This is a genomic window from Ruegeria sp. BB7 (assembly GCF_056539365.1).
The window spans coordinates 1-443,560 of record NZ_JBQFUV010000002.1; the positions used below are offsets into that span (position 1 = coordinate 1).

The following is a 443,560-nucleotide window of genomic DNA, read 5'->3' on the forward strand; positions in this document are numbered from 1 at the left end:
ATCCCCGACCTCGTCCAGGGCGCAATCATCGACCCCTCATGCGGCGGAAACCCAATAGAACTCAACAAAGAAAACCTCAGCGAACTCTTTAAGAACGCGTTGTGAGAAGCAATCAGCTGTGTCAACAACAACACCGGTCCGTTTTACGGGCCAGTTCGTTAATGAGCAGGAGAGTCGAACGTGACTGTGTTTGTCATCGTCATCATTCTGACGGCGGCTTTGCTGCACGCGGTTTGGAATGCCATCGTCAAAACTGCTGCTGACCGGACAACAACCCTTGGTCTGGTGGCTCTGGGGCATGTCATACCTGCGTCAGTCATGGTGATGCTCCTGCCGCTTCCGAGCGCCGAGAGCTTTATCTACATCCTGCTCTCGACCGTGGTGCATTTCGGGTATTATTTCATGCTGGGCAAAGCCTATCAGCATGGTGATCTGAGCGTCGTTTATCCGATTGCCCGAGGCATCGTGCCCGCGCTGGTATCGTTGTGGGCGATGCTTTTGGTAGGCGAGGTTCTACCCCTGCAGGCCTGGGGTGGGATCGCACTGATCGCGCTGGGAATACAACTGAGCAGCTGGAAAGCGCTACGCTCGGGCGTGGGCCGTGCGGCGTTGGGTTTTGCTGTCGGAACCGGTTTTTGTATTTCGGTCTATTCCGTGGTCGACGGGATTGGGGTGCGGTTGTCGGGTAATACGCTTAGCTATTGGGCGTGGGGCGCGTTTTTGCATCTGTTCATTGCCGGGTTCGTTGGCGTGCGCAAACGAGACACGCTGGCGCAGCTACCGGCAAAGGTGTGGATGACCGGCCTTTTGGGTGGTCTGGTGTCGATGACCGCTTATGGGCTCGTTCTTTATGCCAAGAATTTCGCTCCTTTGGGTGCGGTGTCAGCGCTGCGGGAAACCTCCGTCATATTTGCTGCGCTGATCGGATTTGTGTTCCTGCACGAGGGCAATTGGATGCGCCGTCTGGGCGCTGCCGTTCTGATGGCGCTTGGTGTCGCGCTGATCGGGTTAGCTGTTTAGCGTCGATACGCGGCCTTGCTGAATATACCCATTGTGTCTCATACTGAAACAATATGAGGGGCGTTTTTATGACCAAAGAGATTGTTTTGATCCACGGAGCCTTTGCCGGGCCGTGGTGCATGCAGGATTATGCGGGGTTCTTCCGCGATCGGGGCTGGACCGTACACACCCCGGCGCTGCGGTATCATGACAAAGATCCAAAGGCCGAACCCGACCCCCGACTGACCGATACCAGCGTGATGGACTATGCAAATGACATCGCTGATTTCGTGCAAGGGTTGGACAGTAAGCCCGTCATCCTCGGTCACGCCATCGCGGGTGTTGTGGCGCAACAGGTGGCGGCGCGTGGGTTGGCCAGCGCCATCGTGCTGATCAACCCGAACGCGGCGTGGGGCACGTTGCCAGAAACCGATGACGAACGCGCCATTCCGCGGGCACTGATGGAGGGTGGGGCGTTTTGGAAACAGCCTATGCGGGTTGAGTTTGGCCTGATGGCCCCCTTCGCGCTCAACAAAATGCCGCGTGCGCAACAGCGCGAGGTTTTCAAGCAGTTGGGCGCCGAAAGCGGGCGGGTGATGTTCGAGATGTTTTTCTGGATGTTCGACGACCACCACGCGATGAAGGTGGATATCGGTAAGGTTGACTGCCCGGTGCTGATCGTCTCGGGTACCGAGGATCGGGCTGTGAACCCCGACACCTGCCGTGCGCTGGCTAAGCTTTATGGAGACCGCGCGACATTCATGCCCGTGGAAAACCACGCTCATTTTCTGTTCATGGAACCCGGCTGGGAAAAACCCGCCGGACAGATCGCCGACTGGCTGGACCAGAAAGTGGGCTAGGGCGCCCAACCGCGGCCTTAGTTATTGGTCGAGAACGTGCTCTGCGGTTTCCATTTCAGCGTGCCGTCCCCTTCGCGATGGCAGCGGAGCAAACGTTCCTGGATCGTGCTGATCGTTTCGGTGACGGTGTTGTCGCCGGTCAGCAGAACAAAGGCGTCCTGCGAATAGGCCATGCCGTCGTAATAGCAAAACCGCGTCTCGGCGCCGTCCGGTATTGGTGAAGCAGTGCTGAGCGTCTGCTGTGCGGTCGCTTGTGTGGCCAGCAGGGCAAAAGCCAGCCCGAGGGTTAATGTTTTCATGTCGTCCTCCCGTTCGAAAATCTGTTCGTCTAATTGGGTCTTGGACGCTCGGAACCTCAAATGTCGTTCTTGAATGACGGTTTGAGGGTAAGTGTGAACGAGATCAACGGGTTAGGCAAGGGGGTTGGACTGATTGGCGTCACTAGCCTCAGGGCGAGGTATTCTTGATCTGTCGTCAGTCTGAGAAAACTGCAAGGGTGACATCCGTTAATACAGCAACATATAAAGAAATGATCAGAATTGCAGATGAATTAAAAACTGCTTCGGAAGTGCAATTTGTTGCAAAAATAGGTTTTAATAATACAACAAGAAATGAAGCCACGAATAACCCAATTAAAACAAGAGCAGTATTTTTCACTTCTGACTTCACATCAGAAAGGTCAAGGCCCTGATTTTTTTCTTCGAGGTTGGACAAGCTAACGCTTAGTTGAGACATTGATGCCACGGATATCGTAAGTACGAGCCCAATAAATGATAAGAAATCGTTGTCTAAAAAATCTTTGAGAAAAGAGTTCTGGTCAGAAAGTGCAGATGTGTGGAGGACGACGGTGTATCCGAGCGTCCCCATAATAATCAATATTATTATGACAAGAAAAAGCCTCGTCACCTAAAAAACCTTTCTACTAGTGCCCTCCGACTGTCGGCTTGTTCTAGCTGAATGACGTCATCCGTAATGACATCTTTCGCTTTCTCAGTATCTTCAGAGTCGAACAGAATTTCACGGCCTGACTTTAGCTTTGCAGAACCTCCCCCTTCGGAAATAACATTCATCGCGTCATGAACTTCTTCAGTCTCAAGTTGAAGATCGCCTTTAGGGTTCTGAAGAATGACCGAAACCTCAGTAGCGTTTTCCCGTTCTTTATACTCCTTCAGGCGTTCGTTCAATTTATCTTTTATTCCCAGCACATTCGGGGTGACGTAGTTGAATTCTGCCCTGGTGATGTCGCCTTTATGTTTAGAGACTGCTTCCCAAAATGACTGTTTTTCCGTCATTGCATTGACTTCAAGAAACCACCCATTGGTCTCTGAATTTTCGTTTATAGAAATGGCGAACGAATTCATTATTGCAAGAGGCTTGCCTACGTCGCCTCGATCTTGAAAAGCGAGGCGTTGACCAAGCGGGTCAGATTCAACATCCAAGATCACGTTTGCCGCGCGCCAACTTTCACGGCTAGTGGTCTCAAATAGTTTGTCCGGACCTTCGTTGATAGTGTCAGTGACTTTTTTTCCAATCCGCCCAAAACAGTACGTGCGGCCACTTTCACTCTCAGTTTCAATAGGTTGAAAAATGAAGTCAGTACCTCGGTGATTAAACTCTCTCCGTTCATTGAAGATTCTTTTTAAAAAATCTCGGCGGGTAAATGTGCTTTCGCCTTCCATTTCTACCAGTAGTGGGGGAATTTGAACTTCGGTCAAAAACAATCTTAAATATACGTAGCGCAAGTTCTTTTGTCCTTTCTACTATGCACCAATACTCAAACATCCAACTCCTCCACAAACCGCGCGTTCTCCTGAATGTATTGGAACCGCAGTTCGGGTTTTTTGCCCATCAGGCGCTCGACCAGATCGCCGGTCTCACCGGGTTCGTCCTCGTCAATGGTGACCCGGATTAGCTTGCGGGATGCCGGGTCCATCGTGGTCTCTTTCAGATCCTTGGCGTCCATTTCACCCAGACCCTTGAAGCGGGACACGTCGATCTTGCCCTTGCCGCCCAGACCTTTCTCAAGCCATTCGTCACGCTCGGCCTCGTCCAGGCAATAGACCCTCTTGGCGCCTTGGGTCAGGCGGTACAGAGGCGGGCAGGCGAGGTAGAGGTGGCCCGCGTCGATCATCGGCCGCATCTGGGTGAAGAAGAACGTCATCAGCAAGGACGCGATATGCGCCCCGTCCACATCCGCGTCGGTCATGATGATGACCTTGTCATAGCGTAGGTCGTCCACGTTGAACTTGGTGCCAAGCCCCACACCCAGCGCTTGGGTCAGGTCGTTGATCTCGGCATTGGTGCCTAGTTTCGAGCTGGCCGCGCCCAGAACGTTCAGGATCTTGCCGCGCAGCGGCAGCAGGGCCTGCGTTTTACGGTCGCGGCCCATTTTGGCGGATCCGCCCGCCGAGTCGCCCTCGACGATGAATAATTCCGTGCCGTCGCGTGTTGAACTACTACAGTCCACCAATTTGCCGGGAAGACGAAGTTTCTTAGTGGCGGACTTGCGTTGTGTTTCCTTCTCGGCCCGTCGGCGCAGGCGTTCTTCGGCCCTCAGAATGAGGAAGTCGAGGATCGCCCCGGCGGATTTCGTGTCGGCCGCCAGCCAGTTGTCGAAATGGTCGCGGACCGAGTTTTCGACCAGCCGCTGCGCCTCGACCGTTGCAAGGCGGTCCTTGGTCTGGCCGACGAATTCCGGCTCACTGATGAAACACGACACCAAAGCGCAACCACCGGTGATCAGGTCATCGCGGGTGATCTGACCGGCCTTTTTGTTGTTGATCAGTTCCCCATAGGCCTTGATCCCCTTGAGGACAGCGGCCCAGAATCCCGCCACATGGGTGCCGCCTTCGGGCGTGGGGACGGTGTTACAATAGGACTGAATGAACCCGTCGCGCGAGGGCGTCCAGTTGATTGCCCATTCGACCTTGCCGGGGGTGCCGAACTTTTCCCGAAAATCCACGGTACCTGCAAAGGGTTGCTCGGCATAGGTGGAGGAGCCGTTCATCGTCTCTTTCAGGTAATCCGACAGGCCGCCGGGGAAGTGGAAGCTGGCCTCGGTCGGTGTTTCGCCGTCGTCGATGGCGGATTTCCAGCGGATTTCTACGCCCGAGAACAGGTAGGCTTTGGAGCGGATGGATTTAAAAAGACGCGCCGGTTTGAACTTATGATGGCCGAATATCTCGGCATCGGCGTGAAAGGTCACGGTGGTGCCGCGCCGATTGGGGGCCGCTCCGACTTTTTCGACAGGACCCAGAGGGATGCCGCGCGAGAACCGCTGTTCGAACAGCGTCTTGTCGCGGGCCACCTGAACGACCATGGAATCCGACAGAGCATTCACCACTGATGCGCCCACGCCATGCAGACCACCCGAAGTCTGATAGGCTTTGCCCGAGAACTTGCCGCCCGCGTGCAGGGTGCACAGAATGACCTCAAGCGCCGATTTGTCTGGAAACTTTGGGTGGGGATCAATCGGAATGCCGCGCCCGTTGTCGCGCACAGTCAAGGCGTAATCTGCGTGCAGCTCGACCTCGATCCGGTTGGCGTGACCGGCAACCGCTTCGTCCATCGAGTTGTCGAGGATTTCAGCCACCATATGGTGCAGCGCGCGTTCATCCGTGCCGCCGATATACATACCGGGGCGTTTTCTGACCGGCTCCAGACCTTCCAGCACCTCGATCGAGGAGGCGTCATAGGTCGCGGTCGCGCTGGGTGTCAACAGATCGTCGGGCATCGGTGCTGCTCTTGTTTTTGGGTTTGGTCCCATTATGGCAGGTGATGTGGTCCGGGGAAAGAGGGGCGCGAGGTCTTGTGGGAGATTGGCTGCAACAGCGACTGGTAAGCTGAGCCACCAATGCACGGGCTTGCAGATCAATCCGGAGTTATTGAGGTTTTTCAGCGGTCAAGCGCACACCCCCGATCCGCCGATTTTGCACGTCACTTACGAATTGAGCGTACATCTTCAAGAAATCATTCCCTTTGGAGGGGTTGCCGGCGCGTTCGGCCTCGGCATCAAGCGTTTGATACATACTGAGCCGCCGCGCCAGAATCTCGCCCCAAGATGCGGTGACATCTTCGGAGGAGATGACCTCGAACCCCGCTTGTTTCAATTGGGCCTCGTATTCGGGAATGCTCAGCAGAGACTGGCAGGCAAAGCGCTGGCGATATTGCTCCATTTCATCTTCGGGCAGAGGGGTGTGCATCACCCAGTCGGTAAAGGCAAAGCGTTTACCGGGGCGCAGAACGCGAAACACTTCGGCCAGGGCTTTGGATTTGTCGGGGATGTGCAGGAAGGATTCCTGGCTGACCGCAGCGTCGAATCGTTCCGCATCAAACGGCAAGTCCATCGCACTGCCCAACACTGGGTGAACTTGGCCCTGCAATCCGACCAGGGTATTCAGTTCAATCGCACCATCTACCCGGTGGGGGCTGATATCGACCCCAGTTACATCAACACCAAGTTCGGACGCGTACCAGCGTGCAGGCCCGCACAGCCCGGAACAGACATCCAACACGCAGTCGCCGGATTTCATCTGTGCCTTTTCCGCCAGTCGGGCATTTGCGTTCAGCCCATCGTAGTGATCCTGATCATAGGGGTAGAGTTCCTGCGGCGTGACATCTGCTGCCGAGCCACGAAGGTTTGTCAGTTTCGTCAAAATATGCGGCGCCGAGATTGGATGATTGGCATACCAATCCGCGACAGTTTTTTCCGCCATTTCCATAAGATACTCCCTCCCTTGCCTTTGGTCAGCTTAGCCTGACATGGTAGGCCAATCCAGTTTCGTCTCGCAAAGAACGAGGTCGAGTTTGGAAAGGCAAGGTAATAGCAAGGGGATCATATGAGCTGGATTAAGACCGTACCATTTGACGAAGCCACCGGTAAGCTCAGGAAGCTGTACGAGCGGGTAACGGGACCGGACAACAACGTGGACAACATCATGATGGCGCACTCCCTGCGACCGCATTCGATGGAAGGCCATATGGGGTTGTACAAGAACGTCCTTCATCATTCGGCCAATAAAATACCCAAGTGGTTTCTTGAGGTCTTGGGTGTTTGGGTCAGTTCCTTGAATCGGTGTGGCTATTGCGTTGAACATCACTTCAACGGGCTGCAGCGATTGCTGGAGGATGCGGATCGCGGAAACGCAATCCGTGCCGCGATTGAGGCCGGAACACCGGGCACTGCTCCTTTGGACGCGGCACAGATCGCGGCGATGCGCTATGCCCGCAAACTGACCCAAGCGCCAGCGGACTTGGTTCAGGCAGATGTGCAGGACCTACGGGACGCCGGTTGGGATGACGGCGAAATCCTCGAGATCAACCAGGTCTGCTCTTATTTCTCATACGCGAACCGGACGGTTCTTGGATTGGGGTGCTCGACCGATGGTGACGTCCTGGGCCTGTCGCCCAACAATTCGGATGATCCGGCGGATTGGGGGCACAGCTAGGCGGCCGCTATCCAATCTGGAATGGTCTGCGCGACCACCGGAAGGCGGGTCAGGCGACCCCGTAGCGGACCCATGTCATCCGGTCTCAAATGCCCTCTGGCTGATGAATTCCGAGCCCATAGTCTGACTTCCTGCAAGCCGCAATCTTCTTGTTTCGAAGGCTGTCGATTTGACCCGAGTCAAAGCGCGAAACCGCATCTTCTGCTAGACGTTTTTGCGGATAGTGAAAAAGGAAAAATTGAATGGAAGCTGTGGCACAAATTGAACAAAAACAACCCTCTGTAAAAATCATCCCAACACCCGAACTAGAACCGTCGCAACCCAGCCCCGAGCGAATTCGGCAGGCGTTCGAAAGCGGCAAATACCCCTATGCCCGCAAGATGGCGCGCCGCAAGTACGAGGCGCAGAAGGCGCAATTGCAGGCCGAATTGCTCAAGGTGCAGCTTTGGGCACAAGAGACCGGGCAGCGCTTTGTTCTGCTGTTTGAAGGACGCGATGCTGCGGGCAAGGGCGGTACGATCAAGCGGTTCATGGAGCACCTGAATCCTCGTCAAGCACGGGTTGTGGCACTGAATAAACCGACCTGGGAAGAGAAGGGGCAGTGGTACTTTCAGCGCTATGTTCAGGAGTTGCCAACGGTTGGGGAAATGGTGTTCTACGACCGCTCGAGGTACAACCGTGCGGGTGTTGAGCGGGTGATGGGGTTCTGTTCCCCAAACGAATACCTCGAATTCATGCGACAGACGCCCGAGTTGGAGCGGATGCTCGTGCGCTCGGGTATCCAGCTATACAAATACTGGTTCTCGGTCACGCAGCCAGAACAGCAGCGCCGGTTCAAGAGCCGGGAAACGGATCCGTTGAAACAGTGGAAACTGTCGCCTATCGACAAGGCCAGCCTTGATAAGTGGGATGATTATACCGAGGCCAAAGAGGCGATGTTCTTCTACACGGACACCGCCGATGCGCCTTGGACCATCGTCAAATCGAACGACAAGAAGCGTGCCCGCCTGAACACCATGCGCCACTTCCTGTCGACGCTGGATTATCCGGACAAGGACCATGATATCGTGGGGCAGCCTGATCCCCTGATCGTTGGGCAAGCGCATCACGTGATCCACCGGTCCGAGCATATCCTGGGCGATTCTCTGCACCCGGACGCGCGGTAACAGCGTGCGTCATCTCGCCGAGTAATTGGTCTCATCTTGAAATTTCATTGATCGCCTCTTGTCCCGGCCTTTGGCCGGGCATAAGGCTGATGAAATGAACAAGGTAATGACATATCGTGCCCACTTCCGGGCGATCGCAGTGTTGGGCCTGCCGCTGGTCGGTGGGCATCTGGCGCAGTTTGCCATCGGTTTGACCGATACGATCATGCTGGGCTGGTACGGGGTGCAGGCGCTGGCGGCCGTGACGCTGGCCAGTAGCTTTTATTTCGTGCTGTTTCTGTTTGGCGGCGGTTTCGGGCTGGCGGTGATGCCCATGGTGGCGACTGCGGCCGCCGAAGAGGATGAGACCAGTATTCGCCGCTCGACCCGCATGGGGTTGTGGCTTTCCTTGCTGTATGCGGTGCTGGTTATGCCCTTGCTGTGGTGGTCTCATCCGATTTTGATTGCCGCAGGACAAGATCCGCAAGTGGCTGAAACCGCGTCGCAATATCTGCGTGTCGCGGGGTGGGGGCTGTTCCCGGCGCTTGTGGTCATGGTGTTGAAATCTTATCTGGCCGCGTTGGAGCGCACGCAGATCGTTTTGTGGATCACCGTGACGGCCGCGATCGTAAACGCGCTGACCAACTACGCGCTGATCTTCGGCAACTGGGGCGCACCTGAACTGGGGGTGATGGGGGCGGCGATTGCCTCGGTAGTGACGCAGATGGTTTCACTGATTGCCGTGGTGGTCTACGCCGTGCGCGTTTTGCCCGAACACAACCTGTTCCAGCGGTTCTGGCGTCCGGATTGGGAGATGTTGTTCAGTGTACTGCGACTGGGTATTCCCATTGGATTTACCTTGCTTGCCGAAGTTTCGCTGTTTGCCATGTCAGCCTTCATGATGGGGTGGATTGGGCCGGTGCCGCTGGCGGCGCACGGAATTGCGCTGAACCTGGCTTCGGCAACGTTCATGGTACATCTGGGCCTGTCCAATGCGGCCACGATCCGAGCCGGGAACGCCTTGGGTCGCAAGGATCGGCCGCATCTGGAAAAAGGTGCGAAAGCGGTGACCGTGATGTCTCTGCTGGTGTCTGTTCTGACGATCGCCCTGTTCTTGACCTGCGCCGAACCGCTAATTTCCATATTTGTGGAACCCGACGATCCGCAACGTCCTCAGATTCTGGCCATCGGCACCGGGCTGCTGGCCATGGCCGCCTTGTTCCAACTGGTCGACGGGGCGCAGGTGATTGCGCTGGGTCTGCTGCGCGGTTTGCAGGACGCCAAGGTACCTATGGTGATGGCCGGGCTCAGCTATTGGGTGGTCGGGATCCCGGCGTCCTATTACTTTGGCTTTGTGCAGGGGTTGAACGGGATCGGCATTTGGCTGGGCCTTCTTCTGGGTCTGGCCTGCGCGGCTATTCTGTTGATGGCACGGTTCTGGACTCGCTCAGTCCAAACCGTTGTGGCGCCTGCGGAATAGCCGCAACTATCTATTCTTCAGACGGTCCGCCTTTTTGCGCACCAGAACGGTGCGCAAATCGTGCATAGCCAGCAATAACCGGTCAGTGATGTCCTCAAGCTGGTCTTCCGTCGCCTTGGATTGCGCCCATTGTGTCGTCAGATTCATGTAATCGACTGCGCGGTGGATGTCGTCGATATCGCGCTGAGCCAGCAGGGCTTTGCGCTCTTCCATCCAACGCGCGATTTCGGCTTGGTCGGCCTCGGACAGGGTGCGCTGCCCTTGCGGCTTCACTTCACCATTGCGGATGTTGATGACCGCTATCTGATCCATTTCGATCCGCCGCTGGCGGTTTTCGGTGTCGATCCGAAATACCGCGGCGCCATTCTCGCGGACGCGGAAGTAGTATTCGGGCAGTTCTGCGGCCATCTTTACCTCCGGGTCAGGTCAGGGATGCGCAAAAGCGCTGGATGCGGGTGCAGGCCTCGGTCAGCGCCTCATCCGAAGTTGCGTAACTGACCCGGAAATTTGGGGACAGACCAAAGGCCGCGCCAAAGACCACTGCCACGTCTGCTTCTTCTAGCAAGGCGGTGGCAAATGCTTCGTCCGAGTCGATCTTGGTGCCAGCAGGGGTGGTTTTGCCAATTAGCCCGGCAATCGAAGGATAGACATAGAATGCGCCTTCGGGCGTGGGGCAAGTGATACCTTCGATCTCGCTCAGCATTCGAACCACTAAGTCGCGGCGGCGTTTGAATGTCACGTTGTTTGGGGTCAGAAAAGATTGCGTTCCATTCAGGGCTTCGACAGCCGCCCATTGGCTGACCGAACATGGGTTCGAGGTCGACTGTGACTGGACTTTGCGCATTGCGGCAATGATCTCGACCGGGCCAGCGGCATAGCCAATCCGCCAGCCGGTCATGGCATAGGCTTTGGATACCCCATTGCAGGTCAGTGTCCGGTCATAAAGCCCCGGCTCAACCTCGGGTGGGGTGCAGAATTCGAAACCGTCATATGCCAGGTGCTCGTACATGTCGTCGGACATGATCCAAACATGGGGGTGACGCATCAGCACATCTGTCAAAGCCTTCAACTCGGCGCGGCTATAGCCCGCCCCAGTGGGGTTCGATGGCGAATTGAAGATGAACCACTTGGTCTTGGGCGTTATCGCAGCCTCGAGTTGCCCAGCCGTCAGTTTGAAATTGTTTTCAATAGTTGTCTCAACAACGACCGGCGTGCCGCCAGCCAACAGAACCATATCCGGATAGCTGACCCAATAGGGCGCGGGGATGATGACCTCATCGCCGTCGTTCAACGTCGCCATTAGCGCGTTGTATAGCGTCTGCTTGCCTCCGGTGCCGACCGAGATCTGTGCGGGCGTATACTCCAGCCCGTGGTCGCGTTTCATTTTGGCGCAGACGGCCTGCTTCAATTCGGGAATGCCGTCGGGGGCTGTGTATTTGGTTTTGCCAGCGGCAATTGCGGCAACGGCGGCATCCTTGATATTCTGCGGTGTGTCAAAGTCAGGTTCACCTGCGCTCAGGCCGATCACGTCACGACCGGCGGCTTTCAGGTCGGCCGCTTTGGCCGTCATCGCGATCGTAGGGGATGGTTTTACGCGTGACAGTGTCGCAGACAGGAAAGTCATGGGGGCCTCGGTTTGTATGTTCAACCTGTCTGTCATAGGGTGCGCCCGAATGACGATCAAGCTGTATGAGAGATTGAATTGGAGACCCCGATGAGCGACGAAAACGACTGGTTTGGGCCAGAAGCAGCGACATTCGGGGACCGGCTGGCAGGCGCGCGCGAGGCGGCGGGTATGACGCAGTCTCAATTGGCGCGGCGGCTTGGGGTCAAAAAGGCGACGATTGCGGCGTGGGAGAATGACCTGTCGGAACCGCGCGCCAACCGATTGTCGATGATGGCGGGAATGATCAACGTTTCGATCAAGTGGCTGCTGACCGGCGAGGGTGAAGGTATGGATGCCCCGGTCGAAGAGGGTGAAGCCAATCTGGAGCTGGCTGATGCAGTGGCCGAACTGCGCGCGATCCGCGGCGAGATGCGGGCGAGCGCGGAACGGGCCGCAAGACTTGAGAAAAAACTGCGCTTGATGTTGGAGCAGGGACAGTGACCGAAACACGGGAAGTCAGAATTAAGCGCATGCAGATGCGCTCGATGCGCCGCGGGATCAAAGAAATGGATTTGATCCTGTCCGCCTATGCCGAACGCAATCTTGCTGCGATGGATGCAGCCGGTCTGGATCTGTATGACGCTATGCTGCACGAAAACGATCAGGACCTGTATCAATGGGTCACCGGGCAGGTGCAACCGCCTGAAGGTTTCGCCGACCTCATCGCTGACATTGCGCAGACCTTTCAAAAATAAAGAAAATCCAGCTTAACCGATTCTTCGGGATTTCGATTCATGCTGCCTGAAACAGCGCGACTGAATCGGAGGGTCGGATGAGTATGGAAATGCAGGTCTCCGCGCCGGAAACCAAGGGGTTTATGACCAGCTACCTTGAGGCGCTTGCCTTGGTTGAGCGGCTGCACCGTCTTTTGCTGGACGTGATCAAGGATGAGTTTGAACGGGTTGGCGTGCTGGAAATCAACGCCGTTCAGGCCTTGTTGCTGTTCAATATCGGCGATCACGAAGTTACGGCGGGTGAGCTGAAAAGCCGGGGTTACTATCAGGGCAGCAATGTCAGCTACAACCTCAAGAAGTTGGTTGAAATGGGGTATATGCACCATCAGAGGTGCGAGATTGACCGCCGCTCAGTTCGGGTGCGGCTAACGCCACGCGGGCGTGAAATTAGGGATACGGTTGCTGAACTGTTTTCCCGCCATGCCAAAGGGCTTCAGACTCGCGGCGTACTGGGGCTCGAAGGGATTGACGATATCACAACCTCTTTACGCCGGGTCGAACGCTATTGGACGGATCAAATTCGGTATATCTATTGATCACTGGATGGCCTGGGACAGGTTCAACCCCTGCAGTTCCCGTATCAGTTTTCGGGTCATTGCGTCTTCGTAAGCTTCAAAGCCCAAGGCGACCTCGACAAAAGCATCCGGGCCTAGAATAACCCAAGCATTGTAGTAAGCGGAAAGCTCTCCGGCCTGAACGTATCGTTTTTCACTATGGCTGGGATCATCCGCGCCGATGACAAGCCCATTAATAGTGATCCCCAAAGATCGAAGTGCGGATTTAACTTCTCGCGGGTGGGCGCCCAGATTGTGTTTACCGTCCCCCGACAGATCCAAAGTGCGTTTCCAGCAATTTGTTTGCCGAGACAGCAACTTGGCCCCGAACAGCATGGCAGGCCCCACGGCAGTTCCTTGAGGTGCCGCGCTGCGTTTAGTGCTGTTCAACAGGGATGCAATTTGCTCAATGTCGCTGGCCGAGCGTACAGAAATCCAGTTCAGCAACAGACGTTGATGGCCGGGCTCGCTCCATTCAAAAATCGCCAACCGCACCGGGTTAGAGGTGTCGGACAGGATCAGCTGAACCACTTCGGGTCTTTGCAATGCCGCTGCCAAACCATCCAATTGTAGACGATATTCGCTGCTGTCCACTGATCCCGAGACATCCAGCCCAAGTGCCAGAGCTTGGCGGCACTCTGCCGTGACCGACCCGGCAACTATGGATAGGATGGTTGCCAGAAGCCGCATCATCACTGGTCCGGCTCCTGAAGCGCGCCGATTTGCAACCCCGTCAACTCGCGCTCCAATTTGCGTCGCATTGCGCGCTCGAAGTCCTGAAACCCCTGAGCGACTTCAAGAAAAGCGCCGGGGCCACGTAGAACATTGTTCTCGAAAAAAGGAATTAAATATAGTTCGCCTTCGAAGTCGGCTGCATTGATGACCAACCCGTTGACAACGGTGTTTTCGAACGGAAAGTGCCGGTAAGCCGAAGCGGGACCGTAACCGTCATTGTTCGAGCCATCTCCAGACAGGTCTATGGTTTGAAACAAACAAAGTGGCGCTTGCTGCATCAATGTCGCGCCAAAGGCCAAAGCGTGCCCCATGGCCGTAGCCGAACCACTGTCGGACCGCACAGATTGCTGCACGGTCGAGGCCGCTGCCAGCAGATCAGCCTGAGTGTGAATCATGGTCCAGCTCACAATGACACGTTGGGTGTTGCGACCGCTCCATTCATACACCGCAAGGGCAACGGGCATGGGAGAGGAGAAGAAAGCCTCGACCACTTCGGGCGCGACCAATGCTGCGGCCAGACCCTGCCGCTGTAATGTGTCTTCAGTTGCGTCCACCGAGGTCGAGATATCCATAGCCAAAGCAAGGGCCAGGCGGCAGGCTTCGGCCCGAAGCGGGCTGGCCAGTGAAGCCAACCCAAGTGCTGTCAGCCAACGGATCACCAGTGGCCGGTGCTTTCCATACTGGCCCAGGGCTCGGCTGGTTCCAGCGCCTCGCCATTCTGCAGCAGTTCGACCGAGATATTGTCAGGGGACCGCACAAAGGCCATACGCCCATCGCGTGGAGGGCGGCTTATCAACACCCCATTATCTTGAAGGTGCTGGCAGGTCTCATAAATGTTGTCGACGCCATAGGCGAGATGCCCGAAATGACGGCTGTCGCTGGGCAACGCGTCGTCGCCGTCCCAGTTATAGGTCAGCTCAATCGGCCGATCCTCTTGCCCCGGAGGCGCCATGAAGATTAGCGAAAAGCGCCCTTGGTCACTGTCATAGCGGCGGGTTTCCTTCAGGCCCAGCAGCTCATAAAACGCCATCGACTTCTCCAGATCCTTCACGCGGACCATGGTGTGAAGATATCTCAGCCCCATTGTGGCTTCCTTTCTATTCAGGTGATGCGCAGCAGCTTAGCGCGCGGAAAAAGCGTGTCGAGGGGGCAGAAGGGACACAATTTCGAAAATGCGAAAATGAGCGCATATATGGCAGTTCCGGTCAGAGAATTGCCGATATATAGTGGTGGGCGACTCATTTCAGGAAAGGAACTTTCATGCCGCTGTCCTCTGACCAACTGGCCGAGATCGAAGCGCAACGGGCGCAATCGCATCCAACACGCCGCGTTGTGGCCGCGGGTATGGAAGAGCATCTTTATACCGCCCATCAGGTGTTGGATCACGGCTTTGTGCGCGTGATCGACTATATGGGCGACGATGCAGCGATCTGTCAGGCGGCGCGGGTGTCTTACGGTAAGGGTACCAAATCGGTTCAGAATGACGAAGGCCTGATCCGGTATCTGATGCGCCATTGGCATTCGACCCCGTTCGAGATGTGCGAGATCAAGCTGCATGTCAAACTTCCTGTCTTCGTGGCTCGTCAATGGATTCGCCACCGTACGGCGAACGTGAACGAGTATTCGGCGCGCTATTCGATTCTGGATCGCGAGTTCTACATCCCTGCGCCCGACCACGTCGCTGCCCAGTCCGAGGTGAACAACCAGGGCCGGGGCGATGCCCTGCAGGGTGAAGAAGCCGCGCGGGTTCTGGATATTCTCAAAGCGGACAGCGCCCGCTGCTATGACAATTATGAAGCGATGATCAGCCAGGATGGCCAGCAGGGTCTGGCGCGCGAGCTGGCTCGTATGAACCTGCCTGCAAATGTCTACACTCAGTGGTACTGGAAGGTGGATTTGCACAACCTGTTCCATTTCCTGCGTCTGCGCGCTGATCCGCACGCTCAGTATGAAATCCGCGTCTATGCAGATACCATGTGCAAGATCGTGGCTGACTGGGTGCCATTTGCCTACAAAGCGTTCGAGGATTACCGTCTGGGCGCGGTGAATCTATCGGCGCAAATGGTCGACAGCCTGCGCAGAATGTTGGCGGGTGAGACGGTCACGCAAGAAAACTCGGGTATGACCGCGCGGGAATGGCGCGAGTTTGAGGCCGTCATTCGCAAAGGCTGATGGCGAACACTGTGCGTCATTGTGAAAGAAAAAAACTAAAACGCTCGCGCTAGAATTGATCCGGCGCGAGGTTAAGGTTTCTAACCTTTGAAAATTGGTCAACGGCCGGAAATTGGCCGCTGACCTGTTTTGATAACCCGCAGCACGCGGGATTGTTTTACAGTGGCTTCAAATCAGATGCCATTTGGCGGCCGTCACGTCCGTCTTCCAACTCATACGAGACTTTCTGATTGTCAGCGAGCCCGGTCAGACCGGACCGTTCAACGGCCGAGATATGAACAAATACGTCCTTGCCGCCTTCATCGGGGGCAATAAACCCGTAGCCTTTCGTGGTATTAAACCATTTCACGGTGCCAGTTGGCATTTCCCGTGTCTCCTTCTACTTACACGTTGTCCCACATAATTAGTGGGGGCAGTGGTTGACGCCGCCGCAAAACATCACCGTATCGTCCACACGATACAGCCCGATTTGCGTGTTTCGTCTTTTTCAACATTGCACGGTGAAGTAAAAAATCAAGAATTACCGAAACGAGCAGGCAAATTTGCCAAAATTTTGAACTTAAAACCGGAGCCAGCCAAAATGCGCCTCTATGGCTTGAAGAACTGTGATACTTGCCGCAAAGCCCTGAAATCGCTTCCAGATGCAGAATTTTTCGACGTTCGGGCCGACGGTGTGCCAAGTGATGTTCTGGCGCAGGCGCTGGACCTTTTCGGCAAGGCTTTGCTCAATACCCGCTCAACAACCTGGCGGGGATTGGATGAGGCAGATCGCATGCGCCCTCCGCTGGAACTGCTTGCGGAGCACCCGACCCTGATGAAGCGACCTCTGATCGAACAAGACGGAACGCTGTATCTGGGCTGGGCCGCGGAAACAAAGTCAGGACTTGGCGTTGCATAAGCGGGTGCTTATGTGAATGAACGCAGTTTTAGAGGGTTTTGAATGCGCAACGCAGCTATGATTCTGGGCGTGATCGCCGGTTTGATCGGAATGATCGTGGGATTTTTCGGCTACGGCTATGTCGAACTGATTGACCGGTTCGGCGAAATCGAAGGGGTGGCGGAACAGGTCGATAATGCGCAGCTTATCCAAGCGGCGTCGATTATCGCGCCGTTGTTGGCCATTGCTGGTGGCGCGATGGCCCATGCGCGTGCGTTGTTAGGTGGGGCGCTGTTACTGCTTTCAGCAGCCGGGATGTATTATGCCTTTGGTTTCAACGTATTTACCATGTTCCCGGTGGCATTTGCGGCCGTGGCGGGCCTCCTTGGGCTGGCCGCGGGAAAACCGGACGAGCCCAAGGCGCATTTCTAAATCATTTTACGCGCAGGATACGGTCGACTGACAGCGGGCCTGCGCCATTGATCACGATCATCAACAGCAGGAATGTCCACAGTGTCCGCTGGTCCAGAACGTTGGGGGCGGCGGTGAACCAATTGCCCAATGCAGTGCCGTGACCAGTGACGTCAACGATGGTCTGGACCCAGACGAAGGCAATCATGCCCAGTGCCGAGAACCGTGTCAGAAGGCCAATCACGATCAGCGCAGGCAGAAGAAACTCGGCCCAGGTGCCCGCAACTGCGACTGCCCAGTGGAATACGCTCAGTTGCGAGCTGTCATAGCTGACGGCTTCCATCGCTTTGGGGAAAATCTGCACATAGGCACCGTCCGACGGGGACAGGAATCCGAAGAACCCACTTCCCACTTTGGTCTTGGCCGAGTTCCAATAATACACCAGCAAGGTTGCCGCAAAAACCAGCCGAGCCAGGGTAGGTACCAGCCAGCCTGAGGTTACCTCAAGCCTTCCCAAGGTGTTGTTGTGAAATGAGATCAGGGCAGTCATGTTGCCAGCCTTTCGATAGTCACAGAGGTTATTGCGCCGCCCTGCAAAAGCAGCGCCAGAGTGGCCCCAAGGTCGAATTCGGGGATTTGGGCGGCGGTTTCTTCAAACGCGCCGCCTATGGTTCGCCCGGCCTGCAGGCCCGAGATCCACTCAGCGCCGCCCGGCGGCAGCAGATGCGGAGCCGGGTCATAATCCGGTCGGGTGATCAGAATGTCTTCGGCGACGGCTGCGGGTTTTGGCGCGCCGTCTTCGGTGTTAAAGCGCCAGATAGAGAATATGGGCCAATCCGAATGCACAACCTGCATCGAAGGTGCAAAGCCCAGCCGCGCACGCATGATGTCCTCGGGCGGAATGGCAAGCGCATCGGTCGGCGCGGCCTCGCTATCGGCCGCGTGGTAGGACTGGCGCAGGGCTAATTCCAATCGCGCGACGTCGGACAGGTAGCCCAGATGCGAGAGCTGTTCCATGCCGGCAAGAAAGTCAGGGAACTCTTCGCCATAGAACATCATCAGAGGTAACGATGGCGGGTGATTGCGTAGGAAAATCCCAGCTAACCCGTCCATATTCTGCGCACCCAGCAGTTTGGTGATAACCGGAAACGCCTGATGCATTGCTTCGGTCAAGGACACCGCGACGTTGTTGCGGTACACGCTGAACCGGCGTCCGGCGGGTTGTGCCGTAGCGTCCAGCAGCCCCTCGGGGATCGCGGCTGCAGGATCCAGCAGCGCGGCGTGGAAGGTGGTTTGTGAGACGCTCATGCCGGAACCCGATCAAGGGCCGCTTGAGCGCGGTCTGCCTCGGCCCGCAGTATGGGCCAATCAGGCACATCTGTATCCCATTCAATCAGAACGGGTTTCGGGCCGGAACGGTCCAGAACGTAGTCCAGAAGCGCCCAGACCGGATCGACCACTTCGCGTCCATGGCTGTCGATCAGCAGGGGATGGCCGTGGTCGTCTTCATCCTCATCATGACCGCCAAGATGAATCTCGCCCACTTTTTCCAGAGGATAAGCGTCAATATAGCCCTTTGGCGAGTAATCCAGATTGGTGGCCGATACAAAAACGTTGTTCACATCCAGCAGCAGGCCACAGCCCGTCCGGCGCGCGATCTCGCGCAGAAAATCCGGTTCGGACCATGTGCTTTCTTCAAACGCCAGATAGCTGGATGGATTCTCTAACAGCATTTGCCGGCCGACGGTGTCCTGCACCAGATCAATATGCTCACAAATTCGGGTCAGTGTGGCGTCGGTGTATGGCAGAGGTAACAGGTCGTTCAGGAAATGGCTGTCATGGGTCGACCAGGCCAGATGTTCGGAAAAGCTGGCGGGGTTCAGCCAGCCGATCAAATGTTTCAGTCTTGCCAAGTGTTCCGGATCCAGTGGGCCTTCACCGCCGATGGATAGGCCGACACCGTGGACGGAGATCGGAAATTGTTCAGAGAGATGACGCAGTTGGGCCAGTGGACGGCCACCATCGCCCATGTAGTTTTCGGCATGAATTTCAAGCCACGAGACGGGGTGCGCATTGTCCAGTATCTGCTCAAAGTGCTGAGGCTTATAGCCGACGCCCGGCGCGGCTGGCAGATTGTTCGATCTGGTCGTGTTATCCAACATTTGTGTGCTCCCCAATCACGACGAAGAGGCGGGCGATATGGCCCGCCCCTTCGGTTTTTGAAAGCTCAGGCTTATGCGGGCAGGTCGCGGTCCAGCGGTTCCAACGAGCCTTTGCGGCTGTCCGGCAGTTCGATGTCGGCACAGGTGCCGGCGTCTACCAGAGTCCAGGCGTTGCCCTGATAATCTACGGTCGAGGTACCGGCGCAGGTTGTGCCGGGGCCAGCGGCGCAGTCGTTCTGACCGGCCAGAGACACGCCATAGCACTTCTCTTTGGCTTGGGCGGTGGCAGTGGTTGCTGCACCCGAAACGGCGGCTGCGACTGCGCTTGCGATGACCAGTGTTTTTGCGGTGTTCGACATCTCGGTAATCCCTTTTGATGACTGCGTATGTCTTCTTGTGACAATGACAAAGGTAGTGCTTGTGGGGCTGCAGTTGAATTCACGAGCACGTGTCTCACAACCCCGTCAGGACATGATATGCCCTCTTGCAGGTTAATAAACTGTTTTTGAAAAGAAAAATGGTAATTGTTTCAATCCGACCCCCAAAATGGGGTCGGATTACCAGCAATTTGCTGCCGAATGTTACAACAGGTCGGGCGGAGTTGCGGCCTTGGATAGCTCAATTGTTACAGCTTCAAGCGATTGAACCTGTGTTTGTTTTTCACCCAAGCGACGGACGCTCACAGTACGCTCTTCGACTTCACGGTGACCGACGGCCAGAATGACCGGTACTTTGCCAACCGAATGCTCGCGGACCTTGTAGTTGATCTTTTCGTTGCGAATGTCGGCTTCGGCCCGCACGCCTGCGGCCTTCAGCGTCTCAACGACCTCGTTCACGTAATCATCCGCCTCAGACGTGATCGAGGCGACAACAACCTGACGCGGAGCCAGCCAGAAGGGCAGCTTGCCCGCGTGCTCTTCGATCAGAATGCCGATGAAGCGTTCGAATGAGCCCAACGTCGCCCGGTGCAACATGAACGGACGGTGTTTCGCACCGTCGGCCCCGATAAAGCTGGCGTCCAGACGCTCGGGCAGGTTGGGGTCTACCTGAAGGGTTCCGCATTGCCAGGTTCGGCCGATTGCGTCGGTCAGAGTGAACTCCAGCTTAGGCCCGTAAAACGCGCCTTCACCTTCGAGAAGTTCATAGTCATACCCGGCAGCCTTACAGGCATCGCCCAGCGCCTTTTCGACCAAATCCCAGCTTTCATCCGAGCCGATCCGTTTTTCCGGGCGGGTGGACAGTTTGATGGTCCAATCGTGGAAGCCCAGATCGGCATAGACCTTGGACAGGAAGGCGATGAACTTGGCGGTCTCGGATTCGATCTGACCCTCGGCACAGAAGATATGGCCATCGTCCTGCGTGAACCCGCGCACACGCATGATCCCGTGCAACGCGCCCGAAGGTTCGTACCGCGCGCAGGACCCGAACTCGGCCATGCGCAAGGGCAGGTCGCGATAGGATTTCAGGCCCTGATTGAACACCTGCACGTGGCAGGGGCAGTTCATCGGCTTCAGCGCGTTGATCGCCTTTTCGCGGGCATGGTCCTCGTCCACTTCGACGATGAACATGTTTTCCTGGTATTTGTCCCAGTGGCCCGAGGCCTCCCACAATTTGCGGTCAACGACCTGCGGGGTGTTCACCTCGACATAGCCGTCACGTTCTTGCATCCGGCGCATATAGTCCTGCAGGGTGGTGTAGATCTTCCAGCCGTTCGGATGCCAGAAGATCTGGCCCGGCGCCTCTTCCTGCATATGGAAAAGGTTCATCTCGCGGCCCAGCTTGCGGTGGTCGCGCTTGGCGGCCTCTTCCAGCATATGCAGGTGGGCTTTCAGCTTTTCCTTGCCGGTGAAGGCCACGCCGTAGATACGCTGCAGCATCGCGCGGTCGCTGTCGCCGCGCCAATAGGCGCCCGCGATGGACATCAGCTTGAACGCGTCGCCCGGCAGTTGGCCGGTATGATGCAGGTGCGGGCCGCGGCACAAATCCTGCCAATGTCCGTGCCAGTACATGCGCAACGGCTCGTCGCCGGGAATGGCTTCGATCAGTTCAACTTTGTAAGGCTCGTTGTTGGCCTTGTAGAATTCGATCGCGCGGTCGCGGTCCCAGACCTCGGTGGTGACGGGATCACGTTTGTTGATGATCTCTTTCATCTTTTTTTCGATGAGGCCGAGATCTTCGGGCGTGAACGGCTCTTCTCGATCAAAGTCGTAGTACCAGCCGTTTTCGATGACGGGGCCGATTGTGACCTTGGTCGCGGGCCAGATTTCCTGCACCGCGCGCGCCATGACATGGGCCAGATCGTGGCGGATCAACTCATTGGCCTGTTCCTCATCCTTCATGGTGTGGATGGCGATGTCGGAATCGGATTCGATGGGCCACTGCAGGTCCCAATGCTGGCCGTTTACCGTGGCCGAGATGGCCTTTTTCGCCAGTGAGGTCGAGATATCGGCAGCCACCTGCGCGGGCGTAACGCCTGCTTCGTAAGAACGTGCATTGCCATCGGGAAAGGTGAGTGAGACGGATTTTGCATCCAGGGCCATATCGGCTCTCCTCGTCGGTTTGGCGCCCACTGAACGCCCGGTTGCGGGTTATGGTGTTCCGGCTCATTTGGCAGGGGTTCGCGGTTGTGTCAAGGGTCGGAGCGAGGGGCCGGCCCCTCGCGCTCCCCGGAGTATTTAGGAAAAGATGAAGTGGGCGAATTGCACTTGGGGGTGGGGCGTGCATGATGCGGAAAAGGAAAGAGGGTTTCATGGCAACAACGGATTTTCTGGATACCGCTCAGGGACGGCGGTTGGCGTATCACAAGAGCGAAGGTGCGGCGCCGACCATCGTTTTTCTGGGTGGGCTGAAGTCGGATATGGAAGGCACCAAGGCGGTGCATCTTGAAGCCTGGGCGCAGGCGCGGGGGCAGGCGTTTTTGCGGTTTGACTATTCCGGGCATGGCGAGAGTTCTGAGACGTTTACCGATGGTTGTATCGGAGATTGGCACGAGGACACGGTTGCGGCCGTGACGGCTTTGACCGAGGGGCGGCTGATCGTTGTTGGGTCGTCCATGGGGGGGTGGCAGGCGTTGCTGCTGGCCAAGGTCATGCCAGAACGGATTGCCGGTATGGTTGGTATTGCCGCCGCGCCGGACTTTACCGAAGATGGGTATTGGGCCTCGTTCAGTGACGATCAGAAGGCTGCGCTGGACAGTGTTGGGCATGTGGAACTGCCCTCGGATTACATGGAACCCTATATCATCACCAAGCGGATGATCGAGGACGGGCGGCAGCGTCTGGTACTGCGTGACGCACTAAGTTTGCCGTTCCCGGTGCGGTTCCTGCAAGGCACTGCGGATACTGCGGTTTCCACCGAAATGGCCACACGATTGCTGGAACATGCCACCGGACCGGATATGCGCCTGTTGTTGGTCAAGGACGCTGATCATCGCTTTTCGGACGGTCCCTGTTTGGGTTTGATCGAAAACGCGGTTCTTGAGGTGATGGAGGCCGGCTGATGCGGCTGTTTGGGTGGGTTCTTGGACGCCTGCTGCTTGCGCTGATTGTTATCGGTGGGCTGATCTGTTGGTTTGGGCCGCGAGAAGAGATTAATCTGCACCCGCGATTTGATCCGCGCAAGTTCGGTGAAGGGGTTCAGGTTTATTTCGAAACTACTGAATCTGCCTATGACGACATCGTGCCTGGGGTCGAAAAACGCGTGATCTGGCAGGATGGGTTCAAGGAACAGCGCACCCCGGTCTCGGTTCTTTATGTCCACGGCTTCTCGGCCTCGTCCGAGGAAATCCGCCCGGTGCCTGACATGGTGGCTGACGCGTTGGGGGCCAATCTGGTTTATACGCGACTACAGGGCCATGGTCGGGATGGCAACGCGATGGCCGAAGGGACGGCTTCGGGCTGGATGTATGACATGGCCGAAGGGCTGGCAGCGGCACGGGCTGTAGGCGACAAGGTTGTCGTCATTTCGACCTCGACCGGTGGAACGCTGGCTGCGGCCGCCGCGCTGGACGATGAGTTGAGCCGGAACGTAGCCGGGATGGTCTTTGTCTCACCGAATTTTGGCGTGAATACGCCGGGCGCGCGGATGCCCAGCCTGCCGTGGGCGCGCAGTTGGCTGCCTCTGGTGATGGGAGAAGAGCGTGACGTTTCCGGCCCGGACCCAGAGCTGAATAAATACTGGTCGGCGGTCTATCCTTGGGAGGCTGTCGTGCCGATGACCGTGTTGGTCGAAACCGTTTATGATTTGGACTTCTCGGACGCGCAGGTGCCCGCGCTATTCTGGTTTTCGGATGACGATCAGGTGGTACGGCCTGATCTGACGCACAAAGTGGCTGAGGCCTGGGGTGGTCCCGCAACGGTGCAACTGGCGACGATGGGGCCGGGGGATGATCCCATGTCGCATGTGATCGCGGGGCGTCTGATGTCACCGGGCCAAACTGACGCGACTGTATCGGGCATTTTAAGTTGGCTCAAAGGGATTGGAGTGGAGTAGCGATGCGCAAGCCGGGCAGTATGTGGAGCCTTGAAACACTGGGTCGCGTGCGCTTGTCCCGCCATTTCTTCATGCGGGATTTCCTGTATTCCGAAATCGGAAATTTCCATGAAAAACAGAACCTTCCGGACAACCCTGATCTTGCCATCGAAACCGGGCGCGCGTTTTGTCAGACCCTGTTGGACCCGCTTGAAGAGACATTTGGGCGTATCGCGGTTCGGTCCGGGTACCGATCTCCCTCACTGAATCAGTTTGGCAATGAAAACCGTCTGAATTGCGCCCGCAACGACAACCCGTTGGAGTGTCATATCTGGGACAGGGGTGAGGGGGATGCGCGAATTGCCGGGGCGTCGATCGTTATTCCGTGGTTTGCTGATCAGTACGAAACCGGGCGCGATTGGCGCGATTTGGCATGGTGGATTCACGATCATCTGGACTATTCCGAGATCTGGTTTTTTCCCAAACTGTGCGCATTCAATCTGGTCTGGCGGCCCAAGCCTCATCGACGAATCGACAGCTATATTGCACCGCGAGGCTGCTTGTTACGGCCCGGGGACGAGCCAGCCGAAAGCTTGGAGGCGCGCCGCGAAAGGTATGCCGATTTTCCGGGTTTTCGGGGCATCATCTATCCTTGAAACACCTGAGCGTAAGAGTAGGGTGTTGACTAGAAGGGTGAGCAGACCTGCGCGATTGGATCACGTATATAGCTGAGCGCGCTCAGCCTTGCTGAGTATCTTAGGTGTCGCCACGGGTGCACCGCTGTTTGCATCGAAGAAGGGCGTTTTTTTCCAGCTACCGGACAACCAGGATTTGGTGAGGCGTTTCAGCATCCCAATAGCCGCATAGCGCAGTTTTTCATGGGACTGTTTGCCTCCGGTTCGCGGAACAAAGCCGAGGGTCGTGATGGGGCCTAGCCCACTGGGATCAGCGATGCGCTTAACGATGAACCCGGCGAACGGAACCTTCGCGGTACGCGCCGTCGTCGCCAACGGCGCATTGCAGCAACCGGCATACCAGCGAAGCATCCCCTTGGGGCTGAGCTGCATCAACGCGAGATGTTCGGCACCGCCTTCAATGCGGATTTCTTCGGGGCTCATCTGTAGAATGTCGACCGGACCGGGGGCCGGGTCGGGTTGCTCGAAATACAGCTGCGCCGCACGACAATCATGGCAAAAACAACCAACATGCGTGCCCGAGTGAACCCCGGCAGCAGTAATGTGCCCGTGCAATGAACCGCAATTGCAGGAGAAAGGCGTTTCCTTGGTCGCCCTCCTGCTCATTTTATCAGGCGACTTTGTTGCTGTTGGCAGCACGCTGACGCGATTTGCGCGTGTTTGCGTTCATAAAGTCGATCACCAGCGGCCGGATGTTATAGCGCCAGCTGCGTCCGGCAAAGATACCGTAGTGACCGGCATCGGGCTCAACATGGCTGGCTTTTTTCTCATCAGGCAATCCGGTGCACAGGTCCAGCGCGGCGATACATTGGCCGGGGGCCGAAATGTCGTCGTTTGCGCCTTCAACCGTCTTGACCGCAACATCGGTGATCTTGCCGATATCGACTTTGTGGCCAGCGACAACAAATTCGTTTCGGGCGATTTCGCGATTCTTGAACACACGTTCAACCGTTGACAGGTAGAACTCGGCGGTCATGTCCATGACGGCCAGATATTCGTCATAGAAACGGTTATGGGCATCGTGGTCCGAGGCCTCACCCCGCATGACACGCTGAATTTGGTCCGAAAAGGCCTGGGAGTGACGCTCGGCGTTCATCGACATGAACGACGCCAGCTGCAACAGGCCGGGATAAACCATGCGGCCCACACCCTTATATTTGAAACCGACACGCTGGATCATGGTCTCTTCCAACTGCCCCATTGTGACGCGGCGACCGAAATCGGTCACGTCGGTAGGAGTGGCGTCAGGGTCAACAGGACCACCGATCAAGGTCAGGGTGCTGGGCTGAGCCTTGGGCTCGACCTCGGCCAAGTATGCGGTCGCGGCAAGCGTCAGAGGTACGGGTTGGCACACGGCGATAACATGAGTATCGGGGCCAAGCTCTTTCATAAAATCGACAAGATATAGAGTATAGTCCTCTACATCGAATTTGCCTTCGGACACAGGGATGTCGCGCGCATTATGCCAATCGGTGACATAAACTTCGCAATTGACCAGCAGGCTTTTCACGGTCGATCGCAGCAGAGTCGCATAGTGGCCAGACATCGGCGCAACAAGCAAAACCTTGCGGGGTTGTTCTTCGCGGCCGTTAACGCGGAAGTGTACCAGATCACCAAATGGGCGCTCGACAACAGTTGTGACGTCGACCAGATGGTCCTTGCCGTCTTCGCAGGTAAACGTGCGGATACCCCAGTCGGGCTTGACGACCATGCGCTGGAATGTACGCTCAGTCACCTCACCCCATGCGGCCATCATGCTAAAGCCAGGGTTGGGGACCATGGAGAACATTGGATAGGATGCCATGGCACTGGCAGTAGCGCCCATCCATTGGTTGGTATTGCGCAACGTCTCCATCAAGTCGTATGTCATCATATAACGCATGGATAAAGGGGCCTCCCAAATGTCAGCATCTTACTTCGGACCATTCGCCGCTTTGCCCCCCGACACCCACGACGTTATTCTGCACGGCAGCGAGGTTAGGGGGGATTCGGTAAAATGACAACAAGTGAAGATCAAATGCTGGAAGTGACCGACGAACACATTGAACGCCTTAAGGAAAATATGGACAAGGTTGAGGCGCTTTCGAAGCGGTTGATCGAGGTTATGACCGAGAAAAAGTCGCATACCCCCGCCTTGGACGGCCCGAATCAAGAGCTTTTCGCACGGGCAGCAACTGCATATTGGTCCGAAGCGTTGCAGAATCCAGCTAAGTTGCTGGAGCAGCAGATAGAGTATTGGGGAAAGTCGGTTCTGAATTTCGCCGAAGCGCAGAAGGCCATGACTTCCAGCGACGTTGAAGAGACAGACGCCAAGCCTACGGACAAGCGATTCTCTAACCCTCTGTGGGACACGAATCCCTACTTCCGATTGATCCGTCAGCAGTACCAGACCAATTCCGAAGCCATCGCCCAAGCCGTCGCGTCAGTCGAGAACTTGGATGACAAGGACAAACGTCGGCTGAGATACTTCTCGCAGCAGATTGTCGATATGATGGCCCCCACCAATTTCCTGGCAACGAATCCAGATGCGCTGCAAAAGGCGGTTGAGACCGAGGGGCAGTCTCTGATCAAGGGGCTTGAGAACCTTGTTGCGGATCTTGAGGCAAATGACGGCGAACTGGTGGTCAAGCTGGCTGATGAGAGCGCGTTTGAGGTGGGTGGCAATCTGGCAACCACGCCGGGCGATGTGGTCTACCGCAACCGGATGATGGAACTGATTCAGTACAAACCCGCGACTGAGACGGTATATGAAACGCCCATCGTTCTATTCCCCCCTTGGATAAACAAGTTCTACATTCTCGACCTCAAGGCCCAGAACAGTCTCATCAAATGGGTTACTGAGCAGGGATATACCCTTTTTGTCGTCAGCTGGGTCAACCCGGATGAAAGCTATGCCGATTCCGGGATGGAAGATTATATTCAGGATGGTTTCCTGACCGCGATCGAAGAAGCGAAGAAGATTTGCAATGTCAAACAGGTAAACGCGATCGGCTATTGCATTGCGGGCACCACGCTGAGTTTGACACTGTCTTTGCTGAAGCAGCGTGGCGACAAGTCGGTTAAGTCTGCCACCCTGTTCACGGCGCTGACGGATTTCTCCGATCAGGGCGAGTTCACCCCTTTCCTGCAAAACGATTTCATCGATGGTGTCGAGGAAGAGGTGACCAAAGAGGGTATCTTGCGGGCGTGGATCATGGCCCGAACCATGTCATTCCTGCGGTCCCGCGACCTTATCTACGGTCCGGCCATTCGCAGCTATATGATGGGCGAGGTGCCGCCAGCCTTTGATCTGTTATATTGGAACGGTGACGGGACCAACCTTCCGGCCAAAATGGCAGTGCAATATTTGCGCGGTCTCTGCCAGCGCAACGAATTCACAGGCGACGGGTTTGAAATGATGGGGCACAAGCTGCGTGTTAGCGACGTGGATGTGCCGGTGATGGCGATCACTTGCGAGACCGACCACATCGCGGCTTGGAAAGATTGCTATCGCGGTGTGCAGAAGATGGGATCACGGTCTAAGACCTTCGTGGTTTCGGAATCTGGTCATATCGCAGGGATCATCAATCCACCCAGTAGAAAGAAATACGGTCATTATACGAACCCCGACCTGAAGGGGGACGCTGATACCTGGATGAAAGAAGCTGATTTCCACGAAGGGTCCTGGTGGCCCACGTGGGAGGCTTGGCTGAAGAAGCTGTCCGGCAAGCAGGTTCCTGCCCGCGATACCGGCGATTCGGATCATCCTCGGCTGGCATCTGCGCCAGGCACCTATGTCGTGGCCAATCCAAACGGATGATTTTGTTGGTAAATTAAATTTTTTCTGCAGCGCAGCAAAAAAAACTTGCAATGCTGCGCTGCAGAAATCATATTGTCCTCAAGCTGATGAAAGCCGGGGTGGGCCCGGTTCGGCAAAAGGATTAGGACAATGGCAAAGACTCAAGACTTTACCGCGACCCTGAAAGACATGATGGGCGCGTTCCCCGTTGACACCACCGCTCTGGAAGGTGCCTTCAAATCGACTGCAACCCTGAACGAAAAACTGTCGGGTGTTGCTCTGGAAGCAGCTGAGAAGTCGGCTGAGATCTCCAACAAATGGACCAAAGACACTCTGTCCAAGCTGAACGAGATGTCGAAAGCAAAGGCCGAGCCTGCAGACTACGCAAAAGCCGCCACCGATTTCGCAAGCGCTTCGGCTGAAGTTGCTGCTGAAAACATGGCTGCCTTCGCTGAAATCGCGAAAAAGCTGCAGTCCGAAACTGTTGAGCTGCTGATGGCTGCTGGCAAAGACGCTGCTGAAGACGCAACTGCTGCCGTTAAGAAAGCAACCAACGACGTGACAGCCGCTGCTAAGAAAGCTGCTGCTACCAAGTAAAAGAATACCGCGACACGCACCCGTTCCTCCCATCTGGTGCAATCGCGTAGGGCAGGTCTAACGACCTGCCCTTTCTTTTTGTTCTGCAGTCGCATAATCTGTGCTGCAACGCATCATACTCGGGGAGGGTAAACGGTGGCAGAACAAGATAAACCGCTGTTGATAAAACGCTATGCAAGTCGTCGGTTGTATAACACCGAGACCAGCGACTATGTCACGCTTGAAGATATTGCGGCCTTTATTCGTGATGGGCGGGAAGTTCAGATCATCGATCTGAAAACCGGGGATGACCTGACCCGGCAATATCTGCTGCAGATCATTGCTGAGCATGAAAGCCGCGGCGAAAATGTGCTGCCGGTAAATGTGCTGAACGATCTGGTACGTAGCTATATGATTCCGGGCGGTGGAATGATGCCGCAATTCCTGCAAAGCTCGTTCGAAATGCTGCGTGAAAGCCAGAATACGATGATGGAAAATATGAACGCCATAAACCCGATGTCTCAGATGCCGGGCTTTGAGGCTTTGCAAGCGCAGCAACAAGCTTTTCTCAAGGCGATGACCGGTGGTCTGTCTGGCGGCTGGTCCGGACCGGAAAAAGATGACGACGCAAAGGCCGAGCCGAAAGAAGATCTGGATGACATCAAAAAGCAACTGGCTGAGTTGCAACAAAAGCTTTCCAAGCTGAACTGACGCCCGTGGTGGCGCGTTGGCTGGTCCTGAGTGTCGCTTTGCTTTGGATGCAGCCTGCGCTGTCGCAGGGTGTTTTCTCAGAAAACTGGTCTCAGATTTGTACGCTGGGCACTAAGTCTGCTGCCGGGTGCGAAGATATTCGGACGCGTGAAATTCTTGATGCGGCCAAGCCCCCTTGGCGCGCTATTGGGCGGATCAATTTCGCCAGCCGAGATCAGAGGTCCCATTGCACTGGTGTTCTGGTTTCGGATCGTCTGGTCCTGACCGCGGCGCATTGCCTTTACAACTCAGCGCGCCAGAGTTGGATTCCGCCATCCAGCATCCGTTTTGCTGCTGGTTACCAGCGCGGAAAAGCCACGGTCGTCTCAGGTATCAACGGATTCCGGCTACCTGCTGAACAGGGTCTGGGCGGCGGGTTTGACAGCCGCGCTGATTTGGATTGGGCAGTCTTGGAATTGACCGATCCGATCGGTCAGCAGGTGGGTTTTCTTTCCCTTTCAGAGGCGGGAACGGCCGACGCCTTCGTGGCTGGGTATCCCGGTATTCGCCCTCATGTCCTAAGTCGGACACAGGCCTGCGCACCGCGAATCGCATCGGACGGTGTTCTTTTGGCGATCTGCCCTGTGATGATGGGGGATTCTGGCGCGCCACTTCTGGTCGAAACGTCTGATGGGGTGCAGGTTGCTGCAATCCTGTCTCGCGTGGCTGCAACCCCTAAGGGGATTACAGCGCTGTTTCTGTCTGTCGACCTGTTTGATCTGGGCGAATAGTCAAGTGCCGTACGCGGGGACCGGACCGGTTACTTCACCCACCGAGGCCAGCAGGATATCAGCGATCACGTCCAGTTCTTCCTTGGTCAGGCGCACTGGCAGGCGTACGTCACAGGCCTTCATCAGCATGTCGCGCGTTTGTGGAAGCTCAAACTTTTCTGGAAGGAACTGCCAGTTCCAAAAGGCGCGGGCATTGTCCTCGCTCAGGCCGAACACCTGCACCTTTACGCCGCGCGATTCAGAGGCGGCGGCAAAGGCGCGGATCTCGGCCTCGCCCATACCAACCAGATTGAACTGGATCGAGTCCGGCGCGCGACGCTCCGGCACCAGCGGGGCAGGGACGTCGATGTAATCCGACGTGTTCAGCCGTTCGGCCACATAGTCGTGGTTCGCCAGCCCGTCTTTTACACGGCGCGCCAGCTCGGGGATTTGCGGGCGGATCACGGCGGCGCTCAGGTTGCTCATACGAAGGTTGTAAAGCGGCAACTGGTTCTGCCAGCGGGCAAAGGCCTGCTCCAGTTCAGGTGAGTTGTCGCCACGGGGGCCTTTGTGCTTCTTCCAGTTATGTTCATAGGCACCGGACATGATGACAGCGCGGGCAACCAGATCGGCGTCATCGGTGATCAGGATACCGCCTTCGCCGGCATTGATCATCTTGTAGGACTGGAACGAGAAACAGCCAACTTTGCCGATGGTGCCAATGTTCTGCCCGTGCCATGTGGTGCCAAGCGAATGGGCTGCGTCCTCGATTACGGGAATGTTGCGTTCATTGCAGAGGGCCATGATAGCGTCCATGTCCGAGGTGTGACCACGCATATGGCTGATAATCACCGCCTGCACGTTCTCCAGCTTGGCAGCAAAGTCGTCCATGTCGATGCGATAATTCTCGGCCACTTCGCACAGCACTGGAATACAATCCGCATGCACGACCGACGAGGGGACCGCGGCGAAGGTAAAGCCAGGGATCAGCACCCGCGCGTCCCGCGGCAGGCCCAAAGCCTTGAGCGACAAGAACAATGCGGCTGAACAAGATGACACGGCCAGTGCGTATTTCGAACCCAAAAGCTCGGCAAATTCCGCCTCAAGCAATGCCACGGGCGCATCTTGCGGCGCGGTATAGCGAAACAGGTCGCCCGACTGCATCAGGGCGTCGATGGCTTCTTTTGCTGCTGCGGGGATGGGTTCGGCGTCATGAACGTTTGGAGGAAGCGTCATATTTGGTTTTCCCGAATTCTATCTTTGGGAAACGTAAAGCTAAACGTTTGGCAATAAAACCCCTCAATCGCGGGGTGGGCGAAATTTCACCAATCTGTCGCAATTCTAGCGGGTCAGATCCCCAGCCGGTCCCGCAGCGCAAACCATGTCATCGCCAGCACCAGCAGCGGGCTGCGCAGGGCGGGGCCGCCGGGGAAGGGCAGGGCGGGGACGCGGGCCATGGTGTCGAACCCTTCAGCCTGTCCCTGGATCGCCAAAGCCATCAATTGACCAGCATGGGTGGCTGTACCGACCCCGTGGCCGGAATAGCCCGAGGCTGACAGGATATTCGGCGCAACCCGCGCCAAATAGGGCATCCGGCGCATGGTAATGGCCAGCGTGCCGCCCCAGGCATAATCGATCTTCACATCCTGCAGATGGGGGAAAATCTCAGCCATCGGTTTGCGCACCTTGGCGGCAATATCCGACGGGAAGCGGTAACCGTAGCTTTCACCGCCACCAAACAGCAAACGGCCATCGGCGCTGAGCCGGAAATAATTGATGACGAATTTGGTATCGGCAACTGCGACGTCTAGGGTCAGCACACGGGCGGTCCCGGCCCCTAACGGCTCAGTCGCAGCGATGAAGTTGTTGATTGGCATGACCCGCGCCGCCACTTTGCGGTTCAGATCACCCAGATAGCCGTTGCAGGCCAGAATGACGTGGCTGGCACTGACTGTTCCGTCGGCCGTGTGCACTTTGACGGTTCGGCCTTCCTCTATTCCAGTGACTTCGGTGCTTTCGTGGATGCGAACCCCGGCTTTGGCTGCGGCTCGTGCCAGCCCCAAAGCGTAGTTGAGCGGGTGCAGATGCGCTGCGCCCTTATCCAGATATCCGCCCTTATAAGCGGGTGAAGGGCACAAAGCATGCCCGGCTGCCTCATCCAGACATTCGATCTGGCGATATCCATATTGGTCGGACAAATGTGCGGCGTGCTTATGTAGCTCTGCCTGTTCACTGGTGCTTAAGCCTAAGACGGCCACACCCGGCTTCAGGTCACAGTCTATCTGATGTTTCCCGATAAGGGATATGACCAGATCTTTTGCGTCCTCGGCCAAATCCCAAAGCTTGGAGGCGTCATCATTACCCACCAGACGCTCCAAATCCTCTTGATCCATGCGTTGAGCGCTGCCCAGTTGGCCGCCATTGCGACCAGAGGCACCAAATCCCACGCGATGCGCCTCGAGCAGCACAACATCCAGGCCCGCTTCTGCCAGGTGCAGGGCTGCGGATAGACCGGTATAGCCAGCCCCAACAACACAAACATCGGCTTTGGTGTCATCGGACAGAGCCGGGAACCTATCCATCGAATTGGCCGTCGCCGCGTACCAACTGGCCGGATATTCGGCTTTGTGATCATTTGAATAAAGCAGGTTCATCGCGTGCCTCAGACGTTCATCAGCAGATGCTCACGCTCCCACGGAGAGATCACCTGCAGGAACTCCTCATACTCTGCCCGTTTGACGATGCCGTAAACACGGGCAAACTCTGGTCCCAGAACCTCGTGCAGGGCAGTGGCGCCGTCGAACAGGTCCAGTGCTTCGCCCATCACTTGCGGGATATCGCCTTCGCCTTCATAGGCGTCGCCATAGAACTGGCGGCGAGGGCGTTCCTGTTGGGTCAAACCCAGATAGCCGCAAGCCAGAGACAGCGCGATACCCAGGTAGGGGTTGCAGTCCATCCCGGCGATACGGTTCTCGACCCTGCGTGCTTCGGGGCCGGACAAAGGTACACGGATGCCCGTGGTACGGTTGTCGCGTGCCCACTCCAGATTGATTGGTGCCGCGTGGTCTTTCACATAGCGACGATAAGAGTTCACATAAGGCGCCATTACGGCCAGTCCGGCGGGCAGGTGGTTCTGTAGCCCGGCGATAAAGTGATAGAACGCGTCTGTCTCGCCGCCTTGAGGCCCTGAGAAGATGTTTTTCCCGGTTTCAATATCTATGACCGAGTGGTGAATGTGCATGGCCGAGCCCGGCTCATCCTCGATTGGTTTGGCCATGAAGGTGGCGAAACAGTTGTGGCGCAAGGCGGCCTCGCGGATCAGGCGTTTGAAGTAAAACACTTCGTCCGCCAGTTTAACCGGGTTGCCGTGGCGCAGGTTAATTTCCAGCTGACCTGCGCCGCCTTCCTGTGTGATGCCGTCGATTTCGAAGCCCTGATATTCGGCGAAGTCATAGATGTCGTCTATCACCGGACCGAATTCGTCCACAGCGGTCATCGAATAGGCCTGGCGTGCAGCTGCCGGGCGGCCCGAACGGCCCATCATCGGCTTGATGCCCTGCGCCGGATCGACGTTCGGGGCGACCAAATAGAACTCCATTTCGGGTGCGACTACGGGCTTCCAACCCTTGTCGTGATACAATTGAACGACGCGTTTCAGGACGTTTCGTGGGCTGAACGGGATCGGGTTATCCTCGCGGTCATAAGCGTCGTGGATTACCTGCAACGTCCAATCGCCTGTCCATGGCGCGGCTGAGGTCGTCGAGAAATCGGGCTTGAGGATCATGTCCCGTTCGATGAAACCATCTTCGCCTGCGGCTTCTCCCCAGTCACCCGTGATGGTCTGGTAAAAGATGCTGTCAGGCAGGTGAAAATAGGATTGGCGCGCGAATTTCGACGCTGGAACCGCCTTGCCGCGGGCAATGCCGGGCAGGTCCGAGATTATACACTCGACCTCATCCAATCTCTGGTCTTCGATATAGGTGCGGGCTGCCTGCGGCAGTTGGTCTTTCCAGTCGGCCATCAGGCCCTCTCTTTCTTCAAAAAATCCGCCATAAGTTGCCCGATCTTTGGGTTGTCATCGGGGGCGGGAAGGCGATTGGCGGCAGCTTTCATTAAGGCTTCAGGCACAACGCCTTTTCCTCGTGTATCCATCAAACCCTGAATGAAGGCGTCACCATATTCAGGGTGGGCCTGCACCGTCCAAATCGTGTCGCCATACGCCACCATGGCATTTTGGCAAAACGCGTTCGATCCCAACACCCGCGCGCTGTCGGGCAGAGCAACCACCTGATCCTGATGCCAGGCATTCAGGGTCACGGTCTGGCCCTCATAGTCATAGTCGGTACGCCCGACAGCCCAACCACCGTTGAATTTCTCGACCTTGCCGCCTAGTGCCTGCGCGATGATCTGGTGGCCAAAGCAGACGCCGATCAGGGGACGGCCGCTTTTCTGAATCGTGCGGATCAAATCTTCCAGTGGCGGTATCCACGGATGATCCTCATAGGCTCCGTGGCGCGAGCCAGAAATGATCCAGCCGTCGGCCTGCAACTCGTCCTTTGGGAACTGACCGTCTACAACGGCGAAGGTTTCATATGTGAAGCCGTTGCCATCCAGTAGCTCGCGAAACATCGCGTCATATTCTTCGAATTGGTCCTGTAGAACCTCAGGTGGATGGCCGGTCAGTAGGATGCCGATTTTCATAGGTCACCAAATTTGATCAAATTTATTCTAGCCGACCAATTCCGGCCGGGCAAGAGGGTCAAACCGCTTCGAGATAGCTGAGCCAGTGCTCTTCGGGCGGGCGTTCGCCAAAGCGTCGGATTTCCTGCCGCTTGGTCATGGCGAAAAAGCGGATCAGGTCGGCGGGGAAGATACGCGCCACGTGCGGGTCGGTTTCAAACGCCGCGATGGCAGAGGCCCAGTCGCCCGCCAGTTGCGGTAGCCCGTCAATGTCGTAGGCGTTGCCCGAGATCGGGGCAGGTGGCTCGGTCTTGTCTTCGATCCCGTTCAGTGCGGCGCCCAACACAGCGGCCAGCATGAGATAGGGGTTGATATCGCCACCTGCGACGCGGTGTTCGATCCGGCGTGCGGCGGGCGCGCCTCCGGGGATTCGCAGGGCAGCGGTGCGGTTTTCATAGGCCCAGCTTGCGCCGGTGGGGGCGTGCGCGCCGGGCACGAGGCGAGTGTAGGAATTTCCGTGAGGCGCAAAAATCAGCGTGCTGCCTGGCATGGCCGCCAGACAGCCAGCCACAGCCCAGCGCAATAGATCAGTACCGTCAGGTCCCCCGTTGTCGAACACATTTTTACCTTGCTGGTCTACAACCGAGAAATGCACATGCATCCCGTTGCCAGCATCCTCGGCGTAAGGTTTGGACATGAACGTGGCCGTAAACCCGTGTTTGCGCGCAAGCCCACGTGTCAAGGTCTTGAAAAGCCACGTATCATCGGCGCAGCGCATAGCGCTCTGATGGTTTAGGTTGATCTCAAATTGGCCAATCCCGCTTTCGGATATAGCTGTTTGGGCGGGGATACCCATCGCAGCGCAGCCGTCGTAGAGGTCGGTGAAAAAGGCATCAAAAGCGTCCATTTCTGCCATGGATAGAACGGCTTCGTCCGCCAGTCGGCGCGCCGTCACCGGGTTGATCGGAGGCTGAGGTTGCGGGCCAGATGCGTCCAGCAGAGTGAATTCCAATTCGGTCGCAGAAATTACTGACCAGCCACGCTGGGCATAACGATCAAGAACGCTGGCTAGAGCATGCCGTGGGTCTCCGGCGAAGGGCACACCCGCATCGTCATGCAGGCACATCGGAACCAGCGCTGTATCAGCCGCCAGCCAGGGCATGGGAACCGGCCCGCGATCCGTGGGCAACAGCATGCCGTCCGCATCGCCCGATTCAAAGACCAAAGGACTGCCATCGATATCCGCGCCCCACAAGTCGACGTTCAACGCAGAGAACGGCATTCGCACCGTTCCTTTGGCCAGCTTGTCGGCGTAAGAGGGCGGCACGCGCTTGCCACGCATCTGACCATTCAGGTCACAGGCAGCGACGCGAAAACTGTGCAGGGCGCTCAGGTCCATTAGGGTCTCCATCTCTCGACTTGTCCGAGATGTAATAGAGACTGCGCGTCTTGTCACTAAATTTGATCAAATTATTGACGCAACGTTGAGACAGCAGATATTTTGTGCCGAGACGAGGTGTGCAGCGACGAACCGGAAGCTTTGGCAATCAGCGTGCCCCGTTGACGAAAAAGGTTCGACTGAACATTCATGTTTTCATCATGACCGCAGCCACCGGCCAAGGCTGCGGTCTAATTGAATGTTTTGACCATTGCGGCAAGCAGCAGATATTGAGCCAGTTGCGGTTTACGGCGCAGCATCTGGTCCGAAGACGCGGTTGAACCCCGCTGTTTTCTCGGCCAGATACTGTGTGAAATCGTAAATCGGTCTTTCAAGATAAGACAGGTGACCGGGTCGTGCGGTCCCTGAATTCAGACCTTTGAACACCTTCTCGGTGCAGTCGCGATCCTCGACGTTCACATCGTCCAGCAGCTTCTTCAGCGTGGCGACATACTCATCAGCCTTTGGGTCGGCCATGAACTCGGGTGAAAGACCGCCGCCGTAGATGATCGAAACCTGCCCAGTTCCTTTTGGATGCAGGGAAAGATACCAGAAATATCCCGGCGTCAGCGTGATCAGGTGGCTTGGGTAAAGCGTCAGCAGGGCTGTGGTTTTGCGCCAGTCACCCTCAAGGCGGGTGTTGTCCGGATGCGCGTTGCCCATCGGCAGCGACGCTTCTTTGGTTATCCAATGATAGTTGAAGTGTCTGAGCCCCGGCGGGCAATCCATCTCTTCCAGTTTGGAGTGCCCACCAACCGTATCTGCATGACAAACTGGCAGGTGGTAACTTTCCATGAAGTTCTCTGCCAGAACCTTCCAGTTCGTGTCCCAGACATGGGTTTCGCGGAAGCACTCCACATAGGTCTCCATGCCGTATTGCGTGATCATGCTCTCCAGTTCTGAAAGCTGCTGGCTCACAGGGGCAGTGTCCGGATTCAGGGTCACATAGATCCACCCCAACCATTCCTCGCAACGAATCTTCGGGAGCTTGTAGCTTTCTTTGCAAAACCCCGTGGTCTCTTTCATGAACGGCGCGCCACGCAGGTTACCCTCAAGATCGTAAGTCCAGGCGTGATAGGGGCAAACCAGAACGCGGGCGTTTCCTTCGTCCTCAACGATCGTGGACATGCGGTGGAGGCAGACATTTGAAAAGGCCCGCAACTCTCCTGACCTGTCCCGAAGCACGACGATGGGTTGTTCCGCTATTTCAAGCGAGATGTAATCGCCAACATTCGCCAGACGGCTGGACCGTCCGACACAGACCCAGTCCGTGCTGAAGACATGGTCCAACTCACTGCGCAGAAAATCCTGGCTTGTGTAGACAGAGGGCGGCATGGCCACCGCGTTTTCCATCGGTCGATGCGCGGCATCTAGCAATTCAGTTACAGCCTGATCCAATGACATGGGTAGCTCCTCAATCATGCGGTGACACCGACCAGCAGGCAGATTCGCCCGGTCTTGTTTGGGTATTTTTAAGTTGCGCTTAAAATGAGAAATATAAAAACTTAAAAAATGTTTTATCGAGAAAGGCAAAATATGGTTCGCTTCACTTTGCGCCAATGCACCTATTTTCGAACCGTTGCCGAGTGTGGCGGAATTGCGCAGGCCGCGCGGGTCTTGAATATCTCGCAGCCATCCGTGGCACAGGCGATACAAAAACTTGAGGACGTGACCGGTCTGATCTTGTTTGATCGCCACCATGCACGCGGTTTGACGCTGACGCTGCAGGGGCGTATTTTTCTGCGGCACGTTCTGGATCTTGAAACGCAGGCTGAGCGTGTCGAGATTCAGGCAAAGGCTCTGGTTTCGGAAACGGCTGGAGAGTTGCGTCTGGGCGCGTTCCAGACCCTTGCGCCGTTTTTTCTGCCGACCCTTATTCGCGACTACCAGCGTAGCTTTCCAAACGTCAGCGTGTTTCAAAAAGAATACGGGCTGGCGGCGCTTGGTGATGCGCTTCGAGATGGCGAAGTCGACCTCGCGCTAACATACGACAGGGGTTTGTCACTGAAAGGTACGAAGGTCGTGAAACTGACCTCGCTGCAGCCAAGAGTGATCGTTTCGTCGAACCACCCTCTGGCGCAGAAAGACAGTGTTCGGTTATCCGACCTGCAGGGTCTTCCATACGTCATGTTCGACGGACCCGGCAGTCGTGCATATTTCGAAGAACTGCTGGCTGAGGCAGCCCTCTATCCAGACATATCTTATGCCTCGAATTCGCTGGAGACAGTCCGTAGCGCCGTATCCGAAGGCTTCGGGTTTTCCTTTTTGATAATGGTGCCGAAGGCAGAGACGACGTATAGCGGCGGCACTGTCAAAACCCTGACATTGGTCGAGCAACTTCGACCTCTGAGCATTGTGCTGGCCTATCACGAAGATCGTGCGGGCAAGTTTATCAGCAGTTTTCAAACTTTTGCGCAGAAACATTTCGACAGGCTGTCCGAGGAACACATCGAGTAGACAATGGGCTGATGTCGTCATCGGAATTTACGCCCTGTATTCCAGTGAAAATCCGGAATTACTGCTCGGCAAGAGTAAAGTGTAAAAGACGGCAGAGAATCACCTCTGCCGCCATTAGCCGTCTCAGACGGGATCAATCCGCCGCCAGTTCGGTGATTTCCCGACGGAATGGCAAAGCGTCACCGATGTCTTCGCCGTCCAGCTCGCGCGCATAGCGGTGACCGGCATATGTCGCCCAAGCAATGGGGCCGGGTGCGTTGGCGTCCCCAATCAGTTTGACGGACTTGATTCCGGCGTCAGCCCATTCCGACTCTTTCGCCTTCAGAGCGTTAAACACGGCGTTGTTTTCCAACCGCGATGCAACCATCACGACCGCATCTGCTTCGATCTTCCAGGTTCGGTCAGTGTAGACGCAGTTCGATACAACATGATCGGCGTGGATTTCAGTAACACCCTGATTGAGCACAATCTCGACCCCGGCTTCAATCAATCGCGGGTGGATCGCGATCTGTTCAAGTGTGTTATTCGTCCAGTCGCTGACATAGGCTGAGGGCGTGACCAGCGTTACTTGCGCCCCGTTCTTTGCAAGCAGCTCGGCCAGAACACCGCCCATGTAATAATGGTCGTCATCATACACCACGACACGGCCAGACGGGATGGTTCCATCCATCAAGTCGTCAGGGGTATAGACCTTTGCTCCATTGGCGATCGGCATTGGAACCACGTGCTGACGGGCCACGCCATCGCGGCGCCAAGTTGAGCCTGTGGCGATGCAGACGTTTTCAAAACCGAACTCAAGAATGCTGTCGGCGTCCAGTTCGCTTTCACGATATATTTCGACATTCGGGCGCTGGCTGAGTTGGTAGTCGCGGTAATCAACGACACGGCCCCAGGCTGACAAGCCCGGCAATTGGCGCTCACGAGCCACGCGGCCACCAATCACGTCTCGTGCCTCGGCCACCGCCACATCATAGCCGCGACGGCACAGCGCCCAGGCCGCTTCCAGCCCCGCTGGTCCCGACCCTACGATTAGAACATTCGAGCTGTCGCCTTTCTCGTTCATCTTTTCGGGGTGCCAGCCTTTGCGCCATTCTTCCATGAAGGTCGGGTTCTGAGTGCAGCGGCTGATCGACATGGTCATGTCACCAGTGATGCAGATGTTGCAGCCAATGCACTCCCGAATGTCCTCGATTCGGCCTTCCTCGATCTTCTTCGGCAAGAACGGGTCAGCTATTGAGGGGCGGGCGCAGCCGATGAAGTCAAGCGTTCCGGACTTGACCATCTTGGCCATGACATCGGGCGAGGTGAACCGACCAACTCCGACGATTGGCTTGTCAGTCAACTCGTGGATGCCGCGCACCAACTGTTCCTGCGCGGCCTCTTCCTTGAATCGTGAAGGGCCCGAACAGTCCTCCCACGTACCTTGTGCCAGGTCCCAAAGATCAGGCAGGTCTTTGTTCATCTCGATATAGTCGCGCACCTCGGCGTTCGAGAAGCCCAACTCGCCGATGGATTCATCTAGGCTAACCCGCAATGTGATAGCGATTTTGTCGCCGACGGCATCGCGCATATCGGCGATGACTTCCTGGCTGAACCGGGCGCGGTTTTCCAGCGAGCCGCCATATTCGTCGCTGCGCTGGTTGGTGGCACGGCTGAGGAAATGCTGGAAGATGCCGAATCCGTGCGCGCCATAGAGACAGATCAGGTCGAACCCCGCCTCTTTCGACCGCTTCGCAGCGTTCACGAACCAACGGCGCAGGTCCTTGATATCCTGCTTGTCCAAGGCACGAGCCTGCACCGGATCGTTGGTAAAGGTCCGGATGGGTAATGCCGAGGGGGCCAACGGCACTTCTTTGGTGTAGAGGTTCGGGCCATTTATCCCGGAATAGGCCAGCTGAATCCCTGCCAGAGCGCCGTGCGTCTTCATCCTCTCTGACATCTTGCGCAACTGTGGAATGTCCTTGTCCTCCCACAGGCGCAGTTCGATGAAGGGTGTGATTTCCGACGTGTGGTGCATCTCGCACTGCTCGGTAAATATCACGCCCCATCCACCTTCGGCCTTTATACCCCGCATTGCTGCTGCTGCCGAAGGGTCACGATATCCGCCACCGTTGCAATGAGGTACTTGGTAGAACCGGTTCTTGGCGGTGTGAGGGCCGATTTTCATCGGTTCGAACAGAATGTCATAGCGTGGGTCGCGCATGGCTGGACCTCCCTTGAGTCTCTGGCAGTTTCGACCTGTTCGCGGCCGCGTGTCTGAGTGTCGGAGAGGTTTTCAGGCTAATGATACCCCTCTTTACTGGCCATTATTAGTAATTACTGTACTCTTAGGGGTATATACCCCCAGGGAGGTATGAGACCATGAACCAGATTTCTGAACCCGACCTTTTGGCCGATGCCATCAAGGCAATCGGAACGCCAGGGTTCGTGCCGCGGCTTCACCTATGGCTTAAGGCCTCATTGCACTTCGACAACGTGACAATTCTCGCGTTTTTCGATGCACAGCAACCAGAGGTTTTTCTGGCAGACTCCGCTGAGCAGCGTGTGTTCGAACGTATGAACAGCCATTATGTGACCGGAGCTTATCTGCTGGACCCTTTTTATGCCCTACACACCAAACGTGCGGCGGAAGGGATGTACCATTTGGCCGAAATCGCGCCCGATCAGTTTCAGCGCAATGAATACTATAAGTCGTACTACCAACGCACCACACTGGCTGATGAGGTCGCGTTTTTCTCGTGGCCATCGCAGGACGTTTCAATGACGGTTTGCATTGGGCGTGATGCTACAACCGGATCAAAGTTTGCGTCGCGCGATCTGAAAAAGGCCACACACTTGGCCCCAATTATAAATGCGCTGGTCCGGCAGAATTGGGCAGGGATCAGTTCGCGCGGCCAGGATGCGTCAGAAAACGGGGTTGATCAGTTGCGGCAGCGCTTGACCACTGAGATGGGCATCAGCCTAAGCGCCAGGCAGGCCGAGATCGCAATCTTGATTTTGCAGGGCCATTCGTCGGTTTCCATCGGCCTTACGCTTGGGATCAGCCCGCAGACTGTGAAGGTTATTCGCAAGCAGCTTTATAAGAAATGCCAGATATCTTCACAGGGTGAGCTTTACTACCTGATCGCGCCACACCTGTCCCAGCAAGGGACAGTGCAGGGATTAGCCAAAGCCTAATTAGGGGTAAGTCAGACAATTATTTCGCCAGTTTCCAACTTGTGGGAATTTGCATGCGAAACGCGCAGGGCGTGCTGGGGCGGTACAGCACGACGCAGCATTCTATGGCCTTTCAGGTCTGATCAGGACGCAAAAAAGGAAACCGATACATGCCCATTGAAAGAACCGACACGCTGGTCGTTGGCGGTGGACAGGCCGGCATCGCGCTGAGTGAACACCTGGGAAACAACAAGGTCCCCCACATTATTCTTGAAAAGAACCGGACTGCCGAAGCTTGGCGAACTGGTCGCTGGGATGCTCTGGTTGCTAATGGCCCAGCCTGGCATGACCGTTTCCCAAGTCTGCTGTTCAATGGCGATGACCCGGATGCCTTCGTATCGAAAGACCGCGTGGCCGAGTATCTGGTGGAATATGCCGAGATGGTAAAAGCCCCGATTCGTGAAGGGGTTGAGGCGCTCAGGGCCGAACGTCTGCCGAAAGAAGGCGGGTTCCTCGTTCAAACAACGGCGGGTGAAATCCATGCCAAACGCATTGTGGCGGCAACAGGAGCTTTCCAGCACCCGGTTATTCCTCCGATCGTGCCGGAAACTGCGGGCGTCGATCAAATCCACTCATTCTACTACAAGAACCCTGATCAATTGGCCGATGGGGCCGTGATGGTGGTGGGCGCCGGGTCATCCGGTGCGCAAATAGCGGATGAGCTGAACCGCGCTGGCCGCAAAGTGTTTCTGTCCGTGGGTCCGCATGATCGCCCGCCGCGGCGCTACCGTGGCCGCGACTTTGTCTGGTGGTTGGGTGTTCTCGGCCTGTGGGATATGGCCGCGATGAAACCGGGGACCGAGCATGTGACCATCTCGGTCAGCGGGGCCTATGGTGGCCATACAATGGATTTCCGCCGTCTCGGCAATGAGGGTGTAACGCTTGCCGGAATGACCAAAAGCTTTGAAAATGGCGTCCTCAGCTTTGCCGATGATCTGCAACGCAATGTGGCTGCAGGTGACGTCAACTATCATGAGATGCTGGATTTGGCGGACGCATATGTCGAGCGCACCGGTATCGACCTGCCCAAAGAGCCCAGCGCGCGAGAGGTATTTGCCGACCCGGACAGCCTGATAAACCCTCTGGCCTCGGTCGATTTTGCCAAAGAAGGCATCACCACGATCATCTGGGCCACGGGTTTCCGGCAGGATTTCAGTTGGATCAAAGCGGATGCGTTCGACGCAAAAGGCGCGCCGATCCATCAGCGCGGTGTCTCGGTTGAACCGGACGTGTATTTCCTTGGGCTACCTTGGCAATCGCGGCGTGGTTCGACCTTCCTGTGGGGCGTGTGGCACGATGCAAAATACATCGCTGACCAGATCGCGATTCAGCGGGCATATGCCGACTATGATGGCAACGCTGCCATCGTTTCCTCAGCTGCTGCAGAATAATCAAACGGGGCCCCAAAATGGCGCATACACGCATTCGCAAATTCAACACCAAGGAAACTTACCCCGAGCAAAATCTCGACAACGACCTATGTCAGGCCGTTGTCACGCAAGGCGGTAAAACAGTCTATCTGCGCGGCCAGTGCCCACAAAATCTGGACGATGCAGTCAACATCGACAGCCATGACCCGGTCGAACAGACCCACAAGGTGATGCAGAATATCAAGCAATTGATCGAGGAGTCCGGTGGTTCGATGGAGCATCTGGTCAAGGTCGTCGTCTACATCACCGACGTTCGTCACCGCGAGGCTGTTTATCGCACCATGGGCGAATACATCAAAGGTGTGCATCCGGTCTCGACCGGGTTGGTTGTTCAGGCGCTGGCGCGTCCTGAGTGGCTGGTCGAAATTGATGGCACCGCTGTCATTCCCGACTGATCTTGCCGATCATTTCTGGAAACCGGGTCGCGCTAAAACGCTCTCACCCCGCGCGACCCGGTCTTTGTCTTTAAGGAGGCCCGAATGACATTTTCCTTGGTTGCTCGTTGCGCTGATACCGGCATGTTCGGTCTGGCAATTTCATCCTCATCGCCTGCGGTGGCTGCGCGCTGCTCGTTTGCTCGCGCCGGTGTAGGGGCGGTCGCCTCGCAAAACGTGACTGACCCAAGCCTAGGGCCGCTGACGTTGGACCTGATGGAGCAGGGCAATACCGCGCCTGAGGCCATTGAAGGGATGAAGGCCCGCGCGAATTTCATCGAATACCGTCAGGTTCTGGCGGTGGATACCGCCGGTCGAACGGCAATCCATTCCGGTCCCAATTCGCTTGGTATCTGGACACAGGCGCAGGCCGAGAATGTCGCCTCGGGCGGGAACCTTCTGGACAATGAAGGTATCCCGCAAGCAATCGTCGACGGGTTTCTGTCCGCCTCGGGCCATATTGGTGACCGACTGATTGCCGCGATGCGGGCCGGTCTGGCCGCAGGCGGCGAGGCAGGGACGGTGCATTCGGCCGGTATGAAGATCGTCGACAAGGTAAGCTGGCCGGTTGCCGATCTGCGTTGCGACTGGACCGAGGATTGCCCCATCGAGGCCATCGCAACCGCCTGGGACGTCTATAAACCCCAACTGGACGCCTATATCCAGCGTGCGCTCGACCCGCGCGAGGCGCCATCCTACGGCGTTCCCGGCGACGAATAATCAGGGAGAGACAATATGTTGGACTATTCACACGATGACTGGAAAAGCCGTGCTGCGGGTCTGTCGTTTCGCGGGCAGGCTTTTATTGACGGCAAGTTCGTCGATGCAGTATCGGGCAAGACTTTTGACAGTATCAACCCTGCCACCGGAACGGTTCTGACCCCGGTTGCCGAATGCGATGAGGAAGACATCAACCGCGCCGTCGCCGCAGGTCGTGCCGCGTTCGAAGACGGCCGCTGGTCGCGCATGGCGCCGGGGGATCGCAAGGCGGTGATGCTGAAACTGGCCGATCTGATCCGCGAGAACCTCGAAGAAATGGCGCTGTTGGACAGTCTCGACATGGGCAAACTGGTGACGGATGCCGTCACCATCGACGCGCCGGGTTCGGCGCATTTCTTCCAATGGTATGCCGAGGCCATCGACAAGGTGTATGACGAGGTCGCCCCGACCGGCCCTGGAGATCTGGCGCTGGTCAGCCGCGTGCCCTTGGGTGTCGTCGGTGCGGTCACGCCGTGGAACTTCCCGTTGGACATGGCAACCTGGAAAGCGGCGGCTGCCTTGGCCGCTGGAAACTCGGTCGTTTTGAAGCCGGCGGAACAGTCACCCTTGTCGGCTTTGCGTTTGGCGGAACTAGCGGCTGAGGCTGGTGTCCCGGACGGTGTTTTCAACGTTGTACCGGGCTTCGGCGCTACCGCTGGTCAGGCATTGGGTTTGCACATGGACGTGGATTGTCTGGCGTTCACGGGCTCGACCGCCATTGGCAAGATGTTCATGCAGTATTCCGGGCAGTCGAACCTGAAACAGGTCTGGCCGGAAACCGGCGGCAAAAGCCCCAATCTGGTCTTTGCCGATTGCGAAGATTTGGATGCAGCCGCCGACATGGCCGCGTTCGGCATTTTCTTCAATCAGGGCGAGGTCTGCTCGGCCAATTCGCGGCTGTATGTGGAGCGTTCGATTAAAGATGCGTTTGTTGAAAAACTGATCGCCCGTGCGCAGGGGACCCAACCGGGCGATCCGCTGGATCCGGCCTCGAAGATGGGGGCCATTGTCGATGAGAAGCAGACGCAGGGCATCATGCGCTTTGTCGAAGCGGGCAAGAAGTCAGCTAATCTGGTGACTGGCGGTGAACGCGTTACAGTGGACGGCAAGGGTTGCTTTGTTCAACCGACCATCTTTGACGATGTGGCGCACGACAACCCCTTGGCGCGGGACGAGATCTTTGGCCCTGTGCTGTCGGTTATTCCCTTCGACACTGAAGAGGAGGCGGTGCGTATGGCGAACGACTCGATCTACGGGCTCGCTGCGTCGGTCTGGACTGACAACCTGTCCCGTGCATGTCGGGTTTCGGACAAGCTGATGGTCGGAACCGTTTCGGTTAACACTGTGGATGCGCTATCAGCCCAGACTCCGTTTGGCGGCATGAAGCAGTCAGGCTTTGGGCGCGATTTGTCATTGCACTCGCTTGAAAAGTATACTGCTTTGAAGACCACGTGGATTAAGTACAAGGCTTGATCCACTACCAAGCGGAGATGCGCCTTTGCCTTTCAGATACACGCTGCGGCAGCTTGAGTATTTTGTGGCCGTCGGAAAGGCTGGCAGCATCGCTGCCGCCAGCGATAAGCTGAACGTCTCATCGCCTTCGATATCGGCAGCGATCACCCAGCTTGAGGTCGAGTTTGGGGTCAGTCTCTTTGTACGCGAACATGCCCGCGGTTTGTCGTTGACTAAAGCCGGACACAAATTCATGGAACGTACCGAGTTCGTGCTGCGTGAGGCCGAGTTGTTGGCCACGCTTGCAGGGGAAATCACCGGCAAGGTTCAAGGTGTGCTGTCGGTGGGCTGTTTGGTGACCTTTGCGCAGATCATCTTGCCCGGGCTGCGGCGAGAGTTCGAGGACATCTATCCTGAAGTACGTATTGAACAAAGGGAACTCAATCAGGCCGATATCTTTAGTCAACTGCGGCGTGCAGAGCTGGACATTGCCTTGACCTATGATCTGGATATTCCGGCGGACCTCAACTTTCGGCCTCTGCACCCGCTGCCACCTTACGTCGTTTTGGGGCAGGATCATCCGCTGGCTGATCGGTCCGAGCTTGCGATCTCTGATCTTCAGGACAATCCGATGGTGTTGTTGGATCTGCCCTTCAGCGGCGAGTATTTCCTGTCCTTCTTCCGCGAAGCGAATATCAAGCCGAACATCGCTGAGCGTACGGCAGATATGTCGGTCATGCGTTCTCTGGTCGCCAACGGGTTCGGATTTTCAATTGCGAATATTCGGCCGATCAACGCGTTATCGCCCGATGGTAAGAAACTGATCTTTGTGCCGTTGGCGGGTGATCTCAGGCCGATGAAACTGGGCTTGCTCAGCGCGCGGAGTGAAAATGAAACAAACACAAAGAAGGCATTTGTCGAGCACTGCGAACAAGCGGTGACGTCAGGCACGTTGCCCGGATTATATGCTGAGGCGCAAGATTAAGGCAGCTTCGGCTTCTCCTAACCTGTGCTTCGCCATTCTCGGATTTATGTTTTTCGTATGTCGTGTAGGCTGGTTGCCAAGCGTGGATGCGCACTCGACTAAGCGGTAAAGCAGGCTCAATTCGAATGACAGAAACTCTGGATATTCTGGAAAAGCTGATTGGCTTTGATACCGTCAGCAAGAACTCCAATCTGGACTTGGCGGGATATGTAGAAGAGTTTCTGGAAGCACGCGGTTTCGCCGTTCACCGCATTACTGATCCTGGTGGTGAAAAGACCGGTCTCTTTGCAGAAAAGGGGCCGGACGGCGACGGAGTTCTGCTATCTGCGCACACCGATGTTGTGCCGGTTGAAGGCCAAAGCTGGACTAAAGATCCCTTTCGCCTAACCCGTGAAGGCAACCGCGTGTACGGGCGCGGTACGACCGATATGAAAGGGTATGTGGCCTCAGTGATGGCGTTGGCCGATAGGGCATCCGCTGCGAACTTGCGTGAGCCGCTTAAGATCGCTCTGTCCTATGATGAAGAGGTAGGTTGTGTCGGAATTCAGCACATGCTGGACCGATTGGCCCCAATGCTTGGACAACCTCGGGCCTGTTTCGTGGGCGAGCCCACCGAAATGCAGGTGGCTATCGGGCACAAGGGAAAGGCTGCGTTGCGCGCCGTGTGTCATGGGCAAAGCGGGCATTCCGCGTTGGCTCCGAAATTCGTAAACGCACTTCATCTAGCCACCGATTTCGTTCAGGAATTGCGTAGCCTACAAAAGACTTATGCCGAAACCGGCAACTGTGACCCGGCCTATTCGGTGCCGTATACAACCTTCCATGTGGGAATAATGTCGGGTGGCAAGGCGTTGAACATCGTGCCAGACCGGGCTGAGCTGACCTTTGAGTACCGCCATCTTGCGTCGGATCACGGTAGGGACATCCTGCGCCAGATACAGGATGCGGCGGGCAGGGTAGGCGCGAGGTATCAAGACATTTGTGCAGAAACGCGTGTCGAGGTTGAACAATATAACGCATATCCCGGCCTTAATGTCGCTGAAACCGATGCAGTGATCGGCTATGCACAGAAACTGGCGCAGAGCAACGCAACCACCAAGGTCGCCTTTGGCACCGAGGCCGGGTTCTTTAGCGAATTGGGCATACCCACAGTCGTCTGCGGACCGGGATCGATGGAGGGGCAGGGCCATAAGCCGGATGAATACTTGGAGATCGGACAACTCAGCGCCTGTGATGCGATGATGGACCGTATCCTCGATGACATCAGCAACTGACCGATTATGAATCTGCTTCAAGACCTAACTTTCGTTGATGGCCTCGGCATTCTGGGTTCGGCGATCATCATCTGCGTCTACTATCTGGCGACCCGCAATATCCTTCCTGCGGACAAGATCGCGTTCAATGCGTGGAACATCGCAGGGGGATCGCTGGTTATGCTATCCCTGATCTATCGCCCCAATCCGAGCGCCATCGTGATGGAGGTTATGTTTCTGGGCATTGCCACCTTGGCAGTGTTCAGAAATCTACGCGGCGCGAAATAGCCCGCACCGCGTGCCAGTCATGCTGCAATCATATAGAACTTGCGCAGAGTCTGGGTGATTTCCCAGGTGCAAGGCGTGCCTTTGGCAATGAAAAACGTGTCTCCACCCGTGAATGTCTGCGCCGAGCCGTCCGCGTCAGTCAGCGTGACTGAACCCGAGAGCACCGTCATCATCTCATCCACTGGATAAGCTGCGATCACCTCGCGGCAAGGGGCGCATTCCCAGACACCGACCGATATTTTCTCATCGCGGCTTTCGAAAAAACTGCTGATGGTTTCGGTCTTGTCATCGGTGGTGAAATCATTTTCCGCCACCAGTGAGGATGGACCAAAGCCGGTCTCGGGGTTACCGTCAGCTAGCAGGCGAATTGGCTTTTGCATTTTACAGTCTCCTTCCATTCGGCCACTGCGGCCATGAATGAAAACAGCCCCCCGAGACAGGTGATACTGACGCGGAGAGCTGCCGCTCAGAAGATTAGGATCATTTCTTCAGGTTGGTCCAGATTTGATCGTAAACCGATTGAACTTCTTCCGAGCAGACCTCGATAAAGACACCGGGGCCTGCATCCGCGTGAGGGTTCTTTTCAGGCTGGGCAGCCAGCGCCGGGTCCAAGAAGCTTTCCACGCCGTTAATACCTGCATTGTACTGTGCAAAGTTGGTCACGGCGGCGATATTTTCAGGCTCCAATAGGAAATCCATGAAGATCAGCGCGTTTTCACGGTTGGGCGCATCTTTCAACAAAACAACGTTGTCCATCCACGCGATATAGCCTTGCGTCGGATAGGCGTATTCCACGTTGGCGCCTTCTTCACGTGCCTTGGCGGCGAAACCATCATAGATCTGACCAACGGCCGCGTCGCCCGAAACCAGCACCTCTTTTGCGGTGTCCGAGTTGAACGAGGCCCAATGCTGTTTGGCCTCTTGCAGCATGGCATTCAGCGCCTTCAGTTGATCGCGATCAGTCGAACATTGCGGGATGCCCATATGCAACGCGGCCATGGCCATCACTTCGCCCTGGCTGTCCAGCATGTTGATGCGGCCCTGCAACTCGGCTGGGGGGTTGAACAGGATGTCCGTGGTCTGAATGTCACCTTCATAGGCGTCGCGGCTGACTGCAAAGCTGGTTGAGCCCCACTGATACGGGATCGAGGACTGGCGACCGGGATCGAAACTTGGGTCAGCCCACTCCGCGGCGATGTTGCCCTTGTTCTTCAGCTCACCGTCGGCAATCGTGTCCAGCATGCCTTCACCCGCCATGATCGAAACCATGTAGTCACCGGGTACGGAAACATCATAGGTGCCGATGCCGCCCGCCTTGAGGGATGCCAGCATCGACTCGTTCGAGTCGTAAGTGTCCATAGTCACGTTGATGCCGGTTTCTTCGGTGAATTTATCCAGCAGTTCCTGCGGCATGTATTCGAACCAGTGGTACAGAACCAGTTCGCCTTCGGCAGCGGCGGCATTGGCGCCGATGGTCAGGGCAAGTGCGGCGACGCCGCTTTTCATCATATGTTTCATGTGTTTCTCCATCTGTTGGCTATTTTGTGTTGTCAGACTTGCTGACGAAATAACTGATCGTGACCATGATGATGGACACACTCAGCAACATGGTCGAAATCGCCATGATATTTGGTTTGATCCCCTGCTTGACCGAGCCAAAGATCGCGGTTGGCAAGGTCTCAACACCTGCGCCTTTGACGAAATTGGTGATGATGAAGTCGTCCAGGCTGACAATGAAAGCCAGCAGGAAGCCCGAGATAATGCCGGGCATCATCAAAGGTAGCAGGATCTTGGTGAATGCCTGTCGTTTCGTGGCATATAGGTCCAGCGCGGCCTGTTCATAGCTATCTTCAATCCCTTGCATCCGTGCAGAAATTGGCAGGTAGGCGAAGGGGATACAGAACGCGATATGGGCCAACAGGATCGTCAGAAGCCCGCGTTCGAACCCGACCGAGTTAAAGAAGATCAGGGTCGCAACCGCCAGAACGATCTCGGGTACCATCAGCGGCAGGCTGATCAGCCCGAAGGACAGCGTGCGAAAGCGGAACTTGCCGCCGCGCACCATGCCCGTCGCCGCCAGCGTGGCAATGGCCGTAGCAGTTATTGCAGCGATGATGGCGATGACAAAGCTGTTCTTGGCCGCCGTTTTGAACTTGCCGCTTTCCGGGCCGGTAAACACATCCGCATACCAGCGCAGGGACACGCCCTCCCAGTTGGTCAGCGATTGCGAGGCGTTGAAGCTGTAGATCGTCACCACGATCAGCGGCGCATAGAGGATGACCAGACACAGCAGGGTGATCCCCTTAAAGCCGGTGTAGGACTTGATGTCGAATTGCTTGCTTGCCATCGGTCAGCCCCCCGCCTTGTCGGCTTTGGCCTGTTGCCGTGCCGAGAACATCAGAATGATCAGCACCATGCTCAGCAGGATCATCGACGCTGCTGCGCCAAACGGCCAGTTACCAGCATTGCCCTTGAACTGTTCTTCGATCAGCGAACCGATCATGAAGTTTTTGGCCCCACCCAATAGGTCCGGCGCAAGGAACGACCCCATCGAGGGAACAAAGACCAGAATACAGCCCGCAAACACGCCCGGTTTGACCGCCGGCAACAGGACCCGCCGCAATGTCGTCCACTTCGACGCGTAGAGGTCAGCCGCCGCTTCGGAGAGGGCGAAGTTGTAGCGTTCCACCGCTGCATAGATCGGCAGAACCATGAAGGGCAGGTAGGAATAGAACAGGCCCAGTTGCACCGCGAAATTCGTGTTCACGATGTGCAGGGGGCTGTCAATCAGACCGATATTCATCAAAAAATCGTTCAGCGGCCCCTGATCCCGCAGCAGGAACTTCATCGATACGGTGCGGATCAGCAGGTTGACCCAATAGGGGATGGTGATCAGGAACACCCAGACAGGGCGCATGTTTTCTGACCGGGTCGCGATGAAATAGGCCGTTGGAAACCCGATCACCAAGCTAAGGAGCGTTGCTGCAGCGGCCTGCCAGATCGAGCGCCAAAAGATCGTGATGTAGGTCCATTCAATCTTGGGCGGCTCGTCCCCGAACAAGCCACGATCAAAGAAGAACTGATCGTAAGCGGCCAGAGAGAACTCCCAAATCACACCGCCACGGAACTCTTTCGTCAGGAAAGAGTAGATCAGCATCATGATCACCGGCGCCAGCACCAGAATGGCCAGCGTGACCCAGGCGGGTAAAAGTAACCACGTGCGAGCTTCTTTGTAGGTATCGGTCGTTGCGCTGCCGCCGCTTGCCGCACCCGCCGCCATCAGTCTGCCAGGAGGCGCGCGGCCCCCAGCTCCATGTTGACGAACATCTCAGTGCCCGGCTCAAAGATGCGCTTGTTACCGCGATCTGAGTTCGAGGTGCGGACGATAAAATCCGGCCCTTCATCCAGATGCACAATGGTGGTGATGTCGGTGCCGACAAAGATGTTGTCTTTGACCCGCCCGTGCAACCCTTCGGATTCAACAGGTTCCGAGGACATATACAGGCGTTCTGGCCGGATCGACATATGGACCTTGGACCCAATGCCTATCCCGTCGACTGCGTTGCAAGTCAACTCGTGCCCGCCTCCAAGGTGGCACGTTGCGCGGCCGTTTTCGATGCCGTCGACCGAGACCTCCAGCAAGTTGGTCTCACCGATGAAATCGGCCACGAACATATTGTGCGGGCGCTCGTAAATGTCGGTCGGCGTTCCAAGCTGTTGCATTTCACCTGCCGACATCACCGCAATACGGTCGGACATGGTCAGCGCCTCTTCCTGATCGTGGGTGACGAAGATGAAGGTGATCCCGGTTTCGCGCTGCAATTGCTTAAGTTCCAGCTGCATCGCCTTGCGCAGCTTCAGATCCAGCGCTGAAAGAGGCTCGTCCAAAAGCAGAACCTTCGGCTGTGGCGCCAACGCGCGGGCCAATGCCACACGCTGTTGCTGCCCACCCGAAAGTTGGCTTGGTTTGCGTGCCGAAAACTGGCTGAGTTGCACCAGTTCCAACATCTCGCCTGCTTTCTTAAGCGCCTCGGATTTCGATGTCCCACGCATTTCCAGCCCGAACGCCACATTTTCGAGAATGGTCATATGCGGAAACAGGGCGTAGTTTTGGAAAACCGTGTTCACCGGGCGTTTGTTCGGCGGCAGGTTCTCGATCTCATCACCGAAGAGGAAAATTGCGCCTTCGGTCACATCTTCGAACCCGGCGATCATGCGCAACAGGGTTGTCTTTCCGCAACCGGACGGGCCCAGCAGCGTGAAGAACTCATTGTCCATGATTGACAGAGAGATCTTTTTTAGTGCGGTGAAGTCGCCATAGCGTTTAACCGCATCCCGCACGTCAATCGCGATTTGTTCTGTATCGGCCAAACTCGCCTCCCTAAGCGCCGCGAAGTCACTGCCGGGTATATACGGGCCGTGCGGTCGTCTTAAGAATTGACTTCCTCATCAAATATTAGGATTAGCCTAATCATTTTATATTGTTGTTTTAAAACAATGGAATAAGCGTTTGGCGACGAAATTTCTCATGTAAAGAAAATCTACACTTTAGATGTTTCATTTACGTTTTGGATGTTGCATCAAGGTGACTGAGGGTGCGGAATTCCCGAAATTGTAATACGAAAAACAATATGGGTGCAGGGTGAATGATGCCTCTGTACTCACGCCACTGTTCGCATCCTTCGGATGTGATACACCGTAGCACACTCGAATCGAACCCTCTTGGCCGCGCGGCAGGAAACCCAAAGGATCATGCCGCGCCGCACATTTAGGTATTTGGAGCGAACGCTTTGAAAAATAACGCACAAAAAGCAGCGCGTTTAAGCGTAGCACCCATGATGGACTGGACGGATTCATTCTGAAACTCCTTATTTTTATGGAGTTTTGCGGTGTCTTTAGAATTTGTAGCACTGGTTGTAGCACCGGTTTTCCAGGGTGGGGCATTTGGTTGTGTTCTTGTAGCACGGATCAGCGACCAGAAACCCAGAATGTAGAGCCGCCTGAATGAGTTGCTATACTTCCCAGGCGGATTGAAATGTAGCTACGGCCCCCAACAAAAATCTCACATCTAACTGCAGTTTCGGCCCTAAGCTGCCGTCCAGCGTACAGCACAAATGTCGCGGTGCGGCCTTTCAAACCTGACTTTCGCCGCGAGTGCAAAATTTGGAGGTAGTCGACTTAACAGTTTCGGGATACAGCCGACTTTTGCAGGCGCAGCTTTTGCTCGCGCAGAAACTCTTCGCGACAGCAGCAACCAGATCGCTGCGATGCCGCCAATACCTCGCAAGCAGTCGTTGATTTTCCTTCCGAATGCTATTTCCAGAGCGTTCCTTGCCAAGAATATTGGCACGAAATCCATTTGGATGACCTGCTATGTGTTGCAACCAAGTAGAAATGTCTCTCTGTCCGCAACGCAGTAATGCCTCAGGTGAAACGGAACGTTTGCGCTGCCAGACAGGGTAGAGACTTCCGACATCGGAACCTTGGTAGGCTGCGCGCATTTTCGGTCTGCGAGCGCCCTCGGATTTCATCAACATAGTGGACACGTCAACTGGAGCAACCAGGACTTTCACCAGTGCGGAAACCGCTTCTCAAAAAACTTAACGATGTGAAATGAGAATAGCCTTTTGATTGAGGTTCTCATTGCGATGGTGGATGTCATTTTCGCGGGGCTTCCGTCTTGCGGATCGTACCCGATTTTCCGTTTTGTTTCGGCGATATCCCAACGCATGCCTGGGTTGTCTGACATAAGATTTAGGGCGGCAAACGCAACGTCCTTTGCGTCTATCGCTGCGCGCATGCCGTTTAGGAAATCCCGATCGCTCAGCCACATCTCCTGACCCCAACGGCCCATCGCCATATGCGGTCCAGGCTTGTTGTCATGGGTCCATTGGGTCCAGCCGATACGCAGACAGATGACCGAAAGCCCATGATGCTGCGCAAAGTAAGCTCCGGTCCGCTCGCAAAACAGCTTTGACATGCCGTAGGCATTCACTGGCCCTGGAGGCGTGTCGCTATTTAACTCATCAGCAGTGAAACGCTTGTCTCCTTGAACCCAGTTCGAACTGGCGAGAACCACACGTTTAACGCCCATCGCCACGGCATGATGGTAGAGCAACAGCGTCGCGTCCATGTTGTGCTTGATCGCTGATGACCAGCTTGCGGCAGGCTCACGGTCTCCGGCCAGATGGACGATCACATCCACTCCTTCCAGAAGTTTGATCCAGATAGGGTCACCAGACAGATCCGCGATATGAATATCCGGGTGATCAACCGGGCGAATGTCGATCCCTGACACTTTGTAGTCAGGATCCCCCTCCAACACGTCGAAGAGTTTTCGACCCAGATGCCCACCTGCACCTGTAATCAGGACATGCATGATAGTAACTCCCTATTCGAGCCAAGAATTGGTGGATTGCTGTTTGGCCAAATTTCAAAGTCCTGACGAAACCTGAGCGTCTCATCCCGCGCCAAATCAGATTTTGGCGAGTGCCATTCGGCCTCACAGTAGGAATAGTCGCCCGAATTGAATACCTCGACGGGATACTGATGCATAAAGCTGTCGCTCGGTGCTGGCGGGTGTGTTGTACAGAGTATCCAGGTGCCAGCTTTGCCGATCTTGATAAGCGTTTCCCCATCTGGGTTAGGAAGTCCAACCTTGAATTCTTGTTGTTTGGCGCAATCTGCAATGACGCAGTTTGCCGTCAGTTCAACCATTGATCCGGAGTGCCCGAAAACGGGATGGATTTCGGGATCGCCCATCGTAATCCCGATCGTGGCGGGCGTATTGATCATCATGACTGACCAAATGCCTGTTGCCCTGGAAACGTGACCGTGATTGGTCACACTATGCTCAATGCTCCACGCAGCGGCTGACTTCAGGGTGATGCGCCGCGCCACGGACAGATGCGAGACAGGACAGATCTGGCTTGTCAATTCGACATGATCCTCATCTCGTGAGGTGACCAGAAAAGGGTCACTGTCGAGTGCCGTAAACGGGGCACTATCCTTCCAGGCCGTGTCCGGAGCTATCCAGGTTTTTTCTCCGCCCCAGAGGGGGAAACCAAACTGCGGGGAGCGTGTTGGCAAGTCGGCCAGATCAATTTCATCAACCGGCAAGTGTACCAAGTCCGGATTCTGAAAAAGCAGCGATTGCTCTTGGAATGTAACGCCCCACAAACGGCCACCAATTCCGGGCAGGATAACAAGCTCCAATCCGCCTCTTGTTAACTGCAGAACGGACCATCGATCAGACATGAGGGGTTCCCGGGCGGTGACCCGGCACAAAACTTCTGCGCCGGGAAAACGATTAGACGTGTTTGAATTGGGCGACGTTTTGCGCCGTTATCGGCATCACCCCAGTTTCGACGCGTTCTGGCAGTGGATTGATCCCGGCGGCCTTCCAATCCGGCAAGACCTTCAGTGCGTCCGTGTTCTGCCAGTGCATCATGTGGAAGGCGAGGAAGATCTCGAGGTAGGATTTTTGAGCTACCGCACCGTGGATCGTGCCGTCTTCGATATAGGGCAGCATGTCATCGTTGCGGTCCATCGCGACGATCTTGATGTCCTTGCGACCTGCTTCGGTCACCGCGATGGCTGCGCCTTTGCCGCTGTCGCCGTCCGTACCACCAATGCCAACAATGTCAGGGTTGGCCTGGATAGCCTGAAGATAGGCCGTCGGAGCGTATGACGGGTCGGCTTTGTCGTTGACGACGTCAACCACCTCAATGTCAGGATATTTCTCTGCAAAGATCTGTTTGTACCCTTCGACACGCTCCAGGGTCGACGGCGCTGGGAATGTACCAAGGATGACTTTTCCCTTTCCACCAATGGCTTCGGCCAGCATCTCGCCGCCGACGCGGCCAGCCTGAACGCCGTTGATGCCCAGGAACGTTGATCTGGGGCTGTCGGGAATGTCACCAATACAGCAAGTGATGGGGATGCCGGCTTCGACTGCGCGTTCCACGCCGGGCGCCAGAGTCGCCGGATCGCCTGGGAAGATCAGGATGCCAGCGGGACGGCGGGCGATCAGTTCATCAAGCTGACGCGCCTGTGCTGCTGTGTCGAAGTCCAGCGGACCGGTGAACGTGGCCTTGATACCCATCAGTTCTTCCAGGTCTTCCATTGCGTTGCGGTAATCCACCCAGAACGGCACCTGAGTTACGATGGAGAGAAAAACATATTCCTTACCAGCCGCCTGTGCCATGGCTTCCTTCGACAGGATTGGTAGTCCGAAGGCGGCGGCCAATCCTGCGGTAGTGCCCGCAGTCAGCAGCCTGCGCCGATTTACAGTCATCTCAGTCATCGTGATCTCCCTTTTGGATGATTAGTAGTTTTCGGTTTCTTTTGATCGAGGTCAGCCCCGTTTACTGCGGATCAGCATGTCCAATGCGACGGCTGAGACGAGCACGCCACCGATGACAATCATTTGCCAGTAGATCGAAACGGCTTGCATGGTCATCGTGTTGTTGATCAAGGCAACGAACACGACGCCAAGGAATGCGCCGAGAATTGTGCCTTCGCCTCCGCGCAACGATGCACCACCGATAACGGCCGCAGCCAGCACTTGCAGTTCGATTCCATTGCCTGCTGTTGGCGTGCCGCTCATCAAGCGGGAGGCGAGTAATACCCCAGCCAAGGCCGCCAAAACGCCCGTGAGCGCATAAAGGATGATGCGAACGCGTGTTACGTGGATGCCTGAAAGCATCGCCGCTTTTTCATTTGCACCGATGAAGTAGACCTGCCTGAAAAACCGGGTGTGGCGCACTGCCAGGTCAAAAAGGACCACCAAAACGAGGGTCAGCAACACGATCACAGGAAAGCCGCCAATGTCGGTCTTGCCAATCCAGCCGAATGATGCGGGCAGACTGGAGACTGAGAAACCCTCGGTCAGAACTAACGCGATGCCGCGCGCGATCGACATTGTCCCAAGTGTGGCGATCAATGGGTTGATCCCGAGTCCCGTGACAAGCAAACCGTTTACAACCCCGACGACGCAGCCAAGGATCAGGCCGCAGATCACCGCAAGTGGGATCGGCATGCCGGTCAGCAGCAACATTGCAACAACCGTGGAAGACAGTGCCATGACCGAACCAACCGACAGATCAAAACCGCCAGAAGCCAGCAGAATGGCCATGCCGATCACAATGATTGCTGTTGGGGCCATGCCCACGGCCACGGCTCGGAAATTCGAGAGGCTGAAGAAATAGGGATTGACGTTGGCCATCACGATGATGATCGCGGCGATCAAAACGATCAGCGTCAGTTCACGGATGTCAACGAATGCCTGCAGGACGCGGCGCATAAGTGACCGTTTCTCGGAAATGTTGGCTTGAGCGACCATGGTCACGACGCGACTCCTTTGTGTTGGGATGGCTGTGCAGCCGAGCGATAGGCGTTCCCGGCGGCCATTTGTAGAAGTACGCTTTCACTGGCGTCTTCGGCGGCGATGTCGCCCATCAGACGACCCTCGTGAACGACAAGAATGCGCGAGGACAGCGAAACCAATTCCGGAAAATCGGAAGACACCACCAGAATCGCCATTCCTTCTGCCGCTTGGCGGAGCAGCTCTGTGTGGATCTGAAATTTCGCGCCCACATCGACGCCTTTCGTAGGTTCTTCCACGATCAGAAGGTCAGGTGTGCGCTTGAGCCATTTGGCCAGCATGATCTTTTGCTGATTTCCTCCCGACAGAGCGCCGACGTCATCAGTGATCCCACTGGCTTTGACGCTAAATGCATCAATGGCAGCGTTGCTGGCTTTCTTTATTGACGCCTTGCACATGATGCCCAAGCTCGCGTGTTCAGAAAGACTTGCGGCGATCAGGTTGTCGCTGAGCGATTGTTCGAGAAACAGACCTTCGGTCTTTCGTTCTTCCGGTACAAAGCCTATGCCAAGGCGCATTGCGTGGCGCAGGGAAGTGAGCTTCACGGGCGCCCCGCGCAGCTCGACAACCCCCTCGGCTCCCGGCATCAATCCAACGATTGAGCGGACAATCTCGCTTCGGCGCGCTCCCATTAGCCCGGCCATGCCGACTATTTCGCCGGCCTTAATCGAAAATGAGATGTCTTCGAATTCACCTGAGTGCGTCAGGCCTTTGACGGTAAGGACATCGTTCCCTTTGACATGGGCTGATCTGTTGACATCACCTGGATGTGCGCCCCCAATCATCTCTGCAACTACTTGTTCCTGAGAGGTGTCAGCCACTGGCAAAGTGCTGATATGGCGTCCATCCCGCAAAACGGTAATTCGATCGGAAATTTGGAATATCTCGTCCATGTGGTGACTGACATAGACAATGCCGATACCCTTTTTTGTAAGCCCGCGAAGTACGTCGAACAATGCGTCCACTTCGTCAGGAGCCAGCGCTGATGTCGGCTCATCCAGCAAAAGAACGCGTGAATTCAGGGATAGCGCCTTGGCAATTTCTACAATCTGGCGGGTGCTGATTGGCAGGCTGTCGACGGGCAATGAGACGTCGATGTCCAGACCGAACTCTGCCAAAAGCGCTTCGGCCCGGCGGCGCAGTTCCGGCCAGTCAACGACACCCAAACGGGTCGGAGCTCGTCCGGCATAGATGTTTTCAGCGACAGAAAGAGCACCAGCCAGGCTGAGTTCTTGAAACACGCAACTGACGCCAAGCGATTGCGCGTGCGACGGATTTTCAATTCGGCGTTCATTGCCGTTACACAGAATTCTTCCTGCTGACGGTTGATGAAGCCCGTAGAGCAGACCCAAGCACGTGGATTTGCCTGCGCCGTTTTCACCGCAAAGCGCATGCACTTCACCTGGGCGCAGTTCGAATTCCAAATGATTAAGAACAACATTTGCACCGAAGCTTTTGCTAACCGCATCCAATCGGATCAGGGGCAGCGCGTTCCTCGGATCAAGAATCGAAGCTGACGTCATTGTATTCCTCCCAAGTTCTAATTGGCATCTGAGATATCAGATGTCAATTACTTTGTGGTGAAGCTAAGGACGGCATGAAGAAGGGCAGCCCTTCGCAGGACTGCCCCTTGAAACGAGTTAGCGTTGATTAGGAGGCCTTCGCGCCCTCAAGTACGATCGAAGCACTTTCATAGGCCTGCCGAGTTCGATCAATGTGCTCCACCAGAAGCAATTTAATCTTCGCCATATCACCTTGACGCACCGCGACCGCGATTTTCTGATGTTCTTCGAATGAAAGCTCTGTGTGCTGCGGTAGTTTGGATAAATGGGTCCGCAATGCGGCGATCTTACCAATGTAGCGCGTATAGCTTGCGGTCAAATAGTCGTTCCCGGCGTGCTCAAAGATCAATTGGTGAAAAGCGGTGTCCAGAGCCAGGTACTCTCGTTCATCGCGGCGGGATCGTGCGCGCGCCATGTCTTTCACAATTCTCTCCATACTGTCGGCCAGCCCATCAGGGTCCCTTGATAGCGCCAGTTCAAATGCGGCGGTCTCGATGGCCTGCCTGAAGTCGCAGATTTGCGTTACTTCAGACCCGGAAAGGGAGAATACGCGTGCACCTTTTTGCGGTTCGATACTAACGAGCCCTTCATCACGCAGTTGGGCCAACGCTTCGCGAACCGGCGATTTGGAGACACCAAGCTCCTCCGATATCTTACGCTCAGACAGAATCTGACCCATCTTTAACGAGCCGTCGATGATACTGTTTCTCAAATGCTCCAAGGCAAGTTCTCGGAGAGATTTGGGTCGTTCCAAGGTCATAAATGGAGTCTCCAAAAAAATGTGTTGCATGACAGAAGATATCTGATACACCAGATAAGGCAAGCTGGAATATCAGATATCAGATTGACTGGAGGGGAGCCAGTTTGAAATGCGCGCAGAGTTAGTTCTTGATTGCAGAAATGAGCATGGGGAGGGGATCTTCTGGAACCCTGCTGATGAGCTTGTCTGGTGGACCGATATCGAAGGCCGCGCGCTTTGGTCTTACGATCCGTCGACTTTGAAGAGCGCCAAGCACCCTATGACAGAGCGTGTCTGCTGTTTTGCTCCTCGCGCAAAAGGGGGCTTGATTGTTGCCTTTGCTGATCGGGTCGTTCTGTTTGATCTGGACACAAACGTGGAAACGCTTGTTGCCCGCTTCGAACCCAATAACGCAGAGACGCGACTGAACGACGGACGGACAGATCGGCAGGGAAGGCTGATCGTCGGTGGGATGAACGAGGTGTCCGGAGCCCACGATTCGTCAGTTTTGTGCATCGACACAGACCTCTCCGTGCGGACAATCATCGAAAAGGTATCTTGTGCAAACTCTGCCTGTTTTGCCCCAGATGGCAGAACGATGTTTTTTGCGGATACACCAGACCGGGAAATCGTAGCCTTTGACTACGACACCGCCACTGGTTCGGTTTCTGACCGACGCATTCACGCTTCATTCAAGGACGAACCGGGGCTGCCCGACGGGTCCTGTGTCGATGCCGAAGGTGGTGTCTGGAACGCCGAGTGGGAAGGTCGCCGCGTTGTTCGCGTAGCCCCGAACGGCGCGATTGACCGGGTCATAGAAATTCCTGTCTGGAAGCCCACCTGCTGTGCCTTTGGTGGCCCGGAACTCGACACGCTCTTCATTACGACCTCGCGCCTGATGAGTGACGAGGACGCTCTATCAAGAGAACCGGAATCTGGCGGCTTGTTCGCAGTCAAACCCGGCGTTTGCGGCGTGCTCGACACGCCATTCAACGGATAATGAAAAATTTCTGGAGGAGAATAAAATGCTGAAAACACTTATGAATACGACGATGGCCGCTGGTTTCGCCGTGCTCGCCTCTGTCGTTCATGCGGAAGAATATCCGACCCCTATCCCGCTCGAAGACGGTGCGCAGGCTCCAATTGATGCGATTGCTCCAAAAAACGAAAAGTTCCGCATCGCCTACATGCCGCCCGCAACCGAGTTCAACTACTACATCGCAATTGGCGAGGGTATCAAAGCGGTTGCGGCTGAAGCGGGCGTTGAAGTCTTCATGTTGGCCCCACAATCGGGTGCTGACATCAACGGCCAAATGGGCATGATCCAGGACGTGCTGACCCAGGATGTGGATGCGATCATCTTTGGCACCCACGATGAATTTGCTGCCGCGCCCCTTCTCAAGCAGGCGGTCGACAAGGGTATGGCGGTGTTGATGATCAACTCGGATATCCCGAACTTTCCGACGCCGATCCACGGCGTGGTCGGGTATTCGCAGCGAAACGGCACACACGACATAGCTGATTGGGCCATCGAGAATTATGGCGACAAACCTTTGAAGGTTGGCATCATTGAAGGTCAGCCTGGGTACCACTCGACCGAGCGTGTTGGAGGTTTTCTCGACGGTATCGACGGCAACGAAAACTTCGAAGTGGTCGTGTCCATTGACGGCAAATGGAATGTCGAAGGTGGCAATACCGCTGGTATGGATATCCTACAATCGCATCCCGACCTCGACATGATCTTTGCTGCAAATGACTACATGATCATCGGGGCATCGTTTGCAGCCAAGGCGCTCGGGCGCTCCGACATTGTTCTGCTCGGGAACGATGGCGATACCTCGGGTCTGGAGGAAATCGCAGCGGGCAACATTACTGCGACCGTTAATACCTCGCCGTTCCTTATGGGTCGGGCGGCTATGCAGGCGACGATTGATGCATTGAACGGCACTTATCCCGGAGGATGGATCGAAACGCCAACCTCCATCGAAGATAAAGACGGTGCTGTCGCAGTGCTAAAGGAGCCTGAAAAGCTCTTCCCGCAGCCGTCTAAAGAATACTGAGCGTTCTCCCTGCTCCTCGGTGGCATCTTCGTGTGCTGCCGGGGGCGAAAAAAAGCTGAGTTTCCCGTTCAAGTTGAGGCCCCCAAGATGACAACAGAAATGCCCCTTTGGGAGTTTGTCGATATCACCAAGGCCTATCCCGGCGTTTTGGCGAATGACAAAGTCTGTATCAAGCTTATGCCCGGTTCGATCCATGGGCTGCTTGGCGAGAATGGTTGCGGTAAGTCCACGATGATAAAGACGCTGTCCGGCGTGCAGCAACCTGACAGCGGCCGGATTCTTCACAACGGGCAACCGGTGACAGTCGGTGACCCACAGGTTGCACGCGATTTGGGCATAGCAACGGTTTTTCAGGAGTTCTCGATCGTTCCAACACTGTCTGTTGGCGAGAACATATTCTTGGGCAACATGCCCCGGTCGAGATTGGGGGTAATAGACTGGGGTAAGGTACACGACGAAGCCGCCCGTGTTTTGGCAGAGATGGACGTCGATGTTTCACCCAATGCCATCACCGGCACGCTTTCAGTGGGTGAGCAGCAGCTTGTCGAGATTGCCAAGGCTATTGCGATGGACGCCCGTATGATCATCCTCGACGAGCCCACGGCTGCTCTGGGCGAGGACGAAATCGAACGCCTGCACCAGTTGTTGCGCAACATGCGCGGCCGCGGAACAGCTATTCTTTATGTTTCCCATCGCTTGGATGAGGTGGAGCGGATCGTCGACGAAGTAACGATCCTGCGCAATGGGCGCGTCGTGCGAGCCAGTGGCGAGACGGAAATCAACGTCTCTGAAATTGTCAGCGCCATGGTCGGGGAAGACATAGGTGAGCACTACCCAAAAGAGCAGAATGCAACCCACGAAGTTGTTCTCGAAGCGAGCGGGCTTGCAACCAATGCCGGAGTGACGGATGCATCCTTTGCGCTCCACAAAGGTGAAGTGCTGGGCCTGGGCGGCGTGTTGGGAAGCGGGCGCACGGAAATCGTAAGGGCCCTGTTTGGAACAGATGAGATTGTTGCCGGTCAGGTCATATTAAAGGGCAATCCAGTCCGGTTCGGTCGGGAAATCGACGCGATCCGCGCTGGTTTGGCCTTGGTTCCGGAGAACCGCAAATATGATGGCTTGTTCTTCAATTTCCGGGCCAGCGGTAACATTACCGCAGCGTCGCTTGGCGGGTTGAGCCGGTTTGGTGTCTTGGACCTTAAGGCTGAGGAACACGCTACGCACGACCTGATCCGCGATCTGGAGATTTCAACTCAGGCTGAGGAAAAGACAGTCAACTTCCTTTCCGGAGGGAACCAGCAGAAGATTGTGATCGCGCGTTGGCTGTTCTCGGATTCGGAGATCCTGATCCTTGATGAACCCACACAAGGGATCGATATCGGCGCCAAGATCGCGGTCTACAAGTTGATAAACAAGCTGACCCGCGCGGGTAAATCCATCATCCTGATCAGTTCGGACCACGATGAGCTTTTGGCGATGAGCGATCGAATCGCCATCGTGCAGCACGGCACGATCACGCGCACCGTGGATGCTTCGGAACTGACCCATGATGACCTGGTTCGGGCCTCCGCCGACACCCCACATCTCAAGCCTGAGGAGGTTTTCGCATGAAGCGGATCTTTGACACTCAATTGATCGGACCTTTCGCGGCCATGGTGATCGTTGCCCTAATTGTCGCGCTCACAACAGAGCGGTTTCTGAATCCGGGCAATCTTTCGAACCTTTCCTTGCAGGTCAGCATCGTGGCGCTCATTGCCATCGGTTCTACGATCGTGATTTTCGCCGCCGGCATCGATTTGAGTTCCGGTTCCATGGTGGCTTTGCTGACCATGATCCTTGCTCAAATGCTGAAGTTCCTTGGCATTCCGCTTGTGCTGGCACTCCCGCTTATCCTTTTCGCCGGTGGATTGCTGGGGCTCTTCATTGGCTTGATTACAGCTTACGGACGCATACCGTCGTTTATTACTACACTGGCAGCGCTGATCGCATTCCGTGGTCTCGCTCTGACCTTCAACAATGGCTCACCGATCTTTTCGCTCGATCCCGCGCTTGAGCCAATCTTTTACGGTAAGTTGTTTGGCATTCCGCTGCCCTTCTTCTATCTCGTTTTCTTCTATGCACTTGCGGCATTTGCGATGAATTTTACAAAGCTGGGCCGCGAAATCTATGCCGTTGGCGGCAACCCGGCCGCCGCCGTTCTGACCGGCATCAACGTGCGCAAGGTGCAGACAACAACGTTTGTTATTGCAGGGTTCATGACCGCCGTAGGCGCGATCCTGATGTCAGCACGCTTGAACTCCGGCTCCCCTAATTATGGGCAAACGCTTGAATTGCAGGCGATAGCCGCAGCAGTGGTCGGAGGTGCCAGTCTCGCTGGAGGGCGCGGCAACATCCTCGCCACTCTGATGGGAGCCATGACCATCGTGATTGTCCAGAACGGCTTGAACCTGAATGCAGCACCGTCATCTGTTCAGAATATCGTGCTGGGACTGATCATCCTTCTGGCCGTTGGCATCGACATGTGGCGGGCTGAGATTTCTGCCCTGATGGCGCGCATTTTCGGGCGCGCGTCGTCCGCTCAGACATCCAGTGTGAAAAAGGGAGCATGACATGGACCTTGGGCTGAAAGACAAGCTTGTCCTCGTCACCGGCTCTGGCTCTGGGATAGGGAAGGCGACTGCGAAAGTCTATTTGCAGGAAGGCGCACGTGTCATTGTTCACGGTCTGACGGAGACCGAAGTGAGTGCCTGCGTGGACGACCTTGCCACCTTGGGCGACGTTACAGGGATGGCGGCGGATCTGACGAACACGACTGACTCAAGCGCGCTGGCAGAGTTCGCGCAAATGCAGGGTGATGTTGATGTCCTCGTTAACAATGTCGGCATCTTTTCGGTCAAACCATTCGAAGACCTGACTGATGATGACTGGATGCACTATTTTAACATCAACGTCCTGTCTGCAGTTCGGATGAGCCGGGTTTTCCTGCCTGCTATGCTAAAACGTGGCATTGGGTCGATCATCAATATGGCAAGCGAAGCCGCGGTAAAGCCTCTGCCTCAGATGGTGCACTACTCAGTCACTAAAACTGCCATGTTAGGTCTCACCCGTGGCATGGCAGAGCTCACCAAGGGTACGCAGGTACGGGTTAACTCCGTCCTGCCCGGTCCGACATGGACCGAAGGGGTAGAGGCCTACTTCGATGGTCTTGCGGCTCAAAAAGGCGAACCGCTCGACACAATCGTGGACAACTACTTCAAATCTGACGAGCCCACCTCGCTGATCCAGCGGTTCGTTCAACCGGACGAAGTCGCCCGCATGATCGTCACAATCTCAGCCAGTACCGCCTCCAATGGCTCTGCGCATCGGATCGAAGGCGGCATCGTTCGAAACATTCTCTGACATTCTAACAAAGGAGCCTCCCATGGTTGCACTTACATTCTCTCACATCGGCATCACGGTTCCGGACCTGGAAAAAGCTGTGGAATTTTATTCCAAGGCGTTCGATCTCTACGTGCTGATGGAACCGACTGAAATTCTCCACGACGATAGCGCCATCGGTCAGATGTGTGACGATGTGTTCGGGGCAGGTTGGGGAAGTTTCCGCATCGCGCATTTGTCGATGGGGTGCGGTGTCGGCATCGAATTATTCGAATTTCCGAAAACCGTCGAAGAAGAACGCCCGTTTGAATACTGGCGCAGGGGTCTATTTCACTTCTGCGTTCAGGACACGGATCTGGAAGGGCGGATCAAAATTATCGAAGAATTGGGCGGTCGCCAGCGCATGGAACAGGTGCGTAAGTATTACCCGGGCGAAAAGCCATATCGCATGGTCTACATGGAAGACCCGTTTGGCAACATTTTCGAACTCTACAGCCACTCGTACGAGTTGACATATTCGGCGGGCGCCTATGTCTGATCAGCCGACATTCGTTCCACGGACGGATCGGCCAATAGTCGTGATCACCGACTACGACTTTGGCAATGTCGATGTGGAAACCGAGATCCTCGAAGCGGCCGGTGCCGAAGTCATCGCGCTTCAGGCCAAATCCGAAGAGGACCTTTTTGAGGTCGCGCCGCACTGCGCTGCGATGATGAACCAATATGCCAAAATCGGCCAGCAAACTATCACGCTGATGGAACGCTGTGAGGTGATCGCGCGCTATGGTGTTGGTGTCGATATTGTCGATGTCGGCACGGCCACCGAACGAGGCATTCTGGTGACCAATGTGCAAAACTACTGCACCGAAGAGGTCGCAGATCATGCGATCTCCCTATGGCTGACACTTGCCCGCAAACTGCCAGACTATGACCGCGCAACGCATGCGGGGATCTGGCAATGGCAAAGTGGGCAACCGGTATTTCGCTTGCGCGGACGCACAATGGGTGTCGTGTCGCTGGGCAAGATCGGACAGGCCATCGTGGCACGGGCGCGGGCCTTCGGCGTCAATGTCATTGCCTATGATCCCTTCCTGCCGGCAAATGTCGCCACGTCGCTGGGAGTGGAGTTGGTGTCCAAGGCAGATCTTCTGGCACGCTCCGACTATGTCCTGATGCAGGCGCCTATGACGCCTGAAACTCATCATTTTTTGTCGGATGCGGAGTTCGCTTCGATGAAGCCGGGCGCAATCCTGGTGAACACGGGTCGCGGCCCAACTGTGGACAACATGGCCCTCTACCGCGCTCTGACCAATGGCCACCTGGCCGCCGCCGGCCTCGATGACCCCGAAGAAGAACCGGCCAAGCGTGCCAATTGGAGCCCGGATGACAACCCGCTCTTCACGCTGCCCAACGTGCTCGTGACACCACACGCCGCCTACTACTCCGAAGAATCCATACGTGCCGCCCGGGTCACCGCAGCAACGCAGGTGGCCAAGGTGCTCACAGGGCAAAAGCCAGACTACACCGTCAATGCCGAGGCATTGGCCGCAACACCCGCATAACAGGAGACAAGAATGCCAGACGTTAGTAGTGACCTCAGGGTCTTCAATGACTTTGAACGAAACCCGAATCTGCTCAAGAAATTCGACAAGGTGCTTGAGGCCTATTCAGCAGCAGCCATCTTTGCCGATGTTCAGTACCGCACCGGTGTGATGGACAGCGCTATCAAACCCGCATTTCGCGCCAAGGTTACGGGCCAGGCCGTCACTGTGCAGCTTTCCAAAGGCGACCTCGTTGATCCTCTGAAAGCCTTGGAGATGGGCCAACCCGGCGACGTGATCGTTGTGGATGCGGGTGGCGACGTCAATACGTCGGTCTGCGGCGGGCTCATGGGCGGGCTGGCGCAGAACCGGGGCATTCGCGGCATGATCGTAGATGGTACGGGACGCGATACGGACGAATTGGAAGACATCAACTGGCCCATCTGGACACGGGCGATCACCCCGCGCGGAACGCACACGATGTTTTCTGGACGCAAGGACGAGCTTTCGATCAACGTGCCGATTGCCTGTGGTGGCGTGGTCGTAAACCCGGGTGACTTCATCGTGGCCGATTTGATGGGTGTGGTCGTGGTTCCACAGGAACTGGCCGAAGAAACCGTGCGCCTTGCCCAGGAACAGGCTGACCGCGAAGAAGAAACCCGCAAGTGGGTCGCCAAGGGAAAAACCGTCGAGGATCTTTTAAATGAATTCGGCCGTATCTGAACCAGCCCTTATCGGTGTCGATTGGGGAACGTCTTCTCTCCGTGCTTTTCTTATTGGTGCGGAGGGTGAGGTCATTGACGGTGTCTCTTCACCCGAAGGCATCATGCAGGTTTCTGGAAAGACCTTCGAGGCGGTCCTTGGTCGTCTCATTGGTCCTTGGGTTGCGCAGATTGATCTGCCGATCCTTGCATCTGGCATGATAACCAGCCGGAACGGATGGGTTGAGACGCCCTATGCCGAAATGCCGCTTGGCGCTTGTGGTCTTGCGAGGGCTTTGGTGCCACATGATGCCGATAGCGGAGCCCGGATTCACTTTGTGACGGGGGCATCCATCGAGCACGCGGGCGGCCCGGACGTGATGCGCGGCGAGGAGACGCAGATTATTGGCGCGTCCGCGCTTGGCCTGAACGACGGTACTTTCGTAATGCCGGGCACGCACAGCAAATGGGTCCAGGTTGCGGATGGGCAAATCGTGGATTTCTCAACGTATATGACGGGCGAGATCTTCGCTGCTCTCAAGGGGCACACGATCCTTGGCACGTTGATGGAGGATCACGACTTCGACGTAGCTGCCTTTGAAACCGGCGTAGCTGCGGGCCTCGAAGGGGGTTCTAATCTATTGCACAATTTGTTTCACGTTCGGACCCTTCCACTCATGGGCAAAATCCCCAGGGTCGCTACGGCTGATTACTTATCCGGCCTTCTGATAGGTTCGGAGGTTGCGGCTGCAACCCGCGCTGTCGAAAACATCGGCACCGTCACCCTTGTGGGACGCAGCGACCTGTCAGACCGCTATGATATTGCCCTACGGGCCGCGGGGCTGGAAACCCGCCGAGCGCCGGATGACATCGTCGCCAAAGGGCATTTTCTTATTGCCCGCGCAGCGGGGCTTTTGGGATGATCGACCTCACCGCGGCGCTGGCCGAAAACCCACTGATTGCAATCTTGCGCGGGCTGGAACCAGAAAACGCGTTACCAGTTGCGGGTGAGCTGATTGAGGCCGCCTTTCGTATCGTCGAAGTTCCGCTGAACTCTCCTGATCCGCTGGAGTCGATCGCTCGAATTGCCAAGCATTATGGCGCGCAAGCCGTCGTAGGGGCAGGCACAGTCCTGACCGCTGAGCAAGTCGATGCGGTTGCTGATGCAGGCGGGCGGATCATAGTCTCACCGAACATGAACCCGGATGTGGGGCGTGCCGCGGTTGCGCGGGGTCTATATTGGTGTCCGGGCGTCGTGACCCCGTCCGAGGCCTTGGCCGCCTTGGATCTTGGTGCCTCTGTTCTAAAGTTCTTTCCAGCTGAGATGGTGCCGCCGACCGCTATCGCCGCCATGCGTGCGATTTTGCCTCAAGAGGCTGTCATTGCTGCGGTGGGGGGGATCACACCTGAAACAATGGCCGCGTACCAGGCAGCCGGGACAAACGGGTTCGGATTGGGATCGGCCCTGTTCAAGCCGGGCCGTGCATTGGATGATATTGGCGCACGTGCGCGTGCTTTCACCCAAGCTCTGAAAGATCAAGGATGAAACAAGCCATTGTCACCGGAGGCACCCGAGGTATCGGCGCGGGTGTGGCGCGGTCGCTTGCCGATGCTGGTTGGTCCGTTATCGCCGCATCCGTGTCGGACTCCGAGCTGGATGCCTTTGCTCCTCAGGCCGGGATAACAACACAGCTTCTCGATGTGACAGATCAGGCTTCGGTCGATGCTGTGTTCGGCAACCTCAGGCGCCTCGACGCTTTAGTGAACTGCGCGGGGATTCTGCTCAGGGGTGAAGAATATGATATCGACGTCTTTGCCAGGGTTCTTGATGTAAACCTGACCGGGACGATGCGCTGCTGCCTCGCCGCGCAACCGCTTTTGGTCAAGCAGGGTGGGGCAATCGTTAACACCGCGTCCATGCTCAGCACTTTTGGCGGCCCACTGGTCCCGGCCTATTCCGCCTCAAAAGGTGGGGTCGCACAACTCACCAAGGCATTGGCAGGTCGCTGGGCCGAAGACGGCGTCAGAGTAAATGCCATTGCACCGGGCTGGATCGAGACGGAAATGACCCAAGGTCTTCGGGACGACCCAGATCGAACTGAAGGTATCATGGCGCGTACGCCTATGAAACGATGGGGTAAACCTGAAGAGGTTGGCGCGCTTGTACGCTGGCTTCTGAGTGAAGATGCCAGCTTTGTCACCGGGTCGGTTTATCCGGTCGACGGTGGCTATCTGGCAATGTGAGGAGAGGCCAATGAAAAACGACGACACTGCCCGAATGCCGTATCAGTTGCCGTTCCCAAAAGATGCACAGGAAGAGATTGTGATACCGAACGCGGTCTCCGAGGACGAAAGGCTCTGGGTGCCGCAGGCCGAAAACGTATGGTTCCGACCCCTCTGCCTCAATCGGTCACAAGGCTATTGGATGAACCTGCTGAAGGTCCGAAAGGCTGGTGTCCTTTCGCGCCATCGTCACCCGCAACCTGTCCACGGCTTTGTTCTGAAAGGACGCTGGCACTACTTGGAACATGACTGGGTCGCCGAAGAGGGCGGCTATGTCTATGAACCACCGGGTGAAACACACACGCTGGTTGTTCCGGATGACGTTGAAGAGATGATCACCTTTTTCCAGGTCAACGGTGTGATGTGCTATGTCGATCCATGGGGCGAGGTGCAAGGCTACGAGGATGTGTTCACAAAGATCGAACTTTGTCGAAAGCACTTCGCCGAAGTTGGTCTTGGGGAGGACTACGTTGAACAATTCATCCGGTGACTGCCCGTGTTTTGCGCTTGTTGCGCATGACGCAAGAAAAGACGAGATCGTAGCTTGGGTTGGCCTTCAGAAGACCCGGCTATCAGGAGTTAGTATCGTATCGACAGGTACGACTGGCGGCCGTATCAAAGAAGCCTTTCCTGAGTTAAATGTGACTTGTTTGAAAAGCGGTCCGCTTGGTGGCGACCAGCAGATTGGTGCAATGATCTGCGAACAGATGCTCGACGCTTTGATTTTCTTCGTCGATCCACTCTCACCTATGCCGCACGATGTGGATGTAAAGGCTTTGACGCGACTTGCCACAGTATACGATCTTCCAATGGCGTGTTCGCGGTCAACGGCTGATTTGATCGTCCAGGGTCTGCGTGGGAACAAAGGCGACACGCATTCCTAACGCTCTCCGGTTCCAGGGGATTGTTCAGTCGTTGTTCAGAAGGAAACGGGCAAGGTGGTCAGGATTTTCAACGCCCAACTGACTCATATTGGCCGTCATGTCAGCTCGCAAAATGTGCACGAGGTGATCTATGCCCGGTGCACCAAATGCCGCGACCGCATACTGAAATGCCCGCCCGACCATGACGAAATCGGCCCCTTTGGCCAAAGCGCGCATGATATCCAGGCCCCAGGCCACACCAGAATCGTATATGAGTGGGACATCCGGTCCGACCGCATCTCGGATTTTTGGTAACTGGTCAATTACGGCAGGTCCAGCTTCGAATTGGCGGCCGGAATGATTTGAAACCCAAATGCAATCTACGCCCTCGGCCACCATTTTTACAGCATCCTCCGACCGTAAAACGCCTTTGACGACAAGATGACCATCCCATTCGTCGCGCAATTCTCGCAGATATTGCCAATCGGGAATGCCCCGGATCAGAGCGCCCGCGTGCGTAAAGCTCTCGCGACCGCGTTGCGGCACATAGTCATCAAAGAACCGCATGCGCGGCATGATACCTTCAAGCATATGGGCAAGGCACCAAGCCGGCCGTGTGGCCATTTCAGCAAGCGTGCGCAAGTCGGCCTTCGGCGGGACGGTCAGGTTTGCACGTCTCTGGCGTTCGCGCCTGCTTTCTTCCGGGACATCGACAGTCATAATGAGTGTGTGAAAGCCAGCGGCCTTGATCCGTGGCAGCATTGCCCGGCGCAATTCTGCAGAGTTCACTGGGTAGTGCTGAAACCATCCGTTTTGGCCGATGTACGGGGCGACATCCTCCGGTGAGGCGACCGCGACGCTGGACAGTGAAAACGGGATGTTGTGCTCGACAGCTGCCTGCGCCAGCATCCGTTCCGCACCAGCCCACAACAATCCAGACATACCGACAGGCGCAATTCCAAACGGAAGATCGTACGTCTGCCCCAGCAGTGTCGTTTGGAGGTCCGCTTTGGTTCGTCCACACAGCACGCTGGGCATGAATCCGATAGCATCAAGCGCATTACGATTCACGCTTTTACCCAGCTCTCTGCCTGTTGCGCTGTCGAGATACTCGAAGGCAAACTTCGGGATGCGCTTTTGCGCAGTTTTCCGAAGATCTTCTATCGACGGGTGGGATAGGTCCAAATCCATCCGGGTCCTCTGGTTTTGTTGTCTAACGTTTGAAACGCCTCAGCCGGTCACCAAAGGGATGGCAGGGCCAGGGAAATTGCGGGCACATAGGTGATGAACATCAACAGGATCAGCATGCCGGCAAAGAATGGCAGGATCGCCCGGCTGAGGCTTTCGATGGAGACCTTCGAAATGCTGCTGGCCACGAACAGGTTTACGCCCAAAGGTGGTGTGCAGAATCCGATGGCCAGATTGACCGTCAAAATGACGCCAAAGACGATAGGATCGACACCCAGCGCGGTTGCAACCGGCAGTAGGATCGGCGTCATGATGATGATCGACGAAATCGTCTCCATGAACATACCGATCACCAGCAAAAGCAGATTGATCAACAACAGAATGATGATCGGATTGTCGGACAGGCTGGTGATCGTTGTGGCGAGTTCTGTCGGGATTCTTGCAAGCGTGATCAGTCTGCCAAAGGCGGTTGCCATGATCACAAGTATCAGAATGGTCCCGCTGGTCTTTGCACTGCCCGCTAAAACCTCTGGAAGGTCCTTAAGAGTGATGTCTCCATAGACGAAGATGCCGATGAAAGCGGCATAAACCACGGCCACGGCACCGGCTTCGGTTGGGGTGAAGATGCCGCTATAGATGCCCCCAAGGATAATCACGGGTACGAGAAGCGCCCAGATGGAAGACCGGAAGCTCTGCCAGACACCCGGGCCTGAGAACGCGGTTGTCGATTGCTGAACAACAGCGTCCTTTCGCAGCAGGATGCGGGCGACCAACATGAACATGAGGGCAAAAAGGACGCCAGGAACAACACCTGCGAGGAACAGCTTGCCGATCGAAACCTCGGCAGTAACGCCGTAGATGATGAAGGGAATACTTGGCGGGATCATAACGCCGATCATCCCCGAGGATGCTGTCAATGCGCCGCTGAACTTACGCGTATAGCCGACCTTTTCCATCTCTGGGATCATGTTCGATCCGATAGCGGCTACGGTTGCAGGAGACGAGCCGGATATCGCGGCAAAGAAAACACAGGCGAGCACGTTCACATAAGCCAGCCCACCCCGGATGTGACCTATCAGTGCATTGGCGAACCCTACCAGTCGACGGGACATTCCGCCGTGCTGCATCAGGTCGCCCGCGAGGATGAACAAGGGAACGGCGATCAGCGGAAATGAGTCCGCGCCTGTTACCACTGAGCGCGCCAGAAGAACCATCGGTGGCGTGCCATCCACGAATACCATCACGATCATGGTCGCAAGACCCAGACAGATGCCAATCGGCACGCTGAAGAGCAGAAGGGCGAACAGTGTCAGGAAAAGCGTTGTTGCAAGCATGCCGGGCTCCTCACGCTTTGGTCCCTGCGATCAGGCGCAGGGTTCGGATCAGATGTTGAGTGACGCGGATCGCGGACAGGCCCGCACCAACCGGCGCTGAGGCATAAAGGATCGGGATTGGCAGCCCCAGAACAACCGAGGTCTGGCTGGCCACAAAGGGTTGCCGGATCAACTTGATGCATTCAATTGTCAGAACGATCAGAAACCCAAGAACCAGAAGCGCGATCGCAACATCCGCATAAAGCCTCGCCCGCTCGCTGAGGACATCACGCAGGACTGTAATGCGCACATGATCGCCGGTGTGGAAGGCATAGCTGACACCAAGCCAGACAAACCAGACGAATAGCCAAAGTGTTAGCTCTTCACCCCATGAAAGAGAGGCATTCATGATGTAGCGCATGAACACATTGCCGAAAATCAACACGACAATCGCGGCCAGGAGCGCACTGGCCAGGACTTTTTCGGCATTCATATCGATCCATTTGATAGCCGACATCGTTCACCTCCCCTTGAACGAAAGGGGCACCCGATCCCGGATGGCCCGGGTGCCCGGATTGACAGAGTATTGCGTGGGTCAGCTTCCGCTTGCTGCGGATACCGCCGCGACCCAAGCGTCGTAGGCTTCTGCGCCAACTTCATCGCGATACTTCAGGCGAACGCTTTCGGTTTTGTCGGCGAAAGCCTGTCTCTGCTCTGCAGTCAGTTCCAGAACCTCGACACCAGCGGCACGGATCTGTTCCAGTTGTTCCGCATCTTCGCTGGCGACCAGTTCGGCCTGATAATCACGTGCGGCGGCCATCGAGTCCCGGACCAGTTGCTGATGCTCCGCGGGCAGCGAGTCAAAGAATGGTTTGGAGATGACCGGCATGTAGACCGCAAAGACATGACCCGTGGTTGATAGGTACTTCTGCACCTCGTAGAAACGCTGTGAGGTAATGATCGCCAGCGGGTTTTCCTGCCCGTCGATCACGCCTTGCTGAAGGGCAGAGTAAACCTCGCCGAAGTTCATCGGTGTCGGGTTAGCGCCGAGTGTCTCGAATGTTGCCACATGCGCCGGAACCTTCATCGTGCGCAGCTTGACGCCTTCAAGGTCTTCGGGTGTTTCAACCGGGCGGACATTGTTGGTCACGTTGCGAACGCCCAATTCAAGCCAACCAAGACCGACGAGCCCCTGATTTTCGACCCGTCCGAGCATTCCGTCTCCGGCCTCACCATCCAGAACATCAAAGGCGATGTCTTTGGAAGCATACATGTAGGGAAGCTCGATCACCGCAAAGGCCGGATCCCAACCTGCGAAGAACGAAGACGGGGGAATGGCCATTTCAAGAACGCCGGTTTGAACACCTTCGATCATCTCGCGATCCGGGCCCATCTGCGAGGATGGAAAGATCTGGACATCGATCTCGCCATTCGAACCGGTCTCAACCAGTTCTTCGAATTTCAGGAGCGCACGATGCATGTGGAATGCTTCGGCGGCACCGTGCCCAACTTTGATAACTGTTTCGGCCGAGGCCGCGAAGGCAAGTCCGGTCGACATGGCGACGGCAAGCGCGAATGTGGATTTGTTGAACAAGGTTTCCTCCCATAAATTGTTCAGTCTTTTTACGATCTTTCATCTGACATATCAGATACAATATATAAATCAATGCTGGACGTGATAACCTGAAACAGTAGAGTGGTCAGATACCTTAAATACGGCAGGGAAAATGCAACTTAAGCGACCGGATTCATTGAGTAAAATTGCGGAAGCGGAAATCCGGAGAAACATCGTGCAGGGTGTCTTTGGGTTGGGCGAGTCGCTGCAGGAAGCCAAACTTTCAACGGCCATGGGCATCAGTAAGACGCCGATTCGCGAGGCCCTTGCTGCGTTAAACCTTCAGGGTCTTGTGCAGATCGTTCCGCGGCGCGGAGCATTTGTTTTCACTCTATCTCACGAGGATGTCGTGCAACTCTGTAGATATCGGTTGATCCTCGAAACAGCGGCTATGGATCAGGCGCTTGTTGAAAACCCTTCTGCCTTGCTTGATGAACTTACGGATTTAGTTTCCGAGATGACTGACGCGCGGAAGACGGATGATTTCGAACGCTATCTCGAGTTGGACGCAGCTTTTCACGACGCATTTTTCAGACATTGTGGCAACAGCTACCTGCGGGACGGATATCAGAAAGTCAGTGATATCGTCCGCACAATGCGCACGTATTTATCAAAGCGCCCGGATCGCACTGCCAAATCTTTGAAAGAACATGATGCAATCACTGCGCATCTGCGTGAGGGCAAAGTGAAAGCCGCAAAGAACATCTTGAGCCGCCAAATCACGCGTGGAGAACGCTCTTACTCGGATCTGGCTGGCAACGAGCTGCCGTCAGAGAAGAAGCGGTAAGATTCCAGTTTGCCAACTACCCGTTCATTGCGCGCCCAAATATCGCTGCGCTTGGACTGAATGGCCGAATTGTCTTCCACCAAGCGGCGTGATCTTTCGCGCGATTGCATCAAAACCGCCGCTGCATGCGTACGCACAAAATGGTACTGCCGAGTTGGGCTCGGACCTGCCATGCGGTCGTGCGGCGAGATGCTCGGTTTCAAACCATTCTGAACGTCCGCTATCACTGTCTTGGCACCATCTCATCGCACTGGCGGCGAATAGCCAGAATCCGCCCTTAGTGGCCATCCTGAAATTGTCAACTCAATGGCAAAGAGAAAGCCCACTAAAAGTGTTTTGTTTCTGGGATATGCGCCCCCATATCCATTTTTTGGAATGCCGGTTGCCCGTCAGACCTCTGATGGATCGGGGTGACGCAATCTGAAACCCCTTATTTTTTGGGGGCTCTCCGGTGTCGTCATTTTCTGTAGCACTGATTGTAGCACCAGGGCCTTGCTCTTCTGAAAGAGTTCCACCAAATGATGGTATGATCTCAGGTTTGATTGAGGTGCTTTAAGGTGTTTCGAAAGCGTCATCTGACCTCCGTTGATCAAAGGTTAGAAGCATTTCAAAACAGGCACTTTTGATGACTCATCTCGAAGAATACCTGAATCATTACTCAACGCTCAATGCTCCGGGCTACGCAGTTCTCGTAACGGGGGCTTGGGGGACGGGCAAGACGTTTCAAGTCAAAGAGTGCATCCCTGAAGCAAGTCGCGTTTACGTAAGCTTATATGGCGTTCAGTCAGTCGAGAAAATCCATGCTGAGGTGTTTGCTGCTGCTCACCCGGGGAAGGCCAAAACAAGGAGGTTTTTTGAGAAGTTCCGCGACAAAGACGTTGGTGCCGGAGGATTTACCGTTCCCTTGGGGTTCGTTCCCGATATAGCCAATGCGCTTCTTAGAAACGAGTTGAAGCCAGAAAAGATATTGATCTTCGATGATCTGGAGAGAAGCGGAATTGATCTCAAGGAGGTGCTGGGAGTGATAAACTCCTATGTCGAGCACAAGGGCTTTCGTGTTGTCGTCATAGCCCACGACGACGAGCAGCTTCTCGGTAAAGACTTTCGAACAGTAAAAGAAAAGACGATTGGTCAAACCGTTCTCGTGGAGCCTCAAATTGAACACGCTTTCGAACACTTTCTGAGTGATATCAAGGTAAAAAAAGCCAAGGAATTCGTGGCAGCGCACAGGACTCAAATCGAGGATGTCTTCCTGCAATCCGGTGTGAAGTCACTTCGGGTATTGAAGCACGTAGTAGAAGACTTGGTCAGGCTGAACAGCATTCTGAATGAGCAGCACCAGAAAAATTCTGAGGCCATGATTGAGCTGGTGCAGACCTTTACGGCGTTGGGGGTTGAAGTCCGTTCGGGGCAGCTTGTGGAGAAGGATATCCGCAACTGGCGGGACGTTCGAATGGGTTACATGAGGCATGTTCGCCGCAAAGCTAAGGATCAGCCTGAGAAGCCACCATTCGTGGTAGCTGATGAAAAATACCCGAGTATCGAACTTGATGCTGGAATGCTGAATGATGAAGTCTTGGTAGCGACGCTTATTGAGGGCAGATTTCCTATTGAGGAGATACAGGCGTCGATCGACAACTCGCCTCACTTCTTGGTTCCTGAGGAAGTGCAGCCGTGGAAGGTGGTCATCCATTTCGATGAGCTGGATGGTGAGACCATTGAAGATGCGCGAGAGAGGATGGAGCATCAATTCGAAACCCGCGAGGTGACGGATTCTGGTGAAATGTTGCACATTTTCTGTTTGCGCATGTTGATGGCAGAGAACGGAATAATTGACCGAAGCGTCGATGACGTCGTTCTGGAGAGCCAGTCATACATAGATGAGTTGTTAAACTCTGGCCGGCTGCCGCCAGGCGGGGAGGAATGGCGATGGTTTGATGAATTTGACCGAGCCCATGACGGATTTGCCTACTGGGTAAGCGAGGCGAACGCAGACCGCTTTGATGCGATCTGGCGTCATCTGATCGGCTCACGTGAAGAAGCTTTTCGGCAAACCTTCCCCAAGCTTCAAGAAGACCTTTTGCGCATGGTTCGAGAGGACCCAAAAGCGTTTCTCGAGGCTGTTTCCCCGCCAAGTAATGGTTACAATCCATATGCGACGACCCCACTGTTGCATGAAATTCCTGTCACCGAGTTTGTTGGTGCTTGGCTTTGTGGAAATCCAAAAAACTGGCGCACAGTTGACCATGCCCTCGAGAACAGATTCAGGCATGGTCAATTGGAACGCGAATTGAAGGATGAACGGGACTGGGCGATGGAACTTCTGAAAGAACTTGATGAGCGTTCCGACAAAGAAGAGGGCTTTCCTGCATTGCGGATTAAAAGACTTAAGCCTCGTGTTCTCGTCGAAGTGCAGAAGGCTGCGAAAGGCGTTGAGGCCGAGGAGGCTCCAGAAAGCGCATAAAGTGCCGTGGCCGTCAGCGCGCTGGTTTCGGTGTCGATTGCGAGGGCATACCTTATTCATTCAAATATTCTTCCATCCTGACCTTCGCAGCAGCACGTCGTTGCTGAATGTAACGTGCCAACCGAGGCAGTGGCACTTTACTTGTGCATATTTGTGTCTTTTGATCGGTCAAAAATTCGAATTTGATCATGCCTTTCTTGATCTTGCGCTCAAGAGCCTCTGGTTCGAGTCGAAAGTACTCTCTTGCCATCTGAGCAAAGGGGATCTCCTCTTGCCCATCATGGCGGGCCAACAGCAGCATAAGTGTCGTCATGCGTGTCTCAATACTCCATCAGTTTCATTTCTTTTTCGGCGGCAGCACGTCGTGCATCAACGTAATCCGCCAGATCGACCAAATGGACACCCTTGGCACACTTCTGGCTTTCTTCCTCCATGAGCACGAGGGGAAGCCGAATTTCCCCGGTGCGGATTTTTTGATGAAATTTGCCTACGGAAAGTTTGAACCAATCCCGCGCCACAGTTTCAGTGTCGATGATGGCTTTGGCATTATACATTGCCATCATCATGATCGCTGTTTTCATTCGACTTCTTCTCGATTGGCGGGCTTGTGCAGCGGCCGCCTTGGTTGCGAAAACTACCGCCTAAAGCGACAGTTTTGAGGAAATGGTTCGAACCATTTTAGAAGGAAGAATTTTTTGTGGAGTTTGATTCAAACGGTTCGGAGAGCGAGAAACGCTCCCCGAAAGTTGCACGCTAAGTCTGCGTTTCAGCGATCACTTGGCGTGTTATACGGTCGGCTCGACGCAGGTTCTGGATGAGTTGAAGACGCCTTCGAAGCGTCACCAGAGGTTCAACTGTCCGGTTCAATTCGGCTGCCCGATTTGTCAGCCGCTTGTTGATCCAGGCACCGTCGGGGCAATGTTCGTCTGCGATCACCTCGCTCACCCATCCGCTTTCTATCTCAGCCAGAACAGGCTGGAGCAGAGATTCGAGATCGTTGAGATCACGATCACCGAACATTTCGCCCGCATGAAGACGCGAGCCAAAACGATAAGCTAAGCGCGCGCCACTGGGCTCCAGACTGTCGATCAGCATGTCGAGCGCTTTCGACGCCGAGGGCACCATGTTGAGCGCTTCGAGGATCGCTGCTTCGATCGGCAATAGCTGCTGTGCGATACTCTCATACATAGCGCACCTCCCGTATGTCCGGCCGTCCCGCACGATGAGTTTCCACCGTGACGGCGCGTGGCTTACGCCCTGTGCCTCTACGTCCGAATCTGCGGGAGCGCTGGATATCTCGTTCTGCATGAAGTCGTGCTCGAACGCGATGAAGTCGATCCAGCGCTGCGTCGGCGAGTTCACCCAGTACAGGCGTCCCTTCGGAGTTTCTATCGAAGCCGCTATTGTTGACGGAGACGGAAACACGTCGAGCCGCATTGAAGCGCGTTGGCGCCCGCAATGATGCCTGTTCACGCTCCTCTTGTGAACGCACATCAACGCAATAGGCCTGCTTGCGCGGACACGGGTTCGTCGTGCCATAGGCAAGAACCGCAAAGCGCTCACCGGCCATTTCCTCGACATCAATAACCAGCGACGACCGAACCTTGGGATCTTCCTCTCCCGTCGTTTCATGAGGGAAGCGAAACGCGACGACATCGCCAACTTTCAAACGGGAATTCCAGTTCTCGGAGGGCAGCGCGATTTCAGTTTGAAGTGTCATGAGACATCCTTCATCGAAGTTGAAAAGAGCCGCGTCTTCCACCGTGTCTGGGCTGGTTCCCGCTTTCGGCTGCGCGACATCCGGACTGCGCAGTCGAAGGTGGGAAGCCTGCCTTTTCCGCTGTTTCGGTTCTCGTCCGTGCGCTGTCGTCTGGTCTGTTGCAGCTTTCCGATTTGTCACCAGCGTGCTCGAAGTGTTTCCAGCGGGTCGATCCACGGGTGTTTCCGACCGCTGTGCCTCTGTTGCAGCGCCACAGAGATCTCTGTGGCCAGAATGGTTCCCCTGTAGTGGGCATGGACCTGTCCGATCCGGAACAACGGGCAGTTCAGGAAGCGTTCCCGCCTTCTTGCGAGCGTAATACTGAGACCTGCCCAGGCCGTAGTTCGTCCAAGGCTTGTTTCTCGACGCGCTGTTTTCCAGCAGGTACTGTTCTCGCGAGGCGCTCCCCTGCAAGGCACGTCGCGCTCGTTCCCGTTCAGCTTTTCTGCGGTGACGTTCTTCCGCTGGCATCACTTGGAGCATACTCAACCGACGCGCCATATCGGCTGACACGCCGAGACGCCCCGCAACAGTCGAGCCCCGGTAACAGTATCTCTCGCTCTCGCGTGCATTGTCGGATGCTGGCAGCTTTGACTTCGCAAGAGCCTGCTTGATGATTGCGTTCGTTTCGTTCTGGCATAGCCCGGGCGTTGCCGTGTCTGACGCTCGTTGAATGTGACCTTCGATGCCTTTGGTGTCTGACTGATGGGTCAGGCAGGTGGCATAGAAATGCAGCCAGGTGTTTCGGTACCCCACCGGGATCACCCCACCATGGTACTCCCTGTAAGTTTCGAGATCTTTCAAGATCTGTTCAAATCGCTCAGCTTGGGTCAATCCCCGCGGCATTGTTGAGCTGCCCGGCTCCCGATCCTGACGCTGCTTGCGGCGCTCCGTAAGCTCGGAACGGGTGGGCCGCCCGATAGCGGCAAAAATCTGATCGGCAAGGAAATCGAAATCCTGGCGTTGGCAATTCCCACCAGACACCCGAACGACCCGGCCCGATTTCTCGTTTCGAGTGCCGGGAATGCGAAAGACGCGAGCTGGGTCGTTGCAAGAACGATCCGAACCAAAGGGAGCAAACAGATCCATCAATGCTCGGATTGCCGCTTGCCAGCGGGATAGTGCAGCAGGTGGCATCGAATGGATCAACCAGATTGCGGCCAGTCCTCGTCCCGTCCGCAAATAGAATGATGGCTCAGAGACACCGCGCATCAGAAGATGGCCCGCGACGGCTGCCTGAAAGTCTTCTTCACCCTCAGCGCGCCAGCCGGGATCCTTGTGATAGTCCAGATCGACATAGAGCGAATTCAAGCTGACCAATCCTGAATTGCAGCGTGTGCCCTTAAACCGGTTCAGCGAGATAAACGATGTCCGATCCAGCAGCGCATGAAGACACGCTACAATCCCATCCGGAGAGCGTGTAAATTGTTGGCTTGGCTTCTCGGAATTCTTGATCAGAACGGCAGGATTCCCAATCACTCCTTGCGGATGGAGGAGTTGAACATATTCCTCTGGCGAAACGGTGTGGATGTCATCTGAAGGCGGGGCAAAGTCGCGTGGATCGGTGTGCTTCATCCGCGGAACTTGGCTTCGCAGTTCTCAGCTCGGAAAATAACCGCAGAAATTCAACCGCGTCTGAGTTTCTGCCTACGGGGTAGGCTCGTTTCTGTGCGAGCCAATGCCGTCAATCGGCGAACTGTACCGGGGCACGCACAAACCCAATACCTGGTGATAGGTGCCACCGGAAGACAAACAAACTTACCAACTTACCAACTTACCAACTTACCAACTTACCAACTTACCAACTTACTTAACCACCAACGAACATTCTCAAAAAAACTTTCCAAACTCGTTTCACGATTTTTCCTGACGGTTCCATGTGGTTCGCAGAACAAAAACACGCGGGGTATCCAATGCGCAAACCACTCTACACCAACGACGAAATCATCGAGGCCGGCGAGGCGCTCGAAAACAAGAACGGGCGGAATGTTTCGTACTGGGAAGTTCACAAGGCTCTTGGGGGGAAAGGTAAACCTTCTCGCTTCCAGCAGATCTGGGACACCCACTGCGCCGGCAGGGCTTCAATGCCACCGGAAACCGAAATCGCACTGCCGGGTGACATTTCGGACGCGGTGAAGTTGGCGCTGGCTGGTTTCGGCAGGCAATTGGAAAGCATTTTGCAGAAGATGGTCGGTCAACAAGCCGACCGCCTGACGCGACAGTTCAAGTTGACGGAACAAAATACGGCTTCCTTGGAGACCAGGCACAAAGAAACCGAGGAACAACTGTTAGCTGAGATTGCCTATCTTTCGGAGCAACTGGACTTGCGCGAAGCCGAGCTCAGCGAACTCGCTGCCGAGGCTTCTTCCGGCGTACACGCTGAATCCCAGAAGGGTTTATCTTCGGAGCTTCAGGCCTTGGCTGCCATGCCTCAAGATCCAGTTCCACAGCGAACTCATCCGCCGCTTCGCAAGGTGGGTCGCCCCGATCCTCAAGCACCCACATTAACGCGCGTTGAAGAGCAGACCCCGTCTTGAGGCTTTCCAGTTGGGAGGCGGCATACAAGGCCGATTTCGCTTCGTCCTCGGTCCTTGCCTCCTGCAGCCGTCGCTTTTCAGCGACGGCTGTTTTCTTGCGGGCAGCCTCTCTCTCCCGCGCGATGTGCTCCGCTTCGAGGTCATCTTTCTGACGCTCCAGGGCACGCAGCTGCAACCAAGAGTGCCAGAGTGTTGAATTGTGTTCTTGGACAGCCTGGCGCCGTACTCCGGCAACCGTGTCGTCGCTTCCGCTTTCCTGCAGCCTGCGTCTCGATCGGGCGGATCGGCGAGGACCGACATGATCCTGTCTTGCCAGGCCTTCCGGTGCATCGCCTGTCTTGGCCATCTCGGCATACGAACGAAGATCAACGCGTGCTGGAGAGCCAACCTTGCGCAGGGCCGCGTTGGTCCGTTTCTCCCATTCTCCGCGAATGCGCTTGATCTCTCCGGGGCCTGAAGTTCTGTCGTCAAGAACACGCGTTTTCTCACCAAAATCGCCCGTAATCCTATCAACCTTCCGCGTCGTCATCAGGATGTGGGCGTGGAAATTCAGATTGGTCTTTGATGGATCGAAGAGCCTCTGTTCGTAGTCTTTCCTCGTGAGGTCGAGTTTCCCCGCACTGTGCAGCTTTTCCTGTACAGGACACAGGAAACGCGGCGCGTGAATGTCGGCTTGAGCGCCAACGCCATACTCATCGCGAAGCCAGAGGCAGAAACCCCGGACAAGCCGGACCTGCTCGGGAAGCGGTAGCTCGCGTGGCAGGGACGGACGCAGTTCCCGGATGACTCTTGCATTCTTTCGGCGTTCCGAACGCTCGGCTGCGTTCCAGAGCTCCTCGGGGCTTCCGCTCCAGTTGATCAATTCATGCGACAGGAGGCCACCCTTTCTGCCCGGCGAAAACCGTCGTCCAACCCGCGCATCTCGGAAGGTGGTGCGCGCGGTGTAAGCGGCGGATTTGACGGCGGAGCGACCGTCGGCACGAGAATGCAGGATGACTTCGAGTCTGCTGGCGGGGTGTATCATGTAAAGGACATCGGGCCCCAACCCGATCTCCGCACAAATAAGCCCGCGGCAGGCGCGCAGGCAAACCCGAAGTTTGCGTAACTGCGCGCATTGCCCAGCGGGCATGCGGACGGCCGCTCACAGGGCAGCCTGGCGAAGCCACATTTTCACGCGCGGGGAGCAAAACCGGGATCCAGGCCGCATTTCCTGTTCGACCACTGAAAAGGGAGAACGAAATGGCGGATCTGGATCAACAAATCGAGCAGGCGCGCGAGAGACTTAGAGATCTGCAGGCAAAAGCCCAGAAACAGAAGCGCAAAGACGAGACCAGGCGAAACATCATCTATGGCGCAGCGCTATTGGCACATCTGAAGCAACTGGAACCATCTAAAAGGGCGGCGACGCTTGCTTGGCTACACAAAAGGATCATTCGCCCCTCTGACCGGCGTTTTTTGGGGCTACCAGATGCCTTAAAAAGTGTCGATCCTGAGCGGAAAACTTGAACCCTGTTTACAACCGCTACTTTCTCCAGGCATCGAATTCAGCAGGCAAGAGGCTGTAGACTTGTTCCTTGGTCATTGAATGCATGTCGAAATTCATTTGCAGTTGTTTCGCCACTTTGGTTGCCAATCGTCTGGCGCTGCCAGGGGTTTCTTTGCCAAGCGCCTTCTTCTTCATAACCCCATTCTCTGCGTCCAGATACATTTCAACCGAAACCTCCAGCAAAGCCGGTGTCGTTAAGAAATCCTTGTCAGATGTATAGAGTTGTTCGATGGCATCGGAGTGCTCATACATGGGCCGGGACAGGAAAAGGCGCGCAGCAGTCTCTCCCAACTGCCTGTGAAGCCAAAACGAAATGAATGCCAAATGCCGGTAATAACGGAACTTGCTGTAAGCGAGGGGAATATACCGATAGGCGCTCCACAGATCATGTGATTTCCCCCGGGAAGAAGGTTTCAGCAATTGGGGAAGGTACACAGCTGAAATCCATGCCCAAAGCCCAACATTCGAATACTGGATCTGGGACAATTCGTTGGGCAGCATTTCATGGAGATATTCACCGAAATCATACCTCGAGGCGAATGTCATAGTATCGTCAATTTGCCCCGCTCCGGAGACCTCATGAAGCAAGGCGGGTTCTCCAGCGAGTTTTGAGACGGCGGCAAAAAAATCTTCAGAAACCCTTGCAGGTTGAGAAGGTTTAACCTTCCCACGTTCAGCATCAATCAGCTCTTGAAATGCAGCAACGCCCTCTGAATTGAATTCGCAAAGTGCTCTCTTCATTACAGGATCTCCTCCAGAAGGGTTTTGCCATCCCGCCATTTCTGCTTGGTGAACATGTCGACGATTTCTTCGACGAAATCGAGTTTTCCCATGGGTTCGGCATCAATCAGATGAGCTGCTTCTTCACCCTCCAGCGGTATTCCAAGACGTTGCTGGATGAAGGTCACCCATTTTGCCAAGAGGGAATCCTCGTCAATGTCTTTGACGTTTTCATATCTCAGCAAAATTCCGGTTGCGACGTTTCTCACAATTTCGGGAAACACATGTGCCGCGAACATCGGATCTTCGACGAATTTGTGGAAGTAATCCGCGTTTACAAAAACCTCAAAGTCGCCTTGGCCACCCCAATTTACTTGCCAAATGCGAGCCCCGATACTCTTTGAGGGTATGGGATGGAAGATGCCCTTGTTCTGCTCTCCGGATCCTTCGTCTCCGCTGCCAGTATGAAGTCTGACACGCCCGCCCGTAGCTGCGAGAATCTTCCCTGAGGAAACTTCCGATCGAGAAATCACTTTCAGCCGAAATTCAAGATTTGCGCCATCCGGAATATCGAACAGTTCGAGCTCCTCCTCGGAGCGGTACTCAGGAAGTACATGTCTCCGGATGTCTCCGAGCACGAAAGTGTCAAGGACGAAGTCTTTCGGTTCCTCAACTTGGAGCTTGCACTCCTTTTCAATGGCAGCCCGGTCGAACTTCACATGTATCCGAACAGTTTCACCTTGGCGGTCCAGAAGTTGCAAGGAGAACAGCTCCTGTTTCTGTTTGATCCGGGCTCGACCAGTGAAATTCTGTGTGTCGTTGAATTCAAGCTGAATTGTCATCGATATACCTTATAACAACTTAATTCTTGGGTGGATCAGCAGGTCCCGGTTTCCATCGAAGCCTTTTGCCGAAACACGGAACTCGGGCTGGAGCAACTCGACAGTGAAGGTGTTCTCCGACGCCGAAACTACTTTTGCCGCTCCTTTGGGTGAAATATCGATCGGAATGCTCTTTCCGAATTGGAAGTCAATTTTGCTGTAGTCCCGCCATGATCTGCTTTTCCCAAGAGCCGAAACATATGCCGCCTTCACGGAAACCTCGACCGGGAAGGAAACTTCCTCTTCTTCGAAAAGTTCGGCGATGTTCCCCACAGGGAGTAGGTCGAAGCCCGGGTTCTCCGTATCCCTTTCGATCCGAATGGCAGGCGATCTCTTCACCAGTGGAATGTCATCCGGTTCCTCCGACTTTTTCCGCTTCTGGCCACGTTTCTTCTTGGCGCCAATCCCCATTGGTTCCGTGACAGAGAAGATATCATCGGCGAAATTCTCGTAGGTGCTTGCGTCCTCATCTTCCCGGGAGAGAATGCGATACATGTGAGCCGGGAGATCCATCACGAACCGCAGCGCCCAATCGGATGTGAAGCTCTTCTGTTCATTGAAACGATTGAGGAACCACCTCGTGTGCGCCGGTTCTTCGGCTTCCTTGAGGTAGTCCGACATGTCTCGATCTTCAGCGATAAGGAAACAGGTGACGTTCTTTGCAGGGATGTTCGAGGGTTGCCTTGATATGATGATCTGGTTCCGGATGAATTGCGCGTTGTCAGTCAGCTTGTAGTCATCTTTCTTGAAGTATACCTCGACCAAACCGACCTGCTGCTCTCCATCAACTGTCTGGAATTTCAAGCTGAAACTAAAACCAACCAGTTGACCGCTCTCGAATGCTGAAAACATTCTTTCGAGGTTGTCTTCCGAAAAACAATCCTTGGAAACAGCGCCCCGGATGCCTCCATGAGCTGTGTGACTCATGATCGGCTCATGCCCAGCGAACCAGTTTGGGTCGCCTCCGGATTTGAGTTCAAGGATCTCTCGCACAATTTCGACGCGGTGTTCAGTATCTGAGACCGCTTTCTTGAGTCGCTCTCCTTGGTCTGCGATTTGCGCGATCACGTCAGAGAGGTTTTCTGCGCAAACCGTCGTCGTCTCGCCGGAAAGACGATCGACGACTTCAACAACAAGATCTCCCTTCAGGATGGGCCAGTAGTAATCACGTACTGTCGCAAGAAGAAGCCCACCGCTGTCGACAGAACTGGGAATGCCGGGGATGAAAACCGACAGGCCGCTCTCATCGCGTTTCAGGGAAAACTCGGAAAGGAACTTTTCAACGTCAGCGGTTTCTTCGATAGGCATAAACTTTTCATTGCCGTCTTCATTTACGGATTGGCCAAATCTGCCGTAACCGAGATAGCTGCTCCCATTCACACGGTGATATGGAAGGTTCGCAAAGCCGAGAAGATATCTCTTCTGGTCATCGCTGCGCTTAGTCACTGCCAAAAACAGCGACATCCCTGAAATACGTGTCAGAGTGGTTTTGCCAACGCCATGACTGCCGCTGGATCCTTTGCCCTTGCCGCTGATCCCATCGTTCCACCAAAATCCCACGAAGTTGGATCCCGAATGAGCGTTGCTTTTGTCAGTTTCACCGATGAGGCCTTTTGTGCCCTCATCTTCGATAATCAGACAACGAAGCTCGTTTCCGGCAAAACTCGCGGCGAATTTTCCGAGATCGTCACTCGACAGGTGGTTGTCGACCGTCTCTTCAGCCTGACCAGTCCGGAGGAACGGCTCGAGGGTTTTCCATGGGAACGAGGCCAATGAAAGACGCACTCTGACCGGTTGTTTCGGGTCGAGAGCTGCGTCCAGCGAGTTCTGGACGGCTTCACGAACCAGAGCCGTCGAGGCGTCCTGATCGTTGAAAAATTCATTCAGTTTCGAACTTGAATTGCTGTGCTCAGGGCCGGCCTTTGGGAAGCTCCACATCACATCTTCCTAATCTACAGTTTGAAATCTTGGTCCGAGGGGCGAGCCTGTGCGAAACGCCCCTTCAGCGCTTTCATCTCATCGTCGAGCGCCTTCATGATCTTCCGAACATCCCCATCGTCGAACGAATAGTTATTCCTATTCGATAGGTTTCCGATGAGGCGGAGATCCTTGATGGCCTTGTTCACGCGCTTCTCTGCCAACTCCTCAAACTTCTGTCGCTTGTCTCGTTCAACCATCGGCCGTCATCTCCAATTCGCGTGGCGCCCGACTCATGTAGTTACTCCATATGAAGAATGTCAAGTATATTTTAAAAATGTAGTATTCATTTGCGTTTTGAGGGGTTCCCTTTTTGCTGAGGGTTTACCTTTTCGCCGCTTGTTTCAACATACTTGAAACCGCGCTTGCGATCTGAAATGCCAGATACGGAGGCACCGCATTGCCCACCTGGTGGTACTGTGCCGTTCTGCCCCCATGGAAAAAATAGTTGTCAGGAAATGTCTGAAGCCTCGCTGCCTCTCGGACTGTTAAGGATCGACATTGGGTAGGGTCAGGGTGAATGAAGTAATGCCCATCCTTCGAAATATGACTCGTCACTGTGGTCGAAGGACGACTGCCCACTTGGGTCCGGAAGCGGTCAGCGAAGTGCCCTGATTTCCGGTTCTTGTGATCAGGTTGCAGAAATTCAGGGAATTCTGACAACTTCGGAGCTCTCTGGTGCTCCTCCGCGAAAATGGAGGAGAATAGGTATCGCCCGAGATCACCGGAGATGTGCCCTCTGGTTTGATGATGAAGGACGGTATCCAATTTGTCATCCAGCAACCAATCTTTGAGATCCTTCGGAAGTTCATGACTATCGGAGTAGCATCGCGACTCTCGCTTCGACGGAAGCTTATTGCTCGTGGCAATCTGTCGAGCACGTTTCCGGAGCTCTTCAGGCACATCCTCCGCTTCCGAAATTTCCTTTGCCTGATCTCGAACTGATCCGGTCCAAGCTTCCAGTTGGTCACCACGGCTCAGTCCACTCCGTACTCGTGGAATCCCGGAGAGCGCCTCTTTGACGGTCGCCCGCAGATCTCTTCGTAAAAGGAGAGGCCCCTCTCCGAAGTCCAACTTTTCAGCGACATCATTCCGCACGCCGACCACGATCACCCTGTGCCGGGCTTGCGGCACACCGTGATCTTCTGCGCGGAGAATGAAGTCTCGCGCTGGTGGATGTTCCAACCCGAAATGTGTACGAGCAGCCAACGGAATCAGGGTGTACCCTTGTCCGGCCCCGGCAAGATCATCCAGCACTCGGTGGAAGATTCCGCCACCATCCACCTTGCTCGACAGCATACCCTTGACGTTCTCCATCACGAAGGCAGCCGGTTCGAGGCGCTCCAAGATGCTCACGTATTCCTTGTAGAGATAATGCCGATGATCGTTCTCGAGGACATAGTCTTCCTTGCCCTTGTTTCGCGATCTGCCAGCCAGTGAATAGGCTTGGCAGGGTGGACCGCCGATCAGGATGGTATTTCCCCGGAAGTCTGCGCGAACCTTGTCGAGAACCCCTGCAATCTCGTCGAAAACACCGGGCTCACCCAAAACCAGTTGCCGGACTTCCTGCTCTGCGTGTTTCCATTTTTCCGGATAGAGTTCCGACCAGTTGGGAAACTCCACACCCTCATTCAGTGCCGCATAATACTCCGCAGGAAACTCTTCGCCAAAGCGGCGCAGGAAGGAGCGCAGACGCAGAGTCTGCACGGCGTTGGCCTCCATTTCCACAGACAAGTGGATTTTCATGCTGACGTCTCCGTCTCGGCCAGCCTGAGTAAACCCCTCTCCAAGCCCTCCAGGGCCCGCAAACAGGTCGATTATTGCGAATTCACTGCTCATCTATGCCCCTTCACTGTATAATTCTTTTAACTTCAAGAGAGTGAAGTGCGCCAGGGCAAACCTGCCGCCACGAGAATGGGATCACATGGCAGACATAGTCACACCCGAAGTGCGCTCCAGGATGATGTCGCGCATTCGTGGCCGAAATACCAGGCCGGAGGTAGCTCTGCGGAAGGCCCTTCACCGCAGAGGGTTTCGATTTCGGTTGAATGCCAAAAAGCTGTCCGGTTCACCGGACATAGTGCTGCCGAGGTGGAAAACCGTTCTGTTTGTCCATGGTTGCTACTGGCACCGCCACCATGGTTGCCGAAAAACTACCACTCCTTCCAGCAACGTCGAATTCTGGGCGGAGAAGTTTCGCCAGAATGTGGAAAGAGACGCTCGCAACATTCGCGACCTTCAGGAGGCCGGATGGCGAGTGGGAGTCGTCTGGGAGTGTGCAATCGGGCGAGAGCCGCCGCCCGATCTCGTTGAACAGCTTGTCGAGTTCATCACGAGTAAGAATCCACGCCAGATGGTTTTCGAGTGATCACGGTTTCGCCGCCAAAAGCCATTTATGGGGTGGTATAGTGAAAACTACCTACTTCAGGGCAATTCTTCAAAATTCCCTTGTGTTTCCTTCATGTTCCAAGGGGAGCCGTTGCCGCATCCCACCACATCCATCCTTCGTACTTGTCTCCGCGTCGCTTGATCTGCGTGTAGCGCTTGAGGCATTGCCAGGATTGATGACCCGAGATCTGTGCCACTTGGGGGATGGTCAGCCCCATTTCGAACAAGCGGGAAATTCCCTCGTGGCGTAGATCGTGAAAATGCAGGTCTTCGATTCCGAGAAGCTTACAGGCGTCGGTGAACCGCCGGCTGACGACATCGCTGTTGTATGGGAAAATCCTGTCGTCAGTGCGAGGCATGGACTCAATGATCGCCCGTGCTTCTTCCTGAATTGAGAGCGTCATGTCATTACCCTTAGTCTGCTTAGGATGTTTCATGTTGCGGATAGTGATCTCTTCATTCTCCAGGTCATAGTCTGCCCAGGTTTGCGACAGAATGGCCCCTTGGCGATGGGTTTCGAAGATTGCTGCCGCCACGATTTTGTGCATGGGGACCATACGGGGTTTTCCCGATAGCCGTTGACGAAATGGTTCATCAACAAGTCGAGTTCATTGAGAGTAGGCCGGCGGGTTCGTTGCGCTGATTTCGTTACGATTCTCTGATGTTGAAGGGTGCGCATGGCGTCTTCGAATTCGGCGCGTGGCATGGTGACGCCACAGATTGGCCCACCAAAACGGATGAGCGTGCCCAAAGTCACCATGTATCCGTTGACGGTTTGCGGTTTGCGGGGTTTGAAGGTGTAATGCGCTGGTGTGTCCTTTTGCGGATCAACGGGGCGTGCTTGAAGCCCGGACAGAAGTTCCATTGCGATTTTCACGAAATCCCGTGCTAAAAGATCTTCGATGACAGATGCGCCAAAATCCAATCGCTGAAAATAGCTCAGCATCTGGGACTTGGACTTGCCGAAACCTTCAGGGGAGGCATCGATGTAGTCGCTGATGCAATCGGCAACGCTTTTGCGTGCCTTTGCATTCACGGCGCGCTCCAAGCCACCTGGCTTTTTCAATGCGTCTTCACGACGCTTCAACAAGCTTTTTGCAGCCTGTTCAGTGGCAAATGTCTCCACCAAGTTGAGGATGACCTTTCCGTTTTTCTTCTTGCGGATCTGGACGGTGAAGCTCGGTTTGCCATTGGCCTTGAGGCGTTCTGTGATAGTTCCCATGGGAATTCCTTTCAGTCGCGGTTTTTCATGGCCGGGACATCTGATCGTTTGAATTTTTCGGAAGCGGGCTTGGCTGGGTTTGAAACCCAAACAGGGGGTGAACGAGCCGAATGGGGCAGAATTGATGCGGTAGAATAGCTGTCCGGCAGGGCTCGAACTGGAGTGCTGGAACTCGATCGGAAAAAAGTGCTACACGGCAGCTCTGGTGCTACATTCTGTAGCACTGAACCCAAAAACAGGGTCAAATCGGGCCAAAACGAGGAAAACGGTGAAGATGGTGGGTTCGAAAAACCAAGAAAAGTCAAGGTTTTCTGAAGTGAGGCACGCTGCACGCCTATCCATCGCACCCATGATGGACTGGACGGATCGACATTGCCGGTATGTTCACCGGCTGCTGAGTGGTCAGACCCTTTTATATACCGAGATGGTAACGGCACCTGCGTTGGTGCGTGGTGGTGCGATGCATCTACTGGACTTCAGTCCCGAAGAGCACCCTGTTGCACTGCAGTTGGGCGGGTCTGATCCGCAGGAACTTGCGCAGGCGGCGCGGTTTGGTGCGGACGCGGGGTACGATGAGATCAATCTGAACTGCGGCTGCCCTTCGGATCGGGTGCAATCGGGTACCTTTGGGGCGGTGTTGATGATAGAACCGGGCCGCGTTGCCGAATGTGTGTCCGCAATGCGTGAAGCAGTTGACGTCGAAGTTACCGTGAAATGCCGTATCGGTGTAGACGATCAAGACCCCGAAGAGGTGCTGCCTGCGTTTCTGGAACACATCTGTGGGGCGGGGTGCGTGCGTGTAACGATCCACGCGCGCAAAGCATGGCTTAAGGGCCTCAGTCCAAAAGAAAACCGGGATATACCGCCTTTGGACTATGATTTGGTTCATCGGATGAAGGGCGCGTTTCCTGATCTGCATATTTCGATCAATGGTGGGATTACGTCACTGGAGCAGGCGCGCACCCACCTGGATGCAGGGCTTGACGGTGTGATGATCGGGCGCGCGGCCTATCACCAACCGACAGATATTCTGGCCGAGGCTGACCCGCTGATATTTGGAACCGGGAAGGCTGCCGACCCGATTGAAGTTGTTCACAAGATGGTGCCCTATGTCGAGGCTCACCTTGCCGCGGGTGGGCGCTTGCACCAGATTACTCGACATATGCTGGGCTTGTTCGCCGGTCGCCATGGCGCGCGAGCGTGGCGACGGGTTTTGTCCGAAGGTGCAGTGCATGAGGGCGCGGGTCCCGAAGTAATGCTGCAGGCGCTGGAGGGTGTGGCGCCTTTGGCTGAGGTCTGAATGAACTAAAGTACGGCCGAGCGCCGGTATGGGGGAAAGATGCCCGAGACGATGTTGCTGGCCCAGATGCTGGGCCTTTTGCTTGTGATCGGGGCGCTGGCCGGTGTACTGGCTGGATTGCTGGGGGTTGGTGGTGGCATCGTTCTGGTCCCCGCCTTTTTCTATGCTTTCCAAACGCTTGGCTATGGTGGTCCGCAGCTTATGCAGCTGTGTCTGGCGACTTCACTGGCGACTATCATTGTGACCTCGATCCGGTCTGTTCTGGCACATAACAAGAAAGGTGCTGTTGATTGGGATATCCTGCGCGGTTGGGGTCCCGGCATCGCCATTGGCGCGATTTTGGGCGTGATGGTCGCCTCAGCGTTGCGGACCGAAGCATTGCAGGCATTGTTTGGCATATTGGGTATGGCCATCGGGGCCTATCTGGGGCTCGGCAAGTCTGAATGGAGATTGGGCGATGCCATGCCCAGAGGGGTCCGTCGCGCGGTTCTTTCTCCTTCAGTGGGGTTTCTGTCGGTGCTGATGGGCATCGGGGGCGGCAGTTTCGGCGTTCCGTTGATGAGCCTGTTCAACACGCCTATCCATCGGGCGGTTGCGACCGCTGCTGGTTTCGGTGTGATCATCGCGGTTCCTTCGGTGCTGGGTTTTCTGTTTCTGGGTATTGCACCAGAACACCGCCCTCCGCTAACCATTGGCGCGGTTAATCTGGTGGCCTTTGCTATCGTTGTTGCAATGACGATGATCACCGCACCCTGGGGGGTGAAGCTGGCCCATGCCATGGACCCCAAACCGCTGAAGCGCGTGTTTGCAGTTTTCCTTACATTGGTAGCCCTGAACATGCTGCGCAAGGCGCTGGGTTTGTGAGCGGTTTTCTGGAGAAAGGGTGGATCAAGTTCCCCCATGATCCAGTGCTGGCGGAATGGGTAGGGCACGCTTTTCCTGCGGCCCGCGCATCAGTCACCGATCCGGCTCATGCCCAATGGTTGGATTGCGAGGGGACGTGGTTCATTGGCGTGGATGCCTTGGAAAACGACCCAAAGGGTAGGGTGGGGGGCTCGGGTCCACTGTCCGGACAGGCCATGGATTTCATCTCTGCCCAGTACAGAGAGCTGCTTCTGCACAAAGGGCAAGTCTCGGTCATCTATCCCGGTTACCCGCGCCCTCGACGAGGGGAAAGCGAAAGTGCGGCGCGGTATCGGTTTAAAAGAGATGGCGCCCATGTGGACGGGTTAAGGCCGATGGGGCCGGATCGCCGACGGCGGGTAGATGAGCCGCACGCGTGGATACTTGGAATTCCCTTGACTGATGCCAGTGCGAACGCCGCACCGATGGTGCTGTGGGAAGGTAGCCACAAAATCCTGCGTGCTGCGTTTGAGCGGGCTTTGAACGGCTACCCAAGGGACCGTCTGCACAAGGTGGACATCACTGACATCTATCAAGCCGCGCGTCGCGAGGTTTTTGACACCTGTCCGCGCATCGAACTGCCGGGCAAGCCGGGAGAGGCCTATCTGCTTCATCGCCACTGCCTGCATGGTGTCGCACCATGGGGCGACGGCGCTTCCGCCGGACCGGATGGCCGAATGATTGTCTATTTCCGCCCTGAATTTTCCGGGGGAGTAGCCGAATGGATCGAATCTGACTAACCTCTTGCCATTATTTAGGTTTGGAGGAATTTTTATGATTACGGTCCACACCAATTCCGAAGGCGCATTAATCGAGGTCGAGTTGTCCGGGGAAGTGACCTCTGACGACTACAGCGAAGTATTGGTTCCGGCGATCGAAGCAGCGTTGGCAGATCATGACACCGTGCGTCTGCTGATTGTCGTGCAGCCCGAGTTTAAGGGTTATGATTTGGGCGCGGCTTGGGCGGATACGAAGCTGGGCCTCAGCCATTGGCGTGGGTTTGATCGTATCGCGGTGGCTGCGGATCAGGGCTGGGTGCAGACCAGTGCCCGGTTGGCTGCTCCGATTCTTCCTTGCCCCGTTCAGGTCTTTGAACTTTCCGAACTGGAAGCCGCGCGCCGTTGGATGCGCGAGTCACTGGGCGCCATCCACGTCATTGATCTGGGTGGTTCCTGTGTTCAGATCAGTTTGTTGGGAAAATTGGACCCCGAGGAATATGGGCGTGCCGAGCTGGATCTGGACAATCTGTTGGTTGGAAAGGATGGCTTCCGTCTGCTCGTTGACCTCAGAGAATTTGACGGATGGCAGGGGCTGACGGCCCTGGCGTCCCATTTTCAGCTGGTTCGAAATCACGTCGGGTTGCTGGATCGTGCGGCGATCGTAGGGGATAAAGCCTGGCAACATATGGCACAGCGTGTGGCCAGTCATATTCTGGGTGCAAGAACTCAATTCTTTGCATCTGAGGAAATTGAAAACGCCAAATCCTGGCTTTCAGCTGGTTAGGCCGCCGAGATTGCTTGCTTTCAATAACAGCGCCTTACCTTTACGTGAGGTTACGTTGCGTAATGCCTTCGCACTCCTTGATCCGTTGACCAAAAAAGGGATACCCAACACATACCCTTCAGATTGACCACTTCTTGAGGGTACAAGCTGAAGCACGCCGCTGTGGGTTACCACTCACTCACAACAGGTTTTTGAACTTACCCCTCGAAGTTCTGACCGACCTGCAGCGGCGACGGCTCAGTATGCGGCACCTTCACAGAAATGCTTTGTACCTATTTCATGCGTGCAGCGCGACCGCCCCGCCGTTTTGACAGCTGTGGCGCCCGCGAGGGGAGGCTTTCCATGATTTCGGCACGCTCATTGCTGTCCATTTTGGACCAGCGCGAAATCTCATCAATTGTACGGTAGCAGCCGGTGCAGATGCGTTCGGTCGGATGAACGACACAGATCTGGACACAAGGGCTTTCGACCTCATTCCTTTTCCAAACCATGTTTGTCATCGACGTACTCCGTCCATTATAAAAAGCGCAGCCTATCCAGCGCTCCTTGCAGAATATAGCCAGCAGCCACGTGATCGATAACCTGTCCGCGACGTTTTCGTGTCGTATCCGCCTCAAGCAGTGCCTTTTCGGCAGCAACCGTGCTCAGCCGTTCATCCCAGAAACCGATGGAAACGTCGGTCAGCCGTGACAGGTTTCGGGCAAATGCGCGGGTGGATTGGCAACGTGGACCTTCGGTGCCGTCCATGTTTTTCGGCAGACCCAGAATGACGCCGCCGATCTCGCGGTCGGCGATGATTTCCAGCAGGCGGGCGGAATCCAGCGTGAATTTCTTGCGCCGTACGGTTTCCAGAGGACTGGCCACGCCGCGCATCCGGTCCGAGACCGAGACGCCTATGGTCTTTTCGCCCAAATCCAACCCCATCAGGGCAGTCATTGGCGGCAGGGCCGCCGCAAACTCTTCGAACGCGTCGTGGATCATTGTGCGATCCCGGCCTGCAATGCGGCGGCATCAATGATTTCAAGCGCTTCGCTATTTCCGGCAAAAACGCTCATCGCCTCGTTTTTGATGTCGATGGCACGCTGCCCTTCGCCCAAGACGCCCAAAGCGGCAATCAACCGGGCCCAGTCCTCGGGCGACCCGCCCTCGGTGGCCAGCCGATCCGAGAGTTGGTCGACCATGCCTTTGATCATCTCTTGCCGTTCTTCCGGTGTTAGCGCGGCGGCGGCGTCGATGTCATCCTGACTGGGGCCGGATGCAGGCGGGATATTGGGCGCATTGAATACTCCGGCGCGGAAGGCCAACTCGTCCAGCTGAGCGCGAATGGCGTCGCCCCACGGCGCACCTGCCGGAGCGTCACGCAGCGCATCCACCCAGATCCGGTAGCCAATATCAGGGCGCCCGACCTGAACCATCATCTGCCCAAGATAGTACTGCGCCGGGCCATGACGCGGATCACGATGCAGAGCTTGCCGCAAAGCCTCTTCGGCTTCGGGTGACACGTAGCCCCCCACGGACAGGATCATCATCTCGGCCAGATGCGAATAGGCATCTGCGGGGGCGGCTTCGCCGGACAATTCGATCACACGCTGTTGGGCTTTGTAAGCGGCTGGGAAGTTACCCGCATTTGCTTCGTGCTGGGCCAGCAGGATGTGACCTTGCAGATCATCCGGGCGAGCTTCAACAGTTTCGCGCAACTGATTCAGGAGGTTGGCATAATTCTCATCCAGTTGCGGCAACTGCGCTGGCGGAGCCTCGGCCTCGGCCTCCGCCTGAGTGGGGCGCTCTGCACGCAGGGCTTCGGCGTTCTCAAGACGCAGTGTCAGGGGTTGATCCGGCAGACCGGCAGCCCCCATCTGACGGTACATCCCCACAGCACCGCCCACCACGATCAGGGCAATGGCGGCAAAGGCAGCCACAGTAGCCCAATGAGGTGGTCCGGCCCGTTCGGTTCCGGCCTGTATCTGTGCGTCGGCTGCCAGAATACGACGCGAGATTTCCGTGCGCACGCGGTCCGCGTCGGCCTCGCCGATGACGCCTCGGGCAAGGTCCCGGTCCACGCTTGCAAGCTGTTCGCGATAGACCCGCAGATCATAGGCTGCGGCAGGTTCGCGCGTTTTGCGACCTCGCAGCAGGGAAAAGCCCAGTATCACTGCAATCAGCAGCGCGCTTAGAAGTGTCACGACCAGGAACGACATGGTTTCTCCGATATAGCTGCCCTGACTTAGACCTGTCGGCGGGCCGACAAAAGGGACAAATGGCCGCGAGGGGTTCACATCCCGCAATAATGGACCCCATGTCGCAATAGTTCGATATTGTGGCGTTGTCCGGCAGGGGTAAACTGTTCTTGCGCGGCATACCTGCGGCAATCACCGAACCGGATGGATTCGCTTATGAAACACTATTCAGCCTTTGCTGTGGCGCGGGAGGCCCTGCGCTATCACACCGGATGGGAGCGCGCGTGGCGCTCGCCCGAACCCAAGAAGAAATACGACGTCATCATCGTTGGCGCCGGCGGCCACGGTCTGGCCACGGCGTATTACCTTGGAAAAAACTACGGTATTCAAAATGTTGCCGTCATCGAAAAAGGCTGGCTGGGCGGTGGCAACACCGGCCGGAACACGACCATCATCCGGTCGAACTATCTGCAGGACCCGTCTGCGGCGATCTACGAAAAAGCGCGCAGCCTTTACGAAGACCTAAGCCAGGAGCTGAACTACAACATCATGTTCAGCCCACGCGGCGTGATGATGCTGGCCCAGACTCAGCACGAGATTCGCGGCTATCAGCGTACCGCTCATGCCAACGCCCTGCAGGGCGTTAAGACCGAGTGGATTACGCCTGAGCGCGTAAAAGAGCTGGTGCCGATCATCAATATCGACGGACCGCGCTATCCGGTTCTGGGCGCGCTGTGGCAGGAACGCGGCGGCACCGCGCGGCACGATGCGGTGGCTTGGGGCTATGCCCGTGCATGCTCGGCCATGGGGATGGACATCATCCAGCAGTGTGAAGTCAAAGGCGTTCGTTCGGAAAACGGCCGTGTTGTGGGCGTCGACACCACCAAAGGGGCGATTGACTGCGAAAAGTTGGGCATCGTGGTTGCTGGTCATTCCGGTCAGTTGGCCGAGATGGCAGGCTTCCGTCTGCCGTTAGAGGCTATCGCACTGCAGGCACTTGTGTCCGAGCCGATCAAGCCTTGTATGGACGTTGTCGTGATGGCCAACACCGTGCACGGCTACATGTCTCAGTCCGACAAGGGCGAGATGGTGATTGGCGGCGGCACCGACGGTTTCAATAACTTCACCCAACGCGGCAGCTTCCATCACATCGAGGAAACCGTGCGTGCGCTGGTCGAGACCTTCCCGATGATCTCGCGCCTGAAGATGCTGCGCCAGTGGGGCGGTATTGTGGACATGACCGGCGACCGCTCGCCCATCCTGTCGAAAACACCGCTGCAAGGCTGCTTCATCAACGGCGGCTGGGGCACCGGTGGCTTTAAGGCGATCCCGGGGTCCGGTTGGGGCATGGCACAGCTGATGGCCACAGGCCATTCGCCGCTGACCGAAGCCTTCACGCTGGACCGCTTCAAAGAGGGCCGCTTCATCGACGAAAGCGTCGCCGCCGGGGTGGCACACTAAGGGCTCTGCCCGAGGTGGCCAGCTAACAGAATTCAGGTCGGCCCACGTGCCGACCGACCGCCAAAAAGGATGACCATATGCTGATCCTGAATTGCCCATATTGCGGCGTTGATGCCGAAGAAACTGAACTGGCTGCCGGTGGCGAAGCGCATCTGAAGCGCTATGGCCCCGGCTCGTCGGATGATGAGTTCCACGACTACCTGTTCATGCGCGAAAACCCCAAGGGCGTGCATTTCGAACGCTGGCGCCACGCCAATGGCTGCGGCAAGTGGTTCCACGCGGCGCGCTGCACCCAAACGCTCGAAGTGTTCGGTACCTATACCGCCCAAACCTCCGAGCCGCCGCAAGACATCAAGGACGCCATCGCCGCCAAACGTCCCGGGTGGACGTGGAGAGAGTTCTCCTGATGCTTCATCTTTTCAAAAATACTCCCGCCGGAGGCTCTGACGCCTCCACCTGCGAAAGGTCCGCAACATGAGCACCCGTCTCGCAAAACAGGGCCGGCTGATAAACCGGTCGAAACAAGTCACCTTTACCTTCAACGGCACCTCGATGCAGGGGTATGAGGGCGACACGCTCGCCTCGGCCCTGCTGGCCAATGATCAGATGATGATGGGCCGGTCGTTCAAATACCACCGTCCGCGCGGCGTTGTCGCCAGCGGCGCGGAAGAGCCGAACGCTCTGGTCGGTCTGGGGCAGGGCAACCGGTTCGAGCCGAACCAGCGTGCCACTACGACCGAGCTGTTCAACGGCCTGACTGCGATTTCACAGAACCACTGGCCGAATCTGGAATTCGACATCGGCGCAGTGAACAGTGCTTTCGCACGGTTCTTGCCCGGTGGTTTCTATTACAAGATGTTCATCCACCCGAAACCGTTCTGGAAGCACGTCTACGAACCCTTCATCCGTCAGTCCGCCGGTCTGGGCAAAGCACCCGACAAGGACAGCCGCGATGCGGATACCTATGAACATTTCTACGCCTTTACCGATGTTCTGGTGATCGGCGGCGGCGTTGCCGGTTTGCAAGCGGCAAAAGCGGCGGCAAGCTCTGGTGCCAAGGTTATGCTGATCGAACAAACAGCGTATTGGGGCGGACGTGCCCCTGTTGATGGCGGCACTATTGATGGCACTCCTGTGGATAAGTTCGTGGATCAATTGGTTGCCGAACTTGAAGCCATGGAAAACGTGACCATGCGCAACCGTTGCATGGGCGCAGGCGTCTATGATCATGGCTATGTGTTGGGGTATGAGCGCCTGACCGACCATACTCCGGGTGTTCAGGGGCCGCGTCACCGCCTGTGGCGCATCCGCGCCAAGCAGGTAGTCACCGCCACGGGCGCGATCGAACGACCGCTTTCCTTTGCGGGCAACGATGTTCCCGGTGTGATGCTGGCCTCGGCCATGCGTGACTACGTGATAAACTGGGGCGTGACGTCGGGCGAGAGCGTCATCGTCGCAACCAACAACGACGATGCCTATCGTACTGCGATCATTCTGAAACAGGCTGGCGTCGATGTGCTGCGTGTGGTGGATGCCCGCGAAAGCGCCGGACCACTGGCCGAGGAAGCCCGTCAATTGGGTATCCGCGTTGATCCGGGCAAGGCGATTGCCAAGGTCAAAGGTGGTAAGCGCGTCAAGAAGGTTGCTATTTGCAATCAAGAAGGTATCGGCGGCGCCCGTGAGGAAGTCGAATGCGATGCCGTGGCCATGTCGGGCGGGTGGTCTCCTGTCGTTCATATGTGGTCGCATTGCGGTGGCAAGCTGATCTGGGATGAGGCGAACGCCCATTTCCGTCCCGATCCCGAACGTCCACCGCTGGGCGCGAATGGCGAAGGCTTTGTGGTCGCCGCCGGTTCCGCCAACGGTCCGCTGGTGCTGGGTGATGTGCTGGCCGACGCGCAGACCGCAGGTGAAGCCGCCGCCAACGCTGCGGGTTTCAAACCCAAAACGGCGGACGCTCCGAAAGGGGAAACCACCGCCGAGGCTCCGATGGAGCCGGTCTGGCTGATGCCGTCCAACGCCGAGATCAGCCTACGCATGAAGTCGTGGTTGGATTTCCAAAACGATGTCAAAGTATCCGATGTCCAACTGGCGGCGCGGGAAGGTTATGAGAGCGTTGAGCACACCAAGCGATACACCACGCTGGGTATGGCAACCGATCAGGGTAAGCTAAGCAACATCAATGGTTTGGCGATCCTTGCTGATGCGCTGGAAGCCGAGATCCCGAAGGTTGGTACCACCACTTTCCGCCCACCGTATACTCCTATTTCGATGGGTGCGATTGGTGGTGAAGCGCGTGGCGAGGTCTTCCAGCCGATCCGCCGGACGCCGATACACGACTGGCACGACAAAAATGGCGCAGATTGGGAGCCGGTTGGCCACTGGCGCCGGGCCTATGCCTATGTTCGCGCAGGTGAATCCGTACACGACGCGGTGAACCGCGAGGTCAAGAATACTCGCGAAAACCTCGGCCTGTTGGATGCCTCGACGCTGGGCAAGCTGATCGTCAAAGGCCCGGACGCGGGCAAATTCCTGGACATGATGTACACCAACATGATGTCCACGCTGAAAGTCGGCAAATGCCGCTATGGCCTGATGTGCTCGGAAAACGGCTTCCTGATCGACGACGGCGTTGTTGCCCGCATCGACGAGGATACATGGCTGTGCCACACAACTACCGGTGGAGCCGAGCGTATCCATGGCCATATGGAAGAGTGGCTGCAGACCGAATGGTGGGACTGGAAAGTCTATGTTGCCAATGTGACCGAGCAATACGCTCAGTTCGCCGTTGTCGGCCCTAACGCCCGCAAGGTGCTGGAGAAACTGAACGCGCAAGCGGGTGGCGGCATGGATCTGTCGAAAGAGGCGCTGCCGTTCATGGAATGGCGTGACGGCAAGATCGGTGAGTTCGACGCACGGGCCTACCGCATCTCGTTCTCGGGCGAGCTGTCCTATGAAATCGCGGTTCCCGCGTCTCAGGGTCAGGCGTTCTGGGATGCGTTGATCGAGGCGGGGCAGGAGTTCGGTGTTATGCCTTACGGCACTGAATGTCTGCACATTCTGCGGGCCGAAAAGGGCTTTATCATGATCGGCGACGAGACCGACGGCACCGTGATCCCGCAGGATCTGGGGTTGCACTGGGCGCTCTCGAAAAAGAAAGAGGATTACCTAGGAAAACGCGCCCATTCGCGCAGCCACATGGCAGACCCCGAACGCTGGAAACTGGTGGGTCTCGAGACTGTGGATGGTTCTGTCATCCCTGACGGAGCTTACGCAGTGGGCGAGGGCGTCAACGCTAACGGCCAGCGCAACATGATCGGGCGCGTGACCTCGACCTATTATTCGGCCAATCTGGACCGTGGTATCGCCATGGGCCTGATCAAACATGGCCCCGACCGCATGGGCGAGATCGTCGAGTTCCCGGGAACCGACGGTAAAAACTACAAAGCCAAGATCGTAGACCCGATCTTCTACGACAAGGACGGGGAGAAGCAAAATGTCTGAACCCATCAGCGCACTGAACCACGCCAGCTATGACGGAATCGCCAAGGTCGAGGAGTGCGGTCTGCAGGGAATGATCACCTTGCGCGGTGATCTGTCCGACAAGGTGCTGGCCAAGGCCGTCAAAGACGCAACCGGGCAAATGGTGCCCGGACAACGCGAAGCCTTGGTCGCAGGGGATACTGGCGTCTGCTGGATGTCGACAGACGAACTGTTGGTGCTTGTTCCTTACGCCGAGGTCGAGGCTAAACTGGCCGCGATGACCAACGCCCTTAGTGGCACTCATGCGCTGGCGGTCAATGTGTCAGACGCACGGGCGGTGTTCCGTATCTCGGGCGCAAGCGCGCGGGAAGTGCTGGGCAAGCTGGCTCCGGTTGAGCTTTCGGCAGAGGCCTTTCAACCAGGTCAAATCCGCCGTTCGCGCTTGGCACAAGTTGCGGGCGCGTTCTGGATGGACGACGCCGAATCCTTACGCCTGGTCTGCTTCCGATCAGCGGCGGATTATGTTTTCAACCTCCTCAAGGTTGCGGCGCAGCCGGGCAGTGAGGTTGGGGTTTACTGAGCCCGCTGCCTTCGTTGAGAGCTGGGTGAGGGGGCTTTGCCCCCTCGGCCTGCGGCCTCACCCCCAAGGTATTTTCGGCCAGATGAAGTACGGATCGCGTGCTCCAAGCGTCAGGTGTTTACGTCAAAAAGGAATGTCGGGAACTGGGTGAGCGCCCTTTGGCTGGTGAGAGCTGACTTGCCGGTTTCGCCTGTAAATGGATCTTGGCAATGGCGGTAGAAAGCCAGGTCTTCGGCAAGTTTATCCATCGCAGCGGCGCGGCTTTCTGCATTCAGATAGGGCGCATGTGTAGAGAGGAACAGCGCGGCGTTTGTCTTTTTTAGCCAGGACAGCAGAGAGGGCAGAACAGAAAACTCGGCACCTTCGATGTCCATTTTTACCAGTGATACGTCAGACAAATCTACAGATTCAGAAAACTGATCCCATCCGACGGTGAGTGCGTCCGTGCCATGGTTGCCGTCATGCAGCAGCGACGATGTAGAATCGCCCGCCTCTCCATGCGCCGATGCCATTTGGGTTACTCCAAATCCGTTTGACAGGGCGATGCTGAAGGCCGACACGTTGCGGATGTCGTTGAGTTCAATGTTCCAGACCAAGTGGCGATAAGCCACCGGGTCAGGTTCGAAACACCAAACATGGCGGGCGCGGCGTGCGGCATAGAGGACTGTGGGGCCGATCCAGGCGCCGATATCCAGGTAATCTCTGTCCGACGATAGGTGTTTGTCCAATACGGCGAAGGTTTCAGGCTCCCACGCGCCCGCGGACGCCTTGCGCCAGAATTTCGAATGATAGGGGTCCAGCCGAAAAGGCTCGCCGTTCAGGGTGCCCGCATAGTATCCGCGAGCGCGGTAGAATATCTTGCGCGCCTGTGTCAGCATCGGCTGCCTCCGGGTTTTGTTATCTCGGCCCTTGACCTGCGGCGGCTGCCAAAGCATTTAACCTTGGGAACCGCAACTTACATTTTAACAGGGGGCCGACATGGCTTTTGAACTTCCTGATCTTCCTTATGCACATGACGCGCTGGCAGCCAAGGGTATGTCCGCGGAAACGTTGGAATATCACCACGACCTGCACCACAAGGCCTATGTCGACAACGGCAACAAGCTGATCGCTGGCACCGAGTGGGACGGCAAGTCGCTGGAAGAGATCATCGTTGGCACCTACGACGCGAACGCTGTTGCGCAGAACGGTATCTTCAACAACATCAGCCAGCTGTGGAACCACAACCAGTTCTGGGAGATGATGGGCCCCGGCGACAATGCCATGCCCGGTGAGCTGGAAAAGGCTCTGACCGAAAGCTTTGGCTCGGTCGACGAATTCAAATCGCAGTTCAGCGCTGCTGGTGCTGGTCAGTTCGGCTCGGGCTGGGCATGGCTGGTCAAGAACGCTGATGGTTCGCTGGCCGTGACTAAGACCGAGAACGGCGTGAACCCGCTGTGCTTTGGTCAGACTGCACTGCTGGGTTGCGACGTGTGGGAGCACAGCTACTACATCGATTTCCGCAACAAGCGTCCGGCTTACCTGTCGAACTTCCTCGACAATCTGGTGAACTGGGAAAACGTTGCATCGCGGATGTAATCTTTGACCCGACGAGGGTTCATAAGGGGCCTGCTGGCGGTGACGCTGGCAGGCCTTTTTGCTGCCGTATACGGGTTCTTTGTTGAGCCCGCGCTGCGCCTGCGCGTGCGGCGATGGCGGCTGAGGCGCACAGACTGGACTGCGCCGCCCCTGCGTGTCGCTGTTCTGGCGGATCTGCATGTAGGGGAACCGCATGTCGGGCTGGACAGAATCCAACAGGTGGTGCGACGTACAAACGCGCTGGCCCCCGATCTTGTGCTGCTGTTGGGGGATTTGGCGGCTGGGCACAGGTTCGTCACGCGGCCAGTTGAAATTGCAGAACTCGCACCGGTTTTGGGTGGGTTGCAGGCCAAGCACGGTGTTTTCGCTGTGCTGGGCAATCACGACTGGTGGGATGATTTGGCGGCACAGCGGCGTGGCGGCGGGCCAAACCTGTACGCTGACGCCTTGCAGCGAAACGGTATTCCGGTCCTATCCAACGAGGCCGTCAAACTTGAAGGCCCCGGCATTTGGCTGGCTGGTTTGGAGGATCAACTCGCGATCGTTCGGGGTGGCGGACGGTTTCGGGGGTTGGATGATCTGCCGGGAACGCTGGCGCAGATCACCGATGACGCGCCGGTGGTCATGATGGCGCATGAGCCCGATATTTTCCCGCAAATTCCTGATCGCGTGGCGCTGACCCTGTCTGGCCACACCCATGGTGGGCAAGTGCGGCTGTTCGGTTGGTCGCCAATGGTGCCGTCCCGGTTCGGAAATCGCTATGCCTATGGGCATGTGCGTGAGGGCGGGCGTGATTTGGTTGTGTCCGGGGGTATAGGATGCTCGATCCTGCCGGTGCGGTTCGGCGTAACGCCTGAGATCACGGTAATCGAGCTGTCGGCCTGACTGGTGAAATCCCGCTTATGAAGAAAGTTTCATATTGAGATAGTGTTGTACGCAACTCCGCAGTGCTTACCTTAGATGAAGCGGAGGGAGAGTACCGCACATCAAATGAAAAGAACTCGGGCAACGCGCCAGGTACCGCTGGCCGCGTCAGGGTACTCCTGCGCCTGAGGAATGGCCACTGAAACCATTACAGGAGAGCATGATGGTTGCACTTGAACAGGGAACTTGGGTTGTCATTGCCGACGGAGAAAAGGCGTTATTTGTTGAGAATATCACTGATGCCGAAGACCCCAATCTGGTTGTTGTTGCGGTCGAAGAGCAGGAGGTATCCACCGGCCCAACTGACCGGGCCGGACGGCGTTTTGATGGTGGGCCGAACCAGAAATCGGCGATGGAAGAACCAGATTGGAAAACTCATGCGAAATCCCTGTTCGTTCAGGATGTTGCCAATCTGCTGAACCGTAAGGGATTGAAGGGGGCATTTAACCGGTTGGTTCTAGTTGCCAGCCCGCATGTGCTGGGCCTGTTGCGCCGCCGTCTTCACAGTGAGGTTCTGGCCAAGGTCGTGGCCGAGGTTGACAAAACCCTGACCAACCATCCGTTACACAAGGTCGAAAAGCTGCTAACCAGCCGTTCGAATCCCTCTGCAAAAGCAGTGTAATCTTAACGGGCGGCCCATGGTCGCCCGTCCACACGCTAGGTCAGGAACCCTCGAAGTGTGGACATTGCATCTGCCGGATCGTCCACCCAAGTGATGAAATCTGCCAGCGATCCATCGGCAAACCCTTGGCCAATGACCTGCTGCAACAGATCATGCAGCGCGTCCCAGTAACCGTCCACATTCATCACCAAAATGGGTTTGTCATGTAGGCCAAGCTGGCGCCATGTCAGGGCCTCGAACAGCTCGTCCAGTGAGCCGGGACCGCCCGGCAGCACCACAACGGCATCAGCGTTCATGATCATGACCTTTTTGCGCTCGTGCATTGTTTCGGTGATGACAAAGCGCGTCAGGTCGGTTTTGCCGACCTCACGTCGCAGCAAATGAACCGGGATCACGCCAAACGTATCGCCACCCGCAGATTGAGCGGCGCGTGCGACTTCGCCCATCAACCCCACATCGCCGGCGCCGTAGACCAGCCGCCAACCTTCCTGCGCCAGCATTGTTCCAAATGCTCTTGCAGCATTGGAATAGGTGGAATTGGCGCCATTGCGTGACCCGCAATACACACAAACGGATTTCTGAGACATTGTGATCGCTCTCCGGGGTTGTGCCTGAGCTTTTGACCCGTGATAGCGAGATTGATAGATTGGCTCAACCGTCAGGCAGAAGGTGTTATGCTCAAGGCACTTGCGCTGCGGAGTGAAAGGAAAAACATGAACGCCGACTCGGGAAGCGGAAACGCTGGTAGTGTTGTCTGGGGGGTGATCGCCGGAATTGTAGTTGTGGCAGGGATAGGCGGATTGTTCTTGTCCGGATTGATTGGGGGCTCTTCGGAAGACCCGGTGTCGCAGGCTGATGTTGCGGTTCAAACTGAGGATACCAACGCCAAGCCTGAGACCGCTGAACAGCCAGCTGAGGTTGCTGTTGAGCCTGAGGAACCTGCAAACGAACAAGAAGCGGCCGCAGAGGTTGCGCCGCAGGTGGCTCCGATCTTGGATCAGATATTTGTTGAACCTGATGGCAATGCAGTACTGTCGGGTTCCGCCGAACCGGGCGTAGAGCTGAGCGTGCTGCTGGACGGAGCCCCCGTGCACAGCTTTACCGTTGATCCCAGCGGGCAGTTCGCAGAATTCGTCACTATCCCATTTTCCGAAAATGCGCGGGGCTTGGTAATTGAATCACAGGGCGAACAGCCACTTCGATCTGATGATTACTTAATAGCGGCTTTGCCTGAACCCGAGCCCGAAGAAGCGCCAGTACAATCTGCACAGGCAGTTGACACTACGAACACGGAAACAGGCACCGCTGGTGCCGAAACCGGCGACAGCGCCACTGTTGAAACGGCAGGCGCGACTGAGCAAGACGTCCAGGAACAACCCGCCAAAGATACGGTGGCAGAGGAACAGGACCAGCAGATTGCCATTCTGCGATCGGGTGAGGATGGTGTAGAGCTGGTGCAGGGCGCGGGCGGTCAAACGCAGGCACCGGAACAAGTTGCGCTGGACACAATTGGCTATTCCGACGCCGGTGAAGTTGAACTGACCGGTCGCGTTCCGGACGGATCGGTCGTGCGCTTGTATCTGGACAATCAATTGGTGGATGACGTGCCTCCTGCAGATGACGGCAAATGGAGGAGTGAATTGGACGGTGTTGAGCCCGGTGTCTACACGCTGCGAGTGGACGAGGTTGCGCCGGACGGAACTGTTGTCAGCCGACTTGAAACTCCGTTTAAGCGCGAGCCGCTGGAGGTTTTGCGCGCCGTCGAAACAACGGACGAGCCGACGCCAGAAACAGATACACCTCCGATCCGGTCGGTTACAGTGCAGAAGGGCGATACCCTCTGGGCTATCTCGCGTGAGCGGTTTGGTGACGGTATCCTTTACGTGAAACTGTTCGAGGCCAATCGGGATGCGATCCGCGATCCGGACCTTATCTATCCCGGTCAGATTTTTACGATTCCTGAATAAGTCCTTGCCTTTGGCGCTTTTCAGGGCGAGGTCTTTCTCTGACCGCAGAACAGGTACGTGATGAGACGATTGGCCCCGACGCATTCGAACGACATGCCCCAGACCGATGAACGCCGGTCTGGTTGGCGAACGATCCGAAAGGTAGCACCTTATCTTTGGCCGGATGATGAGCCTTGGGTAAAACGCCGGGTTGTCATCGCCATGGGGATGCTTGTATTGGCCAAGCTGATCGCGGTCTATACACCGATCCTTTACAAGGGGGCGGTCGATAGTCTGGCAGGAGAGGGCGTACCGCCACTAGCGCTGGGTGCAGTTGGGTTGACCGTGGCCTATGGCGTGGCGCGCATGATGACCGTGGGGTTCCAGCAATTACGCGACGCGGCTTTTGCCCCGGTCGGACAGAGGGCCTTGCGCGCACTGGCGTTAGAGACCTTTCAGCACATTCACCAACTCTCGATGCGCTACCACGTAACGCGCCGCACCGGGGGGCTCAGCCGGATTATCGAGCGGGGTGTGAAAGGGGTAGAGTTCCTGCTTCGGTTCCTGCTGTTTTCCATTGGCCCGTTGATACTGGAACTGCTGCTGGTTGCGATCATCCTTATGTGGTTGTTCGATGTCTGGTACCTGGTTGTCGTGGCGGTGACTATTGCGCTTTATATCTGGTTCACCTTCGCGGTCACCGAGTGGCGCGTGAAGCTGCGGCGCGAGATGAACGATCAGGATACCGAAGCTAATCAACGCGCTATCGACAGCTTGCTGAACTTTGAAACCGTTAAGTATTTCAATGCTGAACAGCGTGAAGCTCAACGGTACGACGTTTCGATGAAAGCCTATGCGGGGGCGGCGCTGAAGACAGCTTACTCGCTGGCCTTTCTGAACTTCGGTCAGTCCTTCCTGATTACTTGCGGGTTGATTGGCGTGATGGTTCTGGCGGCTATCGGGGTGCAGAACGGAACGCTGACAGTGGGCGATTTCGTCATGGTCAACGCCTACATGATCCAGATTACCGTGCCGCTGAATTTTCTGGGTACGGTGTATCGGGAAATCCGTCAGTCTCTGGTCGACATGGGGCAAATGTTTGACTTGCTGGAACAGCCTGCCGAAGTCTCCGACAAACCCGACGCACCGGAGTTGGTCGTTAATGGTGGCGAGGTCACGTTGGACAATGTGCACTTTGGCTATGATGCGGATCGGGAAATCCTCAAGGGCGTGTCACTGACAGTTCCCGCTGGGCAGACGGTGGCAATTGTAGGGGCTACGGGGTCGGGCAAGTCCACCATCGGGCGGCTGCTGTTCCGCTTCTACGATGTGACCGGCGGGGCACTGAGGATCGACGGGCAGGATGTGCGCGATGTGACCCTGAACAGCCTGCACGCAGCCATCGGTGTTGTGCCGCAGGATACGGTGCTGTTCAACGACACCATTCGCTACAACATTGCCTATGGTCGTGACGGGGCCACGCAAGAAGATGTTGAGGCCGCGGCCAAAGCCGCCCAGATCCACGATTTTATTGTAACCTTGCCGGAAGGTTATGACACTAAGGTTGGCGAGCGTGGCTTGAAACTATCAGGGGGTGAGAAACAGCGTGTTGGTATTGCGCGCACCCTGCTGAAGAACCCGCCAATCCTGCTGCTGGATGAGGCGACGTCGGCGTTGGATACGGATACCGAACAGGACATCAAGGATGCCTTGGCGCGGGCCGGAGAGGGACGCACTGTTCTGACCATCGCGCATCGCCTCAGTACGATCGCAGAGGCGGATCGCATTGTGGTTCTGGAGCAGGGTGCAATCCTTGAACAAGGTACTCATGACGAGCTGCTGCAACGCGAAGGGCGCTATGCGCAGCTGTGGAGCCGCCAGCAATCGGATGCGCAGGCTGCCTGAACTGTTACCGGCCTGCGCCCGATCATGTGGTATAATGGCCAGTATTAGCAGGAGGGAATTTGATGCGTAGTTTCATATCAAGAACTGCTTGCCCAGCCGCGTTAGCCCTGTTGATACCAGCTTTGGCGGTCGCTGATCCCATTGTGGGTGTTTGGAAAACTGAACCTGACCGCAAGAACCTGATCTCACATATCAAGATAACGGCCTGCGGCGACAAGTTCTGTGGCCTGATCCAGTCTGCCTATGACAAATCGGGCAAAGAGGTGCAGACGCCGAATATCGGGAAAAAGCTGTTTTGGGACGTCGCCAGCGAAGGAGGCGGCAAATACGGCGGCGGAGATTTCTGGATACCGATGGTCAATGTGGATGTCGTACCGCAAATGACGTTAAGCGGAAACTCTCTGACCGTGCGTGGCTGTGACCATGCGATCTGCGGGCATCAGACGTGGACCCGGTTGGCAAAGTGAAGTGTCCGCAAATTCGGACCAATGTGCTGTAAAAAAAATGACGAGCCTGAGGGCTCGTCATTCATATTATTCTGCGGCTTTCAGCGGTGAGGTGGGTGGCGACCCCGGATCCTCTTCTGATTCCGTACCTGGGTCCGCGATGGGTGTTTCGTCGCCCCAGACCACTTCGGTCGCCTGCGCGTGGCGTACCGCCTTTCCGATTGCCATGTCCTGCGCAACCTGGCTTGACCGCCCGCCTGACGCGCGAGCTAGGAGTTTGCCGAGCCACACCAGATAAGTCGTAACCCAAACTCGCAGCGCCAGCAGAGATGGGGTCACGATCAAAGTCAGAACTGTTGCGATACCCAACCCGAACACAACGGCGGTGGCCAGTTGCTTCCACCACAAAGCCGTCGGGCTGTTGATCGAATAACCGCCATTGATGAAATCCAGTGACAGCCCGAACATCATCGGCGTCAGGCCGGCCATCGTAGTCAAAGTGGTGAGAAGAACCGGGCGGATACGTGCTTCGGCCGTACGAACAATCGCCTCGATCCGGGGCATGTAGCGGCTGTATTCCTGATAGGTGTCGATCAGAACGATGTTGTTGTTTACCACGATCCCGGCCAGCGCCACGATGCCGGTCCCGGTCATGATGATCGAGAAAGGCTGTTGCATCACAATCATTCCGATCAGAACACCTGTGGTCGACAGCACAACAGCCAGCAGAACCAGAACCGAGTTGTAGAACGAATTGAACTGGGCCAGCAGGATCACGAACATAAGCCCCAGCGCGCCAAGGAATGCGCTTTGCAGGAAGGCGCCGGATTCCTCCTGATCTTCCTGATCGCCCGTCCATTCCCAGCTGACAGCGTTCGAGAAGGGATCAGTGTTGAGCCATTCCGTGAGAACTGCGATCCGCTCGTTCGGGTTAACCAGGGCAAAGCGGGCATCACCACTTTCAATGGCGGCCTTCAGGTCTTCAACGGTCGAGGCTCCGGTCAGTTGAAACAACTCGTATACTATCCCGGTTGGGCCAGTAACGGTCGTGCCATTAGGCTCTGTACCTTCTTCTACCGCACGAACGACGGCCAGCTGCTGCACGGTTCCCTCTGGGCCACCCACAACAATCTTGGATAGGCCGGGCTCAACATCCGCCTTCACATCATAATACCGTTGCTGGTCGATCCGGTTGATCTCGGCCAGTTTGGCCACCGGTTGACGAGTGACAAAGTTGGACAGCGGCACCAGTCCGTCAGGGGTGCGGACCTTGAGCGAATCCAGCGTCGACAATACGCGATCCTGTTCAGGCAGGCGCACACGGATTTCGACTTCTTCATCGGTGGTGTCAGGGCGCATTTCGCCCAGCAGGATACCGCGCGTGACCAGCTGCACCATTGCGCCGACTGTGGCCACGTCAGCACCGAAACGACCAGCCTTGGCCACATCCACGTCAATCTGCCAGTCGATACCGGGCAGGGGCAGGGTGTCTTCAATCTTGATTAGGCCCGGCGTTTCGTCGAACACAGCGCGTGCGGATTGGGTTGCTGTCGTCAGTTCCTCCCAGCCATCCGCCTTGATGCGCAGATGCACTGGCTTGGCTGAGGCCGGGCCCTGCTCCAACGGCAGAATTTCAACGATGAAACCGGGCAGCTTGGCGAGTTCCGCATTCAATTCATCCAGAACGTAATCACCGTCAAATTCGGGGTCGATGATCTCACGATCGAAAAGGCCGAAAAAGGCGGGTTCGGTTTGCGTGGGCCGATCTTCCCAAGGAGTGATCTCGAATTGTACGCGGCCTACGGTATCGGCAGGGGCCGAGGCCCCCCCATCGTTCTGGTTCAGGCCACCTTCACCAGCAAAGGCGAACACATTGGTCACGGCCGGGTGTGCGCTGATCACTTCTTCGGCGGCCAGCACAAGTGCATCCTTTTCCTGTAGCGACAGGTTGCCCCGTGCCCGAACATAGGCAGTGGCCTGTTCCGGTTCGGTTTCGACAAAGAACTCAACGCCACGGTTGTTGTTCATAAAGTAAATCATCACTGCCATCACGCTGCAGGCGACAACAGCAATTGAGACGACGGGCATGATCGGATTGCCGACCAGGAATTTAACCACAGAGCCGAACGGAGTGTGCTCGCGTGCGGAATGGACGCGCTCCTCGCGGTGGCGCTCGATTTTGGCCGCGCTCAGGGTCACCGACCCGGCAAAGCCACCCAGTATGAACAGAAATGCGCCAAAGACCACGCCGCCTGATGCGCCCTCGGGCAGCAAATAGCCTGGGTTCAGCATCTGCATCGCACCCAAGAAGATCATGTACAGCGACGGCGGGACGAGCACGGCACGCACCCACCACGGCGCTATTCTGCGCAACCAGTTGGACGTCCGGTCAAATGTCCGGCTAAGGCGGCCCGACACGCCGCCCACAATGGGAAGATAGATCAACGCAACAATCAGCGAGGACGACAGCACAAAGATCAACGTGATCGGCAACATCTTCATGAACTCGCCCGGAACACCGGGCCAGAACAGCATCGGAAGGAAAGCACAAAGCGTCGTCGCGGTGGATGATACGATGGGCCAGAACATCCTTTGCGCCGCCTCGACATAGGCGTGCATCGGGCCGATGCCCTCTTTGATGCGCTTGTCGGCGTATTCCACTACGACGATGGCACCATCGACCAGCATCCCCACCGCAAGGATCAGCCCAAACATCACCATGTTTGAAATGGTAACACCCATAACGGCCAGAAAAGCAAAGCTCAGCAGGAATGAGGTTGGGATCGCAAAACCCACCAACAGTGCCGCGCGCGTACCCAACGAGGCCAGAACAACGATCATCACCAATGCGATCGCGGTCAGGACCGAGCCCTCAAGCTGGCGTACCATCGAGGCGACGATACGGCTCTGGTCGTTCGAAGTGCCTACGTCTACTGCGGCACGCAGCTCTGCAGGCCACTTTTCCTGTGCAACGGCCAGGGTCGCTTTAACGTCGTCCACGGTGTCGATAAGGTTAAAGCCCTTGCGTTTGACCACCTGCAGGGCCACCGTCGATTGCCCGTCGAACCGCGCGGTGCCTTCGCGGTCTTCGAAGGTGTAGTTGATTTGCGCCAGCTCACCCATTGTCACGACGCGGTCGCCATTGACCTTCACGGGCAGGCTATAGACATCCTCGGCGGTCTTGAATGAAGACGGGATCTTGACCGAGAATGTGCCTTGCGCCGTGTCCACCTCGCCCGCAGCGATCAGCTGGTTGTTGTTTTGTACGACGTTGATCAACTCGTCTGCTGATACGTTGTAGGACTCCAGCCGCAGCGGATCGATGATCACTTCCAGCATTTCGTCCCGGTTGCCTGCGATACCGGCTTCAAGCACCGAATCCAATGCCTCAAGCTCATCCTGCAAGTCCTTGGCGATACGCGCCATTGTGCGTTCCGGCACCGCCCCGGTCAGATTGACGATGACAATAGGAAATTCAGAGAAGTTGATTTCGTTGAGCGTATATTGCTCGGCACCTTCCGGAAAATCAGCCTGTGCGCTGTTCATCGCGTCGCGCACGTCGGCCATAATAGCCGTCTTGTCCCAGCCGAATTCGAACTCCAGTGCGATACCGGCATAACCTTCGGCGGCGGTGGCGGTCATTTCCTTGAGACCATCCAAATCCGCCAGTTCGGTCTCCATTGGCTTGATCAGCAGGTTTTCCGAGTCTTCAGCCGAGATGCCGGGGAATTGAACCGAGACGAACAGAGCCGGAATTTCGATGTCCGGCTCTCCTTCCTTGGGCAGTCCAACATAGGCAAACCCACCGACGATCAGCGAGATCGCGATGAAGGCCAGAACCATGCGGGCTCGGTTAGCGGCCCAAGCGACTAACCCTTTCATTGTGCAGCGTCCCGATAGGTGGGCTTAACTTTTACGCCCTGGGTCACGAATTCCTGCCCGACAACAATGACGTCAGCCGTTTCTGGCAACCCATTTACCCAAATACCCTCTGCGGTATCGCGCAACAGTTTGATTGGCATGAAATCGACAATATTACCTGCGCCCACGGTGCGCACACCCACTTGCCCTTCGTTGTTCAGGGTAAGGGCAGACTGGGGCAGGAGATGTGCCTTTGCTCCGTCGGCCGAAATGCGGATATCGGCGGTCTGACCGTCGCGAATGGTCAGGTCCGGGTTCGGAACTGTGATCTCAACTTCGAAGGTGCGGGTGGTTTCATCCGCTGAACGGCTGAGAAAGGTAACTCGACCCGCGACTTGCCGACCGGTGACCAGCTGCGCCGAAGCTTCGGAACCGACAATGATCTTGTTCACGTCAACCTCGGGTACGAAGCCGACCAGCTTAATCGGATCAAGCTGGATTACCGTCGCACAGAGCGATCCGGGCTGCATCAAGCTGCCAAGCTCAGCAGTGTCGCTTTCCAGCAATCCTTTGAAAGGTGCTTCGATGGTTTGCCGGTCAATTTCGCGCTGGGCGGCTTTGACTTCTGCGTTTGCGGCTTCAATTCCCGCGCGCGTGGCTTCAAGGCCGGCTTCAGCGGTTTTGATGCCGGCCTCGGCAGATCGCATCGCAGCCTCGCTTGAAATCCGGCGTGTTTCCGATCCGAAGCCTGTCTCTGACAACTTTTGTGCCGCGGTCAGATTGATCTGCGCTTCGGCGACAAGTGCGTGCGCCTCATCCAAACGAGCTTCGGCCTCGGGGATGCGGCTTTCGGCCTCCAGCTTGGCGGCTACGGCTTCGGCCAGGCTGGCGGGGCGGGTGCCTGGGTCCAGCTCGCACAGCAGATCCCCGGCTTCAACGAATGCACCCTTACGCTTGGGTTCCGAGATTACGGTCGAGGTGGTTTCGGCCAATACTTCGACCTGTCGATTGGCCCTGGTCTGCCCGCGCACCAACACGGCGCCGTCAATTTCCCGTGCGATGGACCGCATGGCAACCACAGCAATTGCTGATTGGCTCGACGTTTCGTGATCGGCGGTTTCGGTATCGGACGTCACGTCAACTTCGGTGTCACCGCGACCGGCAAATGCAAACAGCGCGTCCCTTTCGAAAACCAGAAGGTACAACGCGGTAACAACCAAGATTGCATTCACGAATGAAATCAGACGCATACAAGGCCTCACTACAGAATTATTCGCCGATTTTTTCTCGGCGCGCATGCTAGAAAATGGGGACAAGCATGCATCTTTTCCACACTAAACTGAATAGTTCGGTTCACTTTTTTTCGCAAGGGTGGCGTGTCGCCGCGAAAATGTGCGAATTCCGGCTCTTGGCTTGGCCGGGAGGCCGAGGTATGACATGGCGCCATACATCAGCACAAAGCCTGGGGAGCAGGGATGAGCGACGTCGACAGTTTTATTGATGAGGTAACCGAAGAGGTTCGCCGTGATCGCCTGTTTCTGCTGCTGCGCCGTTGGGGTTGGGTCGGGGTTCTTGCCGTGGTCCTGATCGTGGGTGGCGCTGCGTTTAACGAGGTTCGCAAGGCTCGTATCACGGGGCAGGCTCAGGATTTGGGGGATGCGATTCTTAATGCGTTGTCGCAAAATGAATCGGCTGATCGTGTCGCCAGCCTTGAGGAGATCGAGGCTGCCACGCCGGGCGGAGATGCCGTTCTGAACATGTTGCTGGCGTCATCGCAAATCGAGGCCGGATCGCGGGATGAGGCGGTTGCAAGCCTGAACGCGGTGGCGGTACAGGGCGAGCTGCCGGATATTTACCGAGCGATTGCTTCTTTCAAGGCTCTGCTGCTGCAGGCCGATACAATGCCAGCGGCAGACCGCCGTCAGCAATTCGAAGCGTTGGCGGCACCAGGTGCGCCGCTGCGGTTGCTGGCCGAGGAACAGTTGGCCTTGATCGACATCTCTGAAGGCAATGTCGATGCCGCGCTCGACCGGTTGCAGGCAATGCGTCAGGATGCTGAAATTGGCGTCGATCTTCAGCAACGCGCCGCGCAATTGATTGTCGCCTTGGGTGGCGAACCGGAACCGCTGGTGGCCCGGCAGGGTTGATCCGGCGGCATAAAGAATGACAGGCGAGTTCGGAGTACGATGGTGACAAGTATAATCTCCCGCATTGGATTGCCGATCGCGGCACTATCGCTGACTGTGCTGGCCGCCTGTGAGGAACCTGAAACCATCCTTTCCGGCCCGCGCGAGGATATTCGCCAGACTACCGACAATGTGACGGTGGCCACGCTTGGTTCGAAACCGATCAGCTTGCCGGCACAGAAAGCGAATGCCAATTGGCCGCAAAGCGCAGGGACGCCTGCATATCGCACCACCAATGCGGCTTTGCGTGCAGCACCGCAGCGCATTTGGTCCGCGTCAATCGGAGAGGGAGATTCGCGCAAGCGCCGTATCACCGCCGAGCCGGTGGCCGCCGGTGGCCTGATCTATACGTTGGACGCGGGCGCGAAAGTATCTGCGGTCACCCCACAGGGTCAGGTGGCGTGGAGCACAAACCTGATCCCTGCGAACGATGGCGACAGCGATGCGACCGGGGGCGGGATGGCGTATGCCAACGGCGTGCTCTACGTGTCATCGGGCTTTGGGCGGCTGACTGCGTTGGAAGGCAAGACCGGTGCGATCAAATGGCAAAAGCGCCTGAACGCCACCGGCAGTGGTGCGCCTTTGGTTAATGACGGCCTGTTATATCTGGTAGCAGGCGACGAAACCGGTTGGGTCGTGGACACCAAGGATGGTCGCATTGCCTGGCAGGTTCAGGGCACCCCGAGTGTGGGGAATGTACTCGGCGCTCCGGCTCCGGTGATTGCGTCGGAATTTGCTGTTTTTGCTTTCGGCTCGGGCGATATTTCTGCCGCGTTTCGCAGGGGCGGGATTCAGCGCTGGAACGCATCGGTAGCAGGCGGACGTCGGGGACGTGCGGTATCACAGATTGTTGACGTAACCGGCGGACCTATGGTTGTCGGCAACACTATCTACATCGGCAGCCACTCGGGACGCACCGTGGCGTTCGATGCAGGGTCTGGTGAACGGATCTGGACTGCCGAAGAAGGGGCTGTCGACACGGTCTGGCCTGCGGGCAATAGCCTGTTCCTGATCAGCGATCGTAGCCAGTTGGTTCGACTGAACAGCTCTGATGGTTCCATCGTTTGGGCGCGGGACCTGCCGGGGTTTGTCAAAGATAAACCGGGGCGTCGTGGCCCGATTGTTGCTCACTATGGCCCGATCGTCGCTGGTGGGCGCGTCGTGATCGCTTCGAATGACGGCTTCCTTCGGTTCTTTAATCCGGTGGATGGAACGCTGGTTAACAGCGTAGAAGTGCCCGGTGGTGCCACCACCGCACCCGTTGTCGCGGGACAGACGCTGTACGTCGTGTCGTCCAAAGGTGAACTGCACGCTTTCCGTTGACCGCAAGATGCGCTAAAGGGCGCGTCTGAGTCTTGAAAGTTGAGTATCATGTCGCTGACCCTCGCCATCGTGGGGCGCCCTAATGTGGGCAAATCCACTCTGTTCAACCGCCTTGTGGGCAAACGCCTGGCCCTAGTCGATGATCAGCCCGGCGTGACGCGTGACTTGCGCGAAGGCGAAGGGCGTCTGGGTGATCTGCGCTTTACGGTGATCGACACGGCGGGCCTTGAGGACGCGACTGATGACAGCCTGCAGGGCCGGATGCGCCGCTTGACCGAGCGCGCCGTGGATATGGCCGATGTCTGCCTGTTCATGATCGACGCACGTGTGGGTCTTACGCCGACGGATGAGATGTTTGCCGAGATACTGCGCAAACGCTCCAAACACGTAATTCTCGCGGCCAACAAGGCCGAAGGGTCAGCTGCGGACGCTGGTGTGCTTGAGGCTTATAATCTGGGCCTGGGTGAGCCGGTGCGCCTGTCGGGCGAGCATGGTGAGGGGATGACGGATCTCTACACGCAATTGATGCCGCTGGCTGACGCCGCCGAGGAACAGGCTGTGGACGATGCGCCGGAAACGGATATTGAACTGGACGAGGATGGTGAGGGTGAAACCCCGCTGATCACCGATGCCAAACCACTGCAGGTCGCGGTTGTTGGGCGCCCGAATGCGGGCAAGTCCACCCTGATCAACAAGATTATTGGCGAAGATCGATTGCTGACCGGTCCCGAGGCCGGAATTACACGTGACGCGATCAGCTTGCGGGTGGATTGGGCCGATCCTGAGGGCGATAGCACGCCAATGCGGATTTTTGACACGGCTGGGATGCGCAAGAAGGCCAAGGTGCAGGAAAAGCTGGAAAAGCTTTCGGTTTCGGACGGTCTGCGCGCGGTGAAATTTGCCGAAGTGGTCGTCGTGCTGCTGGACGCAGCCATTCCGTTTGAACAACAGGACCTGCGTATCGCCGATTTGGCCGAGCGCGAAGGACGTGCTGTTGTTGTTGCTGTCAACAAATGGGACATTGAAGAGGACAAGCAGGAAAAGCTGCGTGATCTGAAAGAGTCCTTTGATCGCCTGCTGCCGCAGCTGCGCGGCGCGCCTCTGATCACGGTTTCTGCGAAAACAGGCCGAGGATTGGAGCGTTTGCGTGCCGCCATCCTGCGCGCCCATGATGTTTGGAACCGCCGGGTTCCGACCGCTGCCCTGAACCGCTGGCTGACCGCTATGCTTGAACAGCACCCACCGCCAGCACCTCAGGGACGCCGGATCAAGCTGCGCTACATGACCCAGGCCAAGACAAGGCCGCCGGGGTTTGTTGTAATGTGCTCGCACCCTGACAAGATGCCCGCCAGTTATACACGCTATCTGGTCAACGGCCTGCGCGAGGATTTTGACATGCCGGGCACGCCGATCCGCCTGACTTTACGCGGGCAGGGCGACAAGAACCCCTACAAGGGTCGGCGCAAGAAAAACGCGGGCGCTTTGGCAAAGCATCTCAAAGGTCGCGCGTAACTGCGCCAATTTTCAGCATTTTTGGCTGAAGGGCGTGACAGCCCCGGTGCCGCAGGTTAGCATTAACCTGCGGGCATTTGTTTTTGTGCGCGCTGATTATATATGAGTAAAACGCAAATAGTTTCTCTTGGATATTAACTGAGCCAGACGCAGGGACAGGCCAAATGAATTTGCGGGAATACACACGACAATACGCAGTGCAGGATAATCGGCTGGCCGCGCTGAGCTATTTTGGAACCTTCGCTGTTTATTTCGCGTCGCTCACGCTGGCGATCATTTATGTCGACCGCTGGTACATCATGATACCCGCCGGGATCGTTTTCGCTTTTTCGGCCGTGCGTCTCTATGTGCTGCAGCATGATTGCGGTCACCATTCCTTGTTTGAAACCCGCGAGCAGAATGAATGGGCGGGGCACGGGCTGTCGCCATTCACGTTTGCACCGTTTGAGGTAATGAAGCAGAACCACAACCTGCACCATGCGGGTATCGGCAATCTGGAACATCGCGAAACCGGTGAAATTCACACCATGACGCTGCGCGAGTGGAATGGGGCGGATTGGAAAAAACGTTTGTACTACCGTCTTTACCGTAACCCGTTCATCCTGGTGCCAGTAGGTGCGCTGTTCACCTATTTCATCCGCTACCGCTGGCCCAAGAATACGGTGCGGTTCGGAGCGACGGGCGTGTTGCTGCACAATCTGTCAATCGTTGTCTTCCTTGGAGTGCTGTATCTGATCGCCGGACAAACGGGCATTCTGGTCTGGCTGGTGTTTTCGCTTTTGGGGGGCATGTTGGGCGTGTTCCTAGTCTACCTACAGCATAATTTTGAGGACACTTATTGGGACCGCCGCCCGGACCTTGACCCGCAACTGGCAGCTTTGCAGGGATCATCTGCCTTGGATTTTGGCTGGTGGTTCGACAATGCGGTGGCTTGCATCACCCTGCATGACATCCACCATTTCAACTCACGCATTCCATCGTATCGGTTGCGGGCATGCCATTATAACCTGCCGCCCGAATACACGCCGCGCCGGATCAAGTTCCCCGAGGCCGTGGCGGCGTTGAATCTGAAACTTTGGGACGAGGACGCCAAGCGCCTTGTGCCATTCCCCAAAAATGACAGGACCGGCACGCTGGCCCATGGCGCTTGAATTTCACGAAGCGTTTCAAAGACTGGCTGGCTTGCAGGTGTGATAACCCAGTGCATATTCGATAGAAGAACTGGGAGAAATAGGAAGGAGCCGAAATGACCGCAGTGACCGAAGTTAAGGGTGTAGGCGAGGCGCTGGAGCGGGCGCTGATTGCCAATGGATTTAAAACCGCAGAGGCCATCGCCAAAGCAAGCCCCGCTGACCTGGTAAAAATCCCCCGAATTGGCGCTGCTCGCGCCGCGGTGTTGATCGCCGCAGCGAAAGAGGCGATCGCAGTTAAACCCTCGACGGGCAAACCTGCTGCGAAACCTGCGGCCCGAAAACCGGTCACGCGTCGCACTGTCGCGCGCAGGCCAAAGGCACGTAAAACTGTCGCCGCTGCTGCTGCCGAGAAGCGCGCGGAAGAGGCCGCGCGCAAAGCCGCCGAGGAAAAAGCAGCCGCTGCGGCCGCTGAAGCAAAGGCCCGTAAGAAAGCCAAAGCCAAGGCAAAGGCTGAGAAGGCCGCCAAAAAGCTGCAAGAGATGGAGGCCGCGTTCTCGAAAGCTAAGGAAAAGGTGAAGGCCAAGTCCAAGAAAGACAAAAAGTCCAAGAAGGACGACAAGAAAAAAGACAAATCCAAGAAGGATAAAAAGAAGAAAGACAAGAAGAAGGATAAGAAAAAGGCGAAGAAGTAACTCTCCTCCGCCTTCCGTTCTTTTTGACCGGCACCGCGATGCGCGTGTGCCGGTTTTTTATGCCAGTGTGCCGTCCAGTTGCAGCGTCAGCTTGCCGCCCAGATACGGGGACAGCACCTCGGGCAGTGTCACTGTACCGTCTGCGTTCTGTCCGTTTTCAAGCACCGCAATCAGGCAACGCCCGACCGCCAGACCGGACCCGTTCAATGTGTGAACGTATTCCGGTTTGCCTCCGCCCTCTGGACGGAAACGCGCGTTCATCCGGCGCGCCTGAAAGTCACCACAGGTTGAGACCGAGCTGATCTCGCGATAGGTGTCCTGACCGGGCAACCATGCCTCGATGTCATAGGTGCGGCGCGCACCGAAACCCATGTCTCCGGTGCACAGGATCACGGTGCGATAGGGAATACCCAGTTTTTCCAGAATCCCCTCGGCACAGCGCAGCATGCGCTTTTGTTCGTCATCCGATTTGTCCGGATGCGTGACCGAGACCATCTCGACCTTTTCGAACTGGTGCTGCCGCAGCATGCCGCGCGTGTCTTTACCTGCGCTGCCCGCTTCGGACCGGAAACACAGGGAATGCGCGGTATAACGGCGGGGCAAGTAGCTTTCCTCGATCAATGTGTCGTTGACGATGTTGGTCAGCGAAACCTCGGACGTCGGGATCAGCCACCAGCCTTCGCGGGTCTGATAGCTGTCCTCGCCGAATTTCGGCAATTGGCCGGTGCCCTGCATCATTTCGGACAGCACCAGAACCGGGCCGTTCACCTCGGTCAGCTCGTTCTCGTTAATATGCGTGTCCAGCATGAACTGTGCCAACGCGCGATGGATGCGTGCAACGCCACCCGACAGCAGCACAAAGCGCGAGCCAGAGAGTTTGGCAGCCGTTTCGAAGTCCATACCGTTTTGAACGGCGTCGATCTCAAAATGCTCCTTGGGCGCAAAGTCCAGTTCGCGCGGTGTGCCCCAGCGGTTGATCTCGACATTGTCGTTTTCATCTGCGCCTTCGGGCACATCCTCAGCAGGTAGGTTTGCAATGCGGATCAGTTGATCGGTTAACAGGGCGTCCAGATCCTTGGCCTCGGTCTGCATGCGGGCGATCTCGGCCTTTTTCTCGGCGACCAGGGCGCGCAGACGTTCGAACTCGGCCTCATCGCCGCGCCCTTTGGCAGCGCCGACCTCTTTGCTGGCTTTGTTCTGTTCCGCCTGAGCCGTTTCGGCGGCCAGAATCTTGGCCCGACGGCTTTCGTCTAGCCGCAGCACATCTGACGACACCGGCGCATCCCCACGGCGCGCCAGAGCGGCGTCGAAGGCGTCAGGGTTTTCGCGAATGGCGCGGATGTCGTGCATGGTTCAGATCCTTAATGCGTGAATCACTGAAACCGCTTATGCACCATCTGAAAGGCGGGGTGTAGCACCGGTTACGACTTATCAGTGTCCGCGTGTGTTTCATGCGCCAGATGGCCATCCCACTGTTCTGCCGGGATCTTCGGCTCGGGCGGGTCGGCCATATAGGATGGTGTCATAATCTGTACGCCATTTTCATTGAACACTGCGACGATGTTACGGTGCAAGTCCGAACGGATTTTCGGGATGATACTGCCCCGTGTGGTATACCCGTTGACCTGATAGTTGATCGCGTAGTCCGCCAGCGCGGTCCACAGCACGAACGGCTGGGGCTTTGCCTTGATCCCCTTGGTTCGGTTGGCGGCCTCAATCAGCATGGCTTCGATCTTTTCGGGCGGCTCCTCGTAGCCGATGCCGACAGTCGTGTGCAACAACAAGCCGCTGCCATCCGTTTTCTTTGAGAAATTCACCACGTCCGAATTCATCAATTGCGCGTTGGGGATCGAGATCAGCTCATTCTTGATGGATTTCAGATGGGTCTCCATCAGTTTGATCTGGACCACGTCGCCTATGTGGTCCCCGATCTGAATACGGTCCCCGATCGAAGTCGACCGCCGATAGATCACAAACAGGCCGGCCAGCATATTCGAAACGACCGAGTTTGCGCCCAATGACAGCATCGCGCCTACAAGAATTGTCAGCCCTTGAAACGCAGCCGAATCCGAGCCCGGAATGTAGGGCACTGCAAAGACCAGAGCGATAAGGATCACGATGACACGGGCAATGTTGAAGGTGGGGCTGACCCAGTGTTTCTCGAAATCGCCCATGTCGAATGAGCCAGCTTCGACCGCATCAAAAAACACGCGCATGCCTTTGATAATGTACATAGTCACCCAGGTGATCAGGCCCAGCATGATCAAATTGGGGAAATAGCTGAGGATGCCTTGGAAAATCAGCAAGACCGGTTCGGTCAAATATGTAAGCAGAAGCTGCGCAAAATAGCGGGTTTCGGCAAAGGCCAGAAGAACAAAGGAGAGGTAGTAGTAGAAGCCCAAAAAGAAGATAACCAGCAGAACGAAATTCAGACCATACCGAACCAGTGCAGCAATCGCCTCGGCCTGAACGCTTTTGGCGGTGGCGGTCTCTACGTCCTTCAGGTGACGTTTGACGAATTTCAAAGTGCGACGACGAATTCTCCGGTGCAGCCATAGGATCACTACGACAAATACAACAAAGCCTATGGTCCAGGCAGCGGCCTCGATCGCCCCCGAGACTCGCGCCTCTTCAGTGCGATTGGCGCGATAGGCTTCGATGGCCTCTTTGATCGCGGTGCCGTGCAACACGCTGAGAACGCTCAGCTCCATCTGATCCAATTCGGCATCGGCGTTGGTAACAATAGATATCCGATCACCATCGGCCAGAATCCAGACACCGAACTCGCTCTCTTCATAAGTGATCTCAACGGAAGGTGCGTCCGAAGCTTCGGCGATTTCTATGATCTTCTCTTGCACATCTTCTGCGCGTTCGGGTGCGGGAAGGGCACTGGAGCCTCGGACCTGAAACAAAACGTCCCCGTCCACGATAACCGGAGCCATGAAAACTTCGGACTCTTCGACTTCTGGTGCTATGTTTTCGATGGGTGTTTCCTGCGCCCATACCGGGAAGGCAAACCACAGGCTCAACACCAGTGAGATCAGGAAATAAAACAATAAATCGAAGGGCTTGAATTGCCGTACCATACGTCCCCCTTAACCCGAACTATACCCAGTTTTTGCCCTGTTCATAGGGCATATCTGCAACGCTTTTCCTATTCTTGCAGCGTTAGGTTTGGGTTCAGGTAGGACACAGGGCTGCCTTCGCTTGCAAAGGGGCAACTCTAAGCATAGGTTCTCGCCAAATTTGCGGAGCTTGTCCGCAACGTCAAAACAAAAGGAATATCCCATGGAAGGTGGCGCAATCGCCCAGTTTCTCCCGCTGATCCTGATCTTCGCGATCATGTATTTCCTGCTGATCCGTCCGCAGCAGAAGAAGATGAAGCAACATCAGGCCATGGTCGAGGCTGTGCGCCGGGGCGATCAGGTTGTCACCCAGGGTGGTCTGATCGGCAAGGTGTCGAAGGTCAAGGAAGGCGACAACGAGATCGAGGTCGAGATCGCCGAGAACGTCAAGGTACGTGTGGTCAAATCGACCATTGCGCAGGTTCTGAACAAGACTGAACCAGCGAAGTAATTTCGCGCGACAATCCCTTGAAAAGGCAGGGTAATGCTGCAAATTGATACCTGGAAGCGGGTTCTGATCTGGTCGGTCTGTGTGATCGGCCTGTTCATGGCCCTGCCGAATGCGTTTTATACGCGCGTCGAGCAATCCAATGACGCCAAGGCCGCGATCGAACTTGGCATCGACACCCCCGAAATGCAGGCCGAAGCAGGGCAGTGGCCGAACTGGCTGCCGTCATCACTGGTCAATCTGGGCCTCGACCTGCGGGGTGGTGCGCATCTGCTGGCCGAAGTGAAGGTCGAAGATGTCTACGAATCCCGGATGGAGGCGATGTGGCCGGAAATCCGAGATGCCCTGCGGGATGAGCGTTCAACCGTAGGCACGATCCGCAAACAAGAGTCGGCCCCGGATGAGATTCGCGTCCGCATCAGTCAGCCTGAGGGGATGTCCCGCGCGCTGGAGGTTGTGCGCGGTCTGGCCCGTCAGGTGCAGACGCTGACCGGAGTTGGTGCCACGGACATCGAAGCCCGCGCCGAAGGCGACACGATTGTCGTGCAATTGTCCGAAGCGGAAAAACTGGCCTCGGATGACCGCACCGTGCGGCAGGCGCTGGAAATCATCCGTCGCCGGATTGATGAGGTTGGCACCCGCGAACCGACCATTCAGCGTCAGGGCGCAGACCGTATCCTGATTCAGGTGCCGGGCATCGGCAGCGCTGGAGAACTGAAAGAAATCATAGGCACAACCGCGCAGCTTACTTTCAATCCGGTGGCTGGTCGCGGCACTGACCCGGATGCCGTGCCGGGAATCGGGCAAGAGGTTGTGCCGTCGATAGATGAAACCGGAGTTTTCTATACGCTGGAATCCGCCCCTGTTGTTACTGGTGAAGAGCTGGTGGATGCGCAGCCTTCGTTCGATCAGAACGGCCGTCCGGCGGTCAGCTTCCGGTTCAATACCTCCGGCGCGCGGAAATTCGGTGACTATACACTGGAGAATATCGGCGCGCCTTTCGCCATCGTGCTGGATGACGAGGTGATCTCGGCCCCGGTGATCCAATCCCATATCCCGGGTGGATCGGGTATCATCACCGGTAACTTCACCGTCGAAGAAAGCACCAATCTGGCCGTCTTGTTGCGCGCCGGCGCGCTGCCTGCGGGCCTGGAGTTCCTAGAAGAGCGCACCATCGGGCCTGAGCTGGGGCAGGACAGTATCGACGCGGGTAAGGTTGCAACAATCGTGGCCTTTGTCGCGGTTCTGGTATTCATGGCGCTGAGCTATGGCCTTTTCGGGGTATTCGCCAACATTGCGCTGATCATCAACGTCGGTCTGTTGTTTGGGCTGCTATCGTTGATCGGGGCAACGCTGACTCTGCCGGGGATCGCGGGGATTGTTCTGACAGTCGGTATGGCGGTGGACGCCAATGTTCTGATCTTTGAACGTATCCGCGAGGAACTGAAATCTGCTAAAGGCCCGGCGCGGGCGATCGAGTTGGGTTATGAAAAGGCGTTGTCGGCCATTTTGGACGCCAATGTAACCACTTTCATCACGGCAACGATCCTGTTTGCCATGGGCAGCGGACCGGTGCGCGGCTTCGCAATTACGCTGGGGCTGGGTATTCTGACCTCAGTCTTCACTGCGATCTTCGTGACACGTCTGATGATCGTCATATGGTTCGAACGCCGCCGTCCGAAAATGATCGAGGTTTGACATGAGACTGAAACTCGTACCCCAGAACACCTCGTTCGATTTCTTCAGCCGCTGGAAGATCTGGCTGGGTATTTCGGGCCTGATGATGGTTGTGGCGTTTACGTCCTTCATGTTGCAAGGACTGAACTTCGGCATCGACTTCCGGGGCGGCACCACTATCCGAACCGAAAGCGCGCAAGAGATTGATGTGGGCGCTTATCGCGACGCCATCTCCCCGCTGGAGCTGGGCGATGTCACGATCACCGAGATTTTCGATCCCACATTCGGGCCGGATGAGAACGTCGCCATGATCCGGATTCAGGCACAAGCTGATGCTGAGGCTGTCTCGGCCGCGACGGTGTCGGCCGTTGAACAGGCGCTGAAGGTAGCCGCCCCGGATATCGAATTCGTCTCGGTAGAATCCGTTGGCCCCAAGGTTTCAGGGGAATTGATCCAGACCGCCGTGATTGCGGTGGTCCTCGCGATCGGAGCGGTGTTGGTTTACATCTGGCTGCGTTTTGAGTGGCAGTTTGCCTTGGGCGCCGTTGCTGCGCTCGTGCACGACGTGATCCTGACCATCGGTATCTTTTCGGAGCTGCAAATCCGTTTCGATCTGGCCATCATTGCAGCGTTGTTGACCATCGTCGGATACTCGCTGAACGACACCGTGGTCGTGTTCGACCGCGTGCGTGAGAACCTGCGGAAGTACAAGAAGAAAGACCTGAAAGAGGTTCTGAACATCTCGATCAACGAAACGCTCAGCCGGACGGTGATGACCTCGGTGACCACGTTGCTGGCACTGATCTCGCTCTATGTGCTGGGCGGCGACGTAATCCGTGGCTTTGTATTCGCGATGATCTGGGGTGTGATCGTGGGGACCTATTCCTCGGTCTTCGTGGCCTCGACCATCCTGCTGTGGCTGGGGGTCAAGCGGGACTGGTCCAAGCCGTCGAACACCGCTGGTAACCAGTTTGCCAACATCGATGCCTGAGTATTTCGGCCAGTCCCCCACGGGGCTGGCCATTATCCTTTTCGCCGCGTTTCTCGGCGGTGTGGTGCGCGGGTTTTCCGGCTTTGGCACCGCGCTGATTTTTCTCCCTATCGCTACACCGTTTCTAGGCCCTTTCGGGGCCATCATCGGCTTGACCATCATGGATATCTTTGGCCCGTTGCCGAACCTGCGCAGGGCGTGGAGCGCGGTGCATCGCAAGGATTTGCTGCGGTTATTGGCAGGGTGTGCGCTGGCATTGCCAGTTGGCTTGTGGACGCTGACGCAGGTCCAGCCAGAGGTCTTTCGCTATGCAGTCAGTTTTCTAGCGCTTTTCATGCTGGCTGTGTTGATCCTTGGGTTGCGTTACCACGGCCATGTAGGCCGAGCGATGGTTGCAGGCATCGGCGCAGCGGCTGGTTTTCTAGGGGGGGTATCAGGCCTGCCCGGTCCGGCAGTCATCCTTTTCTATATGTCCCGCCCGGTTCCGGTCGAAGTAATCCGCGCCACGATTCTACTGTTTCTGTTTGGCTTTGATTTCCTGATACTCGGATATCTGATGGGGATGGAACGGATTACCTGGTCTGCCGCCGCACTGGGGCTGGTGCTATCCGTGCCCAACCTGGCGGGCAATTGGCTGGGTGGTTGGCTGTTCCGGCCCGAGCGGGAAAAACTCTATCGTGCTGCCGCCTATCTGGCGATTGCGGCTGCGGCCTTGTCGGGCCTGCCGCTTTGGGGCTAGAAGACGCCATGCGCCTGAATGAGATCACCTACAATAATGCAGCCCCGGTTGATGGATACGGCCCCGGCTTTTTCCGGATTGGTGGACAGGTTCACGAAGGGGCCGTTCTGACCGGCCCTACGGGAACCGCAGCATGGGGTGGATACGAGGATGACGCACCGCTGCTTGAGCTGTCGGAAAACGTGGACGTGGTGTTCATCGGTACCGGAGCGGAGCTTGCGCACATCCCTTCAAACCTGCGCACGACTTTGGAAAACGCTGGGCTGGGTGTCGAGATCATGAACTCTCCGGCTGCTTGTCGCACCTATAACGTGCTGCTGTCCGAAGGGCGGCGTATAGCACTGGCCTTAATGCCGGTCTGAGGACCTGCGTCAAATCTCGCCTTTTGCCCCTGACAGCAATCAGATAAGCGGAACCCATGACACTGACTGTGACCGATCTGGCCATCGCCCGTGGTGGCGTTCCCGTCCTTGAGGGGCTGAGTTTTGCGCTGCATCCGGGCAAGGCGTTGATCCTGCGCGGGCCGAACGGCATCGGCAAAACGACGCTGCTGCGCACGCTGGCAGGGTTGCAGCCCCCGCTGACCGGACAGATTGACGGGGCCGAGGATCAGATCGCGTATGCCTCACATTCCGACGGGCTAAAGCCGACGCTGACTGTGGTTGAGAACCTGACCTTCTGGGCCTCGGTTTTCGGCACGAATGGCATCCAACCCGCGCTTGACGCCTTTGCGCTGAATGAGCTGTCGGATCGCCACGCAGGCAACCTTTCGGCTGGGCAGAAGCGACGGCTGGGATTGGCGCGGATGCTGGTGACCGGGAGGCCAATCTGGATGCTGGACGAACCCACCGTATCATTGGACCGAAACGCGGTGCAGATGTTCGCTGATGCCGTACGTGCGCATCTGGGGCAGGGCGGCTCGGCCCTGATCGCCACCCATATCGACCTGGGCCTGGATGGCGAGGTTCTGGACGTCGGTCCCAACAAGGCGAAACCCAAACCTATCGACGATTTCGACGGAGGCTTCCTGTGATCGCCCTGTTGCTGCGTGACCTGAAACTGGCTTTCCGTGCAGGCGGGGGCTTTGGCCTCGGTCTGGCGTTCTTCCTGATCGTGACCGTTCTGGTGCCGTTTTCGGTGGGGCCACAATCTTCGTTGCTGTCGACCATCGCACCAGGTGTTCTTTGGCTGGGCGCGCTGCTGGCCTGCCTTCTGTCGCTGGACCGCCTGCTGGCGCTGGATTGGGAGGACGGTTCACTGGATTTGTTGGCCACCGCGCCGCTGCCCTTAGAGGCGGTGGTTTCAATCAAAGCGCTGGCCCATTGGCTGACCACAGGCTTGCCTTTGGTTCTGGCTGCGCCGTTTCTGGGGGTGCTGCTGAACTTGCCGGTGCCGGGGTTCTTCTGGCTGGTGATTTCTCTGCTGATAGGCACTCCGGCCATGAGTGTGATCGGCACCTTCGGTGCGGCGCTGACCGTAGGGCTTAAGCGTGGGGGGCTGTTGCTGTCGCTGCTGGTCCTTCCGCTATACGTGCCAACATTGATATTCGGGGCAGAAGTAGCCCGCCGTGGGGCTACGGGGATGGAGACACAGACGCCTCTGTTGATGCTGGCTGGGATCACGGCAGCCACGATTGCCCTTTTGCCCTTTGCCAGCGCGGCCGTTCTGCGCATCAACCTTCGGTGACGCGTTCAAACTTTGACCAATGTCAATTGAGAACGCACCCGACTCGGACTAGATAAGGCCCATGTCTATCGCAGCTAAAGCCAACGCCCTCTGGGAATACGCCAATCCGCGCAAGTTCCTTGCCACCAGTGAACGGGTGATGCCGTTTTTCTGGATAACCTCGCTTGCGTGCATCGTGGTCGGACTGGTCTGGGGGTTCTTCTTCACGCCGGACGATTACAAGCAGGGTTCGACCGTCAAGATCATCTACCTTCATGTGCCTGCTGCGCTGATGGCGATCAATTGCTGGCTGATGATGCTGGCGACCTCACTGGTCTGGCTGGTGCGCCGTCACCACGTCAGTGCGCTGGCTGCCCGTGCTGCCGCTCCGATCGGCATTGTCATGACGCTGATTGCGCTGGCGACGGGCGCAATCTGGGGGCAGCCGATGTGGGGTACTTGGTGGGCCTGGGATCCACGCCTGACCTCGTTCCTGATCTTGTTTCTGTTCTACTTGGGCTATGTCGCCCTGTGGGAAGCAATCGAAGATTCTGATACAGCCGCCGATCTGACCTCAGTTCTGTGTCTGGTCGGATCGGTTTTTGCGATCCTTAGCCGCTATGCGGTGAATTTCTGGAACCAGGGTTTGCATCAGGGTGCATCTGTAATGCGTGCCGCTGCCGTGACGGGTGCGGATACGGAAGAGAAGGTTAGCAATATCTATTTCTATCCGCTGCTGCTGTGTATCATCGGCTTCGTGCTACTATTCATTGCGCTGGTCCTGTATCGCACCGGTACTGAAATCCGGGCACGGCGGATCAAGTCGCTGTTGGCGCGGGAAAGGGTAACCGGATGATCCCTGATCTAGGAAAATACGCCGATACGGTTCTGTGGTCCTATGCGGCCTCGATCGGGCTGCTGGTTCTGCTGATTGTGTTCAGTATTGCGCGCGGGCGCAAAGTGCGCGCCGAAATGGAAAAGGTTGAACAACGGATGACGCGCAATGGCTAAGATATCGCCCCTGATGCTTGCGCCTCCACTAATATTCGGCGCTTTTGCTGTTATGGCTGGTATCGGCATGTTCCGCGACGATCCCGATGCGCTGCCATCGGCACGTCAAGGTCAGCCGTCGCCGCCAGTGGTTCTGACCGAGTTTCCGGGGAAGAAAGCCTTCACTGATGAGACATTGCGCGACGGAGAGGTCAAACTGGTCAACTATTGGGCCAGTTGGTGTGCGCCTTGTCGCGTCGAGCACCCGAACCTTGAGGCGCTGTCCAAGGAAGGCATTCCTGTATACGGCATTAATTACAAAGATAAGTTGGACAATGCCGAAGCTTTCCTGAACGAATTGGGTGACCCCTATGAGGGCATCGGACGGGATGAAAAGGGCCGTATGGCGTTGGATTGGGGCGTCTATGGTGTGCCAGAAACTTATGTTGTAGACGGCGATGGAAAGATCATCCTGCGTTTTGCTGGGCCTGTCACCCAACGCATCATTGAAAGCACGATCCGCCCGGCGCTTGAAGAGGCAAAGAGCGACTAGATATTGGTTTGGAGTTTGTCTTTTGGGCCAACAAAACCCATTGGGCTGGTCTGCGACAACGTAGCCATCGAATAAACAAAGGGCGCCCGATTGGACGCCCTTCTTTTTTGCGCAAATTCAGCTCGCTTTGGCCAAATTGCGCAGCACATATTGCAGCACGCCGCCGTTCTCGATGTATTCGATCTCGGGTGCGGTATCGATGCGGCACTTGAGGGTAATGGTCTTCTCGGTGCCGTCGCCATAGACGATCGTGCAAGGCACTTCCTGCAACGGTTCAACCGAATGCAGTCCGTGGATCGAAACCGTCTCATCACCCGTCAGCGCCAGCGTCTTGCGGCTGTCGCCGTCGGTGAATTCGAAGGGGATCACGCCCATGCCAACAAGGTTGGAACGGTGGATACGCTCAAAGCTTTCAGCGATCACGGCCTTGACGCCCAGCAGTGCGGTGCCTTTGGCCGCCCAGTCGCGGGACGAGCCTGCACCGTATTGCTCACCGCCAAACACCACCAGCGGCGTGCCTTCGGCCTGATAGGCCATCGACGCGTCATAGATTGAGGTCTGCTGACCGTCCGGCCCCTTGGTATAGCCGCCTTCGACGCCATCCAGCATCTCGTTCTTGATGCGAATATTGGCGAAGGTGCCGCGCATCATGACCTCATGGTTGCCTCGGCGCGAGCCGTACGAGTTGAACTCGCGCGGTTGCACCTGACGATCCATCAGATATTTGCCCGCAGGCGAGGTTGTCGCGAAGGACCCAGCGGGCGAGATGTGGTCGGTGGTGACCATATCGCCCAGAATGGCCAGAACCTTTGCCCCTTCGATGTTCGAGATCGTGCCCGGCTCAGGCCCCATGCCCTGAAAATAGGGTGGGTTCTGGATATAGGTCGATGTGGGCGGCCAGTCATAGGTTTCCTGTTGCGGAACCTCGACATCGCGCCATTTCTCATCGCCTTTGAAGACATCGGCATATTTCGACTGGAACGCATCGCGGGTCACCGTCTGCTCGACCAGTTCCGCAATTTCGCTTTGGGTTGGCCAGATGTCCTTCATGAAGACGTCGTTGCCATCCTTGTCCTGCCCAATCGGTTCCGAAGTCAGGTCGATATCCATGGTGCCCGCCAGCGCGTAGACGACCACCAGCGGCGGTGACGCCAGATAGTTGGCGCGCACGTCGGGCGAGATGCGCCCCTCGAAGTTGCGGTTGCCCGACAAGACCGAGGTGGCGACCAGATCGCCCTCGGCAATGGCTTCGCTGATTTCCTTCTGGATCGGACCCGAGTTGCCGATGCAGGTGGTGCAGCCATAGCCCACAAGGTTGAAGCCGATGGCGTCCAGATGCTGTTGCAGACCTGCGGCCTCAAGGTATTCCGACACGACCTGCGATCCGGGCGCCAGCGAGGTTTTGACCCAGGGTTGGCGGTTCAGGCCCAGTTCATGCGCCTTTTTCGCCACCAGACCGGCACCGATCATCACATACGGGTTCGAGGTGTTGGTGCAAGAAGTGATCGAGGCGATCACGACCTTGCCTGATTCCATGCCGTAGTTTTCGCCTTTGACTTCGACCTGTTTACCCATCGGGCGTTTGAAGGTTTGCGCCATTTCGCGTGTAAAGGCCATCTTGGCGTCGGTCAGCGCAACATAGTCCTGCGGACGTTTCGGCCCCGAGATCGCTGGCACGATGGTGCCCATGTCCAGCGAGAGGGTGTCGGTGTAAATCGGCGCGTAGTTCTCATCGCGCCAGAATCCGTTCTGCTTTGCATATGCTTCGACCAGCGCCAAGCGATCCTCATCCCGCCCGGTATTGCGCATGTAGCGCAGGGTTTCGCCGTCGATCGGGAAGAAGCCGCAGGTCGCACCATATTCCGGTGCCATATTGGCGATGGTGGCACGGTCGGCCAGCGGCAGGCGGTCCAGTCCTTCGCCGTAGAACTCGACGAATTTCCCGACCACGCCCTTTTCGCGCAGCATTTCCACGACCTTCAGAACAAGGTCAGTACCAGTGGTGCCTTCGACCATCGAGCCGGTCAGCTCAAATCCCACAACTTCGGGGATCAGCATCGAGATCGGCTGACCCAGCATCGCGGCTTCGGCCTCGATCCCCCCAACGCCCCATCCTAGAACAGCCATGCCGTTGACCATAGTGGTGTGGCTGTCGGTGCCGACCAGCGTGTCGGGGTAGGCGACCTCATCCCCGTTCTGGTCGGTGTCGGTCCAGACGGTCTGGGCCAGGTATTCCAGGTTCACCTGGTGACAGATGCCGGTTCCGGGGGGTACAACACGGAAGTTGTTGAAGGCCGACTGGCCCCACTTCAGGAACTGGTAGCGTTCCATGTTTCGCTCGTATTCCCGGTCCACATTCATCTGGAACGCGCGCGGGTTGCCGAATTCGTCAATCATGACCGAGTGGTCGATGACCAGATCAACCGGGTTCAGCGGGTTAATCTTTTGTGCGTCCCCACCCAGCGATTTGATGCCGTCGCGCATCGCTGCCAAATCGACTACAGCGGGAACTCCGGTAAAATCCTGCATTAGCACGCGGGCTGGGCGATAAGCGATTTCTCGAGGGTTCTTGCCGCCATTTGCCGCCCATTCGCCAAAGGCTTTGATGTCATCGACCGAGACAGAGAACCCGTCATCCTCGAACCGCAACATATTCTCCAGTACCACTTTCAGGGCAGCCGGAAGCTTTGAAAAATCGCCCAGACCAGCCTCTTGCGCAGCTGGGATCGAGTAATAGGAAAAAGATTTGCCATTAACGCTCAGGGTGCGGCGTGTGTTGGCGGTATCCTGACCGACTTTGATGGGCATATGTTGGCCTCCCTCTCAAATATCTTGGATTTTGGGGTTTGCTGTTTGATTTCTTTAGCATGATCGCTGTGCGTTCAAGGCTTAGTTGCCTTGATGTCAAAATTGTATGCGCTGGTATATGTGACAAGGGCGGTTGCACAAAAATCTCAAGAAACCTTGATTGGAGGTTGAACGTCGATCCGTTTAAACCTTTTGAACACCTTCAAAATTCCGAGATTCCTAATGTTCAGAATTGCTCCTGCGACTGCGTTTATTTCCTTGCTTCTCGCCTCATCGGTCGTGGCAGAAAATGACCCGGTCGTGGTTGAGCTGTTCACCTCGCAAGGCTGTTCATCCTGCCCGCCCGCTGACAGGTTGCTGCATGAACTGGCCCAGCGCGACGACGTGATCGGGCTGGCGCTGCACGTTGATTATTGGGATTACATCGGGTGGGAGGATGAGTACGCCATTCCCGGTCATACCCGGCGTCAGCGTGCCTATGCACGGCAGGGTGAGAGGTCAATGATTTACACACCGCAGATGGTGGTGAACGGGCAGCATGACGTGGTGGGGGCGCAATCGCGTGAGTTGGATCAGTTGATCAATGCGCATCTTAGCGCTGCACCTGAGGCCGAGGTTAAGGCAGCAAGATCTGGTCAAGACGTTACAGTGAACGTAACCCCGATCGAGTTGGACGAAGATGAAGTCTATGATGTTCGACTGGTGCAATACTCACCCATGCGTCACGCTTCAATTCGTCGGGGTGAGCTTGCGGGGCATGAACTTGACTACGCCAATGTTGTGGAGTCCTGGCAACTTGTCGGGCAGTGGGACGGGGTTGTGCCGCAGAAATTTTCAGCGGTGTTGACTTCGGACCTGCCAGCTGTGGTGCTGGTGCAAAGGGTCGGACACGGCCCGATCGTAGCAGCCACCAAGGTCAAGTAATCAGGGCATGTCCTCGGGCCGCACGCCCAAGCGCCTCCAAGCTTTCCAACGCCGGTGAATCCAGAACCATTGTCCCATATGCTGCCGGACGATGGCTTCAAGGTCATCGTTGGTGACCTGGGTCATGGTTGTGGGGTCGGTATGTGGGACCGGATCGTGCAGCACGATTTCAAAGTCAATCCCGTTGGGCTGGCGAATGGCGTAGCATGGGATGAGCACGGCCTTATATTTTATCGCCAGTTCCGCGTTCAAAACTGACGTCACGGCGGGTTTGCCGAAAAAGGTAAGTTCTTCGCCGCCATGGGCATGCAGGTCCGAGACGATCGCGATAATGCCACCCTTCTTGAGAGAGCGTACCATCTCAACCATACCACGTCGCCCTTGTTCAAACATGGGTGCACCGGTCTTATAAAATGCCTCGACATACATGTCGTTGAAATACGGGTTTGCCATGCGTCGGTAGAGGCAGCCAATGGGCTGGCCGCTACGATTTTGCAGCGCTATGCGGGCGGCAAGATAGTGCCCGAAATGCGCTGTTATCATCATAATCGGGCGCCCCTCGGCTACGGCGGCGTCAAACGCAGCTATGCCGGAGCCGGAAACCTTGGCTTTAGCTTGGCGTTTGGTGAAGTCCTCGGGCGAGAAATGCTCCATAATCGCGCGGCCCGCGTTGTCAGGAACAGCCCGGCAGATGCGCTTGACCTCGGAGTTTGGCAGATCAGGGCAGGTCAGTTTTAGATTTCGCTGCACGCGCTTCGTAAAGCCGACTAAAGGAGCAACCCCACGTACAATGGCACCCATCGTTGCGATGCGCCGCTCATAGGGCAGCAGGCGCATTGCGCCTATCAAGCCCTTTAGAAACAGCCCGGTGACATAGTATTTCCGAAGCGCCCCTCGGCTGAGTTCCGACTTTTCGACGGGCATAATCTGGTCTCACCGGCTGTTGCATATTGCCGGATCAGACATACAAGGCGCGTCCTCTGACCACAAGCGCTCCTATGCATCGGTCACGCCAATAGCATTTAGTCCTCAGTTTCTTCTGCGATCAGAGTGATCGCACCCTCGTCCTTCAGGGTTCGAATGGCACCTACAATTTGTGTCATTGCCGCTTCTGCTTCAGCTTGTTTGACCTTGCCGCGCTCGGCTATTTCTTCGCGTAGGTTGCCGGCCATTCTTGAAGACATATTGGCGAGCAAAAATTCAACTGTAGCTTGATCGTCTTCTGTTGCAGCTCCAGCCAGTGCGGTGACCAGATCAGCCTGATCCACACCCCGTAGAATTGCTGGTACATCGCGGGGTTGAAGGCGGGCCGGCACGTGGGCAAAAGTAAAGATCGAGCGGCGTACGACGCTGGCGAAATCTGAATCCTCTTCATCCAGAGCGGTCAGTAACCCATCACGTGTCGAGGCCGCCGATTGGTTCAATATCGCACCGACCCGTGCCCCGGGGCCGTCAGAAAAGGCTTGTGACGGTCGCTGGTCCAGTTGCGCCGCCAGCGACCAGCCGATGCGCTCGACCGCCTCGGGGGTAACATTGCCTGTTTTGGAAACGGCATAGGTAATCCGGCGTGCAATCGGGCCAGGTAGGTGCCCAAGCAGTTGCGCCGCTTTCGACGTTTCCAGCTTTGACAGTATCACGGCGGCAATCTCAGTACTCTCAGCCTGTGCCATCGCGGCCAGATCTTCGGCTGGGATTTCGCGCAGACGCTGCCAGGGATCACCGATCTGGCGTACCCCGGCGACCTTTCGCAATCGCGCTGCCGTGCCCGGGGCAATTTTGCCATCGACAACATCCAACGCACCGGCCAGCCCATGTGGGAAAGACAGGCCGACACTGTCCAGCGCCTCAGAGAATTCCTGCGCCACGGCCTCCAGCGTCACCCGGTCCACTAAACCCATCTGCCCCAGTTGGTGCGTCAACTTTTCCTGTAACTCGTCGGGGAGGTCTTCCAGCGGAATATCCGCACCCTCGTTCAACAAAAGGCGAACAACGACTGCGGCTTTCTGGCGGTTGCTTAGCGCACGCGGGACCACGCGCGGCGCTTCGTCTTTCTGATCGACGGCCGGAGTCGCACCCGATGCCACTTGTACCAATGTATTTATGTCCTGCATCTGCCCGCGGTGCCAAAATTGCGTTCCACAGACAGATTAGAGAGAGTCGGGTAAAGAAAGGCTGAACCTCAGTAGTTATAGGTCAGCCCGGTACGGATCGCCTCACGCAGAGATGCCTCGGCCCAGGTGCCTTCGCCGCCACGCGCCTTGATTTCGCGCCACTGTTCGATGGCAAGATCGGTTTTGCCTTCGGTGACAAAGCCTTGCCCCATATAGCTGCGGGCCAAGATGTTGTCGGGGTTGGTGGAAATGGCATCGTTGTAGAAGGCGTTTGCCAACTCAAGATCGCCCATTTTCCTGTAGGTAAAGCCCCAATAGGTCAGTACACGATCATCGTTCTGATCCATGATCCGAAGAATGTTCTGTGCGTTTTCGAGTTGACCATCATAGGCCAGTTCACGCACGGCATCGTACAACTCATCCTGGGTAAAATTTGTCTTGTTGGGTTTAACGCAACGACCTGCTTCTTCGTCGAAGACACGACCAAAGAGGCATTTCTTTGTCGTGTTCGTCGGCATTGGTGCAGAGCCGTCACCGCCGCCTGCAGCAAACGCGGCCGGTGCAATTACAAAGGCATGAAGGGCAATAGCTGAAACTAAAACGAGACGCATTTTCCTACTCCGTTCTTTGGGCTGCTCAGGTCAAGCATAGCGCGATTTGACAAAAAACTAACAACCGCAGTCTCGCTTTTATTCACAAGTAGGAGAACTTTTCTCAGCTATTGACGATTTTTGCGCAAGTTTGGGTCTCAGAGTCCCAATATGTTCCTGACGCGCAAGACTGGGTTTGCTTTGAATGGGCGCTGCATGCCAACGCCACGGATGCTGAACAGCAAAGAGCCAACGCGCAAAGGACGGTCCGGATCATGGTGTTTCTCCTGTTGGAAATACGTCGCTACTATAGCTGATTTCGGTCCGTCTGGCAAAACAACAAGGCCCGGAACGCGTCACGCGAACCGGGCCTTGGTACTGTTTGATCTGTTCGGATTTAGTCGCCGAACACACGGGAGAAGATCGTATCGACGTGCTTGGTGTGGTAGCCGAGGTCGAATTTCTCTTCGATCTCTTCAGGGCTCAGCGCAGCGGTGACATCGGCGTCGGCCAGCAATTCCTCTTTGAAATCGGTGCGGTGTTCCCAGACTTTCAACGCGTTGCGCTGAACCATGGCATAGGCATCTTCGCGGCTGACACCTGCTTGGGTCAGCGCCAGCAGAACCCGCTGGCTCATCACGAGGCCCGGGAATTTGTTCATGTTCTCAAGCATGTTCTCGGGGAAGATCAACATTTTGTCGACCACGCCGGTCAGGCGGGCCAGTGCGAAATCCAGCGTAATGGTGGCATCCGGGCCGATCATGCGTTCGACCGAAGAGTGCGAAATATCACGCTCGTGCCACAACGCCACGTTTTCCATCGCCGGGATCACAGCCGCGCGTACCATGCGGGCCAGACCGGTCAGGTTTTCGGTCAGGACCGGGTTTTTCTTGTGCGGCATGGCCGACGAGCCCTTTTGACCCATCGAGAAAAACTCGGCCCCTTCCAGCACCTCGGTCCGCTGCATGTGGCGGATTTCGATGGCGATGTTTTCGATGCTGCTGGCGATGACGCCCAGTGTCGCAAAGAACGCGGCGTGACGGTCGCGGGGGATGACCTGCGTGCTGATCGGCTCGGGCACCAGGCCCAGCTGGTCGCAGACATGTTCCTCGACGCGCGGGTCGATATTGGCAAAGGTGCCAACCGCGCCGCTGATCGCACCGGTGGCGATCTCGGCACGGGCGTCTCGCATGCGGGACAGGTTACGGTCCATTTCGGCGTAGAAACGGGCAAAGGTCAGGCCCATTGTGGTGGGTTCGGCGTGGATGCCGTGGCTGCGGCCGATGCGGACGGTATTTTTGTGTTCAATCGCTCGACGCTTCAGGGCGGCCAGCAGACCTTCGAGGTCGGTGATCAACAAGTCGGCGGCACGGGTCAGTTGCACGTTGAGGCAAGTGTCCAGTACGTCCGAGCTGGTCATGCCCTGATGCACAAAGCGGGCCTCTTCGCTGCCGACATGTTCGGCCAAGTGGGTCAGGAAGGCGATGACGTCATGCTTGGTGACGGCTTCGATCTCGTCAATGCGGGCTACGTCGAATTCCACGTCCTTGGCCTTCCACACGGCCTCGGCATTCTCTCGCGGGATCACACCCAGATCGGCCATTGCGTCACAGGCATGAGCCTCGATCTCGTACCAGATGCGGAACTTGGTCTCGGGCGACCAGATGGCAACCATATCGGGGCGGGAATAACGTGGAATCATTGGCGGCGAGACCTTTTTGTGATTGGGATAGGACGTTGGCGCGGGGTTTAAACCCAGCGGCACAAGGGAACAAGGCGTGAGTGATGGTATGAGACGGTTTGCCCTGATTTTCACCCTTTGGCCGTGTTTTCTGACGGCGCAAGAGTTTCGCACGCTAACAGGAGACGAGATTCTGTCGGCATTGTCTGGTCAGAAATTGGATTACGGAAATGGCGTCTGGCAGACCTTCGATAAGGCAATGTTGACCCATTATTCAGCGGGCGGACACAGTACAGGCCGCTGGGCGGTAAGAGATGATAGGTATTGTTCGCTCTGGCCGCCGTCCGATCTGTGGGCTTGCTATGACGTGCACCAAAACGGTGACGTTATCCGGTTTGTCGATGAAAATGGCGCCACAACCGATGGGAAGCTTGCAGATTAAGGTGCTGGACAAAACAGGTCGGCAGAGTCCAATCTGTCGTAGTGAAATCATTAGGTTATTGAGATATGCGTATTCCAATTGGTTCGGCACTGGCCGTATGCGCGGCCTTGTGGCTCGGGGTCGTAACTCCAGCGTCGGCGGATACTCCGATCACTTATTCAGATTCAGGGCGCGGGTTATTCAGCTTTGCAGTGCCCGACTTCTGGGTCGTGCGCACAGGCGGCCCGCGCGAGATTGAAGATACTGAACTGGGTGATCTTCGCGCGGTTGCGCGTGTTATGGCTATACGGCCTGTGACCGATGACAATGTCTGGATGGGGTTTGTGTCACCTGCGGGGGTCGCCTCGATCGAAGGTGGGCTGCGTTACCTTGAAGATATAGACAAGTTTCTCGTCGAAGATCCTGTGGTTTCAAGCACTTCGAACACCCGTATTGGCGGATTGCCCGCGCGGGTTATCCGGGGCACCGGTAACCGCGACGGGCGTGGCATCAACTTTACCGCCACCGTTGTCGACCTGCCAAACGGTCGCGTAGCTGTTGTCGTGGCTATCCTGCGCAACGGTGCCGATCCGGCCTACGTCGACGAACTGAACGCCGTTTTCGCGTCGTTCCGGGCCTTGCAGTAAGGAGTGGCGGAGATGATCAGTAAACGCATCAAACGTGTTGTCCTTGCGCTAAGTCTTGGCGCGGCAGGTTTCACATTGTCTGCCTGCGATGGCACTTCGGTCGGGGTTCGCTATGGGTACGGTTACGACCCTTTCTATGACTCGATGCTGTGGAACGACTATTATCGATGGGGTGGAAGCGTCAACCGACCACCGAAGCCGAAACCACCCGAGGGAAAACCTCCGCCGCGGCCAACTCCGCCGATCGCCAAACCACCGCCGCGACCGACGCCGCCGATCGCCAAGCCGCCTGCACGTCCGCCAGTCGCACGGCCACCCGCGGCAAGGCCTCCGATCCATCGTCCGGCTCCACGAGCGCGCAGATAGCCTCAGAGGGTCAGGCCAACAATTCGGTGCTAATATGGGCTGACCCCTCCAACGTTCTATGAACGGGGCATTTATCTGCGATCTCAAGCAGGCGCGCCCGCTGTTCCTGAGACAATGGTCCTTCCAAGCGGATTTTGCGCCGGAATTGGTCGATCTTGCCGTCCCCCGCCAGACCGGCATCTTGCCCGTGCACCTTGTTGTGGCAGACATCAACCGTGATGCCCTTCAGGGGCCACCGTTTGCGTCGTGCGTACATGCGGATTGTCATCGACGTACAGGCGCCCAAACCCGATGAAACGAACCCGTAAGGCGACATACCTTGGTCAGTGCCGCCGTAAGACTCGGGCTCGTCCGCCACGGTGTGATGCTTCGGACCGGACTGGATATCCTGCAAAAAGCCTGAAGGATCAACCTCGGTCACGCGTACCACACCTTCGGGCGCGCCCGGTGGCGGCGCGGGAGGGCAAAGCGTGACGTACCTTTTTACCCACGCGGCAATAACGTCCGCTGCATATTCGGCATCAGAAGCGCGAGTAATCAAGTGGTCGGCATCGTCCAGTGTGACAAAGCTTTTGGGGTGTTTGGCAGCAAGGAAAATAGAGCTGGCATTGTCGATGCTGACTGTTTCATCGCGGGGTGCGTGCAGGATCAATAACGCGGCCTTTAGATCAGAAATGGAAGTGGTCAGCGCTGTTTCCGAAATGTCATCCACGAATGCCTTGCCAATGCGGAAGGGGCGACCACCTAGCATAACCTCGGCTGAACCGTCCTGTTGGATTTGAGGTAAGGCGTCTTCGAAATGATGAGACACATGCCCAGGATCCGCTGGTGCGCCCAATGTGACGACAGCCTTGACGCTTGGGATTCCCGCTCGGGCACGCAGAACGGCCGCACCACCAAGAGAGTGACCTATCAGCAGGGCAGGGGCCATGTTGCGTCCGGCCAGATAATGCGAGGCAGCTATCAAGTCCTCGACATTCGAGGTGAAGGTGGTATTGGCAAATTCACCGCCTGAATGCCCCAGCCCTGTGAAGTCAAAGCGCAAAACCGCAATGCCCATCGCCGCCAGGCGCGCAGCGATACGGCGGGCGGCTGGAATATCCTTGGAACAGGTGAAACAGTGGGCAAACAAGGCTGTTGCCAGCACCGGCCCATCCGGTAGATCAAGGCGCGCAGCCAATTGGTTGCCGTCGTGACCGGCAAAAGTAATGCGTTCGGTGGGCATGACACTTCCTTACGTATCGGGATGGGACTAATACTGTGTGCTTCGGTCGGGGGGCTCAACCCCATTGTAAGAAGCGTCACGGGAAGGTGAGTAAAATGAAGCCTTTTCGAGGCAGGCTACACGGATTAAGTGACTTCACGTTTTGTGATGATTGGTTAATCAAATATTCGTTTTAATAATCTTATACGCGTGCCTATCTTGCGGCTATCACACAAAGCCAGCCAAGGAGGCACACATGGCACATATCGCATCCGCCCCGCGTGGCATCGTTTTTCGCCCCGATCTTCTGGTCGTCGTCGCCCTGACCGGTATTCTTGGGTTTACACTGGGGCAGAGCTGGCCAGCGGCGACCTCGACCACTGCCGAGACCGCGCTGTCGCCTGAAGACTGGCACGGTAATGTGCGGCGTTCGCCCTGGCCGGACTAATGCCCCATCAGTTGAGGGTCGAACGGGTAGGTGGTCAGGTTTTCGTACCCGTCCTCGGTGATCAGAACCTGATCTTCCAGTTTGATCGAGAAGTCGCCCCCAACTTCGCCCACCGCGGCTTCGACACATAAGACCATGCCGGGCTCAAGCGGATAGTCGTACGAGCCCGCCACAGCCTTGTCAGGATAAGCGACCAGAGGCCATTCATCACACAGACCAACGCCGTGCATCAGGCAGCCGTATTTCTGCGCCTGGAACTTGTCGTCCAGCTTGTGGGCACTGGCCGTCAATTCGGGGATCATCACACCGGGTTTCAGCATCTCCATATTGGTCATGATATGTTCATGCGCGTGCTGCATGGCGTAGACCATGTCGGGGCGGGGCTGCTTGTCCCCAATCCACCAAGTGCGTGAGATGTCTATACAAATGCCGTAGGACCCGATCAGGTCGGTGTCGAAGGCGATGATCTCGTTTTTTTGCGTGATGCGTGGCCCACATTCCTGAAACCAGGGATTGGTGCGCTGGCCGGAAGCCAGCAGGCGGGTTTCAATCCATTCCCCCCCGCGTCGAATGTTTTCGGCATGCAGAACGGCCCAGATGTCGTCCTCGGATGTCTTGCCGTCACCTACATTGGCGCGGGCGAATTTCTCCATCTCGGCCACGGCAGTTTCACAGGCGTGATTGGCGCAACGCATGGCCAGAATCTCATCAGGGCCCTTGATGGCGCGGGTCTTTTCGGTGACCTCTTCGCCTTCCATGATTTCAAACCCCTGCGCTTCCAAAGCGCGCAGGCCATGCAGCATGATCTTGTCGACGGCCAAACGTTTGTTGCCGCCGCCATGGGCGTCGATCAGCGCGCGAACTTCGTTCGAGAACACATCGGCCTGTACATCCACTTTGTCGCCGCGGTCGAAATAGAACAGGTCGGCGCCTGAGCGTTGTTCGCGCACCAGAGGGTTGAACTTCGAAAGAAAAGGCGAGTTTTTGTAGTCCCAGATCACCATGTAACCATCAGCGCAAAGCAGCACGGCACGGAAGGGGTTATGGGTGTTCCACAACTGCATATTGGTGCTGTCGGTAGCATAGCGAATGTTCAGTGGGTCAAACATCAGCAGCCCACCATACCCGCGATCAACTATTGCCTTGGTCAGGCGCTTCCAACGATATTCTCGCATCCGGGTCAGATCGGGCAAGGCTAGTCCAGCCGCTTCCCATTCGGCAAAGGCCAGTTGCGTCGGACCTATCTCGATCCGGTCATTCTCGTTGGGGGTGCCGTCGCCAAGAGTCGCGCCCTTGGTCGGGTCGATCTTGCGGCTGTCGCGGTAATGCTGGTTCATTGGCGCCTCCCTGCCTGATTTTGCAGCGTGGAGAATCATTTCCCAAGCGTCTTTAAAGTTTGCGACCGCGTGCCGGTCGCTTTTTGACCGACAACCGGGCGAGCAGGTGGTAGGTCCGACATATGACGATCCTTCAGACATCAATTCCCTATGATCCGCTGTCGCCACGGCCTTTGCCGGGCATTCAGCCGGGCAGCATGGAAAATTGGTTGCATTGTGATGAGGCATTTGCCGGCCAAATGCTAAGACGCGCGGCTCTGTTGGCGGATCGAAAGAAGGATGTTCTGGCACTGGACCCAAGTGCCGAACCAGCCGCGCAAGAGCTTTTGGATTTAGTCCTGCAACACGCCTATCCAGAGTGTTCGGATCACGTTACACGCCCAGACGGGCAGATTGTTGAGGTCAACCGATCCCAGCCCATGGAGACGCTGTGCCAATTGGTACAAGAGGATTTCTGTATCCTTCAAAAGGAAGGGGGCGAGCACGTTCTCACGGGCGCAATCTTGTGCTTTCCCGCCAGTTGGCGCTTGTCGGAAAAGTTCATGCGCCCCCTGATCGACATTCACGGGCCGGTGGCCAGCTATGATGAAAGCATTGCCCGCAGAGTGCAGCGCTTGTTCGACGGGATTCAGCCGGGGCGGCCCCTGTGGCGGTTCAACGCGCTTTGGTATGAAGACCCTGAACTGTTTCAACCCCGCAGTGCCAGTGAACCACGTGATGCCAAAGCCCCTGGGGCCGCGCCTTACATGCGCAGCGAGCGGCAAACATTGTTGCGCCTTCCACGCACACGAGCCGTGGTCTTTTCGATCCATACTTATGTGGTTGAGGCTAAACGCCTGCACAAAATGGAAAACCCCGCCTGATGGCGGGGCCTCCAAGGAGGGTCTTCTGGTTTAGTGCTAAATGCCCAACGCGTTGGCGACACCGGCGATTGCTCCGCTTGTGCTGAGAGCGGAGATTGCGACGGAGTAGGCAAGAACTTGAGTGTTGAGGCGAAAGTCTTCACCCTTGATCAGGTTAACTGCGGCGAGGGAAGCCGCGATGGGAACCGACACGCTGGCCACGGCACCGGTCAATCCCCATGTGGTTAGTCGCAGGATATCGCTGGGCCTGTCGTGGTCGAGGGGGGGCGTGTCTTCATCCCCATCAGTGGGCTGCTCGAATGGTTCTGTCCGAAATGCGATGTTGAGCAATTGCTCATCCGACAGCTGGATCGGCCGGGCTGCTGGTTTCAGCGCCTTTTTTTGTGGCTCTTCCGGGTAGTCTTCATCAATTATATTCAGCCCCGCGAACGGGCCTGATACTGCCTCAAAAATCTGTTTCCTGTTTCGTGGCTTGGATGGCGCCAAAGTATCAAAGGCGCTCATGAATTGTTCGATTGTCAGAACCGTGTTCGACGATAGCCATTCCACGCGCTGCGTCACGCAGATATCGACCATTCGATATAGAATAACCACCAGCATAAGTTCAGATATCTCGCTGTCATCAAGCAGCGCAGACACAGGCGTGATGGTGATAGTCAATCGATTTTGCGGTAGGGTCACGATGGGTCTGTGGGCTGTTTTTAGCCCCACCGCGCGATCAAGGCGTTCGAAGCGATCCACGGTTTCTGCAACCTGCGTATCCAAAGTCAGTCGAACCAGATACTGGCTGGACACTATGCTGGCCTCTGTCGCGCTTAACTCGTTCTTGCGCTCGACCAAATGGCCATAGTCTTCCAACGTCGCCGCGACGATCGAGCTGAAGCGTTCGATCGAGCCTTCGGTCTCACCGTTGAATTGAAGACCACCATGATAGCTGTGCTTCGGAGACACGGCACATTCCTTTGTCACATCCTGCCTTGAGAAACAGGTTAACAACGGAAATGGGACAGATTTTGGCGAAAATGGAAAAAAATTAGAAAACGCCTGGATTGATTACTCATTGGAAACCTAGGCATTTTAGGGGCCGTTTGATGTCTGTGGCAACAATGTGGCTGGATTGAGGAAGGCGCAGTTTAGTTTGTGGCAAAGGTCAGCCGTCGATTCGCGCTGCCATGATCGCGATGGATTGCTGGTAGACAGAGGCCGCGTTCCATTTCTGGATCACCTCAAAGTTGGGCTGCCCCGGTTGATAGCCGCGCCCCGGTTTCCACCCTTTCTGGCGCAGAAAATTGGCTGTTGAGGCCAGCGCGTCGGTCATATTGTAGAAATCGATCCAACCGTCGCCTGTAGCATCGACGCCATAGGTCAGCGCGTTGCCCGGCAGGAACTGAGTGTGCCCCAATTCGCCATGCTTCGCCCCTTTGGTGGCCGTCGTAATGCTGCCTTGATCGACCAGTTTGAGTGCTCCGATAGCATGCGGAATAAAGAACTCGGATCGGCGACAATCATAGGCGAGCGTCGTGATTGCTGAAACAACCTGACTGTCGCCCATAAAATTCCCAAAGCCCGTTTCCATTCCGTGAATAGCGATAAGCACGCCGCTAGGGACACCATATTGGCGTTCCAACGCGGCGTAGAACTGTGGGTTGCGGGCTTTGCGCTTGCGCCCCTGAGCAACGATAGTGTCAGCGCCGCGGATCTGCATGAATTTGTCCAGCGAGTATTTGAAGCTTTTTTGATTGCGGTCTGCTGTAATGGTACGGGTGGCGTATTGGCTTTGGGCCAGTGCCTGCAGCCCTTTTTTCTTTACGCCTGCGCGCTTGGCCTGTTTTGCAAAATCCTGTTTCCAGGCATCAAAGCCATTGCTGGTGTTACCACAGGGCGCTGCAGCCGCGTAGGAGGGCAGGGCCAGAACGAACAAAAGTACAAATCGAAGCATCGACAAAATCCAGGTCACTAAAATGCTGAGAAAAGGGTACGCTGCATTTCCTTATCAGCAAAGGCGTTAATACAGGTCTAGTTCGTCCGTGCCTTTTAGGGTTTCGAACCACTCCTCGGGTGTTTTGTTGATCTTGGCATGCTTGACCATCATTGCGTTCATGTTGGGCAGGTCCGACGAATCCGGCCAAGCTTCGGGTTTCCAAAGGTTCGAACGAATGACGCATTTGGGGCAGTGGGCAAAAACCGTCTCGATATGAACTAATAGAGACAGTTTGGGGGCGTGGTCGTTGACCGCCATGCTTTCAAGCAACTTTGGATCCTTGCTGATGCGCGCCGATCCTCGAATGCGCAGCGTTTCCATTTTGCCGGGAACGAAGAAAATCAGGCTTACGCGCGGGTCCCGCAGGACATTGTGAAACGTGTCCACGCGCTTGTTGCCGGGGCGGTCTGGGATTGCGATCAGTGCATCCGACAGCACTTGTACGAAACCCTCGGGATCACCGCGAGGGGAGATGTCCAGATGGCCTTCGGGGTTGGCCGATGCAATCAGGCAAAACGTGGACTTGGCGATAAAGTCGCGGCACATCTGATCCAGCGCCGATAGCTCTTTGGCGATGATCTGGGGTAGGGGCGCGCCGGTTATCTGCTCAAGCTCTTCGGTCGAAGTTACAAAGTCGGTGTAATTGGAAAAGGGGTTATCTGAAGGCATACGATCGCTCCTGGCCGGGTGACCCGAGTGTGAAAGATCGTGCGGAATGAAACAAGGGCGCCCAAATGGACGCCCTTGCCATAGTGACTCTGCAACCGGATTAGCAGCTGTAGTACATGCCGTATTCAACCGGGTGCGGGGTGTGCTCGTAGGTTTCGACTTCTTCCATCTTCAGTGCGATGTAGCCGTCGATCTGGTCCTTGGTGAACACGTCGCCCTGCAGCAGGAAGTCGTGATCCGATGCCAGAGCTTCCAGAGCTTCGCGCAAGCTGCCGCAGACGGTCGGGATATCGGCCAGTTCTTCGGCAGGCAGATCGTACAGGTTCTTGTCCATGGCTTCGCCCGGATCGATCTTGTTCTTGATGCCGTCCAGACCAGCCATGAGCAGTGCGGCAAATGCCAGGTAGGGGTTCGCAGCTGGGTCAGGGAAGCGAGCTTCAACGCGCTTGGCTTTCGGGCTTTCAGTCCACGGAATACGAACACAACCCGAGCGGTTGCGGGCCGAGTAGGCGCGCAGAACAGGAGCTTCAAAGCCCGGGATCAGACGCTTGTAACTGTTGGTCGCCGGGTTGGTGAAGGCGTTCAGCGTTTTGGCGTGCTTCAGGATGCCGCCGATGAAGTACAGCGCTTCGTCCGACAGGTCTGCGTATTTGTCGCCAGCGAACAGAGGCTTGCCGTCTTTCCAGATCGACATGTTCACGTGCATGCCGGTGCCGTTGTCGCCATAGATCGGTTTCGGCATGAACGTGGCCGATTTGCCGTAGGCATGCGCGACGTTGTGGATGACGTACTTGTATTTCTGCAGTTCGTCGGCTTGCTTGGTCAGGCTGTCAAAGATCAGGCCCAACTCGTGCTGACACGAGGCAACCTCGTGGTGGTGCTTGTCCACCTTCATGCCCAGACGCTTCATGGTCGACAGCATTTCGGAGCGCAGGTCTTGCGCTTCGTCGATCGGGTTGACCGGGAAGTAGCCACCCTTGACGCCGGGACGGTGGCCCATGTTGCCCATCTCGTATTCGGTATCGGTGTTCCAAGATGCGTCGGTTGCATCAACTTCGAAGGATACCTTGTTGATAGTGTTCGAGAAACGCACATCATCAAACAGGAAGAATTCAGCTTCTGGGCCCATGTAGGCCACATCACCGATGCCCGACGATTTCAGGTAGGCTTCGGCCTTCTGCGCGGTGCCGCGCGGGTCACGGCCATAGGCTTCGCCGGTGTCGGGCTCGACAATCGAGCAGTGCAGGCATAGCGTTTTTTCGGCATAGAAGGGATCGATATATGCTGACGTGGTGTCGGCGATCAGTTTCATGTCCGAGTTTTCGATCGACTTCCAGCCTGCGATTGAGGAACCGTCGAACATGAAGCCTTCTTCAAGGAAGTCTTCGTCGACCAGATCCACGTCCACAGTCACGTGCTGCAGTTTGCCACGCACGTCGGTGAAACGGATATCAACATACGCGACGTCTTCATCGCGGAGTGTTTTGAGAACTGCTTCTGCGCTCATTCCCTTTGTCCTTCTGGTAGATGTTTCAGTATTCAGTTAATTTACAGCGCTTCAGAACCGGTCTCGCCGGTCCGAATGCGAATGGCTTGTTCAACGGGCGAGACAAAGATCTTGCCGTCGCCGATTTTGTCGGTCTTTGCGGCGGAAACGATCGCCTCGATGGCGGCGTCGACCTGATCGTCATCCAGCACAACCTCGACCTTAACCTTTGGCAAAAAGTCGACCACGTATTCCGCACCGCGATAGAGTTCCGTATGGCCTTTTTGACGCCCAAACCCCTTGACCTCGATCACACTGAGACCCTGAACACCTACGTCTTGCAGCGCCTCTTTCACTTCGTCCAGTTTGAACGGTTTGATGATCGCTTCGATCTTCTTCATCACTGGCTCCCTATAGCACTTGTCACGATGGGACTGATCACGTCTAAGATCGGTGGGCAATCCGATTGCGAAAATGACCGTGCAGAGGTGCGGAGAAAATAGGCGGCAGGTGAATTTTTGAACGACTTGCTTAAAAAGTAATCAGAATTGAATCGCCGAGGGATTTGAGATGACGGAATTGCTGACAGCCGCGCAGATGCGCGCCATCGAACAGGCCGCGATTGACGCCGGTGAGGTGACAGGCCTTGAGCTGATGGAGCGAGCCGGGCGGGGTGTTGTCAAAGCGATATTCGAAGAATGGCCGGAGTTGGAGAAAACCTCTGGTCGGGCCGTGGTATTGTGTGGGCCGGGGAACAACGGCGGTGATGGTTTTGTTGTTGCTCGGCTGCTGAAAGAGCAGAACTGGGAGGTCGAAGTTTTTCTTTACGGCGATCCGGAAAAGCTGCCGCCGGATGCGCGGGTGAATTACGATTGGTGGCTGGGTTTAGGGGAGGTTGTGCCGCTGACTGAACAGGACATGCTAAAGAGTGGTTCTGCCGACCTTTACGTTGACGCTCTGTTCGGGACGGGACTGAAACGCGGTTTGGAAGGTGAGCTGTTTAAGGTCGTTCGGCATCTTTCTGGTGTGAACGGGGACCATTACGCCGACCGTATGGTCAGCATTGACGCCCCATCCGGCTTGTGTTTGGACAGCGGACGTGTGCTGCATCAAGAACCTATGAACCTATGGCCTCGCGAGTTTTTGGACAGTGCTCCTGAAGAGATGCGGAACAAGGTTGTCCGTGCGGGCGGCGCGCGTGCTTTGCACGACCGTTTTGCGTGGTTGACTGTTTGTTTCGACAGCCCAAAGCCCGGGCATTTCCTGGCGCAAGGGCCGGATTTGTGTGGCAAGCTTGTTGTGAAAGACATCGGCATTTCCATGCAGCGTTGCCGCTTTAACGGTGAACCTTATGACAGCGCTTTCACATTTGGCCCCACTTCTTTTCGCGGGGGGAGCCGCCCTGCCTTTCTGACCCTTGCCGAGCCACCGGGTCGTGTGAAGGACGAGCGAACATGGGGTGGGTTGCCACTCTATCGCTTGCCCAAGTTCAAACAGCATCACAAGTTCACTCACGGCCATGCCCTCATCCTTTCAGGCTGCTCCTCGAAAACCGGTGCAGCGCGGTTGGCGGCGCGGGGTGCTTTGCGCGTTGGATCTGGTTTGGTGACATTGGGGGTGCCTCTATCCGCCCAGATGGAAGTCGCATCGCAGGTGACCGCCGTCATGATGCAGAGAGTTGAGGGCGCTGATGATTTGTCCGAGGTGCTTTTAGATGAACGGCTGAATACGCTGTGTCTTGGCCCCGGATTGGGGCTGGAGCGCGCACGGGAGTTGGCGCCGGTTGTTCTGGACGCAAAACGCGCAACGGTGTTGGATGCGGATGCGCTGACGGCTTTTGCGGATGATCCCTCAGCATTGTTTGCTCAATTGCACGAAAAATGTGTTTTAACGCCGCATGGGGGCGAGTTTGCGCGGCTGTTTCCGGATATTGCCGAAAAGCTCGCGGCTATACCAACCAAAGGGCCAGCCTATTCCAAGGTTGATGCAGCGCGAGATGCGGCCAAACGGGCAGGCTGTGTGATCCTGTTCAAGGGGCCGGACACTGTGATCGCCGCACCGGACGGTCGTTGCTCGATCAATGCGGCGGTGTATGAGCGCGCGGCTCCTTGGTTGGCGACGGCTGGATCCGGCGATGTGCTGGCGGGGTTCATTACCGGGCTGATGGCTCGGGGGTTTGAGCCCATGCAAGCTGCTGAAACGGCGGCTTGGCTGCATGTTGAGTGTGCGCGCAGTTTTGGGCCCGGTTTGATTGCCGAAGATCTGCCCGATCAACTGCCTAAAGTCTTAAAACAACTGAATATATGATTGTTTAGGCGGGAATTGGCCGATCGACAGAGTCGTCGGCAGCAATTGGCCGACCGCTTTGACATGGTATCAAAGCGAGTGTTTGCCAGATGCATGGCTGAACGTCAGAATCCTCTTGGAGGGGGCCTCCAGCTGCGGTTACACCGCAGGTAATTCTTTGATTCAGATAGGAATTAATTCCAGCTTTTCGCGGACCGCGTGGCAAGCATGCAATAGTTCGAAAGTATCAATGCAGGTTGCTGGAACCTTAGTAACATGTGCGCGATGTAGGGTTACTGATAGCCGGAATTTTCAAGGTGAGTGAAATGACCCAGAAACTAAAATTGTCTTCGATAGCTGCGGTTCTGGCCGCAACGACGGCAATTCCTGCCGCGGCAGAGTTGAAATACGAAAACAACAGTGGCGGCTATGTCCTGTTGTACGGACAGTTGCACCCGGCCCTGATTTCAGTGGATGACGGCGAGGAAACGGATACCCGCGTTCTGGACAACGACCTGTCGAACAGCCGGGTCGGACTGCGCTTGATGCAACCCTATGGTGCAAACGAATTTACTTTCCGGTTTGAAACCGCGTTGGGCCTGCCGAATTCGACAGAATGGAACCAGGATGGCACTGATTTCAGCGGTTGGACGCGGGAAGACCTTCGCCATGTCGATTTCGCACTGAAGGGGAACTATGGTAAGTTTTCGGCTGGTCAGGGCAGCATGGTTTCCGACGGGGCGGCTGAAACCGACCTCTCTTATGTGGGTACCACTCTGTATTCATTCACGAATGACGAAAACTCGGCCTTCTTCTACCGAGGCACAGATGGAATCCTGAGCGATATCACTGTCGGCGCCTCGAGCAGCAACCTAGATGGGTCTCGCCGTGGACGAATTCGTTATGATACGCCGGACTTTAATGGGTTTTCAGCGGGTATTGCCTATGGTGAGAACATTCTGTCCAGCAGTGATGATGATACCTATTACGACATAGGCGTTTTCTACAAAAACACCTTTGCGGGCGGCATCGAATTCGCTGCAAGTGTTGCCTATGCGGTTCGCGACTATGATGACATATCGGGCGAGAGAAAAGACACTCTCGGGTCAGCCTCGGTTCTGTTCCCCAGTGGGTTCAGCTTTACCGCCGCCGCGGGTACGCGCGATGACACCGCCACCGACGCCAGCGATCCAAATTACTGGTATGCAAAGCTTGCATATGAAGATGACTGGGTATCTTGGGGCAAGACCGGCATCGGGATTGACTATTTCGACGGCTCGGATTTCGACACTGACGGTTCAAGCACCGAAGCTTGGGGGATAGCAGTGGTGCAGAAATTCGAGTCGATCAACACGGACGCGTATCTGAAGTACCGTAACCATGACTTCGATGACGGCACCTCGTTCGACAACAACGAGGCTTGGGTATTGGGTGCACGTTGGAAGTTCTGATCTGACCCTGTTTGTTTCAAAGACGCCCCGGTTCTTTCCGGGGCGTTTTTTTGTTCAAATCGACGGCAAAACAAGGCTGATCGGGGCATTGCCCCTTGCACGCAGGCGGCTGGGCAAATAGAAGGCGTCAAATTTGCCCGGCGCGCCCTTTTTGCGCGCCCCGAATCCTATGGGGACTACCATAATGCAGGTTACCGAGACGCTGAACGAAGGTCTGAAACGCGGCTACAACATCGTCGTATCCGCGGCTGAGCTGGACGACAAAGTGAATGAAAAACTGGTCGAAGCGCAGCCTGAAATCGAGATGAAGGGTTTCCGTAAAGGCAAGGTGCCGATGGCGCTGCTGAAAAAGCAGTTTGGTCAGCGCCTGCTGGGCGAAGCGATGCAGGAAAGCATCGACGGCGCCATGAGCAAGCACTTTGAAGACAGCGGTGAGCGTCCGGCGCTGCAGCCCGAAGTCAAGATGACCAACGAAGATTGGAAAGAAGGCGACGACGTCGAGGTAGCGATGTCCTATGAGGCGCTGCCTGAGATTCCGGAAGTCGACCTGAAGTCGGTCGAACTGGAGAAACTGGTCGTCAAAGCCGACGACGCAGCCGTGGAAGAAGCGCTGCAAAGCCTGGCCGAAACCGCGCAGGATTTCAAAGCGCGTCGCAAGGGCTCCAAGGCAAAAGATGGCGATCAGGTTGTTATCAACTTTGTGGGTAAGGTTGACGGCGAAGAATTCGAAGGCGGTTCAGCCGAAGACTATCCGCTGGTTCTGGGGTCCAACAGCTTCATTCCCGGCTTCGAAGAGCAACTGGTTGGCGTGAAAGTCGAGGAAGAAAAAGACGTCAACGTCACCTTCCCCGAGGAATACGGCGCTGAGCATCTGGCCGGTAAAGATGCTGTCTTCACGTGCACCGTGAAAGAAGTGAAAGAGCCCGTCGCTGCCGAGATCAACGACGAGCTGGCAACCAAATTTGGCGCCGAGGATCTGGAAGCGCTGAAAGGCCAGATCGCCGAGCGTCTGGAGGCCGAGTACACTGGTGCGTCGCGCGCGGTCATGAAGCGTGCTCTGCTGGACATTCTGGACGAGAAGGTTTCCTTCGACCTTCCGCCGTCGCTGGTTGAAGCTGAAGCCAAGCAGATATCACACCAGCTGTGGCACGAAGAAAACCCGGAAGTGGAAGGCCACGACCACGGTGAGATCGAGCCGACCGACGAGCACAACAAGCTGGCCGAACGCCGTGTGCGCCTGGGCCTGCTGCTGGCCGAGTTGGGTCAGAAGGCCGAGGTGGAAGTCACCGATGCCGAGATGACCCAGGCGATCATGAACCAGGCGCGTCAGTACCCGGGTCAGGAACGTCAGTTCTTTGAATTCGTGCAGCAGAACGCTCAGATGCAGCAGCAGTTGCGCGCGCCGATCTTCGAAGACAAGGTCATCGACTACATCGTCGAACTGGCTCAGGTCGCGGACAAGGAAGTCAGCAAAGACGACCTGCAGAAAGCCGTTGAGGCACTGGACGAGGAGTAATCCTCGTCTGCCCATCCTACGGAATGGGTTTAAAAAAGCGGAGCCGCCTGTAAATCAGACGGCTCCGGTGGGTGGCTTTTGTACTTATGAGGTGAGGGGGTCAGGCCTCATGAGCAAAAGCACGGGGGGTACTTAGCAGAGCAAACTTCTGCTCTGGCGTGAAACGATCTGAGAGCGCTTCGATCAGTTTCAGAACGGCCTCGACTTCGTGTTTCGTTCTTGCCGAATGCATCTGTTCGACAAAGTAGCTTTCCAGCCCAGTCAGCGGTTGGTGATTGGAATTCGCTGGCTTGGCGGTGTTGCTTCGGGCGAAGCGTGCTACTGCCTGTTCGTCGGTCAGAAAGACATCATGCTCGATGCCCGCATACTCGCGGATGCCGGAGATCCTTTCTTCTGAACAATCCATCATCGCAGCCATTGCGACCACTTTGCCCATAGGTTTGGCCGTGCCAAGATAGTCGTACGGCGCGTTGCCCGAGCGTTGCAGGACGCGGTTCATGACTGGGTCGATCACAGCGATAGAATCCAGCACACCCGCAGTTTTGGCGTACTCGAACGAGCCGATCATCACTTCGCTGGTGACATATGAGACCGAGTTCTTGCCACGACCGCGGCCAAGCTTTTTCGTGTCGACGCAGAACCGGGTGGCTTCCCACACCTGTGTGCTGCGCAGCGGTGGTTCGCCATCCAAAATCGAGTTGAAGACGTCCGCAAGCATATGTGGGCCTGTCGTTTGCAACAGGCGCATGCATCCGACGACTTCCCCATCATCGTCGATGCTGACCACATGTGTCGGATTAAGGTCGTCGAACATGTCGCGTTCGCGCCCGTCCTTGATATTGACTTCCCAGCCCAACCGATCTCCGAACACGCGCGCGCGGAGCTTGAACATCTCGTCTAGGACATCACTAAATTTATGTTGGTTGATACCATCAATTACGATGATCATATCCATCCCCCTGCAGTCTGGTTACCGTGAACTCAAAGTTAACCAAGTTGTGATCAGGGGCTATTGGGGGTATCCCGTATTTTTGCGGTTTTTTTGCTTATCCAGGTGCGATTATGCCCAAGCCGATGGCTCGGCCTATGGCTTGAGGCGTGGTTAACGCACCCAGCTTTTCGCGACCGGATCGCATGTGAACCTCAACGGTTCGGTGGGAGATGGATAGGATGTCTCCGATATCCTGCTGAGATTTTCCAACGGCTACCCATTGCAGGATTTCTTTTTCGCGCGTGGAAAGCGCTGGTAAGTACAGGGCCTTGGAAAGAAGGCCGGATTGCATGACTGTGTCGTGTGCCTGGACAGCTGCCAGCTGAAGGTCGCCCATGACGTTTTTCTTCAGCTTCTCCCATTCGGCATCTGAACAATCCCGGGTGACGTTCAGCAAGCCGCATTCACCGTATGGGCCACGGACGGGAACAGTTAAACCGCGTGAAGTAATCCCAAAATCATGGGCATCCCGAAAGACGGAGTTGAACTTTTCATCCTGATCGAACCGTGCCCAATCCACGGGCGCGATGCTGAGTGCAGACTTGTACAAGGTTGGGTCAAAGTGATGAAAGCCCTGGCTACCATAGTGGATTTTCCATTCGTCCGGGTAGTTGGCGTAGCCTTGAACATCCCCTTTGACCGGGTTCATGGTCGCGTAAGAGGCATAATCAAAACCCAACTCCTCACATACGGAGTTTATGATGTCTGCAGCCGACTTCTCCTCGTGGTCGATTGCGGCCAAGTCTATGAGTTTCACCTGTCCAACCTTTGCAGCGACGCCCATCATCCCCACGAGCGCCAAGTCTGTACTTCCTAAGGTCTACGTTGCGTCAACCTATGGGGTAACTACAAGGGAATAGTTCGTTTCGTACAGGCACAATGCGTTCTTCAAGCAACAAAAGTACCCGACACATGCCGATGTCGGCAATAATCCACCTATCCTGAAGCGGTTTCTTGTCTGAAATCGAGTGTCATGTCGCGATTTGCCAGAGATCTATTGTGGTTCCAGTCCGGTTTCGACCAGCATACCTTGGGCCTTGGCTTCGGGATAATACCCCTTGGCATACAGAAAAATGGCTCTTTGCTGATCACCGTCCGACAACAACCACGCGCCACGCAGATACTTGCCAGCAAATTCCAGGTTTGTATCCGCGTCCAGCAACCCCTGTGCGTTACCGGAGTACCCCATGGAGCGAGCCGTCGCGGGCAGAATTTGCAGCAGGCCGTAATAGGGCCGGTTCACAGCCCACGGGCGGTGCGTGCTTTCCCGGATCGCCAGCTTGTGCACAAGTTCGCGCGGCAGTTCGTAGTGATCCGCCCACTTGTTAATCGACGCCCTTAGCTCAGGGGTTTCATTAGGGTATAGAGGTGGATCGAACGCATCCTGTGTGGGTGTCTCGGGGCCGCCGCAGGCAGCTATGGGGATGGAAAGCAGCATGGCGAGTACGCTGCGGCGCAAGATAGATATCATCTGTGTACTCCGAATTTCAGGGCGCGATGATAGAAAGCAACGCACCAGCTGCAAGCATAGGGCTGGAATCTGGCTGAATTTTGCCGGTCTAGTGCAGGCATGAAAAAAGGCCGCACAACTGGTGCGGCCTTCTTGTTCGTTAGTTGAGCCGGATCAGGCTTTGGCTTCGTCTTCTTCAGCCGGGGCTTCTTCAGCAACCAGATCGTCATCATCCGAAGCAGCGGAACCGATATCGTCAAACAGCTCGGCGATTTCGAATTCAGCGGCGGCTTCTTCTTCAGCAGCCAGTTCCTGGATCGACTTGCCCGACGCCTGCAGCTCGGCTTCTTCTTCCGAGCGAGCGACGTTCATTTTGATCTCGACTTCAACCTCGGGGTGCAGCTTAACCGCCAGAGAGTGCAGGCCCAGTTCCTTGATCGGAGCGATCAGAACGACCTGTTTCTTATCGACGGTGAAACCTGCTTCGGTTGCGGCCTCTGCGGCGTCACGCGGGGTGACCGAGCCGTACAGAGCGCCGGCATCCGATGCCGAGCGAATCACGATGAACTGCTGACCGTCCAGCTTTTCAGCCAGTGCTTCAGCTTCTTTCTTGGTTTCCAAGTTGCGGGCCTCAAGCTGCGCTTTCTGGGCTTCGAACGACGCGATGTTGGCGTCCGATGCGCTCAGTGCTTTGCCCTGGGGCAGCAGGAAGTTGCGGGCGTAGCCAGACTTGACGTCAACGACGTCGCCCATCTGACCCAGTTTCGCAACGCGTTCCAGCAGGATAACTTGCATGTCAGTCTCTCCTTACTTCACGGCGTAGGGCAGCAGGGCGAGGAAGCGGGCGCGCTTGATAGCACGGGCCAGTTCACGCTGCTTTTTCGCCGAAACGGCGGTGATGCGCGAAGGTACGATCTTGCCGCGCTCAGAGATGTAGCGCTGCAGCAGACGAGTGTCTTTGTAGTCGATTTTCGGCGCGTTCTCACCCGAGAACGGGCAGACCTTGCGGCGGCGGAAAAATGGTTTTGCGGCCATGGTTTATGTCCTTTCGTCAGGCGTTGATCAGCGGCGCTCGCGGCGGCCTTCGCGCTCATCGCGCTTCTGCATCTGGACCGAGGGGCCCTCGGCATGCTCGTCGACCTTGATGGTCAGAACGCGCATGACGTCTTCATGCAGGCGCATCAGGCGTTCCATTTCCTGAACGGCACCAGCGGGGGCGTCGGTCTTCAGGAAGGCATAGTGGCCTTTGCGGTTTTTGTTGATCTTGTAGGCCATCGTCTTGACGCCCCAGTACTCGCTGTCGACGACGTTGCCGCCATTGTCAGCCAGAACGGTGCCGAAATGTTCGACGAGGCTTTCTGCCTGCGCGTTGGACAGGTCCTGACGCGCGATCATTACATGCTCATACAGTGGCATGTGCACTCCTGTTTATATCAAGGCGCATTTCATAGGCGGGGCCATCTGGTCCTTCGCGACCCTGCCACGAGAGGCTGCGCGATTCACGTGATTTGCGAAGGATGGCCCCATATACACGTTTCAGCGGGGGGGGCAAGACCCGCTCCGACGCCTTGGCATCGTCGCGCTATTAACAACCAATTAACATTGGCTTGCCCAATTCCTGACGCTTTTCGGCTCAAAGTTGTTTTCCATACCGGGGACGATCCGAACCGACGGAACCCAGAACGGCAACCTGAAAACAGGGCGAGAGATATGAGTGTCATGAATACGAATGCATTCGGAGAAACTGCGACCAACACGGGCTATGAGAAATCTGTACCTGTCTTAATCGCTTTCGCGCCAAACTGGAAAGTTCGGATGATACTCGCTCGGGTGGTAGGTGCCTTTCTGGTCATGATGGCCTTCTCCATGTGGTTGGTGCCTGGCTCGGCAATGGCCGCCGAGGTATGGCCGATCAAGCTTGCTTCGTCGCTGCTGTTTCTGCTGGTCGGTGTCAGCTTGCTGACCGTTCAGGTGCTGGATGCCCGCCCGGACGCTTACTTTGATCCCATTCGCCAAGAAGTTCGGGTTTTGCAAAAGAACGAGAATGGCCGCCCTCAAACGGTTCTGCGTCGCAGCTATGATACATTGGGCGGAGCACGTTTCGCAGATGATCAGGTCGAACTGTTCGATGTTGATGGCAGCCTGCTGATGAAACTGCCGCTGCAATCGGCCGACGTTAGCCGGGCCCTCAAGGGGCAACTTAGCGGAAGTGTAACAATCTTCGCCTAGAAATTATTCTGTTCATCTGGGAACAGATGCTGTGAGTGATTACAGGTTGCGTGCTGCCCTTGGGCAGCACATCTTCGTTTATGTGCATCCAAATAGGTTTGCGCCCTTCATTTTGCGGAGATTGTTATGAAAACCAACTTATTTGCCACCACGATGTTCGCCGCCGCGGCAATGGCTTCATCAGCATTTGCAGAAACCTGGAAAGTGGATCCGGGTCACACTGAAGTTCGGGTGTACTACTCTCACGCCGGGTTTTCGCGGCAATCCATCGAGTTTGGAACCGTTGAAGGTGAGCTGGAATTTACCGAAGGCGCCGTTGCGGATGCAAAAGCCAACTTCAGCATTCCGGTAAGCAGCGTTGTAACGGGGAACGATCAGTTTAATTCGGACATAGTGGGCGAGGCTTTGTTCAACGAAGCGAACTTCCCAGTTGTTCAATTCGTTTCGACTTCGGTAGAACAGACAGGTGACAACACGCTCAATGTCGTTGGTGATCTGACAATCAAGGATGTTTCGAAACCGGCAACTTTCGAAGTGACCGTCAATGGATACGGTGAACATCCGGTTGGGCAGTTCTTCGATTACTACAAGGGCCAGTGGTTGGGCATCTCAGCGACCACCAAGATCAAGGCCTCGGATTGGGAAATGGGCGCATTCTTCCCGCCAAACGGCGACGAGCTGGAAATCGTCATCAATGCGGAACTGAAGGCTCAGTAATCGATTGAAACACGCGCTTCTTCGGGCGGTGCGCTTCGACGGCTAATAAGCGAGTTTGGTGAACGCTGACGGCAGGTTTTTGAAAGAAGTCTGCTGGAGTCGGCGGATGTCTGCCGAGTATTTTCGCCCAAATGAGCCAAAGATCAGCAATGATTGCCCAAAAGCATTTCTGTTCAAAAAAGAACAGAGATTGTGAGTCAGTTGGACTTGTGTGCTGCTGTTGCACAGCACATTTACTTACGAGCAACCCAACCGGATTGCTCATAAACATACTCAAATAAAACGGAGATTGTCATGAAATCCACCCTTCTTGCTGCTGCTCTTGCTGTGTCGGCGACGTCGGCATTTGCCAGCGCCGAGAAATACGTTCTGGACCCCAGCCACAGCCAAGTTGTCTTTAGCTACAACCATCTGGGCTATTCGACCACAACCGGCATGTTCTCGGGCTTTGAGGGCGAGATCATGTTCGATCAGGACGACCCTGCCGCGTCCAGCGTGACCGTCTCGATCCCGGTTGTAGAAATGATCACAGGTTGGAAGCCGCGCGAAGACCATTTTATGACCGAGGATTTCTTTGGTGCCGACGAAGGTGATCTGGTGACTTTCACGTCGACGGCCATCGAGGTGACAGGCGAAAACACCGCCAATATCACCGGTGATCTGACCATGAACGGTGTGACCAAATCGGTTGTTCTGGACGCAACGCTGAATCAGGTGGGCGATCACCCGATGGCGAACAAGCCATGGGCCGGGTTCGACGCGACCACAACGCTGGTCCGCAGCGATTTCGATCTGGGCCAGTTCGCACCCTTTGTTAGCGATGAGGTCGAAATTCGGATTTCGATCGAAGCACAGAAGGCTGAAGGCGTAGGCGGCTAATCAAGCAAAGTCCTACTATCTGAAATGAAACCGTCGGGGCAGCCCCCGGCGGTTTTTTTTTATTCCTGACGCTCAGCTGTCAGATCGACTGATACTACGACACCAAAGCCTAGGGATTCCTCGGTTGGCTGGGAGATGCCGACATCGTAATCCATTCGGTTCAGCTCCAGCTGGCCGGATACGGTGGCGGTATTGCCCTGTATGTCCAGAGCAAATGGCAGAACCACGTCCAAGGACTTGTCGCGAATGGTCAGTGGGCCACGTGCCTCGTATCCGGAGTCGGTTTTATAGATGTCGGCTTTGAATTTGGCTGTCGGGAACTGGGCGCTGTCAAAGAAATCTGCACCCAATGCCTGACCCGTGACAGTTCCAATAGTCAGAGATGGGATGGTTATCGTGACGTCAACCGTACCAGCCAACCCTGGTTCAGATGGATCTTCGAAAGCGATTGCGGCAGTCCAATCTGCAAAGCCGCCGGTCACCGGATTACCCAACTGAGTTATGGTGATGGACAGGGTGCCGTCCTGAATTTGCCAGCCCGACTGTACCTCTGTCAGTTCGGCCGTATCGGTTGCAGCGGCAGAGTGGTCCGAGAAGACACCGTTGGACCAGCCAACAGCCAGCACCGCGCCCCAAATCGCTAAGGCGGCCAAAGCAGGGACAGCGGAATGGTGCTGATCAGGAGGGTGCGGGGCATCGAACTGTCCCGGCAGCATCCGCCGCAAGGTGCTGTCTTTGTCGATTACGTGATGTTTGAGCGCTCCGGCGATGTGCAGCAGCAATGAGCCAGCAAGAACCATGATAAACAGCCAATGCAAACCAGCCGTGACCTCGGCCAGATAGGGTGATTTGGGCACGAAGGGCAGGTTCTGCCCGAATGGCCACAGAATTGGTGCAAACCCTTCCGAGGCTGCATGATGGATCCAACCGGTCAGTGGCACCAAAATCAGTGAGGCATAAAGCATCCAGTGCACGGTTTCGGCCGCGAAAGCCTCGGGCTTGTTGTCTGCGTTCAGAAGGCCGGGTTTGGTTTGCGTCATGGCCCAAAGGATTCGAGCAAGGGCGACGAAAAACACAGTGACACCCACAGTCTTGTGGGCGGTGAAAAGCCGCGCGGCCCAGATGATATCAGCTTCGGTAGTTGCGATGTTGGGGTCATAGATGGCATGAGCCAACTGATTGGCGAACCAACCCAGCGGCAGGGCAGTGAATATTAGCAGGGCTGTGAGCCAGTGAAAGGTTTTGGTCACGCTGCCATAGCTGGAAAACGTATTGGTCGAGGGCATCATTTGCTCCGAGATGGGGTGGCTGGGATCAAGTTAAGGCTATGGGATCAGGACGCAATAGCGAGACACGCACAGTCACAGTGCCAAAGTGCAGAGGTCAGGCAAAGCTTGTGCCGAGCGGTCACACGGTTTACACCCCGCCGCAACCTAACGTCATCCAAGAGGTCGCAATGACACGCGCATTTGTTTTTCCGGGGCAGGGCGCCCAAACCATCGGAATGGGCAAGGCTCTGGCCGAGGCTTACCCGGCAGCTCAGGCTGTTTTCGACGAGGTCGACGAGGCGCTGGGTGAAAAGCTGAGCAGCCTGATCTGGGAAGGTGATATTGCGGAACTGACGCTGACGCAGAACGCGCAGCCAGCGCTGATGGCGACCTCGATCGCCGCAATGCGCGCGCTGGAGGCCGAGGGCGCCTCAGTGACCGACGCAGCGTTTGTTGCTGGACATTCGCTGGGTGAGTATTCGGCACTGGCGGCAGCTGGCGCACTTTCTGTTGCCGATACGGCCCGTTTGCTGCGCACTCGTGGTCTGGCGATGCAAAGCGCCGTGCCGGTAGGTGAAGGTGCGATGGCTGCAATTCTGGGCCTTGATCTGGATGCTGTCCGTGCTGTCGCCGAAGAGGCCGCGCAGGGCGAGGTCTGTCAGGCGGCGAATGACAACGACCCGACGCAGGTTGTGGTGTCGGGTGCCAAGGCCGCCGTGGAACGCGCGGCTGAGATTGCAAAGGAAAAGGGCGCCAAGCGCGCGGTAATGCTGCCGGTGAGTGCTCCGTTCCATTGTGCGCTGATGCAGCCCGCGGCTGATGTGATGGCCGAAGCTTTGGCGGCCGTGGAGATCAAGGCGCCTGCCGTGCCGCTGGTTGCCAACGTGCGCGCCGAAGCGGTCAGTGACCCGGACCTGATCCATCAGTTGCTGGTCGAGCAGGTTACAGGCTCGGTCCGCTGGCGCGAAAGCGTGCAGTACATGGCAGCGCAGGGTGTGACCGAGACATGGGAGATCGGCGCAGGCAAGGCATTGTCTGGCATGATCCGTAAGATCAATCGTGACATCGCGGGCAAAGCCGTTGGCGCGCCGGATGATGTTCAAAAGGTCCTTCAGGCCGAATCGTAAGTTAATAAAGTCCCAATGGACATACCAAGAGGGAAACCGAATGTTTGATTTGACAGGTAAAAACGCGCTGATCACCGGTGCTTCGGGCGGTATCGGGGGTGATATCGCGCGTGCTTTGCACGGCGCGGGGGCCACTGTTGGCCTGTCCGGTACGCGGGTTGAGCCGCTGCAGGCATTGGCGGATGAACTGGGTGAGCGCGTTCATGTGCTGCCTTGCAACCTGGGCGATGCCGAAGCAGTTGCTGCGCTGCCGAAGCAGGCGGCGGATGCGATGGGCTCGGTTGATATTCTGGTCAACAACGCGGGTATTACGCGGGACAATCTGTTCATGCGCATGTCGGACGAGGAATGGCAGAGCGTCATCGACGTGAACCTGACCGCCACCGCCAAGCTGTGCAAAGGCGTGCTGCGAGGAATGATGAAGGCGCGTTGGGGCCGGATCATCAACATCTCGTCCGTGGTTGGTGCGACCGGCAACCCGGGTCAGGTTAACTATGCCGCGTCCAAGGCGGGTATGGTCGGAATGACCAAATCGCTGGCCTATGAGGTCGCAAGCCGCGGAATCACGGCCAACGCGGTGGCCCCCGGTTTCATCACAACTGCGATGACAGACAAGCTGACCGACGATCAGAAGTCAGGTATTCTGGGGCAGGTTCCCGCCGGTCGCATGGGCGATCCGTCGGAAATTGCTGCGGCAGTTCTGTACCTTGCAAGCCCCGAGGCAGGATATGTCACAGGAACAACCTTGCATGTGAATGGCGGTATGGCCATGTTGTGAGCGCACACCGAAGTGGACGCGAAAGCGTTTGCCTCGGGCGTTGTCTGTGCTATAGGCGGCGCATGTATGCAGGGGTCGACCGATTGGTCGGCCTTCTACTTTCCCGGTCTTCCGGGACCCAACCGCCCGACCGGGCAAATCAAAGCCAGCCTGAGCGGGCAAGGGCTGAACCGGGCATTACGCCCTGAAACGGAATGAGGAATAGACATGAGCGACGTCGCAGATCGCGTTAAAAAGATCGTTGTTGAGCACCTGGGTGTTGAAGAAGACAAAGTGGCTGAAAACGCTTCCTTCATCGACGATCTGGGCGCAGACAGCCTGGACACCGTTGAGCTGGTTATGGCCTTCGAAGAAGAGTTCGGCATCGAAATCCCCGATGATGCAGCCGAAACCATCCAGACCTTTGGCGACGCCGTCAAATTCATCTCTGAAGCTTCCTAAGAGCTTCGAACCCTTTAAAGCGGCGCTTCCGGGCAACGGAGGTGCCGTTTTTTTTGTCCGCTGTAAATTCATCCTTGCTTGAAGCTTTGTTGCTAACCACAGTTTGAAGTGAGGCAATTTTTTTCCGAGCGGGCAGGGCATGATACGATCCACCCCGACGATAAACACAGCACGCTTGATGCTTAGCGCCATGCGGCCAGAAGATTTCAATCGGTTCGCCGAGATTTGGCGCAACCCCTGTATCGTGCGGCATATCGGAGGCAAGCCACGTTCGCGCGGTGAGGCGTGGGATTCCTTCCTTAGAAACGCCGGACATTGGCATATGGCTGGATTCGGACAATGGGCGGTTTTACAGCAATCGAATCGGCTGATGATCGGGCAAGCCGGTTTTTTTTATGGCAACCGTTCCATGGGCGAGGATTTTGACAGCTTCCCCGAGGCGGGTTGGATTCTGGTTCCCGAGGCGCAGGGGCAGGGACTGGGGCTTGAGGCCGCGCAGGCCGCGCATGACTGGTTTGACCGCATCATGCCCGGCCCGTTGGTAGCCATGGTAAATTCAGCCAATGCGGTCTCGCAAAAACTGGCCAAGAAGTTGGGCTATGTGGCAATGCGCGAAAGTGAATACAACGGCTCTCAGGTTGTGTTGCTGCGCCGGAACGGGCCGCCGAAACACATGTAGTCTCAATATGCGTCGATGCCGCAAATTGTCCTTAGTTTGCCGAAACTGGTAAATCCAGCTTTAGCCCGGCGTATATGGTACACTGGATTGCCATGTGATTGAGCGGAGGAACGGGCTCATGAGGATTTACCCCACTATGGAACTGCAGAACGGCCGGTGCGTTACACTGGATAAGGGCCGTCTGGACAACGCCATGATTTGGCATGTGGACCCAGTGGAAACGGCGCGCGGTTGGTCGGCCGCCGGGGCCGAATGGATGCAGTTGACGGATTTCGACGCTATCGAAGGTCGGGATACCAATGCCGAATTGGTCGAAGAGATCATTCGTACGGCAGAAATGCCGGTGCAGTTGGCCGGAGGGATGCGCACACGCGAACAGGTTGAACACTGGATCGACAAAGGCGCAGGGCGGATCGTGATCGGTACTTTGGCTGCGTGGGACCCCCATCTTGTCAAGGAACTGGCCAAGCTCTACCCGGATCAGATTGTTCTGGCTGTTGACGTGTGGCAGGGCTTTGTCATGACCGAAGGCTGGCGCAGTCAAAGTGCTTTTACACCCGAAGCCTTTATCGAAGCTTTCGCTGACACCCCGTTTGCGGCCATCGTGGTCACGGATATCGACAGCGATATGGAAGACGTCGAAGCGCAACTGGGCCTGATCTCGGGGCTGGCCGAAAAATCCCGCACGCCGATAATCGCAAGCGGTGTTGTACGCACGGCCGACGATATTTCTCGGTTGGCTTATATTCACAATATTTCGGGCGCTATTGTTGGCCGGGCCTTGTTCCGCAAATCGATCAGCCTGGCCGAGGCGCTTGAGGTTGCTCAAACGGCGCACGAACCGGTGGCGCAGTTCCAGTAACGCGACTGACATTGGACACCGCCTGTTGCCCGTCGCGGCGGCAGGCGGTTTTTCTTTTTGTATGGTTTGGGGGTACAACGCGGTGCATTCGTTTTGCTTTTGGCAGGATGATGCCGGAAGGGAATACGTCGTGGCTCTTGCCCCCGGCCCCCTGGCCGGGGTATGAGCGGTTCTCAAACAGGAAGCAGGCAAGAGGCATTTCATGCGCAGAGTCGTTGTAACCGGTCTGGGATTGGTCACTCCGTTGGCCAGTGGGGTCGAAGAAACCTGGTCGCGGCTGCTGGACGGAGAATCCGGTGCGGGCCCGATCACTCAGTTCGATGCTGAGGCAAGCGGGGTCACCACGACCTATGCCTGCGAAGTGCCGCGTGGTGATGGCACTGACGGAACGTTTAACCCCGACGATTGGATGCCGCCGAAAGAGCAGCGTAAAATCGAAGATTTCATTCTGTATTCCATCGCGGCTGCCGAGATGGCCTGTAAGGATGCCGATTGGCTGCCCGAAGACGAAGACGCACGTCTACGCACCGGGGTCCTGATCGGTTCGGGCATTGGTGGTCTGGGATCCATTGCGAACACGGCCAACCTGATCCGCGACAAAGGTCCGCGCCGGGTGTCGCCGTTCTTTATTCCGGGTGCGCTGATCAATCTGGCCTCAGGGCAGGTTTCGATCCGTCATGGATTCAAAGGACCGAACCACTCGGTCGTGACGGCCTGTTCGACAGGTGCACACGCCATTGGTGACGCCAGCCGTATCATCCGTGCGGGTGACGCGGATGTCATGGTTGCAGGTGGTGGCGAGGGTTGCATCTGTGAGATTGGTATTGCGGGCTTCAATGCGTGCAAGGCGCTTTCGACCAAATATACTGACGATCCGAAAAAAGCCAGCCGCCCCTACGACATTGACCGTGACGGATTCGTCATGGGCGAGGGTGCAGGTATCGTCGTTCTGGAAGAATACGAGCATGCTAAAGCGCGCGGCGCGAAGATTTACGCCGAAGTCTTGGGCTACGGCATGTCTGGCGATGCCTATCACATCACGGCACCGTCCGAGGACGGTGATGGTGCGGAACGTTCGATGAAGGCCGCGCTGCGCAGTGCTGGGCTAGAGCCGAAGGATCTGGATTACATCAACGCGCATGGCACCTCGACCATGGCTGATACGATCGAGTTGGGTGCTGTGGAGCGTCTGCTGGGTGAACACGCAAGCAACGCGACCATGACCTCGACCAAGTCGGCCACTGGTCACCTGCTGGGAGCCGCTGGCGCGATTGAGGCGATCTTTTCGATCCTCGCGATCCGCGATCAGGTGGCGCCGCCGACGATCAACCTGGACAACCCGGCAGTTGAAACACCAATTGACCTTGCGCCCAATGCAAAGCGTGAGCGTGAAATCAACGTGGCCCTGTCGAACTCGTTCGGATTTGGTGGCACCAACGCAAGCGTGATCTTCGGAAAGGTCAGCTAAATGTGGCGGGCTTTGGCATCGAATGCGCTGACCATCCTGGTGGTCGGCTTATTCTTGGTTGGCGGTCTGATCCTTTGGGGCCAGTCACAGTACAAGTCCGAAGGCCCGCTGGAAACCGCCATGTGCCTGCAGGTAAAACGCGGTTCAAACATGACTGTGGTCAGTCAAAAGCTTGAGGATGACGGCGCCATCAGAAGTGCGCTGATCTTTCGGCTGGCCGCAGATTATTCGGACAAGGCCCAGCAGTTGAAAGCAGGCAGCTTTCTCGTGCGCGAAGGCGCGTCGATGGAGCAGATCATCGACGACATTACTCGGAGCGGAGCTAGCACCTGTGGGTCCGAGATCGAATATCGGATCGGTGTGACACGTGTTCAGACGCGTGTACGTGAACTTGATCCATCGACGCTGGAATTCGTTGAGATTACCAGTTTTGAAGCTTCTGAAGAGGAAGCTCCCTCTGAATATATTGAAAAGCGGCAAGACTCCGACACGCGGTATCGGGTTTCGGTAGCTGAGGGTGTTACTTCGTGGCAGGTAGCCGAAGCACTGAAGGGGATCGATGTTCTGACCGGTGACGTAACCGAGATTCCTGCCGAAGGCATGTTGGCTCCGGACAGCTATGAAGTGACGCCGGGAGATAACCGAACTGCAGTGCTGCAAGATATGCAGGATAAACAGCAGCTTCGGATCAATGCGGTTTGGGAAAGCCGAGAGGGCGGTCTGCCGATCAGCAGCCCCGAAGAGATGCTTATTCTTGCTTCGATCATTGAAAAAGAAACCGGTGTTCCGCGTGAACGTGGACAGGTGGCCAGTGTCTTTGTGAACCGACTGGAACGGGGCATGAAGCTGCAGACGGACCCGACCGTGATCTATGGGGTCACCAAGGGGCAAGGTGTATTGGGCCGTGGTCTGCGCCGTAGCGAATTGCGCAGGGCGACACCCTGGAATACCTACGTGATTGATGGGCTTCCGCCGACACCGATTGCCAATCCCGGTTTGGCCAGCCTTGAGGCTGCCGTGGCTCCGGACGAAACTGATTTCGTGTTCTTTGTGGCAGATGGCACCGGCGGCCATGCCTTTGCGGAAACTCTGGATGAGCACAATCGCAACGTTGCCAAATGGCGCGAGATCGAGGCTGAGCGAAACAGTTCAAGCAACTAAGAAAAGGGCCGCGTACAAAACGCGGCCCTTTTTTTATTAAGCAGCGGGACGCCTGCGAGGGCGACGACGCTTGGCTGATGAGGGCTTTTGGGTTGAATTGGCACCATGGGGTTTGCGTCCCCGGAATCCACCCCGTTTCTGCGGTCTCTTCGGTTCAGCAAACTCGGGCATCGTTCCGCTGGCGATCGGAATTTCGATCTTCATGAGCCTCTGAATCTGGCGCAACTGGTCCAATTCATCTGGCGCGCAGAAGGCAATTCCTTCACCTTCACGTCCGGCACGGGCGGTACGGCCAATCCGGTGGACATAGTTGTCGGGAACCTCGGGCAGGTCATAATTGATCACAAAGGTTACACCTGGAATGTCGATGCCGCGTGCTGCGACGTCGGTGGCAACCAATACGTTGATCTCACCGGCCCGGAACGCTTTGATCGCACGGTCGCGTTGACCTTGGCTTTTATTTCCGTGAATCGAGGCTGCGTTAAAGCCATCGGCCACGAGCCCCTTCATTAGCTTTTCCGCCCCGTGCTTGGTGCGGGCAAAGACCAGCGTCAGTGCATTCATGTCTGCCGAGAGGATTTCGCGCAGTTTCCCCGGCTTTTCTGCCCGACTTAGGAAATGCACAGACTGCGTGATTTTATCCGCCGCTTTACCCGGAGGTGAAACCTGCACACGCTGCGGGTTGTTCAGGTAAGATTGGCTGAGTTCCTCCATCAGTTTCGGCATCGTCGCCGAGAACAGCATGGTTTGGCGCGGTGTGCCCAGCGCGGGTTCAATTTTGCGCAGGGCATGGATAAAGCCCATGTCCAGCATCTGGTCGGCCTCGTCCAGCACGAGATGACGGACGGAACTGAGGTCAACGGCGCCACGTTCCATCAGGTCGATCAGTCGGCCTGGTGTTGCGACCAGAATGTCGGTGCCGCGCGACAGGAATGAGATCTGTTTGCCGATGGATTGTCCGCCAACCACAGTGGCCACGCGCAGCTTCGTCTTTTTAGTCAGGTCGCGAAGGCTTTCAGCAATCTGGTTCACCAACTCGCGGGTGGGGGCGAGGATCAACGCCTTAACTGTTTTGGGGGCAGGTTTGCCCGGTTGGACCAAAAGGTGGTCAATCAGCGGTAGGCCAAAGGCCAGCGTCTTACCGGTGCCAGTCTGCGCCAGCCCGAGAATATCGCGGCCTTGCAGGGCCAGCGGAATCGCCTGGTTCTGGATCGGGGTGGGTTGGGTGAAGTTGGCGCGCTGCAGCGCGTCATTCAAAGCCGGAGCAAGGCCCAGCATGTCGAAGTCGAACACGTAATAATCCTTTGTAATCCGAGACTGTTAATCAGCCACGGACAAGAGTGTCAGGCCACGCAAATTGCGCGACCGGCAGGGGTTAGGCGAAGCCTCGGATAACACAGGCGAATCCTGTAACGTCCGGCTGTCGCATCAAGAACCCTGCGTGAAGGGGAACTGGAGGTTGTAGTGGCGCTGTAGGGGCCGGGGTTTCGGCCGCCGATGCTCACGCGTCAGCGCTGTCTTGTGGGGCACATGAGGGTTGTTGGCGAAATTGTCAAGCTTTGGTTCCTTTTTCAGTTTTTTGGGGTTGGCCGAGAACCGATGCTTTCAGGTGATCGGACCCATTTTCTAGTTCTTCGTGGAGTTTGGCATGCTTGCGCCGCCAATGGCTAAGGTGCGTCGTCGAATGCTATTAAGTCGACGTTTGATAGGCGCGTAGATCAGAATTTCTTACTTGAGCGCACGCCAAGTGTTGCGCCATGTGTTGCGTAAGTTATTGACATTGCGATCATAATCACCTATAGGTTGAGTCATGCTAGAGGAAGTGGGCAACGGCCCCGGGGCGACCCGGTGGCCGTTTTTCGTTTCTCTCGTGCGGAGAAAACTCACGCATGAGGTCACAGGCAAACATGACTTTGATTACCCCGGAAGAGCGGATTTCCCAAACGGCTGACTTGTTGCAGTCGCTTGAGCGATCCATTCGCGATTTGCGCCAGACAGCGGAAGAACTGCGCAGGCAGATCGGCGCCGGGGAGGATGCAGACCTTGCCGGAACAGGCAAGCAACTTGGGCAGTTAGAGGGGCTGATCCGAAGTTGTCAGAAAGTGGAGACAAGCTTTGTCGAACAACATCACAGACAAGCCGGAATTGCCCAAGGAGGGTACGCACTCGACCTTGAGCGCGCTCGATTTGAAATTGGGTGCAGGTTGGCTCGCCTCCGCCGATGCTGCGGTTCGGGAGAGATTTCTGAGTGAGATCGGAGAGGGGGGGCTGTGTGCCCTCCCTTTCTTGTTCGAGTTCTGGGCGCTGCCGCATCAATTGCCGCCCGAAGGCGACTGGCGGTCCTGGGTGATCATGGGCGGGCGTGGGGCCGGTAAGACGAGGGCCGGGGCCGAATGGGTGCGGTCGATGGTGGAGGGACCGAAGCCGTTGGATCGGGGTGAGGCTTGTCGGGTGGCACTGGTTGGTGAGACTTTTGATCAGGTGCGCGATGTGATGATATTTGGCGACAGCGGCATTTTGCAGTGCTCGCCGCCGGATCGACGGCCTTTGTGGAAGGCCTCGGAGCGAAAACTGGTCTGGCCGAACGGGGCCGAGGCACAAGCGTTCTCGGCGCATGATCCTGAGGGGCTGCGTGGCCCTCAGTTCGATGCGGCCTGGGTGGATGAACTGGCCAAGTGGAAGAAGGCGGGCGAGACTTGGGATATGTTGCAATTTGCGCTACGGCTGGGGGAAAGGCCTCGGGTCTGTGTGACCACGACGCCGCGCAATGTGAAGGTTCTGAAGGATTTGTTGGCGTCTCCGTCCACGGTGCAGACCCATGCGCCGACCGAGGCAAACCGGGCCAATCTGGCGGACTCGTTTCTGGAGGAGGTGCGCGCACGTTATGCTGGCACGCGGCTGGGGCGGCAGGAGCTGGACGGGGTGCTGCTGTCCGATGCTGAGGGGGCGTTGTGGACGGGTTCGATGCTGGAGGCGGCGCGGTGCGCGCAGGTGCCCGCGTTGGATCGCATCGTGGTGGCGCTGGACCCGGCGGTGACGGCGGGGGCGGATGCGGATGCCTGCGGGATTGTGGTTGTGGGGGCTCAGGTGCAAGGGCCGCCCGAGGTGTGGCGCGCCTATGTGCTGGCTGACCGGACGGTGCAGGGCGTTGGCCCTGCGGGTTGGGCGCAGGCGGCGATTGACGCGATGGATGAGTTTGGGGCCGAACGGCTGGTGGCCGAGGTCAATCAGGGCGGGCAACTGGTGGAAGAGGTGGTGCGACAGGTGGACCCTCTGGTGCCTTATCGGGCGGTGCGGGCGTCACGCGGCAAGGTCGCGCGGGCGGAGCCTGTGGCGGCGTTGTATGAGCAGGGACGGGTGAGCCACGTGGCCGGGCTGGATGCGCTGGAGGAGCAGATGTGCCAGATGACCGCGCGCGGGTTCGAGGGGCAGGGCTCACCCGACCGGGTCGACGCGCTGGTCTGGGCGCTGCATGAGTTGGTCGTGGGGCCAGCGGGGGCGTATCGGCGGCCTAGGGTGCGGGCGTTGTGAAGTATTTTAGCTTCCGCCAGCGGGCTTGGCCTTCTGGTGGACAGGTCGGTTGGAATGTTGACCAGGCAGACGGATGCAGCTAGCGATAAAGCTCATATGTACAGAGCAATTATCATTGAGGAATTGTACCGAAGTGTCTAAAATTAAAAGTGTTATTTTATTTGTTGGACTTGTAGCGCAGGCGGGATGTGTCGAAACCACACCCGACGAGAATTTTGTACCGTCAAAACAATCTCTGACCACTTTTGGCCCCTACGAGGTTCGGCAGCACTCGGACCAACCGCTGACCACGCGTGTGAGAAGTGCGTTTGACAAGGCCGTGAGTCAAGGAGACGGAGCGTTTGGAGCGTTTTACATTCGACCGGATGGTGGCTCTTGGGCAGTAGTGACAGGTCGCTATTCGGAGCTTGATGCAAAACGAATGGCGAAGATTGACTGTGATATCGTGTCTCGACAGACTTGTATCCTCTACGCTACGTTTGTTCCTCAAAAAAAAAAAACCTACGGCATATACAATACCCAACGCGCACAAAAGTGCGTTGACCAAGGCAAAACGAGATACAGTGCCGGGTAACTACCTAGCGATTGCAAGCAACCCAGCAGGCTACACAGGATTTGGCGTCAACTATTCCTCACAAATAGAAGCAGAAAACAGTGCAATGAAAGCTTGTGTTGAGGCGACCCAAACAGGTTTGGCAAACGAAGCGGCTCGATTTAAAACAGCCTACGAGGCAGCCGGATTGTTGGGATGTAAAATTTTCGGTGTTTATCGGTAGCCACCTTTGGCAACTAGTCATTCTTATCGGCATAGAGCACTAATTACCCGTCTGAAGCCGCGATTGATCTGGGTCGAGCAAAAGGGACTAGATTACCCGTTGCCCAACCCCCGTACGCCCCATTCCCAAGCCCTAAACTTCTTTCCGTCATAACTCCTTTCAACAAGCCGGGCAGAGCGGCGGCAGAAAGGAGCACAGATGGTATTCGATTTCTTGCGTCGTGGATCGGCTGAGGCAGCGCCCGAGGCGAAGGCGAGCGCGGCGGGGCCTGTGGTGGCGTGGCAGACGGGTGGGCGCGTGGCGTGGAGCCCCAGGGACGCGGTGTCGTTGACGCGGACGGGGTTTTCGGGGAACCCGGTGGGGTTCCGCTCGGTCAAGCTGATTGCCGAGGCGGCGGCGGCTTTGCCGTTGGTTTTGCAGGATCAGGCGCAGCGGTTTGATACTCATCCCATCCTGTCGCTGATGCGCCGTCCGAATGCGGCGCAGGGGCGGGCGGAGTTGATGGAGGCTCTGTTTGGGCAGTTGCTGCTGTCGGGCAATGCTTATGTTGAGGCGGTACAGGCTGACGAGGGGCTGCCGATTGAGCTGCATGTGTTGCGCTCGGATCGGATGAGCGTTGTGCCGGGGGCGGATGGCTGGCCCAAGGCGTATGATTATGCGGTCGGTGGCAAGAAGCACCGGTTTGCGGCGGAAAATATATGTCATATCAAATCGTTCCATCCTCAGGACGATCATTATGGGTTCTCGCCGATGCAGGCGGCGGCGATGGCGATTGATGTGCACAACAGCGCGTCACGGTGGTCGAAATCGCTGTTGGATAATGCGGCGCGGCCTTCGGGGGCACTGGTGTGGAAAGGTGATGGCCACGGGGTGATGGCCGAGGATCAGTTTCGTCGGCTCTCAGATGAAATCGAGCAGAATTATCGCGGGGCGCGGAATGCCGGGCGACCGATGGTTCTGGAAGGGGGGCTGGATTGGAAGCCGATGGGCTTTTCGCCCTCGGATATGGAGTTTCAAAAGACCAAGGAAGCCGCCGCCCGCGAGATCGCGCTGGCCTTTGGAGTCCCGCCGATGCTGCTTGGGATTCAGGGTGATGCGACCTATTCGAACTATCAGGAGGCCAACCGGGCGTTTTATCGCCTTACCGTGCTGCCCCTGGTGACGCGGGTGGCGGCGGCGGTGTCCGAGTGGTTGTCGGCATATACCGGTGAGGATCTGGTTTTGAAACCTGATCTGGATCAGGTGCCGGCGTTGTCGGCGGAACGCGATGCCCAGTGGGCGCGGGTCAATGGGGCCGATTTCCTGACCGATGCCGAGAAGCGCGCGCTTCTGGGGCTGCCGGAGCGAGCGGATGTCTGAGGGGTATCCCCCGTTTGAGTGCGCGCCGGGCCTGCGTCTGGCCGCGCATGAAAGGGTGGCCGAGATTCAGCAGGCGCATTTGTGCAAACGGCTGGATCAGATCGAAGAGATGATGGAACGGCTGGAGAAGCGCTTGTGGCTGACCGTGTATGGTGTGGCGGCAGTGATCCTGGCGCAGGCGTTTCAGTCATTCCTTGTGGTAACGCCATAATGTCAGTGTGTTACATGGAGAAGTTCATGGATTTGGAACATAAATTCGCGCGGTTTGGGGACGGCTTGTCGGTGACCGAGGATGCGGTGATCGAAGGCTATGCCAGCCTGTTCGGGCAGGTTGATCAGGGCAGCGATGTGGTGCAGCGCGGGGCGTATCGCGGTTCGCTTGAGGGGCTCAAGGCCGCTGGTCAGCGTGTCAAGATGCTGTGGCAGCACGACCCGGCGCAGCCCATCGGCGTCTGGGATGAGGTGCGTGAAGATGACCATGGCCTGTGGGTCAGGGGGCGTCTGCTGGAGGCTACGCAAAAGGGCCGTGAGGCGGCCGAATTGATCCGGGCGGGGGCGATGGATGGCTTGTCGATTGGCTATCGCACCAAGCGGGCCGTGAAGAATGACAAGGGCCAGCGGGTCCTGACCGAACTGGAGCTGTGGGAGGTGTCTTTGGTGACCTTTCCAATGCTGCCCAGTGCGCGGGTGGCGGCGAAGGGGAGCGACCCCGAGGCCGAGAACACCTGGCGCAGTATTGCCGAGGTGTTCAACGACGCCCGGCAGGAGCTGGCGCGGATCTAGCGCGCCTCAATACCCACCCAAAGACAGGACATGCTGATGAGCAAGACCGAGACTCCGGCCTTGACCGGAGAGGGTGCGCCCCTGGTTCAGGAGGTGAAGCGGGCGATGGCTGGCTTCGTGAATGAATTCAAGGGCCTTAAGGCCGAAGTTAAAACCCAACTGCAACAGACAGAAGAGCGACTGACCATGCTGGATCGTAAATCAACCATCGCGGCGCGCCCGCACCTTGCGGCCTCGATCGAAGACGGCGCACCGCATCAGAAGGCTTTTGACGCATATGTGCGTTCGGGCGAGGATGACGGCCTGCGCGGGCTTGAGATGGAGTCGAAATCGCTGTCCAGCGCGGTCAACAGCGATGGCGGTTATCTGGTCGACCCGCAAACCGCCGAGATCATCAAATCGGTGCTGAAATCCACCGCGTCGATCCGCTCGATTGCATCGGTTGTGAATGTCGAGGCGAACTCGTTCGACGTGCTGATCGACCACACTGATGTGGGCGCGGGGTGGGCGGACGAGGCTTCGGCCGCTGCTGAAACTGCCACCCCATCGATTGACCGTATCTCGATCGCGCTGCATGAGCTGAGCGCGCTACCGAAAGCCTCGCAGCGTCTGCTGGACGATAGTGCGTTTGACGTCGAGGGCTGGTTGGCCGGTCGGATCGCCGACAAGTTTGCTCGTGCTGAGGCTTCGGCCTTTATCAGCGGCGATGGTGTCGACAAGCCTAAGGGTATTCTGGATCACGCCAAGGTCGACAACGATGTCTGGACCTGGGGTAACATTGGCTATGTGCCGACAGGGATCGACGGCGGTGTCGATGCGGATGCAATTGTCGATGCGGTCTATGCTCTGGGGGCGCAGTACCGCGTCAATGGTACCTTCGTGATGAACTCGAAAACCGCGGGTCTGATCCGCAAGCTGAAGGACAGCGATGGCCGCTTTCTTTGGTCGGATGGTCTGGCCGCTGGCGAGCCTGCGCGTCTGATGGGCTATCCGGTGCTGATCGCCGAGGATATGCCGGATGCGGCGTCCGACAGTTTCTCAATCGCTTTTGGTGACTTCCAGGCCGGGTACACTATCGCTGAACGTCCCGATCTGCGCGTCCTGTGCGACCCATTCAGCGCCAAGCCGCATGTTCTGTTCTACGCGACCAAGCGCGTGGGCGGCGACGTCAGCGACTTTGCTGCAATCAAGCTGGTGAAATTCAGCACTGCCTAAGCGGTGACGAATCCGGAGGGCGGGGAAACCAGCCCTTCGGGCGGCGGGTACGGGTCGGGGTGAGATTCCCGCGTTGTCTAGCTGCTCCCCTCCGTCCGAGCAACGTGGGGCGGCGCGTGCCCGTCATTTTCCAAGAACGTGGCCCCGGAGGGGTCCGAGATTGCGGAGTGAATGAATGATGTTGATCGAAGAAACCGCCATCGCGGATGCGGCGCTGCCGGTGGATCAGTTCAAGGCGCATCTGAGGTTGGGAACAGGCTTTTCTGAAGGCAGCGTGCAGGACGAGGTGCTAAAGGGATTTCTGCGGGCGGCAATCGCAGCGGTCGAGGCGCGCACCGGCAAGGTTTTGATTGTGCGCGAATTTTCCTGGAGCTTGAGTGAATGGCGGGACCCTGCCAGCGAAATTCTACCCGTGGCTCCGGTGGTATCTTTGAATTCAGTGACTGTCACTGACACAGCGGGTGCGGAAACAGTAGTTGCGGCGGAAACCTATCGGTTGGATCAGGACAGCCAGCGGCCCCGGTTGTATCCGGTAGGGGCGAGATTGCCCACGGTTGCATCTGGCAGCTCAGTGAAGATTGGCTTTACCGCAGGAATGTCGGTTGGTTGGGGCGGCTTACCTGCTGATCTGGGGCAAGCTGTGCTGCTGCTGGCAGCGCATTACTACGAATACCGCGATGAAACGGCTCTGGGCGCGGGGTGCATGCCCTTTGGCGTAACCAGCCTGATCCAGCGTTATCGCACGGTGCGGTTCGGTGCGGGGGTGTTGCAATGAATGCGCCTCGACTGACCCGAAAACTGGTGCTTGAGGCACCACTACGTAACGCCGATGGCGCAGGCGGATACACCGAAACATGGGCTGCGCTGGGCACTCTTTGGGCTGAAGTGGCGGCGCGAAGCGGGGCGGAACGCGAGGTGGGCGAAGCTTCGGTATCCCGCGTTGGCTACCGCATTGTGGTGCGAGGCGCGCCAGAAGGGTCCTCAATGCGACCTTCGCCGGATCAGCGCTTTACCGAAGGCGCCCGCCGTTTTGTCATTCGCGCGGTAGCTGAACGAGACCCGCGCGGCCAGTACCTGATCTGTTTTGCAGACGAAGAGGTGGTGGCATGAGTTATGGCATCTCAGCGGCCCTGCAGGCGGCTTTGTATCAGCAACTTTTAGGCGATGCCCGGATCGGCGTGCTGTCAGGTGGCGCAATCTATGATGCGGTCCCTGCTGGGGCTGTACCGCACACCTACGTGACATTGGGGCCGGAAGAGGTTCGGGATGCCTCGGATCAATCGGGTTCAGGTGCCGTGCATCGCTTTACCGTGTCCGTCGTTTCCGAGGCGGCGGGTTTTGGCGCAGCCAAGTCGTTGGCCGGCGCGGTGTGTGATGCGCTTGAGGGGGCTGCGCTGACTTTGGACAGGGGAAGCCTTGTGGGGCTGTGGTTCGAACGCGCCTCGGCACGCCGCACGGGAACCGGCGGGGCAATCCGCCAGATCGACCTGAGATTCCGCGCCCGCGTGGAAGATGATTAAGCAATCAACGGAGAGAGCATATGGCTGCCCAGAACGGAAAAGACCTGTTGGTCAAAGTGGATATGAACGGCTCGGGCCTGTTCGAGACCATCGCGGGGCTGCGTGCCACGCGGGTCAGTTTCAACGCGGAAAGTGTGGATGTCACCAGCCTTGAAAGCCAGGGCGGCTGGCGTGAGTTGCTATCCGGGGCGGGGGTGAAATCCGCCGCGATCTCGGGATCGGGCGTTTTCAAGGATGCCGGTACTGACGAGCGAGCGCGGCAATTGTTCTTTGATGGCGAGACGCCGGATTTTCAGGTGATCATTCCCGACTTCGGGATTGTCGAAGGTGCGTTTCAGGTGACCGGCATCGAGTATGCGGGCTCGCATAACGGTGAGGCCACCTATGAGATGAGCCTAGCCAGCGCGGGCGCTCTGGCATTCACAGCGCTATAATCCGATGGCCAATCCATGGACGGGTGAGGTGGCATTGACCATCGACGGGAAACAACGGGTGCTCAAGCTGACGCTGGGAGCCTTGGCGGAATTGGAACAAGAACTGGGCGCCGGGTCCTTGGTTGAGCTGGTGCAGCGGTTCGAAGGCGGGGCCTATTCCAGCGGTGATGTGCTGGCGCTGATCGTGGCAGGACTGCGGGGTGGTGGGGCGGATGTGACCCGCGCTGAATTTATGCACGCCGAGATCGATGGTGGCCCGATGGAGGCTGCCAAGACAGCGGCTGAATTGCTGGCGCGGGCCTTCATGGTGCCGAGTAGCGCATGAGCGGGTTCGATTGGCCCGCCCTGATGCGGGCCGGTTTCGTTGGTCTGCGCCTGACGCCGGATCAGTTCTGGCGTCTGACACCGGCTGAACTGCGGCTGATGTTGGGGCAGGGCGATGGGGTGCCGTCGATGAATCGAGCGGGCTTAAATGCCTTGCTGGCGGCTTTTCCGGACAAGGAACAAGGAGAGCGTGATGACGGATCGTGACGGGTTGGACGACCTGCAGGAACGGGGCGAGGCGCTGGGCGACTCGCTGGGGGATGCGGCGTCGATGGCTGCGGCTTTCGACAACCAGATGAAACGGATCAGCGCGGCCTTTGAAGAGACCGGTAAGGATGTCGCCACGTTGGAGCGCGGCATGTCTGGCGGGTTGCGCAAGGCATTTGATGGCGTGGTACTGGATGGCCAAAACCTGTCTGACGCATTGAATGTGCTGAAAGAGTCAATGATCCGCACAGCCTATTCTGCAGCGATCAAGCCGGTAACGGATCACTTTGGTGGCATGTTGGCGAACACGGTCGGAGGTCTGGTGCAGGGCATTTTGCCTTTTGCCGACGGCGGAAGTTTTTCGCAGGGGCGGGTGATGCCTTTTGCCAACGGTGGTGTGATCAGCGGCCCCACAACTTTTCCAATGCGCGGTGGCACCGGATTGATGGGTGAAGCAGGGCCTGAGGCGATCATGCCACTGGCACGCGGGTCGGATGGCAAACTGGGCGTTCGGACTTCGGGCGGAGGCCGCTCGGTTAACGTGGTGATGAACATCACGACCCCGGACGTGCAGGGGTTCCGACGCAGCCAGGGGCAGATTGCCGCTCAGATGAGCCGCGCGTTGGGTCGCGGCAATCGCAACAGGTGAAATGAGGGAGCAGCTCATGAATTTCCACGAAGTCAGATTTCCCGCCAGCCTTAGCTTTGGTTCGGTTGGCGGCCCGGAGCGTCGCACAGATATCGTGACGCTGGCCAACGGGTTCGAAGAGCGCAACACACCCTGGGCGCATTCCCGTCGCCGTTACGACGCCGGGTTCGGAATGCGGTCGCTGGACGATATCGAAGCACTGATCTCATTCTTTGAGGCCCGACAGGGGCAGATGTTCGGATTTCGATGGAAAGACTGGTCGGACTACAAATCTGGTACGGCAACGGCAGATGTGGCCTACGACGATCAAGTCATTGCAGTGGGCAATGGTAGCCAAACCGAATTTCAATTGGTGAAGACGTATAGCTCGGGTGGATTTAGCTATGTCCGGCCGATCGTAAAGCCCGTTCTTGGGACGGTTATGATCGGATTGGAGCAGGATTCGATGCGCGAAGGCGTAGATTTCGAGGTTAATCTTGCCAATGGGCTGATAACGTTTTCAGCGCCGCCGCCGGAGGATGTGGAGATAACCGCCGGATTTGAATTTGATGTTCCGGTTCGGTTCGACACCGACAAGATACAGACCAGCGTCGCAAGCTTTCAAGCTGGTGATGTTCCCAATGTTCCGGTTGTCGAGGTGCGCGTCTGATGAGTGGTGATAGGCAGGGGCTGCACACACATCTACAAAGCGGGTTAACCACGACTTGCCGTTGCTGGGCAATCAGGCGCTTGGATGGGCGGGAATTCGGGTTCACCGATCATGACATGGGATTGAGCTTTGAGGGTATCACCTTCAAGGCCAGCACCGGACTGACGGCTACCGCAATCGAGCAGGCGACGGGCCTGTCAATCGACAATTCCGAGGCCATGGGCGCGCTGTCTGATGCTGCAGTCACGGAGAACGATATCGAAGCGGGGCGCTTTGACGGTGCAGAAGTGCGCGCGTGGTTGGTCAACTGGGCCGAACCCGAACAGCGCATATTGCAATTCAGAGGGTCCATCGGCGAGATGCGACGCGCTGGTGGCGCATTCCACGCCGAATTACGGGGTTTGACGGATTTGCTCAACCGACCACTGGGGCGGATTTACCAGAAACCCTGTACGGCCGTTTTGGGGGACGTAACCTGCAAATTCAATCTCGATACGCCAGGGTATTGGGTCGAAGCAGTGATCGCCGAATTTGGGGCGGACGGTGACTTGCGGCTAACAGGCGGGGAGGCAGCGGCACCGGCTTGGTTCCAGCGAGGCAGGCTAGACGTTGTATCGGGGCAAGCGAGCGGGCTGTGGGCCGCTATCAAGCTGGACCAACCTATCTCTGGCGGGCGCAACATATCGCTTTGGTCTGGAATTGGTGGTGGCTTGGCCGTCGGAGATCGCGTGCGGCTGACGGCTGGATGCAACAAGCGAATGAGTGATTGCAGGGAGAAATTCAATAATCTCATAAACTTTCAGGGTTTTCCTGATCTGCCAAGCGAAGATTGGATGCTGGCGGTCCCCAAGCAAAGAAACGCGAACAATGGGGGCAGCAGGCGATGAGCATCAATAGGCAGGGCATTGTTGATGAGGCACGCAGTTGGCTTGGAACACCGTATGTCCATCAAGCTTCGGTCAAGGGGGCAGGCACGGATTGCCTCGGTTTGTTGCGCGGTGTTTGGCGGGCTGTGCTCGGGGGTGAGCCCGAAGCTGTTCCGACCTACAGCATGGACTGGTCAGAGCCTCAAGGTGAGGAGCGCCTGTGGGCCGCAGCGCGTCGGCACCTGATCGAGAAATCTTGCGAGGATGCGGCCACGGGCGATGTATTGCTGTTCCGTATGCGTGACGGGCGAGTTGCAAAGCATGTGGGTATCGTCAGTCAATCAGAATCCGTGCTGCGTTTTATCCACGCATATTCAGGATACGGCGTTGTCGAAAACACGTTGAGTGATCCTTGGCGTCGCCGGGTGGTCGCCTGTTTTGAATTCCCGCTGGAGAATAAGTGAATGGCAACAATAGTTTTTTCCGCAGCAGGGGCTGCACTGGGCGGCGCGATTGGCGGAACGGTTGCTGGGCTGTCAACGGCGGTTGTTGGTCGCGCGGTTGGTGCCACCTTGGGGCGGGTCATCGACCAGCGATTGATGCACCAGTCTGTTATGGGAAGCGGCAGCGAGGTTGTTGAGACTGGGCGGCTGGACCGATTTCGCCTGACGGGAACCGGAGAAGGTGCACCCGTTGCAACGATATTCGGACGTATGCGAGTGGGTGGTCAGGTGATCTGGGCGTCGGATTTTCTGGAAACCAAAAGCACAAGTACAACCAGACAAACGGGTGGCGGGGGAAAGGGCTCTCCGAGTACGCCCGAGGTCAAGACGACCACGCATAGCTACAGCTATTCAATTTCTCTCGCAATCGCGGTCGGTGCCGGGCAGATTTCGGATGTTCCCAGGATCTGGGCAGATGGTGAAGAACTGGAACGTTCGGGCCTGAACATGCGCATTTACAAGGGGACAGGCGATCAATTGCCGGACCCTTTGATCGAGGCGATCGAGGGATCAGGTAAAGTTCCTGCCTATCGCGGAACAGCTTATGTTGTGATCGAGGATCTGCAACTGGCATCGTTCGGGAATCGGGTGCCGCAATTTTCATTCGAAGTTGTGCGACAAGAACAACCCGGAATGCCTGATACAGCAGATGCTTTGTCAAAAACGGTGCGTGGTGTGGCGATGATGCCGGGTACTGGCGAGTACGCTCTGGCCAGCGAGCAAGTCAATTATACCAAAGGGCGTGGACGTAGCTGGGCGGCAAATGTCAACTCGGCCTCAGGCGTTCCAGATCTGGTGACATCGACGCGGGCGTTGCAATTTGAACTGCCGGACTGTGACTCAGCCTCTTTGATCGTGTCGTGGTTCGGGGGTGATCTGCGATGCGGCCAATGCCAGCTTCAGCCGAAAGTTCTGCATAAGAACTACGAAGGTGAAAACATGCCTTGGCGTGTGGCAGGCATGAACCGGGAGGCGGCCCAGATTGTACGTCATGAGGACGATCTTCCGCTTTACGGTGCAACCCCCACAGACCAATCAGTGGTGCAAGCAATTCAACATATGAAAAGCATCGGTAAACGGGTGATGTTCTATCCGTTTATCCTGATGGATCAGGTTCAGGGCAATGGTTTGCCCGACCCTTGGTCTGATGCGGACTACCAACCGCATTTGCCCTGGCGTGGTCGAATTACGCTAAGTGTTGCTCCGGGACGAGACGCTTCGCCAGACCGGACGGCAGCGGCGGACGCCCAAGTGGCAGCATTCTTTGGGACCGCACGCGCCAGTGATTTTGTCGTTGGCGACGGTGAAGTGACTTTTACTGGCCCGCAGGAATGGGGCTTGCGCCGGTTTATCTTGCACTATGCGGCCCTATGCAAAGCCGCAGGTGGAGTGGACTCGTTCTGCATTGGGTCCGAGATGCGCGGTTTAACCCAGATCCGGGGCTTATCCGGATTTCCGGCTGTGTCCCAGCTGCGCTCTCTGGCTGCCGAGGTGCGTCACCTTTTAGGACCGGATACCAAGATCGGCTATGCAGCGGATTGGAGTGAGTATTTCGGCTATCAACCCAATGATGGGTCAGGGGACCGCTACTTTCACCTCGATCCGTTATGGGCGGATGACAATATCGACTTTGTGGGTATCGACAATTACATGCCCTTGTCGGATTGGCGGGATGGCGTGGATCATCTGGATGCGCAGTCCGGCGCGCATTCGATCTATGATCTGGGCTACCTGCGCGGCAATATCGAAGGCGGCGAAGGATATGACTGGTACTATGCTTCACCCGAAGAGGCCGAGGCCCAAATCCGGACACCTATCACAGATAACGACCACGATGAGGCCTGGATCTGGCGATACAAAGACCTGCGCAATTGGTGGTCGCAGCCGCATCATGAACGTATCGGAGGGGTTCGGCAAATTGATCCCACGGATTGGGTGCCCAGGTCGAAACCGATCTGGTTCACCGAGCTGGGTTGTGCGGCGATTGATAAGGGCACCAATGAGCCGAATAAATTTCTGGACCCGAAATCTTCGGAATCCAGTTTGCCGCGCTATTCTAACGGGCAGCGCGATGACTTCATGCAGGTTCAATACCTGAAGGCAATGTTGGGTTATTGGTCTGATCCCGCCGTCAATCCGGCTTCAGATCAGTACGACGGGCGTATGGTGGACATGGGAAATGCCTATGTCTGGGCGTGGGACGCACGCCCTTTCCCAACATTCCCAAATCTGCGCAGTCAGTGGAGCGATGGCGAAAATTATTCCAGAGGTCACTGGCTAAATGGACGATCGGGTGCGCGCACGCTGGCATCAGTGGTCACGGAAATCTGTCACGGTGGCGGGGTAGTAGACATTGACGTTTCGCGACTTGAGGGCGTTGTACGGGGTTACGCGATTGAAGATGTGAGCAGTGCACGCGCTGCATTGCAACCGCTGATGTTGCGTTATGGTTTTGATGCCATTGAGCGGGACGGAGTGCTTTTGTTCCAGATGCGCAATGGTCGCCAATCCGTGGAACTGGACACCGATATTCTGGCCGACAGCTCTGATTTAGATGGTCAGATTGAGTTCCGCCGAGAGGCCGAAGCCGAATTGACCGGTCGTGTTCGGTTGCGGTTCGCGCAATCGGATGCAGATCACGATGTGGTTTCGGAAGAGGCTATATTGCCTGACACGCGCACGCATTCGGTGTCCGAGAATGAAATGCCCTTGTCGATGACGCGCGCCGAAGGTCGCCAGACGGCCGAGCGATGGCTGAGCGAGGCGAGGGTTTCGCGTGAGACGGCGCGGTTCGCGTTGCCGCCGTCAATGCTGCATTTGGGGGCGGGCGACGTTGTCAGTTTGGCAAAAGAAGGCCACGGTGCACGGTATCGAATCGACCGGCTTGAGCAGGCAGATTTACAATTGGTCGAAGCGGTTCGTATCGAGCCGAGCGTTTATGAACCATCCGACTTACCCGATGATGTAGTGAGCGCCACACCTTTTGTTGCGCCGGTACCGGTGTTGCCTGTCTTCATGGACCTGCCGCTTATCACCGGCTCAGAGCAGCCTCATGCCCCGTATATCGCCGCGTCGGCCAATCCTTGGCCCGGTGGCGTAGCCGTTTATTCATCTGCCAATGATGAAGATTACGACCTGCAAGATGTGATCACGGGTCAGGCTATCATCGGTTTTACAGAGACGCCCTTGATGCGTGCGAGCGCCGGAATTTGGGACGAAGGTGCACCATTGCGCGTCAATCTGATCGACGGCGTGCTGGAATCTCGCCCGCGCGAAGCCCTGCTCAACGGTGCCAATCTGGCAGCAATCGGCGATGGGACGCCCGGCAATTGGGAGCTTTTCCAGTTCACCGATGCGACGCTGCAGGACAGCGGCATCTATACCTTGTCCGGGCGTTTGCGTGGACAGCTGGGGACAGATGCGATTGTTCCGGATGTATGGCCAGATGGGTCGATGTTCGTACTTTTGGATCAGAGTGTGTATCAGACCGGTCTATTGCGGTCCGAGCGGCGGGTCAGCAAGCACTATCGTATCGGTCCGGCGACACGAGGTTATGACGATCCGTCTTTTGTTCATCTGGTCGAAGCTTTCGACGGGAATGGATTGCGGCCTTACTCTCCGGTGCATTTGCGTGCCAATACTTCGGCTGCGGACGATCAGTTTTCCTGGATACGTCGCACTCGCCTGGATGGGGACGACTGGGCTGCGTTGGACGTTCCTCTGGCGGAGGAAAGCGAATCCTATCTGGTTCAAGTTCGCGCAAATGGCGCATTGATCCGAGAGCAGGTCGTCGGTCAGCCGAACTGGGTATATTCTGCCGTAGAGAAAGCCGAGGATGGCGTTACCGGATCCTACGAAGTACAGGTGGCGCAGATCTCGGCCAGCTATGGTCCAGGGTATCCGGCTAGCCTGACGGTTGCGTAAGCGGGTTCATGCGTCCCGTCCTTCACGGTGATATCAGTGCAGCGGCGCGGGCTTTATTGGCCGCGCCGCCGACCGAACGGGACCGTCTTTGTTCTCGTATGATCGAAGAGGCCGAACTGGCCGACAAACATGTTAGCCAGACGGGGAAACTTCACCCCATATTCGGCAATGGATCGCTGATGGCGGCCGCTCGGAACAGAAAGTTGGTAGACGAACCAAATTTTGATGACCTGCAATACTGCCTTTGTTTCGAAATGGCTCTGCGCCAGTTAATCCGATTTCAGATCAACCTGATGCGCAGTTGACACACTTGGTGGTGGCGAGATCAATTCGCAACCGGCCTTCGGGAATTTCGTCTCCGCAGTCTTCGCAATAGCCGAATTCACCGTCCTGAATGCGGGCCAACGCAGTCTGCAACCTGTGTGTTTCAATATCCCGATTTGCCTGCTGCGCCTTGGCCATCGCCTGATTCTGCAAAGCGTCCACCCGGCTTAGGCGACCGACAGCCTGCTGGTCTAACTCGACGATGGATTGGGCTTCCTTCTCTGACGCCGAATGCTCTGCCAAATCGGCCAGTCGCGCCTCTATCCTTGATTTAAAACCGGCCAGTTCAGTTTCATTCATTTTCGTTATCCTGCTGATCACGGGTTTGCGTTTGGCCTTTTTGCAACTAAATGGCATTCTAGGCGCAGCAAAGGAATAAACACCATGTTGGAAAAGCGCAGTCAGGTTACACCTGTCGATCCTGTTTGGAACCGTATCACGACCGAAGCTCAAGCGGCGGTTGAGGACGAACCGTTGATGGGAGGCCTGGTTCACGCCTGTATTCTGCACCACCGCAGCTTAGAACGCGCGCTGTCTTACAGGGTTTCAGCCAAGCTGTGCTCTAACGAGATGTCGATGATGGTTCTGCGTGAAATTGTGGACGAAGCCTATGATGCCGACCCCTCTCTGATTGAGGCGGCGCGCGCTGACCTGATGGCCGTTTACGAACGCGACCCGGCCTGCCACCGCCTGTTGCAGCCAATTCTGTATTTCAAAGGCTATCAGGCGATGCAGGCTTATCGCGTGGCCCATTGGCTTTGGATGAAGGGGCGTCACGATCTGGCGTATTTCTTCCAGATGCGTTCGTCCGAGATTTTCGGGATCGACATCCATCCGGCCGCGAAGATCGGCAAGGGTATCATGATCGACCATGCGCATTCCATCGTGATCGGTGAAACTGCTGTCGTGGGCGACAATGTCTCGATGCTGCATTCCGTGACCCTGGGCGGCACGGGAAAGGAAGAAGAGCAACGCCATCCGACCATCGGCAACGGTGTGCTGATCGGTGCCGGGGCCAAAGTGCTGGGCAATATCAAAGTGGGCAATTGCAGCCGCATCGCGGCGGGTTCGGTTGTTTTACAGGAGGTTCCGGCGTGCAAGACTGTGGCCGGTATTCCTGCTAAGATCGTGGGTGCGGCAGGCTGTGATCAGCCGGCGATCTCGATGGACCACATGTTGGGTAAGGACCAGTAGTCCAATCTTTCCCAAACGAAATCAGTTCGAGCGGTTGTTCTTTTTGTTCAACCGCTTGAGCCGCCGCTCTTCCCGACGTTTCTTCCGCAGTTCGATCCTTTCTTCCCGTTCCGCTTTTTGTTTGGCAACCACTGCGGGATCGGATGAATTGAACTTTGAGTTTTCGCCCGGATAGCCGTTGGGTTTCGCGGCAGGCTCTGATGGCAGAGCTGTCGCTAGTAGTACCAGCACCAGAAGAGTTTTAGCTGAATTTACAAGGGTCATTGCACACCTGTTGAGTCAGGAACCTGTGCAATGAAATTGATGTTTTCGGTATGCAGGAGCAATGGCTCTGGTGTTCACGCTTGCTCACATCATGGGCAAACGAAAATGCCCCGCCGTTTCAAGGACTGGCGGGGCATTCGATTTAACACGATACTCAGGCGAGCATTACCATCGGGTTTTCCAGATTGTCGACGATGGCCTTCAGCAGTTCAGCGCCAAGAGCACCGTCAATCACCCGGTGGTCAACCGACATGGTCACTGACATAACCGTAGCTACGGTCAGCTCTCCGTCACCGCCAACAACCGGTTTCTTCACACCAGAGCCTACGGCCAGAATGCCGGCATGGGGCGGGTTCACGATGGCGTCGAAATTGTCGATGCCGAACATACCCAGATTCGAGATGGCAAATGTCCCACCCTGATATTCATGTGGGGCCAGCTTACGCTCGCGCGCACGGCCCGCGAGGTCTTTCATCTCGGTCGACAAGGCAGACAGTGACTTCATGTCCGCATCCTGAAGAACTGGCGTGAACAGGCCACCTTCAATTGCAACCGCGACGGCCACGTCCGAGGGTTTCAGTTGCAGTACCCGGTCGCCCGCCCAGACTGCGTTGCACTCGGGAACCTGTTGCAGTGCATTCGCGACCGCTTTGATGATGAAGTCGTTGACGCTGAGCTTGACGCCACGGCCTTCCAATTGCTTGTTTAGCTGGCTGCGGAACTTCAGCAGCGCGTCCAGCTTGATGTCGCGACGCAGATAGAAATGCGGGATGGTCTGTTTGGCTTCACCCAGACGTGCCGCAATAGTCTTGCGCATACCGTCGAGTTTGATTTCCTCGTATTCGCGACCTTCATACATGCGTGCCACGGCATCTGCGGAAGGACCGGCAGGTGCAGCGGCAGGCGCTGCTGCGGGGGCCGCTGCGGCAGCAGGGGCCGAAGCTGCGGCTTTCGGAGCCGCCGTGGCGCTTTCAACATCTGCCTTGACGATGCGGCCATGCGGACCAGAGCCTGCGATCTGCGCCAGATCAAGCCCCTTCTGCGCGGCGATGCGCCGGGCCAGGGGTGATGCGAAGATACGACCACCATCCGCCTTGGCCGGAGCCGCCGGAGCAGGGGCGGGCGCCTCGGGTGCCGCGGGCGCGGCAGCCTCGTTGGCCGCGGCTGCAGGTGCAGCTGCTGGAGTTGCAGCAGGCGTGGCCGCGATATCATCGGCGCTTTCGCCATCTTCCAGCAGAACCGCGATGGCGGTGTTCACCTTGACCCCTTCAGAGCCTTCGGGGATCAGGATTTTGCCAATGGTGCCTTCGTCAACGGCCTCAAACTCCATCGTGGCCTTGTCGGTTTCGATTTCGGCCAGCAGGTCGCCAGACGAGACGGTGTCGCCTTCCTTGACCAGCCATTTGGCAAGCGTGCCTTCCTCCATGGTCGGAGACAGGGCGGGCATCAGAATTTCTGTAGGCATCTGTGTCGCTCCTTACCGGTAGGTCACTTGTTTGACGGCGGCGATCACCTCATCCGTGGTGATCAGAGCCAGCTTTTCTAGGTTTGCGGCATAGGGCATCGGAACATCCTTGCCGGTGCAGTTGATGACCGGTGCGTCGAGGTAATCGAACGCTTCCTGCATCACGACCGATGAGATGTAGCTGCCAACCGAACCCTGCGGCCAGCCTTCTTCTACTGTGACCAGACGGTTGGTTTTCATCACCGAGTTGATGATCGCGCCAGTATCCATCGGGCGGATGGTGCGCAGGTCGATCACTTCGGCGCTGATACCGTCCTCGGCCAGCTTATCAGCGGCTTCGAGTGCGTATTGCATGCCGATGCCAAAGCTGACGATGGTCACGTCCGAACCTTCACGCCAGATGCGGGCCTTGCCCAGCGGGACGGTCAGATCATCCACCTGCGGCACATCAAAAGAGCGACCGTAGAGGATTTCGTTTTCCAGGAATATCACCGGGTTGGGGTCGCGGATGGCCGATTTCAGCAAACCCTTGGCGTCGGCGGCCGAGTAAGGCATGACGACTTTCAGGCCGGGAATCTGCATATACCATGCGGCGTAATCCTGACTGTGCTGTGCGGCCACGCGAGCGGCAGCACCATTCGGACCACGGAACACGATGGGGCAGCCCATCTGACCGCCGGACATATAAAGCGTCTTGGCTGCAGAGTTGATGATGTGGTCAATCGCCTGCATGGCGAAGTTGAAGGTCATGAATTCGACAATCGGTTTCAGCCCACCAAAGGCAGAACCTACCGCGATACCGGCAAATCCGTGTTCGGTGATCGGGGTGTCGATCACGCGTTTCGATCCGAATTCATCCAACAGACCTTGGGAAATCTTGTAAGCGCCCTGATACTCAGCAACTTCCTCGCCCATCAAATAGACATCTTCGTCGCTGCGCATTTCTTCGGCCATGGCGTCACGCAGAGCTTCACGCACGGTTTCAGATTTCATTTTCGCGTCGGCAGGCCAATCAGGAGACAAGTCCACTACCGGCGCGGCAGGGGCAGCGGCGACAGGAGCGGGTGCCTCAACCGCCGCAGGGGCGGCTTCGGTATCCGCTGCGGCAGCAGGCGCTGCCGCGGGCAGGGCCGAGGCGTCTTCGCCTTCTTCCACAAGAATAGCTATGGGGGTGTTAACCTTGACCGCCTCGGTACCTTCCGCGATCAGGATTTTGCCGACGATACCTTCATCGACAGCTTCGAACTCCATCGTGGCCTTGTCGGTTTCGATCTCGGCCATGATGTCGCCCGAGTTTACAGTGTCGCCTTCCTTGACCAGCCATTTGGCCAGCGTTCCCTCTTCCATGGTGGGTGAAAGGGCGGGCATGAGAATTTCGGTTGCCATGTCTTAATCGTCCTCTCAGGCGTAAATATCGGTCCAGAGCTCTTCGACGGAAGGCTCAGGGCTTTCTTTCGAGAATTCAGCGGCCTGATTGACGATCTCTTTGATTTCCTTGTCGATCGCTTTCAGGTCATCCTCGGATGCGTGTTTGCCGCTCAGCAGTAACTCGCGGACGTGTTCGATCGGATCGCTTTGTTCGCGAACCTTCTGAACCTCTTCGCGGGTGCGGTATTTGGCCGGGTCGGACATCGAGTGGCCGCGATAGCGGTAAGTCTTGATCTCAAGAATGTAGGGGCCCTTACCCGCGCGGCAGTGCGCAACGGCCTTTTCACCGGCCTCTTTGACCGCAAGTACATCCATGCCATTGACGATCTCGCCCGGGATGCCGAAGGCTTCGCCACGCACATAGATGTCTTTGGTCGAGGTCGAGCGTTCTTGCGAGGTTCCCATGGCGTACTGGTTGTTTTCGATCACGAACACCACTGGAAGATCCCAGAGCGCGGCCATATTGAAGGCCTCATAGACTTGACCCTGGTTCGCGGCACCGTCCCCGAAATAGGTGAAGGTTACGCCGCCATTTCCCTTGTACTTGTCCGCGAATGCCAGACCGGCACCCAGAGGCACCTGCGCGCCCACGATACCGTGGCCACCGTAGAAATGCTTCTCTTTCGAGAACATATGCATCGAGCCGCCCTTACCTTTGGACAGGCCGCCCTCACGCCCGGTCAATTCGGCCATCACGCCGCCCGGATCCATACCGCAGGCCAGCATATGCCCGTGGTCCCGATAAGAGGTGATCCGCTTGTCACCTTCTTTGGCTGCGGCTTCCAGGCCCACAACGACGGCTTCCTGTCCGATGTACAGGTGGCAGAACCCACCGATCAGACCCATGCCGTACAATTGGCCTGCCTTTTCTTCGAATCGGCGGATCAAAAGCATTTCGCGGTAGTAAGTTGTAAGCTCTTCCGCAGAAACATTTGGTTTCTTTGTGGTTTTTCGCGCAGCCATCGTGGCGATCTCCCCCTTCCGGACAGATAGTTTAGCGTTAAACTATCTCATAAAGCATTTCCGGCTTTCTGGCGAGAGCAAATGTGACGCAGGGTTATTGGTCGGCGGATTGCCTGCGTTCCAAGTGGTCAAAAGCAATAGCTAGCGCATATAGTCTTCAAAATTATCGATGTAGTCGTCCAGGTTCTCAGTCAGCATCTTTCGATACTCCTGTACAAAGTATTCGATCGTTTCGTCCTTATGGTCTTTCATGTCGGCGCTGTCATCGAAACCACAGGCGCTGACCCACGAGCTAAATCTCGCGGCGGCGTAAAGAAGCGATGCGCTGACTTTTCCTCGTTCAACGTGTTCCAGGTGGGTGTTGGCCAAATTGATTACGGCGTCAGCCCGGTCGAAAAAATCGTCGTCGGGTTTGTTCGTCATGCCAGTAGACCCTTTCGAATAGATGCAAAAACTATTTGGTTAGCCTGATACATCAAACCGCGAAGCATTTTAACGCTTGGGGGTTACCGAATAACAATCTCATCCGAGCGGATCATGCCCAGAACCGAGCGCGCCTGCTGATCCAGCAGATCGAGATCCAGATAAGTGTCAGACAGACGTCGGGTCAGGTTTTCCATCTCGGCAATCTCGGCCTCAAGCTTGGCCAGATCACGTGACAGGGCGTCCCGTTCCGCTGCAATCTCGACCCGTCGGAACAGGCCGTAGTCGCCCTGCACAGCGGCAAAGGTGAAATACACACCCAGCATAAACGCCACCATGAAGAAAACGACTGCGCCCAAACCGGGCCGATGGGAACGGGACACTCTGTTTACCGCCGTATGAACTGCCTCAATAACGTGCCCTTTGCGAGCATCTGACCGCACTATGTCACAGGTGATTCGGCTTGTGAATCCCTTGATTCGCACTTTTTAAAGTTTGTTATGGGATGGAGTGCGCGGCTCGCGATTTCCAATTTTATGTGGTGCAGAAAATTGGTTTCGAGCTGTGTTTGCCCTCCGCAACTGTATTGTGCTGCGGAAAACTTGGGGCTCAGAATGGATATCAGCGCGGGCATGAGGCCAGGTGGCGCGCACTAGCCCTCCAACGCGGCGACACCGGGCAGGGCTTTGCCTTCCATCCATTCAAGGAACGCGCCGCCTGCGGTCGAGATGTAGGAAAAGTCCTTGGCTGCCCCGGATGCATTCAGCGCCGCGACCGTGTCGCCGCCGCCTGCGACCGAGGTTAGCTGGCCAGAACGTGTCAACGTGGCAGCTTTCAACGCTGCAGCATTGGTGGCCGCATCGAAAGGTTCGATTTCGAAAGCGCCCAGCGGGCCATTCCAGATCAAGGTTTGGCTTTTGGCGAAAATGTCAGTGATGGCTGCAACGCTTTCCGGTCCGGCGTCCAAGATCATGCCGCTTTCGGTGCATTGGTCGGCGGGCAAAACCTGATGGGGGGCGTTTGCCTCGAACTTGTCCGAAACCACGATATCGGTGGGCAGCACGATAGTGCAGCCCGCGCTTTCCGCCTTGGCCAGGATTTCGGCTGCTGTATCTTTCATGATGCGCTCGGCCAGCGATTTACCGACATTCAGGCCTTTTGCCACCAGGAAGGTGTTGGCCATGCCGCCGCCGATTACCAGATAGTCTACTTTGTTGATCAAGTTACCCAGCAGCTCTAGCTTGGTTGATACTTTTGCACCTCCTACAACGGCCGTTACCGGGCGTTTTGGTGCACTCAGTGAACCTTCCAGCGCCTCAAGCTCTGCCTGCATCAGGCGACCGGCACAGGCGGGCAGCAAGCGAGCTATGGCCTCGGTCGAGCTGTGCGCACGGTGCGCGGCTGAGAATGCGTCATTGCAGTATACGTCACCCAATTTGGCCATACCTGCCGCCAGATCAGCGTCGTTCTTGGTTTCGGCTGCATGAAACCGGGTGTTTTCCAGCAACAGCACCTGACCGGGTTTCAGGGCGTGGGCGGCCAGATCAGCTTCGGTTCCGACGCAATCGGCGGCAAATAGAACTTCGGTGCCAAAGGCGGCTTCAAGCGTGGGGATCAGTTGTTTCAGCGACAGATTCTCGCGACGCTCACCGCCTGGGCGTCCGAAATGGGCCAGCAGGATAGGTTTACCCCCGGCAGCCAGAATATCTTTGACTGTTGGAACGATGCGCTGAATCCGGGTTGCGTCGGTGACAACCCCATCAACGATTGGCACATTGATATCGACACGCACCAGTACGCGTTTGCCATTCAGGTCCATGTCGTCAAGCGTTTTCCAGCCCATCGCGCTATCCTCAGATTGTTTCAATCGGTTTAGGCGGTTCTTTTCCTGCATTTTGCCTTCAGGTCAATGCGTCACTTGGCATTCATGCGCATGGCGAATAGGTATTTGCGCAAGACTAAATGACAGGAGGGCCTCATGGCCGAGATCAAGGATCCCGAAAACACAATCATCGTCGAGCTGAAAGACGGTAAAGTCGTAATCGAACTGCTGCCCGACGTGGCGCCACAGCATAGCGCACGGATGAAAGAGCTGGCGCGTGGCGGTGAATATGACAACGTGGCTTTTCACCGGGTGATTGACGGCTTTATGGCCCAGACCGGCGACGTGCAGCACGGCGACATGGAAGACGGGTTCAACATTCGCATGGCAGGCACCGGCGGCTCGTCGCTGCCGAATGTTCCCGCAGAGTTCTCGAAGCTGCCCCATGATCGCGGCACACTGGGCGCGGCGCGTTCGCAGAACCCTGACTCGGCCAACTCGCAGTTCTTTATCAACTTCAAAGACAACCACTTCCTGAACGGCCAGTACACCGTTTACGGTCGCGTGATCGAAGGTATGGAGCATGTGGACGCCATCACCCGCGGTGAGCCGCCTGCGAACCCGGATCGCATGATCAGCGTGAAGGTGGCGGCCGATGTATAAGCTGGCTACCGCTTTCGCCCTGTTGGCCAGCCCGGCGCTGGCCACCGGGCTTCAGATCGAGATCGAAGGCGAGGGTGCCAACGGCACCGTCACCGTCGACCTGTTCGAAGATCTCGCCCCGAAACATGTCGAGCAGATCAGCACTCTGGCCGCTGAAGGCAAATATGACGGGGTAGTTTTCCACCGTGTGATCGACGGCTTCATGGCGCAGACCGGAGATGTCGAGTTTGGCCGCATCGGTGGCGACATGCGCCGTGCCGGAACCGGAGGGTCGAACCGACCCGATCTGCCGGCTGAGTTCTCGGACTACAACTATGACCGCGGTGTTGTAGGCATGGCGCGGGCACAGGACCCCGACAGCGCGAATTCGCAGTTCTTCATCATGTTTGAACCTGGTCCCTTCCTGAATGGCCAGTACACTGTCGTCGGTCAGGTTACTGAAGGCATGGATGTGGTGGATGCCATCAAGCGAGGCGATGGCCCGAACGGAGCCGTCATAGGACAGCCGGACGTGATGAAAAAAGTCACTGTGACAGAGTAAATAGTAAGCCCCGATGCGAAAATGCTTCGGGGCTTATTTAGTTTCAGTCGTCACCCATGGCCATCCAGATCAGCGCGCCTATGGCCGCGCCGATGAGTGGGGCGACCCAGAACAGCCAGAGCTGACCAAGGGCCGGAGCATCTGCAAACAGGGCCACACCTGTGGACCGCGCCGGGTTGACCGATGTGTTGGTCACCGGAATCGAAATCAGGTGAATCAGAGTCAGGCATAGGCCAATGGCAATCGGAGCGAACCCGTCAGGTGCAAAGTTGGATGTTGCGCCAAGAATGACAATGATGAAGAACGCGGTCATCACGATTTCGATCACCAAGGCGGACATCATCGAATAGCCTTCGGGCGAGGCTTCTCCGTAGCCGTTCGAAGCGAATCCGCCGACGCCTTCGAAACCGGGCGCGCCGCTGACGATCAGGTACAGAACAACCGCGGCGGCAATTGCGCCGATCACCTGCGCGATCCAATAGGGGATCAGGTCTTTTGCCGGAAACCTACCGCCGATCATCAGGCCGAGACTTACCGCCGGGTTGAAATGCCCGCCCGAGATATGTCCGACCGCATAAGCCATGGTTAGAACTGTCAGGCCGAAGGCAAAGGAAACACCCAGCCAACCAATGCCCACATCGGCAACTCCTGCGGCCAGAACTGCGCTGCCGCAGCCGCCCAGCACCAGCCAGAACGTGCCGAAAAACTCGGCCATTAGTTTTGATGACATGAAAAACCCTCCTGAAAACACTGATTTAAGAATAATTCAAAAATTACATTTTGTGAAACGGCGGGGCGCGGGGAAATTCTATGTGTCTTATTAAGGAGTGAAACGCTGGATTTTCGGGGCGCAGCTAACGCCAGTTGACTGGATCCAGCCGAAACAACTCTGACAATTGCTCGTACACTTCAGGCACGGCAGATTTCAGCTGTTTTGGTTGTTCAAAAAACACCTCGACCGAGACAGCGAAAAACTCTTCATGGCCTACTGCACCATAGGGATCAATAACGGTGTGCTGGCCCTGTTCGACGGCTTTCACATGGGCGTCGTAAGCAGTCAGAAAGACGCGCTCCCATTCGGCAAAGCTCTGCCCGTCGCTCAGAATCGGAACGCCGTTGGTGCCGCCGGAAAGGTCATCGACCTGATGCGCAAACTCGTGCAGAACGACATTCTGCCCGTCATGGTCGTTCGCCGCTCCTTGTTTACTGTGCCTCCATGACAGAATCACTGGCCCGCGATCCCAGCTTTCGCCGGTGCGCACGATTTCCTTCTCGCTGATGACATAGCCATCCTGCCGGCGCTGGCGCGACTTGAAGGCATTGGGGTAGATGAGGATCGTTGTCAGATGATCATACCAGAGGTCACTGTTCACCAGCAGCAGGCTGGCCTGCGCTGCGATGGCCAACTCCATCTCCTCTGTGACTTCCAACCCGTCGCAGCCGTGGAACTGCACCTGGTTCAGAAACAGGTTCACCTTGCCGTCCAGCTTGGCGCGCAGGTCAGGGGGCAGGCGGCGGATCAGTGGCACCTGTTGTTCGATCACGTTGCGCTGGTGGTCGGTCAGGGGCGTGGCCAGCAACTCTTGCCGCGCCTGTGACTTGGACCAGTAGCGGTACAGAAAAAAGCCCGCGATCAGCAGGAGGATCGAGAAAAAGATCAGCATGTCAGAACCCTATACCGACCGGTCCCATCGGCAAGAGTAAAAGAAAAACGCCGCAGGGTGACCCGCGGCGTTTATGCATTCGGATATCAGGTCAGCGTTACTGCTTGACCTCGGCCGCCGGGTTGGCGCCGGCTTTGGCGCTGCGGCCCGGGTTCAGCGGATCGTCCTGACGCTGCACCGAACCTTCGAAATGCGCACCGCTTTCGATGGCGATGGTCTTGTGAATGATGTCACCTTCGACGCGTGCGGTCGAAGTCAGGCGCACTTTCAGACCACGCACGCGGCCCACGATGCGACCGTTGATCACGACGTCATCTGCGGTAACTTCGCCCTTGATTGTGGCGGTTTCACCGATGGTCAGCAGGTGCGCACGGATGTCGCCTTCTACAGTGCCTTCAACCTGAATGTCGCCGGTGGTCTTCAGATTGCCTGTGATGTGCAGATCCGAGGACAGAACCGATGCCGGAGGCTTGGGCTTGGGCGCGGTGCTGGCCTTGCTTTCCGATGGTGCCGGGGCCGCAGGAGTCGCCGGAGCGGCGGGTTTTGCCGTCTCGGGTGTCGTCGACGCGGGCTCGTTTATTTTGCTCTTAGAAAACATTTCTCGCAGCCTTGATGTAAGTCATTGGATTTTTAGGGACACCGTCGACGCGAACTTCATAATGCAGATGCGTGCCGGTAGACCGTCCGGTGCTACCCATATCAGCAATATGATCCCCGCGCGAGACCCTTTGGCCAACCTTGACCCGGATCTTGGTGTTATGAGCGTAAAGTGTCTCAACACCAAAGGCGTGTTTGATTTTTACCAGCCTGCCAAAACCGGATTGCCACCCTGCATGCGTCACTACACCGTCTGCAGTTGCATAGATGTCGGTGCCGTGGGCGCCTGCGAAATCGGCGCCGTTATGCATGCGTCGGCCGCCGGTCTTGGGATCCCGGCGCGTGCCGAAGCCGCTGGTAAAACGGACAACGTCACGCACCGGGCTGGCAAAGGGGGCCTTTTCGGCAGCAATGCGGTATAGGTTCAACTGATCCATCTGCTGCAGCAGTACATTGGCGCGGATTTCGTCGGGGGTCAGGTCCTCACCGCGCGTGCTGAAAGAGATGGGTGTCAGGGGCCCGCCCATACCGCTGTAACCGCGGCGGACCTCTTCAATAATACGGTCAGTAGGCATTCCGGCCTGGCGGAACATCTTGTCCAGTGGCTCGACTGAGATCACCATCGCCTCTTCCAATTGGCGGAAGATCTCGTCGCTGCGTTCCTGCAACAGCCGGATTTCCAGCTCAAGCTCGTCACGTTGTGCCAGTGCATCCTGTGCGTCAGAGGCGATCTGGTCGCGTTGAGCGGCAGTCCGGGTCAGAGCCTCGGTCATGAAATTCATCTGCTCGGGATCGGCCGCAGCGGTCACGTACACGTCGCCGTCAGTTGTTTCACCCTGCATGCCTGCCAATTCGGTGCGGGCCTCTTCACGCTGCTTCATGGTGGCGCGCAAGGTGGTTTGAATCACCTCGATACCCGTCTCCAGCTCGCGGCGGCGGTTCTCCGAGGCCAGAAGTTCCGATTGCATCGCTGAAATCTGTTCCAATGCCGCGTTGAACCTGTCTTGCGCGGCCAGCGCTTCCTGAGCGCGCGCATCGCGTTCAGCCGACAGAATATTCAGGCGTTCCTGATACGTCGCCTGATCCCGTTTGGCCTGCTCGCGGAAGTTGCCCGATCCGATACTGTCCATCAGTAGGATCGCTGTGGAAACAGCCGTCCAGCCAATAATCACTGCAACCCCGGCCACAGCAGCCACCTGCGTTTCCGAGCTGAGCCGGATGAAACGCGTATCGTTGTCAGATTTCAGAAAAACCCGGCGCTCCGGGAAATGCCGTTCAAGCAGTGAGTGTAGTTTTATTGCCAGACGGGTTCGCACGCGCCTATACCTCTCATCCCCAAGATATCGGGATCGGTCGTGAGTGATCGCCATCCCTTGGGCGCACTGCATAGAGGGCGCATGCTAATTGGGCAAGTTTGTTAACTAGTTCACACATAAAACCTACTTTTTCCCGCCAATTCTCGGCGAGAATTTGCCGATAACGTCAAGTTGAGCGCGTTTATTGCGGGGTGCCCGGCGGCGGCAGGTCTTCGGTCAGGGGCCAGTAAAAATCGGGTGGCAATCCGGCTTCGGCGCGTTTTTCCTCGTTGAAGGGTGGTTTCAGAACGCCGTGGAAATACCGCCGGACCAATTGGTGGAATACATCCTTGGGGTCGGCATTCTCGCGGCCACACAAAAAGTGGAACCATTTTGAACCATATGCGACATGGCCGACTTCTTCGGCGTAAATGACCTCCAGCGCTGTGATGACCTGTTCTTCCTTGGCTTTTCGGAATATGTCGATCATCCCCGGCGTTACGTCCAACCCGCGCGCCTCAAGCACCATGGGCACCACGGCCAGACGGCCCATCAGGTCCTCGGCCGTGTCTTCAGCCGCACGCCACATTCCAGCATGGGCAGGCAGGGCGCCATAGTGGCTGCCCATGGCTTCCAGACAATCGCAGACCATTTCGAAGTGACGCGACTCTTCTTCGGCGCATTTGACCCAATCGTCATAGAACCCGATCGGCATCGGCACGTGACCAAAGCGCGCTATAATATCCCAATGCAAATCCACCGCGTTCAATTCAATATGCGCGACGGCATGCAACAGGGCGATCCGCCCCGCTTCGGTTCCGGGTTTCCGTTTTGGAACTTCGCGCGGAGATAACAGTTCAGGCCGTTCGGGGCGCGAAGGTTGCAGCGGAGGAGATGCGTTGCCGACCTCTATTTCAGGCCCTTCACCCTTGCGGGATGCAAACCACGCAGCGGCATGCCGTTTTGAAAGGGCGGTCTTTTCCCGCCCATTCGCCGTGGTCAGTACTTCGGTCGCCATCTGGGTTAGCGTTTTGGACACCAGGTTTCTCCGCCTAAATGATTGCGCGGGTCTTAGACCGGATGGTGCCCGTGGTCGAGAGGGTCACAAGGCGAGCACGGCCTCAAGCACCTCTTCCACATGACCGGGCACTTTGACCTTGCGCCAGACCTTGGCAATCTTGCCGTCGCCGTTGATGATGAAGGTCGAGCGTTGGATCCCCATCGACTTACGCCCGTACATGTTTTTTTCCACCCATACGCCGTAATCCTCACAAACAGTCGAGTTTTCGTCCGACAGCAGCGGCGTTGTCAGGTTGTGCTTGGCGACGAATTTATCGTGTTTGGCCACACTGTCGCGCGAGATGCCGAATACTTGAGCGCCTGCATCGGCAAAGTCTTGAAGTTGTTCCGAGAAACCGATGGATTCCTTGGTGCAGCCCGGCGTATCATCACGGGGATAGAAGAACAGAACCACGATGCCACCGCGCAGGTCTGACAGGGTGACCTCACCATCTCCGTCGCGTGGCAAAGTGAAATCAGGGGCGATGTCTGAAACGTCGGGCATTGGAAACTCCGCTGAAGCTTTATAGGGCTGCCCGTCATCATAGGGCGGCATGAGCGGGTTGGAAGGCGTGGATCGAAAATTGGCGCAGCACGAGGAAAAAAGTGCGACCCAGCCGGAGGAACCTCCGCGTCGTCGTCGCTCGCGCCGTCGCAAAGCTGCGCATTTTTCCGGGTGGACGATATTATCCCTAGGTCTGCTGGTGTTTGCAGGCTGGTTCTTTTTGTTCGGTCAGAACGTGCATGCGCCCGAATGGCTGCGAAAGAGGGTTGAGCATCGTCTTGAGCAAAGCCTTGGTGGCCTGCAATTCCGGTTTGGTGACGCCAGCTTTATTGTAAATGAAGACTGGCGCCCCCGATTGCAGCTGATGGACGTTACGATCAGTGACGCAGCGGGGCAGCAGATTGCTCAGGTCTCGGAACTGCAGACCCGGCTATCCATGCGTGGATTGCTGCGGGGGAAAATTCGGCCACGGCGTATTCTCCTACGCGATGCGCAATTCGCTTTGACCCGTGGACTGGATGGTGCGCTGACGCTAACGGTTGGGGCGGGCAGCGCCCCGGTGCAAAAGGCGCCGGATTTGGCGCAACTGATCGAACATTCCGACGACGTATTTTTGTCGCCCATCCTGTCGGGATTGCGGTCGGTAGAGTTGGAATCCTTGACGCTTGATTATCAGGACCTGCGACTTGGCAGGGCCTGGGTTTTTGATGGCGGCCACATAAGAATAGATCGCAGTGGTGATGAGATGCGGCTGGCCACTGGATTTTCCGTACTGACCGGGCGTGACTACGCCAGCACGATCGAGGCCAACTACACCAGTGTATTGGGTACACCTCAGGCCGAGTTCGGTGTTTCGATCACCGACTTGCCTGCTGAAGATATCGCCAATCAGAGTGTCGCGCTGTCGTGGATGCAGGTTCTCAAGGCTCCGATTTCCGGGGCATTAAGGGGCAGTGTCAATGACGACACGACGCTTGGCCCGCTATTTGCCACGCTGAATCTTGGTTCGGGGGTGGTTCAACCGACACAGGAAACGCGCCCGATCCCCTTTGAGTCAGCCAGCACTTATTTCACCTATAAGCCCAGCTATCAGGTGCTGGAATTCAATGAGATATCAGTGGTTTCGGCTTGGGGCGCCTTTCAGGCTGAAGGTAAGGCGTTTTTGCATGGTATCGAAGACGGTGTGCTGGATAGCCTGACCTCTCAGCTGAGCCTCAACAATATTAACATCAATCCTGCAAATTTGTTCCCCGAACCGCTGGATCTGGCACGTGCCAATCTGGATTTTCAAATGAAACTTGCCCCGTTCGAGCTTCATTTGGGGCAAGTGATGGTTGAAGATTCAAATTACCGTCTATTGGCCTCGGGTACGTTGCTTGGTGAAGCAACTGGGTGGTCCGCGCAATTGGATGCGCATTTAGACAGTATGAACGCAGACCATCTGCTGAATTACTGGCCTGAACGACTGGCCTCGAAGCCGCGGAAATGGGTGGCGGAAAACCTGTTTGAGGGAGAGTTTTCAGATATTGATTTTGCGTTGCGCCTAAAGCCGCGTGCCAAACCCGATATCTATCTGGATTTTGGTTTCGACAAAGCCAAGATCAGGTTCGCCAAGACCCTGCCACCAATCGAAAATGCACAAGGCCAGGCCAGCTTGATTGGTCAACGTTTCACGGCCACGGCAGAATCGGGCCATGTTGTCGCCGATCAGGGTGGCGCAATTGACGCCTCTGGTACGTCGTTCATCATCCCCGATACCAGCATCAAAGGCGTGTCCCCGTCGATCACCCGGATTACGGCCAAGGGCAGTGTAACTGCGGCCATGTCTCTGCTCGACCGACCTCCGCTGCAATTGTTGGCGAAGGCGAATTTGCCGGTTGATGTGGCGAACGGGCAGGTGGCCCTGTCGGGAACACTGGCTCTGCCGATGAAAAAGGGGCTGAAGTTTGAGGAGACTCAGTTCCACTTCCTTGGCGAAATTGACAACGTTCAAAGTGACAGGCTTGTGCCGGGTTTCTCGGTCAGTGCCGACAGGTTGACGCTTGAGGGTGACCAGACAGAGGTTGAGGTCGAAGGCCAAGGAAATTTCGGTGATGTCCCGCTTCGGGCAAGTTGGCGGCAGCCGATAGGAGGTCGTGAACCCCAGCGCAGTGAGCTGACAGGACAGATTGAACTGTCGCCCCGTCTTATGGCTGAACTGAAGGCTGGCCTGCCGCAAGGGATGCTGACGGGTAAAGGCACGGCAGATATTGCGCTGGGCATTGGTGCAGGCGGGCCACCCAAGCTTACGGCAAAATCCGACCTTGCGGGAGTCGTTCTGGCTATCCCTGAACTCGGTTGGAGCAAGGCAGCGGGAACAACCGGAACAATGACGGTTGACGCAACATTGGGCGACGCCTTGCGCGTGGATGAGCTCCGGTTGGATGCGGCTGGATTACGAACCTCTGCGTCAATTTCGTTCAACGAGGGGAATTTCGACCGTGTGCTTTTTAGTTCATTCGATCTAGGTGACTGGCTGGCAGTTCCTGCCGAACTGGTCAATACCGGACGGGCTGTGCCTGATATTCGTGTGTTGGGCGGAGTAATGAATCTGGGCCGCGCAACCTTTGGTAGTGGTAGTGGCGGTGGGGGCTCTGGCACGGGGCCTCGGATGGACGTGACGCTGGATCGCCTACAAGTGACTGAAACCATTGCGTTGACTGGGTTCAAAGGAGCATTCCAAACTACAGGAGGCGTCAATGGTGCCTTTACGGCCAGCGTCAATGGCGGTGCCGCCGTTCGCGGGCAGGTCTCTCCGCGTTCGGGCCGCAGCGCGGTGACGCTGACGTCGGGCGATGCGGGAGAGGTCTTGCGGTCGGCGGGCCTGATCACTCAGGCGCGGGGAGGGGCGTTGAACCTGCAATTGGAACCAGTGGCCGGTCCGGGTAATTACGACGTCAACGTGAAGATCACCAATACCCGCATCACAGACGCCCCAGCCATGGCAGCCTTGCTGGACGCTATCAGTCTTGTAGGTCTGTTGGATGAAATGACAGGGCAGGGCATCTTTTTCTCTACGATCGAAAGCCGGATGCGCATAACCCCGACCGTTATCAAGGTTCTCAGCGGCAGCGCGGTTGGCCCGTCCATGGGGCTTTCCTTCGATGGCACCATCGACACGGTCGCCGGAATGCTGAACCTGCGGGGTGCCATTTCCCCGATCTATCTGGTGAATGCAATTGGCAGTGTCTTTACTAAGAAAGGCGAAGGCGTCATCGGGTTCAACTACACCCTGACCGGCCCGCTGAAGCAGCCGAAAGTTTCAGTGAACCCGTTGTCCGGCCTTGCACCGTTGTTCTTGCGCAACCTGCTAAGAGCCCCAGCGCCTACGGTGTCTGATGGCCCCAACGCGCAGCCCATCAAGCCGGATGAACCCACACGAACCTTCGGCGCACCTAAATCGAACCGGTAAACGTGCTGTGGCCGAATCTGCCAAGGCGCTGTATGGCGCGGCCATGAAACTCAGCGATTTTGATTTCCACTTGCCCGAAGACCTGATTGCCACACGGCCCGCGAGCCCGCGGTCGTCGGCTCGACTGCTGGTGGCCAATGGTGACGCGTTGTCCGACGCGCATGTGTTTGATCTGCCCGATTGGCTGCAACCCGGTGACCGGCTGGTGTTGAATGATACCCGTGTGATCCCGGCGCGTCTGAGCGGGCGTCGGCACCGCGACAGCGCCCAAGGGCCGGTGGCCGCTGCGATTGAAGCAACATTGTTGGAGCCGCAGGCCGACGGCACATGGAGCTCGCTGATCAAGCCTTTGAAAAAGGTCAAGATTGGCGAAACGATCGTATTCTCTGACGATCTCGGTGCTACGCTGGACCGGATTGAAGATGGACAGGCCTATCTGCGGTTCAACCTTACGGGCGACGATTTCGACGCGGCGCTTGAGCAGGCAGGCGCGATGCCTTTGCCACCCTATATTGCTGCGAAACGCCCGGCGGACGAGCAAGACAAGACGGATTATCAGACCATTTGGGCGCGTAACTCTGGCGCAGTCGCGGCCCCGACGGCCTCGTTGCATTTCGACGATGCGCTTATGCAGGCGCTTTCGGCGCGCGGGGTAACGCTCAGCCATGTGACCCTGCATGTTGGTGCGGGTACGTTCCTACCGGTCAAGGTCGAAGATGTGACCACTCACAAGATGCACGCCGAGTGGGGGCGGGTCAGTGCTACCGCAGCCGAAGAAATTCGAGCGACCAAGGCCGCAGGCGGACGGGTCATCCCGGTCGGAACAACAGCTTTGCGCCTGATCGAAAGTGCGGCGCGCTCTGGACAGATCGAACCGTGGGAAGGTGACACAGATATCTTCATCTATTCGGGTTTCGAATTCCACGTGACCGACGCCTTGATGACCAATTTTCACCTGCCGAAATCCACCTTGCTGATGCTGGTTTCGGCCCTGATGGGACAGGGTCGGATGCGCGAAGTATATGCGCATGCGATTGAACGGAAATATCGGTTCTTTTCTTACGGTGATGCGTCGCTTTTGATCCCATAAAAGGCGCGTTGTCGGGATCGTTCTATGTCATTGTCGTAGACAAGCATGACCAGAGCCGTTTTCCATATCAAAACGAATCCATAGTTCAGGTCGGCATTTTACGGAGGCCCCAATGATTCAGGTCCTATCCAGCGCGTGGGCTCTTCTTCTCGGTATGGGCCTGCTTATGGTCGGTAACGGCCTTCAGGGTACGATCCTAGGTGTTCGGGGTGAGATCGAGGGCTTTTCGACCCTAGAGATGTCGCTCGTAATGTCGGCCTATTTTATGGGTTTTCTGGGCGGTTCACGCCTGGCACCCGAGATGATCCGGCGTGTCGGACATGTCCGGGTGTTTGCTGCACTGGCTTCGTTCATTTCAGCCGTTATGATCATGTACCCATTGATGACCAACCCGGTTGTCTGGATTTTGGGGCGCGTCTTGATAGGATTCTGCTTTTCCGGCGTGTACGTCACCGCGGAAAGCTGGCTCAATAATGCAGCCAGTAACGAGAACCGCGGACAGGCCCTGTCGCTTTATATGATCTTCCAAATGACAGGGATTATCAGCGCTCAGGGACTGGTGCTGTTAGGCGACCCGGCTGGATTCGATACCTTCGTTATCGCGTCCATTCTGGTTTCAGTTTCTTTTGCGCCAATTTTGCTGTCGATCTCGCCAACGCCCGCGTTTGACACAACAAAACCGATGACCTTGCGCGAATTGTTCAATAGCTCTCCGCTTGGCTGCGTAGGTATGTTCCTTCTGGGCGGCGTATTCTCTGCGCAGTTCGGCATGGCTTCGGTTTATGGAGCGCGCGCGGACCTGACGCTGGTTGAGATTTCGACCTTTATCGCAACTTTCTATATCGGCGCCTTGGTGCTGCAATACCCGTTGGGCTGGATGTCAGATCGCATGGATCGCCGCTTTCTGATCATGCTGGTTGCCGGGGTGGGAGCTTGCGCTGCTGTGGTGGGTATGCTGTTTGGGGTCACTTTCCCGGTCCTCTTGGGCGCGGCCTTTTTTATCGGTGGCATGTCAAACCCGCTTTATTCGCTACTGATCGCGCACGCGAACGACTTTCTCGACCACGAAGACATGGCTGCTGCTTCGGGCGGGCTGTTGTTCATTAACGGGCTTGGCGCCATTGCAGGGCCACTCATCACCGGTTGGCTTATGGGAGATGCCATCTTCGGTCCGCCGGGCTTCTTTCTGTTCATCGCCGCTCTGTTGGTCACGATGGCTGTCTATGCGCTCTACCGTATGACACAGCGCGCCGCGATCCCGATCGATGAGACGGGTACCATGTCTCCGGTCTATCCAACGGCCTCTCCGGTTGCCTTCGAAGTTGCGCAGGAAGTGGCCATCGAAGCCGCCGAAGCCGAGCAGGAATCGCAAGATGTTGCCTAAGACACACGATTATGTCGCCAATGTTGCAATTTTTTACTGTAACAAATCTGTAAAACAGCATTTAATACTCCTACGTGCCTGGGGAGGGCAACACGACGGAGTTTAGGGCAATGGTAAGTCCTGAAGAAGTATTGAGTTTTTGGTTAGATGAGATTGGTCCCAAGGGATGGTATCTACAAGATGATGCCTTGGATGCCGAAATTCGCGAAAGGTTTTTGACAACCTGGGAGGCCGCGAGTGAAGGAAAGTTTTCCCTTTGGATGACCTATCCTAGCGGCGCACTTGCTTACATCATCCTAATGGATCAATTTCCGCGTAATATGTTTCGTGGCAGTGCTAAGGCTTTCGCTTCTGACAGGGCGGCACTTTCGGTCGCAAAGTGTGCGGTGGACAAGGGTTGGGATCTGAAGATTGACGAACCTGCCCGGCAGTTCTTTTACCTGCCGATGATGCATTCGGAAAATCTGTGTGATCAGGAACGCTGTGTGCGTCTGATGTGCCAGAACATGACAGGCAGTGATCAAAGTAACCTGTTGCATGCACGGGCGCATCGCGAAGTGATCCGCAAGTTTGGCCGCTTCCCCTATCGGAACGAGGCGCTTGAGCGTCCGATGACCGAGAACGAAGTAACCTATGTGAATATGGGTGGTTACGGCGCCACTGTTCGCGAGCTGCAGGCTGCCGGTTAAGTAGACGGCTCGCACCCCCTGATTGCGATTATGCGGTCGGCAATCTCGTCGGCCGTTTTTTCAATTGCACTGTTTATTAGCGCGTCAGGAGACTCCGTGATCTCGGAAATGCGGTTTTGAGTATCCTGCATCTTTTGCTCCAGTTGATCCAGCTTAGCCAGCGCAGCAAAAACTCGCCCTGCTGTGGCGCTGTCGGTGAGGCCGCCGTTCGCTTGAATGCTGGAAAGATCGCTGCGCAGAGCCGTCAACTCACCCCGAACACCTCGAATTTCTTCCTTTAGTGGCGAGACGATCTGAACCTTTTCCGCAAAGGAAGTGGTGATACCTTCCACAGTCGACGCCAGCTTCCACCCCAGAAACAAACAGAGAGCAACCAGAATAAGAGTGGCGTTCAACAGGGCAAGAAACAGATCCTTAAGTGTATTGGCCATGATAACCCTTTCAAATGACTTGTGTTTGGGAAAGAGCGGGTGGGCTCGGTAACTTGGTTCTAGCCTTTGATGTATGCCCGGTATAGGCTTAATTCTGCCTAATTTGCTGTTGTTGACCCGTCGTCGCTTTTGTCGCGGGCTGACCATATTGATGCGTTGTGAAATTTAGTTTAATGGTAAACTAATTTTTACACGACCTGTGCCGAGAGGGAAAATGGCTGCACAATCTTTTGATCTGATCGTAATCGGCGCCGGTCCGGGCGGATATGTGGCTGCTATTCGCGCCGCTCAGCTGGGTCTGAAAACTGCCGTAGTTGAACGCGAGCATCTGGGCGGTATCTGCCTGAATTGGGGGTGTATTCCGACCAAAGCTCTCTTGCGCTCGTCAGAAGTGTTCCACCTGATGGAGCGTGCCAAGGACTTTGGCCTTAAGGCGGACAAGATCGGCTATGATCTGGACGCTGTTGTAAAGCGCTCGCGCGGCGTTGCAGCGCAGCTTTCGGGTGGTATCGGTCACCTGCTGAAGAAAAACAAAGTCACCGTTGTGATGGGAGAGGCCACGATCCCCGCCAAGGGTAAGGTCTCGGTCAAGACGGACAAAGGCACCGAGGAGCTGACGGCCAAGAATATCGTTCTTGCCACGGGCGCACGCGCGCGCGAACTGCCAGGGCTTGAGGCCGATGGCGATCTGGTCTGGACTTACAAGCACGCGCTGCAACCGCCGCGGATGCCCAAGAAGCTCCTGGTCATTGGCTCGGGCGCGATTGGTATCGAATTTGCAAGCTTTTACAACACGCTGGGTGCCGATACGACCGTAGTCGAGGTCATGGACCGCGTGCTGCCGGTCGAAGATGCCGAAATCAGTGCCTTGGCAAAGAAGGCCTTCACGAAGCAGGGCATGACCATCATGGAAAAAGCGATGGTCAAACAGTTGGACCGCGCCAAAGGTAAAGTCACCGCGCATATCGAGGTGAAGGGCAAGGTCGAGAAGCATGACTTTGACACTGTGATCTCGGCGGTTGGCATCGTGGGTAATGTCGAAAACCTGGGGCTTGAAGCCTTGGGCGTCAAAATCGACAGGACCCACGTAGTCACTGATGAATTCTGCCGCACCGGTGTTGAAGGTCTCTATGCCATCGGCGACATCGCCGGCGCGCCGTGGCTGGCCCACAAAGCGAGCCATGAAGGGGTCATGGTCGCCGAACTGATTGCAGGCAAGCACGCGCATCCGGTCAAACCAGAAAGCATCGCGGGCTGCACCTATTGCCAGCCACAGGTGGCCTCGGTCGGGTACTCTGAGGCGAAAGCCAAGGAACTGGGCTATGACATCAAGGTGGGCCGCTTCCCCTTCATTGGCAACGGCAAAGCCATCGCGCTGGGTGAGCCTGAAGGTCTGATCAAGACGGTTTTCGATGCCAAAACAGGCGAGTTGCTGGGCGCGCATATGATCGGCGCCGAGGTGACTGAATTGATTCAGGGCTATGTGGTTGGTCGCCAATTGGAGACAACGGAAGAAGACCTGATGAACACGGTCTTCCCGCATCCAACGCTGTCAGAAATGATGCATGAAAGCGTTTTGGATGCTTATGGTAAAGTCATCCATATGTGATCAGAGCTAGGGTAGGGGGCTCTGCCCCCACCGCCCTTTGGGCGACTCCCCCGGGATATTTATGGCCAGATGAAGCATGGGATCCGTACTTCATCTGGCGGAAAATATCCCGGAGCGCGAGGCAGAGCCTCGCATAAAGCTTATCGGCTCAACGCATCCAGAATGCGGGCCCAAGACCGGATGCCTTTGTGAAAGCTTTTCACGTCGTATTTCTCATTCGGTGAATGGATGGCGTCGTCATCATTGGCAAAACCGACCAGCATCGAATCCAGTCCGAGTTCGGTGATGAAGTAGCCCACAACCGGGATCGAACCGCCCATACCGGTGAAGACAGCCTCGCGCCCCCATTCATCGGAAAGAGCACCGCGTGCAGCCTCGAATTCGGGGCGGTCGAGGTTCATGACCGAAGCCGGAGATCCCTCCAGATCGTTGTCCCATTCGACCTTGGCGTCGGGCGACAGGCGCCGTTCCACATGTTTGCGGATCTTGGTGCGCAGAGCGTCGGGGTCCATATCTCCGACCAGGCGGCAGGTGATCTTGCAGTGGGCTTGTGACGGGATAACCGTTTTCGACCCAGCGCCATTGTAGCCACCCCAAAGGCCGTTGACCTCGATCGTTGGGCGCGCCCATTGCTGTTCCAGCGTCGAATATCCTTTTTCGCCATGGGGTTGCGAGTATCCGACCGAGTTCAAATATTCGGCCTCGTTGAACCCGCAGCCTTCCCATTGGCGTAGCTGATCGGCAGGCACTTCGTGGACACCTTCATAGAAGCCTTCCACCGCGACGCGCCCGGTTTCGTCGTCATAGAACGAGGCGACGATCTTGGACAATTCGCGCAGCGGGTTCAGGCCGGGGCCGCCGTAATGGCCCGAGTGTAGATCGATCCGGGGGCCGGTGACCGTGAATTCATCCTTAAGCATGCCACGCAGCTGCGATGCAATGGACGGCACACCGCGCGACACCATCGAGGTGTCGCAGACCAATGCCAGGTCCGCTTTCAATTCGGCCGCGTTTTCGCGCAGGAATGGCACAAGGGACGGAGAGCCCGATTCCTCTTCGCCTTCGAAGAAAAAGGTGATGCGGCAGGGCAGGGTGCCCTTTACCGCTTTCCACGCCCGGCAGGCTTCGACAAAGGTCATCAGTTGCCCTTTGTCATCCGAAGACCCTCGGCCCCGAATGACCGGGCCGTTCTCGGTGTCTTCGATGGCCGGGTCGAAGGGGTCGCGGTTCCACAAATCCAGAGGGTCGACAGGTTGCACGTCATAGTGTCCGTAGAACAGGACATGAGGTGCGTCGCTATCTTCTCCGACATGGCCGACAACCATCGGGTGGCCGGTTGTTTCACGCTTTTCCGCTGCGATGCCAATGCTTTGCAAATCGGCCACCAGCCAATCGGCGGCCTGATCCACCTGCGCGTTGTAGGCCGGGTCGGTGGAAATCGACGGAATGCGCAGCAGTTCCATCAGGCGGTCGATCGAGGTTTGCAGATCGTCGTCAATACGGTTCAGAACAGCGTCCAGCGACATAGGGTACTCCTGCTTCTTAAGATTTGCCGGAACCCTATCAGCGCCACCAGCGGCGTCCAGTGCGCTTTGAAGGGAATGTGGTATAATATCGGAAACGCTGGCACCGGCCTGCGTCGTTTCCTCGCGTCCGATAGCCGTAACTTTACTTGTCGGAACCAGTGCGACGGGATATTTGATGCAAATCAAATATGTGATCCCAATGTTGTTTATACGTGATGGGCACAAGGGAACGCATCGGCGCTCACTCGGATTCATCCGATGCAGGCGTCAGAACAGGATGTCCGGTCGATGGCGGCATTGGTCGGGCAGGTAAGGAGACACCGGTGGACTATACTGCTCAGCTCGATACAGCGATTGCCAGGCTGCATGATGAAGGACGTTACCGGACCTTCATAGACATCGAACGCCGCAATGGCCATTTCCCGCATGCTGTGCGTACGCGCCCTGACGGGTCGCAGCAGAACATCACGGTGTGGTGTGGCAATGACTATCTGGGCATGGGGCAAAATCCGGTTGTTCTGGATGCGATGCACGATGCCGTAGATGCAACCGGTGCAGGGTCAGGTGGTACGCGTAATATCTCGGGAACCACGGTCTATCACAAAAGGCTTGAGGCTGAACTGGCTGATTTGCATGGCAAAGAGGCCGCGCTGCTGTTCACCAGCGCCTATATTGCGAATGACGCAACATTGAGCACACTGCCCAAGCTGTTCCCCGGTCTGATTATTTATTCCGATGCATTGAATCACGCCTCGATGATCGAAGGTGTTCGTCGCAACGGCGGGGCCAAGCGCATTTTCCGCCACAACGACCTGGACCATCTGCGTGAGTTGCTCGAGGCCGATGATCCGAACGCACCCAAACTGATCGCTTTCGAGTCTGTCTATTCGATGGATGGCGATTTCGGCCCTATCGAAGCGATTTGTGATCTCGCCGACGAGTTCGGTGCTCTGACGTACATCGACGAAGTGCACGCCGTTGGTATGTACGGCCCGCGTGGTGGCGGTGTCACTGAGCGGGACAACCTGGCGCATCGCATCGACATCATCAACGGTACGTTGGCCAAGGCTTACGGTGTGATGGGCGGTTATATCGCGGCCAGCGAGAAAATGTGTGACGCCGTGCGCTCCTACGCGCCGGGGTTCATCTTTACCACGTCATTGCCGCCTGCAGTTGCGGCAGGGGCGGCTGCCTCGGTTGCTTATCTCAAAACGGCACCGGAATTGCGCGAACAGCATCAAACCCAAGCCAAGATTCTCAAGCTTCGGCTGAAAGGGTTGGGGCTGCCTTTAATCGACCATGGCAGCCATATCGTGCCAGTGATCGTTGGCAACCCGGTGCACACCAAGATCCTAAGTGACCGACTGCTGGACGATTTCGGAATTTACGTACAGCCGATCAATTTCCCGACCGTTCCCCGTGGAACTGAGCGCTTGCGCTTTACTCCTTCGCCTGTTCATGGACCCGACGAAATAAACCGTCTGGTGCAGGCGATGGACGAACTTTGGTCACATTGTGCGCTAAATCGCGCCGAACTAGCGGGTTAACCTCACGCCTAAGTGTGCATCGTGTTTGCTATGTGCTAAGCTTAAGCTAACAAAATCAACGGACGAATCGTTAATGGGGCGATTCGCCGTTAGCGTGAAACACGCGCAGGCAGAATGGGGCAGCAGGGATGATTGGGCGCAGATCACAGCGCGATTCCAAGGGCGATACCGACGTTAGACCGAAGGGGTATGACGATTATGAGGTACGTCTTGGCGATATGATGCGCGGTGAACGTGCCACCATGGGCAAGTCACTATTGGATGTGCAGCGCGAGCTGCGGATCAAAGCCAATTACATCGCTGCCATTGAAGATGCCGATCCAGACGCATTCGACACACCCGGTTTCATCGCCGGGTATGTGCGTTCTTACGCCCGCTATCTGGGAATGAACCCGGATGAGACCTTTGTCGCATTCTGCAAGGAAAGCGGGTTTGAGGTCGCACATGGTATGTCCGCCGAAGCTTCGGTCGTGCGGAAACCTTCGGGTGATTTGCCGGCTCGCGGGCCAATGGGCCGTGATCCGTTTATCTCGCCTAACACACCTTACATTCCTGGTAGGCAATCCATCGTCAGCCAGATCGAACCGCGGGCTATTGGATCATCGCTGGTGCTGGTCGCTGTTATCTGTGGCATTGGATATGGCGGCTGGTCGGTGCTGAACAAGATTCAGCAAGTGCAGGTCAGCCCGGTTGAACAGGCGCCGGTGGTTCTGGCTGATCTTGATCCGTTGGATGCGGCGCGCGCAAGTGTCGAAACCGATGTTGCCGTTGCAGATACACCCAGTGCCGAGGCGCTGGACCGCCTGTATCGCCCGCAGGCGTTGGACGTTCCGGTTCTGGTCGCACGCGACGCGCCCATTTCCACACTCGATCCGCGCAAGGTTGGCAGTTTCCTTCCGGAGGAACCGCCAAAGATTGAAGTGGCTGAGGTTCACACTGTTGAGCGCCCGGCTTTGCCGCAAGTGGTCGAGCAGATTGATACAACGCTCAAGATTGTTGCAGTTGATCCTGCTTGGATGCGGGTTACCGCCTCTGATGGCAGTGTGATTTTCGAAGGCACGCTTGGCACGGTCGAGCAGGGCAGTGTGTTTGAGGTTCCTCTGACCGAAGAACCGCCGCTGTTGCGCGCCGGTGCTGCCGGGTCGGTCTTTTTCTCGATGAACGGAGAGCATTTCGGGCCTGTTGGTACGCCAGGGACCGTAGCAAAGGGCGTGGTCCTGTCTAAGGATGCCGTTGCAGAGGCCTATGCTGTTGCCGATCTTGAGGCCGAACAGAACAGCGCGCTCAAACAATTGGTGGCCGAACTTAAGGCGCAGGTTTCCGAAGAACCCGCCGAGTGATCTAGCCATTGCGATGGTCCACTAGCCGGACTATCTAAAGACGCAACTCAGGTTGCCTTGGATCCGTCCTTATGTCGCTCAATCACGTTCGCCCGTGGCGCAATATCTACCGCCGCAAATCTCGTCAGATCATGGTCGGGGATGTTCCCATCGGGGGTGACGCGCCGATAGCGGTGCAGACCATGACCAACACTCTGACGACCGACGTGGCGGCGACCGTGGCGCAGGTACAGGCTGCTGCCGAAGCTGGAGCGGATATCGTGCGCGTTTCGGTCCCGGATGAGGCGTCATCGAAAGCCTTGAAAGAGATCGTCCGCGAAAGCCCGGTGCCGATCGTGGCGGATATCCACTTTCACTACCGCCGCGGGATCGAGGCCGCCGAGGCCAGTGCCGCCTGTCTGCGGATCAATCCGGGCAATATCGGCGATGAGAAGCGTGTGAAAGAGGTCATCAAGGCCGCGCGCGACCACAACTGCTCAATCCGGATTGGGGTGAATGCGGGCAGTCTGGAAAAGCATCTGCTTGAGAAATACGGTGAGCCGTGCCCCGAGGCGATGGTCGAAAGCGGATTGGAGCATATCCGCATTTTGCAGGACAACGATTTCCACGAATTCAAGATCAGCGTGAAGGCCAGTGACGTGTTTCTGTCGGCTGCTGCCTATCAGGGCATTGCCGAGGCCACCGATGCGCCCATACATCTGGGCATTACCGAAGCCGGAGGTCTGGTGTCTGGCACCATCAAATCGGCAATCGGTCTGGGCAACCTGCTGTGGATGGGCATCGGTGACACGATCCGTGTTAGCTTGTCTGCCGACCCTGTAGAAGAGATCAAGGTTGGCTATGAGATTCTGAAATCTCTGGGCCTGCGACATCGCGGCGTGAACATCATCTCGTGCCCGTCCTGTGCCCGGCAGGGGTTTGACGTAATCAAGACGGTCGAAGCACTTGAGCAGCGGTTAGAGCATATCAAAACCCCGATGAGCCTGTCGATCATCGGCTGCGTCGTAAACGGCCCCGGTGAGGCGCTAATGACTGATGTGGGCTTTACCGGCGGTGGCGCTGGGTCAGGCATGGTCTATCTGGCGGGCAAGGCCAGCCACAAAATGTCCAACGATCAGATGGTCGACCATATCGTGGAAGAGGTTGAGAAGAAAGCGGCGGAATTGGACGCTGCCGCTGAGGCAGCTGAATAACGCTGCTGCAAAAGCACCCGGCAGAAACAACTTTTGGCACGGCGCGTTAATCGCGCGCTTGCCAAACTTGCGCCTCAATCTCTCTCCACAACACGTCAAAGTTATTTGGAGATAGGTATGATTTCGCTGAGACGCCGCCTGTATCGTGAGAGGCGCAGATTCATCATCATTGTGTTGCTGACATTCATTGCGGGGCTGATCGCGGGCATGAACGACGATCGGATTCTGTTCGGAATTCCGTTTCAACTCGCATACGGGGCCGCATTTACTCTGATCTTGACGCCCGTGCTGATGGCCATTGCTCTTTTGTTCGCCTCTGTACGAATGGGTATGGAAGCTATTGCGTTCTCGCTGCCGTTCATCGGCGTCCATTTGGCCATACAGCAGGTCGAGACCAGCTTTTCGGAATTTACCTTTCTGGTCTTGTCCGTCATGTTTCTGCAGCTGATATTTTTCGTTTACGCCGGTGGGTGGCTGGACCGGTTTCTTCCGGCCAAGAAACGGGCATTCCATAGTAAAGTTCAAACGCGCCTCAGCCCTGAGGAGTTGTGGCCATTCCTTGTTGTGACACCTGATACGGTTGATACCTACAGAGAGGAAAAAACCGTTTCCATGGAATGGGTTGAGGCAGGTGCGAGCTTTGTTGAAGTGTCGCAGGTCGATGAATTGACGCGGGTGGAAGAACTGCAGACCATTGAGCAACTGGAACCCTGCGCGGCTGTACGGGTGCGCTTTAACGCGTTGAGCGCGAAAGAGGGGGCGAGTGGCTCAAGTGGGGTATATGAACGAACTTTCGTCAAAACCCCACGCGGGGCGCAACTCCAGTCCATGCGCTGCTTTGATCGTATGACGCCTGTGGCCAGCTTTCGAATGTGGTTGGATGACGGGTTCGGTCGGTTCGACGACGAGTATGTACGCCGGGCGGAAAAGCTATCCGGTCTATGAACGGGCGGGGCGGATGGACCGCCCCATTCCAATCACCCCTGTTCAGCACGAACCGCATTGGCGATCTGCAACAACTGCTCGGCGGGCAGGAAGCCGCGCAGCATTTCAGTACCCAGGACAAAGGAAGGCGTGCCCGAAATCCGCAGCTTTTGTGCCAGTTGGCGTGTCTGAGCGATTTCTTCCGTGACTTCATCGCTATCCATCGCCGTGATGATTTTGTCAGTATCCAGCCCCAATCCATCTGAAATCCGGCGCAAAGATATCTCGTTTGGTTCGCCGCTGAATTCCAGCAGCGCGTCATGCACCTGTTTATAAGCGTCATCGCCGGCCACATGCTTGGTCGCGACAGCAAAGCGCGAAGACAGGACCGAGGCATCCCCGAGGATCGGGAATTCCTTGATCACCAGCCGAATGTTGCCATCGGCGGCCAGCAGTTCGGTCACTTCGGGCACCGCACGGCGGCAATAGCCACAGCGGTAATCCATGAATTCAACCAATGTGATGTCGCCATCGGGGTTGCCTCCAACCCAGCTAAAGCCATCATCAAAAATTTCTTCGGCATTGGCAGCGACCAGTTCTTGATCCGCGGCGGCCTCGGCAATGGCGTTACGCTGTTCGAGGACGTTAATTGCCTCGATTATCACTTCGGGATTTTCCAGTAGGTATTCCCGTACCTGCGCGCCAAATTCCGCTTTCTCTGCCTCGCTAAGCGAATTCAGATCCAGCGCATGAGCCGGGCCTGCAATCATGGAAAGCCCCAGAAGGGCGGGTGCTGCATGTCTGAGGATCATTTCCGTTTCCTTTTTGATTTATCAGCTCGTTCCGAGGCAATCAGCACATCCTGCGCCCTTTGCCAACCCGGTGAGCCTTCGGGTAACAGCCTGACGGCTCGTTTTGCATGAATACCAGCATCAGCCAAGCGGCCCTGCAAGGCATATCGTTCTGCCGTCACAACCGAGGCCATGCCGTTGTTGCCTGTTTTCGCATATGCGACACCAAGGTCCTGCAGCAGGCGGACGTTGCGGTAATCTCTAGCCCGAGCTTTTTCAAGCGCTTGCAGGGCGTTCTTCGTCTGACCTTGTGCCAGAAGAGCGCGCCCGTACCCTGCTAGGATCAATGAGTCATTCGGCGCCATTTCAACCGCATTTCCGTACGCAGTTATCGCGTCTTTCACCTGACGGTTCTCTAACAGGATCTGGCCTTTGAGTTCATAATAGAACGGATCGTTCGGGCGGATGGCCAATGCGCCGTCGATCGCTGCGCGTGCATTGGCCAGATCGTGGTTCTGGTGATAGGCTGCAGCCTCGCGCATCAGGCGGACATCCTTTGCGCTTTCCTCTTTGGAGCGCCGCATGGTCCATATAGGCGATCTGAGAAAAGCCGATAGTTTACCTGTTGCCCGAGCAAACCAGTAATCCGCATTCGGGTCGGATTTTGACCAGTCGTCGTATTCGGCCATAAACGCCTCAGCCGCGCGCAGACGCTCGCGGCTGGTGGGATGCGAGCGCATATAGGGATCCTGATTGATGGTGCTCAGCAACTCCTGTCCTGCGAATTTCCGGTGCAATGCGACCATTCCCGAAGGTGAAATCCCGGCCCATCTGAGATAGCTGGCAGCACTGCGGTCGGCCGAGGATTCCTCGGCACGGGTATGGCCCAGAAAACTGCGCAGGGCCGCGCTTTGGGTGCCGGCGGCGATCCCGGCCGCGGCCTCGCCGCCACCTGCAAGCGCCGCGATCAGCGCCAATGCGGTTCCATAGCCTGCGTTGCGGTTAGCCGCCCGCAGGTTTTCCACCCGACGGGCCAGATGGCCGTTGGCGATATGCGCGGCCTCGTGGGCGATGACGGCCTGCAGCATCTCGGGGCTTTCGACTGTCAGGATCAGCCCGTAATTCAAGTAGATCGCGTTGTAGTCGACAACAAAGGCATTGAACGTGCTGTCGTTGACCACAAAAATTCGCACACGATTGGTGTTCAGCCCTGCGGCACGCAGAACGGGAAAGGCGAGTTCGCGCAGCCCGTATTCGATATCAGGATCCCGGATCAGGCTTTGAGCGGTCGCAGGGACAACACTTGTGAACCATGTTACTGCCACCAGCAACAGGGCCGGGATTGACGCCACCCTGGATAAGCGTTCAAAAGCCATGGTTGCAACATGGGAGATGGGCATGAGAAACTCAACCCGATCCGGGGTCGATCCCTTTATCGTGATGGACGTGATGGAGGCCGCACGCCGCGCCGAAGAGGCTGGGCGCCACATTATCCACATGGAGGTTGGCCAGCCCGGTACGGGCGCGCCCAAAGGGGCTGTGCAGGCCCTGGCCAAGGCGATGGAGGAGGCTTCGCTGGGTTATACAGTTGCCTTGGGCCTGCCTCAGCTGAGGCAACGGATCGCACGTCTGTATGGTGAGTGGTATGATGTCGACCTGAATCCTGAACGCGTGGTGATTACCCCCGGATCGTCAGGCGGATTCCTGCTGGCGTTCACGGCGTTGTTCGACAGTGGCGACCGTGTCGGCATCGGCGCGCCGGGCTATCCGTCCTACCGGCAGATTCTGAAAGCCTTGGGTTTGGTGCCAGTCGATTTGCCGACTGCGCCGGAAAACCGCCTGCAGCCCGTGCCAGCAGACTTTGCTAGGTTGGACCTGCAGGGGTTGATGGTTGCATCACCTGCAAACCCGACCGGCACCATGCTGGATCACGTGGCGATGAGTGCGTTGATCGAGGCGGCGCATGGGCAGGGGGCCTCGTTCATCAGCGACGAAATTTACCACGGTCTGGAATACGAGGCCAAAGCAGTTACCGCGCTTGAGTTGACGGATGAGTGCTATGTGATCAACTCATTCTCCAAGTATTTCTCGATGACGGGCTGGCGGGTCGGTTGGATGGTCGTGCCCGAGGATCAGGTGCGCGTCGTCGAACGCATAGCCCAGAACATGTTCATCTGTGCGCCCCATGCCAGCCAATTGGCAGCTTTGGCCGCGATGGATTGCGAAGAAGAGTTACAGGCCAATCTGGACGTTTACCGCCGCAATCGCGCCCTGATGCTGGACGGTCTGCCCAAGGCCGGGTTCACCAATATCGCGCCGCCTGATGGTGCATTCTATGTCTACGCCGATGTTTCTGATCTGACTGATGACAGCCGCGCCTTTGCAGCCGAAATTCTGGACAAGGCCGGGGTGGCCGTCACGCCGGGTTTGGATTTCGACCCTGCCCGCGGACACCACACGCTACGCTTTTCTTACGCGCGGTCCTCGGAGGATATCGAGGAAGGCCTGTTCCGCTTGCAGCGTTTCATGACTGAACGCGGTGCGATCACAACTCCGGCTTAGCCCGTTCACAAAAACACTCAGGTCCGTTAGGTTGTTGGTCAAACGATCTCGGGAAAACTTGAGGCCATGAGCAGGATTCTCTACGCTATCGCGCTGATCTGGGCGCTGACCAGTGCTGCATTCGCGCATGATTTCAGCGCACTTGCACGTGTGTTGCCGGATCAAAGCCGTATCACAGATGACGGCCGCTCCGGCGTGCGGATCGAGCTTGGTCTAAGCCAGGGTGTGCCCTATCGGGTGTTCACGCTGCGCGATCCATATCGCATGGTACTTGATTTCCAAGAAGTCGATTGGACCGGGTTGGAGGCTGACAGTTTCCTGCAAACCGATCGGATCAGCGGTGTGCAATTTGGGGCCTATGTGCCTGGCTGGTCCCGGATGGTGCTAGAGCTTGGCGCGCCCCTGGCCGTGGCAACGTCAGACCTGAGGGTGAATGAGGTTGATGGGACAGCGCGGCTGTCGCTTAGCTTGAGCGGCACAGATTTTGACAGCTTTACCGCCAGCGCAGGCGCGCCCCGACAACCGGGTTGGGATTTGCCGGAACCGGCGGTGACACCTGTTGCGCCGGGGCGAGACGGGACTGGTCCGTTGCTGGTGATGCTGGACCCGGGCCATGGTGGGATTGATCCGGGTGCCGAGGCCGGAGGGACGGATGAGAAAACCCTGATGCTGACTTTCGCCCGCGAACTGCGCGAGGCGCTGCTGCGCGCGGGTGGTTATCAGGTGGTGATGACACGGGTGGACGACCATTTCGTCAGCCTCGAACGCCGGATTGCGCTTGCCCATCAGGCGGGGGCGGACGTGTTCATCTCGCTGCATGCGGATATTTTATCCGAGGGCCGGGCACATGGTGCGGCGGTCTATACGCTATCTGATGACGCCTCGGACGTGGCCAGCCACAAGCTGGCCGAGCGACACGACAGGGGCGATCTGATCTCGGGCGTTGACCTAAGCGGTGCGGATGATCAGGTGGCCGACGTTCTGCTGGACATTGCGCGGCAGGAAACCAAGCCCCGCACCAATGCTCTGGCGCGGTCGATTGCTGATGGCATGACGCAGCAGGGTGGGCCTATGAACAACCGTCCAATCCGCATGGCATCTTTTTCAGTTCTAAAAGCAGCGGATATTCCGTCGGTTTTGATTGAGCTTGGCTTCTTGTCCAGTTCCAGAGACTTGAAAAACATCAAAAATCCTGAGTGGCGTAAGGGTATGGCACGCGGCATTCTGAACGGGCTGGAGAAATGGCGGCAGGAAGATCTGGTCAAACGGTCCCTGATTGGGCAGTGACCCTGCGGCACAAACCGGCTAATATTGGCCATCGTGTTTTGACCCTGCGCCGGTGCACCACTATATAGGCGGCAGCGCGAATAAAAGGCAGTAACGTGATCCGTTTCATTCTTTCGTTTTTCGGGGCGATCTTCAGCCTCGTTACCTTGGGTATTTTCATGACTGCGCTGGTGATCGGTGCAGTCTTTTGGATGTACGGGCGCGACTTGCCCAGCCATGAATCGCTGGCGCAATACAAGCCGCCGACGATTAGCCGGATTTATTCCGGTAAGGGGCATTTGATCGACGAATTCGCCCAAGAGCGACGCTTGTTCACGCCGTCCGAAGAAATTCCCGATCTGGTTAAGCAGGCGTTTATCTCGGCTGAAGACAAGAACTTTTACACCCATCAGGGCTATGATCCGCGCGGTATCATTGCCGCTGGGGTCGAGGCGGTGAAGTCCAAGGGTGAAAACGTGCGTGGTGCATCCACGATCACCCAGCAGGTAATGAAAAATTTCTTGCTGTCCGGCGACCGTCGCGCGGAACGTAAGATCAAAGAGATCATTCTAGCCACCCGGCTTGAGGATACGTTGGACAAGGAACAGATCCTCGAACTTTACATGAACGAGATCTTCCTGGGTCAGAACTCTTATGGCGTGACCGCTGCGGCGCAGACCTATTTTAATAAGACGCTTCAAGAACTGGAGCCGCACGAAGCCGCCACTTTGGCAGCGATGCCCAAGGCACCGTCAGACTATCACCCGGTTCGCCAAAAAGATCGCCTGCTGGCGCGCCGCAATTACGTGCTGCGCGAGATGCAGCAGAACGGCTATATCGACCAAGCCACTTACGAGGCCGAGGTCAACATGCCGTTGCGCTCGGTCCAGAATGGCGATTTCGAAAGCTTCCGCACCGCACTGCCCCCACGTGACTATTTCACCGATGAAATCCGCCGCCAACTGAGCGAGGATTTTGGCGAGGGTGAGTTCTTTACCGGCGGCTTTACCGTGCGCGCCTCGGTCGATGAGGAAATGCAGGTTGAAGCGGCTAGGGCGCTGCGTACGGCTTTGCAGAAATACGATCGTTCACGCGGTAAGTGGCGCGGCACAGGTGAGGTGATTCCCGAAGAAAAACTGGCAGATGAATCCCAGTGGCGCGAAGCGCTGGCGATCATGGAAATCCCCCGCGATGTGGTGCTGCCGACGCAGTGGTATCCGGCCGTGGTCCTGAATGTGGCGGATCAATCCCTCACCGTCGGCATCGAAGATGGCCCCGCCGACGGCATAGTGCCGCGTTCGGACATCAAATGGATGCAGGGCAATTTCCAAGACAATTTCAAACGCGGCGATGTCATTCTGGTCATGGCCGGGGAAGAGGGCCAATGGTCCGCCCGTCAGGTGCCCGAAGTGCAGGGCGGCTTTGTCGCGATGGACGTGAACTCGGGCCGTGTTCTGGCGATGCAGGGCGGGTTCTCGTATCAGGATTCGGTCTTCAACCGCGCCACGCAGGCGCAGCGCCAACCGGGGTCGAGCTTTAAGCCGTTCGTCTACGCCGCCGCGCTGGACAGTGGTTATAGCCCGGCCACCATCGTTGTGGACGCCCCGATTGAGGTGAACACGCCCCAAGGGCTGTGGCGTCCCAAAAACTCGTCGAACAAATTTTACGGCCCAACGCCTCTGCGTACCGGAATCGAGCAATCGCGGAACCTAATGACGATCCGTCTGGCGCAAGAGGTCACAATGCCAGTTGTCGCGGGATATGCAGAGCACTTCGGCGTCTATGACCGGATGGGGGCCTTCCTGGCGAACTCGTTGGGGTCCGAGGAAACGACGCTTTACAAGATGGTAACCGCCTATGCGATGTTCGCCAACGGTGGAGAACGGCTTGAGCCAACTCTGGTCGACCGTATTCAGGACCGCTTTGGAAAGACGATCTATCGCCACGACGATCGGCAGTGTCTGGATTGTAACTCGGCCTGGCTGGAGCCGGACGAATCCCCGACCATCGAAACCAACCGCTCGCAGGTTATGGACGCGATCACCGCGTATCAGTTGACTTCAATGATGAAAGGCGTTGTGGATCGGGGTACGGCCTCGGCCCATGTGAACCTGCCGGTACCAACAGCGGGCAAGACCGGTACGACCAACGAATCCAAGGACGCGTGGTTCATCGGCTTTACCTCGAATATCGTGGCGGGTTGCTATATTGGTTATGACCGCCCGCGTCCGATGGGACGGGGGGCGTATGGCGGCACCATGTGTGGCCCAGTGTTCCAGAGCTTCATGGAAAAAGCCGTCGAGAAATACGGCGGCGGTCCATTCGAAGTGCCCGAGGGAGGCCACTTTATCAAGATCGACCGCTTTAGCGGCGCGCGCCTTCCTGCGGATGCGACCGGCGACTATGTCGTGGCCGAATACTTCCGCGATGGCGTCGATGGCTTTATCGACCGCGTCTATGATGGCGGCTTTGCGATGGGGTCCGACCTGCCGCTGTTCGAAGAGGCCAGTTCGGGCCGTCAGGTGACGACGTCGACCGGCGACACCATCACCGTAGGCCCCAATGCCAGCCAGGGTGATCTGCAGGGCGGCGGCCTTTACTGACAACTGATATGTTTCGGGGCTTCGCTGTCTTGTGGTGCCCCGAACCTCTTGCTATCACGCAGGCCTGATTGAGCAAGTTGGGACAAGACCATGCGCGCCGAAACCCAGAATACCGTGGCGGAAATCGAAAAGTCGCTGGAGCTGCTGGCGCAGCGTATGGACTATGAAACCGCCCCTCATCGTCTTGAGGAATTCAACGCGCGTGTCGAGGACCCCAACCTGTGGGACAATCCCGAAAACGCGCAGAAACTGATGCGCGAGCGTCAGCTGCTTGTCGACGCGATTGAGACTTACGAGTCCATCAAAACCGATCTGAACGACAATATCGAACTGATCGAACTGGGTGAGATGGAAGAGGATGAAGAGGTCGTCAGCGACGCTGAAGACGCCATCAAAAAGCTGAAAGCCAAGGCTGCCAAGAAAGAGCTTGAGGCGTTGCTGGACGGCGAGGCGGACGGCAATGACACCTTCCTCGAAATCAACTCGGGCGCAGGTGGTACGGAAAGCTGCGATTGGGCCTCGATGCTGGCGCGGATGTATGTGCGTTGGGCGGAGAAGAAAGGTTACACCGTCGAACTGCAGTCCGAGACTGCGGGCGAAGAGGCGGGGATCAAATCCGCTGCTTACAAGATTTCCGGCCACAATGCCTATGGCTGGCTGAAGTCTGAAAGCGGCGTGCACCGCTTGGTGCGGATTTCGCCCTATGACTCGGCGGCCAAGCGGCATACCTCGTTCAGCTCGGTCTGGGTTTACCCTGTGGTTGACGACAATATCGAGATCGAGGTGAACCCCTCGGAAATCCGCATCGACACCTATCGGTCTTCGGGGGCGGGTGGTCAGCACGTGAACACGACGGACTCGGCGGTGCGGATCACGCATATTCCGACCGGGATTGTTGTGACTTCCTCCGAGAAATCGCAGCACCAGAACCGTGACATTGCCATGAAGGCGCTGAAGTCGCGCCTGTACCAGCAAGAGCTGGATCGCCGTAATGCCGACATCAACGCCGCGCATGAGGCTAAGGGCGATGCAGGATGGGGCAACCAGATCCGGTCATACGTGTTGCAGCCCTATCAGATGGTCAAGGACCTGCGGACCAACCATGAAACCTCGGACACCAAAGGTGTACTAGACGGTGACCTAGACGGATTCATGGCGGCGACCTTGGCGCTGAACGTGGCGGGCAAAAGCCGGTCTGAAGCGCAGGGCGACTGACGCGGGCAGGGGGCTCTGCCCCCGTCTCCGCAAGCGGAGCCTCCCCCGAGATATTTTGGGCCAGATGAAGCGGATCCCGGTTTTGTCCTCTGGCGGAAAAGATACATTTAAACAATGGGTTTAAATGGGGGTGTGCCCTCGTTAGGCTGATCTTGAGAGAGGGATGAGCCTGGGATGGATTTGAGCAAAACGACTGCCGTCGATTTGAAAAATGCGCTGTCTGCCGGGCAAATGTCTGCGGTTGAGTTGATGCAGTGGACATTGGACCGTATTGCGGCTGTCAACGGGTCAGCGAATGCTATCGTTGCTATACGCGATCCTGATGAATTGATCTCTGAGGCGCGAGCATTGGACGACGGTCCAAACAGGGGGCCGTTGCATGGGCTGCCGATCGCGATCAAGGATCTGTCTAATGTAGCGGGGATCGTATCCTCGCAGGGCTCGTCTTTATTTCAGAACCATGTGCCCAAACGGGATGACCTGATTGCTGCGCGGATACGGGCCGCCGGGGCGATCTTGATTGGCAAGACCAATACACCCGAGTTTGGGTTGGGATCGCACACCTTCAATCCAGTCTATGGGGCAACGCGCAACCCGTATGATCCGACGCGGACATCTGGTGGATCGTCGGGCGGGGCTGCGGTGGCGCTGGCAACGGGGATGGTCGCATTGGCGGATGGGTCCGATATGATGGGCAGCCTGCGTAATCCGGCGGCCTGGAACAATGTTTACGGGTTCCGGCCAAGTTGGGGGCGTGTGCCTTCGCAGCCTGAAGGGGATGGGTTCTTGCATCAATTGTCTACGCTTGGACCGATGGCGCGCAGCCCACAGGACCTGGGTCTGCTGCTGGATGTGATTTCGGGGCCAGATCCTCGGCAACCTTACGAAGTTGCCAGCCGGGAGGTGTCGCCTGTGCCAGCGGCTGATATGCGTGGAATGCGGATTGGATGGCTGGATGATTGGGGTGGGGCTTACCCGTTTGAGCATGGCATCCGGGATTTGTGCCTCGAAGCGTTGTCCGTGTTCGACCAATTGGGGGCTGAGGTTGTCCGCGTACCTCCACCTTTCGAAGCCGAACAAATTTGGGACAGTTGGATAACCTTGAGGTCTTGGAGCGTTGCGGCAGGTTTGGCACCGTTGGCCAAACATCGCGCGGCGTTGAAGGATACCGCGCAGTGGGAGTTGGATCGGGGGTTGGCGATAACCGCGATGCAGGTGCACCAGGCCAGCGTTGTTCGGACGGCGTGGTTCAGACGCGCGACCGAATTTCTGCGCGATTTCGACGCCTTGGTTTTGCCTTCAGCGCAGGTGTGGCCGTTTGAGATAGAAACGCCGTACCCGACAGAGATTGCAGGAAAAAGTATGGATACATATCATCGCTGGATGGAGGTGATGGTGCCGGTCAGCCTGATCGGATTGCCTTGTCTGTCGGTCCCTGTAGGATTTGGTGCAGATGGTTTGCCGATGGGAATGCAGCTATTTGGCCCACGTGGATCCGATGCCGAAATCCTGTCAATTGGCGAGGCTTATCACTTGGCCACGAGGTGGCCGCAAAAACGACCGGCTTAAACAAGGTCGGCAAGGGAGGAAAGACACTATGGACAAGCCATTTGGTGTTCCAGGCATGGGACCGGTAAATATGGGGATGCTAAGCGAGGCTCTGCGCCGTGCTTGGGCCGACTTTCGCCGAGCGCCCGTATTTGGCCTGCTGTTTGCGGGGTTTTATGTGCTGGCCGGATGGGCGATTGCATGGGTGACGGTCCAGACAGGCACATCATATTGGCTGGTGCTTGCGGCGATCGGGTTTCCGTTGCTCGGGCCCTTCGCGGCTGTAGGGATGTATGAGGTCTCGCATCGGCTTGAGCAGGGAGAGCCGTTGGATTTCAAGTCGATATTCGGCGTTGTCATACAGCAGGGGCGGCGCCAATTACCATCAATCTGTGCAATCATCGTGGTGATGTTTCTATTCTGGTTCTTTTTGGGCCATATGATTTTTGCGTTGTTCATGGGGCTGTCGACCATGACCAATGTATCCACGTCATTAGAGGTTTACATGACCTCCAACGGTTTGACGATGCTGGCGGTGGGAACCGTCGTAGGCGCTGTATTCGCCACGGTATTGTATATGATTACGGTTCTTTCGATCCCAATGCTACTGGATCGAGAATTGGATTTCGTGACCGCCATGATCGCCAGTTTTGGCTATGTCCGCGACCATCTGGTTGTAATGCTAGCGTGGGGTGCCTTCATCGCAATTCTGACTTTTGTGGCCATGATCCCGTGGTTTTTGGGGTTGTTCGTTGTGCTGCCTCTGCTTGGGCACGCAAGTTGGCATCTCTATCGTCTGATCACACAGGCACCAACGGAGGGCGTGGTTCAGCCCTAGCCAACAGCCTGCGGTGCCGGTTGCTCAGACCGGCGAGCCGTACGCGCAGCGGCCAGAATGGCCGATGGATTTTCGCCCAGATGCCGCAACAAAATCCGACGCGTCGTTGTCGCACTGGCCGTCGTTTTGGACAGGCAGATCGCGACTCCACGCCAGCGGTCGGAGTGGTCTTCGGACCCGCGCGTCACTAGGTAAATCCGGCTGTTTTGAGAGGCCCGGCTGGACATCAGAATATAAATCTGTCGCCCCGCGCAAGCGGCGATGCCTTGAACCTCGCGATCAGTGGGGGCAGCACCCGGCATGCCGGGGCGAGGTTCATATCCTCGGACCAGAGTGCATTGCGGCAATCGGCGTGCGTGGAACAACCGATGCCGAGAAGGCCGAGGTTCGTCCAACTCGGTTTCAGTGGCATAGTAGAAGCCGGCGGGAAATAGGTTTTCGGTCAAGGTTGAGGGGCCGGACCCCAGAAAATCAGTCAGGGCCGAAGCTGCCGGATGTGTTGGCGGGTGGTCGATTTCATCCAATGGTCGCAACAGTATGCGGGCATCGACTTCGAAAAATCGGCATATGCGGTCCAGCACATCAGGGCGGGGAAAGCTTTCTCCACCCAGATATCTGTTAAACTGTGTTCGGTTGACACCGAGTTGGCGACAAAGCTCTGAAACCGAGGAATATTGCTGAGACAGGCGCCTGAGGTTGGCTCCGAACATCCTACGCAATTCGTCCGGGTTACGGATGTCTTTGGTCATTGGCGTCCCAGGTTCCAGCAACTCGTTTTGATACACGTATTGTCTTCGACCAATTGGCCGAGACTACGTATCAAACGTATCGATAACACAAACGAGCGCATCCCAACGCCGCGTCGTACCTCAGAGGCTAACGTTCAATGCCACAAACGCAATAGGGTTTATTTTAATTTGCATGATCTTTTCGGCAATATAGTGCCGATGATGATCACATCGACCAAACCCGCCATGAAGATCGAATTCGAATGGTCGAAATTCCCCCACCCTAATCGGCGGTCCGAAGAGGGTGGGGGCGCTAATTACTCTCCGCGCAGCAGGGCAGCTACACCGGTACGGGCCACTTCAACCAGACCAAGCGGGCGCATCAGATCGGCGAAAGCGTCGATCTTGTCGGGCGCGCCGGTTATTTCGAAGATGAAGGAGTTCAGGGTGCTGTCCACCACATTGGCACGGAAGATATCGGCCAAACGCAGCGCCTCGACCCGTTTATCGCCTTCGCCAACGACCTTGATGATCGCCAGTTCGCGCTCGACTGCATCGCCTTCGACGGTCAGGTCGTGCACGTCGTGAACTGTAACGATACGACCCAACTGTGCCTTGATCTGTTCGATCACCTGCGGTGTACCAGTTGTAACGATGGTGATGCGGCTGAGATGGCCAGTATGGTCGACCTCGGCCACGGTCAGGCTTTCGATGTTGTAACCACGGCCCGAGAACAGGCCGATTACACGGGCCAGAACTCCGGGTTCGTTTTCAACCAAAACCGCGATTGTGTGCTGTTCCTGCACGTCCGAGAAGGTCGGGCGTAGGTTATAGGCGGAATGGCGTGTAGCGCCTTTTTTGATATGTAGGGCAGACATTTACGTCCCTTTCATCATCCTTGTGGTGTTGGGCGAGCGGCAGCGCCCAACAGTAATTCTTCAAACCAGAACCGAACCTTTGGAATCGATCACACCCTGCGTCTCGGCCTCGCCCAGCAACATCTCGTTATGGGCTTTGCCTGACGGGATCATGGGGAAGCAGTTCTCGTGCTTCTCGACCAGACAGTCAAAGATCACTGGGCCGTCATAGTTGATCATCTCCATGATCGCGTCGTCCAGATCGGCGGGGTCGGAACACAGGATGCCCTTGGCGCCAAACGCCTCGGCGAGCTTGACGAAATCGGGCAGGGCCTCGGACCAGCTATGCGAGTAGCGTTCGCCATGCAGCAGCTCTTGCCACTGGCGGACCATGCCCAAGCGCTCGTTGTTCAGAATGAACTGTTTGACGGGCAGGCGGTACTGAACCGCGGTGCCCATTTCCTGCATGTTCATCAGCCACGATGCCTCACCAGCCACGTTGATCACCAGCGCATCCGGGTGTGCCATCTGCACGCCGACCGAGGCAGGGAAGCCATAGCCCATTGTGCCCAGACCGCCCGAGGTCATCCAGCGATTGGGGTCTTCGAACCCAAGGTATTGCGCAGCCCACATCTGGTGCTGGCCAACCTCGGTGGTGATATAGCGATCGTGGTTTTTGGTCAGCTCTTCCAGGCGTTGCAGTGCGTATTGAGGCTTGATGGTCTTTTCGCTGTTGGTGTAGGCGAGACAGTTGACCTTTCGCCAATCGCTGATCTGCGACTGCCACTGCTTAACAGCCGCCGCATCGGTCTTGCGGCCGCGTGCTTTCCAGACTTTGAGGACATCCTCAAGCACATGGCCGACGTCGCCGACAATCGGGATATCAACGCGGATGACCTTGTTGATCGACGAGGGGTCAATGTCGATATGCGCCTTTTTCGAATTCGGCGAGAACGCATCGATCCGCCCGGTGATCCGGTCGTCGAACCGCGCGCCGACGTTGATCATCAGGTCGCAGTCATGCATTGCCAGGTTGGCCTCGTAGAGACCGTGCATACCCAGCATACCCAACCAGTTCTCACCCGATGCGGGATAGGCACCCAGCCCCATAAGGGTCGAAGTGATCGGGAACCCGGTCGCATCCACCAGTTCGCGCAGCAACTGGCTGGCTGCAGGGCCCGAGTTGATGACGCCGCCGCCGGTGTAGAAAACAGGCTTTTTCGCCGTTTCTATCGCCGCGACCAATTCGGTGATCTCTTCCAGATCGCCCTTCAGAACTGGCTGGTAATGCGAGGTCGACGGCTTCGGTGCGCTGTACTCGCCTGACGCAAATTGAACGTCCTTCGGCACGTCGATCAGCACCGGACCGGGGCGGCCCGAGATTGCAACGTGGAACGCCTCGTGGATGGTCTCGGCCAACGAGTCGGTGTCCTTCACCAGCCAGTTATGCTTGGTGCAGGGGCGGGTGATACCAACGGTGTCAGCCTCTTGAAACGCATCCGAGCCGATCATGAATGTCGGAACCTGCCCGGTCAGAACAACGAGCGGGATCGAGTCCAGCAACGCATCCGTCAGGCCGGTCACCGCATTGGTTGCGCCGGGGCCTGATGTCACCAATGCAACGCCGGGCTTGCCTGTTGAACGGGCATACCCTTCGGCTGCGTGGATCGCGCCCTGTTCATGCCGCACCAGAACGTGACGGATATCGTTTTGCAGAAAAATCTCATCATAGATCGGTAGCACGGCGCCGCCGGGGTATCCGAATACCGTGTCCACACCCTGATCTTTGAGGGCCTGAACTACCATCTTTGCGCCGGTCATCTCACGTGTCATCTGCTTTGCTCCGTTCGCGACATGTGTCTTGCGTTTAGCATAAAAAAAAGCCCCCGAGATTTTCGGAGGCGCATGGGTTCGATTATGGTTTACCGTTACCGGCCCATGCGCGTGTTTCCTACGATTACGACTAGCGCTTTCATCGCCAGAGGCTCCTTTTTTGCGTGAAGGGACATTATGAGTGAGGGGAAGGGGCGTCAACAGGCAATTGCACCAATTTTGTAACCTGATGGGTGAATTTTGCGACATTTTATTGCGCGGATTGCCGCAGGCTGGGAATTTTCGCCAAATCTGGCCCGATTGACGGGTTTGGGTCGGGTCGGATCAGGTCTGAAAGCGTCAAGGCGATGTCTAAAATAGACATGAGCGAAGCAGTTCTCTGAGTCACGCTGATTACAAAGGAACTGTTTAGGGAGGCAGATGATGCTACAGGACTTGGTTGATCTGGGGCGCTACCCGATCGATCGGCCGGGCTCTCGGGCTTATGATCAGATGATTGCGGATCTAAGGCGCGAACTAGATCAGGATGGCTGCGCAGTTTTGCCCGGGTTTGTGCATGAAGAGGGGTTGCAGCAGCTGGTGCGCGAAGCGGATGATGTCGCCCCACGGGCGCATCGGTCTTTCAATCGAACAAATGCTTATTTCACCAAGGATGATCCGCGCTTTGGGATCGGTCACCCGATCCGCCGCTTCTATGATCGTTCAAATGCCTTTGTGCCGGCAGATAACTTCCCTGCGTCCGGGCCCTTGCGTCGCATTTACGAATATGAATGGTTTATGCCCTTTGTTCGGGATGCGCTGGATGAGCCGGAAGACCAGTTCTTTCGCTATGATGATCCTTTGGCTGATGTGATTATCAACGTGGTCGAAGAGGGGCAGGGCTTTCCATGGCATTTCGACACCAACAATTACACAGTTACATTGGCGATTCAGAACGGAGATTCTGGAGGAACCTTCGAATATGTGCCGAACCTTCGCACATCGGATGATGAGAATTTCAAAGCCGTGGCTTCGATTCTGGATGGAAACAGGGCGCGGGTGCGTGAACTGGAACTTCAACCGGGGGACTTGCAGGTATTCAAGGGGCGGTACGCGTTGCACAGGGTTGCTCCGGTGGCCGGAACGCGCAGCCGGTATGTTGGGATTTTTTCCTTTGTCGAAGCGGAAGGGATGTGCGGCGGTGTCGAGCGGACCCGGCAGCTTTACGGACGTGTGCTGCCACATCATCATGAGAGGGAAGGGTTGAGAAAGGATCAGTTGCTGGATTGAGCTATGCTAGGCTGACCTTGGATCATTTGAAGGCTGGAGGCTTTGATGCCGAAGATTTTGCAGCTTACGCCATTTGTTTTGTGCTCTTCCCTGCAGAAACAGGTTGATTTCTATTGCCAGCGTTTGGGGTTTTCTTGCGGGTTCCGGCAAGACAATTACGCGTTCCTGTCGCTGGGGTCCGTGGCGATCCGGTTGTTGGAGTGCCCGCCGCGTGACGATGGGCGGAAGTTGGGTGAAGAACAATCATTCTATATAGATGTGGATGAGATTGACGACCTGTACGAGGTCCTGCGACCGGGATTGGCGGATTTGCCCGAGGGGCGCGTGCGCCCGCCATTTGACCAGCCCTATCAGCAGCGTGAATTCCATATCATTGATGAAGACGGAACCCTAGTGTTCTTTGGCCAAGATATCCGTCCGAGGGAGTAGGCGCTCCCGCCTGTTGTCGATGCGCCTGCGGCGCATCTCCGCCAGTTGGGCCAGGCAGCGCTGCGCGCTGCGTGTGCCTAGAAACCAGGGCTAGTACCCTGAAGAACCCCGTGTTCCAGCGCGTAGCGGGTCAGGCCAGCGGTAGAAGAGATGCCCAGCTTGCGCTTGATGTTCTTGCGGTGTGTCTCGACTGTGCGAACCGAGATGTCCAAGGTTTGCGCGACTTCTTTGTTGGATTTGCCCTGCGCCAGTTCCAATAGGATGGTTTGTTCGCGACCTGTCAGCGCTTCGCGTGCCCCGCCTTCTTTGGGTTGCAGCGATCCGCTGGCTCCTGTGCAAAGATATTGCTCGCCGCGCATGACTGCGTCGATGGCCTGTTTGATCTCTTCTGTCGGTACGTCTTTGAGGACATAACCCTTGGCGCCGTGGCTTAACGCGGTTGAGATATATTCCGGGCTGTCATGCATTGACAGGATCAGAATGCGAGTGTCGGGTGCGCGCTCGAGAATGATTTCTGTCGCGCTAAGCCCGCCTAAGCCGGGCATGTTCAGGTCCATAAGGATCACATCGGGGAATAGGTCAGCGACTCGATCAACCGCCTCTTGACCGGTGCCGAGCGTGCCAACCACCTCAATATCATCGTAGCTTTCGAGGATCGACTGAATCCCTTCGGCCACCATCGGGTGGTCGTCGACTATGAGAACTCGGATGCTCATGTACCGGCCTTTCGGTTCGGAGTTGCGTCTTCCTGCGGCGGAAGCAGGTGGCTGAGTGGCAGGGTGACCTCGATCACCGTGCCGCCGCGCGGGCCGCGTGATGACAGAATACGAAGCGACCCGTCAAGCTGCTCGATGCGTTCTTGCATGTTGCGCAGCCCGATCCCGGTGCTAGCGCCTTGTTCGCGGGGCAGGCCACGACCGTTGTCGGTGATGCGCATGGTCGCGCCCTTTTTGTGACCGCGCAGGTCGATTGTAACACGGGTCGCGTCTGCATGGCGCTCGATATTCGTCAGCGCCTCCTGGGCGATGCGGTAGAGAGCAATCTTGGCATCCTGGTCCAGCCGGTTGCGGAATACGACCGTCGAGAATTGGGTTTCGATCCCGGTGCGCTCGCGGAAATCGTCGGTAAGCGCCTTGACCGCCGGACCGAGCCCCAGATCGTCCAGCACGCCAGGGCGCAGGTCACGACTGATGCGGCGGACCTCGGTAATGGCTGTGCCGAGGTTGTCGATCCCCTTGTCCAGCGGATCACGGGCGCTGTCGTCGTCGCCGCGTTCAAGACGCCGTCGAGCGTTGTCCAGCGCATAACGTACGCCAACAAGAATTTGGCTGATCCCGTCATGCAGCTCTCGGGCTACGCGACCGCGTTCTTCTTCCTGCGCATCGAACACGCGCTGGGTCAGTTCCTTGAGCTTTGCATCCGCCAGCCTTCGTTCGCGGAAATTCAGCAACATGCCCGAGGCAAAGACGATCAACACCGCTGCCAGAACGATTGCGCCGATATACCTGAAAGTCCGTTGCACTCGCGCCTCGACCTCGGCGCGGGCGTTGGCGACGGTCGCCACGATGTCGTCAATGAAAACACCCGTGCCGACGGCCCAACGCCAGTCCTGAAGGCCCACGACATAGGCTATCATCTGTGCTTCTTCACCGGTCGAAGGCTTTTGCCACATGAAACTGTGCCACCCGGCACCTTGACGGGCGAGGTTGATGAACTCGTCCACGACCGGAGTGCCATCGCTGTCGGTCAGGCCCACCCAGTTGCGGTTGATGAATTCTGTCTGGCGCGGGCTGACCAAATTGTTGCCATCGTAGTCATAGACGAAAAAGAACCCGTCTTTCCCATAGATCATGGCAGACAAAATCTGTGTCACTAGATTCTTGGCAACGGCGTCATCCGGAGAGGCGCGACCGTAGATATAGGCAAACCCGTTCCGGGCCTGAGTGACATAATTCCGCAGTTCTGCTTTCTTGGCTTCGATCAGTCGCTGTTCCAGCGCCTGTATTTCACGCTCGGCGGTGGCGCGGGATTCGTATGCGACCAGCAATGCAATCGCCGCTACGGCCGCGACCAGCGGGATTGCCGCAACCAGAGACAGTTTCTGTCCGTACGTCAGCGATATCACATTTCGAATTCCCCTCATGGTCGAATCGATACGCAAGCGCGCGGGAAAATGCAAAATTTTTGGGTATTCGCGTCACAATGCGAGTCGAAACCCGTGAAGTCGAAGGAATTTGGGGCTGTTTTGTCAGCTTTGGACCCGCAAAAACCCGGCTGTCTACGCAGTAGTAGGTATTCACATTCAAAACCGGCTCATTAAGCTGACGCGCACTAATAACGACTGCACCCGGCATCAGTCCGGGTTTTGAATATGAAGGGGAGGAACACTCATATGGATCGTCGTTCATTTCTGAAAACTTCTGCTCTGGGCGGCTCGGCGGCTGCGGCCACCACACTGGCAGCTCCGGCTTATGCACAGGGCAAGCGGACACTGACCATGGTCACCTCGTGGGGTCGTGGTCTGGCTGGCGTTTTTGATGCTGCGCAGCGTTGCGCCGACACCATTAGCGAAATGTCGGACGGTAGCCTGACAATCGAAGTCAAGGCGTCGGGCGAACTGGTTGGCGCGTTCGAAGTGTTTGACGCGGTATCGTCCGGTCAGGCTGATATGTATCACGCGGCTGACTATTACTTTGTCGGTCAGCATCCGGGCTATGCCTTCTTTACCGCCGTTCCGTTCGGTATGACCGCGCAGGAAATGGTGAACTGGTACTACCAGGATGGCGGCATGGAGCTGCATGACGAACTGGGGCAAATCTTCGGCCTGAAGTCCTTCCTGGCCGGTAACACTGGCGCGCAGGCAGGCGGCTGGTACTCGAAAGAGATCAACAGCCCAGAAGACTTCAATGGTCTGAAGTTCCGTATGCCGGGTCTGGGCGGCAAAGCGCTGGGCAAACTGGGCGCATCGGTACAGAACATTCCGGGCTCGGAAGTGTATCAGGCACTGTCGTCCGGCGCGATCGACGGAACCGAGTGGATCGGCCCATGGGCGGACGAAAAGGCTGGTTTCCAGGAAATCACCAAGGTCTACTACACCGCCGGTTTCCACGAGCCTAACGCAGGCCTGTCGCTGGCAACCAACCGTGACGTGTTCGAAAGCCTGACACCTAGTCAGCAGAAGATCATTGAGATCGCAGCAGGCGAAGCGCATCAGTGGAACCTGTCGCAGTTCCTGGCCAACAATGGTGCCGCGCTGCAACGTCTGCAGTCGGGTGGCGTCAAGGTTATGGAATTCCCAGACAGCGTTTGGGATGCGTTCGGCAAGGCCAGCCAGGAAGTGCTGGACGAGAACATGAGCGATGAGCTGTTCAAGAAGATTCACGACAGCGCAGCGGCGTCTTCGGCGTCTTCAGCTGGTTGGTTGGATTTGTCCTCGGGCGTTTACACCGCGCAGCGTAACCGCGTACGCGGCTGATAATTCGCTTCTCGATCAAATGGTTTCCCCGCATTTGTGGGGAAACCTTTCCTGTTGCAAATGCGTGGATGCATCAAATCCGCTATAATCAGCAGTGCAACTGAGACGACCTGGGGACAACATGCAGGACGATAACGGTATCTCGTTCTTCGGCGCCCTGTGGAACGGACTGATATGGTTCGTTCAGAACATTGCCGAAGCCTTCTATAATTTCGGATACGCCATCACGCATCCGCAGCTCTGGCTGAACTGGTCGGACAAAGAAGCGATCATGCGCTTTGTCTATTACGGTGGCTCGGTCGAGTTCTTCTTTGTGGTTTTCGCACTCTTTCTGGTTCTGACGGCCATTGGGCTCTATTACCGGAACTTCATGTGGGGCATGGTGCGCGGTCTGGAAGGGTTCGCCAACACCGCAGGCCGGTTCTTTGCCTGGGCCGGTCTTCTGATGGTGGTCCAACAAATCGTGATCGTGTTCATGCAGAGAATATTTGCGCGACCGGACATGTCATTTGGATTTGGGATACCGTTAACCCAGGACATCAGCTGGTTCGCTGAAGAACTGAAGCTGTATAACGCCATGGTCGTCTGCCTTTGCTGTACCTACACCTTTGTACAGGGCGGGCATGTGCGTGTTGACCTGATCTATGCCGGGATCAGCTACCGCGCCAAACGCGTCGTTGATATGCTGGGCGCCCTTTTGTTCATGATGCCGGTGGCGGTGCTGACATGGATGTATGGCTGGTACTTTATGTGGCGGCACCTGATCGTACCGAAACCTTCTGCCAGTGACACATTGGACCGTCTGGTGATGAAATCCCGCGCCCTGCGGTGGAACGTAGAAACCATCGGGTTCAGCCCTAACGGTTTCAACGCGTATTTCCTGTTCAAGATCCTTCTGGTCGCCTTTGCGGGCATGGTGTTCCTGCACGCAATCGCGTTCATTTACCGGTCGTATCTGGAATATGTGGAAGGGCCGGAAAGTGAAGGAAAATACCTCGACAAGGACAGCCTTGGCGAGGGTGAAGAAGCCTACGAAGGCGCACATTAAGGACGGAGACCCAGACAATGCTATTCGGACTTGATGGCGTCGAGATAGGCCTCATTATCGTATTCTTCTGCCTTTTCGGAGGCATCCTTTCCGGCTTTCCGGTGGCATTTGCCATCGGTGGGGCCGGTATCATCTCATTCGGGATCATCGCGGCGTTGGACAGTGCCGGGTTGCTGGTGCATCAGGCAATTGATTCAGGCTCGCAAGCCTATCGAGATCTGGTGAATTCGGGGGTCAAACCGGATGTGATATCCGTATTTCGATACCCGGACTTACCAACTATTGGCGAACCAGTCTTCCCGTCTGGCTGGGAAACTGCGCTGGATCGAAACGTTTCGTTCATCGTAAACCGCATCAACGAACGTGTTCTTGCTGGGCAATCCATCGAGACCCTGCTGGCCGTGCTGATGTTCGTCTTGATGGGGATCACGCTGGAACGCTCGAAAATCGCGAACGATCTGCTGACTACAATGGCGCGTGTCTTTGGGCCTCTGCCTGGCGGTCTGGCCGTTTCGATCGTGGTCGTGGGTGCGTTTCTGGCGGCATCGACCGGGATTGTGGGCGCGACAGTTGTGACCATGGGCCTGTTGGCGCTGCCGACTATGTTGCGAAACAACTACTCGCCCGAGCTGGCGACCGGGGTGATTGCGGCCTCGGGGACGTTGGGGCAGATCATTCCGCCCTCTATCGTGATCGTTCTGCTGGGTACACTGGCCGGTGATTTGTATTCGACTGCGCAAGAGACCCGCGCGATCGAGGCCGGGTGTTCCGACGCGCTGACCTATCTGGGTGAGCCTGCTGTGGTCTCCGTCGGCACTCTTTTCCAGGCAGCTCTGCTGCCGGGGATCATGCTGGCCTTGCTCTATGCACTTTATGCCTTTGGCTATGCGCTGATGAACCCCGAGAAAGCCCCAGCCGTTGAAATGGGTGGCGGTGGCGGTGAGCCGATCACCCGGTCAGAAGGTCTCACATGGCTTCTGGGGGCTCCGGTCGCTCTGATAGTTGGTGCAGTCCTGCTTGGAAGCGCCGGCATGATCGGTAGCCAGAACATCACCGTTTCGGCCTTTTCCGACATTGGTGAGGGAGCGTCGCTGCGCACCAATGTTTCGGAAGAGTGCAAGGTTTCAATGATCGAATTGCATGGTCAGTCGGCCTGGGATCAGGCCGTGGCTGAACAGCAGGCATTGGATGAAGCCGGTGGTGTTTCCCAGTCGCAGCGTCTGACCGAAGAAGAGCTGGCTGCTGCGCAGGAAGCCAAGATCGCGGCCGCAGCACCGATCGGAACAGGCGTTGCTGTCATCGTTGTGCTGCTGGGTCTGACCTTGTTGTTCGGTCGCGGTATTGCACCATCGAAGTCGACGCAACCGCTGATAGTAGGCGCCATCGGTCTATTGCTGATGTTGCTGGTGGATGTGCTGCTGATTGCGCCGACAACCTCATCGGGGACGGCTTTCCTGATACTGGCGATACCGTTTGCTCTGGCGATTTATGGCTGCAAGTTCGCAGCTGAACGCTGTGCCACCAATGATTTGATCCGCGTGGTCTTTCCGCCGCTGGTTCTGATCATCGCGGTTCTGGGTTCGATCCTTGGCGGTATTACCAACCCGACACCAGCTGCGGCGCTGGGCGCGGGTGGCGCGATCATGCTGGCGGCCTATCGCAAGCTGCAGGACCAGGGGCGATCGGGCAAGGTGATCATCTGGTCGACTCTCGCTGTCATCATCTGCATGCTGATGGGCATAAATTTCGACCTGCGCATAAACCAAGGCAATGTATCTGTCGAAAGCTGGATCGCTTTCATCTTCGCCTATGCTGCCTATCTTTATGCGCTTTTCGGTCTGATCTTTGCCTGTTGGGTGCTGTTTTCCAGCGGTGTTCTGACGCCGGTGGTTCGCGAGACGGCCAAGGTGACGTCGATGGTTTTCACAATCCTGATCGGGTCGCAGTTGTTGAACCTGGTGGTGATCTCTTTCGGAGGCGAGCACTATATTCAGCAGTTTCTGCGTAGTTTCGACAACGAGTTTACGGTTTTCCTGATCGTCATGCTGGTGTTGTTCATTCTGGGATTTGTGCTGGATTTCCTTGAGATCATTTACATCGTGATCCCCATCGTCGGGCCGGTGATCTATGGTGGGTCTTTCGATCCCAAATGGGTGACGATCATGGTGGCTGTGAACCTGCAGACCTCGTTCCTGACCCCGCCTTTCGGTTTTGCGCTTTTCTATCTAAGGGGCGTGGCACCAAAGGAGGTGACGACCGGGCATATCTATCGTGGAATCGTTCCGTTTGTGATCATTCAGGTGGTGGGGATCGCGATCCTGTGGTTCTTCCCGTCAATTGTGACAATTGTGCCTGATCTGATGCCCAATTGATTAATCAGCGATCTAGTTGAAAAGGGGGCCGGCTGGCCCCCTTTGCTTTGCTGTTTGGCAGAAGGGGCCAGCCCCTTCTTGGCCTTTGGCCAATTCATCCCCGAGATATAGAGGCCGGATGAAGCGCGGATCAGGTGAATTGGATCAAATCCCAGCGATTGCCGAATGGGTCGTGCCAAACGGCTACTGAGCCGTAGGGTTCGTGCCTTGGTTCTTCTTCGAAGTAGACGCCTTTGTCGCGCATAGCGGTGTGGTCGCGTTCGAAGTTATCGGTTTGCAGAAAGAAGCCCACGCGACCTCCGGTTTGGTTGCCGACGGCGGCGATTTGGTTGGGACCTTCGGCCTTTGCCAGCAGCATTGAGGCACCTTCAGACCCCGGAGGGGTGACCAGGACCCAGCGTTTGACTCCGCCTAAATCGATGTCCTTTGTCAATGTGAAGTTGAGCGTTTGGGTGTAGAAGGCGATGGCGACATCGTAATCCGGCACCACAAGGGTGACCGCATGGAGGCTCTGGCGCATGGTTGATTAGCCCTTGGTGGGGTGGCGGTCGGGCAACTGTATGCTGGCGACCTGCTCGGCAATCGGAGCGGTCGACAGGGGGTGATGATTACCGTCCGCTAGTTCAGAGGGGTTTTTGATACGTTTCCAGTCGCCCTGAATATAGGCTTCAAGCCCCGAAAAACGGGCCTTGTAGCCCATCTTGGGGCTGCCCGGCACCCAGTAGCCAAGATAGACATAGGGCAGACCAGCCTCGCGTGCGATGTCGATATGATCGAGGATCATGTATGTCCCCAGAGAGTTTTGCGGCAGATCCGGATCGAAGAATGAGTAGACCATGCTCAACCCGTCATCCAAAACATCTGTCAGGCTGACGGCGATTAGCTCTCGGGTTTCGGGGTTGGCATATTCGACCACTCGGCTGCGGATGGGGGTCTCCTCGATCATTGCGGCGAATTCGAAGACGTCCATATCGGCCATGCCGCCATCGGCGTGGCGCGTATCCAGATAACGACGGAACAGCTCGTATTGTTCATCTGTTGCCCAAGGTGAGTTCGCCCTACGTTGCAGGTAGCTGTTTCGCTTGGCCGTTCGCTTTTGGCTTTTGCTGGGGCGAAAGGCCGACACGTCGATACGTGCAGACAGGCAAGCGGCACAGTCGGTACAGGATGGACGGTAGAGTACGTTCTGAGACCGGCGAAACCCTTGTTGTGACAGAGAGTTGTTCAGCTGATCGGCGCCTTCGCCCTGTAAGGCTGTGAACAACTTACGCTCCATCCTGCCCTCAAGGTAAGGGCAGGGCTGGGGTGCAGTCACATAGAATTGCGGCGCAATTGGCAGCGTGTGTCGCATGAACGTCCCGTGTTTCCTGAAACGGGATGATAGCAACGGTTCCCCAAGCCGCCAAGTGATTCACGTGGCTGATTTTATGCCCGCTGATTGATCATGACCGTACCGAGGAATGAGTCTGTCAGGCCCTGACATCGCGCGCTGGTCAGCATCATGATGACCGAGATGATTTGGATTACGAAGAACGCCATGCTGATAAAATATCCGGCAGTGTGCGCCACGGCCTTACCCATATCCATGCGAGAGCCGAAGGCATCCCGCAGTTCAATGCCCATGAAACGCATGCCCAGAGTTGCCGATCCGTTTGCGATTGTGACGACACGGTAGATAAAACTGAAAACGCCGTAGATCAGGGGCAGGAAAAGTAATCCTGCACCAAATGTCAGGAAAACCGGCACGATGCACAGCAGCGAGATAAAAGCGACGTCAAAGAGCCACGCGATAAATCGCTTGGACGCCACTGACTGGTAAAACTCGGGCTGGCTGTCTGGATCGGGCAGATAAGTCATGTCGTAAATTCCGGATATTTTTCGTAAAATCACCCTGTCCCGAATGGCGGGACAGGGCAAGATCGGATCAGGCGCGTTCGCCGTTTTCAGCTTCGTCTTGGTTTTCGCGGGTACGTTCGTCCATGAACTGATCGAACTCGGCCTTGTCCTTGGCGTCGCGCAGGCGGCGCAGGAAGGCTTCGAAATCCTGCTGTTCACGCTCCAGCCGCGCCAGCGTGTCGGCCTTATAGGCGTCAAAGGCGCTGTTGCCCGAAGGTTTCATGGCGCTCATGTGATTGTGCCAGGTTTTGCGACGGCTGCAGGATTTGCTGAACATGCGTTTGCTCCAGATCATATAGGCCAAAAGGGCCAGGCCCACGGGCCAGAAGAAGATGAAACCAAGGACCATGACTGCGATCCAGGCACCCTTGCCCTTGTCGTCAAGCCAGGTCTCGATACGGCGCAGCCATCCCGGATTTTCGGGGACAGCGGTTTCGGAAAGTGCAGTCATGTTGGGTCTCCGGGTTTGATGTAAATCGTTTTCACATTGATTAGATGGGGAGTGCGCAGGTGGTTGCAAGGGGGTGATGTAAAAAAGATTTACATTGGATGCGTCCCTCAACTTTGGTTGACGTCCCCAAGGGAACCAAGCAATTTGCAGAAATGTGTAGCGCGCCACGATTTCTTTCAAAGTTTGTCACGGTTGTTTGCAGCAACTCGTTTTTCGCCAAATTGGGCCTAGTAGCGCGTTGTTGGTAATTCCGGTCGGGTAGGGAGTTTGTCGGGGGCTGGTACGTTGTTTGCTTCCATCCATTCCTTGATCCGAAGCCAACGATCCTGCGGTGCAGGCGTAAAACGATAGCTATCCAGCTCTGCCATTGTTCTTTTCAATTCAGCGAACCATTGGACCTTCAGGCGCAACTTATGGGTCTTTGCCCAGGCACGGACGGCGGACTCCCAGTCCTTCGCATCGCGCGTAAGTATCTCGCATTCGAGGTCGTAAGGGATACTGTTGGGCCAGACAGACATGTTTGCAGTAACCGCCTTTCAGGGAACAAAAGTGTTTAAGCCGGGTCCGATGCAGCAGATTCAACGGATGCTTTAAACGGTATATGGGGCAGGTTTACACACCGGCTAAACACATCGTCTTTAAATTCCTCAGCGGTCATTTCGACACCCTGAGCTGTCCGATAACCCTCAATGTAACCGAAGGCTGAACCTAGGTATGCCATGCCGGAAACAGGGGAGGATAACCCGGTCTTGTCAAAAGGGTTGTCTACGCGATGGATAACATCGGCGCACGTCGCCTGAGACAGCCAGGCATGTGGGGGCGGGTCTCCGGCTGAAGCGTATGTTGCCATCAGAGAGAGAGTCAGTGCAGCCGATGTTACCAGTTTCATTAAAAAGGGTTCCTTCGTGTAATCAGTCGAGTTTGAAATTCGAGATCAGCAGCTCGGCGCGCTGGCCTCGTCCTCCCGTGACCTTACTGACCGTGTAAGTCGTGGCAACCTGCCTTTGATTGAACGCGCTGAAAATGTCGCGGATCTCGGGCACGTCATTGATCGACATCAGGAAGCGCCCTTTGATCCCGCTGAGCTGCTCGGCCATCTGCGTGAAGTCATCCCGGCCGAACATGTCCTTGCCGTAATCCTTCTCGCAGCCCCAATAGGGCGGATCGAGATAGAACAGAGTTTCACCGCCGTCATAGCGTCGAATGAACTCGGCGTAATCCAGACATTCGATCACAACGCCGGATAGCCGGGTGTGCAGATCCTCGAGCATGGGTTCTAACGTACTCAGATTGAATCGACCGGGCCGTTCTTTGGACACTCCGAAGTTGCGGCCGCTGACCTTTCCACCAAACGCGGTGCGCTGCAGATACAAGAAGCGTGCGGCGCGCTCGAGGTCGGTCAGGGTTTCCGGGTTGGTATCGACCAGGCGGTTGAATTCGGCGCGTGTGGTCAGTTGAAAGCGCAGCACTTCCAGAAACTGCGGGTAGTGGCGCTGAAGGATGCGGAACAGGTTGCTGACATCGCGGCCAAAATCATTGATCACCTCGGTGCGCGGGCGCATCGATCGGCGCAGGAAAACGCCGCCCATTCCGACGAAAGGTTCGGCGTATGTGCGATGCGAGGTCTTGTCCAGAATGGCTGTGATAGTCTTTGCCAGATTGCGCTTGCCGCCCAGCCATGGGGCAACAGGCAACACTGGGTCAGCGGGGGTCAGTTTGGGTCTTTCCATCATAGGTAGAATCATGCCTTTGTGCCGCCACCCTGATCAGGGGTAGGGAGCGGCCTTAAGCTAACGCGGGTCGGCGGGGATTGGTTTGGCGATCAGCCCCGTGTTGCAGAGCGTTGGCGCGCTCTGTGACCTCCCCTTCAGGAGGATTTCGCGCGGACCATGCAGTCCTTGGCTTCCAGCAGTTTGCGCAGACCGGCCGACTTTTCCGGGCCGTCAGGAAGCGATTGATCCATGTCCCATGCGAGTTTGGCGAAAGGTCTGATGACTTCGCCGATCTGGGGCGGCTCTGCCCGGTAGTCGAAGAACTTGAGGATTGGGTGTGGCATTGATCAGCCCTCCTGCATCTCAAGCAGAACCTGTTCAAGCGTGGCGTAGCAGTCGCGGTACTCAAATGAACCAAACTGCCCGCCGATCCGCACGGCGATGTAGAAGGCGATCGACAGGACGAGCGCGGTCGGGATTGTGATCAGCGCCAAGGGCCAGCGCTGCGACAGGGCGTCTTTCGACATGGCGGTGAAGAACTTCCAATCGCAGCGGGCGCGATCCCAACGGTCGCCGCCGACAACATAGCCGAAGTCGTGGTGCCGCCAGCTTGCGTCCTTGAAGAACCAACTTGCGGTTTCCGTGACCAGTTTCCGCATCCAGTCCGGCATCCAGTAAGGGCCGACGCCATTGCCGAAGCTCTGTTTCTGTTCTTCGATCAGGTCGTCAAAGCTGGGGCGCTTCATGGTTAGGCTTCCTTAGTTGTACTTGTTCATTGAAAAATCGGTGCGCGCCTTGCCCGTGCTAAATTCATCCGCAAAGAACGGCTCGCGCAACTTGTCGAGCGCTTTTGGAAGGTCTCCCAGCGCCGACTGTGTGCCCATGTCCAGCGCGCTCACAATCACCAGCAAAGCCTGGCGATCTACCACGATTTGATCCGGGGTTATCTCTACTGTCTTGGCGTCCATGCCCTGACGTTCCCGATTGCAAGGCACTCGGTCGACGCTGCCACAATCGTTGTGCATTCTGGGGCCGTTACTAGTCATCGGAAGCCCGTCTTTCGGGTGAATGTCTAAGTAATCATCTGCCATGCCGGGTTCCCTTTAATAGTAGCCGCTCGCGGCCTGTTTGTTTGCGAGTTCGATCACGTCCTGAAACGTGTGGATGTCAGCCGATTGCATAAGATCATCGCGCATATCAGTGAGTATCTGTCGCTGGATTCTTGTAAGGCCCTCCAGCTCCAGAACTGCAGTCAGTGCGTCAATGTTGTCCTGCAGGTTAAACAAGGCTGGATGGGTCATCGCGTCTTCCTTACCTTAGTTCGCTGATAAGCCACTTTTCAGCAGCGATTTGGGCGGCTTCGATATCTCCGGTTCCGGTGCGAAAGATCACGTCCTTATCCCGGCATAAAAGCCACTCGTCCTCTTCCCAATTCATGTTGAGCTGCACCGGACCTTGCGGGGGGTGTGCCTCGTACCAATCCGGCTCCATGATGTTCATCTTGACCCAGTCCAAGCTCATGCCGCTGCCCCTTTTTCGTTGTCGCGTTCCGCTTCAAAGCGGGTGGTCAGAGTTCCGGCCAGTTCGTGCGTCACACGCTTGACCAGCCATTCGCCTTCCAGCTCGGGGTTCACACCGCGCAGATCGACCTTGGCTTCGGCCATCAGATCGCCCCGGAATCCGGCGAGGGTGACGTTGACGGATGCAGATCCGCGTTCAGATCGATCGAGGGCGGATTGCGCCGCGCGGCGGGCTTCCTCGGCCGAGGACTGGCGGTGGCGCAAAACCAGCTCGGGTTTCTTGTCGCCAACCGTTTCCCTGTGGACCGTGGCCGAACCCAACTCGGCCCACTCGGCCGTCACGCTGCCGTAACGACCGCGCCCCTTGAGAATGAATGTGCCGCGCTGGATGTCAGACAGGTGAAAGCTGAATGTGGGCAGGTCGCTGCCATCGGCGCTTTTAGCCTCGCCACGCTTGACAAAGACCAGGGCACCGCCTGCCGGTTTGGCGGTCGCGTCCAGATCAAGCGCGATCCGGGTCAGGAAGTTCAGATCGCTTTCCGAGGTTTGTGCCAGGTACTCAAATGCCTTGTTCTTCAGGCTGTCGCTGATGACTGGCGTCAAGCCATTTTCGACCGCGATCTTATTGACAATGCCACTGACGGTCGCGTTGGGCCAATCGCGGGTTTTCCTGGCGCGGATGTCGCCAAGCATATCGGCCGCCTTGGCGTCGATCGTGATTGTCGCAGGGTCGAAGTTGCCCGACAGCTCATCGACAACAAACCGGCCCATCGCCACGAGGTTGCCCTCGAAGCCCATGGCGATCTGAAGCGCCGCGCCAGCCTGGGGTAGGGCGACAAGAAAGTCGCGGTTATCGACGGTGATCTGGGCGGTGTCGGACTTGGAGCCAGCTTCGTCCGTGATCGTGATCCGGATCGAGCGGTCCTGAAAGGCTTGGGTGACATCGATGCCGTCAGCGAGGATGCGAAAATCGACTTCCACGGATCACCCCCACAGCCGGATCGGGGTGCGCACCAGCTCCTGCTGAACGACGGGCAGGGTGATCACCAGCCCCTTGGGCAGGATCGGACCCATCGCGGCCAGACCGGGGTTCGCGCCATAGACCACAACGGCGTAATCCTCGCGCCCGTAGTGGGCCTTGCAAATTGCGTCTACCATGTCGCCGTCGATTGTGCGGTAGGTGGTCATAGCAGCCCCCCAATTAGTCCCGGCAGATCAGGCGCGTCCCGCCCGTAGGATTTCAGTGATAGTGAGAACTCGATTTGGCGCGGAGCCCCGTCCGCCATGAAGAACCCCTTGCGCTCCTCGATCCCAACGATCACCCAGCGCTGCCAGACCCATCCCAACCCGTCGACCAGCATCAAGGGTGTTCTGAGATCGGCCTGAACCCGCATCAGATCGACCTGTCGCAGGCCACCTTTAAAGTGGGGGTAAATGACCCCTTCAATGGTGATCTGCTGGGCGCTTTTGCCGGAATACTGCAAGGCGGCCTCGCGGCCAATCCGGTTGACCTCGGTCCAGCGATAGCCAGAGCTGCGTGACAGTTTCTGGTAAGCGTCGTTCGACATTCCAAACCGGAACGCGCCGAGCGCCATCATGACCCCACCAAACATCAGTAATACACTCCGTCGTGCAGATCCGCGTCGCGCGCCCGATCGCGGCGTTCAATCTCTTCGCGTACCAGGCGCGCAATCGTGGCCTCATCTGTGCCGGGCGGCGGCGCGATCGAGATGTGGAACGTGTCACCCTGGCGTCCAGTCGCGCGACCGGCCGACAGGGCCGAGATAGCAGGGCGACTGTCGATCAAGCTCGACAACTCGCCGGTGTTGGGCGCGGCGGCAGCGACCGATCCGGCAAGCGCCGAGGCAGCGACAGCCGCCTTCAGGGCGCGGGTGGGAAGGATAGATCCGGACACGCCAGGCACAAACAACTCCGTGCCTCGCTCGCCAACAACGTAGGGCATGCCTGCGCGCACAGCTCCGCCACTGTCCCGACCGGGCAGGGCGGTGTTGGTATCGTCGCCACCAACCCAATTCTGCAGATCACTCAGCCATTGCGGCTTGAGCGCGGCCAGCCGGTCACCGATCGAGCTGACAAGTTGGTCGATCAGGGACATCATGCCGTCCCATAGCGACTGCATCCAACTGACGCCGGTGTCCCAAAGGCTGAATTCGTTGAAGCTGGCGATGATTTGCTCGGGAACTCCGACCAGTTCCAAAAGATAGCCGATCAGACCCTGCGCGCCTTCGATCATCAGCCGCCAAGGATTGAATTCGGCCAGAGCAGCCAGAACACCCTTCAGCAACCCTTCATCGAAGGCGGCTCGGACGACCTCGATCTTGTCGGTTACATAGGTGACGATCTGATCCCAATTGTCAAAGACGACATAGGCCAAGGCGGCGACTGCCGCGATGATGATGCCGATCGGGTTGGCCAGCGCGACGAGCCCCATGCGGATCAGTGATTTTGTGATCAGACCGACACCAGCGATCAGCCATTTAATAGGCCCGGCCGCGACCCATGCCAGTACACCACCAAACTTCGGCAGGGCGATCAGCAACCAGCTACCGGCGCGGATCAGGTGCAGGATCGGTCCCATCATGGTTGTAAAGGCAAACGCCGCTGCCAGCGCGCCAAGTTTCAAAGCTAGCAACCCACCCGCCAGTTTGAACAGCAGGCCGATTAGTTCGGGATGCGCCTGCGCCCAATCTGTAAACATGCTGATGTACGGGGCGACCGTTGCCATCAGCTCGTTAAGCTGAGGCAGGATAACCGTTCCAATAACTACAGACAGCCCTTTAAGGTATTCCAGAAACTGCTGTCTCTGGGCGTGGGTCGTGGCTGCCTGGCGTTGATACTCGGCTTCCATCAGGCCAACCAACTGAGACGCATCTGCCGTCTTCAGGAGCGCTTCGCGCAGCATTTCCGTATTGTCGACCAGCGGCGTGATCGCGCCTTTGGCTTCCTCGCCGAACAGATCGCCGATCAGTGAGCTGCGGCGATAGGGTTCAATGTCCTTAAAGGCATCCAGCACGGACAGGAGCGCCTCGCTGGCGTCCTCCTGCATCAGTTTGGACGTGGCTTCCGCATCCAACCCCAGCTCTTTCCAGACAGCTTGCTGGCGTTTGGTCGCGCTTTCGCCTCGGGTCAGGGCGTTGGTGAAGTTCTTCAGCCCGGTTGCGGCGATCTCAGGCGGTGCCCCTGCCGCCAGCAGAGTGGCGCTGAGAGCGGCTATTTCATCAGTTGCCAGACCGGCCGTTTTGGCGACCACACCCTGCCGGTTTATTACCTGAAGAATGTCAGCTTCATTGGTGGCCATGGTGTTGCCCAGAACATTGACCGCATCCCCCAACAGCATCGCCTGCTCGTGCGACAAGCCAAGGTTCTGGCGCCACCTAGCCAAGGTCTCGCCCGACTCATCGGCCGATATCCCGAAGGCGATCGCCATCTTGCTTGCATCAGCCGCAAACTTCAGCAACTCGGCGCGTTTTTGCGCGTCGGGCAGGTTCTGATCCACAACGCCCATCCGGCCCGCTGCGGCAACAATGTCAGTGATCCCATCGGCCGTTGCGCCGATCAGGTCAGATGTCACCAGCTCGCGGATATCGTTGGCCAGCAGTTGAAAGCCGTTTTCATCCTGGAACTCGACAACCTTGGAAACCTCGGCCAACCGCTTTTCGGCCTGAATTGCGGGTTCGGTCAGGGCCAGCAGACTACCGCCCAGGGCAATGACGCTGAGCGCCTCACCCTGAAGGGCCTGCTGCCGCGCCCGGTTGGCTTCAAGCTGACGGTTAGACCAGTCCACGCCAGACCGGCCAACGCGCGCCGAAACCTCTCCGATCTGGTCCAACGATCCCAGAACCGAACGCGCAGGTTTGGTGACCTGGTCAACCAGTTTCAGGATCATTGCTATGTTCAGATCACCGACCGCCATTACCAGCTCCAGAGGGTTCAACTTCTGCCCGAACTCGGGCCTTTTCACGCCAGCTTGCCAGTTCCTCGATCGACATTTTGTCCATCACGTCTGGCGTCCAGTGGAAGATCGAGGCGATGTCCGCCATCGCATCTTCCACCTCTTCAGGCAGCTTTAGTCCGGCATCTGCAATTGACCGGAGCCCGTGAAAAAAACTACGGTCTGCCCCGCCAGTTTCGTAAAGTCCTCAGAATCGATCTCGGCTGACAACTGAACCTCGGACAGAGACGGCTGAGAAATGCGCGGCAGCAGTTTGAACATTGTCGAGACGTCCATCTGCAGGATGTTCACCATATTAAGCCCGCGCAGTTCGCCCGCCTTGGGTTTGCGCAGGGTGATCTCAGTGACTTTAGCGCCATCGATCTCGATCGGGTTGGAAAGGGTCACCGTCGTGGTTTTTGTGGATTTGGTCATTGTGCAGCTCCGGTTTAAACAGGTTTTGAAGGGGTGTTTCAGGGCGGGTTGAGCCGCCCTGATCTAGGGCGTCAGAAGCCCATGGCCCTGCGCAATTCGGCCAGTTGATCGACACCGCCGATCACGCGCTTGGCTGCTTCGACATCGATCTCGAACAGCTCGGTACCGTTTTGCAGCATGCGAAAGTAGTCGACTTCCAGTTTCAGCTTCATCGGGACGTCTGAGCCGGGCTTCAGGTCCGCGAAGTTGACCATGGACCAACGGCCACCAAGCGTTGCGACAAAGCTGTCAGCCGAGAAGTCATGTTCGCCCATGGCACCGGGGCGCAGGACCATGCGCCGACGGGTGCCAAACATGGTGATCAGCTCGGGTGGCCATTCCGCCAGGGTGACCTCGGCCTTCATGGCTTCCATGCCCATGTCGAGCGCCATCGGCGCGTCCATACCGCCGCCGCGATGGTTTGCCAGCAATAGGGCCAGCTCGGGCAGTTTGCCTTCGGAAGCGCGGCCAGCGTAGCTGACCCCGTCAATGAAGGCGTTGAAGTTCCGAATAGTGCGGGGGTACTGCATTTCGTCAGTTCCTTTTTTTCGGGGGCCGCGATCAGCAGTACGGCCATGGTTTCTGATAGTTCTCGCGATGCGCGGCCAGGGCCTTATGCGGCCTGATTGGCCTGTGCGATTACTTCGTCGTAGTAAGAGCCGTTGCGATGGGCGCGGAAGATCAGGTGTTCCAGCGGCGCGGGCGGTTCAAAGTCGAAGTCCAGGTACAGTTTCCCGGCTTTCAGCGTGGCTTCGGTGTTCAGTTCGGGGTCCAGCCAGCAGTTAAAGCCCAGCAGTGCACCCTGATTGACCAGCCCCTGACCAAACGCCTGAACGCTGTCGCGGATGTCCTGGAACAACTGCGCGGACATGGGGCGGTCCATGGCCCAGAGCAGCGCATTTTCGATGCTTTCGTAGATGATGTCGGCCGTGCGCCGTACCGACAGGAACGCCCATTGCGGATCAATGCCCGCGCCCCGGTTGCCCCACAGGCGGAAACCATTGCGGCGCACGATGGTGGCGACGTCGGCTTCGTTCATCCGGTTAGCCTCGGTCTCGGTTGAGCTGAGGTGGAAGCTGACCGGACGCGACGTGCCCGAGATCCCGTTGATCACCTGGTTGGACGGCGACCACCAGAAGCCTTTTTCAATGTCTCGCTTGGCGATCAAACCGGCGACATAAGCCGAAGCCGGGCGGGTCACGTAGCTTGCCGAGACGGTATCAAAGACCAGCACGGACGGGTCCACGATGAACAGACGATCCGAACCCCATTTCTGACGCTCGGTTTTGGCGTCGGTTTCGTTGGTGTTGGGACCATCGGAAACGACGGATGCGCGGATCTTGTCGGCCACGGCGATCAGGTTGGTGACAACCGGACTGGCCGGATCAGCCGCCGCGGTGGATGTAAAGCCGGGTGCGCACAAGATCCGCGGTACAAGATCCAGCACCGACGCTGATGTTTCCAGCGCCCAGACGCCGGTCTGCGCGGTTGGGTCACCTACCACATTGGCAAGTGTCGCGGCGGCATCTGCACCTTCGGCAACCCGGATCATGACTGCCACGATCGCACCTTGTGCATAGAGTGCCTCATAGGCGTCTTTCAGGGTGCCGTTGTCGCCCAGCTCAGCGGCCTTACGCGGGCCTTCGATCAGCAATGGGGTGTCCAGTGGGAATGTCGCGTCGTCAGCATCAGGGGCGGTGCCGACAATGCCGATAACCGAACTTTTGACAGTACGAATGGGACGAATGCCGTCATCAATCTGGATGACTTCGACCCCGTGAAGAAACTGCTCAGGCATTTTTGATCTCCTTTACCTGCGATTGCGATCCGCTTCAGGCGGTCGTGATGTTGATCCCGAGCCCCTCGGCCAGCGCGATTGCCTGGGATTTTCCGTTTTCGAGAATAGTTTCGTATTCGAATGGGTCTGTTGCGGCCTCTAGATCATCATCCAGTTTCACACGCAGGCCCGTGGCTTGGCCGATTACAGCTTCATAGGCATCTGCCTTGGCCACAATCTTTGCGGCAACCTCGGCATCAGTGCGGCCAGAGGTCAGCGCCTCGTTGGCGATCAGAGCGTTTTGATCCGGACGCGCGGTTCCGGCGATGAAAGCCCGTGCAGCTTCAGCCTTTGACGGCCAACTGTCGCGTTCGAATTGCGGCACCAATCCTGTGATTTTTGTCAGGAGCTCATCAATCCACGCGACCATCGCAGCACGGGCGATTTTCAATGTTGGATAGGTCGGCTCATCTTGGCCCGGCACCCACTTTCTTTCAGTCACATCCCAGACGGTGCCAGGTCCCGGCTTAGTCGGTACTTCAACCGTACCAACTGGATAGTTTGCGAGAACACGATCAGGCACATCGCCTGTTGTCTGCCAATAACCGCGATCCGCGTGATAGAAGCCTCGTTCCATTAGCTTATCTCCACCCATCTTTGTAGTGTGCCACTGGTTTTGTAATACCAGCCGTCAGGCACGAGCAGCGTCGTGCCGTGGTTAGAAAGCACCACCATTGACGTGAACGAAACGCCGTCAGGTGAAAGCTGCGCATTGCCCGTTGAACCCGAAATATCAATGATTGCGAAGATCGTGCGGCCAGAGGTGTTTTGATAAACCGTCCCAGACGATCGACTGCCAGTCACATCCTGCAATGTCTGCCCAACACCTATCGGCAATTCAACGCCAAGATTTGTCCGCGCAACGTCAGTGTCGGTCAGTTCTGAGAGGTTATTGTCGGCGGACATTTTGCCTGTGAGCTGTGCTGTCACTGTAGCGGCGAAATCCTCATCATCGGCCAATGCCGACGCGAGTTCATTTAGTGTATCTAACGCGGCAGGTGCACCACCTATCAGGTCATTGATTGCTGTGGCTAAATCATCCGTTGTGGCATAACCAGCGACAATCAAGTCAATTTGGGCTTTGAGCCATGCGGTTCTGTTTGCGAGCTGCTGGGCAGCAACGTTGCTTAGCCCTAGGGCTTGCGCGAGATCAGGAGGCCCGCCCAACACAGGGTCGGTCATTTCCAACTGGTAAATGCCCAGCTCATAGTTCGGGTTTTCGACCAGATTTGCCATCATGCAACTCCATGCGTGAACTGCCCGTCATACGTGATGCGGGCGTCGTGAATATTCAGGGCTTCGGTGAAGTCGAGCGACTTCAGGTGGCAGCGCGCGGGGGCGACGTTTGCAAGGATCGCGCGCACCTGCGCGGCCTGTTCGATTGTGATCGGGCGCGTCAGAATCACGCGATATTCGGCCCAATGATCGGGTTCCGAATAAGTGATCGATCCGTCATAAGAATATGTTCCATCGTGGAACTCCCAGCCGTAACGCTCGACGACCTGTGCCTCACCGTATCCAGCCGCCACCAAGGCCGATTTGACCGCGCCGATTGTTCCATTGCGGCGATGCACCGAAACGGACGATATGATCGTGTTTCGCTTGCTGTCGTCAGACCAATTCACATCCCATTCGTCGACCGACATTGCCCAGGCCAGATAGGCCAGCAGCTCTGGCGGGCAGGAAACGGGGTCCATCAGCGTTGAGATCGGTGCCAGTTCGGGGTCACCTAGTCTGATTGCGCACTCAAGCGCGCCTTCGGTCGGGGTGTGGTTCGGGGGCAGGATTGAGACGGGATCAGACATCGCGCCCTCCGACCGTGACGACCAGGCTGTCGGATGCGCAGTAAGCGGCCTGTGTGGGATCGACCTCGATGTCGGCGGCGGGCTTGGTCAGTTCAACATTCTGAACGCCGGGTTGATGCAGCGCTGCAAAAAGACCAGACCGCTTGATGTCGTGACCAAGGCGGTGCTTCTCTTCGATAAAGCTGTCCAATGCCGCCTCGGCCGCTGCCAGAACCTCGGCTTCGCCGGGACCTTCATAGAGGGTCAGGACGGCTTCTACCTCGTAGGGTAGGATCGTTGCGCTTTGGACGGTGACGATGTCGCACAATGGGCGCACGTCTTCGTCGTTCAAAGCCGTTTGAACGGTGTTTAAAAGGTCGTTTGATGCCGCGCCATCACCTTCCAGGGACAACACTGTAACCTGTATGTCGCCGGGTGTAGGGCTGATAACTGCTACATCCTTCACGAGGCCGGAGGCGGTCAAGGCCCAGAACACATAAGACCCGCGCGGCCCTGCTGTTGTGTGACCTTCCAGTGAAAGCTGAACGCGACGACGCAGAGCTTCGTCCGACTCGAGGATCTCGGGGATCGGCGGCTGGACAGTGTCGTCGGCCTGCTGAACGATCAGCCTTTCCACGCCCCAGAACGCAGCCAACTGATCAAGTTCAGCGCCGGTTGCCTGAGCCATCAGCAAGCCCTTGGCCCGGTCGTTGAATTCCAGATGATCGAGCATCCGAAAGTAAGCGCACACACGCAGCACTTTGGTCGCAGGTTCGCTTTCCAGATCCAGAAACGGGGCCAGTGCTGGCATTTCCTCAATGGCCTTGGCCTTCATTTCGGACAACAGTGCATCGTAATCGACCGTCTTGATGACGTTCGGAGCTGGCAGTCTGCTCAGATCAATTGCGCTGAAACCGCTCATGCCGCACCTCCGCTGGTTAGGTCGATCGGCATCGGGATCACATTGCCATTGGCATCTGTCAGTTCGAATTCGGCGTAGCCCGGCCCGGCATTGACCAGGCTAATCCGCGCCAGATCAATGCGCGGCTCCCACAAATCCAGCGCCTCGGCCGTCGCCTGATAGGCGTCGATCATGGTCTCGCCGTTCAGTGGTTGGTCGATGATGTCAGGCAGATCTGAACCATAGTCGCGCAGCATCACCAACGAGCCTTTTGGCGTCGTCAGAATGTCGTGGATCGACTGGGCCAGATGCGCGCCGCCTTCAAGCGACCGGCCGGTATGCCTGTTCATGCCGCTCATTTGCTGGCGCTGCTCCGCTTGGATTTCTCGGATTTGGCTTTGGCGGCCAGCCCGGAGGATTTAACGGTTGGGTCATCCAGCGAACCGACCAGTTGAACGTCGGGTTCGGCTTCAGAGGCCAACATGAGGTTCGCTTCGTACTTCGCTTGGATTGCCGTCATCTCGACCGGCTCGCCTTCCTTGCGGTACTTGCCCGCGACCCAGCCATCAGCTTTCACGGTGTAGCTTTGTTTCTCGCTCATTGGTTCGGCTTTCCTGTGTTGTCCGGGCCAGAGGCAACGGAGTGGTGGGTGTGGTCTTGCAGGCTGACGGTACCCCCGGTCACGTTGCCTTGGGCGATCACATCACTTGCGGTTTCCACGTTCCCAGTGACTTTCACATCGCCGGTCACTTCCAGCGTTCCGTCGATGATCATTTTACCGCCAGCCAGATTGATCATCGGCACCGCACCGTCCGAACTGGGCGCGTTGCCTGCGTAGATCGAGGCGACGATGACGCCCTGAGCGATGTCGCCGCCCTGGCATGCGACCAGAACCTGTTCACCCGAGCTGGGCATCCACCAAAACTGGATGCCGCCCGCACGCATTTGACCGACTGGAAGTGCCGGCGATTTCAGATCCCCGAAACTGACAACGGCGGTGGCGGTGCCAGCATCGACCGAAACAACCCGGCCAACGCGGATCAGGTTGGCAATGCGGCGATCGGCTTCTGCGGCTTCAAACGATGACATCGATCAGCCCCCCACTTGTTCATGGTTGCCGTCGCCCTGGGCAACGTACAGATCAACGCCCAGCGGCGACTGCGCAGGTTCAAAGAAACTGATCGGTTGGTTCCATGTGACAGCCCAAAGCGAGGCACCGTGATCCCTGGTCTTTGCCGAAACCAGCGTGTGCATATTCACGTCGCGGGCTTGCCCGATCCCGTCCAATCCCCAGTTCTTGTCCGGTACCGTGGAAAGGATTACCTGACAGATATTGGCGGCAGCGATGTCGCGGGGTGTTCCCAGCCCGTCCTTGGTCACAACAAAGGCTGACATCTGCAGAAGGAAGGACTTTGCACCGCCCGCAAAGGATGTGTCTTGTTTGGCCCCCAGAACCGAGACCAAAAGGCTGGGCGATGGCAGTCCGGATTTCTTCAGCTCGTCCAGCGAGAATTTGCCCGCGTGCGGCTTGCACGTCTTCAGCGCGGGCATCAGTGGTTCCAGCGTGTCGCAGACGGTCTGCGGTAAATCGGATAGCAGGGTAGCGCTCATTTCAGCAACTCCTCAACCCGACCAATGACCAGATCACGCAGATCCAGCTCGTCTTCGTCCGAAACGCCCAGATATGGGCGGGCAGGGACACCGCTGCCGATTTCTTCACCGCCGATCTGGTGATGGGCCGCGTAAACAAGATTGGAGCCTACGTGGATCTCGGTGCCGGTAGAAAAACTTGAAATGCTGTCGTTCAGATCACCTTCTTCGACCAACAGCGAATGAACACCGTGATTGCGGGTCGCGTCATACTCGTCCGACCAAGGCACCCACGGGGTTCCATCAGGCGCTTCCTTGGTTTCGAAACGACCACGGGTCGAGCTTTCGAGGATCGCGGCCGCGTCGCCGGTCAGCTCGGCCAGATGAAAGCCGCCCAACGCGGCGATTTTGCCGATCGACTCTTCTAGCCCGGTCGTAGTCAGTGTGGTGGTAACGCCCGCCATCGATCACAGTCCCTGCAGCTTTTCACGAGTGAACTCTCGCGCGGGTCCACCTGAAACGATCGGGCGTGGTCTTGGCGCGGCGGTGTTCTCTCCGGTTGCGGGGTCAACAGGACCAGGCAGGTTAAGCGAGGCGGTGCCTTTGGCGATGCCCTTTAGGCTGCTGATCGTATCTGTATAGCGGGTGCGAATTTCTTCCGTCAGGACGTCTCGGCCGAGTGCCAGGCGGTAGACGGCAATGTCCACACAGAACTGAACGAGAAGTGGCGGCACCTCGGGAAGTGGCAAGGCGTGACGTGCACCAACGTGGCTATCGATTTCGCTTGTGGCTAGCTCCAATGCCCGCGTGATCGCGTCGGCATCTGGTACGCCGTCGTTGTCCCGGTCGGCGACATAAAGCGCGTCCTGAGAGTAAAGCGTGACGATGTCGTCTTGCGTGGCGTAGGCCATTGGGCGGGTCTCTCTTTAAGGTGCCCGATCAACAGTGCTGCCAAACTGCTGATCGGGCTGTTACCGATGCGGAGAAGACCTGGGGGATCGACTTGCGTCGCATCGGATCAGAATTCGTCCAGGCCGCCCCGCCGCTGCAGCCCGGTAATTGTTCGCGCCAGTCGGCGGGCGCGGGTGGTATTCGTTACTCGTCGGCCTTGGGGGTCTCGAAGCCTTCGTCGATCAGTAGGCCCCAAATCGTGTCGCGTTCGGGTGCCGTGATCTTGGTTTCCAGCTCGTCCGCGAGCAGTGCGTTCAGCGCATCCACTTTCGGTTTTCCATTTTGCTGGAAATCGTCTGGTGTTAGCGACTTGATCGCCTCGGCAATCCGGTCAGTCCGGGCATCTGCCTGCGCGGTGTCTTCATCGCTGGCTTCCTTCACGCGCAGCTTCGCCTCGCTGGTTATGCGTTTCCACTGCTCTTCGGTGAATTCGGCGGCATCGACCAGGACGCCTTCCTTGGTCCAGTGACGACCGCAACGCCAGAAACCTTGGGCAACAGTTGCGGCAACGATGAACATACGGCCTGACATGGGGCCTCTCCTTTGTCGTTTCGTGTTTCGGTTTGGTGTGCCTGGTTGCGGGGGCGGGACTTGAACCCGCGACCTCCAGCTTATGAGGCTGGCGAGCTACCGCTGCTCTACCCCGCGATAAGGCTTAGGCGGCCCAGTCGCTGTCCAGGACCTCGACCGCGTTGTAGTTGGAGTTCGACGCGCCGCCGTCGCCCAACATGACCTTGACGGTCTTGTTCGCAGCCGAACGGAGTTTCGGACCAACAACCAGCAGGTTCGGCTTGATGCCAAGCGGACGGCCGTTGCTGTCCAGCAAGCTACGCATCGCTTCGATGGCGGCATCCAGATTGTCACCGTTCAGTGCCGCGTTCGAGGCATAGGCCATCTGCCACAGGCCGAAGCCGACATTGCATCGGCAGTCCACGCCGTACACGAACCGTTTGTTGTTGAAGACGTCGTCCGACGTGTTCGGGTTTGTTTTGGCGATGAACTCAGGTTTTTTGCGTTCCTGATAGATCAGCGGCTTCAGTGGCCGGGTCGTGTCCAGCAGATACCACCACGGATCGGTGACCAAACCTGATGCATCCACGTTCGAAACCGTGATTGCATTGCCGTCCTTGTCAAAGGAAGGGTGGTCAGTGTCGAAGAAATACTGGCCGTCATAGCAGACCTCTGTCGTACCACTTGCCAGCAGTCCAAAGGTGAGATCGTCAGGCTGTTGACCGGCGCTCTGACCCATTTCCTGAAACAGGGGCGTGTAGATCCCGAGGTTGTCATCCTCGATGTCGTTGCGGTCGACGCTCACCGTGGCTTCGAAATCCTTGTTGGTGATCGTGTAACCGTGGGCTTCCATGTCTTTAAGGACACGGGCACCGACCCATTCCCGCATTTTTGGGAATTTACCCAGCCAGCCGTAAGTCTCCGATTTCGACATTGAATTGATGACGGTTGCCACCTTGGTGAAATCCGCCTCGGGACGCGTTGCCGTAAAAGCGTCCTGAAAGTTCTTTTTAAAGCCCACTTGAAGGGCGGCAACCGATGCTGCTGTGACGATCATGGCGGTTTACTCCTTCGCCTCTTCGGCCTTGGCGGCGGCGAAATCCTCTTGGGACATGCCGAGGGCGCGGCAAGCTGCCACTTCCTCATCCGACAGGGCGGTTTTGTTTTTTGCCGTCGGGTCTTTGCCATCCAGTTCGGACTTGTCGGCAATGACAGGGCTGGCCTCGACCATCGCTGTGAAGCGTTCCAGGCCACCTTCTTCCTGGCAGGCGGCGACGTGATAGTCGCGGCTGGCCGGAGCGATCTTGCCCGCCTCGATCGCAGCGTCGACGGCGGTGTTAATCGCCTCTTCTTGCCGTTCGGTTTCGGACTCTTCGAAGCCCTTCACCTTGTTCATCGCCAGATCGTAGTCTGCGCGCGGCACGAACTTTTCGGGGTCGGGCGTTTCGGCTCGGTTTAGCGCCGTCTGCTCATTGGTCTTGAGCGTGTTGATCGCCTGAAGAACATCCAGATCGGATGCCGCTCCGGGCAGGCCAAGGGCCTCAAGGATCGCCTTGTTCATTGCAGGCTCCTCTTCAGCGCCGCCGTCTTCTTCCGAATTCAGGGCGGCAAGTTGCAGGTTGGGTTGATTGGTCAGACCGGCCGAGACCATTCTTGTGATCTCGCTTGTGGCCTTCTTGAATTTGAAGACTGGGCTTACATAGCGGTATCCTTTCGAGGCGATCGCGTTGCGGCCTTCCTCGCCCCAATCCACCTGACCCCAGATCGCTCCGTCGCGAACCTCGAGCGCTTTGATCCACCCGACGGCAAGCGCGGCTTCACCTTTCGCGCCCTTCAGTTGGGTGGCGTGTTCGAAGTCCACTGGCAGATCGGCCCCGTTAGTATTGAAGGCGGTAACAACCGCTTCAGGATCGGAGACAGACCACTTGCGCCCGTCGCGGCCTTCGATGTTCGAACCGGACGGGGTGAGCTGTATCCAGGCAGGAACAGCTTCACCTTCAGCGTTAAGTGCCAGGGCGATGGTTTGGATGGAGTTGGTCAGCTTCATGGGGGCAATTTGCCCTGCCTGCTGACGGGTTGGTGCCCTGACAACTGTCGGGGTCAGTATTTTGGCGATTTAGGGGATTTGGCCTTTGCCGCTCAGCGGCCCGCACAGCAACGAAACTGACTGAACGCTATCCCGCGCCGCGAATTACCGCAAGGGCCGTGCTGACCCCTTTAAATGGTGTTTAACGTCGAAGAGAGCAGAGCAGTCAGCCTTCAAACTTTCAGATCAGCACGAAGTAGGCTCAGACAGCGCGCCATAGCGTAGAAAAAGTTTGTTTCCTGAATCGTGCAAAATTACAAAATCGCCCGACTTTTGCTCGTAAAACAGCTCACCGGTAAATACAGGGAAAATGGGTACCAGGTTGCACGAACCGGAGGGATCAGAAAGCACCAGTGGATCAGATGCCATAAGTGCTATCTGTCTTGAAGCTCCAATCACAAAAACCATGATCAGCATTGTTTTGGACAGTTCGTTCCAGCGAGAAGCGAACATTGTACTATTGGGCCTGAAACTAGCTCGAGTTCTGTAGGCTAGGAAAATCGGTATGGGGAGGACTACAACAGCTACTACGTAAACGAAGTTTTTGAACGTAGGCAGCTCGATCTGCTCTTTGGTAAAAAAGAGCCCAGCTGGGCCCAGCACCGAGTACATCAAGAAAAGCGCTCCGAATACTATCTGTATCGCAACCACACGTTTGTCACTGAGCCCCAAACTCATCAGCTTCCAAGTGAGCTTGCGCAGATATCTCTTTTTAACTTCCGAGTTTCCTCCGTCAGGGAATTTACGCGAAAACCGTATGGCACCGGAAAGTCGTTGGACCAATGCGACCAGCGGCGACAACATAAAAGCGGACACATGGAAGGCAGCATAGCTAATTGCGATTAGTGCTGTCATATTTCCAGCAAGAAACAAAAGTGTTGTTTCGTCTACAAGGCTCCAAATGTCCCACGGCAGTACGGCCAAAGTCCCCAGTGAAAACATTGCAAAAGCGCCGAGCCAAATTTTCACAGCGCCCAGCAAAACTTTGACTACATCCTTCTTATTAGGATGCCTGATGATCTTTTGAAGCTTATCAAGTTCAGAAGCCAATGAGCTTGCAGCACGGGAAACCGCATCTAGTATCGGTTGAATTTTAGCAATCATTTCGTTATCCTGCTCGTGCACGTGAGCCTAGGGAAGCCGGTCTTGAGCCGAGAGGGAATTTCCGCCCCTCCACGTGCTTTATTCTCTTATTTGTTCGACGCTGCGACTTCTAAGGAGTTTCCGCCATTTCGCAAGTGTCGTTCGATGGAATGTGCTGAGGAATATCTCATCTCCTGCCATCGTGCGCTTCAGCACCAATCGCCAGCGTTTGTCCTGACCACTTTCAACAATCAGGCTCTCTGTCCCGTTGGGTGACACTTCATGCGCAACCGAGCCACGCTCGAGCATGTCAGCAACACGCACGTATTCCTCGGCTGTGGCTTCGCCATGCTTCAGGCGACCCTTGGCAGCGGTGTAGTCCGAAAACTGCACGACCCGTGTTCGCGCACCAATCAGATCCGCAAGTTCCTGCGGCAGCATGGCAACCGGCACCGATCCGGTAGCTGTACCTTCGTGGATACGACGCAGCCGCCAACTGGACGCCATGTCGCGGGCAGCAACGCGGGCGATGTCGGGGTCGGTGCCGTCAAGCGCGTCGGCCAGAAACCGTTCCATCTGGCGCTGTCGGAATTGGCCGGGGTTGCCTTCCCAGCCGGGATCGATGCCGGAAGGGATGCGTTTGACCTCGCCGGTGCGCGTGTTCATCACCTCACGCATCGGGATCTCCGGACGTTCCGAGATCCCATGGTCTTCGGCCTCGCGTTTGGTGATCTGGCGCACATGGCATTTGCAGTTCCAGCCGTTAGGCGGATACCAGGTCTGCCAGAACGGATCATCAACCGGCAGGACCAGACCGGCCTTTGCCTGGTGGTGCGGCCGGTGGCGCTCACTCGGCCCCAACAGGTAGAGCAAATAGGGCAGGGCGCGCTTGGAACGCTGAATGCGGTCCCATTGCCCGGCTGCGCGAGCCGATCGGATATTGGCGCGATAGATCGTCTTCAGGCGGCGCGGGCTTCCCAGTCTAACTGGCCGCACCTCTTTCGTCAGGGGATCAACCTGGTCTTTCACGCCCCACCAACCCAGCTTGCGCAAGCGCGGCTTCAGTTCTTTGGCAAACTGCTCGTAGGGGATGCCCTCATCGGTCGCCTGTTGGATCGCGCCCTGTATCGCTTCCAGGACATCCATGTTCATGGCCTTGGCAACGGTAAAGGCAACCGCGTGTTCCTCGGGCTCTACATCCTGCCAACTGAAGCTGGGGCGCAGCGACTTGTTACGGAAGTAGCTGGACACCTCGGGCGGCGGGCCGGGGTTGAAGGCATAGCCGGGCTTGTCGGTGAACTCATCCATCGGCATTTTCAAACCTTTGTTTAAGGGCTTCTTTCAGTGCCTCTGGGTTCGCAGGTTTGTTGCAACGGTGACAGGTGTAATGATCGACCTGCAAATCACCAAATATACTGGTGGTCTCGACCCATAGGTGAAATCCCAGCCAGCACATTACTTTACCCATTGACCTGGTCGCCTTCAGCTCGGGATTTAACAGCTGCTTTAACCAGGGCATCAATCAGCTTTTCGCTACCCATTCCAGGGAACGCCTCTTTGACAAGCTGAATGGCCTCTTCATAGCTGCTGGCCGTCTGCAGAAGATCCAGCGCCGGGTTGAGCGCATTGGCCAGTACATCTTCCCAGTCGGCATTCAACCCATCCTCGATGTCTGCAATGTCGTCATAAGGATCAGATTCGGTCGCGCGGTTGCGGGCCACGGCCGTGCCGCCGTCATCCTTCTTTTCAGGCCCGCCGATCACGTCGTCATCATCATCCGGCTCAGAAAATCCGAGACGTTGCCGGATCTCGGTTTGTTTGAACTTCACGCCGCGCTGCGCCATTCGGTCAACGTTCTGCATGATCATGTCGAGGTCTTCAGCCTCTTCGACAATGATCTCCAGCTTCGGGTACTTGGCCTGAACGCCGTAGTTGAGGTCCACGTAGGGTTTCACCAGATCCCGGTTTAGGGTGCCGGTTACAGATCGTGCGTCTGCCTGGGCGATGTCATGACGCACTTCGTTGTGGACATTGGCCTGTGACTCGGATGATCCGTTGTCTGAGGTCATTGTTTGACCCAGCACCGCCTTCGATATCTGTTCGTCTGTCCAACGCGCAAAGTTTTCAAAGATGTCATAACCGGGACCGGCAGCGATTTGCTCGAAGTCGATCTTCATGCTTTCCGGCAACACGGCGGCGGCATCAGTTCCGATATTGGCAACCGCGTTAAACAGGATTTGAACATCTTCAGGCGTGGCACTGGGACCGTAGCGGCCAAGGCGTAGCGGCAAGCCATAGGTTTCCACAAAGGCCATCCAGTCCTTGATCGTGTAGCCCTTGCAGCAAAAGCCGAATGCGACCAGGCGCGCGAGGCCCCCGCGAACAGGCAGGCCGGATTTCATCTTTGCCTTGTGACCGATCCACTTGAACGGAGCCAACGGAACACCGTCGACCATATCGTCCTCATCAACCAGGCGCACCTCTCGGCCGGTTTCTCGATCGAACATGAAGAACCGGGGGTCGCGGTGGATGAACTCTTGTATCGACCAGCTCCGCTTGCCCCGTCTCCAGTCAATTTCGACCTGACTGAAGCCTTTACCGAGCGCGTCCAGAAGATCCTCAATCAAATCTGCAAACCCGTCATGCTCGGCAATGTTTTCCCGCACGTCTTCTGCGATCTTCTTGTCTAGCGCACTGTCAGAGGCGGGTTTGACGATCGGGGCGACACCGGACACCGCGCGTTTGCGGATGCCCAGCACCGATTGATAGTGCATGTCCCGTTCTTCCATCTCTTCAGCCAGAACGAGATAGTCGTGAAGATTGCCCTCGGAGGCCGACGCCAGAATGCCCGCCAGACGAACGGGCGTCAGACCCGAGGCGACTGTTGGTGCCCATGCCTGCCGAATGCCAGTGATGCCCGGTTCGGCCACGCGCTTGACGAGGGTTTGTGTTCGGACAGGACGCCCGAATTGGTCCAGCAGCTTTGCCATTAAAACAGTCCTTCTTTGGCCCGAAACCCGGCCGTCAGTTTGATTGCCCTTTCAGCGTCAATCCCGCCACCCGGAGGCACCGAGCGATATTCAAATGCCTGGTATTCGGTTTGTGAGGCCGACACCGCCAACGCGGCCGCCCAGAAGCGGTCGGCGTGACCGTCCGTGTCCCCCTCGGTGACCAGGCGGCGAATGCCTGTTGCACCTGTCACGGATTTGACGGCATGCAGATCCGCGCGCAGCAACGGGTTGCCTTCCGGGATCAGTGTCCCGCGCTCTTCCATGCTTTCCTTCAGCGCGATCGCCAGCTCGAGCTTTGAGGCCACGCCGAACAGGATGCCTTCTACCCGGCTTTCGCCATGAGCTGCCTTTGCATCCTCGACCGGCTTTTCCCCCATGCCCGTCTGGTCCATGGCACAACGCACGACCCGGTATCGGCGGAACACATCAGCCAGCAGGGCATCCTGACGGGAAAACTTGATCTTCCGCTCTTCGATGATCTCGCGCGTGATCAACTGGCCATTGACCAGCTCAAGCACCCAGATCACGAACAGGTCGTTTCGGGCGGCGATGTCGACGCCGACAAAGCAGGGGCCGCCAGTATAAGCGGCGGGATGACCGGCGCGGAGATCCTCGCAGGACGAGATCAGCTCATAGGTCAGCCACGCGCTGGCGGCTTCCAACCATTTCAGCAAGAATTCCTGCGACCAGGCGTCTTCGTCGTTCAGCGCCTTGCGCAGCTCTTCTGGATCGACTTCGAGGCCCTGTTTAACGGCCTCGTAAATGTCCACATGATGCTTTGACCAGCCATTGTCGGCCGTGGTCATGATCTCGTAAAACTTGTTCCCTTTTCCGTTGCCCGTCGAGATGATGCGAATCTTGTGATTGCCGCGCGCCGCGACGGGAAAGGCAGACGCCCAGATCCTGCGGCTGTCGTTGTGAAAGGCAAATTCGTCCAGGATCAGGTTGCCGCCGAAACCCCGAGCTGCGTCGGGTGAGGCAGAGATTGCCGTTATCCGTGATCCACCCGGAAAGCGAACCTCTTGTGCCTTGTATGTGGCCTCTTCGACATGGACCTCATACACCTGACCCATTTGGATCAATTGCTTAGTATGGGCTGGGACAACAAAGTCCTCTTCGGTGAACTCCGGCCGACCGCGTTTGGCGAGTGTCGAATAGACCTCGTAATAGGCTTGGGTCATCGGGCGGACGGCTTCGTCGATCGCCTCTTTGGCCGTTCCCTCCGACCGGCTTAGGATTGTCCAGCGGGTCTTTCGCCGGTCAATCTCAGCTTTGATGCAATCGTCAACAGCTTCGCCACCTGTGGCAAAGGTCTTGCCGCCACGGCGGGTCATCATACCAATCTTGAAGCGCGCATCGTCGTTGATCCACGCTTTCTGGTATGGCAGGAAATTGATGACTTGTTCGGTCATTGAAACAACCGTTTCATGCGCTGTCGTCGCTCACGCGCCTGACGACGTTTTGTTCCAGCCCGCGCCGGTTTTCTTTCTGTGAAGCGATACACACGCTGCCACAGTTCTTTGGCGGTAATTGGCTTGCGATTGCGACCGGGGAGGTTGATCTGTTTGCGTAACACACCTTTGCGGCGGAACCGCCGAGCGATCTTCTTTGCTATGCGGGCAACAAGGCTCACTTTTTAGCCTTTCGCATGCCGATTAGGTACGGCTTGTCTTTCCACCACGCAACTGTGCACTGCATGCCAAGATGCACGAACCGCTGACGTTTGCCGAAAAAGAACGCCATTAACGAGGGCTTAAACGGACCCTTGCGCCAGTTGTAATCACCCACCAGCACCACGGTGCCGATCGCCATATCAGCCATCATCCAAATCCCATGATTTCGCGCGCCCGACGGGCAGCTTCTGCTTCGATGTCTCCGGCCGCAACGGCCTGATCCAGTCGCTCTGCTTGTTTGGCCTGTTCGGCCTTCAGTATGCCGTCACGTAGCGTGGTCGATCGGATCAGGTTGTTCAGCGCCGTGGTCAGATCCTTGACGCCGCGCGGATCGGGCAAGTTGTCGGGATCGGCCATCATCATCTGCAGCCGCCATTGGATCGTAGTGAGCTGCTGGAACAGGGCCGAGGTCACGTCCACCTCATCCTTTAAACTGGCTTCTTCAAGGAACGTGCGGATCTCGTCCTGCGCCTGCTCTTGCATCGTGGCGTAGTCCTGGAACTCCTGCCCATAGGCATGCACGGCCGACTTGCCGACGCGCAGCTCAAGCCCTTCCTCTTCAAGCCTGAAGTTCAACGCTTCGGTCAGATCCTCGTAACCGGAAAAGCCGCGTTCCTTCAGCTCCTCTTGAAGCCAACGGCGCAACTCAGCGGGTAGCAGGTCAATCTTGCGGCGTGGGGGCATGTTACGCCCCCGGCCGTGGGCGCTGAACGCCGTCATGTCGCGCCTTGCCTTCTGCGATCTCAACGCCGCGCGCGGTTGCAGTGACCACAATGAAGTCGCTGCGGTCCTCATAGGTGACCATGCCGTTTTCCTTCATCCAGGCAACGTCACCGGCCACCTGATCACGGGTCGATGTCACGCCGAACCCATTGCACACCTCGACTAGGATCGAGGCGTTGGACGTATACTCCGGGCTATCCTTCAGGAACTTCAGGATTGTCAGGCGGCGGTGTTTGGAGAGGGTGCTAACGTAGTCGCCCATCTATTTCTTTGCTCCATCAATAAGGTGGTCTTCGTGTCGGCCGACGACGTTTTCCAGTCGAGCCATGATTTTAGCGTTGCCGTCCATCATCGCGCGCATTTCGCCCAGCGTTCCGGTGACGCGCACCAGTTCGACTTGCAGATTGTGGATGTCGTCTTTGCCGGGCAGGGTCGCGACCGTGTGCTTCAAAGCCGCAATTTCCAAGTCCTGCGCATCCATGCGCTTAGACCCTTCCTTGAACCGGGTGTCGGTGTCTTTCTTCCGGTTCGCAATAAAGCTGTAGATCATCGCCCCGACGGATAGGAGGAAGGTGATAATTTTCAGCGCGGTGTCAAAATCGATTGTCACTTCGCGGCACCCTTCAGCTCCGCGATCATCGCGTCCTTGGATTTGGACCCGGTTGACGATCCGAAGAAGTAATTGCCGACCTGAGTGGTCATGGCACCCAGTGAACCCAGCATGATTAGCAACACTTCGCCGCCATTCTCTGGCAGGCCAAAGCGGAAGACGTAAGCCAGCACTCCGAAGAACCCAACAATGATCGCCAGCCCCAGAATGGTCGGGGTCCAATCCTTGATCTGAACCTGCCGTTGCCGTGCGCTGTTGCGGTCATCCGCCGCGATGCGTTCAAGCTGGATATCGGCGTCTTTCAAATGCTGTTTAAACTCGATTTCCAGCGCCTTCAGCTTGACCAAATCAGCACCAGACGCGGCGGCAACGGCGGCTTCGACTTCTTCGAAACTTGCATCGTCTTTACCAAGAAGCTTGCCTGCAATGGCTTTGGTCGCAACTCCGGCCAGCGGCCCACCCAGCGCTGTTGCGAGGGTGGGGGCGACAGTTTGAATAACCTCGATGAGCTTGCCGCGTTTCATGCCTGGACCTCCTCGAAGGCGTCAAGCGCACCCCGGATTACCCGTCGCAGCCAACCACGCCCGAAACGGTCAAAGTGTCCACGACTGGCGTAATAAAGGGCGCGTTCTGCCTGAAACCGCACGACGAGATCACGAGAGCGCCCCTGAGTTTTCATGGCTCGGCGTGTTCGAGGGCCGACAACCCCATCTGGTAATTCGCCCAATGCTTCTTGCATCAGCGGAATGGCGGTACGCGCACCCATGTTAACCAGGGCATCGAACAGAACATATGCAACCGGCCAGCTCAGCAAATCCAAACTGTAGGGTTCCCAATAGTCCTCGTGATAAATGGCTTTTGCCTGAGCTATTGTCAGGGATTTGATATCCACGTCGGGATGATATTTTTTGGCGATCCCGAATTTGGTTTCACCGCCAGGGTCACGTTTGTCATTCACGTAACCACCTTCTTCACCGATGATCAGGGTAAATGCCCGATCAAAGTTGGATTTGCTGCCCATTTGTATGCTCCGTAATTCCTCACGAAGCTATGCAAACGCGCGTAGCTTTAGCGCCCGGACAACTGTCGGGGTTACTCGGCTATTGGTTTAAAAAGGGAGCGTCGGCTCGTTGGTATTCCGAAGGCGCGCAACGGTACGTTCCACAGTTCTGACATGTACGTCAACCTCTGCGGCGATCTTGGAATGAGACAGACCTTCTCGCCAAAGGGCAATGATCCGCTCGCGGCGACCGGCTTCACCGCCAACATTGCCGCAGGGCACGACAAGTTTGCCATGACCTAGAAGTTTGATCAGCTCGGCGGCATCATCTGCGCCGAAGATCCGCACCAACTCTGATCCGGGCTTGGCGCTTTGTGGTATGTAGATTTCCCGCCCGCCACGTTCTTCCGCCAGGCGCACGGCAACCTCTTCGCTGATTTCCTCAGCGATCAGGGCCAGAACGCCTGGCAGATATGGCTTGAAGGGCAGGTTCATTTTTCCAGTGCCACACCTTCACGGCGGCACCAGTCTTTGAGTGCGTTGATCAACTGGCTGATCTGCCCAACATCGCGCAAAGCGTCGATATCGATCGGGACCGACTTCCATGTGCCTTCAAACCGTGACCGGACAAAGGCGTTAAGTCCGGCCCGGCTCGGGTCGCGAAGTTTGTCGGCTTCGCCCAGTTTTCGCCAGAGGACGTGGACCAGGCGCAGATCCGCGCGTGGTGCGGCTTTGTAGCGGCCATTTGAACCGGGTTTAAAGCCACCTTTCCAGCCCCGATCTACAAGGTGGTCAACAACCAACTGCAGCTCGGCCGAGTTCATGTCGCTCATCGACGCCTTGCCACAGGCCGCCATCTGGATGTCATGACGCGCGTCGGCATCCAGACCCAGATCCCGGCAGACCATGTGGATTTTCTTCTGTAGGGCGCGGGCAGTGGTCATTGGTTCGCTCTCACGAATTCAGCAGTACCCTGTTCGTTTCGCGTTACTTCGACCTCGGCGATTTGCTCCATCAGATGCTCGTCCAAACCAGATGCCGACGCCTCACCGCACAAAGTTTCAATCGCTTTGGTGTGCTGATGATAAAGCTCGGTCGATTTCTTCTGATGCGAAGCCAACAGGGCGCGCAACCGATGTTGAAATACGTCACCCGTCATGATCACATCCCCTCCAAAAACTGGCGCTGAATGACCTCGTCTATCAGTCTCTGGCGGTCCTGAAGTTCCAGCAAACTCTTACCGTGCAACTTAGCCAGAGACGTCAACGCACCGTCGTCAGCACCCAACAACTGCTCATCCAAATCCCGCGCCATAACCCGCGAGCTGCGCTGCAGAACTGCACCGAGACCGCCAGATATAGGTTGATCGGTGCCGCCGTGGCTGTTGTTGAGCATCACCAGTGATGCACCGCGCGCCATGGTTCCGCGTTCGTCGAAAGTGAATTCCCGGCTCATCGCGTTCTCCTCTCACGCCTTCGCCAAATCAATGGTAATGGCCTGCCAAGGTGCGTCAGGGGCAGGGCGCTCGTAGCAACGAACATAGGTCTTAGAACCGACAACGCGCATCGCGTCACGGGTTGCCTTCATGGCGCGCTGCCAACGCTCATCCTCGATTTCCAGCCGCAATAGCATGTAGATTTCCGATTGGTTGATCTGGCCTTCCTTGTCGGTATTGAAAGCTTTGGTGACGATCGCGCGGATCTCGGGGCGTGAGTCTGCCGCCCATTCGTTGAGGCATTCGTCCACCAGTTCCTTTGCGATCTGCAGTTCAGGACCAAAGTCGATATTGTCTGCGACCTGGACCGTCACCTTGAACAACCCGTCATGGGTCATCAGCGTTTTGTTGCCCTTCTTGCCGCCGAACGTCGCCTCATACTCTTGGGCAAGGATCGCCTCAAAGGCACCGATGTCGTCAAAGGTGTGCGTCTTGAACCGGCTGACCTGATCGGACAGGGCTTTTCCGTAGCCGATGATCTTACGCACAGTTTCGTCTTGCAGCTTGTCTTGCGGCTTCACCAACTCGATCGGCACCAGCGCGCCCTTGGTATTCGTCATGTAGGTTTGGCCACCAGCTACAACTTTTCCGTCGGGGATCAGGTGGGGTTTAAAGTGAGCGCTCATTGAATGTTTCTCCGGTTGGTAAGTTTCGAGTGAAGGTCGACCAGTCGTTGCAGGGCCGGGTAAAGGGGTGGGAGCAGCGACCAGATCACCCAGACGTAGGTCCCAGACAGGACGACAAGGCCAATCCAATCGGGAATGCCTAGTGAGGTCAGAAAGGGTTCCGAATTCATTTGTCGTCTCCGGTGTTTCGCGGGCAGCGACGGCAGGCGCTGAACATTCTGACGCGGATCGGGCTAGCCGATGCCAGGGACTTGGAGTGGTCTCGCCACTTCAGGCAGTCTTCGGCAGATATTTCTCCCAGTGCCGGGCATTGCACCGTGTCGTTCAGGTAGATTGCGCGCACACGTTCAGCGACGGTTTCCATGCGGCCGGGGTAAATGTTCCGGATCGTTTGACTGACGGTCGATGAGGACACACCCAGACGTTCAGCCACTTTGTTCTGTGAGGTTTCATCGCAAGCCTTAACCAGCGCCTCGATCCAGTCTGGAACATCGCCCCACTCGGCTCGTGCAGCTTCCATCCTGTCGCTCATCCCAGACGGCCCCCGCCGGTATGCACGATCCGGTCTTCGTTGCCGTCGATCACGACCGCCACGCGCTTCTTGATCGGTGGCAGCGGGCCAGTGTCTTTAACCAGACGATACCGAGTGCTGGACTTGGATTTGGCTTGGCGAACCTCCTGCAAATAGCCAGCTTTGTGGAGCATCTTGCAGTAGTCCACGATGTCCCGCAGCGTTATCGGAATTTCGTTGCCCGCCAATGAGGCCAAAATATCCTCGGCCGAGAAAGTTCTGCGAATTCGGATCGCGGTCCAAATGTCGCCGGGCTTGGTGCGGCGCATGTCCTTGGAGCGGTTGTGCTGTTCTTTGGGCGACAATGCCGTGTAGTACAAAACCCGGTTTTCCCGACCCCACTCACGAACAATGTCGGACGCCATCAGCTTCCGCAGGATCGAATTACGCTTGCTTTCCGATAGGCCGCAGGCTCGGGTAATATCAGCGGCCGTGAACCGGGCAACGCTTCGGGCAAACGTCCAGAAGGCCAGCTCGTCTTTGTCAACCGGATCATAGCTGTTAGCGGCCGTTTCTTCGTCCGTTTCTGCCATCGCCTTCAGTTTGGCTTCCAGACGCTGGGCCGACCACTGCTGGTCTTGTCCGATAGTCGAATTTTTCGCCGCTTCGGCATTGACGGTGTCAACGTCAAAAACCGTAAAATATTGGGTGCGCCCTTCGCGCGCGCAAAACTTCAGAACGCCGCTTTTCCGCAGGCGCAGCAGGTAGTTTTCCCGCTTCCAATCTGACCCCGGACAGGCGGCCGCAATCTCCTTGTAGGTCACGCGCGGCCAACTGTTCAGGAAGTCCCAGATTACTTTTTGCTCGGGGTCTTGGAAGTTCACAGCAAGCCCCTCCGGGGTGCTGGGGCCTCATTCCGCAGGAAGGGCGCATTGCCCCAGCTATCCAGCGAAATCGACGGCATATCCATTGTTGTGCTGCGGCGCTGAACATAGGCTAGATCGGTCACGGTGCGCCGCACGTTGCCGGTGTTGCGCTCGATGATATGCGCCAACAGGTCATCGCTGATCTCAACGTCAGGCGCGTAGATGCGGGCCAGATATTGGGCATCCTGAAGGGTCGCCGGTTCTGCCGGGACATAGCCCATAATGCGGCTGTCGATCAGCTCCCACTTTCTCAACTTTTGGGGCAGCTCTTCCATTCCGATCAGGATCACCGGAACGTCCGACCCGTCATGCAAATCTCGGATGACTTCGATCAGGCCGCGTGAAACGGCATAGTCGGCCTCATCAATTAACAGGGGGCGCTGTGCAATGGCCAAGTGCTCGCAGGCTTGGGCCATCATTTCCGCAAGCGTTTTTTTCGGCGCTACACCCAGTTCGCGCAGGATTTGATCCAGCAGCGTCTTTTTGGTCCAAAGCTTCTGAACCGAAATGTGAATTGCGTCCAAAGCTGCTGTGCAGTGGATCGCCGCATAGGTTTTTCCGTACCCCGGATAACCAAAAAACACTCCGATACCGGGCAGACCAAACTGGCGGCTTTGCACCTCTTTGATCAGTTTCACCAGCGATGCGACGTTGCGCAGTGGCTGAATGGTGTTGCCCAATGCCATGCTCTCTGACATGTTGTCTCCTACTTCTGCTCTGGCCGCCGTCTCGGAGTGAGGTTCGGACGGCGGCGATTTCAGGCTCGGCCCTTTCCAGCTCCGCCAAGGTCAAAATGTTCGCGCATTAACAGTTGCGTTTCGTATTCCGCAGTACTCGTAAAACCTTCCACCCAACGCGCCTCTGCGCGTCCGACAGGTTCGCCAGCTTCTGACCGGCGAAGAATGTCTTGGGCTTGTTCAAACCGGATATCGGCATCCTCAGACACTCGGAAATCCTCTGCATCCTCAGCCGCAGGTGCATTGTCCTGCTGGCTCTGCATGCTTAAAATCAGCGCTTGGTGTTCTTCATCCAACTCAGCGTCTTGAACGCTGTTGTAGACGGGCCGGGCAGGGGATGGCCCCGGCCGCCTGCCGAACATTGGTGCAACGACCTTGGCTTCCAGTTCTGGCTGTTCGGGTGCTTCCGGGTCCATATCGGCCGCGATTTCTTCGATCGAAACCGGGCGGCTGGCGTCCAGCAGGGCTTTCTCGGCCTTTTTGATCCGACGGCGGCGGCGGGCTTCTTCCCTCGCGCCTGCCAAGTCAAAGAACCCGACTTTCTGGCGGCACTCGGCAAAGCCAAGGAAGGCACCTTTGGTGTCGTAGATGTAGACACCCGCATGCAAATCCTCGGGGTTAAATCGGGCGATAACCTTTTGCCCGGCCGCTTCGCTCATCCACTCCGAATAGTAGTGGTTGCCGTGGATCTGCAATTGCCCGTTCTTGCGATTCAACTGACCGAGATGTTGCCCCATTAGCCAAAGTCGGCGCTGCTCTTCCGTGGCCTTGCGGATCGGCGCGGCCTCGTAGCTTTCCGAGAAGGTGGCTTCAAAACTGCGACCTTCTGCAGTGTGCGAAAGACGGCCTTCGCGGGCGTTGTGTTCTTCGATACCTTCGGAAAGAACCGCTAGAAAAGTATCAGCCGGAATGGCGCGACTGCCATAGTTTTCCGGCTTCGCGTCAGGCTTGTTGCCGACATAGGCACCGCTAAAGCGTGGGTCTTTGGCGACATCGCTGGCTAAGTCACGGAAAGCTCGCTCAATCGGTTTAGCCTGGCCGTGCGCAGGCTGCGCCCAATGTACCTTGATGTCCAACAACGGCAACACGCCGAGCGGATCATCCTCGCGCACCTTGAACCGGAAGCGGGTAGGGCTTCCGGCCGTCATCCACTTATTGGCAAACTCATGTCCATTGTCGAACAGGCAGTGTTTCGGGATGCCGAAGTTTTCGACCATCTCGCCAAATGCCGCCATGACCATGACCTTGTTCGGGTCGTGATCAACGCGCCATGACAGGATTTTTCCGGAATAAATGTCCTGAAACCCGACAATCTGGGGGCGGTTGACTGTCCCATCGGGCCAACGAACAAACACGTCGATCTTGTGGCAGTCGGCGTTGACACCTTCCATTGCTGTCATCATTGAGCGGTCGCGGATTTGCGAGGGAAAGCACCGCATCAAACCAATTTCGCCTTCACGGGCAAAAACCTGTGTGATCCGGGGAACTTCTTTTTCGATGCGCCGCAGAGCCGTGCGCTCGGTTAGTGTATCCCAGCCCTTTTTCTGCGCCATTTTCACAGCGAGGCGGTAACACTGTTTGAATGTGGGCTTTTCAAGGCGAAGATAAAGCCCCTTTAAATGCTCCAAAAACTCTGGTGAACACGTCGCAATGGCCTTTTTCCGCTCGGCCATGCGGTTGCGAGGGGCGAGATATGCAAGGCGGTCCTCATCGGCGACACCTTCGACCATTTCGATCCAGTTGTAGATCGACCTGGCGGAAATGCCCTCCTGTCGTGCGGCCGCATCCACTGCCTGAACATGTTTCAGACCCGTGCTGTAGAGCGTCTCTACAAGCTGAAGGATCTTGAGGCGTTTGGCAGCAGTCGCTTTTGTGGCCTCGGGAAGTCGATCAAAGATTGCCCATGCGTCTCCGCGCTCGAGCCGTTTCTTTGTGGCTTTAGCCTCGGGTTCGGCAGCTTCCTTCAGCAGCACTTGACGTGCTGCCAGCGGTAGCACCGACCAATGGTACAGCCAGCCGCCTCCGCGCCCCTGTTTCTTTCGTGTGCAGCCCGGCACGGTGCGCCAGCGCAGTTGATCAGCAAGGGCATTGATACCGCGTTTGGTGCCTGGTAATTCAGGCAGGCCCGAAGTGGCCAATTCCTCGGCACTCCACCATAGTTTGCGGGGTTCGATACCACTCATGCGCGGGCCTCCCGATCATGTGCTTGAAATTGAACAACTTCGCCGGTCTCGCCTTCGCAGTCTGAAAGCAGATCCTGCAGCTCGCTCAGATGCGCGGCCACAAAGCGCCTGCGCGCCTCTTTCGGTGCCCGCACCCATGCGTCAGCAATCTTGTTCTGAGCCGTCTCAGCCGGGCTGACAGCCGCCGCTCCAGGCTGTTTCTTCTGGGACAGCGCGTCCTTGGCCGACTTGGCCTTGCCAGAGCTGAGAGCTTGCACAATTCCGAGGCGCTCGGCAGTGTTTCCACACTTCGCAATCTCGGTCAGGTCTGCCAGCGTTACCGGCTTTGGGGCTTCGCGCAGCATGTGGATTTCATCTTGCCCGAGCTGCTGACCAGCGGCGACAAGGCGGCGAATGTTGCGATTCGAGGCCCCCATTTTCTCAGCGGTTGAGGCCACAAACGATGCGACGGACACATCGTCCGCCGCATCCCAACGCTTGGCCGCCAGCTCCGCTCCGGTGGCCGCTTTGGTCTGCGGGAATGCGCGCTCGTAGACCTCTTTGCGGCGGGCCAGAAAGACACACAATTCCAACATGCTCAGCTCCGCATGGGCCAAGTTGTCGTCAATCTCTGCCAGCTCTGCCCATTCATCTGTGCAGTCCCAGATTTTGGCCGGGATGGTTGCGCGGCCAAGGGCTTTAAACGCTGCCGTGCGATGCCCGCCCGCGATAAGGCGAAGTGCGCCACCTTTCTTGATTTTGCGCACATGGATTTCATTGTGCAGGCCGACTGTTTCGATCGACTGTTTGAGGCTTTCAACGGCGGCGTCGGAAACGGGTCTGAGGCGGTCTGATACCTCGATCTCATCTATCGGGATTTCTCTGGTTTCGATCAGCTTTGCGTCACGCATTGGGATGCTCCAATTATTTGGATTAGAGTTTGAAAGTTCCGCAGGCCCAGCCTCTGCGTCTTGATGCGCCGATTTGAGGGAACTGGATTGTGTGTTCGTCTGGGCCTGTTGGTCGTGCATTAGAGTTTACCTGTAACCTCCGATTTCAGGTGGTCATGGCAACGGTCCAGGATGCCGTTGCCGAACAGGATTTTTACGTGGGCAACCACGCGATACATTGCAGTCACTTCCGCTTCCGTGGCTTCCAATTCTTTGTCGGCCAAGGCGTCAGACGCTGCCGAGTTGCCCTCGGACATTGCTGTCATTCGTTGCAGCCTGACCGCTGAGGATTGACCCTCAAGAGCGGACAATGTTGCAATTTCATCCATGAGGTCTTTCAACCGCTCTGCATCTGTCAGCGGCGCGTGGGTGAGGGCAACGAGGGTGCTATCGGCGGTCATTGGAAAGCGCTCACGATAAAGAGAAACAGGTAAGGGATGGCAAAGACGCAAACCGCGCCAATGATGTCGCCGACCCACTCGAAAATCGATCGGCTAGAAAGGTGTCCCTGACCGCGCCCAAAAATAGTGAAGCGGTCAGGGGCTAGCGACGTGAGTGGTCGGCATTCGGTTTCTTTAAAAGGCCCTGACGGCAGCATCCCTGTGCCGTCAGGGCAGGTGCCCAGGGAGGACAGAGCCAAAGACGATGCGTCTTCTTCGCCCTGGGGGGGAGTAAATGTGTGGTGCTTTGTCATGACGTCACTTCTGCTTCACGCCATGGATGGCCGGGTCGTAAACACCCTTTTCTTTTAGGTGCGGAATTACGTCCTCTTCAGGATTCTCAATCTCGCATCCAAGAGTGAACAGGATGCAACGCATCATTTTGGTCGATGGATTTGGGTCCTCGGCCGTCAGTAGGTGACTAATGTAGCGACCGGTGTAACCGCACAGAGTCCCTAGCTGGTTCAGGGACACGCGCACTAGGCCACTGTTCCTGCGCTCAAGTTCCTTTCGAAGAAACTCTTGGAACTTAAGGCCGCTCATAGGCGCTTCTGGTATCTTTTTGCGTGACATAATGCCCTCCGTTAATTCTAGAGGATAGAAATATATGTCTAGGTTAGCAACCTATGTTTAGTAAAAAATAGAAATATTTTTCTAAAAGAGCGAACTCAAGAGGGGATCGTGCAGATACATTTCCATTTACAAGAAATATATTTCCGTGAGAGAGTGCGCGCATGAAGAAACCTGGTAGCAAGAATAAGCGGGAACTGGAGCCTTGGCGCGTAAAACTGCGGCAGGCTTTAGATGCCCGATCGCTAAACTACGGCGCGATCTCCGAGGCAGCGGGGTTCAACGCTGAATATGTAAGCAAAATGCTCAACGGCCGGATCAATCCAACTGTCGATAAAATCTTAGCTATTTGCGAGGTAGCTGGGATAAAGCCCAGTTTCTTATTCTTGGAAGATGATGTCAGTGACGACACAAAACGTGCGCTGAGCGAAGCAATGGATATTCCCGAAGAGGATGCCTCGCTAGTAGCGCGACTTCTCGCCAGCGCCAAACCTAAGTGATTCTGCCTCTTCCATAGCCTTTCTAAGTTCGTTTCGAGCGGTTCCGGGGCTTATCTTGTCTAGTCGTTGAAGGTTTTCAGCGATAATCATCAGCGTGTCAGCGGTTATTCGTGATGTGTCGGCCTTGGGCTTAGAATTTATCACTTGTGATACTTTTCTTGTTAAATTATGTAGCACGCACGATACACGCTATGCGAGCACTGCCAATATGATAAGTGATACTAATCCACTCTTTTTTTCAGTCCTCACGAGGCTGTCAGATGCGGGCTTTTCGATAGGGGTGGGCTTCGATAAAAACAAACCTCTCTTTGTGCATTCAACATACAGCAAAGATTGGGTCGACACCTATGTTGACAAGAGTTTCCTTCTTAAAGACCCAACGATTATCCACGGTCAAAAGGTGTCTGGTCATTTCACATGGTCAGAGCTTCAACGCCTCTATCCCGACAACCCGGTTTTTCCGGAAGCAAGAAATTTTGGATTGACTGAGGGCAACACCTTGTCGCTCAAAATCGATGGGGTGCGCACGATTGTTAGCGCATCTGGACCTCGGTGGTCACCAACACAACTGCGCCAAGCGAGAGCTGCGGCCAGTGCGATTCATCACATTGAAGCACCTGAACCGTTTCCATGTGTTCTAAAGCTAGGCGAACTGGAGGTCGTTTCGTTAATGGCCTCGGGTCTCAAAGATCAAGAGATCGCAGGCGCACTAAGTTTGAAGATCGAGACTGTCAGGAAGAGGCGTCGATCTGCTTATGACAAATCAGGAGCGCAAACTTCCGCCGCATTGGTATCAGTTGCGATAACAAACGGCTGGATCTAACAAGTTTTCTGACACTTTTATTCAAACGTGCGGTTCCATGCGGGCAACTAGGAGGCCCAAATGGAACTACACACATTTCACTTCACCGAACTGCATAAACATGGTGATTGCTTCACCAGCTATTTGTCATTGCGCAAGCGCCAGTTTGTGGACGAACTGGGCTGGTCGCTGGCCCATGATGGTCTGCATGAGATGGACCAATACGATCATCCGCTGGCGGTATACTCAATCGTGACGATTGGAGGTAAAGCCGTCGCAGGAGGCAGGGCACTGAGTTGTGCAAGCGATTGGATGGGCTGGACCTACATGCTCAACGACGCCCATCTCAAAAAACTGAGTTTCATACCGTGTGACCTCATGAGCGAGTACCCGGTCGATGGCGGGACATGGGAATGCACGAGATTGGTTCTGGATGACAGTTCAATAAGCGCAGAAGAGCGTATGTTGGCTTTAAAGTCCGTTGTTTTTGGCCTGTGTCAGATCGCAAGGCGAAATGGCGGGCAATGGTTGGTCTCACTATCACCAGTCAGCTTCGGGCGCTTGCTAAGATCGATCGGGTATGATGCTCAGCCATGCGGCACACGTTATGATGGCGTTGAAGATAGACGGGCTTATCGCCCGTTTAAGATGACCTGCGATCCAATGGTTAACTATTCGCTGTGCTCACCTATTCAGGCGGGAGGCGGCGTCGGGACAAGCGGGCACTCCCTGTTGGACCGCTTGATGGAAACCGCCGCTTAGGGCTCAAAATCGCTTCCCAGTTTAGCCGGGTGCCCGATTAGTTGGACACTCGGTAAGCCACAGTAAAATAACGGAAAAGCTTGTTTCTGGGAACTGACGCACATTCTGGGAAGGAAATTTCCCGGTTCTGACTACTCGGCGACGCCGTTTCTTAGTGACGCTATTGCGCCCTTCTACTGCCGTCGCCCTTATTTACATGGCGCATCGACGGCTCAGATAGGTTTGCAAACATTGGAGTCACAAAATCAAGTCGGCCTTCGTAAAGCCCTGTTTCAACGGTGTTTGAAAACCAATAGGTTGGAACACATTGGAATCGTTGGAGGTACTTATGACCCCTTATTTTAAACACCTGTCCGTGTACTTCCGGGGTAATTCGGCATGTTCCGAGTTACTGTAAATAGATGTGTCAAACTACAAAATGTCTGCTGTAGAACGAAAACCCGCCCCGTCGCTTGCCGAAATTCTGGATCTGGAAAAACAGGTCTGGACCGCGCTGGTCGAAGGAAATGCCCAGGCGGACCGGGCGTTGTTGAGTGCGGATTTTCTGGGCGTTTACCCCAGTGGCTTTGCCAATCGCGATGATCACGTCGGCCAATTTGCGGATGCGTCGACGATGGCCCGGTACGAGTTAAGCGAAACGCAGTTGCGTGTTCTTACCTCTGATGCAGTTTTGCTATCCTATCGCGCCGACTATCAGCGACCCGAAAGTACGACGTGGGAGGCGATGCTGATTTCGTCTTTGTGGGAGCGTCGCCACGATGTCTGGGTCAACAGTTTTAGCCAGGACACCCCGTTGGAGGTTCAATGACCGACCCGTTTTCAATTCACCGGGTTCCGCGCGCTTTTGACAAGTCGTTAGGCGATGAGGCGCTGAAAGCGGTTTCGGATATGACCGCCGAACAAGGGGAACTGATCGCCGGGACGGCAGGTTCCAGCCCTTATCTGAAGGGCCTGATCGAGAGTGAGGCCGCGTGGTTGTCGCAAGCTTTGCACCAGCCCGATCAGGCATTGACGAATGTAATGTCCCAAGCGCGTAGGTTGCCGCCAGACCAGCTTAGGCCTGGATTGCGGCAGGCCAAGCGGCGCGTGGCGTTGCTGACGGCTCTAGCCGATCTGGCAGGGGCGTGGCCACTTGAAAAAGTGACTGCCGCGCTGACCGATTTTGGTGCCTTGGCTGCGGATGTGGCGGCTAAGGCTGAGATCGCTGCACTGATCCGGCGCGGCAAGCTACCTGGGGTGACTGAGGAAGACGTGGAAACTGCTGCTGGAATGATCATTCTGGCTATGGGCAAGATGGGCGCGCATGAGCTGAATTACAGTTCGGACATCGACCTGATCGTTCTGTTCGACGAAACCCGATTTGATCCGGATGAGTTTTTTGATGCGCGGCAGGGTATGGTGCGGGCAACGCGCAACTTCTGTGCCACGCTCAGCGACAAGACGGCTGATGGCTATGTGTTCCGTACAGATTTGCGTTTGCGACCCGACCCGGCGGTGACCCCTGTCTGTTTGGCCACAGAGGCGGCAGAGCGCTACTACGAGAGTCTTGGTCGCACTTGGGAACGCGCGGCGTATATCAAAGCTCGCCCCTGCGCCGGGGATTTGAAGGCAGGACAACGGTTTCTGGATGCGCTACGGCCCTTCGTGTGGCGTCGGCATCTGGATTTTGCGGCCATTCAGGATGCTCATGACATGCGCCTCCGTATCCGTGAAAATAAAGGCACGGGTGGTGCGCTGACCATTCCGGGTCATGACATGAAGTTGGGGCAGGGTGGTATCCGCGAGATCGAGTTTTTCACCCAAACCCGCCAATTGATTGCGGGCGGACGTGATCCTGATCTGCGTGTGCGAGGCACTGTGCCTGGTCTGGCGGCGCTCGCCGAGAAAAATTGGGTTCCGCAGGACGTGGCCGCGAAGCTTACCGACCACTACCGTGCCCACCGTGAAGTTGAACACCGCATCCAGATGGTGCACGACGCGCAAACTCATAAGGTGCCACAGTCGCCAGACGGGATTGAAAGGGTTGCCTGCCTGATGGGGGTCGACAGCACCGAACTGACCTCCGAACTGACCCGACGCCTGACTGAAGTACATGAGCTGACCGAGGGATTTTTTGCCCCTGGGTCTTCAACGCCCATTCCAGCGAAAGAGGCCGATTTCGACAAAAGCGTTCTGGCCCGCTGGCCTACTTATCCGGCACTGCGGTCGCAGCGGGGCGCGCGGATCTTCGAACGTCTCAAGCCAGAGCTTCTCTCGCGCCTATCGAAAACCGCGAAACCGGATGAGGCGCTTTTGGCGCTGGATGGGTTCCTGTCGGGCTTACCCGCTGGGGTGCAACTGTTTTCCCTGTTCGAGGCCAATCCTCATCTGATTGATCTGTTGGTGGATATTGTAGGCACTTCGCATGCTTTGGCAGGGCATCTATCGCGCAACGCGTCGGTCTTTGATGCTGTAATTGGCGGCAGTTTCTTCACCGACTGGCCGGGTCAGGTGGCCTTGCAGGCCGAGTTGGAGCGGGCCCTTGATCAAGAATCTGATTATGAAACCCAGCTCGATTTTGCGCGCCGCTGGTGCAAGGAATGGCATTTCCGGATCGGCGTCCATCACTTGCGCGGTCTGATCGATGGCACGCAGGCAGGGCAACAATATGCTGAACTGGCGAGTGCAATCATTGCAGCAATCGTGCCATGCGTTACTCGTCAGTTCGCAAAGAAACACGGGCCTGCGCCGGGACGGGGTGCGGCCGTTCTGGGCATGGGCTCGCTGGGAGCAGGGCGCATCAACTCGCAATCCGATCTGGATATGATCGTGATCTACGATCCAATGGACCAGGATATGTCAGACGGCCCGCGCCCGCTGGCGACACGCACCTATTATGCGCGGTTTACTCAGGCGCTGATCACAGCGCTTTCCGCTCCGATGTCGCAGGGGCGGCTCTATGAGGTGGACATGCGCCTGCGCCCGTCGGGAAATCAGGGGCCGGTGGCAACCAGCTTGAACAGCTTTACCAACTACCAGCAGAACGAAGCCTGGGTGTGGGAGCATCTGGCGCTGACCCGCGCCCGTGTCGTAGCAGGAGACGAAGGGCTGGCGAACGATATCGAAACCTTCCGCGCCGAGTTCCTGTCGAAGCCCGAAGATCACCAGAAGGTGTTGCACGAAGTTGCTGAAATGCGGTCTCGTTTGGCAGCTGCGAAATCTCCGGCGGGGATTTGGGATGCCAAGAACGGCGCAGGTCGGATGATGGATATTGAACTGATGGCTGAAACCGGAGCGCTGTTGTCCGGTATCGCTCAGCGCGACGTATCCGCTGGACTGGACGGGGCTGTCGTAGCCGAATTACTGGACGTCGCTCAGGCGCAAACGTTGAAAGACTGCTACGACCTATTCTGGTCGGTGCAATGCGCAGCCCGGCTACTTTCCGGCAAGGTCATCGACGCTGACAAGATCGGCGAAGGTGGCACCGCGTTCCTGTGCCGCGCCACAGGGTTTGAGCAGGTCGAGCAGCTTCAGGCTGCGTTGCAGGAAAAATACACCGCAGCGGCCGATATCATCGGTCGCGTCATCGGAAGGGCGAAAGATGCCGCGCAATGACGATCCAAACGATCACAAGGGCCTGATCCGCGAAGCTTATCGGATCGAGGGCATCACCTTGCCCGAATGCCGTAGCATCTTTTTGGACTGGGCGCTCAGCCTGCCTGCAGATAGGGACCAAACGCAGGCCCTGACCGAATTGCACACCTTGTATGCTGAGCAAGAAGCTGATCACCCGATGACTCGGGTACTGGCCGAAGGGCTGAAATCCGCACAAGCACCGAAACGGCGCGGTGGGTGGCGGTCTCGCCCCCGCTAGGGCTTTTCCCTCGGCCCGATCGCCACTATGAGGGCGTCATGAACCAAGTCATCGACCGTCCCCGTATTCGACTGAAACCCAAGGCCAACGCGCGCGGATTGCGCCACGGCTTCCCTTGGGTCTACGCCAATGACATCGTCACCGACCGGCGAACCCGCAAAATCCCGGCGGGTGCTCTGGCTGTATTGGAGGACGAAAAGCGCGCACCAATTGCCCTGGTTGCGGTGAATCCTGAATCAAAGATCATGTGCCGCGTGCTGGATCGTGATCTTGACGCCCAACTGGACGCCGAGTGGTTTGAGACCCGCTTGCGCCGCGCACTTGAGATGCGCGAACGTCTGTTCGATGCGCCATACTACCGCCTGATCCATGCCGAGGCTGATGGCTTTCCCGGCGTGATCATCGACCGCTTTGGAGACGCGTGCGTAATCCAGCCCAACGCCGCTTGGGCCGAGGCGCATCTGGAAGTGCTCACCGACGCTTTGGTCCGTGTCACCGGTGTGACGACCGTTCTGAAAAACGCCTCGGGTCGTACACGCGGGCTTGAGGGATTGGATGACGTGAACCAGACCCTACGCGGCGAGGCCCCTGACGCGCCGCTCCCGGTGCCGATGAATGGCGCGACTTATATGGCTGACCTGACCGGCGGCCAAAAAACCGGCCTGTTTTACGACCAACGCCCAAACCATGCCTTTGCAGCTCGACTGGTCCAGCCGGGAGCGCAAGTGCTGGACGTGTTCAGCCATGTCGGTGGGTTCGGTCTGGCAATGCTGGCCAGAGGTGCCGGACGCGCCCTTTCCGTCGATGGATCGGCTGCCGCATTGGAACTGGCCGCGCAGGGCGCTGAGGCGTCTGGGTTCTCCGACTGTTTTCAAACCCGGCAGGGCGACGCTTTCGATGTGTTGGCGCAACTGGGCGAAGAAGGCGAGCAATTCGATGTAGTTATCTGCGATCCACCCGCTTTTGCACCTTCGAAACAGGCACTGGACGCTGGACTGCGCGCATATGAACGCGTTGCCCGGCTTGCTGCACCTCTGGTGAAGCCGGGCGGGTATCTGGGCCTGTGCTCCTGCTCTCATGCCGCCGATCTGGGTCGGTTCCGCGATGCGTCCTCGCGCGGGATTGGCCGCGCTGGTCGAAAGGCGCAACTGATCCACACAGGTTTTACTGGCCCCGACCACCCGCAACTGCCGCAACTTGCCGAAAGCGGGTACCTCAAAGCCGTGTTCTACCGGTTGTGAAGGCTGTTCTGGATACCTGCGTCATCTACCCAACGGTGATGCGAGAGATGCTGCTGGGCGCTGCTAAACTCGGCCATTTCACCCCCATCTGGTCAGACCGAATTCTTGAGGAATGGGCCCGCGCAGCGCGCAAACTTGGCCCGGAAGGCGAGACGCAGGCCCGTGCCGAAATTGCCTTGGCTCAATCGAACTGGCCCAAGGCGCAACGCACCGCTACTCCGGGTCTCGAACAACGCCTCTGGCTGCCTGACAGCGCGGATATTCACGTTTTGGCGACTGCCGTGGCGGCCTCGGCGGATGTCATCGTCACTGTTAACGCCAGGGATTTTCCCAGGAACATCCTCGCAGAAGAAGGCCTCGGCCGCCGCGATCCCGACGGCCTGTTGCAGGGGTTTTGGCAGACCGACCCGGACGGGATGACCGACACGGCCAATCGCGTACTGGCTGAGGCTAATCGACTGTCCGGCGAGCAATGGACCCTGCGCGGCCTGATGAAAAAAGCCCGCCTGCCTCGGCTTGGCAAAGCCCTGACGACCTAAACCCGGATCCAACTTCATCTGGCCAAAAATATCCCGGGGAGCGCGAGGGGCTGGCCCCTCGCTGCCTTGACCTAACCGTTTGTTCCCCAACGCTGCTCAAGCGTCTCCAGAGCTGCAATCCGTTCATCTGTTTTGGGATGGCTCAACAACCAGGCTGGAACAACTCCGGCCCGCTGCTGCGTTAAATTTTCAAGCTTGTGAAACAAAGACTTCTGCGGTCCGATCCCGATTCCAGCTTTGGTCAGCAACGCGGCAGCATATTCGTCCGCCTCGTATTCATCCCCGCGCGACAGGCGCGAAGCCAGAAGGTGTGTCAACATGTTGGCGATCCACGCCCCGATGAATGGAATGAACCGGTTCAATAGCATCATCAACGCAGCCCGCATTGCGTTTTGACCAGAAAAATCAATCATACGACGTCGTGCATGACCCAAAGCCACATGCCCCAACTCATGCGCGATTACGCTGGCCATTTCCTCGGCTGAGACCTCACCGTTTCGGAATTTTCGGTAGAACCCACGCGTAATGAATATTCGGCCATCTGGTGCAGCTAAACCGTTCACCGGATCGATTTCATAGATATACACTGGCACCCGGTCGATCTCGAGCGCGGCAGCCAGCCGGTCGGTCACCCGCTTGAGTGCAGGGTCAGCCAGTTCGGTCGATTTGGCATCCAGTTCCCGGTGTGTGCGCCAGACCGAAATCCGGTACATGACAACGGCGTATGCAATTGCCAGTAGAATGGGGGTAAGGCGTAACATACTTCAGATATGGGCAAGGAATACAGTTTAAGCAAGCTTGCAACTATGCCGGCTCACCTTTTCTTTAGCGTAGGCCGCCGCTTGCCCAACTTCGTGTATTCTGGGCCGACTTGTCTGCGCGACGGCTCTATGAGCTCAATCGTTCGTATCCGCCTTGCGCAACTCAGAGCCCAAAACGTCAAGCTTGTTGTAAAACTCCGGATCGCTTGGATCGAGCTCGGTTATTTCACGAATGATGTCAGCACTAACGCTGCTATATTCACTACCTTTCAAGATGCTCACTTCACGCGAAGCGACATCGGGATTCGGGCGGGGTTCATCATAGTCAACCACTGCGGTCCGATACGCTGCTATCACAGCGACCTCATCCTTGGAAAATGCGTAGCGCGGTCCCAAGGCACGCGCGGGGGGCTGATCGCGCAATTTAAAAGTTTCCTCAATAGTATTGGTCTTTGACGCGAGCGGAACACTGTATCTGTTGTTCAGGGGTTCTTCGCTCTCACTACCGGCACCGTCAAAATCCAGCTGATAGTCCGTGACCTCTGTCATATAGGCGTGGGCATTGGAATAGTGGTGATAGTCCGGGTTGTACGAGATGGGCTGTGTCGTAACCTCGTCATCGTAGTGATCACCTGGCTCCGGCAAATCCAAGTTCTCGTGAAAATCAGCCAGGGCGTCTTTTGTCAGTTCTGTGTCCTTAGAAGCTTCGAAAAAGGCATGTTCCGCTTCTTTCTGGGCTACCATGGTATCAACTCGCAGACCTTTTACGTCTGCGCGCAGATCATCGCGGGCTTCTTCATAGGCTTCCGCGTCCTGTAGTTCTTTTTCCAAGTCTTCTAGATCGTCGGCATAATTTGGATCACTCGGGTCAAGGTCGGCGATATCATCCGCAATTTCATCGCTACTGCGCCCGTCATAGCTTTCGTTCAAGTCACGCAGGTCGCGCCGGGCACCATACAAGTCGGATCGAAGGTCGTAATACTCATTTGCAGCAGACTGGTATGTGGCGATTTTCCCTACATTGCTGTTGGGGGCTGCGTTCCTTAGGGCTGGAGCTGCTGCATTCGACGCATTCAGGTTGCGCAATTTGTCCGAGCCGTAGGGATCAGTAATTGCCGCCACAAGTGGGTCGCCATAATAACGTTTCCCGCGGTGTTTGCCGCTATACTCGGCATTTTCATAGCGAAGCCGATAATCGGTTTCTGTTGGCTGATACTTTCGGGCTTGTGCATCGTGATGGTAACTCGGATCGTAACCTACTGGCTGTATCGTCACGTCGTCCTGATAGGGGGCCTTCGGTTGCGGTAATCCGAGGTTGGAATGAAAGTCTCCCAGCGCGTCGGGTGTTAATGTCTGCCCCTTGGAGGCATCAAAGAAAGCAGCCTCTGCTTGGTAAAGTGCATCTTTGGTTTCGGACTTAGTATCTGCGATATCCTCGTGCAGATCGTCTCGGGCTTCTTCATAGGTTTCCGCGTCTTGCAGTTCTTTTTCCAAATCTCTGAGATCGTCATCATAATTTGGATCGTTCGGATCAAGGTCGGCGATATCGTCCGCAATCTCTTCGCTGGTGCGCCCGTCATAGCTTTCGTTCAATTCACGAAGATCGCGCCGAGCATCATACAGGTCGGCACGCAAGTCGTAATACTCATTTGCTGCCGCTTGATATGTTGCGATCTTTCCTACGTTGCTATTGGGAGCCGCATTTCTAAACGCCGGGTAGGCCGCATTCGAAGCATTCAGGTTGCGCAGCTTGTCCGAGCCGTAGGGGTCAGTAATCTTTACCACAAGCGGGTCGCGATAGTAGTGTTTTCTGTTTCGCGTAACGGGGCGAATGGATTGTTCGAGCGGCGCAATTGAAGCCTTTTTGTTAGCCCTTCTTTGGGTTTTTGCCGAATTTCGTCTGGGCTTTGTTCTCTGTTTTGTGCCGAATAGTTCTTGAACATCCCGTTTGAATTCGCGCCCAAAGTCAGACAGCGAAGTTTTCTGCAGTTTCCCGCCGCCCGTATTTGAACTGCGCGCACCGTTGTTCTTGAGTTTAGCTCTCTTTCCGTTTTGAGTTTTCTGTGACTTCGGTTTGAACTGGTTTGCTTCGAATGCTTTACCGGCATTGTTGCCACCGCCGCCTTTACCTTTACCCTTGCCTTTCCCTTTACCGTTGTCACTTTTCGCAAAGGCGGTGTCAGGTGTCAGGACAAATGCGACAATAGCCACGGATGAACAAATAAGTGACGCGGATGTCACGGTAGAAATAAGAAAAGTCCGCAGATTTAAATTGATCATTTTAGCCCCCCAGCCGCAACCAAGGCTAAACATATCACAAAATTCGGATGCCTAGGTGTTTTTTAGTCAATTGTTTCAGAACTGTGGATAAAACCCTGTGGGGGCAGGGGTAATACGCGTTTTTGTTTCTGATTTTGACGATAATTTTGAAAACTGCCGGTCTGCTACGTTCTAGCGCGTCAGCTCTCGCATGCCCTGATCTAGCCCGGCCAACGTCATCGGCACCATGCGATCTTCGAAGATCTCTTGGATCATGCCGACGGATTGGGTGTATTTCCAGTATTTCTTAGGCGCCGGATTAATCCACAGGTTTGATGGCCATTGCTCGCGCGCTCGCTGCAGCCAGACCTGACCGGCTTCTTGGTTCCAATGCTCATTTGCGCCGCCAGGATAGGCTATTTCGTAGGGGCTCATCGAGGCGTCGCCGACGAAGATACATTTGTAGTCCGAGCCGTAGGTCCGCAGCACTTCATGTGTTGGGGTTTGTTGATCCCAGCGGCGGCGATTGTCGCGCCAGACACCTTCGTAGAGGCAATTGTGGAAATAGTAATATTCCAAATGCTTGAACTCGGTCCGGGCGGCCGAGAACAGCTCTTCAACTACCTTGATATGAGGGTCCATCGAGCCGCCGACATCCAGAAACAACAGCACCTTAACCGCGTTGTGACGCTCAGGCCGGGTTTTGACATCCAGATAGCCATGCTCGGCCGTGGCGCGGATGGTGCCGTCCAGATCAAGTTCCTCTGCCGCCCCCTCGCGCACCCAGCGGCGCAGGCGTTTTAGGGCCACCTTGATATTCCGCGTCCCTAGCTCAACTGTGTCATCCAAGTTCTTGAATTCGCGCTTATCCCAGACTTTGACTGCGCGTTGGTGGCGGCTTTCCTTCTGGCCAATGCGCACACCTTCGGGGTTGTAGCCATAGGCGCCGAACGGGGATGTCCCGGCTGTCCCGATCCATTTGTTGCCACCCTGATGGCGACCTTGCTGTTCCTTCAGGCGCTCACGCAGCGTCTCCATAAGCTTGTCGAAACCGCCAAGGGCTTCGATTTCAGCCTTTTCTTCTTCGGACAGGTGCTTTTCGGCCATTTTGGCCAGCCAGTCGGCAGGGATATCAATCGCCTCCAAAACCTGATCGAAGCTTATCTGGTCCAGACCTTCGAAACTGGCGGCAAATGCGCGGTCAAACTTGTCGATGTTGCGCTCGTCTTTCACCATCGAGACGCGGGCAAGGTAGTAGAATGCTTCGACATCATAGGTGGCCAATCCCTTTTTCATACCTTCCAGAAAAGTCAGATATTCACGCAAAGATACGGGAATGCCTGCTTTCCGTAGGTTTTCGAAAAAGGGTATGAACATTAGTTACACCACGAACCGGACAAGGATCAGCGACAGAACCAGGCCGATCAGGGCAAACCCAATACCATAACCCGCCGCATATTGGGCAATATCCGCCCCGCTGCCTTTGCGTTTGCGTGCAGTCAGGGCCCCAAGGATTGCCCCTAGTATCGCCATTCCCAAAACTACGACCATGCGTTATCCGCCTCTGTTGTTATTTCGGGGGCCTTCCGCAACGTCCTGCATCAGCGACCGAACCACCGTCTCCGAGCCGAACCCGTAGCGCGCCCATGCAAGGCTGTCCAGCCTGACGGAACGTGCCTGATCGGTCAGACCGGCCTGATTGAGCGCCTCAGATTTTAACAGCAAAAGAGTTGCCAGCTGCGACGCATTTTCGGCCCGCATCATAACGTCGATTGCCCTGTCCAATTCGGGTAGGGTTTCGGGTCCTTTGCCTCGTGCCAGTGAATAGGCGGCGGTTTGGGTGGTCACGTAAGCCTGATGAACTTCGGTCCCCGGGGTGGTGCGCAGGTATTGCAAGGCAATCTGATAGTTTCGCAGGGCTTCTTGCGGGTTGTCGAACTGCCCCATACGTCCCATCACATAATAAGGATAGGCGCGGCGATGGTCGGTCCAGCCTTGTTCCTGCCCGATCCGAGCGGCAGATTGGGCGGCCCGCAAACGCCGCTGATACCCCAATTGCGGCCGCAGAGATTTCTGAATTGCGTTGATCCAGTCGCGCGGCGTTTCAGATATCTGCTGCGCGGGCAGGGCGTCTCCGCGGGGATTCAGGCGGCTCAGGACGCCGGGCAGGACGGCCTGAACCTGTTCTTTGGTCATGCCACTGCGCAGTTCAGGTGAATAGGCCGCGCGGAGGATCAGCATGTCAAATCCGGTCAGAACGGTGTGGATGTTGTCATCGTTGAACACCGAATCCGGCAGGTGATACAGATCGTTCAGCGGCCCCAGCGCCTGGGCGATCTCTTCATGCAGGCAGTCACGCTTTTCCTGCGGACTGACGTCATAGGGGATGAAAATACCCAGACGTTCCCGGTTTCGCAGGCGGCTCCAGCTGCTTTTCTGTTTACGCCGGTCGCGGCTGTATTCTTCAAAACTCGACGAGTTTGGCACCACAAAGCAGGCCGCCTGTGGCAGGATGGCGTGAATCTGATCCTGACTGACGGCTTCGATAGTGATGTTGGCCAAGCCGTCCGAAATATGGCGGATGTCAATTCTGGCCTCGCGGCGCAGGCGGTTCAGTAACTGCGTCAGGTCGCGCTGCATCGAGGGTGTGGGTGTTCCGGTAAGGCGCACCGTGATCGGTGTTTCGAACCGTGTGAACACAGGGAGTTGGGCGCCGCCTTCCAGCGCGAAATGCAGCGAGACGAAATCCGCAGCAATATTCGCATTTGACCTAGCCGGAGGCGACGGTTGGGCGCGGGTGAACGCCTTGGCTGGAGGCAAGGTCTCTTCAATGGCTTTCACGCGAGTTGGCACCTCGGTCGGTTCCACCGTTGCGCAGCCTGCAAGTGCCACACCGGCAAGAAGAGCCACCCAGCGCATCATGGTCGTTGATATCTTATGAACGGCGTTTGCTTGCCTATGCGGTCATAGAGCTTGCGGGCGGTGTGGTTGAACTCTTGCGTTAGCCAATAGACCGAGGGGGCACCTTGTCGGTCGGCCTCATCATAAACGGCCTGGATCAGGGCTCGTCCCACACCAGTGCCGCGCGCTTGTGGCCGAGCGAAGAGATCCTGCAGATAGCAAACGGGCTCAACCTTCCAAGCATGGCGGTGAAAAAGGTAATGTGTCAGGCCAACCAATGTTTCATCTTGTTCCGCAACAAAACACGAGAAATCATGCGGATCGTCACCCAGTAGACGCGCAAAAGTAGTGTCATAGACTTCGTCTGGGACTGTCGTCTCATAGAAAGCCAGATAATCGCGCCACATGTCGGACCAATCTGGGCGATCTTCGAGCCGCAGCGCGCGGATGGTCAGTGTTTTAGCCAATCAGAATGCCCCGTCATGTCCGGTCAAAGATAGCCCGGCACAGCCGGGCCGCCACCTGCAATGCTGACAGTCAGACAGACCCAAGGCAAGCGGCGATCACCGGAAGTTCAAAAGGTTCAACGCTTACTGCGCGCCATAAAGGCCAGACGCTCGAACAAATGAACGTCCTGCTCGTTCTTTAGCAGGGCACCGTGCAGCTTGGGCAGGGCGTTGGCACCGTCACGTTTAAGGTCCTCGGCGGTCAGATCTTCGGCCAGAAGCAGCTTTAGCCAGTCCAACACTTCCGAGGTGGAAGGCTTCTTCTTCAGCCCCTGCGTTTCGCGAATTTCATAGAACTGCGTCAGCGCGGTTGTCAGCAGCGCATCCTTGATGCCCGGATGGTGGACTTCGACGATCCGGCGCATCGTGGCCTCGTCCGGAAAGCGGATGTAGTGGAAGAAACACCGACGCAGGAAAGCGTCGGGCAGTTCTTTTTCATTGTTTGAGGTAATGATGACAATGGGGCGGTTCTTGGCGCGGATCGTTTCACCAGTTTCGTAGACATGGAACTCCATTTTATCGAGTTCCTGCAAGAGGTCGTTGGGAAATTCGATGTCGGCCTTGTCGATCTCATCGATCAGTAACACGACCTTTTCGTCGGCTTCGAACGCCTGCCAAAGTTTACCCTTGCGGATATAGTTCGATACGTCATGCACGCGCTCTTCACCCAGCTGACTGTCGCGTAGACGACTGACCGCATCATATTCATATAGGCCCTGTTGCGCGCGGGTGGTGGATTTCACATTCCACTCGATCATGCGCAGCCCCAGCGCTCCGGCCACTTGCTTGGCCAATTCGGTTTTGCCGGTGCCGGGTTCACCTTTGACCAGCAGGGGGCGTTCCAGTGTCACAGCGGCGTTCACCGCAATGGTCAGGTCATCGGTGGCAACATATTCTGCCGTGCCTTGGAAACGTGCGGTCATGGGCCCCTCGTGTGGTTTCGCGCAATCTGTGCTGTTCGGGTTACAGAGGGGCGATGATTTTGACAAGCGGGCGACCGCGTCACGCGATGCAATTTTCGTAGCAACTCCAATCTCTTTTGTGTGATTCGGGACCCTTTGAGTGCCGCTCTGGTTGTGGTTTGCCCAAGTTTCGCCTGACATTTTTCACAGAAAAACAAGGTTTTGCTGTTACATGTCTCATATTTAGACAAGTCGATGCCGTAGCGTTTCAACACGACGTTTGTGTAGTGACATTCATACGCGCGTCGGATAAACGCACGGCAGAAGGGAGTGCCAAATGTCAGGTGAATCAATCGCAACCGACGTTTCTGGCCAAACCGAGGGAGCAAAAATGAAGCAGGAAGTTTTTCTGCCGGAGGATTACCGTCCGGCCGAAGATGAGCCTTTCATGAATGACCGACAGCTTGAGTATTTTCGCCGCAAGCTGCTGGATTGGAAGACTGAATTATTGGCGGGCAGCCGCGACACGATCGAAGGGCTGCAGGACAACACCCGTAACATTCCGGACGTTGCTGACCGCGCGAGCGAGGAAACCGACCGCGCGCTGGAACTGCGCACCCGTGACCGTCAGCGCAAGCTGGTGGCCAAGATCGACTCGGCCCTGCGCCGCATCGACGAGGGTGAATACGGCTATTGCGAGATGACGGGCGACCCGATCTCGCTGAAACGTCTGGACGCGCGTCCGATCGCCACAATGACGCTTGAGGCGCAGGAACGCCACGAGCGCCGCGAAAAGGTCCACCGCGACGATTGATCGCTGGGAAATTCGGGAATACTCGAACGCCGGGGCCTGTGGCTTCGGCGTTTTTGCGTTAAGCCGATGCCATGAATATCGACAGTCTGAAATTCAGTATTATCGGCGGCGGAATAGGGGGGCTAGCGGCTGCTTTGGCGTTGCAGCAACGCGGGGCGCAGGTGACTGTGCTAGAGCAAGCCCCGGCATTGACCGAAATGGGCGCGGGTCTCCAGATCAGCGCAAATGGGACGACGGTTCTGCGGGCGCTGAATGTAGTTGGGCAAGTGCCCGAGAATGGTCAGATCTCCCATGGTACGGTCTTGCGCGACTATCGCCGGGGCCGGATTATCAGCCATGTTCCTGCGCCCGCCGCCGGGCAGACCTATTACTATCACCGAGCGGACCTTCTGGATTTGCTGCACCGCGCGGCTGTGGCTACCGGCGTTGATATCCGCCTTGGCGCGCGGGTTGAGAAAGTGGTTAACCATCCCGGTGAAGCAGAGGTGGTTCTTAAGAGCGGCGCGCGGTTCCGCTCGGAATGTGCCATCTCAGCGGATGGGGGGCGCAGTGCGATCCGTCCTATCCTGAATGGGGTCGAAAATCCGCAGTTCACGCATCAGGTGGCGTGGCGTGCGATGGTTCCTTGGTCACACCGGGATCACTCTCCGCGCGCCTCGTTGACCATGGGCCCGGGGCGGCACGTGGTGACCTATCCGTTGCGCGATCAATCCCTGATGAATGTCGTAGCGATCGAGGAACGCTCGGACTGGCAGGAAGAGGGGTGGCGTCTACAGGGTGATCCGAACGACCTGCGTCAACGATTTGCCGATTTTGGAGACCCGGTGCGTGACATTCTGGCCGAAGTGGCAGAAACACATGTGTGGGCTCTGTTCTTGCGTCCCGTTGCGCAAAACTGGCAGGACGGACGCCTAGCCCTGCTTGGCGATGCCGCGCACCCAACGCTGCCTTTCATGGCGCAGGGGGCATGCCTGGCGCTAGAGGATGCCTGGGTTCTGGCCCGATCTTTCGAAGAACAACCCGGAGTGACCCAAGCCTTGGCAGCCTATGAAGCCCACCGTCGATCCAGAGCCAAACGAGTGGTTGCCGCCGCAGGCGCCAATGCGCGTAATTTCCATTTGCGCGGCCCGATGCGACTGGCGGCACAGATGGCGCTGATGGCGATCGGGGCGCAGTTGGCAAAGAAATACGAGTGGATCTACAGCTACGACGCGACGGCGTAAGCGGTCACAGGTCGAGGTCGATCCAGACCGGCACGTGATCCGAAGGCTTCTCGTGCCCGCGCACCGCTGAGTCAATTTGGCAGTCTCGCATCAGATCAGCAGCTTGCGGCGTCAGCAAAAAGTGGTCGATGCGAATGCCGTCGTTCTTGTTCCAAGCTCCGGCCTGATAGTCCCAAAAAGAATACTGGCCGGGGCCCTGAGTGCGGGTCCTGAACGCCTCGGTGAAGCCCAGATTGAGAATTTTGCGGAACGCCGCACGGCTTTCAGGACGAAACAGGGCGTCCTCACGCCAGGCATCAGGGCGGGCCGCATCCTCAGCTTGAGGTATAATGTTGTAATCCCCCGCCATAAGAGCAGGTTCCTCAGCAGCCATCAAATCGCGCGCGCGCTGATACAGTCGCTCCATCCAGGCCAGCTTGTAGTCGTATTTTGGTCCGGGCACGGGGTTGCCATTGGGCAAGTACAACCCGCAGATTCGAAGCGCCTGCTTGCCAATCACCGTGGCCTCTATCCAGCGCGCCTGTTTGTCATCTTCGTCGCCCGGCAAGCCACGAGACACGTCTTCAAGCGGTAGCTTTGACAGGATCGCTACGCCGTTGAAGCTCTTCTGGCCATGCGTTTCGACGTTATATCCGCGCTCTTCAAACATCTCGCGTGGGAAATTTTCGTCGATTGATTTGATTTCCTGCAGCAGTACCACGTCTGGTTGAGATTCATCCAGCCACCTTGGCAGAGCTTCGGCCCGCGCTTTGATGCCGTTGATGTTGAACGTGGCGATTTTCATGCGCGCTCCTCCGCTGGCTTGTCGCAACCTATCGCCCAGAACTGGTCCAACGGCAAGTCAGTTGGCGGGTTAGCGAGGCTCTGCCTCGCGCTCCGGGATATTTTTAGCCAGATGAAGAAACGGATTTTTAACCATTTTTGCGGAAAAATTGTAAGGCGGAACAGGCGGGGACGCCGATGACCGCGCCAGGTGAAGCTCTCTGGCATTGGTCAGAGAGCGGATCCCTCCTTCATCTGGCTGAAAATATCCTGGGGGTGTGGGGCAAAGCCCCCACTGGCGATTACATCGAGAAAGACGTGCCGCAGCCGCAAGACGAGGTGGCGTTTGGGTTTTCGATCACAAACCGCGCGCCAATTAATTCCTGAGTGAAATCGATTACCGCATTTTCCAGAAATGGTAGAGAAACTGAATCGACAATGACCTTCTGGCCCTTGCCTTCAAGAACCAGATCATCCTCTTTCGGCTCGTCCAGCGCGATTTCATATTGAAAACCTGAGCATCCGCCGCCTTCCACCGCGACGCGTAGGGCTTGCCCTTGATCCGCTGCGCCGATCTCGGCCAGGCGATCGAAGGCGCGTTCTGTCACTGTTGGGGGCAGATTCATGCCGGACTCCAAAGGTTTATTTATTGAACAACCTACAATATATGGAACCTTAAGACAGGCGACAAGGACAAGACCTTTGGATAGAGCGGGTTTTGCCTCGGACCCAGGCCGCGCAAGAGGGCGGCTTGTGCCAGAGGAGGAAAGCAGTTTTCGGTCATGTTTTCAGCGTGACCGGGACAGGATTATTCACGCCAGCGCGTTCCGGCGGCTGAAGCACAAAACTCAGGTATTCGTAGAGCATGAAGGCGACAGTTATCGCACACGTCTGACCCATTCGATCGAAGTTGCACAGGTGGCGCGGACGATCGCCGGTGCTTTGGGTTTGAACCCGGAACTAACCGAGGCAGTGGCGCTGGCGCATGATCTTGGGCATACGCCGTTCGGTCACACCGGAGAAGATGCATTGCACGCCTTGATGGGGCCATATGGCGGCTTTGATCACAACGCGCAGGCTATACGGATTGTCACCAAGCTGGAGCGTCATTATGCGGATTTCGACGGCTGTAACCTGACTTGGGAGTGTCTTGAGGGGATTGCCAAGCATAACGGGCCGGTAGATGGGGAATTGCCCTGGGCTCTGGCTGAGTGCAACGAAAGTTTCGATCTGGAATTGCACACCCATGCCAGCGCCGAGGCGCAGGTCGCCGCGCTCTCCGATGACATCGCCTACAACAATCATGACCTGCTGGACGGGCTGCGGGCCGATCTGTTCACCGATGATGACATTCAGCAATTGCCGATTGTCGGTGACTGCTATGCGGAAGTTGACCGCAAGTATCCCGGTCTGGATCCGTATCGCCGCCGGCATGAAGCGTTGCGGAGGGTTTTTGGTGTCATGGTTTCGGATGTGATTGACACTTCGCGTGATCTCATGGCGCAGTCAGGGGCACAGACGGTCGAGGATATCCGGCATTTGGGCTATCCAGTGATACAGTTTTCAACTGGCCTCTGGGCGCAGCTAAAGGAAATCCGCGCCTTCCTGTTTTCGAGAATGTACCGCGCGCCCAGCGTGATGGAGGTGCGGGCCGAGGTAAGCCGGATCGTAAAAGAACTGTTCCCGATTTACCTTGATGATCCCAAGCAGATGCCTAAGCGCTGGCATGGGGATATCGAGGCGGCGCAAGATGAAACCGCGTTGGCGCGGATCGTGTCGGATTACATTGCCGGTATGACGGATCGCTTTGCCTTGCAGGATCACGCGCGGTTAACTGGTCGGTAGTTACTCGATCTCAATGTAGGCCAGTGCCCAGACCTGCTGTCCCGCCTGTTCCTGCGCCAGATCGGCGTCCTCGGTGGGGGGGAAAACGATCATCGTCGGACCATAGTCGCCAATGCCCATCGGAGTGCCGTCGGCATGTGTAGCCAAGATAGGTTGGTGTGCCTCAATCTTGGCCCATGGAATTTTTGCTTGATAGCCATCCATAGCCATTGGCTTTGCGGTTTTCCCATCGGCACCTGCCAAACGCATCACGTCGGACAGGAGCGGGCCGGAAAAGGCAATGTCGCGCTTATTGCCCTCGGGGCCGTATGAGATGGTGATTTGCACCTGCTCAAGGTCGTCCAGTGTTGATGCGTCAAAACCGGCGGCTCCGTCGTGCTGTACGTCGAGGTGGCCCAGCAAGCCGCCATCATTTTCACCGCGTGCAGGCAGGTTGGTTTCCGTAACTGCTCCGCCCAGCGTCAACAGAACGTGACCTTGCGGCGCAGGCATCTCGGCCCAGACCGGCATCGATGTAGTCAGGACAAAGGCAAGAGGCAGAGCTAGGCGCATGAAACGATCTCCGAGTTGGCAACTTTTTGTGACCTTAGCCTCGTTTACAGCTAATCCAAGCGGAAACTGATCGCTTCCATTGACCTTGCCGCTTTGCGTGGTAAACCGCCGAGCAAGCAAAAGGACATCCGAAATGAACCTGTTTTCCGAGATCCGCGGCCTCGTACTGGACGCGCTGGCACAGATGCAGTCCGAAGGCGCGCTGCCCGAGGGGCTGAGCTTTGACAACGTCGCGGTCGAACCGCCGCGTGACGCCGCGCATGGCGACATGGCGACCAACGCGGCGATGGTGCTGGCAAAACCCGCCAAGATGAAGCCGCGCGACATTGCCGATGTGCTGGCCGGAAAACTGGCGGCGGATGACCGTATCACCAGTGCCGAGGTGGCCGGGCCGGGCTTTTTGAACCTGCGTCTTGCGCCGTCGGTCTGGCAGGGCGTGCTGGCAGCGGTGCTGGAGAAGGGCACCGACTTTGGCCGCTCGACCATGGGACAAGGGCAGAAGGTTAACGTCGAATACGTATCCGCCAACCCGACCGGTCCGCTGCATGTGGGCCATACGCGGGGCGCTGTGTTCGGGGATGCTCTGGCGAGCCTGCTGGCCTATTCCGGCCATGACGTAACCCGCGAATACTATATCAACGATGGCGGCGCGCAGGTGGATGTATTGGCGCGCTCGGCCTATGAACGCTATCGCGAGGCCAATGGTCTGAGCCCCGAAATTGCCGAGGGGCTGTACCCGGGCGATTACCTGATCCCGATCGGGGAGGCGCTGAAAGAGAAATATGGCGACAGCCTGATCGACAAGCCGGAAAGCGAGTGGCTTGCGGATCTGCGCAACTTTGCCACTGATGCAATGATGGACCTGATCCGCGCCGACCTGAAGGCGCTGGGTGTTGAGATGGATGTGTTTTTCTCGGAAAAATCGCTTTATGGCACGGGCCGGATCGAGGCTGCGCTGGAGTCGCTGACCGAGAAAGGCCTCATCTACGAAGGCGTTCTGGAGCCGCCCAAAGGCAAAAAGCCCGAGGATTGGGAGCCGCGCGAGCAGACCCTGTTCAAATCGACCGAGCACGGCGATGACGTCGACCGCCCGGTTAAGAAATCGGACGGCAGCTGGACCTATTTCGCCCCCGATATCGCCTATCACTATGACAAGGTGACCCGAGGGTTTGATGCTCTGATCGACGTTTTTGGCGCGGACCATGGCGGCTATGTCAAACGGATGAAGGCGGCTGTCTCGGCCCTGTCTGATGGCAAGGTGCCGCTGGACATCAAGCTGACCCAGTTGGTGAAGCTGTGGAAGAATGGCGAGCCGTTCAAGATGTCCAAGCGGGCAGGGAACTTTGTTACCCTGCGTGACGTGGTGGATCAGGTTGGACCTGACGTGACCCGTTTCGTGATGCTGACCCGCAAGAACGACGCACCGCTGGATTTCGATTTCGACAAGGTGCTTGAGCAAAGCCGCGAGAACCCCGTGTTCTACGTGCAATACGCCCATGCCCGCGTCATGAGCGTGCTGCGCCGTGCCGCCGAGGCCGGGATTGCCGCCGATGATGCGATCCTCGCCAGTGCTGACCTCAGCAAGAACGATCACGCCTCTGAGCTGACCGTGGCCAAGAAGCTGGCCGAATGGCCGCGTTTGGTTGAGATTGCTGCCCGCACCAACGAGCCGCACCGGGTTGCCTTCTACCTGTATGAACTTGCGGGCGACTTCCACGCATTGTGGAATAAGGGCAACGATGAAACGCAGTTGCGTTTCATTCAGGATGGCGATGTTGTCACAAGCCAGTCAAAAATCGCATTGGCCCGGGCTGTTTCTGTTGTGATTTCAGCGGGCTTGGGTATTCTTGGCGTTACTCCAGCGCAGGAGATGCGGTAACAAATACCGCCCGACGCGCCGGTACGAGGTAGGCAAGAAATGACCCGCGCGCCTTATTTTCAGGCGTGATTCGGGCGGTGAGGCGGACATGGCACGTTACGATTACTCGGGGCAAATCAGCCCCGAGCAGATGCATTACACGAATCAACCGCATCCGCAGGATGCGTATGAATATTCCGACAACATGCACGAGTATGAAGAGGCACCGCGCGCAGCGGGGCTGGGTCGTATCGTAAACGCGCTGGGCGCGGTTGCGTCCCTTGCTTTGGTCGCCGGGATTGGTGTCTGGGGCTATAAGCTGGTGATGCGTGATGTCAGCGGCGTACCGGTTGTGCGCGCCATCGAAGGGCCAATGCGCATCCAGCCAGAAAACCCAGGTGGAACACCTGCGGACCATCAGGGTCTTGCAGTAAATGCGGTGGCTGCGGTCGGAACCGCTGCGCCCCCGGCGGATCGCCTGATCCTTGCACCGCGTCCCGTTTCTTTGACGGATGAGGATACGCCGGTTGATGGACTAAAGCCGACCCCGGCCGTGCATGTTGTTCAGGAAGAGATTTCCGATCAGGAAGCCGCCCAACTGCGCCAGAACACCGTTGATGCTCTGGTCGCTGAATTGGCGGGCGAGGATGCCAAAGCCGAAGAACCAGCGGATGAAGGCGTGCAACTGGCCGCTTTGGCATTGCCCGAAGACGAACCTGCTATTGATCCTGCTGATTTGGCCGCGCAATTGCCCGATCCGGAACTGGCCGCGCTGCCGGGTGTCCGTCGATCCTTGCGACCGATCACGCGCCCGGCGCGTTCAACATCCAGCGGTATTTCCCCCAACAGCAGCACTGAAAATGCAATCAACGCTGCAGTAAAAGCGGCCGTTGGTCTGGACATAGACCCCAACACCCTGTCCAAGGGTACGCGCATGGCGCAATTGGGGGCTTATGAAAGCTCCGACATAGCGCGCGCTGAATGGGATCGTTTGAACGGTCGGTTCGCAGAGTATATGGATGGAAAGCAACGGGTTATAGAAAAAACTTCACGTGGGGGGCGGACTTTTTATCGCCTGCGTGTGCTTGGCTTCGATGACCTGAGCGAATCACGCCAGTTCTGTGCTGCGCTTGAGGGGCAAGGCGCCGATTGTATCCCGGTGGCCGCCAGGTGAGCTTTGGCGCGGCGATCACCGACGCCGAAGGCCTGCGCCTGACGGATGTGGAAAAGAGCCTGTTCCGCGATATGAACCCGTTCGGGTTCATTTTGTTTGCCCGCAACATCGACACCGCCGACCAGATACGCGCCTTGTGTGATGACTTTCGCGAGGCCGTGGGCCGCAATTGCCCGATCACCATTGACCAAGAGGGGGGGCGGGTACAGCGCCTGCGCGCGCCTTTGGCGCGGGAATGGATGCCGCCCCTGGATCATACCGAAAGGGCTGGGGACCAGGCCGCACGCGCAATGTATCTGCGTTACCGTCTGATTGCGAATGAGCTGTTCGAGCTGGGCATCGACAGCAACTGCGCCCCGATGGTCGATCTGGCGCGTAAGGATACTCATAAGTTTCTGAAGAACCGTTGCTATGGGTCTGACCCCAAAACGGTTTCCGGGCTGGGGCGCGCGGTGGCCAAAGGGCATTTGGATGGCGGACTTCTTCCTGTCATAAAGCACATGCCGGGGCATGGTTTGTCGACGCTGGACAGCCACCACGACCTGCCGCATGTGGACTTGCCGCTGGATGCGCTGGAACAAGCAGATTTCGCACCCTTCCGCGCATTGAATGACCTGCCAATGGGGATGACGGCGCATCTGGTTTATGACCAGATCGACCCGCGACCCGCGACAATCTCGTCAACGATGATCGGCCTGATCCGCGAGAAGATTGGCTTTAAGGGTCTGATTATGACCGACGACATCTCGATGAAGGCCCTCAGCGGCGCGCCCGAAGAAATCGCCCGTCAGGCGCTGGCCGCCGGATGCGATGTGGTTCTGCATTGCAATGGCTCGTTTGAAGCCCGCGCCAAAGTATTGGAGGCTGCCGATGAAATGACTGATCCGGCACAAAAACGCGCGGAAAAAGCGTTGGCAATGCGGCAAAAGCCTGTGGAACTTGACATCCAAGCCGCCGAGGCGGAACTATCTGCCCTAATGGGCGGGCAGGTATATGAACGATAACCTTTTCAGCGAAGACCCGGTCTCGGTCGCGGATCGGCTGGCCGCCGAGGCGCTGATCGTCGACGTCGACGGGTTCGAAGGCCCGCTGGACGTGCTGCTGACTCTGTCGCGCACGCAAAAGGTCGACCTTCGCAAAATCTCGGTTCTGGCGCTGGCGCAGCAATATCTGGCGTTTGTGGAAAAGGCCCGCGCGCTGCGGATCGAACTGGCGGCTGACTATCTGGTGATGGCCGCATGGCTGGCGTTTCTGAAATCCCGACTGCTGCTGCCCCCCGATCCGGATGACGAAGGCCCGTCGGGTGAGGAACTGGCCGCGCATCTGGCGTTTCAGTTGGAACGCCTGCAAGCCATGCGCGACTCTGCCGCTCGCTTGATGGCGCGGGATCAGCTTGGCCGTGACTTCTTCAAGCGAGGGCAGGCCGAGGATGTCACTCGCATCCGAACCGTAACTTACTCGGCTACCCTGTTGGACTTGATGCAGGGCTACGCGCGTATCCGCACCCGTGACGAGTTCCGCCCGTTCGTGATGGACCGGGATTCGGTGTTCACGATGGAACAGGCGCTGGAACGGATGCGCCCCCTGATCGGCTTTGCGGGCACCTGGACAGATATGGAGACCTATTTGCCTGACGGCTGGGATGCTGACCCGGTCCGCAGGCGTTCGGCCACCGCAGCGACCTTTGCGGCCTCGCTGGAACTGGTGAAAGAAGGACACATGGAGATCAAGCAGAGCGAGACCTTTGCTCCGATCCATTTGCGCAAGAGGACCGAGACACGTGACTGACGCCCCCGAAGACGAAGGCACCGGCACCCTGTTCGAAGCGCCGCCCTTGGCGGAGCAGGAACGCATGGTTGAGGCCGTGTTGTTTGCTAGTGCCGAACCGGTTTCGATTGGTGACCTTGAGGCGCGGATGCCTCATGGCAGCGACGCGGCGCAAGCTGTAGAATTGCTTCAAAAACGCTATGAAGGCCGCGGCGTACGTGTTGTGCGGGTGGGTGAGGGTTGGGCTATCCGAACCGCGCCTGATCTTGGTTTTTTGATGCAGAAGGAAACGGTCGAGACCCGCAAGCTTAGCCGCGCCGCGATCGAGACGCTGGCCATCGTGGCTTATCACCAGCCTTGTACCCGCGCCGAGATTGAGGAGATTCGGGGCGTCTCGGTTTCACGAGGGACCATTGACCAATTGCTGGAAATGGAATGGATCAGGCTGGGCCGCCGTCGCATGACGCCGGGTCGCCCGGTGACGTTTGTGGTGACGCCGCAATTCCTTGATCATTTCGGCCTGGAGAATGCCCGCGACTTGCCGGGGCTCAAGGAACTACGCGCCGCTGGCCTGTTGGAGAACAGGCCGCCTCCGGGTGCAATTCCGCTAGGCGAAGGCCGCGAGGATGAGGAAGAGGAAGATCAGACCGAACTGTTCGAGGAAGAGTGATCGAGCAGCCCTTTTTGCTGTCACTGGGTTCCCCTATGTTGAGGCTGAGGAAACGGAGTTGAGCAATGAACGCCAATCGGATTATCGACATGATCGTGCGTCAGGTCATGCGCCGCCTTGTCAATAAGGGGGTGGACAAGGGGTTTGACATGGCCAGCCGAATGGGCGGCCAACCTGACGAACCCAACAGTGCGAAGAGTAACGGGCCGCGCCCTTCGCAGCACCTGAAACAGGCGCAACGGATCACCCGGCAGATGCGGCGATTTACAAAGTTCTGATCAGCTAACCGCTTTGAAGTGTTTGGACAGCTTCAGCCCCTGTCCCTGATAGTTTGACGCAATGCCCGCACCGTAAAGCTGCGTGGGCATCTCGGCCATCTTTTCATAGACCAACCGACCGACGACCTGACCGTGTTCCAGCACGAAGGGCGCTTCGTGGCAGCGCACCTCCAGCACGCCGCGCGAACCGGCGCCTCCGGCGGCGGCGTGGCCAAAGCCGGGATCGAAAAAACCTGCATAATGAACCCGAAACTCGCCGACCATCGCCAGATAGGGGGCCATTTCGGCCGCATACATCGGCGGGATGTGCACGGCCTCTCGGCTGACCAAAATGTAGAACGCTCCGGGGTCCAGAATGATGCGGCCGTCCTTGGTGCGCACCGCTTCCCAGTATTCTTGGGGCTCGTATTCTCCGATAAGGTCCAAGTCGATCACGCCGGTATGCGGCTTGGCGCGGTAGCCAACAAGATCGGTATCAGGCAGTTGCAGGTCGACTGAGAAACCTAAGCCATCCTGTATGACCGCTGGGCCATCAACCAAAGGTGAATCGTTGTGCAGCACGGTCAGTTCTGCATCGCTGAGAACCGCCTGACCCTCACGGAATCGAATCTGGTTCAGCCGCATTCCGGGTCGCACCAGAACCGAGAAAGAACGCGGGCAGATCTCGGCGTAGATAGGTCCGGTATAGCCCGCAGGCACGCGGTCGAACTCGGTACCACCATCGGTAATGGTGCGGGTCAGAAGGTCCAGCCGCCCGGTCGAGCTTTTGGCGTTGGCCACCGCAGTTACACGATCGGGCAGGGCCAGCGATTCCATCAACGGAACCAGATAGACGCAACCTTTTTCAAGCACGGCACCGTCCGAGATGTCGATGCGGTGCATTTCAAATTCGTTCAACCGATCTGCAACCGATCGTCCTGCGCCTGCCAGAAACGATGCGCGCACACGGTAAGCTGTTGTTCCGAGACGTAAATCAAGGCTTGCCGGTTGGACCTGAGCCGGAATAATCTCGGGGTTGGCGGTGATCTCACCACGTTCGATCATCGTTTCGATCTGTTGGTTTGGGCATACACCTGTCATTCCGATCCCCCTGATGCCAGAGCGGGATCTGGCCTGTCTGCCATAAACGTCGGTGTGATTTGGTCGGGCTAGCAGGACTCGAACCTGCGACCTTCCGTCCCCCAGACGGACGCGCTACCAGGCTGCGCCATAGCCCGACGTTGAGGTGTTCATAAAGACTTTCCCGGCAGGGGCAAGAGGAAATCATCGCCTTTTTTCTTATCCCGCCGTTCGGTTTTCAATGCGGTTCAAGACGGCACGCAGGTCTTTTGCAACCGGCGCGATCTGTTTCAACAACTGATCGTCGAAATCCGTTCGTTGCCAGGCCCGCGTTGCGATCCCACCCATCAGAGGTGCCTCATTCGCAAATTCTGGTTCAGCCTTCTCAGCGGGCTCTTCAGGCTTAGGAACAGGCGTTTGCGACGATGCGGCAGGAGACTTCGGTGCAGCTTGTGAAGCTGTATTTTCACCAAGGTCAAGTTTGATCTGTTCGTTTGCTGGTGCAGGCTTGGATGCAAAAGGAACAACCACATTGTCCTGTGCCGAAGCAATCGGTTCAGCCGATTCTTCCAACCCCTGAGACAGCGAGGCGACGTGGTTCACACCCTGTTCGCGCAGGATGCGCTGAACGCCTTTAATGGTGATTCCGTCCTCGTGCAGCAATTTCTTGATGCCACCCAGTAAGCGCATGTCATTGGGCCGGTAATAGCGCCGGCCCCCCGCACGTTTTACTGGTTTGACCTGATTGAAGCGGCTTTCCCAAAAGCGCAAAACATGAGCCTGAACGCCGAGCCAGTCCGCAACTTCACTGATCGTGCGAAAGGCGTCGGGGGACTTGCTCATGATCGTGCCGCCCTGATCTTACTTGCGATTCCCTGCGGCGACGCGATCCTTCATCAGGTGCGACGGGCGGAAAGTCAGAACGCGGCGAGGCTGAATAGGTACTTCTTCGCCAGTTTTGGGGTTACGACCGATACGAGCAGTTTTGTCCCGAACGCTGAAGGTGCCAAAAGACGAGATCTTCACCTGTTCACCACGCACTAAGGCGTCGGACATGTGGTTCAGAACGCTTTCTACCAGTTGTGCACTTTCATTGCGTGACAGGCCGACCTCGCGGAAGACGGCCTCGCTCAGATCCATTCGGGTCAGTGTTTTATCGCCCATACCATTTCCCCTGTTGATGCCATAGAATACGGCGAGGGGAAATTCACTGTCAATATCAATGAATTGCAGGGCGGTGTGTAAGCCGAATTGCGCCGGTTACCAGCGCAGAACAACCGCACCCCACGCCAGGCCACCACCGATTGCCTCGGTCACGATCAGATCGCCTTGCTTAATTTGACCGCGCTGTTTGCCCACGGACAGCGCGAGGGGAATCGACGCTGCCGACGTGTTGCCATGATCCTGGACAGTGACGACGACGTTTTCCATCGGTAAGCCCATTTTCCTGGCAGTGCCTTGAATAATACGGATATTCGCCTGATGCGGCACGATCCAGTCGACGTCTGAACTGTTCAGACCGACGGTTTCCAGCGCGGTTTCGGCCGTTTTTGCCAGTTTTTCAACGGCATGGCGGAAAACCTGATTGCCCTGCATACGCAAGTGGCCAGTCGAATGGGTCGACACACCGCCGTCCACATAAAGCAGATCCTTGTAACGCCCGTCCGAGTTCAGGTCGGTCGCCAGAATGCCCCGATCCTGCGCTGAGCCTTCGCCCTCTTGCAGTTCCAGCACCAGCGCGCCAGCGCCATCGCCGAACAGCACGCAGGTCGACCGATCCGTCCAGTCCATGATTCGTGAGAAGGTTTCGGCCCCAATGACTAGAACGCGTTTGGCCTGACCAGACAGGATCAGGGCGTTGGCATTGGTCAGCGCAAAGACAAATCCGGCGCAGACGGCTTGAACGTCAAAGGCGAAACCCTTGGTCATGCCCAACTGTGCCTGCACCATGGTTGCGGCAGACGGAAAGGTCAGATCGGCGGTTGAGGTGGCCACAATGATGGCGTCAACATCTTCAGCCGTTATCCCCGCATCGGCCAGCGCGGCTTCAGCTGCCTTTGTGGCTAAATCCGAAGTGGTTTCCCCCTCGGCAGCGAAATGGCGTCGCTCAATCCCAGAGCGGGTCTTGATCCACTCATCCGTTGTATCGAGTGTCTTTTCAAACTCGGAGTTCGGAACAATGCGCTCTGGCAAATAGTGTCCGACACCTACGACAACTGAACGGCCTGCCATACTGGGGTACTGCCTTTTTTGTTATTCGCCGGCTTTTGGCGGCGTGTGGGCGGCATCTTGTGCAAGCTCGGCTGTCGATGCAACCCGTGCCGCCAATTTTTCGGCGAAACCAGACTGGGCCAGCGTGAAGGCCAGTTTGACTGCCGCAGAGACTCCGGTGGCGTCAGCGCCACCATGCGATTTGACCACGGTTCCATTTAAGCCAAGAAAGACTCCGCCATTCACACGGCGCGGGTCGATGCGCTTTTTCAAGCGCTGCAATGAAGTGATGGCCAGGATTGAAGCAAGGCGCGACAAAGGAGAATACTTGAACGCCTGACGCAGCAGATCGCCAATCAGGCTGGCCGTACCTTCGCCGGTCTTAATAGCGACGTTTCCGGTAAACCCATCGGTTACAATAACATCTGCTTTGTCACCGGGTATGTCACTGCCTTCGACAAAGCCCACAAAATCGAAGTTTGCCCGCTCTGCGAAATCTGAAATCATCGCGTGTGCTTCTTTCAGCTCGGCCCGACCTTTGTGTTCTTCGGTGCCGACATTCAACAGGCCGATCCGGGGGCGTTCCAGCGCCATGCCATTGCGCGCATACGAGGCACCCATAAGCGCATATTGCAGAAGATCCTTGGCGTCGGCACGCACATCCGCGCCCACATCCAGCATCACATTGAAGCCCTGCGGGTTGCGCGAGGGCCACAGAATCGCAATAGCCGGACGGTTCACGCCCGGCAATTTACGCAGGCGCATCATCGACAGCGCCATCAGCGCGCCGGTATTGCCGCAGGACACGGCGCCATGGGCTTCGCCTTTGCGTACGGACTCCAGCGCCGACCACATCGACGTGTTCTTGCCGTTGCGCACAACCTGGCTGGGCTTGTCCTCCATCGTGACTACATCCGGGCAATCACGAAAAACGACGCGCCCCTGAAGGACACGCCGTTTGGCGACAAGTTTGCGCAGCGTTTGCTCAGGCCCGTGCAGGATGAATGCGATTTCGGGATTTTTGTTTGCCGATGTGGCAATGCCCGCAACCACGGTTGCGGGCCCCGAGTCTCCGCCCATAGCGTCAACCGAGATGGTAATCCGTCCGGCCTGCGAGGGCTGTTCTGTCATGCCTTGCCTGCGCGTTTTAGAAGCTTAGGCCGCGTCTTCGTCCAGGTCGATTTCGTCGGCCTGTGCGACGACTTCGCGGTCACCGTAGTGGCCGCAGGACGCGCAGACGTGGTGCGGGCGCTTCAGCTCACCACAGTTTGCGCATTCGTTCGGGTTTGCAGCAACCAGAGCGTCGTGCGCGCGGCGGTTGTTGCGACGCGACTTGGAAACTTTGTTCTGTTGGACGGCCATGGTCTCAACCTTTGTCTACTGAGGGCCAACAGATTCGCTGTGGGCCGGGTTTCATTCTTCGTTTTTCTCGTGGTTTGACGCGCGTTTAGGGGACGAGCCCCGCAATGTCCAACCCAAATTCCGATGAGCGCGCGAAAATACTGCGATTCTCGACATGTTCAAGCGATTTTTCTGAGCGACTGCTATGACAGGAAAACAGACCTATGTCACTCGTCTTTTTTCAGTGCGTCACGCAAACCGGCCAGACCGGCAAAGGGTTTGACATCCTCGTCCGTCATTGCCTGTTTACCGGGTTCGGTAAAGTCGGCTTGTCCCAGTTCCGCGCCAACCTTGCGCGGGTATTGGGGCAGGGCCAGCGATAGGGCCTCGATCATGACAAGGGCGGGGTCGATCTCAGCGCCCAGTTGCTCGGTCTCGTCATCCTCGGGGATTTCGAATTCAGGTTCTTCGGGATCGACCCAGTCGGCCATAAAGGTTCGCGCCACAGGTATGTCGATCCGCGTGGTCACAGGTTCAAGCGTGACGACGCAAGGTTGAATCACTGTCGCGCCCAATTTGCCGGTCAGCACCCAGTCGCGTTTACCCTGTGCCCTGACGTCACCCACAAAGCTGAGTTTGCGAAGACCCAACAAGTCTAGTTCATCTTTTATAGCCTCCAATGCCTTGGCGTCAGGACGCAAGTCAAAGGGGGTTGATGCATTTTGGGGCAGGTCGGCCACCCGCAGAGATGTCTGGTTGCTCATTTGTGACCCTTTCCTGTGTTGAACCGGGGCGGCGGTTTGATGTAAGCGGATAGGGCCCGCAAAGGGCTAAGGCAAGAGGGTGTAAATGTTGAAGGTTGTGAACAGGTTGAAACCGGCGTCGAAAACGCTCGTCTTTGCGGCCTGTCTGGCAGCGGCCACGGCATGTACGCCGGTCTTCAATAATCACGGATATATTCCTGCACCTGAAGAACTGGCCGAGATCAAGGTAGGCGTCGACACCCGCGACAGTGTGCTCGAAGCGGTCGGGGCGCCCAGCTCGTCCGGCGTAGTGCGTGATTCCGGTTTTTACTACGTCCGCTCGCGTGTTCGGCACTACGGCCCGAAAAAACCTGAAGTAGTATCGCGCGAGTTGGTGGCGATCAGCTTCGATGACCGGGGTGTTGTCCGCAATATCGAACGGTTCGGGCTTGAAGACGGAATCGTCGTTCAGCTGGATCGTCGCGTCACCGAATCGTCGATTGAAGGCTCGGGCTTCCTGCGTCAGCTGCTGGGCAACATTGGCAATTTCAATCCGGCCAATATCCCAGGAGCCAGCGAGTAACAGCAAGCCACACCTTGCGATAGTCATACGACAGTCACACATTGTGGGTAATGACACAGCATGAGAAATCGGGTCAGCAACCGTGGAGGATGCGACCATGACACTATTGCTTGGCAAAGGCCGGTATCGTGCGCGCTTGGCGCAGTCACCTCAGGATGTGGCAGCGGCGCAGGTACTGCGCACGCTGGCTTTTGGCACAGAGCAGACTGATCAGGACGATTTTGATCTGGTCTGCGAACATATTCTGGTTGAAGACATGCGGCACGATGGGCAGCTGGTTTGTTGCTTTCGCATGCTGACGATGGACAGCGGGGCTGAGATTAGCCGGAGCTATTCTTCACAATTCTATGATCTCTCCGTGCTTGAGGGTTTTGAGAAGCGGATGGTCGAGATGGGGCGGTTCTGCATCCATCCCGATTGCACCGACCCGGACATTCTGCGTGTCGCTTGGGGGGCGATGACAGCCTATGTCGATCAAAACGGGGTTGAGATGTTGTTCGGCTGTTCCTCTTTTGCCGGTACAGAGACCGAGGAATATCTTGATGCCTTCGCAATGCTGAAGCACCGGCATCTGGCGCCGAAACGCTGGCTGCCGCGGGTAAAGGCGCCGGATGTTTTTCGATTTGCCGCGCGTCTGCGTCGCAGGCCGGATGCGAAAAAGGCGATGCTACGGATGCCGCCCTTGCTGCGTACTTATCTGATGATGGGTGGTTGGGTCAGCGATCATGCCGTGGTGGACCGGCACATGAATACCCTGCATGTCTTCACCGGGCTTGAGATCGGCGCGATTCCCCCAGCCCGAAAACGTCTGCTGCGGGCGGTCGCCGGGTGATTTGAGTATTTTTGAAAAGGTGAAGCAGAGGCGTTGACGCATTGTGTCTGCCGGTTTAGCTGGCGGGCATGGCGAGAATTCCTTTGTTGCAGATGTCCGGTATTTCCCTGACCTTCGGGGGCGATCCGGTGTTTTCGGAGCTGGACCTAGTGGTGCAGCCGGGCGACCGTGTCGCTTTGGTGGGGCGGAACGGGTCGGGCAAATCCACCCTGATGAAAGTGATGGCCGGGCTGGTTGAACCCGACCAAGGCGATATCGTGATTCCACCTGGAAAATCTGTTGGTTACATGGAGCAAGACCCGACCATGGAAGGCTTCGCCACGTTGGGCGACTATGCCTCAAGCGGGTTGGAGCCGGGCGAGCTGTACAAGGTCGAGCGTGCGGGTGAGGGGCTGAAGTTTGATCCCTCCCGCGCGGTCGAAACCGCCTCGGGTGGGGAAAGGCGGCGGGCGGCGCTGGCCAAGTTGATGGCCGAAGCACCTGACCTGATGTTGCTGGATGAGCCGACCAACCATCTGGATATCGAAGCGATTGCCTGGCTCGAGCGTGAGTTGGGTTCGACTCGAACTGCCTATGTCCTGATCTCGCATGACCGCGCATTTCTGCGGGCGCTGACACGTGCGACGCTGTGGATCGACCGCGGCATGGTGCGACGGCAGGAGCAGGGTTTCGATGCGTTCGAAGCCTGGCGTGACAAGATTTGGGACGAAGAGGATCAGCAGCGACACAAACTAAACCGCCTGATCAAGTCCGAAGCGAAATGGGCCGTTGAAGGTATCAGTGCGCGCCGGAAACGCAATCAAGGTCGGGTTCGAGCTTTACAGGCATTGCGTGCCGAGAAAGCGGCGCAGATTAAACGTCAGGGCTCGGCGGCGATGACGCTCGAGGCCGGGCCGAAATCGGGGCGAAAGGTAATTGAAGCCAAAGGCTTGACCAAGTTTTTTGACGCGCAGCAGATCGTTCGGAACTTTGATCTGCTTGTACAGCGCGGTGACCGCGTGGCTTTTGTCGGCCCCAACGGTGTTGGCAAGACGACGCTGCTGAAAATGCTGCTGGGGCAGGAGCAGCCCGATGAGGGTTCGGTGGCCTTGGGTACCAATCTGGAAACTGCTGTTTTTGACCAGACCCGTGCGCAACTGGACCCCGAGATGAGCCTGTGGGACAGCCTGACCGGCGACCCCGAGATGCGGGTTTCGGGCAAGGCCGATCAGGTCATGGTCGGTGGTCAACCAAAGCACGTGGTCGGCTACCTCAAGGAATTCCTGTTCGATGAACGGCAGGCGAGAGCGGCTGTTAAGTCCCTGTCGGGCGGCGAAAAGGCGCGGTTGCTGCTGGCCAAGCTGATGGCCAAGTCCTCGAACTTGCTGGTGCTGGATGAACCGACCAACGATCTGGATGTCGAAACTCTGGACCTGTTGCAGGAACTGCTGGACGATTATGACGGCACTGTTCTGCTGGTCAGCCACGATCGGGATTTTCTGGACCGGGTCGCCACCACGACGATTGCGATGGAAGGCAATGGTCGCGCAACCGTTTACGCGGGCGGGTGGTCGGATTACATTGCGCAGCGGGGCGATGTATTTGAGAAGAAGGCTGAAAAAACAAAGGCATCCAAACCGAAGATAAAGCAGGAAAACCAGCCTAAATCAGGCCTCTCATTCTCGGAAAAGCATCGTCTTGAGAAGCTGCCCGCCGAAATCGCCCGCCTTGAGGCCGAGATCGGCAAGCTGGAAGAACTCATGTCTGACCCCGAACTGTTCACGCGCGAGCCGGTTAAGTTTCAGAAGGCGACCGAAGCTCTGGTGGAGCGCCAGGAAAAACTGGTAGCGGCTGAGGAAGAGTGGTTGACGCTTGAGGAAAAGGCTGAGGGTGTTTAGGGCAAGTCGGGCAATTGTAAGTCAGGTACTGAAAGGAGCAGAATATATGCCAAAGCTTCAGGTGGATGGCGTAACGATTGCCGAAATTGAGGTTATTCCCGCAGAGACACTTAGGCGGCAGTTGGCTGATGCTGCAACCTCGATGGTAAATCGCGTTGGGATAGAATTGCGCCCTTCCTTTGAAGGGGCTGTAAAATCCTCTGAAGACCTGAGTTCCGATACGGAATTTGATTGGGAATCCGGAACAGCGACAATCGAAGTGCGCTGGTCAAAAAAACGCTCTCGTGAATAGGTGACAGAATCATTTCACAGGGCGGGCAGGATTTCCGACTACCGTTTTTCGGGCAGCGACGCTCTTGGTGACGACGCTGCCTGCGCCTATGGTGGCGTTGTCGCCGATGGTGATGCCGGGCATCAGGATGGCACCGCCGCCCACCCAGACATTCCGGCCAATGGTCACTGGTAGACCGATTTCCAGCCCTTGCGCGCGCTCAGCTGGATCTTTGGCGTGCTGGGCGCAATAGATCTGGACGTGAGGGCCGAACATCGTGTCGTCTCCGATCTGCACCGGCGCGGTATCCAGAACAATACATCCTGCGTTGAAATAGACTCGCGCTCCGAGGTGAATATTCAGACCATAGGCGCAGTGAAAGGGGGCTTCGAGAAAGCAATCAGGGCCTGTGCTGGCGAGCAGGGCTTGTAACTCTGGTGCCATGGCTCCTCGTGCGTCCGGCTGGCAGGTATTGTGCGCATGAACTGCTCGCCGGGCTTCCGCGCGCAATTCATTCAATTCCGCGTCAAGGCAGCAATACCACTGCCCGGCCTGCATCTTTTCCCGCTCGGTCATAGGGTAGGCTTAGCGCATACGCAGGGCACCGTCGATGCGGATGACTTCTCCGTTCAGGTACCCCATCTCAACAATAAACCCGGCCAACTGCCCGTATTCACGAGGATCTCCCAAACGGGCAGGGTTAGGTACGTCGGCGGCCAATTGTTGCTGCACCTCTTCTGGCAGACTGGCCAGCATCGGGGTCATAAAAATGCCGGGGGCGATTGCCATAACCCGAATACCGCTCGAGGCCAGATCGCGCGCCATCGGCAAGGTCATCCCGACCACACCACCTTTTGAGGCCGCATAGGCGGCTTGGCCTTTTTGCCCATCAAAGGCCGCGATCGAAGCTGTGTTGATAATTACTCCGCGGGCGCCATCCGGCTCTGGCTCGTTCTTAGCCATTTCAACGGCAGCCAAGCGCGAAACGTTGAAAGTGCCAATTAGGTTGATGTCTATGGTGCGCTGGAAAGCGTCCAGCGGGTGTGGGCCTTCACGACCCACTGTTTTGGCCCCAATGGCAATGCCCGCACAATTCACAGCTGCCGTGATCTTGCCCATTTTGTCCAGTGCAGTGGAGATGGCGGTAGAGACCGAGCTTTCGTCTGTGACATCGGTTTGCGCAAAGTAACCCCCGATCTCGGCGGCGACCTGCGTGCCGCGATCCGTGTCCCTGTCTAGGATCGTGACCTGCGCGCCTTGGTCCGCAAAGTGGCGGGCCGTTGCTTCGCCAAGGCCCGAAGCGCCTCCGGTTATGATGGCTGCTGTGTTCGACAGGTGCATGACAGGTGCCTTCCAGGTTAATGAACAAATGTTCAATAACTGGAACGCTGGGGGCCTGTCCAGTGTTTTGGAACCAGACCTTGAGCTGCTGTCGGTATAAATTGATTAACAAATCCTCAGATTATGCTCATCCAGCCTTTACCCTCTGTGCCCATTTCGTGATCGAACAACCTGACGTGGTTGGCTGTTTATTGGTCAGGAGGTACTGACATGTTAACGAGTACAAAGCACAAGCTGGGCGCTCTTGCGATCGCGCCTTTCATGGGGATTTTGATGACCGGCAGCGCGGCTGCAGCGTCTGAGGTCTGCAACGCGAAAACTGCGCGTGACGCAGCGAACGGCGGCGATTATGCCGCGCTGTGTGCCTGTTCACAGGTCACGCCGAGTTTTCTTAAGCAGTTGCAGAAACGTTCAGATTTCGAAACCACCTTGGTAAACACAGGAGCGATGTGTCCCGGTTTGGCGGCTTTGCTGACAGACCTCCCGACGGAGGCGATCAGTGCATCTGCTCCTGATGGAGAGAACCGTGAAAGTGAACAGTTCGCTGGTATTGACCCGGACAACGGAGGAAGTTCAGGTCCTGGTGGCGGGGGAGGAAATCCCGGCGATAGTGGGGGTAACCCAGGTGACGGCAACAACGGCGGTGGGAACGGCGGCAACAATGGCGGTCCGGGCAATGGTAACGGAAACAACGGAAACCCTGGCAACGGCGGAGGCAACAATGGCGGCTCTGGCCCCGGCACCGGAAATGGTGGCAGCAATAACGGCCAGGGCAACGGGTCCGGCAAAGGCGGTCAGGGCAACGGCGGCAAGCGGTAATCTCCTTACCACCACCTGAAACGAAAAACGGCCACCCGCCTAGGTGGCCGTTGCTTCCTTTGTCTGGTCGCTGATCAGCCCAACTGCACCAGCGCGTGCCGCTTCTTGCCAGCGCTCAGCTTGATTGGCGAGGACAGCGCGCCCGCGTCGATCATCAGCCCTGCATCGGTCAGCGGAGCGTCATCCAGTTTTGCTCCATTTTCGGCAATCAGGCGCTTGGCCTCTTTACCGGATTTCGCAAGGCCCGATTTCACGATGACCTGTACGATGGACATGCCATCGCCCAGCTCATCCGCGCTTAAAGTCAGGGTCGGAAGATCGTCCCCGACGCCACCCTTTTCGAACACTTCGCGTGCGGTGGCCTCGGCGTTTGCCGCAGCCTCGGCCCCGTGCAGCAGCGCGGTGACTTCGTTGGCGAGGCGGATCTTGGCCTCATTGATCTCCGACCCCTGCAATGCGCCAAGGCGATCACATTCATCCACCGGCATTTCAGTGTAGAGCTTCAGGAAGCGACCCACATCCGCATCGGTGGTGTTGCGCCAGAACTGCCAGAACTCATATGGCGAGCGCATTTCCGCGTTCAGCCATACAGCGCCGTCCTGAGACTTGCCCATCTTTTTGCCGTCGCTGGTGGTCAGCAGGGGCGAAGTCAGGCCGTAGATCTCGTGATCCAGCACGCGACGGGTCAGGTCGATACCGTTAACGATATTGCCCCACTGGTCACTGCCGCCCATCTGCAGAACACAGCCGTAACGGCGGTTTAGCTCAAGGAAGTCATAGGCCTGCAGGATCATGTAGTTGAATTCGAGGAACGAAAGCGACTGCTCGCGGTCCAGCCGTGATTTCACGGATTCAAATGATAGCATCCGGTTGACCGAGAAATGCCGCCCGATGTCCCGCAGGAAGTCGAGGTAGTTCAAACCGTCCAGCCATTCGGCATTGTTCAGCATCAGCGCCTTGTTTTCGGCGTCGCTGTCATAGTCGATGTAGGCCGCGAAAACCTTTTTGATACCCGCGATGTTTTCGTCGATCTGTTCGGGGCCCAGCAGGGGGCGTTCATCCGCACGGAAAGACGGGTCGCCTACCTTGGTGGTGCCGCCCCCCATCAGGGTGATCGGCTGGTGGCCGGTTTTCTGGAACCAGCGCAGCATCATGATTTGGATCAGGCTGCCCACATGCAACGACTTGGCCGTTGCATCAAAGCCGATATAGGCCGGCTTGCATCCACTCATCAGCGCTTCGTCAAGGCCCTGATAATCGGTGCAGTCGGCGAGGAAGCCGCGCTCGATCATCGTGGCGATGAAATCCGATTTGGGATGGTAGGTCATATCGTGCCCTTTGGGTTGATGTTGCGGGGCAGTGTATAGGCGGTGGTGGTGCCAAGGAAAAGGCACCATTTCCAAGAAAAACGCGGGTGCTACACGATGTGGCTTGCCTAAGCTTTGCGTTACCGTGCAGGTTGTCACCAACGCGCCGAGAAAATGGGTGTGACAAGCAAATAGAGGATGAACGTGGGCCGGGCGATCAGCAAAACAGGCACGATCAGAGCATTGGGTGCAATGTCTGGAACATCTCTTGATGGCGTGGACACCGCTGTGGTCGAAACGGACGGGCAGCGGATTGTGGGCTTTGGTCCCAGCGGTTACAGGGCGTATTCGGAACAGGAGCGAAGCGTCCTGCGGTCGGCGCTTGGCCAATGGCACGGGCCGGACGTTGATGCGGCTGCTGAACTGGTCACCATCGCCCATGCCGAGGCGTTATCTGAATACGAACAGATAGACCTGATCGGATTTCACGGTCAGACCCTTGCGCATGAACCACGCGGACGTGGCACGTTGCAGGTGGGCGATGGCAAGGGGCTGGCGCAAGCTCTGGGCGTGCCGGTGGTCTGGGATTTCCGCAGTGATGACGTGGCCATGGGGGGCGAAGGTGCGCCGCTGGCACCCTTTTTCCATTTTGCCTGTGCCAAATGGATCGGTGCCACGGAACCACTGTGCTTTCTGAACCTCGGCGGGGTGGGGAATCTGACCTATGTCGATCCCAGCTTTGAAGGGCCAGAAGCCCCGGGTGCGCTGCTGGCCTTTGACACCGGTCCGGCCAATGCGCCCGTGGATGACCTGATGCAGGCGCGTCTGGGGCTGCCGATGGATCGGGACGGCGCTGTGGCGCGCGGCGGTACGGTTGAAATGGGCGCGCTGGAGCTGTTTTTGGCTGAACCCTTCTTTTCCCGTATGCCGCCGAAATCGCTGGATCGCAACGACTTTGCCGAGATGATCGGGCTGGTGAAAGAGCTGTCCGACGCTGATGCCGTGGCGACCCTGACCGGCATGTGCGCGGTTGGTGTTGTTCAGGGGATGGAACATTGCCCCAAGCCTCCGTCTCGCGTTCTGGTGACAGGCGGTGGGCGGCGTAACCCGGTGTTGATGGAGATGCTGCGCGTCTCGCTGGATTGCCGGGTCGAACCGGTAGAGGCAGTGGGCCTGGACGGTGATATGCTCGAAGCGCAAGCTTTTGCCTATCTCGCGGTGCGCGTGGCGCGGGGTTTGCCAACCTCATGCCCAGGTACGACGGGGGTTCAGGCGCTGGTCGGCGGCGGCGTGGTAAGCTCAGTCGAACGCAAAGTAACCCATTGAAACATTCTTTGAGTGAACTTGGATTTTTGCATTTATGCTTTCCTTTTATAGCCTAATGGCTGACAAAGACTGATGTATAGTGACTATTGAGCTGAGTTTTTCAGTCAAATTGTGCGTCAAGTCACATTTTCGTCAATTTCTTTTGTTCAAATTGTGTCCTCGCAAATAAACTGGGTGACGTTGTTGGGTTAGAATACGAGGGAAAAGGTTATGCCGTCAGAATTAAGTGGAAATTTTCTTGATTATGTAAAGTCGTCAGGTGCAGGCGCATCGCGTCTCCATGCATCTGAAAGTAACAATCAACCCATCGGAAGTCTGAGCGGTGACCTTCTTTTCATTGATGAGCCCGCCGCTGCCAGAGGCGACAAGGGGCCACCGCCGGGAAAAGGCGGCGGGGGTGACACCGAAACAGAAACAGTCACCGACGTTTACATCACCGGGCAAAACGATGGGATCGACGACAGCCTTCAGTACAATATCGAAGTTCGGTTCGTCGGAGACTGGCCGGAAGATCTGAAATCAGTGTTCATTGCGTCAGCTGATTACCTGGCCTCTCTTATTGATGGCGATATCGAAGATGCGGTCGATGGCGCGGGCAACATCTACGATGACCTTGTCATCATGGCGGATTTAGATGCCATAGATGGTGAAGGGGGTGTGCTGGGGCAGGCGGGACCCACCGGTATCCGCAGTGACACCGGTTTGCCTGCTATTGGTGAGATGACTTTCGATGAAGCTGACGCCTTAGCTTATCACGATGCGGGGCAGTTCGATGATATCGTTCTGCATGAAATGATGCATGTCATGGGGTTGGGTACACTTTGGGATTACTATGGTCTGGTATCGACTGTGGTGGACGACAATAACACCAGAAGGCCAACTGATGACACAGTGACCAGCCTCTATACCGGTGATGCAGCAAACTCGGAATACGTTGGCTATTTCACCGAAGAAGATTTCCTATTGGTCGAAACTGACGGCGGGTCAGGCACAGCCGGAGGGCACTGGGACGAAGAAGCGTATCAGGATGAGCTGATGACCGGGTATATCGGGTATTTGGCAGATGATGGTACGTACGATGCGACCAGCTATTTGTCGGATTGGTCGGTCGCGTCCCTTGAGGATCTTGGTTACGTTCTGACTGCTGGAGCAGCTGGCATCGACGACAACATCGATCTGGCCTGATCTCTCGATCGAACCCTGCCCGATATGGGGTGGGGGCGAGCCCAAGGTTTGACTTTCGTCGCAACCGGGATCGACTCGATGATCACTGCCTTACGCGCGCGGGATATCGAAATCTGGCTCGGCCAGTTTGAAGCCGTCGAACTCGAACCCAGGTGAGACGGTGCAGCTTACCAGGGTATAGTCTCCGGTTGATTGCGCCGATTGCCAGTGGTTCACGGGCACGATCACTTGTGGTGCGCCACTGGTTAGATCTGGGGTCAGCAGGTGATCGGTTGCGGGGCCGTCCTCGGTGGCGCTGAGAGACAGGGTCAGGGGTGCGCCGGAGTGATACAGCCAGATCTCGGTCGCATCCACGCGGTGCCAATGACTGCGCTCGCCTGCTTGTAGCAGGAAATAGATGCAGGTGCCTGTTGCGCGGCCTTCGTTCTCAGCCCGCCATGTTTCGCGGAACCAGCCGCCCTCGGGGTGGCGTTCAAGGTTCAGGTGCGCGATGATTTCTTCCGCTGTCATGTGGTGCCTCGTCATGTTGACGCGATTATGCACGCGGTCATGCGATCCGCTATGGTATTTGCGCATTTCGACAATATGTTTGCGGTATGTCCCTGACGATCCCGTTTGACAATAGCTACGCCCGCCTTCCTGACACGTTCTATGCCCGGCAGGCGCCGATGCCCGTGCGCGCGCCGCATCTGGTCGCGTTCAACGAGGAGCTTGCGCAGATATTGCGCGTTACCCCTGGCGAGATTGAGGACATGACCCAAACCTTTGCTGGCAATACGCTGCCCGAAGGTGCCGAGCCAATTGCGCAGTTGTATTCCGGGCATCAGTTCGGAACCTACAATCCCCAGCTGGGGGATGGCCGTGCGGTTTTGCTGGGTGAGACGGTCGGCACTGATGGTGTAAGGCGGGATATTCAACTTAAAGGCTCGGGGCAGACGCCCTTCAGCCGCCGAGGCGATGGCCGTGCTTGGTTGGGGCCGGTGTTGCGCGAATATGTGGTGTCCGAGGCGATGCACGCGCTGGGCATTCCGACCACTCGCGCGCTGGCTGCCGTTGAGACGGGTGAGATCGTTCTGCGCGAAGGTCCGATGCCCGGAGCGGTTCTGACCCGCGTTGCGCAAAGTCATCTGCGTGTGGGTACGTTTCAGGTATTTGCGGGTCGTCGGCAGGTCGACAACCTGAAAAAGCTGACCGAGTACGCCATTGCCCGGCACTATCCACAAGCCGACGGTCCTATGGGGTTGTTGCGTGCGGTACGGGATGCGCAGGCGCAGTTGATTTCGCAATGGATGAGCGTGGGCTTTATCCATGGGGTGATGAACACCGACAATTCGTCGATCGCGGGTGAGACCATCGACTATGGCCCCTGTGCCTTTATGGACAGTTACCATCCGAACACTGTCTACAGTTCGATTGACCGGATGGGGCGCTATGCTTACTCCAATCAGCCGGATATCGCCGTGTGGAATCTGGCACAGTTGGCGACCTCGCTGATCCAACAGGTCGAAGACCCCGAGAGTGCGGTCGAAGAGGCGACAGAGATTGTGCATGCAATGCCCGGCCTGATCCAACAGCACTGGCTGACGCGTTTCCGTGCCAAGATTGGCCTGACCACCGAAGACGAAGGCGATGAGGCGCTAATTACCGACCTGCTGACCCGAATGGCGCACAACAATGCTGATTTTACCAACACGTTCCGGGCTCTGGGCCGCGATAACGCGCGCGACCAATTCCTGACACCGCAAGCGTTTGATGAGTGGGCCAAGGGTTGGAAAGAACGCCTGACCCGCGAACAAAACCCGCAAGCCGTTATGAATGCTGCGAACCCGGCCTTTATTCCCCGCAATCATCGGGTCGAGCAGATGATTCAGGCGGCCGTTCAAGGGGAATATGAACCATTCCATCGGCTGAACACGGTTCTAGCACGCCCATACGAGGATCAGCCCGAAGCGGCCGACCTGACACACCCTCCGACCGAGAATGAGGTCGTTCACGCGACGTTCTGTGGGACGTAATATCAACCCTGTTGAGTGTTATTTCCGGACGATTTCCAATACGGCGGCGCTGACAATCAATGCAGTGCCCAATAGTTCTCGCAGTCCGAAGGGCTCCCCAGACAGGGCAGCGGCTGATGCGATGCCGACAACAACCTCGCTCATCAACAATAGGCCTACGCGGGCAGGGGATAGCTTGGTTGCGGGCCAGATCGTCATGTAGATCATGGGCAGCACATAGAGGGCTGAGAGCAAAGCAAAAACAAGCAGCCTAAGTGCGTTCTCTTGGCTAAGGCCAGGCAGTGCCCCGTCGGGCAGAAAAACAAGGCTGATCAGGGATAGCACCATTGCGCCCAGAACAAAGGCAAATACTTGCCCAGAAGCCGAAATGTTGCTTGTACGGTAAAGCCCCAGCGAGCCGAGCGCCCAACATATGCCAGAGGCCAGTGCCAGCCAGTCACCGATATTTTTTGGCCAGGGTATTTCTCCCGCATCCCCAAGGACAACAAACAGGCCACCGATCCCGCATAACAAACCTAAGATGCGCCCAAGACCAATGCGTTCTCTCAGGAAAAATAGCCCCAGAAGCGTGCCCCAGATCGGCGTCAGGTAGAACAGAAGGATCGAGCGTACGACCTCAGTATAGACAAGACTGATAGAGTACAGGCTGAAGGCTGCGCCGGTGAACATGCCACTGACCATAAGATCGCGCCATTGCAAGGCCAGTGTTTGCCGCTCTCGCCAGATCAGGAAGAAAAGCACAAGCAAGGCCGAGCTGTACATCGCGATACCCGGCCATGGGCCGGTCAGGCCGAGGTCATACAAGAACCGCACGGGGATCCAATACAGCCCCCATATCATGCCGCCGATCACCAACACAAGACTGGCGCGCGTGGTGTCACTTGACTGGATGCCGCTTGAAACCATTGATCCCTCGCTGAGTCGACGATCCGCCATAACAGTCGTTTTGGCATAGAGGCACGGAAGGCCGCGGATCAAGAGAAACCGCGTTTTGCTGATCCTTTCTTAGGCAAGAAAGCCGGGCTTTCGGTAAAGCCTCGCTTTATCTGGTCTTGCAGGTCTAAGGGGGTTGCACCCAGCGTTTAGCATGGCACTCTGTTTGCATAGGAATGATCAGAGCCTCATGACACACCCATCGACCCTGCGCATAGCCAGCTACAATATTCAGAAATGCGTCGGCCTCGATTTCCGTCGGCAACCTCAGCGTATCATGCAGGTGATCGACAGCATGAAGGCCGATATCGTGGTGCTGCAAGAGGCCGACAAGCGTCTGCCTCCGCGTCCCGCTGCTTTGCCGCATTTCATGCTGGATGAGGCCGGTTGGCAGATCGTTGATCTGGGTGGCGCGGGCAGTCTGGGCTGGCACGGCAATGCGGTGATCTGGCGGGGCGACGCGATCCGGGTGCGGCAGTCCGGCCATCACGATCTGCCGGGGCTGGAGCCTCGGGGGGCGGTGCGGGTTGAGTTCGACACGCAGATCGGTCCGCTGCGGGTGATGGGAATGCATCTGGGTCTGTTACCCGCGTCCCGCCGTCAGCAGATTACGCATATTCGCCATTTTGACGAGGATCTGGATGATATGCCGACGGTCTGGGCTGGGGATTTCAACGAATGGTCCCGGCAGCCAGTGCTGGACCATTTGGCGCCAGACATGAGATTTCTGCCACCGGTTCCAAGCTTCCCCGCCGCACAGCCATTAGGGGCTCTGGACCGGATCGCGCTGGGCGAGGGGCTTGAGGCGGTATTGCACGGTGCGCACAAAACGCGGCCTGCGCATATTGCATCCGACCATCTGCCGATCTGGGCCGACCTGCGCCGCGTGGCCTGAGGTTCAATTCCCCTGTGGCACCAGCCGCGCAGACGTATTAAGACAAAGACCCGAACTACTCTGAGGGTCACTCATGTCCGACACGATCATCGCCCGTTGCGAAGCCAAAGGCCTGCGTATGACGGGACAGCGCCGTATAATCGCGCAGGTGCTGCAGCAAAGCGACGATCATCCCGATGTCGAAGAGCTGTATGCCCGTGCCTCCAAGGTGGATTCGGGTATTTCAATCGCAACCGTCTATCGCACCGTGAAACTGTTCGAAGAGGCGGGGATTCTCGACCGTCTGGAATTTGGCGACGGGCGCGCTCGGTATGAGGATGCCGAACGGGACCACCACGACCATCTCATCGATATGCAGTCGGGCGAAGTGATCGAATTCGTCGATCCCGAGATCGAGGCGCTGCAGGAAAAAATAGCCGCTAAGCTGGGGTACAGGCTGAAAGGTCACCGGTTGGAATTGTATGGCGTTCCCTTGGAACGGGACTGATTCATCACAAAACGCGATTGGTGGTCTCACATCAATTCATAATACCTGTCGAGTTTTTGCTTGCTCTGTTGTGAAAGTTACGGTTTTGCTGCCGTAAGGGCGCCCATTTTGCCAGCCCATTCCAACGGAAACGCTTATGAACAACATCAACGGCATTTTGCTGATCATAGGGTCAATGGCGGCCTTTGCGCTTGAGGACATGTTTATCAAGCACTTGTCGATCAGTGTATCGACCGGGCAGATCATGATTGTCTTGGGGCTGTTCTGTAGCCTGATTTTCGTTGTGATGTCTCTGGCGACACGCAAACGTATTTTTGATCCGCTTGCGTGGAAGGCACTACCGCTGGCTCGTGCTGGAACCGAAGCGGTTGGGGCACTGACATTTGTGACCGCGCTGTCGCTTGTCGATCTTTCCACTGTGGCGGCCGTTTTTCAGGCGATGCCGCTGGCCGTAACCATGGGTGCGGCCTTGTTTCTGGGCGAACAAGTCGGCTGGCGACGCTGGAGCGCAATTGGCGTAGGATTCATCGGCGTTGTGATGATCATTCGTCCTGGGCTGGAAGGCTTCCAGCCTGACTCGTTATTTGTAGTTGCAACCGTGATCGCGATTGCGGCGCGTGATTTGATTACCCGGCGGCTGGATGTTCGCGTGGCCTCATCCGTTGTGGCATTGCAGGCTTATATCGCAGTGGGGCTTGCAGGACTGGTGTTGATGCTGTTCACGGCGCAACCTGTTGTTCCCTTGCAGGCGGTTCAGGTTGGTCCCTACTTAGGTGCCATTGGGTTTGGTGTTCTTGGGTATTACGGCATCGTTTCGGCCATGCGGATCGGGGAAGCGTCTGCTTTGACCCCGTTTCGTTACACCCGATTGGTTTTTTCGATCATAGCCGGGATGCTTATGTTCGGTGAACGTCCTGATACGATGACGCTGGCCGGGGCGACGCTGATCATTGGTTCGGGCATGTACACCTTTATCCGTGAACGCAAGTTGGCGCGTGAACTGGCCGTGGTGGCTTGACGTATCGTCGCACGTTGGCGCAAACAGATGAGTGTTAGCCCTAAAGATCAGAGAATGATCCTGTTAGCGATAACATAGGCAGTTTACATTTTGCCCGATGATGCTAAGAGGCGTGCAATTGATCGCAGCCACAGGGACGGGCCTCATGAGCACCATCATCGACATCCACGCACGTGAAATTCTGGACAGCCGGGGCAACCCGACAGTTGAGGTCGACGTGATTTTGGAAGACGGCACCATGGGCCGTGCGGCCGTACCGTCGGGCGCGTCAACCGGTGCCTATGAGGCCGTGGAAAAGCGCGACGGTGACAAATCGCGCTATATGGGCAAAGGCGTGCTTGAGGCCGTTGCAGCAGTGAACGGTGAAATTGCCGAGGAACTGGTGGGCTTTGACGCGACCGAGCAGGTCGCCATCGATCAGGCAATGATCGAACTGGACGGAACCGACAACAAGGGCCGTCTGGGTGCAAACGCCATACTCGGCGTTTCTCTGGCTACTGCCAAGGCCGCGGCGGATTTCACCACGCAACCTCTGTATCGCTATGTCGGTGGCACCTCGGCCCGCGTTCTGCCAGTGCCGATGATGAACATCATCAATGGTGGTGAGCATGCGGACAACCCGATCGATATTCAGGAATTCATGATCATGCCGACCTCGGCCGCGAATATCCGCGAAGCCGTGCGCATGGGGGCAGAAGTTTTCCACACCTTGAAAAAAGAACTGTCCTCGGCCGGTCTGGCCACTGGTGTGGGTGACGAGGGTGGTTTCGCGCCCAACATCGCCAGCACCCGCGAGGCGCTGGATTTCATTCTGAAGTCTATCGAAAAGGCGGGCTATAGGCCGGGTGAAGAAATCCACCTGGCGCTCGATTGTGCCGCGACCGAGTATTTCAAAGACGGGAAATACGTTCTGGCAGGTGAGGGTACGACCCTGTCGTCCGAAGAAAACGCGGCCTATCTGGCGGCTCTGGTCAACGACTATCCGATCATCTCGATTGAAGATGGTATGTCCGAGGACGACTGGGATGGCTGGAAAGCCCTGACCGACGCCATTGGCGACAAGGTGCAGCTGGTGGGTGACGACCTGTTCGTGACCAATCCTGCGCGTCTGGCCGAAGGGATCGAGCGTGGTTGTGCCAACTCGATGCTGGTCAAGGTGAACCAGATCGGCTCGCTGACCGAAACCCTGCGCGCCGTCGATATGGCCCACCGCGCACGTTATACCAACGTGATGTCGCATCGCTCGGGCGAAACCGAGGATGCCACCATTGCCGATCTGGCCGTCGCCACCAATTGTGGTCAGATCAAAACCGGCTCGCTGGCGCGGTCGGATCGGTTGGCCAAATACAACCAACTGATCCGCATCGAGGAATCGTTGGGTGAAATCGCCAAATACGCAGGGGCGTCGATCCTTCGCAAGTGACGTCAGGAATGCTAACTTGATCCTCAGTTTCAGTTTGAGGATCAGATTTTGCTTAGCATCATAGAACCCAGAACGCCGAACCACTTTGATGAGGTTCGGCGTTTGTGTTGGGAATACCGGGATTTTCTGCTGACGCTGGACGAAAAGTCCGTGCGCGTCGTGAAAACGTTTTATCCTTGTGATGTTTATGCCCAGCTGTTGGATGAGATCGAAGTTGAACACGCTCCACCCGCCGGAGGGGTGAGGTTGGCGTTAATGAACGGGCAGGCCGTTGGGTGCGGAATGTTTCGAACAATTGGGCCGGGCATTGCTGAAATCAAGCGGGTTTTTGTTAGCGATGTCGCCCGTGGGACGGGTGCAGGCTATGCGGTCATGATGTCCTTGATTGACCAATGCCGAAAGCAGGGATTTGACTGTATTCGCATGGACACTGGCAAACCATTAGAAGCGGCGACGCGTCTGTACCTTTCAATGGGCTTTCAACTGCGTGACGCCTATTCCGAGGTTCCAGAGATTGCAAAGGACACTTTGTTGTTTTTTGAGATGCCGCTGAAGCCAGATAAACCGACATGACAATTCGTCCAAAAAACTTAGGCAGCTATCCCCCTGTAAACGTTTAGAAATACAATTTCGTTGACATTTTTTCGCCATAATTTCGATTATGTGTGAACTTTTTCCTATTTGTATCATGTTGAGCCGACGTAATGTGGCTGCATTACAGAAAGGAGCACACCATGACTGGTTCGAAATTCCTTCTCGTAGCTTCAGTGATCAGCGCTGTTTTTTTGGCCGCTTGCTCGGGGCCGGGGACGTATCCGGTATCAGGGATGCAGGCATCGTCCACTGACCCGGTTATGGGCATGGACGTTCCCGGAATGGATATGGGGATTGAGGCGCGCTAAAGCGGCTTGCTCATCAACATATACCGCTCACGTGGTTTAAAGCCGGTGCGTGCATACAAATTCTGGGTGGCTACTTTGGCACGGTCGACTTCAAGGTGCAGGGCCGTCAACCCGGCACCCGCCAGCGCCTTGGGCAGGGCAAGCAGAACCTCAGTTGCGATACCACGGCCGCGGACGGCGGGACGGATATAGATTTCGTCGACAAAGCCATCCATGCCGCCAAACTCGACGGACCAGCCAAAGGTAAGCACGATATAACCCAATGGCGCACGGCCGGGGCCGATCAAGTAAACGCAGCCGTGGGGGATGCCCTCTAGCAACGGAGCTAGTGCGTTTCGGCGTTGATCGGAGTCCTGTTCAATTCCAGACTCGGCGTGAAAGGCTGCGACCAGACCCAACAAGCGGTCGAGATCTTCGGGGCGGGCGAGTTTTAGTGCGGCGCTCATAGGCGGGCCAACCTTTCTGTAAGCAGGTCAAAGAACCCGTCAGCGTCGATCTCACCCATAAACATCGCATTGGGCGAATGGTCCGTGACCCGCCACCAGTCTGCGACGGTCATCCCCAGGGTCAGGTCAGACTGTGTTTCAATCTGAACGTTGATGTGACGACCCGAGAACAGCTCGGGCCGGATCAGATATGCGGTCACGCAGGGATCGTGCAGCGGTGCACCTTCCGAGCCGTATTTTTCTTTGTCGAAACGTTCGAAGAAATCCGTCATTTCGGCAACCGCATGCCCGACTTTTGAATCAAGCGCGCGGAACGCATCGTTGCGGTGTTTCGTGACCAGCGCGTCATGGGTCACATCCAGCGGCATAACCACAATATGAACGCCAGATTTAAACACAATTTCAGCAGCTTCCGGATCAACGTAAATGTTGAATTCGGCGGTTGGGGTGATGTTTCCCACCGCGAAATACGCCCCACCCATCAGTACGATTTCCTGCACCCGGTCGATGATGTCAGGCGCTTTCTGAAAGGCGGTGGCGATATTGGTCAGCGGCCCCAGCGGGCAGAGTGTCACCGTCCCGGATTCATGCGTGCGCAGGGTTTCTATGATGAAATCCACCGCGTGACCGCCGGCCAGAGGCATCTCGGGATCAGGTAGGACAGGGCCGTCCAGGCCGGTTTTGCCATGTACGTGTTCGGCAGTGACCAGCGGACGGTTCAACGGACGGTCGCACCCAGCGTAAACGGGGACATGCGTGTGCCCGGCCAACTCGCAGACAATGCGTGCGTTCTTTGCAGTCAACTCAAGCGGTACGTTTCCCGCAACGGCGGCAATGCCCAACACGTCGATCTCTTCGGGGCTGGCCAGCGCCAGCAGGATGGCGACGGCGTCGTCCTGACCGGGGTCGGTGTCGATGATGATCTTGCGCGGTGCCATGCTCTGCCTCCGGGGTCTTGAAGCGCGGACACTCGCAAGTGTGACCGCGCTTGTCTAGCCGAATTAGGTGTCGGCCACCGCATCCACAGGCGGGAGTTTGCCGTTGGCGCGATGCTCTTCGATCTTCACCTTGTCCCAAAGGGCATCCATCTCGGCCAGATCGCTTTGTGACGGGGTTTTGCCGCGTTCGGCCAACCTGGCCTCGACCTGTTCGAAACGGCGGGTGAACTTGGCATTGGTGCGGCGCAGGGCGGCCTCGGGTTCGATGCCCAAATGGCGGCCCAGATTGACCATCACAAAAAGAAGATCGCCGAATTCATCCTCCAAAGCGTCCGCGTCCATGCTGTCGCGGGCTTCTTCCAGTTCGGCGGCTTCTTCGGTGATTTTGGCGAGTACATGGCTGGCATCAGGCCAGTCGAATCCCACGCGGGCGGCGCGTTTTTGCAACTTGTGGGCGCGCAGCAGGGCGGGCAAGTTGGCCGCAACGCCGTCCAGAGCACCTTTCTGTTCCTTACCCTCGCGCTCGGCAGCTTTGATGGTTTCCCAATCTACCGTCTGCTGTTCTGCGGATTTGTCGCGGGATTCCTCACCGAACACATGCGGGTGACGGGTGACCATCTTGTCCGACATGGTGCGCACCACGTCCTGAAAGCTGAAATGCCCAGCCTCTTCTGCCATTTGCGCGTGGAAAACGGACTGGAACAGCAGGTCACCCAGTTCTCCCTTCAGTTCGTCATAAGCCTCGCGTTCGATGGCGTCGGCGACCTCATAGGCCTCTTCGATCGTATAGGGGGCGATGGTGCCAAAATCCTGTTCTATGTCCCAAGGGCAGCCTGATTGTGGGTCGCGCAGGCGGCGCATGATTTCCAGCAGACGCTCGATACCCGCGTCGCTGTCATGGATCAGAGGATTTTCGGCCATTGCGAACCCTTTCGTTCCGGTGTCAGATGCATCCATTCCGCAGTCAGGATCAGGAGTCCACCCCAGATGCCCGTCGTCAACCGAATTGCCGATTTCTCTGCCGATATGGCCGCGTGGCGGCAGCACTTGCATACGATCCCGGAATTGGAGTTCGAATGCTATGAAACTGCCGCTTTCGTGGCGGATCGTCTTCGCGAATTTGGGGTCGATGAACTGCATGAGGGCATTGCCAAGACAGGGATCGTCGCAATCATCAATGGGCAGGGCGAAGGGCCGACCATTGGCCTGCGCGCGGATATGGACGCGCTGCCGATCCCCGAAGAGACGGGTGTAGAATACGCCTCGAAAAATCCGGGCAAGATGCATGCTTGTGGTCATGACGGGCACACCACGATGTTGTTGGGGGCCGCACGCTATCTGGCTGAGACGCGCAATTTCCGCGGCCGCGTGGCGCTGATCTTTCAACCTGCCGAGGAAGAGGGCGGTGGCGCCGGTGTCATGGTCGAAGAAGGGATTATGGACCGTTTCAACATCTCTCAGGTCTATGCCCTGCACAACGCGCCCGGCTTTGCCGAGGGGGCTTTCTATACCACGCCGGGGCCGATCATGGCAGCGGTTGATACGTTCGAAGTGCATATTCAGGGCGTTGGCGGTCACGGCGCAATGCCGCATGAAACCCGCGACCCGGTGATGGCCGCCTGTGGCATCGCGCAGGCGATCCAGACCATCGTGAGCCGCAATCACTATGCGCTGGACGATCTGGTGGTTTCCGTCACGCAGATTCATACCGGCACGGTGAACAACGTGATCCCGGATACCGCCTTTATCAACGGAACGGTGCGAACCTTTGACCCTTCGGTTCAGAAAATGGTGATGGAACGGATGGAACAGATCGTTCAGGGTCAGGCGACCTCATACGGGGTCGAAGCTCGGCTGGACTATGAGGTGAACTATCCAGCCACGATCAATGACGCGGATAAGGCGGCCTTCGCGGCAGAGGTCGCGCGTGATATTTCGGGCGAAGATCGTGTTACTGCTAGCACCGGACGCGAGATGGGGGCCGAGGATTTTTCATACATGCTGCAGGCCCGCCCCGGCGCCTATCTGTTTCTGGGGCAGGGCGAAGGGGCCGGTTTGCATCATCCGAAATACAATTTCAACGACGAGATCGCGCCGGTGGGGGCGTCATTCTTTGCAAAAATCGTAGAAAAGGCGCAACCGCTGAGTTGATGGGGAGTTAGACATGGCACTGGAAGACGCAAAAAATCAGGTGGACGAAGCGTTCACCAATCCGGACCTAAAAGGGCTGTCCTACGAAAATACCTTTGGCGGTGCGACCTCGTTCCTGCGGCGTCTGTATACCAAGGAACTGAAGGGGGTAGATATCGCAGTGACCGGCGTACCCTTCGATCAGGCGGTGACGAACCGACCCGGCACCCGGCTTGGACCACGTGCGATCCGCGAGGCCAGTACGTTGCAATCGCCGGATGCGCCATATGGCTGGCCCTTTGATGCGCTCAGCGAACTGGCCATCGTGGATTATGGCGACATGGCCTATGATTACGCCAATATCCCGGCCTTTCCGGACACGCTGACCGATCATATCCGCACCATTCTGGCTGCTGACGTGGCGTCGGTTTCCTTGGGCGGAGATCACTACATCAGCTTTCCGATATTGAAAGCATATGCAGAAAAATACGGGCCCATGTCATTGCTGCAATTCGATGCACATACGGACACCTGGGCTGACGATGATATGTCCCGCGTCGACCACGGGACGATGTTCTACAAGGCAGTGAAATCGGGGATCGTAGACCCCAAACGTTCGGTCCAGGTGGGTATTCGCACCCACAATGAGGATACGCTTGGCGTCAATATCATCGACGCGCGCGAAGTTTATGAATCCGGCCCGGCCGCCGTCGCACAAAAGATCAAAGGCATCTTGGGGGACAGTCCTGTCTATCTGAGCTTTGATATCGACGGCCTGGACCCGGCCTTTGCCCCCGGTACCGGCACACCTGTATGGGGCGGGCTGACGTCCATCCAGACGCAGATCATTCTGCGTGACATTGCCGGGATCAACATCAAGGGTGGGGATGTCGTCGAGGTCTCTCCGCCTTTTGATACGTCTGGTGCCACGGCGATTGCAGGAGCGCATGTGGCGACGCAGATCATTTGCCTGTTGGGGTGGAATAAGCTGGGTCAGGATTAACCATTGGTTAGCCATCTTTCCGGTATCTGGTTAACCAAAAGACCGGACGGGAGAAATACGGGCATGACGGACTTTAACCAACCAATCAGCGGCAACGATCTGGCGCGGTTTTCCGGGCCGAACACATTCATGCGCCTGCCGCAGGCGGAGTCGTTGGCAGGGCTGGACGTAGTCGTGCTGGGTATTCCGATGGATATTGGCACCTCGTGGCGGTCGGGCACCCGGTTCGGGCCCAAGCAAATCCGCAGCGAAAGTGCGATGATCCGACCTTATAACATGGCGAATTCGGCGGCTCCTTTCGACAGCCTGCAAATCGCTGATATCGGCGATCTGGCGATCAATACGTTCTCGTTGGCTGATAGTCTCAAGATCATCAAGGAAAGCTATGATGCTATTCTGGCTCAGGGGGTAATCCCAGTGGCTATGGGCGGCGATCACTCGATCACCCTGCCGATCCTAAGGGCTATTTCCGCCAAGCGGGGACCGGTGGCTCTGGTCCACGTGGACGCCCATGCAGACGTGAATAACGAGATGTTTGGTGAAAAGGAAACCCATGGCACGGTTTTCCGTCGCGCCTATGAAGAGGGGCTGATTGTCCCGGATAAGACCTTTCAGATCGGTATTCGCGGCTCGGGTTATGCGGCCTCGGATTTCACCGAGGCAAAGGGCTGGGGCTTTCGGCAGTTCCCGGCTTGGGAGCTGTGGCAGCAGAACCTGACCGAGATTGGCGCGCAGATCCGCAAAACTATCGGAGATCACCCGGTCTATATCTCCTATGACATTGACAGCCTGGACCCGTCCTTTGCTCCGGGGACCGGAACGCCCGAGATCGGAGGGTTGACGACGCCGCAGGCGCTGCAGCTGATCCACGCCCTTAGCGGGATGAATGTGGTTGGATGCGATCTGGTTGAGGTTTCGCCACCCTACGACCCGTCGGGTAACACGGCTTTGACGGCTGCAAACCTGTTGTTCGAGATGCTGTGCATCCTGCCCGGAGTGACGTCGCGATAGGGGCGGCAGCACCTTGTTTGGTGCCTTGTTCCGAATATTGTTCGTGAAAAGGTTGGGTGCGGGATGAAGAAAATGATGCTCTGGCTGATTGTCGGTCTGGTGGTGGCTCTTGGCGCCTATATCCGGCAGGCCCCTACGGATCCCGCTCGATGGCACGTACCACCCGTGGGCAAGGTGGATCGCGATGAAGAGGGCGGAGTTTTTCGAGTAGTGGAAACCGGCCCGGATGGTCTGACGCGTCTGGACGCAATCGCACGCGCAACGCCGCGTACGTCGGTTCTGGCTGGTTCTGTGGATGAGGGGATGGTTACTTACGTCACCCGCACGAAAGTCATTGGATTTCCCGATTATACAACAGCTCACCAGGACGGAGACACCTTGCGTCTTTACGGTCGGCTACGATTTGGCAGGCGTGATTTCGGGGTAAATCGAAATCGTGTTGATGGGTGGTTGTCCGGTCTGAAGCTCTGATGACAAACACCCCTCCTGAACTTCGCGCCACATCGGAACGTTCAGGGACATCTGGCATTGCGCCGTGAACATACGGCCGTCGACCTGCAGGCAGATCATCTCACCCAATTCAACGCGTGTGCCGGATTTGTCAGTGCAATAACAGTCCTGAACCTTGCCGCCGGGGCCGACCACATCGGCTGCGGCGGGGGCTGCGCACAACAGAAATACAAGGGCCATACGTGTCATAAGCATCAGCTTAGCATAGTGACAGCCCTTGACCAAAGCCTCCGATTGAGAGACACCGCGCGGATGATCCCGGAAGAACGCCTTGAACAGATAACCCAGCGATTCCAGTACCTCGAAGCTGCCATGGCCGATGGCGCCTCGGGCGGGGATATCGCGGCATTGGCCAAAGAGTATTCGGATTTGAAACCCGTGGTCGATCAGATCATGGCGTGGCGCCAACTTGTCGGCGATCTGGCCGAGGCAGAAGCGATGCTGGCCGACCCTGATATGAAGGAACTGGCAGAAGAGGAAATCCCCAGCCTTCAGGCCCGCATCCCCGATGCAGAGCATGCGTTGCAACTGGCGCTGTTGCCCCGTGATGAGGCAGACGCGCGCCCCGCGATGCTAGAGATTCGTCCCGGCACTGGTGGCGACGAGGCAGCGCTGTTTGCGGGTGACCTATTGCGCATGTATCAGCGCTATGCCGAAGGGCGCGGCTGGCAATTTGAGGTTATAGAAGAACAAGCCTCTGATCTAGGTGGGGTCAAAGAAGTGGTTGCCCATATCAAGGGCGACAATGTGTTTGCCCGGATGAAGTACGAATCCGGCGTCCATCGCGTGCAGCGCGTGCCAGAAACCGAAAGCGGTGGGCGGATACACACTTCAGCCGCGACCGTAGCGGTTCTGCCCGAGGCCGTGGATGTCGATATCCAGATTGACGCCAATGACATCCGTATCGACACGATGCGCAGTTCAGGCGCGGGCGGGCAGCACGTCAATACGACGGATTCAGCGGTGCGGATCACCCACTTGCCCACCGGACTTGTGGTGACAAGCTCTGAGAAATCGCAACACCGCAACCGTGAGATCGCGATGCAGGTTCTGAAGACGCGCCTCTACGACATGGAACGCCAGCGGATTGACAGCGAACGGTCAGCTGATCGCGCCAGTCAGGTTGGGTCGGGGGATCGCTCTGAACGGATTAGAACCTATAATTTCCCGCAAGGCCGAATGACGGATCATCGCATCAACCTGACACTGTACAAGCTGGATCAGGTGATGCAGGGTGATTTGGACGAAGTGATCGACGCGCTGACCGCAGATGATCAGGCGCGCCTGCTGGCCGAGATGGCACAATGATTGCGGCTCTGACTGCTGCTCAGGCGATGGTGACCGCGACTGCGCGCTTGCGTGCGGCAGGGGTTGAAGACCCGGCACGGGACGCGCGGGTTCTGTTGGCCCACGCTGCGCGGATAGAGGCCAGTCGCGTGACCCTTATCGCACCCGAGGAACTGTCACCCGAAGTTGCCGAACGCTATGATCAACTGATCTCGCTGCGGGCCATTCGTGTGCCTGTGTCGCATTTACTGGGCGAAAGAGAATTCTACGGCCGACGTTTTCGGGTGAGCCGAGATGTACTGGACCCGCGCCCGGAAACCGAAACGCTGATCGAGGCCGCGCTGAGCGAGCCGTTTGATCACGTGTTGGACTTGGGTACTGGTTCCGGCTGTATTCTGATCACCTTGCTGGCAGAACGCACCAGCGCATCTGGCATAGGTGCGGACCTGAGCGAATCCGCTTGTCTGCAGGCCAGCGCCAACGCGGTGCAGCATCAGGTGCAGGGGCGGATCGAGATTCTATGCTCCAACTGGTTCGAAAAAATTGACGGTGAATTTGACCTGATCGTTTCGAATCCGCCATATATTTCGTTGGATGAGATGGCGGAACTTTCCCCAGAGGTGCGCGAGTACGAGCCGCGCATGGCTTTGACTGATGAGGGTGACGGTCTTGGCGCTTATCGTCATATCGCAGCCTCGGCCCCAGATTTCCTGACACCCGGTGGACGTATCCTGGTTGAGATTGGGCCGACACAAGGAAAAAGTGTCGCATCCCTGTTCCAGGCGGCAGGTCTGGTCGAAGCCCGGATCATTCCGGATTTGGACGGGCGGGACCGCGTTGTTTTGGCCAGAAATCCATAGAGACGGTAGTGAGTGAGGCTGAAAAACGCCGATTGATGTAAAAAAGCTGCGAATTTTTGGACAAAGCTCTTGTCTGCGCGCTCTGGACGTGTTTACTCAGAATTAGTCGGAGAGGTTGACGCTGTTTCAGCGGGCCCCTGACGCCAAGCCCAAAAAAGTCGACATCGCGTGACGGCTAAAGCCTTTGAGCAGTGCAGGACGCGACTTTATCGGCACCGAAAGACAAGGCTGACGTAGAGTAAGATGAGATCTTCCAAATCCCGTTCGCGGGCAAAGAACAACCGCAATCGTCCTTCTGGCGGTAACGTCGTAAATCGGGTTTTTGATAGCTCGGGACCTGAAGGTAAGGTGCGTGGTACGCCCCAGCAGATTATTGACAAGTACAACCAACTGGCGCGTGATGCCCAGTTGTCGAATGACCGTGTGGCCGCCGAAAACTTTCAGCAGCACGCCGAGCATTATCTGCGTCTGCTGAGCGAAGCGCAGCGTGAGATCGAAGCCCGCCGCGAAGAGCAGGAACGCCAGAACCGTGAACGCCAGGCTGAACGCGATCGTGAACGCGCCGAGCGTCAGGAACGTGAAGCCGCACGTCAGGCTGATCCGGCAGAAACGCCGCAGCCTGATGTGGTGGATTTTGGTTCCGAACCGGCAACGCCAGACAGCGGACTGGTAGAGACCCCTGAAAGCAAGGGGGCCGAACCCGCACCGGCAGAGCGCAAGGCAAAGCCTGCCCGCAAGCCCCGTGCGCGCAAACCCAAAGCCGAGGCGGCACCTGCGCCAGATGATGGCGATGCGCCTGAGGCGGCGGAATAATCTGAGTTCAGATCAGGTCTGACAGCAGTTCAGACCAATGTTGAAACGATCCTCCCATGCGGCCCATCGCGTGGGAGCCAAAGTACAGCCGCTCCAACGCTGCTGATTTGCGATCCAGTACCTCATCGGGTGCGTCGGGGCGCAGTTCTTTCAGGACCGACCGCAAGGCCAGACGCAAGCGTTCCGACACCCGAGCGCAGCTGGCGGCGCAATCCGGGTCGAACGGGGCCATTTCCACCATCGCGTTGCAGACGAAACAGCCCACTTTGGGCGATGGTTTGTTTTGATGGTTTTCCGTACGCAGAAACATTTTGACCAGCCGGTCCTGCGCAGAACCTTCTGTGGGATCGGTCAAAGCGGCCAGTGAGGCATTCATGCGGGTTTCGGCATAGTGGTCGATAGCTCGTAGATAGACCGCGTGCTTGTCTTGAAATGCCTTGTAGAAAGACCCTCGTGTGAGCGACATTGCATCCAACAGATCGGGCAGATTAGTGCCTGCGTAACCGTGTTCCCAAAAGGCGACCATCGCACCTTCCAGTGCTGTGGTTTCGTCGAACTGTCTGGGTCTGCTCATATTTGTTTTGCACTTGTTACTGACAAGAAGCCACCCGCGTTGAGGCGGGAGGCTTCGGTATAGGTAAGTCTAGGGCGGGTTTTATCCCGCTGCAATTACTGCGGTGCCGATCACGACTCCGGCAGTGGTTGCGGATGGATGTAACCCAGTTCCGGCTTGGCAGAGTGGGGGAAAAATTTGGCCGTACCATCCTGTAGGCCGGAATGAACCTGATCCCAGTTGGCGTGGGTCAGCGGCAGCATATCGTCCTTTTTCGCCAGATAGCGCTCTTTCACTTCTTCCGACCAGTTCAGGTAAAGCTTGTCATCATCAATGAACCAGCCGTTGACGAAATCAACCTCGGCGGCATAGCCATTTGCTACGGCCCAGGAGCACCAGCCATTGTTCTGGGGTGCGTAGGCCTCGGGGTTTTCCTTGAACAGGTTCAGGTTTTCGGCGCTGGAGAACACCCAAACCCGATCTTTGTATTCGGTGCGGTGCTCCATCTTGCCTTTGGCGGGTTTGCCTTCGGTGAAATAGGCCACCATGTCAAAGCCATCCATGGCAATGCCGCGGCTGGTTGAGTTGACCACATGTTCGCTGAGCGCGGTCGATTCAGCCTGTGCTGCGTGTGTTCCGAGGGCCAACGCAATTGCGCAGATCGCACCCGTGAAAAGTTGTTTCATTGTTACTTTCCCTGTTCTGGTTTGTTTGGAACCGATTAGTACACAATAGGGTTCAAGAGGCTGTTCACGATTAGCTCACAACTTTGTCAATATTAACCAATCGTGATATCTGCAGAAATAACAGTGAATTGCAGGATTGGCTGGGGGAAGCCTGGCCGACATTCAGCTCTCTTTTACTGCCCGAGCGAGAGCGCAGAACGATTCGAGCGGGACCTGTTCTGCCCGTTCTGTGGGCTTGATTCCCGCTGCGATCAGGCGATCTTCGATATCCGGTGCGACGCCTTTTAGCGAGGCGCGCAGCATTTTACGACGCTGATTGAAAGCGGCAGCCACAACGCGTGACAGGGTGGCCGCATCCGCTGGATAGCGCGGTTCGGGCAGGGCGGTCAGGTGGACCACGGCGCTCGAGATTTTGGGGGGAGGGGTGAAGGCACCGGGTGGCAGGGACATCGCAATCCGCGCTTCAGCCCGCCATTGGGCCAGGATGGCGAGTCGGCCATAGGCCTTACTGCCGGGTTGAGCCACGATACGCTCGGCGACCTCGCGCTGAAACATCAGGGTCAGGCTTTGCCAGAAGGGCGGCCATTCAGGTGGCGTCAGCCAGCGGACCAGCAATTCCGTGCCCACGTTGTAGGGTAGGTTGGCGGCGACGCGGATCGGTGGCGTCAGGTGCTCCAACGGATTGATTTCAAGCGCGTCGCCATTGATGACCTCAAGCCGACCGGGATAGGCGGCGGCGATATCATTCAAGGCGGCGATGCAGCGGGTGTCCTTCTCGACCGCAACAACCTTGCGCGCCCCTTCAGAGAGAAGTCCGCGGGTCAGACCTCCGGGGCCGGGGCCGATCTCCAGCACGTCGCATTCGGTCAGGTCTCCGGCCTGACGTGCGATCTTGGCGGTCAGGTTCAGGTCCAACAGAAAATTTTGGCCCAGCGATTTGCGCGCCGAGAGCTGATGTGCCGCGATGACTTCGCGCAGAGGGGGGAGATTGTCGATTGCGCTCATGATTTAACTACCGTGGCGCGGTGTGATGGAGCTGCGCCAGTGTTTTTTTGCCTCCGGCGGGGATATTTTCAGCCAGGTGAAGGATCAAGAGCTTTGTGCCATGCGTTGGGCGAGTTTCAGTGCTTGGATCATGCTGGTAGCGGAGGCGATGCCTTTCCCTGCGATGTCCAGCGCGGTGCCGTGGTCTGGGGACGTGCGGATAAAGGGAAGGCCAAGCGTTACATTTACACCTTGATCGAAATCCAAAGTCTTGATCGGGATCAGTGCCTGATCGTGATACATGGCTATTGCAGCATCATAGCGGGCGCGGGCAGCAGCGTGGAACATTGTGTCCGCAGGGTGAGGGCCAGTAACGGTATAGCTATCATTGGGCAGGCCGTCGATTAGAGGCGCAATCCAGTCCAGTTCTTCTTGTCCCATCTTACCGCCTTCGCCCGCGTGGGGATTAAGGCCAGCTATGGCGATACGGGGATGCGTGATGCCGAATTGGCGACGCAAGCCGTCAGCCGTGATCGAGATGGTGTCGCGTAGCAGGTCAGGGGTCAGGGCCGAGGGCACCTCGGACAGCGCGATATGTATGGTCGCCGGAACCACCCGCAACTGATCGCTGGCCAGCATCATCACCACCCGGTCGCGGCCTGCGAGGGCAGCCAGAAACTCTGTATGGCCGGGGTATGAGAAACCAGCCCCGTCAATCAGGGCCTTTTTGTGGATCGGTGCAGTGCAAAGTGCAGAGGCCAAGCCGGATTGTACCAGAGACACGCCTTGTTCAATCGCAGCAATCACCGACGGCGCGTTTTTTAGGTCGGGTCGGCCTGGGACATTAGGGGCGGGGAAGTCCAATTGCAGGATAGGCAGCGCGGTGGCGCTTAGATTAACCGCCTCGGAGGGGTGCGAGATGCGTGCTAAAGGGGTTTCGGGCGGCAAGTGAGCTGCATCACCTATATAAAAGAAGGGACAGCTGCCACGCAGCTCAGACCAGGCTTTGGCTGCGATTTCCGGGCCTATCCCCGCCGGTTCCCCACAACTGACGGCGATCGGAGCATTCATTGCTCGATGATATCTGCTTCGGCGCGCAACTGTGCCAGAAGGCTGTCGGCAAAGGCCGAAAGGCGTTGCTGGGTCAACGCATTGGCCACATCGACGCGTGATGTTTCTTCACCCCGATCACGGGTGCGGGTGCACAGCATCAAAAACTGCAGAGTTTGACCGTTATTTCGGGTCAGCACCGTCGATACTTCGTTGATGTCGAGCTTTGCAAGTTCCAGGGCCACGTCGCGCGGGATTTCAGACGGGCTGGACTGAATTCTCTGCAGAACTTCGGCCGGTTGATCCTTGGCAATGCCATAGAGGTCATCACAGGTGTCAATCTGCTCTTTCAATTTGGCAGCTTTTTCCAGCGCATCGGCGCTCCGACCACCCGGTATATTATAAATCGCGTAGTCAATCTCGGAGAAACTGGGGGTACTCGTCGCGACTTCGCGCAGGCCCCGCATCTGGAACAGCGCGATGGCATTGGGCAGGGACAGTGGTTGCGTTATATCCCCGTTTTTCAAGCCCAGGATTACTGGTTGCAGGGCTGGGGGCAGGCTGGTCAGGTTCAACCAGTCCAGCCGACCGCCGTCGTTTCGCGTGGCAGCCCCGGAATACTGTGTGGCTGCTGCTGCGAATGCGTCATAGCCTTCAAGCCGGGCGATTTCCTCCGCCAGAAGTTCGGCTTGTGCCACGGTCTGCTGATTGACGGGAATGATGATCTCGGACAACAGAACCTGCAGACCGCCCCCACCGGATTGCCCCAAAGCCCGGTTTATCTCATCTTCCGTCGGGCGTGCCTGTGATAGGTAACGGGCGCTTACATAGTCGCGCCACGAAACCTGATCGGCCACGAAATCGCGGACGGTTTCGCGGTCAACTCCCTGATCTGCCAGCAATTGTAGAAATTGCTCTGCCGACAGCTGTCCTCGTGAAGCAAGCTCGTCGATGCCCACCTGAATATCTTCTTGAGCCGCCCTGATTCCAGCCTCGCGCATGACTTGACGGCGTAACCGCTCGTCAATCAGGGCGTTGCGAACTTCGTTCTCGGATGAGCCGGGTGCCCCCAAAGCACTCAGGAACTGCTGACGCTGATTCAGCTCGTACCAAGTGATAATATCCTGATTTACCTTGATCGCCGGAGAGAACAGGCTCTGAGCACCTGCCTGAGGTGCTGTCATGACCAACATTGCCCCAACCAGCGCAGGGACGATCGGTTTAAGCCAACCGGAGCGGAGGAAACTGGTGAAACCTGAAATCAACTGCATCTTCTCTTGTATTGTTGGCCGCCACTTTTAACGGAGTAACCCGTCAAGGCTACGGTAAAGCCGAATTCTGTCGAAGGCTCAATACTTGATGACGAGGTAAAGCGCCTGCTGACGTTCATGTTAACCTGTACGCATTCATTCTGATACGTAACCCCAAAACCATATCGGATCGGTTCCGACTCAGCGAGGTCATAACGCGCAAGCGCCCGAGTGTTCCAGTTCTGATCGACTCTGTACCGTCCGGTCAATCGTATTTCTGAAGTCTCGTCATCCAAGTTTTCTGCGGGGTCTGGCTCTTGCCACAGATAGCTTCCGGTGATGCCAGCTGTTTCTTGTTGCCAGCCTGCCCGTAGTTCGGCTTTGGCAAAACTGAAATCCCCGTTCAGCAGGCCGCGCCCAGCTGCTGTCCAGCCGTTATTGGTCTGAATTTGCCCAGCCAGCAGCAAGTCGGAAACCGTGCCTTGCAGGCCCGAGGTCCGATTGAAATTTGGATCCGCATTAGTGCGAAAGACCTGACCGATGGTGGCCAGGGCACGCCATTTGCCTGCAGCATAGCGGGACCAATTGACTCCTATGACACCGGTCAGGCCGTCTTCTCGCTGATCTGGCGCGGGAAAACGAGAAAGGGACAACAGATTGCCCTGATCGAATTCCTGAAACGTGCTTTCCTCATTTGGAACATTGTCATCAGACACATGGGTCCAGCCAATTTGGGCTATTGGTTCCAGAATCTGGGTCGCCCCTGAGACCTCTCGCTTGCGCAAGGGATAGCGCAATGTCAACGCGAGGCGAGGGGTAGTCCGGGTTACCTCTTCGGGGAACTCGCTGTCATGGCGAATGTCGAACGTATCCAGCGAAGCGCCAGCCCGGAATTCGGCCCGCAGGCCCGACGTGAAGGTCCAGTTGCGCAGCCATTCCGCATCGAAGGTCGCACGAGCAATGTCGCGCCCAACGATGTCTTCGTCACTGGTGCGCTCATGCGCATGAGTGACAAACCCAAGCCGAACTTCGCCCCCGATCACCGTTGGGAACAGGCGTTTTTGATAGTACAAGTCGAATATCCGCGACGGGATTTCATCCTGTTCTTCACTGTCGCGCAGAGTTTTGTAGTGGATAAAGCTGGTGCGGAACGCCGTGTCACGCTTGACCCTCTCTAACGCGATTTCGCTGCGCAAGCGGTCAAGGTCTGGCAGGCCATAGTCAGCAAGATAGGCATCGTCAGAGGTGGTTTTTATGTCAAATGTGAACCGGAAATCGTTCTGAAGATTGAACCAGCCGTCTGCAAACAGATACCCGCGGTCCTCATCCGGCTGCAGATCGTCCTGCGTATAGGCACCTTCAAGTTGGATGCGACCGTTTTTGAAAGCCTGACGGTAACGCAGTCCAAGTGTTTTAGTCTTGGATGAGACGTAGGGCGTCAACGTCAGATCCTTATGATCACCCAGCTTGATGAAGTACGGTACCTGAAGACCGGTTTCCAATTGCGACGTGGTCCGCACCGACGGCACCAGAAACCCGGTGGCTCTTTCCAGTGTCGGATCAGGTAATCGCAGGTAGGGCAAGTACAGGACGGGTACATCCAGCACCCGGAATTGCGCCCCTTCGAAATACAGTTGTCGTTCCTGTTGATCATGCGTGACCTTGCGCGCACGGATTTGCCAAAGAGGCGGTTTCCCACTGGCACAGACGTGGCATGAGGTGGCTGACACTTTACTGAACTGCGTGTATCGGCCCCCGGCGCGCGTGGCTTGGACCGAGGCGATCTGCACCTGCTGTTCAAACACCATCCGCGCGCCGATCAACAATCCGTTCTGAAGGCCATCGTCCAATTCGGCAGAATCCGCCAGAACCGTTGTCTCTCCACCCTGATCAATTCTGACCGGCCCTTCCAAAGTCAGCGCGCCAGTTTCGCGGTCAAAAGTGATACGGTCCGCAGTCAGTTTGACGTCGCCCTGAAAGGCCTCGACATTGCCTTCTGCCACCAAGACACGATCTGGAGTGATAAAAACCTTATCCGCGACTAACAGGGCGGGTTGATCTTCCTGCTGCGAGCCTTGCGCCGGGGCGGGGGCAGGCTGGCTCTGTGCTGTGGCACCCGTCGACAGTGCCAGTGCTACTGCGCCGGACAGCAAAAGGCTGGAAATGATCCGCATCAGCCGTCCTCCGCGTGGAGCAACAAACCGAGCGACAGAAGAATGGCTGCAAAGGGCGGCGCCCAAGCCGCGACCAAGATAGGCAATTGACCGTTTTCCCCGAGTATTTGGGCGAAATTGCGAACAAAATAGATGGCGAACCCCAGCAGAACAGCTGACAGCACAGCAATTCCCGTGCCACCAAAACGAACATGGCGCATGGTGAAAGCGGCACCAATCATGACCATCGCCGCCAGGAAGAGGGGGCGCGCAAGCTGCACTTGCAGCCAAACCTCATATTGTTTGGTGGAAAATCCAGCCTCTCGAAGATCGCGGATCAGCTGAGGAAGATCGTAGACAGAAACCGAATTCTGTTGGCCCAGCGTGTCCAGAATACGCTGGCGTGTCAGCGTGGTGGGAAGTTCTATCTGCTCGTGTGTTTTAGCGCTGGTCTCTGGGTTCACATCTTCGGCCAAAGGCCAGATTTTCGCATTGTGCAGAATCCAGGAGCCATTCGACAGCTGTGCCCTGTCAGCCGTGATCTGTTGCGTTGGCTTGCCTTCCATGGAAAACGAAACGATCGTTACGCCGGTTAGTTCCAAGGCGTCGGCATTTGTTGTGCCGCGGGCGTGAATAACCGATTGCCCATTTTCCGACCCCTGCCGCAACCATAGCCCTTCGCTGGTAATCGACAGCGCAGAATTGCCTCTGTTTTTGTAGGTATCGGACAGACGTCGGAATTCCTCGGATGTTGCTGCGCTAATAGGGTTTAGCAGGACTACGGCCAAGGCCCCGATAATCAGCGCCAATGTGATCGGGGCCAACAGCGCCCGTATTCCTGACCGTCCGATGGCGCGTGTCACCACCAGTTCAGAACTTCGCGCCAGCCCGATGAACAGTGCGATTGTGGACAGGATGACCAGAAGTGGAAGCATTTCGCTGATGGCTGCGGGTGTGTTGAGCAGTGTCAGGTGCAACAGCTTGCCGAACGATAGATTTTCCGAGTCGAACCGGCGGGCCTGTTCAACTAGGTCAATCAGAATCAGCAAGGCCAGAAAGATGCCGCCAATGACCAGAAAGCTTTGCATGAACCGGCGGGCGAAATAGCGGTCGAGGATCACGGGTAACCCTCCATCCCGGCAGTGTAGGTGGGGAATTGGGCGGTTTTCAGGTTTTGATTGCCTTCGCCTGCGCAACTGCGCTTCGGCTTATGCCTGCCCTGTCTCGCCAATTCGTTCTCTCCCGATCCGGTCGGTTTTTTTGGGGACTTTAATGCAATTGGCGGGCGGGGAAAACTGCTATCTGGTAAAGCCGCGCGGCGCGGGCTAGGTCTTGGGGAACAGATTTTGAGGAGTTCGCAATGAGCAGTCTTGTACCGATCCGTTTTCAGCCCTTTGATGCAGACGCCATGGCGCAGGCCGAGGGGCGGGTGGCAGTGATCATCCCCTCTGACGGTAAGATGAGCCCCGCGGTGCGCCGGGCCAACCGCCTGACCCGCGGCGCAGTGGTTCGACTGGTCGAAAGCCCACGTTTTGAAAAGGTCAAGACAGGTGAAGTGATTTCATTGGCTTGGCCTGGCGGCATGGCGGCCGAGGCACTGGATATCGTGATCCTGCCGCGCCGCCCCGAACCCGCCGAAGCGCGTAAGGCTGGTGCCGCGCTGGCCAAATTGGCGGGTGGTAAGGACATGCTGGTAATGGCAGGCAATCAGGTGCGGAGCGAGGATCTGGCAATGGGCATCGCCCTGCGCAGCTATGACTTCGATGCGCATAAAACCAAGGAAGCGGACGTGGCAGGCACCGTGACCATCAGCCACCAGAAAGCGGATGAGGTCGAAGCGGCCTTTGCCCCGCAATATGCAGTGGCTGACGGCGTGCGGATGACCCGCGATCTGACCAACGAACCCGCGAACGTGCTGACCACAACCGAATTCGCCGACCGTCTGGCCGAGATGAAAGAGCTGGGTCTTGAAGTCGAGGTTCTGGAAGAGGATAAGCTGGAAGAGCTGGGCATGCGCACGCTGTTGAGCGTCGGGCAGGGTTCGGTCAGCCCGTCGAAGGTTGTGGTGATGCAGTGGAACGGCGGCGACAAGAACGACGCGCCGCTGGCCTTGGTCGGCAAGGGCGTGGTTTTTGATACCGGTGGTATCTCGCTGAAGCCTGCGGGTGGTATGGAAGACATGACAATGGACATGGGCGGCGCGGGCGTCGTTGCAGGCACCATGCGCGCGCTTGCCAAGCGCAAGGCCAAAGCCAATGTTGTCGGTCTGGTTGGTCTGGTCGAGAATATGCCGTCGGGCAACGCCACCCGTCCGGGCGATGTGGTTAAGTCGATGAAGGGCGACACGGTCGAGATCATCAACACCGATGCCGAAGGCCGTTTGGTTCTGTGCGACGTGATGTGGTATGCACAAGAGCGGTTCAAGCCCGTTGGCATGATCGACCTTGCCACTCTGACTGGGGCGATCATCATCGGTCTGGGGCATGAGAATGCGGGTGTCTTCTCGAACAACGACACGTTCTGTGATGCCTTCCTGAAATCGGCCAGGGCCGAGGATGAAGGCGCGTGGCGAATGCCATTGGGCGAGGCTTATGACAAGCAGCTGAAATCGCGCATTGCGGACATGAAGAATGTTGGTGGCCGCCCGGCCGGTTCGATTACAGCAGCGCAGTTTCTGCAGCGTTTCGTCAAAGAGGAGACACCGTGGATTCATCTGGATATCGCGGGTGTGGCCTCGGTCTCGTCCGAAACGTCCTATGCGCCCAAAGGGGCCACAGGCTGGGGCGTTCGCGCGCTGAGCCGCATGGTTCAGGATCACTTCGAGTAGTCCGATGGGTGCCGTCTATTTCTACCACCTGACCCGTCAACCGTTGGAGCTTACTTTGCCGGTTTTGCTGGATAAGGCGCGGCAGGCCGGGTGGAAGATTGCCGTGCGGGGTACCGATCCCGCGCGGATGGACTGGCTGGATGAGAAACTGTGGCTGGGGCCCGACGATGGGTTCCTGCCACATGGCCGCGAAGGCGGTCCGTATGACGCGGCACAGCCCATTTTGCTGACGACAGGGCCGGAGGCAGCTAACCAACCCGCGTGTGTAATGGCCGTTGATGGCGCGCAGGTGGACCCTGAGGAAGTCACTGCACTGGAACGTGTTTGCATCCTGTTTGACGGCAATGACGATCTGGCCGTTCAGCACGCACGTGTACAGTGGAAAGCGCTGACAGGCGCGGGGTGCTCGGCGCAGTACTGGTCTGAGGAATCGGGTCGGTGGGAGAAAAAGGCCGAGGCGTAAAACTCTGACCTCAAAGCAACTCTCAGGAGAATGATGGATGGAAATGAAGCCCCTGGGCCGCACTGGGATCATGGTGAGCGATCTGTGCTTGGGCACAATGACCTTTGGGACACAAACCTCTGAGGCCGACGCGCATACTCAGATGGATATGGCGTTGGACTCCGGGATCAATTTTGTCGACGCGGCCGAGATGTACCCGGTGAACCCGATCTCAAAAGAGACAGTAGGGCGGACCGAGGAGATTCTGGGCAACTGGAATGCGGCCAATGCGGCGCGTCGGGGCGATTATATACTGGCCACCAAACATTCCGGTGCGGGATTTGCCCACGCTCGTGACGGTGCACCGATCTCAGCGCAGACGATCCCGAAGGCCATCGAAGGCTCGCTGCGCCGGTTAAAGACAGATTGCATCGATCTCTATCAGTTCCACTGGCCCAATCGCGGCAGCTACATGTTCCGGCAGAACTGGAACTATGTGCCATCAGGGCACAACACCAACGAAGTTCTGGACAACATGCAAGAGTGCCTTGAAGCGCTGCAGGGTCAGGTGGACAAGGGCAATATCCGCGCTTTTGGCCTGTCCAACGAAAGCGCGTGGGGTACAGCGCAATGGCTGCGGATTGCCGAGCAAATGGGTGCGCCGCGGGTGGCATCGGTGCAGAACGAATATTCGCTGCTGTGTCGGCATTTCGATACGGATATGGCCGAGCTTAGTGTACACGAGGATGTGGGGTTGATGGCCTTTTCGCCTTTGGCTGCAGGGTTCCTGACTGGCAAGTACCAGGGTGGGGCGGTTCCTGAAGGCTCACGCATGTCATTGGTGGCCGAGATGGGTGGGCGCACAGGTCCCCGCGTTTTTGAGGCGGTGGCAGCGTATTTGGCGATTGCCGAACGTCATGGGTTAGATCCGGTACACATGGCGTTGGCCTGGTGCCGGTCACGGGCGTTTATGATGTCGGCCATATTCGGCGCAACCTCGGTTTCGCAATTGGAGCATGTTCTGGCTGGAAAGGACCTGAGGTTGTCGGATGAGGTTATTACCGAAATCGGTCAGGCGCATCGCGCGCATCCGATGCCGTTTTAGGGGGCTCTACCCCCGTCGCGCTTTGCGCGTCTCCCCCGGGATGTTTCGGGCCAGATGAAGTGGATCCGATCAGTGATGAGTGGGGTGCGCGCGCTCGTGCCTCAGGTCGCGTGCCGATAGGCCGTGGGCCGTGCGGAAGGCGCGTGCGAAGCTGGATTGCGAGGCGAACCCAGTAGCAAGTGCAACATCCATCAGAGGCATGTCGGTGTCTGTAACCAGACGGCGGGCTTCGGCCAGGCGCAGTTGCAGATAGTGGTCCTGTGGCGTGGTGTTTAGGCGCAGGCGGAACTGTTGTTGCAGTGTGCGTGGGCTGGTGCCTAGCGTCTCGGCGATGTCGACCAACGGCAGGGGTTCATCGAGAGACGTTTCCATGAGAGCGTTGGCTTTGGCGGTGAGCGCGGTGTGACGGTGCGGGGCGCCAGTGCGACTTTGGGGCTTTGTGGGTTCCGGCGCGCCGTCGTATAGGAACAGGCCGGACACTCGCGCGGCGAAACCAGCGCCGTGGCGCGCGGCGATGATATGCAGCATCATTTCAACCGCCGGAATCGCGCCTCCGGAAGTCAGACGGTTGCCCGACACGGTAAAGCGGTCTGGGCGCACGTCGACATCGGGGAAGCGGGCGGCAAAATTGTCCAGGTCTTCCCAGTGGGTGGTGGCGGCGTGGCCGTCCAGTAGGCCAGCTTCGGCCAACAACCATGGCCCTCCGTCGATACCGGCCATGGTGGCACCTGTACTTGCGATACGGCGTAAGCCAGCCAGAAGGCTAGGTGTTGCGTGGCGGGCCAGTTGGAACCCGGCGATCACGATCATCAGGTCGCAGCCTTGTAGTCTTGCCAAAGGGATGCCCGGCACATTCAGCGCGCTGGTCAGCATCGCCGGTTCTGTTGTGGCGGTCACATAATCCCAGTCAAACGCCGGACGATCAGCCAGACGGTTGGCCGCGCGCATCGGATCAACGGCCGACGCGAAGCTAAGCGTGTTGCATTCATCCAGCACCAGCACGGCCGTTTTCAGGGCGCGATGTTCGGGTTGGAGTATGTTTTTTGCGGATTTCATCAAGTTCGATTCGCATTCTGGCAAGTGTTTCCACAAGGCTGCGTCAGAGTCGCGGGTAACGCAAATCGGAATCCGGGGAGAAGCCTGGGGAAAACTCACGGCAAAACCGGGTATAACTTGGGGAAAACGCAATGCCTCTGGAAATGAACCGCGACGTCTTTATCACTTGTGCTGTCACCGGCTCGGGCGGAACGCAGGATCGCAGCCCGCATGTGCCGCGCTCACCAAAGCAAATTGCCGACAGCGCAATCGCTGCGGCCAAGGCCGGGGCGGCCGTGGTTCATTGCCATGTGCGCGACCCCGAAACCGGCGTGCCGAGCCGGCAGCTGGACTACTACCGTGAGGTGACGGATCGCATCCGCGATGCCGATGTCGATGTTGTTTTGAACCTGACCGCCGGAATGGGCGGGGACATCGTTTTCGGCGGCGTCGAAACCCCGTTTCCGGTGGCCGAAGGCACTGACATGATTGGGGCATCCGAGCGTGTGGCGCATATTGCCGAGTGTCTGCCCGAGATTTGCACACTCGATTGTGGCACGATGAATTTTGCTGAGGCTGACTATGTCATGACCAACACCCCTGGCGCGCTGCGGGCGATGGGGCAAATGATGACCGATATGGGCGTGAAGCCCGAGGTTGAAGCCTTTGACACCGGTCATCTTTGGTTTGCCAAGCAATTGGTAAAGGAAGGGATTCTGGAGCCCAACGCACTGGTGCAGCTATGCATGGGTGTGCCGTGGGGCGCGCCGGACGATCTGAACACCTTTATGGCGATGGTGAACAACGTGCCGGACGACTGGACGTTCAGTGCGTTTTCATTGGGACGAAACCAGATGGCCTATGTGGCGGCCACGGTGCTTGCGGGCGGCAATGTGCGTGTTGGGCTGGAAGATAACCTGTGGTTGGACAAGGGCGTGCTGGCTGAGAACTGGCAGCTGGTGGAGCGCGCGGGGACCATAATCGAGAACATGGGGGCCCGGGTGATCGGGCCGCAGGAAGTGCGTGAGAAATTGGGGCTGGTGAAGCGGGCTCCGGCAGCGAAGTGAGCAATGAGCGGATTGGGGGCCAGCCCCCAAACCCCTAAAGTATTGGGAAAAAGATGAAGATTTCGTGTGGAGCGCGTGAAGAGCAATGAAAACAGCAGCAATCATCGGGGGTGGTGTGATTGGCGGAGGGTGGGCCGCTCGGTTCCTGCTCAACGGCTGGAACGTGCGGGTGTTCGACCCGGACCCGGAGGCCGAGCGCAAGATTGGTGAAGTACTGGACAATGCCCGCCGGTCGCTGCCGGGGTTGAGTGATGTTCCTTTGCCGCCCGAAGGGGCTCTGACGTTCCATGAAGAAATGGCCGATGTGGTGCGGGGCGCCACGTGGATTCAGGAAAGCGTGCCGGAACGTCTGGACCTGAAGCTGAAGGTCTACACGGGCCTGCAGGAGGCGTGCGATCCTGACGCGATCATCGGATCCTCGACCAGTGGGTTCAAACCATCCGAGTTGCAGGACGGCGCGCTGCGTCCTGAACAAATCGTGGTGACGCATCCGTTCAACCCGGTCTATCTGCTGCCGTTGATCGAATTGGTGCCAACCGACAAGAACCCGCCCGAGATGGTAGAGCGTGCGCAGGCGTTGTTGAAATCGGTTGGCTTTTTCCCTTTGCATATCAAGAAAGAAATCGACGCGCATATTGCTGATCGGTTCCTCGAGGCCGTCTGGCGCGAGGCGCTGTGGCTGGTCAAGGACGGAATCGCCACAACCGAAGAGGTCGACGAGGCGATCCGCATGGGCTTTGGCATCCGCTGGGCTCAGATGGGTCTGTTCGAAACCTACCGAGTGGCGGGCGGCGAGGCCGGGATGCGGCATTTCATGGCACAGTTCGGACCGGCCTTGAAATGGCCCTGGACCAAGCTGATGGATGTGCCCGAGTTTACCGATGAGCTGGTCGACATGATCGCGGATCAGTCGGATGCGCAGTCCGGTATGCATTCGATCCGTGAGTTGGAGCGTATTCGCGACAACAACCTCGTGGGTATGATGCGTGCGCTTAAGGCACAGAATTACGGGGCGGGGGCGGTTCTGAACCAGCATGACGATATGCTGAAACCCGGCGCGTTGCCCACGCTGGAACAGGCAGACCTGAGCAAGCCGATCCTGACACTGTCCCGCGCGGTGCCTCTGGACTGGACTGACTACAATGGGCACATGAACGAGGCGAAATACGTAGAAGCGTTTGCAGCTTCAACAGACCGGTTCATGGAAGTCATCGGGTGTGACGCTGACTATATCTCTTCGGGCGGCAGCTATTTCACTGCTGAAAATCACATCCGATATATTGATGAGGCACATGCGGGTGCGAAGATCGAAGTGCGCACGCAGATGTTGCTGGGGCAGGGCAAGAAACTGCACCTATTCCACAGCATGTATGAGGCCGAGAAGTTGTTGGCCACTGGCGAAAGTTTCCTGCTGCATGTCAGCCTCGAAACCCGCCGCCCCAGCGCGCCTTCGCCTTCAATTGAGGTGGCAATGGCGCGAATCGCCGAGGCGCAGGCGGGGTTGGCCTATCCCGAAGGCGCGGGCGCTGCGATCCGCAAGCCGACATGACTCGGCGCGTTTTGATCACGGCGGGCGCCTCGGGTGTGGGGCGTGCCATGGCCGACGCGTTTGATGCTGCCGGGTATAGTGTCTGCATTACCGATATTGACGAGAACGCATTGCGGTCCGCTCCTGTGCATTGGTCGCGCCACTGGGCAGACGTGTCCAGCGAATCTGATATGAGCGCCATCTTCCAGGCTATTGAGGCTGAGGGTGGTCTGGACGCGCTATGCGCCAATGCCGGGATTGCGGGCCCGACGGATGCGATTGAAGACGTCGAATTGTCGGACTGGCGATCCTGTATAGCGGTCAATCTGGACGGGGCCTTTCTGGCCGCAAAACACGCCGTGCCTTTGATGAAAGCCGCAAAGGCGGGCAGTATTATCCTGACCTCATCGACGGCGGGGCAATTTGGCTATCCGTATCGTGCGCCTTATGCGGCGGCGAAATGGGCGGTAATTGGCTTGATGAAAACACTGGCGATGGAGCTTGGCCCACACGGTATCCGAGCCAATGCTATTTGCCCCGGTGCTGTCGAAGGGCCGCGGATGGAGGGTGTGCTGCAACGTGAGGCCACCGCCAAGAATATGAGCCGAGATCAGGTCTATGCGGGTTATGCCTCGGGCACCTCGATGGGGCGATTTGTCGAAGGTAAAGACATTGCAAATATGGCCGTTTTCCTCGCCTCGGATGCGGCGCGGTTGGTTTCAGGGCAGGTGATCGCGGTGGATGGGCATACGGTAAACCCGGACCCCAAACTTTGAACCGTTGTCTGTTCGAATAAATCTGAAAAATTGAATTTTTCACCAAAATTTGGTAAATAAATCGGTGTTTGAAGAAAGTATTCTAAACAATTGTTGGGGGTAACTATGCAAAAAGTTTTGTTTTTTGCCGTAGGTATTGCGGCGATTTCTGCGACCACAGTCTTAGCAGGAAGCGGTAAGCAACCACCGGGCAAGCGTGCCGGAGGAAGTTGGGGCGACGTGACTGCAGAGGCGGTTGAAGGTGGATTTCCGCAGGGCGAACATGCTTCGGATCCGTCCGGAGACGGGCATGGGCCGGGTACAAATGATGAACCCCGCGCCGGTTTAGCAAATGCCGGCGGAAAACGCGGAGATTTGTCGAACACAATGGATGCTCTGGGTTTGAACACCAGCGACTGATAATCTGTGTTTGTGGTAACTAAACTAGGATAACCGGCGCAAAATCTGCTCCGGTTTTCTTAATTGCGAGACCTATGCCTGATTAGGTCCGCGCATCTGGCGGATAGTCTGACGGACCGCCTGCCAGTCTTTTGCTTCCTGCAGGTTTCCAGCGGCTTCGCATTCGCGCTCTTTCTGCGCGGCTTCTGCTTCGGCCCGGTCGCCATGTGCGGTGTACAATGCCCGTGCGTATTGAGCCGTTTGTAGTGCGTCCATTTCCGTCTTCCTCCCTCTGTGATCGGAATACCCAAAAAAGGTTCGCGCCGATCGACGATACCATAAGTTTTCTGTCTGTGCATCCTTAGCGGTTGGAAATCTCTGATCGAAGCTGTCTTAGACGGTCGGGAAATTCACGTGCGGTAACATCCGCCTCGCGTACCAAACGATCGAATTGGCGGGTGAAGGTCTCGATCCGGTCACGGTCGCGGAAAGCCATATAGTGGCTGCCAGCGTAGAATACACAGAGCAAAGGGCCGAAAATGGTGACTGGAGCGGAATAGAGCCGTTTCGCATCAAACAGATAGATTCGAAGACGGGGGTAAAGCTGCTCGCAAATCTCCAACAAGTGGTCGATCTGCTCTAGCCTGATTTTGGGGCATAGCCCTTCGTAATACCCGGTGGCCTGAGCAAAGCTGTCGATTTCATAGAGCGGCATGGCAATTTCATAATCTGATTGCGCACTGCGCATCCATTTCAACCGGTCCGCCGAGGCGCCAATAGCCTGATCCGCAGTACGCCCCAAATGTGGCGCATATTCCCATTCCAGTACCGTGTGGGTCTTTAACATATCTGGCAAAGTGGCTGGAACATAACGGATTTTATATCCCGCGGCTTCCTGGTGCCATTCGAAGATTCGTTCATCCACCAGCGCGCGGGGGGCTTCGGTCATTGTCAGAGAACTGGCCAGTAATTCAGCCGCGCTTTCCGGCCGATTTGAAAGACTAAGCAACCAGTCCGCAGACACACCAAGGGCTGTAGCACATCCGCCAACCACATGTGCATTTGGCAAGCGCGCCCCTTCATCCGTCAAAAGTTGTGATACTGTCGAGCGGTCCACACCGATGGATCGGGCAAGCGCGCTTTGGCTGACGTGACGCTCCTCCATCGCGCGGGCCAGACGAAGGCGGAACTGTGCCGCTCGGTCTCGTTTGTCAATTTTATCCTGCATATGTTTTGAAATATCACAGATGATGAATTTTGTTAATCATATTCGGAATTTTCAACACGTGCAGCGACCTGTAATTTCAAAGACATAACAATAATATGGGTGACGGAATGGAAACGCGACGAAGATCTGTCGTGAAAGCTGTGGTGTGGAATGCCATTGGGCTGGTTATGATGACCTTGGTGGGGCTGGTGGCCACCGGGTCCGCAGCCGTGGGCGGAACGCTGGCGATTGTGAACACGGCCATCGGCCTGACAATGTACTTGATTTATGAGCGCATCTGGGCCGGGATCACGTGGGGCCGCAATGTCTAGGCCTGCGACACCCGAATGGGGCACTTTGTCCCTGATCCTCGCCTGCTATGGGGCATGGCTGGCGGTCATTTTTTTACTACCGGTCTGGCTCGCGATCCCAGCGATGGGGCTGGTCGCTGCGCTACACTCTTCGTTGACCCACGAAGCGCTGCACGGTCATCCGTTCCGCTCAAGATGGCTGAACGAGGTCCTGATGGCGTTGCCTCTGACCCTGTTCATCCCATATCAACGTTTCCGCGACCTGCATTTGGCGCATCACCGCGATGAAACGCTGACCGATCCATATGACGACCCCGAGTCGAACTATCTGGACCCCAAGGTCTGGGGCGGTTTGGCCGGTTGGCAGCGGCGTATTCTGCGCATGAATAATACACTCCTGGGGCGGATTACTTTGGGGCCTGCAATCGGGCAGTTTATGTTTACAAGAGATGAGCTGCGTGGCGCTTTGCGCGGGGATCAGGCAATCCTGCGCGCATGGGCGTTGCACCTACCAGGAGTGGCAGTGGTACTTTGGGTGGTTGGGCACTCGGCAATGCCAATCTGGGCCTTTATTTTGTCGGCTTATGTCGGGCTGGGCCTTGTCAAGATTCGCACCTTTCTGGAGCATCGTGCGCATGAAAAAGCGGGTGCGCGAACGGTCATTATCGAAGATCGTGGGCCATTGGCTTTTCTGTTTTTGAACAACAATCTACACGTCGTTCATCACATGAACCCTGGTGCGCCATGGTACCGATTGCCTGCGCTCTATCGAGCGGACAAGGAGCAATATCTGAACCGCAACGAGTCATACACTTATCGGTCTTATGCCGAGATCTTTCGGACCTATCTTTGGAGGGCCAAGGATCCGGTATCTCATCCTCTCTGGCCAAAGGATTGAATTCACGACACAAGGGAGACCATGAGCTTATGGATTCCCGTTACAATAGCCGCGGCCTCATTCCAGACGGTGCGGTTCATGCTGCAAAAGTCGCTCAGCACCATAAAGCTGAGCGTTGCAGGCGCGACCTTTGCCCGGTTTGCCTATTCTATGCCGCTGGCGGTGCTGGGGCTGATCGTGGCGCTGCAAGTGACCGACCTCAGCTTGCCGCCGCTGACAGGGTGGTTCTGGGTTTATGCGGTGATCGGTGGAACGTCGCAAATTCTTGCGACGATCTGTGTGGTGGCTCTGTTCAAACAGCGTAATTTTGCGGTTGGGATTACGTTTAAGAAAACCGAGGTCATTCAGACCGCAATAGTCGGCTTTTTAGTGCTGGGCGATCAGGTGTCCATCGGGGCACTTGGTGCGATCGTTGTCAGTCTTTTGGCGGTGCTGTTGCTTTCGAAAACTCCCGGAGGCGACGGGGCTTGGTGGAAACACCTCACTAACCGCGCCGCTAGGTTAGGGCTGGGATCGGGGGTGTTGTTTGCGTTTTCCTCTGTCAGCTATCGCGGTGCTTCGCTGGAGTTGGGTGATGTCGACGCCTGGTTTCGCGCGCTGGTCACGCTGACGACAGTGGTGACCTTTCAGTTCCTCAGCATGGGGATTTGGCTGCTGTGGCGCGATCGGGCCGAGCTGCGCGCGGTGTGGGAAACGCGCAAAATCAGTGTGTTTGTCGGGTTGACCAGCCTGTGTGGATCGTTCTGTTGGTTCTTTGCCTTCACCTTGCAGAACGCGGCGTATGTAAAGGCGCTGGGGCAGGTCGAGCTGCTGCTCAGCCTGTTCGCCTCAATCCTGTTTTTTCGAGAAACCATAACCCGGCGAGAGATCGCCGGGATGGGATTGCTTGGACTGTCTATTCTGGCACTGGTGCTGGCGATTTAGCCAGCACGGCGCTCGTCAAAGCTTAGCGCGATAAAACTGGGTAGGTGATCGCCCATCCCAACAACCGCCGGGCTGTTATCGTCCTTACGGCCACGACCACGTCCCTTGGGTTCACGGTCTTTACGGTCGTCGTTCTTTTTGCTTTCCGAGGATTTAGCTTTCTTCTCGGGCTTTGGCTTTTCGGCTTTGGGCTCTTCCTTAACGGGATTGTCCAGTCGCGGAATTTCCTTCTGGATCAGCTTTTCGATCGCATCCAAAGCCTTTTCATCGCGGCCCGAACAGATCGTAACGGCCTTGCCCTCGCGCCCTGCGCGGCCGGTACGACCAATGCGGTGAACATAGTCCTCGGCATGGCCGGGCACATCGAAGTTGAACACATGGCTGACGGATGGAATATCCAGCCCGCGTGCGGCCACGTCCGAAGCGACTAGCAGGCGCAGAGAGCCATCGCGGAAACCGTCCAGTGTTTTCATCCGCTGCGATTGGTCCAGATCACCGTGGATGGCGGCGGCGTTATAGCCGTATTTTTTCAGCGACTTGGCGCAGATATCCACATCTGTCTTGCGGTTGCAAAAGATGATTGCGTTTGTGCATTTCTCGCCCTCGGAGTCGATCAGCGCACGCAGAACCTTACGCTTGCCGCTGGCCTCGCGATCCCGACGGCCGCCTTTGAACATGACGACGCCCTGTTCAATGGTCTCGGAGGCCGTCGCCTGGCGGGCAACCTCGATCCGGGCCGGCGCAGACAGGAAGGTGTCAGTGATCCGCTCAATCTCGGATGCCATGGTGGCCGAGAAGAAAAGGGTCTGGCGTGTGAACGGCGTCAGCGAGAAGATGCGTTCGATATCAGGGATGAACCCCATATCCAGCATCCGGTCAGCTTCGTCGACGACCATGATCTGTACACCGGTCAGCAACAGCTTGCCGCGTTCGAAATGGTCCAGCAGACGGCCCGGGGTGGCAATCAGAACGTCAACACCACGGTCGATCAGCGCCTCTTGTTCCTTGAAACTGACACCGCCGATCAACAGCGCTTTGGTCAGTTTCAGGTGCTTGGAATAGGTGTCAAAGTTTTCCGCGACTTGTGCCGCCAGTTCCCGTGTCGGGCACAGCACCAGTGAGCGTGGCATCCGCGCGCGCGCACGGCCACGGGCCAGCAGCGTGATCATCGGCAGGGTGAAGCTGGCGGTTTTGCCGGTGCCGGTCTGCGCGATTCCCAGAACATCCTTACCTTCAAGAGCGGGCGGAATAGCGCCTTCCTGGATTGGAGTCGGGGTTTCGTATCCGGCTTCCTCAATTGCTTTGAGGACCTTCGGGTTCAGGTTCAGTTCGTTAAATTTTGTCATGTATGTCCGGTTCATGCGGACACTAGACCTGGCCCGCGCGTCAGAGGTTTGCCGGGCCCGGATGGCCATACGCATCATTGCGCAACTTCGGCTTGGTCGGGGACATAACAAAATCGTAGGTCAGGGTCAAATGAAGTCCCGTTAAGGTTGGAGTAGACCTAATCGCTTCTGTTTTTTCGCAACAATTCATACACTTCTGGGAAAGTGTTTCCCAAGCTTTTCATCCAGATACAGTGGCCGATGTCGGATCTGGTTGTGCTGCTCCAATTGAGCGCGTACTTTGGGGTCTGCGCCGCTGATCTCATCATAAAAACGGCGCAGGCCTTCCATGCCACCCTCGGCTTCGATCCAGCTGAGCAATTCGTTCTTGTTCATTCCCCCGCGTTCGCGCGGAACGTTTGGTGACATACCGGGCTGGTAAGAACCGCGTTCCATCCTGAACCGATAATGGGCCAGCCAATGGTCCCAGTTCGGGGCGTGGCGATGGCACAGTTCGGTACCGGGAAGCTCGGCTTTACAAGGCAGAAGAGCGCCGTTTTGAAAAAGGTTATGAATCCGGAAACTGATTTTTGGCAATCCAGTACGCACCAACAGTTTCCCTTGAACATGGCTGAAAAAACCACCCAGAACAAAAGCACCATAGTTCGGGTATAACGCCTGCAACAAGCCGTCACGCTCCGGCCCAGCCGGAATATGGGCCTTGTACAAATCGTCGCCGCCGGCCATCACCTCGATCGGGCGGACCCTTACGCCAGGATTGTGATCGGGGACCTCGGCAAGCAACTGGGTAATCGGGCGGTTTGGCCACAGAAACTCATCCACATCGATATGGGCTAGCCAATCCTCGCTGGCCTTTCGATAGGTAAATGTGGCGTTCGCGGTTTGACGGGTTTGGTGTCGTTCCGGCCGCGTGCGCTTGCGATTGGCCCAGAACCCGTCATCGCAATTGCGGACTTCGATCTTTGGGTGCTGGTTCAGCGCGTTAAAGGCCGTGGGGTTGGGTTCGTCCAGATAAATGTGCATCCGGTCGACCCCAAGATCGAGGTGATAGGCGGCGAACCGCAGAATATCCGGGGCTGTGCCCCGGACAGTCGAAACAATTCCCCAGGTCGGCTTATGCGCCATTTGCGGCCCTCGGGCCGGTCACGTCATCATTTCCTTGGTGGCTGTCAGGTTAAGCTCGGGATAGTCGCGAACCACCCGATCAATGTCCCATTGCAGGCGGGTCAGGTAAACGATGTCGCCATCATGGTCATGGGCGATGTGCTGCTTGTTGGCGTTGACGAATTTGTCCACAGCAACCTTGTCGCCGCTGACCCAACGGGCCGAGGTGAACTGAGACGCCTCGAACCGCACGGGCAGGCCGTATTCCATCTCAATCCGGCTGGCGAGCACTTCGAACTGCAGCGCGCCGACGACGCCGACGATAAAACCCGAGCCGATCGACGGCTTGAACACCTTGGCCGCGCCTTCTTCGGCGAATTGCATCAGTGCCTTTTCCAGATGCTTGGCCTTCATCGGATCACCCGCACGCACGCCTTGTAGAAGTTCCGGCGCAAACGACGGAATGCCGGTTACGCGCAGCGCTTCGCCTTCGGTCAGCGTGTCGCCGATGCGCAACTGGCCGTGGTTGGGAATGCCGATGATGTCACCGGCCCAAGCCTCCTCGGCCAGTTCCCGGTCGGACGCCAAAAACAGCACTGGGTTCGAGATCGCCATCGGCTTTTTCGAACGCACATGAGTCAGCTTCATGCCACGCTTGAAGTGGCCCGAGGCCATGCGGACAAAGGCGACCCGGTCGCGGTGCTTGGGATCCATGTTGGCCTGAACCTTGAAGACAAAGCCCGCGACTTTCTTTTCCTCAGGTGCGATCTGGCGCGGTTGTGCTGATTGCACCTGCGGCTGCGGGCCGTAAGCCCCGATGCCTTCCATCAGCTCCTTCACACCAAACGAGTTTATCGCGGATCCGAACCAGATCGGGGTCATGTGACCTTCAAGAACCGCCTGCGGGTCGAGCGCGGGCAGCAACTCGCGCGCCATTTCGACCTCTTCCAGCAGCTTGTCCAGCAGATGCTCGGGCACGTGCTCGGCCAGTTTGGGGTCGTCCAACCCGTCGATCTGGATGCTTTCGGCCACCTTGTTGCGGTCGGCGCGGTCCATCAGCTCCAGCCGGTCACGCAGCATGTCATAGCAGCCGATGAAATCGCGCCCCACACCGATCGGCCACGCGGCAGGCGTGACGTCGATGGCCAGCATCTCCTGAATTTCGTCAATGATCTCGAACGTATCGCGGCTCTCGCGGTCCATCTTGTTACAGAAGGTCAGGATCGGCAGATCGCGCAGGCGGCAGACCTCGAACAGTTTTTGCGTCTGGCTTTCCACACCCTTTGCGCCGTCGATTACCATAACGGCGGCGTCAACCGCGGTAAGCGTGCGATAAGTATCTTCCGAGAAATCGCTGTGGCCGGGCGTGTCCACCAGATTGAACCGGAAATTCCCATAGTCGAATGACATGGCCGAGGCCGAGACCGAGATGCCCCGATCCTTCTCCATCTGCATGAAGTCCGAGCGCGTCCGACGCGCCTCACCCTTGGCGCGCACCTGACCAGCCATCTGAATCGCGCCCCCGTAAAGAAGGAACTTTTCAGTCAGCGTCGTTTTGCCCGCATCCGGGTGCGAGATGATGGCGAAAGTCCGGCGCCGGGCGATCTCGGGCGGCAATACGGGTTGGTTCGAGGCAGTATCAAGCATGCAGGCGCGTATAGGCGGGGAATCCTGCCGAAGCAAGACAAAGGGGGTGGTTCGAATCGTATGGTTATGGCTATAAGAACATATAGTGAACAAATGATGGAGAAGATAAATGAATTTGAAAGAAATCGCTGACGAATTGGTAGCCGGATGCCGCGAAGATCGTGCCAAGGAGAATCTGGAAAAACTCTATGCCCCAGATGCCGTCTCGGTCGAGGCGCAAGACTTTATGGATATGGGCCGCGAAACCCACGGGATCGAGGCCATTCGTGGCAAGCATGAATGGTGGGAAGGGGCGCATGAGGTATCAGGCGCGTCAGTCAGCGATCCGTTCCCACATGGCGACGACCGATTTGCCGTGATCTTTGAGGTGCAGGGCAAAGTCAAGGAAACCGGTGAGAGTTTCGATATGCGCGAGGTGGGTATCTACCACGTGGCAAACGGAAAAATCGTGCGGGAAGAGTTCTTTTACTGACGTTTTGAATTCTGGTCTTCTCTGTCTGGCCGGTGCTAGACATGCGGGCAAGGATAGATGGGGAGGATCGAATGGATCTGGGAATTCGAGGAAAGCGCGCGCTGGTATGCGCAAGCAGCAAGGGGCTGGGTTTGGGCTGCGCCGAAGCGCTGGCCGAAGCGGGCGTTGATTTGGTGATGAACGCGCGTGGAGCCGAGGTGCTGGAGGTCGAGGCGACCCGTCTGCGCTCTGATTATGGAGTGGACGTTCAGACTGTAGCCTGCGATGTGACCGTTACAAGTGGCCAAGAACAGTTAATTGATGCGGCGCAGGGCGTTGATATTCTTGTAACAAACGCCGGTGGGCCGCCGCCCGGATTGTGGTCGGACTGGGACCGTGAGGATTTCATCAAGGCGCTGGACGCAAACATGCTGACGCCGATTGCCTTAATGAAAGCGCTGCTGCCGGGGATGATGGATAAAGGATGGGGCCGTGTGGTGAATATCACCTCGCAATCCGTGCGTGCTCCGATCGCAGCCTTGGGTTTGTCGAATGCCGCGCGGACCGGGCTGACTGGCTACGTGGCAGGTACATCGCGCCAGGTTGCGCCATTTGGGGTGAATATCAACAACTTGTTGCCGGGCATTCACGACACTGATCGCGCATTGTCTCTGGATACGGGTGTGTCCGCGCAAAAGGGAATTACCATTGATGAGGCCCGCGCTGAGCGTTCTCAGACGATCCCTGCGCGACGTTATGGCACTCGGCAGGAATTCGGCGCGACTTGCGCTTTTCTGTGTTCGCAGCAGGCAGGTTTTATCGTTGGCCAGAATATCCTGATGGATGGCGGCGCGACCAATTTGACGATGTGATTATGGCGCAAAGGTTTTCGCTCAAGGATCAGTTGTTTAACGCAGAAAAGACCCGCTATTTGGCTGGCTTGTTTGCCACGGCAGATCCGTCTTTTGATGTCGAGGCTTTTCAGTCACGGGTCATGGCGCGCCTGTTGGATCTTGAGTTGAAAGAGCGGATGGTCTGGATCGCCGAGTGTCTACAGCAGGCCGTGCCCGGTGATTTGCCGGACGTGGCACCTGTTATCCTGAAGGCGCTACCGCCACCGCTGGACCCGAGCAAATCAGATGATGACTTCGGTGATTTTATCTTCGCGCCGCTGGGTGACTGGGTTGTAGCTGTAGGGTTGGATCACCCCGAATTGGCACTGGATGTGCTTGAGGAACTAACTCAGAGGTTCTCAATGGAATGGGCCATTCGTCCGTTCCTCAACCAACACCAGGATCAGGTGTTGGTGCGGATGGCTAGTTGGTGCAGTCATGACAGCTATCACGTGCGACGACTGGTCAGCGAAGGCACGCGCCCGCGCTTGCCCTGGGGGCGGGCGGTTGGGTTGGGTTTGACCGATCCGCTGCCCTTGCTGAATCGGCTGCACTCTGATCCGACGCGCTATGTCACGCGGTCAGTTGCGAACCATCTGAACGACATTGCTAAGAAAAAACCGGATCTTGTGCTGGATCGATTGCAAGAATGGTCGCGCGCAGGCCAGCAGGTGCCGATCGAATTGCGCTGGATGACCTCTCATACCCTTCGGGGGCTGGTAAAAGCGGGACATCCGGGTGCGATGAAGATGCTGGGATATGATCCAGATGCTGAGATCGCGGCCACTTTACAGGTAATTGGCACGGTGCGGATCGATGAGGCGTTGGAGTTCGAAGTCACGCTGAATGGCAAAGGAAACCAACCTGTGTTGGTCGACTATATTATTCATTTTCAAAGGCCTGGTGGAAAAACCTCGGCCAAGGTTCACAAACTTAAGCAGACTGCATTGTGCGATGGAACGCTAAATTTAAGCAAGAAACACAAACTCAAGGGGAATGCGACCACTTTTAAACTGGTCCCGGGTGCGCATAGGCTTGAGATACAGGTGAACGGTCAAATGCGCGCGGCCGCTGATTTCGATTTGCTGGATTAGAACCTCACGCTTTCGTCAAAATTCATGCTACCGGATTGCGTAGGCGGTTGTGCTGCATTAGCTGCTTTTCAGCCAGTTGGAAAAGGATCGCTACGATGAAGCATGAGTCCGTGCAGAACTACTATGGTGAAGTACTGCAGAGCAGTTCGGATTTGCAGACCAACGCGTGCTGCACTCCCGATGACATGCCGGATCATCTTAAGAGCATCTTGTCCAAAGTGCATGACGATGTACTTGCGCGCTATTACGGTTGCGGCCTGATCGCGCCGTTGGACCTTGAGGGGATGAGCATTCTTGATCTGGGCTGCGGAGCCGGGCGCGATGTCTATGCTCTCTCTGCGATGGTGGGCGAAAAGGGTCGCGTGGTCGGGGTTGATATGACGCCCGAGCAACTGGATGTCGCCCGCGCACATCAGGATTATCACGCGCAGGCCTTTGGCCACGCGGCCAGCAATGTGGAATTCCATCACGGTTATATCGAGAAACTGGATGAATTAGACCTTGAGCCGGGGTCCTTCGACATCATCGTTTCGAATTGCGTGATCAATCTGGCGACTGACAAAGAAGCCGTCCTGCGTGGCGCGTATCGTTTGTTGAAAGAGGGTGGCGAGATGTATTTCTCGGATGTCTACGCCGACCGCCGCGTGCCACAGGCGATGGCCGAGGATGAGGTTTTGTATGGCGAGTGCCTGTCCGGTGCTCTGTATTGGAATGATTTCCTGTCAATCTCGCGCAAGGCGGGCTTTGGCGATCCGCGTCGTGTAACGCACCGTCCGCTGACCATCGAGAACTCGGCGCTAGAGGAGCGTGTTGCGCCGCTGAAATTCCTCTCGGCAACCTATCGGTTGTTCAAACTGCCCGAACTAGAACCTGCTTGTGAGGAGTATGGTCAGGCAGTGATATACAAGGGCACTATTCCCAACGCACCGCATCTGTTTGAGTTGGACGACCATCACGCGATTGAAACCGGCAAGGTCTTTCCGGTTTGCGGCAACACCTGGATGATGCTGAAAGACACCCGTTTTGCGCGGCATTTTGACTTCATCGGAGATTTCTCGACCCATTACGGCATCTTTGAGGGCTGCGGTGGCGAAAGTCCGTTTGAAGCCGCAGGCGAGCCTGCTTCGGGAGGGTGTTGCTGATCACTTGCGCCTGACGGGCGAGGTTGTTATCCCCGCCTAAGTCCGATGATTTTCATCGGGAAAAGGCAACGGGGTCCATCGGTGACAGTAGACGCAACTCCTCCTCGTCTGGAAATCCGCAATCTGATCGCCCGGTATGAGGGGCGTGTAGTCGTCGACAACGTCTCACTGACCGTGCATGCGGGGCAGGTAACTTGTCTGCTTGGGCCGTCGGGCTGCGGAAAGTCGACCACGCTGCGTATGATCGCCGGGGTCGAGATGCAGGAATCCGGTGAGATTTATGTCGACGGCAAGCTGATCTGCGACACGGTGTTTAGGGTGCCGCCCGAACGTCGTGAGATTGGTCTAATGTTTCAGGACTTTGCCCTGTTTCCCCACCTGAGTGTTGCCGACAACGTCGCTTTTGGTTTGAAGGGACACAAGGAAGAAAAGCGCGCCCGCGTTGATGAGCTGCTGCGCAAGGTCGATCTGATCCACTTCATTGATAAGTTTCCGCATCACCTGTCAGGTGGTGAACAGCAACGTGTGGCGCTGGCCCGTGCGCTGGCTCCGCGCCCGCGGATCATGCTGATGGACGAACCGTTCTCGGGCCTCGACAACCGCTTGCGCGACGGAATCAGAGACGAAACGCTGGCGATCCTCAAGGAAGAGGACGCCGCCGTGGTGCTGGTAACACATGAGCCCGAAGAGGCAATGCGAATGGCGGACGAGATCGCATTAATGCGGCGCGGCAAGATCGTGCAGCAAGGTGCGCCGTATAACGTCTATACCCGACCTGCTGATAAAGCGGCTGTGGCATTTTTCAGTGATATCAATGTTTTAAAATCGCAAGTTAATGGTGCTCTGGCGGATACGCCCTTTGGTCAGTTTCTGGCACCCGGTGTCCCGAACGGAACAGATGTCGAGATCGTTTTCCGGCCACAGCACGTGCGTCTGGACTTTGACCGCAGCGGCAAAGGCCCGCTGCCCACTGCCACAGATGGTGTGGCGGCGCGTGGCGTGGTGGAACGCGCGCGATTTCTGGGAAATGAAAGCCTGATCGAATTCCGAATGGACCATGATGGCTCGATCTTGAAGGCCACGGTGCCGAATGTGTTTGTTCCGGGGCCGGGGCGGGTCATGTGGCTGACGGTCCGCCGCAATCGGTGTTTTGTTTTCCCGGTTTAGGACCCGAAAGTCACAGTTTTGGGTCAAGTGGTGCGTGAAAGCCTCAGATTGCGCGTGGCTTTGCTTGCCGTGGCGCAGGGCCGGGTCTATCAAGGTCAAAACGCAGCGGTGGACGGGGCATATGCGTATTCTTTTAACCAATGATGATGGCATCAACGCACCGGGCCTGATCGTCTTAGAGTGTATCGCGGCCGAACTGGTCGGACCTGACGGAGAGGTCTGGGTGGTCGCGCCTGCGTTCGAGCAGTCCGGCGTTGGCCATTGCATCAGCTACACCCATCCGATGATGGTCGCCAAACTGGGCGAGCGTCGCTTTGCTGCCGAAGGTTCTCCGGCTGATTGTGTGCTGGCTGGGCTGCACGATGTTATGAAAGATGCGCCGCCCGATCTGGTGCTGTCCGGAGTGAACCGGGGCAATAACTCGGCAGAAAATACCCTCTATTCCGGCACCGTTGGCGGTGCGATGGAGGCCGCATTGCAGGGCATTCCGGCCATTGCACTGTCGCAGTATTTCGGACCTCGTAATCTTGGTCTGGACGATCCTTTCGAGGCCGCAACCCGTTTTGGCGCTGATCTGGTGCGGAAAATTCTGGACGCGACACCGACTGAGCAAGGCGATTACCGGCTGTTTTACAACGTGAACTTCCCGCCCGTTCCGGCTGATGAAGTGCTGGGTACACGGATCGCGCCGCAGGGGTATCGCCGTGATACGCATTTCTCGGTCGAGCCGCACAGCTCACCTTCTGGGCGACGGTTCCTTTGGATCAAAGGCGGGTATCAGCACAACCCAACTGCGCCGGGCACCGATGCGGCGGTTAATCTGGCTGGCTATATTTCGGTCACGCCGATGCGGGCGGATCTGACAGCGCATGACACGCTGGAGGCGCTGAAGGCAATCGAATGAACGGACTGAACCCCGAAACCACCATGCAGTTCCTGTTTGCCCTGCGGTCCCGTGGGGTGACAGATGCGCGCGTTCTGGCCGCGATGGAACAAATCGACCGTGGCCGCTTTGTCAAAGGTCTGTTCGCCGAACGCGCCTATGAGGACACGCCGCTGCCGATTGCCTGCGGGCAAACAATCAGCCAACCCTCGGTCGTTGGGCTGATGACGCAGGCGCTTGAGGTGCGACCACGGGATACAGTGTTGGAGGTAGGTACTGGCTCGGGCTATCAGGCTGCGATCCTGTCCAAGCTTGCGCGCCGGGTCTACACGGTTGAACGCCACAAGCGGCTTGTGCGGGAAACCGGCCAGTTGTTCCGCGACATGGGGCTGACCAATGTCACCGCGATGCTTTCGGATGGGTCATTCGGTCTGCCCGAACAGGCACCGTTTGATCGTATCATTGTGACGGCTGCTGCCGAGGATCCGCCCGGGCCGCTCTTGGCGCAGCTTAAAATCGGCGGTATCATGGTTCTGCCGGTGGGACAGTCGGATGCGGTTCAAACCTTGATCCGGGTCAGACGAACAGAGACCGGCTTGGACTATGACGAATTGTTACCCGTTCGTTTTGTGCCTTTGTTAGAAGGTATTGGCAGGGACGGGGCTTAAAAGAATATTCTGCAACACGCGCCGGAACCCCGGAAAACACGGGCAGGCGATGAGGACAGTAAGATGAGAGCAGTTTCCAAATCAGCGATAATTCGCTGCGCGACAAGTGCGGCGGCTTTGGCGATTCTGGTCGGGTGCGAAGGCCCACTGGATTATGACTTGCGTGGGGAAGTCGGCGGATTTTCGACCGCCGATGCCGCGCGAGCGGTGACCACAAATCGGCCCGCTCCAGACGCGCGAGGCGTCATTACCTATCCTAACTATCAGGTGGCTGTCGCGCGCCGGGGTGACACGGTCAATGACCTGGCTGCCCGTGTTGGCTTGCCAGTGGTCGAACTCGCCCGTTTTAACGGGTTGCAAGCCACGGACCGATTGCGTGAAGGGGAAGTGATCGCCTTGCCGCGCACGGTCCCTTCGGCCAGCGGTGTGGATATCGCCACCATAGCCGGAACTGCGATTGATGAGGCTCCGGCGGATGGGTCGGTGCGGACTTCAACGCTGGAACCTGCACAACCTGCAGCCGCTGCAGCTCCGGCGCCCACGCCACCGGGCCCGGAACCGATCCGGCACAAGGTTAAACGGGGTGAAACAGCATACACCATCGCGCGGCTTTACGATGTGCCGGTTGATGCGTTGGCCGATTGGAACGGGTTGGGGCCTGATTTCACGGTGCGCGAAGACCAATTCCTGTTGATCCCGATTAAGAATCAACCTGCGCCGCAACAGGCCGCTGTTCCGGCCACCAATGTCACGCAGCCGGGGCAGGGCTCTCCTACACCGACACCGCCCAGTGCGACGCAACCGCTGCCGGACGAAGTGATCGCCCCTGCCACGCCTGTTCCGGACGTGACGGCTGAGGCCCCCACCAATCAAAGCAACTCGGCTCTTGGTTTGCCGGTCACGGGAACAATCATTCGGACCTATGAAAAGGGCAAGAACGAAGGCATAGACATCGCGGCTGCTCCGGGCACTGCCGTAAAGGCGGCTGAGGCAGGAACAGTTGCGGCGATCACCGCAGATGCGGATCAGGTGCCGATCATCGTGGTTAAGCACAACAGTGATCTGCTCACCGTCTACGCAAATGTCGATAAAGCCACCGTCAAGAAAGGCGATCGGGTGCGTCGAGGAGAACAAATTGCCTCTCTGCGCAGTGGTGACAATGCCTATGTCCATTTTGAAGTACGCAAAGGGTTCGAATCTGTTGATCCAGAGCCCTATCTGAAGTGACGGGAATGGCCCTGTGCGGGCCATGCCTCCGGCGGGGATATTTTTCGCCAGATGAAGAGGCGGATCAGGCGTGCGGGTCGTAGTCGCTGAGCCGTTTTCCAGGCTCGTCGGCAAAGATCTCGGGCAGGGGTGAGACGGCTTCGATCAGGTCTATGCGGAATACGCGGAAGCCGTGGCGCAACTCGCACCACGCGGTAAGAGTCCAGACCCGCCCCCAATATTCCATATGTAATGGACGGATCGTGCGGTCTGTTAGCACCCCATCAATGCGACGGTAGGACAGGTGCAGTTTCTGTCGGGATTTGATCGCGGCGCGGATCGGGGCCATATAGGCCAACCCACGTGCCGCGTCTGCAAATGGGTAAACCGCGAATTTCCAAGTGTCTGCCTCGGCCACAACTTGTGTGGGCAGCACGGCGTCAATCTTGTCAGCGAGTGTTTCTGCTGCGGCTTTGAGGTCGGGATCGGCTGCTTCGGCCACGATGGCCATACCGAGGTTCAGCGCTTCTAGTTCTGCAGGTGTCAGGTTCAGCGGAGGCAGGGTGATTTGTTCGCGGACCATGTAGCCAACGCCGCGCTCACCCTCGACCGGGACGCCAGAGGCAGCCAGCGTGTCCATGTCGCGATATATCGTGCGGACCGAAACCTCGAGACGATTAGCAATGTCCTGCGCGCGGTGCAGTTTCCCGTCGCGCAGGATTTGGATGATATCGAACAGGCGGTCAGTGCGGCGCATGACACCCCGCCCGAACCGCGTTTAGGCCGTCATGTTCCATAGTACATTCTCATGGCGCATCTGAATGCTGCTGGGCTCGATCGCAGCCATTAACCCAGCGCAGAAATCCTGCTGTGGAAATTGCGCGGCGGCGTCCTTTGCGGCCTTCATATCGGTCCAGATGACGTAATCGGTCCAGCGACCATCCTCGCCTTGGCTTAGTTGCCGATGGGCGAATCCAGGTGCCGAGCGGACAAACGCCTCGGAGGCCTTGCTGAGCTTTACAAATTCCTCCGGTGTGGTGCCGTTGGCGAGGGTGAAGGTGACGATTTCTGCAATATGGGTCATTTGAGTCTCCGTTGACCAGGTTTCGATGCGTTCTACCTAGCCACCTACAACTGACATAAACCTGTCAGTTGAAGAATGCGAGTCCGCAAAAAATGCGTGAAGGCGGTAAATTTACCCCCGGATTTGACCTGCCTCACTTTTGCGACGGGGCATGTGGGCGTAAACACAGGGCCAGTTCATATTCCCGGCGCGCTGCGCCGACGTACAAGGAGAAGAGACATGCTCAACAATATCGGCCTTCCCGGTCTTCTGTTGATCGCAGTTGTGGTGCTGGTGCTGTTTGGACGCGGCAAAATCAGCTCGTTGATGGGCGAAGTGGGCAAAGGCATCACCTCGTTCAAGAAGGGCGTCAAGGAAGGCGCGGACGAGCTGGAGCAGGACGCAGCCGAAGTGGCAAAAGACGTCACGCCCGAGACCGACAAAGACAAGGCCTAAGACCAGATGTTTGATCTGGGCTGGACCGAACTTCTGGTCATCGGCATCGTCGCCCTGATCGTTGTGGGGCCAAAGGACCTGCCGGTCCTGTTCCGCAATGTCGGTCGTTTTGTCGGCAAGGCACGCGGTATGGCGCGCGAGTTCAGCAGCGCCATGAATGAGGCCGCGGATCAGGCGGGGGTGAACGAGATCAAGAAGGGTCTTGATGCGGCTGCCAATCCTGTAGGCAGTGCCATGGATGGCGTGAAGGAAGCCGCGCAGGAAATGGCCCGAAGCATGGATCCGACCAAGTTTGACCCCGACAGCGAAACCGGCAAGCTGGCCGCTGAACGGGCCGAACAGGCCAAGAAGATTCAGGCATCGACCGCTCGTGCCGCTGCCGAGCGGAAAGCCAAGGAAGCTGCCGAAGCACTAACCAAAGCCGAAGAGGCCGAGGCCGCGCTGAAGACTGAAAGCAAAACATGACCAACACCGACGAGATCGAGGACAGCTCGGCCCCATTGATCGAGCATCTGGCGGAATTGCGCACGCGGTTGATACACTGCGTTGTGGCGTTTCTGGTCGGGATGATCATTTGTTTCACCGTGGCCACGCCGCTGTTCAACTTTTTGACCAACCCCCTGTGCGAGGTTTTGGCTGAGCGCGGGCAGGATTGCGACCTGATCTTCATCTCGCCGCAGGAAGGGTTCTTTGTTGCCATCAAGGTTTCGCTGCTGGGCGGTTTTATTCTGGCCTTTCCGTATATCGGAATGCAGATGTGGCGGTTTGTGGCGCCCGGGCTGTATCGGTCGGAAAAGAACGCGTTCCTGCCCTTCATGCTGGCGTCACCTTTCATGTTCCTGCTGGGCGCAAGCTTTGCGTTCTATGTGGTCACACCGCTGGCCTATGACTTCTTCCTTGGCTTCCAACAGTTCGGCGCTGAGGGCGAGGCAGTAACCGAGGGCGCAACCGCAGCCCCGCTAAGCGTGGTGTTCCAAGGTTCGGCACAGGAATATCTGAATCTGACAATCAAGTTTGTCGTAGCATTTGGCCTGTGCTTCCAACTGCCCGTCTTGTTGACCCTGATGGGCAAGGCTGGGCTGGTTTCGGCCGAAGGGCTGGGCTCGGTGCGCAAATATGCTGTGGTTGCCATTCTGGTGCTTGCTGCATTGGTCACACCTCCGGATGTGATCACTCAGGTAATCCTGTTTGTCGTTGTGTATGGGCTTTACGAAGTGTCGATCTTCCTCGTGGGTCGCGTCGAGAAAAAGCGCGAGGCTCAACTGCGCGCCGATGGTTACTACGACGATGAAGAAGAGGCGGATGAAGAGATCGTCCGTGAAGAAGACGCCAAGTAATCTGCTGAACTTAAGAAGATAGGCGCGCCTAACATAGGCGCGCCTTTTTCGTTGCAAACACTTGTTGCGCGAGGCGGAACATGGTTTGAAACCGCCAAGACACGACCGGAGGCCCCAATGGACGACCAAGCACTGAACCGTATCGCAGATGCGCTGGAACGTATGGCTCCGGCACCTCTGGCCGCACCCGATTTCAGCGCGGCCCCGGCGTTTGTCTGGCATGTCGAACCCGACCGCCTTGAACCGGTGACCAAGGTTAATCGCGTCGATCTGGACCTGTTGGTGGGAATCAACCGCTCGCGCGATACTTTACTAGATAACACGCGGCGCTTCGCGGCCGGGTACAAGGCGAATAACGCGCTGCTCTGGGGGGCGCGGGGCATGGGGAAATCCAGCTTGGTCAAGGCGGTCCACGGCACCCTACAATCCGACTATCCCGACCTGAAACTGGTCGAACTTCAGCGCGAGGATATGGGCTCGGTCGCGCGCCTGTTGAACCATCTGCGGGCTGCACCGCATCGGTTCATTTTGTTCTGCGATGACCTCTCGTTTAGCCATGATGACCAGCACTATAAATCGCTTAAGGCGGTGCTTGATGGCGGCATCGAAGGCCGACCGGAAAATGTGGTGTTCTACGCCACCTCGAATCGCCGCCACCTGATGCCTCGGGACATGATCGAAAACGAACGCTCCAGCGCGATCAATCCGTCCGAGGCGGTTGAGGAGAAGGTCTCTCTATCCGACAGGTTCGGCTTGTGGCTGGGGTTCCATCCCTGCGATCAGGACGAATACCTTGCCATGATCGACCGTTATTGCGCCGCCTATGGAGTCTCAGTGGACGCCGACACCTTGCGCGCTGAAGCGATTGAATGGCAGGCCACGCGTGGCGCGCGGTCCGGCCGCGTGGCATGGCAGTTCTTCGTCGATCTGGCCGGGCGCAACGGTGTTCATATCGCCTGATCCGCCCGCTTCATCCGGCTAAAAATATCCCCGCCGGAGGCATGGCCCAAAGGGCCATTCCTTATAGCAACGCCAGGATCCGAGCAGCCTCATCCGTTGTGCTGGTCAACGCATCACGATCTTCCCCGGGATGGAACCTTGCACGTACAGCAGTTGGCATCGGTGCGGGCTCGACAATTGTCACACGCGGTCCGGTGCGTTCGGTTTCAAGCGCCCAGCTGCGTGCCAAAGCCATCTGAGCGGCCTTGGTCGCGCCATAAATTCCGTAGAACTTCTCACCGGCTTTGGGGTCGTCAAAAAAAACTGCGTGACCGCTCTCACCCAGCAGGGGCGCGATATAGGGAATCAAAACCGATGTTGCGGTCGCGTTCGTGTTGACCGCTTTGGTCCATTCCTTCGGGTCAATAAAATGCGTGGGCGTCAGGGCCGATGTGTGAACAGCCGTGTGCAGCCACAGGTCCAATTTACCCCAGCGGTCGTAAATACCACGGCACAAAGTCGCCATCGCATTCGGATCGGCGATGTCCATTGGTGCCAACGTAGCCGCACCGCCCTTGGCTTGAATACGGTCGTCCAGTTCTTCCAACCCGCCAGTGGTGCGGGCAACAGCGACAATGTGGTATTCAGGTGCCAGCGCCTCGGCAAGTGCAGCGCCCAACCCGCGAGAGGCCCCGGTGATAAGGGCAATTTTGGTCTGATCGGTCATGACAGCGGTTTGAACCCCTGCGCGCAGGGCGTCAAGCCAGTTTAACTGCCAGGGATGGTGATCCGCTTGGTCTGGCCGCTTTGTCGCAGCATCACGCCTTCGGCATCAATTGCAACTACGGTGCCCGAGGACACTCGACTGCCCAGCTTGACCTCTTTCACGCGTCCCGAGGACATGCGCATCAAGGCCCGCATGTCCGATTTCGGGCCAAAAACCCCCAGAACGGACAAAGAGCTTTTGTTCAGCGCACCCTTTTGTGTGGCCGCACTTTTGACGGTGGCGTTTGACATGCATTCCGGTCCAGCCGCAGCGGCCCGACCCCTTGTTTTGTGTGGTTGGCAGCCTGCGGGCTACCAAACCGGATCAAGAAGGAAAAGCCTGATAGAGTTTTCGTCACCCAATGAGAATCTGCGCCATAGCGAAGCCCTTGCGATTGCAATTTCTTCACCGATGGGTTGCAGCGGAAATCTTCCTAGGCAACCCTGTCCTCAGATGGAAATAGGCCCGCATCGCATCTGCTAAACGGACCGGATGAAATGTTGATTCGGGTCAGTCTCTAACCCGAAGCAAGTTTCGCGCTGTTCCAAGAACCACCGGGAACCTGCATATCCTCGCGCTTCTTGCTTACGCGGCTGCTATTTTCCAGATTGTCCAAATAGTCACCGCTGACGCTGCCGGTGATGTAATTACCGTCAAAACAGGAACAGTCGAAGGCTTCGATCTCGGGGTTGCCTTCCTTGGCAGCCCAAATCAGATCCTCGAGGTTCTGGTAGAACAGCGCATCGGCACCAAGTTCCTGACGAATTTCTTCGATCTCTTTGCCGTTGGCTATCAGCTCATGCTTGGTGGGCATATCAATGCCATAGACATTGGGGAATTTCACTGGAGGCGAGGCGCTGGCAACATAGACTTTCTTGGCACCAGCCTCGCGACACATCTGCACGATCTTCTTGATCGTGTTGCCCCGGACGATCGAGTCGTCGATCAACAGAACATTGTGGCCTTTGAACTCTAGCGGAACGGCGTTCAGCTTGCGGCGTACGGACTTCTGACGCTCTGCCTGACCGGGCATGATAAAGGTCCGACCGACATAGCGGTTCTTGACCAGGCCTTCGCGGTAGGGGATGCCGGTCGCCTTGGCGACTTCAAGCGCCACGGGGCGGGCGCTGTCGGGCACGGGGATGATGCGGTCAATATCAAGACCGGCGGCCTCAATCTGACGCGCCAGCGTCTGGCCCATGCGCATCTGCGTTTTGTAAACCGAGACACCGTCCAACAACGAGTCCGGTCGTGCGAGGTAGACATATTCAAAAATGCACGGTGTCAGTTGGCCTTCGACCGCCTGGAATGTGTGCATGTTGCCATCCAGATCAATCAGGATCGCTTCGCCGGGCTTCAAATCGCGCAGCTTTTCAAAGCCATTGATGCCAAAGGCTACGTCTTCGGAGGCAAAGGCATAGTCGTCGCCTGCACCGTCGACATCGCGCTTGGCAATAGACAGGGGGCGGATGCCGTACGGGTCGCGGAAGGCCAGCATGCCAACTCCAGCGACCAGACAGATCACCGAATAGGCACCCTGAACGCGCTCCATCGTCATCTTTACGCCGGCAAAGATATTGCGGATTGGCTCGCCATTGCCATTCACCTTGATCGCGTCCGCCACTTTGTCGGCCAGTACGTTCAGCATAATCTCGGAATCCGAGGTGGTACGCAGGTGGCGGCTGTATTTGGCGGTGACTTTCTCACGCTGTTCAGCCGTGTTGGTGAGATTGCCGTTGTGGACCAGATAGATGCCATAGGGCGCATTCACGAAAAACGGTTGCGCCTCAGCGGCGCTGAGTGACCCTGCCGTGGGATAACGGACATGACCCATGCCGACCCGGCCCATCAGGGTCTCGGCATCCTGTGCGTTGAACACGTCCTTGACCAGGCCATTGGCTTTTTTCTCACGGAAGAATTCGCCGTTATAGGTGACGATGCCCGAGGCGTCCTGGCCCCGGTGCTGCAGCATCAGCAGACCGTCATAGATTTCCGCAAAGACATCATGTGTCCGGCTTGCGATCCCCAAAATCCCACACATCTACGGGCTCCAATTTCTATGACATTATCGAGTGGCGGTGTTGATCTGAATATCTGCATGGATGATCCTGTGAGCAGCCGTGCCAATGCGGCCGATGGTGCAAACGCGCCGTCGTCCCGAGGGCAGGCGCGAAAGAAAACAGGTACAGCAAGATCGGTGGCTCCGATTCCATGTCAGTTCGGCCTCCACATAATGCCTAATTCCGCCTGTGTCATCAGAGGATCACAATTGTTGGTTATGGCGCGCGGATTTTGCCGGGCAGAGTATCAAAAGGTGACATGCGTGTAGTCTTGTGCTGTCATGCTGAGAGTTATTCGGTTTTAGCGGTATTCGGAATGCGATTGGGGCTGAGGCATGTGGGAACACAAGCAAGAAAAAAATAAGGAAGAGCCCGTCAAACGGCGGTGCCACCGGTGCCGTGGCATGGGACGCGCGCCTTGTCAGATATGCAACGGGGCAGGAGAAGTCGTTAAAAGCAGGGATGTTTTTGGCAAGCCAGTTTTCGGGCGCTGCGATGGGTGTTTTGGTCTCAAAAACATCAGGTGTACGGCCTGCGCTGGTGAGGGCTTTGTCTGAAAGAAAGTTGCCAATAGGTTGCTAATAAAAATGCCCGGTCAAAGCCGGGCATTTTATTATTCGGTTGTTGTTGGGGCTGTTGGCTCTTCCAAGGCTTCGGTTTCGGTTTCAGCCCCGGCGCCGCAGCTTGCAACTAGCTCTTCGTATTGTTGTGTTACCCAGCCCAATGCTTCTTCAGGGTTCTGTTCCTCGATCTTGTCGCTGAACTGTTCAAACACTTTGGCCGAGCGGCTTTCATCGACTATCGTATAGGACTGGCCGGTCATCACAGTGTCATAGACAAAGAACGCAATGGCGACCAAAAGGATGCCGCGTGCAATACCGAAGAAAAATCCAAGCGCCTGATCCAGACCGCCGATGGCCGAACGCTGTACGATCGACGAAAACAATGGCGTGAAGATGCTGACCACAATCAGCGCAACCGCGAAGACGGCGGCAAAACCGGTGATCACTGACAGCTCACAGCTGTCACGCAGGAAATCCCCGACCACTGGTATTTCTTTTATCAATGGAACTGCTTGCGGCGCAAAAATGAAGGCCAGAACAGCCGCTGCGACCCAGCCTGCGATGGCCAAAACCTCACGTAAAAAGCCGCGCGAATAGGCCAACAGGCCTGACACGACGATGATCAGGGCAACCACCCCGTCGATTAATGTAAAACCTTCCATGGTCCTCGCCTGTAATCTTATCTGCCCCTCAAGGCGTTACCTTAACCTGCTCCGAAGGTTTCGCCAACAAACCCCACCAAATCAGAGGGTCGGGTGAGTGACAGACCTGCCACAGTACCGGTTTTGCCACCCGCCGGAGCAATTGCGGATGTGAAACCAAGTTTTTGGGCTTCTTTCAACCTGTTTTCGGTCTGCGGGGCAGGTCTAAGTGCCCCGGATAGCGAGATTTCCCCGAAAACCACGGTATCGGCGGGCAATGCGGTATCTTCGCGCGCGCTGAGCAGAGCGGCAGCAACAGCAAGGTCGGCTGCGGGTTCGCTGACTTTCAACCCTCCGGCAACATTCAGGTAAACGTCGAGCCCTGCGAAGGGGATACCGCAGCGCGCTTCGAGAACCGCGAGGATCATTGCAAGCCGTCCGCTGTCCCATCCAACGACAGTGCGACGGGGCTGAGAATGCGGGGACGGGGCGACCAAAGCTTGCAATTCCACCAGCACAGGCCGTGTGCCTTCAATCCCGGCAAATACGGCTGACCCCGGACTGGGCTTGCCACGTTCTGAAAGAAACAAGGCCGACGGGTTCGTGACCTGCGCCAAACCTTTGCCTGTCATCTCGAACACACCAATTTCATCAGCCGGGCCAAAGCGGTTTTTCACGGCGCGAAGGATGCGGAATTGGTGGCCACGCTCGCCCTCGAAGTAAAGCACTGTGTCAACCATGTGTTCGACTACACGCGGGCCGGCGATCTGGCCTTCCTTGGTGACATGCCCAACCATGATGATCGAGACACCGTGGCGTTTGGCAAAGGTGGTCAGTTCATGTGCGGCAGCCCGCACCTGACTGACCGAGCCGGGGGCGCTGTCCACGTTGTCCGCCCACATTGTCTGAATCGAGTCGATAATGGCGAGCCCAGGCTTTTCGGCCTCCAGCGTTGTCAGGATATTGCGCAGATTGGTTTCGGCGGCCAGTTGGACCGGAGCGTCTTCGAGCCCCAGACGGCGCGCACGCATGCGGACCTGTGCGCTGGCCTCTTCGCCAGAGACGTAGATGGTTTTGACGCCCGCGCGTGAAAAGCGCGCGGCTGCCTGCAACAACAGTGTGGATTTACCGATGCCGGGGTCTCCGCCCACCAGCAAGGCCGAGGCGGGCACAAGGCCGCCGCCCAGAACGCGGTCCAGTTCCTCAACTCCGCAGAGGGTGCGGGGCGGGGGTGTTTCCTCGGTGGACAGGTCCGTGAGCGTGATGGACTGGCCGCGTTTACCACCAAGGGATTTTTTTGCGGGGCCCGCCGAAAGGGGAACGTCCTGCGTGATCGTGTTCCACTCACCGCATGCGTCACAGCGCCCGGACCAGCGCGAATGCGACGCGCCACAGGCCGAGCAGGAGAAAGTCGTCTTTGCCATGCGGCCTTGGTGCCCGAGGATGGGCGCTTCTTCAAGCCCTTGCAGGGCTTTCATCTCTGCCGGAAGGGCGCTGCGTCCTCAGACCCAATGGGTCATCATCCGCAGCGGGCGCTAATGCGCCTACTCCGCAGCGCGAGGGGGTGGTGACATTGCAACTACACTGGATGCCTTAGATGTGCTGTCCTTTGGAAGGGATTGCAGTTGTGCCGAAAGCTCGGGCAGCAGTTCAAACAATTCATCCCGCAAACGGCTGAGTTGGGATTTGGCGATGGATTCCTCAATCTCCACATCCCGCGTCCACTGGCGAAGTTCATTCTGGATCACCTGAGCTTCTTCGAGCCGTTTCTGGAACAACTCGATCTCTTCCTGTCGCTGTTGCAAGAAGGTGCGGGCTCGACTGACCCGATCATCGCCGTAAGTCTCGGCCAGTTCCTGGCTGATCTGGCTCATCTGTGCGGCCAGTTCAAGGATCTCGGGTTCCAGCGATTGCAGGTTGGGGTGCTGGCGCAGAAACGCCATACGCTCTTTGACGCCGTCGAACTCGGAGGACATCATGAACAGCCCTTCGCGGTCAGCGGCATGGGCCATTTGATAGGCCGCGGTGACATCGTGCATGGTCAGCGTGAATTTGCGATGGTTGTTTTCCAACGCCATCATTCGCGCATTGGCTGGCAGGTAAAACGCCAGCATGAGAATCAGGGCGGTCAATCCGATCTGGATAAACATCCCGGCATCCATGATCGCTCCGTCACCGAATCCGGCCTGCATTGAGAGCCAGGGCAACACACCTAATGCGGATAAAATTGTTACAGATACGGAGGCCAGAGCCGCCGCGCATATGAGGAAAAAAGTCAGTCTTAAAAAGACATTCTGAAATTGCAATGTTAAGTTGTGGAGGGCGGTCATGATCGACGAACTCCTTCTGGAACCGGTACACACCAAGCCCAAGCGGAGAACACCTAAAACACGCAGATTGATCCGCTGCGGACCCGTAAACTACAATTTTTTACTGCTCGAAATATAAAGATGATACTCAGATGAGTGTTTTCAATCAATTAGCTCTGAGGATTTCGTGAACTGCGTGTCATTTCGGTAATGTGGCCCAGTGCGATCGAGGCCAGAATGCAGGCAGTGAACAGGTAGAGACCCCACGCGGTTTCGATGGTTGCGTAGGAAATTCCCTTGGCCAGCGTGATGTAGAGCGCGATCAGGAAGATGTCGGCCATCGCCAGCTTGCCGAGGATGTTCAGCGCAGGTTGGACGCGGGCATCCAGCAAGTCCCATTGGATCAGGGCGGTGCCGATGGTTTTTATATAAGGAGCAAACAGGGCGAAGATGGTGACGATCAAAGCGAGGAATACGTCCGATTTCCACAAGGACTGGAGGCCGGTGATGACGCTGATTTCGCTGAGGCCGAAGATTGGGAGGAGCCCTGCGCGCATCAGGGGGGCAAACCACGCGATGGGGTAGAGAATCAGGAGGGAGAGGGTGGCGAGGCGGAGGGTCACTTTTTTGGTTTTTCTTGATCGGGCAAAAGGTTTATGTGGGCTTCTTGTGTAGCTAGATAGGAATTCGCTAGGTGCGTGAGACTATCCTATCCGCCTTTATTTGAAAGCCTCGCGTTCAACTCAACTTGCAATTCTGACAGTAGAGTATCGATACCGGCCATTATAGCTTCGATACAAACATCCCTATAAGCTCGATCTTTTGCCGGATAGCGGGAGCGGAACCTGTCGGAATCGTACTCTCCGTTCGTGTTCTCAAACAAACTGTAGTTGCTGTTGAGCGATTTAATGTGTGTCTGAAGATAAAACCACCTGCTTGTAGGTTGGCCGGAGTCCTCAATGCGTGACAGCATGCCAGCAGGTGGACCAACTAAGACAGCTGCTTGGAATGCAACGTTTTCTACGTTTGTTAGGTCATAGTCGAGGTCTAGGCGATCGTAGAGTTTGATAAGGTCGTGGCCCAATCTCTTGAGTTCAGTTTTATCACAACCTGCCAGAAGAAGAGCAGTCTTGAAGGTAAGCTCAGTCGTTAAGCCAAGGTTCTGGTAAACTGGCCCGACTCTAAAGACCCTTGCTTCTAAATCTGAGATTTCCGTTACGCTCTTTCCAATGTCTTTCTCGGAAATGAGTATTTTGCACAGTTTGAAATAGGCATTTGCGTAGTGGAAGAAATCGACAATTTCTTCGATGTCTCGGCTCATCTAACCGCCTCAATCGGCCCTTCCGCACTCCCGCTGATAAACTGCTCGACATAGGGGTCACCCGAGGCGTCCATCTGTCCGACCGGGCCGGTCCACTGGATCACCCCGTCGTGCAGCATGGCAACGTTGTCGGCAATAGCACGGACAGAACTCATGTCGTGCGTGATGGTCATCGCGGTGGCGCCCATTTCGGTCACGATTTCGCGGATCAGGTCGTTGATGACGCCGGACATGATCGGGTCCAACCCCGTGGTGGGCTCATCGAAAAAGATAATCTCGGGCTCGGCTGCGATGGCGCGGGCGAGGCCCACGCGTTTCTGCATGCCGCCTGACAGCTCGGACGGGAACCGATCGGCCACGTTGGATTTCAGGCCAACGCGGCGCAGTTTCTCGATGGCGATCTCGCGGGCGTATTCCGGCGGGCGTTTCAGTGGGCCGCGCAGTAGGCGGAAGCTGACGTTCTGCCAAACGGGCAGAGAGTCAAACAGCGCCGCGCCCTGAAACAGCATCCCGAACCGGGCCAGAAACTTATCCCGGTCGCCCTTGGTAGCATCCTTACCGTCGACATAGATCATGCCGCTGTCGGGTTTGATCAGGCCGAGGATACATTTCAGCGCAACTGACTTGCCGGTCCCCGAGCCGCCGATGATGACCATCGACGTGCCCTTTGGGATCTCAAGGTTCATACCCTGCAGAACCGGGTTGTCACCAAAAGCCTTTTGTACATTCTCCATCCGGATCATAGCGAGAAGAACACCCCTGTCAGAATGAAGTTGGCGGCCAGAATCATGATAGCGGCGGATTCGACCGAAGATTTGGTAGCTCGGCCGACGCCCTGTGCACCTCGACCCGAATTCATGCCGTAGTAGCACCCCATCAAGGCGGCGATCAGGCCAAAAGCTGCCCCTTTTACGAGCGAGGAAACGATGTCCCGCGTCTCAAGGAAATTGACAGTGTTGGACAGGTAGGTCGCCGGGTTGAAGCCCAGATTCTGGGTGGCAACGACGTAACCACCAGCGATCCCGATGATGTCGCCAATCCCAACCAGCAGCGGCACGGTGATCAGAGCGGCCAGAACGCGCGGGGCGGTCAGGTATTTCATCGGGTGGGTGGAAAGGGTGACCAACGCGTCGATCTGCTCGGTCACTTTCATTGTCGCAATTTCAGCAGCGATGGACGAGGTCACACGGGCGGCAATCATCAGGCCGACCAGCACCGGGCCAAGTTCGCGGACCATGCCAATGGCGACGATCTGGGGCACCACGGCCTCGGCGTTGAAACGCGCGCCACCTGCATAGATCTGCAAAGCCAGAGCGCCGCCGGTAAAAATCGCAGTCAGGCCGACAACCGGCAGGGACAGCCAGCCGATATTCATCAGCGCGACGGCAAACTCCCTTGGGTAATAAGGAGGGCGAAAGACGTGCGAAATCGCATCGACTGAAAACAGGGCCACTTTGCCGAAAGTGGCGAACAATGTCAGAATCGCACGGCCCAGCCCGCCCAGCAGATGCAAAGGGTTCATTCCACGTAGCCTCGGGAATAACGCGCACCAAGTGAGGTGAGGATTTCATATCCTATGGTGCCTGCGGCTTCGGCCAGATCATCAACCGTCTGGTGGCCGTTCAGGATGCGTAGACGTTCAGGATCTTGAGGCAAATCCGTGACATCCACAGTGATAAGGTCCATCGAGATGCGCCCGACCAAGGGGCAGGGTTTTCCACCCGCAAACACATCGATGCCGCCACCGATGGCCCGATGCAAGCCATCCGCGTATCCCGCAGCAACGGTTGCAATGCGCGACGGGCGCCGAGCAATCCAACAGTTTCCATATCCCACGGATTCTCCGACCTCGACGGGGCGAACCTGAATGACGGGCAAATCAACGGTTACAACGGGTTTGGCGTCCGCAAAAGGCAAGCCGCCATAGAGGCCAATGCCCGGGCGGCAGAAATCAAAGTGAAATTCAGGAGGCAGTAGCATGCCACCGGTCGCTGCCAGCGACCGAGGTGCGTTTATGCCATCCGTCAACTCGCGAAAGGTCTTCAATTGCTGTCGGTTCATCGGATGATACGGTTCCTCAGAACAGGCGAGATGCGACATGATGACAACAGGTTTTAGCGCTTCGACTTTTTGGCGCAATTCGGCCCAGTCGGCTGGCTCCCATCCCAGACGATTCATGCCGCTGTCCAACTGAATGCCAAACGCGTGATCCTGAAGCGCCTGCTGATGCCGAACGAATTGTTCGGGCGAGTTGATCAACGGTGTCAGGTCGTGATCCCGCAGCAAATCGGTGTCGCCTTCCATATGGCCCGAGAACACGCCGATCATCGGGCCGGGGCCAACAGCTTGGCGAACAGCGACACCTTCCTCGGCTGCTGCAACAAAAAACTTGCGGACGCCTTCCTCGGCCAGAGTGGAGGAAACTGGCCCGACCCCAAGGCCATAGGCATCAGCTTTGACCACGGCGCCGGTTTCGACATCCGTTTTCGCATTGAGCGCCTGCCAGTTACTGGCCAGCGCATGAAGGTTGATCGTCAAACGTGCGGTACTCATGGTGCTGTTCATGACATTGGATCGCCGCAGGTCAAGGGGGGTAGAGGCAATTCTTCTACATATTGAGGCATTCTCGTGCGGGTTCCGGCCTGTCTTCCAAAGCCTTGGCAGGAAAAGGCCTTTTTAATACGGATCCGGGTCTCGTCATTGTGTCTGTAGCGTGATCAACTGAGGGTGCTGAAGCGGGATCGTTGATCTACCTAAAGGAGGCCGACAGTGTTGACTCTTACCACTGATTACAAAGCGCGGGTTGCGGAATTGCCCGGTTTGTTTCGCGATGTCTTCACCGCCTCTGAGAGCGCGGAGGAGGGGCACGCTGTTGGCGCTTTGGCAGAGGGTTTATTGAGCACGACTCCCGAGGACGATTTGATAGGTGTATTGGCGCTAGACGAGAGCGTGTTGTCAGGCTGTGTTTTGTTTACGCGCCTGAGCTACGATCAGGACCCACGTCAAGTTTTTTTGATGTCACCGGTGGCAGTGCGAACAGACAGGCAAAAATCGGGAATTGGCCAAAAGTTGATCGGTTTCGGGCTGGAAGAATTGCGCCTGCAAGGTGTGGATTACACCGTTACCTACGGTGATCCGGCCTATTATCAAAAGGTCGGGTTCCAGCAGATCACAGAAAACTTCGCGCAACCGCCCATGCCTCTAAGTATGCCGCATGGATGGTTGGGGCAGTCTCTGGCCGGTTCCGAAACACCGATTGAGGGGCCATCTCACTGTGTCAGTGCGTTCAACAGGCCCGAGCTTTGGTAAATCAGTAGCCCTCGTTCTGACCGTCCTGTTGCCAGGGTTTGACCAGATTGCCGAATCTTGTGAACTGTGCCTCGAACGAAAGCTCGACCGTGCCGATGGGGCCGTGACGCTGCTTGCCGACGATGACTTCAGCCTTGCCGTGTAGGCGCTCCATCGCTTCGATCCACTCGGCCATCTTGTCTGCTTCGTGATCGCCGGGCTTTTCGCGTTCCTTATAGTATTCCTCGCGGAACACGAACATCACCACATCGGCGTCCTGTTCGATCGAGCCCGATTCTCGCAGGTCAGAAAGTTGCGGGCGTTTGTCGTCACGGTTTTCTACCTGACGTGACAACTGAGATAGCGCGATGACCGGGATGTTGAGTTCCTTGGCAATGGCCTTCATGCCCATCGAAATCTCAGCGATTTCGTTGACCCGGTTGTCAGCCATACCCCGGCAGAGCTGCAGGTAGTCGATCACCAGCAGGTCCAACCCATGCGTCCGCTTCAACCGTCGCGCGCGGGCGGCGAGTTGCGAGATCGGCAGGGCGGGGGTGTCGTCGATGAACAGGGGGCAGGCTTCCAGATCTTTGGCTGCGTCTACGAAACGGCGGAACTCGGCTTCCGTCATGTCACCCTGACGGATTTTATGCGACGAAATCTCGGACGCTTCGGCCAGAACACGACCCGCAAGCTGCTCGGCGCTCATCTCCAATGAGAAGAAGCCAACGACACCGCCATCAATTGCGCCTTCGCTGCCGTCGGGCTTGGTGCCGCGCTTGTACGCCTTGGCCACGTTGAACGCCACGTTGGTCGCCAACGAGGTTTTACCCATCGACGGACGACCCGCCAGAATGATCAGGTCGGACGGGTGCAGGCCCCCAAGCTGTTTGTCCAAGTCGGCCAGACCGGTGGAAATCCCCGCCATGCCGCCACCGCGCTGATACGCTTCGTTGGTGACGTTGACGGCTTCTGTGACCGCCTTAAGGAAGGATTGAAAACCCTGTTCGGTCTGGCCCTGCTCGGATAACTGATAAAGCTGTTGCTCGGCTTCGACGATTTGTTCTTTTGGTTCGCTGGATACATCGACCCGCGCTGCCTTGTCCGAGATGTCGCGGCCCAACCGGATCAGCTCGCGCCGGATCGCGAGGTCATAGATCATCTGGGCATAGTCGTGCACCGCGAACGCACTGATCGAGGCGCCCGCCAGTTTGACCAGATAGGCGGGGCCGCCCAGTTCCTTCAGGCCCTCATCCTCGGCCATGAAGGATTTCAGCGTTACAGGCGAAGCCAGCGCGTTCTTGGCGATACGTGTGGCCGCGACTTCGTAGATGCGGGCATGGACCGGGTCATAGAAATGCTCGGCCCCGATGATCGAGGCGACCCGGTCATAGAGGTCATTATTCGTCAGAATCGCGCCCAGAAGCTGTTGCTCGGCCTCAATGGAGTGCGGCATGGTTTCAGCATTCTGAATCTGTGCCGCTGCCTGCTCGATACTGCTTATCTCGTTCATATTGTCCCCGCTGCCCTGTGGCAGTTCTAATCAATCAGGCCCGCACAAGGCTATCTGTAAATCTCTGAAGATAAGTCGCGTATAACTTTGCTTCAGCTTGGGATAACTTTGGGCAACTCTGCCAAAAATTGTCGCATCACGCAATATTTTGTGTAGCCGATATGCGGTCACACAAGATGCAAGTAGCTAGGGGGCGATTCTATGACAAGTTACCCCCAGCTTATTCACAGCCGCTTTAGGAAGATTTATTCGCTTCCTGCCAGCCACGGGGATCGTTCAGGAAGGCCTCGACACCGTCAAGTGTCTCTTGGTCAAAGGCTTTCTGCGCCTTGGCCTCGGCCAAAACATCCCACCAGGTGCACAGGTGATGCAGTTGCACGCCGTGGTCGCCAAGTGTTTTTTCGGTTTCAGGGAAGATGCCGTAGTAGAAGATGACCGCCGTATGCCCACAGGTCGCGCCGGTTTCGCGGATCGCATCCACAAAAGACAGTTTTGAACCCCCGTCTGTGGTCAAATCCTCGACCAGCAGCACTCGTTCACCTTCGCTCATCGCGCCTTCGATGCGGGCGTTGCGGCCATAGCCTTTGGGCTTTTTGCGCACATAGGTCATGGGCAGCGCCATACGTTCAGCCACCATCGCCGCGAAAGGGATACCGGCGGTTTCGCCGCCCGCAATGTTGTCAAACGCCTCGAACCCTGCGTTACGCATCACAGTGACCGTCAGGAAGTCCATCAGGGTCGAGCGGATGCGCGGGTATGAGATCAGCTTGCGGCAGTCGATATAAGTCGGGCTAGGCAGGCCGCTGGCCAGTGTAAACGGTTCACGGGAGTTGAAGTGGACGGCCTTGATCTCCAGCAGCATCCGCGCGGTCAGGCGGGCGATTTCGGTGCTATCGGGGAAAGAGCTGGGGATCATGGTGCAACCTCGAGACTGAAATGACGTTGCGGGCAGATAGCCTGTCCATCGCTCCAGAGTCGAGAGGGTTGCGTGCAAAAGAAAAGCGGACCCGCAAGAGGTCCGCTTTTGCCCTTTCGGGCGTCAGGCAGCCAAGGTGGGCTCAGCTGCTCATGTCATAAGCCCGTTCGCCATGTACCGACAGATCGAGGCCGTTTGTTTCGGTCTCGGCGTCTACGCGAAGCGGGGTGACGAGTGCAACCACCTTGATCAACACAAATGTGACAACTGCCGTAAATGCACCTACGATAACCAATCCTCCCAACTGCGCGGTCCAGGTGCCCAGGCCAAAGGCGGCTATCATGAGAGTGCCAAAAATACCGCCGACACCGTGCACGGCGAAGACGTCCAGCGTATCGTCGATATTCAGCATGTTGCGGACGACGTTGACGGCTTCCTGACACAGCACACCTGCTACGGCCCCGATAATCAGAGCCTGAACCGGATCGACATAGCCTGAGGCCGGAGTGATCGAGGCCAGACCGGCAATCGTGCCGGTCACCAGACCCACCATCGAAGCCTTGCCGTATTTGATCCGTTCCCACAGCGCCCATGTCAGAGAAGCGGTTGCTGCAGAAATATGCGTGACAGTCATCGCCATTGCTGCGCCACCGTCAGCCGCCAGCTGCGAACCTCCGTTGAAGCCGAACCAACCGACCCACAGCATCGCGGCACCGATCATGACAAAGCCGGGATTGTGCGGAGGTGTGGTACGGTTGCGGCGCGGGCCGAGTATTGCCGCGATGATCAGCGCAGCAAGACCGGCGGTTTCATGAACGACAATACCACCAGCAAAGTCGCGCACGCCGATCTCGCCCAGTATACCGCCATCGGTCAGCATGCCGCCGCCCCAGATCCAGTGAACGACAGGCGCATAGCACAGCAGCATCCATAGGCCCGAGAAGGTCAGAACGAAGCCAAAGCCTACGCGTTCAACATAGGCGCCCACGATCAGTGCCGGGGTGATGATGGCAAAAGTCATCTGGAAGGCAAAGAACAGAACCTCAGGCAAGGTGCCTGACAGGCTGTCAGCATCCACACCGTTCAGGAAGGCTTTGCCCAGGCCGCCCCACAAGCCCGACCCACCATCGCCAAACGCGATCGAATACCCTGCGACCAGCCACAGAATGCTCATCAAACAAGCGATGCTGAAACAGTGCATGAACACGCTCAGCACGTTGCGGGCGCGCACGAGGCCGCCGTAGAACAGGGCCAGGCCCGGCAATGTCATGAATAGGACCAGGGCAGTTGCCACAATAATCCAGGCGGTATCGGCTCCGTTCATCAGCCGGTCTCCTCTTTGCGTCTCAAACTTGCACAGCGCGCTTTGAAGCGGAGGGCGTGAGAGGAAAAAAGAGGCAAAGGTGAATTTTGGCGCCTGTTTAAGGGGCTTTTGGTCAACTGGCGATTAAATGAGCGGCAGTTGGCGATGGTTGCCTTATATTTGTGCGAGATTGAAAAGGCCTTGTGATAGCAGATCCAGCGCATGATCCCGCGCAGCAATGCGAACGTTGCTGCGTCCTCGCGCGCCGAATTCCACAGTTTCCGTGCGCGTCGGTAGCCCGTCGGCTGCCAACCCAAAACAGACCCGGCCTTCGGGCTTGAATTCTGAGCCGCCGGGCCCCGCGATGCCTGTGACCGAGACCGCAAGCTGAGCGTCCGAGCGCCGTATCGCCCCTTCGGCCATTTCGCGGGCGACCTCTTCGGACACCGCGCCATGTGCGGCCAGCGTTTCGCCTGACACGCCCAACATCTGCTGTTTTGCGGTGTTTGTGTAGGTGATAAAGCCACGCTCAACCACGGCAGAGCTGCCGGGTATATCGGTCAATGCCGCTGCAACCAAACCGCCAGTGCAGCTTTCTGCAGTGGCGATCATCACTTGTTGCGCCTTGGCACGGTCGAGCACGTCTGAAACGGTCATAGGCCCATCACCCCGTGCGCGATACCGGCAAGGATCAGCACACCGATCGCGGCGAGGATACCTGCAATCACATCGTCCAACATGACGCCCATCGCGTCGTTGCGCCGATCGGCCCAGCCGACGGGGCCGGGTTTGGTGATGTCGAACAGGCGGAACAGCACGAAACCGGCGATCCAGCCGGGCCAAAGTGCTGTGATCTCGATCCCATGCGCCCACGAGGGGTAGGATACCGCCCACAGAGCGATGAACTGCCCTGCAACCTCGTCAATAACGATCTCGGACGGGTCGTGATTGTCCTGACCCGCAGTCAAGACGCGGGTTGCCCAGAGACCGCCGAAAAACACGGCGACAGTTGCGATGACCAGTAAAGGAAATCCGCCCAACGTGTGCAGCACCCAAGCTAAGGGCAGGGCGGCCAGCGATCCCCAAGTGCCCGGCGCAGGACGCAGATAACCGACACCGCCGACTGTTCCGATCAGACGCGCGGCCCTCATGATTTCACCAGGCAGGCTGTGGCCAACGAGGCAATCCCTTCGCTGCGGCCGGTGAAACCAAGCCGTTCAGACGTCGTCGCCTTGACCGAAACCTGATCCGCGCGCAGACCCATGATCCGCGCCATCTCGTCCCGCATGGCAGGCGCGTGCGGGCCGATCTTGGGGTATTCACAGACCAGAGTGCAGTCGACATTCGAGATGCGGTAACCCATCTCTCCGGCTAACTTGACCGCGTGGCGGAGGAAGATCTCACTGGCCGCGCCTTTCCATTGTGGGTCCGAAGGGGGAAAGTGCTGACCGATGTCGCCCTGCGCCAACGCGCCGTAAATGGCGTCGGTAACAGCGTGCATGCCCACATCCGCGTCCGAGTGGCCTTGCAGCCCGCGCTCATGCGGTACCTTCACTCCGCACAGGATCACATGATCCCCATCGCCAAACCGATGCACGTCGTACCCGTTGCCCAGCCTTACATCCATATCCATTCCCAATATGCGTTCCGCCCGGGCAAAATCCTCGGGCCGTGTTATTTTGATATTATCCGGGTCGCCCGGCACAATGGCCACGTCCAGCCCGGCGGCGCGGGCAACTTCCACGTCATCGGCGGCCCCTCCGGCGTGGACTGCATGTGCAGCGACGATGGCGTCATAGCGAAAGCCTTGCGGCGTTTGCGCTGCGAACAGACCGTCGCGGTCTTGTGTTCCGGTCACCACGTGCCCGTCCCCGGTCCAGAGCGCATCGGTTACTGCAAGGCCGGGCGCAGCAGCAAGGTGACTGTCCAGCGCTTTCAGAACCTGCCGAATGATGTGCTGGCTGACACAGGGGCGAGCAACGTCGTGAATCAGAACCTGTTGGATGTTCAGCGATGCCAGCGCCGTTAACCCGTTGCGAACGGAGCCCGCCCGATCACTGCCGCCTGAGGCAAGGATCAGGTCAGTGCCTTCGAATTCGGCCCAGGCCTCGTGATCATCTTCGGACAGCACCAGCACGATATGGTCCACCTGGCCCCGAAATTGGTCGAGGGTCCAGTCCGCGACGCGCCGCCCTGCAAGTGTACGCCATTGTTTGGGAACGCCCCCTCCGGCGCGCAGCCCGCGTCCTGCGGCGACAATGATGGCAGCGGTGGTCATGGGGCGTTGTCTCCGGTGATTTGCGGCCAATGTTTAGGGTGAGGTGAATGTAGAGGCAATCACTTGCGTAATGCTGCCTAAAAAATAGGCATGTGATGATTTTGCGGGCTTGATGGCCGCCATTTTGTTGTTCATGTGCGCTCAATTCGTTATCCAACCCGTAAATGCCCAAGGATTAAGCACGTTGACTCTGCAGCTCGCTGACAAAGCCCTGAACCCGCCGGTTTTGCTGGCACCGATGGCCGGAATCACCGACCGGCCATTCCGCGATCTTGTGATGCGGTTTGGTGCCGGCATGGTCGTCAGCGAGATGGTCGCCAGCCAGGAGATGGTGCAAGCCAAGCCCGGTGTCCGTGAGCGGGCTGAATTGTCGGCAGACGTGGAAAACACCGCTGTGCAACTGGCCGGACGCGAGGCGCATTGGATGGCTGAAGCGGCCCGTCAGGTCGCTGATCGCGGCGCGCGGGTGATTGACATAAACATGGGATGTCCGGCCAAGAAGGTGACGAACGGTTATTCCGGTTCGGCCCTGTTGAAAACGCCAGACCACGCGCTGACCCTGATCGAGGCCGTGGTCGAAGCTGTCGATGTCCCGGTCACGTTGAAAACCAGATTGGGGTGGGATGATAGCCTTCTCAATGCACCTGACGTTGCGCGGCGCGCGCAGGATGCTGGTATCTGCATGGTCACGATCCACGGACGCACTCGGTGCCAGTTCTACAAAGGTAGTGCTGATTGGTCGGCAATCCGTGCTGTAAAAGAGGCGGTTTCGATCCCGGTCATTGCTAACGGAGACATTGTGGACACAAACGCCGCGCGTGTGGCGTTGGATCAATCCGCTGCCGATGGCGTCATGGTTGGGCGCGGGGCGCAGGGCAAACCATGGGTTTTGGCCCAGATTTGTCACGACTTATACGGTGCTAAGGCACCCGTGATTCCAACCGGCGATGATCTGGTTGAGATGGTGCGTGCGCACTACCAGTCGATGTTGGAGTTCTATGGGGCCGATCTGGGGCTGCGCGTCGCGCGTAAGCATCTAGGCTGGTATATGGATGAGGCCGGAACACCTGCTGCCCTGCGGCGTTCCGTGCTGACGTCCCGCGATACGGATGAGGTGCTGCGCCTGTTGGGTGATGCTCTTGCCGCCGAAGGGGAGGTCGCGGCATGAATTCGGACCAGAGTATCTGGACATCGCTGCCAGTTCCGGCCTTCATCATTGATAACGAGGATCGGATTTCCGATGTGAACTCGGCGGGCGAAGGTTTCCTGAATGCCTCGCGCAAGTCGGTGATCGGACATCCGGTCTGGGACCAGATCGCCGTTGATGCCCCTTTAGAAGAAGCCTTCGAGCGTGCGCGCGAACAAGGTACTCCTTTGTTCGTGAACGATGTGGATGCCGGTTCGGGCAACCGCGCGCCGTTGCAATGTGCGCTGCAGATAGCTCCGCTGGTTGGGCATCCGGGGTCGATGATCATGATCATTTCTCCGCGCGAATTGGCCGGGCGGATGACGCGGGGAAACACAGTGAAATCCGCGGCGCAATCAGCCATTGGAATGGCCGAGATGCTTGCGCATGAGATCAAGAATCCTCTGGCTGGGATCACCGGCGCTGCACAGTTGCTTAGCATGAATATCTCGCAGCAGGACCTTGAATTGACAGATCTTATTGTTGAGGAAAGTCGCCGGATCGTGAAGCTTTTGGAGCAGGTGGAGCAGTTCGGAAACCTCTCACAGCCCGATTTCAAACCGGTGAACATTCACGATGTTCTGGATCGGGCGCGCCGTTCGGCGCTGCTGGGGTTTGGGGCCCATATGCGGATCATCGAGGATTACGACCCTTCGCTGCCGCTGGCATATGGTGACCCGGATCAGTTCCTGCAGGTGATCCTGAACTTGCTTAAGAACGCATCGGAAGCCGCTGATTCAAAGGGTGGCACGATCCGGCTGCGAACTTACTTCGAACACTCGTTCCGTCTGCGACGTAGCGATGGATCAGGCCATTCCTTACCGCTGCAGATCGAGATTATCGATGACGGCCCGGGCCTGCCCGAGAAAATCCAAAGCGATATTTTCGATCCGTTCGTATCGGGTAAGGAAAATGGCACCGGCCTCGGGCTGGCGTTGGTAAGCAAAATCATCTCGGACCATGATGGCTGGATTTCAGCCGACTCGGTGCCGGGTCGTACGGTGTTCCGCATTTCGCTGAGGCGGGCACCAAGAGATGCAACATGAAGCGGCCGTAAAGAGCTAAGAACAAGGAGAGCACCCAATGGATGGCACAGTATTGGTCGCAGATGACGACCGCACGATCCGCACCGTACTGACGCAGGCCCTGACGCGGGCAGGGTGCAAGGTTCACGCGACCTCGTCGCTGACTACGCTGATGCGCTGGGTTGGTGAGGGCAAGGGTGACGTGGTGATCTCGGACGTGGTGATGCCAGATGGAAATGGATTGGAGATGCTGCCGAAGATTGCGCAGGATCGCCCTGGTTTGCCGGTAATCGTAATCTCGGCCCAAAACACCATCATGACGGCGATTCAGGCCGCCGAGGCGGATGCCTACGATTACCTGCCCAAGCCTTTCGATCTGCCTGACCTGATGAAGCGGACCGCCCGGGCGCTGGAGCAGAAGCAACGGGTGCAGGCCGAAGTTTCCGAGCCCGCCGAGGACCGCCCCGAGGAGTTGCCCCTGGTTGGGCGCACTCCGGTCATGCAGGCGTTGTATCGGCTGGTTGCCCGGGTGATGAATACTGATCTATCGGTGATGATTTCTGGTGAAAGTGGCACTGGCAAATCTCTGATTGCACGCGCTATTCATGATTTCTCGGACCGTAGAACGCTTCCTTTTGTCACTGTCACGGCGGCAGATTTGCGTGATCTTGAGGGCCCTGCGCGTGTCATGGCGAGGGTGCGGGGTGGCACGCTGCTGATCGACGAGATCGCAGATATTGAAGATGAATTGCAGGCCCGCATCGTGCGAATGATGGATACACCCGGTGATCATGTGCCGCGGTTCATGGCCACTAGCCAATCGGATCTGACCGAAGCAATGGAGGGCGGCCGTGTACGGCAGGATCTCTATTATCGTTTGTGCGGTGCAACGGTACATGTGCCGGCCCTGCGCGAGCGCGTGGATGATATCCCCCTGTTGGCCGAACACTTTTTAGCGCGGGAAGAGCGTGAGCACGGCGCGATGCGCTGGCTCAGCGAAGAAGCGGTCGAACTGGTGCGGCGTTATTCTTGGCCTGGCAACGTTCGGCAGTTGGAAAATGCCATCCGACGCCTTAGCCTGACCAGTCGCGCCGATGAAATCTCGAAAACCGAAGTTGAGGCTGTGTTAGGCAGCCAACCCGAGGCCGAGCCGGTTCTGGGCGATGGGGAACGCGAAAAACTCTCGGCCTCGGTGGCCCGTCATTTGCGCCGCTATTTTGACTTGCACGGCAACATGCTTCCGCCTCCGGGCCTGTATCAGCGCATCCTGCGTGAGGTCGAAGCGCCCCTTATTGAACTGGCGCTGGATGCAACCGGTGGAAATCAGGCAAAATGTGCGGATTTACTTGGGATTAACCGAAATACGCTGCGCAAAAAGATTACAGACCTCGATATTCAGGTGACACGCAGGCGCAAACTGATGTAATATCGCCACACAAACCGTGGCATCCGGGTTTGCATCCGGCAACGACCACGACATATGGCGGTACGTCGCGCACGCGACACATCAGAATGAGGGCAGACGGTGGCAACCCGGGCACAGAGCGGGCCGATTCCAGCGATCAATCGGTGGCGGAAATCCCGAAAACTGCGCAATTTCGGCACTTTGGGGCTGGTTCTTCTAGGCCCTGTGTTGGCTTTGGCCACCTATCTTGTAATCGGACCGTTTGATCTTGGTGCGACTGCTCCGACATTGCGTCTGATCCTGCTGGCCGACCTCGTTTATGTGCTGGTCGTTGCCGCACTTGTTCTGGGGCAAGTCTTCAATCTTATCGCAGCGCGCCGTGAGAAATCGGCCGGTTCACGTCTTCATCTAAGGCTGATCGGCGCTTTCACGCTGTTGGCACTGGTTCCGACCGTGACCGTTGCGATCTTTGCGGGTCTGACCGTGAATATCGGCCTTGAGGGGTGGTTTTCGGAACGTGTGCGTCAGGTGGTGGGCTCGTCCCTGACAGCGGCAGAGGCCTATGAACTGGAGCATCGGCAGGGTCTGACGCAGGACGCGGCCGTTCTAGCGCGGTTTCTCGACAACGCCCGCAACCTCGACTTCTACATTTCAGACGCAGAGCTGCGTGAGGTTCTAGCGCAGGGGCAGGCACAGATTCAGCGGGGCCTACGAGAGGCGTATGTGATTGACGGCAGCGGTGAAATCCGGTCGCGTGGGGATCGGTCCTACCTGTTCAACTACGAAGCGCCTACCCCTGAGCAGCTTGTTGAAGCCAGGGATAGCGGGCTGCTAGTGATTGCTGATTGGCAGAACAACGAATTTCGCGCCCTTGTGCCATTGCAGGCATATTTGGACCGGTATCTATATGTTAGCCGCGAGGTGGATGGGCAGTTGTTGACCCTTCTGGATGACACCAAGGAAACGGCGCAATTCTACCAACAGCTTGAAAGCGAGCGGGGCAGGGTGCTGTTTGAGTTCGGGCTGCTGTATTTGGGTTTTGCAGTAATCCTTATTCTTGCGGCAATGTCGCTGGGAATGTGGTTTGCCGAACGCCTGTCACGCCCTGTGGGGCGGTTGACAACCGCGGCGCAGCGCGTTGGGGCCGGTGACCTGAGCGTTCAGGTGATCGAAGAGGCCAGCGATGACGAAATCGCTATGTTGGGCCGTTATTTCAATCAGATGACGCGGCAACTTAAAGGGCAGCGAGACACTCTTTTGGAAAATACCCGCCATATCGAACGCCGGCGGCGGCTATTCGATTCGGTGCTCAGTTCTGTGACATCGGGTGTGGTCGGCGTTGATCCGGATGGCTGCGTGACCTTTGTAAACCGCTCGGCAGAGCGATTGCTGGACTGGACGCGAGGGGAAGAACAACTGGCCATTGGTATCGCAGTGCCAGAGTTTCTGCCCTTGTTTGAAAACCTTAAGGATAGCGGGCAAGAGGCAGTGCAGGACGAGGTCAAGGTAACCCGTAAAGGGCGGCTTGAGAACCTGCTGGTCCGCATGGCCACCCGCCGTGGCGAAGATGGCGGGTTGGAAGGCTACGTGGTTGCATTTGACGACGTGACCGATCTTGTCAGCGCGCAACGGATGGCAGCCTGGGGTGATGTTGCCCGGCGGATCGCGCATGAGATCAAGAACCCATTGACACCGATCCAACTGAGCGCTGAGCGTATCAAACGCAAGTTCTCACGCAAGCTGGATGAGGGGGATTGTGACAGCCTCGTATCCATGACTGACGTGATTGTCCGGCAAACCAATGATTTGCGGCGCATTGTGGACGAGTTCTCAAAGTTCGCGCGAATGCCCGAGCCGGATCGCCGTGAAGAAGATATTGTCGGATTGGTACGCGAGGCGGTGCTGTTGCAGAAGGCCGGACAACCTGATGTGCAGATTGACGCCACTCTGCCGGATCAGCCCATTATTTCGGATGTGGACTCAACGATGCTGAATCAAGCGTTGACCAATCTGATCAAGAATGCCGGTGAGGCCATCGAAACGCTAAAACAAAAAGGCCCACCAGAAAACTTGAAGCCACGGATCAAGGTGGATGTCCGCAAGGATGACGCGGGTACGGTTATAACGATTGCGGACAATGGCGTCGGTCTACCCGAAGACAGGGCGCGGCTGTTCGAGCCATATGTGACCACACGTGACGAGGGCACCGGGTTGGGTTTGCCCATCGTCAAGAAGATTATTGAAGAACACGGCGGGGCGCTCACGCTTGAGGACGCACCCGTCTTTGACGGACAGGACCATTTTGGCGCGATGGCCGTGATCCGGTTGCCGGGGGGCAATTTTTCCCCGGTCGACGCGCTACAAAAGCAGGCAATTAAAACCAACATACTGAAAGCAGGCCAAAGATGAGCGACATTCTGATCGTAGATGACGAGCGCGATATTCGCGAGCTGGTGTCCGACATTCTGGAGGACGAAGGCTATTCAACCCGGCTGGCCGGCAACTCGGATGAGTGCATGGCCGAGATCAACTCTGAGCCACCGGGACTGCTGATTCTGGATATCTGGCTGAAAGATAGCCGCATGGACGGGATCGATATCCTGAAGGCTGTGAAACGCGACAACCCGGACGTACCGGTTGTTATTATTTCAGGCCACGGCAATATCGAAATCGCGGTGGCTGCCATCAAGCAGGGGGCATACGATTTCATCGAAAAGCCCTTTAATATTGATCAGCTGATGGTGGTGATCCGCCGCGCAATGGAGACCTCTCGCCTGCGTCGCGAGAATGCGTCGCTAAAGCGAAAAGAGGTCACCAATTCGGACATGATCGGCAAATCCGCCGCGTTCCGTGCGATGCAGGGCCAGCTGGACAAGGTGACCAAGTCGAACGGCCGCGTGATGTTGAGCGGCCCGGCCGGATCAGGCAAGGAAATCGCGGCGCGATATATTCACGCTCATTCCAACCGCGCCAACGCGCCTTTTGTGACGGTGAACTGTGCCGGGATCGAGCCTGAGCGGGTCGAAGAAGTTCTTTTTGGACGGGAATCCTCGGAACGTGGCATCGAATCCGGTCTGCTGGAAGAGGCCCATGGCGGCGTGGTCTATTTTGATGAAGTTGCGGACATGCCTTTGGGCACTCAGTCCAAGATCCTGCGTGTGCTCGTAGATCAGCAATTTCAGCGAGTGGGCGGTTCGGACAAGGTGCGCGTTGACTTGCGTGTCATTTCTTCTACCAACCGTGATCTTGAGGCCGAAATCGCGGCCGACCGGTTCCGCGAAGAACTGTATCACCGTCTGAATGTGGTTCCGATTGCGGTGCCTTCGCTTGAAGAACGGCGCGAGGACATCCCGGTTCTGGCACAGCATTTCATTGAGATGTGCAATGAAACGCAGGGTCTGGCGATGCGCGAGATATCAGAAGAGGCGGTGGCGTTATTGCAGACTATGACTTGGCCGGGCAATGTCCGTCAGCTCAAGAACCTGATCGAGCGCGTTCTGATTCTGGGCGAAGGATCGGGCCCGATCGAGGCCAAGGAACTGCCAGCCGAAGAGGAAAAGGCCGACGATACCGGACGTGTTGTGCTGTCGGGTGCCTTGGCCACCTTGCCCCTGCGCGAAGCCCGCGAAGCATTCGAACGAGAATACCTGCTGACCCAGATCAATCGTTTTGGCGGCAACATCAGCCGCACCGCCAGTTTTGTAGGTATGGAACGCAGCGCGCTGCATCGCAAACTGAAATCGCTGGGCGTTGTGACTTCGAACAAATCCGGCGCGCGGGTGGCGCAACTGGATGAACCGGAACCGGCGGAGTAATCCGTCGGGTCTTTATCCGGTCTGACCGGGAGAGATGATCTGGAACGACCCGTTGTCGTATTTCACATAGCACGACTGTGTTGTCAGCGGTGGCAAGGTTGTTGTGGGTACAGCTGGTGCCCGTGACTTATCGGCCTGCTTGCATGGCGGCAGGCTGACCGGACGAAATCCCTTTTTGGCCATGCACTGCGCCTCGACCTGATTCCGCAGCCCTTGATTGACATCCACAGTATAAACACGTCCAGGCTGCCACCAGCCGGCCGAGCGATAGCACTGTCCACGACTATCGCAATAGGTTCGACCGGGCCAATAGGTGGGCGGGCTTTGGCGAACCTGATTGGCGACTGGCACCTCATTGATGGCCTGAACCTGACATTGCGTGGTCTCGGTCTGTAGGCGAGATACGCTCTCGCCTTCGCGGTAATATAACGAAAGCGGGCTGTCGCAAGCCGACAGGACCATTACCGGTAGAAGTAAACGAAGCACTGTTTTCATACACTTATCTTGCCTTAGCTTCGACGGGATGACAAATCAATTGACCGTTTTGGGGGCATCTGTCATGCAAGCAATTCAGGCAGAAAGGCCAAAAACATGAAGGTCATCATTTGCGGTGCCGGTCAGGTCGGCTGGCAAATTGCACGGCACTTGTCGGGCGAGCTTAATGACGTAACGGTGGTGGACAACAACCCCGATCTGGTGCGCCGCGCGACTGAGACGCTGGATGTACAGGGTATTGCGGGATTCGCCAGCTATCCTGATGTGCTGGATCGGGCAGGGGCCCGTGACGCTGACATGATCATCGCCGCAACCCATTCGGACGAGGTGAACATGGTCACCTGTCAGATGGCACACTCGATTTTCTCGATCCAGCGCAAGATTGCTCGGCTGCGGTCAAAGTCCTACCTTGAGGCGATCCACTCGGACCTGTTCCGACGCGACCACTTGCCAATCGACGTTGTGATCAGCCCCGAACGCGAGGTGGCAGCGGCCGCCATGCAACGCCTGTCGGCCCCGTCCGCCTTTGACACCGAGATGTTCATGGACGGCAAAGCGCAATTGCTGGGCATCCGTTTGGAAGAAGACTGCCCCATCGTGAATACGCCTCTGCGGCAGCTTACAGACCTGTTTTCGACACTCAGCGCGATTGTTGTAGGCGTTCGGCGCGAAGGCCGCCTGTTCGCCCCGGAAACCGAGGATCAGCTGTTTGTCGGAGATGAGTGTTATGTGTTCACCAATGTAGATGACGTCGACCGCACGATGGAGGTCTTTGGTAAGACACAAAAGAAACAGGATCGTGTCGTGATCGTCGGTGGCGGTAATGTCGGGCTTGAGGTCGCGCGCACGCTGGAAGAACGTGAAAGTCGTGTGCGGGCCAAGATCATTGAACGCGATCGCCAATGCGCCGAAGTGGCGGCTGAAGTATTGGAACGGACTATTGTACTGAATGGAGACGGCCTGAACGCCGCTTTGCTGCGTGAGGCCGGCATTGAACGCGCTGATGCGATGCTGGCGGTCACTGACGATGATCGTGCGAACATGCTGGCGGCAGTTCGCGCAAAGGCTGAGGGTTGTACGCTGGCGATAGCTCTGATCAATGATCCCAGCATGGTGGCACTTATGGGGCCGTTGGGGATCGACGCCTATATCAACCCTCGGGCCACAACAGTCAGCTCAATCCTGCGCCACATTCGCCATGGGCGCGTGCGTCAGGTATATTCTGTTGGCGACGCCGAAGCCGAGGTCATTGAGGCCGAGGTGCTGTCGACCTCGCCAATGGCCGGACAGAAGTTGCGCGACATTGATTTCCCCGAAGGCGTTCTGGTTGGAGCGGTCCGCAAGGGCGATGAGGTTTTGCGCCCGTCTGGCAGTTTGCGGATCGAAGAAAAAGACGTGGTAGCAATCTTTGCCATGGCCAAGGATGTCCCCGAGGTTGAGCGGTTGCTGCAGGTTTCGATCGATTTCTTCTGATGATGCGTGTGCGAACACAACAAATCGGCTTGGTGCGACGGTTACCATTGTTTTTGCTGATCTGGGGCGTAGTTTCGCTGTCGATGTGGATTCCGGGTATCTACGCTCTGGCGCTGGATGATCACGAGACATCTCGATCCTTTTTCTATTCCGGTTTGCTGGGTTTGTTTGTTGTGGCGTCGGTTTCGTTGGCGACCTCAAACCGGATTCCGCGCCGGGGTACATTAGGGCAATTGGCAGTGTTGTTCGGATGTTTCACCGTTCTGCCGTTGTTTCTGGCCATCCCGCTTCATGATGCCTTGGGCAATACGACCTTCCTGAATGCCTATTTCGATATGGTCAGCGCCTTTACGACGACTGGGGCGGATATTTTCCCTGATCCCGATCGTCTGACGGCACCGCTGCACCTTTGGCGCGCGTTGGTTGGCTGGATGGGCGGGTTGCTGATGTGGATTTCCGCAGCCGCTATTCTGGCCCCGCTGTCGCTGGGCGGCTTTGAAATCACTGCGCGGGGCGAGCCTGGTCGCCCGGTCACGGGCGTGGCGCAAAGCGAAGAGGTTGATCCGCGCGGGCGGTTGATCAGGGTGACACGAACCTTGACCCCTGTGTATGCAGGTCTGACCGCAGTGATTTGGCTGCTGCTCTTGATCGCAGGTGAGCAAGGGCTGACGGCGATCAGTCACGCAATGTCCACAATGGCCACCTCTGGGATCTCACCGGTTGGTGGGCTGGAAGGTGCGCAGGCCGGTATCACCGGCGAGGCGATCATTTTCCTGTTTTTGTTCTTCGCCTTGTCCCGGCTGACATTTTCAACGGATACCGCAACCACCGGGTATTCGAGGCTGGACAGGGACCCAGAGTTTCGGATTGGCCTGCTGATTGTATTCGCCGTTGCCGTGCTTCTGCTATTCCGCGTGTTGGCCGGGGTGAATGAAATTGGCGGGACTGTGCAGCCGCTGGACGCGGTTCATGTGTTCTGGGGAATGCTGTTCACGGCTTTGTCGTTTCTGACCACCGCCGGGTTCGAAAGTTCAAATTGGAACGATGCACAGCAATTGTCAGGGTTGGGCACGCCGGGGTTGATCCTGATGGGATTGGCCCTGATCGGCGGAGGTGTTGCCACTACGGCGGGTGGGGTCAAATTGCTTCGGGTATTTGCCCTGTACCTGAACGGTGCGCGCGAGATTGATCGCCTGATTTATCCCTCATCGGTCAGTGGTGCAGGCCAAGGAAATCGACGGATTCAAAGCGACGGTGCCTTTATTGCGTGGATCTTTTTGATGATGTTCGCGCTGACTGCGGCACTGTTCAACTTACTGCTTGCCATGATGGGGGCTGGGTTCGAGCAGGCCATGGTATTGACCGTAGCATCGCTCAGCACCACGGGTCCTTTGATCGAGCTTGCAACAGATATACCGATCCGCCTGGTGGATTTGTCAGCGGGGGCCAAGCTGACCATGTGCGCGGCGATGGTGATTGGGCGGCTGGAAACGCTGGCGATTATTGCCTTGATCACGCCAACGCTCTGGCGGGACTAAGGTTTGCCATATGTAAATTGACTGATTTTTCATCTGGAAACTCGGTTAACTCCACTCCATACTCCTCCAGAGGGAGCGCGTTGGTCCGCAGCGCGTAGCAAGAACAATGGCGAGATTATAAAAATATGGCTTCGGACAGACAGAATCTGCAGGACGCGTTCCTGAACAATGTACGGAAAGCAAAGGTCCCGGTCACAATTTTCCTGATCAACGGTGTGAAATTGCAAGGTGTCATCACCTGGTTCGATAATTTCTGCGTGTTGCTACGCCGCGACGGACAGTCGCAGCTTGTCTATAAGCACGCGATTTCGACAATCATGCCGTCGCAGCCGATCAGCCTGTATGAGGGCGAAGACGCCTCTTGATGGAACATGACAGGACGCGCACCCGCGCTTGGGTGCTGCATCCGGAAATCAAATCAGATGAACAGCGCCGTGTCCCCGAGCCGGCGCTGCAAGAGGCGGTGGCATTGGCTGCCGCTTTGCCCGATCTGGATGTGATCGGGTCCGAGATCGTGCGCTTGCAACGCGCCCAACCGGGGTTGCTGTTTGGCAGCGGCAAGATCGAGGAACTGGCGGAACGGCTGCATGACAGTGAGATTGAACTGGTGCTGATCGATGGCCCGGTGACGCCTGTTCAGCAGCGCAACCTTGAGAAGGCGTGGAAGGTTAAAATCCTCGACCGGACCGGCCTGATTTTGGAGATTTTCAGTGACCGCGCCCGCACCCGCGAGGGTGTGCTGCAGGTCGAGATGGCCGCGCTTAGCTATCAGCGGACCCGATTGGTGCGGGCCTGGACTCACCTTGAACGTCAGCGGGGCGGTTTGGGATTTGTCGGTGGTCCGGGTGAAACCCAGATCGAGGCTGACCGTCGCGCCATTGATGAACAACTGGTGCGTCTGCGCCGTCAGCTTCAGAAGGTGGTCAAGACACGCACGCTACACCGAGCCGCGCGGGCTAAGGTGCCGTATCCGATTGTCGCGCTGGTCGGCTATACCAACGCTGGAAAGTCCACGCTGTTCAATCGCTTGACCGGGGCCGAGGTCATGGCAAAGGATATGTTGTTTGCCACGCTGGACCCGACCATGCGCCGGGTCGAACTGCCTGATGGCCCCGAGGTGATCCTGTCAGACACAGTGGGCTTTATCTCGAACCTTCCGACCGAATTGGTCGCGGCGTTCCGTGCCACACTCGAAGAAGTCTTGGGCGCAGATATCGTTGTCCACGTGCGCGACATCAGCCATGAGGAAACCGACGCGCAGGCGCAGGATGTTGAGACGATCCTGACCTCGTTGGGTGTTGATGATGAACGCCCCAGGCTGGAGGTCTGGAACAAGATCGACCTTCTAAACGAAGAGGAGCGTCTAGCTGCCTTCAAGCGGGCAGACCGTGACCCATCAATCTTTGCTATTTCTGCAGTGACAGGGGAAGGGGTAGAACCTCTACTGGCCGAGATCGCAACCAAGCTGCAGGGCACGCGGCACGAAAATACGCTGTCGTTGGGATTTGCAGACGGCAACAAACGTGCATGGCTGTTCCGGCAGGATGTGGTGCGGTCCGAGAAACAGACGGATGACGGTTTTGAAATCACCGTTCTGTGGACTGACAAACAAGCTGCGCAGTTCGCGGCTCTTTGAGCGTTGGGCAGGTCATCCATGGCTGAGGGTAAAAACACAAAGGTCTTCCTGCGCGGGCATATCACCGTTCCCGCGGATCGGTTGGAACAAGTCCGGGCCGCGTTGCCGGAACATATCGCACTTACACGGGCCGAGCCGGGATGCCTCTCGTTTGAGGTTGTGGAAAATGCTGGCATCCCCGGTAAGTTCGATGTTTGCGAGGTATTCGAGAATCAGGCGGCTTTCGACGCGCATCAGGTGCGGACGAAGGCATCGGACTGGTTCAAGATTACCGAGGGCATTCCGCGCAAATATTCAATCACCACGGAATAGCCGGGTCCGCGATATCTTTTATTTCCCGTCGATCTGCCGTTGAAAGTCCTCGGCATCGAACCATCCCAGCGAGGACTTCACCTTATGCTCGTCGGTTAATTCCCATTCCTCCCATCCCCGTGTCAGGACATGGTTGCCTGTCTGGGCGTGATGGCCTTCCAAAGTCCAGACAAAGATGGCGTGTTGTCCGGCCCAACGCATCATGTCGCAGCGCAATTCCAGATCGGGGAAATCGGATTGAAATCCGCGGGCCATTTCAGCAATTGCGGCCCGGCCTTGCAGAGGCTCGGCCCTGTTCATGCTCATTCGGCAATCAGCGGCGAAGAAACTGGCAACCGCTTCCGCATCGCCTGAACTCCAAGCAATTGCGTAATCGCGTGCGAGATTGTTAAGTCTGTCCCGAATACTAGCCATCCGCGCCCCCGGTCCTAAATAGTCCGCTCGCAGATCGTAGGCGAAAACACCCGTCTGCGTCCATGACCGCGCCGGAAAGGGGCAAGGTCTTGCCGAAGCGTGATAATCAGCGCGGTATCAGGTTGGTGACGCCAACGGCAGCAGCGCGCGCCAAATCCAGATCCAGTGACATCGGAATATATTCCCCACGACGCCACAGTTGGGCTTGATCGTCATAGTAACGCGACAGGAAGTGACCCGACTGACCGGTGGCCGTGATAAAGACCGAGCTATCGGGGTCAGCAAAATCGTATACACCGCGATAGCCCGCCCCGTGTACGTTTTGGAATGGGTCCTTGCCCTCGCCTGAGGTTCGGCCGCGCAGCAGAGTGTTGTCGCCACCACTGGTGGATTGGCGGATGTTGACGAAGTACCTCAGCACTGGCACCGAGCCCAGAACCGGGTGATCGTGGGTGGCCTGATGCGCGTCGCCCCAGCGAAGGGATTCAAGCGCGCTGCCGTAGTTTTCGGAAATCCAAATCAGCGCGTCGTCCAAGGCCAGTCGCGCCATATCGGTGCAAGTCTCGGTTGGTGCGCTTTGGCGCACGTCGCACCATACAGAAGCGCCATTGATATCACGGAAGACACGTTCAATAAACAGCGGCTCGACATGTTTGTATTCTGCGGCCAGCGGCCCCAGATCATCCGAGATCAAACGAATTTGCAGCGCCCGAACCCAGGCCGCATAGATCAACGGCTCGGGCAGGTGTTCGTTCATTTCACCGTTCCACTCGGCCAGCAGAGATAGTGCGATTTGGCGCTGGCGTTCTGGGGTTCCCTCGGGGGCAGAAGCTCCGGTGAACCACAAATCAGCTCCGATCAGCGGCAGCAGCGAGCGGGCGGTGAAGCTGACGGTATCCAGTTGCGCCTCGATAAAGCTGTCGCGGGTGTGAACTTCACGCGATTGCATCAGGCGTTCCCAACGGTGCACGCGCTGGGTGTCGCCCCACTCATAGGATACGTGTTCAGGGAAGGGGCGGTCGATGATCTTGTTGTTGGTGTTGCCCAGAATGCCGCCTGCGGGGGCGACAAATTCAGGGTTATTGGCATAAGGAAGGCGACCCTGCCACAGGTTCTCGGCCAGCCAACCGGGCGTTGGAATACGACCCCGGCTTTGGTTGCGTAAGTCGCGCTTTGGCATGGCTCCGATCAGTTTCAATCCGATGGTATCTTTGTCCACCAGTGACAGGTTCTGCGATGGCGAGATGAATAGTTCCGCGCCCTCAATGGCTTCTGAAACGCTGTCTGCGTTCATCAACGCCATTGAGGCTGTCATCGTCGTGTCGCGCGGGCTGAGTGCTGTCCAAGAAAGCGATGCAACGTGGCCCGGTGGCGTAATTGTTTCCAGATCATAATGGCTGCCGGGCAAGACCGGGCCGTTTTCAGTCCAGCGCAGGGTTAGGGTGACGGGCGCTTGATCCTTGATCTCGATGATCGAGGGGCGGTTGCGGAACTTTTTGTACCCATCTGGTGTCAGATATTCCTCGGGGTTATCGGGGTTCAGCTTCTCGATATGTACGTCTTGGTCGTCCAGATAGGATGAGGTTAGGCCCCAGCCCAGACGATTACTGCGTCCGGTCATTATGGCGGGAACACCGGGGATGGTGCCACCGATGACGCCACCCTTGGCGAGTTCCAATCGAGCCAAATACCAGATGCCGGGCGCAGTAAAGCCCAGATGCGGATCGTTGGCCAGTAATGTGCCACCGCTGGCCGAACGAGACGGCGCGGCGGTCCAAGCGTTTGAAGCCCCAGCCAGCCCTCGTTTCGGAAAGGGCGAAAGCGGTGTCTCGGGCATCGGAACGCTACGGGCATAGCGGGGAACATTCGGAAACAAAGCGGCGTATTCCGGCAGGGCTGCAATGCCTGCACCCGGAACGTCGGGCAGTATATCGGACAGCCTCGCAGGATCATTCAGTATCAGCGACGTACGTGCGCGCAGCACCTCATCCTGCAGATGACCAGACAGTTGCAGGCCCATCAGCTTGATCACTGCGATACTGTCGCCGGGTTGCCAAGGAGATACGGGCGCATTGAACAGGAACATTTCGGGTGCGCCACGGCCCAATGCGGCTTCGTTGATCTCGTCCAGCCGCGCATTCACACCTGCTGAATAGGCGCGCAGCGCGGCCTTGGTGTAATCATCTTGTACCTCAACCGAACGATGCGCCAGACCGTACAAATCCAACCGGCGCAGCAGTTTGTCGATATGAACGGTGCGCGCGCCAAAAACTTCGGACAAACGGCCTTGCGCCGTGCGGCGCATGACCGTCATCTGCCAGAGGCGGTCCTGCGCGTGGGCGTAACCGAGGCCAAAGAATACATCCGGATCATTCGCCGCCAGAACATGAGGCACGTTGGCCGTATCCCGAATGATTTCGACCGGGGCGTTTAATCCCTTTACCTCGACCGTTTGGTCGTAGTCGGGCAAGGATTGACTGGCCAGAAAATACACCAACGCAATGGCAGCCACTGCCAGCATTATCAGACCTGAGGTAATGCGCACGAGCCAGCGAAATACGAGTGCCATTTATGGCCTACTACCTTGATCTAGTTCCGATTGCCGCGAGATTAATGGATGGCTTTGCTGACCGAAAGAGGAACAGCGGGGGAATATTCGCGTTTACTTCGATTTAAACAAAAATCCCCGCCACATACGGGGCGGGGATGTTGATGTAGGAGAGTGGTTGCCAGACGTTAAGGAATGATCCGGGTATATTTTGTGCCTTCAACCGTGGCGCCGAATTTCAGGCCGGCCTGGCCAAACACCGCCGCCAATACTGGCGAACGCAACGTCGTGGTGTCGGTTGACAGCGAATCTCCGGTTGCATCAACCACGTAGCCAATATCGGCTCCGGCGGTCCAACCGTTAGAGCGCCGGAAATTGTTCAGCGCATCTTCTGTCATAAAGAACAGCACATGAGCATATTGCTGTGCGCCGATCTGCAGGCCGGCGGTGCCGGATATAGCGGAATAGTAATCAACGGTTGCGCCCTGAATGCGCAATGCGCCTTGGCCGTAGGCACCGCCAAAGATAAAACCGGCGTCGGTTATCAGGGGCATGACCAGCATGCCGTTGGCCTTGTTTGCGATCTCAACAGTGTTGGGATAGCTCGCATACATTTCGGTCAGGGTGGCATCGACGCGGGCGTCGATCTTGGCTGCATTGGAACTGCCGACGCCATTGCCGCAAGCGGCGGTCATTGTCAGCCCGGCCATGCCAAAGGCAAAGCCACGACGGCTCAGTCGGGGTGCATTGGAACTGCTCATGTTTTTTATCTCTGTATAACTGCCTGAATTGTCGGGTGTTCCCGATCTTGTGTGCGAGAATACGCCGATTGCGCCTGTGTGTCACGGGAAAGCTGAGTGACCGCGCCGTACAATCGGCGAAAAACCGCGACAATTTCGGGTTTTAACCTTGAAGCAAGCGTGCGACCCGCGGTGCAAAGTATGTGAGGATGCCGTCACAGCCTGCGCGCTTGAACGCCAGAAGGCTTTCCAGCATCACCTTTTCTCCGTCTATCCATCCGTTCTGTGCTGCTGCCTGAACCATCGCGTATTCGCCTGACACCTGATAAGCGTAGGTCGGCGCGCCAAACGTGTCTTTCACACGGCGACAGATATCCAGATAAGGCATGCCAGGCTTGATCATCACCATGTCTGCGCCCTCGGTCAGGTCACGCTCAATCAGGCGCAGGGCCTCGTTCGAGTTGGCTGGATCCATCTGATAGGTCTTCTTGTCGCCTGTCAGCGCACCCGAAGCTCCCACCGCGTCGCGGAACGGTCCGTAAAAGGCGCTGGCGTATTTGGCGGCATAGCTGAGGATCATCACATTCTGGTGGCCCGCAGCCTCCAACGCCCGACGCATTTCGCCAATCCGTCCGTCCATCATGTCGGATGGGCCGATGATATCGGCACCAGATTCTGCTTGGGCCAACGTCATTTTCACCAGTGCCTCGACAGTCTGGTCGTTCACGATCTCGCCATCTACCACATAGCCGTCATGACCATTGATGTTGTAGGGGTCCAGAGCCACGTCGGTCATCACCGCAATATCCGGCGCCGCGGCCTTGATCGCGCGAATGGCGCGGTTCGACAGGTTGTCGGGATTCCAGGCCTCGGCGCAGTCCTCGGTTTTCAGGCTGGGATCGGTGTATGGAAAGATGCAAATCGCCGGAATTCCCAGCGCCTGCGCTTCAACTGCGGCCTTTGCTATCAGGTCAACCGACCGACGCACTACGCCTGGCATTGACGGCACGGGCTCTTCTATGCCCTCTCCATCACGTACAAAAACCGGCCAGATCAGATCGTCGGTAGTGAGCGTATTCTCCCGGACAAGCCCCCGCACGGCCTGACGTTGGCGCGCCCTGCGGAAACGGGTCAGGGGATAAGGGGCGATGGTCGGTTTCATGTCGCGCTCTCCTTGAATATTTCCGCATTGGGTGGCATGAATTCTCCGTAGTCTCAAGGGTAACGATGGACGCGCCTGTGCGAAAAAGCCCCTCAGGACTGAGAACAAAGGGCTGACGCTTGGACTTATACTCTTCGCTATTCGAAATCATCGACATGCGCAGTTTTTCGAATCTGTGGTATTGGATCTGTCTGGCCGTTTTGTGGTCATCGGCCAGCCACTGGGCGATGGGTGTACCATTTGACCTTTTGGTGCGCGCACGCCGTGCCGGTGGGCAGGCTGAGCGCGATCTGTTGGATATCGTGCGGATCAATACTAACCGTCTGCTTTACATCGTTGATGTGTCTGGCCAGATCATTCTGGGTTTGTCCTGTTTCATTTTCACTGGTCTGGCGATGCTTGGTTTTTACTATGGGGTCGAGTTCGCACAGGCAGTATTCCTACTGCTTTTTCCGGGTAGCTTTGTGATGCTGCTCAATATCAGGGCAGCACGTAGCTTAGAGAATAGCGACGGAACGCTTGAGGTCGTAGGTAAGACTTTGACGCGATGCAGGATCTATACGCAGATTATTGGAATGATTTCGATCCTGATCACTTCTTTTTGGGGCATGTATCAGAACTTCTCAATCGGGGTTCTGGGGTAAGAAATTCGGAAAGGCACGAAGATGACGGCTCCGAACCACGTAACGGTTGGCGGCGCCCCTGAAGGGTTTGACGCACAGATTGTCCTGAATGAGATCGCACGGTCCGGCGGGCCAGTCTGCCACGTCGCGCGCGACGATAAGCGGATGGAGGCGATGCGCGCCGCGCTTGCTTTCTTTGCGCCGGACATGCCGGTCTTTGTCTTTCCAGGCTGGGATTGTCTGCCTTACGACCGGGTTTCGCCCAATGCGGATATCGCGGCGGCCCGCGTAGCGACATTGGCAGCGCTGGTGCATCAGATGCCGGAACGGTTCGTGCTGCTGACCACGTTAAATGCGGCGACCCAGCGTGTGCCCGCGCGCGATGTTCTGCGTGAGGCTGCGTTCACGGCGCGCGTTGACCACCGCGTCGACGAAACGGCGCTGCGGAACTTTTTGGTGCGCATGGGTTTCACCCAAAGCCCTACGGTGATGGAATCCGGTGACTATGCGATCCGCGGAGGAATCATCGACATCTTTCCACCCGGTGAATCCGGCCCAGTCCGTCTGGACCTATTCGGAGATGTTCTGGACGGAGCGCGCCGGTTTGATCCGGTGTCGCAACGCACGACCGAAAAGCTGGATGTAGTAGAACTGGCTCCGGTTTCCGAGGTCATTCTGGATGAGACCGCCATCACCCGGTTTCGCCAAAACTATCGCATTGAGTTCGGCGCGGCGGGCACGGACGATCCGCTGTACGAGGCGGTCAGTGCGGGCCGCAAGCATCAGGGCATCGAACACTGGCTGCCCTTCTTCCACGAAAAACTGGAAACGCTATTCGACTATTTGCCGGGGGCCACGATCACTCTGGATGATCAGGTCACGCCCGCTCGGCTCGCCCGTTGGGACAGTATTGAAGATCAGTACCAGACCCGGAAGCTGGCGTTAGAGAACCGATCGCGCATTGACACGGTTTATAAACCGACGCCGCCGGGCTTGCTGTATCTGGACGACGCCGCCTGGCAGCAGGCGGTCGGCGACCGTCGCGTTATGCAATTCAGCCCGCTGCCGCAAGCCAGTGGCCCCGGAGTGATCGACGCGGGCGGTCGGATTGGGCGCAACTTTGCGCCCGAGCGGCAGCAGGAAAGCATCAGCCTGTTTGGCGCTCTGGCTGGCCATATCACCGACAAGATGGCCAAGGGGCCGGTGCTGATCGCGTCCTATTCCGAAGGGGCGCGCGAACGCCTGACCGGGCTGATCGAGGATGAAGGGCTGGCCGAGGCCATCCCCGTATCCAACGGTACCCGCATCGGAAAACGCGGATTGCATCTGGCAGTTTGGGCGTTGGAACACGGGTTCGAAACACCCGGTCTTACGGTTGTAGCGGAACAGGATGTTTTGGGTGATCGCTTGATCCGCCAACCCAAAAAACGCCGCAAGGCCGAGAATTTCCTGACCGAGACGCAATCGCTTACCCCCGGTGATCTGGTGGTTCATGTGGATCACGGCATTGGCCGTTATCTTGGGATGGAGGTGGTCACCGCTGCGGGGGCTGCTCATGAATGTTTGCTGCTGGAATACGCCGAGCAGGCAAAGCTGTATCTGCCGGTCGAGAATATCGAGTTGCTGTCGAAATACGGCCACGATGAAGGTCTGCTGGACCGTCTGGGCGGTGGCGCATGGCAGGCGAAGAAAGCCAAGCTGAAAGAGCGTATCCGCGAGATGGCGGACAAGCTGATCCGCATCGCCGCCGAACGTGCCTTGCGCAAGGCGCCGGTCATGGACCCGCCGCCTCATGCGTGGGAAGAGTTCAGCGCCCGGTTCCCCTATCAGGAAACCGACGATCAGTTGCGCGCCATTTCCGAGGTGATGGAAGACATGCATTCCGGTGCGCCGATGGATCGTCTGATCTGCGGCGATGTGGGTTTTGGCAAAACCGAAGTGGCGATGCGTGCAGCCTTTGTTGCCGCCATGTCGGGCGTTCAGGTGGCAGTAGTTGCTCCGACCACACTGCTGGCGCGCCAACACGCAGCTTCTTTCAAGGAACGTTTCCGGGGCTTCCCGCTGGAAGTGCGGCAACTGTCGCGGTTTGTGTCTGCCAAAGAGGCGCAGCAAACAAGGGATGGTCTGGCGCGTGGCACAGTCGATATCGTTATTGGGACCCATGCGCTGTTGGCCAAGGGTATCCGGTTCAACAACCTTGGTCTGCTGATCATTGATGAAGAACAGCATTTCGGCGTCGGCCACAAGGAACGCCTGAAACAGCTGCGCTCGGATATCCACGTGCTGACCCTGACAGCCACGCCGATCCCGCGCACTCTGCAATTGTCGCTGACTGGTGTGCGCGATCTGTCGATCATCGGTACGCCTCCGATCGACCGCCTTGCGATCCGGACCTATGTCAGCGAGTTCGACGCGGTCACGATCCGCGAGGCGTTGCTGCGCGAATATTATCGCGGCGGGCAGAGTTTCTATGTGGTTCCGCGCATCTCGGATCTGCCCGAGATAGAGGATTTCCTAAAGGAACAACTGCCGGAACTGACCTATGTGATCGCTCATGGTCAAATGGCGGCTGGTGAACTCGATGACCGGATGAACGCGTTCTATGACGGTAAGTATGATGTGCTGTTGGCCACGACGATCGTGGAAAGTGGGCTGGACATTCCGACAGCGAACACAATGGTCGTGCACCGAGCGGATATGTTCGGGCTTGCGCAGCTGTATCAGATACGCGGTCGAGTAGGGCGCTCGAAAACCCGCGCCTACGCCTATCTGACAACCAAGCCGCGCCAGAAACTGACCGCCACGGCTGAAAAACGTCTTAGGGTTCTGGGGTCATTGGACACGTTGGGGGCCGGGTTCACGCTGGCCAGCCAAGACCTGGATATTCGCGGCGCGGGCAATCTGTTGGGTGAGGAACAATCGGGTCAGATGCGCGATGTCGGCTATGAACTCTATCAGTCAATGCTGGAAGAGGCGATTGCCAAGATCAAGGCTGGTGAAATGGAGGGGCTGTCGGACGCCGATGACCAATGGGCCCCGCAAATCAACCTGGGCGTGCCGGTACTGATCCCCGAGGATTACGTGCCCGATCTGGACGTGCGTCTGGGCCTCTATCGCCGACTGTCGTCACTCTCTACCAAGGTCGAACTGGAAGGGTTTGCGGCCGAGTTGATCGACCGGTTCGGCAAACTGCCGAAAGAGGTGAACACGCTGATGCTGGTCGTGCGCATCAAGGCGATGTGTAAGCGCGCGGGCATTGCCAAGCTGGATGGTGGGCCGAAGGGTGCGACGATCCAATTCCACAATGACAAGTTCGCGTCCCCTCAGGGATTGGTCGAATTTATTCAGAACCAGCGCGGGCTGGCCAAGGTCAAGGACAACAAGATCGTCGTGCGTCGTGACTGGAAAAAGGACAGCGACAAGATCAAGGGCGCCTTTGCCATTGCACGTGATCTGGCGGAAAAGCTTGTGGCCGAAAAGAAGAAGGCAAAGGCCTAGTCGTCGCTGACAAAGGTACATAACTGCCAGTTTCCCGCGTCGGACTTAACGAAAGCGGCGCGGTATCCGGTCATAGGCCACAGAAAATCGGCATGCATATAGCCTTGCGTACCGTCAGTCAGCAAAACACGCTGATAGTCGGCACCGTCCTGAAACTCGCGGATGATCGCGATTTCGTAGCTGATCAGCCCCAGAATAGGCGCGGTGCGATCCGGTCTTTGACGCAGAGATACATCTGTTCCCGTGACGAAATACGCTAGCTGCGGATCCAAAGAGGCGGGCAGAGTGATCTGCCATTGATGCGGCATCCAGAACTCGCCTTCGTCGTCGAAATAACCAGGTTGGGACAGGGTGTTTTCCAGATCGGTCCAATACTGGTCGCGCAGCGCATTGGCGTTCCCACGGACCTCTTCCGAAAGGGTCTTGGGGTCGAGAACGAGATTGGCGCGCAGTTCCTCGGGGCCACCGTCGCCGCCGTGACTTAGGTAGATATCCGGACAAACCTCAGCAACGATGGCTTCGGTGTCGCGTGCCTTGACCAGTATTAGCAATTCGTCCCGAAATTCCACCAAAGACGGGTCTTGATCGGCCTGATCGACGGGCGGAAAGGACTGGCGATCTGCAAGGGCAGGCCCACCGATCAAAGCGACCAATAGTAAACAGTATCTCATTCGGCGGCCCTCATCGCTGCCTGAGCGCAGAAGCAGGACGCACCAACTGCCCGGTCGGCCCGGGCCAGAGCAAGGTCAAGGCGCTGTTTGATCTGTTTGATCTCGTCCTGTTCCCCCCGTGCCTTAAGGCAATCATGGAGTCCTTTAAGGCTCCAAACATTGTCCGGATGGATCGAGGCGCGGCTTAGCGTGCCGCCCAGTCCAAGGTCTTCGCGATAGACGGCCTCGGCCTCAACTACATGGCCTTGCTCAAACAGCAACGCCCCCAGCGCGTGACGGGTGGGCTGCATCCAACCCCACGGCTCATCATAGGGTAGCGTATCATCCAACTCGACCGAGCGGCGCAAGTGGGCATAGGCCATATCGTAATTGCCTTTGCGGTATTCGATTTCGCCCCTCAGCATTTCGCGAGCGATCTCCAGCAGATCGACGACACGGTTGTTGTGCAGTAGTCGCGTTTCGGGAACGCAGGCTTTGGCTGAAAGGAAAAGTTGTTCTTCGGCCTCTGCTTTGGTCACATCACCTGTCGCAGCATGCGCAATGGCGCGGGCGTAGTGGATGGTCGCAGTTAGCGTGCGGAATAGGTCGGGGTCTTCTGGCAGCTCCAGCGATTTGGCCTCTTCCCATCTGCCGAAACGGATCAGGATGTGCGGGCCCATGGACATGTAGCTTTCGAAGTAATCTGCCATTGGCGGGCTTTCGATGCGAAGCATGTCCTCTGGCGTGGTGTCCCACAAACCTTTGTTGGCACGCAGGGCAGGTTCCATCTGGCCCAGAAACAGCGCCCCGTAGATAGCAAAGTGGTAATTGTGTTGCCGGTAACCCGTGTAGATGTTGAACGCGCCCTCACGCTCGTAATACTTCAGATCGGAGATTGTAGCTTTCTCGTTCCAGTAAACGACGTTGTGATAGTGGCCGCAAAGCACGTCGATATGGGTTGGCATATGCACCAGATGGCCCGCATCGGGTACCAGAGTGCGCAGGACGTCCCCTGCTTTCAACGCCTTTTCCGGGGTAGGGGACATTTCCATCAGATGCACATAGAGGTGAAGCAGTCCCGGATGGGACATGGCGGCCGGATCGTTGGCCATTGCGTCCTCAAGCACCTTCTGCGCCTCTAGCGTTGCCGCGCCCTCGGCGGGCTGGCCGGTCTTGAGGTCCCACATTTGCCAGGGTGTCAGGTTCAGCAATGCCTCAACATAGATGGTGCGTAGGTCCAGATGATCGGGCTGCGCGGCAAAAGCGGCGCGCATGGCGTTGGCGAAATCATGATTCCAACCGTGCATATCCGCGATCGGATCACGCTGAGGGTAACGTGCGGGAAGGGCACGGATCAGCGCTTGTTCAGCTGGGGTGCAGGTCTTGAGCAATTCTAACGCTCGTTGGGTGGCGTCATACGCCTGATTCAGCGCCTTCTGCTGACCGCGTTCGTCTCGTAAATCCCACGGCAGATTGTAGTTCGGTCCAGCCGCATAGGCGATCCCCCAATAGGCCATGGCGCAGGTCGGATCGTGCTCGGCGGCGCGTTGAAAACAGACAACAGCCTCATCATGATTATAGCCGTAGGTCCAGATCAGCCCGCGATCAAACCACAGCTGCGCTTCGGGAACGGACGTGGTGATCGGACAGGAATGTGTGCCAAGTTCGTAATAGTCGCTCATCGAAAACCTCCCCTCGGGTTAAGAGGAGGTTAGCGGGATTCGCGCAGGCTGCACAGATCAGGCAGGCAGCCTGTTTTCGATCCGCCCCATATGCAGCATCAGCCCGAACCCGGTCAGGCTCATGACCAGAATGCCAGTGCTCAAGGGGACCAAAGTACCGTCGAACAAAAGCCCGATTGGCGCGGCAATGGCGGCGGCCAGAACGGTCGAGAACGCCCCGATCACCGAGGCTGCCATGCCGGCAATATGTCCCATCGGCTCCATCGCGATAGCGTTCAGGTTGCCCATGGTCATGCCTGCCATGAAAAAGATGGACGTCTGCCAAAAGACGAAAACCGCAAAGGACAAGTTCGGTGACAGCGGCATCATGTTCAGCGTGATTACACCTGTGGTGATGACAATTTGCGCGCCTAAGGCCCATGTCACCAACCGCCGCATGCCCACGCGGATCACCAACGCCGCGTTAAGCAGGCTGGCCGAGCCCGCCATAAGGGCCACGAACCCGAACCAGAAGGGGAAGCTGTCGGCGCTGTCATGGATCACGTCATAGACTGGCTGAACCATGGTCAGCGTTGTGAACAGGATGCCCAGGCACAAGGTCTGCACGAAGATTGAGACGCGCACTGTTGGGTGGTTGAACATCTCGCGCGCAGCCGAAGCCATCAAGGGCAGGCGCAGAGGTCTGCGGTTCTCGGGCTTCAAAGATTCAGGCAGGCGCAAGCCCATCCAGATTACTGTGATGACTGAGAACAGGATGAATGACACAAAGATGGCGCGCCAACCTGCAACGGAGATTACACCGGCCCCCAGCATCGGCGCGACGGCAGGGACCAGTGTAAAGATCATCATTGCGATAGAGACGATCCGGGCCATTTCCCGGCCTGAATACAGATCCCGGATTATGGCCATCGCCACAACGCGCGGTGCGGCGCAGCCGACACCCTGCGCGACCCGCGCGATTAACAGAAGCTCTAAAGAGGAACTGGCCCAAGCGATTGCCGCAGAAATGATGTAAAGAGCCGAACCTACATAGATGACCGGTTTGCGCCCGAAAGCGTCCGACAGCGGACCGACAAAAAAAGTGCCGATACCCATGCCCAGCACAAATGACGTAAGGATCAGCTGCGCCCTGTTGATGTCATCAGGGCTAAGTTGTGCACCGATCTCGGGCAGCGCAGGCAACATCGAGTCGATCGAAAACGCAATGGTCGCAAACATCATTGCGACGAGTGCGATGAATTCTCCCGAAGACATACGATTGGCCATAGTGCCCCTCCTGACCTGTTCGCGCTATCACGACAGGTCAGGTGGCGCTAGGTATCAAAATGCACAGAGACCTGTGCTAATTTGCAGGGGAAGCCTCAAGCTGAGACATGATTTCGCCGATAACTTTTTCCCACATTTCAGGCGGTTGAGCGCCGGGAACCGCGTGCTGGTTGGCCACGATATAGGTCGGAACCGAGTTCACACCCATCTGGCGCGAATGGGTGTCGCGGTTGCGGATATCTTCGCGGTCGGCGTCAGATTTCAGCAGTTTGAGAATAACGGCAGCGTCCATACCAGCAGCGTCGGCGATGTCGGCCAGAACCTCGTGGTTGCCGATGTCACGTGCCTGCACAAAGTAGGCGTCAAAAAGCGCATCCACGACTTCGTTCTGTTTGCCTTCGATACCGGCCCAATGGATCAGGCGGTGGGCATCCAGCGTATTGGGCGTGCGTTTCATGCCTTCGAAGTCGATGTTCAATCCAGCTTTCTCGGCGTGTTCAACAACCGGTGCATAAGCGCGAACTGCGCCATCCTTGCCGCCGAATTTGCCTTCCAGATACTCGCGTCGGTCCATGCCTTCGTCGGGCATGTCGGGGTTAAGCTGAAACGGATGCCATTCGATTACCATCGGATGGTCGGGGATAGCGGCCAAAGCCTTGTCCAGATGGGTCTTGCCGATATAGCACCACGGGCAGATCGGGTCGGACATGATGTCAAGTTTGACGGTCTGGGTCATGGTGTATTCGCCTTGAAATAGGCCGGCAGCGCCCGGCGCAGGAGTTTGCCATTACCGCCGGTCGGAAGCTCGGGCAGATGAATGAACGCGCGCGGCTGTTTGTACCGCGCCAGATTTGCTTCGACATAGGTGCGCAACGCGTCATCGTCCAGCTTTTCCGGGCCTGTATAGAAGGCTGCTATCACAAATGTGTCCTGTTTGACCTCAACCGCAGCGGCGCCCACCTGCGTGATGCCGGGGTATTTGGTCAGCGCGGCCTCAACCTCGACCGGGGACACGCGATAGCCGCCTGCATTCATCATGTCATCGTCGCGGCCCAGATATGTGATCTGCCCGTCCACAGCCATCGCGCCCTGATCGCCTGTCAGGAACCAGTCACCCTGCATCCGTGCCTGCGCTTCATCCGGTGCGTTCAGATAGGTCAGCATCAGGCCGGGGTCCGAACGATGAATGGCAATGGTCCCCTCCTGTCCCTGGGGGACCGGACCGTCCGGCCCGAGGATCGCGACCCGGCGTCCCGGCTGTGGTTGTCCCAATGCCTCGCCGCGTGCCGGGTGGGCTGGGCTGGACGAGATGAAGGTGGAGCATTCGGACATGCCGTAAGCTTCAAACAGTTCGGTTCCAGTTGCTTCGGTCCATTGCGCATGCAGGTGCCGCGAGAGTTTTTCCCCGGCGCACAAACCGTGGCGCAAGTTTGGTAGGTGGAGATCATGTGCGGTTTTGAGCAATTTACGGAACACACCGGGTGCCGCCGCAAAAATCGTCGCGTTGTATCGGCGCAACAAGGCGGGCAGGGCGTCCGGGTCGGTGCCCGGCTCTGGGATCAGTGCAGTTGCACCCATGGTCCAGGGATCCATCAAGCCAGTGCCCAGCGTATAGGTCCAATTGAATGCCCCTGCATGACACAGGCGGTCCGAAATTCTCAGCCCATACCAACCTTCGACCATCATCTGACGCGCCCAGATGGCGCGGTGGGCGTGAGCTACAGTGCGTGGTTTCCCGGACGTTCCAGACGTATAGACGACATAGGCAAGCCGGTTCGGGTCGCCGAACTTAAACTCTGCCGGAGGCAGGGCGCGCATATGGGACAACTCTTCCAGTGTAATCTGGAACGGGTGCGCCGCGCATGCGACGGCTAGGTCCCGAAGGATCGCAACTGGTTTCAGGTCTGCGATCATGCGCGCGGTTTCGGGCTCGGTCAGTTGTGACGATGTTGGAACCGGCACGATCCCGACCGCAATCGCTGCAAGATACGCGATCGGGAAATCCTCGGTGTTCCCCAACCGCATCAAGGCGATGTCACCCGGTTTTAGTCCGGCGCTCAAAAGTCCGGTTGCGGTACCCAGAATGGCCGCTTGCAAAGCGCCATAGGTCCAGTCCTCGGATCCTTCACTTTGCAGAACCGACAACGCGATTTTGTCTGAATGGTCATTCGCCCGGCGTAGAACATGCGCGGCGAGGTTGAACGGTGCAGGGCAGGGCGGAGGTGGCCCCTGATCAAAAACGGAAAGCATGGCAACTGGCTATCGTGTGGATTGGCGCGTTGCAAGCGTGGCAAGCTGGCCCTATAGAGTTGCGCATGAGCACGAAAGAACAGCCATCTCTGATCCGTATCGCCCGAGACTCGGGTGAACATACTGATCCTGAACCGCTTGATCTGGGCGCGCGTGTGCGCGAGTTGCGCAAAGCGCGGAACTGGACTCTGGAACAGGCCGCCTCGCAGGCGGGGCTGGCACGGTCGACTCTCAGCAAGATCGAAAACGGTCAGATGTCGCCAACCTATGACGCGCTGAAAAAACTGGCGACCGGGTTAGAGATTTCGGTGCCTCAATTGTTCACACCGCCACAGCGTGAACAGGTTATTGGCCGAATGGCCGTGACCCGAATGGGAGAAGGTGCCGCGCATCCAACGGTGACTTATGAACATGAGTTGCTGGCTGAAACGCTGACGAAAAAGCAAATGCTGCCCTATCGTGCGCGCGTGCGGGCCCGATCAATGAATGAGTTCGACGGCTGGGTGCGCCATGACGGTGAAGAATTCCTGTATGTTCTTACCGGAGTCGTAAAACTGTACACCGAGTTCTATGAACCCGTTGAAATGCGTCGCGGCGACAGCGCCTATTACGACGCGAGTATGGGGCACAACGTAATTTCCATCAGCGACGAGGATGCGACGATCCTTTGGGTCACATCACTTGCTTAAAGACCGGCTGAACTCTTGGTTCAGGCCTTCGGTAAATAAAAAATCCTCTAGCTCTTCATGCGCTTCATTTACGGTCAGGTGATGGCGTTCGGCCAGATACGCTTCAAACCCTTTTCGATCTTTACTCAGCCGCAACTTGTCCTGATCACGCAGATTTGGAAAACGCCGTTTAGCGCGGGAATACATTGCATCCCAGTCTTGCGTCAGGTCGGTCCACTTCAACATTTGTCAGCTATCCGTAGTTCGGGTTTCACGGCTGCTCGGCCCTTATTTCAGGGTACGGATCACATGGCAAACAGCGCGCATGACAAAATGTCGCACCCGCGCATGGGTGACGTTAGGTAAAAAGGCCCGTTGAGCTAAGCGCACAACGGGCCTACGGACCTAAGTTTGGAGTGAGTGGAGGCCGGTCCGCAAAATTCTCGTTTTGCGCGTCAGGTGAAAAGCTATCTACTGAATATATCATAAATATTCCGTTCACACGGCGCGTCTTAATACAGTTATGTTACATCGCAAACGGGTGGTCCGTAAAGGCCCTTGTATGTGTTCCAAGGCTTTTCACTGGAATTAGGTTCCGTCCCAACATCTGGCGGTTTGTGGGGAAGGAGAGTTCTATATTTAGGTAGTTGTGGCAGATGTGCCGAAATCCGCCGAAAGACGCCAGCCTCGAGCATGGCGTTTATGCGAATGGTAATATGCGCAGGTAATCATTCGATACAGGAAAGCTCCCCGATTTGATGTCTTCGGCGACGTGCCACAGATAGCTATTCTTCGTACCACCAAACCTGCGGCATATATTCTGGCCCATCGCCATAGATCGGTAGGGTTTTGGGTTGCTTAAGCTCTTTCGCATGAGCGATGCGCCCCACATCGAAATTCCAGATCGGAATCACGTAACGACCAGCGGTCAGAACACGGTCCAACGCGCGGGTGGCGGCGACGAAGTCCTCATGGCTTTCTGAAGACAGCATTGTGTCGATCAACCCGTCCACGGCCGGAGATGCGACACCCATCAGATTGCGCGTGCCAGGGGTATCCGCGTTCTCGCTGCCCCAGTACAGGCGCTGCTCGTTTCCGGGTGAAAGGGATAGAGCACGCCGAAAAACTGTCATGTCGAAATCCAGTTCGGCTGTGCGGCCGGTGAACTGGGCGCTGTCCACCTGTTCGACAGTGACTTTAACACCCAGACGTTCAAGTGCTCGGGAATAGATTTCGATGGCGGTCTGACTTTCGCTGTCGCCTTGTTGCAGCAACACGGTGATGGTGAAATCTTTACCGTCTTGATTGCGCAAAACGCCATCTTGAACGGTCCAGCCAGCCTCGGACAGTAGCTTGTTGGCCTTGCGAATGTTGGATCGGTTGCGGGCCGAGCCGTCCCCGACAGGCAGGGCATACCCCTCCAACGTTCCTGGGGGCAAGTCGTCTTGGTAGGTCTCCAGCAACTCGGCGACTTTGCCTGTGGCCGGACCAGGTTGCATACCCAGATCGGAGCCAGAGAAAAACGAGGTGATCCGAGGCTGTGCGCCACCTGTGATCGTGTCGTTGATGTATTCGAAGTTAAACGCCAGCAAAAGCGCCTCACGCACGCGCCAGTCGTCAAATGGAGCCTTGCGCGTGTTCATGACAAAGCCTGTCATGCCCGAAGGCTTGCCGTGCGGGATTTCGGTTTTGACGACATCGCCGCGTTGCACCGCAGGAAAGTTGTATTGCGTGTCCCACTTGTCGGCGTTGAATTCGCGGACGGCGGTCAGTTCTCCGGCTTTAAAGGCCTCGAACAATACGGTCCCGTCACCGTAGAACTCGATACGTATTTCGTCGAGGTTCATGGTGCCTTGGCGGAAAGGGATATCTGCGCCCCAATATTTGGGGTTGCGGCGCAGGTTCACAAAGCGTCCAGCCTCGTAGCTATCGACAAAGTAAGGTCCCGAGCCCACTGGAACATCATGTAGTTCGGCATCTGCGAAATCCTTCCCCTCCCACTGAGCTTTTTGGAGGATCGGGCGCAGACCGGCGATCAGGGCAAGCTCTCGATCCGGTTCATTGAAGGTAATTCGAACACTGCGCGGGCCAGTCTGCTTGATGCTGTCGATCTTGCCCCAAAGCCCCCGATACCGCAGGTGCCCTTCGGTGCCCAAGGTCTCATACGACCAGATAACATCATCAACGGTCACAAGGCTGTCATCCGAAAACCGGGCGTCTTCGCGCAGGGTAAATTCGACCCAAGACCGGTCCGGCGCAGTCTCAACTGATTCGGCTAACAACCCGTAAAGAGTGAAAGGTTCGTCCCAGGATCGACCCATCAGGCTTTCGTGGGTCCAAAATCTCAATTGCCAGGGCGAGGTGCCTTTTTGCACAAACGGGTTCAAGCTGTTATAGCCCCCGGTATTTCCGAAAACGACTTTACCGCCTTTGGGTGCATCCGGGTTGGCGTAAGGAAGAGACACAAAATCCGGTGGTAGGGCAGGGTCGCCATACATAGCTATGCCATGACTCGATTCTGCACTGGCAATTGTGGCGGCAAAAACAGAGGCGATTCCCGCAATCACATGACGGACGGGGCGTAGATAATCGGGGCTCATTTTGGAAACAATCCTGCTCAGGCCTTATTTTGTTGGTGTTCAACGTACTGATGATTTTTCATATTTTCAAACTTTTAGCTTGGACGGATGCAAGAAATTGCTTATAAAGGTTGCACTGCTCGATAGGTTTCTTGCCTGTATGAAACCTGCCTCAATAACTTAACGCCCGCTTCGTGCGGGCGTTTTTTTTGGGCTAATCGCATCAAGGGTGCGGAACCCTGATGTTTCCCCGTTCCCTTTGCAGATGCAGCATGGCACTGTGCCGCCAAATCGGACTTTGAGGGAGAGAGCATATGAGCCTTTCAGGAAAAACAGCGATCATCACAGGGTCGAACTCGGGGATCGGGTTGGGTGTTGCGCGTGAACTGGCCAAGGCCGGCGCCGATGTCGTTCTGAACTCGTTCACCGACCGGGATGAGGATCACGCCCTGGCTGCTGAGATCGCGCAAGAGACCGGAACCAACGCGCGCTATATCAAGGCGGACATGTCCAAAGGGGATGAATGCCGTGCGCTGATTGAAAAGGCCGGTGCCTGTGACATTCTCGTGAACAATGCGGGCATCCAGCATGTCGCACCGATTGATCAGTTTCCGGCCGACAAATGGGACGCGATCATTGCGATCAACATGAACTCGGCTTTTCACACAATGGCAGCGGCGTTGCCCATGATGCGCAAGGCGGGTTGGGGTCGGATCGTCAATATCGCCTCGGCACATGGTCTGACGGCCTCGCCGTTTAAAGCGGCCTATGTTGCTGCGAAACATGGTGTCGTTGGGATGACCAAGACCGTGGCGCTGGAGACCGCCCAGGAACCGATTACCTGTAATGCAATCTGCCCGGGTTATGTACTGACCCCGCTGGTTGAGGCACAGATTCCGAACACAATGAAGGAATACAACATGAGTCGCGAGGATGTGGTGAAGAACATCCTGCTGGAACGCCAACCCTCGAAAGAATTTGCGACGGTCGAGCAACTGGGCGGCACCACGATTTTCCTGTGCTCGGATGCAGCGGCGCAGATCACTGGAACGACGATCTCGGTCGACGGAGGCTGGACGGCGTTGTGAGGGTTCATGGGGGCTCTGCCCCCATACCCCCGGAGTATTTCGGAAAAGATGAAAGGGCGGCGTTGTGAAACGGATCAATCTGGCCCTTCAGGGCGGCGGGGCGCATGGGGCGTTCACCTGGGGCGTTCTGGACAGGTTTTTGGACGAAGAAGATATTGAAGTTGCAGCGATTACCGGAACATCGGCCGGGGCGTTGAATGGCGCTGCATTCAAATCCGGCATGGTTCATTCGGGCCGGAAAGGCGCGCGAGAAAGCCTGGACAGGCTGTGGCAGCGGATGGGCGCGACTTCGGATATGCGCGTGTCAAACTGGTTCCGGGGGATTGAACCCGGCAGTATCTCTCGGGCCATGGAGTATTCGCTGCCTTATTCAATTGGCGATGCGTGGTCGCGGATGGTGTCACCCTATGCTTATGGTCCGTTTTACAGCAACCCGTTGGAACCTGTGGTGGAGCGGTTCAATTTCGATGAGATTTGTGCCGATGAAGGTCCACGTCTGTTTGTCTGCGCAACCTGTGTGCGCAGCGGTAAGATTCGGGTTTTCACCGGCGATGAGATCTCGACGGATGCTATTCTGGCTTCGGCTTGTTTGCCGACCCTATTTAAAGCTGTCGAGATTTACGACCCTGCGACCGACCGGATCGAGGCTTATTGGGATGGTGGCTATACCGGAAATCCGGCGCTGTATCCTTTGTTCAACGATGACTTGCCGGATGACGTGGTAATCGTGAATATCAACCCGCTTGAGAGGGACGAAATTCCCATCACACCGCAACAAATCCAGAATAGGATCAATGAGATAGGATTTAACTCATCGCTGTTTCGGGAACTGCGGGCCATCAACTTTGTGCAGCGCTTGCTTGCCGAAGGCAAGCTGAAGGCAGGTGAGATGAGCCGGGTTCTGGTGCATATGATTGCTGACAACGAGTTGATGAACAGTTTGTCGGTGGCAACCAAGACCGTGCCCAACCCTGTGGTCTTGCATAAACTGAAAGAGGCCGGTCGCGCGGCGGCAGATGGGTTTCTGTCGCGCCACAAGGATGACCTGGGGCAGAACAGCACCGTCGACCTGCCAGCGATGTTCGGTTGATCACTCGGGCGGCTGGGTCGGGTCCTTGCCGTTCGGATAGACCAGACCGGCTGATATCACCAGTTTGGCTGCATCTTCGATACTCATGTCCAGCAGGATCACGTCTTCGGCCGGGAAGAACAGTAAGAAGCCCGAAGTCGGGTTGGGCGTGGTCGGAATGAACACGCTCAGCAATTCCCCGGCTGTTTCAGCGCGGTGCGTGACCTCACCTTTTGCTGTGGTTGAGACAAAGCCGATGGCCCAGATACCCCGGCGCGGATACTGCACCAGGCAGGCTTTCTCAAAGGACCGTTCGGTCTGGGCAAAGACGGTCTCGGATATTTGCTTGATCCCGGAATAGATCGAGCGGACGACAGGCATCCGGTCCACAAGACTTTCGGTGAACGAGATGAAGGACCGCCCCAGAATACCCTTGGCGATCCAACCCACCAGAACGGTGAACACCAGAAAGATGATGACACCGACGCCACGGAGGTTGATGCCCACATATTCCTGCGGCTGGAACTGCTGTGGTATCAGCGGCAGGACGGCACTGTCGATCCAACCGACCACCGACCAGATCAGCCAGATCGTTAGCCATACAGGTGCAATGACAACGATGCCCGTCAGAAACGACGCGCGCAGCCGGGAAAACAGGCCCGGGCGGCGATGGGGTTCTTCGTCAAACGGTGTGTTCATTACGATCCTGAATGGTTTGCGGATTTAGGTAAGCTGTCAGGGGCTTTGGTGCAATAGGCCAGTCTTACGTGCCTTTGGCCAGCGCTATTGCGATACCTGACGCCAGCCGCGCATTGTTGCGAACCAGTGCGATATTAGCGGTTAGTGAGCGACCCTCGGTCTGTTCATAAATTCGTTGCAGCAAGTAAGGCGTGACGCCTTTGCCGGTGATCCGGTGCGTATCAGCATCGGCCTGGGCCGAGGTGATGATTGGGGCTAATTCCTCGGCCGGGATTTGATCTGCGATAGGGATGGGGTTGGCAACCAGCTGGCCACCAGGTAGGCCAAGCGCACGACGTGTGGAGTGGGCCTTGGCGATGTCCGTGGCGCTGTCCATGCGTAGGGGCGCAGCGTAAGGGGATTTGGCTGACCAGAAGGCAGGGAATTCGTCCTGACCATGCGCGATGACGGGAACGCCCAACGTCTCAAGAACTTCTAGCGTCTTCGCCAGATCAAGGATCGCCTTCGCGCCAGCGGCCACAACCGTCACCGGTGTCTGTGCCAGTTCGTGCAGGTCGGCAGAAATGTCGAATGAGGTTTCGGCCCCCTGATGCACGCCGCCAATGCCGCCAGTGGCGAAGACCTCAACCCCTGCATAGTGCGCAGCAATCATTGTGGCCGCAACCGTCGTGGCCCCGGTGCCGCCAGCGGCAATGCAGGCGGCCATATCTGCGCGTGACAGTTTGGCGACGCCCTGTGCCTGACCCAAGGTGCTTAATTCATCGGCTTCCAGACCTACATGCAGTTTGCCGTTGATCACGGCAATCGTAGCCGGAACAGCACCCGCGTCACGGATATCCTGTTCAACCTGCGCTGCGACCTCAATGTTCTGAGGGTAGGGCATGCCATGGGTGATGATGGTGCTTTCCAGCGCAACGATGGGTTGGCCCGCGTCCTTGGCTGTGCGAACCTCGGCAGAGTATTGGAAATCAATCACAGTGGGGTTTCTCCGGAAACGTAAGTTGCGGCGGCGTGCAGGGCGCGGCTCAGGGCCTCGCCGCTGGATGCTCCGCCGGATTCTGAGGCGATATGGGCCGCCATGAATGTGTCCCCCGCGCCGGTCACACGGGTGACCAGAACGGATGGGGGTGTTTGGGTCAGGATTTCGTCGAAGCTGCCGACAGTCGCTGAGTTGCCTCCGTCCGTGACCAGCACGCGCAGCGCGCCACGGTTCAGCAATCCTTTGGCAGCGCTTTCAGAGTCGGTGAATTCGCGCTGGCACAAGATTCCCGCCTCTTCGAGGTTCACATAAAGCGTTGCACGGGCGTGTTTCAGAAACGGAAGCAAACGCTCGGCCTTACCGGGCGAGGCCGGGGCCACGCGTAGGTCAGCCTTCGCAAAGGCCGGGCTTTGGGCTATCTCCTCCAGCAGGTTCAGCGTCAGATTGCCATCCAGCGCGATGGGGCCTTCGAAGGGGGCGTTTTCAGTTCCCAGCGGCCCGTGCATCAGCGGGTGCAGGATTTTGGCCCCGGCGGCCTCAAGCGAATGGGCATCAGCGATTGCGGCAATCAGACCGTTGGCACCCTCGACGGCCATATATCGGTCGGTCGGCAAGTCCTGCGAGCGGTAGATGTGGTCCGTGGCCATTCCCAGACGCGTGCAGGCATTAACCAGTTCGTCGCCCTCGGGGTCGCGGCCAATAGCGGTCAGCAAGGTCGGTGTCATGCCGAACCGCACCAATGTCATAGCGATGTTCATAGCCACACCGCCGGGCAGGCGGGTGATCCGCCCCGGCACGTCGGAACCTTGCCGCATCGCGCTGGCTGAGCGTCCGATCACGTCCCACAGGACCGAGCCAATACACAGGATTTCGCTGTTCTGAGTCATGACGAACTCATGCCGTAGCCCCGGCCCGGGCGCAAGGGTTAACGCTCACATCGCGTCGGTCAGGGCCTTGAGTGCGGCCAGCGGGTCCTCCTGTGACCAGATCTCATCTCCGATGCCAAAGAAGTCAGTGTGGGGGGACAGCTCGCGGATCAGTTCGGGGGTCAAACCGCCTTCGGCCACAACTGGCACCTCGATCATCTCGGACCACCATTGGAACAGGTCCTTTTCGGCTGTGGAACCGTCACCCAAGGCCGAGGCACCGACGGGGCCGAACGCAACGTAATCCGCGCCTGCTTCACCGGCGGTCATACCATCATGGCTGGAGGCACCGCAGAAACTGCCAACGATGGCATCCGCGCCCAGCTCTTTACGTGTGGCCCGAACGGAACGTGCGGCGTCGTCCAGATGCACACCGTCCAACCCCAGCCGTTGCGCTAGCAGAACGTGGTTTGAAATTACCAGCGCCACGTCCCGTGCATGGGCCACCTCACGGCAGGCATCAGCAGCACGCGCGATTGCGTCTTCGTCATTTCCACCCAAGGCCATGCGAATGCAGGCGATCTCGGCCCCGTCCAGTACGCGCCCCAGCTGGGTGGGAAATGCGCTCAACGAGATGCTCGGCGGGGTGATCAGGTAAATCTGCGGCTGCTCGGGGGTGTCCATTGGCGCGTCCTTCGCTTTCAGTCTTTGGCGCGGTTTAGCGGATTGCGCCGGGGAAGCAAACTTTTATGGCTGTTTATTGGGTAATTGAAGCCCCCGATGCCTTGCCCTGCGCCGGCGCGCCGATTACAGCAGGCGCAGTTTTCCGGAGACAGCCATGCCCAGCGATAAATCTCAGCCTTCCTTTGTGCTTGTGCGCCCTCAGATGGGGGAAAACATCGGCGCTGCCGCGCGAGCGATGTGGAATTTCGGGCTGGACCGGATGCGGATCGTGGCGCCGCGCGACGGCTGGCCGAACCCCAAGGCGGTGGCGATGTCCAGTGGGGCCGGGCGGCTGCTGGATGAGGCGCAGTTGTTTGATGATCTGGGTGGAGCACTGGCCGACAGTACCTTTATCTTCGCGACCACAGCGCGGCAGCGGGGCCTGACAAAGCCTGTTTACAGCCCTGAACGTGCCATGCAGATCGCGGCCGAGAAGGTGGCGGCGGGCGAGAAGGTTGCTGTTCTTTTTGGCCCCGAACGGGCGGGGCTTGAGAATGAGGATATCGCCAAGGCCAATGCCATAATCTCGGTGCCGGTAAACCCGGAATATGCCTCGCTAAACCTCGGCCAATGCGTGTTGCTAACCGCCTACGAGTGGATGCGCCAGACCGGAGACGTGGTGCATGAAGCTACCGATCTGGGCAAGGGAGACTGGGCAACCGGGATCGAGGTCGAAAAGCTGGTCGAACATTATGAGGACCGGTTGGAAGAGGCGGGCTTCTTTTATCCGCCTGAAAAGGCCGAGGGCATGAAGACCAACCTGCGCAATCTGTGGTCTCGAATGCGGATGACGCGGTCGGATGTGCAGATGCTGCACGGGATCATGCGTCAGATGGTCCGCTGGAAGGAAAAGGGCTGAGGCTGGACCTATCTCCACTCAAGCCCTAGCTTGCGACGAAATCCAAGGCACAAGAGGACAGCATGAGCGGCAAGCGCAGCATCTTCGAAGAAGTCTCAGACACAGAAAAACAACAGGCGGTTCAACCGGGGATGATTGACCGGGGCCGGGGTGGCGCCCGCGGGGCCATTCGGGTCTGGCTGATGATCCTGTTTGCGCTGGTCGTAATCATGATTGCGGTAGGTGGACTCACCCGCCTGACCGACAGCGGCCTGTCAATCACCGAATGGCGCCCGATCACAGGGGCCATCCCGCCGATGACCGAGGCCGACTGGCAATCCGAATTCGACAAGTACAAAGAGATCGACCAGTGGCGCATTCAGAACCAGTGGATGGAGCTAAGTGATTTCAAATCCATATACTGGTGGGAATGGGGTCACCGCCAACTGGGCCGCGTGATCGGCCTTGTCTGGGCGCTTGGGTTCCTCGGTTTCCTCGTGGCGCGTAAAGTCCCAACTGGATGGACTGGCAAACTGCTGATCCCCGGCCTGTTGGGCGGCTTTCAGGGCGCGGTCGGATGGTGGATGGTCGCCTCGGGCGTGACGCAGGGCGAGGGGATGACCGCCGTTGCCAGCTATCGTCTGGCGGTACATCTGGGGCTGGCCTTCGTGATCCTCGGCTTTCTGGCATGGTACATCTTTGAACTAGGCCGCGAGGAACGTGACCTGATGCAGGCCCGTCGCGCAAAAGAGGTAAAGCTGTTCTCGCTGTCGACCGGCCTGATGCATTTCGCCTTTTTACAAATACTCATTGGTGCGCTTGTGGCTGGGATCGACGCTGGACGCTCATTCACCGACTGGCCGTTGATCGGAGGGCAAATCCTGCCGCCCGACGCAACGATGCTGGAGCCCACGTGGCGTAATTTCTTCGAAAGCCCCGGCCTGGTGCAATTCATTCACCGCTGTGCTGGCTATCTGCTGTTCATCTTCGGCGTTATTGTCTGGCGACGTGGCAGCACCAGCGCCCACCCGCAAACGCGTTTTGCCTTCAATGCGGCCTTTGCCGCACTGTCGCTGCAGGTGGTCATCGGTATCGTGACAGTGGTCTACGCGGCCCCATGGCAGATCGCCATTTTCCATCAGTTCATGGCTGTCGTCGTCTGGACCCTGATCCTGCGCGCGCGTTTCCTGACCGCTTACCCAATCGCTACTTCAATCCGCGGAGCCTGACCGTATGACTGCCTATGACGACCTGATGGCCTTTCAACGCGAAACCTCGGCCCTCGGTCAGATTGCCGGGCGGCTGGGTTGGGATCAGGAAACAGTGATGCCGCGCGGCGCGGCGCCACAACGCGCCGAGGAAATGGCCGCGATCGAAGCAGTTCTTCATGCCCGCCGCTCTGACCCGCGAGTGGCTGAATGGTTGGATCAAGCCAACCCGCTGGATGACGTCGCCCGCGCGCAACTTCGCGATATACGCCGTTCGTACGAGCGAACGGTCAAGGTGCCCGCCGATCTGGCCAAGGCAATTGCGCGCGTGACGTCCGCTGCGCAAGGCACTTGGGCGCAAGCCCGCGCAGATGAGGACGTGGCTGCGTTTCTGCCAGTTCTGCAAGAGGTCGTGGCGCTCAAACGTGAAGAAGGTGCTGCCTTGGCGCAAGGTGGTGACGTCTATGACGCCATGGTCGAGGACTATGAGCCTTATACAACCGGTTCGCAGATTGCTGATATCTTTGACCAGATGCGCCCGCGTCTCGTGGCCCTGCGTGCGGCTGTTCTGGACAGGCCGGGGCCACAGGCTTTGGCCCGACAATTTGACGAACAGGTACAAATGCGGCTGTCGCAGAAACTGGCGACGACCTTCGGCTATGATCTGAACACTGGCCGCGTGGACAAGGCTGTGCATCCATTCAGTTCGGGCAGTGGGCTGGACGTACGGATTACCACCCGTACCAGCGAGACCGACCCTTTCAACTGTTTCTATTCAACCATTCACGAGGTCGGCCATGCTGCCTATGAGCAAGGTATCAACCCGGCCTATGCGTTGACGCCGCTGGGGCAGGGCGTATCGATGGGCGTGCATGAAAGCCAAAGCCGCATCTATGAAAACCAACTGGGCCGTTCGCGCGCCTTCACCGGCTGGCTTTTCGATCAAATGGTCGATGCATTTGGCGATTTTGGTATCACGGATGCTGATGCCTTTTACGCCACGGTAAATGGCGTTCATAACGGCTATATCCGGACCGAGGCCGATGAGGTGCAATATAACCTCCACATTATGCTGCGTTTTGATCTGGAACGCGCCCTTATGAGCGGCGACCTTCAGGTCAGTGATCTTGAGGCTGCGTGGAATGATCGGTTTAAGGCGGATTTCGGATATGCTGTCGATAAGCCGTCGAACGGGTGTTTGCAGGACGTTCACTGGTCGGTCGGGCTGTTCGGTTATTTTCCGACTTATTCATTGGGTAATGTCTATGCCGGTTGCCTTTATCAGGCATTGCGGTCGGCGGTGCCGGATCTGGACGCGCAATTGGCTGAGGGGGATACTTCGGGCGCGACCGGTTGGCTGCGAGAGAATCTTCAGCGTTATGGTGGGCTCTACACTCCACGCGAGACCATCCAACGCGCCGGTGGGATTGAACCGGGCCCGGAACCCCTGTTGGAGTATCTGGAACAGAAGTTTGGGGTTCTCTACGGACTGTGACAAGTGGCCGAAGTAAGCCTGCCAGAAGAATAAGCGAAATCTCTCACCCAGATCGAAAAAGGAGACGGAAGTCGGCTGTGAGCCCATACCGGAGGCGCCCGTACAACTGTGCTTACAATTTCAGCGACGGCTGAACCGGGACGCGGCTATAGTCATTTACCTTTGTTATTGAATAACAGCTTACACAGGCCCTAGCCTCGGATTCGAATATGGGCCTATCGATAACTACGGACTCTATATCGGTGCTCAAAATAGTTAGAAGGGTATCTTGATGAAGCGAGCTGTGTTGGTATTGGCTGTATCGGTGTTGGCAGGATGCGTATCGACCACCGCTCCTCCATCGGCTCCTCCATCGGCACCTATCCCAAACCCCGGCCGCGCGAGCGCCCCTGTCAGTTCAAAGCAGGCGCAAATAAGATTCCGTCAGGTCGCCTCTCGTATTGAACCAGTGGCAGAGCAAGAATGCCGTCGCCGTACTCAGGGTGTGAATTGCGATTTTCTGATCCGCATTGATCCAAACAAAAAAGCTCCCTCGAACGCTTATCAGAGTTTAAGCAAGTCGGGGCGCCCGGTGATCACAATGACCCAAGCGCTGACACGGAATGTAAACAATAACGATGAACTTGCATTTGTGATGGCGCATGAAGCCGCTCACCACATTCAAGGGCATTTAGCTCGACGTGCTCAAAACGCTGCGGCTGGCGCGGTGATTTTGGCGGGTCTGGCAACAATAGCCGGAACTGGGCCGAATGACATCGCCGCAGCACAAGATCTTGGAGCCTTTGTTGGTGGACGCAGTTATTCAAAGAACTTTGAATTGGAAGCTGATCAACTGGGCGCGGTGATAGCCTACAAAGCGGGTTATGATCCACTCAAAGGTGCGCTGTACTTCGCGCGAGTTCCTGATCCTGGTGATCGCTTTCTAGGAACGCACCCGCCCAATTCTCAAAGATACCATGCGGTTCAGGCTACAATGTCCCGGATTGGTGGCTGACAAACCAGAGCAATAGATTTTCGTAGAACTGCGTCAGCAATAGCTGACTGTGCAGAACACTGCTTTGTCTGATAATGCAGCTGCTGAGAAAAAGACCGAGGCTAATGCGCCTCGGCCTTCTGCCGTTTATTCGTTCACTTCGTCCTCGTCGCCCTGATCGGCGATCCAGGCGACGCTGACGACCTCTTCGCCTTTACCGGTGTTGAACACCCTCACACCGCCGGCGCTGCGCGAGCGGAACGAGATACCGTCGACCGGCACCCGGATCGACTGGCCCTTGGAGGTGGCCAGCATGATCTGGTCGTCGATCTCAACCGGGAAGGAGGCAACAAGTTCACCACCCCGCATGGCCTTGTCCATGGCAGCGACGCCCATGCCGCCACGTCCGCGGACCGGGTAGTCGTGGCTGGAACTGAGCTTGCCTGAACCGCCCTTGGTGATGGTCAGTATCAGGTTCTCAGCGGCTGACATCTCGGCATAGCGTTCCTGAGTGATTGAACCGGGCGCGGCTTCGTCCTCATCCGTTTCGCCATCATCCGCAATACCAGCCACGGCGCGGCGCATCTTGAGGTACGCGGCCCGTTCGTCGGGGTCGGCCTCGAAATGGCGGATGACGGACATCGAGACCACACGATCACCATTGGTCAGCTTGACGCCGCGTACACCTGTGGATTCGCGCGAGTTGAAGACACGCACATCGGTGGTGCGGAAACGGATCGCGCGGCCGGAATTGGTGACGAGCATCACGTCTTCATCTTCCGAGCAAATGCGGGCGTTTACCAGTTCGACACCCTCGGGCAGCTTCATAGCGATCTTGCCGTTACGGCGGACATTGGTGAAGTCCGACAGGCGGTTGCGTCGCACGTCGCCCGCGCTGGTGGCGAAGACAATTTGCAGGTTTTCCCATTCTTCATCCGGCACATCCACGGGCATGATCGCCGCGATGGAAACGCCCGTTGGGATCGGCAGGATGTTGACAATCGCCTTGCCTTTGCCGGTGCGCCCCGATTGCGGCAGGCGCCAGGTCTTGAGCTTGTAGACCATGCCCTCGGTGGTGAAGAACAACAGCTGCGTGTGGGTGTTGGCCACGAAGAGGTTCGTAACGACATCCTCTTCTTTGGTCTGCATACCAGACAGGCCCTTGCCGCCACGCTTTTGGGCGCGGAAATCGGCCAGCGGGGTACGCTTGATATAACCGCCAGACGTGACGGTTACGACCATATCCTCGCGTTCGATCAGGTCTTCATCTTCCATGTCGCCGGACCAGTCGACGATTTCGGTGCGGCGGTCGACCGCGAACTGTTCCCGGACGCTTCGCAGTTCATCGGCGATGATTGACATGATGCGCTCGCGCGAGGACAGAATATCCAGATATTCCTTGATCTTGGCCGCCAGTTGTTCCAGCTCGTCCGTGACCTCTTTGACGCCCAGTTGGGTCAGGCGTTGCAGGCGCAGGTCGAGGATGGCGCGGGCCTGAACCTCAGTAAGGTTGTAGGTGCCGTCGTCGTTCATCTTGGACAGAGGGTCGTCGATCAGACGCAGATAACCTTCGATTTCTGACGCAGGCCAGCGGCGGGTCATCAGCTTTTCGCGGGCCTGAGCGGCATCTGCCGAAGACCGAATGGTGGCAACCACCTCGTCTACGTTCGAAACGGCCACGGCCAGGCCACACAGGATGTGGCTGCGTTCGCGTGCTTTGCGCAGGTCGTACGCGGTACGGCGGGCAACTACGTCTTCGCGGAAGTCGATGAACGAAGTCAGGAACCGGCGCAGGGTCAGCTGCTCGGGCCGGCCGCCGTTCAGGGCCAGCATGTTGCAGCCAAAAGACGTTTGCATCGGTGAGAAGCGGTAAAGCTGGTTCAGCACCACCTCGGGCGTTGCATCGCGTTTTAGTTCGACCACAACGCGCACGCCATTGCGGTCGGATTCGTCCTGAACGTGGGCCACGCCTTCGATGCGCTTTTCGCGAACCGCTTCGGCGATCTTTTCGATCATCGCGGCTTTGTTCACCTGATAGGGGATCTCATCCACGACAATGGCGTAGCGGTCGCGGCGGATTTCCTCCACGCGGGTCTTGGCGCGGATGATGACGCTGCCTCGGCCCTCAAGATACGCTTTGCGCGCGCCGGACCGGCCAAGCATCACGCCGCCGGTCGGAAAATCGGGGCCGGGCACGTATTCAATCAGTTGTTCCGAGGTCAGGTCAGGGTCATCGATCAGGGCCAGCGTGGCATCAACCACTTCGCCGAGATTGTGCGGCGGGATGTTGGTCGCCATGCCCACGGCGATGCCGCCGGCACCATTAACCAGCATGTTCGGAAAACGGGCGGGCAGGACGGTCGGTTCCCGGTCCTTACCGTCGTAGTTGTCCTGAAAATCAACCGTCTCTTTTTCGATGTCGGCCAGCAGGGACGCGGCGGGCTTGTCCATACGCACTTCGGTATAACGCATGGCAGCGGGGTTATCGCCGTCCATCGAGCCAAAGTTACCCTGACCATCCAGCAGCGGCAGCGACATCGAAAAGTCCTGCGCCATCCTTACCAACGCGTCATAAATCGCGCTGTCGCCATGCGGGTGGTATTTACCCATCACATCACCAACCGGACGTGCCGATTTACGATAGGATTTGTCGTGCGTGTTCCCGGACTCGTGCATGGCATACAAAATCCGCCGGTGTACGGGTTTCAGCCCGTCGCGCAGATCGGGGATCGCACGGCTAACGATAACCGACATCGCATAATCCAGATAGGACGTGCGCATTTCGGATTCGATGGACACCGTTGGGCCGTCATAGACAGGGCGCTCGGGCGGGGTTTCATCCATGTTTTCTGAGGTTTCTGGCGTATCGCTCACGTAAACTGCCCGTTCTTTGTGCAGGGTCTATATCTTGTGGATGCACCTTATCAGACCCGGCACATAAGGTGCAAGCAAGCAACCTTTATGAGTGCGAAAAACCCCCGTAACATCCAAGTAACATATTGTTAACTAAGGGTTAGGGGGTTCTTGTGTTACCCTTAAGAGACCTTGCAACAAATTTGGAGGTCTGCATGGCGCAAAGCGAAACCGAGTTGATGCTTAAAGGATACGGGCTGACGACGGCTGAATTCTTCTACCACATGCCTGACTACATCCACGTTCTGAACACGTTCATCTGGCAAGAGTATGACTTGGCGCCAGATCACCCAAAGCTATTTGAATTCATTGATTTTTGGCAGCGCGAGATCGAAGGCCCGCTGCATTCAGTTCGATTCACGCATCGAAAGATGATTGCACCAGGCGAATGGCGCAACATGGTGGGTGAGTTCAGGGTGAACTGAGTACTGTTTTTTTAATCGGTAACAATCAAGGCCAGTTATTTTTTTATGTCCTTAAGCTAAGGTGTCGACCAAACCATTGGTCACACATGGAATCGTTCTATGCACCGTTATTTGCTTTTAGCTGCCGTTTTATTGATGTGCGGCCCTGCCTCAGCCGAGGGCGTTCTGGATAAAATCAAGAAAGGCGCTGAAAACACTGCCGATGCAATTGGGCGCGGGGCGGAAACCGTCGGCGACACCATCGGGAAAGGCGCGGATGCCGTGGATGAGACCCTCGATTCAACAACTAATCTTGTAACGAACGAGGCCACCCCGGAAGAGACACGCGCAAAGCTGGATACAATTGCAAACGAAGTACTTACACAGCTTTTGGCGGAAAATCCTGATGCCAAAGCGCTGTATGATATCAGCGCAGGCTATGCGGTATTTGATTCACGCAAGGTTACTGTTTTTCCTGTTTCGGCCGGATATGGGCGCGGTGTAGCGGTATCAATGGATACCGGCCAGCGCACCTATATGAACATGGGTACCGGAGGTGTTGGTGCGGCCGTAGGTATCGGTGGTTTCGTGACCAAATTCGTGATCTTGTTCGAAACGCAGGCAGATCTCGAGAAATTCATTGAAAACGGTTATGACGCCACCGCCGAAACCGGGGCCATGTATGGCGACGAGAGCAAGGGCGAAACGGTTCGCTTTACAGATGGGTGGTCGTTTTTTGTTTTGGGCAAGAAAGGTTGGCGTGTCTCTGCCGGGGCCTCTGGAACAAAGTTCTGGAAATCCCCGGAACTGAACTGATCAGCCAGAACAACTGGCCCCGCCCAGCACACAGAACTTGGCGCAATGGGGGTGGTTGAGGTGCACATCGGCTTCGGCCTCGGCCAATGTGTGGCCCATCTCGAATTCGGGCGCATAGGGAAGCAAGGTGCAAGCCAGAACTGCAGGACGATCAGCTCCTTTGCGCTTTACCACCATTCGGGCACTTGCACACATCACGGCGTCTGGTGATTTGTTCAGAATGCCCCAGCAGGCTGTTGTTATTTCAGGTACTTCCACGTTTTCGTCCATCTCTGGGAACAAAACGGTTTGGCCAGGGTTTTGTGCGTCGATGTCAAAGTTGTTGTCAGCAAAAAACGCGGCATAGCCAGCTCGGCTTTCGGCGTCATTTTCACCCCAGACCGTTCGCCCGGCAATGGCCATGTTGAACCCGTTATCGCGTAGCCACTCCATCCCTGTAAGGGTTCTGGCAAAGCTGCCCTTCCCACGTTCTTCGTCGTGCAATTCCGGGCGATAGTGATCAACCGATATACGTAGGGTCAGCTTGTTTCCATAGTCGTGCTGAAGTTCCAGCAGCCCTTCACGCATTTTGCGGCGCATCATGGGCAGCATCGCATTGGTCAGTATCAGCACTTCGTAACCGCGCTCCAGCGCGGCGCGGGTCATGTCGATCATTTCGGGGTTCATGAAGGGCTCACCCCCCGTAAAACCGATTTCGCGGATCGGCCAATTGCGGGCCTCTATTTGATCCAGATAGTCCCGTACTTCATCCGCACTGATATAGACCAACGCATCATTGGTCGGGCTGCTTTCGATGTAACAATTGACGCATTCGATGTTGCACAGGGTACCGGTGTTGAACCACAACGTATCGGGATTGCTGAGAGCCACCGAGGCGCGCGTTTGGCCGTCGGCTGTCACCAGTTTGTCCTGAAACTTGCCGATATTGGCGGTTGGAAGGGCGTTGTCTTTCATTCCGGTATCCGGTTCTTTGAAATCTCTATGCTGATTTAGTCTCTGGGACCACGTTAGTTAAGAGCAACACGCCGGACCTGACAGAGTTTTGATGATAGGAAAAAATTTAAAAATGGTTGCGCTAACATTGGACATGCTAACGGCGGTAAGGTAGGGGAAATTATGGTTTCTCGTGTCATACCTGTTGATCCGTTCGATCTGATCATCTTCGGCAGTACCGGCGATCTTGCGCTACGCAAGATTTTGCCAGCACTGTTCCGGCGGTTTTGTGCTGGGCAATGGCCCAAAGACGTACAGATTATCGGTGCGGCCCGGGCTGCCTATGATCGGGGGGCGTTCCATGAAATCGTCGCCGAATCGTTGCGTAAACACGCACCGTATCAATGTAATGATGCAAAAATGCTTACCTCATTTCTGCAGCGCGTGGATTACGTTCCTCTAGATGCGAAATCGGATGAAGGTTGGGCACAGCTTGCTGCAAAACTGACCACCGATCGTGTGCGGGCATTTTATTTCTCGGTCGGACCACGCTTGTTTGGGCCTTTGGCCGAACAGATACACGCGCATAACCTGGCGACACAGCAAACGCGGATCGTTGTCGAAAAGCCCTTTGGTCACGATCTGGAAAGTGCACGATCTTTGAACGCCACTCTCGCGGCGCACTTCAACGAGGGGCAGATATATCGGATCGACCATTATCTGGGGAAGGAAACTGTTCAGAACCTGATGGCCGTTAGATTTGGCAACATGCTGTTCGAGCCGCTCTGGAACAGCCAATACGTTGATCATATCCAGATCACGGTTGCCGAATCCGTCGGTATCGATGGGCGCGAGGAATACTACGATCGCGCGGGTGCTATGCGCGACATGATGCAGAACCACCTGATGCAGCTTCTGTGCCTGATTGCGATGGAACCTCCGGCCAAGTTTGATCCCGACGCGGTGCGGGACGAAAAGCTGAAAGTGATCCGCGCATTGGACCCGGTTGAGCCGCACCACATCGTGAGAGGCCAGTTCGAAGGCGATGGCCCAGGTTATCGTGAGGTAGTGGGCAATCCGCGTTCGAAGACTGAAAGCTATGTCGCGCTTAAGGCGCACCTTAGCAATTGGCGGTGGGCGGGAACGCCGTTCTATTTGCGCACAGGCAAGCGGCTTGTGGCGCGATCGTCGGTGATCAATGTAATGTTCAAGGATGCGCCTCATTCGATCTTTGGGGCCGATGCCGGGCGCCACGCCAACGTGTTGTCGATCCGTTTGCAGCCGAACGAAGGCATCACGCTGAAGGTAACGATCAAAGAGCCGGGACAGGGGGGAATGCGTCTGGTCGACGTTCCATTAGATATGAGTTTTGCCGAGGCGCTGGGGTCGGAAAACCAAGACCCTCCGGACGCCTATGAGCGGCTGGTAATGGACGTGATCCGGGGCAACCAGACCCTGTTCATGCGTGGTGATGAAGTAGAAGCCGCCTGGGCCTGGACCGACCCGATCATCGCGGGCTGGCAGGCACGTGGTGATGTCCCCAAACCATATGATAGTGGCAGCACGGGCCCGGGCGACGCCGAACTGCTGATGAAACGTGATGGTCGCCGTTGGCAAGGGATAAACCCATGAAACTACAAGAATACGCTGATCGGGACATGCTGGCCATCGACGTTGCAAACGTGCTGGCGGGCGAGTTGGAGTCAGCTTTGTTGCATAACGAGATGGTTTCGCTGGCGGTGCCGGGAGGAACGACGCCGGGCCCAGTGTTTGACGTTCTTTGTGCGGCGGATCTTGAGTGGGACCGGGTGATGGTTCTGCCCACGGATGAACGTTGCGTGCCGGGCGATCATGAACGCTCGAACGAGCGTTTGATCCGTGAACGTTTGCTGACCAACCGCGCCTCGGTTGCGCAATATATTCCTTTGTATGTACCGGGTAAGGAACCCGAGGATGTATTACCTGAACTCGAAAGCCTGATTGCTCCGATCCGGCCTTTGTCGGTGCTGGTTCTTGGCATGGGTGAAGACATGCACACAGCATCGTTGTTTCCCGGCATGGACGGTTTGGAGGCCGCGCTGGACAGCCACGCACGCCCTCTGGCCGTCGCACGGCCCGAGGTTCAGCCCGAGCCGCGTATAACCCTGACCGCGCCGGTATTGGATGGTGCTTTGTCGAAACACCTGATCATTTTTGGAGCTGAAAAACGAGAAGCCCTGAACCGCGCCATGTCCTTGCCGCCAGAGGACGCCCCGATAGCTGCAGTGCTTAGCGGCATGACTGTGCACTGGGCGGAGTAAACATGATGAAACTTGATACCCTCACCGCACTGGCCGCCGAACGCACAGATCAGACCATTTTGGACCTGTTCAACAAAGATGGTAACCGGGCCGGTACGTTTTCGGCGTCTACCGGTGACCTGCTGATTGATTATTCCAAGACGCAGATTGATGAAGATGTCCGCGCGGCCCTGATTGCCCTGTGTGACGACGCGGGGCTGTCTGAGCGGCGCGAGGCCATGTTCTCGGGTGCGAAAATCAATGAAACCGAGGGGCGCTCGGTTCTGCATACAGCGTTGCGCAATCTGGATGGTGGACCGGTTGAGGTCGACGGGCTGGATGTAATGCCAGATGTGCTGGACACGCTGCAACGAATGCGCGTTTTTGCCGAAGAGGTGCGCGGCGGCGCGATCTCTGGTGTGGGAGGCAGCTTTACCGACGTGGTGAATATCGGCATTGGCGGTTCGGATCTTGGACCGGTAATGGCTACACTTGCGCTGGCTCCGTATCACGATGGGCAACGGCTGCACTACGTGTCCAATGTGGATGGTGCACATATTGCGGACACTCTGAGGCAGCTTGATCCGACACGGACGTTGGTGATTGTGGCATCCAAGACGTTTACCACTATCGAAACGATGACCAACGCACGCACAGCGCGGGCGTGGATGGTGGATGGTGGTGGCGATCCGGCCAGACAGTTCGCCGCCGTGTCCAGCGCTGTGGACAAGACCGAAGACTTTGGCATCCCCGAGCAGCGCGTGTTTGGTTTTGCAGACTGGGTCGGTGGCCGTTACTCGGTCTGGGGGCCGGTGGGCTTGCCGGTGATGATTGCGGTCGGCTCGAACGCCTTTGACGCATTTTTGCGGGGCGGGCAGGCGATGGACGTACATTTCCGCGCCGCCGATTGGGTCGAGAATATGCCGGTGATGCTGGCCTTGGTCGGCATTTGGCATCGGCAGGTTCTGGGGCATGCCAGCCGCGCTGTTCTGCCTTATGATCAACGCCTGCTGCGGCTTCCAGCTTATTTTCAACAACTTGAAATGGAGTCAAACGGCAAGTCTGTCGCGATGGATGGCAGTTCTCTGACCTTGCCATCTGGCCCTGTGGTCTGGGGGGAACCGGGCACCAATGGCCAGCACGCATTTTATCAGCTGATCCATCAAGGAACCGATGTGATCCCATGTGAGTTCATGGTTGCCGCCGAAGGTCATGAACCCGAACTCACCCACCACCACCGCCTGCTTTTGGCCAATTGTCTGGCCCAATCTGAGGCGCTGATGCGCGGTCGGACGCTGGAAGAAGCGCGGCAGCGCATGGCCGACAAGGGGCTGACGGGTGATGAGCTGGAGCGACAGGCCCGCCATCGCGTGTTCAAAGGTAATCGCCCTTCCGTAACCTTAATGTACCCAAAGCTCACGCCCTTTGTGCTGGGCCAGATCATCGCGCTGTATGAGCATCGCGTGTTTGTCGAAGGCGTTCTTCTGGGCATCAACTCGTTTGACCAGTGGGGCGTCGAGTTGGGCAAGGAATTGGCAACCTCTCTGGGGCCGATCGTGGATGGTGAGGAAAAAGCGGACAGCAAGGATGGATCAACTGCGGCCCTGGTCGCTTATGCGCTGCGCTATCGGGATTAAACGGCCTGTATTTTAAGGGCTGTTGGTGCGGTAAACCGCATTCTTTTATTGTCAGACAATTAAATGCTTGGCAGGGTTCTTTCTGAGGAAATGCCATGGCTCCCGTTATAAACAGGAGGCACAGACGGCACCGCCAAAGGGAGGATGTCCATGCTGGGACAGATGATGACGCAGCCTTTGCTGATCTCGTCGCTGATTGATCATGCTGACCGCTATCATGGTCGAACCGAGATTTTTTCGGTTGAGACCGATGGGACGGTAACTGAAACCAGTTGGGCGCAAGTGGCCGAAAACGCGCGGAAACTGGCTTCGGCGCTGACTAAGCTGGGACTGGAGCCACAAGCCCGGATCGGGACGCTAGCCTGGAACAACCGTCGCCATCTTGAGATTTACTACGCGACCTCCGGCGCTGGCTTTGTCTGCCACACCGTCAATCCGCGACTGTTTCCCGAACAGCTGACCTATATCATCAACCACGCACAAGACCGGGTTCTGTTTTTTGACGCGACCTTTATTCCACTGGTCGCGGCCCTGCACGATCAGGTGCCAGAAGTTCAACATTTCGTCCTGATGGGGCCAAGATCCGAGGACGCCATTGCGCAGATTCCGGATGTGCAGTTCTACGACGATCTGATCGAGACAGGAGAGACAGGCTTTCAATGGCCCAGCTTTGACGAAAACACGGCCTCTGGCCTGTGTTACACATCTGGAACGACGGGACATCCAAAGGGCGTTTTGTATTCACACCGCTCGACTGTTTTGCACAGCTTTGGCTCGAATACACGCGATGTCGTCGGGTACTCGGCAATGGATGTGGTGATGCCGGTGGTCCCGATGTTCCACGTAAACGCATGGGGATCGCCCTACGCCTGTGCGATGTCGGGGTCGCGTATGGTGCTGCCAGGGCCGGGCTTGCATGGTGAGGCGTTGGTGGAACTGATCGACACCTACGGTGTCACCTTGGCCATGGGTGTCCCGACGATCTGGCAAGGGCTGCTGGCCTGTGCTGAACAATCCGGAAGCAAACTGGCCAGCTTGCAGCGAACAGTTATTGGCGGGGCCGCATGTCCGCCCTCGATGATCGAAACCTTCCGTGAAACTTATGGCGTCGATACTATCCATGCCTGGGGGATGAGCGAGATGAGCCCACTGGGCACCGCGAACCAGCCTCTGGCGCGACATCTCAACTTGCCGCTGGAAGAGCAGCACAAGATCAGGGAAAGCCAGGGGCGGCCTTGTTATGGCGTCGAACTGAAAATCGTCGACGACGACGGAAATGATCTGCCACATGATGGTGAAACCCAGGGAGATCTGCTGGTGCGCGGGCCCTGGGTTCTGGATAGCTATTTCCAGATGCAGGATGACGAATTGCTGCAGGATGGCTGGTTTGCCACCGGCGATGTCGCCACGCTGGATCCTGACGGCTACATGACCATCCGTGACCGGTCCAAGGACATCATAAAATCTGGGGGCGAATGGATCAGTTCGGTCGAATTGGAGAATATCGCCGTCGCGCACCCCAAGCTGGCGACCGCCGCTGTGGTGGGGGTGCCACATCCCAAATGGGACGAGCGCCCGCTTTTGGTGGCCGTCAAGGCGGAAGGGGAAGACCCGACCGAAGACGAGGTTCTGGCATTTTATGACGGAAAGATCGCCAAATGGCAGGTGCCGGACAAAGTAGTTTTTGTGGACGCCTTGCCGCTGAACGCCACGGGTAAAATTCTAAAACGCAAACTAAGAGCGGATTTTGAAAACGCCTTGAATGCTTGATTGCCAGTAAGAGGGATATGGCTCCGGCGGTAGGGATCGAACCTACGACCAATTGATTAACAGTCAACTGCTCTACCGCTGAGCTACGCCGGAACGGTTCGCGCCGTATAGCAACCTGTTTCTGTGGCGTCCAGAGCGGGCTTTGAATTTTTTTGGAAAAGTTTCCCAGCCGGAAACCTGCCTCCTTGAAGTCGCGTTCTAGGTCACATTTTAAGAATTTGTCGATCATAGTATTGGAACAAGCAAACACCCTAGAAGGCCTTGGGTTGCTTTGTGTTTGGCCTGCAACCGACTTGGCATCAAACCCTCTGCCCAGGGCTGAGAAATACTCCATCTGCTTTCATTGTGATGGGATGGTTTACAGTATAAAGATCTGAAAGCCTGCCATTCGGCTACTGTTTGGGCGTGAGATGAAAACCGCTATGGAATCATGGAGACCTAATTGAAAACAGCCGAACTTCAAAAGCCTGTTTTAACGATGCCTGAGGAAGCCCAACAAGCCCTGCGCGAACATTACAAGGATGCTTCTGTCATCCTTGAATACGGGTCGGGCGGCTCAACCGTAGTGGCCGGAGAGATGGAGGCAAAAACTGTTTTTAGTATCGAAAGCGACCGGCGATGGGCCCGGAAAATGCGCCGTTGGTTCAAAGAGAATCCACCTAACACTGGAACTGAAGTCAGTATTTCGTGGGTAAATATCGGCCAAACCAAAAAATGGGGTTTTCCTGCAAACCGTGATAGGGTGGATCTTTTTCCAAGGTACCCTTTATCCATTTGGCAAAACGATGCGTTCAAGCACCCTGACGTAGTTCTGGTCGATGGACGTTTCCGAGTCGGTTGTGCGTTGGCCACGGCGTTCAACATTAAACGCCCCGTAACGCTTTTGTTTGACGACTACGGAGATCGGCCCAGAATGCAAGTTGCTGAGGAATTCCTGAATAAGCCCGAACTTGTTGGCCGTATGGCCATATTCAAAGTGGAGCCCCTTCAGGTTCCGGCTGAGAAGTTGATTCAAATTATGCGTTTATTGACGGCACCCTAGGGTGATTACTTCAGGCGTTTTATTTTGAAGTTGAATTGGCTTGTCCAGTAAACAGGTTATTTTGAAACCCACTCGAATACCGACAGTTAAATAGTGTGTCATGATACTCTGACTGCGCGTTTTACAGAGGTTCTGTTTAGTTTCTGTTTCTCCAACAGACCCTACGCAACACAGCAGAGTCCTGCGCGAAAAATCGGAGTTTTTAATGGTGGATTTTGGCTCCGGCGGTAGGGATCGAACCTACGACCAATTGATTAACAGTCAACTGCTCTACCGCTGAGCTACGCCGGAACTGAGGGGCATATAACAACCCCGATTTTCGCCGTCCAGTGGGGAATGCGACGATTTTGCAAAAAAGTATCCGCGGCTTTGTGTTACCTCAGGAAACGGGCATCTTTTGATAGTTTGCCTTCTGGTGTGATTTTTGATTTTCCAACCAGATCAATGAGATGGGCGAAGACGTTTCTTTCGGCGGCCGGTAAGAGGGCTGCTGGCGTGTCCACGTAAATGCGTTTGGCCAAGTCCCGTGCCGTTCCGGGGCGATCTTCCAGCGCCGACAGAATCTGTGCTTCGCGTGTTTGTCGGTGTTTAATCAACCATTCCAGCCGTGCAGCGGGGTCTTTTATCGGCGCCCCGTGGCCCGCGTGAAACACCGACCAGTCGCGTGTGTGCAACCGGTGGCAGGCCGCCATGAAATCCGTCAAATCCCCGTCCGGTGGCGACACGAGGGAACTGGCCCATCCCATGACGTGATCGCCAGTGAAACAGACGTCTCCCCATGCCAGAGCAATATGATTGCCAAGATGACCAGGCGTGTGAACCACCTCAAGCTGCCAGTCATCTCCTGTGATCTGCGCGCCGTCCGGAAGTTCGATATCGGGAACAAAGGTCGTGTCGATACCTTCGCCGCCGCCTGCAAGGCCATCCTGAGCCAACCGGCTCATGACTGAGCTGCGCCCGGCCTCTGGCCCGCCAAAGGCAAGAATCGGTGCGCCTGTGCGCTCGGCCAGTTGTCGCGCCAGAGGCGAGTGATCAAGATGGGTGTGCGTGACAACGATGTGAGTGATCCGCTGGCCGGGCTGCACAGCGTTCAGAATCGCGTGCAAATGGGATTCACTAAGTGGCCCTGGGTCGATCACAGCCAACTCAGCTGTACCAAGAAGATAGGTGTTGGTGCCCCTAAAGGTCATGGGCGAAGGATTCGGGGCCAAAATGCGTCGCAATCCCGGCTGCAGTTCCATGGCCGGGCCCGCCGGAGGGTTGAAATCGTCAGGAGCCTGCATTCTGTGCTCTTTCTCTTGTCGGTTCAGCCCGTTAGGTTTAGCGCATGTCCACGCCATGGCTCAAACCCTATATGCCGCGCAGCCTTTATGTCCGAGCAGCGCTGATCCTGGTTCTGCCAGTGGTCGTTCTGTTGCTGGTGGTTGGGGTCGCGTTCCTACAGAAACATTTGGAAGACGTTACCGAGCAGATGACGCGCGCTGCCTCGCGCGAGGTGATGCTGGTATTGGATGTAATGGGAGACGTTGAAACCCAGCAACAGGCGCTCGCCGCCGTTCGTCCCGATTTGCAAGCGCTGGACATGAAGGCTCGCTTTTTGGGTTTTAATGAAGAGCCGTCACTTGGCGGTCGCCGCTGGTACGATTTCATAGCTCCGCAGGTCGAGGCGGATTTGCAAACTATGCTGCCGAACCTTGTGGCTGTTGCACTGCCAAGTGGGCAAGAAGCGAGGCTTTACATCCAAACAAACCTTGGTGTGTTGGAGCTGATCTTTGATCGCCGCCGGTTGTCACCATCGGCTCCGCATCAGTTGATCGTAACGATGGTGTTTTTTGCCGTCATCATGACGTCGATATCCTTTCTGTACATGCGCAATCAACTGCGCCCGATAACGAGATTGGCTGAGGCTGCGCAGGCGTTTGGCCGCGGCAGAGTGGTGCCTTATGCGCCCGGCGGGGCCGTTGAAGTGCGCGCGGCTGGTAGTGCGTTCTTGGATATGCGAGCCCGCATCGAACGCCAGATGGAACAGCGCACGATGATGCTGTCCGGTGTCAGCCACGATCTGCGTACTCCGCTCACCCGATTGAAATTGGGTCTTTCCATGCTTCCCGAAGATGAGGCAGCACCGCTGAAGCAAGATGTTGATGAAATGCAGTTGCTGTTGGACGCGTTCCTTGAATTTTCACGAGGCGCGTCGGAAGGAATACCTGAAACCGTCGAACCAACGGCCCTGTTGGAGCAGATTGTGAAAGATGCACGTCGTGCAGGGCATAAGGCCGAACTTATTTCGGTCGAAGGCGAAGGCACGGTCATGCTGCGCCCCACAGCTATTCGGCGAGCCGTTGAGAACTTGATCGGAAACGCGGTTCGATACGGAAACCGCGCCGATGTCAGTTTGTCCATTTCGCCAAAATCTTTTCGCATCAGGGTTGAAGATGATGGGCCGGGTATTCCACTGGACCAACGCACCGAAGCGATTAAACCATTTTCCCGTCTTGATCCGGCGCGCAATCAGAATCAGGGCAGCGGTGTTGGGCTGGGCTTGGCCATTGTCTCTGACATTGCACGCGCGCACGGTGGCGTTTTACGTTTGAGCGAAAGTGAGAGGTTAGGGGGCCTTTGCGCGGATATCATCATTGGTCGCTGATATTCTGCTGATTACATCGAGGTCAGTGCCGCGGTAGTGCAGGTTTGAAAATTGCCCGGTTTAATAGCGCCAAACACCGATTTCGGTTCCGCTATGATCTCGTGACCAGTCTATTGGACAATTCGGTCGGTGCCTTTTGGGCGGCTTGGGCCTCGGCACCATTTGCGTAAAAACTCTGATCACGTCCTTTTCGCAGTAACACCGGATAAGACAAAACTGATCGCACTGTGCCGGAAATGCCCCGCGAAAGACCGAGCTGGATTCGGTTACCAATTACTACAACTCGTGGGGCACCTGAGCCGTGCCCAATAGAAAACATATGGGGCAATTTGGCTAAATTGTGAGGCAGCTCAACATTGATTTCAAAGGGAAAAATGCGGATTTTGGTAGGCCCGGCAGGACTTGAACCCGCAACCAAAGCGTTATGAGCGCTCTGCTCTAACCAATTGAGCTACAGGCCCGCCATGCAGCTTTGAGTACCACGGTGAACGCCCGCGTCAAGCCTGACCGTTGCAACATGTCTCACAATCGACTAACCCGCGCGGGAACCATTCATAAGGGGCTGGCCATGACGACGGGCAAGAACGGAATCACCTATGCCGATGCAGGCGTTGATATTGATGCGGGGAACGCTCTGGTCGATCGAATCAAACCTGCTGCCAAGCGGACCAACCGCTCGGGCGTAATGAGCGGGCTGGGCGGATTTGGTGCTCTGTTCGATCTAAAAGATGCCGGGTATCAGGATCCGATTCTGGTGGGCGCGACCGATGGCGTGGGCACCAAGCTGCGGATTGCCATTGATACCGGTGTGGTTGACGGTGTTGGCATTGACCTGGTGGCGATGTGCGTCAATGACCTGATCTGCCAGGGGGCTGAGCCGCTGTTCTTCCTAGACTATTTTGCCACTGGCAAGCTGGACACGGACACCGCCGCGCGGATCATCGAAGGGATCGCCGAGGGCTGTGTGCAATCCGGCTGTGCCCTGATCGGTGGTGAAACGGCCGAGATGCCAGGCATGTATCCTGATGGTGATTTCGATCTAGCCGGGTTCTCGGTTGGTGCGATGGAGCGCGGGGCGCATCTGCCTGCCGGCGTCCAGAAGGGCGATGTCCTGCTGGGGCTGGCCTCGAATGGGGTGCATTCCAACGGCTATTCGCTGGTGCGCAAACTGGTTGAGATCTCGGGGCTGGGATGGGATGCGGCATCGCCTTTTGGTGAGGGAACGCTGGGTGAAACCTTGCTGACACCCACGCGTTTGTATGTAAAGCCAGCGCTGCAGGCGATCCGGGCAGGGGGCGTGCACGCTCTGGCTCATATCACCGGAGGTGGGTTGACCGAAAACCTGCCGCGCGTTCTGCCCGAGGGGCTGGGTGCCCAGATCGACCTGAACACCTGGGAGCTGCCGCCGGTCTTCCGCTGGATGGCTGAAACTGGTGGTATTGTCGAAGCCGAGATGCTGAAAACCTTCAACTGCGGCATCGGCATGATCATTGTCTGCGCCGAAGATCGCGCAGACGAATTGACCGCACTGCTGGTCGAGGCTGGTGAGACGGTTTCGCGCCTCGGCACCGTCACCGATACGCCTGATATGGCCTATTCGGGCAAGTTGCTGTGAGTCACAAACGCGTTGCCATCCTGATTTCGGGGGGTGGGTCCAACATGGTGTCGCTGGTCGACAGCATGGTCGGAGACCACCCGGCACGCCCCTGTCTGGTGCTGTCAAATGACGCCGAGGCGGGCGGGTTGAAAAAGGCGGCTGCGCGCGGCATTCCAACTGCGTCTGTTGACCATCGCCCGTTCCAAGGTGATCGTGCCGCGTTTGAGGCTGAGCTTTTGAAGCCTCTGGAGCAGGCGCAGCCCGATATCGTCTGTCTTGCCGGGTTCATGCGGGTTCTGACCGGCGACTTCGTCTCACGGTTTCAGGGGCGGATGCTGAATATCCATCCATCTTTGCTGCCGAAATATAAGGGTCTTAACACCCATGCCCGCGCCATCGAGGCCGGGGATGCCGAGCATGGATGTTCTGTCCACGAGGTGACTGCGGCACTGGATGACGGTCCGGTCCTCGGACAGGCGCGCGTGAACATCGAGGCCGGTGATACGCCTGAGAGTCTGGCGTCTCGTGTGCTTGTTTGGGAACACAAGCTGTACCCAGCAGTGTTGCGCCGTTACGCCAGAGGAGAGCGGACTCCGGTGAGGCTGCCCTGAACACTTCAGGGTGATTTACACGCCTGTCATATTTGGCCTATTGTCTGCACAACGGCTGGGTACGGCAATAGACTGACAGGCAGCCACCAAGAACAAGAGCAAGAACAGCACCGGCATGAAAACCCTGACAACGACGCAAGAGCTGGCCGAATTTTGCAAGGCCGCGGCTGAATACGACTATGTCACCGTAGATACCGAATTTCTGCGCGAACGGACTTACTATTCAAAACTCTGTCTGGTTCAGTTGGCGGTTCCCTCTGATGGTGACGACAGTGCGGTCCTTGTTGACCCGCTTGCCGAGGGGTTGTCGCTTGAACCGCTGTATGAGCTGTTCCGAAATGAGAATGTGGTCAAGGTATTCCACGCCGCCCGCCAGGACCTTGAGATTTTCTGGGTTGAGGCAGGTGTATTTCCCAAGCCTCTGTTCGATACACAAGTTGCGGCAATGGTTTGCGGCTTTGGTGAGCAGGTGGGCTATGAAACGCTGGTGCGTAAGATTTGCAAGCAGGGGGTCGACAAGACCTCTCGGTTCACTGACTGGTCGCGGCGGCCCTTGTCCGAGGCACAAAAGACCTATGCACTGGCCGACGTGACCCATCTGCGCCAGATTTATGAATACCTTGCGGCGCAATTGAAGAAATCGCAGCGCAGTCATTGGGTGGCTGAGGAATTGCGTATTCTTACTCAGCCGACAACTTACGACATTCGTCCCGAAGAGGCGTGGAAGCGCGTTAAAACACGGACAAATTCGTCCAAGTTTCTGGCCGTAGTGCGCGAGCTGGCACAGTTCCGCGAGGCTTATGCGCAGGAAAACAACGTCCCGCGCAGCCGGGTGTTCAAGGATGACGCTCTGATCGAATTGGCTTCGACCAAACCCAAAACCCCGTCTGATTTGGGCGGCTCACGCTTGTTGCTGCGCGAAGCACGCAAAGGTGCGATCGCCGAGGGGATTTTGGCTGCGGTCAAAAAAGGGGTGAATTGCCCTGTTGATCAATTACCAACCGTCGACAACAGCCGCGACAAGCTGAAGGTGAACCCGGCGCTTGCGGATTTGTTGCGTGTTCTTTTGAAATCCAAAACCGAAAGCTCGGGCGTGGCCGCCAAACTGATCGCCACCAGTTCCGAGTTGGATCAGATCGCCGCGGGCGAGCGTGGATTACCTGCCATGTCTGGTTGGCGGTTCGAGGTGTTTGGTGAAGACGCTTTGAAGTTGTGCGAGGGAAAGATCGCGCTTGCCGCCAAAGGCCAGAGTGTCAAGGTCGTGTCACTGTAACTCTGCTTACCGGCGCCGAGACTCCAGCGCGTTTTGCTGCCCCACGACTCGGACCAGACGAGTGGATTGCAGGTCATCTTTATTGATATTAATGGCGTCTGTTACCTTGCGTGATCGCTCGGTTCCCTGATTGGTCGCATTTTCCGGATAATTTACCCGAAAGGTGAATTCCAGAACGCCGTTTTTCTGATTCTCTTCGCTGTCCACGCGCACCAGTTTTGCATTGTAAGCACCTTGTCGCGCCGCTGTGCCGGTGGCGAAGACAATCGCGCCGTTTGGGGTCGGGTCGATCCGCAGCTCATCAATCTTGGCGATCGGGACGCTGGTATCTTCAGGCTCTGCTCTGGAAAACAGGCCGCCGCCTTCCTTCTGCGCCGGAATAAGCGCGTTTGCGTCATTGCTGTCTGTTTCAGTCGGCGCAGCTGGCTGACTGGATCCAAACCAGTTGGAAGGGTTTACCCGCGAGTCGCTCCAACTGTTGCAGGCAGACAGGGCCAGAGTTGCGACCAGAAGAACAGTAAACGATTTTTTCATGGTGCAGGCGTCCAGAGCAGTAATTCCTGCAATGAGTTATCGCAATTTCCGCTGTTTGAAAAGCCACGCAGGGGGGTGGACAGGCCTAGATCAGAGGCATAGTTCACAATTGTGATTGCAATGAAAGGACCGTCGCAACATGGCAACGCCTGCCTTTGAAGAAATCGTTGAAGATTTCGAGTTTCTGGAGGACTGGGAAGACCGGTATCGTTACGTCATCGACCAGGGCAAGGCGATGGAGGCGCTGGACGACGCGCTGAAAGTACCTGCAACCAAGGTGAACGGTTGTGCCAGTCAGGTCTGGCTGCATCCGATCATCGAAAGCGGAGCGTTCCGGTTTGACGGTGACAGCGATGCATTGATCGTGCGCGGCCTGATCGCGGTGCTACGGTCGCTGTATAATGGTTTGCCGGTCAGCGAGGTGCCAAAGGTCGATGCGGGTGGAGAACTGGCGCGACTGGGGCTGAACGATCACCTGTCTGCGCAGCGGTCAAACGGGCTGCGCGCGATGATCGAACGTATCCGAGAAGTCGCGCAGGAAAACGCCTGACGCCCATCAGCTTTTCGGCTTGCGACTTGCCCAGTCAGCCAGCGTGGTTTCCAGATCTCCGTAGCCAGTATAGCGGCGCTCGAACTCTAAACCCATCTTGTCGGCGCACTCGCGGGCGCGGGCCGTCAGGTTGGGATCGTCGATCTGAGCCTGATAGACCAGCTTGGTGTAGTTGCCGAAATACATATCGCGCAGTTCTGGGTGGCGATCCAGGCCCAGCGGTTTCCAGACAAAAGCGTCGAACTGTCGAGCGAGGAAATCGGTCAGGTAAAAAGCAGTGGTTTCATCGTCGCCGCGGGCTGCAAACTCCTGATTTCCTTCGAAGAAGGAATAACAATGGGGGCCCTTTACCATCTCGACCCCCATTTCCGCGCAAGCTTTCTCCAGCAGACCACCAGTGCCGCAATCGGCATACACAACAAAGATTTGATCATAGTTGTCGCGGTGCTTGGCCACGGCGTCCTGAACCGCCTGAGTAATCTTTTCTGGGTGGATATGCAGGATTGCTGGCAGACAGGTCAGCGCCATGTGGTCCCAGCCATTGCGGCGTTTAAGATCCAGAATCTCACGGGCAAGCGCACCACAGGCCAATAGCAGAATCCGCCCCTGTCCATCAGTGTCGTAGCCTTTGGTCGTCAGGCTGGCGTCGTCAGGCATTTTCTCCTGCTGCATTGGGTGCCCCTTGGAAACTATACGACGGTCATTATAACAAAAAGGGCCGCCCGGAAACCGGACGGCCCCTGAACATTCTACATGTCCGATCAGCCGGCCAGTTGGTTGTGCTTGCGCGAAACGAAGTCCTTGGCGGTTTCGACCGCGACGGCCGCGTCCCGGCAATAGGCGTCTGCGCCGATGGCTTTGCCGAATTCTTCGTTCAGGGGCGCGCCGCCAACCAGAACGATGTAATCTTCGCGCAGGCCTTGCTCGACAAGGGTGTCGATCACGACTTTCATATAAGGCATGGTCGTGGTCAGCAGGGCAGACATGCCCAGAATATCAGGTTTTTCGGTTTCTAGTGCTTCGAGGTAGTTCTCGACCGGGTTGTTGATGCCTAGGTCGACAACATCGAACCCAGCGCCTTCCATCATCATCGAGACAAGGTTCTTTCCGATGTCGTGGATGTCGCCTTTCACGGTGCCAATCACCATTTTACCCACGCGTGGCGCGCCGGTTTCAGCCAGAAGCGGCTTCAGGATGAACATGCCACCTTTCATTGCGTTTGCCGCCAGAAGAACTTCGGGCACGAAAAGGATGCCGTCTCGGAAGTCGTGGCCAACGATGGTCATGCCACCGACGAGTGCCTTGGTCAGAATGTCGTAAGGCGTCCATCCGCGTTCCAGCAGGATGTTTACACCTTC

At 56.9% G+C, this 443,560-nt stretch carries 465 protein-coding genes, 5 tRNA genes and 1 pseudogene (1 of these 471 cut by a window edge); 226 read left to right on the forward strand and 245 right to left on the reverse strand.

Features of this window, described 5'->3' with window-relative positions:
- Positions 1-180 precede the first annotated feature (180 nt).
- Positions 181-1,020: an EamA family transporter gene (locus ACR0D7_RS05035; RefSeq protein ID WP_480678009.1), complete on the forward strand. Its 840-nt coding sequence runs from the start codon at positions 181-183 to the stop codon at positions 1,018-1,020.
- Positions 1,021-1,088: 68 nt separating this feature from the next.
- On the forward strand, positions 1,089-1,859 hold the full coding sequence (locus ACR0D7_RS05040; protein WP_480678010.1) for an alpha/beta hydrolase: 771 nt from the start codon (positions 1,089-1,091) through the stop codon (positions 1,857-1,859).
- A gap of 17 nt (positions 1,860-1,876) precedes the next feature.
- Here ACR0D7_RS05040 and ACR0D7_RS05045 read toward each other — a convergent pair whose 3' ends face one another.
- The 5 genes from ACR0D7_RS05045 to ACR0D7_RS05065 all read right to left on the reverse strand — a co-directional run bounded on the left by ACR0D7_RS05045 (position 1,877) and on the right by ACR0D7_RS05065 (position 6,574).
- Positions 1,877-2,158 (reverse strand): hypothetical protein, encoded by a 282-nt coding sequence (locus tag ACR0D7_RS05045; RefSeq protein WP_480678011.1) that lies wholly within the window; start codon positions 2,156-2,158, stop codon positions 1,877-1,879.
- 175 nt (positions 2,159-2,333) lie between these two features.
- On the reverse strand, positions 2,334-2,594 hold the full coding sequence (locus ACR0D7_RS05050) for a hypothetical protein (RefSeq protein ID WP_480678012.1): 261 nt from the start codon (positions 2,592-2,594) through the stop codon (positions 2,334-2,336).
- Positions 2,595-2,761: 167 nt separating this feature from the next.
- Positions 2,762-3,601 carry a hypothetical protein gene (locus tag ACR0D7_RS05055; protein WP_480678013.1) on the reverse strand — a complete coding sequence of 280 codons (840 nt, stop codon included), beginning with the start codon at positions 3,599-3,601 and terminating at the stop codon, positions 2,762-2,764.
- 32 nt (positions 3,602-3,633) lie between these two features.
- Positions 3,634-5,592, reverse strand: coding sequence for a DNA topoisomerase IV subunit B (parE, locus tag ACR0D7_RS05060; protein ID WP_170382536.1), 1,959 nt, complete (start codon positions 5,590-5,592; stop codon positions 3,634-3,636).
- Between the two features lie 148 nt (positions 5,593-5,740).
- Positions 5,741-6,574, reverse strand: a complete 834-nt coding sequence (locus ACR0D7_RS05065) for a class I SAM-dependent methyltransferase (RefSeq protein WP_480678014.1) — start codon at positions 6,572-6,574, stop codon at positions 5,741-5,743.
- Between the two features lie 123 nt (positions 6,575-6,697).
- On the opposite strand from ACR0D7_RS05065, the gene ACR0D7_RS05070 reads away from it, so the two are divergent.
- From ACR0D7_RS05070 to ACR0D7_RS05080, 3 genes are all read left to right on the forward strand, one after another.
- Positions 6,698-7,306: a carboxymuconolactone decarboxylase family protein gene (locus tag ACR0D7_RS05070; protein ID WP_480678015.1), complete on the forward strand. Its 609-nt coding sequence runs from the start codon at positions 6,698-6,700 to the stop codon at positions 7,304-7,306.
- A gap of 242 nt (positions 7,307-7,548) precedes the next feature.
- The gene (gene ppk2 / locus ACR0D7_RS05075; protein WP_480678016.1) at positions 7,549-8,472 is read left to right on the forward strand and encodes a polyphosphate kinase 2; all 924 of its coding nucleotides are present in this window, start codon (positions 7,549-7,551) and stop codon (positions 8,470-8,472) included.
- 106 nt (positions 8,473-8,578) lie between these two features.
- On the forward strand, positions 8,579-9,931 hold the full coding sequence (locus ACR0D7_RS05080) for an MATE family efflux transporter (RefSeq protein WP_480678017.1): 1,353 nt from the start codon (positions 8,579-8,581) through the stop codon (positions 9,929-9,931).
- 6 nt (positions 9,932-9,937) lie between these two features.
- On the opposite strand, the gene ACR0D7_RS05085 is transcribed toward ACR0D7_RS05080, so the two are convergent.
- Both ACR0D7_RS05085 and ACR0D7_RS05090 read right to left on the reverse strand, forming a co-directional pair.
- The gene (locus tag ACR0D7_RS05085; RefSeq protein WP_170382546.1) at positions 9,938-10,339 is read right to left on the reverse strand and encodes a hypothetical protein; all 402 of its coding nucleotides are present in this window, start codon (positions 10,337-10,339) and stop codon (positions 9,938-9,940) included.
- A gap of 13 nt (positions 10,340-10,352) precedes the next feature.
- On the reverse strand, positions 10,353-11,555 hold the full coding sequence (locus tag ACR0D7_RS05090) for a pyridoxal phosphate-dependent aminotransferase (protein ID WP_480678018.1): 1,203 nt from the start codon (positions 11,553-11,555) through the stop codon (positions 10,353-10,355).
- Between the two features lie 90 nt (positions 11,556-11,645).
- Here ACR0D7_RS05090 and ACR0D7_RS05095 point away from each other — a divergent pair, with 90 nt between their 5' ends.
- The 3 genes from ACR0D7_RS05095 (at position 11,646) to ACR0D7_RS05105 (ending at position 12,867) form a co-directional block, all read left to right on the forward strand.
- Positions 11,646-12,038 carry a helix-turn-helix domain-containing protein gene (locus tag ACR0D7_RS05095; RefSeq protein WP_170382548.1) on the forward strand — a complete coding sequence of 131 codons (393 nt, stop codon included), beginning with the start codon at positions 11,646-11,648 and terminating at the stop codon, positions 12,036-12,038.
- Positions 12,035-12,292: a succinate dehydrogenase assembly factor 2 gene (locus ACR0D7_RS05100; protein ID WP_480678019.1), complete on the forward strand. Its 258-nt coding sequence runs from the start codon at positions 12,035-12,037 to the stop codon at positions 12,290-12,292. The genes ACR0D7_RS05095 and ACR0D7_RS05100 overlap by 4 nt, the downstream gene beginning before the upstream one ends.
- A gap of 77 nt (positions 12,293-12,369) precedes the next feature.
- Positions 12,370-12,867, forward strand: a complete 498-nt coding sequence (locus ACR0D7_RS05105; protein ID WP_438826183.1) for a MarR family winged helix-turn-helix transcriptional regulator — start codon at positions 12,370-12,372, stop codon at positions 12,865-12,867.
- On the opposite strand, the gene ACR0D7_RS05110 is transcribed toward ACR0D7_RS05105, so the two are convergent.
- The 3 genes from ACR0D7_RS05110 to ACR0D7_RS05120 are packed head-to-tail and all read right to left on the reverse strand — an operon-like array spanning position 12,868 to position 14,704.
- Entirely contained in the window at positions 12,868-13,578 is a 711-nt protein-coding gene (locus ACR0D7_RS05110; RefSeq protein ID WP_480678020.1) for a DUF1194 domain-containing protein, read from the reverse strand. It abuts the gene before it with no gap.
- Entirely contained in the window at positions 13,578-14,279 is a 702-nt protein-coding gene (locus tag ACR0D7_RS05115) for a DUF1194 domain-containing protein (RefSeq protein ID WP_480678021.1), read from the reverse strand. Before ACR0D7_RS05115 ends, ACR0D7_RS05110 begins: the two co-directional genes overlap by 1 nt.
- On the reverse strand, positions 14,276-14,704 hold the full coding sequence (locus ACR0D7_RS05120) for a VOC family protein (RefSeq protein WP_480678022.1): 429 nt from the start codon (positions 14,702-14,704) through the stop codon (positions 14,276-14,278). Before ACR0D7_RS05120 ends, ACR0D7_RS05115 begins: the two co-directional genes overlap by 4 nt.
- A gap of 176 nt (positions 14,705-14,880) precedes the next feature.
- Here ACR0D7_RS05120 and thyX point away from each other — a divergent pair, with 176 nt between their 5' ends.
- The gene (thyX, locus tag ACR0D7_RS05125; protein ID WP_480678023.1) at positions 14,881-15,792 is read left to right on the forward strand and encodes an FAD-dependent thymidylate synthase; all 912 of its coding nucleotides are present in this window, start codon (positions 14,881-14,883) and stop codon (positions 15,790-15,792) included.
- Positions 15,793-15,949: 157 nt separating this feature from the next.
- Here the strand turns inward: thyX and ACR0D7_RS05130 are convergent, their stop codons facing one another.
- A complete protein-coding gene (locus ACR0D7_RS05130) occupies positions 15,950-16,156 on the reverse strand; it encodes a cold-shock protein (RefSeq protein ID WP_010439113.1) in 207 nt (68 codons plus the stop codon).
- 216 nt (positions 16,157-16,372) lie between these two features.
- On the opposite strand from ACR0D7_RS05130, the gene ACR0D7_RS05135 reads away from it, so the two are divergent.
- Together ACR0D7_RS05135 and ACR0D7_RS05140 are read left to right on the forward strand one after the other, a co-directional pair.
- Positions 16,373-16,690: an ArsC/Spx/MgsR family protein gene (locus ACR0D7_RS05135; protein WP_480678530.1), complete on the forward strand. Its 318-nt coding sequence runs from the start codon at positions 16,373-16,375 to the stop codon at positions 16,688-16,690.
- Positions 16,691-16,732: 42 nt separating this feature from the next.
- Entirely contained in the window at positions 16,733-17,101 is a 369-nt protein-coding gene (locus tag ACR0D7_RS05140) for a hypothetical protein (protein WP_480678024.1), read from the forward strand.
- Position 17,102: 1 nt separating this feature from the next.
- Here the strand turns inward: ACR0D7_RS05140 and ACR0D7_RS05145 are convergent, their stop codons facing one another.
- The 5 genes from ACR0D7_RS05145 to thrS form a co-directional block, all read right to left on the reverse strand.
- Complete coding sequence (locus ACR0D7_RS05145; protein WP_480678025.1) at positions 17,103-17,630, reverse strand: DoxX family protein; 528 nt, start codon at positions 17,628-17,630, stop codon at positions 17,103-17,105.
- Positions 17,627-18,388 carry an HvfC/BufC family peptide modification chaperone gene (locus ACR0D7_RS05150; RefSeq protein WP_480678026.1) on the reverse strand — a complete coding sequence of 254 codons (762 nt, stop codon included), beginning with the start codon at positions 18,386-18,388 and terminating at the stop codon, positions 17,627-17,629. Before ACR0D7_RS05150 ends, ACR0D7_RS05145 begins: the two co-directional genes overlap by 4 nt.
- Positions 18,385-19,242, reverse strand: a complete 858-nt coding sequence (gene bufB / locus ACR0D7_RS05155) for an MNIO family bufferin maturase (protein WP_480678028.1) — start codon at positions 19,240-19,242, stop codon at positions 18,385-18,387. The genes ACR0D7_RS05150 and bufB overlap by 4 nt, the downstream gene beginning before the upstream one ends.
- A gap of 71 nt (positions 19,243-19,313) precedes the next feature.
- The gene (locus tag ACR0D7_RS05160; protein WP_170382568.1) at positions 19,314-19,601 is read right to left on the reverse strand and encodes a BufA1 family periplasmic bufferin-type metallophore; all 288 of its coding nucleotides are present in this window, start codon (positions 19,599-19,601) and stop codon (positions 19,314-19,316) included.
- Between the two features lie 222 nt (positions 19,602-19,823).
- Entirely contained in the window at positions 19,824-21,782 is a 1,959-nt protein-coding gene (gene thrS / locus ACR0D7_RS05165) for a threonine--tRNA ligase (RefSeq protein WP_480678029.1), read from the reverse strand.
- Positions 21,783-21,991: 209 nt separating this feature from the next.
- Here thrS and ACR0D7_RS05170 point away from each other — a divergent pair, with 209 nt between their 5' ends.
- Genes ACR0D7_RS05170 through ACR0D7_RS05180 form a run of 3 tightly spaced genes read left to right on the forward strand, consistent with a single transcriptional unit; the run spans position 21,992 to position 24,368 of the window.
- Positions 21,992-22,741 (forward strand): alpha/beta fold hydrolase, encoded by a 750-nt coding sequence (locus tag ACR0D7_RS05170; RefSeq protein WP_480678030.1) that lies wholly within the window; start codon positions 21,992-21,994, stop codon positions 22,739-22,741.
- Positions 22,741-23,733, forward strand: a complete 993-nt coding sequence (locus ACR0D7_RS05175) for an alpha/beta hydrolase (protein ID WP_480678031.1) — start codon at positions 22,741-22,743, stop codon at positions 23,731-23,733. Before ACR0D7_RS05170 ends, ACR0D7_RS05175 begins: the two co-directional genes overlap by 1 nt.
- A 20-nt stretch (positions 23,734-23,753) precedes the next feature.
- Entirely contained in the window at positions 23,754-24,368 is a 615-nt protein-coding gene (locus tag ACR0D7_RS05180) for a hypothetical protein (protein ID WP_480678531.1), read from the forward strand.
- A 60-nt stretch (positions 24,369-24,428) separates the two neighbouring features.
- Here the strand turns inward: ACR0D7_RS05180 and ACR0D7_RS05185 are convergent, their stop codons facing one another.
- Together ACR0D7_RS05185 and phaZ are read right to left on the reverse strand one after the other, a co-directional pair.
- A complete protein-coding gene (locus ACR0D7_RS05185; protein WP_480678032.1) occupies positions 24,429-25,013 on the reverse strand; it encodes a DUF6151 family protein in 585 nt (194 codons plus the stop codon).
- Positions 25,014-25,017: 4 nt separating this feature from the next.
- Positions 25,018-26,289: a polyhydroxyalkanoate depolymerase gene (gene phaZ / locus ACR0D7_RS05190; protein WP_480678033.1), complete on the reverse strand. Its 1,272-nt coding sequence runs from the start codon at positions 26,287-26,289 to the stop codon at positions 25,018-25,020.
- A 114-nt stretch (positions 26,290-26,403) separates the two neighbouring features.
- On the opposite strand from phaZ, the gene ACR0D7_RS05195 reads away from it, so the two are divergent.
- The 4 genes from ACR0D7_RS05195 to ACR0D7_RS05210 all read left to right on the forward strand — a co-directional run bounded on the left by ACR0D7_RS05195 (position 26,404) and on the right by ACR0D7_RS05210 (position 30,242).
- On the forward strand, positions 26,404-28,206 hold the full coding sequence (locus tag ACR0D7_RS05195) for a PHA/PHB synthase family protein (RefSeq protein WP_480678034.1): 1,803 nt from the start codon (positions 26,404-26,406) through the stop codon (positions 28,204-28,206).
- Between the two features lie 129 nt (positions 28,207-28,335).
- The gene (locus ACR0D7_RS05200) at positions 28,336-28,782 is read left to right on the forward strand and encodes a phasin family protein (RefSeq protein ID WP_480678035.1); all 447 of its coding nucleotides are present in this window, start codon (positions 28,336-28,338) and stop codon (positions 28,780-28,782) included.
- Between the two features lie 135 nt (positions 28,783-28,917).
- The gene (gene phaR, locus ACR0D7_RS05205) at positions 28,918-29,472 is read left to right on the forward strand and encodes a polyhydroxyalkanoate synthesis repressor PhaR (RefSeq protein WP_170382586.1); all 555 of its coding nucleotides are present in this window, start codon (positions 28,918-28,920) and stop codon (positions 29,470-29,472) included.
- 8 nt (positions 29,473-29,480) lie between these two features.
- On the forward strand, positions 29,481-30,242 hold the full coding sequence (locus ACR0D7_RS05210) for a trypsin-like serine peptidase (protein WP_480678036.1): 762 nt from the start codon (positions 29,481-29,483) through the stop codon (positions 30,240-30,242).
- On the opposite strand, the gene ACR0D7_RS05215 is transcribed toward ACR0D7_RS05210, so the two are convergent.
- From ACR0D7_RS05215 to ACR0D7_RS05240, 6 genes are all read right to left on the reverse strand, one after another.
- Positions 30,243-31,457, reverse strand: coding sequence for a DegT/DnrJ/EryC1/StrS family aminotransferase (locus ACR0D7_RS05215; protein WP_480678037.1), 1,215 nt, complete (start codon positions 31,455-31,457; stop codon positions 30,243-30,245). It abuts the gene before it with no gap.
- Between the two features lie 113 nt (positions 31,458-31,570).
- Positions 31,571-32,875: an NAD(P)/FAD-dependent oxidoreductase gene (locus tag ACR0D7_RS05220; RefSeq protein WP_480678038.1), complete on the reverse strand. Its 1,305-nt coding sequence runs from the start codon at positions 32,873-32,875 to the stop codon at positions 31,571-31,573.
- A gap of 8 nt (positions 32,876-32,883) precedes the next feature.
- On the reverse strand, positions 32,884-34,242 hold the full coding sequence (locus ACR0D7_RS05225; RefSeq protein ID WP_480678039.1) for a glutamine synthetase family protein: 1,359 nt from the start codon (positions 34,240-34,242) through the stop codon (positions 32,884-32,886).
- Complete coding sequence (locus ACR0D7_RS05230) at positions 34,242-34,922, reverse strand: type 1 glutamine amidotransferase (protein ID WP_480678040.1); 681 nt, start codon at positions 34,920-34,922, stop codon at positions 34,242-34,244. Before ACR0D7_RS05230 ends, ACR0D7_RS05225 begins: the two co-directional genes overlap by 1 nt.
- Before the next feature lie 58 nt (positions 34,923-34,980).
- Complete coding sequence (locus ACR0D7_RS05235; RefSeq protein WP_480678041.1) at positions 34,981-36,300, reverse strand: glutamine synthetase family protein; 1,320 nt, start codon at positions 36,298-36,300, stop codon at positions 34,981-34,983.
- A 285-nt stretch (positions 36,301-36,585) separates the two neighbouring features.
- Positions 36,586-37,743, reverse strand: coding sequence for an aromatic ring-hydroxylating oxygenase subunit alpha (locus ACR0D7_RS05240; RefSeq protein WP_480678042.1), 1,158 nt, complete (start codon positions 37,741-37,743; stop codon positions 36,586-36,588).
- Between the two features lie 132 nt (positions 37,744-37,875).
- On the opposite strand from ACR0D7_RS05240, the gene ACR0D7_RS05245 reads away from it, so the two are divergent.
- Complete coding sequence (locus ACR0D7_RS05245; protein ID WP_480678043.1) at positions 37,876-38,796, forward strand: LysR substrate-binding domain-containing protein; 921 nt, start codon at positions 37,876-37,878, stop codon at positions 38,794-38,796.
- A gap of 133 nt (positions 38,797-38,929) precedes the next feature.
- Here the strand turns inward: ACR0D7_RS05245 and ACR0D7_RS05250 are convergent, their stop codons facing one another.
- The gene (locus tag ACR0D7_RS05250) at positions 38,930-40,999 is read right to left on the reverse strand and encodes an oxidoreductase (protein ID WP_480678044.1); all 2,070 of its coding nucleotides are present in this window, start codon (positions 40,997-40,999) and stop codon (positions 38,930-38,932) included.
- Positions 41,000-41,157: 158 nt separating this feature from the next.
- Between ACR0D7_RS05250 and ACR0D7_RS05255 the strand changes: the two genes are divergently transcribed.
- From ACR0D7_RS05255 to ACR0D7_RS05290, 8 genes are all read left to right on the forward strand, one after another.
- The gene (locus ACR0D7_RS05255; protein WP_480678045.1) at positions 41,158-41,973 is read left to right on the forward strand and encodes a helix-turn-helix transcriptional regulator; all 816 of its coding nucleotides are present in this window, start codon (positions 41,158-41,160) and stop codon (positions 41,971-41,973) included.
- Positions 41,974-42,122: 149 nt separating this feature from the next.
- Positions 42,123-43,403: a flavin-containing monooxygenase gene (locus ACR0D7_RS05260; RefSeq protein WP_480678046.1), complete on the forward strand. Its 1,281-nt coding sequence runs from the start codon at positions 42,123-42,125 to the stop codon at positions 43,401-43,403.
- 17 nt (positions 43,404-43,420) lie between these two features.
- Positions 43,421-43,837, forward strand: coding sequence for a RidA family protein (locus tag ACR0D7_RS05265; protein ID WP_170382607.1), 417 nt, complete (start codon positions 43,421-43,423; stop codon positions 43,835-43,837).
- An 84-nt stretch (positions 43,838-43,921) separates the two neighbouring features.
- Positions 43,922-44,596: a DUF1028 domain-containing protein gene (locus ACR0D7_RS05270; RefSeq protein ID WP_480678047.1), complete on the forward strand. Its 675-nt coding sequence runs from the start codon at positions 43,922-43,924 to the stop codon at positions 44,594-44,596.
- 15 nt (positions 44,597-44,611) lie between these two features.
- On the forward strand, positions 44,612-46,108 hold the full coding sequence (locus ACR0D7_RS05275; RefSeq protein WP_480678048.1) for an aldehyde dehydrogenase: 1,497 nt from the start codon (positions 44,612-44,614) through the stop codon (positions 46,106-46,108).
- A 25-nt stretch (positions 46,109-46,133) separates the two neighbouring features.
- Positions 46,134-47,072: a LysR substrate-binding domain-containing protein gene (locus tag ACR0D7_RS05280; protein WP_480678049.1), complete on the forward strand. Its 939-nt coding sequence runs from the start codon at positions 46,134-46,136 to the stop codon at positions 47,070-47,072.
- A 125-nt stretch (positions 47,073-47,197) separates the two neighbouring features.
- Entirely contained in the window at positions 47,198-48,346 is a 1,149-nt protein-coding gene (gene argE, locus ACR0D7_RS05285) for an acetylornithine deacetylase (protein WP_480678050.1), read from the forward strand.
- Positions 48,347-48,352: 6 nt separating this feature from the next.
- Positions 48,353-48,613 (forward strand): CBU_0592 family membrane protein, encoded by a 261-nt coding sequence (locus tag ACR0D7_RS05290; RefSeq protein ID WP_480678051.1) that lies wholly within the window; start codon positions 48,353-48,355, stop codon positions 48,611-48,613.
- A 17-nt stretch (positions 48,614-48,630) separates the two neighbouring features.
- Here the strand turns inward: ACR0D7_RS05290 and ACR0D7_RS05295 are convergent, their stop codons facing one another.
- The 11 genes from ACR0D7_RS05295 to ACR0D7_RS05345 all read right to left on the reverse strand — a co-directional run bounded on the left by ACR0D7_RS05295 (position 48,631) and on the right by ACR0D7_RS05345 (position 60,320).
- The gene (locus ACR0D7_RS05295) at positions 48,631-48,993 is read right to left on the reverse strand and encodes a cupin domain-containing protein (protein WP_480678052.1); all 363 of its coding nucleotides are present in this window, start codon (positions 48,991-48,993) and stop codon (positions 48,631-48,633) included.
- Positions 48,994-49,093: 100 nt separating this feature from the next.
- Positions 49,094-50,131: an extracellular solute-binding protein gene (locus ACR0D7_RS05300; RefSeq protein ID WP_480678053.1), complete on the reverse strand. Its 1,038-nt coding sequence runs from the start codon at positions 50,129-50,131 to the stop codon at positions 49,094-49,096.
- A 19-nt stretch (positions 50,132-50,150) separates the two neighbouring features.
- Complete coding sequence (locus ACR0D7_RS05305; RefSeq protein ID WP_480678054.1) at positions 50,151-50,960, reverse strand: ABC transporter permease; 810 nt, start codon at positions 50,958-50,960, stop codon at positions 50,151-50,153.
- Between the two features lie 3 nt (positions 50,961-50,963).
- Positions 50,964-51,893: an ABC transporter permease gene (locus ACR0D7_RS05310; protein WP_170382624.1), complete on the reverse strand. Its 930-nt coding sequence runs from the start codon at positions 51,891-51,893 to the stop codon at positions 50,964-50,966.
- A complete protein-coding gene (locus tag ACR0D7_RS05315) occupies positions 51,893-52,984 on the reverse strand; it encodes an ABC transporter ATP-binding protein (RefSeq protein ID WP_480678055.1) in 1,092 nt (363 codons plus the stop codon). Before ACR0D7_RS05315 ends, ACR0D7_RS05310 begins: the two co-directional genes overlap by 1 nt.
- Positions 52,985-54,182: 1,198 nt before the next feature.
- Positions 54,183-54,992: an NAD-dependent epimerase/dehydratase family protein gene (locus tag ACR0D7_RS05320; protein ID WP_480678056.1), complete on the reverse strand. Its 810-nt coding sequence runs from the start codon at positions 54,990-54,992 to the stop codon at positions 54,183-54,185.
- On the reverse strand, positions 54,980-55,828 hold the full coding sequence (locus tag ACR0D7_RS05325) for a hypothetical protein (protein ID WP_480678057.1): 849 nt from the start codon (positions 55,826-55,828) through the stop codon (positions 54,980-54,982). The genes ACR0D7_RS05320 and ACR0D7_RS05325 overlap by 13 nt, the downstream gene beginning before the upstream one ends.
- A 94-nt stretch (positions 55,829-55,922) precedes the next feature.
- The gene (locus tag ACR0D7_RS05330) at positions 55,923-56,918 is read right to left on the reverse strand and encodes a substrate-binding domain-containing protein (RefSeq protein ID WP_058275445.1); all 996 of its coding nucleotides are present in this window, start codon (positions 56,916-56,918) and stop codon (positions 55,923-55,925) included.
- Positions 56,919-56,969: 51 nt separating this feature from the next.
- Positions 56,970-57,956, reverse strand: coding sequence for an ABC transporter permease (locus ACR0D7_RS05335; protein ID WP_480678532.1), 987 nt, complete (start codon positions 57,954-57,956; stop codon positions 56,970-56,972).
- A gap of 2 nt (positions 57,957-57,958) precedes the next feature.
- Complete coding sequence (locus ACR0D7_RS05340; RefSeq protein ID WP_480678058.1) at positions 57,959-59,521, reverse strand: sugar ABC transporter ATP-binding protein; 1,563 nt, start codon at positions 59,519-59,521, stop codon at positions 57,959-57,961.
- A gap of 127 nt (positions 59,522-59,648) precedes the next feature.
- On the reverse strand, positions 59,649-60,320 hold the full coding sequence (locus ACR0D7_RS05345) for a GntR family transcriptional regulator (protein WP_480678059.1): 672 nt from the start codon (positions 60,318-60,320) through the stop codon (positions 59,649-59,651).
- Positions 60,321-60,429: 109 nt separating this feature from the next.
- On the opposite strand from ACR0D7_RS05345, the gene ACR0D7_RS05350 reads away from it, so the two are divergent.
- The 13 genes from ACR0D7_RS05350 (at position 60,430) to ACR0D7_RS05410 (ending at position 71,146) form a co-directional block, all read left to right on the forward strand.
- Complete coding sequence (locus ACR0D7_RS05350; protein WP_480678060.1) at positions 60,430-61,299, forward strand: SMP-30/gluconolactonase/LRE family protein; 870 nt, start codon at positions 60,430-60,432, stop codon at positions 61,297-61,299.
- A gap of 25 nt (positions 61,300-61,324) precedes the next feature.
- Positions 61,325-62,359 (forward strand): sugar ABC transporter substrate-binding protein, encoded by a 1,035-nt coding sequence (locus tag ACR0D7_RS05355; protein ID WP_480678061.1) that lies wholly within the window; start codon positions 61,325-61,327, stop codon positions 62,357-62,359.
- An 87-nt stretch (positions 62,360-62,446) separates the two neighbouring features.
- The gene (locus tag ACR0D7_RS05360; protein ID WP_480678062.1) at positions 62,447-63,970 is read left to right on the forward strand and encodes a sugar ABC transporter ATP-binding protein; all 1,524 of its coding nucleotides are present in this window, start codon (positions 62,447-62,449) and stop codon (positions 63,968-63,970) included.
- 41 nt (positions 63,971-64,011) lie between these two features.
- Entirely contained in the window at positions 64,012-64,968 is a 957-nt protein-coding gene (locus ACR0D7_RS05365; RefSeq protein ID WP_480678533.1) for an ABC transporter permease, read from the forward strand.
- Between the two features lies 1 nt (position 64,969).
- Positions 64,970-65,758 (forward strand): SDR family NAD(P)-dependent oxidoreductase, encoded by a 789-nt coding sequence (locus ACR0D7_RS05370; RefSeq protein ID WP_480678063.1) that lies wholly within the window; start codon positions 64,970-64,972, stop codon positions 65,756-65,758.
- A gap of 22 nt (positions 65,759-65,780) precedes the next feature.
- Complete coding sequence (locus tag ACR0D7_RS05375) at positions 65,781-66,275, forward strand: lactoylglutathione lyase family protein (RefSeq protein ID WP_480678064.1); 495 nt, start codon at positions 65,781-65,783, stop codon at positions 66,273-66,275.
- Positions 66,268-67,299 carry a C-terminal binding protein gene (locus tag ACR0D7_RS05380; RefSeq protein ID WP_480678065.1) on the forward strand — a complete coding sequence of 344 codons (1,032 nt, stop codon included), beginning with the start codon at positions 66,268-66,270 and terminating at the stop codon, positions 67,297-67,299. Before ACR0D7_RS05375 ends, ACR0D7_RS05380 begins: the two co-directional genes overlap by 8 nt.
- A 12-nt stretch (positions 67,300-67,311) precedes the next feature.
- Positions 67,312-68,001: an RraA family protein gene (locus tag ACR0D7_RS05385; RefSeq protein WP_480678066.1), complete on the forward strand. Its 690-nt coding sequence runs from the start codon at positions 67,312-67,314 to the stop codon at positions 67,999-68,001.
- The gene (locus ACR0D7_RS05390; RefSeq protein WP_480678067.1) at positions 67,982-68,902 is read left to right on the forward strand and encodes a 2-dehydro-3-deoxygalactonokinase; all 921 of its coding nucleotides are present in this window, start codon (positions 67,982-67,984) and stop codon (positions 68,900-68,902) included. Before ACR0D7_RS05385 ends, ACR0D7_RS05390 begins: the two co-directional genes overlap by 20 nt.
- Positions 68,899-69,525 (forward strand): 2-dehydro-3-deoxy-6-phosphogalactonate aldolase, encoded by a 627-nt coding sequence (locus ACR0D7_RS05395; RefSeq protein ID WP_480678068.1) that lies wholly within the window; start codon positions 68,899-68,901, stop codon positions 69,523-69,525. The genes ACR0D7_RS05390 and ACR0D7_RS05395 overlap by 4 nt, the downstream gene beginning before the upstream one ends.
- Complete coding sequence (locus tag ACR0D7_RS05400) at positions 69,522-70,223, forward strand: SDR family NAD(P)-dependent oxidoreductase (protein ID WP_480678069.1); 702 nt, start codon at positions 69,522-69,524, stop codon at positions 70,221-70,223. The genes ACR0D7_RS05395 and ACR0D7_RS05400 overlap by 4 nt, the downstream gene beginning before the upstream one ends.
- 10 nt (positions 70,224-70,233) lie before the next feature.
- Positions 70,234-70,752: a 2,4'-dihydroxyacetophenone dioxygenase family protein gene (locus ACR0D7_RS05405; RefSeq protein WP_480678070.1), complete on the forward strand. Its 519-nt coding sequence runs from the start codon at positions 70,234-70,236 to the stop codon at positions 70,750-70,752.
- On the forward strand, positions 70,733-71,146 hold the full coding sequence (locus tag ACR0D7_RS05410; protein ID WP_480678071.1) for a methylglyoxal synthase: 414 nt from the start codon (positions 70,733-70,735) through the stop codon (positions 71,144-71,146). The genes ACR0D7_RS05405 and ACR0D7_RS05410 overlap by 20 nt, the downstream gene beginning before the upstream one ends.
- 24 nt (positions 71,147-71,170) lie before the next feature.
- Here ACR0D7_RS05410 and ACR0D7_RS05415 read toward each other — a convergent pair whose 3' ends face one another.
- The 4 genes from ACR0D7_RS05415 to ACR0D7_RS05430 all read right to left on the reverse strand — a co-directional run bounded on the left by ACR0D7_RS05415 (position 71,171) and on the right by ACR0D7_RS05430 (position 75,220).
- Positions 71,171-72,316 carry an alpha-hydroxy acid oxidase gene (locus tag ACR0D7_RS05415; RefSeq protein ID WP_480678072.1) on the reverse strand — a complete coding sequence of 382 codons (1,146 nt, stop codon included), beginning with the start codon at positions 72,314-72,316 and terminating at the stop codon, positions 71,171-71,173.
- A gap of 47 nt (positions 72,317-72,363) precedes the next feature.
- A complete protein-coding gene (locus ACR0D7_RS05420) occupies positions 72,364-73,647 on the reverse strand; it encodes a TRAP transporter large permease (protein WP_480678073.1) in 1,284 nt (427 codons plus the stop codon).
- 10 nt (positions 73,648-73,657) lie between these two features.
- On the reverse strand, positions 73,658-74,143 hold the full coding sequence (locus tag ACR0D7_RS05425; RefSeq protein WP_480678074.1) for a TRAP transporter small permease: 486 nt from the start codon (positions 74,141-74,143) through the stop codon (positions 73,658-73,660).
- A gap of 78 nt (positions 74,144-74,221) precedes the next feature.
- Positions 74,222-75,220 (reverse strand): TRAP transporter substrate-binding protein, encoded by a 999-nt coding sequence (locus tag ACR0D7_RS05430; RefSeq protein WP_480678075.1) that lies wholly within the window; start codon positions 75,218-75,220, stop codon positions 74,222-74,224.
- 133 nt (positions 75,221-75,353) lie between these two features.
- On the opposite strand from ACR0D7_RS05430, the gene ACR0D7_RS05435 reads away from it, so the two are divergent.
- Positions 75,354-76,028, forward strand: coding sequence for a GntR family transcriptional regulator (locus ACR0D7_RS05435; protein WP_480678076.1), 675 nt, complete (start codon positions 75,354-75,356; stop codon positions 76,026-76,028).
- A 625-nt stretch (positions 76,029-76,653) separates the two neighbouring features.
- Complete coding sequence (locus ACR0D7_RS05440; protein WP_480678077.1) at positions 76,654-78,492, forward strand: hypothetical protein; 1,839 nt, start codon at positions 76,654-76,656, stop codon at positions 78,490-78,492.
- Between the two features lie 52 nt (positions 78,493-78,544).
- On the opposite strand, the gene ACR0D7_RS05445 is transcribed toward ACR0D7_RS05440, so the two are convergent.
- The 4 genes from ACR0D7_RS05445 to ACR0D7_RS05460 all read right to left on the reverse strand — a co-directional run bounded on the left by ACR0D7_RS05445 (position 78,545) and on the right by ACR0D7_RS05460 (position 81,826).
- Entirely contained in the window at positions 78,545-78,805 is a 261-nt protein-coding gene (locus ACR0D7_RS05445; protein WP_480678078.1) for a pyocin activator PrtN family protein, read from the reverse strand.
- A gap of 7 nt (positions 78,806-78,812) precedes the next feature.
- A complete protein-coding gene (locus tag ACR0D7_RS05450) occupies positions 78,813-79,073 on the reverse strand; it encodes a pyocin activator PrtN family protein (protein ID WP_480678079.1) in 261 nt (86 codons plus the stop codon).
- A gap of 172 nt (positions 79,074-79,245) precedes the next feature.
- The gene (locus ACR0D7_RS05455) at positions 79,246-79,680 is read right to left on the reverse strand and encodes a hypothetical protein (protein ID WP_480678080.1); all 435 of its coding nucleotides are present in this window, start codon (positions 79,678-79,680) and stop codon (positions 79,246-79,248) included.
- On the reverse strand, positions 79,673-81,826 hold the full coding sequence (locus ACR0D7_RS05460) for a hypothetical protein (protein ID WP_480678081.1): 2,154 nt from the start codon (positions 81,824-81,826) through the stop codon (positions 79,673-79,675). Before ACR0D7_RS05460 ends, ACR0D7_RS05455 begins: the two co-directional genes overlap by 8 nt.
- Before the next feature lie 338 nt (positions 81,827-82,164).
- Between ACR0D7_RS05460 and ACR0D7_RS05465 the strand changes: the two genes are divergently transcribed.
- Complete coding sequence (locus ACR0D7_RS05465) at positions 82,165-82,788, forward strand: DNA-binding protein (RefSeq protein WP_480678082.1); 624 nt, start codon at positions 82,165-82,167, stop codon at positions 82,786-82,788.
- A 346-nt stretch (positions 82,789-83,134) separates the two neighbouring features.
- On the opposite strand, the pseudogene ACR0D7_RS05470 reads toward ACR0D7_RS05465, so the two are convergent.
- Positions 83,135-83,917, reverse strand: a pseudogene (locus ACR0D7_RS05470) (MobA/MobL family protein); the annotation flags it as partial.
- Positions 83,918-84,027: 110 nt separating this feature from the next.
- On the opposite strand from ACR0D7_RS05470, the gene ACR0D7_RS05475 reads away from it, so the two are divergent.
- Positions 84,028-84,294, forward strand: a complete 267-nt coding sequence (locus ACR0D7_RS05475; protein ID WP_480678083.1) for a hypothetical protein — start codon at positions 84,028-84,030, stop codon at positions 84,292-84,294.
- A gap of 16 nt (positions 84,295-84,310) precedes the next feature.
- Here the strand turns inward: ACR0D7_RS05475 and ACR0D7_RS05480 are convergent, their stop codons facing one another.
- From ACR0D7_RS05480 to ACR0D7_RS05500, 5 genes are all read right to left on the reverse strand, one after another.
- Positions 84,311-85,075 (reverse strand): hypothetical protein, encoded by a 765-nt coding sequence (locus ACR0D7_RS05480; RefSeq protein WP_480678084.1) that lies wholly within the window; start codon positions 85,073-85,075, stop codon positions 84,311-84,313.
- Positions 85,075-85,896 carry a hypothetical protein gene (locus ACR0D7_RS05485; protein ID WP_480678085.1) on the reverse strand — a complete coding sequence of 274 codons (822 nt, stop codon included), beginning with the start codon at positions 85,894-85,896 and terminating at the stop codon, positions 85,075-85,077. The genes ACR0D7_RS05480 and ACR0D7_RS05485 overlap by 1 nt, the downstream gene beginning before the upstream one ends.
- Before the next feature lie 9 nt (positions 85,897-85,905).
- On the reverse strand, positions 85,906-87,873 hold the full coding sequence (locus tag ACR0D7_RS05490) for a hypothetical protein (protein ID WP_480678086.1): 1,968 nt from the start codon (positions 87,871-87,873) through the stop codon (positions 85,906-85,908).
- 14 nt (positions 87,874-87,887) lie between these two features.
- Positions 87,888-88,112, reverse strand: a complete 225-nt coding sequence (locus ACR0D7_RS05495) for a hypothetical protein (protein WP_480678087.1) — start codon at positions 88,110-88,112, stop codon at positions 87,888-87,890.
- A gap of 124 nt (positions 88,113-88,236) precedes the next feature.
- Positions 88,237-89,751 carry a DNA cytosine methyltransferase gene (locus tag ACR0D7_RS05500; RefSeq protein ID WP_480678088.1) on the reverse strand — a complete coding sequence of 505 codons (1,515 nt, stop codon included), beginning with the start codon at positions 89,749-89,751 and terminating at the stop codon, positions 88,237-88,239.
- Positions 89,752-89,836: 85 nt separating this feature from the next.
- Here ACR0D7_RS05500 and ACR0D7_RS05505 point away from each other — a divergent pair, with 85 nt between their 5' ends.
- Entirely contained in the window at positions 89,837-90,280 is a 444-nt protein-coding gene (locus ACR0D7_RS05505) for a very short patch repair endonuclease (RefSeq protein ID WP_480678089.1), read from the forward strand.
- Between the two features lie 91 nt (positions 90,281-90,371).
- On the opposite strand, the gene ACR0D7_RS05510 is transcribed toward ACR0D7_RS05505, so the two are convergent.
- Positions 90,372-90,848, reverse strand: coding sequence for a site-specific integrase (locus tag ACR0D7_RS05510; RefSeq protein ID WP_480678090.1), 477 nt, complete (start codon positions 90,846-90,848; stop codon positions 90,372-90,374).
- Positions 90,734-91,522, reverse strand: coding sequence for a hypothetical protein (locus ACR0D7_RS05515; RefSeq protein WP_480678091.1), 789 nt, complete (start codon positions 91,520-91,522; stop codon positions 90,734-90,736). Before ACR0D7_RS05515 ends, ACR0D7_RS05510 begins: the two co-directional genes overlap by 115 nt.
- Positions 91,523-91,796: 274 nt before the next feature.
- Here ACR0D7_RS05515 and dusA point away from each other — a divergent pair, with 274 nt between their 5' ends.
- Genes dusA through ACR0D7_RS05535 form a run of 4 tightly spaced genes read left to right on the forward strand, consistent with a single transcriptional unit; the run spans position 91,797 to position 95,228 of the window.
- Positions 91,797-92,822: a tRNA dihydrouridine(20/20a) synthase DusA gene (gene dusA, locus ACR0D7_RS05520; protein WP_480678092.1), complete on the forward strand. Its 1,026-nt coding sequence runs from the start codon at positions 91,797-91,799 to the stop codon at positions 92,820-92,822.
- A 39-nt stretch (positions 92,823-92,861) separates the two neighbouring features.
- Entirely contained in the window at positions 92,862-93,686 is an 825-nt protein-coding gene (locus ACR0D7_RS05525) for a sulfite exporter TauE/SafE family protein (RefSeq protein WP_480678093.1), read from the forward strand.
- Positions 93,683-94,465: a hypothetical protein gene (locus tag ACR0D7_RS05530; RefSeq protein ID WP_480678094.1), complete on the forward strand. Its 783-nt coding sequence runs from the start codon at positions 93,683-93,685 to the stop codon at positions 94,463-94,465. Before ACR0D7_RS05525 ends, ACR0D7_RS05530 begins: the two co-directional genes overlap by 4 nt.
- A 34-nt stretch (positions 94,466-94,499) precedes the next feature.
- Positions 94,500-95,228, forward strand: coding sequence for a SpoIIAA family protein (locus ACR0D7_RS05535; RefSeq protein ID WP_480678095.1), 729 nt, complete (start codon positions 94,500-94,502; stop codon positions 95,226-95,228).
- Positions 95,229-95,500: 272 nt separating this feature from the next.
- On the opposite strand, the gene ACR0D7_RS05540 is transcribed toward ACR0D7_RS05535, so the two are convergent.
- From ACR0D7_RS05540 to ccmI, 3 genes are read right to left on the reverse strand one after another with little or no spacing between them, the layout of a single operon-like run.
- Positions 95,501-95,728 (reverse strand): DUF1289 domain-containing protein, encoded by a 228-nt coding sequence (locus ACR0D7_RS05540; RefSeq protein WP_170382636.1) that lies wholly within the window; start codon positions 95,726-95,728, stop codon positions 95,501-95,503.
- 16 nt (positions 95,729-95,744) lie between these two features.
- Entirely contained in the window at positions 95,745-96,209 is a 465-nt protein-coding gene (ruvX, locus tag ACR0D7_RS05545) for a Holliday junction resolvase RuvX (RefSeq protein ID WP_480678096.1), read from the reverse strand.
- Positions 96,206-97,426 (reverse strand): c-type cytochrome biogenesis protein CcmI, encoded by a 1,221-nt coding sequence (ccmI, locus tag ACR0D7_RS05550; protein WP_480678097.1) that lies wholly within the window; start codon positions 97,424-97,426, stop codon positions 96,206-96,208. The genes ruvX and ccmI overlap by 4 nt, the downstream gene beginning before the upstream one ends.
- Positions 97,427-97,621: 195 nt before the next feature.
- Between ccmI and ACR0D7_RS05555 the strand changes: the two genes are divergently transcribed.
- The 4 genes from ACR0D7_RS05555 to ACR0D7_RS05570 all read left to right on the forward strand — a co-directional run bounded on the left by ACR0D7_RS05555 (position 97,622) and on the right by ACR0D7_RS05570 (position 102,929).
- On the forward strand, positions 97,622-98,866 hold the full coding sequence (locus tag ACR0D7_RS05555; protein WP_170382642.1) for a sarcosine oxidase subunit beta family protein: 1,245 nt from the start codon (positions 97,622-97,624) through the stop codon (positions 98,864-98,866).
- Positions 98,867-98,943: 77 nt separating this feature from the next.
- Positions 98,944-99,273, forward strand: coding sequence for a sarcosine oxidase subunit delta (locus ACR0D7_RS05560; protein WP_170572445.1), 330 nt, complete (start codon positions 98,944-98,946; stop codon positions 99,271-99,273).
- Between the two features lie 67 nt (positions 99,274-99,340).
- Positions 99,341-102,370, forward strand: coding sequence for a sarcosine oxidase subunit alpha family protein (locus ACR0D7_RS05565; protein ID WP_480678098.1), 3,030 nt, complete (start codon positions 99,341-99,343; stop codon positions 102,368-102,370).
- Positions 102,363-102,929 carry a sarcosine oxidase subunit gamma gene (locus ACR0D7_RS05570; protein WP_480678099.1) on the forward strand — a complete coding sequence of 189 codons (567 nt, stop codon included), beginning with the start codon at positions 102,363-102,365 and terminating at the stop codon, positions 102,927-102,929. Before ACR0D7_RS05565 ends, ACR0D7_RS05570 begins: the two co-directional genes overlap by 8 nt.
- A gap of 110 nt (positions 102,930-103,039) precedes the next feature.
- Here ACR0D7_RS05570 and ACR0D7_RS05575 read toward each other — a convergent pair whose 3' ends face one another.
- Entirely contained in the window at positions 103,040-103,807 is a 768-nt protein-coding gene (locus ACR0D7_RS05575; protein ID WP_480678100.1) for an FkbM family methyltransferase, read from the reverse strand.
- 100 nt (positions 103,808-103,907) lie between these two features.
- Between ACR0D7_RS05575 and ACR0D7_RS05580 the strand changes: the two genes are divergently transcribed.
- From ACR0D7_RS05580 to ACR0D7_RS05590, 3 genes are all read left to right on the forward strand, one after another.
- Positions 103,908-104,507, forward strand: coding sequence for a superoxide dismutase (locus ACR0D7_RS05580; RefSeq protein ID WP_170704218.1), 600 nt, complete (start codon positions 103,908-103,910; stop codon positions 104,505-104,507).
- A 3-nt stretch (positions 104,508-104,510) separates the two neighbouring features.
- Positions 104,511-105,392 (forward strand): metallophosphoesterase, encoded by an 882-nt coding sequence (locus ACR0D7_RS05585; RefSeq protein ID WP_480678101.1) that lies wholly within the window; start codon positions 104,511-104,513, stop codon positions 105,390-105,392.
- A 202-nt stretch (positions 105,393-105,594) separates the two neighbouring features.
- Positions 105,595-106,053, forward strand: coding sequence for a host attachment family protein (locus ACR0D7_RS05590; protein ID WP_480678102.1), 459 nt, complete (start codon positions 105,595-105,597; stop codon positions 106,051-106,053).
- A 35-nt stretch (positions 106,054-106,088) separates the two neighbouring features.
- Here ACR0D7_RS05590 and ACR0D7_RS05595 read toward each other — a convergent pair whose 3' ends face one another.
- Entirely contained in the window at positions 106,089-106,640 is a 552-nt protein-coding gene (locus tag ACR0D7_RS05595; protein ID WP_480678103.1) for an LOG family protein, read from the reverse strand.
- 126 nt (positions 106,641-106,766) lie between these two features.
- Between ACR0D7_RS05595 and ACR0D7_RS05600 the strand changes: the two genes are divergently transcribed.
- From ACR0D7_RS05600 to ACR0D7_RS05610, 3 genes are all read left to right on the forward strand, one after another.
- Entirely contained in the window at positions 106,767-108,020 is a 1,254-nt protein-coding gene (locus ACR0D7_RS05600; protein WP_480678104.1) for a LysM peptidoglycan-binding domain-containing protein, read from the forward strand.
- Positions 108,021-108,113: 93 nt separating this feature from the next.
- Positions 108,114-109,904, forward strand: coding sequence for an ABCB family ABC transporter ATP-binding protein/permease (locus ACR0D7_RS05605; protein ID WP_480678534.1), 1,791 nt, complete (start codon positions 108,114-108,116; stop codon positions 109,902-109,904).
- A 62-nt stretch (positions 109,905-109,966) separates the two neighbouring features.
- Positions 109,967-110,371 carry a DUF2147 domain-containing protein gene (locus tag ACR0D7_RS05610; RefSeq protein WP_480678105.1) on the forward strand — a complete coding sequence of 135 codons (405 nt, stop codon included), beginning with the start codon at positions 109,967-109,969 and terminating at the stop codon, positions 110,369-110,371.
- Positions 110,372-110,437: 66 nt separating this feature from the next.
- On the opposite strand, the gene ACR0D7_RS05615 is transcribed toward ACR0D7_RS05610, so the two are convergent.
- Complete coding sequence (locus ACR0D7_RS05615; protein ID WP_480678106.1) at positions 110,438-114,232, reverse strand: efflux RND transporter permease subunit; 3,795 nt, start codon at positions 114,230-114,232, stop codon at positions 110,438-110,440.
- Positions 114,229-115,461 carry an efflux RND transporter periplasmic adaptor subunit gene (locus ACR0D7_RS05620; protein WP_480678107.1) on the reverse strand — a complete coding sequence of 411 codons (1,233 nt, stop codon included), beginning with the start codon at positions 115,459-115,461 and terminating at the stop codon, positions 114,229-114,231. Before ACR0D7_RS05620 ends, ACR0D7_RS05615 begins: the two co-directional genes overlap by 4 nt.
- A gap of 225 nt (positions 115,462-115,686) precedes the next feature.
- Here ACR0D7_RS05620 and ACR0D7_RS05625 point away from each other — a divergent pair, with 225 nt between their 5' ends.
- From ACR0D7_RS05625 to ACR0D7_RS05645, 5 genes are all read left to right on the forward strand, one after another.
- Positions 115,687-116,358, forward strand: a complete 672-nt coding sequence (locus ACR0D7_RS05625; protein ID WP_480678108.1) for a hypothetical protein — start codon at positions 115,687-115,689, stop codon at positions 116,356-116,358.
- A gap of 39 nt (positions 116,359-116,397) precedes the next feature.
- Positions 116,398-117,720 carry a PQQ-like beta-propeller repeat protein gene (locus tag ACR0D7_RS05630; protein WP_480678109.1) on the forward strand — a complete coding sequence of 441 codons (1,323 nt, stop codon included), beginning with the start codon at positions 116,398-116,400 and terminating at the stop codon, positions 117,718-117,720.
- Between the two features lie 48 nt (positions 117,721-117,768).
- Complete coding sequence (gene der, locus ACR0D7_RS05635) at positions 117,769-119,232, forward strand: ribosome biogenesis GTPase Der (protein ID WP_480678110.1); 1,464 nt, start codon at positions 117,769-117,771, stop codon at positions 119,230-119,232.
- Between the two features lie 164 nt (positions 119,233-119,396).
- A complete protein-coding gene (locus ACR0D7_RS05640; protein ID WP_480678111.1) occupies positions 119,397-120,383 on the forward strand; it encodes a fatty acid desaturase in 987 nt (328 codons plus the stop codon).
- Positions 120,384-120,478: 95 nt separating this feature from the next.
- Positions 120,479-121,057: a helix-hairpin-helix domain-containing protein gene (locus tag ACR0D7_RS05645; protein ID WP_480678112.1), complete on the forward strand. Its 579-nt coding sequence runs from the start codon at positions 120,479-120,481 to the stop codon at positions 121,055-121,057.
- Between the two features lie 57 nt (positions 121,058-121,114).
- On the opposite strand, the gene serS is transcribed toward ACR0D7_RS05645, so the two are convergent.
- Complete coding sequence (gene serS / locus ACR0D7_RS05650; protein ID WP_170382677.1) at positions 121,115-122,407, reverse strand: serine--tRNA ligase; 1,293 nt, start codon at positions 122,405-122,407, stop codon at positions 121,115-121,117.
- A 71-nt stretch (positions 122,408-122,478) separates the two neighbouring features.
- Entirely contained in the window at positions 122,479-124,143 is a 1,665-nt protein-coding gene (locus tag ACR0D7_RS05655; RefSeq protein ID WP_480678113.1) for a mechanosensitive ion channel family protein, read from the reverse strand.
- Between the two features lie 202 nt (positions 124,144-124,345).
- Between ACR0D7_RS05655 and yajC the strand changes: the two genes are divergently transcribed.
- The 10 genes from yajC to ACR0D7_RS05705 all read left to right on the forward strand — a co-directional run bounded on the left by yajC (position 124,346) and on the right by ACR0D7_RS05705 (position 131,245).
- The gene (gene yajC / locus ACR0D7_RS05660; RefSeq protein WP_170382681.1) at positions 124,346-124,633 is read left to right on the forward strand and encodes a preprotein translocase subunit YajC; all 288 of its coding nucleotides are present in this window, start codon (positions 124,346-124,348) and stop codon (positions 124,631-124,633) included.
- 33 nt (positions 124,634-124,666) lie between these two features.
- Positions 124,667-126,328, forward strand: coding sequence for a protein translocase subunit SecD (gene secD, locus ACR0D7_RS05665; protein WP_480678114.1), 1,662 nt, complete (start codon positions 124,667-124,669; stop codon positions 126,326-126,328).
- 1 nt (position 126,329) lies between these two features.
- A complete protein-coding gene (gene secF, locus ACR0D7_RS05670) occupies positions 126,330-127,298 on the forward strand; it encodes a protein translocase subunit SecF (RefSeq protein WP_170382685.1) in 969 nt (322 codons plus the stop codon).
- A complete protein-coding gene (locus tag ACR0D7_RS05675) occupies positions 127,291-128,037 on the forward strand; it encodes a TSUP family transporter (RefSeq protein ID WP_480678115.1) in 747 nt (248 codons plus the stop codon). Before secF ends, ACR0D7_RS05675 begins: the two co-directional genes overlap by 8 nt.
- Positions 128,038-128,045: 8 nt before the next feature.
- The gene (locus tag ACR0D7_RS05680) at positions 128,046-128,399 is read left to right on the forward strand and encodes an Mth938-like domain-containing protein (protein WP_170382689.1); all 354 of its coding nucleotides are present in this window, start codon (positions 128,046-128,048) and stop codon (positions 128,397-128,399) included.
- A gap of 56 nt (positions 128,400-128,455) precedes the next feature.
- The gene (gene ccmA / locus ACR0D7_RS05685; protein WP_480678116.1) at positions 128,456-129,070 is read left to right on the forward strand and encodes a heme ABC exporter ATP-binding protein CcmA; all 615 of its coding nucleotides are present in this window, start codon (positions 128,456-128,458) and stop codon (positions 129,068-129,070) included.
- The gene (gene ccmB, locus ACR0D7_RS05690) at positions 129,067-129,723 is read left to right on the forward strand and encodes a heme exporter protein CcmB (protein WP_170414442.1); all 657 of its coding nucleotides are present in this window, start codon (positions 129,067-129,069) and stop codon (positions 129,721-129,723) included. The genes ccmA and ccmB overlap by 4 nt, the downstream gene beginning before the upstream one ends.
- Positions 129,724-129,784: 61 nt before the next feature.
- Positions 129,785-130,558: a heme ABC transporter permease gene (locus ACR0D7_RS05695; protein WP_480678117.1), complete on the forward strand. Its 774-nt coding sequence runs from the start codon at positions 129,785-129,787 to the stop codon at positions 130,556-130,558.
- Positions 130,555-130,713, forward strand: coding sequence for a heme exporter protein CcmD (gene ccmD / locus ACR0D7_RS05700; protein WP_170325323.1), 159 nt, complete (start codon positions 130,555-130,557; stop codon positions 130,711-130,713). The genes ACR0D7_RS05695 and ccmD overlap by 4 nt, the downstream gene beginning before the upstream one ends.
- Complete coding sequence (locus tag ACR0D7_RS05705) at positions 130,706-131,245, forward strand: DsbE family thiol:disulfide interchange protein (RefSeq protein ID WP_480678118.1); 540 nt, start codon at positions 130,706-130,708, stop codon at positions 131,243-131,245. Before ccmD ends, ACR0D7_RS05705 begins: the two co-directional genes overlap by 8 nt.
- Before the next feature lie 117 nt (positions 131,246-131,362).
- On the opposite strand, the gene acnA is transcribed toward ACR0D7_RS05705, so the two are convergent.
- Positions 131,363-134,053, reverse strand: coding sequence for an aconitate hydratase AcnA (gene acnA / locus ACR0D7_RS05710; protein WP_480678119.1), 2,691 nt, complete (start codon positions 134,051-134,053; stop codon positions 131,363-131,365).
- A gap of 222 nt (positions 134,054-134,275) precedes the next feature.
- Between acnA and ACR0D7_RS05715 the strand changes: the two genes are divergently transcribed.
- Complete coding sequence (locus ACR0D7_RS05715; RefSeq protein WP_480678120.1) at positions 134,276-134,977, forward strand: DUF1223 domain-containing protein; 702 nt, start codon at positions 134,276-134,278, stop codon at positions 134,975-134,977.
- Here ACR0D7_RS05715 and ACR0D7_RS05720 read toward each other — a convergent pair whose 3' ends face one another.
- The 4 genes from ACR0D7_RS05720 to purB all read right to left on the reverse strand — a co-directional run bounded on the left by ACR0D7_RS05720 (position 134,978) and on the right by purB (position 139,380).
- Positions 134,978-135,901 carry a lysophospholipid acyltransferase family protein gene (locus ACR0D7_RS05720; protein WP_480678121.1) on the reverse strand — a complete coding sequence of 308 codons (924 nt, stop codon included), beginning with the start codon at positions 135,899-135,901 and terminating at the stop codon, positions 134,978-134,980. It lies immediately after the preceding gene.
- Between the two features lie 98 nt (positions 135,902-135,999).
- Positions 136,000-137,088, reverse strand: coding sequence for a flagellar motor switch protein FliG (locus ACR0D7_RS05725; protein ID WP_480678122.1), 1,089 nt, complete (start codon positions 137,086-137,088; stop codon positions 136,000-136,002).
- Between the two features lie 68 nt (positions 137,089-137,156).
- Positions 137,157-137,699 carry a tetratricopeptide repeat protein gene (locus ACR0D7_RS05730; protein ID WP_480678123.1) on the reverse strand — a complete coding sequence of 181 codons (543 nt, stop codon included), beginning with the start codon at positions 137,697-137,699 and terminating at the stop codon, positions 137,157-137,159.
- Positions 137,700-138,075: 376 nt separating this feature from the next.
- Positions 138,076-139,380 (reverse strand): adenylosuccinate lyase, encoded by a 1,305-nt coding sequence (gene purB, locus ACR0D7_RS05735; RefSeq protein WP_480678124.1) that lies wholly within the window; start codon positions 139,378-139,380, stop codon positions 138,076-138,078.
- Between the two features lie 76 nt (positions 139,381-139,456).
- Here purB and ACR0D7_RS05740 point away from each other — a divergent pair, with 76 nt between their 5' ends.
- A complete protein-coding gene (locus ACR0D7_RS05740; RefSeq protein ID WP_480678125.1) occupies positions 139,457-139,801 on the forward strand; it encodes a hypothetical protein in 345 nt (114 codons plus the stop codon).
- Positions 139,802-139,866: 65 nt separating this feature from the next.
- Positions 139,867-140,427 carry a hypothetical protein gene (locus ACR0D7_RS05745; protein ID WP_480678126.1) on the forward strand — a complete coding sequence of 187 codons (561 nt, stop codon included), beginning with the start codon at positions 139,867-139,869 and terminating at the stop codon, positions 140,425-140,427.
- A 376-nt stretch (positions 140,428-140,803) separates the two neighbouring features.
- On the opposite strand, the gene ACR0D7_RS05750 is transcribed toward ACR0D7_RS05745, so the two are convergent.
- The gene (locus tag ACR0D7_RS05750) at positions 140,804-142,018 is read right to left on the reverse strand and encodes a bifunctional alpha/beta hydrolase/OsmC family protein (RefSeq protein ID WP_170382717.1); all 1,215 of its coding nucleotides are present in this window, start codon (positions 142,016-142,018) and stop codon (positions 140,804-140,806) included.
- A 235-nt stretch (positions 142,019-142,253) separates the two neighbouring features.
- Between ACR0D7_RS05750 and ACR0D7_RS05755 the strand changes: the two genes are divergently transcribed.
- On the forward strand, positions 142,254-142,445 hold the full coding sequence (locus ACR0D7_RS05755) for a hypothetical protein (RefSeq protein ID WP_480678127.1): 192 nt from the start codon (positions 142,254-142,256) through the stop codon (positions 142,443-142,445).
- Here the strand turns inward: ACR0D7_RS05755 and dddP are convergent.
- Entirely contained in the window at positions 142,442-143,782 is a 1,341-nt protein-coding gene (dddP, locus tag ACR0D7_RS05760; RefSeq protein WP_480678128.1) for a dimethylsulfonioproprionate lyase DddP, read from the reverse strand. The two genes, ACR0D7_RS05755 and dddP, sit on opposite strands and share 4 nt — an antisense overlap.
- 122 nt (positions 143,783-143,904) lie before the next feature.
- On the opposite strand from dddP, the gene ACR0D7_RS05765 reads away from it, so the two are divergent.
- Positions 143,905-144,645 (forward strand): heme-dependent oxidative N-demethylase family protein, encoded by a 741-nt coding sequence (locus ACR0D7_RS05765; protein ID WP_480678129.1) that lies wholly within the window; start codon positions 143,905-143,907, stop codon positions 144,643-144,645.
- 36 nt (positions 144,646-144,681) lie between these two features.
- On the opposite strand, the gene ACR0D7_RS05770 is transcribed toward ACR0D7_RS05765, so the two are convergent.
- The 5 genes from ACR0D7_RS05770 to ACR0D7_RS05790 all read right to left on the reverse strand — a co-directional run bounded on the left by ACR0D7_RS05770 (position 144,682) and on the right by ACR0D7_RS05790 (position 149,182).
- A complete protein-coding gene (locus tag ACR0D7_RS05770; protein ID WP_480678130.1) occupies positions 144,682-145,596 on the reverse strand; it encodes a hypothetical protein in 915 nt (304 codons plus the stop codon).
- Between the two features lie 199 nt (positions 145,597-145,795).
- Positions 145,796-146,584: a lytic murein transglycosylase gene (locus ACR0D7_RS05775; RefSeq protein WP_480678131.1), complete on the reverse strand. Its 789-nt coding sequence runs from the start codon at positions 146,582-146,584 to the stop codon at positions 145,796-145,798.
- Between the two features lie 66 nt (positions 146,585-146,650).
- A complete protein-coding gene (locus ACR0D7_RS05780) occupies positions 146,651-147,295 on the reverse strand; it encodes an MSMEG_1061 family FMN-dependent PPOX-type flavoprotein (RefSeq protein WP_480678132.1) in 645 nt (214 codons plus the stop codon).
- A gap of 100 nt (positions 147,296-147,395) precedes the next feature.
- A complete protein-coding gene (glnA, locus tag ACR0D7_RS05785) occupies positions 147,396-148,802 on the reverse strand; it encodes a type I glutamate--ammonia ligase (protein ID WP_170382732.1) in 1,407 nt (468 codons plus the stop codon).
- Between the two features lie 41 nt (positions 148,803-148,843).
- The gene (locus ACR0D7_RS05790; RefSeq protein WP_170325301.1) at positions 148,844-149,182 is read right to left on the reverse strand and encodes a P-II family nitrogen regulator; all 339 of its coding nucleotides are present in this window, start codon (positions 149,180-149,182) and stop codon (positions 148,844-148,846) included.
- Between the two features lie 169 nt (positions 149,183-149,351).
- Here ACR0D7_RS05790 and ACR0D7_RS05795 point away from each other — a divergent pair, with 169 nt between their 5' ends.
- From ACR0D7_RS05795 to tig, 3 genes are all read left to right on the forward strand, one after another.
- Positions 149,352-151,088 carry an NAD(P)H-hydrate dehydratase gene (locus ACR0D7_RS05795; RefSeq protein ID WP_480678133.1) on the forward strand — a complete coding sequence of 579 codons (1,737 nt, stop codon included), beginning with the start codon at positions 149,352-149,354 and terminating at the stop codon, positions 151,086-151,088.
- A 305-nt stretch (positions 151,089-151,393) separates the two neighbouring features.
- Complete coding sequence (locus tag ACR0D7_RS05800) at positions 151,394-152,518, forward strand: porin (RefSeq protein WP_480678134.1); 1,125 nt, start codon at positions 151,394-151,396, stop codon at positions 152,516-152,518.
- A gap of 184 nt (positions 152,519-152,702) precedes the next feature.
- The gene (tig, locus tag ACR0D7_RS05805) at positions 152,703-154,034 is read left to right on the forward strand and encodes a trigger factor (RefSeq protein ID WP_480678135.1); all 1,332 of its coding nucleotides are present in this window, start codon (positions 152,703-152,705) and stop codon (positions 154,032-154,034) included.
- Between the two features lie 100 nt (positions 154,035-154,134).
- On the opposite strand, the gene ACR0D7_RS05810 is transcribed toward tig, so the two are convergent.
- From ACR0D7_RS05810 to rpsF, 6 genes are all read right to left on the reverse strand, one after another.
- The gene (locus ACR0D7_RS05810) at positions 154,135-154,983 is read right to left on the reverse strand and encodes an acyl-homoserine-lactone synthase (protein ID WP_170382739.1); all 849 of its coding nucleotides are present in this window, start codon (positions 154,981-154,983) and stop codon (positions 154,135-154,137) included.
- A 97-nt stretch (positions 154,984-155,080) separates the two neighbouring features.
- On the reverse strand, positions 155,081-155,782 hold the full coding sequence (locus ACR0D7_RS05815; protein WP_170383193.1) for a LuxR family transcriptional regulator: 702 nt from the start codon (positions 155,780-155,782) through the stop codon (positions 155,081-155,083).
- 237 nt (positions 155,783-156,019) lie between these two features.
- Positions 156,020-156,496, reverse strand: coding sequence for a transglycosylase SLT domain-containing protein (locus tag ACR0D7_RS05820; RefSeq protein ID WP_480678136.1), 477 nt, complete (start codon positions 156,494-156,496; stop codon positions 156,020-156,022).
- Between the two features lie 153 nt (positions 156,497-156,649).
- A complete protein-coding gene (rplI, locus tag ACR0D7_RS05825) occupies positions 156,650-157,270 on the reverse strand; it encodes a 50S ribosomal protein L9 (RefSeq protein ID WP_480678137.1) in 621 nt (206 codons plus the stop codon).
- Between the two features lie 12 nt (positions 157,271-157,282).
- Positions 157,283-157,510 (reverse strand): 30S ribosomal protein S18, encoded by a 228-nt coding sequence (gene rpsR / locus ACR0D7_RS05830; RefSeq protein WP_005608650.1) that lies wholly within the window; start codon positions 157,508-157,510, stop codon positions 157,283-157,285.
- Between the two features lie 27 nt (positions 157,511-157,537).
- Positions 157,538-157,891, reverse strand: a complete 354-nt coding sequence (rpsF, locus tag ACR0D7_RS05835; protein ID WP_170382745.1) for a 30S ribosomal protein S6 — start codon at positions 157,889-157,891, stop codon at positions 157,538-157,540.
- A gap of 294 nt (positions 157,892-158,185) precedes the next feature.
- Here rpsF and ACR0D7_RS05840 point away from each other — a divergent pair, with 294 nt between their 5' ends.
- Together ACR0D7_RS05840 and ACR0D7_RS05845 are read left to right on the forward strand one after the other, a co-directional pair.
- Positions 158,186-158,704, forward strand: coding sequence for a hypothetical protein (locus ACR0D7_RS05840; RefSeq protein ID WP_480678138.1), 519 nt, complete (start codon positions 158,186-158,188; stop codon positions 158,702-158,704).
- Between the two features lie 126 nt (positions 158,705-158,830).
- A complete protein-coding gene (locus tag ACR0D7_RS05845; protein ID WP_480678139.1) occupies positions 158,831-159,421 on the forward strand; it encodes a YceI family protein in 591 nt (196 codons plus the stop codon).
- Here ACR0D7_RS05845 and ACR0D7_RS05850 read toward each other — a convergent pair.
- The gene (locus ACR0D7_RS05850) at positions 159,396-159,686 is read right to left on the reverse strand and encodes a hypothetical protein (protein WP_480678140.1); all 291 of its coding nucleotides are present in this window, start codon (positions 159,684-159,686) and stop codon (positions 159,396-159,398) included. The two genes, ACR0D7_RS05845 and ACR0D7_RS05850, sit on opposite strands and share 26 nt — an antisense overlap.
- 29 nt (positions 159,687-159,715) lie before the next feature.
- Here ACR0D7_RS05850 and ACR0D7_RS05855 point away from each other — a divergent pair, with 29 nt between their 5' ends.
- Entirely contained in the window at positions 159,716-160,300 is a 585-nt protein-coding gene (locus ACR0D7_RS05855; RefSeq protein WP_480678142.1) for a YceI family protein, read from the forward strand.
- Positions 160,301-160,359: 59 nt separating this feature from the next.
- On the opposite strand, the gene ACR0D7_RS05860 is transcribed toward ACR0D7_RS05855, so the two are convergent.
- A complete protein-coding gene (locus ACR0D7_RS05860) occupies positions 160,360-161,586 on the reverse strand; it encodes a cytochrome b/b6 domain-containing protein (protein WP_480678143.1) in 1,227 nt (408 codons plus the stop codon).
- Positions 161,587-161,756: 170 nt separating this feature from the next.
- Here ACR0D7_RS05860 and fabD point away from each other — a divergent pair, with 170 nt between their 5' ends.
- The 8 genes from fabD (at position 161,757) to mltG (ending at position 168,084) form a co-directional block, all read left to right on the forward strand.
- Entirely contained in the window at positions 161,757-162,695 is a 939-nt protein-coding gene (gene fabD / locus ACR0D7_RS05865) for an ACP S-malonyltransferase (RefSeq protein ID WP_480678144.1), read from the forward strand.
- Positions 162,696-162,735: 40 nt separating this feature from the next.
- Complete coding sequence (gene fabG / locus ACR0D7_RS05870) at positions 162,736-163,473, forward strand: 3-oxoacyl-[acyl-carrier-protein] reductase (RefSeq protein WP_170382756.1); 738 nt, start codon at positions 162,736-162,738, stop codon at positions 163,471-163,473.
- Positions 163,474-163,485: 12 nt separating this feature from the next.
- Positions 163,486-163,671, forward strand: coding sequence for a hypothetical protein (locus tag ACR0D7_RS05875; protein ID WP_480678145.1), 186 nt, complete (start codon positions 163,486-163,488; stop codon positions 163,669-163,671).
- A 9-nt stretch (positions 163,672-163,680) separates the two neighbouring features.
- Positions 163,681-163,914, forward strand: a complete 234-nt coding sequence (locus ACR0D7_RS05880; protein ID WP_008756330.1) for an acyl carrier protein — start codon at positions 163,681-163,683, stop codon at positions 163,912-163,914.
- 139 nt (positions 163,915-164,053) lie between these two features.
- A complete protein-coding gene (locus ACR0D7_RS05885; RefSeq protein ID WP_480678146.1) occupies positions 164,054-164,593 on the forward strand; it encodes a GNAT family N-acetyltransferase in 540 nt (179 codons plus the stop codon).
- A 118-nt stretch (positions 164,594-164,711) separates the two neighbouring features.
- Positions 164,712-165,455 carry a 1-(5-phosphoribosyl)-5-[(5-phosphoribosylamino)methylideneamino]imidazole-4-carboxamide isomerase gene (locus ACR0D7_RS05890; protein WP_170382759.1) on the forward strand — a complete coding sequence of 248 codons (744 nt, stop codon included), beginning with the start codon at positions 164,712-164,714 and terminating at the stop codon, positions 165,453-165,455.
- Between the two features lie 202 nt (positions 165,456-165,657).
- A complete protein-coding gene (gene fabF / locus ACR0D7_RS05895; RefSeq protein ID WP_480678147.1) occupies positions 165,658-166,923 on the forward strand; it encodes a beta-ketoacyl-ACP synthase II in 1,266 nt (421 codons plus the stop codon).
- Positions 166,924-168,084, forward strand: a complete 1,161-nt coding sequence (mltG, locus tag ACR0D7_RS05900) for an endolytic transglycosylase MltG (protein WP_480678148.1) — start codon at positions 166,924-166,926, stop codon at positions 168,082-168,084.
- Between the two features lie 36 nt (positions 168,085-168,120).
- Here the strand turns inward: mltG and ACR0D7_RS05905 are convergent, their stop codons facing one another.
- On the reverse strand, positions 168,121-169,377 hold the full coding sequence (locus ACR0D7_RS05905) for a DEAD/DEAH box helicase (RefSeq protein ID WP_480678149.1): 1,257 nt from the start codon (positions 169,375-169,377) through the stop codon (positions 168,121-168,123).
- 894 nt (positions 169,378-170,271) lie between these two features.
- On the opposite strand from ACR0D7_RS05905, the gene ACR0D7_RS05910 reads away from it, so the two are divergent.
- The 18 genes from ACR0D7_RS05910 to ACR0D7_RS05995 all read left to right on the forward strand — a co-directional run bounded on the left by ACR0D7_RS05910 (position 170,272) and on the right by ACR0D7_RS05995 (position 185,129).
- Positions 170,272-171,615 (forward strand): DNA-packaging protein, encoded by a 1,344-nt coding sequence (locus ACR0D7_RS05910; protein ID WP_480678535.1) that lies wholly within the window; start codon positions 170,272-170,274, stop codon positions 171,613-171,615.
- Between the two features lie 539 nt (positions 171,616-172,154).
- Positions 172,155-172,391 (forward strand): hypothetical protein, encoded by a 237-nt coding sequence (locus tag ACR0D7_RS05915; RefSeq protein WP_480678150.1) that lies wholly within the window; start codon positions 172,155-172,157, stop codon positions 172,389-172,391.
- 198 nt (positions 172,392-172,589) lie between these two features.
- A complete protein-coding gene (locus tag ACR0D7_RS05920) occupies positions 172,590-173,750 on the forward strand; it encodes a phage portal protein (protein WP_480678151.1) in 1,161 nt (386 codons plus the stop codon).
- Complete coding sequence (locus tag ACR0D7_RS05925) at positions 173,743-173,961, forward strand: GTA head formation protein, RCAP_rcc01685 family (protein WP_480678152.1); 219 nt, start codon at positions 173,743-173,745, stop codon at positions 173,959-173,961. Before ACR0D7_RS05920 ends, ACR0D7_RS05925 begins: the two co-directional genes overlap by 8 nt.
- Positions 173,962-173,987: 26 nt before the next feature.
- Positions 173,988-174,533 (forward strand): HK97 family phage prohead protease, encoded by a 546-nt coding sequence (locus ACR0D7_RS05930; RefSeq protein ID WP_480678153.1) that lies wholly within the window; start codon positions 173,988-173,990, stop codon positions 174,531-174,533.
- Positions 174,534-174,569: 36 nt separating this feature from the next.
- Positions 174,570-175,748, forward strand: a complete 1,179-nt coding sequence (locus ACR0D7_RS05935) for a phage major capsid protein (RefSeq protein ID WP_480678154.1) — start codon at positions 174,570-174,572, stop codon at positions 175,746-175,748.
- Positions 175,749-175,923: 175 nt separating this feature from the next.
- On the forward strand, positions 175,924-176,523 hold the full coding sequence (locus ACR0D7_RS05940; RefSeq protein ID WP_480678155.1) for a head-tail connector protein: 600 nt from the start codon (positions 175,924-175,926) through the stop codon (positions 176,521-176,523).
- On the forward strand, positions 176,520-176,858 hold the full coding sequence (locus ACR0D7_RS05945) for a head-tail adaptor protein (RefSeq protein ID WP_480678156.1): 339 nt from the start codon (positions 176,520-176,522) through the stop codon (positions 176,856-176,858). Before ACR0D7_RS05940 ends, ACR0D7_RS05945 begins: the two co-directional genes overlap by 4 nt.
- Positions 176,855-177,268: a DUF3168 domain-containing protein gene (locus ACR0D7_RS05950; protein ID WP_480678157.1), complete on the forward strand. Its 414-nt coding sequence runs from the start codon at positions 176,855-176,857 to the stop codon at positions 177,266-177,268. Before ACR0D7_RS05945 ends, ACR0D7_RS05950 begins: the two co-directional genes overlap by 4 nt.
- Positions 177,269-177,288: 20 nt before the next feature.
- Entirely contained in the window at positions 177,289-177,702 is a 414-nt protein-coding gene (locus ACR0D7_RS05955) for a phage major tail protein, TP901-1 family (protein WP_480678158.1), read from the forward strand.
- A 4-nt stretch (positions 177,703-177,706) separates the two neighbouring features.
- Positions 177,707-178,027 (forward strand): gene transfer agent family protein, encoded by a 321-nt coding sequence (locus tag ACR0D7_RS05960; RefSeq protein ID WP_480678159.1) that lies wholly within the window; start codon positions 177,707-177,709, stop codon positions 178,025-178,027.
- A complete protein-coding gene (locus tag ACR0D7_RS05965) occupies positions 178,024-178,233 on the forward strand; it encodes a rcc01693 family protein (RefSeq protein ID WP_480678160.1) in 210 nt (69 codons plus the stop codon). Before ACR0D7_RS05960 ends, ACR0D7_RS05965 begins: the two co-directional genes overlap by 4 nt.
- A complete protein-coding gene (locus ACR0D7_RS05970) occupies positions 178,220-178,882 on the forward strand; it encodes a phage tail tape measure protein (RefSeq protein ID WP_480678161.1) in 663 nt (220 codons plus the stop codon). The genes ACR0D7_RS05965 and ACR0D7_RS05970 overlap by 14 nt, the downstream gene beginning before the upstream one ends.
- A 16-nt stretch (positions 178,883-178,898) precedes the next feature.
- Entirely contained in the window at positions 178,899-179,531 is a 633-nt protein-coding gene (locus tag ACR0D7_RS05975; RefSeq protein ID WP_480678162.1) for a phage distal tail protein, Rcc01695 family, read from the forward strand.
- Positions 179,531-180,418 carry a DUF2163 domain-containing protein gene (locus ACR0D7_RS05980; RefSeq protein WP_480678163.1) on the forward strand — a complete coding sequence of 296 codons (888 nt, stop codon included), beginning with the start codon at positions 179,531-179,533 and terminating at the stop codon, positions 180,416-180,418. The genes ACR0D7_RS05975 and ACR0D7_RS05980 overlap by 1 nt, the downstream gene beginning before the upstream one ends.
- On the forward strand, positions 180,415-180,861 hold the full coding sequence (locus tag ACR0D7_RS05985; RefSeq protein ID WP_480678164.1) for an NlpC/P60 family protein: 447 nt from the start codon (positions 180,415-180,417) through the stop codon (positions 180,859-180,861). The genes ACR0D7_RS05980 and ACR0D7_RS05985 overlap by 4 nt, the downstream gene beginning before the upstream one ends.
- Positions 180,862-184,824: a baseplate multidomain protein megatron gene (locus ACR0D7_RS05990; RefSeq protein ID WP_480678165.1), complete on the forward strand. Its 3,963-nt coding sequence runs from the start codon at positions 180,862-180,864 to the stop codon at positions 184,822-184,824.
- A gap of 8 nt (positions 184,825-184,832) precedes the next feature.
- The gene (locus ACR0D7_RS05995; protein ID WP_480678166.1) at positions 184,833-185,129 is read left to right on the forward strand and encodes a DUF7742 family protein; all 297 of its coding nucleotides are present in this window, start codon (positions 184,833-184,835) and stop codon (positions 185,127-185,129) included.
- Here the strand turns inward: ACR0D7_RS05995 and ACR0D7_RS06000 are convergent.
- Positions 185,110-185,448, reverse strand: coding sequence for a TraR/DksA family transcriptional regulator (locus tag ACR0D7_RS06000; protein WP_480678167.1), 339 nt, complete (start codon positions 185,446-185,448; stop codon positions 185,110-185,112). The genes ACR0D7_RS05995 and ACR0D7_RS06000 overlap by 20 nt on opposite strands.
- 84 nt (positions 185,449-185,532) lie before the next feature.
- On the opposite strand from ACR0D7_RS06000, the gene cysE reads away from it, so the two are divergent.
- Positions 185,533-186,342: a serine O-acetyltransferase gene (gene cysE / locus ACR0D7_RS06005; RefSeq protein ID WP_170572273.1), complete on the forward strand. Its 810-nt coding sequence runs from the start codon at positions 185,533-185,535 to the stop codon at positions 186,340-186,342.
- A 21-nt stretch (positions 186,343-186,363) separates the two neighbouring features.
- Here cysE and ACR0D7_RS06010 read toward each other — a convergent pair whose 3' ends face one another.
- From ACR0D7_RS06010 to ACR0D7_RS06040, 7 genes are all read right to left on the reverse strand, one after another.
- A complete protein-coding gene (locus ACR0D7_RS06010) occupies positions 186,364-186,606 on the reverse strand; it encodes a hypothetical protein (RefSeq protein ID WP_480678168.1) in 243 nt (80 codons plus the stop codon).
- Between the two features lie 154 nt (positions 186,607-186,760).
- A complete protein-coding gene (locus tag ACR0D7_RS06015) occupies positions 186,761-188,071 on the reverse strand; it encodes a pyruvate dehydrogenase complex dihydrolipoamide acetyltransferase (RefSeq protein ID WP_480678169.1) in 1,311 nt (436 codons plus the stop codon).
- A 12-nt stretch (positions 188,072-188,083) separates the two neighbouring features.
- Positions 188,084-189,457 (reverse strand): pyruvate dehydrogenase complex E1 component subunit beta, encoded by a 1,374-nt coding sequence (locus ACR0D7_RS06020; RefSeq protein WP_170382802.1) that lies wholly within the window; start codon positions 189,455-189,457, stop codon positions 188,084-188,086.
- A 15-nt stretch (positions 189,458-189,472) separates the two neighbouring features.
- On the reverse strand, positions 189,473-190,462 hold the full coding sequence (gene pdhA, locus ACR0D7_RS06025; protein WP_170382804.1) for a pyruvate dehydrogenase (acetyl-transferring) E1 component subunit alpha: 990 nt from the start codon (positions 190,460-190,462) through the stop codon (positions 189,473-189,475).
- 141 nt (positions 190,463-190,603) lie between these two features.
- Positions 190,604-190,885: a DUF3144 domain-containing protein gene (locus ACR0D7_RS06030; RefSeq protein ID WP_480678170.1), complete on the reverse strand. Its 282-nt coding sequence runs from the start codon at positions 190,883-190,885 to the stop codon at positions 190,604-190,606.
- A gap of 83 nt (positions 190,886-190,968) precedes the next feature.
- Positions 190,969-191,268, reverse strand: a complete 300-nt coding sequence (locus ACR0D7_RS06035; RefSeq protein ID WP_068331927.1) for an FtsB family cell division protein — start codon at positions 191,266-191,268, stop codon at positions 190,969-190,971.
- 269 nt (positions 191,269-191,537) lie between these two features.
- The gene (locus ACR0D7_RS06040; RefSeq protein ID WP_480678171.1) at positions 191,538-192,728 is read right to left on the reverse strand and encodes a phosphoglycerate kinase; all 1,191 of its coding nucleotides are present in this window, start codon (positions 192,726-192,728) and stop codon (positions 191,538-191,540) included.
- A gap of 135 nt (positions 192,729-192,863) precedes the next feature.
- On the opposite strand from ACR0D7_RS06040, the gene ACR0D7_RS06045 reads away from it, so the two are divergent.
- Both ACR0D7_RS06045 and ACR0D7_RS06050 read left to right on the forward strand, forming a co-directional pair.
- Positions 192,864-193,370 carry a peptidylprolyl isomerase gene (locus ACR0D7_RS06045; protein WP_170572265.1) on the forward strand — a complete coding sequence of 169 codons (507 nt, stop codon included), beginning with the start codon at positions 192,864-192,866 and terminating at the stop codon, positions 193,368-193,370.
- The gene (locus ACR0D7_RS06050) at positions 193,363-193,911 is read left to right on the forward strand and encodes a peptidylprolyl isomerase (protein ID WP_480678172.1); all 549 of its coding nucleotides are present in this window, start codon (positions 193,363-193,365) and stop codon (positions 193,909-193,911) included. The genes ACR0D7_RS06045 and ACR0D7_RS06050 overlap by 8 nt, the downstream gene beginning before the upstream one ends.
- Before the next feature lie 43 nt (positions 193,912-193,954).
- On the opposite strand, the gene aqpZ is transcribed toward ACR0D7_RS06050, so the two are convergent.
- The 6 genes from aqpZ to ACR0D7_RS06080 all read right to left on the reverse strand — a co-directional run bounded on the left by aqpZ (position 193,955) and on the right by ACR0D7_RS06080 (position 199,031).
- On the reverse strand, positions 193,955-194,641 hold the full coding sequence (gene aqpZ / locus ACR0D7_RS06055; protein WP_480678173.1) for an aquaporin Z: 687 nt from the start codon (positions 194,639-194,641) through the stop codon (positions 193,955-193,957).
- A 124-nt stretch (positions 194,642-194,765) separates the two neighbouring features.
- Positions 194,766-195,575 carry a M90 family metallopeptidase gene (locus tag ACR0D7_RS06060; RefSeq protein ID WP_480678174.1) on the reverse strand — a complete coding sequence of 270 codons (810 nt, stop codon included), beginning with the start codon at positions 195,573-195,575 and terminating at the stop codon, positions 194,766-194,768.
- Positions 195,576-195,672: 97 nt separating this feature from the next.
- Entirely contained in the window at positions 195,673-196,173 is a 501-nt protein-coding gene (locus tag ACR0D7_RS06065; RefSeq protein ID WP_480678175.1) for a bactofilin family protein, read from the reverse strand.
- A complete protein-coding gene (locus ACR0D7_RS06070) occupies positions 196,163-197,488 on the reverse strand; it encodes a DUF5930 domain-containing protein (protein ID WP_480678176.1) in 1,326 nt (441 codons plus the stop codon). The genes ACR0D7_RS06065 and ACR0D7_RS06070 overlap by 11 nt, the downstream gene beginning before the upstream one ends.
- A gap of 181 nt (positions 197,489-197,669) precedes the next feature.
- Complete coding sequence (locus ACR0D7_RS06075) at positions 197,670-198,485, reverse strand: ferritin-like domain-containing protein (RefSeq protein WP_480678536.1); 816 nt, start codon at positions 198,483-198,485, stop codon at positions 197,670-197,672.
- A gap of 84 nt (positions 198,486-198,569) precedes the next feature.
- Positions 198,570-199,031, reverse strand: a complete 462-nt coding sequence (locus ACR0D7_RS06080) for a peroxiredoxin (protein WP_480678177.1) — start codon at positions 199,029-199,031, stop codon at positions 198,570-198,572.
- Positions 199,032-199,080: 49 nt separating this feature from the next.
- Here ACR0D7_RS06080 and ACR0D7_RS06085 point away from each other — a divergent pair, with 49 nt between their 5' ends.
- From ACR0D7_RS06085 to ACR0D7_RS06100, 4 genes are all read left to right on the forward strand, one after another.
- The gene (locus ACR0D7_RS06085) at positions 199,081-202,482 is read left to right on the forward strand and encodes a YhdP family protein (RefSeq protein ID WP_480678178.1); all 3,402 of its coding nucleotides are present in this window, start codon (positions 199,081-199,083) and stop codon (positions 202,480-202,482) included.
- Positions 202,483-202,525: 43 nt separating this feature from the next.
- Positions 202,526-203,572 carry a tRNA preQ1(34) S-adenosylmethionine ribosyltransferase-isomerase QueA gene (gene queA / locus ACR0D7_RS06090; RefSeq protein ID WP_480678537.1) on the forward strand — a complete coding sequence of 349 codons (1,047 nt, stop codon included), beginning with the start codon at positions 202,526-202,528 and terminating at the stop codon, positions 203,570-203,572.
- A gap of 112 nt (positions 203,573-203,684) precedes the next feature.
- A complete protein-coding gene (locus tag ACR0D7_RS06095) occupies positions 203,685-204,956 on the forward strand; it encodes an MFS transporter (protein ID WP_480678179.1) in 1,272 nt (423 codons plus the stop codon).
- Positions 204,957-205,066: 110 nt separating this feature from the next.
- Entirely contained in the window at positions 205,067-205,645 is a 579-nt protein-coding gene (locus tag ACR0D7_RS06100) for a DUF924 family protein (RefSeq protein WP_480678180.1), read from the forward strand.
- Here the strand turns inward: ACR0D7_RS06100 and ACR0D7_RS06105 are convergent.
- Positions 205,642-206,076, reverse strand: coding sequence for a hypothetical protein (locus ACR0D7_RS06105; protein ID WP_480678181.1), 435 nt, complete (start codon positions 206,074-206,076; stop codon positions 205,642-205,644). The genes ACR0D7_RS06100 and ACR0D7_RS06105 overlap by 4 nt on opposite strands.
- 214 nt (positions 206,077-206,290) lie before the next feature.
- Here ACR0D7_RS06105 and lpdA point away from each other — a divergent pair, with 214 nt between their 5' ends.
- Positions 206,291-207,685 carry a dihydrolipoyl dehydrogenase gene (gene lpdA / locus ACR0D7_RS06110; RefSeq protein ID WP_480678182.1) on the forward strand — a complete coding sequence of 465 codons (1,395 nt, stop codon included), beginning with the start codon at positions 206,291-206,293 and terminating at the stop codon, positions 207,683-207,685.
- A gap of 140 nt (positions 207,686-207,825) precedes the next feature.
- Here lpdA and ACR0D7_RS06115 read toward each other — a convergent pair whose 3' ends face one another.
- Positions 207,826-209,211: a M20/M25/M40 family metallo-hydrolase gene (locus ACR0D7_RS06115; RefSeq protein ID WP_480678183.1), complete on the reverse strand. Its 1,386-nt coding sequence runs from the start codon at positions 209,209-209,211 to the stop codon at positions 207,826-207,828.
- Positions 209,212-209,534: 323 nt separating this feature from the next.
- On the opposite strand from ACR0D7_RS06115, the gene hemA reads away from it, so the two are divergent.
- The 4 genes from hemA to ACR0D7_RS06135 all read left to right on the forward strand — a co-directional run bounded on the left by hemA (position 209,535) and on the right by ACR0D7_RS06135 (position 214,236).
- The gene (hemA, locus tag ACR0D7_RS06120) at positions 209,535-210,758 is read left to right on the forward strand and encodes a 5-aminolevulinate synthase (RefSeq protein ID WP_480678184.1); all 1,224 of its coding nucleotides are present in this window, start codon (positions 209,535-209,537) and stop codon (positions 210,756-210,758) included.
- A 128-nt stretch (positions 210,759-210,886) separates the two neighbouring features.
- Positions 210,887-212,098 carry a helix-turn-helix domain-containing protein gene (locus ACR0D7_RS06125; protein WP_480678185.1) on the forward strand — a complete coding sequence of 404 codons (1,212 nt, stop codon included), beginning with the start codon at positions 210,887-210,889 and terminating at the stop codon, positions 212,096-212,098.
- A gap of 71 nt (positions 212,099-212,169) precedes the next feature.
- Entirely contained in the window at positions 212,170-213,291 is a 1,122-nt protein-coding gene (ispG, locus tag ACR0D7_RS06130) for a flavodoxin-dependent (E)-4-hydroxy-3-methylbut-2-enyl-diphosphate synthase (RefSeq protein ID WP_480678186.1), read from the forward strand.
- 117 nt (positions 213,292-213,408) lie between these two features.
- On the forward strand, positions 213,409-214,236 hold the full coding sequence (locus ACR0D7_RS06135) for a hypothetical protein (protein ID WP_480678187.1): 828 nt from the start codon (positions 213,409-213,411) through the stop codon (positions 214,234-214,236).
- A 32-nt stretch (positions 214,237-214,268) separates the two neighbouring features.
- On the opposite strand, the gene ACR0D7_RS06140 is transcribed toward ACR0D7_RS06135, so the two are convergent.
- Positions 214,269-215,027 (reverse strand): DsbA family protein, encoded by a 759-nt coding sequence (locus ACR0D7_RS06140; RefSeq protein ID WP_480678188.1) that lies wholly within the window; start codon positions 215,025-215,027, stop codon positions 214,269-214,271.
- Positions 215,024-216,406 (reverse strand): M48 family metalloprotease, encoded by a 1,383-nt coding sequence (locus ACR0D7_RS06145; protein WP_480678189.1) that lies wholly within the window; start codon positions 216,404-216,406, stop codon positions 215,024-215,026. Before ACR0D7_RS06145 ends, ACR0D7_RS06140 begins: the two co-directional genes overlap by 4 nt.
- Here ACR0D7_RS06145 and ACR0D7_RS06150 point away from each other — a divergent pair.
- The 6 genes from ACR0D7_RS06150 (at position 216,405) to ACR0D7_RS06175 (ending at position 225,038) form a co-directional block, all read left to right on the forward strand.
- Positions 216,405-217,568, forward strand: coding sequence for a pyridoxal phosphate-dependent aminotransferase (locus tag ACR0D7_RS06150; RefSeq protein ID WP_480678190.1), 1,164 nt, complete (start codon positions 216,405-216,407; stop codon positions 217,566-217,568). The genes ACR0D7_RS06145 and ACR0D7_RS06150 overlap by 2 nt on opposite strands.
- Positions 217,569-217,634: 66 nt before the next feature.
- Positions 217,635-218,855 (forward strand): N-acetylmuramoyl-L-alanine amidase, encoded by a 1,221-nt coding sequence (locus tag ACR0D7_RS06155; protein ID WP_480678191.1) that lies wholly within the window; start codon positions 217,635-217,637, stop codon positions 218,853-218,855.
- Between the two features lie 95 nt (positions 218,856-218,950).
- Positions 218,951-221,437, forward strand: coding sequence for a penicillin-binding protein 1A (locus tag ACR0D7_RS06160; protein ID WP_480678192.1), 2,487 nt, complete (start codon positions 218,951-218,953; stop codon positions 221,435-221,437).
- A 90-nt stretch (positions 221,438-221,527) separates the two neighbouring features.
- Complete coding sequence (gene prfB, locus ACR0D7_RS06165) at positions 221,528-222,652, forward strand: peptide chain release factor 2 (RefSeq protein ID WP_480678193.1); 1,125 nt, start codon at positions 221,528-221,530, stop codon at positions 222,650-222,652.
- A gap of 174 nt (positions 222,653-222,826) precedes the next feature.
- A complete protein-coding gene (locus ACR0D7_RS06170) occupies positions 222,827-224,221 on the forward strand; it encodes an amidase (protein ID WP_480678194.1) in 1,395 nt (464 codons plus the stop codon).
- Positions 224,222-224,249: 28 nt separating this feature from the next.
- Positions 224,250-225,038: a DUF2189 domain-containing protein gene (locus ACR0D7_RS06175; protein ID WP_480678195.1), complete on the forward strand. Its 789-nt coding sequence runs from the start codon at positions 224,250-224,252 to the stop codon at positions 225,036-225,038.
- On the opposite strand, the gene ACR0D7_RS06180 is transcribed toward ACR0D7_RS06175, so the two are convergent.
- The 3 genes from ACR0D7_RS06180 to ACR0D7_RS06190 form a co-directional block, all read right to left on the reverse strand.
- Positions 225,035-225,787, reverse strand: coding sequence for a helix-turn-helix domain-containing protein (locus ACR0D7_RS06180; RefSeq protein ID WP_480678196.1), 753 nt, complete (start codon positions 225,785-225,787; stop codon positions 225,035-225,037). The genes ACR0D7_RS06175 and ACR0D7_RS06180 overlap by 4 nt on opposite strands.
- A 296-nt stretch (positions 225,788-226,083) precedes the next feature.
- Positions 226,084-226,644 carry an acetolactate synthase small subunit gene (gene ilvN, locus ACR0D7_RS06185; protein WP_170382858.1) on the reverse strand — a complete coding sequence of 187 codons (561 nt, stop codon included), beginning with the start codon at positions 226,642-226,644 and terminating at the stop codon, positions 226,084-226,086.
- A gap of 60 nt (positions 226,645-226,704) precedes the next feature.
- A complete protein-coding gene (locus ACR0D7_RS06190) occupies positions 226,705-228,456 on the reverse strand; it encodes an acetolactate synthase 3 large subunit (RefSeq protein ID WP_170382860.1) in 1,752 nt (583 codons plus the stop codon).
- A 423-nt stretch (positions 228,457-228,879) separates the two neighbouring features.
- On the opposite strand from ACR0D7_RS06190, the gene ACR0D7_RS06195 reads away from it, so the two are divergent.
- Both ACR0D7_RS06195 and ACR0D7_RS06200 read left to right on the forward strand, forming a co-directional pair.
- A complete protein-coding gene (locus ACR0D7_RS06195; RefSeq protein WP_480678197.1) occupies positions 228,880-229,725 on the forward strand; it encodes a HalD/BesD family halogenase in 846 nt (281 codons plus the stop codon).
- Positions 229,726-229,770: 45 nt separating this feature from the next.
- Positions 229,771-230,154, forward strand: a complete 384-nt coding sequence (locus ACR0D7_RS06200) for a bleomycin resistance protein (protein WP_480678198.1) — start codon at positions 229,771-229,773, stop codon at positions 230,152-230,154.
- Positions 230,155-230,231: 77 nt separating this feature from the next.
- Here the strand turns inward: ACR0D7_RS06200 and ACR0D7_RS06205 are convergent, their stop codons facing one another.
- The gene (locus tag ACR0D7_RS06205; protein ID WP_480678199.1) at positions 230,232-230,870 is read right to left on the reverse strand and encodes a response regulator transcription factor; all 639 of its coding nucleotides are present in this window, start codon (positions 230,868-230,870) and stop codon (positions 230,232-230,234) included.
- A complete protein-coding gene (locus tag ACR0D7_RS06210) occupies positions 230,867-232,297 on the reverse strand; it encodes a cache domain-containing protein (RefSeq protein ID WP_480678200.1) in 1,431 nt (476 codons plus the stop codon). Before ACR0D7_RS06210 ends, ACR0D7_RS06205 begins: the two co-directional genes overlap by 4 nt.
- Before the next feature lie 249 nt (positions 232,298-232,546).
- On the opposite strand from ACR0D7_RS06210, the gene ACR0D7_RS06215 reads away from it, so the two are divergent.
- The 3 genes from ACR0D7_RS06215 (at position 232,547) to ACR0D7_RS06225 (ending at position 237,049) form a co-directional block, all read left to right on the forward strand.
- Positions 232,547-233,629, forward strand: a complete 1,083-nt coding sequence (locus tag ACR0D7_RS06215) for a TRAP transporter substrate-binding protein (protein WP_480678201.1) — start codon at positions 232,547-232,549, stop codon at positions 233,627-233,629.
- Between the two features lie 121 nt (positions 233,630-233,750).
- Positions 233,751-234,677: a TRAP transporter small permease subunit gene (locus tag ACR0D7_RS06220; protein WP_480678202.1), complete on the forward strand. Its 927-nt coding sequence runs from the start codon at positions 233,751-233,753 to the stop codon at positions 234,675-234,677.
- Positions 234,678-234,694: 17 nt separating this feature from the next.
- Entirely contained in the window at positions 234,695-237,049 is a 2,355-nt protein-coding gene (locus tag ACR0D7_RS06225) for a TRAP transporter large permease subunit (protein ID WP_480678203.1), read from the forward strand.
- A 130-nt stretch (positions 237,050-237,179) separates the two neighbouring features.
- On the opposite strand, the gene ACR0D7_RS06230 is transcribed toward ACR0D7_RS06225, so the two are convergent.
- The 56 genes from ACR0D7_RS06230 to ACR0D7_RS06505 all read right to left on the reverse strand — a co-directional run bounded on the left by ACR0D7_RS06230 (position 237,180) and on the right by ACR0D7_RS06505 (position 273,233).
- Positions 237,180-237,569, reverse strand: coding sequence for a VOC family protein (locus ACR0D7_RS06230; protein WP_480678204.1), 390 nt, complete (start codon positions 237,567-237,569; stop codon positions 237,180-237,182).
- Positions 237,570-237,575: 6 nt separating this feature from the next.
- Positions 237,576-238,400 carry an arginyltransferase gene (locus ACR0D7_RS06235; protein ID WP_480678205.1) on the reverse strand — a complete coding sequence of 275 codons (825 nt, stop codon included), beginning with the start codon at positions 238,398-238,400 and terminating at the stop codon, positions 237,576-237,578.
- Positions 238,401-238,474: 74 nt separating this feature from the next.
- A complete protein-coding gene (locus tag ACR0D7_RS06240; protein WP_480678206.1) occupies positions 238,475-238,906 on the reverse strand; it encodes an RDD family protein in 432 nt (143 codons plus the stop codon).
- A gap of 67 nt (positions 238,907-238,973) precedes the next feature.
- Positions 238,974-239,396 carry a DUF2852 domain-containing protein gene (locus ACR0D7_RS06245; protein WP_480678207.1) on the reverse strand — a complete coding sequence of 141 codons (423 nt, stop codon included), beginning with the start codon at positions 239,394-239,396 and terminating at the stop codon, positions 238,974-238,976.
- 911 nt (positions 239,397-240,307) lie between these two features.
- Complete coding sequence (locus tag ACR0D7_RS06250) at positions 240,308-241,126, reverse strand: DNA adenine methylase (RefSeq protein WP_480678538.1); 819 nt, start codon at positions 241,124-241,126, stop codon at positions 240,308-240,310.
- Between the two features lie 137 nt (positions 241,127-241,263).
- Positions 241,264-241,452, reverse strand: coding sequence for a hypothetical protein (locus ACR0D7_RS06255; RefSeq protein ID WP_480678208.1), 189 nt, complete (start codon positions 241,450-241,452; stop codon positions 241,264-241,266).
- 3 nt (positions 241,453-241,455) lie between these two features.
- Positions 241,456-241,854, reverse strand: coding sequence for a hypothetical protein (locus ACR0D7_RS06260; protein WP_480678209.1), 399 nt, complete (start codon positions 241,852-241,854; stop codon positions 241,456-241,458).
- 12 nt (positions 241,855-241,866) lie between these two features.
- Positions 241,867-242,199, reverse strand: a complete 333-nt coding sequence (locus ACR0D7_RS06265) for a hypothetical protein (protein WP_480678210.1) — start codon at positions 242,197-242,199, stop codon at positions 241,867-241,869.
- 12 nt (positions 242,200-242,211) lie between these two features.
- On the reverse strand, positions 242,212-242,409 hold the full coding sequence (locus ACR0D7_RS06270; protein ID WP_480678211.1) for a hypothetical protein: 198 nt from the start codon (positions 242,407-242,409) through the stop codon (positions 242,212-242,214).
- A 10-nt stretch (positions 242,410-242,419) separates the two neighbouring features.
- Positions 242,420-242,629, reverse strand: a complete 210-nt coding sequence (locus ACR0D7_RS06275; RefSeq protein WP_480678212.1) for a hypothetical protein — start codon at positions 242,627-242,629, stop codon at positions 242,420-242,422.
- The gene (locus tag ACR0D7_RS06280) at positions 242,626-243,609 is read right to left on the reverse strand and encodes a phage late control D family protein (RefSeq protein ID WP_480678213.1); all 984 of its coding nucleotides are present in this window, start codon (positions 243,607-243,609) and stop codon (positions 242,626-242,628) included. The genes ACR0D7_RS06275 and ACR0D7_RS06280 overlap by 4 nt, the downstream gene beginning before the upstream one ends.
- Before the next feature lie 3 nt (positions 243,610-243,612).
- Positions 243,613-243,816: a tail protein X gene (locus ACR0D7_RS06285; protein ID WP_480678214.1), complete on the reverse strand. Its 204-nt coding sequence runs from the start codon at positions 243,814-243,816 to the stop codon at positions 243,613-243,615.
- On the reverse strand, positions 243,813-244,241 hold the full coding sequence (locus ACR0D7_RS06290) for a phage tail protein (RefSeq protein WP_480678215.1): 429 nt from the start codon (positions 244,239-244,241) through the stop codon (positions 243,813-243,815). The genes ACR0D7_RS06285 and ACR0D7_RS06290 overlap by 4 nt, the downstream gene beginning before the upstream one ends.
- The gene (locus tag ACR0D7_RS06295; protein WP_480678216.1) at positions 244,241-246,562 is read right to left on the reverse strand and encodes a phage tail tape measure protein; all 2,322 of its coding nucleotides are present in this window, start codon (positions 246,560-246,562) and stop codon (positions 244,241-244,243) included. The genes ACR0D7_RS06290 and ACR0D7_RS06295 overlap by 1 nt, the downstream gene beginning before the upstream one ends.
- Positions 246,549-246,689 (reverse strand): GpE family phage tail protein, encoded by a 141-nt coding sequence (locus ACR0D7_RS06300; RefSeq protein ID WP_480678217.1) that lies wholly within the window; start codon positions 246,687-246,689, stop codon positions 246,549-246,551. Before ACR0D7_RS06300 ends, ACR0D7_RS06295 begins: the two co-directional genes overlap by 14 nt.
- 26 nt (positions 246,690-246,715) lie before the next feature.
- Positions 246,716-247,015 carry a phage tail assembly protein gene (locus ACR0D7_RS06305; protein ID WP_480678218.1) on the reverse strand — a complete coding sequence of 100 codons (300 nt, stop codon included), beginning with the start codon at positions 247,013-247,015 and terminating at the stop codon, positions 246,716-246,718.
- A 71-nt stretch (positions 247,016-247,086) separates the two neighbouring features.
- Positions 247,087-247,584 carry a phage major tail tube protein gene (locus tag ACR0D7_RS06310; protein WP_480678219.1) on the reverse strand — a complete coding sequence of 166 codons (498 nt, stop codon included), beginning with the start codon at positions 247,582-247,584 and terminating at the stop codon, positions 247,087-247,089.
- Between the two features lie 83 nt (positions 247,585-247,667).
- A complete protein-coding gene (locus ACR0D7_RS06315; protein ID WP_480678220.1) occupies positions 247,668-248,852 on the reverse strand; it encodes a phage tail sheath subtilisin-like domain-containing protein in 1,185 nt (394 codons plus the stop codon).
- 34 nt (positions 248,853-248,886) lie between these two features.
- The gene (locus tag ACR0D7_RS06320; RefSeq protein WP_480678221.1) at positions 248,887-249,468 is read right to left on the reverse strand and encodes a hypothetical protein; all 582 of its coding nucleotides are present in this window, start codon (positions 249,466-249,468) and stop codon (positions 248,887-248,889) included.
- The gene (locus ACR0D7_RS06325; protein WP_480678223.1) at positions 249,468-250,127 is read right to left on the reverse strand and encodes a hypothetical protein; all 660 of its coding nucleotides are present in this window, start codon (positions 250,125-250,127) and stop codon (positions 249,468-249,470) included. The genes ACR0D7_RS06320 and ACR0D7_RS06325 overlap by 1 nt, the downstream gene beginning before the upstream one ends.
- Entirely contained in the window at positions 250,127-250,696 is a 570-nt protein-coding gene (locus tag ACR0D7_RS06330; RefSeq protein ID WP_480678224.1) for a phage tail protein I, read from the reverse strand. The genes ACR0D7_RS06325 and ACR0D7_RS06330 overlap by 1 nt, the downstream gene beginning before the upstream one ends.
- Positions 250,689-251,597, reverse strand: coding sequence for a baseplate assembly protein (locus ACR0D7_RS06335; protein ID WP_480678225.1), 909 nt, complete (start codon positions 251,595-251,597; stop codon positions 250,689-250,691). The genes ACR0D7_RS06330 and ACR0D7_RS06335 overlap by 8 nt, the downstream gene beginning before the upstream one ends.
- Positions 251,594-251,926 carry a GPW/gp25 family protein gene (locus ACR0D7_RS06340; RefSeq protein ID WP_480678226.1) on the reverse strand — a complete coding sequence of 111 codons (333 nt, stop codon included), beginning with the start codon at positions 251,924-251,926 and terminating at the stop codon, positions 251,594-251,596. The genes ACR0D7_RS06335 and ACR0D7_RS06340 overlap by 4 nt, the downstream gene beginning before the upstream one ends.
- A gap of 5 nt (positions 251,927-251,931) precedes the next feature.
- Positions 251,932-252,177, reverse strand: a complete 246-nt coding sequence (locus ACR0D7_RS06345; protein WP_480678227.1) for a hypothetical protein — start codon at positions 252,175-252,177, stop codon at positions 251,932-251,934.
- Positions 252,174-252,665 (reverse strand): phage baseplate assembly protein V, encoded by a 492-nt coding sequence (locus ACR0D7_RS06350; RefSeq protein WP_480678228.1) that lies wholly within the window; start codon positions 252,663-252,665, stop codon positions 252,174-252,176. The genes ACR0D7_RS06345 and ACR0D7_RS06350 overlap by 4 nt, the downstream gene beginning before the upstream one ends.
- A gap of 3 nt (positions 252,666-252,668) precedes the next feature.
- Positions 252,669-253,187 (reverse strand): hypothetical protein, encoded by a 519-nt coding sequence (locus ACR0D7_RS06355; protein WP_480678229.1) that lies wholly within the window; start codon positions 253,185-253,187, stop codon positions 252,669-252,671.
- Positions 253,184-253,630: a phage virion morphogenesis protein gene (locus ACR0D7_RS06360; protein WP_480678230.1), complete on the reverse strand. Its 447-nt coding sequence runs from the start codon at positions 253,628-253,630 to the stop codon at positions 253,184-253,186. The genes ACR0D7_RS06355 and ACR0D7_RS06360 overlap by 4 nt, the downstream gene beginning before the upstream one ends.
- 3 nt (positions 253,631-253,633) lie before the next feature.
- Positions 253,634-254,077: a gp436 family protein gene (locus ACR0D7_RS06365; RefSeq protein ID WP_480678231.1), complete on the reverse strand. Its 444-nt coding sequence runs from the start codon at positions 254,075-254,077 to the stop codon at positions 253,634-253,636.
- 184 nt (positions 254,078-254,261) lie between these two features.
- The gene (locus tag ACR0D7_RS06370; RefSeq protein WP_480678232.1) at positions 254,262-254,648 is read right to left on the reverse strand and encodes a hypothetical protein; all 387 of its coding nucleotides are present in this window, start codon (positions 254,646-254,648) and stop codon (positions 254,262-254,264) included.
- 42 nt (positions 254,649-254,690) lie between these two features.
- Positions 254,691-254,765, reverse strand: a tRNA-Met gene (locus ACR0D7_RS06375).
- Positions 254,766-254,772: 7 nt separating this feature from the next.
- Positions 254,773-255,684 (reverse strand): Mu-like prophage major head subunit gpT family protein, encoded by a 912-nt coding sequence (locus ACR0D7_RS06380; RefSeq protein ID WP_480678233.1) that lies wholly within the window; start codon positions 255,682-255,684, stop codon positions 254,773-254,775.
- Between the two features lie 6 nt (positions 255,685-255,690).
- Positions 255,691-256,674, reverse strand: coding sequence for a phage protease (locus ACR0D7_RS06385; RefSeq protein WP_480678234.1), 984 nt, complete (start codon positions 256,672-256,674; stop codon positions 255,691-255,693).
- A 225-nt stretch (positions 256,675-256,899) separates the two neighbouring features.
- Positions 256,900-257,817, reverse strand: coding sequence for a hypothetical protein (locus ACR0D7_RS06390; protein ID WP_480678235.1), 918 nt, complete (start codon positions 257,815-257,817; stop codon positions 256,900-256,902).
- Between the two features lie 78 nt (positions 257,818-257,895).
- On the reverse strand, positions 257,896-259,104 hold the full coding sequence (locus ACR0D7_RS06395; RefSeq protein WP_480678236.1) for a phage head morphogenesis protein: 1,209 nt from the start codon (positions 259,102-259,104) through the stop codon (positions 257,896-257,898).
- A gap of 152 nt (positions 259,105-259,256) precedes the next feature.
- On the reverse strand, positions 259,257-260,786 hold the full coding sequence (locus tag ACR0D7_RS06400; protein ID WP_480678237.1) for a DUF935 domain-containing protein: 1,530 nt from the start codon (positions 260,784-260,786) through the stop codon (positions 259,257-259,259).
- Positions 260,786-262,219 (reverse strand): terminase large subunit domain-containing protein, encoded by a 1,434-nt coding sequence (locus ACR0D7_RS06405; RefSeq protein WP_480678238.1) that lies wholly within the window; start codon positions 262,217-262,219, stop codon positions 260,786-260,788. The genes ACR0D7_RS06400 and ACR0D7_RS06405 overlap by 1 nt, the downstream gene beginning before the upstream one ends.
- 217 nt (positions 262,220-262,436) lie before the next feature.
- Positions 262,437-262,628, reverse strand: coding sequence for a hypothetical protein (locus ACR0D7_RS06410; RefSeq protein WP_480678239.1), 192 nt, complete (start codon positions 262,626-262,628; stop codon positions 262,437-262,439).
- A complete protein-coding gene (locus tag ACR0D7_RS06415; RefSeq protein ID WP_480678240.1) occupies positions 262,628-263,164 on the reverse strand; it encodes a phage protein Gp27 family protein in 537 nt (178 codons plus the stop codon). Before ACR0D7_RS06415 ends, ACR0D7_RS06410 begins: the two co-directional genes overlap by 1 nt.
- Position 263,165: 1 nt before the next feature.
- Positions 263,166-263,465 carry a VpaChn25_0724 family phage protein gene (locus ACR0D7_RS06420; RefSeq protein ID WP_480678241.1) on the reverse strand — a complete coding sequence of 100 codons (300 nt, stop codon included), beginning with the start codon at positions 263,463-263,465 and terminating at the stop codon, positions 263,166-263,168.
- A complete protein-coding gene (locus ACR0D7_RS06425) occupies positions 263,466-263,813 on the reverse strand; it encodes a DUF2730 family protein (protein ID WP_480678242.1) in 348 nt (115 codons plus the stop codon).
- Positions 263,810-264,337, reverse strand: coding sequence for a hypothetical protein (locus ACR0D7_RS06430; protein ID WP_480678243.1), 528 nt, complete (start codon positions 264,335-264,337; stop codon positions 263,810-263,812). Before ACR0D7_RS06430 ends, ACR0D7_RS06425 begins: the two co-directional genes overlap by 4 nt.
- Positions 264,334-264,834 (reverse strand): glycoside hydrolase family 108 protein, encoded by a 501-nt coding sequence (locus ACR0D7_RS06435; RefSeq protein ID WP_480678244.1) that lies wholly within the window; start codon positions 264,832-264,834, stop codon positions 264,334-264,336. The genes ACR0D7_RS06430 and ACR0D7_RS06435 overlap by 4 nt, the downstream gene beginning before the upstream one ends.
- A gap of 87 nt (positions 264,835-264,921) precedes the next feature.
- Positions 264,922-265,308 (reverse strand): helix-turn-helix domain-containing protein, encoded by a 387-nt coding sequence (locus tag ACR0D7_RS06440; RefSeq protein ID WP_480678245.1) that lies wholly within the window; start codon positions 265,306-265,308, stop codon positions 264,922-264,924.
- Positions 265,305-265,757, reverse strand: a complete 453-nt coding sequence (locus ACR0D7_RS06445; protein ID WP_480678246.1) for a gp16 family protein — start codon at positions 265,755-265,757, stop codon at positions 265,305-265,307. Before ACR0D7_RS06445 ends, ACR0D7_RS06440 begins: the two co-directional genes overlap by 4 nt.
- Complete coding sequence (locus ACR0D7_RS06450) at positions 265,754-265,972, reverse strand: hypothetical protein (RefSeq protein ID WP_480678247.1); 219 nt, start codon at positions 265,970-265,972, stop codon at positions 265,754-265,756. The genes ACR0D7_RS06445 and ACR0D7_RS06450 overlap by 4 nt, the downstream gene beginning before the upstream one ends.
- A 2-nt stretch (positions 265,973-265,974) precedes the next feature.
- A complete protein-coding gene (locus tag ACR0D7_RS06455) occupies positions 265,975-266,268 on the reverse strand; it encodes a hypothetical protein (RefSeq protein ID WP_480678248.1) in 294 nt (97 codons plus the stop codon).
- Between the two features lie 12 nt (positions 266,269-266,280).
- On the reverse strand, positions 266,281-266,934 hold the full coding sequence (locus ACR0D7_RS06460; protein WP_480678249.1) for a DUF3164 family protein: 654 nt from the start codon (positions 266,932-266,934) through the stop codon (positions 266,281-266,283).
- Entirely contained in the window at positions 266,931-267,104 is a 174-nt protein-coding gene (locus ACR0D7_RS06465) for a hypothetical protein (protein WP_480678250.1), read from the reverse strand. The genes ACR0D7_RS06460 and ACR0D7_RS06465 overlap by 4 nt, the downstream gene beginning before the upstream one ends.
- The gene (locus tag ACR0D7_RS06470; RefSeq protein WP_480678252.1) at positions 267,101-267,454 is read right to left on the reverse strand and encodes a helix-turn-helix domain-containing protein; all 354 of its coding nucleotides are present in this window, start codon (positions 267,452-267,454) and stop codon (positions 267,101-267,103) included. Before ACR0D7_RS06470 ends, ACR0D7_RS06465 begins: the two co-directional genes overlap by 4 nt.
- An 8-nt stretch (positions 267,455-267,462) precedes the next feature.
- Positions 267,463-268,329, reverse strand: coding sequence for a hypothetical protein (locus ACR0D7_RS06475; protein WP_480678253.1), 867 nt, complete (start codon positions 268,327-268,329; stop codon positions 267,463-267,465).
- Positions 268,326-269,069 carry an AAA family ATPase gene (locus tag ACR0D7_RS06480; protein WP_480678254.1) on the reverse strand — a complete coding sequence of 248 codons (744 nt, stop codon included), beginning with the start codon at positions 269,067-269,069 and terminating at the stop codon, positions 268,326-268,328. The genes ACR0D7_RS06475 and ACR0D7_RS06480 overlap by 4 nt, the downstream gene beginning before the upstream one ends.
- Positions 269,070-269,128: 59 nt before the next feature.
- Positions 269,129-271,291 (reverse strand): transposase domain-containing protein, encoded by a 2,163-nt coding sequence (locus ACR0D7_RS06485; RefSeq protein WP_480678255.1) that lies wholly within the window; start codon positions 271,289-271,291, stop codon positions 269,129-269,131.
- Positions 271,288-272,181, reverse strand: coding sequence for a ParB/RepB/Spo0J family partition protein (locus tag ACR0D7_RS06490; RefSeq protein WP_480678256.1), 894 nt, complete (start codon positions 272,179-272,181; stop codon positions 271,288-271,290). Before ACR0D7_RS06490 ends, ACR0D7_RS06485 begins: the two co-directional genes overlap by 4 nt.
- Positions 272,182-272,300: 119 nt before the next feature.
- Positions 272,301-272,621 carry a hypothetical protein gene (locus ACR0D7_RS06495; RefSeq protein WP_480678257.1) on the reverse strand — a complete coding sequence of 107 codons (321 nt, stop codon included), beginning with the start codon at positions 272,619-272,621 and terminating at the stop codon, positions 272,301-272,303.
- Positions 272,618-272,914, reverse strand: a complete 297-nt coding sequence (locus tag ACR0D7_RS06500) for a hypothetical protein (protein WP_480678258.1) — start codon at positions 272,912-272,914, stop codon at positions 272,618-272,620. Before ACR0D7_RS06500 ends, ACR0D7_RS06495 begins: the two co-directional genes overlap by 4 nt.
- Before the next feature lie 4 nt (positions 272,915-272,918).
- The gene (locus ACR0D7_RS06505) at positions 272,919-273,233 is read right to left on the reverse strand and encodes a hypothetical protein (RefSeq protein WP_480678259.1); all 315 of its coding nucleotides are present in this window, start codon (positions 273,231-273,233) and stop codon (positions 272,919-272,921) included.
- Positions 273,234-273,394: 161 nt separating this feature from the next.
- Here ACR0D7_RS06505 and ACR0D7_RS06510 point away from each other — a divergent pair, with 161 nt between their 5' ends.
- The 8 genes from ACR0D7_RS06510 (at position 273,395) to ACR0D7_RS06545 (ending at position 280,927) form a co-directional block, all read left to right on the forward strand.
- Complete coding sequence (locus ACR0D7_RS06510; RefSeq protein ID WP_480678260.1) at positions 273,395-273,730, forward strand: helix-turn-helix domain-containing protein; 336 nt, start codon at positions 273,395-273,397, stop codon at positions 273,728-273,730.
- 94 nt (positions 273,731-273,824) lie between these two features.
- Positions 273,825-274,553, forward strand: coding sequence for a helix-turn-helix transcriptional regulator (locus tag ACR0D7_RS06515; RefSeq protein ID WP_480678261.1), 729 nt, complete (start codon positions 273,825-273,827; stop codon positions 274,551-274,553).
- A gap of 60 nt (positions 274,554-274,613) precedes the next feature.
- Positions 274,614-275,294: an acyl-homoserine-lactone synthase gene (locus tag ACR0D7_RS06520; protein WP_480678262.1), complete on the forward strand. Its 681-nt coding sequence runs from the start codon at positions 274,614-274,616 to the stop codon at positions 275,292-275,294.
- 418 nt (positions 275,295-275,712) lie between these two features.
- Positions 275,713-276,102: a DUF4440 domain-containing protein gene (locus tag ACR0D7_RS06525; RefSeq protein ID WP_480678263.1), complete on the forward strand. Its 390-nt coding sequence runs from the start codon at positions 275,713-275,715 to the stop codon at positions 276,100-276,102.
- Positions 276,099-278,888, forward strand: a complete 2,790-nt coding sequence (locus ACR0D7_RS06530; RefSeq protein WP_480678264.1) for a [protein-PII] uridylyltransferase family protein — start codon at positions 276,099-276,101, stop codon at positions 278,886-278,888. Before ACR0D7_RS06525 ends, ACR0D7_RS06530 begins: the two co-directional genes overlap by 4 nt.
- A complete protein-coding gene (locus ACR0D7_RS06535) occupies positions 278,875-279,147 on the forward strand; it encodes a hypothetical protein (RefSeq protein ID WP_170572199.1) in 273 nt (90 codons plus the stop codon). Before ACR0D7_RS06530 ends, ACR0D7_RS06535 begins: the two co-directional genes overlap by 14 nt.
- A gap of 38 nt (positions 279,148-279,185) precedes the next feature.
- Positions 279,186-280,388, forward strand: a complete 1,203-nt coding sequence (locus tag ACR0D7_RS06540; protein ID WP_480678265.1) for an RSP_2647 family RNA methyltransferase — start codon at positions 279,186-279,188, stop codon at positions 280,386-280,388.
- Positions 280,385-280,927 (forward strand): RSP_2648 family PIN domain-containing protein, encoded by a 543-nt coding sequence (locus ACR0D7_RS06545; RefSeq protein WP_480678266.1) that lies wholly within the window; start codon positions 280,385-280,387, stop codon positions 280,925-280,927. The genes ACR0D7_RS06540 and ACR0D7_RS06545 overlap by 4 nt, the downstream gene beginning before the upstream one ends.
- Positions 280,928-280,998: 71 nt before the next feature.
- Here ACR0D7_RS06545 and ACR0D7_RS06550 read toward each other — a convergent pair whose 3' ends face one another.
- The 7 genes from ACR0D7_RS06550 to ACR0D7_RS06580 all read right to left on the reverse strand — a co-directional run bounded on the left by ACR0D7_RS06550 (position 280,999) and on the right by ACR0D7_RS06580 (position 288,277).
- Positions 280,999-281,688 carry a M48 family metallopeptidase gene (locus ACR0D7_RS06550; protein ID WP_480678267.1) on the reverse strand — a complete coding sequence of 230 codons (690 nt, stop codon included), beginning with the start codon at positions 281,686-281,688 and terminating at the stop codon, positions 280,999-281,001.
- Positions 281,689-281,823: 135 nt separating this feature from the next.
- Positions 281,824-283,968, reverse strand: coding sequence for a hypothetical protein (locus ACR0D7_RS06555; RefSeq protein ID WP_480678268.1), 2,145 nt, complete (start codon positions 283,966-283,968; stop codon positions 281,824-281,826).
- Between the two features lie 171 nt (positions 283,969-284,139).
- Positions 284,140-285,324 carry a vWA domain-containing protein gene (locus tag ACR0D7_RS06560; protein WP_480678269.1) on the reverse strand — a complete coding sequence of 395 codons (1,185 nt, stop codon included), beginning with the start codon at positions 285,322-285,324 and terminating at the stop codon, positions 284,140-284,142.
- A 3-nt stretch (positions 285,325-285,327) separates the two neighbouring features.
- The gene (locus tag ACR0D7_RS06565) at positions 285,328-285,498 is read right to left on the reverse strand and encodes a hypothetical protein (protein ID WP_170572188.1); all 171 of its coding nucleotides are present in this window, start codon (positions 285,496-285,498) and stop codon (positions 285,328-285,330) included.
- A 3-nt stretch (positions 285,499-285,501) separates the two neighbouring features.
- Positions 285,502-286,869, reverse strand: a complete 1,368-nt coding sequence (locus ACR0D7_RS06570; RefSeq protein WP_480678270.1) for a DUF2927 domain-containing protein — start codon at positions 286,867-286,869, stop codon at positions 285,502-285,504.
- Positions 286,866-287,315, reverse strand: a complete 450-nt coding sequence (locus ACR0D7_RS06575; RefSeq protein WP_480678271.1) for an N-acetyltransferase family protein — start codon at positions 287,313-287,315, stop codon at positions 286,866-286,868. The genes ACR0D7_RS06570 and ACR0D7_RS06575 overlap by 4 nt, the downstream gene beginning before the upstream one ends.
- A gap of 116 nt (positions 287,316-287,431) precedes the next feature.
- A complete protein-coding gene (locus ACR0D7_RS06580; RefSeq protein WP_170382904.1) occupies positions 287,432-288,277 on the reverse strand; it encodes an AAA family ATPase in 846 nt (281 codons plus the stop codon).
- Positions 288,278-288,647: 370 nt separating this feature from the next.
- Between ACR0D7_RS06580 and dksA the strand changes: the two genes are divergently transcribed.
- Both dksA and ACR0D7_RS06590 read left to right on the forward strand, forming a co-directional pair.
- Entirely contained in the window at positions 288,648-289,070 is a 423-nt protein-coding gene (dksA, locus tag ACR0D7_RS06585; protein WP_170329440.1) for an RNA polymerase-binding protein DksA, read from the forward strand.
- 71 nt (positions 289,071-289,141) lie between these two features.
- Complete coding sequence (locus ACR0D7_RS06590; RefSeq protein WP_480678272.1) at positions 289,142-290,293, forward strand: FAD-dependent oxidoreductase; 1,152 nt, start codon at positions 289,142-289,144, stop codon at positions 290,291-290,293.
- A gap of 4 nt (positions 290,294-290,297) precedes the next feature.
- Here ACR0D7_RS06590 and xth read toward each other — a convergent pair whose 3' ends face one another.
- Both xth and ACR0D7_RS06600 read right to left on the reverse strand, forming a co-directional pair.
- The gene (xth, locus tag ACR0D7_RS06595) at positions 290,298-291,077 is read right to left on the reverse strand and encodes an exodeoxyribonuclease III (RefSeq protein ID WP_480678273.1); all 780 of its coding nucleotides are present in this window, start codon (positions 291,075-291,077) and stop codon (positions 290,298-290,300) included.
- A 280-nt stretch (positions 291,078-291,357) separates the two neighbouring features.
- On the reverse strand, positions 291,358-291,681 hold the full coding sequence (locus tag ACR0D7_RS06600) for a HesB/IscA family protein (protein ID WP_170572178.1): 324 nt from the start codon (positions 291,679-291,681) through the stop codon (positions 291,358-291,360).
- A gap of 76 nt (positions 291,682-291,757) precedes the next feature.
- On the opposite strand from ACR0D7_RS06600, the gene ACR0D7_RS06605 reads away from it, so the two are divergent.
- Complete coding sequence (locus tag ACR0D7_RS06605; protein WP_480678274.1) at positions 291,758-292,900, forward strand: deoxyguanosinetriphosphate triphosphohydrolase; 1,143 nt, start codon at positions 291,758-291,760, stop codon at positions 292,898-292,900.
- Here the strand turns inward: ACR0D7_RS06605 and ACR0D7_RS06610 are convergent, their stop codons facing one another.
- Positions 292,901-293,452 (reverse strand): putative pterin-binding protein, encoded by a 552-nt coding sequence (locus tag ACR0D7_RS06610; protein ID WP_480678275.1) that lies wholly within the window; start codon positions 293,450-293,452, stop codon positions 292,901-292,903.
- A 133-nt stretch (positions 293,453-293,585) separates the two neighbouring features.
- Between ACR0D7_RS06610 and argS the strand changes: the two genes are divergently transcribed.
- The 6 genes from argS to ACR0D7_RS06640 all read left to right on the forward strand — a co-directional run bounded on the left by argS (position 293,586) and on the right by ACR0D7_RS06640 (position 299,199).
- Positions 293,586-295,331, forward strand: a complete 1,746-nt coding sequence (gene argS, locus ACR0D7_RS06615) for an arginine--tRNA ligase (protein WP_480678276.1) — start codon at positions 293,586-293,588, stop codon at positions 295,329-295,331.
- A gap of 88 nt (positions 295,332-295,419) precedes the next feature.
- Complete coding sequence (locus ACR0D7_RS06620) at positions 295,420-296,484, forward strand: SPOR domain-containing protein (protein ID WP_480678277.1); 1,065 nt, start codon at positions 295,420-295,422, stop codon at positions 296,482-296,484.
- Complete coding sequence (gene nagZ, locus ACR0D7_RS06625) at positions 296,481-297,488, forward strand: beta-N-acetylhexosaminidase (protein WP_480678278.1); 1,008 nt, start codon at positions 296,481-296,483, stop codon at positions 297,486-297,488. Before ACR0D7_RS06620 ends, nagZ begins: the two co-directional genes overlap by 4 nt.
- A complete protein-coding gene (locus ACR0D7_RS06630) occupies positions 297,478-298,272 on the forward strand; it encodes a segregation and condensation protein A (protein ID WP_170572167.1) in 795 nt (264 codons plus the stop codon). Before nagZ ends, ACR0D7_RS06630 begins: the two co-directional genes overlap by 11 nt.
- Positions 298,265-298,921, forward strand: coding sequence for an SMC-Scp complex subunit ScpB (scpB, locus tag ACR0D7_RS06635; RefSeq protein WP_480678279.1), 657 nt, complete (start codon positions 298,265-298,267; stop codon positions 298,919-298,921). Before ACR0D7_RS06630 ends, scpB begins: the two co-directional genes overlap by 8 nt.
- Positions 298,922-298,986: 65 nt before the next feature.
- Positions 298,987-299,199: a hypothetical protein gene (locus tag ACR0D7_RS06640; protein ID WP_480678280.1), complete on the forward strand. Its 213-nt coding sequence runs from the start codon at positions 298,987-298,989 to the stop codon at positions 299,197-299,199.
- Here the strand turns inward: ACR0D7_RS06640 and ACR0D7_RS06645 are convergent, their stop codons facing one another.
- The 8 genes from ACR0D7_RS06645 to ACR0D7_RS06680 form a co-directional block, all read right to left on the reverse strand.
- Positions 299,200-300,279, reverse strand: coding sequence for a 2'-deoxycytidine 5'-triphosphate deaminase (locus ACR0D7_RS06645; protein ID WP_480678281.1), 1,080 nt, complete (start codon positions 300,277-300,279; stop codon positions 299,200-299,202). It abuts the gene before it with no gap.
- A gap of 60 nt (positions 300,280-300,339) precedes the next feature.
- Positions 300,340-300,416, reverse strand: a tRNA-Pro gene (locus tag ACR0D7_RS06650).
- Between the two features lie 61 nt (positions 300,417-300,477).
- Positions 300,478-301,101 (reverse strand): MerR family transcriptional regulator, encoded by a 624-nt coding sequence (locus ACR0D7_RS06655; protein WP_480678282.1) that lies wholly within the window; start codon positions 301,099-301,101, stop codon positions 300,478-300,480.
- Positions 301,102-301,119: 18 nt separating this feature from the next.
- Positions 301,120-301,422: an integration host factor subunit alpha gene (ihfA, locus tag ACR0D7_RS06660; RefSeq protein WP_008755922.1), complete on the reverse strand. Its 303-nt coding sequence runs from the start codon at positions 301,420-301,422 to the stop codon at positions 301,120-301,122.
- Between the two features lie 96 nt (positions 301,423-301,518).
- Entirely contained in the window at positions 301,519-302,490 is a 972-nt protein-coding gene (locus ACR0D7_RS06665) for a beta-ketoacyl-ACP synthase III (RefSeq protein WP_480678283.1), read from the reverse strand.
- A 21-nt stretch (positions 302,491-302,511) separates the two neighbouring features.
- Positions 302,512-303,600 (reverse strand): phosphate acyltransferase PlsX, encoded by a 1,089-nt coding sequence (gene plsX / locus ACR0D7_RS06670; protein WP_170382936.1) that lies wholly within the window; start codon positions 303,598-303,600, stop codon positions 302,512-302,514.
- A 24-nt stretch (positions 303,601-303,624) separates the two neighbouring features.
- Positions 303,625-303,831, reverse strand: coding sequence for a 50S ribosomal protein L32 (gene rpmF / locus ACR0D7_RS06675; RefSeq protein WP_480678284.1), 207 nt, complete (start codon positions 303,829-303,831; stop codon positions 303,625-303,627).
- A gap of 206 nt (positions 303,832-304,037) precedes the next feature.
- On the reverse strand, positions 304,038-304,574 hold the full coding sequence (locus ACR0D7_RS06680; RefSeq protein WP_480678285.1) for a YceD family protein: 537 nt from the start codon (positions 304,572-304,574) through the stop codon (positions 304,038-304,040).
- Between the two features lie 85 nt (positions 304,575-304,659).
- Here ACR0D7_RS06680 and ACR0D7_RS06685 point away from each other — a divergent pair, with 85 nt between their 5' ends.
- The 4 genes from ACR0D7_RS06685 (at position 304,660) to ACR0D7_RS06700 (ending at position 308,137) form a co-directional block, all read left to right on the forward strand.
- On the forward strand, positions 304,660-305,136 hold the full coding sequence (locus ACR0D7_RS06685) for an outer membrane protein assembly factor BamE (protein ID WP_480678286.1): 477 nt from the start codon (positions 304,660-304,662) through the stop codon (positions 305,134-305,136).
- 97 nt (positions 305,137-305,233) lie between these two features.
- Complete coding sequence (locus tag ACR0D7_RS06690; protein ID WP_480678287.1) at positions 305,234-305,968, forward strand: GNAT family N-acetyltransferase; 735 nt, start codon at positions 305,234-305,236, stop codon at positions 305,966-305,968.
- A 68-nt stretch (positions 305,969-306,036) separates the two neighbouring features.
- Positions 306,037-307,845, forward strand: coding sequence for an ABC-F family ATP-binding cassette domain-containing protein (locus tag ACR0D7_RS06695; protein ID WP_480678288.1), 1,809 nt, complete (start codon positions 306,037-306,039; stop codon positions 307,843-307,845).
- A 46-nt stretch (positions 307,846-307,891) separates the two neighbouring features.
- Positions 307,892-308,137 (forward strand): hypothetical protein, encoded by a 246-nt coding sequence (locus ACR0D7_RS06700; protein WP_480678289.1) that lies wholly within the window; start codon positions 307,892-307,894, stop codon positions 308,135-308,137.
- Positions 308,138-308,146: 9 nt separating this feature from the next.
- Here the strand turns inward: ACR0D7_RS06700 and ACR0D7_RS06705 are convergent, their stop codons facing one another.
- Together ACR0D7_RS06705 and ACR0D7_RS06710 are read right to left on the reverse strand one after the other, a co-directional pair.
- Entirely contained in the window at positions 308,147-308,692 is a 546-nt protein-coding gene (locus tag ACR0D7_RS06705) for a sugar O-acetyltransferase (RefSeq protein WP_480678290.1), read from the reverse strand.
- Between the two features lie 9 nt (positions 308,693-308,701).
- Positions 308,702-309,457 carry a 3-hydroxyacyl-CoA dehydrogenase gene (locus ACR0D7_RS06710; protein WP_480678292.1) on the reverse strand — a complete coding sequence of 252 codons (756 nt, stop codon included), beginning with the start codon at positions 309,455-309,457 and terminating at the stop codon, positions 308,702-308,704.
- Between the two features lie 210 nt (positions 309,458-309,667).
- Here ACR0D7_RS06710 and ACR0D7_RS06715 point away from each other — a divergent pair, with 210 nt between their 5' ends.
- Entirely contained in the window at positions 309,668-310,276 is a 609-nt protein-coding gene (locus ACR0D7_RS06715; protein ID WP_480678293.1) for a hypothetical protein, read from the forward strand.
- 74 nt (positions 310,277-310,350) lie between these two features.
- Here the strand turns inward: ACR0D7_RS06715 and tyrS are convergent, their stop codons facing one another.
- Positions 310,351-311,604 (reverse strand): tyrosine--tRNA ligase, encoded by a 1,254-nt coding sequence (gene tyrS, locus ACR0D7_RS06720; RefSeq protein WP_480678294.1) that lies wholly within the window; start codon positions 311,602-311,604, stop codon positions 310,351-310,353.
- A gap of 177 nt (positions 311,605-311,781) precedes the next feature.
- On the opposite strand from tyrS, the gene ACR0D7_RS06725 reads away from it, so the two are divergent.
- Together ACR0D7_RS06725 and ACR0D7_RS06730 are read left to right on the forward strand one after the other, a co-directional pair.
- On the forward strand, positions 311,782-312,909 hold the full coding sequence (locus ACR0D7_RS06725) for an anhydro-N-acetylmuramic acid kinase (protein ID WP_480678295.1): 1,128 nt from the start codon (positions 311,782-311,784) through the stop codon (positions 312,907-312,909).
- Between the two features lie 210 nt (positions 312,910-313,119).
- Positions 313,120-314,094: a leishmanolysin-related zinc metalloendopeptidase gene (locus tag ACR0D7_RS06730; protein WP_480678296.1), complete on the forward strand. Its 975-nt coding sequence runs from the start codon at positions 313,120-313,122 to the stop codon at positions 314,092-314,094.
- Positions 314,095-314,184: 90 nt separating this feature from the next.
- Here the strand turns inward: ACR0D7_RS06730 and ACR0D7_RS06735 are convergent, their stop codons facing one another.
- The gene (locus tag ACR0D7_RS06735) at positions 314,185-314,604 is read right to left on the reverse strand and encodes a cupin domain-containing protein (protein ID WP_480678297.1); all 420 of its coding nucleotides are present in this window, start codon (positions 314,602-314,604) and stop codon (positions 314,185-314,187) included.
- An 86-nt stretch (positions 314,605-314,690) separates the two neighbouring features.
- On the opposite strand from ACR0D7_RS06735, the gene ACR0D7_RS06740 reads away from it, so the two are divergent.
- Entirely contained in the window at positions 314,691-316,109 is a 1,419-nt protein-coding gene (locus tag ACR0D7_RS06740) for a protein adenylyltransferase SelO (RefSeq protein ID WP_480678298.1), read from the forward strand.
- A gap of 18 nt (positions 316,110-316,127) precedes the next feature.
- On the opposite strand, the gene ACR0D7_RS06745 is transcribed toward ACR0D7_RS06740, so the two are convergent.
- Positions 316,128-317,045 carry a DMT family transporter gene (locus ACR0D7_RS06745; protein ID WP_480678299.1) on the reverse strand — a complete coding sequence of 306 codons (918 nt, stop codon included), beginning with the start codon at positions 317,043-317,045 and terminating at the stop codon, positions 316,128-316,130.
- A gap of 187 nt (positions 317,046-317,232) precedes the next feature.
- Between ACR0D7_RS06745 and ACR0D7_RS06750 the strand changes: the two genes are divergently transcribed.
- The 6 genes from ACR0D7_RS06750 (at position 317,233) to ACR0D7_RS06775 (ending at position 321,767) form a co-directional block, all read left to right on the forward strand.
- The gene (locus ACR0D7_RS06750) at positions 317,233-317,937 is read left to right on the forward strand and encodes an endonuclease/exonuclease/phosphatase family protein (RefSeq protein WP_480678300.1); all 705 of its coding nucleotides are present in this window, start codon (positions 317,233-317,235) and stop codon (positions 317,935-317,937) included.
- Between the two features lie 73 nt (positions 317,938-318,010).
- A complete protein-coding gene (locus ACR0D7_RS06755) occupies positions 318,011-318,424 on the forward strand; it encodes a Fur family transcriptional regulator (protein ID WP_170382962.1) in 414 nt (137 codons plus the stop codon).
- Positions 318,425-318,560: 136 nt separating this feature from the next.
- Positions 318,561-319,442: a DMT family transporter gene (locus ACR0D7_RS06760; RefSeq protein WP_480678301.1), complete on the forward strand. Its 882-nt coding sequence runs from the start codon at positions 318,561-318,563 to the stop codon at positions 319,440-319,442.
- A gap of 145 nt (positions 319,443-319,587) precedes the next feature.
- The gene (gene eno / locus ACR0D7_RS06765) at positions 319,588-320,865 is read left to right on the forward strand and encodes a phosphopyruvate hydratase (RefSeq protein WP_480678302.1); all 1,278 of its coding nucleotides are present in this window, start codon (positions 319,588-319,590) and stop codon (positions 320,863-320,865) included.
- A 48-nt stretch (positions 320,866-320,913) separates the two neighbouring features.
- On the forward strand, positions 320,914-321,438 hold the full coding sequence (locus ACR0D7_RS06770; RefSeq protein ID WP_480678303.1) for a GNAT family N-acetyltransferase: 525 nt from the start codon (positions 320,914-320,916) through the stop codon (positions 321,436-321,438).
- A 161-nt stretch (positions 321,439-321,599) separates the two neighbouring features.
- Entirely contained in the window at positions 321,600-321,767 is a 168-nt protein-coding gene (locus tag ACR0D7_RS06775) for a hypothetical protein (RefSeq protein WP_170572126.1), read from the forward strand.
- Here the strand turns inward: ACR0D7_RS06775 and ACR0D7_RS06780 are convergent.
- The 3 genes from ACR0D7_RS06780 to mazG all read right to left on the reverse strand — a co-directional run bounded on the left by ACR0D7_RS06780 (position 321,764) and on the right by mazG (position 324,072).
- The gene (locus ACR0D7_RS06780; RefSeq protein ID WP_480678304.1) at positions 321,764-322,213 is read right to left on the reverse strand and encodes a GNAT family N-acetyltransferase; all 450 of its coding nucleotides are present in this window, start codon (positions 322,211-322,213) and stop codon (positions 321,764-321,766) included. The genes ACR0D7_RS06775 and ACR0D7_RS06780 overlap by 4 nt on opposite strands.
- Positions 322,210-323,151 (reverse strand): nucleoside hydrolase, encoded by a 942-nt coding sequence (locus tag ACR0D7_RS06785; protein ID WP_480678305.1) that lies wholly within the window; start codon positions 323,149-323,151, stop codon positions 322,210-322,212. The genes ACR0D7_RS06780 and ACR0D7_RS06785 overlap by 4 nt, the downstream gene beginning before the upstream one ends.
- Before the next feature lie 63 nt (positions 323,152-323,214).
- Positions 323,215-324,072, reverse strand: coding sequence for a nucleoside triphosphate pyrophosphohydrolase (gene mazG / locus ACR0D7_RS06790; RefSeq protein WP_480678539.1), 858 nt, complete (start codon positions 324,070-324,072; stop codon positions 323,215-323,217).
- Positions 324,073-324,138: 66 nt separating this feature from the next.
- On the opposite strand from mazG, the gene ACR0D7_RS06795 reads away from it, so the two are divergent.
- The 4 genes from ACR0D7_RS06795 to ACR0D7_RS06810 all read left to right on the forward strand — a co-directional run bounded on the left by ACR0D7_RS06795 (position 324,139) and on the right by ACR0D7_RS06810 (position 327,766).
- Complete coding sequence (locus ACR0D7_RS06795) at positions 324,139-325,302, forward strand: M20 aminoacylase family protein (protein WP_480678306.1); 1,164 nt, start codon at positions 324,139-324,141, stop codon at positions 325,300-325,302.
- Between the two features lie 13 nt (positions 325,303-325,315).
- The gene (gene speB / locus ACR0D7_RS06800; protein WP_480678307.1) at positions 325,316-326,284 is read left to right on the forward strand and encodes an agmatinase; all 969 of its coding nucleotides are present in this window, start codon (positions 325,316-325,318) and stop codon (positions 326,282-326,284) included.
- 63 nt (positions 326,285-326,347) lie between these two features.
- Positions 326,348-327,295 carry an agmatinase gene (speB, locus tag ACR0D7_RS06805; RefSeq protein WP_480678309.1) on the forward strand — a complete coding sequence of 316 codons (948 nt, stop codon included), beginning with the start codon at positions 326,348-326,350 and terminating at the stop codon, positions 327,293-327,295.
- A gap of 63 nt (positions 327,296-327,358) precedes the next feature.
- On the forward strand, positions 327,359-327,766 hold the full coding sequence (locus ACR0D7_RS06810; RefSeq protein WP_480678310.1) for a DUF1499 domain-containing protein: 408 nt from the start codon (positions 327,359-327,361) through the stop codon (positions 327,764-327,766).
- On the opposite strand, the gene ACR0D7_RS06815 is transcribed toward ACR0D7_RS06810, so the two are convergent.
- A complete protein-coding gene (locus ACR0D7_RS06815; RefSeq protein ID WP_480678311.1) occupies positions 327,692-328,000 on the reverse strand; it encodes a hypothetical protein in 309 nt (102 codons plus the stop codon). The genes ACR0D7_RS06810 and ACR0D7_RS06815 overlap by 75 nt on opposite strands.
- A 57-nt stretch (positions 328,001-328,057) precedes the next feature.
- Here ACR0D7_RS06815 and prfA point away from each other — a divergent pair, with 57 nt between their 5' ends.
- From prfA to ACR0D7_RS06830, 3 genes are all read left to right on the forward strand, one after another.
- Positions 328,058-329,113 carry a peptide chain release factor 1 gene (prfA, locus tag ACR0D7_RS06820; RefSeq protein ID WP_480678312.1) on the forward strand — a complete coding sequence of 352 codons (1,056 nt, stop codon included), beginning with the start codon at positions 328,058-328,060 and terminating at the stop codon, positions 329,111-329,113.
- Entirely contained in the window at positions 329,110-329,952 is an 843-nt protein-coding gene (gene prmC / locus ACR0D7_RS06825) for a peptide chain release factor N(5)-glutamine methyltransferase (RefSeq protein WP_480678314.1), read from the forward strand. Before prfA ends, prmC begins: the two co-directional genes overlap by 4 nt.
- 243 nt (positions 329,953-330,195) lie before the next feature.
- Entirely contained in the window at positions 330,196-330,765 is a 570-nt protein-coding gene (locus ACR0D7_RS06830) for a DUF4167 domain-containing protein (RefSeq protein ID WP_480678315.1), read from the forward strand.
- Between the two features lie 7 nt (positions 330,766-330,772).
- On the opposite strand, the gene ACR0D7_RS06835 is transcribed toward ACR0D7_RS06830, so the two are convergent.
- The 7 genes from ACR0D7_RS06835 to lptG all read right to left on the reverse strand — a co-directional run bounded on the left by ACR0D7_RS06835 (position 330,773) and on the right by lptG (position 338,562).
- Positions 330,773-331,339 (reverse strand): TetR/AcrR family transcriptional regulator, encoded by a 567-nt coding sequence (locus ACR0D7_RS06835; protein ID WP_480678317.1) that lies wholly within the window; start codon positions 331,337-331,339, stop codon positions 330,773-330,775.
- 110 nt (positions 331,340-331,449) lie between these two features.
- Positions 331,450-332,004, reverse strand: a complete 555-nt coding sequence (locus tag ACR0D7_RS06840; RefSeq protein ID WP_480678319.1) for a YHS domain-containing (seleno)protein — start codon at positions 332,002-332,004, stop codon at positions 331,450-331,452.
- Between the two features lie 162 nt (positions 332,005-332,166).
- A complete protein-coding gene (gene rsmA / locus ACR0D7_RS06845) occupies positions 332,167-333,009 on the reverse strand; it encodes a 16S rRNA (adenine(1518)-N(6)/adenine(1519)-N(6))-dimethyltransferase RsmA (protein WP_480678321.1) in 843 nt (280 codons plus the stop codon).
- Between the two features lie 84 nt (positions 333,010-333,093).
- Positions 333,094-334,059: a 4-hydroxythreonine-4-phosphate dehydrogenase PdxA gene (gene pdxA, locus ACR0D7_RS06850; protein WP_480678323.1), complete on the reverse strand. Its 966-nt coding sequence runs from the start codon at positions 334,057-334,059 to the stop codon at positions 333,094-333,096.
- Positions 334,056-335,222: a peptidylprolyl isomerase gene (locus tag ACR0D7_RS06855; RefSeq protein ID WP_480678325.1), complete on the reverse strand. Its 1,167-nt coding sequence runs from the start codon at positions 335,220-335,222 to the stop codon at positions 334,056-334,058. Before ACR0D7_RS06855 ends, pdxA begins: the two co-directional genes overlap by 4 nt.
- 77 nt (positions 335,223-335,299) lie before the next feature.
- On the reverse strand, positions 335,300-337,462 hold the full coding sequence (locus tag ACR0D7_RS06860; RefSeq protein ID WP_480678327.1) for an LPS-assembly protein LptD: 2,163 nt from the start codon (positions 337,460-337,462) through the stop codon (positions 335,300-335,302).
- Complete coding sequence (gene lptG / locus ACR0D7_RS06865; RefSeq protein WP_480678329.1) at positions 337,462-338,562, reverse strand: LPS export ABC transporter permease LptG; 1,101 nt, start codon at positions 338,560-338,562, stop codon at positions 337,462-337,464. Before lptG ends, ACR0D7_RS06860 begins: the two co-directional genes overlap by 1 nt.
- A gap of 239 nt (positions 338,563-338,801) precedes the next feature.
- Between lptG and ACR0D7_RS06870 the strand changes: the two genes are divergently transcribed.
- Genes ACR0D7_RS06870 through ACR0D7_RS06880 form a run of 3 tightly spaced genes read left to right on the forward strand, consistent with a single transcriptional unit; the run spans position 338,802 to position 341,815 of the window.
- The gene (locus ACR0D7_RS06870; RefSeq protein WP_480678331.1) at positions 338,802-340,268 is read left to right on the forward strand and encodes a leucyl aminopeptidase; all 1,467 of its coding nucleotides are present in this window, start codon (positions 338,802-338,804) and stop codon (positions 340,266-340,268) included.
- 4 nt (positions 340,269-340,272) lie between these two features.
- Positions 340,273-340,731 carry a DNA polymerase III subunit chi gene (locus ACR0D7_RS06875; protein WP_480678333.1) on the forward strand — a complete coding sequence of 153 codons (459 nt, stop codon included), beginning with the start codon at positions 340,273-340,275 and terminating at the stop codon, positions 340,729-340,731.
- A 37-nt stretch (positions 340,732-340,768) separates the two neighbouring features.
- Positions 340,769-341,815, forward strand: coding sequence for an aldo/keto reductase (locus tag ACR0D7_RS06880; RefSeq protein WP_480678334.1), 1,047 nt, complete (start codon positions 340,769-340,771; stop codon positions 341,813-341,815).
- A 69-nt stretch (positions 341,816-341,884) separates the two neighbouring features.
- Here the strand turns inward: ACR0D7_RS06880 and ACR0D7_RS06885 are convergent, their stop codons facing one another.
- Positions 341,885-342,871 carry a GlxA family transcriptional regulator gene (locus ACR0D7_RS06885; RefSeq protein WP_480678336.1) on the reverse strand — a complete coding sequence of 329 codons (987 nt, stop codon included), beginning with the start codon at positions 342,869-342,871 and terminating at the stop codon, positions 341,885-341,887.
- A gap of 131 nt (positions 342,872-343,002) precedes the next feature.
- On the opposite strand from ACR0D7_RS06885, the gene bcoG reads away from it, so the two are divergent.
- The 4 genes from bcoG to ACR0D7_RS06905 all read left to right on the forward strand — a co-directional run bounded on the left by bcoG (position 343,003) and on the right by ACR0D7_RS06905 (position 346,620).
- Positions 343,003-343,917, forward strand: coding sequence for a 3-dehydrocarnitine:acetyl-CoA trimethylamine transferase BcoG (bcoG, locus tag ACR0D7_RS06890; RefSeq protein WP_480678338.1), 915 nt, complete (start codon positions 343,003-343,005; stop codon positions 343,915-343,917).
- 85 nt (positions 343,918-344,002) lie between these two features.
- Positions 344,003-345,466, forward strand: coding sequence for a carnitine 3-dehydrogenase (locus ACR0D7_RS06895; RefSeq protein WP_480678340.1), 1,464 nt, complete (start codon positions 344,003-344,005; stop codon positions 345,464-345,466).
- The gene (locus tag ACR0D7_RS06900) at positions 345,463-346,221 is read left to right on the forward strand and encodes an SDR family oxidoreductase (RefSeq protein WP_480678341.1); all 759 of its coding nucleotides are present in this window, start codon (positions 345,463-345,465) and stop codon (positions 346,219-346,221) included. Before ACR0D7_RS06895 ends, ACR0D7_RS06900 begins: the two co-directional genes overlap by 4 nt.
- 105 nt (positions 346,222-346,326) lie before the next feature.
- Positions 346,327-346,620: a hypothetical protein gene (locus ACR0D7_RS06905; RefSeq protein WP_170572082.1), complete on the forward strand. Its 294-nt coding sequence runs from the start codon at positions 346,327-346,329 to the stop codon at positions 346,618-346,620.
- A gap of 72 nt (positions 346,621-346,692) precedes the next feature.
- Here ACR0D7_RS06905 and ACR0D7_RS06910 read toward each other — a convergent pair whose 3' ends face one another.
- A complete protein-coding gene (locus ACR0D7_RS06910; RefSeq protein ID WP_170383013.1) occupies positions 346,693-346,875 on the reverse strand; it encodes a hypothetical protein in 183 nt (60 codons plus the stop codon).
- Positions 346,876-346,960: 85 nt separating this feature from the next.
- Positions 346,961-347,827 carry a helix-turn-helix domain-containing protein gene (locus tag ACR0D7_RS06915; protein ID WP_480678344.1) on the reverse strand — a complete coding sequence of 289 codons (867 nt, stop codon included), beginning with the start codon at positions 347,825-347,827 and terminating at the stop codon, positions 346,961-346,963.
- Between the two features lie 107 nt (positions 347,828-347,934).
- Between ACR0D7_RS06915 and ACR0D7_RS06920 the strand changes: the two genes are divergently transcribed.
- Genes ACR0D7_RS06920 through ACR0D7_RS06930 form a run of 3 tightly spaced genes read left to right on the forward strand, consistent with a single transcriptional unit; the run spans position 347,935 to position 349,939 of the window.
- Entirely contained in the window at positions 347,935-348,138 is a 204-nt protein-coding gene (locus ACR0D7_RS06920; RefSeq protein ID WP_170383017.1) for a DUF2061 domain-containing protein, read from the forward strand.
- Entirely contained in the window at positions 348,131-349,015 is an 885-nt protein-coding gene (locus ACR0D7_RS06925) for a fatty acid desaturase (RefSeq protein WP_480678346.1), read from the forward strand. The genes ACR0D7_RS06920 and ACR0D7_RS06925 overlap by 8 nt, the downstream gene beginning before the upstream one ends.
- 21 nt (positions 349,016-349,036) lie before the next feature.
- Positions 349,037-349,939, forward strand: coding sequence for an EamA family transporter (locus tag ACR0D7_RS06930; protein ID WP_480678348.1), 903 nt, complete (start codon positions 349,037-349,039; stop codon positions 349,937-349,939).
- Here ACR0D7_RS06930 and ACR0D7_RS06935 read toward each other — a convergent pair.
- The 3 genes from ACR0D7_RS06935 to ACR0D7_RS06945 form a co-directional block, all read right to left on the reverse strand.
- On the reverse strand, positions 349,936-351,285 hold the full coding sequence (locus ACR0D7_RS06935; RefSeq protein ID WP_480678350.1) for a DEAD/DEAH box helicase: 1,350 nt from the start codon (positions 351,283-351,285) through the stop codon (positions 349,936-349,938). The genes ACR0D7_RS06930 and ACR0D7_RS06935 overlap by 4 nt on opposite strands.
- 186 nt (positions 351,286-351,471) lie before the next feature.
- Positions 351,472-352,410 carry a glycosyltransferase family 2 protein gene (locus ACR0D7_RS06940; protein WP_480678352.1) on the reverse strand — a complete coding sequence of 313 codons (939 nt, stop codon included), beginning with the start codon at positions 352,408-352,410 and terminating at the stop codon, positions 351,472-351,474.
- 18 nt (positions 352,411-352,428) lie between these two features.
- Positions 352,429-354,036 (reverse strand): peptide chain release factor 3, encoded by a 1,608-nt coding sequence (locus tag ACR0D7_RS06945; RefSeq protein ID WP_480678354.1) that lies wholly within the window; start codon positions 354,034-354,036, stop codon positions 352,429-352,431.
- A 109-nt stretch (positions 354,037-354,145) separates the two neighbouring features.
- Here ACR0D7_RS06945 and ACR0D7_RS06950 point away from each other — a divergent pair, with 109 nt between their 5' ends.
- The 8 genes from ACR0D7_RS06950 to ACR0D7_RS06985 all read left to right on the forward strand — a co-directional run bounded on the left by ACR0D7_RS06950 (position 354,146) and on the right by ACR0D7_RS06985 (position 361,561).
- Entirely contained in the window at positions 354,146-354,508 is a 363-nt protein-coding gene (locus ACR0D7_RS06950) for a nuclear transport factor 2 family protein (protein ID WP_170383029.1), read from the forward strand.
- A 71-nt stretch (positions 354,509-354,579) separates the two neighbouring features.
- Positions 354,580-355,359, forward strand: a complete 780-nt coding sequence (locus tag ACR0D7_RS06955) for an SDR family oxidoreductase (protein WP_480678356.1) — start codon at positions 354,580-354,582, stop codon at positions 355,357-355,359.
- Between the two features lie 2 nt (positions 355,360-355,361).
- Entirely contained in the window at positions 355,362-356,474 is a 1,113-nt protein-coding gene (locus ACR0D7_RS06960) for a hypothetical protein (RefSeq protein WP_480678358.1), read from the forward strand.
- A gap of 95 nt (positions 356,475-356,569) precedes the next feature.
- On the forward strand, positions 356,570-357,616 hold the full coding sequence (locus ACR0D7_RS06965) for a methyltransferase domain-containing protein (protein ID WP_480678360.1): 1,047 nt from the start codon (positions 356,570-356,572) through the stop codon (positions 357,614-357,616).
- A 45-nt stretch (positions 357,617-357,661) separates the two neighbouring features.
- Entirely contained in the window at positions 357,662-358,783 is a 1,122-nt protein-coding gene (locus tag ACR0D7_RS06970) for an ABC transporter ATP-binding protein (RefSeq protein WP_480678361.1), read from the forward strand.
- Positions 358,784-358,904: 121 nt separating this feature from the next.
- Positions 358,905-359,687: a 5'/3'-nucleotidase SurE gene (surE, locus tag ACR0D7_RS06975; RefSeq protein WP_480678363.1), complete on the forward strand. Its 783-nt coding sequence runs from the start codon at positions 358,905-358,907 to the stop codon at positions 359,685-359,687.
- A complete protein-coding gene (locus tag ACR0D7_RS06980; RefSeq protein WP_170383040.1) occupies positions 359,684-360,334 on the forward strand; it encodes a protein-L-isoaspartate(D-aspartate) O-methyltransferase in 651 nt (216 codons plus the stop codon). The genes surE and ACR0D7_RS06980 overlap by 4 nt, the downstream gene beginning before the upstream one ends.
- Positions 360,335-360,397: 63 nt before the next feature.
- The gene (locus ACR0D7_RS06985; protein WP_480678365.1) at positions 360,398-361,561 is read left to right on the forward strand and encodes a peptidoglycan DD-metalloendopeptidase family protein; all 1,164 of its coding nucleotides are present in this window, start codon (positions 360,398-360,400) and stop codon (positions 361,559-361,561) included.
- 64 nt (positions 361,562-361,625) lie between these two features.
- Here ACR0D7_RS06985 and ACR0D7_RS06990 read toward each other — a convergent pair whose 3' ends face one another.
- Entirely contained in the window at positions 361,626-362,297 is a 672-nt protein-coding gene (locus ACR0D7_RS06990; RefSeq protein WP_480678367.1) for a helix-turn-helix transcriptional regulator, read from the reverse strand.
- Between the two features lie 21 nt (positions 362,298-362,318).
- Positions 362,319-362,624, reverse strand: a complete 306-nt coding sequence (locus tag ACR0D7_RS06995) for a hypothetical protein (RefSeq protein ID WP_480678369.1) — start codon at positions 362,622-362,624, stop codon at positions 362,319-362,321.
- A gap of 219 nt (positions 362,625-362,843) precedes the next feature.
- Between ACR0D7_RS06995 and ACR0D7_RS07000 the strand changes: the two genes are divergently transcribed.
- From ACR0D7_RS07000 to ACR0D7_RS07015, 4 genes are all read left to right on the forward strand, one after another.
- Positions 362,844-363,059, forward strand: coding sequence for a twin-arginine translocase TatA/TatE family subunit (locus tag ACR0D7_RS07000; RefSeq protein ID WP_170348913.1), 216 nt, complete (start codon positions 362,844-362,846; stop codon positions 363,057-363,059).
- A gap of 6 nt (positions 363,060-363,065) precedes the next feature.
- Entirely contained in the window at positions 363,066-363,524 is a 459-nt protein-coding gene (gene tatB / locus ACR0D7_RS07005; protein WP_480678371.1) for a Sec-independent protein translocase protein TatB, read from the forward strand.
- Positions 363,521-364,396 carry a twin-arginine translocase subunit TatC gene (tatC, locus tag ACR0D7_RS07010; RefSeq protein WP_170383050.1) on the forward strand — a complete coding sequence of 292 codons (876 nt, stop codon included), beginning with the start codon at positions 363,521-363,523 and terminating at the stop codon, positions 364,394-364,396. The genes tatB and tatC overlap by 4 nt, the downstream gene beginning before the upstream one ends.
- A gap of 117 nt (positions 364,397-364,513) precedes the next feature.
- A complete protein-coding gene (locus ACR0D7_RS07015; protein ID WP_480678373.1) occupies positions 364,514-365,356 on the forward strand; it encodes an ATP-binding protein in 843 nt (280 codons plus the stop codon).
- Positions 365,357-365,417: 61 nt separating this feature from the next.
- Here the strand turns inward: ACR0D7_RS07015 and ACR0D7_RS07020 are convergent, their stop codons facing one another.
- From ACR0D7_RS07020 to alr, 11 genes are all read right to left on the reverse strand, one after another.
- Complete coding sequence (locus tag ACR0D7_RS07020) at positions 365,418-366,062, reverse strand: SDR family NAD(P)-dependent oxidoreductase (RefSeq protein ID WP_480678375.1); 645 nt, start codon at positions 366,060-366,062, stop codon at positions 365,418-365,420.
- A gap of 41 nt (positions 366,063-366,103) precedes the next feature.
- Complete coding sequence (locus ACR0D7_RS07025) at positions 366,104-366,352, reverse strand: hypothetical protein (RefSeq protein WP_170383056.1); 249 nt, start codon at positions 366,350-366,352, stop codon at positions 366,104-366,106.
- 266 nt (positions 366,353-366,618) lie between these two features.
- A complete protein-coding gene (gene purF / locus ACR0D7_RS07030; protein WP_170572051.1) occupies positions 366,619-368,142 on the reverse strand; it encodes an amidophosphoribosyltransferase in 1,524 nt (507 codons plus the stop codon).
- 632 nt (positions 368,143-368,774) lie between these two features.
- A complete protein-coding gene (locus ACR0D7_RS07035) occupies positions 368,775-369,386 on the reverse strand; it encodes a CvpA family protein (RefSeq protein WP_480678377.1) in 612 nt (203 codons plus the stop codon).
- Positions 369,387-369,427: 41 nt separating this feature from the next.
- Positions 369,428-370,789, reverse strand: a complete 1,362-nt coding sequence (gene radA, locus ACR0D7_RS07040; RefSeq protein WP_170383061.1) for a DNA repair protein RadA — start codon at positions 370,787-370,789, stop codon at positions 369,428-369,430.
- Positions 370,790-370,909: 120 nt separating this feature from the next.
- Positions 370,910-371,527, reverse strand: coding sequence for a DNA repair protein (locus tag ACR0D7_RS07045; protein ID WP_480678378.1), 618 nt, complete (start codon positions 371,525-371,527; stop codon positions 370,910-370,912).
- 317 nt (positions 371,528-371,844) lie between these two features.
- A complete protein-coding gene (locus ACR0D7_RS07050; protein WP_170383064.1) occupies positions 371,845-372,297 on the reverse strand; it encodes a paraquat-inducible protein A in 453 nt (150 codons plus the stop codon).
- A gap of 86 nt (positions 372,298-372,383) precedes the next feature.
- Entirely contained in the window at positions 372,384-372,995 is a 612-nt protein-coding gene (locus tag ACR0D7_RS07055; RefSeq protein ID WP_480678381.1) for a hypothetical protein, read from the reverse strand.
- Complete coding sequence (locus ACR0D7_RS07060) at positions 372,992-373,738, reverse strand: ABC transporter ATP-binding protein (RefSeq protein WP_480678383.1); 747 nt, start codon at positions 373,736-373,738, stop codon at positions 372,992-372,994. The genes ACR0D7_RS07055 and ACR0D7_RS07060 overlap by 4 nt, the downstream gene beginning before the upstream one ends.
- Positions 373,735-374,517, reverse strand: coding sequence for an MlaE family ABC transporter permease (locus ACR0D7_RS07065; protein ID WP_170383070.1), 783 nt, complete (start codon positions 374,515-374,517; stop codon positions 373,735-373,737). Before ACR0D7_RS07065 ends, ACR0D7_RS07060 begins: the two co-directional genes overlap by 4 nt.
- Complete coding sequence (gene alr / locus ACR0D7_RS07070; RefSeq protein ID WP_480678385.1) at positions 374,514-375,548, reverse strand: alanine racemase; 1,035 nt, start codon at positions 375,546-375,548, stop codon at positions 374,514-374,516. Before alr ends, ACR0D7_RS07065 begins: the two co-directional genes overlap by 4 nt.
- 216 nt (positions 375,549-375,764) lie before the next feature.
- Here alr and ACR0D7_RS07075 point away from each other — a divergent pair, with 216 nt between their 5' ends.
- Positions 375,765-376,304 carry a GNAT family N-acetyltransferase gene (locus ACR0D7_RS07075; protein WP_480678387.1) on the forward strand — a complete coding sequence of 180 codons (540 nt, stop codon included), beginning with the start codon at positions 375,765-375,767 and terminating at the stop codon, positions 376,302-376,304.
- Between the two features lies 1 nt (position 376,305).
- Here the strand turns inward: ACR0D7_RS07075 and ACR0D7_RS07080 are convergent, their stop codons facing one another.
- From ACR0D7_RS07080 to ACR0D7_RS07105, 6 genes are all read right to left on the reverse strand, one after another.
- Positions 376,306-377,796, reverse strand: a complete 1,491-nt coding sequence (locus tag ACR0D7_RS07080) for a replicative DNA helicase (protein WP_170383076.1) — start codon at positions 377,794-377,796, stop codon at positions 376,306-376,308.
- A gap of 235 nt (positions 377,797-378,031) precedes the next feature.
- A complete protein-coding gene (locus ACR0D7_RS07085; RefSeq protein WP_480678389.1) occupies positions 378,032-378,712 on the reverse strand; it encodes an orotate phosphoribosyltransferase in 681 nt (226 codons plus the stop codon).
- A gap of 142 nt (positions 378,713-378,854) precedes the next feature.
- Positions 378,855-380,036 carry an ammonium transporter gene (locus ACR0D7_RS07090; RefSeq protein WP_480678391.1) on the reverse strand — a complete coding sequence of 394 codons (1,182 nt, stop codon included), beginning with the start codon at positions 380,034-380,036 and terminating at the stop codon, positions 378,855-378,857.
- Positions 380,037-380,189: 153 nt separating this feature from the next.
- Positions 380,190-380,672 carry a CinA family protein gene (locus ACR0D7_RS07095; protein ID WP_480678393.1) on the reverse strand — a complete coding sequence of 161 codons (483 nt, stop codon included), beginning with the start codon at positions 380,670-380,672 and terminating at the stop codon, positions 380,190-380,192.
- Positions 380,669-381,166, reverse strand: coding sequence for a phosphatidylglycerophosphatase A family protein (locus tag ACR0D7_RS07100; RefSeq protein ID WP_480678395.1), 498 nt, complete (start codon positions 381,164-381,166; stop codon positions 380,669-380,671). The genes ACR0D7_RS07095 and ACR0D7_RS07100 overlap by 4 nt, the downstream gene beginning before the upstream one ends.
- Positions 381,163-382,293: a bifunctional 2-C-methyl-D-erythritol 4-phosphate cytidylyltransferase/2-C-methyl-D-erythritol 2,4-cyclodiphosphate synthase gene (locus ACR0D7_RS07105; protein WP_480678397.1), complete on the reverse strand. Its 1,131-nt coding sequence runs from the start codon at positions 382,291-382,293 to the stop codon at positions 381,163-381,165. Before ACR0D7_RS07105 ends, ACR0D7_RS07100 begins: the two co-directional genes overlap by 4 nt.
- A 184-nt stretch (positions 382,294-382,477) precedes the next feature.
- Between ACR0D7_RS07105 and dusB the strand changes: the two genes are divergently transcribed.
- The 5 genes from dusB (at position 382,478) to ntrX (ending at position 389,724) form a co-directional block, all read left to right on the forward strand.
- Positions 382,478-383,461 carry a tRNA dihydrouridine synthase DusB gene (dusB, locus tag ACR0D7_RS07110; protein WP_480678399.1) on the forward strand — a complete coding sequence of 328 codons (984 nt, stop codon included), beginning with the start codon at positions 382,478-382,480 and terminating at the stop codon, positions 383,459-383,461.
- On the forward strand, positions 383,458-384,525 hold the full coding sequence (locus tag ACR0D7_RS07115; protein WP_480678401.1) for a two-component system sensor histidine kinase NtrB: 1,068 nt from the start codon (positions 383,458-383,460) through the stop codon (positions 384,523-384,525). The genes dusB and ACR0D7_RS07115 overlap by 4 nt, the downstream gene beginning before the upstream one ends.
- Before the next feature lie 37 nt (positions 384,526-384,562).
- Positions 384,563-385,930 (forward strand): response regulator, encoded by a 1,368-nt coding sequence (locus ACR0D7_RS07120; protein WP_480678403.1) that lies wholly within the window; start codon positions 384,563-384,565, stop codon positions 385,928-385,930.
- 99 nt (positions 385,931-386,029) lie between these two features.
- Positions 386,030-388,318, forward strand: coding sequence for a sensor histidine kinase NtrY-like (locus ACR0D7_RS07125; protein WP_480678405.1), 2,289 nt, complete (start codon positions 386,030-386,032; stop codon positions 388,316-388,318).
- Positions 388,315-389,724: a nitrogen assimilation response regulator NtrX gene (ntrX, locus tag ACR0D7_RS07130; RefSeq protein ID WP_170572017.1), complete on the forward strand. Its 1,410-nt coding sequence runs from the start codon at positions 388,315-388,317 to the stop codon at positions 389,722-389,724. Before ACR0D7_RS07125 ends, ntrX begins: the two co-directional genes overlap by 4 nt.
- A 12-nt stretch (positions 389,725-389,736) precedes the next feature.
- On the opposite strand, the gene ACR0D7_RS07135 is transcribed toward ntrX, so the two are convergent.
- Complete coding sequence (locus ACR0D7_RS07135; RefSeq protein ID WP_480678406.1) at positions 389,737-390,219, reverse strand: hypothetical protein; 483 nt, start codon at positions 390,217-390,219, stop codon at positions 389,737-389,739.
- A 96-nt stretch (positions 390,220-390,315) separates the two neighbouring features.
- Between ACR0D7_RS07135 and trkA the strand changes: the two genes are divergently transcribed.
- The 5 genes from trkA to ACR0D7_RS07160 all read left to right on the forward strand — a co-directional run bounded on the left by trkA (position 390,316) and on the right by ACR0D7_RS07160 (position 395,178).
- On the forward strand, positions 390,316-391,692 hold the full coding sequence (gene trkA, locus ACR0D7_RS07140) for a Trk system potassium transporter TrkA (protein ID WP_480678407.1): 1,377 nt from the start codon (positions 390,316-390,318) through the stop codon (positions 391,690-391,692).
- Complete coding sequence (locus ACR0D7_RS07145) at positions 391,692-393,230, forward strand: TrkH family potassium uptake protein (RefSeq protein ID WP_480678408.1); 1,539 nt, start codon at positions 391,692-391,694, stop codon at positions 393,228-393,230. The genes trkA and ACR0D7_RS07145 overlap by 1 nt, the downstream gene beginning before the upstream one ends.
- Positions 393,231-393,355: 125 nt before the next feature.
- On the forward strand, positions 393,356-393,595 hold the full coding sequence (gene hfq / locus ACR0D7_RS07150; protein WP_010440340.1) for an RNA chaperone Hfq: 240 nt from the start codon (positions 393,356-393,358) through the stop codon (positions 393,593-393,595).
- Complete coding sequence (hflX, locus tag ACR0D7_RS07155; protein ID WP_480678409.1) at positions 393,595-394,866, forward strand: GTPase HflX; 1,272 nt, start codon at positions 393,595-393,597, stop codon at positions 394,864-394,866. Before hfq ends, hflX begins: the two co-directional genes overlap by 1 nt.
- Positions 394,867-394,884: 18 nt before the next feature.
- Positions 394,885-395,178 carry a putative quinol monooxygenase gene (locus ACR0D7_RS07160; RefSeq protein WP_480678410.1) on the forward strand — a complete coding sequence of 98 codons (294 nt, stop codon included), beginning with the start codon at positions 394,885-394,887 and terminating at the stop codon, positions 395,176-395,178.
- Between the two features lie 18 nt (positions 395,179-395,196).
- On the opposite strand, the gene ACR0D7_RS07165 is transcribed toward ACR0D7_RS07160, so the two are convergent.
- The 4 genes from ACR0D7_RS07165 to hemB all read right to left on the reverse strand — a co-directional run bounded on the left by ACR0D7_RS07165 (position 395,197) and on the right by hemB (position 400,042).
- Complete coding sequence (locus tag ACR0D7_RS07165) at positions 395,197-395,592, reverse strand: ester cyclase (RefSeq protein ID WP_480678411.1); 396 nt, start codon at positions 395,590-395,592, stop codon at positions 395,197-395,199.
- A gap of 106 nt (positions 395,593-395,698) precedes the next feature.
- The gene (locus ACR0D7_RS07170; protein WP_480678412.1) at positions 395,699-398,161 is read right to left on the reverse strand and encodes a penicillin acylase family protein; all 2,463 of its coding nucleotides are present in this window, start codon (positions 398,159-398,161) and stop codon (positions 395,699-395,701) included.
- Positions 398,162-398,328: 167 nt separating this feature from the next.
- Positions 398,329-398,901, reverse strand: coding sequence for a lipid-binding SYLF domain-containing protein (locus ACR0D7_RS07175; RefSeq protein WP_480678413.1), 573 nt, complete (start codon positions 398,899-398,901; stop codon positions 398,329-398,331).
- Between the two features lie 142 nt (positions 398,902-399,043).
- On the reverse strand, positions 399,044-400,042 hold the full coding sequence (hemB, locus tag ACR0D7_RS07180; RefSeq protein WP_480678414.1) for a porphobilinogen synthase: 999 nt from the start codon (positions 400,040-400,042) through the stop codon (positions 399,044-399,046).
- Positions 400,043-400,161: 119 nt separating this feature from the next.
- On the opposite strand from hemB, the gene ACR0D7_RS07185 reads away from it, so the two are divergent.
- Together ACR0D7_RS07185 and mfd are read left to right on the forward strand one after the other, a co-directional pair.
- On the forward strand, positions 400,162-400,686 hold the full coding sequence (locus ACR0D7_RS07185; protein ID WP_480678415.1) for a component of SufBCD complex: 525 nt from the start codon (positions 400,162-400,164) through the stop codon (positions 400,684-400,686).
- Between the two features lie 21 nt (positions 400,687-400,707).
- Complete coding sequence (mfd, locus tag ACR0D7_RS07190) at positions 400,708-404,163, forward strand: transcription-repair coupling factor (protein WP_480678416.1); 3,456 nt, start codon at positions 400,708-400,710, stop codon at positions 404,161-404,163.
- On the opposite strand, the gene ACR0D7_RS07195 is transcribed toward mfd, so the two are convergent.
- From ACR0D7_RS07195 to ACR0D7_RS07215, 5 genes are all read right to left on the reverse strand, one after another.
- On the reverse strand, positions 404,160-404,834 hold the full coding sequence (locus tag ACR0D7_RS07195; RefSeq protein WP_480678417.1) for an SH3 domain-containing protein: 675 nt from the start codon (positions 404,832-404,834) through the stop codon (positions 404,160-404,162). The genes mfd and ACR0D7_RS07195 overlap by 4 nt on opposite strands.
- Positions 404,831-406,495, reverse strand: a complete 1,665-nt coding sequence (locus ACR0D7_RS07200; RefSeq protein WP_480678418.1) for a tetratricopeptide repeat protein — start codon at positions 406,493-406,495, stop codon at positions 404,831-404,833. The genes ACR0D7_RS07195 and ACR0D7_RS07200 overlap by 4 nt, the downstream gene beginning before the upstream one ends.
- A gap of 57 nt (positions 406,496-406,552) precedes the next feature.
- A complete protein-coding gene (locus tag ACR0D7_RS07205) occupies positions 406,553-407,761 on the reverse strand; it encodes a multidrug effflux MFS transporter (protein WP_480678419.1) in 1,209 nt (402 codons plus the stop codon).
- A 76-nt stretch (positions 407,762-407,837) separates the two neighbouring features.
- On the reverse strand, positions 407,838-408,497 hold the full coding sequence (locus ACR0D7_RS07210; RefSeq protein WP_480678420.1) for a DsbA family oxidoreductase: 660 nt from the start codon (positions 408,495-408,497) through the stop codon (positions 407,838-407,840).
- Complete coding sequence (locus tag ACR0D7_RS07215; RefSeq protein WP_480678421.1) at positions 408,494-410,011, reverse strand: class I adenylate-forming enzyme family protein; 1,518 nt, start codon at positions 410,009-410,011, stop codon at positions 408,494-408,496. Before ACR0D7_RS07215 ends, ACR0D7_RS07210 begins: the two co-directional genes overlap by 4 nt.
- 65 nt (positions 410,012-410,076) lie before the next feature.
- On the opposite strand from ACR0D7_RS07215, the gene ACR0D7_RS07220 reads away from it, so the two are divergent.
- Complete coding sequence (locus ACR0D7_RS07220) at positions 410,077-410,700, forward strand: helix-turn-helix domain-containing protein (RefSeq protein WP_170383123.1); 624 nt, start codon at positions 410,077-410,079, stop codon at positions 410,698-410,700.
- Here ACR0D7_RS07220 and ACR0D7_RS07225 read toward each other — a convergent pair.
- Both ACR0D7_RS07225 and ACR0D7_RS07230 read right to left on the reverse strand, forming a co-directional pair.
- Positions 410,689-410,925, reverse strand: a complete 237-nt coding sequence (locus tag ACR0D7_RS07225; protein ID WP_170383125.1) for a hypothetical protein — start codon at positions 410,923-410,925, stop codon at positions 410,689-410,691. The two genes, ACR0D7_RS07220 and ACR0D7_RS07225, sit on opposite strands and share 12 nt — an antisense overlap.
- Positions 410,926-411,464: 539 nt before the next feature.
- Positions 411,465-413,279 carry an extracellular solute-binding protein gene (locus tag ACR0D7_RS07230; protein ID WP_480678422.1) on the reverse strand — a complete coding sequence of 605 codons (1,815 nt, stop codon included), beginning with the start codon at positions 413,277-413,279 and terminating at the stop codon, positions 411,465-411,467.
- 293 nt (positions 413,280-413,572) lie between these two features.
- On the opposite strand from ACR0D7_RS07230, the gene ACR0D7_RS07235 reads away from it, so the two are divergent.
- Both ACR0D7_RS07235 and ACR0D7_RS07240 read left to right on the forward strand, forming a co-directional pair.
- Positions 413,573-414,346 carry a 3-hydroxybutyrate dehydrogenase gene (locus tag ACR0D7_RS07235; RefSeq protein WP_480678423.1) on the forward strand — a complete coding sequence of 258 codons (774 nt, stop codon included), beginning with the start codon at positions 413,573-413,575 and terminating at the stop codon, positions 414,344-414,346.
- A gap of 64 nt (positions 414,347-414,410) precedes the next feature.
- Positions 414,411-415,436, forward strand: coding sequence for a patatin-like phospholipase family protein (locus tag ACR0D7_RS07240; protein WP_480678424.1), 1,026 nt, complete (start codon positions 414,411-414,413; stop codon positions 415,434-415,436).
- Here the strand turns inward: ACR0D7_RS07240 and ACR0D7_RS07245 are convergent, their stop codons facing one another.
- From ACR0D7_RS07245 to ACR0D7_RS07260, 4 genes are all read right to left on the reverse strand, one after another.
- On the reverse strand, positions 415,437-416,114 hold the full coding sequence (locus ACR0D7_RS07245) for a DUF502 domain-containing protein (protein WP_170383132.1): 678 nt from the start codon (positions 416,112-416,114) through the stop codon (positions 415,437-415,439).
- A gap of 64 nt (positions 416,115-416,178) precedes the next feature.
- On the reverse strand, positions 416,179-417,090 hold the full coding sequence (locus ACR0D7_RS07250) for a pseudouridine-5'-phosphate glycosidase (protein WP_480678425.1): 912 nt from the start codon (positions 417,088-417,090) through the stop codon (positions 416,179-416,181).
- Positions 417,087-417,980: a PfkB family carbohydrate kinase gene (locus ACR0D7_RS07255; RefSeq protein WP_480678426.1), complete on the reverse strand. Its 894-nt coding sequence runs from the start codon at positions 417,978-417,980 to the stop codon at positions 417,087-417,089. Before ACR0D7_RS07255 ends, ACR0D7_RS07250 begins: the two co-directional genes overlap by 4 nt.
- A gap of 45 nt (positions 417,981-418,025) precedes the next feature.
- Entirely contained in the window at positions 418,026-418,643 is a 618-nt protein-coding gene (locus ACR0D7_RS07260; RefSeq protein ID WP_480678427.1) for a thiamine phosphate synthase, read from the reverse strand.
- A gap of 154 nt (positions 418,644-418,797) precedes the next feature.
- Here ACR0D7_RS07260 and ACR0D7_RS07265 point away from each other — a divergent pair, with 154 nt between their 5' ends.
- From ACR0D7_RS07265 to ACR0D7_RS07280, 4 genes are all read left to right on the forward strand, one after another.
- Positions 418,798-419,541, forward strand: a complete 744-nt coding sequence (locus ACR0D7_RS07265) for an RNA methyltransferase (protein WP_480678428.1) — start codon at positions 418,798-418,800, stop codon at positions 419,539-419,541.
- A gap of 62 nt (positions 419,542-419,603) precedes the next feature.
- Positions 419,604-420,749, forward strand: a complete 1,146-nt coding sequence (gene ctaA, locus ACR0D7_RS07270) for a heme A synthase (protein WP_480678429.1) — start codon at positions 419,604-419,606, stop codon at positions 420,747-420,749.
- Positions 420,750-420,753: 4 nt separating this feature from the next.
- Complete coding sequence (locus ACR0D7_RS07275; protein WP_480678430.1) at positions 420,754-422,223, forward strand: carboxypeptidase M32; 1,470 nt, start codon at positions 420,754-420,756, stop codon at positions 422,221-422,223.
- Positions 422,224-422,494: 271 nt separating this feature from the next.
- Complete coding sequence (locus tag ACR0D7_RS07280; RefSeq protein WP_480678431.1) at positions 422,495-423,217, forward strand: M48 family metalloprotease; 723 nt, start codon at positions 422,495-422,497, stop codon at positions 423,215-423,217.
- Between the two features lie 126 nt (positions 423,218-423,343).
- On the opposite strand, the gene gyrA is transcribed toward ACR0D7_RS07280, so the two are convergent.
- Entirely contained in the window at positions 423,344-426,070 is a 2,727-nt protein-coding gene (gene gyrA, locus ACR0D7_RS07285; protein ID WP_480678432.1) for a DNA gyrase subunit A, read from the reverse strand.
- Positions 426,071-426,264: 194 nt separating this feature from the next.
- Between gyrA and ACR0D7_RS07290 the strand changes: the two genes are divergently transcribed.
- Both ACR0D7_RS07290 and ACR0D7_RS07295 read left to right on the forward strand, forming a co-directional pair.
- Positions 426,265-426,534 (forward strand): usg protein, encoded by a 270-nt coding sequence (locus ACR0D7_RS07290; RefSeq protein ID WP_170383149.1) that lies wholly within the window; start codon positions 426,265-426,267, stop codon positions 426,532-426,534.
- A 99-nt stretch (positions 426,535-426,633) separates the two neighbouring features.
- A complete protein-coding gene (locus ACR0D7_RS07295; RefSeq protein WP_480678433.1) occupies positions 426,634-427,329 on the forward strand; it encodes a lipid-binding SYLF domain-containing protein in 696 nt (231 codons plus the stop codon).
- Here the strand turns inward: ACR0D7_RS07295 and ACR0D7_RS07300 are convergent, their stop codons facing one another.
- On the reverse strand, positions 427,330-428,283 hold the full coding sequence (locus ACR0D7_RS07300; RefSeq protein ID WP_170383152.1) for a radical SAM protein: 954 nt from the start codon (positions 428,281-428,283) through the stop codon (positions 427,330-427,332).
- A 162-nt stretch (positions 428,284-428,445) separates the two neighbouring features.
- On the opposite strand from ACR0D7_RS07300, the gene zwf reads away from it, so the two are divergent.
- From zwf to ACR0D7_RS07320, 4 genes are all read left to right on the forward strand, one after another.
- Positions 428,446-429,894 carry a glucose-6-phosphate dehydrogenase gene (gene zwf, locus ACR0D7_RS07305; protein ID WP_480678434.1) on the forward strand — a complete coding sequence of 483 codons (1,449 nt, stop codon included), beginning with the start codon at positions 428,446-428,448 and terminating at the stop codon, positions 429,892-429,894.
- On the forward strand, positions 429,891-430,562 hold the full coding sequence (gene pgl, locus ACR0D7_RS07310) for a 6-phosphogluconolactonase (protein WP_170571963.1): 672 nt from the start codon (positions 429,891-429,893) through the stop codon (positions 430,560-430,562). The genes zwf and pgl overlap by 4 nt, the downstream gene beginning before the upstream one ends.
- Before the next feature lie 5 nt (positions 430,563-430,567).
- The gene (gene pgi, locus ACR0D7_RS07315; protein WP_480678435.1) at positions 430,568-432,178 is read left to right on the forward strand and encodes a glucose-6-phosphate isomerase; all 1,611 of its coding nucleotides are present in this window, start codon (positions 430,568-430,570) and stop codon (positions 432,176-432,178) included.
- A 150-nt stretch (positions 432,179-432,328) separates the two neighbouring features.
- Entirely contained in the window at positions 432,329-433,948 is a 1,620-nt protein-coding gene (locus ACR0D7_RS07320) for a long-chain-fatty-acid--CoA ligase (protein ID WP_480678436.1), read from the forward strand.
- 18 nt (positions 433,949-433,966) lie between these two features.
- Here ACR0D7_RS07320 and ACR0D7_RS07325 read toward each other — a convergent pair.
- Positions 433,967-434,041 (reverse strand) — tRNA-Asn (locus ACR0D7_RS07325).
- Positions 434,042-434,390: 349 nt separating this feature from the next.
- Here ACR0D7_RS07325 and ACR0D7_RS07330 point away from each other — a divergent pair.
- Positions 434,391-434,990 carry a hypothetical protein gene (locus ACR0D7_RS07330; protein WP_480678437.1) on the forward strand — a complete coding sequence of 200 codons (600 nt, stop codon included), beginning with the start codon at positions 434,391-434,393 and terminating at the stop codon, positions 434,988-434,990.
- 216 nt (positions 434,991-435,206) lie between these two features.
- Here ACR0D7_RS07330 and ACR0D7_RS07335 read toward each other — a convergent pair.
- Positions 435,207-435,281, reverse strand: a tRNA-Asn gene (locus ACR0D7_RS07335).
- 83 nt (positions 435,282-435,364) lie between these two features.
- A complete protein-coding gene (locus tag ACR0D7_RS07340) occupies positions 435,365-436,273 on the reverse strand; it encodes an MBL fold metallo-hydrolase (RefSeq protein ID WP_480678438.1) in 909 nt (302 codons plus the stop codon).
- A 44-nt stretch (positions 436,274-436,317) separates the two neighbouring features.
- Between ACR0D7_RS07340 and ACR0D7_RS07345 the strand changes: the two genes are divergently transcribed.
- Entirely contained in the window at positions 436,318-437,637 is a 1,320-nt protein-coding gene (locus ACR0D7_RS07345) for an ATP-binding protein (RefSeq protein WP_480678439.1), read from the forward strand.
- Between the two features lie 384 nt (positions 437,638-438,021).
- Here the strand turns inward: ACR0D7_RS07345 and ACR0D7_RS07350 are convergent.
- A tRNA-Ile gene (locus ACR0D7_RS07350) sits at positions 438,022-438,098 on the reverse strand.
- 107 nt (positions 438,099-438,205) lie between these two features.
- Here ACR0D7_RS07350 and purM point away from each other — a divergent pair.
- The 3 genes from purM (at position 438,206) to rnd (ending at position 441,118) form a co-directional block, all read left to right on the forward strand.
- Entirely contained in the window at positions 438,206-439,252 is a 1,047-nt protein-coding gene (purM, locus tag ACR0D7_RS07355) for a phosphoribosylformylglycinamidine cyclo-ligase (RefSeq protein ID WP_480678440.1), read from the forward strand.
- On the forward strand, positions 439,249-439,845 hold the full coding sequence (gene purN, locus ACR0D7_RS07360) for a phosphoribosylglycinamide formyltransferase (protein WP_480678441.1): 597 nt from the start codon (positions 439,249-439,251) through the stop codon (positions 439,843-439,845). The genes purM and purN overlap by 4 nt, the downstream gene beginning before the upstream one ends.
- 115 nt (positions 439,846-439,960) lie before the next feature.
- The gene (gene rnd, locus ACR0D7_RS07365; RefSeq protein WP_480678442.1) at positions 439,961-441,118 is read left to right on the forward strand and encodes a ribonuclease D; all 1,158 of its coding nucleotides are present in this window, start codon (positions 439,961-439,963) and stop codon (positions 441,116-441,118) included.
- Between the two features lie 6 nt (positions 441,119-441,124).
- On the opposite strand, the gene ACR0D7_RS07370 is transcribed toward rnd, so the two are convergent.
- Positions 441,125-441,652 (reverse strand): hypothetical protein, encoded by a 528-nt coding sequence (locus tag ACR0D7_RS07370; protein WP_480678443.1) that lies wholly within the window; start codon positions 441,650-441,652, stop codon positions 441,125-441,127.
- 139 nt (positions 441,653-441,791) lie between these two features.
- Here ACR0D7_RS07370 and ACR0D7_RS07375 point away from each other — a divergent pair, with 139 nt between their 5' ends.
- A complete protein-coding gene (locus ACR0D7_RS07375; RefSeq protein WP_170381030.1) occupies positions 441,792-442,202 on the forward strand; it encodes a SufE family protein in 411 nt (136 codons plus the stop codon).
- Between the two features lie 6 nt (positions 442,203-442,208).
- Here the strand turns inward: ACR0D7_RS07375 and ACR0D7_RS07380 are convergent, their stop codons facing one another.
- Together ACR0D7_RS07380 and ACR0D7_RS07385 are read right to left on the reverse strand one after the other, a co-directional pair.
- On the reverse strand, positions 442,209-442,874 hold the full coding sequence (locus tag ACR0D7_RS07380) for a DUF1638 domain-containing protein (protein ID WP_480678444.1): 666 nt from the start codon (positions 442,872-442,874) through the stop codon (positions 442,209-442,211).
- An 89-nt stretch (positions 442,875-442,963) separates the two neighbouring features.
- Positions 442,964-443,560: the 3' portion of a corrinoid protein gene (locus ACR0D7_RS07385; RefSeq protein ID WP_480678445.1), read on the reverse strand. Its footprint extends 102 nt past the window's final position; only the last 597 of its 699 coding nucleotides appear in the window; its start codon lies beyond the right edge, outside the window; the stop codon is at positions 442,964-442,966.

Excerpts from the sequence above, each read along its gene's own strand:
- ACR0D7_RS06295 (WP_480678216.1), bottom strand. The coding sequence starts at position 246,562 with ATGGCGGTCGGTGATCTGAACATAGCAATGATCCTGAAACTGGTTGAC.
- ACR0D7_RS06385 (WP_480678234.1), bottom strand. The coding sequence starts at position 256,674 with ATGAAGCTGACCAACTCCATCCAAACCATCGCCCTGGCACTTAACGCT.
- ACR0D7_RS06695 (WP_480678288.1), top strand. The coding sequence starts at position 306,037 with ATGGCGAGAATTCCTTTGTTGCAGATGTCCGGTATTTCCCTGACCTTC.
- ACR0D7_RS05120 (WP_480678022.1), bottom strand. The coding sequence starts at position 14,704 with ATGGGGCTGAGATATCTTCACACCATGGTCCGCGTGAAGGATCTGGAG.
- ACR0D7_RS05300 (WP_480678053.1), bottom strand. The coding sequence starts at position 50,131 with ATGAAACATATGATGAAAAGCGGCGTCGCCGCACTTGCCCTGACCATC.
- ACR0D7_RS05140 (WP_480678024.1), top strand. The coding sequence starts at position 16,733 with ATGCGCAACGCAGCTATGATTCTGGGCGTGATCGCCGGTTTGATCGGA.
- ACR0D7_RS05340 (WP_480678058.1), bottom strand. The coding sequence starts at position 59,521 with ATGACGTCAGCTTCGATTCTTGATCCGAGGAACGCGCTGCCCCTGATC.
- ACR0D7_RS05750 (WP_170382717.1), bottom strand. The coding sequence starts at position 142,018 with ATGCCCACCGAACGCATTACTTTTGCCGGTCACGACGGCAACCAATTG.
- ACR0D7_RS06175 (WP_480678195.1), top strand. The coding sequence starts at position 224,250 with ATGGACAAGCCATTTGGTGTTCCAGGCATGGGACCGGTAAATATGGGG.
- ACR0D7_RS05045 (WP_480678011.1), bottom strand. The coding sequence starts at position 2,158 with ATGAAAACATTAACCCTCGGGCTGGCTTTTGCCCTGCTGGCCACACAA.
- ACR0D7_RS05150 (WP_480678026.1), bottom strand. The coding sequence starts at position 18,388 with ATGAGCGTCTCACAAACCACCTTCCACGCCGCGCTGCTGGATCCTGCA.
- ACR0D7_RS06215 (WP_480678201.1), top strand. The coding sequence starts at position 232,547 with ATGGATCGTCGTTCATTTCTGAAAACTTCTGCTCTGGGCGGCTCGGCG.
- ACR0D7_RS05955 (WP_480678158.1), top strand. The coding sequence starts at position 177,289 with ATGGCTGCCCAGAACGGAAAAGACCTGTTGGTCAAAGTGGATATGAAC.
- ACR0D7_RS07375 (WP_170381030.1), top strand. The coding sequence starts at position 441,792 with ATGGCAACGCCTGCCTTTGAAGAAATCGTTGAAGATTTCGAGTTTCTG.
- ACR0D7_RS06210 (WP_480678200.1), bottom strand. The coding sequence starts at position 232,297 with ATGAGGGGAATTCGAAATGTGATATCGCTGACGTACGGACAGAAACTG.
- ACR0D7_RS05575 (WP_480678100.1), bottom strand. The coding sequence starts at position 103,807 with ATGCTGACACAGGCGCGCAAGATATTCTACCGCGCTCGCGGATACTAT.
- ACR0D7_RS06155 (WP_480678191.1), top strand. The coding sequence starts at position 217,635 with ATGAGCAGGATTCTCTACGCTATCGCGCTGATCTGGGCGCTGACCAGT.
- ACR0D7_RS06725 (WP_480678295.1), top strand. The coding sequence starts at position 311,782 with ATGAACGTGGGCCGGGCGATCAGCAAAACAGGCACGATCAGAGCATTG.
- ACR0D7_RS05580 (WP_170704218.1), top strand. The coding sequence starts at position 103,908 with ATGGCTTTTGAACTTCCTGATCTTCCTTATGCACATGACGCGCTGGCA.
- tatC (WP_170383050.1), top strand. The coding sequence starts at position 363,521 with ATGACCAACACCGACGAGATCGAGGACAGCTCGGCCCCATTGATCGAG.
- ACR0D7_RS06950 (WP_170383029.1), top strand. The coding sequence starts at position 354,146 with ATGAATTTGAAAGAAATCGCTGACGAATTGGTAGCCGGATGCCGCGAA.
- ACR0D7_RS05705 (WP_480678118.1), top strand. The coding sequence starts at position 130,706 with ATGGCTAAGATATCGCCCCTGATGCTTGCGCCTCCACTAATATTCGGC.
- ACR0D7_RS06460 (WP_480678249.1), bottom strand. The coding sequence starts at position 266,934 with ATGAGCGCTCACTTTAAACCCCACCTGATCCCCGACGGAAAAGTTGTA.
- ACR0D7_RS06030 (WP_480678170.1), bottom strand. The coding sequence starts at position 190,885 with ATGACGAACAAACCCGACGACGATTTTTTCGACCGGGCTGACGCCGTA.
- purM (WP_480678440.1), top strand. The coding sequence starts at position 438,206 with ATGACGACGGGCAAGAACGGAATCACCTATGCCGATGCAGGCGTTGAT.
- hemB (WP_480678414.1), bottom strand. The coding sequence starts at position 400,042 with ATGAAACCGACCATCGCCCCTTATCCCCTGACCCGTTTCCGCAGGGCG.
- ACR0D7_RS05525 (WP_480678093.1), top strand. The coding sequence starts at position 92,862 with ATGCCCGAGACGATGTTGCTGGCCCAGATGCTGGGCCTTTTGCTTGTG.
- ACR0D7_RS05330 (WP_058275445.1), bottom strand. The coding sequence starts at position 56,918 with ATGACTGAGATGACTGTAAATCGGCGCAGGCTGCTGACTGCGGGCACT.
- ACR0D7_RS07035 (WP_480678377.1), bottom strand. The coding sequence starts at position 369,386 with ATGGAAGGTTTTACATTAATCGACGGGGTGGTTGCCCTGATCATCGTC.
- ACR0D7_RS06510 (WP_480678260.1), top strand. The coding sequence starts at position 273,395 with ATGAAGAAACCTGGTAGCAAGAATAAGCGGGAACTGGAGCCTTGGCGC.
- fabD (WP_480678144.1), top strand. The coding sequence starts at position 161,757 with ATGACACGCGCATTTGTTTTTCCGGGGCAGGGCGCCCAAACCATCGGA.
- ACR0D7_RS06940 (WP_480678352.1), bottom strand. The coding sequence starts at position 352,410 with ATGGCGCATAAGCCGACCTGGGGAATTGTTTCGACTGTCCGGGGCACA.
- ACR0D7_RS07265 (WP_480678428.1), top strand. The coding sequence starts at position 418,798 with ATGCCCAGCGATAAATCTCAGCCTTCCTTTGTGCTTGTGCGCCCTCAG.
- ACR0D7_RS05420 (WP_480678073.1), bottom strand. The coding sequence starts at position 73,647 with ATGCTTGCAACAACGCTTTTCCTGACACTGTTCGCCCTTCTGCTCTTC.
- ACR0D7_RS07080 (WP_170383076.1), bottom strand. The coding sequence starts at position 377,796 with ATGAACGAGATAAGCAGTATCGAGCAGGCAGCGGCACAGATTCAGAAT.
- ACR0D7_RS07195 (WP_480678417.1), bottom strand. The coding sequence starts at position 404,834 with ATGAGATACTGTTTACTATTGGTCGCTTTGATCGGTGGGCCTGCCCTT.
- ihfA (WP_008755922.1), bottom strand. The coding sequence starts at position 301,422 with ATGGGCGATAAAACACTGACCCGAATGGATCTGAGCGAGGCCGTCTTC.
- ACR0D7_RS07295 (WP_480678433.1), top strand. The coding sequence starts at position 426,634 with ATGCACCGTTATTTGCTTTTAGCTGCCGTTTTATTGATGTGCGGCCCT.
- ACR0D7_RS06925 (WP_480678346.1), top strand. The coding sequence starts at position 348,131 with ATGTCTAGGCCTGCGACACCCGAATGGGGCACTTTGTCCCTGATCCTC.
- ACR0D7_RS07300 (WP_170383152.1), bottom strand. The coding sequence starts at position 428,283 with ATGAAAGACAACGCCCTTCCAACCGCCAATATCGGCAAGTTTCAGGAC.
- ACR0D7_RS05220 (WP_480678038.1), bottom strand. The coding sequence starts at position 32,875 with ATGAACCTGCTTTATTCAAATGATCACAAAGCCGAATATCCGGCCAGT.
- ACR0D7_RS06040 (WP_480678171.1), bottom strand. The coding sequence starts at position 192,728 with ATGGGCTGGAAAACGCTTGACGACATGGACCTGAATGGCAAACGCGTA.
- ACR0D7_RS05570 (WP_480678099.1), top strand. The coding sequence starts at position 102,363 with ATGTCTGAACCCATCAGCGCACTGAACCACGCCAGCTATGACGGAATC.
- ACR0D7_RS05355 (WP_480678061.1), top strand. The coding sequence starts at position 61,325 with ATGCTGAAAACACTTATGAATACGACGATGGCCGCTGGTTTCGCCGTG.
- ACR0D7_RS05215 (WP_480678037.1), bottom strand. The coding sequence starts at position 31,457 with ATGACGCTTCCTCCAAACGTTCATGACGCCGAACCCATCCCCGCAGCA.
- ACR0D7_RS05995 (WP_480678166.1), top strand. The coding sequence starts at position 184,833 with ATGCGTCCCGTCCTTCACGGTGATATCAGTGCAGCGGCGCGGGCTTTA.
- ACR0D7_RS06115 (WP_480678183.1), bottom strand. The coding sequence starts at position 209,211 with ATGTCGCTGGACGCTGTTCTGAACCGTATTGACGACGATCTGCAAACC.
- ACR0D7_RS06755 (WP_170382962.1), top strand. The coding sequence starts at position 318,011 with ATGTCCGACACGATCATCGCCCGTTGCGAAGCCAAAGGCCTGCGTATG.
- ACR0D7_RS06505 (WP_480678259.1), bottom strand. The coding sequence starts at position 273,233 with ATGTCACGCAAAAAGATACCAGAAGCGCCTATGAGCGGCCTTAAGTTC.
- ACR0D7_RS07105 (WP_480678397.1), bottom strand. The coding sequence starts at position 382,293 with ATGACCACCGCTGCCATCATTGTCGCCGCAGGACGCGGGCTGCGCGCC.
- ACR0D7_RS06450 (WP_480678247.1), bottom strand. The coding sequence starts at position 265,972 with ATGACGGGTGACGTATTTCAACATCGGTTGCGCGCCCTGTTGGCTTCG.
- ACR0D7_RS05600 (WP_480678104.1), top strand. The coding sequence starts at position 106,767 with ATGAACGCCGACTCGGGAAGCGGAAACGCTGGTAGTGTTGTCTGGGGG.
- ACR0D7_RS06860 (WP_480678327.1), bottom strand. The coding sequence starts at position 337,462 with ATGCGGATCATTTCCAGCCTTTTGCTGTCCGGCGCAGTAGCACTGGCA.
- ACR0D7_RS06095 (WP_480678179.1), top strand. The coding sequence starts at position 203,685 with ATGATTCAGGTCCTATCCAGCGCGTGGGCTCTTCTTCTCGGTATGGGC.
- ACR0D7_RS05945 (WP_480678156.1), top strand. The coding sequence starts at position 176,520 with ATGAATGCGCCTCGACTGACCCGAAAACTGGTGCTTGAGGCACCACTA.
- ACR0D7_RS05755 (WP_480678127.1), top strand. The coding sequence starts at position 142,254 with ATGGCACATATCGCATCCGCCCCGCGTGGCATCGTTTTTCGCCCCGAT.
- ACR0D7_RS05485 (WP_480678085.1), bottom strand. The coding sequence starts at position 85,896 with ATGACAATTCAGCTTGAATTCAACGACACACAGAATTTCACTGGTCGA.
- ACR0D7_RS06885 (WP_480678336.1), bottom strand. The coding sequence starts at position 342,871 with ATGAAATCCGCAAAAAACATACTCCAACCCGAACATCGCGCCCTGAAA.
- ACR0D7_RS06655 (WP_480678282.1), bottom strand. The coding sequence starts at position 301,101 with ATGAGCAAGTCCCCCGACGCCTTTCGCACGATCAGTGAAGTTGCGGAC.
- ACR0D7_RS06195 (WP_480678197.1), top strand. The coding sequence starts at position 228,880 with ATGCTACAGGACTTGGTTGATCTGGGGCGCTACCCGATCGATCGGCCG.
- ACR0D7_RS06540 (WP_480678265.1), top strand. The coding sequence starts at position 279,186 with ATGAACCAAGTCATCGACCGTCCCCGTATTCGACTGAAACCCAAGGCC.
- ACR0D7_RS06400 (WP_480678237.1), bottom strand. The coding sequence starts at position 260,786 with ATGGCAAAGCTGCTGGACCAATTCGGGCGTCCTGTCCGAACACAAACC.
- prmC (WP_480678314.1), top strand. The coding sequence starts at position 329,110 with ATGATTGCGGCTCTGACTGCTGCTCAGGCGATGGTGACCGCGACTGCG.
- ACR0D7_RS06000 (WP_480678167.1), bottom strand. The coding sequence starts at position 185,448 with ATGAATGAAACTGAACTGGCCGGTTTTAAATCAAGGATAGAGGCGCGA.
- parE (WP_170382536.1), bottom strand. The coding sequence starts at position 5,592 with ATGCCCGACGATCTGTTGACACCCAGCGCGACCGCGACCTATGACGCC.
- ACR0D7_RS05880 (WP_008756330.1), top strand. The coding sequence starts at position 163,681 with ATGAGCGACGTCGCAGATCGCGTTAAAAAGATCGTTGTTGAGCACCTG.
- ACR0D7_RS05465 (WP_480678082.1), top strand. The coding sequence starts at position 82,165 with ATGCGCAAACCACTCTACACCAACGACGAAATCATCGAGGCCGGCGAG.
- ACR0D7_RS07090 (WP_480678391.1), bottom strand. The coding sequence starts at position 380,036 with ATGAACGGAGCCGATACCGCCTGGATTATTGTGGCAACTGCCCTGGTC.
- ACR0D7_RS05090 (WP_480678018.1), bottom strand. The coding sequence starts at position 11,555 with ATGACTTTCCTGTCTGCGACACTGTCACGCGTAAAACCATCCCCTACG.
- ACR0D7_RS06265 (WP_480678210.1), bottom strand. The coding sequence starts at position 242,199 with ATGGCAGATGATTACTTAGACATTCACCCGAAAGACGGGCTTCCGATG.
- ACR0D7_RS06455 (WP_480678248.1), bottom strand. The coding sequence starts at position 266,268 with ATGAGCCGGGAATTCACTTTCGACGAACGCGGAACCATGGCGCGCGGT.
- speB (WP_480678307.1), top strand. The coding sequence starts at position 325,316 with ATGGCACTGGAAGACGCAAAAAATCAGGTGGACGAAGCGTTCACCAAT.
- pdxA (WP_480678323.1), bottom strand. The coding sequence starts at position 334,059 with ATGAATGCTCCGATCGCCGTCAGTTGTGGGGAACCGGCGGGGATAGGC.
- ACR0D7_RS05490 (WP_480678086.1), bottom strand. The coding sequence starts at position 87,873 with ATGTGGAGCTTCCCAAAGGCCGGCCCTGAGCACAGCAATTCAAGTTCG.
- surE (WP_480678363.1), top strand. The coding sequence starts at position 358,905 with ATGCGTATTCTTTTAACCAATGATGATGGCATCAACGCACCGGGCCTG.
- fabG (WP_170382756.1), top strand. The coding sequence starts at position 162,736 with ATGTTTGATTTGACAGGTAAAAACGCGCTGATCACCGGTGCTTCGGGC.
- ACR0D7_RS05160 (WP_170382568.1), bottom strand. The coding sequence starts at position 19,601 with ATGTCGAACACCGCAAAAACACTGGTCATCGCAAGCGCAGTCGCAGCC.
- ACR0D7_RS05860 (WP_480678143.1), bottom strand. The coding sequence starts at position 161,586 with ATGCCCTCGACCAATACGTTTTCCAGCTATGGCAGCGTGACCAAAACC.
- ACR0D7_RS06880 (WP_480678334.1), top strand. The coding sequence starts at position 340,769 with ATGGAAATGAAGCCCCTGGGCCGCACTGGGATCATGGTGAGCGATCTG.
- yajC (WP_170382681.1), top strand. The coding sequence starts at position 124,346 with ATGGAAGGTGGCGCAATCGCCCAGTTTCTCCCGCTGATCCTGATCTTC.
- ACR0D7_RS06875 (WP_480678333.1), top strand. The coding sequence starts at position 340,273 with ATGGGTGCCGTCTATTTCTACCACCTGACCCGTCAACCGTTGGAGCTT.
- ACR0D7_RS06565 (WP_170572188.1), bottom strand. The coding sequence starts at position 285,498 with ATGGTCGTAGTTTTGGGAATGGCGATACTAGGGGCAATCCTTGGGGCC.
- ACR0D7_RS05640 (WP_480678111.1), top strand. The coding sequence starts at position 119,397 with ATGAATTTGCGGGAATACACACGACAATACGCAGTGCAGGATAATCGG.
- ACR0D7_RS05605 (WP_480678534.1), top strand. The coding sequence starts at position 108,114 with ATGCCCCAGACCGATGAACGCCGGTCTGGTTGGCGAACGATCCGAAAG.
- ACR0D7_RS06705 (WP_480678290.1), bottom strand. The coding sequence starts at position 308,692 with ATGACCGAGCGGGAAAAGATGCAGGCCGGGCAGTGGTATTGCTGCCTT.
- ACR0D7_RS05405 (WP_480678070.1), top strand. The coding sequence starts at position 70,234 with ATGAAAAACGACGACACTGCCCGAATGCCGTATCAGTTGCCGTTCCCA.
- ACR0D7_RS06685 (WP_480678286.1), top strand. The coding sequence starts at position 304,660 with ATGTTGAAGGTTGTGAACAGGTTGAAACCGGCGTCGAAAACGCTCGTC.
- ACR0D7_RS07200 (WP_480678418.1), bottom strand. The coding sequence starts at position 406,495 with ATGAGCGACTATTACGAACTTGGCACACATTCCTGTCCGATCACCACG.
- ACR0D7_RS05935 (WP_480678154.1), top strand. The coding sequence starts at position 174,570 with ATGAGCAAGACCGAGACTCCGGCCTTGACCGGAGAGGGTGCGCCCCTG.
- ACR0D7_RS05255 (WP_480678045.1), top strand. The coding sequence starts at position 41,158 with ATGAACCAGATTTCTGAACCCGACCTTTTGGCCGATGCCATCAAGGCA.
- ACR0D7_RS05720 (WP_480678121.1), bottom strand. The coding sequence starts at position 135,901 with ATGCCCGTCGAAAAGTCGGAACTCAGCCGAGGGGCGCTTCGGAAATAC.
- pgl (WP_170571963.1), top strand. The coding sequence starts at position 429,891 with ATGAAACTACAAGAATACGCTGATCGGGACATGCTGGCCATCGACGTT.
- ACR0D7_RS05965 (WP_480678160.1), top strand. The coding sequence starts at position 178,024 with ATGAGCGGGTTCGATTGGCCCGCCCTGATGCGGGCCGGTTTCGTTGGT.
- ACR0D7_RS06550 (WP_480678267.1), bottom strand. The coding sequence starts at position 281,688 with ATGTTACGCCTTACCCCCATTCTACTGGCAATTGCATACGCCGTTGTC.
- phaZ (WP_480678033.1), bottom strand. The coding sequence starts at position 26,289 with ATGCGTTATATGATGACATACGACTTGATGGAGACGTTGCGCAATACC.
- ACR0D7_RS06330 (WP_480678224.1), bottom strand. The coding sequence starts at position 250,696 with ATGTCTGATCCCGTCTCAATCCTGCCCCCGAACCACACCCCGACCGAA.
- ACR0D7_RS07160 (WP_480678410.1), top strand. The coding sequence starts at position 394,885 with ATGGCTGAGGGTAAAAACACAAAGGTCTTCCTGCGCGGGCATATCACC.
- ACR0D7_RS05415 (WP_480678072.1), bottom strand. The coding sequence starts at position 72,316 with ATGGATTTGGACCTATCCCACCCGTCGATAGAAGATCTTCGGAAAACT.
- ACR0D7_RS06630 (WP_170572167.1), top strand. The coding sequence starts at position 297,478 with ATGAACGATAACCTTTTCAGCGAAGACCCGGTCTCGGTCGCGGATCGG.
- ACR0D7_RS06715 (WP_480678293.1), top strand. The coding sequence starts at position 309,668 with ATGTTAACGAGTACAAAGCACAAGCTGGGCGCTCTTGCGATCGCGCCT.
- secD (WP_480678114.1), top strand. The coding sequence starts at position 124,667 with ATGCTGCAAATTGATACCTGGAAGCGGGTTCTGATCTGGTCGGTCTGT.
- ACR0D7_RS06075 (WP_480678536.1), bottom strand. The coding sequence starts at position 198,485 with ATGGCGACCGAAGTACTGACCACGGCGAATGGGCGGGAAAAGACCGCC.
- ACR0D7_RS05975 (WP_480678162.1), top strand. The coding sequence starts at position 178,899 with ATGAATTTCCACGAAGTCAGATTTCCCGCCAGCCTTAGCTTTGGTTCG.
- ACR0D7_RS06305 (WP_480678218.1), bottom strand. The coding sequence starts at position 247,015 with ATGACCAAATCCACAAAAACCACGACGGTGACCCTTTCCAACCCGATC.
- ACR0D7_RS05395 (WP_480678068.1), top strand. The coding sequence starts at position 68,899 with ATGATCGACCTCACCGCGGCGCTGGCCGAAAACCCACTGATTGCAATC.
- ACR0D7_RS07290 (WP_170383149.1), top strand. The coding sequence starts at position 426,265 with ATGGCGCAAAGCGAAACCGAGTTGATGCTTAAAGGATACGGGCTGACG.
- dusA (WP_480678092.1), top strand. The coding sequence starts at position 91,797 with ATGGTGGGTTCGAAAAACCAAGAAAAGTCAAGGTTTTCTGAAGTGAGG.
- ACR0D7_RS06570 (WP_480678270.1), bottom strand. The coding sequence starts at position 286,869 with ATGATGCGCTGGGTGGCTCTTCTTGCCGGTGTGGCACTTGCAGGCTGC.
- ACR0D7_RS06610 (WP_480678275.1), bottom strand. The coding sequence starts at position 293,452 with ATGCGCCTAGCTCTGCCTCTTGCCTTTGTCCTGACTACATCGATGCCG.
- ACR0D7_RS06910 (WP_170383013.1), bottom strand. The coding sequence starts at position 346,875 with ATGGACGCACTACAAACGGCTCAATACGCACGGGCATTGTACACCGCA.
- ACR0D7_RS07260 (WP_480678427.1), bottom strand. The coding sequence starts at position 418,643 with ATGGACACCCCCGAGCAGCCGCAGATTTACCTGATCACCCCGCCGAGC.
- ACR0D7_RS05565 (WP_480678098.1), top strand. The coding sequence starts at position 99,341 with ATGAGCACCCGTCTCGCAAAACAGGGCCGGCTGATAAACCGGTCGAAA.
- ACR0D7_RS07275 (WP_480678430.1), top strand. The coding sequence starts at position 420,754 with ATGACTGCCTATGACGACCTGATGGCCTTTCAACGCGAAACCTCGGCC.
- ACR0D7_RS05065 (WP_480678014.1), bottom strand. The coding sequence starts at position 6,574 with ATGGCGGAAAAAACTGTCGCGGATTGGTATGCCAATCATCCAATCTCG.
- ACR0D7_RS05435 (WP_480678076.1), top strand. The coding sequence starts at position 75,354 with ATGCAACTTAAGCGACCGGATTCATTGAGTAAAATTGCGGAAGCGGAA.
- dddP (WP_480678128.1), bottom strand. The coding sequence starts at position 143,782 with ATGAACCAGCATTACCGCGACAGCCGCAAGATCGACCCGACCAAGGGC.
- trkA (WP_480678407.1), top strand. The coding sequence starts at position 390,316 with ATGAAGGTCATCATTTGCGGTGCCGGTCAGGTCGGCTGGCAAATTGCA.
- ACR0D7_RS06690 (WP_480678287.1), top strand. The coding sequence starts at position 305,234 with ATGACACTATTGCTTGGCAAAGGCCGGTATCGTGCGCGCTTGGCGCAG.
- ACR0D7_RS06490 (WP_480678256.1), bottom strand. The coding sequence starts at position 272,181 with ATGCGTGACGCAAAGCTGATCGAAACCAGAGAAATCCCGATAGATGAG.
- rnd (WP_480678442.1), top strand. The coding sequence starts at position 439,961 with ATGAAAACCCTGACAACGACGCAAGAGCTGGCCGAATTTTGCAAGGCC.
- cysE (WP_170572273.1), top strand. The coding sequence starts at position 185,533 with ATGTTGGAAAAGCGCAGTCAGGTTACACCTGTCGATCCTGTTTGGAAC.
- ACR0D7_RS06235 (WP_480678205.1), bottom strand. The coding sequence starts at position 238,400 with ATGCGACACACGCTGCCAATTGCGCCGCAATTCTATGTGACTGCACCC.
- ACR0D7_RS05195 (WP_480678034.1), top strand. The coding sequence starts at position 26,404 with ATGACAACAAGTGAAGATCAAATGCTGGAAGTGACCGACGAACACATT.
- ACR0D7_RS06960 (WP_480678358.1), top strand. The coding sequence starts at position 355,362 with ATGGCGCAAAGGTTTTCGCTCAAGGATCAGTTGTTTAACGCAGAAAAG.
- ACR0D7_RS05655 (WP_480678113.1), bottom strand. The coding sequence starts at position 124,143 with ATGGTACGGCAATTCAAGCCCTTCGATTTATTGTTTTATTTCCTGATC.
- ACR0D7_RS05185 (WP_480678032.1), bottom strand. The coding sequence starts at position 25,013 with ATGAGCAGGAGGGCGACCAAGGAAACGCCTTTCTCCTGCAATTGCGGT.
- ACR0D7_RS05615 (WP_480678106.1), bottom strand. The coding sequence starts at position 114,232 with ATGAAAGGGTTAGTCGCTTGGGCCGCTAACCGAGCCCGCATGGTTCTG.
- ACR0D7_RS07135 (WP_480678406.1), bottom strand. The coding sequence starts at position 390,219 with ATGAAAACAGTGCTTCGTTTACTTCTACCGGTAATGGTCCTGTCGGCT.
- ruvX (WP_480678096.1), bottom strand. The coding sequence starts at position 96,209 with ATGATCCACGACGCGTTCGAAGAGTTTGCGGCGGCCCTGCCGCCAATG.
- ACR0D7_RS06315 (WP_480678220.1), bottom strand. The coding sequence starts at position 248,852 with ATGCCTGAGCAGTTTCTTCACGGGGTCGAAGTCATCCAGATTGATGAC.
- ACR0D7_RS06240 (WP_480678206.1), bottom strand. The coding sequence starts at position 238,906 with ATGACTTATCTGCCCGATCCAGACAGCCAGCCCGAGTTTTACCAGTCA.
- ACR0D7_RS06955 (WP_480678356.1), top strand. The coding sequence starts at position 354,580 with ATGGATCTGGGAATTCGAGGAAAGCGCGCGCTGGTATGCGCAAGCAGC.
- ACR0D7_RS05350 (WP_480678060.1), top strand. The coding sequence starts at position 60,430 with ATGCGCGCAGAGTTAGTTCTTGATTGCAGAAATGAGCATGGGGAGGGG.
- ACR0D7_RS06810 (WP_480678310.1), top strand. The coding sequence starts at position 327,359 with ATGAAGAAAATGATGCTCTGGCTGATTGTCGGTCTGGTGGTGGCTCTT.
- ACR0D7_RS05305 (WP_480678054.1), bottom strand. The coding sequence starts at position 50,960 with ATGGCAAGCAAGCAATTCGACATCAAGTCCTACACCGGCTTTAAGGGG.
- ACR0D7_RS06645 (WP_480678281.1), bottom strand. The coding sequence starts at position 300,279 with ATGACAGGTGTATGCCCAAACCAACAGATCGAAACGATGATCGAACGT.
- ACR0D7_RS05675 (WP_480678115.1), top strand. The coding sequence starts at position 127,291 with ATGCCTGAGTATTTCGGCCAGTCCCCCACGGGGCTGGCCATTATCCTT.
- ACR0D7_RS06150 (WP_480678190.1), top strand. The coding sequence starts at position 216,405 with ATGAGAAACTCAACCCGATCCGGGGTCGATCCCTTTATCGTGATGGAC.
- ACR0D7_RS05145 (WP_480678025.1), bottom strand. The coding sequence starts at position 17,630 with ATGACTGCCCTGATCTCATTTCACAACAACACCTTGGGAAGGCTTGAG.
- dksA (WP_170329440.1), top strand. The coding sequence starts at position 288,648 with ATGAAGCAGGAAGTTTTTCTGCCGGAGGATTACCGTCCGGCCGAAGAT.
- ACR0D7_RS05440 (WP_480678077.1), top strand. The coding sequence starts at position 76,654 with ATGACTCATCTCGAAGAATACCTGAATCATTACTCAACGCTCAATGCT.
- ACR0D7_RS06010 (WP_480678168.1), bottom strand. The coding sequence starts at position 186,606 with ATGACCCTTGTAAATTCAGCTAAAACTCTTCTGGTGCTGGTACTACTA.
- rsmA (WP_480678321.1), bottom strand. The coding sequence starts at position 333,009 with ATGAGCGCAATCGACAATCTCCCCCCTCTGCGCGAAGTCATCGCGGCA.
- bcoG (WP_480678338.1), top strand. The coding sequence starts at position 343,003 with ATGCCTCTGGAAATGAACCGCGACGTCTTTATCACTTGTGCTGTCACC.
- ACR0D7_RS06990 (WP_480678367.1), bottom strand. The coding sequence starts at position 362,297 with ATGCGCCGCACTGACCGCCTGTTCGATATCATCCAAATCCTGCGCGAC.
- ACR0D7_RS06270 (WP_480678211.1), bottom strand. The coding sequence starts at position 242,409 with ATGACCCATCCAGCCTTGTTTAACCTGCAGGACAACATTGACGCACTG.
- ppk2 (WP_480678016.1), top strand. The coding sequence starts at position 7,549 with ATGGAAGCTGTGGCACAAATTGAACAAAAACAACCCTCTGTAAAAATC.
- ACR0D7_RS07045 (WP_480678378.1), bottom strand. The coding sequence starts at position 371,527 with ATGGATGCCGGGATGTTTATCCAGATCGGATTGACCGCCCTGATTCTC.
- purF (WP_170572051.1), bottom strand. The coding sequence starts at position 368,142 with ATGTGTGGGATTTTGGGGATCGCAAGCCGGACACATGATGTCTTTGCG.
- ACR0D7_RS05745 (WP_480678126.1), top strand. The coding sequence starts at position 139,867 with ATGCGTATTCCAATTGGTTCGGCACTGGCCGTATGCGCGGCCTTGTGG.
- ACR0D7_RS06190 (WP_170382860.1), bottom strand. The coding sequence starts at position 228,456 with ATGACACGTGAGATGACCGGCGCAAAGATGGTAGTTCAGGCCCTCAAA.
- ACR0D7_RS05360 (WP_480678062.1), top strand. The coding sequence starts at position 62,447 with ATGACAACAGAAATGCCCCTTTGGGAGTTTGTCGATATCACCAAGGCC.
- ACR0D7_RS06230 (WP_480678204.1), bottom strand. The coding sequence starts at position 237,569 with ATGCGCCAGAGCCTCCATGCGGTCACCCTTGTGGTGCCGGATTACGAT.
- tatB (WP_480678371.1), top strand. The coding sequence starts at position 363,066 with ATGTTTGATCTGGGCTGGACCGAACTTCTGGTCATCGGCATCGTCGCC.
- ACR0D7_RS06815 (WP_480678311.1), bottom strand. The coding sequence starts at position 328,000 with ATGCTTATGACACGTATGGCCCTTGTATTTCTGTTGTGCGCAGCCCCC.
- pgi (WP_480678435.1), top strand. The coding sequence starts at position 430,568 with ATGAAACTTGATACCCTCACCGCACTGGCCGCCGAACGCACAGATCAG.
- ACR0D7_RS05450 (WP_480678079.1), bottom strand. The coding sequence starts at position 79,073 with ATGAAAACAGCGATCATGATGATGGCAATGTATAATGCCAAAGCCATC.
- ACR0D7_RS05070 (WP_480678015.1), top strand. The coding sequence starts at position 6,698 with ATGAGCTGGATTAAGACCGTACCATTTGACGAAGCCACCGGTAAGCTC.
- ACR0D7_RS06620 (WP_480678277.1), top strand. The coding sequence starts at position 295,420 with ATGGCACGTTACGATTACTCGGGGCAAATCAGCCCCGAGCAGATGCAT.
- ACR0D7_RS05050 (WP_480678012.1), bottom strand. The coding sequence starts at position 2,594 with ATGTCTCAACTAAGCGTTAGCTTGTCCAACCTCGAAGAAAAAAATCAG.
- ACR0D7_RS06145 (WP_480678189.1), bottom strand. The coding sequence starts at position 216,406 with ATGCCCATCTCCCATGTTGCAACCATGGCTTTTGAACGCTTATCCAGG.
- ACR0D7_RS05810 (WP_170382739.1), bottom strand. The coding sequence starts at position 154,983 with ATGATCATCGTAATTGATGGTATCAACCAACATAAATTTAGTGATGTC.
- ACR0D7_RS06255 (WP_480678208.1), bottom strand. The coding sequence starts at position 241,452 with ATGCCACACCCAATCCTCAAGTTCTTCGACTACCGGGCAGAGCCGCCC.
- ACR0D7_RS07340 (WP_480678438.1), bottom strand. The coding sequence starts at position 436,273 with ATGCAGGCTCCTGACGATTTCAACCCTCCGGCGGGCCCGGCCATGGAA.
- ACR0D7_RS05800 (WP_480678134.1), top strand. The coding sequence starts at position 151,394 with ATGACCCAGAAACTAAAATTGTCTTCGATAGCTGCGGTTCTGGCCGCA.
- ACR0D7_RS06310 (WP_480678219.1), bottom strand. The coding sequence starts at position 247,584 with ATGCAGTACCCCCGCACTATTCGGAACTTCAACGCCTTCATTGACGGG.
- ACR0D7_RS05510 (WP_480678090.1), bottom strand. The coding sequence starts at position 90,848 with ATGCACAAAATCGTGGCGGCAGCAATCTTCGAAACCCATCGCCAAGGG.
- ilvN (WP_170382858.1), bottom strand. The coding sequence starts at position 226,644 with ATGTCTGCCCTACATATCAAAAAAGGCGCTACACGCCATTCCGCCTAT.
- ACR0D7_RS05290 (WP_480678051.1), top strand. The coding sequence starts at position 48,353 with ATGAATCTGCTTCAAGACCTAACTTTCGTTGATGGCCTCGGCATTCTG.
- ACR0D7_RS05110 (WP_480678020.1), bottom strand. The coding sequence starts at position 13,578 with ATGATGCGGCTTCTGGCAACCATCCTATCCATAGTTGCCGGGTCGGTC.
- ACR0D7_RS06220 (WP_480678202.1), top strand. The coding sequence starts at position 233,751 with ATGCAGGACGATAACGGTATCTCGTTCTTCGGCGCCCTGTGGAACGGA.
- ACR0D7_RS06275 (WP_480678212.1), bottom strand. The coding sequence starts at position 242,629 with ATGAGCTTGGACTGGGTCAAGATGAACATCATGGAGCCGGATTGGTAC.
- aqpZ (WP_480678173.1), bottom strand. The coding sequence starts at position 194,641 with ATGTCATCAAAACTAATGGCCGAGTTTTTCGGCACGTTCTGGCTGGTG.
- tyrS (WP_480678294.1), bottom strand. The coding sequence starts at position 311,604 with ATGACCTACCATCCCAAATCGGATTTCATCGCCACGATGATCGAGCGC.
- pdhA (WP_170382804.1), bottom strand. The coding sequence starts at position 190,462 with ATGGCTGCGCGAAAAACCACAAAGAAACCAAATGTTTCTGCGGAAGAG.
- ACR0D7_RS05130 (WP_010439113.1), bottom strand. The coding sequence starts at position 16,156 with ATGCCAACTGGCACCGTGAAATGGTTTAATACCACGAAAGGCTACGGG.
- eno (WP_480678302.1), top strand. The coding sequence starts at position 319,588 with ATGAGCACCATCATCGACATCCACGCACGTGAAATTCTGGACAGCCGG.
- ACR0D7_RS07170 (WP_480678412.1), bottom strand. The coding sequence starts at position 398,161 with ATGGCACTCGTATTTCGCTGGCTCGTGCGCATTACCTCAGGTCTGATA.
- ACR0D7_RS06445 (WP_480678246.1), bottom strand. The coding sequence starts at position 265,757 with ATGACCACTGCCCGCGCCCTACAGAAGAAAATCCACATGGTCTGCCGG.
- ACR0D7_RS06640 (WP_480678280.1), top strand. The coding sequence starts at position 298,987 with ATGAACGCCAATCGGATTATCGACATGATCGTGCGTCAGGTCATGCGC.
- ACR0D7_RS05170 (WP_480678030.1), top strand. The coding sequence starts at position 21,992 with ATGGCAACAACGGATTTTCTGGATACCGCTCAGGGACGGCGGTTGGCG.
- ACR0D7_RS05610 (WP_480678105.1), top strand. The coding sequence starts at position 109,967 with ATGCGTAGTTTCATATCAAGAACTGCTTGCCCAGCCGCGTTAGCCCTG.
- ACR0D7_RS05320 (WP_480678056.1), bottom strand. The coding sequence starts at position 54,992 with ATGCATGTCCTGATTACAGGTGCAGGTGGGCATCTGGGTCGAAAACTC.
- ACR0D7_RS07145 (WP_480678408.1), top strand. The coding sequence starts at position 391,692 with ATGATGCGTGTGCGAACACAACAAATCGGCTTGGTGCGACGGTTACCA.
- ACR0D7_RS06125 (WP_480678185.1), top strand. The coding sequence starts at position 210,887 with ATGATTGGGCGCAGATCACAGCGCGATTCCAAGGGCGATACCGACGTT.
- ACR0D7_RS06525 (WP_480678263.1), top strand. The coding sequence starts at position 275,713 with ATGTCTGCTGTAGAACGAAAACCCGCCCCGTCGCTTGCCGAAATTCTG.
- ACR0D7_RS06340 (WP_480678226.1), bottom strand. The coding sequence starts at position 251,926 with ATGAACAGGCATACCGGCCGGTCGCTTGAAGGCGGCGCGCATCTGGCC.
- ACR0D7_RS05540 (WP_170382636.1), bottom strand. The coding sequence starts at position 95,728 with ATGACAAACATGGTTTGGAAAAGGAATGAGGTCGAAAGCCCTTGTGTC.
- ACR0D7_RS05730 (WP_480678123.1), bottom strand. The coding sequence starts at position 137,699 with ATGCGTCTCGTTTTAGTTTCAGCTATTGCCCTTCATGCCTTTGTAATT.
- ACR0D7_RS05715 (WP_480678120.1), top strand. The coding sequence starts at position 134,276 with ATGTTCAGAATTGCTCCTGCGACTGCGTTTATTTCCTTGCTTCTCGCC.
- ACR0D7_RS06945 (WP_480678354.1), bottom strand. The coding sequence starts at position 354,036 with ATGCTTGATACTGCCTCGAACCAACCCGTATTGCCGCCCGAGATCGCC.
- ACR0D7_RS05475 (WP_480678083.1), top strand. The coding sequence starts at position 84,028 with ATGGCGGATCTGGATCAACAAATCGAGCAGGCGCGCGAGAGACTTAGA.
- ACR0D7_RS06840 (WP_480678319.1), bottom strand. The coding sequence starts at position 332,004 with ATGAAACAACTTTTCACGGGTGCGATCTGCGCAATTGCGTTGGCCCTC.
- ACR0D7_RS05335 (WP_480678532.1), bottom strand. The coding sequence starts at position 57,956 with ATGGTCGCTCAAGCCAACATTTCCGAGAAACGGTCACTTATGCGCCGC.
- xth (WP_480678273.1), bottom strand. The coding sequence starts at position 291,077 with ATGAAAATCGCCACGTTCAACATCAACGGCATCAAAGCGCGGGCCGAA.
- ACR0D7_RS07015 (WP_480678373.1), top strand. The coding sequence starts at position 364,514 with ATGGACGACCAAGCACTGAACCGTATCGCAGATGCGCTGGAACGTATG.
- ACR0D7_RS06915 (WP_480678344.1), bottom strand. The coding sequence starts at position 347,827 with ATGCAGGATAAAATTGACAAACGAGACCGAGCGGCACAGTTCCGCCTT.
- ACR0D7_RS05235 (WP_480678041.1), bottom strand. The coding sequence starts at position 36,300 with ATGGACCTGAGCGCCCTGCACAGTTTTCGCGTCGCTGCCTGTGACCTG.
- ACR0D7_RS06560 (WP_480678269.1), bottom strand. The coding sequence starts at position 285,324 with ATGTTCATACCCTTTTTCGAAAACCTACGGAAAGCAGGCATTCCCGTA.
- ACR0D7_RS05990 (WP_480678165.1), top strand. The coding sequence starts at position 180,862 with ATGGCAACAATAGTTTTTTCCGCAGCAGGGGCTGCACTGGGCGGCGCG.
- bufB (WP_480678028.1), bottom strand. The coding sequence starts at position 19,242 with ATGTTGGATAACACGACCAGATCGAACAATCTGCCAGCCGCGCCGGGC.
- ACR0D7_RS06020 (WP_170382802.1), bottom strand. The coding sequence starts at position 189,457 with ATGGCAACCGAAATTCTCATGCCCGCCCTTTCACCCACCATGGAAGAG.
- ACR0D7_RS05790 (WP_170325301.1), bottom strand. The coding sequence starts at position 149,182 with ATGAAGAAGATCGAAGCGATCATCAAACCGTTCAAACTGGACGAAGTG.
- ACR0D7_RS05630 (WP_480678109.1), top strand. The coding sequence starts at position 116,398 with ATGGTGACAAGTATAATCTCCCGCATTGGATTGCCGATCGCGGCACTA.
- ACR0D7_RS05445 (WP_480678078.1), bottom strand. The coding sequence starts at position 78,805 with ATGACGACACTTATGCTGCTGTTGGCCCGCCATGATGGGCAAGAGGAG.
- ACR0D7_RS05620 (WP_480678107.1), bottom strand. The coding sequence starts at position 115,461 with ATGCGTCTGATTTCATTCGTGAATGCAATCTTGGTTGTTACCGCGTTG.
- ACR0D7_RS05380 (WP_480678065.1), top strand. The coding sequence starts at position 66,268 with ATGTCTGATCAGCCGACATTCGTTCCACGGACGGATCGGCCAATAGTC.
- rpmF (WP_480678284.1), bottom strand. The coding sequence starts at position 303,831 with ATGGCCGTCCAACAGAACAAAGTTTCCAAGTCGCGTCGCAACAACCGC.
- ACR0D7_RS07120 (WP_480678403.1), top strand. The coding sequence starts at position 384,563 with ATGGATGGCACAGTATTGGTCGCAGATGACGACCGCACGATCCGCACC.
- ACR0D7_RS06290 (WP_480678215.1), bottom strand. The coding sequence starts at position 244,241 with ATGTTTGGTGGGGTCATGATGGCGCTCGGCGCGTTCCGGTTTGGAATG.
- ACR0D7_RS06435 (WP_480678244.1), bottom strand. The coding sequence starts at position 264,834 with ATGGGCAGCAAATCCAACTTTGATCGGGCATTTACCCTGATCATCGGT.
- ACR0D7_RS05225 (WP_480678039.1), bottom strand. The coding sequence starts at position 34,242 with ATGGCCGACTGGAAAGACCAACTGCCGCAGGCAGCCCGCACCTATATC.
- ACR0D7_RS06495 (WP_480678257.1), bottom strand. The coding sequence starts at position 272,621 with ATGACCGCCGATAGCACCCTCGTTGCCCTCACCCACGCGCCGCTGACA.
- ACR0D7_RS06965 (WP_480678360.1), top strand. The coding sequence starts at position 356,570 with ATGAAGCATGAGTCCGTGCAGAACTACTATGGTGAAGTACTGCAGAGC.
- mazG (WP_480678539.1), bottom strand. The coding sequence starts at position 324,072 with ATGGCCGAAAATCCTCTGATCCATGACAGCGACGCGGGTATCGAGCGT.
- ACR0D7_RS05365 (WP_480678533.1), top strand. The coding sequence starts at position 64,012 with ATGGTGATCGTTGCCCTAATTGTCGCGCTCACAACAGAGCGGTTTCTG.
- ACR0D7_RS07085 (WP_480678389.1), bottom strand. The coding sequence starts at position 378,712 with ATGATCCCCAGCTCTTTCCCCGATAGCACCGAAATCGCCCGCCTGACC.
- argS (WP_480678276.1), top strand. The coding sequence starts at position 293,586 with ATGAACCTGTTTTCCGAGATCCGCGGCCTCGTACTGGACGCGCTGGCA.
- ACR0D7_RS06250 (WP_480678538.1), bottom strand. The coding sequence starts at position 241,126 with ATGGAAAGACCCAAACTGACCCCCGCTGACCCAGTGTTGCCTGTTGCC.
- ACR0D7_RS06855 (WP_480678325.1), bottom strand. The coding sequence starts at position 335,222 with ATGACAGCACCTCAGGCAGGTGCTCAGAGCCTGTTCTCTCCGGCGATC.
- ACR0D7_RS06170 (WP_480678194.1), top strand. The coding sequence starts at position 222,827 with ATGGATTTGAGCAAAACGACTGCCGTCGATTTGAAAAATGCGCTGTCT.
- ACR0D7_RS06985 (WP_480678365.1), top strand. The coding sequence starts at position 360,398 with ATGAGAGCAGTTTCCAAATCAGCGATAATTCGCTGCGCGACAAGTGCG.
- ACR0D7_RS06370 (WP_480678232.1), bottom strand. The coding sequence starts at position 254,648 with ATGTCAGGCCGTATGTTCATCGTTGCCGCAACTGTTGCCCAAGGTTTC.
- hflX (WP_480678409.1), top strand. The coding sequence starts at position 393,595 with ATGGAACATGACAGGACGCGCACCCGCGCTTGGGTGCTGCATCCGGAA.
- ACR0D7_RS05495 (WP_480678087.1), bottom strand. The coding sequence starts at position 88,112 with ATGGTTGAACGAGACAAGCGACAGAAGTTTGAGGAGTTGGCAGAGAAG.
- ACR0D7_RS05135 (WP_480678530.1), top strand. The coding sequence starts at position 16,373 with ATGCGCCTCTATGGCTTGAAGAACTGTGATACTTGCCGCAAAGCCCTG.
- ACR0D7_RS06325 (WP_480678223.1), bottom strand. The coding sequence starts at position 250,127 with ATGGCAAATCTGGTCGAAAACCCGAACTATGAGCTGGGCATTTACCAG.
- ACR0D7_RS05175 (WP_480678031.1), top strand. The coding sequence starts at position 22,741 with ATGCGGCTGTTTGGGTGGGTTCTTGGACGCCTGCTGCTTGCGCTGATT.
- ACR0D7_RS07235 (WP_480678423.1), top strand. The coding sequence starts at position 413,573 with ATGAGCCTTTCAGGAAAAACAGCGATCATCACAGGGTCGAACTCGGGG.
- ACR0D7_RS06050 (WP_480678172.1), top strand. The coding sequence starts at position 193,363 with ATGTATAAGCTGGCTACCGCTTTCGCCCTGTTGGCCAGCCCGGCGCTG.
- ACR0D7_RS06905 (WP_170572082.1), top strand. The coding sequence starts at position 346,327 with ATGCAAAAAGTTTTGTTTTTTGCCGTAGGTATTGCGGCGATTTCTGCG.
- ACR0D7_RS05625 (WP_480678108.1), top strand. The coding sequence starts at position 115,687 with ATGAGCGACGTCGACAGTTTTATTGATGAGGTAACCGAAGAGGTTCGC.
- ACR0D7_RS06015 (WP_480678169.1), bottom strand. The coding sequence starts at position 188,071 with ATGCCTACAGAAATTCTGATGCCCGCCCTGTCTCCGACCATGGAGGAA.
- ACR0D7_RS05460 (WP_480678081.1), bottom strand. The coding sequence starts at position 81,826 with ATGAAGCACACCGATCCACGCGACTTTGCCCCGCCTTCAGATGACATC.
- ACR0D7_RS05270 (WP_480678047.1), top strand. The coding sequence starts at position 43,922 with ATGACATTTTCCTTGGTTGCTCGTTGCGCTGATACCGGCATGTTCGGT.
- ACR0D7_RS06775 (WP_170572126.1), top strand. The coding sequence starts at position 321,600 with ATGACTGGTTCGAAATTCCTTCTCGTAGCTTCAGTGATCAGCGCTGTT.
- ACR0D7_RS06440 (WP_480678245.1), bottom strand. The coding sequence starts at position 265,308 with ATGAACCTGCCCTTCAAGCCATATCTGCCAGGCGTTCTGGCCCTGATC.
- ACR0D7_RS06105 (WP_480678181.1), bottom strand. The coding sequence starts at position 206,076 with ATGGCCAATACACTTAAGGATCTGTTTCTTGCCCTGTTGAACGCCACT.
- ACR0D7_RS06245 (WP_480678207.1), bottom strand. The coding sequence starts at position 239,396 with ATGACTGCACTTTCCGAAACCGCTGTCCCCGAAAATCCGGGATGGCTG.
- lpdA (WP_480678182.1), top strand. The coding sequence starts at position 206,291 with ATGGCTGCACAATCTTTTGATCTGATCGTAATCGGCGCCGGTCCGGGC.
- hfq (WP_010440340.1), top strand. The coding sequence starts at position 393,356 with ATGGCTTCGGACAGACAGAATCTGCAGGACGCGTTCCTGAACAATGTA.
- ACR0D7_RS05840 (WP_480678138.1), top strand. The coding sequence starts at position 158,186 with ATGAGTGTCATGAATACGAATGCATTCGGAGAAACTGCGACCAACACG.
- ACR0D7_RS05295 (WP_480678052.1), bottom strand. The coding sequence starts at position 48,993 with ATGCAAAAGCCAATTCGCCTGCTAGCTGACGGTAACCCCGAGACCGGC.
- ACR0D7_RS05385 (WP_480678066.1), top strand. The coding sequence starts at position 67,312 with ATGCCAGACGTTAGTAGTGACCTCAGGGTCTTCAATGACTTTGAACGA.
- ACR0D7_RS06760 (WP_480678301.1), top strand. The coding sequence starts at position 318,561 with ATGAACAACATCAACGGCATTTTGCTGATCATAGGGTCAATGGCGGCC.
- ACR0D7_RS06060 (WP_480678174.1), bottom strand. The coding sequence starts at position 195,575 with ATGCTGATCTTTTTCTCGATCCTCCTGCTGATCGCGGGCTTTTTTCTG.
- ACR0D7_RS06900 (WP_480678341.1), top strand. The coding sequence starts at position 345,463 with ATGACTCGGCGCGTTTTGATCACGGCGGGCGCCTCGGGTGTGGGGCGT.
- ACR0D7_RS06750 (WP_480678300.1), top strand. The coding sequence starts at position 317,233 with ATGACACACCCATCGACCCTGCGCATAGCCAGCTACAATATTCAGAAA.
- plsX (WP_170382936.1), bottom strand. The coding sequence starts at position 303,600 with ATGACAGAACAGCCCTCGCAGGCCGGACGGATTACCATCTCGGTTGAC.
- ACR0D7_RS05105 (WP_438826183.1), top strand. The coding sequence starts at position 12,370 with ATGAGTATGGAAATGCAGGTCTCCGCGCCGGAAACCAAGGGGTTTATG.
- ACR0D7_RS05890 (WP_170382759.1), top strand. The coding sequence starts at position 164,712 with ATGAGGATTTACCCCACTATGGAACTGCAGAACGGCCGGTGCGTTACA.
- mfd (WP_480678416.1), top strand. The coding sequence starts at position 400,708 with ATGACGGCTCCGAACCACGTAACGGTTGGCGGCGCCCCTGAAGGGTTT.
- ACR0D7_RS06665 (WP_480678283.1), bottom strand. The coding sequence starts at position 302,490 with ATGGCAGGCCGTTCAGTTGTCGTAGGTGTCGGACACTATTTGCCAGAG.
- rplI (WP_480678137.1), bottom strand. The coding sequence starts at position 157,270 with ATGCAAGTTATCCTGCTGGAACGCGTTGCGAAACTGGGTCAGATGGGC.
- ACR0D7_RS06360 (WP_480678230.1), bottom strand. The coding sequence starts at position 253,630 with ATGGCGGGCGTTACCACCACACTGACTACGACCGGGCTAGAAGAGTCG.
- ACR0D7_RS05535 (WP_480678095.1), top strand. The coding sequence starts at position 94,500 with ATGATTACGGTCCACACCAATTCCGAAGGCGCATTAATCGAGGTCGAG.
- ACR0D7_RS05595 (WP_480678103.1), bottom strand. The coding sequence starts at position 106,640 with ATGTCTCAGAAATCCGTTTGTGTGTATTGCGGGTCACGCAATGGCGCC.
- ACR0D7_RS05080 (WP_480678017.1), top strand. The coding sequence starts at position 8,579 with ATGACATATCGTGCCCACTTCCGGGCGATCGCAGTGTTGGGCCTGCCG.
- ACR0D7_RS05795 (WP_480678133.1), top strand. The coding sequence starts at position 149,352 with ATGACGGAATTGCTGACAGCCGCGCAGATGCGCGCCATCGAACAGGCC.
- ACR0D7_RS07380 (WP_480678444.1), bottom strand. The coding sequence starts at position 442,874 with ATGCAGCAGGAGAAAATGCCTGACGACGCCAGCCTGACGACCAAAGGC.
- ACR0D7_RS05645 (WP_480678112.1), top strand. The coding sequence starts at position 120,479 with ATGACCGCAGTGACCGAAGTTAAGGGTGTAGGCGAGGCGCTGGAGCGG.
- ACR0D7_RS06355 (WP_480678229.1), bottom strand. The coding sequence starts at position 253,187 with ATGAGCGCTACCCTGCTATCCGATTTACCGCAGACCGTCTGCGACACG.
- ACR0D7_RS06920 (WP_170383017.1), top strand. The coding sequence starts at position 347,935 with ATGGAAACGCGACGAAGATCTGTCGTGAAAGCTGTGGTGTGGAATGCC.
- ACR0D7_RS05960 (WP_480678159.1), top strand. The coding sequence starts at position 177,707 with ATGGCCAATCCATGGACGGGTGAGGTGGCATTGACCATCGACGGGAAA.
- ACR0D7_RS06795 (WP_480678306.1), top strand. The coding sequence starts at position 324,139 with ATGCCCGTCGTCAACCGAATTGCCGATTTCTCTGCCGATATGGCCGCG.
- ispG (WP_480678186.1), top strand. The coding sequence starts at position 212,170 with ATGTCGCTCAATCACGTTCGCCCGTGGCGCAATATCTACCGCCGCAAA.
- alr (WP_480678385.1), bottom strand. The coding sequence starts at position 375,548 with ATGAGTACCGCACGTTTGACGATCAACCTTCATGCGCTGGCCAGTAAC.
- ACR0D7_RS05885 (WP_480678146.1), top strand. The coding sequence starts at position 164,054 with ATGATACGATCCACCCCGACGATAAACACAGCACGCTTGATGCTTAGC.
- ACR0D7_RS07095 (WP_480678393.1), bottom strand. The coding sequence starts at position 380,672 with ATGACCGTTTCAGACGTGCTCGACCGTGCCAAGGCGCAACAAGTGATG.
- ACR0D7_RS05775 (WP_480678131.1), bottom strand. The coding sequence starts at position 146,584 with ATGCTTCGATTTGTACTTTTGTTCGTTCTGGCCCTGCCCTCCTACGCG.
- ACR0D7_RS05515 (WP_480678091.1), bottom strand. The coding sequence starts at position 91,522 with ATGGGAACTATCACAGAACGCCTCAAGGCCAATGGCAAACCGAGCTTC.
- ACR0D7_RS05765 (WP_480678129.1), top strand. The coding sequence starts at position 143,905 with ATGACGATCCTTCAGACATCAATTCCCTATGATCCGCTGTCGCCACGG.
- ACR0D7_RS07210 (WP_480678420.1), bottom strand. The coding sequence starts at position 408,497 with ATGACCCAGACCGTCAAACTTGACATCATGTCCGACCCGATCTGCCCG.
- fabF (WP_480678147.1), top strand. The coding sequence starts at position 165,658 with ATGCGCAGAGTCGTTGTAACCGGTCTGGGATTGGTCACTCCGTTGGCC.
- ACR0D7_RS06735 (WP_480678297.1), bottom strand. The coding sequence starts at position 314,604 with ATGACAGCGGAAGAAATCATCGCGCACCTGAACCTTGAACGCCACCCC.
- ACR0D7_RS06485 (WP_480678255.1), bottom strand. The coding sequence starts at position 271,291 with ATGAGTGGTATCGAACCCCGCAAACTATGGTGGAGTGCCGAGGAATTG.
- ACR0D7_RS06680 (WP_480678285.1), bottom strand. The coding sequence starts at position 304,574 with ATGAGCAACCAGACATCTCTGCGGGTGGCCGACCTGCCCCAAAATGCA.
- serS (WP_170382677.1), bottom strand. The coding sequence starts at position 122,407 with ATGCACGACATCCGCGCCATTCGCGAAAACCCTGACGCCTTCGACGCC.
- ACR0D7_RS05275 (WP_480678048.1), top strand. The coding sequence starts at position 44,612 with ATGTTGGACTATTCACACGATGACTGGAAAAGCCGTGCTGCGGGTCTG.
- ACR0D7_RS07175 (WP_480678413.1), bottom strand. The coding sequence starts at position 398,901 with ATGAGCAGTTCCAATGCACCCCGACTGAGCCGTCGTGGCTTTGCCTTT.
- ACR0D7_RS05250 (WP_480678044.1), bottom strand. The coding sequence starts at position 40,999 with ATGCGCGACCCACGCTATGACATTCTGTTCGAACCGATGAAAATCGGC.
- ACR0D7_RS06745 (WP_480678299.1), bottom strand. The coding sequence starts at position 317,045 with ATGGCGGATCGTCGACTCAGCGAGGGATCAATGGTTTCAAGCGGCATC.
- ACR0D7_RS05930 (WP_480678153.1), top strand. The coding sequence starts at position 173,988 with ATGGATTTGGAACATAAATTCGCGCGGTTTGGGGACGGCTTGTCGGTG.
- ACR0D7_RS07220 (WP_170383123.1), top strand. The coding sequence starts at position 410,077 with ATGAGCACGAAAGAACAGCCATCTCTGATCCGTATCGCCCGAGACTCG.
- ACR0D7_RS05455 (WP_480678080.1), bottom strand. The coding sequence starts at position 79,680 with ATGTATGAGAGTATCGCACAGCAGCTATTGCCGATCGAAGCAGCGATC.
- ACR0D7_RS06480 (WP_480678254.1), bottom strand. The coding sequence starts at position 269,069 with ATGTCAGAGAGCATGGCATTGGGCAACACCATTCAGCCACTGCGCAAC.
- ACR0D7_RS06555 (WP_480678268.1), bottom strand. The coding sequence starts at position 283,968 with ATGATCAATTTAAATCTGCGGACTTTTCTTATTTCTACCGTGACATCC.
- ACR0D7_RS05370 (WP_480678063.1), top strand. The coding sequence starts at position 64,970 with ATGGACCTTGGGCTGAAAGACAAGCTTGTCCTCGTCACCGGCTCTGGC.
- ACR0D7_RS06935 (WP_480678350.1), bottom strand. The coding sequence starts at position 351,285 with ATGACAAAATTTAACGAACTGAACCTGAACCCGAAGGTCCTCAAAGCA.
- ACR0D7_RS05560 (WP_170572445.1), top strand. The coding sequence starts at position 98,944 with ATGCTGATCCTGAATTGCCCATATTGCGGCGTTGATGCCGAAGAAACT.
- ACR0D7_RS05260 (WP_480678046.1), top strand. The coding sequence starts at position 42,123 with ATGCCCATTGAAAGAACCGACACGCTGGTCGTTGGCGGTGGACAGGCC.
- ACR0D7_RS06530 (WP_480678264.1), top strand. The coding sequence starts at position 276,099 with ATGACCGACCCGTTTTCAATTCACCGGGTTCCGCGCGCTTTTGACAAG.
- ACR0D7_RS07020 (WP_480678375.1), bottom strand. The coding sequence starts at position 366,062 with ATGACCGATCAGACCAAAATTGCCCTTATCACCGGGGCCTCTCGCGGG.
- queA (WP_480678537.1), top strand. The coding sequence starts at position 202,526 with ATGAAACTCAGCGATTTTGATTTCCACTTGCCCGAAGACCTGATTGCC.
- ACR0D7_RS06065 (WP_480678175.1), bottom strand. The coding sequence starts at position 196,173 with ATGTTTTCTAAGAGCAAAATAAACGAGCCCGCGTCGACGACACCCGAG.
- ACR0D7_RS05920 (WP_480678151.1), top strand. The coding sequence starts at position 172,590 with ATGGTATTCGATTTCTTGCGTCGTGGATCGGCTGAGGCAGCGCCCGAG.
- ACR0D7_RS07000 (WP_170348913.1), top strand. The coding sequence starts at position 362,844 with ATGCTCAACAATATCGGCCTTCCCGGTCTTCTGTTGATCGCAGTTGTG.
- ACR0D7_RS06140 (WP_480678188.1), bottom strand. The coding sequence starts at position 215,027 with ATGATCCTCAGACATGCAGCACCCGCCCTTCTGGGGCTTTCCATGATT.
- ACR0D7_RS07100 (WP_480678395.1), bottom strand. The coding sequence starts at position 381,166 with ATGAGGGCCGCGCGTCTGATCGGAACAGTCGGCGGTGTCGGTTATCTG.
- secF (WP_170382685.1), top strand. The coding sequence starts at position 126,330 with ATGAGACTGAAACTCGTACCCCAGAACACCTCGTTCGATTTCTTCAGC.
- purB (WP_480678124.1), bottom strand. The coding sequence starts at position 139,380 with ATGATTCCACGTTATTCCCGCCCCGATATGGTTGCCATCTGGTCGCCC.
- ACR0D7_RS05095 (WP_170382548.1), top strand. The coding sequence starts at position 11,646 with ATGAGCGACGAAAACGACTGGTTTGGGCCAGAAGCAGCGACATTCGGG.
- ACR0D7_RS06780 (WP_480678304.1), bottom strand. The coding sequence starts at position 322,213 with ATGAGCGCCGCACTAAAACTCGCCCGCCCCGAAGATCTCGACCGCTTG.
- rpsF (WP_170382745.1), bottom strand. The coding sequence starts at position 157,891 with ATGCCACTGTATGAGCATGTAATGATCGCGCGTCAGGACCTGTCCAAC.
- ACR0D7_RS05400 (WP_480678069.1), top strand. The coding sequence starts at position 69,522 with ATGAAACAAGCCATTGTCACCGGAGGCACCCGAGGTATCGGCGCGGGT.
- ACR0D7_RS06300 (WP_480678217.1), bottom strand. The coding sequence starts at position 246,689 with ATGGCGGACATCGCCTCGATCTTCCACTGGACGCCAGACGTGATGGAC.
- ACR0D7_RS07345 (WP_480678439.1), top strand. The coding sequence starts at position 436,318 with ATGTCCACGCCATGGCTCAAACCCTATATGCCGCGCAGCCTTTATGTC.
- ACR0D7_RS06415 (WP_480678240.1), bottom strand. The coding sequence starts at position 263,164 with ATGCCCCCACGCCGCAAGATTGACCTGCTACCCGCTGAGTTGCGCCGT.
- ACR0D7_RS05680 (WP_170382689.1), top strand. The coding sequence starts at position 128,046 with ATGCGCCTGAATGAGATCACCTACAATAATGCAGCCCCGGTTGATGGA.
- ACR0D7_RS06430 (WP_480678243.1), bottom strand. The coding sequence starts at position 264,337 with ATGAAACGCGGCAAGCTCATCGAGGTTATTCAAACTGTCGCCCCCACC.
- ACR0D7_RS05850 (WP_480678140.1), bottom strand. The coding sequence starts at position 159,686 with ATGAGCAATCCGGTTGGGTTGCTCGTAAGTAAATGTGCTGTGCAACAG.
- zwf (WP_480678434.1), top strand. The coding sequence starts at position 428,446 with ATGGTTTCTCGTGTCATACCTGTTGATCCGTTCGATCTGATCATCTTC.
- ACR0D7_RS06535 (WP_170572199.1), top strand. The coding sequence starts at position 278,875 with ATGCCGCGCAATGACGATCCAAACGATCACAAGGGCCTGATCCGCGAA.
- ACR0D7_RS06600 (WP_170572178.1), bottom strand. The coding sequence starts at position 291,681 with ATGAATCTGCCCCCAACAGTGACAGAACGCGCCTTCGATCGCCTGGCC.
- ACR0D7_RS06085 (WP_480678178.1), top strand. The coding sequence starts at position 199,081 with ATGAGCGGGTTGGAAGGCGTGGATCGAAAATTGGCGCAGCACGAGGAA.
- ACR0D7_RS05180 (WP_480678531.1), top strand. The coding sequence starts at position 23,754 with ATGTGGAGCCTTGAAACACTGGGTCGCGTGCGCTTGTCCCGCCATTTC.
- acnA (WP_480678119.1), bottom strand. The coding sequence starts at position 134,053 with ATGCCCATCAAAGTCGGTCAGGATACCGCCAACACACGCCGCACCCTG.
- ACR0D7_RS06135 (WP_480678187.1), top strand. The coding sequence starts at position 213,409 with ATGATTTCGCTGAGACGCCGCCTGTATCGTGAGAGGCGCAGATTCATC.
- glnA (WP_170382732.1), bottom strand. The coding sequence starts at position 148,802 with ATGAGCGCAGAAGCAGTTCTCAAAACACTCCGCGATGAAGACGTCGCG.
- ACR0D7_RS05855 (WP_480678142.1), top strand. The coding sequence starts at position 159,716 with ATGAAATCCACCCTTCTTGCTGCTGCTCTTGCTGTGTCGGCGACGTCG.
- prfB (WP_480678193.1), top strand. The coding sequence starts at position 221,528 with ATGCGCGCCGAAACCCAGAATACCGTGGCGGAAATCGAAAAGTCGCTG.
- ACR0D7_RS05425 (WP_480678074.1), bottom strand. The coding sequence starts at position 74,143 with ATGTCGGCTATCAAATGGATCGATATGAATGCCGAAAAAGTCCTGGCC.
- ccmI (WP_480678097.1), bottom strand. The coding sequence starts at position 97,426 with ATGTCGTTCCTGGTCGTGACACTTCTAAGCGCGCTGCTGATTGCAGTG.
- ACR0D7_RS06710 (WP_480678292.1), bottom strand. The coding sequence starts at position 309,457 with ATGCACCTGTCGAACACAGCAGCCATCATAACCGGAGGCGCTTCGGGC.
- ACR0D7_RS05950 (WP_480678157.1), top strand. The coding sequence starts at position 176,855 with ATGAGTTATGGCATCTCAGCGGCCCTGCAGGCGGCTTTGTATCAGCAA.
- ACR0D7_RS05345 (WP_480678059.1), bottom strand. The coding sequence starts at position 60,320 with ATGACCTTGGAACGACCCAAATCTCTCCGAGAACTTGCCTTGGAGCAT.
- ACR0D7_RS07280 (WP_480678431.1), top strand. The coding sequence starts at position 422,495 with ATGAAGCGAGCTGTGTTGGTATTGGCTGTATCGGTGTTGGCAGGATGC.
- ACR0D7_RS07255 (WP_480678426.1), bottom strand. The coding sequence starts at position 417,980 with ATGACTCAGAACAGCGAAATCCTGTGTATTGGCTCGGTCCTGTGGGAC.
- der (WP_480678110.1), top strand. The coding sequence starts at position 117,769 with ATGTCGCTGACCCTCGCCATCGTGGGGCGCCCTAATGTGGGCAAATCC.
- ACR0D7_RS05940 (WP_480678155.1), top strand. The coding sequence starts at position 175,924 with ATGATGTTGATCGAAGAAACCGCCATCGCGGATGCGGCGCTGCCGGTG.
- ACR0D7_RS06335 (WP_480678225.1), bottom strand. The coding sequence starts at position 251,597 with ATGAGCGGTTTCAGCGCAATTGATCTGAGCAGACTGCCAGCTCCGAAC.
- ACR0D7_RS06225 (WP_480678203.1), top strand. The coding sequence starts at position 234,695 with ATGCTATTCGGACTTGATGGCGTCGAGATAGGCCTCATTATCGTATTC.
- rpsR (WP_005608650.1), bottom strand. The coding sequence starts at position 157,510 with ATGGCCGCAAAACCATTTTTCCGCCGCCGCAAGGTCTGCCCGTTCTCG.
- ACR0D7_RS06410 (WP_480678239.1), bottom strand. The coding sequence starts at position 262,628 with ATGGCTGATATGGCGATCGGCACCGTGGTGCTGGTGGGTGATTACAAC.
- ACR0D7_RS06350 (WP_480678228.1), bottom strand. The coding sequence starts at position 252,665 with ATGTCATCGTTTGAAGCCGCAGAAGCCGATCGCCGCATTGCCAACCTG.
- ACR0D7_RS06520 (WP_480678262.1), top strand. The coding sequence starts at position 274,614 with ATGGAACTACACACATTTCACTTCACCGAACTGCATAAACATGGTGAT.
- ACR0D7_RS06320 (WP_480678221.1), bottom strand. The coding sequence starts at position 249,468 with ATGGAACGAGGCTTCTATCACGCGGATCGCGGTTATTGGCAGACAACA.
- ACR0D7_RS06995 (WP_480678369.1), bottom strand. The coding sequence starts at position 362,624 with ATGACCCATATTGCAGAAATCGTCACCTTCACCCTCGCCAACGGCACC.
- ACR0D7_RS06180 (WP_480678196.1), bottom strand. The coding sequence starts at position 225,787 with ATGACCAAAGACATCCGTAACCCGGACGAATTGCGTAGGATGTTCGGA.
- ACR0D7_RS06100 (WP_480678180.1), top strand. The coding sequence starts at position 205,067 with ATGGTAAGTCCTGAAGAAGTATTGAGTTTTTGGTTAGATGAGATTGGT.
- ACR0D7_RS05780 (WP_480678132.1), bottom strand. The coding sequence starts at position 147,295 with ATGCCTTCAGATAACCCCTTTTCCAATTACACCGACTTTGTAACTTCG.
- ACR0D7_RS06345 (WP_480678227.1), bottom strand. The coding sequence starts at position 252,177 with ATGAGCGAGAAACAAAGCTACACCGTGAAAGCTGATGGCTGGGTCGCG.
- ACR0D7_RS05695 (WP_480678117.1), top strand. The coding sequence starts at position 129,785 with ATGTCTATCGCAGCTAAAGCCAACGCCCTCTGGGAATACGCCAATCCG.
- ACR0D7_RS05505 (WP_480678089.1), top strand. The coding sequence starts at position 89,837 with ATGGCAGACATAGTCACACCCGAAGTGCGCTCCAGGATGATGTCGCGC.
- prfA (WP_480678312.1), top strand. The coding sequence starts at position 328,058 with ATGATCCCGGAAGAACGCCTTGAACAGATAACCCAGCGATTCCAGTAC.
- ACR0D7_RS06380 (WP_480678233.1), bottom strand. The coding sequence starts at position 255,684 with ATGATCGTCACAGCAGCATCGGTTGCCGCCCTTCAAGTGGGCTTTAAA.
- ACR0D7_RS07065 (WP_170383070.1), bottom strand. The coding sequence starts at position 374,517 with ATGAACCCTTTGCATCTGCTGGGCGGGCTGGGCCGTGCGATTCTGACA.
- ACR0D7_RS05725 (WP_480678122.1), bottom strand. The coding sequence starts at position 137,088 with ATGCAGGACATAAATACATTGGTACAAGTGGCATCGGGTGCGACTCCG.
- ACR0D7_RS06700 (WP_480678289.1), top strand. The coding sequence starts at position 307,892 with ATGCCAAAGCTTCAGGTGGATGGCGTAACGATTGCCGAAATTGAGGTT.
- ACR0D7_RS06730 (WP_480678296.1), top strand. The coding sequence starts at position 313,120 with ATGCCGTCAGAATTAAGTGGAAATTTTCTTGATTATGTAAAGTCGTCA.
- ACR0D7_RS06785 (WP_480678305.1), bottom strand. The coding sequence starts at position 323,151 with ATGGCACCGCGCAAGATCATCATCGACACCGACCCCGGTCAGGACGAC.
- ACR0D7_RS07205 (WP_480678419.1), bottom strand. The coding sequence starts at position 407,761 with ATGGCCAATCGTATGTCTTCGGGAGAATTCATCGCACTCGTCGCAATG.
- ACR0D7_RS06420 (WP_480678241.1), bottom strand. The coding sequence starts at position 263,465 with ATGGGCGACTACGTTAGCACCCTCTCCAAACACCGCCGCCTGACAATC.
- ACR0D7_RS05375 (WP_480678064.1), top strand. The coding sequence starts at position 65,781 with ATGGTTGCACTTACATTCTCTCACATCGGCATCACGGTTCCGGACCTG.
- ACR0D7_RS05245 (WP_480678043.1), top strand. The coding sequence starts at position 37,876 with ATGGTTCGCTTCACTTTGCGCCAATGCACCTATTTTCGAACCGTTGCC.
- ACR0D7_RS06970 (WP_480678361.1), top strand. The coding sequence starts at position 357,662 with ATGATTTTCATCGGGAAAAGGCAACGGGGTCCATCGGTGACAGTAGAC.
- ACR0D7_RS06980 (WP_170383040.1), top strand. The coding sequence starts at position 359,684 with ATGAACGGACTGAACCCCGAAACCACCATGCAGTTCCTGTTTGCCCTG.
- ACR0D7_RS07025 (WP_170383056.1), bottom strand. The coding sequence starts at position 366,352 with ATGTCAAACGCCACCGTCAAAAGTGCGGCCACACAAAAGGGTGCGCTG.
- ntrX (WP_170572017.1), top strand. The coding sequence starts at position 388,315 with ATGAGCGACATTCTGATCGTAGATGACGAGCGCGATATTCGCGAGCTG.
- ACR0D7_RS06830 (WP_480678315.1), top strand. The coding sequence starts at position 330,196 with ATGAGATCTTCCAAATCCCGTTCGCGGGCAAAGAACAACCGCAATCGT.
- ACR0D7_RS05845 (WP_480678139.1), top strand. The coding sequence starts at position 158,831 with ATGAAAACCAACTTATTTGCCACCACGATGTTCGCCGCCGCGGCAATG.
- speB (WP_480678309.1), top strand. The coding sequence starts at position 326,348 with ATGACGGACTTTAACCAACCAATCAGCGGCAACGATCTGGCGCGGTTT.
- ccmD (WP_170325323.1), top strand. The coding sequence starts at position 130,555 with ATGATCCCTGATCTAGGAAAATACGCCGATACGGTTCTGTGGTCCTAT.
- ACR0D7_RS05500 (WP_480678088.1), bottom strand. The coding sequence starts at position 89,751 with ATGAGCAGTGAATTCGCAATAATCGACCTGTTTGCGGGCCCTGGAGGG.
- ACR0D7_RS05310 (WP_170382624.1), bottom strand. The coding sequence starts at position 51,893 with ATGGCGGCGGGTGCGGCAAGCGGCGGCAGCGCAACGACCGATACCTAC.
- ACR0D7_RS05240 (WP_480678042.1), bottom strand. The coding sequence starts at position 37,743 with ATGTCATTGGATCAGGCTGTAACTGAATTGCTAGATGCCGCGCATCGA.
- ACR0D7_RS06930 (WP_480678348.1), top strand. The coding sequence starts at position 349,037 with ATGAGCTTATGGATTCCCGTTACAATAGCCGCGGCCTCATTCCAGACG.
- ACR0D7_RS07060 (WP_480678383.1), bottom strand. The coding sequence starts at position 373,738 with ATGATCCGGATGGAGAATGTACAAAAGGCTTTTGGTGACAACCCGGTT.
- ACR0D7_RS05265 (WP_170382607.1), top strand. The coding sequence starts at position 43,421 with ATGGCGCATACACGCATTCGCAAATTCAACACCAAGGAAACTTACCCC.
- ACR0D7_RS06500 (WP_480678258.1), bottom strand. The coding sequence starts at position 272,914 with ATGACAAAGCACCACACATTTACTCCCCCCCAGGGCGAAGAAGACGCA.
- ACR0D7_RS05970 (WP_480678161.1), top strand. The coding sequence starts at position 178,220 with ATGACGGATCGTGACGGGTTGGACGACCTGCAGGAACGGGGCGAGGCG.
- ACR0D7_RS06390 (WP_480678235.1), bottom strand. The coding sequence starts at position 257,817 with ATGATTGCTAAAATTCAACCGATACTAGATGCGGTTTCCCGTGCTGCA.
- ACR0D7_RS05390 (WP_480678067.1), top strand. The coding sequence starts at position 67,982 with ATGAATTCGGCCGTATCTGAACCAGCCCTTATCGGTGTCGATTGGGGA.
- ctaA (WP_480678429.1), top strand. The coding sequence starts at position 419,604 with ATGAGCGGCAAGCGCAGCATCTTCGAAGAAGTCTCAGACACAGAAAAA.
- ACR0D7_RS06365 (WP_480678231.1), bottom strand. The coding sequence starts at position 254,077 with ATGGCCTACGCCACGCAAGACGACATCGTCACGCTTTACTCTCAGGAC.
- ACR0D7_RS05480 (WP_480678084.1), bottom strand. The coding sequence starts at position 85,075 with ATGAAGAGAGCACTTTGCGAATTCAATTCAGAGGGCGTTGCTGCATTT.
- ACR0D7_RS05555 (WP_170382642.1), top strand. The coding sequence starts at position 97,622 with ATGAAACACTATTCAGCCTTTGCTGTGGCGCGGGAGGCCCTGCGCTAT.
- mltG (WP_480678148.1), top strand. The coding sequence starts at position 166,924 with ATGTGGCGGGCTTTGGCATCGAATGCGCTGACCATCCTGGTGGTCGGC.
- ACR0D7_RS06895 (WP_480678340.1), top strand. The coding sequence starts at position 344,003 with ATGAAAACAGCAGCAATCATCGGGGGTGGTGTGATTGGCGGAGGGTGG.
- ACR0D7_RS05230 (WP_480678040.1), bottom strand. The coding sequence starts at position 34,922 with ATGAAAATCGGCATCCTACTGACCGGCCATCCACCTGAGGTTCTACAG.
- ACR0D7_RS05985 (WP_480678164.1), top strand. The coding sequence starts at position 180,415 with ATGAGCATCAATAGGCAGGGCATTGTTGATGAGGCACGCAGTTGGCTT.
- ACR0D7_RS07055 (WP_480678381.1), bottom strand. The coding sequence starts at position 372,995 with ATGAGCCGAGACATCGAAGAAATTGTCGATTTCTTCCACTACGCAAAT.
- ACR0D7_RS06260 (WP_480678209.1), bottom strand. The coding sequence starts at position 241,854 with ATGAAGCGCCCCAGCTTTGACGACCTGATCGAAGAACAGAAACAGAGC.
- ACR0D7_RS05040 (WP_480678010.1), top strand. The coding sequence starts at position 1,089 with ATGACCAAAGAGATTGTTTTGATCCACGGAGCCTTTGCCGGGCCGTGG.
- ACR0D7_RS07115 (WP_480678401.1), top strand. The coding sequence starts at position 383,458 with ATGAATTCGGACCAGAGTATCTGGACATCGCTGCCAGTTCCGGCCTTC.
- ACR0D7_RS06200 (WP_480678198.1), top strand. The coding sequence starts at position 229,771 with ATGCCGAAGATTTTGCAGCTTACGCCATTTGTTTTGTGCTCTTCCCTG.
- ACR0D7_RS06465 (WP_480678250.1), bottom strand. The coding sequence starts at position 267,104 with ATGAATTCGGAACCCTTTCTGACCTCACTAGGCATTCCCGATTGGATT.
- ACR0D7_RS07370 (WP_480678443.1), bottom strand. The coding sequence starts at position 441,652 with ATGAAAAAATCGTTTACTGTTCTTCTGGTCGCAACTCTGGCCCTGTCT.
- tig (WP_480678135.1), top strand. The coding sequence starts at position 152,703 with ATGCAGGTTACCGAGACGCTGAACGAAGGTCTGAAACGCGGCTACAAC.
- ACR0D7_RS05925 (WP_480678152.1), top strand. The coding sequence starts at position 173,743 with ATGTCTGAGGGGTATCCCCCGTTTGAGTGCGCGCCGGGCCTGCGTCTG.
- ACR0D7_RS07215 (WP_480678421.1), bottom strand. The coding sequence starts at position 410,011 with ATGCTTTCCGTTTTTGATCAGGGGCCACCTCCGCCCTGCCCTGCACCG.
- thrS (WP_480678029.1), bottom strand. The coding sequence starts at position 21,782 with ATGGCCCTGGATGCAAAATCCGTCTCACTCACCTTTCCCGATGGCAAT.
- ACR0D7_RS06080 (WP_480678177.1), bottom strand. The coding sequence starts at position 199,031 with ATGCCCGACGTTTCAGACATCGCCCCTGATTTCACTTTGCCACGCGAC.
- ACR0D7_RS05085 (WP_170382546.1), bottom strand. The coding sequence starts at position 10,339 with ATGGCCGCAGAACTGCCCGAATACTACTTCCGCGTCCGCGAGAATGGC.
- ACR0D7_RS06205 (WP_480678199.1), bottom strand. The coding sequence starts at position 230,870 with ATGAGCATCCGAGTTCTCATAGTCGACGACCACCCGATGGTGGCCGAA.
- ACR0D7_RS05820 (WP_480678136.1), bottom strand. The coding sequence starts at position 156,496 with ATGATATCTATCTTGCGCCGCAGCGTACTCGCCATGCTGCTTTCCATC.
- ACR0D7_RS05200 (WP_480678035.1), top strand. The coding sequence starts at position 28,336 with ATGGCAAAGACTCAAGACTTTACCGCGACCCTGAAAGACATGATGGGC.
- ACR0D7_RS07320 (WP_480678436.1), top strand. The coding sequence starts at position 432,329 with ATGCTGGGACAGATGATGACGCAGCCTTTGCTGATCTCGTCGCTGATT.
- ACR0D7_RS05980 (WP_480678163.1), top strand. The coding sequence starts at position 179,531 with ATGAGTGGTGATAGGCAGGGGCTGCACACACATCTACAAAGCGGGTTA.
- ACR0D7_RS05590 (WP_480678102.1), top strand. The coding sequence starts at position 105,595 with ATGGTTGCACTTGAACAGGGAACTTGGGTTGTCATTGCCGACGGAGAA.
- ACR0D7_RS06045 (WP_170572265.1), top strand. The coding sequence starts at position 192,864 with ATGGCCGAGATCAAGGATCCCGAAAACACAATCATCGTCGAGCTGAAA.
- ACR0D7_RS07245 (WP_170383132.1), bottom strand. The coding sequence starts at position 416,114 with ATGAACACACCGTTTGACGAAGAACCCCATCGCCGCCCGGGCCTGTTT.
- thyX (WP_480678023.1), top strand. The coding sequence starts at position 14,881 with ATGCCGCTGTCCTCTGACCAACTGGCCGAGATCGAAGCGCAACGGGCG.
- ccmA (WP_480678116.1), top strand. The coding sequence starts at position 128,456 with ATGACACTGACTGTGACCGATCTGGCCATCGCCCGTGGTGGCGTTCCC.
- ACR0D7_RS06580 (WP_170382904.1), bottom strand. The coding sequence starts at position 288,277 with ATGACCGCACGTTTCCAAGGCACGGCAGAATATGTTGCCACCGATGAC.
- ACR0D7_RS06870 (WP_480678331.1), top strand. The coding sequence starts at position 338,802 with ATGAGCAGTCTTGTACCGATCCGTTTTCAGCCCTTTGATGCAGACGCC.
- radA (WP_170383061.1), bottom strand. The coding sequence starts at position 370,789 with ATGGCAAAGACGACTTTCTCCTGCTCGGCCTGTGGCGCGTCGCATTCG.
- ACR0D7_RS07165 (WP_480678411.1), bottom strand. The coding sequence starts at position 395,592 with ATGGCTAGTATTCGGGACAGACTTAACAATCTCGCACGCGATTACGCA.
- ACR0D7_RS07225 (WP_170383125.1), bottom strand. The coding sequence starts at position 410,925 with ATGTTGAAGTGGACCGACCTGACGCAAGACTGGGATGCAATGTATTCC.
- ACR0D7_RS06285 (WP_480678214.1), bottom strand. The coding sequence starts at position 243,816 with ATGACCACCTACCGCACAATCGACGGCGACATGGTAGACGCAATTTGC.
- ACR0D7_RS06740 (WP_480678298.1), top strand. The coding sequence starts at position 314,691 with ATGTCCCTGACGATCCCGTTTGACAATAGCTACGCCCGCCTTCCTGAC.
- ACR0D7_RS06835 (WP_480678317.1), bottom strand. The coding sequence starts at position 331,339 with ATGAGCAGACCCAGACAGTTCGACGAAACCACAGCACTGGAAGGTGCG.
- argE (WP_480678050.1), top strand. The coding sequence starts at position 47,198 with ATGACAGAAACTCTGGATATTCTGGAAAAGCTGATTGGCTTTGATACC.
- ACR0D7_RS06405 (WP_480678238.1), bottom strand. The coding sequence starts at position 262,219 with ATGACCGAACAAGTCATCAATTTCCTGCCATACCAGAAAGCGTGGATC.
- ACR0D7_RS07230 (WP_480678422.1), bottom strand. The coding sequence starts at position 413,279 with ATGAGCCCCGATTATCTACGCCCCGTCCGTCATGTGATTGCGGGAATC.
- ACR0D7_RS06395 (WP_480678236.1), bottom strand. The coding sequence starts at position 259,104 with ATGGATGAGTTCACCGACAAGCCCGGCTATGCCTTCAACCCCGGCCCG.
- ACR0D7_RS06470 (WP_480678252.1), bottom strand. The coding sequence starts at position 267,454 with ATGGAAGCTGCACGAGCCGAGTGGGGCGATGTTCCAGACTGGATCGAG.
- ACR0D7_RS06590 (WP_480678272.1), top strand. The coding sequence starts at position 289,142 with ATGAATATCGACAGTCTGAAATTCAGTATTATCGGCGGCGGAATAGGG.